This is a genomic window from Prevotella melaninogenica, assembly GCF_013267595.1.
Lineage (GTDB): Bacteria > Bacteroidota > Bacteroidia > Bacteroidales > Bacteroidaceae > Prevotella > Prevotella melaninogenica_D.
Genome location: NZ_CP054010.1, coordinates 749,731 through 1,211,103, shown reverse-complemented (window position 1 = coordinate 1,211,103; position 461,373 = coordinate 749,731). Strand labels below are relative to the sequence as shown.

Annotated in this window: 307 protein-coding genes, 5 tRNA genes, 20 pseudogenes and 1 riboswitch (1 of these 333 only partly in view); of the genes and pseudogenes, 180 read left to right on the top strand and 152 right to left on the bottom strand. The window is 41.7% G+C overall.

Going from position 1 to position 461,373, the window contains the following annotated elements; genetic code table 11:
- From FIU21_RS04430 to FIU21_RS04420, 3 genes are all read left to right on the top strand, one after another.
- On the top strand, positions 1-2,451 hold the 3' portion of the coding sequence (locus tag FIU21_RS04430) for a translocation/assembly module TamB domain-containing protein (protein WP_004360391.1). Its footprint begins 2,022 nt before the window's first position; 2,451 of the gene's 4,473 nt are visible here — the last part of the coding sequence; its start codon lies off the left edge, out of view; the stop codon is at positions 2,449-2,451.
- 108 nt (positions 2,452-2,559) lie between these two features.
- Entirely contained in the window at positions 2,560-4,344 is a 1,785-nt protein-coding gene (rpsA, locus tag FIU21_RS04425) for a 30S ribosomal protein S1 (RefSeq protein WP_004360392.1), read from the top strand.
- A gap of 283 nt (positions 4,345-4,627) precedes the next feature.
- Positions 4,628-5,980, top strand: a complete 1,353-nt coding sequence (locus FIU21_RS04420) for a TIGR00341 family protein (RefSeq protein WP_004360393.1) — start codon at positions 4,628-4,630, stop codon at positions 5,978-5,980.
- Between the two features lie 311 nt (positions 5,981-6,291).
- On the opposite strand, the gene FIU21_RS04415 is transcribed toward FIU21_RS04420, so the two are convergent.
- Positions 6,292-7,554 (bottom strand): hypothetical protein, encoded by a 1,263-nt coding sequence (locus FIU21_RS04415; RefSeq protein WP_004360394.1) that lies wholly within the window; start codon positions 7,552-7,554, stop codon positions 6,292-6,294.
- A gap of 388 nt (positions 7,555-7,942) precedes the next feature.
- Between FIU21_RS04415 and FIU21_RS04410 the strand changes: the two are divergent.
- Together FIU21_RS04410 and FIU21_RS04405 are read left to right on the top strand one after the other, a co-directional pair.
- Positions 7,943-8,074: pseudogene (locus FIU21_RS04410) on the top strand (transposase); the annotation flags it as partial.
- Between the two features lie 89 nt (positions 8,075-8,163).
- Positions 8,164-8,586 (top strand): annotated as a pseudogene (locus FIU21_RS04405) (transposase); the annotation flags it as partial.
- 45 nt (positions 8,587-8,631) lie between these two features.
- On the opposite strand, the gene tnpC (FIU21_RS04400) reads toward FIU21_RS04405, so the two are convergent.
- The gene (gene tnpC / locus FIU21_RS04400; RefSeq protein WP_172891313.1) at positions 8,632-10,011 is read right to left on the bottom strand and encodes an IS66 family transposase; all 1,380 of its coding nucleotides are present in this window, start codon (positions 10,009-10,011) and stop codon (positions 8,632-8,634) included.
- A 178-nt stretch (positions 10,012-10,189) separates the two neighbouring features.
- On the opposite strand from tnpC (FIU21_RS04400), the pseudogene FIU21_RS04395 reads away from it, so the two are divergent.
- Positions 10,190-10,684: pseudogene (locus FIU21_RS04395) on the top strand (IS982 family transposase); the annotation flags it as partial.
- Between the two features lie 107 nt (positions 10,685-10,791).
- A pseudogene (locus FIU21_RS04390) lies at positions 10,792-11,044 on the top strand (transposase); the annotation flags it as partial.
- Between the two features lie 525 nt (positions 11,045-11,569).
- Here FIU21_RS04390 and FIU21_RS04385 read toward each other — a convergent pair.
- From FIU21_RS04385 to FIU21_RS04310, 16 genes are all read right to left on the bottom strand, one after another.
- The gene (locus tag FIU21_RS04385) at positions 11,570-12,547 is read right to left on the bottom strand and encodes a F0F1 ATP synthase subunit gamma (RefSeq protein ID WP_004360685.1); all 978 of its coding nucleotides are present in this window, start codon (positions 12,545-12,547) and stop codon (positions 11,570-11,572) included.
- Between the two features lie 12 nt (positions 12,548-12,559).
- A complete protein-coding gene (gene atpA / locus FIU21_RS04380; RefSeq protein WP_004360683.1) occupies positions 12,560-14,143 on the bottom strand; it encodes a F0F1 ATP synthase subunit alpha in 1,584 nt (527 codons plus the stop codon).
- Positions 14,144-14,156: 13 nt separating this feature from the next.
- Positions 14,157-14,693, bottom strand: coding sequence for a F0F1 ATP synthase subunit delta (locus FIU21_RS04375; RefSeq protein WP_004360681.1), 537 nt, complete (start codon positions 14,691-14,693; stop codon positions 14,157-14,159).
- A 6-nt stretch (positions 14,694-14,699) separates the two neighbouring features.
- Positions 14,700-15,212: a F0F1 ATP synthase subunit B gene (gene atpF / locus FIU21_RS04370; protein WP_004360679.1), complete on the bottom strand. Its 513-nt coding sequence runs from the start codon at positions 15,210-15,212 to the stop codon at positions 14,700-14,702.
- A gap of 52 nt (positions 15,213-15,264) precedes the next feature.
- Positions 15,265-15,504, bottom strand: a complete 240-nt coding sequence (gene atpE, locus FIU21_RS04365; RefSeq protein WP_004360677.1) for an ATP synthase F0 subunit C — start codon at positions 15,502-15,504, stop codon at positions 15,265-15,267.
- Between the two features lie 85 nt (positions 15,505-15,589).
- Entirely contained in the window at positions 15,590-16,687 is a 1,098-nt protein-coding gene (gene atpB, locus FIU21_RS04360) for a F0F1 ATP synthase subunit A (RefSeq protein ID WP_021671843.1), read from the bottom strand.
- Positions 16,688-16,690: 3 nt separating this feature from the next.
- A complete protein-coding gene (locus FIU21_RS04355; RefSeq protein WP_004360674.1) occupies positions 16,691-17,101 on the bottom strand; it encodes a hypothetical protein in 411 nt (136 codons plus the stop codon).
- Positions 17,102-17,131: 30 nt separating this feature from the next.
- The gene (locus tag FIU21_RS04350) at positions 17,132-17,371 is read right to left on the bottom strand and encodes a F0F1 ATP synthase subunit delta/epsilon (protein ID WP_004360672.1); all 240 of its coding nucleotides are present in this window, start codon (positions 17,369-17,371) and stop codon (positions 17,132-17,134) included.
- A gap of 39 nt (positions 17,372-17,410) precedes the next feature.
- Complete coding sequence (gene atpD / locus FIU21_RS04345; RefSeq protein ID WP_004360670.1) at positions 17,411-18,934, bottom strand: F0F1 ATP synthase subunit beta; 1,524 nt, start codon at positions 18,932-18,934, stop codon at positions 17,411-17,413.
- A 63-nt stretch (positions 18,935-18,997) separates the two neighbouring features.
- Positions 18,998-19,975, bottom strand: coding sequence for a 6-phosphofructokinase (gene pfkA, locus FIU21_RS04340; RefSeq protein ID WP_013265475.1), 978 nt, complete (start codon positions 19,973-19,975; stop codon positions 18,998-19,000).
- A 330-nt stretch (positions 19,976-20,305) separates the two neighbouring features.
- A complete protein-coding gene (locus tag FIU21_RS04335; RefSeq protein WP_004360666.1) occupies positions 20,306-21,496 on the bottom strand; it encodes a YncE family protein in 1,191 nt (396 codons plus the stop codon).
- Positions 21,497-21,522: 26 nt separating this feature from the next.
- A complete protein-coding gene (locus FIU21_RS04330) occupies positions 21,523-23,937 on the bottom strand; it encodes a TonB-dependent receptor (protein WP_036886499.1) in 2,415 nt (804 codons plus the stop codon).
- 7 nt (positions 23,938-23,944) lie between these two features.
- Positions 23,945-24,538, bottom strand: coding sequence for a TetR/AcrR family transcriptional regulator (locus tag FIU21_RS04325; RefSeq protein ID WP_036886540.1), 594 nt, complete (start codon positions 24,536-24,538; stop codon positions 23,945-23,947).
- Between the two features lie 741 nt (positions 24,539-25,279).
- Positions 25,280-26,920, bottom strand: a complete 1,641-nt coding sequence (locus FIU21_RS04320; RefSeq protein WP_036886498.1) for a hypothetical protein — start codon at positions 26,918-26,920, stop codon at positions 25,280-25,282.
- A gap of 17 nt (positions 26,921-26,937) precedes the next feature.
- The gene (locus tag FIU21_RS04315; protein WP_004360658.1) at positions 26,938-29,055 is read right to left on the bottom strand and encodes a TonB-dependent receptor; all 2,118 of its coding nucleotides are present in this window, start codon (positions 29,053-29,055) and stop codon (positions 26,938-26,940) included.
- A 131-nt stretch (positions 29,056-29,186) separates the two neighbouring features.
- On the bottom strand, positions 29,187-29,507 hold the full coding sequence (locus FIU21_RS04310; RefSeq protein ID WP_036886497.1) for a hypothetical protein: 321 nt from the start codon (positions 29,505-29,507) through the stop codon (positions 29,187-29,189).
- 829 nt (positions 29,508-30,336) lie between these two features.
- On the opposite strand from FIU21_RS04310, the gene FIU21_RS04305 reads away from it, so the two are divergent.
- The 9 genes from FIU21_RS04305 to rpiB all read left to right on the top strand — a co-directional run bounded on the left by FIU21_RS04305 (position 30,337) and on the right by rpiB (position 42,884).
- Positions 30,337-32,289, top strand: a complete 1,953-nt coding sequence (locus FIU21_RS04305; protein ID WP_172891304.1) for a hypothetical protein — start codon at positions 30,337-30,339, stop codon at positions 32,287-32,289.
- Positions 32,290-32,746: 457 nt separating this feature from the next.
- Positions 32,747-33,406, top strand: coding sequence for a hypothetical protein (locus tag FIU21_RS04300; RefSeq protein WP_004360653.1), 660 nt, complete (start codon positions 32,747-32,749; stop codon positions 33,404-33,406).
- A gap of 20 nt (positions 33,407-33,426) precedes the next feature.
- Complete coding sequence (locus FIU21_RS04295; RefSeq protein ID WP_004360651.1) at positions 33,427-34,437, top strand: hypothetical protein; 1,011 nt, start codon at positions 33,427-33,429, stop codon at positions 34,435-34,437.
- 884 nt (positions 34,438-35,321) lie between these two features.
- The gene (locus tag FIU21_RS04290) at positions 35,322-36,413 is read left to right on the top strand and encodes an aldose epimerase family protein (protein WP_004360648.1); all 1,092 of its coding nucleotides are present in this window, start codon (positions 35,322-35,324) and stop codon (positions 36,411-36,413) included.
- Positions 36,414-36,455: 42 nt separating this feature from the next.
- Positions 36,456-37,739 carry an MFS transporter gene (locus FIU21_RS04285; protein ID WP_004360646.1) on the top strand — a complete coding sequence of 428 codons (1,284 nt, stop codon included), beginning with the start codon at positions 36,456-36,458 and terminating at the stop codon, positions 37,737-37,739.
- Positions 37,740-37,830: 91 nt separating this feature from the next.
- The gene (gene galK, locus FIU21_RS04280) at positions 37,831-38,991 is read left to right on the top strand and encodes a galactokinase (RefSeq protein ID WP_004360645.1); all 1,161 of its coding nucleotides are present in this window, start codon (positions 37,831-37,833) and stop codon (positions 38,989-38,991) included.
- A gap of 223 nt (positions 38,992-39,214) precedes the next feature.
- On the top strand, positions 39,215-39,883 hold the full coding sequence (locus FIU21_RS04275) for an NUDIX hydrolase (RefSeq protein ID WP_004360644.1): 669 nt from the start codon (positions 39,215-39,217) through the stop codon (positions 39,881-39,883).
- Positions 39,884-40,357: 474 nt separating this feature from the next.
- Positions 40,358-42,373, top strand: coding sequence for a transketolase family protein (locus FIU21_RS04270; RefSeq protein ID WP_004360643.1), 2,016 nt, complete (start codon positions 40,358-40,360; stop codon positions 42,371-42,373).
- 64 nt (positions 42,374-42,437) lie between these two features.
- Positions 42,438-42,884 (top strand): ribose 5-phosphate isomerase B, encoded by a 447-nt coding sequence (gene rpiB / locus FIU21_RS04265; protein WP_004360642.1) that lies wholly within the window; start codon positions 42,438-42,440, stop codon positions 42,882-42,884.
- Positions 42,885-43,825: 941 nt separating this feature from the next.
- On the opposite strand, the gene pyk is transcribed toward rpiB, so the two are convergent.
- From pyk to dinB, 4 genes are all read right to left on the bottom strand, one after another.
- Positions 43,826-45,289 (bottom strand): pyruvate kinase, encoded by a 1,464-nt coding sequence (gene pyk / locus FIU21_RS04260; protein WP_004360641.1) that lies wholly within the window; start codon positions 45,287-45,289, stop codon positions 43,826-43,828.
- A 20-nt stretch (positions 45,290-45,309) separates the two neighbouring features.
- Entirely contained in the window at positions 45,310-45,654 is a 345-nt protein-coding gene (locus FIU21_RS13275; RefSeq protein ID WP_036886494.1) for a hypothetical protein, read from the bottom strand.
- A gap of 22 nt (positions 45,655-45,676) precedes the next feature.
- Positions 45,677-46,420: a hypothetical protein gene (locus FIU21_RS04250; protein WP_036886492.1), complete on the bottom strand. Its 744-nt coding sequence runs from the start codon at positions 46,418-46,420 to the stop codon at positions 45,677-45,679.
- Positions 46,421-46,775: 355 nt separating this feature from the next.
- Positions 46,776-47,876, bottom strand: a complete 1,101-nt coding sequence (dinB, locus tag FIU21_RS04245; RefSeq protein ID WP_004360638.1) for a DNA polymerase IV — start codon at positions 47,874-47,876, stop codon at positions 46,776-46,778.
- 150 nt (positions 47,877-48,026) lie between these two features.
- Between dinB and FIU21_RS04240 the strand changes: the two genes are divergently transcribed.
- From FIU21_RS04240 to FIU21_RS04205, 8 genes are all read left to right on the top strand, one after another.
- Positions 48,027-48,647 (top strand): sugar transferase, encoded by a 621-nt coding sequence (locus FIU21_RS04240; RefSeq protein ID WP_004360637.1) that lies wholly within the window; start codon positions 48,027-48,029, stop codon positions 48,645-48,647.
- A gap of 8 nt (positions 48,648-48,655) precedes the next feature.
- Positions 48,656-51,289, top strand: coding sequence for an SLBB domain-containing protein (locus tag FIU21_RS04235; RefSeq protein WP_004360636.1), 2,634 nt, complete (start codon positions 48,656-48,658; stop codon positions 51,287-51,289).
- A gap of 69 nt (positions 51,290-51,358) precedes the next feature.
- Complete coding sequence (locus FIU21_RS04230; RefSeq protein ID WP_004360635.1) at positions 51,359-52,402, top strand: GumC domain-containing protein; 1,044 nt, start codon at positions 51,359-51,361, stop codon at positions 52,400-52,402.
- A gap of 101 nt (positions 52,403-52,503) precedes the next feature.
- Positions 52,504-53,955 carry an MATE family efflux transporter gene (locus FIU21_RS04225; protein ID WP_231291353.1) on the top strand — a complete coding sequence of 484 codons (1,452 nt, stop codon included), beginning with the start codon at positions 52,504-52,506 and terminating at the stop codon, positions 53,953-53,955.
- 62 nt (positions 53,956-54,017) lie between these two features.
- The gene (locus FIU21_RS04220) at positions 54,018-55,010 is read left to right on the top strand and encodes an EpsG family protein (RefSeq protein WP_254361426.1); all 993 of its coding nucleotides are present in this window, start codon (positions 54,018-54,020) and stop codon (positions 55,008-55,010) included.
- Between the two features lie 5 nt (positions 55,011-55,015).
- On the top strand, positions 55,016-56,161 hold the full coding sequence (locus tag FIU21_RS04215; protein WP_004360632.1) for a glycosyltransferase WbsX family protein: 1,146 nt from the start codon (positions 55,016-55,018) through the stop codon (positions 56,159-56,161).
- On the top strand, positions 56,158-57,315 hold the full coding sequence (wecB, locus tag FIU21_RS04210) for a non-hydrolyzing UDP-N-acetylglucosamine 2-epimerase (protein WP_004360631.1): 1,158 nt from the start codon (positions 56,158-56,160) through the stop codon (positions 57,313-57,315). The genes FIU21_RS04215 and wecB overlap by 4 nt, the downstream gene beginning before the upstream one ends.
- Positions 57,316-57,327: 12 nt before the next feature.
- Positions 57,328-58,389, top strand: coding sequence for a glycosyltransferase family protein (locus tag FIU21_RS04205; RefSeq protein WP_004360630.1), 1,062 nt, complete (start codon positions 57,328-57,330; stop codon positions 58,387-58,389).
- Between the two features lie 206 nt (positions 58,390-58,595).
- Here the strand turns inward: FIU21_RS04205 and FIU21_RS04200 are convergent, their stop codons facing one another.
- Positions 58,596-59,354, bottom strand: coding sequence for a glycosyltransferase family 2 protein (locus FIU21_RS04200; RefSeq protein ID WP_004360629.1), 759 nt, complete (start codon positions 59,352-59,354; stop codon positions 58,596-58,598).
- Positions 59,355-59,663: 309 nt separating this feature from the next.
- Here FIU21_RS04200 and FIU21_RS04195 point away from each other — a divergent pair, with 309 nt between their 5' ends.
- A complete protein-coding gene (locus FIU21_RS04195) occupies positions 59,664-60,770 on the top strand; it encodes an MraY family glycosyltransferase (protein WP_004360628.1) in 1,107 nt (368 codons plus the stop codon).
- Between the two features lie 333 nt (positions 60,771-61,103).
- On the opposite strand, the gene FIU21_RS04190 is transcribed toward FIU21_RS04195, so the two are convergent.
- The gene (locus tag FIU21_RS04190; protein WP_004360627.1) at positions 61,104-61,553 is read right to left on the bottom strand and encodes a lipocalin-like domain-containing protein; all 450 of its coding nucleotides are present in this window, start codon (positions 61,551-61,553) and stop codon (positions 61,104-61,106) included.
- A gap of 33 nt (positions 61,554-61,586) precedes the next feature.
- Entirely contained in the window at positions 61,587-63,182 is a 1,596-nt protein-coding gene (locus tag FIU21_RS04185) for a capsule assembly Wzi family protein (RefSeq protein WP_036886532.1), read from the bottom strand.
- A gap of 1,093 nt (positions 63,183-64,275) precedes the next feature.
- Between FIU21_RS04185 and tssD the strand changes: the two genes are divergently transcribed.
- The 15 genes from tssD (at position 64,276) to FIU21_RS04110 (ending at position 85,216) form a co-directional block, all read left to right on the top strand.
- Positions 64,276-64,674: a type VI secretion system tube protein TssD gene (tssD, locus tag FIU21_RS04180; protein WP_004383461.1), complete on the top strand. Its 399-nt coding sequence runs from the start codon at positions 64,276-64,278 to the stop codon at positions 64,672-64,674.
- A gap of 179 nt (positions 64,675-64,853) precedes the next feature.
- Entirely contained in the window at positions 64,854-66,704 is a 1,851-nt protein-coding gene (locus FIU21_RS04175; RefSeq protein ID WP_172891303.1) for a type VI secretion system Vgr family protein, read from the top strand.
- A 3-nt stretch (positions 66,705-66,707) separates the two neighbouring features.
- Entirely contained in the window at positions 66,708-67,499 is a 792-nt protein-coding gene (locus FIU21_RS04170; protein WP_004360624.1) for a hypothetical protein, read from the top strand.
- 6 nt (positions 67,500-67,505) lie between these two features.
- On the top strand, positions 67,506-70,643 hold the full coding sequence (locus FIU21_RS04165; RefSeq protein ID WP_050759760.1) for a PAAR-like protein: 3,138 nt from the start codon (positions 67,506-67,508) through the stop codon (positions 70,641-70,643).
- Between the two features lie 4 nt (positions 70,644-70,647).
- Positions 70,648-71,850, top strand: a complete 1,203-nt coding sequence (locus FIU21_RS04160; protein WP_004360622.1) for a hypothetical protein — start codon at positions 70,648-70,650, stop codon at positions 71,848-71,850.
- 157 nt (positions 71,851-72,007) lie between these two features.
- Positions 72,008-73,381 (top strand): hypothetical protein, encoded by a 1,374-nt coding sequence (locus FIU21_RS04155; RefSeq protein WP_231291352.1) that lies wholly within the window; start codon positions 72,008-72,010, stop codon positions 73,379-73,381.
- A gap of 227 nt (positions 73,382-73,608) precedes the next feature.
- Complete coding sequence (locus FIU21_RS04150) at positions 73,609-74,196, top strand: ankyrin repeat domain-containing protein (RefSeq protein WP_004360620.1); 588 nt, start codon at positions 73,609-73,611, stop codon at positions 74,194-74,196.
- A gap of 61 nt (positions 74,197-74,257) precedes the next feature.
- Positions 74,258-74,806, top strand: a complete 549-nt coding sequence (locus FIU21_RS04145; RefSeq protein WP_004360619.1) for a DUF5991 domain-containing protein — start codon at positions 74,258-74,260, stop codon at positions 74,804-74,806.
- Between the two features lie 957 nt (positions 74,807-75,763).
- Positions 75,764-76,708: a M23 family metallopeptidase gene (locus FIU21_RS13400; protein WP_050759759.1), complete on the top strand. Its 945-nt coding sequence runs from the start codon at positions 75,764-75,766 to the stop codon at positions 76,706-76,708.
- 139 nt (positions 76,709-76,847) lie between these two features.
- The gene (locus FIU21_RS04135) at positions 76,848-77,939 is read left to right on the top strand and encodes a hypothetical protein (RefSeq protein ID WP_231291351.1); all 1,092 of its coding nucleotides are present in this window, start codon (positions 76,848-76,850) and stop codon (positions 77,937-77,939) included.
- 146 nt (positions 77,940-78,085) lie between these two features.
- A complete protein-coding gene (locus FIU21_RS04130) occupies positions 78,086-79,111 on the top strand; it encodes a hypothetical protein (protein WP_036886486.1) in 1,026 nt (341 codons plus the stop codon).
- Between the two features lie 295 nt (positions 79,112-79,406).
- Complete coding sequence (locus FIU21_RS04125; protein WP_004360615.1) at positions 79,407-80,585, top strand: hypothetical protein; 1,179 nt, start codon at positions 79,407-79,409, stop codon at positions 80,583-80,585.
- Positions 80,586-80,802: 217 nt separating this feature from the next.
- On the top strand, positions 80,803-81,879 hold the full coding sequence (locus FIU21_RS04120; protein ID WP_004360614.1) for an SH3 domain-containing protein: 1,077 nt from the start codon (positions 80,803-80,805) through the stop codon (positions 81,877-81,879).
- Between the two features lie 774 nt (positions 81,880-82,653).
- Positions 82,654-83,883 carry a hypothetical protein gene (locus FIU21_RS04115; RefSeq protein ID WP_004360613.1) on the top strand — a complete coding sequence of 410 codons (1,230 nt, stop codon included), beginning with the start codon at positions 82,654-82,656 and terminating at the stop codon, positions 83,881-83,883.
- A 463-nt stretch (positions 83,884-84,346) separates the two neighbouring features.
- Positions 84,347-85,216 carry a hypothetical protein gene (locus tag FIU21_RS04110; protein WP_004360612.1) on the top strand — a complete coding sequence of 290 codons (870 nt, stop codon included), beginning with the start codon at positions 84,347-84,349 and terminating at the stop codon, positions 85,214-85,216.
- 273 nt (positions 85,217-85,489) lie between these two features.
- Here FIU21_RS04110 and FIU21_RS04105 read toward each other — a convergent pair whose 3' ends face one another.
- A complete protein-coding gene (locus FIU21_RS04105) occupies positions 85,490-86,008 on the bottom strand; it encodes a histidine phosphatase family protein (RefSeq protein WP_004360611.1) in 519 nt (172 codons plus the stop codon).
- Between the two features lie 84 nt (positions 86,009-86,092).
- Here FIU21_RS04105 and FIU21_RS04100 point away from each other — a divergent pair, with 84 nt between their 5' ends.
- The 3 genes from FIU21_RS04100 (at position 86,093) to FIU21_RS13265 (ending at position 87,644) form a co-directional block, all read left to right on the top strand.
- Entirely contained in the window at positions 86,093-86,755 is a 663-nt protein-coding gene (locus FIU21_RS04100) for a DUF308 domain-containing protein (protein WP_036886485.1), read from the top strand.
- Between the two features lie 3 nt (positions 86,756-86,758).
- Positions 86,759-87,247: a methylated-DNA--[protein]-cysteine S-methyltransferase gene (locus tag FIU21_RS04095; protein ID WP_004360609.1), complete on the top strand. Its 489-nt coding sequence runs from the start codon at positions 86,759-86,761 to the stop codon at positions 87,245-87,247.
- A gap of 286 nt (positions 87,248-87,533) precedes the next feature.
- Positions 87,534-87,644 carry a DUF4372 domain-containing protein gene (locus tag FIU21_RS13265; protein ID WP_231291350.1) on the top strand — a complete coding sequence of 37 codons (111 nt, stop codon included), beginning with the start codon at positions 87,534-87,536 and terminating at the stop codon, positions 87,642-87,644.
- Positions 87,645-88,280: 636 nt separating this feature from the next.
- Here FIU21_RS13265 and FIU21_RS04085 read toward each other — a convergent pair.
- From FIU21_RS04085 to FIU21_RS04070, 4 genes are all read right to left on the bottom strand, one after another.
- Positions 88,281-91,175 (bottom strand): TOTE conflict system archaeo-eukaryotic primase domain-containing protein, encoded by a 2,895-nt coding sequence (locus FIU21_RS04085; protein ID WP_004360608.1) that lies wholly within the window; start codon positions 91,173-91,175, stop codon positions 88,281-88,283.
- A gap of 599 nt (positions 91,176-91,774) precedes the next feature.
- A complete protein-coding gene (locus FIU21_RS04080; protein ID WP_004360607.1) occupies positions 91,775-92,419 on the bottom strand; it encodes a hypothetical protein in 645 nt (214 codons plus the stop codon).
- Positions 92,409-93,134, bottom strand: coding sequence for a DUF5932 domain-containing protein (locus FIU21_RS04075; protein WP_004360606.1), 726 nt, complete (start codon positions 93,132-93,134; stop codon positions 92,409-92,411). The genes FIU21_RS04080 and FIU21_RS04075 overlap by 11 nt, the downstream gene beginning before the upstream one ends.
- 26 nt (positions 93,135-93,160) lie before the next feature.
- The gene (locus FIU21_RS04070; RefSeq protein ID WP_172891302.1) at positions 93,161-96,700 is read right to left on the bottom strand and encodes a sensor histidine kinase; all 3,540 of its coding nucleotides are present in this window, start codon (positions 96,698-96,700) and stop codon (positions 93,161-93,163) included.
- Positions 96,701-97,516: 816 nt separating this feature from the next.
- Between FIU21_RS04070 and FIU21_RS04065 the strand changes: the two genes are divergently transcribed.
- The 5 genes from FIU21_RS04065 (at position 97,517) to FIU21_RS04045 (ending at position 106,147) form a co-directional block, all read left to right on the top strand.
- Positions 97,517-99,940 carry a TonB-dependent receptor gene (locus tag FIU21_RS04065; RefSeq protein ID WP_172891301.1) on the top strand — a complete coding sequence of 808 codons (2,424 nt, stop codon included), beginning with the start codon at positions 97,517-97,519 and terminating at the stop codon, positions 99,938-99,940.
- A 16-nt stretch (positions 99,941-99,956) separates the two neighbouring features.
- Complete coding sequence (locus tag FIU21_RS04060) at positions 99,957-101,414, top strand: hypothetical protein (protein ID WP_004360603.1); 1,458 nt, start codon at positions 99,957-99,959, stop codon at positions 101,412-101,414.
- 15 nt (positions 101,415-101,429) lie between these two features.
- On the top strand, positions 101,430-102,836 hold the full coding sequence (locus tag FIU21_RS04055; RefSeq protein WP_004360602.1) for a hypothetical protein: 1,407 nt from the start codon (positions 101,430-101,432) through the stop codon (positions 102,834-102,836).
- Between the two features lie 132 nt (positions 102,837-102,968).
- Positions 102,969-104,048: a DUF4876 domain-containing protein gene (locus FIU21_RS04050; RefSeq protein WP_036886481.1), complete on the top strand. Its 1,080-nt coding sequence runs from the start codon at positions 102,969-102,971 to the stop codon at positions 104,046-104,048.
- Positions 104,049-105,550: 1,502 nt separating this feature from the next.
- Positions 105,551-106,147 (top strand): hypothetical protein, encoded by a 597-nt coding sequence (locus tag FIU21_RS04045; protein WP_004360600.1) that lies wholly within the window; start codon positions 105,551-105,553, stop codon positions 106,145-106,147.
- Between the two features lie 140 nt (positions 106,148-106,287).
- Here the strand turns inward: FIU21_RS04045 and FIU21_RS04040 are convergent, their stop codons facing one another.
- Both FIU21_RS04040 and FIU21_RS04035 read right to left on the bottom strand, forming a co-directional pair.
- Positions 106,288-107,595 carry a hypothetical protein gene (locus FIU21_RS04040; protein ID WP_231291348.1) on the bottom strand — a complete coding sequence of 436 codons (1,308 nt, stop codon included), beginning with the start codon at positions 107,593-107,595 and terminating at the stop codon, positions 106,288-106,290.
- Between the two features lie 35 nt (positions 107,596-107,630).
- Positions 107,631-107,813, bottom strand: a complete 183-nt coding sequence (locus tag FIU21_RS04035) for a hypothetical protein (RefSeq protein ID WP_004360598.1) — start codon at positions 107,811-107,813, stop codon at positions 107,631-107,633.
- A 78-nt stretch (positions 107,814-107,891) separates the two neighbouring features.
- On the opposite strand from FIU21_RS04035, the pseudogene FIU21_RS13260 reads away from it, so the two are divergent.
- Positions 107,892-108,046, top strand: a pseudogene (locus FIU21_RS13260) (IS982 family transposase); the annotation flags it as partial.
- Positions 108,047-108,164: 118 nt separating this feature from the next.
- Here the strand turns inward: FIU21_RS13260 and FIU21_RS04030 are convergent.
- The 10 genes from FIU21_RS04030 to FIU21_RS03985 form a co-directional block, all read right to left on the bottom strand.
- A complete protein-coding gene (locus tag FIU21_RS04030) occupies positions 108,165-109,028 on the bottom strand; it encodes a leucine-rich repeat domain-containing protein (protein WP_004360597.1) in 864 nt (287 codons plus the stop codon).
- 343 nt (positions 109,029-109,371) lie between these two features.
- A complete protein-coding gene (locus FIU21_RS04025) occupies positions 109,372-110,127 on the bottom strand; it encodes an Abi family protein (RefSeq protein ID WP_231291354.1) in 756 nt (251 codons plus the stop codon).
- A gap of 484 nt (positions 110,128-110,611) precedes the next feature.
- Positions 110,612-111,904 (bottom strand): bifunctional folylpolyglutamate synthase/dihydrofolate synthase, encoded by a 1,293-nt coding sequence (locus tag FIU21_RS04020; RefSeq protein WP_004360595.1) that lies wholly within the window; start codon positions 111,902-111,904, stop codon positions 110,612-110,614.
- Positions 111,905-112,219: 315 nt separating this feature from the next.
- Entirely contained in the window at positions 112,220-113,383 is a 1,164-nt protein-coding gene (dnaJ, locus tag FIU21_RS04015) for a molecular chaperone DnaJ (protein ID WP_004360594.1), read from the bottom strand.
- A 14-nt stretch (positions 113,384-113,397) separates the two neighbouring features.
- The gene (locus FIU21_RS04010; protein ID WP_004360593.1) at positions 113,398-113,976 is read right to left on the bottom strand and encodes a nucleotide exchange factor GrpE; all 579 of its coding nucleotides are present in this window, start codon (positions 113,974-113,976) and stop codon (positions 113,398-113,400) included.
- A gap of 62 nt (positions 113,977-114,038) precedes the next feature.
- Entirely contained in the window at positions 114,039-115,655 is a 1,617-nt protein-coding gene (locus FIU21_RS04005; RefSeq protein ID WP_004360592.1) for an ABC-F family ATP-binding cassette domain-containing protein, read from the bottom strand.
- 754 nt (positions 115,656-116,409) lie between these two features.
- Positions 116,410-117,633 carry an MFS transporter gene (locus FIU21_RS04000; RefSeq protein ID WP_004360591.1) on the bottom strand — a complete coding sequence of 408 codons (1,224 nt, stop codon included), beginning with the start codon at positions 117,631-117,633 and terminating at the stop codon, positions 116,410-116,412.
- A gap of 351 nt (positions 117,634-117,984) precedes the next feature.
- On the bottom strand, positions 117,985-121,803 hold the full coding sequence (locus FIU21_RS03995; RefSeq protein WP_231291347.1) for a glycoside hydrolase family 2 TIM barrel-domain containing protein: 3,819 nt from the start codon (positions 121,801-121,803) through the stop codon (positions 117,985-117,987).
- 82 nt (positions 121,804-121,885) lie between these two features.
- A complete protein-coding gene (locus FIU21_RS03990; protein ID WP_004360589.1) occupies positions 121,886-125,377 on the bottom strand; it encodes a glycoside hydrolase family 95 protein in 3,492 nt (1,163 codons plus the stop codon).
- A 253-nt stretch (positions 125,378-125,630) separates the two neighbouring features.
- Positions 125,631-126,926, bottom strand: coding sequence for a hypothetical protein (locus tag FIU21_RS03985; protein WP_004360588.1), 1,296 nt, complete (start codon positions 126,924-126,926; stop codon positions 125,631-125,633).
- A gap of 866 nt (positions 126,927-127,792) precedes the next feature.
- Here FIU21_RS03985 and FIU21_RS03980 point away from each other — a divergent pair.
- Positions 127,793-128,419 (top strand): tetratricopeptide repeat protein, encoded by a 627-nt coding sequence (locus FIU21_RS03980; protein ID WP_036886479.1) that lies wholly within the window; start codon positions 127,793-127,795, stop codon positions 128,417-128,419.
- A gap of 309 nt (positions 128,420-128,728) precedes the next feature.
- On the opposite strand, the gene FIU21_RS03975 is transcribed toward FIU21_RS03980, so the two are convergent.
- Positions 128,729-130,441, bottom strand: coding sequence for a glycoside hydrolase family 10-like protein (locus FIU21_RS03975; protein ID WP_036886477.1), 1,713 nt, complete (start codon positions 130,439-130,441; stop codon positions 128,729-128,731).
- A gap of 961 nt (positions 130,442-131,402) precedes the next feature.
- Here FIU21_RS03975 and FIU21_RS03970 point away from each other — a divergent pair.
- Positions 131,403-131,582, top strand: coding sequence for a hypothetical protein (locus tag FIU21_RS03970; RefSeq protein WP_036886472.1), 180 nt, complete (start codon positions 131,403-131,405; stop codon positions 131,580-131,582).
- Positions 131,583-131,645: 63 nt separating this feature from the next.
- Here the strand turns inward: FIU21_RS03970 and FIU21_RS03965 are convergent, their stop codons facing one another.
- Complete coding sequence (locus FIU21_RS03965; RefSeq protein ID WP_004360585.1) at positions 131,646-132,077, bottom strand: NUDIX domain-containing protein; 432 nt, start codon at positions 132,075-132,077, stop codon at positions 131,646-131,648.
- A gap of 97 nt (positions 132,078-132,174) precedes the next feature.
- Between FIU21_RS03965 and FIU21_RS03960 the strand changes: the two genes are divergently transcribed.
- From FIU21_RS03960 to FIU21_RS03950, 3 genes are all read left to right on the top strand, one after another.
- Complete coding sequence (locus tag FIU21_RS03960; RefSeq protein WP_036886469.1) at positions 132,175-132,987, top strand: GSCFA domain-containing protein; 813 nt, start codon at positions 132,175-132,177, stop codon at positions 132,985-132,987.
- An 11-nt stretch (positions 132,988-132,998) separates the two neighbouring features.
- Entirely contained in the window at positions 132,999-133,430 is a 432-nt protein-coding gene (locus FIU21_RS03955) for a Fur family transcriptional regulator (RefSeq protein ID WP_004360583.1), read from the top strand.
- An 84-nt stretch (positions 133,431-133,514) separates the two neighbouring features.
- On the top strand, positions 133,515-135,995 hold the full coding sequence (locus FIU21_RS03950; RefSeq protein ID WP_004360582.1) for a bifunctional UDP-N-acetylmuramoyl-tripeptide:D-alanyl-D-alanine ligase/alanine racemase: 2,481 nt from the start codon (positions 133,515-133,517) through the stop codon (positions 135,993-135,995).
- 343 nt (positions 135,996-136,338) lie between these two features.
- On the opposite strand, the gene FIU21_RS03945 is transcribed toward FIU21_RS03950, so the two are convergent.
- Positions 136,339-136,533, bottom strand: a complete 195-nt coding sequence (locus tag FIU21_RS03945) for a hypothetical protein (RefSeq protein ID WP_155812507.1) — start codon at positions 136,531-136,533, stop codon at positions 136,339-136,341.
- A gap of 720 nt (positions 136,534-137,253) precedes the next feature.
- Here FIU21_RS03945 and FIU21_RS03940 point away from each other — a divergent pair.
- Complete coding sequence (locus FIU21_RS03940) at positions 137,254-137,817, top strand: pilus assembly protein N-terminal domain-containing protein (protein ID WP_004360581.1); 564 nt, start codon at positions 137,254-137,256, stop codon at positions 137,815-137,817.
- A 353-nt stretch (positions 137,818-138,170) separates the two neighbouring features.
- Here FIU21_RS03940 and FIU21_RS03935 read toward each other — a convergent pair whose 3' ends face one another.
- Together FIU21_RS03935 and FIU21_RS03930 are read right to left on the bottom strand one after the other, a co-directional pair.
- A complete protein-coding gene (locus FIU21_RS03935; protein WP_004360580.1) occupies positions 138,171-139,151 on the bottom strand; it encodes a glycosyltransferase family 2 protein in 981 nt (326 codons plus the stop codon).
- A complete protein-coding gene (locus tag FIU21_RS03930) occupies positions 139,138-140,643 on the bottom strand; it encodes an oligosaccharide flippase family protein (RefSeq protein ID WP_004360578.1) in 1,506 nt (501 codons plus the stop codon). Before FIU21_RS03930 ends, FIU21_RS03935 begins: the two co-directional genes overlap by 14 nt.
- Before the next feature lie 57 nt (positions 140,644-140,700).
- Here FIU21_RS03930 and FIU21_RS03925 point away from each other — a divergent pair, with 57 nt between their 5' ends.
- The 3 genes from FIU21_RS03925 to FIU21_RS03915 all read left to right on the top strand — a co-directional run bounded on the left by FIU21_RS03925 (position 140,701) and on the right by FIU21_RS03915 (position 144,417).
- On the top strand, positions 140,701-141,597 hold the full coding sequence (locus tag FIU21_RS03925) for a glycosyltransferase family 2 protein (protein WP_004360576.1): 897 nt from the start codon (positions 140,701-140,703) through the stop codon (positions 141,595-141,597).
- Positions 141,546-142,532 (top strand): glycosyltransferase family 2 protein, encoded by a 987-nt coding sequence (locus FIU21_RS03920; protein WP_081445987.1) that lies wholly within the window; start codon positions 141,546-141,548, stop codon positions 142,530-142,532. The genes FIU21_RS03925 and FIU21_RS03920 overlap by 52 nt, the downstream gene beginning before the upstream one ends.
- 790 nt (positions 142,533-143,322) lie before the next feature.
- Complete coding sequence (locus tag FIU21_RS03915) at positions 143,323-144,417, top strand: glycosyltransferase family protein (RefSeq protein ID WP_004360572.1); 1,095 nt, start codon at positions 143,323-143,325, stop codon at positions 144,415-144,417.
- Between the two features lie 609 nt (positions 144,418-145,026).
- On the opposite strand, the gene FIU21_RS03910 is transcribed toward FIU21_RS03915, so the two are convergent.
- The 19 genes from FIU21_RS03910 to FIU21_RS03820 all read right to left on the bottom strand — a co-directional run bounded on the left by FIU21_RS03910 (position 145,027) and on the right by FIU21_RS03820 (position 182,026).
- Positions 145,027-147,267 carry a hypothetical protein gene (locus FIU21_RS03910; RefSeq protein WP_004360570.1) on the bottom strand — a complete coding sequence of 747 codons (2,241 nt, stop codon included), beginning with the start codon at positions 147,265-147,267 and terminating at the stop codon, positions 145,027-145,029.
- A gap of 42 nt (positions 147,268-147,309) precedes the next feature.
- A complete protein-coding gene (locus FIU21_RS03905) occupies positions 147,310-147,537 on the bottom strand; it encodes a hypothetical protein (protein WP_004360569.1) in 228 nt (75 codons plus the stop codon).
- 1,048 nt (positions 147,538-148,585) lie between these two features.
- A complete protein-coding gene (locus FIU21_RS03900) occupies positions 148,586-150,106 on the bottom strand; it encodes a glycoside hydrolase family 10-like protein (protein ID WP_036886467.1) in 1,521 nt (506 codons plus the stop codon).
- Positions 150,107-150,369: 263 nt separating this feature from the next.
- Positions 150,370-150,792, bottom strand: coding sequence for a hypothetical protein (locus FIU21_RS03895; RefSeq protein ID WP_036886464.1), 423 nt, complete (start codon positions 150,790-150,792; stop codon positions 150,370-150,372).
- Positions 150,793-150,808: 16 nt separating this feature from the next.
- Positions 150,809-151,204 (bottom strand): hypothetical protein, encoded by a 396-nt coding sequence (locus tag FIU21_RS03890; protein WP_004360563.1) that lies wholly within the window; start codon positions 151,202-151,204, stop codon positions 150,809-150,811.
- A gap of 67 nt (positions 151,205-151,271) precedes the next feature.
- Positions 151,272-151,820, bottom strand: coding sequence for an RNA polymerase sigma factor (locus FIU21_RS03885; protein ID WP_004360561.1), 549 nt, complete (start codon positions 151,818-151,820; stop codon positions 151,272-151,274).
- Between the two features lie 45 nt (positions 151,821-151,865).
- Positions 151,866-152,177: a T9SS type A sorting domain-containing protein gene (locus FIU21_RS03880; protein ID WP_004360559.1), complete on the bottom strand. Its 312-nt coding sequence runs from the start codon at positions 152,175-152,177 to the stop codon at positions 151,866-151,868.
- Positions 152,178-152,847: 670 nt separating this feature from the next.
- Positions 152,848-153,360, bottom strand: coding sequence for a HutD family protein (locus FIU21_RS03875; protein WP_004360557.1), 513 nt, complete (start codon positions 153,358-153,360; stop codon positions 152,848-152,850).
- 336 nt (positions 153,361-153,696) lie between these two features.
- Entirely contained in the window at positions 153,697-157,476 is a 3,780-nt protein-coding gene (locus FIU21_RS03870) for an endo-beta-N-acetylglucosaminidase (protein ID WP_004360555.1), read from the bottom strand.
- A 200-nt stretch (positions 157,477-157,676) separates the two neighbouring features.
- The gene (locus FIU21_RS03865; protein WP_036886461.1) at positions 157,677-161,417 is read right to left on the bottom strand and encodes an endo-beta-N-acetylglucosaminidase; all 3,741 of its coding nucleotides are present in this window, start codon (positions 161,415-161,417) and stop codon (positions 157,677-157,679) included.
- Between the two features lie 427 nt (positions 161,418-161,844).
- Positions 161,845-164,874: a GEVED domain-containing protein gene (locus FIU21_RS03860; RefSeq protein ID WP_004360551.1), complete on the bottom strand. Its 3,030-nt coding sequence runs from the start codon at positions 164,872-164,874 to the stop codon at positions 161,845-161,847.
- Positions 164,875-164,973: 99 nt separating this feature from the next.
- Complete coding sequence (locus FIU21_RS03855) at positions 164,974-166,806, bottom strand: SusD/RagB family nutrient-binding outer membrane lipoprotein (RefSeq protein WP_036886458.1); 1,833 nt, start codon at positions 166,804-166,806, stop codon at positions 164,974-164,976.
- A gap of 156 nt (positions 166,807-166,962) precedes the next feature.
- Positions 166,963-170,340 (bottom strand): SusC/RagA family TonB-linked outer membrane protein, encoded by a 3,378-nt coding sequence (locus tag FIU21_RS03850; protein ID WP_004360547.1) that lies wholly within the window; start codon positions 170,338-170,340, stop codon positions 166,963-166,965.
- A gap of 885 nt (positions 170,341-171,225) precedes the next feature.
- Positions 171,226-172,668: an RNA/DNA-binding domain-containing protein gene (locus FIU21_RS03845; protein WP_004360545.1), complete on the bottom strand. Its 1,443-nt coding sequence runs from the start codon at positions 172,666-172,668 to the stop codon at positions 171,226-171,228.
- A gap of 1,343 nt (positions 172,669-174,011) precedes the next feature.
- Positions 174,012-175,019, bottom strand: coding sequence for a discoidin domain-containing protein (locus tag FIU21_RS03840; RefSeq protein ID WP_036886504.1), 1,008 nt, complete (start codon positions 175,017-175,019; stop codon positions 174,012-174,014).
- Positions 175,020-175,038: 19 nt separating this feature from the next.
- Entirely contained in the window at positions 175,039-176,199 is a 1,161-nt protein-coding gene (locus tag FIU21_RS03835) for a DUF1735 and LamG domain-containing protein (protein ID WP_004360542.1), read from the bottom strand.
- Positions 176,200-176,215: 16 nt separating this feature from the next.
- Positions 176,216-177,307 (bottom strand): glycoside hydrolase family 18, encoded by a 1,092-nt coding sequence (locus FIU21_RS03830; RefSeq protein WP_036886456.1) that lies wholly within the window; start codon positions 177,305-177,307, stop codon positions 176,216-176,218.
- Between the two features lie 35 nt (positions 177,308-177,342).
- Positions 177,343-178,893 carry a RagB/SusD family nutrient uptake outer membrane protein gene (locus FIU21_RS03825; RefSeq protein ID WP_004360540.1) on the bottom strand — a complete coding sequence of 517 codons (1,551 nt, stop codon included), beginning with the start codon at positions 178,891-178,893 and terminating at the stop codon, positions 177,343-177,345.
- Between the two features lie 31 nt (positions 178,894-178,924).
- Complete coding sequence (locus FIU21_RS03820) at positions 178,925-182,026, bottom strand: SusC/RagA family TonB-linked outer membrane protein (RefSeq protein WP_004360539.1); 3,102 nt, start codon at positions 182,024-182,026, stop codon at positions 178,925-178,927.
- A gap of 1,697 nt (positions 182,027-183,723) precedes the next feature.
- Between FIU21_RS03820 and FIU21_RS03815 the strand changes: the two genes are divergently transcribed.
- Positions 183,724-184,149 carry a hypothetical protein gene (locus FIU21_RS03815; RefSeq protein ID WP_004360538.1) on the top strand — a complete coding sequence of 142 codons (426 nt, stop codon included), beginning with the start codon at positions 183,724-183,726 and terminating at the stop codon, positions 184,147-184,149.
- A gap of 412 nt (positions 184,150-184,561) precedes the next feature.
- On the opposite strand, the gene FIU21_RS03810 is transcribed toward FIU21_RS03815, so the two are convergent.
- Complete coding sequence (locus FIU21_RS03810; protein ID WP_004360537.1) at positions 184,562-187,963, bottom strand: trifunctional glycoside hydrolase family 18/polysaccharide deacetylase/glycosyltransferase family 2 protein; 3,402 nt, start codon at positions 187,961-187,963, stop codon at positions 184,562-184,564.
- A 1,593-nt stretch (positions 187,964-189,556) separates the two neighbouring features.
- Between FIU21_RS03810 and FIU21_RS03805 the strand changes: the two genes are divergently transcribed.
- The 8 genes from FIU21_RS03805 to FIU21_RS03770 all read left to right on the top strand — a co-directional run bounded on the left by FIU21_RS03805 (position 189,557) and on the right by FIU21_RS03770 (position 195,024).
- The gene (locus FIU21_RS03805; protein WP_004359018.1) at positions 189,557-190,810 is read left to right on the top strand and encodes a site-specific integrase; all 1,254 of its coding nucleotides are present in this window, start codon (positions 189,557-189,559) and stop codon (positions 190,808-190,810) included.
- A 12-nt stretch (positions 190,811-190,822) separates the two neighbouring features.
- Positions 190,823-192,106 carry a site-specific integrase gene (locus tag FIU21_RS03800; RefSeq protein WP_004378883.1) on the top strand — a complete coding sequence of 428 codons (1,284 nt, stop codon included), beginning with the start codon at positions 190,823-190,825 and terminating at the stop codon, positions 192,104-192,106.
- Between the two features lie 55 nt (positions 192,107-192,161).
- The gene (locus tag FIU21_RS03795; RefSeq protein WP_004359020.1) at positions 192,162-192,647 is read left to right on the top strand and encodes a DUF1896 domain-containing protein; all 486 of its coding nucleotides are present in this window, start codon (positions 192,162-192,164) and stop codon (positions 192,645-192,647) included.
- Between the two features lie 42 nt (positions 192,648-192,689).
- Complete coding sequence (locus FIU21_RS03790) at positions 192,690-192,920, top strand: hypothetical protein (protein WP_147331687.1); 231 nt, start codon at positions 192,690-192,692, stop codon at positions 192,918-192,920.
- 390 nt (positions 192,921-193,310) lie between these two features.
- Positions 193,311-193,580, top strand: a complete 270-nt coding sequence (locus tag FIU21_RS03785; protein ID WP_004359021.1) for a helix-turn-helix domain-containing protein — start codon at positions 193,311-193,313, stop codon at positions 193,578-193,580.
- A gap of 20 nt (positions 193,581-193,600) precedes the next feature.
- Positions 193,601-193,915 carry a helix-turn-helix domain-containing protein gene (locus FIU21_RS03780; protein ID WP_004359023.1) on the top strand — a complete coding sequence of 105 codons (315 nt, stop codon included), beginning with the start codon at positions 193,601-193,603 and terminating at the stop codon, positions 193,913-193,915.
- Positions 193,903-194,412 (top strand): DUF3408 domain-containing protein, encoded by a 510-nt coding sequence (locus FIU21_RS03775; protein ID WP_004359024.1) that lies wholly within the window; start codon positions 193,903-193,905, stop codon positions 194,410-194,412. The genes FIU21_RS03780 and FIU21_RS03775 overlap by 13 nt, the downstream gene beginning before the upstream one ends.
- Before the next feature lie 192 nt (positions 194,413-194,604).
- A complete protein-coding gene (locus tag FIU21_RS03770) occupies positions 194,605-195,024 on the top strand; it encodes a plasmid mobilization protein (RefSeq protein WP_004359027.1) in 420 nt (139 codons plus the stop codon).
- Between the two features lie 218 nt (positions 195,025-195,242).
- Here the strand turns inward: FIU21_RS03770 and FIU21_RS03765 are convergent, their stop codons facing one another.
- Entirely contained in the window at positions 195,243-195,500 is a 258-nt protein-coding gene (locus FIU21_RS03765) for a hypothetical protein (RefSeq protein WP_004359029.1), read from the bottom strand.
- Positions 195,497-196,478, bottom strand: a pseudogene (locus FIU21_RS03760) (IS30-like element IS4351 family transposase). The gene FIU21_RS03765 and the pseudogene FIU21_RS03760 overlap by 4 nt, the downstream one beginning before the upstream one ends.
- A gap of 193 nt (positions 196,479-196,671) precedes the next feature.
- Between FIU21_RS03760 and erm(F) the strand changes: the two are divergent.
- The gene (gene erm(F), locus FIU21_RS03755; RefSeq protein WP_004359035.1) at positions 196,672-197,472 is read left to right on the top strand and encodes a 23S rRNA (adenine(2058)-N(6))-methyltransferase Erm(F); all 801 of its coding nucleotides are present in this window, start codon (positions 196,672-196,674) and stop codon (positions 197,470-197,472) included.
- Here the strand turns inward: erm(F) and FIU21_RS03750 are convergent.
- A complete protein-coding gene (locus FIU21_RS03750) occupies positions 197,460-198,974 on the bottom strand; it encodes a TonB-dependent receptor (RefSeq protein WP_004378882.1) in 1,515 nt (504 codons plus the stop codon). The genes erm(F) and FIU21_RS03750 overlap by 13 nt on opposite strands.
- Before the next feature lie 954 nt (positions 198,975-199,928).
- Here FIU21_RS03750 and FIU21_RS03745 point away from each other — a divergent pair.
- Positions 199,929-200,399 carry a Panacea domain-containing protein gene (locus FIU21_RS03745; protein ID WP_004359101.1) on the top strand — a complete coding sequence of 157 codons (471 nt, stop codon included), beginning with the start codon at positions 199,929-199,931 and terminating at the stop codon, positions 200,397-200,399.
- 24 nt (positions 200,400-200,423) lie between these two features.
- Entirely contained in the window at positions 200,424-201,266 is an 843-nt protein-coding gene (locus FIU21_RS03740) for a hypothetical protein (RefSeq protein WP_004359102.1), read from the top strand.
- A 199-nt stretch (positions 201,267-201,465) separates the two neighbouring features.
- Here FIU21_RS03740 and FIU21_RS03735 read toward each other — a convergent pair whose 3' ends face one another.
- A complete protein-coding gene (locus tag FIU21_RS03735) occupies positions 201,466-202,884 on the bottom strand; it encodes a PepSY-associated TM helix domain-containing protein (RefSeq protein WP_004359103.1) in 1,419 nt (472 codons plus the stop codon).
- Between the two features lie 822 nt (positions 202,885-203,706).
- Between FIU21_RS03735 and FIU21_RS03730 the strand changes: the two genes are divergently transcribed.
- Both FIU21_RS03730 and FIU21_RS03725 read left to right on the top strand, forming a co-directional pair.
- Entirely contained in the window at positions 203,707-204,975 is a 1,269-nt protein-coding gene (locus FIU21_RS03730) for an AAA family ATPase (protein ID WP_004359104.1), read from the top strand.
- A complete protein-coding gene (locus FIU21_RS03725) occupies positions 204,972-205,655 on the top strand; it encodes a hypothetical protein (protein WP_004359105.1) in 684 nt (227 codons plus the stop codon). Before FIU21_RS03730 ends, FIU21_RS03725 begins: the two co-directional genes overlap by 4 nt.
- Positions 205,656-206,047: 392 nt before the next feature.
- Here the strand turns inward: FIU21_RS03725 and FIU21_RS03720 are convergent.
- The 16 genes and pseudogenes from FIU21_RS03720 to FIU21_RS03645 form a co-directional block, all read right to left on the bottom strand.
- Positions 206,048-206,121 (bottom strand) — tRNA-Arg (locus FIU21_RS03720).
- A 105-nt stretch (positions 206,122-206,226) separates the two neighbouring features.
- The gene (locus FIU21_RS03715; protein ID WP_004359107.1) at positions 206,227-206,871 is read right to left on the bottom strand and encodes a trimeric intracellular cation channel family protein; all 645 of its coding nucleotides are present in this window, start codon (positions 206,869-206,871) and stop codon (positions 206,227-206,229) included.
- 263 nt (positions 206,872-207,134) lie between these two features.
- Positions 207,135-208,085 carry a D-2-hydroxyacid dehydrogenase gene (locus FIU21_RS03710; RefSeq protein WP_004359109.1) on the bottom strand — a complete coding sequence of 317 codons (951 nt, stop codon included), beginning with the start codon at positions 208,083-208,085 and terminating at the stop codon, positions 207,135-207,137.
- A 131-nt stretch (positions 208,086-208,216) separates the two neighbouring features.
- Complete coding sequence (locus tag FIU21_RS03705) at positions 208,217-209,473, bottom strand: replication-associated recombination protein A (RefSeq protein ID WP_004359111.1); 1,257 nt, start codon at positions 209,471-209,473, stop codon at positions 208,217-208,219.
- Between the two features lie 1,594 nt (positions 209,474-211,067).
- Positions 211,068-212,615 carry a sulfatase family protein gene (locus FIU21_RS03700; RefSeq protein ID WP_004359113.1) on the bottom strand — a complete coding sequence of 516 codons (1,548 nt, stop codon included), beginning with the start codon at positions 212,613-212,615 and terminating at the stop codon, positions 211,068-211,070.
- 403 nt (positions 212,616-213,018) lie between these two features.
- Complete coding sequence (locus tag FIU21_RS03695; protein WP_004359115.1) at positions 213,019-213,849, bottom strand: EcsC family protein; 831 nt, start codon at positions 213,847-213,849, stop codon at positions 213,019-213,021.
- 1,110 nt (positions 213,850-214,959) lie between these two features.
- Positions 214,960-215,334 (bottom strand): A1S_2505 family phage non-structural protein, encoded by a 375-nt coding sequence (locus tag FIU21_RS13255; RefSeq protein ID WP_036885871.1) that lies wholly within the window; start codon positions 215,332-215,334, stop codon positions 214,960-214,962.
- A gap of 561 nt (positions 215,335-215,895) precedes the next feature.
- Positions 215,896-216,249, bottom strand: a pseudogene (locus FIU21_RS13250) (DUF1810 domain-containing protein); the annotation flags it as partial.
- Positions 216,250-216,461: 212 nt separating this feature from the next.
- Positions 216,462-217,097 (bottom strand): hypothetical protein, encoded by a 636-nt coding sequence (locus FIU21_RS03680; RefSeq protein ID WP_004359119.1) that lies wholly within the window; start codon positions 217,095-217,097, stop codon positions 216,462-216,464.
- Positions 217,098-217,117: 20 nt separating this feature from the next.
- Positions 217,118-217,825, bottom strand: coding sequence for a hypothetical protein (locus FIU21_RS03675; protein ID WP_004359121.1), 708 nt, complete (start codon positions 217,823-217,825; stop codon positions 217,118-217,120).
- Positions 217,826-217,835: 10 nt separating this feature from the next.
- Positions 217,836-218,543, bottom strand: coding sequence for a hypothetical protein (locus tag FIU21_RS03670; RefSeq protein WP_004359122.1), 708 nt, complete (start codon positions 218,541-218,543; stop codon positions 217,836-217,838).
- Between the two features lie 257 nt (positions 218,544-218,800).
- Entirely contained in the window at positions 218,801-219,070 is a 270-nt protein-coding gene (locus FIU21_RS13245; protein ID WP_231291302.1) for a hypothetical protein, read from the bottom strand.
- Positions 219,071-219,769: 699 nt separating this feature from the next.
- Positions 219,770-220,405 (bottom strand): hypothetical protein, encoded by a 636-nt coding sequence (locus tag FIU21_RS03660; protein WP_004359127.1) that lies wholly within the window; start codon positions 220,403-220,405, stop codon positions 219,770-219,772.
- Between the two features lie 278 nt (positions 220,406-220,683).
- The gene (locus FIU21_RS03655; RefSeq protein ID WP_004359131.1) at positions 220,684-221,346 is read right to left on the bottom strand and encodes a ParA family protein; all 663 of its coding nucleotides are present in this window, start codon (positions 221,344-221,346) and stop codon (positions 220,684-220,686) included.
- A gap of 581 nt (positions 221,347-221,927) precedes the next feature.
- Positions 221,928-222,617, bottom strand: coding sequence for a hypothetical protein (locus FIU21_RS03650; protein WP_004359133.1), 690 nt, complete (start codon positions 222,615-222,617; stop codon positions 221,928-221,930).
- Positions 222,618-224,626: 2,009 nt separating this feature from the next.
- Positions 224,627-224,836, bottom strand: a complete 210-nt coding sequence (locus FIU21_RS03645; RefSeq protein ID WP_004359136.1) for a hypothetical protein — start codon at positions 224,834-224,836, stop codon at positions 224,627-224,629.
- 264 nt (positions 224,837-225,100) lie between these two features.
- Between FIU21_RS03645 and FIU21_RS03640 the strand changes: the two genes are divergently transcribed.
- The 6 genes and pseudogenes from FIU21_RS03640 to FIU21_RS13525 form a co-directional block, all read left to right on the top strand.
- On the top strand, positions 225,101-225,304 hold the full coding sequence (locus FIU21_RS03640; protein WP_004359138.1) for a helix-turn-helix transcriptional regulator: 204 nt from the start codon (positions 225,101-225,103) through the stop codon (positions 225,302-225,304).
- The gene (locus FIU21_RS03635; RefSeq protein ID WP_004359140.1) at positions 225,285-226,352 is read left to right on the top strand and encodes a DNA cytosine methyltransferase; all 1,068 of its coding nucleotides are present in this window, start codon (positions 225,285-225,287) and stop codon (positions 226,350-226,352) included. Before FIU21_RS03640 ends, FIU21_RS03635 begins: the two co-directional genes overlap by 20 nt.
- 40 nt (positions 226,353-226,392) lie before the next feature.
- Positions 226,393-229,311 (top strand): ATP-binding protein, encoded by a 2,919-nt coding sequence (locus tag FIU21_RS03630; protein ID WP_367302986.1) that lies wholly within the window; start codon positions 226,393-226,395, stop codon positions 229,309-229,311.
- 4 nt (positions 229,312-229,315) lie between these two features.
- On the top strand, positions 229,316-230,848 hold the full coding sequence (locus FIU21_RS03625; RefSeq protein ID WP_004359142.1) for a response regulator receiver domain: 1,533 nt from the start codon (positions 229,316-229,318) through the stop codon (positions 230,846-230,848).
- Between the two features lie 4 nt (positions 230,849-230,852).
- Positions 230,853-230,909: pseudogene (locus FIU21_RS13450) on the top strand (very short patch repair endonuclease); the annotation flags it as partial.
- Between the two features lie 223 nt (positions 230,910-231,132).
- A pseudogene (locus tag FIU21_RS13525) lies at positions 231,133-231,222 on the top strand (transposase); the annotation flags it as partial.
- A 1,031-nt stretch (positions 231,223-232,253) separates the two neighbouring features.
- Here FIU21_RS13525 and FIU21_RS03615 read toward each other — a convergent pair.
- On the bottom strand, positions 232,254-233,441 hold the full coding sequence (locus FIU21_RS03615) for a transposase (RefSeq protein ID WP_254361424.1): 1,188 nt from the start codon (positions 233,439-233,441) through the stop codon (positions 232,254-232,256).
- A 3,059-nt stretch (positions 233,442-236,500) separates the two neighbouring features.
- On the opposite strand from FIU21_RS03615, the gene FIU21_RS03610 reads away from it, so the two are divergent.
- The 7 genes from FIU21_RS03610 (at position 236,501) to FIU21_RS03580 (ending at position 248,000) form a co-directional block, all read left to right on the top strand.
- Entirely contained in the window at positions 236,501-238,363 is a 1,863-nt protein-coding gene (locus FIU21_RS03610; RefSeq protein WP_036885789.1) for a DUF4268 domain-containing protein, read from the top strand.
- Between the two features lie 9 nt (positions 238,364-238,372).
- On the top strand, positions 238,373-240,109 hold the full coding sequence (locus FIU21_RS03605; RefSeq protein WP_036885790.1) for an LlaJI family restriction endonuclease: 1,737 nt from the start codon (positions 238,373-238,375) through the stop codon (positions 240,107-240,109).
- A gap of 225 nt (positions 240,110-240,334) precedes the next feature.
- Positions 240,335-240,667: a hypothetical protein gene (locus tag FIU21_RS03600; RefSeq protein WP_004359145.1), complete on the top strand. Its 333-nt coding sequence runs from the start codon at positions 240,335-240,337 to the stop codon at positions 240,665-240,667.
- Positions 240,651-241,760 (top strand): HigA family addiction module antitoxin, encoded by a 1,110-nt coding sequence (locus FIU21_RS03595; RefSeq protein ID WP_004359147.1) that lies wholly within the window; start codon positions 240,651-240,653, stop codon positions 241,758-241,760. The genes FIU21_RS03600 and FIU21_RS03595 overlap by 17 nt, the downstream gene beginning before the upstream one ends.
- A gap of 543 nt (positions 241,761-242,303) precedes the next feature.
- Entirely contained in the window at positions 242,304-245,012 is a 2,709-nt protein-coding gene (locus FIU21_RS03590) for a type I restriction endonuclease subunit R (protein WP_004359150.1), read from the top strand.
- 1 nt (position 245,013) lies between these two features.
- Entirely contained in the window at positions 245,014-246,435 is a 1,422-nt protein-coding gene (locus FIU21_RS03585) for a type I restriction-modification system subunit M (RefSeq protein WP_004359151.1), read from the top strand.
- 176 nt (positions 246,436-246,611) lie between these two features.
- A complete protein-coding gene (locus tag FIU21_RS03580; protein ID WP_172891300.1) occupies positions 246,612-248,000 on the top strand; it encodes a restriction endonuclease subunit S in 1,389 nt (462 codons plus the stop codon).
- Here the strand turns inward: FIU21_RS03580 and FIU21_RS03575 are convergent.
- On the bottom strand, positions 247,995-248,567 hold the full coding sequence (locus FIU21_RS03575) for a restriction endonuclease subunit S (protein ID WP_254361425.1): 573 nt from the start codon (positions 248,565-248,567) through the stop codon (positions 247,995-247,997). The genes FIU21_RS03580 and FIU21_RS03575 overlap by 6 nt on opposite strands.
- A gap of 12 nt (positions 248,568-248,579) precedes the next feature.
- Here FIU21_RS03575 and FIU21_RS03570 point away from each other — a divergent pair, with 12 nt between their 5' ends.
- Entirely contained in the window at positions 248,580-249,383 is an 804-nt protein-coding gene (locus FIU21_RS03570) for a tyrosine-type recombinase/integrase (RefSeq protein ID WP_036885791.1), read from the top strand.
- Positions 249,384-249,514: 131 nt separating this feature from the next.
- A complete protein-coding gene (locus FIU21_RS13520; RefSeq protein WP_231291304.1) occupies positions 249,515-249,649 on the top strand; it encodes a DUF2188 domain-containing protein in 135 nt (44 codons plus the stop codon).
- A 140-nt stretch (positions 249,650-249,789) separates the two neighbouring features.
- Here FIU21_RS13520 and FIU21_RS03560 read toward each other — a convergent pair whose 3' ends face one another.
- Positions 249,790-250,323: a restriction endonuclease subunit S gene (locus tag FIU21_RS03560; protein WP_004359157.1), complete on the bottom strand. Its 534-nt coding sequence runs from the start codon at positions 250,321-250,323 to the stop codon at positions 249,790-249,792.
- 570 nt (positions 250,324-250,893) lie between these two features.
- On the opposite strand from FIU21_RS03560, the gene FIU21_RS03555 reads away from it, so the two are divergent.
- The 3 genes from FIU21_RS03555 to FIU21_RS03545 all read left to right on the top strand — a co-directional run bounded on the left by FIU21_RS03555 (position 250,894) and on the right by FIU21_RS03545 (position 252,853).
- Positions 250,894-251,379 carry a D-Ala-D-Ala carboxypeptidase family metallohydrolase gene (locus tag FIU21_RS03555; RefSeq protein ID WP_004359159.1) on the top strand — a complete coding sequence of 162 codons (486 nt, stop codon included), beginning with the start codon at positions 250,894-250,896 and terminating at the stop codon, positions 251,377-251,379.
- Between the two features lie 617 nt (positions 251,380-251,996).
- A complete protein-coding gene (locus FIU21_RS03550) occupies positions 251,997-252,518 on the top strand; it encodes an HU family DNA-binding protein (RefSeq protein ID WP_004359161.1) in 522 nt (173 codons plus the stop codon).
- A gap of 242 nt (positions 252,519-252,760) precedes the next feature.
- On the top strand, positions 252,761-252,853 hold the full coding sequence (locus tag FIU21_RS03545) for a smalltalk protein (RefSeq protein ID WP_152031158.1): 93 nt from the start codon (positions 252,761-252,763) through the stop codon (positions 252,851-252,853).
- Positions 252,854-254,047: 1,194 nt separating this feature from the next.
- Here the strand turns inward: FIU21_RS03545 and nhaA are convergent.
- Together nhaA and FIU21_RS03535 are read right to left on the bottom strand one after the other, a co-directional pair.
- A complete protein-coding gene (gene nhaA / locus FIU21_RS03540; RefSeq protein WP_004359163.1) occupies positions 254,048-255,373 on the bottom strand; it encodes a Na+/H+ antiporter NhaA in 1,326 nt (441 codons plus the stop codon).
- A 387-nt stretch (positions 255,374-255,760) separates the two neighbouring features.
- Positions 255,761-258,262 (bottom strand): YfhO family protein, encoded by a 2,502-nt coding sequence (locus FIU21_RS03535; protein WP_004359164.1) that lies wholly within the window; start codon positions 258,260-258,262, stop codon positions 255,761-255,763.
- Between the two features lie 106 nt (positions 258,263-258,368).
- Between FIU21_RS03535 and FIU21_RS03530 the strand changes: the two genes are divergently transcribed.
- From FIU21_RS03530 to FIU21_RS03520, 3 genes are all read left to right on the top strand, one after another.
- Positions 258,369-259,121, top strand: a complete 753-nt coding sequence (locus FIU21_RS03530; RefSeq protein ID WP_050759730.1) for a 5'-methylthioadenosine/adenosylhomocysteine nucleosidase — start codon at positions 258,369-258,371, stop codon at positions 259,119-259,121.
- A gap of 258 nt (positions 259,122-259,379) precedes the next feature.
- On the top strand, positions 259,380-259,874 hold the full coding sequence (locus FIU21_RS03525) for an S-ribosylhomocysteine lyase (protein WP_004359166.1): 495 nt from the start codon (positions 259,380-259,382) through the stop codon (positions 259,872-259,874).
- Positions 259,875-260,858: 984 nt separating this feature from the next.
- Positions 260,859-263,768: an outer membrane beta-barrel protein gene (locus tag FIU21_RS03520; RefSeq protein ID WP_036885792.1), complete on the top strand. Its 2,910-nt coding sequence runs from the start codon at positions 260,859-260,861 to the stop codon at positions 263,766-263,768.
- Positions 263,769-264,181: 413 nt separating this feature from the next.
- Here FIU21_RS03520 and FIU21_RS03515 read toward each other — a convergent pair.
- From FIU21_RS03515 to FIU21_RS03495, 5 genes and pseudogenes are all read right to left on the bottom strand, one after another.
- Positions 264,182-265,175: pseudogene (locus FIU21_RS03515) on the bottom strand (transposase).
- A gap of 128 nt (positions 265,176-265,303) precedes the next feature.
- A pseudogene (locus FIU21_RS03510) lies at positions 265,304-265,535 on the bottom strand (RteC domain-containing protein); the annotation flags it as partial.
- A 164-nt stretch (positions 265,536-265,699) separates the two neighbouring features.
- On the bottom strand, positions 265,700-266,680 hold the full coding sequence (locus tag FIU21_RS03505; protein ID WP_004359169.1) for a helix-turn-helix domain-containing protein: 981 nt from the start codon (positions 266,678-266,680) through the stop codon (positions 265,700-265,702).
- Positions 266,681-266,808: 128 nt separating this feature from the next.
- Positions 266,809-267,990: a DUF4374 domain-containing protein gene (locus FIU21_RS03500; protein ID WP_004359170.1), complete on the bottom strand. Its 1,182-nt coding sequence runs from the start codon at positions 267,988-267,990 to the stop codon at positions 266,809-266,811.
- A gap of 18 nt (positions 267,991-268,008) precedes the next feature.
- On the bottom strand, positions 268,009-270,384 hold the full coding sequence (locus tag FIU21_RS03495; protein WP_036885793.1) for a TonB-dependent receptor: 2,376 nt from the start codon (positions 270,382-270,384) through the stop codon (positions 268,009-268,011).
- A 199-nt stretch (positions 270,385-270,583) separates the two neighbouring features.
- Here FIU21_RS03495 and FIU21_RS03490 point away from each other — a divergent pair, with 199 nt between their 5' ends.
- Together FIU21_RS03490 and FIU21_RS03485 are read left to right on the top strand one after the other, a co-directional pair.
- Positions 270,584-272,329, top strand: a complete 1,746-nt coding sequence (locus tag FIU21_RS03490) for an ABC transporter ATP-binding protein (protein WP_004359172.1) — start codon at positions 270,584-270,586, stop codon at positions 272,327-272,329.
- Positions 272,330-272,331: 2 nt separating this feature from the next.
- Positions 272,332-274,029: an ABC transporter ATP-binding protein gene (locus FIU21_RS03485; RefSeq protein ID WP_004359173.1), complete on the top strand. Its 1,698-nt coding sequence runs from the start codon at positions 272,332-272,334 to the stop codon at positions 274,027-274,029.
- 276 nt (positions 274,030-274,305) lie between these two features.
- Here FIU21_RS03485 and FIU21_RS03480 read toward each other — a convergent pair whose 3' ends face one another.
- Positions 274,306-274,983: an OmpA family protein gene (locus FIU21_RS03480; protein WP_004359174.1), complete on the bottom strand. Its 678-nt coding sequence runs from the start codon at positions 274,981-274,983 to the stop codon at positions 274,306-274,308.
- Positions 274,984-275,360: 377 nt separating this feature from the next.
- On the opposite strand from FIU21_RS03480, the gene proS reads away from it, so the two are divergent.
- The 3 genes from proS to FIU21_RS03465 all read left to right on the top strand — a co-directional run bounded on the left by proS (position 275,361) and on the right by FIU21_RS03465 (position 278,869).
- Positions 275,361-276,842, top strand: a complete 1,482-nt coding sequence (proS, locus tag FIU21_RS03475; RefSeq protein ID WP_004359175.1) for a proline--tRNA ligase — start codon at positions 275,361-275,363, stop codon at positions 276,840-276,842.
- A gap of 136 nt (positions 276,843-276,978) precedes the next feature.
- Positions 276,979-277,914, top strand: a complete 936-nt coding sequence (locus tag FIU21_RS03470) for a hypothetical protein (RefSeq protein ID WP_004359176.1) — start codon at positions 276,979-276,981, stop codon at positions 277,912-277,914.
- A gap of 13 nt (positions 277,915-277,927) precedes the next feature.
- Positions 277,928-278,869, top strand: coding sequence for a hypothetical protein (locus FIU21_RS03465; RefSeq protein ID WP_004359177.1), 942 nt, complete (start codon positions 277,928-277,930; stop codon positions 278,867-278,869).
- Positions 278,870-278,930: 61 nt separating this feature from the next.
- Here the strand turns inward: FIU21_RS03465 and FIU21_RS03460 are convergent, their stop codons facing one another.
- Complete coding sequence (locus FIU21_RS03460) at positions 278,931-279,941, bottom strand: DNA cytosine methyltransferase (protein WP_004359178.1); 1,011 nt, start codon at positions 279,939-279,941, stop codon at positions 278,931-278,933.
- 7 nt (positions 279,942-279,948) lie between these two features.
- Positions 279,949-280,902 (bottom strand): HaeIII family restriction endonuclease, encoded by a 954-nt coding sequence (locus FIU21_RS03455; RefSeq protein WP_004359179.1) that lies wholly within the window; start codon positions 280,900-280,902, stop codon positions 279,949-279,951.
- 872 nt (positions 280,903-281,774) lie between these two features.
- Between FIU21_RS03455 and FIU21_RS03450 the strand changes: the two genes are divergently transcribed.
- On the top strand, positions 281,775-282,647 hold the full coding sequence (locus FIU21_RS03450; protein WP_004359180.1) for a sigma-70 family RNA polymerase sigma factor: 873 nt from the start codon (positions 281,775-281,777) through the stop codon (positions 282,645-282,647).
- 87 nt (positions 282,648-282,734) lie between these two features.
- On the opposite strand, the gene FIU21_RS03445 is transcribed toward FIU21_RS03450, so the two are convergent.
- Positions 282,735-283,205: a hypothetical protein gene (locus tag FIU21_RS03445; protein WP_004359181.1), complete on the bottom strand. Its 471-nt coding sequence runs from the start codon at positions 283,203-283,205 to the stop codon at positions 282,735-282,737.
- Positions 283,206-283,207: 2 nt separating this feature from the next.
- On the bottom strand, positions 283,208-284,443 hold the full coding sequence (locus FIU21_RS03440; RefSeq protein WP_004359182.1) for an AAA family ATPase: 1,236 nt from the start codon (positions 284,441-284,443) through the stop codon (positions 283,208-283,210).
- Between the two features lie 345 nt (positions 284,444-284,788).
- On the opposite strand from FIU21_RS03440, the gene FIU21_RS03435 reads away from it, so the two are divergent.
- The gene (locus FIU21_RS03435) at positions 284,789-287,176 is read left to right on the top strand and encodes a TonB-dependent receptor (RefSeq protein ID WP_004359183.1); all 2,388 of its coding nucleotides are present in this window, start codon (positions 284,789-284,791) and stop codon (positions 287,174-287,176) included.
- A 943-nt stretch (positions 287,177-288,119) separates the two neighbouring features.
- On the opposite strand, the gene FIU21_RS03430 is transcribed toward FIU21_RS03435, so the two are convergent.
- The 3 genes from FIU21_RS03430 to FIU21_RS03420 form a co-directional block, all read right to left on the bottom strand.
- Entirely contained in the window at positions 288,120-289,196 is a 1,077-nt protein-coding gene (locus tag FIU21_RS03430) for a DUF4249 domain-containing protein (protein WP_004359184.1), read from the bottom strand.
- Between the two features lie 9 nt (positions 289,197-289,205).
- Positions 289,206-291,707 carry a TonB-dependent receptor gene (locus FIU21_RS03425; RefSeq protein ID WP_036885795.1) on the bottom strand — a complete coding sequence of 834 codons (2,502 nt, stop codon included), beginning with the start codon at positions 291,705-291,707 and terminating at the stop codon, positions 289,206-289,208.
- A 520-nt stretch (positions 291,708-292,227) separates the two neighbouring features.
- A complete protein-coding gene (locus FIU21_RS03420) occupies positions 292,228-293,547 on the bottom strand; it encodes a phosphatase PAP2 family protein (protein WP_231291305.1) in 1,320 nt (439 codons plus the stop codon).
- Positions 293,548-294,998: 1,451 nt separating this feature from the next.
- On the opposite strand from FIU21_RS03420, the gene FIU21_RS03415 reads away from it, so the two are divergent.
- The 6 genes from FIU21_RS03415 (at position 294,999) to FIU21_RS03390 (ending at position 306,029) form a co-directional block, all read left to right on the top strand.
- A complete protein-coding gene (locus FIU21_RS03415; RefSeq protein WP_231291306.1) occupies positions 294,999-297,260 on the top strand; it encodes a TonB-dependent receptor domain-containing protein in 2,262 nt (753 codons plus the stop codon).
- Between the two features lie 479 nt (positions 297,261-297,739).
- Entirely contained in the window at positions 297,740-301,054 is a 3,315-nt protein-coding gene (locus FIU21_RS03410) for a SusC/RagA family TonB-linked outer membrane protein (RefSeq protein WP_004359188.1), read from the top strand.
- 11 nt (positions 301,055-301,065) lie between these two features.
- Positions 301,066-302,649, top strand: coding sequence for a RagB/SusD family nutrient uptake outer membrane protein (locus FIU21_RS03405; protein WP_004359189.1), 1,584 nt, complete (start codon positions 301,066-301,068; stop codon positions 302,647-302,649).
- 11 nt (positions 302,650-302,660) lie between these two features.
- Positions 302,661-303,548, top strand: coding sequence for a zinc-binding metallopeptidase (locus tag FIU21_RS03400; protein ID WP_004359190.1), 888 nt, complete (start codon positions 302,661-302,663; stop codon positions 303,546-303,548).
- A 136-nt stretch (positions 303,549-303,684) separates the two neighbouring features.
- Positions 303,685-304,962: a DUF4302 domain-containing protein gene (locus tag FIU21_RS03395; RefSeq protein ID WP_036885880.1), complete on the top strand. Its 1,278-nt coding sequence runs from the start codon at positions 303,685-303,687 to the stop codon at positions 304,960-304,962.
- Between the two features lie 2 nt (positions 304,963-304,964).
- Entirely contained in the window at positions 304,965-306,029 is a 1,065-nt protein-coding gene (locus FIU21_RS03390; RefSeq protein ID WP_004359192.1) for a BACON domain-containing protein, read from the top strand.
- 793 nt (positions 306,030-306,822) lie between these two features.
- Here FIU21_RS03390 and FIU21_RS03385 read toward each other — a convergent pair.
- Both FIU21_RS03385 and rbr read right to left on the bottom strand, forming a co-directional pair.
- Positions 306,823-307,254 carry a hypothetical protein gene (locus FIU21_RS03385; RefSeq protein ID WP_036885798.1) on the bottom strand — a complete coding sequence of 144 codons (432 nt, stop codon included), beginning with the start codon at positions 307,252-307,254 and terminating at the stop codon, positions 306,823-306,825.
- Positions 307,255-308,450: 1,196 nt separating this feature from the next.
- Positions 308,451-309,104 (bottom strand): rubrerythrin, encoded by a 654-nt coding sequence (rbr, locus tag FIU21_RS03380; RefSeq protein WP_004359194.1) that lies wholly within the window; start codon positions 309,102-309,104, stop codon positions 308,451-308,453.
- 724 nt (positions 309,105-309,828) lie between these two features.
- On the opposite strand from rbr, the gene FIU21_RS03375 reads away from it, so the two are divergent.
- The 10 genes from FIU21_RS03375 (at position 309,829) to FIU21_RS03330 (ending at position 333,756) form a co-directional block, all read left to right on the top strand.
- Entirely contained in the window at positions 309,829-313,626 is a 3,798-nt protein-coding gene (locus FIU21_RS03375; protein ID WP_004359195.1) for a TIM-barrel domain-containing protein, read from the top strand.
- A gap of 860 nt (positions 313,627-314,486) precedes the next feature.
- The gene (locus FIU21_RS03370; RefSeq protein ID WP_004359196.1) at positions 314,487-316,013 is read left to right on the top strand and encodes an alpha-L-fucosidase; all 1,527 of its coding nucleotides are present in this window, start codon (positions 314,487-314,489) and stop codon (positions 316,011-316,013) included.
- 21 nt (positions 316,014-316,034) lie between these two features.
- The gene (locus FIU21_RS03365) at positions 316,035-318,341 is read left to right on the top strand and encodes a GEVED domain-containing protein (protein WP_004359197.1); all 2,307 of its coding nucleotides are present in this window, start codon (positions 316,035-316,037) and stop codon (positions 318,339-318,341) included.
- An 861-nt stretch (positions 318,342-319,202) separates the two neighbouring features.
- Positions 319,203-320,702: an IPT/TIG domain-containing protein gene (locus tag FIU21_RS03360; RefSeq protein WP_036885799.1), complete on the top strand. Its 1,500-nt coding sequence runs from the start codon at positions 319,203-319,205 to the stop codon at positions 320,700-320,702.
- Positions 320,703-320,737: 35 nt separating this feature from the next.
- The gene (locus FIU21_RS03355) at positions 320,738-323,848 is read left to right on the top strand and encodes a SusC/RagA family TonB-linked outer membrane protein (protein WP_036885801.1); all 3,111 of its coding nucleotides are present in this window, start codon (positions 320,738-320,740) and stop codon (positions 323,846-323,848) included.
- A gap of 29 nt (positions 323,849-323,877) precedes the next feature.
- Positions 323,878-325,908, top strand: coding sequence for a RagB/SusD family nutrient uptake outer membrane protein (locus FIU21_RS03350; protein ID WP_004359200.1), 2,031 nt, complete (start codon positions 323,878-323,880; stop codon positions 325,906-325,908).
- Between the two features lie 23 nt (positions 325,909-325,931).
- Complete coding sequence (locus FIU21_RS03345) at positions 325,932-326,990, top strand: DUF1735 domain-containing protein (protein WP_004359201.1); 1,059 nt, start codon at positions 325,932-325,934, stop codon at positions 326,988-326,990.
- A 20-nt stretch (positions 326,991-327,010) separates the two neighbouring features.
- Positions 327,011-328,816: a BACON domain-containing protein gene (locus FIU21_RS03340; RefSeq protein ID WP_004359202.1), complete on the top strand. Its 1,806-nt coding sequence runs from the start codon at positions 327,011-327,013 to the stop codon at positions 328,814-328,816.
- 214 nt (positions 328,817-329,030) lie between these two features.
- Positions 329,031-332,222, top strand: coding sequence for a M60 family metallopeptidase (locus tag FIU21_RS03335; RefSeq protein ID WP_004359203.1), 3,192 nt, complete (start codon positions 329,031-329,033; stop codon positions 332,220-332,222).
- A gap of 883 nt (positions 332,223-333,105) precedes the next feature.
- Positions 333,106-333,756 carry a WG repeat-containing protein gene (locus FIU21_RS03330; protein ID WP_050759731.1) on the top strand — a complete coding sequence of 217 codons (651 nt, stop codon included), beginning with the start codon at positions 333,106-333,108 and terminating at the stop codon, positions 333,754-333,756.
- Between the two features lie 212 nt (positions 333,757-333,968).
- Here the strand turns inward: FIU21_RS03330 and FIU21_RS03325 are convergent, their stop codons facing one another.
- The 3 genes from FIU21_RS03325 to FIU21_RS03315 all read right to left on the bottom strand — a co-directional run bounded on the left by FIU21_RS03325 (position 333,969) and on the right by FIU21_RS03315 (position 337,841).
- Positions 333,969-334,853 carry a hypothetical protein gene (locus FIU21_RS03325; protein ID WP_231291307.1) on the bottom strand — a complete coding sequence of 295 codons (885 nt, stop codon included), beginning with the start codon at positions 334,851-334,853 and terminating at the stop codon, positions 333,969-333,971.
- Positions 334,854-335,054: 201 nt separating this feature from the next.
- A complete protein-coding gene (gene ettA, locus FIU21_RS03320) occupies positions 335,055-336,752 on the bottom strand; it encodes an energy-dependent translational throttle protein EttA (protein ID WP_004359206.1) in 1,698 nt (565 codons plus the stop codon).
- A 270-nt stretch (positions 336,753-337,022) separates the two neighbouring features.
- Positions 337,023-337,841, bottom strand: a complete 819-nt coding sequence (locus FIU21_RS03315; RefSeq protein ID WP_004359207.1) for a KilA-N domain-containing protein — start codon at positions 337,839-337,841, stop codon at positions 337,023-337,025.
- Between the two features lie 269 nt (positions 337,842-338,110).
- Between FIU21_RS03315 and FIU21_RS03310 the strand changes: the two genes are divergently transcribed.
- Positions 338,111-338,380 carry a hypothetical protein gene (locus tag FIU21_RS03310; protein ID WP_036885802.1) on the top strand — a complete coding sequence of 90 codons (270 nt, stop codon included), beginning with the start codon at positions 338,111-338,113 and terminating at the stop codon, positions 338,378-338,380.
- 420 nt (positions 338,381-338,800) lie between these two features.
- Here FIU21_RS03310 and FIU21_RS03305 read toward each other — a convergent pair whose 3' ends face one another.
- The 14 genes and pseudogenes from FIU21_RS03305 to FIU21_RS03245 all read right to left on the bottom strand — a co-directional run bounded on the left by FIU21_RS03305 (position 338,801) and on the right by FIU21_RS03245 (position 355,488).
- Entirely contained in the window at positions 338,801-340,576 is a 1,776-nt protein-coding gene (locus FIU21_RS03305) for a M6 family metalloprotease domain-containing protein (RefSeq protein ID WP_036885803.1), read from the bottom strand.
- 1,027 nt (positions 340,577-341,603) lie between these two features.
- Complete coding sequence (locus FIU21_RS03300; RefSeq protein ID WP_004359209.1) at positions 341,604-343,217, bottom strand: RagB/SusD family nutrient uptake outer membrane protein; 1,614 nt, start codon at positions 343,215-343,217, stop codon at positions 341,604-341,606.
- Positions 343,218-343,239: 22 nt separating this feature from the next.
- Entirely contained in the window at positions 343,240-346,356 is a 3,117-nt protein-coding gene (locus tag FIU21_RS03295; protein ID WP_394358097.1) for a SusC/RagA family TonB-linked outer membrane protein, read from the bottom strand.
- A gap of 1,382 nt (positions 346,357-347,738) precedes the next feature.
- Positions 347,739-347,812 (bottom strand) — tRNA-Asp (locus FIU21_RS03290).
- Positions 347,813-347,837: 25 nt separating this feature from the next.
- Positions 347,838-347,911: transfer RNA gene (locus FIU21_RS03285), tRNA-Asp, on the bottom strand.
- 86 nt (positions 347,912-347,997) lie between these two features.
- Entirely contained in the window at positions 347,998-348,516 is a 519-nt protein-coding gene (locus FIU21_RS03280; protein WP_004359211.1) for a GNAT family N-acetyltransferase, read from the bottom strand.
- Between the two features lie 3 nt (positions 348,517-348,519).
- Positions 348,520-349,722: a glycosyltransferase family 2 protein gene (locus FIU21_RS03275; protein ID WP_004359212.1), complete on the bottom strand. Its 1,203-nt coding sequence runs from the start codon at positions 349,720-349,722 to the stop codon at positions 348,520-348,522.
- On the bottom strand, positions 349,723-350,175 hold the full coding sequence (locus tag FIU21_RS03270; RefSeq protein WP_004359213.1) for a hypothetical protein: 453 nt from the start codon (positions 350,173-350,175) through the stop codon (positions 349,723-349,725).
- A 7-nt stretch (positions 350,176-350,182) separates the two neighbouring features.
- Entirely contained in the window at positions 350,183-350,791 is a 609-nt protein-coding gene (gene recR, locus FIU21_RS03265) for a recombination mediator RecR (RefSeq protein ID WP_004359214.1), read from the bottom strand.
- A 183-nt stretch (positions 350,792-350,974) separates the two neighbouring features.
- Complete coding sequence (locus tag FIU21_RS03260; RefSeq protein ID WP_004359215.1) at positions 350,975-351,454, bottom strand: outer membrane beta-barrel protein; 480 nt, start codon at positions 351,452-351,454, stop codon at positions 350,975-350,977.
- A 146-nt stretch (positions 351,455-351,600) separates the two neighbouring features.
- Positions 351,601-351,744 (bottom strand): annotated as a pseudogene (locus FIU21_RS13515) (IS30 family transposase); the annotation flags it as partial.
- A 125-nt stretch (positions 351,745-351,869) separates the two neighbouring features.
- A complete protein-coding gene (locus FIU21_RS03255) occupies positions 351,870-352,127 on the bottom strand; it encodes a hypothetical protein (protein ID WP_004359216.1) in 258 nt (85 codons plus the stop codon).
- Positions 352,128-352,182: 55 nt separating this feature from the next.
- Positions 352,183-352,452 (bottom strand): peptidase, encoded by a 270-nt coding sequence (locus FIU21_RS03250; RefSeq protein WP_227950369.1) that lies wholly within the window; start codon positions 352,450-352,452, stop codon positions 352,183-352,185.
- Between the two features lie 828 nt (positions 352,453-353,280).
- Complete coding sequence (locus FIU21_RS03245) at positions 353,281-355,488, bottom strand: sodium-translocating pyrophosphatase (RefSeq protein ID WP_004359218.1); 2,208 nt, start codon at positions 355,486-355,488, stop codon at positions 353,281-353,283.
- Between the two features lie 458 nt (positions 355,489-355,946).
- On the opposite strand from FIU21_RS03245, the gene FIU21_RS03240 reads away from it, so the two are divergent.
- A complete protein-coding gene (locus tag FIU21_RS03240; RefSeq protein ID WP_036885808.1) occupies positions 355,947-356,324 on the top strand; it encodes a hypothetical protein in 378 nt (125 codons plus the stop codon).
- A 78-nt stretch (positions 356,325-356,402) separates the two neighbouring features.
- Here the strand turns inward: FIU21_RS03240 and FIU21_RS03235 are convergent, their stop codons facing one another.
- Positions 356,403-357,146 (bottom strand): nitroreductase family protein, encoded by a 744-nt coding sequence (locus FIU21_RS03235; RefSeq protein WP_004359220.1) that lies wholly within the window; start codon positions 357,144-357,146, stop codon positions 356,403-356,405.
- Positions 357,147-357,243: 97 nt separating this feature from the next.
- Between FIU21_RS03235 and FIU21_RS03230 the strand changes: the two genes are divergently transcribed.
- The 9 genes from FIU21_RS03230 to FIU21_RS03190 all read left to right on the top strand — a co-directional run bounded on the left by FIU21_RS03230 (position 357,244) and on the right by FIU21_RS03190 (position 371,970).
- Positions 357,244-359,844 carry an adenosylcobalamin-dependent ribonucleoside-diphosphate reductase gene (locus FIU21_RS03230; protein ID WP_004359221.1) on the top strand — a complete coding sequence of 867 codons (2,601 nt, stop codon included), beginning with the start codon at positions 357,244-357,246 and terminating at the stop codon, positions 359,842-359,844.
- A 128-nt stretch (positions 359,845-359,972) separates the two neighbouring features.
- Positions 359,973-360,356: a dihydroneopterin aldolase gene (gene folB, locus FIU21_RS03225; RefSeq protein WP_036885882.1), complete on the top strand. Its 384-nt coding sequence runs from the start codon at positions 359,973-359,975 to the stop codon at positions 360,354-360,356.
- A gap of 52 nt (positions 360,357-360,408) precedes the next feature.
- The gene (locus tag FIU21_RS03220; protein ID WP_036885809.1) at positions 360,409-361,740 is read left to right on the top strand and encodes an N-acetylmuramoyl-L-alanine amidase; all 1,332 of its coding nucleotides are present in this window, start codon (positions 360,409-360,411) and stop codon (positions 361,738-361,740) included.
- Between the two features lie 11 nt (positions 361,741-361,751).
- Positions 361,752-362,732 (top strand): MlaD family protein, encoded by a 981-nt coding sequence (locus FIU21_RS03215; RefSeq protein ID WP_004359224.1) that lies wholly within the window; start codon positions 361,752-361,754, stop codon positions 362,730-362,732.
- 374 nt (positions 362,733-363,106) lie between these two features.
- The gene (dnaA, locus tag FIU21_RS03210) at positions 363,107-364,513 is read left to right on the top strand and encodes a chromosomal replication initiator protein DnaA (protein WP_004359225.1); all 1,407 of its coding nucleotides are present in this window, start codon (positions 363,107-363,109) and stop codon (positions 364,511-364,513) included.
- 480 nt (positions 364,514-364,993) lie between these two features.
- Complete coding sequence (locus FIU21_RS03205; RefSeq protein WP_004359226.1) at positions 364,994-365,332, top strand: hypothetical protein; 339 nt, start codon at positions 364,994-364,996, stop codon at positions 365,330-365,332.
- A gap of 1,092 nt (positions 365,333-366,424) precedes the next feature.
- Positions 366,425-367,036 (top strand): hypothetical protein, encoded by a 612-nt coding sequence (locus tag FIU21_RS03200; protein WP_004361694.1) that lies wholly within the window; start codon positions 366,425-366,427, stop codon positions 367,034-367,036.
- Between the two features lie 738 nt (positions 367,037-367,774).
- On the top strand, positions 367,775-370,285 hold the full coding sequence (locus tag FIU21_RS03195) for a TonB-dependent receptor (protein WP_036885811.1): 2,511 nt from the start codon (positions 367,775-367,777) through the stop codon (positions 370,283-370,285).
- Positions 370,286-371,049: 764 nt separating this feature from the next.
- Positions 371,050-371,970 (top strand): IS982 family transposase, encoded by a 921-nt coding sequence (locus FIU21_RS03190; RefSeq protein WP_004359229.1) that lies wholly within the window; start codon positions 371,050-371,052, stop codon positions 371,968-371,970.
- Positions 371,971-372,005: 35 nt separating this feature from the next.
- Here the strand turns inward: FIU21_RS03190 and FIU21_RS03185 are convergent, their stop codons facing one another.
- Positions 372,006-372,290 carry a hypothetical protein gene (locus tag FIU21_RS03185; RefSeq protein ID WP_155812479.1) on the bottom strand — a complete coding sequence of 95 codons (285 nt, stop codon included), beginning with the start codon at positions 372,288-372,290 and terminating at the stop codon, positions 372,006-372,008.
- Positions 372,291-372,354: 64 nt separating this feature from the next.
- On the opposite strand from FIU21_RS03185, the gene FIU21_RS03180 reads away from it, so the two are divergent.
- The 3 genes from FIU21_RS03180 (at position 372,355) to FIU21_RS03170 (ending at position 377,600) form a co-directional block, all read left to right on the top strand.
- Positions 372,355-372,714: a hypothetical protein gene (locus FIU21_RS03180; RefSeq protein ID WP_004359231.1), complete on the top strand. Its 360-nt coding sequence runs from the start codon at positions 372,355-372,357 to the stop codon at positions 372,712-372,714.
- A gap of 1,113 nt (positions 372,715-373,827) precedes the next feature.
- Positions 373,828-376,146, top strand: coding sequence for a DUF8426 domain-containing protein (locus tag FIU21_RS03175; protein WP_004359233.1), 2,319 nt, complete (start codon positions 373,828-373,830; stop codon positions 376,144-376,146).
- 140 nt (positions 376,147-376,286) lie between these two features.
- Positions 376,287-377,600, top strand: a complete 1,314-nt coding sequence (locus FIU21_RS03170) for a 5-methylcytosine restriction system specificity protein McrC (protein WP_004359235.1) — start codon at positions 376,287-376,289, stop codon at positions 377,598-377,600.
- Positions 377,601-377,937: 337 nt separating this feature from the next.
- Here FIU21_RS03170 and FIU21_RS03165 read toward each other — a convergent pair whose 3' ends face one another.
- The 4 genes from FIU21_RS03165 to FIU21_RS03150 form a co-directional block, all read right to left on the bottom strand.
- On the bottom strand, positions 377,938-379,818 hold the full coding sequence (locus FIU21_RS03165) for an IS1634 family transposase (protein WP_172891298.1): 1,881 nt from the start codon (positions 379,816-379,818) through the stop codon (positions 377,938-377,940).
- Between the two features lie 602 nt (positions 379,819-380,420).
- The gene (locus FIU21_RS03160; protein ID WP_036885813.1) at positions 380,421-381,206 is read right to left on the bottom strand and encodes a thiamine diphosphokinase; all 786 of its coding nucleotides are present in this window, start codon (positions 381,204-381,206) and stop codon (positions 380,421-380,423) included.
- Between the two features lie 199 nt (positions 381,207-381,405).
- On the bottom strand, positions 381,406-382,005 hold the full coding sequence (gene pnuC / locus FIU21_RS03155) for a nicotinamide riboside transporter PnuC (protein ID WP_004359239.1): 600 nt from the start codon (positions 382,003-382,005) through the stop codon (positions 381,406-381,408).
- 356 nt (positions 382,006-382,361) lie between these two features.
- A complete protein-coding gene (locus FIU21_RS03150) occupies positions 382,362-384,746 on the bottom strand; it encodes a TonB-dependent receptor (RefSeq protein WP_036885814.1) in 2,385 nt (794 codons plus the stop codon).
- A gap of 25 nt (positions 384,747-384,771) precedes the next feature.
- Positions 384,772-384,870, bottom strand: a riboswitch (TPP riboswitch).
- A 1,003-nt stretch (positions 384,871-385,873) separates the two neighbouring features.
- Between FIU21_RS03150 and FIU21_RS03145 the strand changes: the two genes are divergently transcribed.
- Positions 385,874-386,293 (top strand): nucleoside 2-deoxyribosyltransferase, encoded by a 420-nt coding sequence (locus FIU21_RS03145; RefSeq protein ID WP_036885816.1) that lies wholly within the window; start codon positions 385,874-385,876, stop codon positions 386,291-386,293.
- A gap of 89 nt (positions 386,294-386,382) precedes the next feature.
- Here FIU21_RS03145 and FIU21_RS03140 read toward each other — a convergent pair whose 3' ends face one another.
- Both FIU21_RS03140 and FIU21_RS03135 read right to left on the bottom strand, forming a co-directional pair.
- On the bottom strand, positions 386,383-388,938 hold the full coding sequence (locus tag FIU21_RS03140) for a TonB-dependent receptor (RefSeq protein WP_004359246.1): 2,556 nt from the start codon (positions 388,936-388,938) through the stop codon (positions 386,383-386,385).
- Between the two features lie 53 nt (positions 388,939-388,991).
- A complete protein-coding gene (locus FIU21_RS03135) occupies positions 388,992-389,831 on the bottom strand; it encodes a GLPGLI family protein (RefSeq protein ID WP_004359248.1) in 840 nt (279 codons plus the stop codon).
- 1,150 nt (positions 389,832-390,981) lie between these two features.
- Between FIU21_RS03135 and FIU21_RS03130 the strand changes: the two genes are divergently transcribed.
- The 8 genes from FIU21_RS03130 to FIU21_RS03095 all read left to right on the top strand — a co-directional run bounded on the left by FIU21_RS03130 (position 390,982) and on the right by FIU21_RS03095 (position 401,888).
- On the top strand, positions 390,982-391,260 hold the full coding sequence (locus FIU21_RS03130; RefSeq protein ID WP_004359250.1) for a hypothetical protein: 279 nt from the start codon (positions 390,982-390,984) through the stop codon (positions 391,258-391,260).
- Positions 391,257-391,676 (top strand): type II toxin-antitoxin system VapC family toxin, encoded by a 420-nt coding sequence (locus FIU21_RS03125; RefSeq protein ID WP_004359252.1) that lies wholly within the window; start codon positions 391,257-391,259, stop codon positions 391,674-391,676. Before FIU21_RS03130 ends, FIU21_RS03125 begins: the two co-directional genes overlap by 4 nt.
- 187 nt (positions 391,677-391,863) lie before the next feature.
- Positions 391,864-392,838, top strand: coding sequence for a glycoside hydrolase family 130 protein (locus FIU21_RS03120; RefSeq protein WP_004359255.1), 975 nt, complete (start codon positions 391,864-391,866; stop codon positions 392,836-392,838).
- A 212-nt stretch (positions 392,839-393,050) separates the two neighbouring features.
- On the top strand, positions 393,051-395,306 hold the full coding sequence (locus FIU21_RS03115) for a GH92 family glycosyl hydrolase (RefSeq protein ID WP_172891297.1): 2,256 nt from the start codon (positions 393,051-393,053) through the stop codon (positions 395,304-395,306).
- 341 nt (positions 395,307-395,647) lie between these two features.
- Positions 395,648-397,723, top strand: coding sequence for a glycoside hydrolase family 20 protein (locus FIU21_RS03110; protein ID WP_004359260.1), 2,076 nt, complete (start codon positions 395,648-395,650; stop codon positions 397,721-397,723).
- A gap of 75 nt (positions 397,724-397,798) precedes the next feature.
- The gene (locus FIU21_RS03105) at positions 397,799-399,949 is read left to right on the top strand and encodes a GH92 family glycosyl hydrolase (protein ID WP_004359262.1); all 2,151 of its coding nucleotides are present in this window, start codon (positions 397,799-397,801) and stop codon (positions 399,947-399,949) included.
- A 197-nt stretch (positions 399,950-400,146) separates the two neighbouring features.
- Complete coding sequence (locus FIU21_RS03100; protein ID WP_004359265.1) at positions 400,147-401,238, top strand: phosphotransferase enzyme family protein; 1,092 nt, start codon at positions 400,147-400,149, stop codon at positions 401,236-401,238.
- A complete protein-coding gene (locus FIU21_RS03095; RefSeq protein WP_004359267.1) occupies positions 401,235-401,888 on the top strand; it encodes a carbohydrate-binding family 9-like protein in 654 nt (217 codons plus the stop codon). The genes FIU21_RS03100 and FIU21_RS03095 overlap by 4 nt, the downstream gene beginning before the upstream one ends.
- A gap of 581 nt (positions 401,889-402,469) precedes the next feature.
- Here FIU21_RS03095 and FIU21_RS03090 read toward each other — a convergent pair.
- The 3 genes from FIU21_RS03090 to FIU21_RS03080 form a co-directional block, all read right to left on the bottom strand.
- Complete coding sequence (locus tag FIU21_RS03090) at positions 402,470-403,657, bottom strand: transposase (RefSeq protein ID WP_254361424.1); 1,188 nt, start codon at positions 403,655-403,657, stop codon at positions 402,470-402,472.
- Between the two features lie 459 nt (positions 403,658-404,116).
- A tRNA-Met gene (locus FIU21_RS03085) sits at positions 404,117-404,189 on the bottom strand.
- Between the two features lie 102 nt (positions 404,190-404,291).
- A complete protein-coding gene (locus FIU21_RS03080) occupies positions 404,292-405,233 on the bottom strand; it encodes an HAD-IA family hydrolase (RefSeq protein WP_036885819.1) in 942 nt (313 codons plus the stop codon).
- 184 nt (positions 405,234-405,417) lie between these two features.
- On the opposite strand from FIU21_RS03080, the gene FIU21_RS03075 reads away from it, so the two are divergent.
- From FIU21_RS03075 to FIU21_RS03025, 11 genes are all read left to right on the top strand, one after another.
- On the top strand, positions 405,418-406,482 hold the full coding sequence (locus FIU21_RS03075; protein WP_004359271.1) for a LacI family DNA-binding transcriptional regulator: 1,065 nt from the start codon (positions 405,418-405,420) through the stop codon (positions 406,480-406,482).
- A gap of 438 nt (positions 406,483-406,920) precedes the next feature.
- Positions 406,921-408,204, top strand: coding sequence for a Na+/H+ antiporter NhaC family protein (locus FIU21_RS03070; RefSeq protein ID WP_004359273.1), 1,284 nt, complete (start codon positions 406,921-406,923; stop codon positions 408,202-408,204).
- A gap of 104 nt (positions 408,205-408,308) precedes the next feature.
- Positions 408,309-409,124, top strand: coding sequence for a hypothetical protein (locus tag FIU21_RS03065; protein ID WP_004359275.1), 816 nt, complete (start codon positions 408,309-408,311; stop codon positions 409,122-409,124).
- A 285-nt stretch (positions 409,125-409,409) separates the two neighbouring features.
- Positions 409,410-409,577: a hypothetical protein gene (locus FIU21_RS03060; RefSeq protein ID WP_172891295.1), complete on the top strand. Its 168-nt coding sequence runs from the start codon at positions 409,410-409,412 to the stop codon at positions 409,575-409,577.
- Positions 409,578-409,744: 167 nt separating this feature from the next.
- Positions 409,745-411,124: an IS66 family transposase gene (gene tnpC, locus FIU21_RS03055; protein ID WP_172891313.1), complete on the top strand. Its 1,380-nt coding sequence runs from the start codon at positions 409,745-409,747 to the stop codon at positions 411,122-411,124.
- A 62-nt stretch (positions 411,125-411,186) separates the two neighbouring features.
- A complete protein-coding gene (locus FIU21_RS03050; RefSeq protein WP_004359277.1) occupies positions 411,187-413,643 on the top strand; it encodes a hypothetical protein in 2,457 nt (818 codons plus the stop codon).
- Between the two features lie 22 nt (positions 413,644-413,665).
- The gene (locus tag FIU21_RS03045) at positions 413,666-415,873 is read left to right on the top strand and encodes an amidohydrolase family protein (protein ID WP_004359278.1); all 2,208 of its coding nucleotides are present in this window, start codon (positions 413,666-413,668) and stop codon (positions 415,871-415,873) included.
- Positions 415,874-416,350: 477 nt separating this feature from the next.
- On the top strand, positions 416,351-417,961 hold the full coding sequence (locus FIU21_RS03040) for a beta-N-acetylhexosaminidase (protein ID WP_004359279.1): 1,611 nt from the start codon (positions 416,351-416,353) through the stop codon (positions 417,959-417,961).
- A gap of 955 nt (positions 417,962-418,916) precedes the next feature.
- Complete coding sequence (locus FIU21_RS03035; protein WP_004359280.1) at positions 418,917-419,816, top strand: hypothetical protein; 900 nt, start codon at positions 418,917-418,919, stop codon at positions 419,814-419,816.
- 5 nt (positions 419,817-419,821) lie between these two features.
- Entirely contained in the window at positions 419,822-421,045 is a 1,224-nt protein-coding gene (locus FIU21_RS03030; protein WP_004359281.1) for a hypothetical protein, read from the top strand.
- The gene (locus FIU21_RS03025; protein ID WP_004359282.1) at positions 421,042-421,719 is read left to right on the top strand and encodes a DUF8188 family protein; all 678 of its coding nucleotides are present in this window, start codon (positions 421,042-421,044) and stop codon (positions 421,717-421,719) included. Before FIU21_RS03030 ends, FIU21_RS03025 begins: the two co-directional genes overlap by 4 nt.
- A gap of 447 nt (positions 421,720-422,166) precedes the next feature.
- On the opposite strand, the gene FIU21_RS03020 is transcribed toward FIU21_RS03025, so the two are convergent.
- Positions 422,167-423,012 (bottom strand): aldo/keto reductase, encoded by an 846-nt coding sequence (locus FIU21_RS03020; RefSeq protein ID WP_004359283.1) that lies wholly within the window; start codon positions 423,010-423,012, stop codon positions 422,167-422,169.
- Positions 423,013-423,288: 276 nt separating this feature from the next.
- Here FIU21_RS03020 and FIU21_RS03015 point away from each other — a divergent pair, with 276 nt between their 5' ends.
- The gene (locus FIU21_RS03015; RefSeq protein WP_036885821.1) at positions 423,289-424,110 is read left to right on the top strand and encodes a helix-turn-helix domain-containing protein; all 822 of its coding nucleotides are present in this window, start codon (positions 423,289-423,291) and stop codon (positions 424,108-424,110) included.
- A 142-nt stretch (positions 424,111-424,252) separates the two neighbouring features.
- Here the strand turns inward: FIU21_RS03015 and FIU21_RS03010 are convergent, their stop codons facing one another.
- Entirely contained in the window at positions 424,253-425,983 is a 1,731-nt protein-coding gene (locus FIU21_RS03010) for a GH25 family lysozyme (RefSeq protein WP_036885823.1), read from the bottom strand.
- 61 nt (positions 425,984-426,044) lie between these two features.
- Here FIU21_RS03010 and FIU21_RS03005 point away from each other — a divergent pair, with 61 nt between their 5' ends.
- The 3 genes from FIU21_RS03005 (at position 426,045) to FIU21_RS02995 (ending at position 429,055) form a co-directional block, all read left to right on the top strand.
- The gene (locus FIU21_RS03005) at positions 426,045-426,425 is read left to right on the top strand and encodes a hypothetical protein (protein WP_036885824.1); all 381 of its coding nucleotides are present in this window, start codon (positions 426,045-426,047) and stop codon (positions 426,423-426,425) included.
- Positions 426,426-426,582: 157 nt separating this feature from the next.
- Positions 426,583-428,631, top strand: a complete 2,049-nt coding sequence (locus FIU21_RS03000; RefSeq protein WP_004359286.1) for a TonB-dependent receptor plug domain-containing protein — start codon at positions 426,583-426,585, stop codon at positions 428,629-428,631.
- A gap of 94 nt (positions 428,632-428,725) precedes the next feature.
- Positions 428,726-429,055 (top strand): heavy-metal-associated domain-containing protein, encoded by a 330-nt coding sequence (locus FIU21_RS02995; RefSeq protein ID WP_004359287.1) that lies wholly within the window; start codon positions 428,726-428,728, stop codon positions 429,053-429,055.
- 277 nt (positions 429,056-429,332) lie between these two features.
- Here FIU21_RS02995 and FIU21_RS02990 read toward each other — a convergent pair whose 3' ends face one another.
- Both FIU21_RS02990 and FIU21_RS02985 read right to left on the bottom strand, forming a co-directional pair.
- Entirely contained in the window at positions 429,333-430,160 is an 828-nt protein-coding gene (locus FIU21_RS02990; protein ID WP_004359288.1) for a CPBP family intramembrane glutamic endopeptidase, read from the bottom strand.
- An 11-nt stretch (positions 430,161-430,171) separates the two neighbouring features.
- Positions 430,172-431,143 carry a bifunctional riboflavin kinase/FAD synthetase gene (locus tag FIU21_RS02985; protein WP_036885826.1) on the bottom strand — a complete coding sequence of 324 codons (972 nt, stop codon included), beginning with the start codon at positions 431,141-431,143 and terminating at the stop codon, positions 430,172-430,174.
- A 163-nt stretch (positions 431,144-431,306) separates the two neighbouring features.
- Between FIU21_RS02985 and FIU21_RS02980 the strand changes: the two genes are divergently transcribed.
- Positions 431,307-431,380 (top strand) — tRNA-Ile (locus tag FIU21_RS02980).
- 309 nt (positions 431,381-431,689) lie between these two features.
- Positions 431,690-432,235: pseudogene (locus tag FIU21_RS02975) on the top strand (Arm DNA-binding domain-containing protein); the annotation flags it as partial.
- A gap of 17 nt (positions 432,236-432,252) precedes the next feature.
- Here the strand turns inward: FIU21_RS02975 and FIU21_RS02970 are convergent.
- On the bottom strand, positions 432,253-433,440 hold the full coding sequence (locus tag FIU21_RS02970; RefSeq protein WP_254361422.1) for a transposase: 1,188 nt from the start codon (positions 433,438-433,440) through the stop codon (positions 432,253-432,255).
- A 221-nt stretch (positions 433,441-433,661) separates the two neighbouring features.
- Here FIU21_RS02970 and FIU21_RS02965 point away from each other — a divergent pair.
- The 5 genes and pseudogenes from FIU21_RS02965 to FIU21_RS02945 all read left to right on the top strand — a co-directional run.
- Positions 433,662-433,982 (top strand): annotated as a pseudogene (locus FIU21_RS02965) (nucleotidyl transferase AbiEii/AbiGii toxin family protein); the annotation flags it as partial.
- A gap of 205 nt (positions 433,983-434,187) precedes the next feature.
- Complete coding sequence (locus tag FIU21_RS02960) at positions 434,188-434,595, top strand: hypothetical protein (RefSeq protein WP_036862139.1); 408 nt, start codon at positions 434,188-434,190, stop codon at positions 434,593-434,595.
- 151 nt (positions 434,596-434,746) lie between these two features.
- The gene (locus FIU21_RS02955; RefSeq protein ID WP_036885829.1) at positions 434,747-435,868 is read left to right on the top strand and encodes an RHS repeat domain-containing protein; all 1,122 of its coding nucleotides are present in this window, start codon (positions 434,747-434,749) and stop codon (positions 435,866-435,868) included.
- On the top strand, positions 435,858-436,211 hold the full coding sequence (locus tag FIU21_RS02950; RefSeq protein ID WP_004359294.1) for a DUF6984 family protein: 354 nt from the start codon (positions 435,858-435,860) through the stop codon (positions 436,209-436,211). The genes FIU21_RS02955 and FIU21_RS02950 overlap by 11 nt, the downstream gene beginning before the upstream one ends.
- Before the next feature lie 61 nt (positions 436,212-436,272).
- Positions 436,273-436,428, top strand: a complete 156-nt coding sequence (locus FIU21_RS02945) for a hypothetical protein (RefSeq protein WP_004359295.1) — start codon at positions 436,273-436,275, stop codon at positions 436,426-436,428.
- A gap of 199 nt (positions 436,429-436,627) precedes the next feature.
- On the opposite strand, the gene mobC is transcribed toward FIU21_RS02945, so the two are convergent.
- The 3 genes from mobC to FIU21_RS02930 all read right to left on the bottom strand — a co-directional run bounded on the left by mobC (position 436,628) and on the right by FIU21_RS02930 (position 440,413).
- The gene (gene mobC, locus FIU21_RS02940) at positions 436,628-438,631 is read right to left on the bottom strand and encodes a conjugal transfer protein MobC (RefSeq protein WP_004359297.1); all 2,004 of its coding nucleotides are present in this window, start codon (positions 438,629-438,631) and stop codon (positions 436,628-436,630) included.
- A 65-nt stretch (positions 438,632-438,696) separates the two neighbouring features.
- Positions 438,697-439,977 (bottom strand): conjugal transfer protein MobB, encoded by a 1,281-nt coding sequence (mobB, locus tag FIU21_RS02935; protein WP_004359298.1) that lies wholly within the window; start codon positions 439,975-439,977, stop codon positions 438,697-438,699.
- 16 nt (positions 439,978-439,993) lie between these two features.
- Positions 439,994-440,413 carry a plasmid mobilization protein gene (locus FIU21_RS02930; RefSeq protein WP_004359299.1) on the bottom strand — a complete coding sequence of 140 codons (420 nt, stop codon included), beginning with the start codon at positions 440,411-440,413 and terminating at the stop codon, positions 439,994-439,996.
- 559 nt (positions 440,414-440,972) lie between these two features.
- Here FIU21_RS02930 and FIU21_RS02925 point away from each other — a divergent pair.
- The 9 genes and pseudogenes from FIU21_RS02925 to FIU21_RS13235 all read left to right on the top strand — a co-directional run bounded on the left by FIU21_RS02925 (position 440,973) and on the right by FIU21_RS13235 (position 447,851).
- A pseudogene (locus tag FIU21_RS02925) lies at positions 440,973-441,770 on the top strand (ParA family protein).
- A complete protein-coding gene (locus FIU21_RS02920; RefSeq protein ID WP_004359301.1) occupies positions 441,767-442,297 on the top strand; it encodes a DUF3408 domain-containing protein in 531 nt (176 codons plus the stop codon). Before FIU21_RS02925 ends, FIU21_RS02920 begins: the two are co-directional and overlap by 4 nt.
- Positions 442,294-443,061 (top strand): hypothetical protein, encoded by a 768-nt coding sequence (locus FIU21_RS02915; RefSeq protein WP_004359302.1) that lies wholly within the window; start codon positions 442,294-442,296, stop codon positions 443,059-443,061. The genes FIU21_RS02920 and FIU21_RS02915 overlap by 4 nt, the downstream gene beginning before the upstream one ends.
- Positions 443,062-443,215: 154 nt before the next feature.
- Positions 443,216-443,515 (top strand): DUF4134 domain-containing protein, encoded by a 300-nt coding sequence (locus tag FIU21_RS02910; RefSeq protein WP_004359303.1) that lies wholly within the window; start codon positions 443,216-443,218, stop codon positions 443,513-443,515.
- 4 nt (positions 443,516-443,519) lie between these two features.
- A complete protein-coding gene (locus tag FIU21_RS02905) occupies positions 443,520-443,855 on the top strand; it encodes a DUF4133 domain-containing protein (protein ID WP_004359304.1) in 336 nt (111 codons plus the stop codon).
- A pseudogene (locus FIU21_RS02900) lies at positions 443,852-444,178 on the top strand (DUF3875 domain-containing protein); the annotation flags it as partial. The gene FIU21_RS02905 and the pseudogene FIU21_RS02900, both read left to right, overlap by 4 nt.
- An 86-nt stretch (positions 444,179-444,264) precedes the next feature.
- Positions 444,265-445,233 carry a DNA adenine methylase gene (locus FIU21_RS02895; RefSeq protein ID WP_004359306.1) on the top strand — a complete coding sequence of 323 codons (969 nt, stop codon included), beginning with the start codon at positions 444,265-444,267 and terminating at the stop codon, positions 445,231-445,233.
- A complete protein-coding gene (locus tag FIU21_RS02890; protein WP_004359307.1) occupies positions 445,220-446,896 on the top strand; it encodes an AlwI family type II restriction endonuclease in 1,677 nt (558 codons plus the stop codon). Before FIU21_RS02895 ends, FIU21_RS02890 begins: the two co-directional genes overlap by 14 nt.
- 25 nt (positions 446,897-446,921) lie before the next feature.
- Complete coding sequence (locus FIU21_RS13235) at positions 446,922-447,851, top strand: hypothetical protein (protein ID WP_004359308.1); 930 nt, start codon at positions 446,922-446,924, stop codon at positions 447,849-447,851.
- A 276-nt stretch (positions 447,852-448,127) separates the two neighbouring features.
- On the opposite strand, the gene FIU21_RS02880 is transcribed toward FIU21_RS13235, so the two are convergent.
- Complete coding sequence (locus FIU21_RS02880) at positions 448,128-448,601, bottom strand: HU family DNA-binding protein (RefSeq protein ID WP_004359309.1); 474 nt, start codon at positions 448,599-448,601, stop codon at positions 448,128-448,130.
- Positions 448,602-448,780: 179 nt separating this feature from the next.
- On the opposite strand from FIU21_RS02880, the pseudogene traM reads away from it, so the two are divergent.
- From traM to FIU21_RS02830, 10 genes and pseudogenes are all read left to right on the top strand, one after another.
- A pseudogene (gene traM, locus FIU21_RS02875) lies at positions 448,781-449,717 on the top strand (conjugative transposon protein TraM).
- A gap of 48 nt (positions 449,718-449,765) precedes the next feature.
- The gene (gene traN / locus FIU21_RS02870; protein WP_004359312.1) at positions 449,766-450,716 is read left to right on the top strand and encodes a conjugative transposon protein TraN; all 951 of its coding nucleotides are present in this window, start codon (positions 449,766-449,768) and stop codon (positions 450,714-450,716) included.
- Positions 450,710-451,300, top strand: coding sequence for a conjugal transfer protein TraO (locus tag FIU21_RS02865; RefSeq protein WP_036885830.1), 591 nt, complete (start codon positions 450,710-450,712; stop codon positions 451,298-451,300). The genes traN and FIU21_RS02865 overlap by 7 nt, the downstream gene beginning before the upstream one ends.
- Positions 451,301-451,312: 12 nt before the next feature.
- Positions 451,313-451,771, top strand: a complete 459-nt coding sequence (locus tag FIU21_RS02860; RefSeq protein ID WP_004359314.1) for a DUF3872 domain-containing protein — start codon at positions 451,313-451,315, stop codon at positions 451,769-451,771.
- Positions 451,772-451,782: 11 nt separating this feature from the next.
- Positions 451,783-452,289 carry a glycoside hydrolase family protein gene (locus FIU21_RS02855; RefSeq protein WP_036885832.1) on the top strand — a complete coding sequence of 169 codons (507 nt, stop codon included), beginning with the start codon at positions 451,783-451,785 and terminating at the stop codon, positions 452,287-452,289.
- Between the two features lie 158 nt (positions 452,290-452,447).
- Complete coding sequence (thcB4, locus tag FIU21_RS02850; protein ID WP_004359316.1) at positions 452,448-453,623, top strand: Thoeris type III anti-phage system protein ThcB4; 1,176 nt, start codon at positions 452,448-452,450, stop codon at positions 453,621-453,623.
- Entirely contained in the window at positions 453,602-454,108 is a 507-nt protein-coding gene (gene thcA / locus FIU21_RS02845) for a Thoeris type III anti-phage system protein ThcA (protein WP_004359317.1), read from the top strand. Before thcB4 ends, thcA begins: the two co-directional genes overlap by 22 nt.
- 94 nt (positions 454,109-454,202) lie before the next feature.
- A complete protein-coding gene (locus FIU21_RS02840; RefSeq protein WP_004359318.1) occupies positions 454,203-454,625 on the top strand; it encodes a TIR domain-containing protein in 423 nt (140 codons plus the stop codon).
- 41 nt (positions 454,626-454,666) lie between these two features.
- A complete protein-coding gene (locus FIU21_RS02835; RefSeq protein WP_004359319.1) occupies positions 454,667-455,353 on the top strand; it encodes a TIR domain-containing protein in 687 nt (228 codons plus the stop codon).
- 2 nt (positions 455,354-455,355) lie between these two features.
- Positions 455,356-455,937, top strand: coding sequence for a toll/interleukin-1 receptor domain-containing protein (locus tag FIU21_RS02830; protein ID WP_036885834.1), 582 nt, complete (start codon positions 455,356-455,358; stop codon positions 455,935-455,937).
- A 289-nt stretch (positions 455,938-456,226) separates the two neighbouring features.
- On the opposite strand, the gene FIU21_RS02825 is transcribed toward FIU21_RS02830, so the two are convergent.
- The 8 genes and pseudogenes from FIU21_RS02825 to FIU21_RS02785 form a co-directional block, all read right to left on the bottom strand.
- Entirely contained in the window at positions 456,227-456,457 is a 231-nt protein-coding gene (locus FIU21_RS02825; RefSeq protein ID WP_004359321.1) for a hypothetical protein, read from the bottom strand.
- A 4-nt stretch (positions 456,458-456,461) separates the two neighbouring features.
- A complete protein-coding gene (locus tag FIU21_RS02820; RefSeq protein ID WP_004359322.1) occupies positions 456,462-456,746 on the bottom strand; it encodes a DUF8466 domain-containing protein in 285 nt (94 codons plus the stop codon).
- 27 nt (positions 456,747-456,773) lie between these two features.
- Positions 456,774-458,048, bottom strand: a pseudogene (locus FIU21_RS02815) (PcfJ domain-containing protein).
- 4 nt (positions 458,049-458,052) lie between these two features.
- Positions 458,053-458,499: pseudogene (locus FIU21_RS13230) on the bottom strand (PcfK-like family protein).
- Positions 458,500-458,504: 5 nt separating this feature from the next.
- Entirely contained in the window at positions 458,505-458,936 is a 432-nt protein-coding gene (locus FIU21_RS02800) for a hypothetical protein (protein ID WP_036885835.1), read from the bottom strand.
- A gap of 681 nt (positions 458,937-459,617) precedes the next feature.
- Positions 459,618-460,037 carry a hypothetical protein gene (locus tag FIU21_RS02795; protein WP_231291311.1) on the bottom strand — a complete coding sequence of 140 codons (420 nt, stop codon included), beginning with the start codon at positions 460,035-460,037 and terminating at the stop codon, positions 459,618-459,620.
- 136 nt (positions 460,038-460,173) lie between these two features.
- Positions 460,174-460,638, bottom strand: a complete 465-nt coding sequence (locus tag FIU21_RS02790; protein ID WP_036885887.1) for a DUF1896 domain-containing protein — start codon at positions 460,636-460,638, stop codon at positions 460,174-460,176.
- A gap of 35 nt (positions 460,639-460,673) precedes the next feature.
- A pseudogene (locus FIU21_RS02785) lies at positions 460,674-461,366 on the bottom strand (site-specific integrase); the annotation flags it as partial.
- Between the last annotated feature and the right edge of the window lie 7 nt (positions 461,367-461,373).

The window sequence follows — 461,373 nt, the reverse complement described above, 5'->3', positions numbered from 1 at the left end:
GAAATAGACTTACACATCAATGCGCCTAATGTAATCTACTCAGGACACCAGATAAAGAATCTCGTCTTGAATATTAAGAGTGAGCCACAAGGCTTGCAGACCACTATTTCTGGTGAACGAAAGGGAGAAACAGGACCGCATGTCCTTATCAATGCACAGGGATTGATTGCAAACAATACGGTTAATTCCAATATTTCTTTCCGTATACCGGGGCTTTCTCCTATATACGGAAATGTCAATAGCATTGCCTCTTTCTCTCGTCGTCATGGCGACTTAGAGACTCGCTTGCACCTCAACCCATCGGAAATCAACTTTGATTCCATTGCGCTACAAGTGCAACCTTCCGATATTTCTTATCATCGGAACAATCTTACCATCGACCATTTTGAACTTTCCAACCACGATCAGCATATCATTGCTAATGGTCAGACGTCTGGAAATCAAAGCGATTCTATCCTTGTAAGATTTAAGGATGTCAATGTCCCATACATTCTTAACCTTGTTGACTTCCAAAGCGTTAAGTTTGCTGGTACGGCTTCTGGTACAGCTTCTATCAAGTCATTCTTCCATCATCCACAGATGCAAGCGAAACTGGAGGTGCAAGACTTCCAATTTGAAGATGGAGATATGGGTACGCTCTTTGCGGAGGCAAACTATAATGACAAAGAAGGTAAGATTAATATCGACGCCTATGCTGACCCTGGTGATGGCACACGAACAGACATCCAAGGCTATGTGGACATTAAGAAAAGCTATATCAACCTCCCTATCTTTGCCAATAACACGCATCTCTACTTCCTAAAGAGCTTCTGTGGCTCTTTCATGGACAAGATTCAAATGCAAGGAAACGGCTGGTGTAAAGTCGTCGGACCCCTTAGTGCCATCAATCTTGAAGGTGACATGCAAGTGCATGGAAGCGTATATGTAAAGCCAACAGGTGTTACCTATAAGATGCGCGACGCACGTGTTCGCATGATTCCAAACGAGATTATCTTTGGTAACGACACCATCACTGACCCACAAGGACATATCGGTATTGTTACAGGTGGATTACATCACAAGAATCTTAGCCACCTCACTTTCGACATCAATATCCTCGCACAAAACCTCTTAGCTTATAACTTCCCTAAGAAACAAGGGAAAGACTCGTTCTGGGGTGTGGTATATGGAACGGGCAAATGTAATATAAAAGGTGAACCGGGTTCAACAACAATGAACATTGATATGGAACCGGAAAAGAACACCTATATAACTTATGATGCCTCTTCAACCAATGATGCAAGTACAAGTAACTTCATTCGCTGGATTAACGTACCAAAGGATAGCACTGGAGTTTTAATCCCTGAGGCTGCGGACACACTCAGTTTTGCGGCAAAACCAGCTCCAAAGAAGGTATCGGATATCGTCAAATTCAGAGACATACCGAGCGACCTACACATCAACTTCCTCGTACATTCAAATCCGAATCTTACGCTTGGCGTCTTACTTGATGATGCCACTGGCGACAATATCCGTCTGAATGGTTCGGGTATGATTCGTGCGTCCTATTATAATAAGGGAGCCTTCCAACTCTTTGGAAACTATAACGTAGACTACGGACAGTATAACCTCACGATTCAGAATATTATCAAGAAGCAGTTTATCTTCCAGACGGGTTCAACGATTGCCTTCGGTGGCGATCCGTTCAATGCTGCGTTGAATCTAAAAGCTAACTATATCATCAATTCTGTTCCTTTGGGCGACCTTGGAATGGGTAAGTCCTTCACATCCAATAATACAAAGGTTAACTGCTTGCTGAACATTGAAGGAACGCCAGGCGCACCGACTGTCTCTTTCGGTCTCGACCTCCCAACGCTCTCGCCTGATGCACAACAGATGATACGCTCTATCCTCAACTCTGAGCAAGAGCTTAACCAGCAAGTACTCTACCTTTTAGCAGTCGGACGCTTTTACCCACAGAGCAAGAATAACAATCCAGCACGAGACAGTGAATCGCCAAGTCGTGCATCTCTTGCTATGCAGAGTCTACTCTCTGGTACAATTTCACAACAAATCAACACCGTATTGTCCAATGTTGTGAAGGATAACAACTGGAACTTCGGTGCCAATATTGCGACAGGTAATGAAGGTTTCGACAATGCAGAATACGAAGGACTACTCTCAGGAAGCATGCTTAACAACCGTCTGCTCTTCAACGGACAGTTTGGTTATCGAGACAATGTAGCCAAGGATAAATCGTCCTTCATAGGCGACTTCGACATCCGTTACCTCCTCCTCCCAAGCGGTAACGTAGCCTTCCGTGTCTATAACCAAACCAACGACCGTTACTTCACACGTAACTCTCTGACAACTCAGGGTATAGGTTTGATTCTGAAGAAAGACTTCAACAGATTGAGTGATATTTTCGGAAGTAGAAAGAAAAAAACAAAAAAACAGAAGCAAAAGCACTAATATACAGAATATTATTCGTAACTTTGCACCCGATTTGGGCGAACTACGCCCATATTACAGGTAATATAAAGTCGAACTTTATTAATTAAATTATTTTTTAAACACTTTATGACAAATTTCAAAGACGTCCAGAATGTACAGCCTTTAGCTGACTTCAACTGGGATGAGTTCGAGAACGGCGCACACGCTGAGGCAAGTAAGAACGATCTTACTAAGGCTTATGACGAAACTCTTAACAAGATCCAGGAGCACCAGGTAGTTGAAGGTACTGTTATTTCAGTTGACAAGAAGGAAGTAGTTGTTAACATCGGCTACAAGAGCGATGGTATCATCCCTGCTTCTGAATTCCGTTACAACCCAGAGCTCAAGGCTGGTGACAAGGTAGAGGTTTATGTTGAGAACCAGGAGGACAAGCGCGGTCAGCTCGTTCTTTCTCACAAGAAGGCTCGCCTCCAGAAGAGCTGGGAGAATATCAACAAGGCACTGGAGAACGACGAGGTTATCCAGGGTTACATCAAGAGCCGCACTAAGGGTGGTATGATTGTTGACGTATTCGGTATCGAGGCATTCCTTCCAGGCAGCCAGATTGACGTTCACCCTATACGCGACTACGACGTATTTGTTGGTAAGACAATGGAGTTCAAGGTTGTTAAGATTAACCAGGAGTTCCGTAACGTAGTCGTTTCACACAAGGCACTCATCGAGGCTGAGCTCGAGGCACAGCGTAAGGAGATTATCTCTCACCTTGAGAAGGGTCAGATCCTCGAGGGTACTGTTAAAAACATCACATCTTACGGTGTATTCGTTGACCTCGGTGGTGTTGACGGACTCGTACATATCACTGACCTCTCTTGGGGCCGCGTAAGCGATCCACATGAGGTTGTTGCTCTCGACCAGAAGATTAACGTTGTTATCCTCGACTTCGATGAGGAGAAGAAGCGTATCGCTCTCGGTCTCAAGCAGCTCACTCAGCACCCTTGGGATTCTTTGGATCCTAACCTCAAGGTTGGCGACCACGTTAAGGGTAAGGTAGTTGTTATGGCTGACTACGGTGCATTCGTAGAGATTCAGCCAGGCGTAGAAGGCTTGATCCACGTTTCAGAGATGAGCTGGAGCCAGCACTTGCGTTCTGCACAGGAGTTCATGAAGGTTGGTGACGAGGTTGAGGCAGTTATCCTCACACTCGACCGCGACGAGCGTAAGATGTCTCTCGGTATCAAGCAGCTCAAGGAAGACCCATGGGAGGCTATCGAGGTTAAGTATCCAGTAGGCTCTAAGCACACTGCAAAGGTTCGCAACTTCACTAACTTCGGTATCTTCGTAGAGCTTGAGGAAGGTGTTGACGGTCTTATCCACATCAGCGACCTCTCTTGGACTAAGAAGGTTAAGCACCCATCTGAGTTCACTTCACAGGGTTCTGAGATTGAGGTTGTTGTTCTCGAAATCGATAAGGAGAATCGTCGCTTGAGCCTCGGTCACAAGCAGCTCGAGTCTAATCCTTGGGATGAGTACGAGGCAATCTACACTCCAGGTTCAATCCACGAGGGTAAGATTACCGAGTCTATGGACAAGGGTGCTGTTATCACTCTCAGCGAGGGTGGTGAGGGCTTCGCTACTCCAAAGCACCTTGTTAAGCAGGACGGCACACAGGCACAGCTTGGTGAGGTTCTCCCATTCATGGTAATCGAGTTCGTTAAGGACACTAAGCGTATCATCCTTTCTCACTCTCGTACATTCGAGGAGGTTAAGGAAGAGCCACGTCGCCAGCGTCCAGCAAGCCAGAGCAAGCCAAAGAATGACGCAGCTGCTATCAACAACGTTGCTGCTGGTACATCTCTCGGTGACCTCGGTGTTCTCGCTGACTTGAAGAAGAAGATGGAGGGTGGCAAGTAATTTGCACTCTAAAATCTAACATAAATAAAAAGAGTATCAAGTTTTCTTGGTACTCTTTTTTTATTCTCTTAGCTCTTTGTTGACCAGAACACCTATTCATATATAGGACTATCGTAATTGCATATCGGCTGTGCACTACAACGGAGCCTTATCTTTACCAATCTTATTCTTATGTAAAACGAAAAGAATATACGCACACAAACACCAGCCCACTCCCTAATAGTTAATCAAGAAACTGCTTGAAACTTTCCATTAAATTTAGTATCTTTGCAAAAAAAACGGAATGCAGGAAAATAACAATCAAACTTTATGGCAGATAATTAAGAGTTATTTCAATGTCTTACCTGACAAAGACGGCGAAAAATATGTTATTAAACAAATAACTAATGGCATCAACTTTCAAGGTTCTAATCTCTGGATACTTATCTTTGCCGTATTTATTGCATCCTTAGGCTTAAATGTCAATTCAACAGCAGTAATTATTGGTGCTATGCTTATCTCTCCACTGATGGGACCAATCATCGGTATGGGATTAGCTCTTGGAATTGCTGACTTGGACTTGTTCAAACAGTCCATAAAAAACTATTTGGTAAGTACATTCATTAGCGTTGTTACTGCAACAATCTACTTTACACTTTCACCTATCACGAATGCTCAATCCGAACTCTTAGCACGCACATCGCCTACCCTTTATGACGTATTGATAGCTCTTTTTGGTGGTGCTGCTGGATTCTTAGCTACGTCAACAAAAGGAAGAAACAACGTGGTGCCGGGTGTTGCCATTGCCACAGCCTTAATGCCACCACTTTGTACAGCAGGTTATGGACTGGCCGTACAAAACACATCCTACTTCTTTGGGGCATTTTACCTTTATTTCATCAATACTGTTTTCATTGCTTTTACAACCTGTCTTGGTGTACGCTTTCTGCATTTTCATAGAAAGCAGTTTATCAATCTTGAAAAAATGAGACGAGTAAATTTTTACATCGTTAGCATTATTATTATCACAATTATCCCTGCAAGCTACATGACATGGAACATCATTAAGCAAAGTGTATTTGAAAATAACATAGAGAATTTCGTTACAAAGGAACTTAATTATAGCGGAACAAACATTCTCTCACACCAATACGACCTAAAAACCAAAACCCTCCATGTGGTAGCGGTGGGCAATCCGATATCAACTGATTCGATAGCTAAAGCACAAAAAACGATGACTAATTATCAGCTTGATGGCTACGTACTAAAGGTGATACAAGGATCTAACTCTGATAGCTTATTACTCCTACAGCACAAGAATAAAGGTCAGTTGATGGTAGGAGAAAAAAATACGGCTGAATGGCAAGAACTTGCATATAACAACGATGTGCTAAAGAAGGAACTAACTTCTTATACACGTTATCCAGTACTTGCTAACGACATGCGAGAAGAACTTAAAGTCGTATGCCCCTCAGCAAAGAGTATTATGCTTTCGAAAGCATCTGAGTCTTTCGTTGATTCTGCTTCAATTAAAAGTCACATCGTGGCTATAGTCAAAACAAACAAGACACTTGCCAAAGACAACAGAAAGCAGCTTTATGACTGGCTGAAAGTGAAAGTCAAATCTGATAGCCTTGAACTAATTATTTTACCATAATAATAGTACTATACAAGAGTAAGAAGTACCAAACCACCACGGGTTTGGTATTTTTTATGTTCTTCTGGAATTTGGAGTGATGCGATAATATCCTTTATGCCACTTATTAGTAAAAAAAATTGTAAATAGTTCATTATAAGCATTTTGTAGCGTGTATAACCCATGTGATACAACAACAACTTTCGTAACCTTTAAATTAGTACTTTGTATTCTTTAACATCAGTAAACAAAGGGGATGTAAAAGTATATAAATTATAAAAGTTATTGATAATCAGATATTAAACACTATCACTCCAAAATCCTGAAGAACCTTAAATAAACCATGTTTTATCTATTCTATCTATAGATTCCTTAATAATTTTAGCATTAATTTTTTGAGCGAATGTTTCAACAGAAGCACCAGCATACTTGTCAATAATGAAAGAAGGTTTATTTTTGTAATCGAAATTGTCCTTTATCATTTCATTTATCCCTTTATCTTTACAACCATATCCAATGATAATCAAGAAGTTTGCTTTTGATAAGTTATTTCTGAATTTCTTAAAAAGCTTCTTGAAAAGCAAGGCTTCATCATACCTTTTAATCTTTAAGGTAGTACCAGTCAGAAAGTCTGCATGATATTCAAATGGTGAGGCATCATACCCATATTTGGATTTTCTACCTTTGATAATATTACCCGATCCTATTCCCCATTTTATTTTGACATATTTCTCTGGTTTCATAAAACCATTTTTATCTCTTCGATAGAAAGGTACATAGTCAATACTTCCATGAAGTTTATATAGTCTTATCGACGTATTGTACCTACCTGTATATCTTTCTAATCGACAATTGTAGTTTCTGTGCTCATGTTCAAGTATGCCATAATACTCAGACCCATATTCGTCAAACCCATCAGATATGTTTCCATTGATAAACCCCGTGTTATTGAATGATTCGAATAACAAGTCATGGTTAAGGGTGTGCACATTAACAATGAACTTGCGACTCAACTCAGATAGGTATGTGAGGAAACCATTATATCCATCATAGCAATTTATCTTGAATGGTTCATCATCATACCAAGACTTGCCTGTTTTGTCTTTAAGCAGATGAGCTACCATTTGGTTATATATGTGTGAGATATTTGATAGATAGTACTCATAACTCTCACAATCGTCAAGCAAATCATCACAAAGCCTTTGATAACGTTCTTGTTTTGCTTCCTCCGTTTTTATAAAGTCATAAAACTGTTCGTAATCGAACATGCCGCTATGCGCCTCTGTGTATTCTTTGATTAAACGCTTACAAAAAATGAAATACTTTTGATGATTATTAAGGGCTCCATCCATCTGGAACAATGGTTTTATGCCATCTGTTGAAGATGCCAAACTTCCACAGGGTGCAAAATTAAGAGTACTATCGTCGAAATTAAGCAAATTCTTATTCATGTCATTGCCAACTGGATAACCTTTAGGGGCAGAAAAACCTGCACCTAATAGAATTGCTATTGATTGCCTATTAGACAAAGGAAGTTTGATTTCTTGTTCATCATCAAAATCAACATCCCAAATAGTTTTATTTATCTTAATCATACTATTGCTTAAACTAGAATATTGTACACTATTTAATTAAAAAACACATAAAGGTTTCAATGAAACACTTTTACGAGGGGATTTTCTTTATACATGCAAATTTAATATTTAATTTAAAAATATACTAAATAAAATTGTTCAATCTGTGTGCGTAATCATTTTTAATTTGGATTTTTACTATTTATAAGAGTACCTATGAGCAAAGTATAGCAGAATATAGCAAAAATCGTTACCCGAAAATCAGCTAATCGCACAGAATGCTCTTGTATAAAGGGCTACCAATTTTCTATCCAAAAATACTGAAATACTTTGTATGTCAGATGATTTCTGCAAGTTTTTTAACGATATGACAGCAAAATATACGCTACGCCCTACTGAAAAATATAGTAAGCCCTTAGAATACAAAGTGTTTGTAAAATTAATATATGACAAGCTGATCGACGACAAGGGTTACATCGGCAAAGATCTTTTCCAAAGATTGTTCGTAGATGAAATACAACTTATTACTAACCTGAACTCGGGATAAGAAAAGTCTGCACAAAGTTGGTAATCTCATTATGTTTTTGTAACTTTATAGTTGAAAATCAATTATTTACAATAAACATAACGATGATTACCAAGGACAAAATTACTGAAATTTTCTGTATTGCAGATGATTTCTGCAAAGAGTTTGAGTTAGAAACTGATAAAATAGGTCTCTCAGAAAAGAATAAAGGATGTCATCGCCATCGCAGGTGGCGTATAAGTAAGTCTGAAATCATAACGATTTTAATTTGCTTCCACTTTAATTCCTATCGTAATTTTCGTCACTATTATACCTTTTTCGTAAAAGAGCATTTAGCAGATTTATTTCCAAATCAATTGTCTTATAATCGTTTTCTTGAATTAGAGGCAAGAGTCTCTGTAGAGATGATGATGTTCCTGCAGATATGTTGTTTTGGGAGGTGTACTGGTATTAGTTTTATTGACTCAACTTGTATTCCAGTTTGCCATAATAAACGTATTTGTCGCAATAAGGTTTTTAGAAATTATGGTAACTATTCAGCGATAATAGATATATAAGTGCATCTCAATTTCTCAAACCTTAAATAAGGCTTGAATCGCATTATATGGAGTTTTGTCGTGCTTCTTAGCTGTTTCTACAATCGAATGAAGTTCAAGAAAAGCGTCTGCTCCGAAGTCTGAACGAAATGTACAGGAGTTCTTCAGTTTGATTTTTAGCTTGCGTATTCCACGTTCGCTTCCATTATTGTCAAATGGTATCATCGGATTTTCAAGGAAATTGAAAATGTAATCTCTGCATTTGACTAGGGCTTTTTTGAACGTAATAAACTTTTTACCAAACTCCTCTATATTCTGTTTGAGCAGATTGTCTAAACGTCGGGTCCATGACACCTTGTCTATAACGTCGTTCGGATTGCTATTCCGCTCGTGAATGGCTTCACGGAACAGATTGGTTACTTTCCCAGACCACTCTTGCTCAGTGTTCAACTCTGATAGATATTGCAGTTTGCGGAGTAAGTGAGCAAGGCATACCTGGTGATTGAGGAAATGGAGTGCAAAGTATGCGCTATGGCGGTCGGTAACGGCAGTCATTCGTTCCAAGCTATCGCCAAATTTGTCTACTAATACCTTCGATCCTCTTCCATCAGCACGGAAAAGCAGTGTGTAATAAACGGTTTGTGCAATCCATGCCCAGTCGAGTCTTTTCTTACAGTACAAGCCGCTCTCATCGAAACCAACAACTGCTGATGACTTGATATATTCTTTAATTTTATCAATCACAGGTTGCGCATTTCTCTTTGCCTCATTTACCCAGTTCACCAGCGAGCCTTCGCTTGGAGTGAGTCCAAATACCTCACGCAAAAAAGTTGCTATGCGACCATAAGGAAGAAATTGCACGACACTCAGATAAACCACTAAGGTCTTTACGCTTGAATCATATACCACGTTGTTTGACCGCCGTCTCGGTGCTGTCCGAATACGTTCACCACAGTTCTTGCATACCATCACATAGTGTCGGATTTCCTTGATTACGGGCTTCAACTCTGGAATGGAAATAACCTGCGTCACATAATCAAGCACACGTTCCGTATCTGATAAAGATTCTCCGCAACGAGTGCAATAGTTGGGTACCTCATCGATTATCTCGTCAGGTATGGAAGAGCAAGACAACTTATGCCCATCATGCCCCTTTTGTCCTCCCGGCTTCTTACCACTTGGCTTACGGAGGCTTCTTGTTCTTCTGATAACCTCATCCTTTATACGCTCCTTGCTTGGCGGAGTGCTGCTGTTATTAGAGTTTTTGTCAGGTTTTTCATACTTAGCCAAGCGTTCCCGTAAGTTTATAAGTTCCGTATCTTTCTTGCGAATTTCAAGGTTCAGAGCATTTATGTTACGATTCAATTTAATAATCTCGGCATACTGCTGATTGACAGTTGCACGCAATAATCGCATCTCTTCCGTCATGGCTTGTAATACTTTTGATATGTCCGTAACCTGCTCTTTTATAGGTATAAAGGTACAAATAAAATCTGAAATACGCAAGAAAAATAAGTATCTTTATAGCCTTTATACGAAGATTTTAGAGGAGAGAATACAGACTGAACAATACCGCTGAATAGTTACAAATTATGCAACAAGGGGTAAGAGTACAATGGGATGGTATTTTGGATTCAAACTACATCTTATCTGTAATGAAAGAGGTGAGATTCTAAACTTTATGCTCACTAAAGCAAATGTTGATGACCGAGACGAAAATGTATTTAACAGGTTGACAGACAATGTGTTTGGTAAATTGTTTGCAGACAAAGGGTACATTTCTCAAGGATTATTTGAGCGATTGTTTAATGATGGAATAAATTTAGTTACTGGCATTAGGAGTAACATGAAAAACAAACTAATGCCACTTTATGATAGACTTCTTCTAAGGAAAAGATCTGTAATAGAGACTATCAATGATGAGCTAAAGAATGTAGCTCAATTAGTGCATTCAAGGCATAGAAGCATATTTAATTTCGCAATGAATGTTCTCTCTGCTATTGCAGCCTACAGCTTCTTTGAGAAGAAGCCAGCAGTGAACATAGACTTTGCTATAGAGCAACATTCGGGACAGATTACATTATTCTAAAGTAATCTGTTTTATTATTATCTTTAGACCCAATCAAAAGATTGAGTCTAAAGAGCCGTTGTACTAAACCAAACAGAAGAGTGGGATGATACTTAGCCCGAGTTCAGGTTAATAAGCTGAAAAGCAATATGAAAGGAGCTTTAATGAGCATTTCTGACAGACTCTTACTAAGAAAAAATATCATTATTGAAACTGTGAATGACGAACTTAAGAATATTGCGTAAGTGCGTACTCCAGACATAGATGCTTTGACAATTTCATTGTCAATTTTTAGGCACTGTTGCAGCTTATTGCCTGTTCCCAAAGAAGCCGTATATCAATGTACAAAGGACAATTGACACACAGTTTGCGCTGTTCTGAATTCGTCGAACTTACATTAATATAGAAGAAAAAGCTACACCACATATACAGCGAATTATATTTACAGAAAATAAAACTCACCATAGCTGAAATCTTAGAAAACATTAGTTTTTTTTGTTTCCTCATAACTTATTGACTATCAGAATAATAAAAAACAGAATTTCAATAGGTGCTCTTTAAGCCTCTAAAAGGGCGTCTATTGAAGTCTTAAAGAGCACCTTTTACAAGCCTATTGGGCGTCTTTTAGAAGCCAATTAAGCATTAATTGGGAAAGGAGAGATTGAAAAGTTAGGACAAAAGGGAAAGCCCCTCCCCCATCCCCTCCCCCAAAGGGAGGGGCGTGATTACCGTGATAGTATAACTATTGGGCTAATTAACTATTAGGCTTATTGGGCTAATAAGGCTAATTAATTATTAGGCTAATTAATTATTAGGCTAATTAATCAAAAAAAACAGGGACAAGCAAAGAGCTTATCCCTGTCTATTAGATTCTTTTCACTGCCTTCCCCGAGGGGAAGCAGGAAGTTAGTTATTTACCGTACCGCCAACAATATCGAGCAACTCAGACGTAATGGCTGCCTGACGCGACTTGTTATACTGCAAGTTGAGTCCACGAAGCAGGTCGTCAGCATTATCTGTTGCGGTCTGCATGGCAACCATTCGTGCTGCATGCTCAGAGGCATTACTGTCAAGAAGAGCAGTATAAACCATGTTATTCAGCAGTTTCGGTACTAATGCTTTCAAGACTGTACGCAGGTCTGGCTCAATGATAAAGTTATCATTCAGAGGAACAACAGCCTCATTATTAGACTTCTGTGTTCCAGACTGTCCTTTCCTCTTGAGATATTCCTGTGCAGCCTTCGTTGCGATATTTGATGAAAGATCGCGCGTAGAGTCGGCATTGACTTCTTCCTCAAGGTCAATTGGAAGGAAATTCTTACGTTGGAGAATCTGGCTTCCTGCACTCTTGAAATGATGGTAGATAATCTCCACCTTGTCAAACTCGCCCTTCAACCATTTCTGGCTTAACTCCATGGCAATACTGCGGCACTCCTCAAAACTTGGTTTATCAGCAAGCTGCGGATAAGGATATACACAGGTATACCCACGCTTCTTTGCTGATTCATACACCTTACGTCCTACAGGATAGATGACAATATCCTTGTCGGTCAGGCCCTGCGCATGATATTCGTCTATCGTATGCTGCATCAGCTTGATGACATTCGCATTGAATCCACCACAGAGAGAACTGTTTGAGGAGAACACGAGTAAGGCAACACGTTTCACTGGTCTCTGCTCGCCGAACGGAGTATCCGTATCGGGCGTAGAGACAAGGAAAGCCTTAAGAATGTGTTCGAGCATAGCCGCGTATGGAAGCATACTCTCGATGGCATTCTGGGCATGGTGTAACTTACTCGACGCAACCATCTTCATCGCACTCGTAATCTTACGAGTACTCTGAACACTGGCTATACGAGTCTTGATTTCCTTTAAGGATGCCATTCTGTATTGTCTTTATTTATATTGTCCGGCAATATTGCCCATGACTTCTTCGATTACCTTGATAGAAGTGTCTTCGAGGTTACCAGCAGCCAAATCGATGATGACATCGGCATGAGCAGTGCGCATAGTGTCGAGGAACTGGTCCTGGCACTGGCGAACCTGCTCAACAGGTACGTCGCGCATCAAGCCGTGTACACCGCAGTAGAGGATAGCAATCTGCTCACCCACAGGCATTGGACTGTACTGTGGCTGGATAAGTAACTGGTTGTTCTTACGTCCACGGTCGAGGGTCATCGCTGTGACCTTGTCCATATCTGATGAGAACTTAGAGAATGCCTCCAACTCACGATACTGTGCCATATCAATCTTCAACGTACCAGCTACCTTCTTCATACTCTTAACCTGTGCTGAACCACCTACACGAGATACGGAGATACCTACGTTAATAGCTGGACGGAAGCCCTGATTGAAGAGGTCTGACTCAAGATAAATCTGACCATCGGTAATGGAAATCACGTTAGTAGGGATGTAGGCTGACACGTCACCTGCCTGTGTCTCAATGATAGGCAATGCAGTGAGTGAACCACCACCACGTACATAGCCCTTCATACACTCTGGGAGGTCGTTCATCTTCTCTGCAATCTCCTGCTGGTTGTTGATACGTGCAGCGCGCTCAAGCAGACGAGAGTGGAGATAGAAGACGTCACCCGGATAAGCCTCACGACCTGAAGGACGACGGAGAATCAATGATACCTCACGATAGGCAACAGCCTGCTTTGACAAGTCATCGTAGATAACGAGGGCTGAGTAGCCACGATCGCGGAAGTACTCACCAATGGCAGCACCGGCAAATGGAGCATAATACTGCATAGCAGCAGGATCAGCCGCTGTAGCACTTACGATAATTGTATAAGGCATTGCGCCATGCTCCTTGAGGTTCTGTACCAATGTAGCAACGGTAGAAGCTTTCTGACCGATGGCAACATAGATACAATAAACAGGATTACCCTGCTCGTAGAAGCTCTTCTGATTGATGATAGCATCAACGGCAATGGCTGTCTTACCTGTCTGGCGGTCACCAATGATAAGCTCACGCTGACCACGACCGATAGGAATCATTGAGTCAACAGCCTTCAGACCCGTCTGGAGTGGTTCCTTCACTGGCTGACGATAGATAACACCTGGCGCCTTACGGTCCAATGGCATTTCGAAAGAGTCAGTCAAGTCGATTTCACCCTTACCATCGATAGCCTCTCCAAGCGGATTGACTACACGTCCCAAGAAGTTGTCATTGACACGGATAGAGGCAATACGGTGTGTACGCTTCACGCTCTGACCTTCCTTGATACCTTCAGTAGGACCAAGAAGGACACAACCTACATTGTCTTCCTCCAAGTTCATGACAATAGCCATGGTGCCATTCTCAAATTCAAGCAACTCGTTGGCTTCAGCATTGCGAAGACCATAGACACGTGCTACACCGTCGCTGACGGTCAGTACGCTACCGACTTCATCAAACTTCTCCTCAGAGTTGATGCCTTGAAGTTCTTTCAAAAGAATCTCAGACACCTCACTTGGTTTAATTTTATCTGACATGTTATTAATCTAATTACTTTTTTAATTGTGTGAGGATAGCATTCAGTTTGCTCTTCACGCTGGCGTCCATTCTGTAAGTATCGTACTCAAGAATAAAGCCACCTATGAGTGAAGGGTCAACCTCAGTGTTGAACTCAACGGTTCCCTGTGCTCTGGATTGTACCAGTGCTTTCATCTTGTCTTCCGTCTGGGAAGAGACAGGCGAGGCTGTGATGACCTTTCCGCGAATGATGTTCTTCTGCTTACGATACAGAGCGACATAGTCATTCGCCATAAGCTGTAGCAACTCCTCTCTATCACCCTTCAAGACAAGGGAAAGGAAATTACCAACAAGCTCAGGACAGTCGTCGCCACAGGCTACTTCCAATAGCTTGCGCTTCTTGTCCTTCGGAAGCATCGGGCTTTCAATCGTCATGCGGAGTTCGGGCACCTGAAGGTAATTCTGGGCAAGTGTTTGCATAATAGCATACACCTTGTCCTCGATACCTTGCTCACAGGCAGACTTCAATAGCGCACGAGCATAGCGAACCGATATTACACCTGTATTCATAAGCGATTATTTACTTTCTGTTCCGTTAGAAGAAGCAACTTCATCCAATAAGCTGTTGATAAGCTGAGTTTGCTCGGCAGAAGTAGCCAGTTCCTTATGCAGAATCTTCTCGGCAATCTGCACAGAAAGCTCTGCAACCTGCGAACGGATGTCGCGGATGGCAGCCTGCTTCTGACTTTCAATCTCTGCCTTGGCTTCAGAAAGGATGCGAGCACTCTCGTCGCGTGCTTTCTCCTGTGCCTGTCCGACTATGGTGTCACGTGTCTCAGACGCCTCTCTAAGGATTTGCGCCTGTTTCTCACGTGCCTCCATAAGCAGATCCTCACCTTGTTTCTGAATGTTGGCAAGCCTCAAGTTGGCTTCTTCTGCCTTTGCAAGACTCTCGTCAATATACTCCTTGCGCTCGTTCACCATCTTAATGATAGAAGGGAATCCCCACTTCCATAAGATGAAGAAGACCACTAAGAAGACGAGGGTCATCCAAAAGAGTAAGCCACTATCTGGCAATAATAATGACATAAGCTGCTAAATTACTTTTCTTACCAATTTGTTTAATAATTCTCTGAGTAGTTTAGAATACACAGAGGAGAGCGATAATTGCAGCGAAGAAGGCAACACCCTCAACCAATGCGGCTGCAATAATCATAGCAGAACGAAGCTCACCGATCTTCTCTGGCTGGCGAGCCATAGCGTCCATAGCCTGACCACCGATACGACCTATACCAAGACCTGCGCCTACGGCTGCGATACCTGCACCGATAGCGGCGCCTAACTTTGCAGTTTCTGCTGCTAATAACAATGATGTCAACATAGTTTCTTTCTTTTAATTATTAATTATTTTTTATTTCTTATCTATTAATAGGGGGATGAGAAGTATTTATCTCCTTCACTCCTTCTTATCCTTCTGCCTCATGAACACGTGCCAAAGAGATAAACACAGCACTCAACATCGTGAAGACCAGAGCTTGAATAAAGCTAACCAAAATCTCCAAAAGCATCATGAAGATACTCATACCCACACTCACAATCGTCATGGAAGAACTTAGGACAACACCCATCGTTGCCATGATGAAGATGATACAGGTTAAAGCCAGCGCAATAGCATGTCCTGCCATCATATTGGCAAAAAGACGAACCATCAATGCGAAAGGTTTTGTGAAGATACCAAATATCTCTATCACAGGCATCAAAGGCACTGGAACTTTCAACCATGCGGGTACGTCTGGCCAAAAGATATCTTTCCAATAATGCTTTGTTCCTGAGAAATTGGTTACTAAGAACGTACAAATAGCCAAGAAGAAAGTGATGGTTATATTACCCGTAAGGTTACCACCTCCTGGTGGGAATGGCACAATACCCATGACATTAGCCACGAAGATGAAGAAGAAACACGTCAGAAGATAAGGTGCATACTTCTCTGAGTCCTTACCTAATGTCGGTTTAATAACCTCATCATAGACATACATCACAAACATATGCATCAGACCAGTGAAGCCTTTTGGTGCCTTATCGGTAACCTTATGGCGACGACACCAGCGTGCTGGAATCAAGATACACAGTAAGAGAATGATGGCATCAATGAAGAGTACACACACCGACTTCGTGATAGAGAGGTCAAGAGGGCGCACTTCTGTGCCGTCCTTCTGCAACTCAACGATGCGACGTTCGTAGTTCCCCTTCGTTGCAATGAATAGGTCTGGGTTGTTTTTACAAGGACGATAGCCCGCATGTGGACCTTCTTCTAACGGCTCTTCAGCAAAGTCCTCAGCACAACCCGTGTACCAACCATTTGATGTCTTCACAATGACTGGCAGGTTGATGATGATTGGCTTATCACCGATATTGGTTACATGCCACTCGTATGAGTCCTTAATATGTCCCCACAATATCTCCTGCAGGTTAACACCCTCCCCTTTACTCTCTGATGCGGCAGCACCAGGCAGAAGCAGGAAGAGCATCATCACCATACAAATCAGATGCTTGAGATATTTCATTCGTTAATTATTAATTTTATTGTTCTTTTCCACTTTGTAAAAATAGACGGTATCGAATGCCAACAGCACAAGATAGAATATCATAAAGATAACGACAAAGCCGATTACCATTGCGCGTTCTTTCACCACCATTGCATAAACGACAACAGTCAAGAATGCCAACAGCATGCGAAAACCAGAGCCCGCAAGATAGAAGTTATTCATAACCGTGGGCGACTGACTGGCTATCGCTTTCCATGCTCCTCCATAGATGGAAGAGGTGATAAGTGAGTAAACAGCACTGATAGTCAGCAAATTGATATAAGCCGTTTGCTGCGTTAGCTGCACAACGAATAAGCCAATAAGATAAAGACCTGCGATAATCCACAAGTTATTCTTATAGTACTTCTTATACACTTTGTTAACATCCATCATCCGTATTCAGCTGTCTGTCGGTTATATCTTTTAGATTTCTACGCAAAGACTGACCAAGTTCTTCTTCACCTCAACGAATCCGCCAACGATATGAAGTTCCTTAGTATCACCTTTTACGCTGTAAGCTACCTTGCCTTCAACGAGTGTAGAGATGATAGGCGCGTGATTATTGAGAATCTCAAATGGTCCCACTGTACCAGGAACCAGCACACTATCCACCTCGCCTGTAAAGACAATCCTTTCGGGAGAAACTATTCTAAGTGTCAACATAGACAATTCAATTATTATTCAGTTTGTGCAAGAAGATGATTACTTAGTAGCCTCCAAAAGACGCTTAGCCTTCTCCTTGACATCCTCTATCGTACCAACGTTCAAGAACGCCTGCTCTGGGAGGTCGTCAACCTCACCATTCAAGATAGCGTTGAAGCCCTTGATGGTTTCCTCGATTGGCACCATAACACCCTTAACACCAGTGAACTGCTCAGCAACAGTAAATGGCTGAGAGAGGAAACGCTGTACACGACGAGCGCGGTTCACAACCAACTTATCCTCGTCTGACAACTCGTCCATACCCAAGATGGCAATGATATCCTGCAATTCGTTATAGTGCTGAAGCAACTGCTTTACTCTCTGCGCACACTCATAGTGGTCCTTACCAACAATCAGTGGGTCAAGAATACGTGAGGTACTACCCAATGGATCTACCGCAGGATAGATACCAAGCTCGGTAATCTTACGGCTCAACTCTGTTGTTGCATCCAAGTGGGTAAAGGTAGTAGCTGGAGCAGGGTCGGTCAAGTCGTCAGCAGGCACGTAAACCGCCTGTACTGAAGTAATTGAACCATGCTTTGTAGAAGTAATACGCTCCTGCATCGTACCCATCTCACTTGCCAAAGTAGGCTGATAACCTACGGCTGATGGCATACGACCCAACAACGCTGATACCTCAGAACCAGCCTGCGTGAAACGGAAGATGTTATCGATGAAGAACATGATATCTGCTGCCTCACCATTCTTACCTCCGTGATCGCGGAACTCCTCAGCAACGGTCAGACCAGAGAGTGCCACTGATGCACGTGCCCCTGGTGGCTCATTCATCTGTCCATAGACAAGTGTTGCCTGCGACTTCTGCAATTCTTCCTGATCAACAAGCGAAAGGTCCCACTTGCCTTCATCCATTGCCTTGCGGAACTTCTCACCATAACGGATAACACCTGACTCCAACATATCGCGAATCAAGTCATTACCCTCACGTGTACGTTCACCTACACCGGCAAATACAGAGTAACCATTGTGACCCTTAGCGATGTTGTTAATCAACTCCATGATAAGCACCGTCTTACCTACACCGGCACCACCAAAGAGACCAATCTTACCACCCTTCATATAAGGCTCAAGCAAGTCGATGACCTTAATACCGGTCTGAAGCATCTCCTTATGCGTAGAGAGGTCTTCAAACTTTGGCGCCTCGCGGTGGATAGGATAAGCACCTTCCATACTCAGTGCCTCCATACCATCGATAGGCTGACCGATAACGTTCATCATACGACCCTTAATCTGGTCACCAGCTGGCATAACGATAGGACTGCCTGTTGGCACAACCTCAAGGTTACGCTGCAGACCATCCGTATTATCCATAGCCACACAGCGCACGGTGTCTTCACCAATATGCTGCTGTACCTCGATAATCAAATCCTGCCCATTCGCACGTTTTACGCGTAGGGCATCATGAATCTTTGGCAGAACCTTCTCAGGATTCTCTCCCTTAGTATCAAAGTAGACATCGATAACTGGACCGATAATCTGGGAGATGCGCCCATTAATCTGTGACATAAATATCTTTGTTGTTTTTTATTATTATTTCCTCTATATATAAATAAGGTGGAAAGACCCCTCTTAGATGCTCAACTCGTCGAGAACCTTAATAAGTTTCTTGTCGAAAGGCTTATCTGAACGGATTGCCTCAGACAATGGAACATAAACCACCTCATTGTTTCTAACACCTACCATAATATTACGTTGTCCCTGCATAATGGCCTCAATAGCACCAACACCCGTACTACTTGCAAGGATACGGTCGCGTGCTGAAGGGCGACCACCACGCTGCAAGTGGCCAAGAATTGACACACGTACGTCATAATCAGGGAACTCCTTGCGTACACGGTCAGCATAATACATAGCTCCACACTTAGGGCTCTCAGAGACAATGACGATACAACTTCTCTTAGACTTACGAATACCACGTTCCATGAAGCGACCCAACTGGTCGACGTTAGTAGAGTCTTCTGGAATAATCGCTGCCTCTGCACCACTCGCAATAGCCGAGTTCTGTGCAAGGAAACCAGCATCACGTCCCATCACCTCTACAAAGAAGATGCGCTCGTGGCTCTGGGCGGTATCACGAATACGGTCGACACACTCCATAATTGTGTTCATCGTCGTGTCATAACCGATGGTGCTGTCCGTACCATAGAGGTCATTATCTATCGTACCTGGCAGACCGATGCAACAGAAATCAAACTCCTGTGCAAACATCATCGCACCCGTCAACGAGCCATTACCACCAATGACAACCAGCGCATCAATACCCTCCTTGACAAGGTTATCGTATGCCTGCTGACGTCCTTCCATCGTTTTAAAACCTTTTGAGCGTGCCGTCTTGAGTATTGTACCGCCCTGACCGATAATACCGCTAACATTCTCAGTGGTAAAAGGCTTAATGTCATCCGTAATCAATCCCTCATAACCACGATAGACACCTTTGATTTCAAAACCATTATAGATGCCAGCTCTGGTCACAGCACGTATTGCTGCATTCATTCCAGGGGCGTCACCGCCAGAGGTCAGAATACCTATTGTCTTTATTTTGCCCATATATAGTCTTAGAACTCTTTTTTTATTAAATCTAAGCGCAAAGATAACAAATAAAAAGTACAAAAGCAAAGTTGATAAGGAAAAAAATTGGAATTAAACCCAAATCGGTCATTAAACCACAATATATATCGTTCTTATTACTATGGTATTGTTTCCTAACAACCGATTTGGGTTAAATCAGAAAAGGGGAAGAAGGTATATCTCCTCCCAATCACACAAAGAGCCACCAGCAACCACCAAGCAGTCCCTTCCCTTGAGGGTATATCAAAATTGAGACACCCTCAAGGGAAGGGACTACTACTCTTTCTGTGGATTCGATATGTACACAAACTACCTCAACTCATGCACTGCATATGGTGCACCAGAGGTTTTTACCTTGAGGATCTCGTAGGTGGCAGTGGCTGGATGATAGACGGAATAGCCCATACCTTGGTCGGTGGACATACCGAAGATGATGTCATTACCCGACTTACAGAGGGTTGCAGCCCACCCAGCTGTGGCAGAGAGGTCCAACTTTGTACAGCTCTTATTGTAGAGATTAATCTCGAAAGGTTGGAAGCATTTATCGTGGACATAGTCTGGTGGATTGCTTGCAGCACCTGGTATGTTGAGGTAAGCATACACCTTTCCGTTGCCGCCATACACCTTCACGTACGCATACGACGTCTTATTACCTTTGACACCCACTAAGTTAACATCCGCAAGGGTGAAGCAGTAGGATTTATCAAAGTCTGTCTGACCTTTCTTAATACGCAGAAATCCCTCCTTGACACCAGGCTGATAGCCAAACATCGCTACACAATAAAAATAGATATCACCCTTCTCATCGATGAAAGGGTCGCCAGCTGGCGACTCACCAGAGGCCATTGAGACACGAGGATCACTAACGACTTTGATAGGTTTATCGGTTTTTGTGTCAATCAAAGCCACGTAAGCCCCTGCTTCACAGACGTATGTAGACTTCATCTGACTAAGTGCCACGTAGAGTATTCCGTCTCTTATGACAGATGCGGCAGGCTCAGGATTATTGTCACCAGCGGCTTTCCCCAAGGAGTACTCCGCCAAATCAATCTCTCCAACCTTCTCCATTGTGGTAGGATTGATGATGATTACCTTTCCTAACCCATGACAAGAGACGTATGCCTTATGGTCGGAAGCAAAGGTGATGTACATTGCTGCAGCCCCACTTGGGAGTAGGATAGTATTCCCCTCCTGCACTAACTTTCCCTCTTTCTGGGCATATTTATAGATGTGTTCGGTGTCGGTTATATACACTTTCCCCTTATATACGAAGGAAAAAGCACCCTTCGGCATCACCAGCGCATTATCGGTATTGAGCGAGCCAACGTTCATGTCTTTGAAAACACTTACGTATGTATTGTCTCCGATGTTAACACTATGGACGAAGCCCATCTCCGTCTTTGCCGGTGCAGGCGGTGTGTCAGGTGAGTCTTTGTCGCAAGATAGTAGTCCGACGGTCGTTAGCAGCATGATAGCTGCAGTTAAGAAATAATGTTTCATTGTGTTTTGATTAAAGAAGTTAATAATTATAAGCTCATTGCCCCACCTGCCAGTTTGTCTCTGAACAGGTTGAAGCGTAGTTTTGCCTTTAATGTTCTTCCGGGCAGAGGCATCTTAAATTCCATGTAGTTCTCCTTGTTGAAGACGTTTTCTAACTCAAGGCTCAGTGACATATTATTATGCCATAAAGACTGTTGGAGGCCTATCGTGAAGACATCATTGGATGGGATACGCCATTTCCTACGCTCCTCTGCAAGCGAACTCATCTGCCATCCCCAGTCAAACTCGCCCACATGCGACACGTCGATATAGACTCTCGACAGCTCTCGGCGCCCTATCAAGCCCTCTGCATGGTACTCCATGCCATAGTTATAGTAAAAGGCAGGGATGTTAGGGACGTGCTTATTATAGGTAGGGTTGCTCGTTCCTTGTTCGTCATTAAACCATCTTTGCCTGTCTCGGATATCCTGTAAGGTGAGATTAAAGTAGAGATAGACATTGCGTGTGACGTCCACCTTCACGTCAGTGTCCATTCCGATGGTCCTTGTCTTCCCTAAGTTCGTATAGATAGAACGTGTGTCAGCAGGGAAGAGTCTTATCATGTTCTTCATCATCATATAGTAGAAATTCGTCTCCCACTGCACCCTCATAAGTCCGCACAGTCCTCTTCTATCGACGATGAAACCAAGGTTCAGATTATTCCCCACCTCTGGCTGCAGGTTGACCGACGGCTTGATGCTCACCCCATTACCAAAGAGTTCGCCCGTATCGGGTATCCTCACGTTATGCGAGAACGACAGCTTCGCCCGCACATCCTTCCATAGTTCATAGCTGAAGCCCTCACTGAAGCCATAATACGACCGTTCCACACGGGTCTGCTTCGGTGCTAACTCGTCTGTTGCCTGCCCTTTCGCCAGCGCGTCACTGGTTCTGTAAATCCTCGAGTTAAGGTAGTAGATGCTGAGAGTCAATGCGTTTTGAAACCGATGATTAGCCGAGACAAACAGATGACTGAGACCGATGTTGTTAGCAGTCATCCTACTTGGATAGGCACTGGGGTCAAAGCCAAGATAGTCTTTCATGCCTTCGTCCTTAGGAGTATAGGCCGAGTAGGCCGATTGGTCATTGAGATTAAGAGTGTGCCGACCCCGTGTATATTTCAAGTTAAACTTACTCCTCACCTCAAACTGCCGATCATGCGACTCGTTAAAAAGATTGTCGTCCGTCTCTCCTACGGCTTGTGTGACTGTTCCGTCCCATTGTCTCCTCGTCGTGGCGGTGTCTGTCATATTCGAGCGGATGATAGGTGTGACGATAGCATACTTCATATCCAGTCCTTTAACGAGGAAGTCTTGTTTCTCCAACACGAGGTTTGGCATGATATTTATCCCTTTTGTATAGGCATGGCGAGCGTCGAAATTAAGCGACTGTATCCCCTTCTTGTTCTGATAAAAGGCACATTCTAAGTCGAACTTATCAAAGTAGAGCTTCCTAAACCCTATCCCTACATGATAGAAATTGGCTTCGTAATAGTCGTTCCGACGTCTCACCTTTCTATATGCCGACGCAGGCAGATTAGTCTCGAACACTGGCCACGACATCATATAGTCGTTTTTCGACTTATTCTTAAAGAATGCCACGTTAAATAATATCCCTGGTCGGGTGAAGAGCTTTTGTCCACTTACGAGCGTCTTCACCGTCCCAAAGGATGCCAACTCCTGTGTAAAGCCCACCAGGTCGCACTCGTCTTCTCGTGTGACGATGTTGATGGCGCCTCCTAAACCGTCTCCGCCATACTCCGCAGGGACAATTCCTTTATACACCTCGATATACTTGATGACGTCTATCGGGATGTCATTAATATCGAACGAACCGTCAGGACTGTTCAGTGGGAACCCATCGATATATACCGCCACACGCTTCCCTTCTAAGCCATGAACCGAGATGCGCGATGCACTACCCAGTCCGCCTGCCTTCCGAACCTTAATTCCTGATGTCCTCGTCAGTATCTCCTCAATGCTACTCGACCGTCCTCTTAGTTTCGCACCGTCCACAACTGTCACGGCCATAGGGCTTTGCCGTATCTGGTTTATCTCTGCACTCTGTGCCGAACTCCGCACGACAACCTCACGCAACGAGGTCGATGAGGGTTCAAGATAGTAGTCTCTTGTCACATCACCACCCGCCGCAACGACCTCCCTCAGCCGTTTGTAGCCTACTGCCGACACCTCTATCGTGTAAGCACCCCCTGTGGCAACCGTCAGCTGATAGTCGCCAGCCTTGTCAGAGAGGGTCTTCTGCCTCGTTCCCTTGACTGCTATGCATGCTCCACAGATAGGAGTCGACGTCTCTTTCTCCATTATCTTACCCCTTAACAGCCGTTGGGCCGTCACGAGCAGAGGGCACAGACATAACATTGTAATAAGGATTAATCTCTTCATACCTAACTTATTGTTTTATGAGTTCTTGCCACCCTGCCGTATTATAGCATATATATTCGCCCAAAGCCTGCCTCACTTCCTCCTTCCGAAGGTCGGGGGTCATCACAATCTCACCGATGATGGTCACCCATGTAGAGGCGTTAATACGAAAGAAGAGAGGCGACACTCTCGTCCCCACCTGCTCCATGTAAGTTTTACTTATCGCCACTTGTGCGTCGATAAAGTTCTCACGGAAATTCTCCAAGGAGGTACCCTGCGACTCAAAGAGCAGTAGTCTCAGTTCTTCCTTATATAAGAAAATGAAACGAAGCATTTCCTTTAGAAAATCCTTCTGCCGTTGTGGGGAGAAATCAAGGTGCGTTTCTTCGTGTTCACCCTTGCTATACGACGCCATTCGTTCGCCTATCGCAGAGAGTAGCGGATGCAGGACAGCACATAAGATATCGTCCTTTGTCTTAAAATAGTTGTATATATTCCCCAGCACAACACCGGACTTAGCCGAGATTGTTCGCATCGAGGTCTTCCTATAACCACACTTAACAAACTCACTGCGGGCGGCCATGACAATCCTACTCCGCACATCTTCTTTTAATGTTTTCATAATAGCATTATTAACGGACAATGTCTTGTTTTGTTCATAAAAAAAAGCGTATTGCATTCAACCTGCAATACGCTTTCTTCCACTTGACGTTCTATGGCATACTAATCGTTTCTCCATTCTGTCGATTTTTGCTGCAAAGATAGGCAAAGATTTCCATCTTGTCAATACTTACTAATAGGTATTTTAATCCAAATCGATTATTAGAGCCTAAACATATTTTGTTTTATCATTGAGCAGATTATTTGTCTTTTAGGCGCAGACGTAGTGGGCTACGTCAAGTTACAAAGACAGACAAGATGCCGATAAGAAAATAAAATCTGTTAGGAAACAATATCATATCATCGCAAATCTGTGCCCTCTGTGAGAAAATTCATCCGCACAACATTATGAAATATTGTTACAAAATAGCAAGAAAAAAGGTGGAATAAAAGACTAAAAACAAGTATTTTAAACATCGTTATAACTCTCTCGTGTTCAGGTAGTTGCAAAAGCGGTTTTCAAAAGAGCGTTAGTAAGGCGTCAAAAGGGCGTTAGTAAGGGGCTTAAAGGGCACCTTTTGCAAGCCAAAAGGGCGTCTTTTCAAAGCCAAAAGATAATGTCTTGAAATCGAAGATATGAAAGATTTTTACAATGATGCAGAAATACAGAAGACAGAAAGCGCGTAATTACTTTCTGTCTCCCATATTATTTCCTCCTCTCTCGATATTAAGAGAGGAAGGAATAAGTCTTTAATTCTTGCGATTAGAACCAGAAACCAGCATCGCTGTGCTTGCTATCTCCGTGGAAATTCCACCAGAAATCGAGGACAGCAGTCTTGATATCGGTTATTCCAAAGGCATCCATCAGTGAACGAATTGACATCAAGTTGCTCTCTGAATAATCCTTTGCATTGTCGCTTAACTTATCGTAATCAGTATCGTAAACCTTTTCATCCAGTTCGCGCTCATCGCTGTCCATATAGATATTCATCGGTACGACGATGGTTGGCAGCCACGCTTCCTCCTTCAACTGACGGGCAGTTGGTGCGTAGAAAGGACTTGCTTTGCCATTGATCAACTTAGAGTTACGAGCACGCATCAAGCGAATTTCGAGGTTAAACTGCTTATGCGTACGCAAGAACTTAAAGTAGCCTTTGTGTCCGATAGGGTTCGACTGACCAGTGAATTTAGCACCATCAAACTTGTTAGTCTTATTCCATGGGTCCGTATCACAGTAGACATAATCGAAGAATTCAGTAGAGTTAACATCGGTTGCCTCCTTCTTTCCGCCATAAGAAGGGCGAATATCGTCTACCATAAAGAAGTGCTGATAGTGGCTGTCTTCGCCATTATTGACGATTTGAGAGGTAATTTCGTTGCCCGCCTTATCATAATAGTGAATGACAAAAGCCGACACATAATACCCCTGACTACTTCCCATAAGATTCACACTCTTACCATTCTGTGGATCAGCCACCCACTTTCCATTCTCCAAAGTATAGGTAAGCTTGTAGTTACGTCCGATATACTTCAATTCTTTTGGTGTTGGGTTCTGATGAAAAGCCTTTGGTCCATGCAGGTGACCATTATAGATTTCAATCACAGCCTTTGCAGGATTGATAAGTGAAGGGTCGGTAGTACTCTCCTCAGTTGACTGCCCATCAATCACGATAGGCAGTTTAACGTTGATATCCCAAAGTCCAGTGCTAAGCAACTTTCCAGCTGGATTGTAGAAAGGAGAGGCCTTTCCGTCGTCACCAAACTTACTTCCTGCAGCGTGGAGCAGGTCGACAGAGAGCGTAAACTTACGTCCCGGCTTCACAAATTTGATAAGACCTTCGAAGCCCATAGGATTCGTGTCGCCAACGAAGGTACCGTTCAACTCGTCTATATAACGGTAGTCATAAGGCAGTTCTGCCTTGTTTGTGACACGCACAGAACTCGTCTGTCCCTCATACATCACCTGCTTGAACATTGAGAAGAAGTGCTGATGAATCTTGTCCTGACCAAGGTTATAGAACTGACTGTTCATCATTTCGCCCTTTGCATTATAATACTCCATCTTCAGAAGATAGACAACTGAAGGGTTGTCCACGCTATTCTTTACGTTAAACGACTTTGTTGCGCTCGTCACGTGCCAACCCTGACCAGCCGTTGTCTCCCACTCTATCACTTGAGCTGGAGCAGAAGACGCCTTGAAATTAGCCATCTTTGGCGTATTATCAAAGGCAGAAGCATTGTTGAGTGTTCCTTCCTGCAGTGTAAAGACAGCACGAACAGGGTCTTCATGGAGTTTATTTTCTTTCTCATTCTCTGGCTGTTCTGGGTTACAACCCACGAACAGCATGGTCATTACTGCACTAAAAGCAAGGACAAGACCATTTATGAATCTCTTTGTTTTCATCGTTTTTATGTTTTTTGTTAGAAGTTCCATGTAATCATACAACGCACGTCACGACCCATATCATGGGCATAGTAGCGACTGCGATTAGTGTATTCCTTGTACTCGCGGTTAAGGATATTGTCGCCCATCAGTCCTACACGAAGCGACTGACCCTCACGCATTGGCACCGAGAAGTTGACTTCAAAGCCCATAAGATGATAGGCATCAGGACTGGTTGCAATGAGGTCTGTTGCCGGGTCGAAGCGTGTTTGCTTTGCCACAAAGCGATGACTTAACCCTATCTTAGGCGAGAATGCCTTGAAGAAAGGCAGCGACCACGTCAGCGAATGGGTCAGACGGAAGCTCGGAATATAAGGTAAATAAGCGTGAGAAGGCATCTCACGTGCCCAAATCATTGCCGTAACAAGATGATAATCGAGCGATGATAGTGGTCGGACATGGGCATCTAAGTCGACACCTTGGAAGAAAGCACGTGTCTGTCTGTACTGGAATACAGGATAAGCACCTGATACAACCGTGATATTCCGTCCTGTTGGCTGGTCGAAGATGTAGTTATTAATCCACTGAAGGTAGCCATCAAGCTGAACATCAAAGTACTTACTTGCATATTTCAATGAGGTTATCCACTTGTAACTCTGCTCTGAAAGGAGGGTTGAATCGCCCTTCACAAAGATACCAGAACTAAGTTCATTGCCATTACTATACAGTTCATAGACATGTGGGGCACGCCAAGCTACACCAAAATGGGAGGTCAATTTCAGTTGTTTATTGATGTGATAATGACCACCAAGACTATAAGTAAAGTTCGCAAAGTCACGCTTTCCGCCATATCTTCGTCCTGTCCAATCATAGCCATCAGCCTTTGTTTGCTGTCCATCGAAGCGCACTCCAGCCTCCATTCCCCATCGATCAGCAGTGTATTTCTGCAGCGCATAGAGTCCGAAAGCTACCTCCGTGTAATTCGGAATGATAGGAACAACACCCGTTCCACGCTCGTTCGTATTGTCGGTTATCAGCAGTTGCGCTCCTGCTTCACTCTTCCAATGCTGATAACCCTTGTTCCAAACGAGTGAGTTCTGCAACGAATTCAAGTGCAAACTGACGGTAGGAATGTCCGAATGGTTCAGACGTCGGATGCGGTTTTCGCGTCGATTGTCCTGCTGGAAGGTTGATTGAAAAGCGAAATGTCCTATCTTTTCGTGATCAAAAAACGCCTTAAAATAGACATTATGATGAGTTATCTGCTGAAAAGGATAGTCTATATGGCGACTGAAAGGGGTAAAATCGACTGGCTGACCGAGTCTGATACGCTCTTGTAACAGCTGTTCGTTACCCATCTGTGCACTCTGCATAACACCTAATTTCTGTGCAAACAGACTATAACCTGTTTCTAATCGCCACGCTCCACGTCTATAACCTAAGGCGAGGGATAGGTCGTTTTCACGCATTCCGGTATTGTTTAGCAGGTAATGAGCCGTACTTCTGTCGCCTCCATTCTCGGTATTCAGATGTAAACGCCATGCCCAGTCGCCATGCCACTTAAAGCTATTTTCAACATAACCTGAGACTCCAAAGCGTCTGCCATTGGTGCCATAAAGTCCCGCTACCATACCGTGAAGACCACTGACGTCATAAGGTAAGGGGGAAGGTTGCATAAGCACAATACCGCCAAGAGCCTCTGAACCATATCTTACAGCATCTGCTCCTTTCACCACTTCGATGTTACTATAACTGTTTTTATCTACTTCTGGGGCATGATCTGCACCCCATTGCTGACCTGTCAAACGTGCACCATTGCTCACCAAGAGTATGCGATTGCCATACATTCCATGTATCACAGGCTTTGAAACAATTGTTCCTGTCTGGATAGAGCTTATACCACTGACCCCCTCAAGCAATGAACCCAAGGAGCGTCCCATAGCATTTGTAATGGCGGTTTGATTAATTTGACTGCCTATTTGGTTTACACTCATCATCTGGCGACGAGTAGAAACCACAACTTCACTTAGGCAAATGGAATCATGAGTAGGCTTAGTGGTATTCTCATGCTGTGCAGCTAACGGCATAGACCAACACAGCAATGCGAATAAAACACCTGCCCACTGATGCCTGTCTAATTTTAAATTAAGCATCATAGACTAAATATTAAATGTCAATAGACGGCTCTTTCGCCCCCTTAAATGGGCAAAGAACCTATGAAAAGTTTGTCATACGGACATGTATGCACACCTTAGTGCGCACCTATCCCATATAAATAAGGTGATGATTAGCCCACTGTCGGAGGCGAATGGCTATTGATTGAGACAACAGCCTGATAGACAGTTTGTTCTGTAAATATACGTTTTGGAACCCAACTTATCGCTACAACAGGCTGGAAAACTGTTGCTTTAGCTTCGACAGACTCGTGCATTGTGAAGTCACAAGTGTTACAAACCTGCTTCAACGAAGCATTATGGCTTACAGAAGCCTTGTCTGAACCGTGATAAGAAGTGTTATGATAATGGAAATCTTTGAGCAAAAGCATAGAAGTGAACACAAAAAGAAGTGTCCACGCATAGATAAGTTTTATCGTTGTCTTTTGCTTCATCTATTTCCAATATGCGGCATGTAAGTGAGTTGTTACTCATGCCTTAAATGAATTTTGGGGATAAAATTACAAAAAAAACAGCAGGTATTTCTCCACAACCTATTTATTTTTGCGATTTTAAACATAGTTAACACAAAAACTACTTAGTAGTTCTGCAGTCACTTTATAAACAAGAGGGGTTCGTCTGTTAAATTCATAGAGTAGAGATAGGGTAAAGATTTATACGCTTGTAGGGTATTAATATCTCAAATGACTTGGTCTTACAAAGGAGGATAAACTAAAAGATAAAATGCAAATAGATATTAAACCTATCCGTCTTCTGCAAACAACTGGTTCCCATATATTGATATTTGTAAACTATTTTCATACAATTCAAAACCAATACATGCTCTTTTGGCTTCTAAAAGATGCCTAATTGACTTGCAAGAGGTGCCCTTTTGAGGTCTAACTAACGCCCTTTTGAAGTCCAATTGGGCACCTTTTCTAATACTACTTTATAACTAATTGATTTACTGTTGGTTGCAAACACGCTTTTTATATGTGTTTTTATCCTTATTTATAGGGGTTTTATTTGAATTTATGTAATGATTTTTCAAAGCCTTATCGCTGGATTTTCGAGTATCAAAAAGAAAAAGGGTTCAGTGTCGGAAGATAAGAAAAAAACAGATAGTGAGAACAAAAATAATAACAAATACTTGCTTATTAATGTAGAAAAACGTAAATTTGCCACATAACTAACTTTAACAATAACAAATGATTCGTGTTATTCGAGAAATTCGTAGTCGCTAATCATAAAGTTCAATGTTCAAACCTCAAAGTTCAAAGTTCTATGCTCAACGTTCAAAGAATTAAAAAGTTCAACTTTAAACAACCTATTTACCTTGTCGCAACACTCCTCTCTATAACACTTCTTGGCAGTAGTTTCAGAAGTGGTAAGACTGATGTGTACGAGATGCCAGACAGCATTCAGATGGCTATCGACTCCATAAACAAGCATGGTATATTTGCCTCTACCTACGTACTCGGTCCAGAGCATCACCGATCAAAACAATATAATTATGCTGATTGGCTGCGCCGTCACGCCACACCAGACCAATTAGCCGAGATAGCTAAGACAAATCCTAATCCTGCCACACGTCTTTGGGCTTTCAGAATCTTGTTAGAGAAACCTAACAAGCAAGTCTATGATGTCCTGAAAGCAACTATCAACGACACCACAGAGACTGAGCAGATGAGTTATTGTTTCTATAGCAAGGAACCTTATAACCTCAGAGCTTTCTCCCTCTACTATTTTGATCAAGTGAATAGTCAGACACCAGAAATGCAAGAGGCGATTGATAGTTTAGCTTTCTTCGACTATATGAAGCGTTATGGATATTCCTATGGAATACTCGAACACTTCAAACCCAGACAGAAATACTATGCAGCTGTAGTCGAAGCTGCCGACAACGGACAGGTAGAAGTCCTGCCATTGCTCATCAAATATAAGAATCCTAACGACTTACAGCACATCCGTAAGTTGCTGCAAGCTGACTTTGAGGAGAACAAGCGACTGACATACGATACCCGTGAAATCCTCGAAGAATGGGGCAAACCAGACTTTGAAGAATACGCAAAAAGCGTTTGTCAAGCCGTTATTGGCAAACCAGATTACTTTAGCGTAGAGGATTATTTCCCTCTTCTTTGGCAATATCCTGCGCCTTGGAGCTATCAACTTCTCGACAATATCCTTTCTGGTAAAGACAGATATAGTAACATTCGCGAAATAAAGAAACACTTTATACAGTATGCAAAGGAAGGACCTATCCCTCCGATTTTCCAACCGCTGTACGACAGATATCTAAAGGAAAGACGTACTGTCAGAAGTGGAAGACCACAAACGGAAGAGTCGCTTAAAACGCTTGCAATGGCTCTTGACGCCTTAAACAAAGAAACTTTCTTTTCTGAGGATGAGACTGTAGGGCACGATAGTTATTATCGTTTAATGCAATTTGACTATGCTGACTCATTGCGCTACAATGCTACAAGCGACCAGTTGGCTGAGCTTGCCCAAACAAGTCCTTCGCGCATCACACGCCTTTGGGCATTCAAAATCCTGTTGGAGAAACCCAATGGGCAAATATTCAACATTCTTAAACAGGCTATAAACGACACAACAAAAGTAAACTGTATATCCAGCTCTGAAGAAGAATTCAAAGTTCCCTTCCACCGTTCTATTCTCAGCGTCTACTATAGTAACGTAGACGAGGACCTGCCTGAACAACAGCAAGCAGCCATTGACAGCTTAGTGTTCTTTGATTATATGAAAAAATATGGATATAAAAAAGGGTTCCTTCATGACCTCCAACCACTCAAATCCTATTACCCAACCATCATCAAAGAGGCTGACAAAGGCAATGACGAGGTTTTGATGTTCCTCGCTCGATACAAGAACAAGAACGATATCGCCCGAATCAATAAGTTTCTGAAGCGCGATTTGAAGAAGAATGGGCGAATGACCAACGAATCTTATTGGCTTCTTAAGGCGTGGGATAAGCCAGACTTTGAATGGTATGTAAAGACCATCTGCCAAGCTGCAGCCAAAAAGAAGACACATTACGGTGAAACTCGTTACATCAGCCTCCTTTGGAGCTACCCTGCACCGTGGAGCTATGACATTCTTAAAGATATGATTTCCCAAGAAGAAAAATACAAGAACTTCTCAGATATAAAGGCTTTTCTTCAACAACAAGCGAAACAGGGAACGTTTCCTCAAGTCTTCCGACCGCTGATTGAGAAATAAGTGAAGTCTTATTCTCACAAAAAACATTACTCTTCTTTTAAGCTATCACACGTATGATTGTAAACTTTTTTCACATCCTCATCAACCAATACATGCTCTTTTGGCTTCTAAAAGATGCCTAATTGACTTGCAAGAGGTGCCCTTTTGAGGTCTAACTAACGCCCTTTTGAAGTCCAATTAGGCACCTTTTCTGATGCTACTTTATAACTAACTGATTTCCTGTTGGTTACAAACACGCTTTTTATATGTGTTTTTATCCTTATTTATAGGGGTTTTACTTAAATTTGTGTAATGATTTTTCAAAGCGTTATCCACCACTTCAAAGGAGTATGAGAAAAGGCTCTTCTATATCAGAGGATGAGAAAAGAATAAATAGTGAGAACTACAAAAAACATAACAAATACTTGCTTATTAATGTAGAAAAGCGTAAATTTGCTCCATAACTAACTTTAACAATATGCAAAAACCGCAATGGAATAGGATAAAAGACTTTGTTCAACGCAAAGAACTATCGCTTGCAATGGGCTTACACCTTAGTGCAATATTCCTCTGTGGGCTGATTTATATTCTGCTACCCGAAGACGTACACCTGCGCTGGGGACTGACTTACATACCTATTTGGGCTGCTCTTCTGTCACCGATTGCACTGATGATTGCTGCACGGAAAAGCAAAAGGAAGTTGGTGATACGCCTCTATAGTGCGCTGATAGGCATTGGACTTTGGCTACTTGCCATTTTCCTTCAAGTCATAGGGGGCGACATTTTTCTCCCCCCCACCTGCTTCTGTAAAGACGGTGAGTACCTCGTAAGGCGAGAGTACGACTTCTTTGACAACAACTTGATAGGTGTTTATAAAGTTAACGGACTAACAGAAAAGAGAATATCATTCTATAGCTACAGCTGTCCCGACTCTATCAAGGTTTACGATTCATTGAATGTCATCGCTTTTTACTGCCCTTCCGAAATACAGGAAGACCCATGGCCCAGCGACACCATTGCCCCTATCCGTGTCATCGAACAGCTTCGTGACTACGAAATAGATTCTGAACGGAGGAAGAAGATAGAACAACTTGCCCACCGACTTAACGCCCGACTCGGCTATACACTAAATGAATAAAACAAGAAAAAGATATAATAATGAACTACTTAGTACTTAAACAACGTATTTATCTTGTCATATCAGTCCTCACACTGATAGTTTTAGGCAGTGGCTATGGCTCTTGCACAAAGGTTTCAGATAGGTTATCTGATAGTGCTATGGTGGCACTCGATTCCTTCCACCACTGCCAGTATATGGCATTTTCGAGGGGTATCGGTATGGCAGGGAGGCGGTCAGAGCAGTTTGATTATGCCGATCAGCTCCGCCGTCACACAACGGTAGAACAGTTAGTGGAGATTGCCAATACCGATACTTCACGCATAACAAGGCTCTGGGCATACAGGATTCTACTGAAAAAAGCTGACAAACAAGTATTTGACATATTGAAGCAGGCATTAAAAGATACGACACACGTAGAGTTGATGTCTGGCTGTAGCAGGTTTGAAGAACCTTACAATCGCGCTGCTATCTCTATCTATAGGTACGATAGCTACGAACTTAAACTACCCAACCAGTTGTGTTTCTCCCTTGACAGCCTCGTCTTTTTCGATTATATGAAGCCCTGTGGCTTTGAGAGAGGATTGCTCATGGACTTCAAACCCCACAAGATTTATTATGCCACAGTCATCGAAGAAGCCAACAAAGGGAATGATGCTATCCTCCCTCTCCTCGCTCAATACAAGAATCCCAATGACCGACAGCGTATCAACAAGTTGTTGAAAGCCCTTCTAAAGGAAGATGGTATATGCTCCGATGAGGCATGTGAAGCTATCAGTAATTGGAACGACCCTGCCTTTGAGTGGTATGCTAAGGCTGCTTGTCAAGCTACTATCAAACAAGAAGACTATGATGCTGATGAGGTCCTCCAACTTCTTTGCGCCTACCCTGCCCCTTGGAGCTATCAAATACTTAAAAAACTGCTCACTCAGAAAGGGGATTACAGCAACAGCGACACAGCTAAGGATTATCTTACAGAGCTATATAAAACGCGCCCCGTTCCCCCTATTTTCAAACCATTATATGATAGGTATGTGGCAAGAAAGAAGTAAGGCGTAAACCTTCTTGCCTCACAATGCACATGGTATTTACCTTTGTGATTACGCTTCAGAAGTTTAGAGAGATAAGGAGGCAGCCTAAATTTATGACTCTGACAAAGTCTCACACAGAGTCACGGAGGGGACGGAGGATTATTAAATACAAAGCAATGGAAGTCACGGAGACACCGCTGGTGTGTGAAGCTACGGAGATAGTTTGCCAATTTTATTAGCAATTTATATGTAAAGCGTTTACCCCAAAGGGCATCAGGAGGCTGTACACTACACCTCTGTCCCTCGTTGTGCCATTCGCACCTCCGTAACATTACCCTTACCTCCGTCCCCTCCGTAACTCTGTGTGACTTATTACATAAGAGTTTTAGTTGATTACTCCATATCTCGGAAGAACCAAGAAAGGAACCAAGCCCACATCCATATTGTAAAGAAAAATCACAACCCGAAATTTTATTGGTGCTTAATTGCGCTTGAATTAGGGCTTAATTGGCTTGCAAAAGATGCCCTTTTGAGGTCTAACTAACGCCCTTTTGAAGTCCAATTAGGCACCTTTCACAACACTATTTTTCAACTACCTGATTCCTTGATAGTTACAAGAGTGATCGAAAACGCCATTTTTAACCATTTAAAACCACAAAACAAAGATATTTTGTAAATATATTTCATTATTCATCTCACACATTTATCAAGGACTTTTTCACTATCTAACAGCTGAAAAGAAATGCAAACAAAAAACATTTAGAACTCACTTAAATATACAAATAGCTGTTATGTTAATTGTTTTTAACACACCATACCCTATTATTTTCAAAGTTAAGTTTGCAGTTATCGTTTATTTTTATTTACTTTGCAGGTCTTGAAACAGTAACTAAAAACAGAACATCATGGTAAATACCGAAGAGACACACTACGCGTGTGGACTGAAAAAAGAAGACTTCCAGACGACAATAGGCGGTAAGAAAACCGATCTTTATGTACTCAGAAATGCCAAGGGCAATGAGGTTGCAGTCACTAATTACGGTGGTGCGATTGTTGCTATTATGGTTCCTGACAAAGAAGGTAAATTAGCAAATGTCATTCAAGGACATGACAATATACAAGAGGTTATCTCCTCACCAGAACCTTATCTTTCAACCCTTATTGGCCGTTATGGCAACCGTATTGCTAAAGGTCGTTTCCAGTTGAACGGAAAGGAGTATAAACTTGCCATTAATAATGGTCCTAACTCTCTGCATGGAGGTAAGGAGGGCTTTAACGCAAAGGTATGGGATGCTGTACAAGTTAACGACCACGCCGTTGTTTTGAAATATACTTCTTCATACGGTGAAGAAGGCTACACAGGCGAGGTTGAAGTCTGGGTAGCCTATTCATTCTCTGATAACGACGAACTCATTATCAAGTATTCTGCAAAGACAAACAAGAAAACTATTATCAATCTTACCAGTCATGGATTCTTCTCTTTGGCAGGTATTGCTAATCCTACACCAACAATTGACGACTTAGAATGCCAGATAAACGCAGACTTCTATCTTCCTATTGACGAAACATCCATCCCAACAGGTGAGATTTTGAAGGTAGCTGGTACTCCATTCGACTTCCGTGAACCAAAGGCAGTAGGTCAGCATATCGACGCTGACCACGAACAGATTAAGAATGGTGCGGGTTACGACCACTGTTTCGTACTGAATAAGAAGGAAGAAGGCGAGCTATCATTCGCTGCACGCATCAAAGAACCAAAGAGTGGCAGAACAATGGAGGTGTATACAACAGAGCCAGGTGTTCAGGTATATACCCATAACTGGGCTGACGGCTATAAGGGACAGCATGGTGCAACCTTCCCACGTCGCAGTGCTATCTGCTTCGAGGCACAGCACTTCCCAGACAGTCCAAACCATCCTTATTTCCCTTCAGTCATCTTAGAGCCATGTAAGGACTACACACAGAGAACGATTTATAAGTTCGATGTAGAGAAATAAGCATCTAAAAAGGAAATAATAAATAAAAATTGAAATATCAAAATGGAAAATCAAACTAACAAGAAAGGAACCTTGGTGGCTATTATCACCATGATGTTCTTATTTGCGATGATCTCTTTCGTAACCAACATGGCGGCGCCATTTGGTACAATTTGGAAGCAGCACTATGAGTGGGCTGGTATGATGGGTAACATGATGAACTTCTTGGCTTACCTCTTCATGGGTATTCCAGCAGGTATGATGATTACAAAATACGGATATAAGAAGACTGCTCTTGTTGCCTTAGCACTTGGTTTCATCGGTATTGCCATCCAATATGGTTCAAGTAGAATGGACGGAAACGAAATCGGCACATACGTAGTTTACCTTGTTGGTGCCTTTGTTTGCGGTTTCTGCGTTTGTATCTTGAACACCGTTGTAAACCCAATGTTGAACCTTCTTGGCGGTGGTGGTAACCGTGGTAACCAGCTGATTCAAACAGGTGGTTCGTTGAACTCACTCGCAGCAACGCTGACTCCAATGCTCGCAGGTTCTATGATTGGTGAGATTACAAAGGAAACATCACTCAAGGCAGTAACTCCATTGTTGTTGATTGCGTTAGTTATCTTTGCAGCTTCATTCGTTATCGTTTGGTTTACACAGTTGACAGAGCCAGAAACAGAGAAGACAGACGTCGTTGGTGGTATCAAGGAGGCTTTACGTTATCGTCAGTTGTTGCTCGGTATCATTGCTATCTTCTTCTACGTAGGTGTTGAAGTTGGTATTCCTGGTCAGCTCTTTTTCTACCTCAGTGAGCCAGTTGCAAAGGGCGGTGTACTTGGTAGTGCAGCAACAGCAGGTCTGATTGCAGGTGTTTATTGGATGTTGATGCTCGTAGGTCGCTTCGTTAGTGCCTTCATCAGCGGTAAGGTATCATCTCGTATGCAGTTGACCGTAACCTCAGCAGTAGCCCTCCTCCTCTTGCTCGTGGCTATCTTCATGCCAGAGGATGTAAAGATGAGCCTTTCAATTCCTAACCTTGCAGAGAGCACATTCGACCAGGTAGAGGTCCCAACAAAGGTATTGTTCATCATCCTTTGTGGTATCTGTACATCAGTTATGTGGGGTGTTATCTTCAACCTCGCTACCGAAGGCCTTGGTAAATACACAGCAACAGCTTCTGGTCTCTTCATGACCATGGTTGTTGGTGGTGGTGTAATGCCATTGATTCAGAACCTTATGGCAACAAAGGTAGGCGACATTCAGAGCTACTGGCTCATCGTTGGTATGTTGGCTTACATGCTTTTCTACGCATTAGTAGGCTCACATCCTTCAAAGAAGGCGTAAAACATACATCTTTATAATGGCAGGCATTACGCTTGCCATTATAAAGAGATATATACATAAAACCCTAACTATCATTCAAAACATTACTAACATGGACATAGAATTCGTAAGAAGCCGTTTTATTAAGCATTTCGACGGCAAAACTGGAAACATTTATTTCTCACCAGGACGTATTAACCTTATTGGCGAACACACTGATTATAATGGTGGTTTCGTATTCCCAGGTGCAGTAGACAAGGGCATTATGGCAGAGGTTCGTCCTAATGGTACAAACACTGTTATGTGCTACTCTATCGACCTCAAGGACCGTGTAGAGTTCAAAGTTGACGACCCAGAGGGTCCACGCGCTACATGGGCACGCTTCATTTATGGTATGGTACAGGAGTTCAAGGCACTTGGTGTTGACGTAAAGGGTTTCAACATTGCTTTTGCTGGTGACGTTCCTCTCGGTGCAGGTATGAGTTCATCTGCTGCTATGGAGAGCTGTTTCGGATGCGCATTGAACGACTTGTTTGCTGATAATAAGATATCAAAGTGGGACATCGTACTCGCTGGTCAGGCTACAGAACACAAGTATATCGGTGTAAACTGTGGTATCATGGACCAGTTTGCAAGCGTCTTCGGTCAGGAAGGTAAGCTGATGCGCCTTGACTGCCGCAGCCGTGAATTCGAGTATTTCCCATTCAATCCACAGGGTTATAAGCTCGTTCTTGTCAACTCAAAGGTTAAGCACGAACTTGTTGGTAGCCCATATAACGATCGTCGCAGAAGCTGTGAGAACGTTGTTGCAGCTGTTGCGAAGCAGTTCCCAGACAAGAAATTCGAGACATTGCGTGATGTCAATGAGGAAGAATTAGAGGCTGTTAAGGACAAGGTAAGTGCTGAGGACTACCAGCGTGCACACTTCGTTCTCGGTGAGAAGGAACGTGTTCTCGCTGTCTGTGACGCACTTGTTGCTGGTGACTATGAGACAGTTGGTCAGAAGATGTATGAAACACATCACGGACTTAGCAAGGAATATGAGGTAAGCTGCGAAGAGCTCGACTTCCTCAACGACGTTGCTAAAGAGAATGGCGTAACTGGTTCCCGCATCATGGGTGGTGGCTTCGGTGGTTGTACCATCAACCTCGTTAAGGATGAGTTGTATGACAAGTTCATTGCTGACGCAACAGAGAAGTTCACAGCAAAGTATGGTCATGCCCCAGAAGTCTATCCTGTGGTTATCAGTGAAGGTTCTCACAAGGTTTGCTAAGAACATAATGGTATCTAACGAGGTGCTATTTTCATCGATATTTAATTAGTATAAGGGCTGGATTCAACATAAGAAGTTCAGCCCTTAGCTAAAAATAAGCGTCATAAACACATGGAGTAATCCAACAGATGAAGACCTTTAAATCCCAATACACAACAAAAAAGATATTACTACCTAACCAAGAGATATTTACAAGTTTACATCTCATATCAAAACCTACAACATGAATAAATACTACAAAGGTGAACCCAAACTATTAGTTTCGGTCGACTGCATCGTACTCGGGTTCGAAAACAAAAAGCTACAGTTACTCGTTGGTAAGCGTAAGGTTGAACCATACAGCGGCAAACTATCTCTATACGGTGGATTCGTTAGAGAGAATGAGAGCTTGAAAGAGGCTGCCAACAGAGTTCTTTTCCAATGCACGGGCATCAATAACATCTATATGCGACAGGTGGGAGCCTTCGGTGAGACTGATCGTGACCCTGGTGATCGCGTTATCTCAATCGCTTATTGCGCCCTCATCAATGTGTCTGACTACGACCATAAGCTATTGGAAGAGAACGACCTACAGTGGGTTGACATCAACAAATTACCAGAGCTATATGGTGACCACATCGAAATGGTACAGATAGCATTGAGCCAACTCCGCAAACTCATCAATAAAGACCCACTCGGTTTCAACCTTCTCCCAGAACTCTTCACACTCACACAGCTTCAGAATGTCCACGAAGCGATTATGGGTGTTGAGATTGATAAACGCAACTTCCGTAAGCGTATCAAGCAAATCGACTTCATTGAGAAGACAAAGTATATTGATAAGATAACCAGCAAGCGCGGTGCAGCATTGTATCGCATCAACAAACAAGCCTATTCAGACGCCTCTCTATAATCCTTCATAAGAAGGCTAACGATAGAAGCGTTTAGCTAAGATAACACATAAAAAGGGTATATCGAATGTTAAAAGGTCACTGACAAACATTCTGATATACCCTTTTATCGTATTCCTATCCATCCTTTGCAGTCTCTCTTACGCCTGACCGTATACCTGATTACCCACAAGATGATTCGTATTAACGCCCCGCACCAGTTGTGCGAAGCTTCCGCACACTATGTGCGAAGCCTTAGCACCACTATAAAAGGTAACGATAACGACGTCATCCAACGCTGAAACAAGCTACTGCAAAAGGATGATGAATTACGATAAAACAGTCATAAAACAACCACTCATCAACCAATCGGAGCAAAGCAAATACTATGCTTTAGGCATTTTTGAATATTTTGGGGAAAATAGTAAGTTTATTATTTTGATGTCTCCATATTTATCTTTATATTTGCATTATAATTTCAAAAATCCTATCTATTTATGAATGACAAGCATTTGATGGACCAAGCAGCGGATAACATCAGAATTCTCGCAGTGTCAATGGTTGAAAAAGCTAAATCAGGACACCCTGGTGGCGCTATGGGCGGTGCCGACTTTATCAACGTTCTCTTCTCTGAATTTCTCGTCTTTGACCCAGATCAGCCTGAGTGGACTGGACGTGACCGATTCTATCTCGACCCAGGTCACATGTCACCAATGCTCTATGCAGCGTTAACACTCCAGAGAAAGTTCACAATTGACGATATAAAGCAATTCCGCCAGTGGGGTTCAATCACACCAGGTCATCCAGAGAGGGATATCGCACATGGCATAGAGAACTCTTCTGGTCCACTTGGACAAGGCCATGCCTACGCTGCCGGTGCAGCAGTTGCTGAGAAATTCCTTGAAGCACGACTTGGTCATACCATGATGCAACACAAGATTTATGCCTTTATCTCTGACGGTGGTGTCCAAGAAGGTATTAGTGCAGAGGTAGGACGATTGGCAGGAAACTTAGGACTCAACAATCTTATTATGTTCTATGACGCTAATAACATTCAGCTTTCTACTGAGTGTGGAGCGGTTATGGACGAAGATACTGGCATGAAATATCGTGCTTGGGGATGGAATGTGTTGGAGATTGATGGCAATAATCCAGACGCTATCCGTGAAGCACTTGTAGCTGCTAACAAGGAAGAAAGCCGCCCTACGCTTATCATCGGTAGGACTATTATGGCAAAAGGAGCATTGCAGGCTGACGGTAGTAGCTACGAAAACAGCATTAAAACACATGGCGCACCATTGGGTGGTGATGCCTATAGAAATACAGTAAAGAATCTTGGTGGTGACTTAGAAGACCCATTCAAGATTTTCCCAGAGGTTCAGAAGCTTTATGATGACCGTGCAGCAGAACTCAGAAAGATTGTTGCTGAGCGTCATGCAGCTGAAGCACAATGGGAAAAAGAGAACCCTGAGAAGGCAGCACAGATGCGTGAGTGGTTCTCTGGCAAGGCTCCAAAGATTGACTGGAGTGGCCTTGTACAAAAGCGCGACATTCCTACACGTAATGGTTCTGCAGCTTGTCTCGGTGTTATCGCAGAGCAAGTTCCTAACATGATCGTATCATCAGCCGACCTCAGCAACTCTGATAAGACAGATGGATTCCTTAACAAGACACACGCACTCACACGTGATGACTTCAGCGGAGCCTTCTTCCAGGCTGGTGTTAGCGAGTTGGCAATGGCATGTATGTGTATCGGTATGATGCTTCATGGTGGTGTCATCACTGCTATGGGAACCTTCTTCGTGTTCTCAGACTATATGAAACCGGCTATTCGCATGGCTGCTCTCATGCAGACTCCAGTTAAGTTTGTATGGAGTCATGACGCTTTCCGCGTTGGTGAGGATGGTCCTACACACGAGCCAGTAGAGCAGGAAGCACAGATTCGATTGATGGAGAAGTTGCAAAACCACGCTGGACAAGACTCTGTTCGTGTGCTTCGTCCTGCCGATAGTGATGCTGCAACCGTTTGCTGGCAGATGGCTATGGAGAACATGGATACGCCAACAGCACTCATCTTCTCACGTCAGAATGTGAATAGTCTACCAGAGGGAACAGACTATCAGCAGACTCGCAAGGGTGCATACATCGTAACAGGCTCTGACGAGCAGTTTGATGTTATCCTCGTTGCAAGCGGTTCTGAGGTTTCTACCTGCGTTGCTGGAGCTGAGTTGTTGCGTAAGGACGGCGTGAAGGTACGTGTCGTAAGCGCACCATCAGAGGGTCTCTTCCACCGTCAGAGTAAGGAGTATCAGGAGCAGATACTGCCAAGAGACGCTAAGATTTTCGGTCTAACAGCAGGTTTGCCAGTGACTATCGAGGGCTTAGTTGGTGCCAATGGAAAGGTATTCGGCCTTAACAGCTTCGGTTTCTCAGCACCTTACACAGTCTTGGATGAGAAGTTAGGCTTCACTCCTGAGAATGTTTACAAGCAAGTAAAAGCATTTTTAGCATAAACGTTTAACCTGAGTCTCTAAGTTCATCACCGAAGGCGGAGGCTCATAAAAACCTAAACAGCTTATGGAAATTAAGACAGTAGGAGTTGCCTGCGACCACGCGGGCTATCCATTAAAGCAATTCGTTATCCAGTATTTGGAAGAGCACAAGTATGCATATAAGGACTTTGGCTGTAATAGCGATTTAAGTTGCGACTATCCTGACTATGCTCACCCATTGGCTGAAGCCATTGAGAGTGGTGAAGTTTATCCTGGTATCGCTATCTGTGGTAGTGGTGAGGGTATGGCAATTGCACTTAACAAGCACCAAGGTGTACGCGCAGGTTTGGTATGGAACAAGGACGTTGCAGAGTTGACTCGTCAACATAATGATGCAAATGTTGCTGTACTTCCTGGCAGATTTATCGATAATAAGACAGCAGAAAAGATTCTCGATGCGTTCTTCAAAGCAAGCTTCGAGGGTGGCAGACACGAGCGTCGTGTTAAGAAGATTCCTGTTCAACAGGGCTAATCATAGCTTTGTCTGATTGAATAAGACAAACAAAAGATAAACAGTTAAGGTGTTCAGAGGATTCTGAACACCTTTCTTTTTTATCGTCATTAATGCCAACTCGGTAGGAAAAATCCTACACACAGCCATATTCATTCATATTATTCATTAGCTCCTACCCCTCTCTTATTTTTTTATTGCACATGTTATTTTCCCTTACAACAGGCATATCAGTCTATATCAAGGTAGATAAAACCTCCTTCAACTCCGTTCCTCTGTGTGGAATTTACCCCTCAAAGGCAAAGAAATATATTTACAAACCCTTCTAAGAAAAGGTAAGGAAATAGCTTAAAAGCATGTCCTTTCACCACCGCCGTAACTCTTTTGTTATCAAGTAGTTGTAAAGTAGGGTTTCAAAAGGTGCTTAATTGGACTCCAAAAGGGCGTTAGTAAGACTTCAAAAGGGCACCTATTGCAAGCCAATTAGGCGTTATTTGCAAGCCATTTAGTGGTCTTTAAAAAATCAGCATGTGAAAAATTCGGACAAAAGAGGATTCATCCGGAGTTTGAATGAATAGGGTCTGTCTTTACGTTTAGCACTTTAATCCCACTCGTTTATTAGACCACAATAGACCGCTTTCAGTTTAAGGAATAAAAAACAGAGCAACGCTAAGTTTCTGACTGTAAACTTAGAATTGCTCTGTGTGCCGTATTATATGATAGCTTTAGCTTATCACTCCCTATCTCGGAGGAACCTTATTTGTCTCAATAACAAAGATGTAGCAGACTATATCAAGCTAAAAAGCGAGATAAAGTGCCCATAAGAAGATGATAGAAGTTGAGAGACCATACCACACATAGTAGCAATAATGCGTATTGTAATCTACTAACCAGTTTGGCTTAAATAACCCCCACGCCTTCAATTTTACTTCATGTGACATTCACGCTGTGAGAAAACAGGGTTATTCCCCTTCCTCATCCGTGTTCACTTCTTCAGGGAGATGGAAGCGATACTTGCGTGCAAAGACATCACCCACCTTGTTAATCTCAAGGAAGGTAGTGCCACCACCTACGCCAAACGTACCAGAAAGATAAGCAATCTTATCCTCTAACTCAATGTAACCCTTCTGACGAAGCATGCGCAAGGCTGCTGTAAACATCTCCTCATTTGACTTATAACGATGCTGATAAACTGCAATAACACCGTAGCTAAGGTTCAACCAACGCTGTACCTTATCCTTGTAGCAGATAGCCAACACTGGGTGTGGACCACGGAAAGCAGCAAGATTACGAGCAGTCTGACCTGTCTCGCTATCGGTGATAATACCCTTTACACCCAACTGTTCAGTAGCCTCGATAGCACTTCTTGACAAGAACTCACGCTGATCATTCTGGTTGACCATCGGAACAGTTACATGTCCACGCTTATGTGCATCCTGCTCCGCAGCTTCAGCAATACGAGCCATTGTCTGTACAGCCTCAACAGGATACTTACCGCTTGCCGTCTCACCACTCAACATCAACGCATCGGTGTGGCTATAGATAGCATTCGCAATGTCAGTAACCTCAGCACGCGTAGGACGAGGATTGTTAATCATCGTGTGTAACATCTGAGTAGCCACGATAACAGGCTTCTTCTTCAAGATACACTTATTGATAATGCTACGCTGAATACCAGGAATCTGCTCGATAGGTACCTCAATACCCAAGTCACCACGTGCAATCATGATACCATAAGAAGCATCGATAATCTCGTCGATATTGTCTACACCCTCCTGATTCTCAATCTTTGAGATAATCTTAATATCAGAGTTATGCTCGTCAAGAATCTTCTGAACCTCACGAACATCAGCTGCTGAACGAACGAAAGAGTGAGCGATGAAGTCGATATCCTCCTCTATTGCCAACAAAATATTAGCCTTATCCTTCTCTGTTAAGGCAGGAAGTTCAATATGTTCACCAGGTACATTCACACTCTTTCGTGAGCCAAGATCACCTTCATTCTGCACCTGTGCGACTAACATTGGACCTGCACTCTCAACGATCAGCATATCCAATGCACCGTCATCAAAGAGAACGTGGTCGCCAACCTTCACATCACGAGCGAAGTCAGGGTAAGAAACATTGACAATATCCTTTGTTGAATCAACTTCAGGACGACCGAAAATCTTAACCATATCGCCCACCTTGTAATGAATAGGCTCATCCACAGCAGTGGTTCTCACCTCTGGTCCCTTGGTATCAATCAGCAAAGCCACATGCTGAGACACAGTACGTGTATTGCGAATAATCTCCTTAATACCTTCAGGACTTGCATGTGCCGTATTCATACGTACGACATTCATACCTGAGAAGAAAAGCTTTCTTAGGAAGTCAACATCACAGCGACGGTCGCTAATAGAACATACTATCTTTGTCTGTTTCATAAAATTGAGTGTGTTATTGTTTAATTTGACATTGCTGAGAAAATAATATATAAGAGTGATGACATGAGAATAACGAACAACAAGAAGCCAACAAAGATGATGGTTACTTTCTTTCCCAGTCCGCCCTTCGATGTTTTTGTCTCCATCGCAGGTCTGACTTGGCTTTGCGTGTTATCCCTTTCCACTTGTACATGGTTCACAGTGGCAGTTGTCTCAGCAGCACTACCACTTGGCGCACCCATCTGCGGGGTTGCAACCATCATACTCTCACCACAATAGGGGCAATTACATCTTAGCGTATTACCACCCTCCGACTCTATTACAAAGGGACGATGACAATGTTTACAGGCTATCTGAAATTGCATTTAAACCTCCTTTCGTCTGTTATTATCTTACGTCGTCAATGAGAATATGCCCATCTTGCGACAGCACCTTCACCTGACGATATTCCGTTTCACCATCTTGCGACAGTCTCACTTTATACCAATTATCATCAATAGCATCAACCTTTAGGTTGCGTTGAAGTTGATTAAAGTCTGGCTCTGTAGCCGTATTTCCAAAGGCACCCCACCACACAGTTGCCTCATCAACATCATAGTCATAAGAGCCTTGCGTGCCAAAGACCATTCGATGACAGTAATCTGTGAGGTAACGACTGTAGAAGTCTGCATCCGCATCCTCCGTAAGAACAGCTTTCTTATAGAATGACTCTAAGAATCTACAGATACCCTTTCGCTTCTCATCCTGTCGCTGCGCCTCAGCTTCTTGCGCCTCTATCTGCGCACGAACCTGCATCATAGAGTCAGCGTGTGCCTTGCGTTGTGCTTGAAGTTCTTGCTGAGCAGCTTCCTTCTGGTTGTTCCAATAAATGTAACCAAAGACTGCCAAGCCTCCTAAGATGAGAACTATCAAGATAGTAAGCAAGACTTTCAGCGTAGAGCCAGACCCTTTCTGCTCACCCTGACCCATAATAGGTTGTTGTACTGAAGGGGTAACAGGACTTGCCAACGTGGGCAAGTTAACAAGCAATGACTGTCCACAATAAGGACAATTGCAATGTATTTTATCATTGCCATCGGCCGTAATCATAAACGTGCGATTGCATTTATTACAAGTTACATTATACTGCATATGCTACCACTTCTTAAGAACAATGATTAGTGAGGACAAAGGGTTAACAACATCCCTAATAGTCTAACACGGTTTATCTTGTGCAAAATTAATAATTTTCTTCCATATTTGGAAATGTTTTAAGCAATAATATAAGGTCAATTTTACGAACAAATGCGAAACTTCTAATATAAGATTCTACAATAAGAAACTACTATCTACACTGCGTTTAGTGCTTAGCACCATTGGTGTTTAGCCTTAGCACACGATGTGCGGAGCATCAGCACACAATGTGCGCAGTATCCCTACCCCGCTTAAAAATAAGGAGAAAGGGACGTTAAGTTCACCATTGTAAATAGAAGATAGTACAAAACGATTACGTAACAAAGTCATTTTTTTCAAAAGGAAGCAATCCTTCTATCCATTGAGGGCGTATTTGTCCTTCTTTTTCATTCGTTTCAGGCGAAGAAACAGAGAGCCCCATCAAGCGGATAGGACGGTTATGATAGTCCGTATCTTTTAATAATTGCTTGGCAAGAGGGAGGATATTATCTTTCGTTCGGAGGATTTTATCCTGTGTAAGACTACGTGTTATCTGCGTTGTAGCATCCCACTTCAGTTTGAGTGTGAGGGTTCTACCCTTAAAATCTTTCGCTTTGATTCGTTCAACTAACTCCAAAGTGATGTGATAGAGTTCGATGATTATCTTCGATTCGATATGTAAATCTTCAAGAAAAGTGCGCTCACAGCCCACAGACTTACGCTCATAAGAAACGATGACAGGACGATTGTCAATGCCACGTGAGAAATTATAGTAGACATTACCCATCTTACCAAACACCTGCACAAGGTGTTCTCGCGATATTTCTCGTAGTTGTTCCCCCGTAAAGACACCCATACCGTGCATTCGCTCAGCCGTCTTTGGACCAACGCCCCATAGCTTCTCAACAGGGAGTTTACCGATAAAATCAAGCGCACGGTCGGGATGTACCGTGAAGATTCCATTTGGTTTGCGCATATCAGAGGCTATCTTAGCCAACAGTTTGTTGTAGCTTATTCCTGCAGAGGCAGTTAGCGAGGTGCGCTCGAATATCTTTTGCTTGATTTCTTTCGCTATGTCGACAGCCAGATCTATTCCTTTTTTATTCTCCGAAACATCAAGAAAAGCCTCATCCAGTGAGATTGGCTCAACCAAATCGGTGTATTCATGAAAGACAGCATGAATCTGTCGTGACACTTCTTTGTATCTATCGAAATGTGAAGAGACAACGATCAGTTGCGGACAACGCCTTTTCGCCTGCGCCATTGACATGGCAGAATGAACACCAAAAGGACGAGCTTCGTAGCTGGCAGTCGACACCACGCCACGTGGACCATCGAAACCGACAGCGATAGGCTTCCCTCTCAGTTCTGGATTGTCCCTTTGCTCAACCGAAGCAAAGAAAGCATCCATGTCAATGTGAATAATTTTACGCATGATAGTACCCTGTTCTCTATGCAAAGATACGGCTAAGAAGTGGAAAGATAAGGATTTCTGATTAATAAATAAATAAAAAAGCGTATCTTTGCAACAAAATAACAAAAATAGAGTTATAATAACTATACGGACCAAAGTACGAATAACCAAATGAGAGAAAACGAGAGTCATGATGCCATGGGAAAGCTTCAACGCTGTTTAAAGCGTGCTTTTGACATTGTTGGTGCGCTCATCGGACTTATCATCTGCTCTCCTCTATTTCTCCTCATCAGTATTCTTATTACTTATCAAAGCAATGGACCGATATTCTTCCGACAGATACGTATCGGATATAAAGGACGTCCGTTTGCTATCGTTAAGTTTCGTACAATGAGCAGTGTTGTGGAGGAAGAGGGTCCGCAACTTGTTACAAAATGTGACAGTTCGAACTCTACTCGATTGGAACAGTTCCTGCGTGGACATCACTTAGACGAACTACCACAACTATGGAATGTGCTCAGAGGTGACATGTCGTTCGTGGGTCCGCGCCCTGAACGTAAGTTCTTTATCGACAAGATTATCGAACAGACCGACCGCTATCAGCTCATCTATCAGATGCGACCGGGGCTTACTTCAGAGGCAACACTCTACAATGGTTATACCGATACGATGGAGAAAATGCTCCGACGAATGGAGATGGACATCCATTACTTGGAACATCGCACCTTGTGGTTGGACTTTACTATCGTCATTAAGACGGTTCTAAAAATTGTTACTGGAAAGAAATTCTAAACAGAAAGATGAAGAAATATATTCTATTTGTATTACTCGCATTATGTTCTTTGAACGGTTTTGCACAGTCGTCTATGACGGATACGCAGGTAATGGACTTCGTGCAGAAGGAGCACAAGAAAGGTACTCCACAAGCGCAGATTGTCACCAAGCTCATGCAGAGTGGTGTAGACATCTCGCAGATACGCCGTGTGAGAAACATATACGAGAAGATGCAGAAGGGAAATGCTGCTTTCGGAGCCGCAAAAGAGGGTACAACAACGGATCGTAGTCGTACAAATAACGGACAGACAAGTCCTACTGCTGCCCCAGGAAAGAGTAAACAACAAATCGCTGATGCGACACTCGATGATTACAACAATAACGAGCAGGAGATAAACAGATACTCAGAGGGACGTATCTCAGCTAATCGTTCGTGGACAAACACCTACGATGAGAACGATGGTGAGTACCTGAAGATGCAGGCTGAGATGAATGATTGGATGCCACAGGACACTGCTGCAATGTATGAAAACCTACTGAAGCAGCTGAGTCGTAACCGAAAGAAGGTTTGGGGACGTGACATCTTTAATAATAAGAGTCTTTCTTTTGAACCAAACATGAACATGGCGCTGCCTCGCAACTACCGTATTGGTCCCGGTGATGCTGTGTTTATCGATGTATATGGTGCTTCACAAAAGTCTTACCAGACAACGGTTGCCCCTGATGGTTACGTCACCTTGGAGGGTTTCGGTCCTGTTCAGGTGAGTGGATTGACTGTAGATCAGGCGAACAACCGTATCCGTGAGAAGATTGGTAAGCGTTTTAGTAGTTCGAACATACGCCTCTCTGTTGGTCAGACCCATACCATCATGGTGAATGTTGTGGGTGAAGTGAAGACCCCAGGTACCTATACACTGTCAGCTTTTGCCACTGTTTTCAACGCACTTTACATGGCTGGCGGTATTGGTGACTTAGGAACACTGCGCAACATCAAGGTTTATAGAGGAGGAACACTCATCACTACGGTTGACGTATACGACTTCCTTCGTCGCGGTCATCTGAGTGGTAACGTACGATTAGCTGATAACGACGTCATCGTTGTTGGTCCTTACGAGATGCTTGCACAGATTAGCGGTAAGGTGAAACGCCCAATGTTCTATGAGATGAAACGCGGCGAAAGCCTTGGAACACTTATCGGTTACGCGGGAGGATTTGCTGGTGATGCCTATACACGTTCGGTACGTGTACGCAGAAAGACGGGTCGCCAGTATTCTATCTTCAATGTTAATGAGTTTGACATGCGCAACTTCCGTGTTGCTGACGAAGACTCTATCAGTGTAGACTCGGTTATTCCAAGATACGAAAACATGGTTGAAATCAAGGGAGCCGTGTTCCGTCCGGGTATGTATGAGGTTGGTGGACGCATCAATAGCGTACGCGGTTTGATTGAAGCTGCAGACGGATTGACAGAGGTGGCATTTGCTCCACACGCCGTTTTACACCGCAAGAAGGCTGACCGCACATTAGAGGTTATCTCGGTAGATGTGGACGGAATCCTTACGGGTCGTGTGGCTGACATCCCTATACAAAATGAAGATGTACTCTTCATCCCTACACGTACGGATGCACAGGAGCAACGAACCATAACCATTCATGGTGAAGTTCTCTATCCAGGTATCTATCAATACGCTGATAATGAGTCGTTAGAAGACTTCATCCTGCAAGCTGGAGGTCTGAAACAGAGTGCCTCTACGGTGAGAGTAGATGTGTCACGTCGTATCACAAACCCACAAGCACTGACGCCAGACTCTATCATCGCTCGCACCTACTCCTTCTCTCTACGTGACGGCTTTGTCATCGATGGTGCGCCAGGTTTCGTTCTTGAACCTTACGATGAGGTGTATGTACGTAAGAGTCCGGGTACAACCAATCAGCAGAATGTTAGTATTGAAGGTGAGGTTGTGTTTGCTGGAAACTACACACTGACCTCAAGAAAGATGCGCCTAAGCGACATTTATAAGGCTGCAGGTGGTGCAACAGAATTAGGATATATCAAAGGTGCGCGCTTAGAGCGTCGCCCTACTCCATCCGAACGCATACGAATGGAGAATATCTATAAGGTGCAGTTGGAACAGCAACATAAGAACATGGTAAACTTAGCTGTGAAAACTAAGGATGCAGGTGTTCTTCAAGCAATACAAGAAAATAACAAGAAGTTAGAGGAGAAGTTCAAAGTTCCTGATGTATACCCAGTTGGTATCGAGTTAGATAAGGCGATAGCTAATCCAGGAAGTGATGCCGACATCGTCCTTCGTGAGGGCGATCACATCGTCATTCCACAATACAATGGAACCGTTAAGATTAACGGTGCGGTTATGTTCCCTAACTCTGTCGGTTATGTTGAGGGCAAGAGCGTTGCTTACTATATCGATCAGGCTGGTGGTTTCGCCAGTGATGCGAAAAAAAGCAACACCTATATCCTCTACATGAACGGTATGTTAGCGAAGGTAGGGCACAATGCTAAGGTGCGCCCAGGCTGCGAAATTATCGTTCCTACAAAGATACAAAGTAAGATGAGCCTTGCCGAAACCCTCAGCGTCGGTTCAAGTGCTGCCAGCATCGCAGCCGTCATTGCAACGATTGCGAACTTGCTGAAGTAGGAAAATAATTATTAGGTTTAAATAGACAAACCCATCACACAAAGCAAAAAAGTATAGCATAACGAGGGTATGGAAAAAGAAGGAACTATAAAGCAAATCGATTTACGATTAGTATTGAAGAGGATAGGAGAGCATAAAAAGCTATACTATATAATATTACCAATCGTAATTATACTGTCATCATACATTATTTTATGTGTACCAAGAACTTACACAAGTGAAACAGCTATGGCACCTGAAGTAACTTCTGGTATGGACGCTGATGCCCTTGGAGATATTGCATCATCTTTTGGATTTGATTTACCGACAGGGAAAAATACAGATGCTATCTCCCCTTTACTCTATCCAGACCTCATGAAAGATAATGGCTTTGCTACAACACTTTTCAAAGTGAACGTAGAGACCATTGATAAGAAAATTCATACTGACTATTATAATTATCTTAAATATCACACGAAAACAACTTGGTGGGAGAAATGTCAAGTATGGTTAACTAAGCAATTAGCACATAAGGACACTGTTAATTCTGTTCCAGAGAGATTTGATCCTTATCAGCTATCTAAAACTGATGAAGCTCTTGTCGAGGGAATGAGAAACAATATTAAAATCAACACTGACAAAAAAACTGGTATTATAACTATTGCTACTATAGACCAAGATCCAATGGTAGCTAAGATACTTGCTGATGCTACAAGGAAGCAACTGCAAGAATATATTATTGAATACAGAACAAAGAAATTAAGAAACGATGTCGAACATTATCAAAGCCTTGTAAACCAAGCAAAAAAAGACTACGAAAAGGTTCGTAAAGAATATGGAAAGATTAGTGATGCAGATATGGATGTTGTATTAGAAAGCGTAAGACTAAAACAAAATGATTTAGAGAACGACATGCAACTGAAATATAACACCTATACTACCCTCGTAGCACAACTAAAAGCTGCTGACGCAAAACTACAAGAGCATACCCCAGTATTCACAACTATCCAGGGTGCAGAGGTGCCAGTTAAACCATCAGGGCCTAAGAGAGTACTGTTTGTATTAGGGTCATTTTTCGTTGCGTTCCTTGTTGTTACAATTTACGCAATACGTGATTTAATGTTTGCCGAATAATGTTTTCTTTTTTTAGTAACAAAAATACAGTTAAGGAGGAAAAGAATGGAGTAACGACCATAACTTCTAACACATTCGTATTATTTCTACGAATGCTGTTTATGACAGTGGTAAGTCTCTATACGGTACGCTGCGTGTTAAATGGATTAGGCGTTGTTGACTATGGTGTCTTAAACGCTGTCGCAGGTATTGTAACAGCAAGCACATGTGTTAGTAGTGTATTAGCACTTTCAACCCAACGATTTTATTCATTCGCAATGGGTAAAGGACAGCACGAAAGATTAAGAGAGATTTTCTCGGTAAGTCTCAACTTGGTTGTTATTTTATCAATTATCCTTCTCATTATATTTATCACTTTAGGTTCATGGTTTGTCAACACACAATTAAACATTCCTCCTAGTAGACAATCTGCTGCACAATGGTTACTAATATTATCTCTTATATCATTTATCTTTAGCATCCTACAGATTCCTTACATGGGAGCAGTATTTGCGCATGAGGATATGGAGATTTATGCTTTGATTTCGATTCTGGACTGCATATGCAAACTTATAGTCGCTGTTAATATAAAGAACACACCTATTAACAGTCTTATATTTTATGGAATAGGTTTCGCTGTTATAGCTTTGTTTGATTTAATTGCTTATATTATCATTGCTAAACATAAGTATAAAGAATGTAACTATATAAAAGTTACATCAAAAGAGACATTGAAGGAATTAATTTCTTTCTCTGGCTGGACATTTTATGGATCTGTTGCAGGAGTTTCTATGACACAAGGAAGTACTATCTTACTAAATATATTCTTCGGTCCTATCATTAATGCAGCCTTTAACATTGGAAACCAAGTGTTCAATGCGCTAAGTACACTCAGTAATAGTATTATTTTTGCTTTTCGTCCTGCAATGATAAAAGCTTACTCAGGAGACAATCACAACTATTTAGAGAAGCTTTTTTCTATTAACAATAGAATCTTACTAAATTTACTTATTTGTATTACGGTTCCATTGTTATTAGAAACAAAGTCAATCTTAAGCTTATGGTTAGGTGATATAACAGAGGATATGGTAATATTCACACAACTATATATCATTTACGAAATCATTTTCACTATACATAATCCTATTACCATTATTATCCAAGCGACAGGAAAAGTAAGACTTTACTCTATAATTGTAGAGTCTTTGACTATATTATGCCTTCCTATCTCATGGGTATTATTTAAGATGGGATTTTCTGCTACATACTTATTTTACACAATGATTGGGATATGTTTTATAGCACATATTGCACGTTTAATAGTTTTAAAAAGTATCTATCAAGAATTCAATTTATCTAATTATGCCCTAAAGGATTTTCTTCCAGCTGTTTTAACTTTTTCTGTAACTTACGCTTGCATCTCAAGTTTTCATTTACATATACATAATGTAATATTAAGACTTCCTATTGTCTGCATCACATCAATAATGCTAACAATGCTATTAGCATATTTTATTAACTCTTCACACGAAGAACGACAGTTTATAAATAAATATATCATCAGGCAACAATAATGGGAGCTATACTCGCACTACTCTTTACATCTACTTTGTTTGCATGTTTTATAGAAAAATATATGAAGCGTGCACAACTCCCTATATTTATTTTTTTAGGAGTAATGTTGATTCTTATAGCTGCTTTTCGTGAGATTGGTATAGATCCAGACTCACTTAATTATGCAATGCTATATCAGAATCCGTCTAATTCCAATATTGCAGACCATATAGAATATTCATTTACTTTAATCGCAACATTATTAAATAATATAACAGATTCACCACACGCTATATTCTTAGTATATGCGATGATGGGAGTATCATTAAAGATGATTGCTTTTAAGAAATATTCCAATCATTATATACTAATGTTTGCTATTTACATGTGTTATTTCTATGAACTTCATGAACTTACACAAATTAGAGCTGGAGTAGCTTCCGGATTTTTTCTTATTTCAGTTTTATATACAGCAGAACGAAAAAAGAGAAAAGCCGCACTTTGCATTCTTTTAGGAGCTGTATTCCATATATCCGCCATAGCACTTCTCCCAACACTCCTCCTTGGTAATAAACCTCTAAACAAGAAAGTACAATTTATTTTATATATGTCTGTTCCTATAGGTTATCTCATCTATTTTACAGGCATGTCCGTTTTATTCAACCTTGACATACCACTTATTGGAGACAAACTATCTATATATCAAGAAGCGACAGAAAAAGGAATTGCTATTGTTGAAATGGAATTATTCAATCCCGTATATTTATTAAATGTCATCATATTTTATTTCTTACTCATATTTCACGAAACGATTACACAAAAAATCAAATATTCACCACTCCTACTAAAGGTTTATGCGACTGGATTAGTTATTTACCCAGCATTGGGATTTCTCCCTGTTTTATCACTACGCTTAAGCGAACTTTACTATATAGTAAACATATATATGATAGGTTCACTTTACTATACAATAAAGCCACGCTGGGCAGGACTAATTATTATCACAATAATTTGCATAAGTTTCTATGCATTTGGTCTACCTCACATAGGATTAAAAGATTTAGTAAAGATATAATTATAATGAAAGCAAGAGTCATAGCATATTATTTACCACAGTTTCACCCTATTCCTGAAAATGATGAGGCATGGGGAAAAGGATTTACGGAATGGACAAATGTCGCAAAGGCAAAGCCACAATTTAGAGGACATTATCAACCGCATATCCCAGCTGATCTTGGCTTCTATGATTTGCGTTTACCAGAAGTGAGAGAGCAGCAAGCTACGATGGCAAAAGAATGCGGCATCGAAGGATTTTGTTATTATCACTATTGGATGGGAAACAGTAAATTATTACTTCAGCGCCCATTTCAGGAGGTACTACAATCAGGTAAACCTGACTTTCCGTTCTGCCTTTGCTGGGCAAACCATGAATGGACAACGAAAACCTGGCAGAAGGATGGAAAGAATAAGATAATTGCTCCAATGGAATATGGTGGAGAACAAGATTACACTGAACATTTTAATTATGTACTTCCTGCTTTTAAAGACAATAGATATATTACAATAGATGGGAAACCCGTTTTTGTAATATATGATCCTTATCACTTTAAAGATGTAAGCATCTTTATGGAAATATGGAGAAAGTTGGCAAAAGAATGCGGATTACCTGGCATCTATTTTATTGCTCAAATAGCTAATACGTCAACGATTAAGCGCAATGCCGATGGGACTTTAGCTCGAGTCATTCCTAATTTAAAGAATAGCAAGGAGGTATATAACAATATCCTTTCTTTAGGATTTGATGGTATCAACTCTTATGGTAAATCAAGAGGGGAAATGTACTATCAAGGTAAAACTATGCGTATAGCTAAACAGATTTTACACAAAAAACTTTCATTCTTACCATCCCTCAAATTAGATTATTCAAAAGTTGTAAGCAACTTCTTTGCTCCTGAGGATAAATGGGATAATGTATATCCCATGATTATACCTGGTTGGGACAGAACCCCACGTGCAGGAAATAGCGAAGGTATATATATTAACTCGACACCAGAGAACTTCAAGAAACATATAAAACAAGCATTAAGCATTGTGGACTCCAAACCACAAGATCACAAAATCTTGTTTTTAAAATCGTGGAACGAATGGGGAGAAGGAAATTATGTTGAACCTAATCTGAAATTTGGACACGCTTATTTAGATGCTATAAAAGAGAACTTATTATGAAGAAAATACTTTTGACTTTTGGAACTCGCCCAGAAGCTATAAAAATGGCACCACTTATCCTTGAATTGAATAAACATCGAGATAAAGTTAAGACAATAGTTTGTGTTACTGGCCAACATCGTGAAATGCTTGATCAGGTTTTGTCTATCTTTAAAATAAAATCTGATTATGATTTAAATATCATGAAAAAAGGTCAAGACTTATATGATATTACAAGTAAAGTATTATTAGGGTTACGAGATATTTTGAATGAAACACAACCAGATATTGTGTTAGTTCATGGAGATACCACCACTTCTATGGCTGCAGCCTTAGCTGCATATTATCAACAAATACCAGTTGGACATATTGAAGCAGGATTGCGCACATATAATATATATAGTCCTTGGCCTGAAGAAATCAATCGTCAGTTAATAGGGAGAATTTCAAACTATAACTTCTCCCCTACTTCTACAAGTTCGGTTAATTTGATTAACGAAGGAGTTGATGAAAAGTCAATCCATATTACAGGAAATACTGTAATTGATAGTTTGTATTGGGTCGTTAATAAAATAAAGTCTGATAGGCAGTTAAATGTAAAACTGAAAGAAGAAATAAAAACATTTGGTTACAATATTGACAGACTACAAAGCAACAGACGTATGGTTCTAATAACCGGCCATAGACGCGAAAATCTTGGCAATGGATTTATACATATTGCACAAGCTATTCAAGAGCTTTCATCTCAATTCCCTAATGTAGATTTTGTATACCCAATGCACCTTAATCCTAATGTGCGCAAATCTATTTATGAAGTTTTGGGTAATGACTTGTCTCACTTCTCCAATATGTTCTTTATAGAACCATTAGAATATCTTAGCTTCATCTATGTGATGGAAAAAGCTGATATTGTTTTAACAGATAGTGGAGGAATACAAGAGGAGGCACCCAGCCTTAAAAAACCTGTCTTAGTAATGAGAGATACTACCGAACGCCCTGAAGCTGTTGAAGCAGGAACCGTTATTCTTGTTGGGACTGATAAAGAAAAAATTGTTAACAATGTTAGACAATTACTTACCGACAGCACTCATTACCAACAAATGGCAAAAGCCATTAATCCGTATGGAGATGGAAAAGCCTGTGAAAGAATTGTTGAAATCCTATTAAATATATAAAAAACTAACTTTATGAAACTCGGTTTACTCTTGCCAACTAACGTTTATTTCTGTCCTTATGTCAAGATATATACCGACATACTAGACAAGAATGACATTCAATACGACATTATATATGCTGATAAGCGAGACCTTAAGGAAAAAGCCACCTACAGATATACCCACAAGCTAGACGACAAAGCTAACAGGGTGGCAAAGCTATTATATTATTGGAACTATTCACGATTCCTAATCAAAACTATAAAAAAGGAGCAGTACGACAAACTTATTGTCTTCGGTCCACAGATTGGAATCTTCTTAAAACCATTTCTAAGAAAATATTACACTAATAGATTCATTCTAGATTATCGTGACTTATCTATTGAGCAGCAGTTTAAAGGCACTTATGCTAAACTTATGAGGTTATCAGCTCTACACGTAGTTTCGTCGCCAGGTTTCCTAAAATGTCTTCCTAATGTGTGCAGTTCCGTGTTAAGTCATAATTTTGATATAAACATTTTAGAGCAAGCCATCAAAGAAAACAACTTGTCCTACACCATCCACTGTGAGCACATTAATGTTCTAACAATAGGTGGTATTAGAGACTACGAGCAAAACGCTGCTATAATCTCTTCTTTAGGAAATGAAAAGGGTTTCTTGATCTCGTTTGTTGGCAGAGGTAATGATGCATCTAGATTAGAAGCATTTGCTATACAAGGAAACTATAACAATGTAACTTTCTCGGGCTATTACGCCAAAGAAGACGAGCCTTCGATCATACAGCAATGTACATTGATGAATATATTCTATCCACGTAAGTTGTCACACGACACAGCTCTTTCTAACCGCTTTTATAATTCTATCTTCTTCAGAAAGCCAATGATTACTACCGCCAACACTATTCAAGGAGAATACACTAAGAATTATAAACTAGGACTAGCAATAAATGACACAACAAATTTAGCGGAGAACATAAAGGAATATCTCAAAACTTTCGACAAAGAAGAATATGAGGAAAATAGAAGGAAACTATTAGAATCTTTCCTTTCCGACTATAAAATATTTGAGGAGAAAGTCCTTACCTTCTGCAAATAACTTTGTTCTTTATATTTCCTATTTTTAACGTCCGATAAAAGTTTAAGACAATTTGCTGTCACATCTTTCTATAGCTTTAATCTTCTCACTCTCAGTGTGTTACTGAAAGATTGTAAATGACAGAAATGACAGTAACTTTTAAACTCACATGTTATACGTAATGAACCATAATAAGTCATATAAAACATGATAGATAGTACTTTCAGCTATATCCTAAACTCAAAGAGTTTATAGAGGTATTTGAGCGCTATCAGGAATTGATTACTATATACTCCATTCTCCCGACAGGCACGAGTATCTTCCTGCAAAAGTAAGCGGTGGCTATGAAATCCATTCGTACTTGCACCGCCATTGCGCATTGTAACAAAATCAAGATTAAGATATTTCGACTTAATCTTATGAACACAAAACATGCGAACAACTATCTCGAAGTCGGCACCTATCTTATAATCAAGTTTGTAAGGACCTATCTTTTGATAGACCTCACGCCGTACATACAATGAGGGATGGGCTGGCATAAAACCAAAACGAACCCAGAAAGGGGAGAAAATTTTAGATGAGTAATAGCGCGTAACCTTATCAGGTTCACCGTCATGAATGAAATGTATGTCACCATACACAGCTTCTAAAGCCTCATCTTCGAATGGTCTTGCTAACTTAGAAACTATATCGTACGACGTAAAATAATCATCAGAATTAAGGATTCCAATAACCTCTCCCGTAGCCATTGCTATCCCTTTATTCATTGCATCATATATACCCCGATCTTTCTCAGATACCCATTTCACAGAATGAGAGGTCGTCTTTGAGGCGTATGCTCGTATAATATCTACCGTTGAGTCCGTCGAACCACCATCTATTATAATGTGTTCAATATTCCGATAATCCTGCTGCAAGACAGAATCTAAGGTGTCTTGCAGCGTTTTCTCACTATTAAAAGTTACTGTAATAATAGATATTTTCATTCTATCAAATATTAGATTTGTTTATATCTTTCCTCTGTAAAGACCTACTCAAAAATAAATGCTACTTCTGAATGAGCCTATTTTCATATTAGTTCTTTTGCTATAATGACATGATTATACAGATGATATTGTTATATGCACATATAAAAACACACTTGTCAACAAAAGTACAAAAAGAAAATGACATACAAGACTATTCCGAAGGATAAAAATTTCGACTCAAGGCAAAACAAAAATTAAAACATTCTAACACTATAATACAATATAATTACAAAAAAAGAGTTTATAGGAAAGGTAATACTTAACAAAATGTCGACATATACTTTAATCAGTCTTTTTGCATTTGCCATGAGTGCTGTTTGTGGATTCATTATGATTCCACAGATTCTTTCGTTTTGTAAAAAGAGAAAATTATATGACACACCAGATGCCAGAAAAATACACAAGAATGCTGTTCCTCGCTTAGGGGGTGTATCGTTTATGCCCAGTATGCTGATTGCTACGGTCGTAGCACTATTGGCGTGGATTTATACAAGCAAAGGCAATAAAATTGGGGTCAGCCCATGGAGTATCTTCTTTGGCGTGGGTATCACCGTTATCTATATCACAGGAGTTCTTGACGACATCTTCGGTGTGAGAGCAAGGGTAAAACTACTCATGCAGATTGTCGTTGCCAGTCTGCTCCCGATGTCCTATCTTTACATCAACAACCTCTATGGATTCTTAGGTATCTATGAGATTCCTGCTATTATAGGAATGGTATTAACCATTGGCGTACTGGTATTTATCATGAATTCCATCAACTTGATAGATGGTATTGACGGACTCTCTGCAAGCCTTACACTCATTGCGTTATGCGGTCTTTTCTATATCTTCCAACGTGAACAAATATGGGTCTACTGCATTCTTATTGCAGGCCTGATGGGTGTATTGATTCCTTTCCTTTACCATAACATCTGGGGAAAACAGGAAAAGAACCAAAAGATATTCATGGGCGACTCTGGTAGTCTGACACTTGGCTATATCCTTGGCGTACTACTGATTAAGTTCTGTATGTATAACCCACATGTCATGCCTTACCAAAAGGGTGCAACCCTTCTTTCCGTAACCTTACTCCTCGTACCGACCTTCGATGTATTCAGAGTTATCATCGTACGAATCCTACACCGCAAACCGCTTTTCAGAGCGGATAAAAACCATATCCACCATAAGCTGATGCGTGCAGGAATGACACAGCATCAGGCTTTGATAAGTATCATTGCACTGTCGCTTATCTTTATCATCATCAACCTTTCTCTCTTCAATCAACTTCTTGTGACATGGATTATTGCAATAGATATTATCATCTATACTACCTTCCACTATACACTCGACATCTTTATAAGAAGAAAGGGCGGACTTCCTTTCACAGAATAAAGAGGAAGTAAAAAGGAAAGAAACTAAAAGACAAAGCAGCGTTATTAATATATAGACAAAAGGCAGGATTACACCTGCCTTTTATTATTTTGTAGCCATAAAGTATAAAAGCATCATCTTAAACAACGACTACCCACCTGCTTATCTCTATCCGAGCATCACTTTATATTGAACTTACGGTCCGCACCAATAGTGCGAAGCCTCCGCACGTCATGTGTTAGGCGTCCGCACGTCTATTAAAGAGGGATAGAGCGTGTCAAGAAGAGAAATATAAAAATCCAAAGATACTAATAACTCACATGATATCAATAGGGTTCAACAGACTGTAACCGCTTAGAATTTATCAAAGTAGAGCCTTACTGCCTCATCATTCAATATCATCTTTCGTCTGTCTATCTTCTCAATTCGGAACACTGGGGTAAGATTTTTAATACCATATAAGCCTAATGTTGACTCATAAGCTGTTAGTGGTCGGTCACCATTCTCACGGTCAAACTGATAAGGAGAAGTCAACGTCAGTTGGTCATTATCAATTCGGAAACGATAGAGATAGCTATAATGCTGTCCTGTCTTATCCTCCATTTGTAAGAGTTTTGCTTGAAAAGACCAGAAGATTACCTGCTCACTCAAGTCTTCATTTGCAGCGGATGTCATTGATTCGATCTTCACAAGATGCCACATTCCCTCCATTCTGCCTGCATCATTGTCCGTTTCCAACGTACAAGAGGAGAAGAGGAGTGTCAGTAGGGGCAAGACAAAGGATAATATCTTTATTCTTTTCATATTCTGTTTTGTTCTTCTTTCACATTAAAAAGGCTATTTCTTTCCTAACAAACCACGCTTCGTAATGGTCAACTGCATACCATAGTTGTTGCCACCGAGTACTGAACCGAAGTCGGCTCCGATGCCCATTCGGACATCAACACCTCTCATCCACGTCGGAAGTTTCTGTCCTTGCAGTGTATAAGTTGCCTCTCCCATCAGACTCACGTTGTGTCGTTTCTTCATGTAAGGCTGTTCGTAGGTACCCAATCCCTCCTGCCATGTGCCGAGGAAGCGCCACTTGAAATACTCTGAAGGATGACCACCCAAACCTACATGGAGACCCACGAAACGGTTGTCCTTAAAGTAGATAGTCCCATCTTCATTGTAAATCGGTGAACGATAAAGCGGATTACCAATGCCTTGTCCCCAATGTTGGAAACCTGGAAGAATATAATGGTTATAGTAGTTGTCCTTTCCACCGATATGATCGGCTACCGTGATGGTGTGATCATGGTAAATCGGACCACTCTGATACTTTGAATAAAGGTATTCAACAACAAAAGTGTTCAACCAATTATCTGGTTTATAACGATATTCAAAACCTAAGAGCCAGTCCTTGAAGTCATAAATCAAGTAGTGACGTTGCTTCTTCTCTTGCCACTCGTTGCCCTCACCATAACCGTCATAGTCAAGCTGAAGCATGGCGGAATGGTCCTCAAAGAACTTATCGGCATAGAGTGAAAAACCACTCCAGTCGCCATCATAGTTGAAACGTATCACCCAACTGCCCAACTGGTCGCCCTGCACATTCTGATAAGTTGTCTCACCATTGTCGGCACCACCTGGGAGAAAGGCGTTCCAATAAGCGTGCAAGCCTTTGCCATTCTCTATGGTTCTCATTGCGCCATGCCCATCAGGGAGATAAGAGGTACCGCCAAAAATACTAACCATCTCTAATCCCATCTCCAACGACCACGGACAGAACACCTCGTCATTGCCCACCTTCAGATAGCCTGCCTTTGAGTGGTAGAGCGCGCGGTCGGTATATTTCGACTGCTTAGCGGTGAAATCATGTTGCCACTTTTGGTCGGTCATCATTCCGTAGGCGACGTGTCCTTTTAGGTGCAACCAGCCATTTGCAAAGGGTAGTGTCCAATAGTCTGGCAATGCCAAACGCACCTGCGGAATAGGACGAGCATTGATACCCAATGTCTGCGAACCCGAACTGAGCTCATTGTTCTTCAGTTCCATCGGCTGTTCCTTGGCTCCAATGGTCAGTGTTCCATGCCACCATCGCCCTTCCACGTATGCCTGCTGGATAACAGCCTTACCTGTATAATTGATAGGAACGACAACATCTAACCCATAGCCTAAGCCGAACTTCTGCCCTTCATCTGTCGCTATTGGACGTTCTATGCCCCCACGCAGATAGCCGTTCGCCGTCTCCAGCGAACTGAGTCCATACTTATTGGCATTGAGCCAGAGTGGAGTCTTGCCCTTTGATAGGCTCCCCTGCATCTCTACCTTATATTCTAAGCCTTTTAATGGCTGCAACTTTGACGTATCACGTCGTACCGGTTCTTGATATTGAGCCTGCATCGTTGATGTCATCAAAAGGACAACCAAGGTTGAAAATAACTTCTTCATCATTATAAAGTTAATACCAGCTACAAAGATAATAAAAAAAAGATGACCAACAAACTTAATCCCACCGCAAGTAAACACAACTTATTAGATTTCAAATAGAAAAGTGGATTAAACATTCCTCACCTCCTCTATTTTGCATTAATAGCGCACTGTGGCTACATATCTTTAAATAAACCCTCCCTTAACTCCGTGCCTCCGTGTGAGATTTAACTTCAAAAGACGAAGAAAGATATTGACAAAATATTAAAAGAAAAGATACGGAAATAACTTAAACGTGAGTTGTTTTATCACCTTTGTAAGTTATTTGTTACCAAGTAGTTGCAAAGAGAGGATTCAAAAGGTGCTTAGTAAGGTTTCAAAAGGGCGTTAATAAGACCTCAAAAGGGCACCTTTTGCAAGCCAAAAGGGCGTTATTAGCAAGCTGTTTGGTGGTCTTTATAAAATCAGTATGTGAAAAATTCGGACAAAAAAGGTTACATCCTCAAACATTACCAAGCAAGACGACACCATCCGTTATCCCCTCCTCATAGCCTGAATAGCTGTTTACTAAGCCTGTATCCCCTATGTTTTATACCCTATTTTATATTCGAACACATATAAAATCATTAATAAATCGTATTTTTATATTAGATATGACATAAATTTAAAAAAACTTGTAAGCTCACCTTCGAAGTAGTATAAGCCATACGGAAAGAACAAAAATATCAATGGTTGTAACCGATTGACTATTGGGGGAATTGTGTCTTTAAGCTACAGACAGAGGCTAATTTACCGCTACTCGAAAATGAAGACTTAACAATGTACCTTGCAGAAAATGCAAAGATAATAAGTAAGCATTTAGTTCTTAAATGTTAAACTTATGTTATTTTACATCTTTAATTTGCTTTTATAGAATTATATCTTTACTTTTGACACTGTAAAACAACAGATTGTGAATCTTCCTCTTCTTTCCAAGAGCAAGACTGTTTAACAGCCGTACAGAGGGGACTTCAAGAAGTTGTTGAGGTTTTCTCTTTTTTGTTTTCTGGTTAAGGAGATGATAAGGGTGCCTCGTTTATCATTTTTTTTCTAACAACTTAAAAAATTATCAATTATGAGTTCATTTAGAGCAACTTTGGAATTGGGTGGTAAGGAGTATGACGTACTCTATTCTAACTACGAGTTTAGCCGCACAACTGACAAGAAGGGTCAGCCTGCATCAAGCATCTCTGGCGGTCGAATCAGTGTAACCATCGAGTCTACTGATGACACTTCTACTATCGAGGCTATGCTTAACAGCCAGTTCAAGCCTGTTGAGGGTAAGATCGTTTACAAGAAGAGTGAAGAGGATGCTAAGATGAAGGAGATTTCTTTCAAGAATGCTTACATCGTTCACTACAAGGAGACACTCGACGTTAACAACGAGGCACCGATGACCATCGCTATGACTTTCTCTGCTGAGAATATCACCGTGGGCAATGCTGAGCTCGACAACCGTTGGCCTCGCACATAAGCTTAGGAAACTTAAAGGACTATGCAGAGCTTCCTTGCTCTGCATAGTCCTTTTCGCTTTCAATACTCAAAGGGGACTTAAATCAGTTTTATATTGCAATTATATTCCGTTTCCTAAGACTGGGAATATTATACCCCGACACGCCTATTAGCTTAATTTTATCTCAAAACAAACAACCCATGTCAATTCCTTTCAACCCCATTACTATCAGCGTAGGAAAGAAGTCTCTTTCTTCTTTTATTTCTCTACAAATCGAACAAAACATAGGTCAACACCACCAATTCCAAATGTCTGTTGAATTGGAAACGGGTAGTAATAGATATGTACATAATATCAATAGCAGCAAGGAATGGCTCGGTGAAAGCATCGTTGTGAAGGCTGCAAATACTCCTATCTTCGTTGGTGTGGTGACAAATGTACAATTACACAGAGAAGGAAGTGACTTTGGATGTATCATCGTTTCTGGCTACTCTGCTACTTACAGAATGGAAACGGCACACAGCTGCTTCTCATGGAATGATAGAACCATTGGGGATGTAGTGAAAAAGCTGTGTGAACAAGCTAAGGTGCAATTAGAGTTGAATCCTGCATTCAAGGAAACCAAAGACTTTATCTGCCAGTATGAAGAGTCGGATTTCGACTTTATCCGTCGTCTTGCTCATCAGTATCAAGAGTGGATGTATTTCGATGGAACTAAACTAATCTTTGGTAAACCAAGGAAATTGGCTGACCCTATAAGATTAGAATATGGAACAACACTGTCTTCACTTGACATTGGTTTGCAGACCCTCGCACGCTCTGAGCAGGTGTTCTCTTATCACTCTGGTGCTGACCGTGAGATGCAACGTATGACGCCAGACTTGGCATATGGTCATGACAAACTTGCAGGTGAGGCTTTCCGTGCATCATTAGGTATGTTCTCAAAACCTGCAAGACAGCATGCGCTGCCACGTATCAGCAATGAGACGGAACTCGTTAACTACATGGGGCGTAAGCAGGCGGCAGAAACGGCTGAGACACATTATATCACAGCTGAGAGTCAGGTGCCAACCCTGCGTGTAGGTTCCGTTATAAGTCTCTACAGTTCATTCTTGAAACGGGTAGGAGACCTATCAGAAGAGAGCTTGGGTAACTTTATCATTATCGAGATAACCCACGAGGTGAGCCAAGGCAGCTACTACAAAAACCGCTTTAAGGCTATCCCTGCTACAATAAAGGCACTGCCAAGTCCAAAGGTGCGTATGCCATTAGCTGAAACACAGATGGCAACCGTGCTTAGCAATGCCGACCCACAGGGTAAGGGCCGTGTGCGTGTACGTATGAACTGGCAGACAGATGGTATGCAGACAGGTTGGGTGCGTGTGATGACACCTGATGGTGGTAGCAGTAGTGACGTAAAGAGCAACCGCGGATTTGTATTTATCCCAGAGGTAGGCGACCAAGTCCTCCTCGGCTTCCGACATGGTGACCCTGCAAGACCATACGTTATGGGTAGCCTGTTTAACGGAACAACAGGTGGTGGCGGTCTCGAAGGAAATCACATGAAGAGTCTCACAACTCGTAGTGGGCATACTATAAAGTTGAACGATTCACTATCGTCACTTGGAATTACCATTAAAGACATAAAGGGCAATTCCATTCATATTGACTCTGTTGGAGATGACATCATCATCAATGCAAAGCGAAATATTACTATCAATGCAGGAGAGACTTTTACCGTGAACTGCAAGAATGCCAATATCCTTGCGGAGGAATCCATCAATATGAATGCGGAGCAGGATATTACCAGTGTCTCTGGAGAAAGTACGTCTATACAAGCAGGTGAATCCCTCACAGAGATAGCAGCAGACAGTTATGTCCTATCTGCTAATGATGCTAATGTACAGGTCACAGAAGAACATAATCTTCAGGCATCTACAATATCGGAGACAGCAGAGAAAATCAACATTGACAGTACGATGGAGGACCTCGACCTTTCTTCTCCAAAGAAAGTTAATATCCAGAGTTCTGAAAAAGTAAACTTGTTCTAAACGATGTATATTCCTTTTAAAGTACCGACAGGCTCATGCAAGGTTCATGGAGTTAGAACAGAAGTTATGCCAGACGGGGTAAGTGAAACAAAATGTGAGGCTTTTATAGAATTTGTTCCTCTTTCTAAAGACAGCAAAGTCAAAGCTGTAGTGTATCTACATGCCTTTGCAGATGAAGATGATGCCACGACAGCATTTGTGCATGATATAGAGTCTACTCTTAACCCGATATGTATGGAATTGGACAGCAGGGGGAGATGTATTGGGATTTCAGACCATGACGAACTCTGTAAACGATGGGATGATAGGCTTTTTCTTTTGCGTGCCAATTATAAAGGAGAATGGGTTGAAAAGGAATTACAATTGTTGACAGACAGGGTTCATGACAAGGGGCTTCTGCTTAATATGATGAAGAGATATTATGTATTTTCAGAGTGGATGGAAGCTGACTGGTCAGGCATAGAGTTCACAGAAGGGAAAGGACGCAGAGAGCACGAAGATATAGCCTTGGGAGTACCACTTCTCTTCTCACAAGATTGTTCCTTTGAGGACACAGAAGAAGGAATATCGCTACACATTGTTGGAAATGCTAACTTGAGAAAGAATGAAGTACAGCTTGAAAAGATTTCCCTCCTTGGTGAGGCTCAAATAGAAGATATAACATCTATAGAACAACATTGTATTGTGAAGACAACCAACCTTACAGAAGGTCCTCAAACTGTATATAGTCATTATACTGTCAAGGGGTGGGAGCAGATACTTAAGGATATTGAAATAAGTCTAACCTTTCAATAAAGAAGAATGGAAACAGGCAAAAATACTTCAGCAGATCGTAATCGTAAACAGACTGGGAACAGTGAGGAGATTGTTGCAGATAGTGCAATCTGTACATGTGACAAAGGTTCCAAACCAGGAACTTTCCGTGTTACCAGCCAGCAGAAGATTTACTGTAACGGTGCAAGAAAACTTGTTGCTACAGATCAAGACAAGGATATAAAGTCCTTAAATTTTGGAAGCTGTGCAGCAAAGAATAATGGTCCTTGTTCTCCGAATATCGTTTGGAGTAACACGTATAATAAGATTGCCATAAAGGGTAAGATGTATCCCCTAACGGTCAAGAGTTCTGGTACTTGTAAAGCTGGAGGTGGTAGAATTAATATCCAGACATCTGGCCAACAGGTTGTAGTAAAGCCTTCTTCTTCACCACGTAAGGCAAACAGTACGGCACATAAGAGCCCGATCTTTACAGAAGAAGATTGGAAGCATTTGCCGCAGGAGGACGAGAAGAGTCAGAACAAACGTGTTCCGGCAGCGGTACAGGTAAACAATGTTCTTGTAAATGGTAAGAGGGAGATAACCATAACCCCCTACGACCAAGAAGAACTCCTATTCACTACGTCACTTACGGCAGGAAGTATGCGGGGGACTGGTGTCAAGTGGGATGTCTGTCATGGCAATCGTGTGATTGCAAAAGGGTTGACAGAAGCTCCTGCACGTACCTATTTTACTAAAGAAGGTACGTACTCTGTATATGCTTATGTTCATAAACCAGGCTCACCCAAAGGCAAAGGTATGGTTAAGATAACCGTATCCTATCCCAAGTTCAAAAGTTTAGAATGGAAGGACGAGAATGGCAAACCTGTTACTTACATAGGGTTGCGTAATAAAGTGTTTGCACATGTATCTTTGCCGGGCTGTAAAGGTATATCTGTCAATTGCCGCTTTTATTATAATGGATATGAGGGAAAAACATATCTATCCGCCCTTACTCCAATACCCTTGTCTGCTGCAGGAAAAGTAAAGATAGCCCTTTCCCTTTCAAGCGACCAGTTAAAGAAAATAATAGAAGACCGTAAGCGTTTCAGCAATGGGCAGAAAATAAGGATATATCTGGAACTGAGTTCTCGACATTGGATAGAAAACCTGACAAAGACTTCACAGCACCCTATCCTATTCAATGACAAAATAGAGTTCCGCAGCCTGATCATTTATAAAGATTCTGACTGCAAAGAAAAACTGCAGGGTGGTATTGCTGACAGCGGGAGTATGGTATACGTGCGTGTTTCTACCGCCAATATGGAAACCGGAAAGATACGTCTGGATGTATATAAGCACGAAACAGGTAACCAAGAAGAGAAAAGTTCCAAACCATCACCTATATATAGTACCAATAGCCCTGTCAATAGTACGGGTGTCTATAAGTTCTCCTTAACGTTGGCAACGCCTCCGTACAAGGAAGGTACAGCCTACAAGGTTGTTGTCTCATGGCTTTTCAGTAGTAATCAATCCTCCAACGGAAATGTAAATAATAATACTGGCAGACAGACCTCAAAGGAAACCAAACAATACATACTTAAAGGGAAGGAAGTTCTTTTCTCTGTCAAGCGGCATATCCCCACGCCAAAGATAGAACCCAGCAAGGCGAATGTTAATCGTACAGAGCCTGAAAAGGATGGATGTCCACGCTGTAGTGCTCCAATTACAGCAGAGCAGCTTAAAGAGGTTTTCCCAAAAACTTCAGAAACAACACGTATGAAAATTGCTGAAGCTTATAATAAGCACATGAAGTATTTTAAGATGGACACCTGTTGGAATAAAGCACATTTCTTTGCACAGGCGAAGATAGAAGTGGGAGATTCTTTCAATATTAAGACCGAAAGTTTCAACTACTCCGCAAGACGTATGAAAGGGAGAGACAACGTTAATGGTAAACACTGGGTACAAGGTAATACTCAAACAAGGCAGGGTGGTTATTTTACAGATGGTGAATCAAAAAAATCACCATATTCTTATATGGTAAGTCATCCAGATTTAGCAGAAAAATATGGTCGTAAGGACTTGTATAGATATAATGACCAAGGTATTCAGGCTGCAAATGAAGAGATGATAGCCAATGTTGTATATGATGACAAAAATTGCTCACAGAAAAGAAAATTAGGTAATACTCAAGTTGGAGATGGCTGGCGCTTTAGAGGGAGAGGAATGATACAGATTACTGGTCGTGAAGCCTACACTCACGCAAATAAATATACAGAAGAACTTTTACATAAAAATATTATAAACTCAGACAATAATGCTAGTCTTGTAGGGAATGATATAGAAGTTGCAATGGTAACCTGCATGGCATTTTGGTCAAAGGAAAAAGGATTGTCTACAAGATCTAATGGACAAAAAGATGTGGATATTATTTCTAGGAGAATAGGAAATAAAGTTGGCTCAAAAAAAGAGACAAATTATGATTTAAAAAGGAATAGTTTCAACAACATTACATCTAAGTTGTTTAGAGTAAGTGATTGCATCATCAAATTGAAGAAAGATAATTCTTCATCTACTCAAGAAGATAAGGATCTAAAAATAGAACAAGGCATCAGATGGCTGGAAAGTATCTGTATACCTTTAGAACAGGTAGGTAAGATGAAGTATAAAGTCCCATATGTTCAAGATGATAATCGTATTCAGGAAAATGGTGCAAAAACAATGGACTGCTCAGAACTAGTAGGACGTTATGCTGCAAAAATAGAATGGTGTAAGAAACCTATGGGTTGGACAACATACAAAATGACTGAATATGCAGAGGAAAATCCTAAATGGCTTATAAAACATAATGACCCCAACTATATTCCTAAAAGAGGGGATATTTTCTTGTGGTATGGAAAGCGAGTAGATAAAAAAGGAGTATCGCACTATAGTGGACACACAGGAGTTGTGATAAATTATAATTCTGAAAGTGATATTGTTACAACAATAGAAGCTATCCAGTCATCTATTAAAAATGAGAAAGCTTTAAATGAAAGAGGAGAAAAATATAAAGAAAATGAGAATAAGAAATTAGCAGGAACCATTAAAATGCATTTCTTTAGAAAAGGATTCCATTTGATAGGGCATAATCCGGTTCGATGTTATTTTTATACTTTTGCAGTACATTATTCAAAGAAATAAAGATATGAAAAAAAAATTAGGCTTAGTTCCTTTATTTGCACTGACAATTATGTTTGTTCAGTGTACAGGAAATTCGAAACGTGCGAATACTGTTGCTATGGAATCGCATAAAACAACACATATTCACTATGATAGTATAATCAGTATGGAAAGATTAAAAGAAATAGGCATTGACAGAAATACCTTGCTAAAACATATAGAATTACAGGAGAATGCATGGAATGGAGGTGATTTCCGTGACGACCAATCTATACCGCAATATATGCCTACAGAGACAGACTTTCAGTTGACTATTCCTTTGGTAAAATACTATCTTGAAACCCATGGCTACAAGCGACCTTCTACTGAGTTATTTCAAGAAAGAATCAAGTATGTCTTTGGATATCAGTTGAAAATGGATAAGACAAAAGGCTATGAGGGAATTGGGGCTGATGGTGACTTCAACTTTACCTCGCCCTATTATGCGATATATAAGGATAGGTTCATAACTTACAACTGGTTACTTCGTGACCTATTATCCGTAGAGGGAGACAAGATAAAATTGAAATCACAGGTCTTTCAGCAAATTAAAGCGCTAAACAACTTTATCTTCTATAATGATGTAAATGCTTTTAAACTCTTGGAAAACTTACAATCCCAAGGAGATGATGATGGTCTTGGAACATTTTATAATGGAGAAAACATATTAGAAGATTTGTTTGCCTCTTATAATTATTATAAAAGTCCCATGCTAAATCAATGGTATTTTCTCAAGTATAAAGATGAACCTTATGATTTTGTAAACAGAATATTTGATAAAGCTCCCAATAATAATATAATTGTACATGCATTACTGATAGAGACAATAGAAAAAAACACTACGGGTACTAAGCATGACTATTATGATGACAACTTTGCCAATTACGTATATGACCTTATACGAGATGAAAATGGCATGAATAGTAAGCACTTTACTATTGAACAGAAAGCCAGAATTTTTTGTTATTTCGCAAACTCTGAATATAAGATGCGTGAGAAGTATCGACAGTATATCACGTCAAACGTATGGGACCCTATGCCTTGGACTTGCCTGATAATGCTTCGCTGTAAAGAGATTTATCAATATGCACGTACGCATAAATACTTTGGTATCAGTAGTCCTAAAATGATGGAAGAATTGGAACATGAAGGGATTTCAGACGAATCAGACGGACCTGACCCAGAGTAAATCGTGAGGGGTAGCTTAGAAGGTTTAAAGCCAAGGTTCAATTATCAAAAAGAAGGGGTCCTTAGGATTTTGGAGTGATAATGTTTAATGTCTGATTATCAATAACTTTTATATCCCCTTGGTTTACTGATATTAAAGAATACAAAGTACTAATTTAATGGTTACGAAAGTTGTTGTTGTACCACATGGGTTATACACACTACAAAACGCTTATAATGAACTATTACAAACTTTCTTTACTAACAAGTGGTATAAAGGACATCACAACATCACTCCAGATTCCGGAAGAGCCATTTTATACCTTTGCGGTTCACTATTCAAAACATCAAAAATAGATATGAAACGATTTTTATTTATAAGCTCTTTATTACTTGGGCTTCTCACTTTTACACAGTGTAAATCAAATTCTTCTAAGGATAATATCTTTACTGAGAAAGGGCTAATGAATAACGAAAATAAAAAAATGAATGTGATAGATTCCTTAAAATATTGGGGAGTTGATAAAGATAAGCTGTTGAAGCATTTAAAACTTCAAGAACTTGCGTGGTATGGTGGCGATTTTCGAGATGATCAATCAAAACCAAGATACATGCCAACACAGGAGGATTTTCTCTTGACAATTCCTTTGGTGGAGCATTATTTATATACTCATGGCTTTAAGAAGCCTTCAAAAGAACTATTTGAAAAAAGAATCAGACAAGTTTTTGGAAAAGACCTTGGAGCGAATACGAAGTCAACATTCATAAACCTTAGTAATGAAAAGAGCTTCGATTTTGCCTCTTCCTTCTTTGCCATCAAAGATAAAGGCTTCATAACCTATAATTGGCTTCTCAGAGATTTGATTTCTGTTAACGGGAATACGATTAAATTCAAGAGCACGACCTTGAAACAAATCTTATTATTAAACAAGTTCTTGATTTATAATGATACAGGTGCGTTGAAGCAATTAGAACTGTATCAAGGTGAGGGAGAAATTGATGACATTGGCGATTATTACGACAGTAACCGAATGTTAGGTGATTTATTAAAAGAATATTCTTATTTTGGAAGTCCTGAATTAAATCAATGGTTCTTTAATGCGGAAAGGGAAAATCCTTTTGCTTTCCTTTGTTATATATTTGATAAAGGAAAAGGGAATAACCTTATTGTGCATCCAGAACTGATAGAGACTATTGAAAAGAACACCACAGGCAAGAACAGTTCTTATTACAATGATAAGTTCTTAATATATGTGTATCAGGTGTTACAAGACGAAGATGGAATGAATGCTGCACATTTTAATCTGGAACAAAAAGCACGAATGTTTTGTTATCTTGCAAATTCTGAATATAAGATGCGCAACAAATATGCCGATTATATCCCATCAACCGATTGGGCTCAAACGTCTATGACGTATGTAATAATGACCAACTGCGAGAAAGTCTATCAGTATGCACGTGCACACAAGTTCTTTGGTATCAGTAGTCCTGAAATGATGGATAAAATAGAAAGGGAGGGATTAGACTTGAATCCCCCTACAGGTAGTGAATGATAGGGAATATTGTAACTACACGCAAGTTCAATATAGGACTTGCGTTACAACTCCCCTAAAGAAAGTACCAAAGAGTTCTAAGAACTTCAAGTGTTTTTTATATCTTTGCGGTATCTTATCTAAACAACTCAATGAATATGAAAAGAATTGCTTTTTTATTTCTGTGCCTATTCGTTTTTTTATATAGTGGTCACTGCCAAAAAAACTTTGACCATTATCATCTAACCATGAAGGCAATAAAAGAAGGGAATATATCTGACTTTGAAAAGAACATTAAACATATAAAGAATATTGACTCCTTGTTCCATACATATACTGACCATTCCTATACGCTGTTAGGTTATGCTTGTCTTTATCAGAACAAACGCTTTGTCCAAAGACTCATAGGAATGAAGGCTAATATGGAATGTGTGTACTCTGATGATATGTATTGCTATGATGCGCTATATATGGCAGTAGATAAGGGGAATGCCGAGTTGGTAAAGTTATTTCTGTCATTAGGAGCCAACGCTAACGTGGCTTATAATGAAGATGGACTTTGCCCTTTGGTGATGAGCTGTAGTATGAACAGTTATCCAGTTACTTGCCTTCTTTTACAATATGGAGCAAAGGCAAATGGCTTGGGTAACCTTGGTGGAGACTATATAACTTATCCTCTGATGGTTGCAGTGGATAAGAATAATATAAACATAGTGAAGGTATTATTAAAGTATGGAGCAAAGACAAAGGTAAAGGATAGAAGCGGAATGTCTCCCCTTTCCATTGCTCGTCGTCATAAGAATGTTGAAATGATAAAACTATTGAAAAAGTCATGATAGATTGTAATGGTCTGATTCGGCAATAAAGAGATGATCTGAATTCTTATAGAATATTGGTATGAAGAAGCATGTTTTTATTTTATCTCTGTTTGTAATAGTCTTCGCAGCTTGTTCTTTTCATCGAGGAAAAGAGAGGCGGAATGTTGTTGTACCTCCAAAGGTTCATAGAAAGTATGAAAGCAGGTGTGATGAAAAGAAAGTCGTCGAAAAAGATAAATTACAAAAGATACGTAAATTGCAGTCGTTGGTTGAAAAGGATACCAGCTGGTATGGTCATTATGAATATTACATGCAGGCATCAGATTATCCCCCGATATTTGTCGGTTATGAGCTTGAGATTAGTTCAGACAGCTGTATCTTTACGGGGAATGGTCAAATGACATGTTTTCGAATCTTGTGCACCGTGAGAAAAAAAAATGAGAAGCATCTGAAATTGTGTTACTTAGCTTCATTAGGTGAGACTAATTCTTTGCCCTTGTCTAATGTGGAGAAAGCAACGGTAGTGGAATTGTACCGGTATAATGGTAAATACTATCTTAAAAGTCCCTATATTATAAATAAAAAAGGTAAGAATAATGTAAAGGTGAAATGTGAGAAACAGCAGTAGAATGTAAGTTATGGTATAATAGAGAACAACTGTACAATAGCGATTCTGTTCCATCGCCTTTATATTCTGATACGGTTGTAAGATTTGCAGTCATTAATCTGATAGGTTCATCAGCATTTTATTCTCAGTTATTTTCTATGACTGATTGAAATTTAAGGACTCTATTAAGTGTCCGTATTGTAAAGATATATCATATATTGATTGTGAGAGATAGATGAGCAGCGGAGATTAGCACCATACAAGGAAGGTACAGCCTACAAGGTTGTTGTCTCATGGATTTTCAGTAGTCAGTCTTCCAACGGAAATGTAAATAATAATACTAACAGACAGACCTCAAAGGAACCCAAACAATATATACTTAAAGGGAAAGAAGTCCTCTTCTCTGTCAAGCGGCATATTCCCACGCCAAAGGCAGAACCCAGCAAGGCGAATGTTAATCGCACAGAGCCTGAAAAGGGTGGATGTCCACGTTGTAGAGAAGAATGGACGGATATGCTTCCAAGACTACAGAAGATTTTCAAGGGAGTGTCACCTGAAAAATTATCAATTGTTGCAAGAATTTATACTCAGTATATGAAAGAGTTGAGGATGGATACGTGTTGGATTAAGGCACATTTTTTTGCTCAAGCCTATAAAGAAACAGGAGGTAGACTTGACGTAAAGGAGGGAGAATCCTTTAATTACTATTGAGAAATCATACCAACCAAATTATCAGCCTTCAGAACAGATGAAGGAAGAAATTATGCAAGAAAATGGGGGCGTGCGGAAAAGAAATCAACCAAAGCGAATGCTGTTTCAAAAGAAAACCAAATAAAGATAGCAAACTATGCATATTCTTATAAGTTCAGCAAGGGAAAAGAACTGGGAAACAAATATCCAAATGACGGATGGCACTTCAGAGGTAGAGGATTAATCCAATTAACTGGTAGAGTTTGCTATACTGCAATTGAAAAAATATTGCATGATATAGGTTATTCTTGCGATATCACAAGTAGTATAGAGAAATCAGATCAAGTTGGTAAAAATTTTGAACTTGCAGTGGTTGCTTCCATGGCTTTTTTCAAATGGAAAAACTTAGACATGTACAAACTTTGCAATGGGAACAAAAGTACAGAACGTATTTCAAAAAAAGTTGGAATGAGAGAGATAAACAAAGATACAGGAAAATCGAACTACGAAGAGAAACAGGAAGCCTTTACTAATAGGACTTCTGTTGCTTTTATGGTGGATGATTGTAAGTGGAATGTTAAGGAATCTCCAAAACAAACTCCAAAACAAGGAAAATGGCACGACCCTGTAGATAATCCACAGATAACGTTATGGACTCAAAGTGGAAAATATAATCCTGCAAACGCTGCATTCGGAGTGCCAAGACCTAATAAAAAATATCATCAGGGAGTTGATTTGTTTTGTACAGAAGGATCAAATGTATATGCGTGTTTGGATGGTATTGTAGAATCAATAACGGATTCTCCTAAAGGACAAGGACAGACCATTGTGTTAAAAATAACAGATAAGGAACAAATAAACTATTTCAGACAAAGGAGAAGAGACTATAATCCAACCTATGACGGCGAAAAAAAACAGGGTGAAGGATTTGATGAAAATTCTAATCATATATATCTTGTCTACTATCATTTAAGTTACATTCTTGTAAAAAAAGGTAGTGTATATGCTGGGCAGGTTATTGGTTATTCGGGCATTTCTGGTATCAGAGATGGAACTTGTGGTCCTCATCTGCATTTTGAAATAAGGTCAGAAAGAAGATGTGGAGATTTGACTAAAAGATGTAATCCTGCATATTATGTATATTATAAGGTGAAGATGTCACCAGAAGAAAAAAAGAAACAGGAAGAAAGAATGAAGAAAGGACAATTAAAAGATTTTTATGGGAGAAAATAAAATGAAAAAGATTTTATGTATACTTATTATTTTGGTTTTAGTTCTGTCGCATGTAAGTTGTCAAGAGAATTTAAGACAGAGGCAATCTACAGACATAAAAGGAACTGTTCAAAATGTGAAGCAGAAAGACTTGATTTGTATGAATGAAAAGACAATCAGAAACTACTATAGAGAACTTGCGGAAGTAGGACTTGATGGTGTTACGGTAATGGCTATAGACAAACAAGTAGAGTATACAGATTTGGCAATAGAACTTACTTATGATGCGCTCAAAAGAATGGGATACCAGTCTGTCAGCGATGCTGAAGCACGAAAGGCTATCAAAAAATATTATAACATTGATATCTCTGAAAATAACATCTATTTGGCAGGGAACAAACTTCGTAGATATGTATTCAAAGATGGAGCTCCTAAAGAACGGTTGGAACAGCGAAAGGCTATGGAGGTAGACTCTTCGGAAACTGTTTCTTACTTTTGGAATAAGAGTATCTATGTTCCAAAGTATAACTACATCGTATCCTATCCTTCCATAGAGAACACTGTTGAGCTTCAAGGATTTGACAATGAAGATGCCGACGATGATATAGTTGAGAAAGGGAAACTTTACTATTCGATAGATACAGCCTATTTTTACAGAAACCAGTTCATCTTCCACGACAGCAAGGCTGCACTCACTTGGCTTATGAATAATGACCGGAACTTCCTTCGTGACCTGTTCCTGGAATACGGCTATGACAAGTCTGATATTATCAACAAGATGATGATAGATGAAGTGAAAGAGGAAGGAGAACTCCCTATAGGGAAAGAGTACAAGGAACTATTTGTTTCAAAAGGTGCGGATGGGCGGCTTCTCATCCATCAAGGACTGCTGCAGTATATGTTGAAACATGCTGACAGAAAGAATCTGTATTACTGTATGTTGGATGAATATTTATCATATTTGTTGGATTTAGAAAATGAACCAGAGTTCGACGACCTGACAAAGGATGAAAGATATAAGGCTGGTGCATACATCGGGTATTATTATGGTCTGATGTATGAGAAGTGTATAGGGACACCTTGTGATAATCAAGGTTTTGGATATGCCCTGTACTATCAGAAAGACTTTGTCTCATACATCAAGAAAAATAATTACTTCCACCTAAAGGACTTCGATAAGATAATACAAAGACAATATGACCGGTATCAGGAAGGGGTTGAAATCGAAAGTCATCGAATGTCTGGTGAGTAGCATAATATTATGCTATTCTTTGACGTTATGAAGACATCGTATATGTATCAACATTCTATATTGCCGGAAGGGGGGCATTGAATGTTCAGAATCGTAGCTAATTCATCCTGTAAACAGCTGTTCATAGCATAGATAAAAATCAAGATATGAAAAGGAAGGTAGTACTAATACTAATTGCCTTGTTGTTTTTCATAGTGTACTCTGAAGCACAGAGAAAGACAGAGCGTCCTATGCCAAAGGTGCGTAAAGGAGCTACAGGCTCCTTGGTTCAGCCTGTCAGCGACAAGACGCTGGCAGACTGGAATGCTATCCATCGCACGTATGCCGCAAAGAAATACCAACCGAAAGACAGTTGGGAACTTGTGTCTTACTATGATTATTCCGTCACAAAAAATGAGAATAGCTTGGAGGAACTTCAGAACATGAAGATACAGATACTTGGTGACTCTATCCTTTATCTGAATGGGAAGAAAATCAAGGTTTGCCGTACAGACCGTGATCCGTTTATGTACGAACGGGATGCACTTTACTACCCCTATCTAAAGGATTACTTTGCTCTTCGTGGCATCAATATATCCAAGTCAGTTCCTGTTTTGCTTATACAGTCGTCGGAACACGAGATATACAGCGATATGTTGGAGTATATTTATACTGGTGAGTACCTTGTGTTATTTCATAATAACATTGCTGGTGTTTTCAAATACGTGAGAAAATCTGGTCAGGGACAACCTTCTCTTGATGCAAAGCTGGAATATACTCAGGCCGACTTGTATCAGGATGTAAAAAAGGAGATGAGTAGCAAGCGTGCCCGTGAATATAATATTCGTCCCTATAAAGGAAAACTGAGAGTATGTATGGGGAAGAGTATATCCCAGATGAACAGCAGTGGTGGTTTCTATTTCGTGAAACTTCCTAACTATAAGTCTTTCCCCATTTTTGTTGCTTATAACTGCAACGAAGACGATGAGTTTCTTATATATACCTACAAGAATGGGATGATAGACGACGACAACAATATCAACATCCTTGCCTTCAGCTCATATAATGACATAAAGGAAGACTTCGCTATCTTTACGGATGGTACAATCTATGTGCGAACTGTAGAGGGTAAGAAAACCTCCATAGATGTTTACCGTATCAATGACTATGGAGAGTTCTATCAGTTGAATTAAAGCCATTGTTTCGTGGATTTTCAGTAGTAATCAATCTTCCAACGGAAATGTAAATAATAATACTGGCAGACAGACCTCAAAGGAAACCAAACAATACATACTTAAAGGGAAGGAAGTTCTTTTCTCTGTCAAGCGGCATATCCCAACGCCAAAGGCAGAACCCAGCAAGGCGAATGTTAATCGCACAGAGCCTGAAAAAGATGGATGTCCACGCTGTAATAAGGATGTTACATTAGAGGAAATAAAACAGATTTGCATAAATCAAAATGGGAAAAGTGTTATAGAAGATGACACTATGATTAAGGCCGCTTTGCCATATTTCAATAAATATCGAAAACTTGCAGGTTTAAACACTTGCATAAGAAAGGCTCATTTTCTAGCCCAGTTAGCTGCTGAAACAAAGTTTTATGATTTACAAGAAAGGTTTAAGTATAGTAATCCTGATAGAATGATGGCGATATTTTCATCATATTTTGATTCTTTTAAAAGTTTAGATGCTAAAAAAGCAGAAGCACGTCGTTTGTCTAATTTATCTATGAATAAATCTAACTGGCCAATAATTGCAAATACTGTTTATAGCTCCAAAAATAAACTATCTAAAAATCACACAAAACAGGGAGACGGATGGCGGTATAGTGGAAAAGGCTTTCATCAAATTAGCTTGAAAGATACTTATACATCTATTGAAGAGTACGCAATTAAAGAGTGTGAGCTTGATGTTAAATGGGCATTGAACGACAACCCTTTTAAGTTAAAACAAAATCCATACGATGCTATTCTTTCATCAATAGTATATTGGAAGAAAGTGGGATTAAATGGTAGAGCCGTGGGCCTGTCAGACAAAGATGTAGACAATGTTTCTGCATTAATGAATAAATCAAAGAGTGAAAGTATAATAGTACCGCGCCGTGAGTTCTTCCACAATGCAATCGAGGTCCTAAAAGTAGCTCAATGCATTAATTTATCTAATAAAAAATCAAAAAATAAAATATATACTTTTGATAGGAAATATGAGATAAAAGAGAAAGAACTTTATATTGACGTTATAACTCCTTCAAAAAGAGATTTTGAAGGTCCAATGATAGTTTTAGACAGTAATGGTATTGTTTATAAGACACATTCTTTATGTAGAGGTAGTAATAGGAATAGACTGCGTAAGGCTGGTAATGGAGATACTCCAACAGGTAAAGCTTCAACAAGTTATTCTCCTAATAAACATCGTGGTAACCTTAGCTATGGAAATAATGGTCTGATTGAACTAACAGGAATCACTGGTGAATTTCAAAGAGCATCAAAAAATGGTAGAGCTGGAATTGCAATTCATGCTGGTCACACAGTAGGATATGGTAAATTTATAAATGACCAAGGTAAATTAATGTCAACATATGGTTGCATTCGAATTTATAATTCTTCAATGAAAAAACTAACGGAGATATACAATGAGTATAAAAATAAAAAATCTATTGTTATATAGAAGATTATAGTGGAGACATTAATGATGTCTATAGACATTATGAAATGAAAAAAGATCCAAAAGATAGTCAACGAACGGGAAATAGTAAAAAGCAATGAATAGAAACATAAAAATAATATTATTCTGCTTGTTCAGCCTGACAATAATAAATTGTAAGGGGCAGTCTTCAGTTTCCAAGCAGAAAAAGGTAAAAACCGAATATGTAAATACAATACTAATGAAGAAAGAAGACAGTATGCAGTCTCTCATATTGGAAGAGTATGCAAAATCACATGGTTATAAGGCACCAAGCTATGAAGTGTTCAAAGAAAAGTGTCTACAGTTTTTTGGAATACGACTTCATCCGTCTGCACAAGTGTACAGCTTAGATATAAATGAGGATATTATATATTCTGTCAATGAGATTGGCAGGTTTATCTATACGGGCAACGAAAGTCTGTTTTATCAGCCAGCATTAGACCATGAGCCAACTATGGATGAAGCTCGTAAAGTTCTTTATACAAAGGAAAATGGTATAGCGGATATGTTTCTGGCATACAATAAATTATTATTCAATGACCATTCTTCTTCCTTGTCTTATTTCTATAAACATAAGGATAATGCAATAGATGTTGTCTTTGACTTGGATTATGAAAATAATGACCTGCTTATCCAGCGTGCCATTGAATACGCTTGTCAAAACGGTTATATTGTCAATGATGTTACGAACGTCCTGTTTTACAACAATCCATCAAGGGGGTATAGGAAGAAACTGATTACCATGTTTTACAAGTATGCAGAAACAAGCAAAGACCGTATGGAAACTTTTGAGAATCTTGTTTATGCCTATTATAAGCATTATAAGCAAATCAACGTGAGGCAGGAAGTGAAAGATGAATGTTTGGTATGTCTGTTGGATTGCTTGAACAAGTACGATGAGACACATCAAGACAATATCCTCAAGGTGATGGATAAAAAAGTATATCAGCATCTTTCTAATTTCATGTTAGTTGACAAAGAGCTTATACAGCGTATGGAGAAAAATAATTATTATGGGAGTACTGCTTTGCGTGATGTTGCTAAGGCTGTACTATTGTTAAGCTCTACAACAGATGATTTCGCAGATTATTATATTGAAGATCCTGATGGTTATACCAATGTACGAACGTCTGGAAGTTCTAAAGCTAAGATCATAACTCAGGTTAAATCAGGCAGCTTTGTTAATGTCATTGAGAAACGTGGAGATTGGTGGAAAGTAAAGACTGACAATGGTAAAGTTGGATATATTCACAAGAGTAGGATTAGATGTAATTAACTGTTTCTATTGGACTTTAATCACAACTCCCCCTAAGGAGGAAGCAAAAATGGTTCTTCCGTTAAATGCGTAGACAGGTTAATAGAATGAGATTAATCGACATACATGGTATGATTGCCCCCAATAAGATGGTTTTATAAAGGGGGATAAACTACATGATAAATGTAATTAGGTGCGATGTATATCTGCCTTCTACAAACAACGTATTCCCTTATTAATAAAAGTTTGTAAACTATTTTCACACTCTTCAAAACTAATACATGCTCTTTTGGCTTCTAAAAGACGCCTAATTGCCTTGCAATAGGTGCCCTTTAAGAGCCTTACTAACGCCCTTTTGAAATCCAATTAAGCACCTTTTATTCTGCTGCTTTATAACTAATTGATTTCCTGTTTATTGCAGACCTGCGTTTTGTATGTAGTCTTGTCGTTATTTATTGATGTCTTGCTTGAAATTATGTAATGATTTTTCAAACCCTTGTCTACAGAATTTGAAGTCTTAAATGAAAAGGTTTTCAATGTCAGAGGATGATAATAGGATAGATAGTTGATTGTCTTAGCTATGTTTTTGTTTAATGAGTAACTTCGGTCCTTTTTTTTAAAGCAATACGAAAAGCGTCCACACATTTAATGGAAGGACCCAAAAAGTTCTAAGGAATTCAGATATTTTTATATCTTTGCAGTATATTATTCAAAGTTATTAGAGGCTTGTTAAAATAGCCCACGCATATCAACTTTAAGCCATAAATACATTAAGGAACCGAAAATAGTTGTCTTATGAAGAAAATATATCTTTTACTGCTTATTCTAAATGTAGTATTAATGAATGGATGCAAGGAACAGGCTCCAAAGCAGAGCTCAAAACAGCAAGTTCATCAAGAAAGAACTGTAAAGAGTGAGGTAGACTTGATAAAGAAGTATGACCACGAAATCAGAGAATATTATAGAGAACTTGCGGAAGTGGGACTTGATGGCGTTACGGTAATGCCTATAGAGAAGAAAGTGGAGTATACAGATCTTGCAGTAGAATTGAATTTCGAAATCCTTAAAAGGATGGGGTTTCTGCCTGTTAGCGATGCTGAGGCGCAAAAAGCCATCAAGAAGTATTATAATATAGATACATCTGAAAGTAATAACTCTCTGTTTAAAAAAGGACTTCGCAGATATGTATTTAAAGATGGGCTACCTCAAGAGCGTTTAGATCAGCGTAGGTCTATGGACGATGGAGCTACGGAAACCCTATTTTGCTTTTGGTATCGGAATCTTTTTGTCCCTAAATATAACTATATTATATTCCACCCTATTATCGAAGGTGCTACCCTGCTTGAAGGCTTTGATGATGAGGATGCTGATAATAATGTACTCAAAAAGGGTAAATTATCTTACAGGATAGATAAAGAACTTTTCTATAAAAACCAGTTCATCTTCCACGACAGCAAGGCTGCCCTCACTTGGCTTATGAATAATAACCGGAGCTTCCTTCGTGACCTGTTCCTGGAATACGGCTACGACAAGTCTGATGTAATCAACAAGATGATGCTCGATGAAATCAAGGTGGTTAACAGAATTCCTGAGGCTGATGAAACCAAGGCACTCTTTGCTTCAAGAGGCGCCAATAGGAAATTGCTTATTCACCGAGGTCTGATGGAGTATATGTTGAAGCACGTAAATGAGGAGAATGAGTATTTCCTTATGCTGGATCAGTATGCATCGACCTTGCTGGATTTAAGGAATTATCCCGAGTTCGACGGCCTTACGAAAGAGGAGAGGTATAGAATTGGTGCTTACGTGGGCTATTATTATGGTCTTCTGTTTGACAAGGGCATCGGTACTTCCATTGATATAAACGGATTCGGCCACGGCTTATACTATGACGAGAACCTCCGTGATTATCTCAAACGTAACAAGTACTTTCATCTTCCAGGCTTTGAGGATATTGCCGGGAAGCATTATCGCCGCTACCGCATTGATGTTGATATCGAGATGCAGAAGATGCGTGATGAGTAATATCGTGCTGTCAATCATATGAGAATTCTATTCGAGCAATAGAAGCTATCCATTCATCTATTAAAAATGAGAAGGCTTTAAAGCCAAATCGGTCATTAGCGCCTAAACATATTGGGGACTAATGACCGATTTTAATGAAATAAGAACAGAAAGAATCCTTCAAAACTAACTTTCCTGTCATTCCTGTCATCCCCTCTCAGTATGTAATCATTTAATTTCCATTCGGTTACGAGAATTGTTAAAAGTGACAGCAACATAAAACTAAAACTAAATGTATATATAAATAAGGTGAGATTTTAGGGCTTTATATCGTGTCAAACACAAGTTTAGGGAAAATCCCCCACTGTATAGGGGAAATCCTTTTCACATGTCTTTTTTTCTTCGTTCCTTTGCATCGTGAAAGTTAGGAAATGCTTTTAGAAGTAGTCCGAAACTTGAATAAGAACTTAAAAAGGTAACGATTATGAGAAGGATAGTACTAACCCTTATCGCATCGCTCATAGTTATCGGCGCATCAACAAGCGCAATGAGTTATGAGCAGGCTCGAGTACAAGCACTCTTTCTAACAGATAAGATGGCTTACGAGCTGAATCTGACAGAGGCACAATATGAGGCAGCCTACGAAATAAACTTGGATTACCTCATGAATGTCAACACGGTAGACGACCTCTATGGAATGTATTGGTCACATCGAAATGTAGATTTGAGCTATATCCTCTATGATTGGCAATATCGTGCATACGTTGAAGCAGCATATTTCTACCGCCCACTGAGATGGGACGCAGGCTACTGGAGATTTGGCATTTATGCTCGTTATCCACGCCGCGACTATTATTACTTCGGACGACCATCGTTCTACAACGTTTACAACGGAGCCCACAGCTGGCGAATGAATGGCGGAAGAAGTTGGTATAACGGAAGAGAAATCTTCTACGGCGGAGATTATAACAGCCGATATGGGATGAGAGATAGCTACATACGTGGCGATTACAATAGAGGAGGAAACTACTATTATAACAATGGTCCTACTTATCAGAACGACCGCCCACGCAGCTTCGGCAATCAGCAACGCGGAAACTTTGATGGACCACGTAATTATCAGTACTACGCTCCACGAGAGAGTTCAACACGAACAACGGTTACTCAACCTAACTATGGTGGTAACTTCGGTGGAAGTAGGAACTATGGTGGCGCAACAAGAAGCTATGAGCCAAGTCGCTCATTCGATGCACCAAGCAACAGCTTCGGTGGTGGTGGCGCAACATTTGGCGGAAACCGCTCAGGTGGTGGAAGCGTTTCAAACGGAAGTAGCTCATTTGGTGGACATAGATAACGACATTAAGATATAATAAATAGACGTTGATTCAATCAGGTTTAAATACTAAGCACTAAGGTTTTAAAAGATAAATAGATTAGACGAATTAAGGTAATAAAGATTGTTTAGCAGTTAGCAAACCAATGAGTAAGACTGCATTCAGACCAAATTAGAGATGTAACAAAGAGAGTTATTTAAATGAAGGGGAGGAGTTTCACGTGAGTGAGGCTCCTCTTCGCTTTTTAGTATTAGGCGCAATAAGGCTTATAGGGCTAATAAGCCTTATAAACCTTATAGCTCAAGTACCCTAACCTCGGCATTCCCCATTGGCTTCAGTTCATTCATCGGCTTATCAAAGTAAATGCTTTGAATGGCTTTATTAATAATACCATGTCCTACGGCAAGCACCTTCTTATCAGGATATTCTTCCTTCAACCATGTAAGGAATTCCTTAGCACGAGCCTTCAAATCTTCTAAGCTTTCGATGTCATCGGGCCATAAAGAGGGGTCCTTCAGATTCGCTAAATTAGGAATATACTTCCCAGTAAACGAACCCCAGTCACGTTCACGAAGCAATGGAGTCGTCGTAACAGCCTTCCCATGAGGGGCAGCAATCAGTTTGCAGGTATGAATACTACGCTGCAAATCACTTGAAACAAAGGCATCTATCGGTTCATCTTTCAAACGTTCTGCAAGAGCTTCAGCCTGCTTGACACCCTGCTCATTCAGTTCTCCCGGTGTTTGTCCTTGCATAATATGATTGGCGTTATCCACCGTTTCACCATGCCTTACAAGATATAATAATGTCATAACTTCATCATTTCTTATTGCAAAAATAATAAAAAGTCAGGGAGTAAAACGTTGGAATAGAGATTATTTTGTATTTTTGCATCTATGAAAGTACTTCAAATATCAGCCATAAGGGCTATTATCGTATTAGTGACAGGTTTCCTCCTCGTAAGATATCGTGAGGAAACTATGACGTGGATGACCATCACCGTGGGTATACTCTTCCTACTCTCTGGATTGGTTTCCTGCATCGCTTACTATTTTGAAAAGGAGAAAGTAGCAAAGAAAACAGCGAAGGCAGAACAGCAAGAAGGACAACAAGAAGAAGAAAACCTCAAGTTACCTTCCTTCCCTATTGCAGGTGTCGGCAGTATTGCCTTGGGTATCATCCTTGCCGTCATGCCCAACACGTTTATCACATGGGTGGTTTATATCCTTGCAGCATTACTGATTCTCGGTGCTGTCAATCAGTTTATGAACCTCGCTCGTTCACGTCAGTACGCTCGTGTTCCGGTCTATATGTGGCTCTTCCCAACAGTCATCTTGGCGATAGCCATTCTGTTGATTAGTAAGCCAATAGAGACTGCACAACTCCCATTATTAGTTCTCGGATGGGCATTTATGTACTATGGCGTCTTAGAATTCATCTTGATTATCCGCATGTATCTTGTCCGCAAATCTTACGAGAAGGCTGAAGAAGCTAAGATTGTGACAGGCGACAAGTTGGTTACAGATAATATTGAAGACGCTGAGATTGTAGAAGAATAAACCATGTACTTCTGTCGTTACCCCTCACCCCTCGGCAACTTAATACTTGCCGAGGAAGAAGATGCTATCGTTTATTGCCAATGGGAAGATACGATTGACGAACAAAAGGTAGCGAAGTGGACGGAAGATAAGGAGCAAAACAGCGTGTTACTAACTGAGGCTTGCCGTCAGCTAACAGAATATTTCACTCAGAAGCGCAAGACTTTTAACCTCCCCATACGATTAAACGGCACTCCCTTTCAGCTACTCGCATGGGAAGGTTTGCGACAAATCCCATATGGAGAAACGCTTTCTTACGCTGAATTGGCAAGACGTATAGGCAGAAACAAAGCCGCCCGTGCTGTGGGTAATGCCAATCACCACAATCCATTAATGGTCATCATTCCCTGCCATAGAGTTGTGGCAAGCAATGGAGAATTAGGAGGATATGCAGGAGGAACAGCCCGAAAAGTGTGGTTATTGGAAAAAGAAAGAGGGTGTGTAAAAATGTAAATTAATATTGGTGTCCGATAAAACTTTTTGTACGTTCATATCTTTTTAATTCAGAATAATAAAAAAAACGGGCTGATTGTTTTGCACAGTCAGCCCTTCTTATTTCCTTTGTAGCTGTCATAATAAAACAATGAAATAAGATGAACCAAAGTACACATTTTATCGGACAACCGCTATATGTTCAACTGTTAAACTATTTTAATCGTGATAAAATTCTCTCTCTGAGCCAAGCCAGGGAAGTGAACATTATATAAAGAAGTTTGATACATGGCATCATCTTGTCGTCATGCTTTATGCCGTAATGATGCGTTTAGACTCTCTGCGTGAGATAAAAGCCTCTCTCTTTGCTAATGTTAATCACTTTAATCATCTTGGTTTAACCCTAATCGGTCATTAGAACCTAAACATATTTTGTTTTATTATCGAACAGATTGTTTGGCTTTGTAATGCAGGCGTAGCGGGCTACGTCAAGTTACAAAGACGGACAAGATCCCGATAAGAAAATAAAAGATGTTAGGAAACAATACCATAGTAAGAAGAATTATATATATTGTGGTCTAATGACCGATTTGGATTAAATAATCCTCCGTCCTCTCCGTGCCTCCGTGTGACATTGTTTCAAACTCTAAACACAAGTGGCAAACCTTATCACTTCAAATTACTGAAGACCCAAATTCATATCCTATAAACAACCCATCGCTCTGAATTATCTTTACATTAACCGGTGCTTTATTCACCAAAAACAGTCAAAAAAACGCTTTTCTTATCGCCTTTGTAACTCGTTTGTTATGAAGAAGTTACAAAATCATTTTTCAAAAGATGCTTAGTTAGACTTCAAAAGGGCGTTAGTAAGAGGCTTAAAGGGCATCTTTTGCAAGCCAAAAGGGCGTTGATTCGAATGCTAAAGAGCATCTTTTAAAAAGAAGGATGTGAAAAATAATTACATTCGTAGTTTGATTTGGCTTTGAAAAGGATGAAAGATACAGATATTTATTTATACTAAATTTATCCTAATTTGCATATATCATGTTACTTAACTATGTTTATGTACCATCTTTATCAATTCATTAGCAAGGTGAATATCAGTCACCTTTATCATGTTATCATCCTTTGAAGCATAGCCAAGCGTGTTTATTGAACCATACCAAACAACTTCTTTATCAATGATGGTAGTATATAATGATAGCTTTGGTTTCACTTTTACAGATAGCCCCTTTGATTGGATGAATACTGTTTGTTCGTTCTCTGCAGCTGTTGTAATAAGAATTTCAATTCCCTGCTGAGCAAGTTCTTTCAACAAAGTGACTAAGGGATTTTGCTCCGTTCTATACAGTTTTGGTGAAGATATCACAATGGAACGCTTTGCTTTTATCAAATCTGAAATATAGGGGCGGTAGAAAGTTGAACCATTAAATATCTGATTCTCAGCTATGGAGGACGATATGTCGTTTATATGATCAAACAATGTTGGTTGGGCTGTATTGATTGTTTTGTATCCTATTGCAGCATAGCCTTTGAGTCGTTTTCTATACATACTATCGCAAATTGGTTCATGGATATCGATATAGTCATAGATACGTACATCTTTCTTTCCCTCATATTCCCGATGAAGCCGACCTGCATACTGAGTTAAAAGACCTTTCCATGAGATTGGAAGTGCAAGGAATAGGGTGTCAAGACGCGGATAATCAAAGCCTTCGCCAACATACTTTCCCGTTGCGACAATAACTAATTGTTCGCTGTCAGGAATAGTTTGTAGCCGTTGCATTGCCTCTCGCTTTTCTCTTGTCGTACCTGCCCCTGTCAATGAGATAACATTTTTGATGGTAGCTTTCAACTTCTCTGCTAATACAGACACATGGGCAGTTCTATTAGTTAGAATGATCGGTGTTCTTCCTGTATTAACTGCTTTGCAAATATCTTCTACAATGAGATTATTGCGTATCTCATCTTCGGATATATATTTATATAAGGTTGCAATTGATAGCCTGTCCTCTAAAATAGAGTTATATGATGTAAATCTTGGAATAAGAAACCTATCGAAGGATTGCTTAGCTATCTGACTTTTAACATCAGTAGAAAATCGTATTGGACCACATTGCATGAAGATGATTGGTTGATGACCGTCTTTGCGAATGGGGGTAGCTGTTAACCCATATATGGTGTGAGCTTTTATAGACATCAATACTTGTTCAAAGGTTATAGAAGACACATGATGACATTCGTCAACAATTACCATTCCGTAGTCCTGTACAAATGGTTTTACACCATCTTCATCCAAACATGACTGTATAAGGGCTATGTCAATAATACCGTGAAGCGTATTCCCTGATGAATCAAAGCAACCTATAGGAGAAAATACCTTACGTCTACCACGTTTATTCTTTTCTTCATGTTTTGGATAGTCTATATTAAGAAACTCTGTTAAGCGGTCATGCCATTGTTTAAGTAATGCTTTCGAATGAACAAGGATGAGTGTATTTACTTTCTTACGAGCGATGATAGCCGCTGCAGTAACGGTTTTCCCAAAAGCGGTAGTGGCATGTAGGATGCCATTCGTATATGGTAATAGGGCATTGATGGCTTCCAACTGTTCCTCTCTTTCTTCCCCTTGAAAAGAAACAGAAATCTTATTGCCATGATTTGTTTTATCAATAATAGTGTATGTTACAGCATTATCGTTAAGGAAAGATCGAGTAACATCCTCACAACCACGTGGCATAGCAAGGTATTCGTTAGTAATATCAAAACATGAGATTATGCGTGGAATGGCATATGTAGAAAGACGGAGTGCTTGCTTACTGTAAAATTCAGGATTCTTGAAGGCTGCAATTCTTTTCAGATGGTTTAGTACCTTTGCAGAAACAGCCTTCAATGGGATGTATAGTTTGTCTGCTTTGATTATCTCAACCTTAGCATGGAAGTCTTCTTGTGTAATATTTTGCGGCAAAGGGGTAACCCATGGCTTGCTTTCGCTCGACATAGACAGTTTTCCAAGTTCTTCTTGATAATGCAGGCGTAGTAGTTGGTCGATAGTAAATTCTTGTATTTTCTTAAGATTATATAGAAATGCCCATTGATCCTTATATACAAGGAAATCATTATCAACAAAAACACTGTTCTGTTTCCTGCGTGCCTGACCTTGTAGTGGGAGTGCAACGAGGTTGCCAAAGCCTCCTTCTGGCAAATAATCTTGATTGGGAAAGAATCGATCATAGGAGTTGAACGACATCTGTCCATTACGCGTCATAGCTTCGGTTAGTATAGTATTTCCTAATCTCCTCGCCTTAGATGCTGGTAGAGGCGCTTCAAAGAAAATCCACACGTGGGCACCATTCCCTGATCTCGAGCGCTCTATGGCATAGGGAATCAGCCATTCTCTGCACACACCCACATAGGCAAGTACATCTTCTTTATAACCATACTTACAGTTCTTGTCATCAAAATCGGCACAAAGGAAAGCACAGTTATTATCTTGCATGATAGCATAGAGTCCCACAACATCACAGCAATACTCATCTTTTCCTTCTAAATGGCGATACATATCTTGAGTTGTTAGTGGTGCAAAGTTTCTATTTTGACATATTACACACCTATACTTCTTCTTATCACAGATTCCTTGTTTCCACTCATTAATACAAACAGGTTGATATCCAGATTTACCAGTAGTCTTACTAAACCATCTCCGAGCAAAGACATCTTCCCTTCCTTTAAATAAGGATTGGAAAAGTCTTAAGCGCTCATCAATCGAAAGAGTAATGGTTGGAACTGAAACCAAAGAATATATAGGTTTATTCATATCTTCTTTCATCCTTGTTTCATATTCAATACCATGGATTTTTAGAAGTGATTTCAGAACCTCATTCTCTTTGTGCAAAACCTCATATTGCCTAAGAAGTTTATTATATCTTGTCAGTAAATCATCCATATCATCAGCTGTTTTGACTACTTATCTTTGGTTCTTCCGTTAAATGCATAGACTGGAAATAGAATAAAGGTTTACATGCTTGTGTGGTATGGAAATCCCGAATAAGATAGTTATACAAAGGGAAATAAACTAAAAGTTAAATGCAAAAATACTATACCTATCCGTATTCCACCAACAACTTATTTCCAAATTATAGGAATTTGTAAACTATTTTTATGTATCTCAAAACCAATACATGCTCTTTTGGATTCCAATTAACGCCCTTTTGGCTTGCAAAAGGTGCCCTTTAAGCCCCTAACTAACGCCTTTTTGAAGTCCAATTAAGCACCTTTTGAAAACCACCTTTGCAACTACTTGATAACAAAAGACTTACAAAGGTATCAGATTTGCTTGTTTTTAGCACAATTACCAGCCTCCTCCTCACTTGTTTTGTAAATATATTTCCAATCCTTTGTTGCTTAAACTAAATCTCACACAGAGTCACGGAGCTAAGGGAGTTTATATTTAAAAATATGTTGACCATAGAGGTACCGTTGGTGCAGGGAGCTCTAAGCATGTGTGAGAGGCTGTTTACAAACCTATACTAATATACGTTGAGGCTATAGGATAAACACATATATGACTGACATATAGAGTTGAATGCCGATGACGTAGGTGGGGATGAACTTGGAGCCGACCTCTAAACCGCCTACAAGAATCTTGTGCATCTTTATGACACTGTCTATCGTACCACTCGCCACACCGTAGGTTAGTGACATAATCGTGATGACGAATGATAATGAAGGGATAAAACTGGAAGAGAAGGAACTGGGGAATAACTGTCCCGTCACGCTTAGGAGAATGGCATGGGGAATAGCCGTAAGAAGGAGCATAACAATCATATAGGCGATGAACTCGACCAATGCTATGCGTAGACCAACCTTCTCACGGTAATGGAATCTGTAACGATTGTTAGATGAGTTTGTTAGGCCGCTTCTCATGTTTAATAGCATCGCACGTAATGCAGTATAAAGGCGACTGCGAACGCACGCACCTGCTGCCATCACTGCCATAATAAAGTAGATAAGCAGTGGTGAAAGTTGGTTGCTGACAAATGAGCCAAAGAACCAACGGATGCCCTCACTGCTCAGCATAGACCGCATCGGAAGCTCGGGAAAAGCTGCCGTAAGAAGCCATGAGAGCAGTATCAGTGCTAACTGGGCTATGAGAAGCACTAAGACTATATAACCTAACTTATTCCTCATCAGCGTGGAGGTTGTCGATGTCGATAATACGTAGTTCTAATGCACGTACAACAAGACGCGTTGCGTTGACGCTCATACCATTGTTACCATCAGGGAAGAACTTTTGTACGAGTTCGTTCTGTCGTTTCTCTAAGCTCTTTACACCGAATGGCATACCACGTAGGTTGGTAATCTGTTCCTTGGTATAACCGAGTGCAAGGTGGCGTAGGAAGCGCTCATCATACTCGTCAATCTCGTAGCTAACCATTGCTTCTTGGTGCATCAGCTGACCGCTCACACTCATCTTGAATCTGCCTACAATCTTTTCGAGGATAGGCTGATTGAATACCATTCGCTTGCCCGACATAACACTTGCCACGTCGCCACGTGTCAATAGTTCGCCACTCTTCAGACAGATACCATCAGCACCAGCATCGAGGACGTCGACCCATAGCTTTTCATTCAATATCTCACCCGTAAAGATCAGCACCTTTACATGTGGATAAGTCTGTTTTGTTTGACGGCAGATTTCTACTCCCACCGTTGTTGAACCACCCAATCCAAGGTCGAGAAGCACGAGGTCGGGCAGGTTTTGTTTAATGAGTTTCCAATAGGCAACTTCGCTTTCTGCTGTTCCAATAATCTCGGCTTCAGGGATTTCGTTTCGAAAGATACCCTCCGTTCCTTTTAACTCCAAGGGTACGTCTTCAACGATGATGACTCTAAAATTCTCCATAGGTATATGTTGTTTAGTTATGTTTCTTAATTTGCTTTTGCCAAAACCACATCTATTCTCACGCCATTTGGTGTCGCATTCGCTGAGATACCACAGCCACGCTTATTGGTAGATTCACCATTGTCGCGGGCTATCTGTCGGCAGATAAAGAACATCAAACGGTCGGCAGAAGGCTGGAAGAGGTCGCGACAAACGTCATCAGAGAGTGTCAGTGTCGACATGATGACATGTAGGGTGACGTAACCAGGCTGATGCTCTTCGGCTGTGACCGTCAGTGGTTGGTTGTTATTGATAAGATATAGTATATCAAATAAATAAGCAAGGAAGACAGGGTCGCCACTGATGAGTGGTGACTCGAAGGTTGTTGTCAGCTTCGATGGACTCACCAATGTCGTGATATCCACTGGGCGCGACACGAGTTTCACGGATTCTACTTGGCTCATTGCCTGCTGACTTAGAATCTGATAGAGTTCTTTATAGTAGATTGCCAACTCGTCAATCGCCTCAAGTTGACCATCAGGTTCGTCTACAAGCTGGCGAATACGTGAAGGATAGTACATCGTTTCATGCTTGAGTGTTGATAGACAGTTATCAAGAATGCTGTTACTAATGTGCAAACGCTCGTTCTCATATTCCACACAACGCACCTCATCTTCGAGCATTTCTATGTCTGATTGGCTCTTTTGATTCTCCTCAACAGAGGCAATTAGTGCCTCCTTAATCTGGTTGACGATAGCAAGTAATCGTTCTGGGAATCTGTCGCTTACACCTTTCTCAACCTCTCTAAGTTTGTTTTCTTCGCTCACATCACTGAGAAGGATTGTGTTTATCTGCTTCACACGCTCCAAACAGAACTGATAAGAGAGACGATGACGATAATACATCACGTAATAAACAGGGAAGATTGAAAGCAGGAAAAGCACAAGAAGGGCAACAGCCACATTCTTATTGGTCTCCGATTTCATCATCATTCGACAGTATTCGCCCAATGAGTTATCGGCATAACGCTCCTTAAAGAGGTGGGTATAAACAGAGTTATTGTATTTATAAACCTCCCATTCGTGCAGTGCCAATGCTGCCACAGCACTCTCATTACGTATATCGAGGATGATACCATAGTTCATCGGTAGGCTATCATGATACCACTTAATCTCCGCAGGAACGATAGAAAGGCTTCCAAGTTGCTTCATCAACTCCTTTCCTTTAGGGCGAAGTTGGAGGTAATGGAGGTTCAGATAGTAACGACATGTGTCTGCATAAGCCAATGTCTTACTATAGGAACCATTGATATTTGAGAAGTAAGCTGAGTCTGCATAGATACCTGCGAGGGTGTTATAGTCCTTCTTTGCAAGGGCAGTAGCCTTGTCGCTGGCTCTTGTAGGACGTGCCTGAGCCGTCAGGAGGGAGGCTGTAGCGAGGACGAAAGCCAACAAGATACGGCTAATACCCTTTGGCAAACGAAAGAAGAAACGGCTTCCTTTGTCCTTCTTGCTCTCTACACCCATCTCACAAACAGAGAATATCTGACTAATCTTCTTGTATTTATTGATGATACCATTACAATTCATCAGTCCAAAACCATGCGAAGCACTGTCTTTCTGGTCATGGATTGGTTTATGGTCGAAGATATGTTGTTGTTCTTCCTCAGTGAGTCCGCAGCCCGTATCGGCAACAGATATCTCAACATAGTCCGACTCTTCAATGGATGAAATGGTCACCTTACCGCCTTTTTCAGTAAACTTACGCGCATTATCAGCCAAGGTATTCACCATGAAAAGCGTCAGAACGCGGTCGGCTTTGACAACAGCTTTCGTGTCTTCTACACGTAGGTCGATACCCTTCATATGGAAGCCCATGCGTCCTTTCTTCACGATATCGAACACTTGTTGTATAGGGAAACTCTCAATATGTAGCGACAGTTTACCTTGTCTAAGCTGAATCCACTCTGTGAGAACAGCGTTTAATTCGTTAATCTTATCGGTCAACTCACGGATATAAGTGTAACGTTCTGCCTGCACAGCATCGCTTTCGCCACCCTTCTTGAGCTTCTCAATCTCGTGTAACATACGGTCGATGAGTGGGATAACACCATTAACAAGCGAAATCTTAGCCCGTTGTTCAAGGTGTTTACGCTTATTATCCGTAAGATGTAACTTGTTGATAACAAGTTGTTCAGACACCTCTTCATACTTATCAGCCAGTTCCGCCATGTGCTTTTCATTGTTATGACGCCATTGTTCAAGCGGAAGGAGGAGATCGTCTAACGAACCCTGTGTGTCCTTTCTTCGACGAAGATAATGGAAGAGGACAAGCGAAGCAAGCACAAAGAATATAGAAAGTCCCACCGCAAGGATGATAAGATTCAGCTGTTTTGACGTACGCTCTAACTGTTCAGCACGTGATGTAAGGTATCTGTCTTGTCGAGTTTCGTCCTGAAGATCAAGGTAGATGTTACGGTTATAATCACTTTGTTGCTTATTATTTATAGCCGAATACGTAACACTCAACTGTTCACGGATAGACGCAACAAGGTCGGGTGCCTGATTGATAGCTGGATTATCGTGCAAAGCCTTGTTCAGACAGATGATAGCCGAGCGGTAATCCTTTATCTGCCAATAGCATGAAGCCAAGGTACGATAGGAACCTGCCGTCTGATAAACGTCTCCATAACGTTGGAAGATATGCAGTGATCGCTGTGCTAAGTTGCCTGCAAGAAGTTGCTCAGGCATGTTATCAAGGTTGATATATTGGAACGACGGTAGGTTATCGTGCATCAGTGTTGCTCGACTCTTATCGTTCAGAATCAGCTCACTGATCGCCTGCAAGGAGTTTGCCTCCCAATAAGGGAAGTTGTGCTGGCGTGCAAGCATATAACAACGTATGAGATATTCAAACTCTTTTTGCTCTATGGCTTTCTGCGAATTGGTATTGATAATACCACCCGAACCGATGTTATAGTAATAAGCCAAGAGCTGAGCCATGTCGGTTTGTATCTCTCCATCGGGATTAATCTGGCTGATTGCTTTGATAGATGGCTGCTCCAAACCTACGTAATAATAGTATGTAGAAGTGACAATGGCAAACTCTGAGCGCGCATAAACCATGCGACGACGTTGCCGAGGAGAGAGTAGTTTCTCGTCTTCTTCGATACGATGGATTCGTTTCTGTGCTTTTTCATAGTAGTCGTAGAACTCCTTATTGAGCGACTCACGCTGACAAAGGCGCATAAACTGAATGTCAGCCACCAAGAGTTCCACTTGGTTATCAGTGATTTTGAGGACAGAATCGAGTTTAGCATAGGCTTTTGTAAAGCGCATCTTCATCAAGTCAACGAAAGCAAGATTGTTTAATGCCTCCGCCTTTCCTGCGTCATAGCTTCCTGTCAGACCGTAGGCTTTATCCGCATAGATTCTCACAGAGTCGAGATTACGATAGTGCAAGGCATATGCCTTGTCGTTTAATTCGTCAACTTCTTGTGCGTGTGGAACATTACAGGCAGCAAGCATCAGAAGGAGTAGACAAGCTACCCACCCTGTAATTATGCTGTATGTCTTTGTTCTTTTCATCTGTTTTATGTAGACTTAACTACTACTCCTCTATAAATCAAAGGCAAATATACAAAACTTTTTTTAATAATTCAGAATTCAGAATTCATAATTCATAATTATGATTACTACTTTAATTCAGAATTCAGAATTATAATTCAAAATTCATAATTCATAATTCATAATTATGATTACCGATATAGTACAAGGGTTAAAGCACAAATCAAAAAGTTCAATATTCAAAGTTCAAAGTTCAATGGATAAAATGTTCAATGTTCAATGTTCAAAGTTCAAAGGATAAAAATTCGTAGTCGGTGTTTGAATTTTCTTTATATTATAGTTAAAGAAATGGTAGGAAAAGTGGTTAAGAACGAGTGATTTTAGTGCCTCTATAAGTCTTTTGTTATCAAGTTGTTGCAAAGGCGGGTTTCGAAAGGTGCTTAATAGGGGTCCAAAAGGGCGTTAGTAAGGGGCTTAAAGGGCACCTTTTGCAAGTCAAAAGGGCGTTAATTTGAAGGGTAAAGAGCATGTATAAAAAACGAGGCGTGACTTTATTCTTACAAAATGGATTGTTAGGACGAAAGAGGAGGCTATGTTTCGCCTACCAAGAAATGGGGATTATGCAAATTCACTAAAAGTAAGTATTGTACGATGTATATATTTTTTCTACTTTTGCAGTCGTAAATCGTAACAAATGAAAATACAAGGCTGACTTCATTTGCAGACACCTGCGTCTTGGTCTGAAGCCTGAGTAAACCCTTATAGATTCGTTCCTCCGCTGTGAAGGTAGGGGGAATTGCGTCTGTTTATTAAAAACCATTTGTAATCTAAGTATATATGAACAAATTAAAAATGAACTATGAAAGGCGTGTCAGATACTACCTGTCCGCCACTCTCTTAAGTTCTTTGTTCTTATTCCCACCCACCTACGTCCATGCTACGGCTGTACATGGGCAGGAGACAGTGGAGGATGAGGATAAAGATGTCAAAACATCTGTAACCGTTCGGGTTGTTTCCGAACTGTCACAAGAGCCGCTCATCGGTGCTGTCGTACGTTGCGAAGGTGTTTCAAATCCCTCGGTGACAGACATCGACGGTAGGTGTACGATTAAACTCAAGCGTGCTGCCGACCGCTTGAAACTGACGGTTACCTACGTAGGTTATAAGACGGTGACACGTGTTGTTAGCGTTCCCGACAGCCACATGATAACCTTACAGTTGAAGGATGATTCTAAACAATTAGATAATGTCACTGTCACGGCACAGAAACGACACACGACCGTCTTACAGCAGTCGTCAGCTATCAGTCAGGAAGCATTGGAAAAAGGTGGTGCTACATCATTGGCAAAACTATTGGAAACCATCCCTGGCGTTAGTTCTATCAGTACTGGAAACACGATTGCAAAGCCTGTTATTCAAGGTATGCACAGTAGTCGTATTCTCTTGATGAACAATGGAGTACGATTAGAAAGCCAGAGTTGGGGTGCCGACCACGCACCAGAGCTTGACTATACAGGTTCGAGCATGGTAGAAGTGGTGAAAGGTGCCGAGTGTATTCGCTATGGCTTCGGTGCAATGGGCGGTGTGGTACTCTTGAATGATGCGCCCCTACCCTACGAAAACAAGAAGATTAAGGTGAATGGAAACGTCAACATGGGTTACGATACCAATGCGCGAGGCTTCAGTGGGTCGGGTACTATCGAGACGGGTTATAAGCAGTTTGGTTTGCGCCTGCATGGAATGTACACGAAGGGAGGCGACTATCATACAGCCGACTACGTACTGAACAACACAGGATATAACACCATAAGTTTCTCAGCCTTAGCGGGTTGGCAAGGAAAGAAACTGACGGCAACCCTCTTCTCAAGTATCTACTATCAGCGAAGTGGAATCTATTACGCCAGTAAGATATCCGACCTATCACAGTTGATCAAGCGTTTTGAATACGGACGACCTGATCCAGAGACCGTTAAACCCTTCTCTTACGAAATTAAACCACCGTTCCAACAGTCGCAACACGTGACGTTGAAGGGTGAACTGAAATGGGAACTTAATCCTAACCATCACCTCAATTTCACGCTATCCTTCCAAGAGAATCTCCGTCAAGAGTTTGAAAATCGAAAGAAGACACAATGGAGTTGGATTCCAATGCAGGACCTGATGCTGAAAACCTATAAGTTCGATGTACTTTGGCAAGCGAAATGGAAACTATGGAAGATGACAACTGACGCTGGTCTTTCAAACACTTACCAAACGAACTTCAACTATCCGGGTACGAAACAGCCAGCTTTTGTTCCTAACTTTGCAGCCCTTTCGATGGGTGGATATTTCCTTCATAAGGCAGAGTTTGGTAAGTTGCAGTGTGCACTCGGTATGCGTTACGACTTCCGTGTGTTGTCGGTGAATGGATATAGCAGCCTCAGCAATTACACCTACTACGACGACTTCAAACTCTATAGTAACTTCACCATGAGCCTTGCCACCCACTATCAGTTCAGTGACAAGTGGGATGCACGTGCGAATATCGGTTGGTCATGGCGTCCACCAGATATCAATGAGCTCTATGCCATTGGCTTGCAAGACGGTTCCTATTGGGTAGTAGGCAATAAAAATCTTGCCAGCGAGCGTGGTTATAAACTCGTGTTAGGTACGAAGTATAGGAACACATGGTTCTCTGTAGAGCCAAGTGTCTTCTTCCAGCGTATCAATAGCTATATCTACGACCACATCGGAACAGGTAAGGATCGCTTCCACAACCATCCAAGTGGTAAGTATCCGAAGTTTATCTACGACCAAGACGATGTGAAACTCTATGGTGGTGACATCGAAGCAACCGTGAAGCCACTGCAAGGTCTGACCTTTGTCGGCAAGGGAGAATGGATGTTTGCACGCAACCTGACCCATAACGACTGGCTACCTTTCATGCCATCAGACCGTTACGGACTATCAGCGACCTACGACCTACCGCTAACAAAGAATCATAAGTATCGTTCGTCGCTGTCGCTCTCAGGTATCTACGTGACCAAGCAGACCCGCTTTGATCCCGATAAAGACCTCGTTCCCGATTCGCCACCAGCCTATTTCCTACTGAATGGTACGGCTGAGTTCCGCATCGCGTTACCACAGAATAGAGAGTTGAAGTTTATGATTGTCGGTGATAACATCCTCAACGCACTCTATAAGGAGTACACCGACCGTTTCAGATACTACGCCCATGAGCGCGGATCAAACTTCTCTTTACGCACATTGTTTAAGTTCTAATTAGCTGAAAAAGAATATGAAACTATATAAAGACATACGCCTCATACTTGCCACGGCAGCAGTGGGACTTCTCTTCGGAAGTTGCTCTAACGACCAAGTTGACGATTTCTTCAAGAAGATTATACAAGCTCCTCCTTCCTCTATTGAGCGAGATGTGAAGGGACATGAGCAGATTTATGCGGTTCATGCCATCTTAAGAATGGGCTATAAGGGGGGAATGATTGGTGTTGGACCTGACGGAAACGACTCTATTCAAGCCTATAACACCTATCATCTTGTCAGTGGCTCGACCTCTATCCCTGTCATGCAGGAGATTGATATTGCCAAAGATGACGACGGACAGATGACAATTACGACAGAGCGCGACTGCTTTGATGTGATTGCTTCAGACGATATCTACTATGGATTGGAGCTGAAGTACTACGATCAAAACGGTATGCTCATCAACCATCAGTTCTCTGGTTATCCCTTCATGAAAGATAAAGACGGTTATAACGTTCCTGATGAAGACAACGCAACACTCCTTGTTCACCAGCACTTCTTCGGTATTGGTAACGCATCTTTGAACAAAGCAGTGGCAGATAGTAGCTCTACAGGACACGGACAGGAGGTGCGTGGATTGCAAATGGCATACCCACGTTCGTTGGCTTCACTACCTACTTATTATGACCGATACACCTTTAAAGAGAAAGGTGGAGCAATGGAAGCTGCCACAAAGTTCTCAACTTCTAACATCTATGTCCCTGATGGCTACACATTGGGACAGAATTTAGTGCCGTTCGATAGTGAGTTGGCATGGAAGTCGATTGAGGTATCGGGAAAACCAGAGGCTTTGCAGCCTTATAACTTCGGTGGAAAGATCTATCATCTCTACAAAACTATTGATCCAATGGAGCTAAATAAGATTACTCCAGAGGTCTTCACCTACGAGTATCGTGACACGGATCCAGTGGAAGAAGAACTCGGAAAACTTTTTACAGAAGCTTATAACGATGACTTCACCGACCCAGACACAGAGGCACCACGCCAGCGTTATGGTCATACCGTGGGTTTACTGCATCAGAAACGCAGCTTAGACGTCGGCTCAGACTTAGACCGATTGGGCTTTAAGGGCATCATGCAGTTTCACAAATCAGACATCGCTTTCCAGCTGCAGGTGCGCATCTGTCACATTCTTAACAAAGGACAGCAGCACGTGGGAGAGTCGGAAAAGCCTGCGAAGTACTGCAATACGAACAATAGCGAGCATAGCTTCCTATGGGATTTCAACCAGTTACAACCCGGTTGGGATAGCTTTGATATTGACTATCCGCTGTCTGTTCGTGTGATAGCCAATACCAAGGACGGTGAAGACAAGTGTTTTGAAGATGTTAAGCGATTCTATCCTGCTGCCAACAAGGCACAGCTCTGGCGTATGCTGACACAGCCACAAGACTTCTTCACACAGTACAGACATAACGTAGTATTGATGTAATAACGAATTGGGAAGATGAATAAGATATTCAAGAACATTCTTTTATTATCATGTGTTGCCGCTGTTTTCACTTCATGTGACAACTTTGTGTTTGGCAATGTACATGTTGATTATAACGAAAATCCCTTAGAAAGTAAGGGATTAGCACGTAGTGGCGCAGACCGTTATGTAGATAGTCTGTCGAAGATAAAGGTCTCTGAGCAGGTGAATAACCCCGACCCAGACGGAGCTTTCAATGGTTGGGCTACCTGCTTGGCTATGTTTAAGGAGGGACACTCCCACGGTGACGGTATGATGCACGGTAACTTCGTCTATCATAACGCCCCTTGGAAGCAAGAGGAGTTTGTCATTATCCGCAACAATACAGCAAAATGGCCTACGGTTGAGGTGCAACGCCAGAGTACGGTGACGTATCTTGAACAGAGCGATGGTAAGACTGGACCTGATTACATCCGTATCATCGGTGGAAAACTGAAGCGTTGGGGCCTCTGCCTCTACTTCTTCGATAAGGAAGGTAAGCTGATGAACGATGATATTCTCGACCACTCTGATGAATATCAGATATTCTTCACGGTGAGCGAGGTCGACGATAAGGGTAATCCTTACGAAGTGATGGACTGCCGAGGAACGTGGAAACCAAAGAAGAACAAGTTTGGTGACTGGAAGAAGGGCGGTACAGTCGACACGACACCGGTGCCTTCTCCACTCTTTGCGAATAAGACGACGTGGAAAGAACGTGCCGAACTGACTCCGAAGATATTTGAATATACCTATCGTGACACGTGGATTCATAACGCAATGGCTGACGGAGCACGTGAGTTGTTCAACCAACGTCTGCTCCCACCGTTGACCCGTGAGGATGCTGACTGGGCGGTTGCACCCTACGACCAAGACCGTGTAGGACTGAAGGGACACTTCAACTTCGACATTGATGCCGATGAAAACGATGCGCTTCATCAAGAGTGGCCATTAGAGATTACACGCCGTTTGGACCCAGCAACGGGTGAGGCAGGTCGTTATACACGTCCGTCTTACCTCTTACCAAAGTTCTATCTGTCTGTAAGAGTGATGAAATGCCCGAAAGGAAAGAAGGCATTGATACCGAAGGACGAGTATCTCAGTCGCCATTCAACCTATGTCTTCCGCAGTCCGTTCATCTGTTCGGAGGCTTACAACCCTGACGAGCCAAAGGAGTATGGGGCAGATTCAGAATGGAAGGAGCTTTTCCGCTTTAATATCCCTATCAAAGTGTTCTGCAGTAGCTTTGATACTGACCCTACAACCATCGACCCGAACGACCCACTCTATTTCTACTTAGGTCACGAAATAGGCTTGTCATCATTAGATGCGTTGGAAGCTTCGCAGAATGTACAGACCCACGGCATTGGTGGTGGCTCTGGTTTCGGAAACTGGTTCTTGTAACATGGACAGAGGGAGAGGACAGTGTCGTCGCTAAGGAAGTATCTATACGTCTGTAACTCACAATCTATTCCTCTCGTGGCAATAGTCCCTCCCACTGCTCACAATGATATAAACATAAATAGAAGAAAACAAATGATGAAAAAGAAGATAACTGCGTACCTACTTCTTAGCCTTATGCTTTTGGGGCTGAACAGCTGTACGCGTAATGAAATGCCTGTGAAGCAATCCACTTCTAAGACAAAGTTAGACCACTTGATTATCAAGGAAGTGTTCTATGTTGGGCATTATTGGTATCGTGATGTACGTGCGTGGGGTATGAAAAATTTGAACCAAATGTACAATGACGATCAGTATATCGCCATCTTCAATCCTACGGATGAGGTGAAATATCTTGACGGATTAGCGTTGTGTGTCAATGCCATTGAACCGAGCAAAGCCATCCAGTTCGCACCGAAGGACGATTTTGTTAATCGTTATTATGGTGCATCGGGTATCTCTTATTTCCCCGGTAAGGGCAATGACTACCCTGTTAAGCCGGGTCAGACTATCATTGTTGCAAAGTATGCTATCGACCACAAGGCTAAATTTGAGGCTGAGTTAGAGGGCGAGGACCTGAGTATGTATGGCGGATTGAATGCCTTTTTAGACTTGAGTAAAGCCGATTTCGAATGGACAAACAGCAACTACGACCCCGGACAGAAGAATAATCCGAACGTTCCAGACATGAATGCAATCCTCACATCTACCGATGCAAGTGGCAACATTGGTCCTGCTTACGAGTTCTCTCACATCTCTGAGAGCAACGGAATAGCCTTGATAAAACTGCCATGGACACCAGAGGAATTCAAGAAGAACTATGCCGAAACAAAGGATAGCAAAGGTTATCTGCATTATATCACCGTTACCAGTAGTGCCTTCGGTGACTTCTATGCCATCGAAATACCCTTCGAGTGTGTCATCGACTGCATCACCATCTGTCCTCGTCGTATGTTCCAGATGCGTCCAAGCAAGTTAGACAGAGGCTACAATGCCGTTACCGACGTCTCTTTCTCCAGCCTAAAACAAAGCGATTACCCCATCTCTTCTGGCCTTGCGCTGATAAGAAAGTGGGATGGTAAGAAATACGTGGATGACAACAACACAACCGCAGACTTTGAAGTAAAAGTCGCTTCACTATCAAGACGAGATGAGAAGGGCAACGCTATAAAGTAACGATTAAGAAACGGTTGCAAGGTATTAGAAGCGACTAAAGGTAAAAGGATGAAAGGATAATAAGGCTGTATCAAAGTAAGAGCAATCTATTTTGATGCAGCCTTTCACATTGAGTATAAGAAGCAAGGTCAATATTCAAGGTTCTTCCGAAATATGGAGTGATAAACTAAAAGTCTTATGTAATAGGCACACGGAGTCACGGAGGGGACGGAGGTATGCAATGACACGGAGGTACCGACGGCACAAAGAGCGACGGAGGTGCTGCGTACAGATTCTTGATAAATATTTTGGAGTAAACGCTTTGTATATGAATTGCTAATAGAATTGGCAAACAAGCTCCGTTGCTCTATGCACCGACGGTGCCTCCGTTACTTCCATTGCTTTGTTTTAATATTCCTCTGTCCTCTCCGTGCCTCCGTGTGACCTTTCGTCAGAGAACTAAGTTTGGACAAATTCCGAAATATGGAGTGATAAACTAAAAGGCTTATATAATAGGCACACGGAGTCACGGAGGGGACGGAGGTATGCAATGACACGGAGGTGCCGACGGCACAAAGAGCGACAGAGGTGCAGCGTACAGATTCTTGATAAATATTTTGGGGTAAACGCTTTGTATATAAATTGCTAATAGAATTGGCAAACAAGCTCCGTTGCTCTATGCACCGACGGTGCCTCCGTTACTTCCATTGCTTTGTTTTAATATTCCTCTGTCCTCTCCGTGCCTCCGTGTGACATTGCTTCAAACTCTAAACACAAGCGGCAAAACTTATCACTCCAAAAATCCTGAAGACTCATATTCAAACCACAAAGTTCAATGTTCAAAACCCAAAGTTCCCCTTCTTTGTAAAGATTATTCAAATACACGATACGATAAGGGCGTTAATTGGCTTTCTATTAACGCCCTTTTGGCTTGCAAAAGATGCCCTTTAAGACTCTTATTAACGCCCTTTTGAAGTACAATTAAGCACCTTTTACCTTACTATTTTATAACAGTCTGATTAACTATTAGTTACAAATCCGCCTTTTACACGTGCTTTCATCCTTTATTTTAAACCTTTTGTTCGAAAATTTGTAATGAATTTTAATATTGAATAACTTTGATTTTTGAGGTTTGAACATTAATTTTTGGCATTAATCATAATTGTGTTCATCTTCTCACAGAAGTTGTGGAAGTATGGCGGCTATAGATCTTTTTCTATGAGTATATGTGCGATGTGTACCGTAAGAATTTAGAGAGGCGGGATATTATCGACTAACGTAGGTGCCTTTAGTGTATAAAGGAGTATCACTTTCAGCATTCTTTCTCAGAACTTCAAGAAAACTAATAATTAAGAATAATTAATGCACAAAAATATGTTGTATAAGGTGGAAAAACTATCTTTACGCTTAATTTATTCACGGATTGATAAAGGCGAGAAAGTTATATATAGAGATTGAGGCAGCTCCAAAGCCAACTATTACTCCAATGTCAAATCAGTTTAGGTTTAAAATATAACAGTAGTATGAAGAGATTAGCATTATATTTCGTAGGTCTGGTTTGCATACTTTGTAATTGTACAGCGCAGACAGTATCATCGTCGGCAAAAGATAATTCACAACAAAATCAGAATAAGCAACTGCAACAAAACGTCAAAGGACAGGAGTCTGCACCAACTTACAGCATTATATCTGTAGAAAACACTTATAAACTTCGATGGACAGGTAAGGCTTTTACTGGTCTACACAAAGATAAAGCAAATACATGGCTTATCAAAGCAGTGGTGAAGGGGTTGGATGCTAAGTGGCTTAAACATCCTTTTTCGATTACAACAAAAGATGTATGGTTGCTTAAAGACAGTCTACAGAAAGATGTAGTAGCAATCGTTGCCTTGGAGTCTGCAGAGGCGGGGTGGAGTTTTCCTACCATCAACAAGGAGTATTTCATGATAGAAGAATGCGAGGCTCCCTTGTATGCTGTTCCATATTTTATAAACGGCAGAGTCTACATTATTTGTCTTACACCTTCATTTCAAATCAAAGGAGATGAGATGTACCCCACTATTGATAGAAAAGAGCTGCAAGAAAAGGTATTGATACCACTGATGCAGTCTTTCAAATAGCATATTTGTAGTGCATGTCAAAGATAATATATTTCTGTAATTTTGTCCTCGACAATCATAGCGATCTTTGTTTGTAACTATTTGTATATTAAATTGCTAATCACCAAATTAATAGACATTTATAACTCGTCAGACTCACGTTAGTTAGGACCTCTCCCAAAGGTCTGCCCATTTAAAGATATCTGCCCACTCACAACCATTTTTTTAACATCCCGTCCAGTTATCTGGCGTACAAGAACATCACTAATACATTCATATGGAGTATAAAAGCCTTTAACCAAAACCTTACGACCATTTCGTAGAAAATAGCAGACATCTTCATCAAAACCTATGGCGCCTTTCTTCTCTTTATAGAACTGAGACGAAAACTCGTAATGTCTTCCATCTACTCCTTTCACTCTAAAATGATCGCCAGTGCCTTGTACCTGTAATCCGCTACGTAAGCAGAATGCATGCAATTGTGGATAAGTGAAGAAGAGATTGTAAGACCCAGAACCCTCTTCCTTTTCCGATAAGGTTACAAGCATATAAGGTTTCATTCCTGTATCGATAAATATACTGCCTGTATAGTCATGCCGAACTCCTAACAATTTAAGAAGTGAATCACGTTTTTCCTCAGATGGGAGATCTAACAACGGCTTAACGAGTCTCAGTTGGTTCTCAGCCCATGCCTGAAATGTCTCTTTATTAACACCATTACCATAGCTGTCCATTAACTGATGAAACTCCATCACATCATTGTAAAACTGCTGACATAACTCCTGTCGATTAACGCCAAAACAGAATCGACGCTCAATATAGCAACCCTTCTTCTTACCAGATTTATCAATGGCTATATTATCCGAAGGCGCTACACTCCCACCATGATTTAGGTCATAACACGGTCCTTGCATATACATGCGAAGATAATATTGAACCTCCTCAGTCAGTCTCTCATCACCAAGGAACTGGTCGAAAGCATCTATCAGATGCTTTGCACGCCAGATATCATCAACCGTTCTCAGCTCTAACTTAGCTGGTTTTAGAGAGAAATCTAACTCGGGAAAGTGGGCCCAGAGACGTCGTGTGAGTGCATCGAAATTCTTCATAGGTCCGTGTTCAAACTCTTTTGCTCGACGCAGGATAACTACTTTCTCAAAGTCATCTATGATTCCTATCTGGTTTTTCATCATCGGAAACGGATAACTGCTGATATTACTTGCCACATGAAAGGTATCTTTAGGATAGTCTGACAATGTGAATGTCCAAATTCTTATATCGTTTGACAAGCCACGACTTGTTTCATATTTATCAGAAAGTACAATACGCTGCCCTGGATAATTTTTCTCAAGATAAGCCATGACTTCCCCAGAAGAATTAAAGCTGGGGAAGCAGCTATCCAACATTAATAGCACTAAACCCACCAACACATACAAGGGAATTCTGTGTAAAACCGTCTTTGTTTTCATAATCAAATTTAATGTTATTCAATATCTGCCACTACTTATTCTGTTCTTGTCTCAATACGGAATTTACCTCCCCAAATACCGATACCAGAAGAAACATAATATTGCGTATTACCTTTCTTTAATGGTCCGAAAGCATCTTCATAAATGAAAAGAATCAAGGCAAATATTATTATCATTGCTACATTCATATTCCTACCTTTATACTTTAACTTAACCATTATCTATACTCAAATCTAAGCCATAATTGTACTTTACTTAAACTCCTCTTATACTTTAACTTAACGTGAGTTCGACGAATTCAGAACATTGCGCAGGTGGAACACCCCAAACATAGATGCTTTGACCATTTCATCGTCAATTTATTGGGGGCAATGTTACCTATTGCCTGTTTCCTAAGAAGCTGTGCATCAATGTAAAAAGAACCATTGACACACAACTCGCATTGTTCTGAATTCGTCGAACTCACGTTATATTACTCTCCCTTTCTTTTGCAAATATAACTCTTTGCATTGATATTTGCAAGAAAGTAAATGAAAATATGGTGTGGCTTAGGAAAACCGATGTGTCTGTTATTTAATGATTATCTTTTTACCATTGACAATATAAACACCCTTAGGCAAAGCATTAATTTCGTCAGTGCTTGCTTTACTTAGCCGTTTTGTTCCATCTATTGTATAGACATCAGCAAGTCCTGCTTTATTATAAACAGTGTTTGTAATGCCAGTAGTACTACCCTCTATTAAGAAAAAATCTTCCCATTGGTATGCTTGTTTATATGCGTCAAGACTATTCTTAGGAACAATAAGTTTACATTTAGATTTATTAATGCCGTTAAGAGCATTTATGCCACAGGTTGGTGGTACGACTGCCTCACTCGAAATCTGTGTTATACTTGTACAGTAGTCAAATGCTGATGTTCCTATAGTCTTAACACTATTTCCGATATTTACTTTTTGTAGGTTGGTGCAAACTCTGAAAGCACACCCTCCAATTGTTGTAACACTATTTGGAATGGTTACAGAGGTTAGAGATCTACAATCGGTGAAAGCATAGTCGCCAATTTCTGTAACACTATTTGGAATGGTTACAGAAGTTAGCGCGCTACAACCGCTGAAAACAAACCCTCCAATTGTTGTAACACTATTGGGAATGGTTACAGAAGTTAGAAAGAAACATCTGTCGAAAGCACTGCTGCCAATTGTGGTAATACCATCACCTATTATAATTCTTTTTATAATTCGATTAATATTATATTTGCCCCATGGTGCTTCGTTTCTGTATGAATAATCATACATTTCCCCTTTTCCTGAAATGGTCAAAACTCCATCATCAGTAAGGTGCCATGTTAGATTAGGTCCACAAGTGCCAGACGTCTCGGCATTAGCTGATAAGCCCATGAGTAGGGCTATTAACAAGATGTAGATTTGTTTCATATTAGTACTTTTATATAAATAATACTTTTTTGATTTACGGAAGTTCAAATACAAAGATAAACAAAAATTATTATAAACCTTAATTTCGCAGTATAAATTCTTGTAAGAACTTCAAGTGCCTGAAAAACAACGTTCTCAAAACACTTGGATATGTCAGAAACTTCACCTATCTTAGTGCTACGAAAAGTGTGAGATTTAATATATTTAACTTTCGGTCACATCAAAAATTACATAAATATGGACTGGATGGGGTCGTTTGAACCGCCCTCCCCATAATATGATAAAACGGAAACAAAGAAGATCATGTAATGGAGTGAATAATCAGTAGTCAGTCCAAATGTTATTACCTCCATAATGGTTCCGTTTCCCATCCCTGCGGAAAGCCGAGAGCTTTTAAGTCAATTTCGGGAAACCGAATGAATAACCATGTTAGTTTGGATTGCATATCATTATTTGGGGATATAACATTAAGAAAGTATTTGATGATGCAGAGGTCAAAGTAAGCACGCATAGAATCTGTTGGAAGCGCTATCCATTCTCCTGCGGGACTAATGGGAATTGCTGGCTGAATGGCATTTTGCTTGTTCCATACTCTTGAATGATGACCACAGGCATTTCGAGTAACAGCAATAACCGTGAGCCATGACTCAAACACATTTATAGGTAAACCAAAACGTTTTGCTATGCGTTTGCGTATGCGATTTTGTTTGATGTTACGATAAATGGCATTGACGTTTCCAACAGTAAGCAGTTCTCCTAAAATCCACGATGGTGGATAAGGTTCTGAGTAGGTTCGTTTGAAATGAAGAATGAACTCTTCCTTAGATTTACTATATTCCTTGGATATAGCTCGCATTGTTTCATTAAACTTGAAACCATCTAAGAAATAAGAAAAGTCTGTCAGCCAAAAAGGATTGCCTGTCATATCTGCTGTTATTTGCATCACCGCACGTCTGATAGCAATTTCAATCTTTTCTATCTCATTAAACATGAGCAGTCTTAGTTTCTTGTCAAAGCGATAAAGCATCATCACCTTCTTGAAGGATGAACCTTTCTTGTACAAATGTGCTGTTTTGGGCATTTTCAACAAAGGATACATATAAGCAGACAATCTGTAATAACCAATGTTATCAAGGTATTGTATGGCTTTGTTTCTATCACAAATTTGTAAACCTCGAGATTCAAGCAAATCAACGAGATTTTCTGAAGATTCAAATCGTTTTGTAAAGGGAATAAGATTCACTATATTCAAATGTGTATAAACAAAAAACGCCTCGCACGATTTGAGCATTGTTAAGAGGCTTGGCGAGGACTGACTCAGCAAAGATACGAATAATTATTGATAATACAAACTTTTTAGTAAGAAAAATCACCCAAAAGTGGATTTCTTTTATTGCACTTCGTTTTGGAACTTACAGAGATGGTCGTGAAATTATGAAAATCAACTTTGCTGTCACTTCTGTCACCTCTTAGGTACTTGTAATATGTTGATTATAAGTATCTAAGAGGAAATGTTAAAAGTGACAGGAAACGAAAATTAAACTTTATGTAGTGATATGGGGTTAATGGGGAAGGGACTTTTACTACTTCTTTTGTAGGCTTGTCAGTAAGTCTGCAACCACGTAGCTGGAGCCACCAACGAAGATGAAGTCGGATTGGGCGGCATCATGAAGGGCGGCTTGGTAGGCTTCAAGGACGGTTGGGAAGACCTTTCCGTGCAGGTCGTAATCGTCGGCTGTTGCGGCAACCTTCTCTGCGGGGAAGGCACGATGTGTACTGGGTTGTGTCCAATAGTAAATGGCATCATCGGGGAGCATAGACATGACTGCATGTAGGTCTTTATCATCCACCATACCAAAGATAATGCGCTTCTGCTTACATTGTTGACGTTTGATTTGTTGGGAAAGGTAAGTCCATCCGCCAACGTTGTGTCCTGTGTCGCAAATGACCAACGGGTTAGCCTGTAGTTTCTGCCACCTACCCATTAAGCCCGTCAGTTCGCAAACATTGGCAAAGCCTTTAGCAATACTCTCAGCGTTCTTGATGACACCTTTATTATATAGTTGCATGACCGCAGTGAGTACTGTGTTGGCGTTTTTCTCTTGGTAGCTACCACCTAATTCGCCCACAAAATCGCCAAAAAAACGAGTCTGATAAGCGATGCTACCATCGGGGTTAGGGCGAGAAGAAAGCACTGCAGGGATGTCTTCAGCAAAGACAATGAGGGCATCCTCTTTCTGTGCTTTTGCCTTGAAAACAATCTGTGTTTCAGGGACAGACTCACCAATAACGACCGGTACACGATGTTTGATAATACCAGCCTTCTCTGCTGCGATAGCTGCGAGCGTATTACCGAGGAACTGGGTGTGATCGAGTGATATATTGGTGATAATCGATAAGATAGGAGTGATAATGTTTGTACAATCAAGTCTACCGCCTAAGCCTACCTCAATGATAGCAATATCAACCTTCTGCTCAGCAAAGTACTTGAAAGCTAAGGCTGTTGTGAGTTCAAAGAAAGAAGGGTGCAGTGGCTCAAAGAAGTTGCGTTCCTGTTCAACAAAGTCGATAACCTCCTGTTCAGATATCATTTCACCATTGACTCTGATACGTTCGCGGAAGTCAACGAGGTGAGGACTGGTATAGAGTCCTACCTTATATCCTTCAGCTTGGAGGATAGCTGCCAACGTGTGGGAGCATGAACCTTTTCCGTTGGTTCCTGCAACATGAATAGAAAGGAAGTGGGTATGTGGATGACCAAAGTGCTCGTCCAAAGCCTTTGTTGTCTCGAGTCCTTCTTTATAAGCAGATGCCCCGACGTGTTCGAAGACGGGGGTGCTGTTGAATAGATATTCTACGGTTTCTTGGTAGTTCATTGTTGGGGGTTGGGGGTTGGGTGGTGATGAATTGTAATGAAAGGTAAGTGATGGAATGTAAGGAAATGATTTAGCCCCATTAGCCAAAGAAGTCTAATGGGGCATATAATCATTATCTCAATTCTATTTGTAAACTCATTGCTTAATAAAAACTTGTTTACTTGTCAATTCGTTCGACTTATCAACTCATTTAACTTGTTTACTCGTCAACTCATTTAACTTGTTAACTTGTTCACTTGTCAACTCATTTAACTTGTTTACTCGTCAACTCATTTAACTTGTTTACTCGTCAACTTGTCTAACTTGTCAACTCATTCAACAAAACAGTTTCTTAAAGTTCTCGAAGATAGATCGTTTGGTGCTGTTATCGCCACGGAAGTTTTCGCTTTGGCGTAAGTCTTCGATGATTTTCTTCTCCTCTTTATTCAACTCCTTTGGAACGTAAATACTGATGTGAACCACTAAATCGCCAGTACCGCTGCCATAGCCTTGTACTGCTGGAAGACCCTTACCACGTAGGCGGAGCGTCTTACCAGGCTGTGTTCCGGGTTCAATCTTAATCTTTACATTACTGCCATCGATGGTTGGGATATCCACCTGACCTCCTAAGGCAGCTGTTGGGAAGTCGAGCAAGAGATTATAGATGATGTTCTGTCCGTCACGAACGAAGGTGTCGTTAGGTTCCTCCTCGATATATACTTGGATATTACCTGCCACGCCATTGTGTCTACCAGCGTTACCCTTGCCAGGAACATTGACCACCATACCTTCAGCAACACCCGCTGGGATGTTGATTTCAACGACTTCCTCGCCCTTTACAACGCCTTCACCATGACAGTGAGTACACTTGTTCTTAATGATAGTTCCCTCACCATTACATACATGACAGGTAGTCTGGGTCTGCATCATACCAAAGATACTCTGCTGTGTACGGATTTCAACGCCCGAACCATGACAGTTCTGGCAAGTCTCTGTTCCGCTACCCTCCTCAGCACCAGAGCCATGACAGTGTTCGCAAGGAACGTCTTTACGCACCTTAAACTTCTTGGTAACTCCCGTAGCAACCTCTTGCAACGACAGACGAACCTTCAAACGAAGATCTGTTCCACGGTACTTAGGGGCTTGATGTCCGCCACCTCCGAAGCCGCCAAATCCTCCTCCACGTCCACCGAACACATCGCCAAACATAGAGAAGATATCGTCCATAGAGAAACCACCAGCTCCACCGAAGGGACTACCACCACCAAAGCCACCGCCAGGCGCATCGAAACCAAACTGGTCATACTGTTGGCGTTTCTGTGGATCGTGCAGTACATCATAAGCCTCAGCAGCCTCTTTAAACTTTGCTTCAGCCTCAGGGTCATCTGGATTACGGTCAGGATGATACTTAATAGCAAGTTTTCTGTATGCTTTCTTTATTTCGTCTTCAGAGGCATTCTTGCTGACACCTAACACCTCATAGTAATCTCTTTTTGCCATTCTTCCTTATGAAATTATTGTCCGACAGCAACCTTTGCGTGACGGATAACCTTGTCATTGAGCGTATAACCAGTCTGTACACAATCGATAACCTTGCCCTTCTTATCGTCGCCCATACCAGGAACTATAGCGATAGCCTCATGATAATCGACGTTGAAGTCAGCATTATCGGTCTTAATCTTGTTAACACCAAGTGTCTCCAAGGCCTTCAAAAACTTCTTATAGATAAGTTCATAACCTTCTTTAATCGCCTGTGGATCCTCTGTCTTATCGGCAGTAGCACGCTCAAAGTCGTCAAGGATAGGTAGAATAGCAGCTACAGTCTTCTCACTTCCGTTGAGAATCAGTTCTGACTTCTCCTTCAGTGTACGTTTCTTGTAGTTATCAAATTCAGCAACCAAACGGATATACTTGTCTTTCCACTGCTCAGCTTCGTTCTGTGCAGCTGTCAATGGGTCAAGTTCTTCCTCTGCAGGAGTCTCCTTTCCGTTGGTTTCTTCCGCCTGTGCTTCAGCGTCGTTCTGGGTTGTTTCTTCGTTATTCAACTCCAGTTCTTCGCCTTCAATCTTTATATTTTTCTCTTTCTTACTCATAATTTTATTGCACTATTTGTCATGGCATACCCTTGCAAATAGTATGCCATGTTTTGACAATCTTAGTACATTCCTGCTTTTTGCTCCTTAATCTGCTCGTCATGGATATAGTCATCGTAGCTCATCAGCTTGTCGATGGTACCCTTTGGAGTCAGCTCAATGATACGATCAGCCACGGTGTTAATAAACTCATGGTCGTGTGAACTAAAGAGGATATTACCCTTAAAGCCAATCAAGTTGTTATTGAACGCCTGAATACTCTCCAAGTCAAGGTGGTTGGTTGGTGTGTCAAGAATCAAACAGTTGGCATTCTGAAGCTGCATACGTGCAATCATACAACGCATCTTCTCACCTCCAGAGAGTACGTTCACCTTCTTCTCAACCTCTTCCTGCTTGAACAACATACGACCCAAGAAGCCCTTCATAGCCACTTCGTTACCTGGTCCGAACTGTGACAACCAGTCAACAAGGTTCAAATCACAATCGAAGAACTCGGTATTATCCAATGGGAGATAAGCCGTAGTGATTGTCACACCCCAATTATATGTACCAGCATCAGGCTCTCGATTACCATTGATAATCTCGAAGAGCGCAGTCATAGCCTTTGAGTTGCGAGAGAGGAAGACTACCTTCTGTCCCTTCTCAATATTGAAGTTCACATTATCGAAGAGTACTGTTCCGTCCTCATCAACAGCCTTCAAGTTCTCAACCTCAAGAATCTGGTTTCCTGGTTCACGCTCCATAGAGAAGATAATACCTGGATATTTACGGCTTGATGGACGAATCTCCTCTACGTTCAGACGCTCCAACATCTTCTTACGTGATGTTGTCTGCTTACTCTTAGCCACATTGGCAGAGAATCGGCGGATGAATTCCTCCAACTGCTTCTTCTTCTCTTCAGCCTTCATCTTCTGGTTTTGAGCCTGACGTAAAGCCAACTGTGAACTCTCATACCAGAACGAGTAGTTACCCGCAAAGACCGTTACCTTACCGAAGTCGATATCGATTGTCTGTGTGCTGACTGAGTCGAGGAAGTGACGGTCGTGCGATACAACCAATACCGTCTGATGCTCGTCAATCTCACCGAGATAATCCTCTAACCATTCAACGGTCTCAAGGTCGAGGTCGTTGGTAGGCTCATCGAGCAACAAGTTCTCTGGCTTACCAAAGAGAGCCTTAGCCAACATCACACGCACCTTCTCAGTATTTGAGAGCTGTGACATCTGCTTCTCATGCAAATCCTCCTTAACGCCAAGGTTCTGGAGCAACTGTGCAGCATTACTTTCAGCCTCCCATCCATTCATCTCAGCAAACTTCAACTCTAAGTCGGCAGCACGATTACCATCCTCCTCAGTCATCTCTGGCTTAGCGTAAAGTTCCTCACGCTCTTTCATGTTCTGCCAAAGTGCATCATGCCCCATGAGGACAGTGTCCATTACCTTATACTCATCATATTTGAAGTGGTCCTGTTCCAATACCGACAGACGCTCACCCGGTCCTAACTCTACTGTTCCCTTGTTTGGCTCTAAGTCGCCAGAAATGGCACGAAGCAAGGTTGATTTACCAGCACCATTGGCACCAATGACTCCGTAAATATTACCTGGTGTAAACTTTAAGTTAACGTCCTTGTATAGAACTCTCTTGCCGAATTGGATAGCAAGGTTTGAAAGTGTAATCATCTTTTTCTAATACCTTATTATATAATAATTTGGCTGCAAAGTTACGATTTTTATTTCAAACGACAAAGAAACAAGTAGAACTTAACTTTGAACATTGAACATTGAACTTTGAGGTTTGAACTTTGAACTTTATGATTTGAACTATTAACATTGAACTTTGAGGTTTGAACTTTGAACTTTATGATTTGAACTATTAAGAACTACGAATTTCTCTAATTACGCTAACATTATTGCGATGTAATTCGTGTCATTCGCATAATGCGTAGTCGGTAAAATTTCGCGTAGATAATGATTGAAAAAACATTACATAATTTCGAGTGAAACAGCTATAGATAAGGATAAAAACACGGATGAAAAGCAAGTTTGCAATCAACAGAAAATCAGTCGGTTATAAATTTGCAACATAAAAGGTACTTAATTGGACTTCAAAAAGGCGTTAATAAGGGTTCAAAAGGGCATCTTTTAGAAACGAAAAGAGTATGAATTGAAAGCCAATTCATGCTCTTTTTATTTTTAAGATTTGATTTTTATTTACAATACGGAGGTGACGAAAGGGAAGAAGTAGGGTATTTTATTAGGCAAAGAAGCAAGTGTAAACGGTGTTGTCTTAACTCCTTGAACTCCATTTAATTCCTTAACTCCTCGTCATTTCCTCCTTAACTCTGCGTCTAATCTATGAGTCAGCGGTGTTGTCTTAACTCCTTTAACTCCATTTAACTCCTTAACTCCTCCACAAATCCTCCTTAACTCCTCATCACTCCTCCTTCTTCGTCCGAATCTTGTAGCCTGCGAGTCCGTAGTAAAGGATGAAGAGGAAACAAGGGACGCTGACCCAGTAAGAGGTCTGGAAAGACGTTGCATCCTGTACCACACCACGCAGCCAAGGCATCACAGCACCACCGGCAATCGCCATGGTCAGCAGTGAAGCACCAGATTTAGTGAACTTGCCAAGGTCTGCCATTGCCAAAGGCCACAACGCTGGCCACATCAATGAACAGCCTAATGCCATCAAGAAGATGCAATAAACGGAGATAACGGGATCTGGCACTACGGCTACAGCCACACTACCAACGAGGGCAATAATAGCGCAGATACGCATTGCAGCTGCCTGAGAGAGGTAACGTGGGATGAAGATTACACCACAGATATAACCCACAATCATACCCACTGAAGGGATAAATCCGTAGTTATCACCCTCCAAACCTAATGACTTTGCATAACCTGTTGCCGTAGCAAGCGAAATGGTCTCTACACCAACATAGAGGAAGAGTGCTAAACAGCCCAACAATAAGTGTGGGAACTGCAGAATACTTGTCTTACCGTCAGCGTAGGAACTGACTGCTGTCTCGTCTCCGTTCTCACTCTCATCCTCACCTGCAGCCTTCACGTCTGGCAGTGGAGCCATCAATGCGATAACACCCAAGAGCAAAAAGATACCGATGATGATGGTGAATGGCATGTAAAGATCGGTGAGTTGCGTATCGCCAATACCCTTACCAATCACCAAAGTGATGAAGAGGGTTGTCACTGGCCAAGCCAACTTATTACTGATACCCATGCAAGAGATACGACGCGCTGCCGAATCCATCGGACCAAGAATCGTCACATATGGATTGACAGATGCCTGCAGAACGGCGTTGGCTGCACCACTGACGAAACTCGCAATGAGGAACCATGTCAGTGAGTTCTGCTTCGCTGCGAGGATGAAAAGTCCGAAAGCTGCTGCGAAGATAGCAAACGACAAAGCCATCGTACGCTTATAACCGATTGCCTTAATGCAATGGGTTGCAGGAATACCGAACAAGAGGAACGGTATGAAAGTCGCTGCAAGCAACAGACTTGAAGCCGCACCAGAGATGTGCATTGACTTCTCTAATACTGGCATCAGATAAGAGTTGATACCCAAGGCAAAGCCAATAGAGAAGAAGAATAAGCCAATAATGGCTAAAGGAAATAGATAGTTCGTTTTCTGTTTCATAATAAAGATATTTTTTATTTATTACTTCATAACAAGGGTTTTATGCTTTCACTCCTCCTTCAGAGAGAACTTCTGTGAACTTACTAAGGCTCCGCACCAATGGTGTTTACCATCAGCACGCCATGTGCTAAGCCTCCGCACACGCTTTGAAAACGGAAAGAAGTGCACATTATTATAGCTTTGCCTTACTTTATTATCGCTCCATACATGGGGGAAGGATATTTTTAGTCAACCATTATAATTGCCATTTTGAAATATAAAGGCGCACGAGGCACCCATTCCTTAGAATGAAGAATACCACGTGCGCCCCTACCCTACAGTCATATCATAAGCACTGAAGACTGCAAGGCGTTAGTTAACATGAACCTTTCCACCCTGAATATAGAATCCTTTGGCAGGAGGTTCAGGGAGTTTACGACCAGAGAGGTCGTAGACTTGTGCTATTGTTGTCGCTGAGTTTACCACGGCAGAGATTCCGTTTGCGGTATCATCTGCCGCTTCCGAAAAAGGGATGAAACGCACGATATTTGAGTAGGTTTTACCTTTCTGTATCTCATACTGTGGCAATGGACCGGGACCACAAGAGCCATTACCAAGACCACGCTGGATAGCATCAAAGTGTGCTACGGTGCGATTGCTTGTTGGCAACTCCCATTCATGGCGTGCAGTACGCAACTCGGCATCTGTCCAAGGGGTCAGAGAGAAGGCTACATCGCCCGCTGTCTCTACCTTCACACCTGTTCCCTCGTTGTTAGTGAGGGTGAGCCAACGAAGACCAACGCGGTTGCCGTTGCTCTGTGGGTGTGCGAAAGGCTCATACATATCCTTGACTGTCGTCTCATAGAGACCGAAGTCTTCGCCATCGAGGCGGTCGATATAGCTTGCGCGAGGACCACGTGCATAGTAGCGAACCTTTGACATGTCGCTTGGGAAGTTCAGACTAAAGCCTAAACGTCTTGCGCCATTGCCCTGTGCCTCATACGAGCTGGCGAGATCTATCGTACCGTTTGCATTGATTGTGTACTTATAAGTAGCCTTACCATAGTTGCCGTTCTGCGTAACATTCACGGTTGCCGTCTTACCATCGTCAGAGAGTTGGAAGGTAGCAGTCTGTGAAGTTACACCATTGTCGGTTGCAGCATTACCGTAAGCCTCCATAGGACCATCATTCTCTATCCAGCGGTAGCGGTCAAAGCGTGGTCCAGCCTCTGGCATGAAGAGATTCTTCCCATCGTATGACCAAAGGGTGATATTACCCTGTCCGTCGAATGTTACTTTCTGCTTACTATTAGCATAGGTATAACCACCATCGCTATTCTTCGTTGCGTGAAGGGCATCAGCCTTTGTGTTATCAACCTTATCGAGGACCTCTGTGCGTTGTGCCAACTGCTGCTGGAACTCAGCAACAGGATAGTCACGGTCGCACCAGTTCGTTTCCTCCTTCGTATAAAGTCCGATGTTGAGGAAGAGTTCCTTACCTGCAAAGGCTGTAGGGCTATACTTCAAGTCAATGGTTTCAGTACCACCAGCAGCGCAATTCAGCTTCTTAACGATACCATCCTGTACAGGCTTACCGTCAGCAAGGAGGGTCCACTTAAGATAGAACTGGTTGAGATTGCGGTCGAGATACTTATTCGTCAACTTCACCTGACGGCTGTCTTTATTCAAATCGAAGCCCACCCATTGGTAAATACGCTTCACCTCATCCAACTCAGCACTCCATGCACGGTCGGCATTGACAAGTCCGTTGTTAACGAAGTTATACTGATGAGGACCCGGACAGTCATATCCTGTGATATAAGCAGGGAATCCATTCTTTGTCAATTGGTTGTTTTTAATCGCATCATAAGAGTAGATACTCTGATCAACCCAGTCCCAGATACAACCACCAACACCCATCTGAGAGCCTTCCATAGCCTCCCAGTACTCACGCAGGTTGCCCACAGCGTTACCCATAGCATGGGCATACTCGCACATGAAGTAAGGCTTATTCGTGTTCGGATGGTTCACATCAGAGGTCACCGGACCCGTTGTTCCGCTGCGCCAAGCATCCATAGCAGGATACATTACAGAGTGGATATCAGTGCCTTCAGCCTTATCTCGTGTTGATCCCTCATAGTGGATATAACGGTTGTCGAGCTCTTTCACAGCGTTGTAAGCCGCCATGATGTTCAGACCAGAGCCACTCTCGTTACCCAAACTCCAAAAGACAACACTCGGATGGTTGCGGTCGCGGAGCGTATTACGTACGTCACGGTCAACGATAGCACCTGTCCAATCCGTGTTATTGATGATTGTCTTTGAGCCTTCCCAGTTCCTATGAAGTTCCATATCAGCCTCATCAACAACGAAGAGACCGAAGTGATCGAACATTGCCATCATCTTTGCATGACGTGGATAGTGGCTGGTACGAACCGTATTCATGTTAGACTGCTTCATCATTGCTATGTCTTTTAACATAAGGTCGGTGCTGATGCTGCGACCATGCAATGGGTCAGTGTCCTGTGTGTTAGCACCCTTGAGGTAGGTACGACGGCCGTTCACCTCAAGATAACCCTTACTAAGGTCAATCTTTCTGAAGCCATATTTAGTAGAGAAAGCCTCCTCTTCCTTGCCGTCCTGCGACTGACTGAAAGTGAAGGTATAGAGCGTTGGGGTCTCAGCAGACCATAGTTTCACGTTAGAGAGTGTTCCGAAGTCAACTGTCTGTGTCTTCAAACTGTCGCCAGCAGCAAAGACAAAGTCAGATTTCAGCTTCTTCACTTCCTTACCCGATGGGTCGAAGAGCGTTACAGTTACGGTCTTCTGTGCTGCTGTCTTATCACGGTTGCAGACGGTAAGGTCTACAGATGTAGCCGCACTTCCCATAGCAGCCGTTGTAGCACCTGGGGTAACAGTAGACTTAATATAATGGTCTGCCAAGTAAGTCTTTGGTGTAGCCACAAGGTAAACATCACGATGAATACCACTCATATGCCACATATCCTGACCCTCAAGATAAGAGCCATCGCTCCAACGAATCACCTGTACGGCAACATTATTCTTACCAGTGTGGAGATATTTAGTAATGTCAAACTCGCTGACATTGTTTGCTCCTTCTGTATAACCCACTTCATTGCCATTCACATAAACATAAGCAGCAGAGTAGATACCATCAAAGTGGAGGAAGACACGCTTATTCTCCCAGCCTGCAGGCAGAGTGAAATCACGACGATAAGAGCCCACTGAGTTCTTCAAATCACCCTTCATACGAACGTAAGGCTGCTGATCTTCAAACGGATAGTCTACATTCACATACATTGGCAGACCATAACCATTCATCTCTAAACAAGAAGGAACAGTGATATCGTTCCACGCAGAGCCTTCAGTACTTACACCATCGCCCCAGAAGTCGTCCTTGCCGAGCAAGACAGGCTTAGCTCCCTCGCTCCAACGCAACTTCCATGTACCGTTCAGACTAAGGTAGTTTGCACCTGTTGGGTCCAACCAAGGCTTGTCATAACGCTGGGCATCTGCCTTCATAGCCTTCGTTGAAGGATAAGGCATATAGGTGGCATGTGCACGCTCCTTGTTACGCTCATAGACCTTAGCATTCTCCCAGTCGGCACCTTCAGGAATAACCACTGCAGGCACTTCCTTGAACTGTAGCGTAGCAGCTGACGCCTCACTGTTCTCATAACCACAGTAATATCCGTTGACAGAAGAGATAGAACCAAAGGTTACATAATAAGTCTGACCATTCCTTGCAGACACTGCACTCAACTTATAACCACTGCCTTTCTTAGTGATATAAATCTGTTGATTAGGATTGGCGATGCTCTGTGTCCACATACAAGGATAGCCAGAGACTTTCTTTTCTTCGTTGAGTGCCATGTCGAAAGCCAACTCGCCGTCGCCATTTACCAACTGATAGCAGTCCTGCTTACCGCTCACAGCAATGAGTTTCCACTTCTGTGCATCGTTGCCTTCAGCGTAAGTAAGGAACGCAAGACCCGTGTCTCTTAACCATGAATACTTGTAGGGAGTAAGGACATTCTTGGTGTCTTGCCCTACTGAAATTAAATAGGTCTTACCGTGTTCAGGCTTCGCACCCCATGTGCCAGCCCTTAGCACGGATGGTGCTAACGCCAGTAAGAATACGAGAAGACCAATGTTTCTGATTGATTTCATATGAATGAAAGATAATAGATATTTTTAGTTGAACCCATACCTCAGCCTAAGCCGAAGTGTGGGTAAGATGTATAACCTGTGATTAGTTGATTACTTTCGTTGTGCTTGTTGTACCGTTGCTGTACTTCATTTGCTTGATGTAAACGCCACGGCTCCGTGACTGACTTGTCTTTGTACCGTTAAGGCTGTAGTAGTCTACCGAAGCGATGTTACCGTCCTGCGCCTTTTGTACGGCTGCGATAGCGTCTGCAGTCTTAGAAACAATGAAATACACACCGCCCTTCACTGTAGGGAAGCTGATTTCGTCATCACTGATACGCTTTGCCTTAACCGTCTTTCCGTCAGCAGTCGTCACCTTATACTCCTTTGCTACGTTAGCATATTTCACAATACAGGTTATACCCATGTTTGAAACAATCTGTACCTTCGTAGCCTTCGCAGCAGCCCAATCAATGTCAACGGTGAAGTTGCCCACTGCCTTCAAGCCCTTCACTGAACCCTTCTGCCAGAATGTTGTTGGCAAGGCAGGGAGAATCACGAGTTTATCATTATGACTCTGCAGGAGCATTTCGGCTACACCAGCTGTATAACCGAAGTTACCATCAATCTGATAAGGTGCATGAGCATCCCAGAGGTTCTCATAGATACCACCTGCAGCCTCGTTTGTTCCGGTGTCCCAAGTCTGCTGTAAAGCGCGCTTGATAAGGTTATGACAGTGGAGACCTTCGTAGGCACGGGCGTTAAGATTAATCTTATGACCGAGTGACCAACCAGTTCCATGACCATCACCACGAGCTATCAGCGACTGACGAGCAGCCTCAAAGACGGTCTTATCGGCATCTTCACTGATCTGTGTACAAGGATAAAGCCCCATCAAATGAGAGATATGACGGTGTGCCTTATACTCGTTTACACCGATTTTGCTTGGGTTATTAAACTGTGAAGAGTACTTCCACTCACGGAGATAAGTCTGTCCATCAGCAGGATTTACCTCTGTATGGCAACCGTCGTCGAGTTTAGCAAAGTAGGTTGCAAGCGAATCACGGAACGCCTTTGACACTACATCATCACCAAGAACCTTAATCGCCTTGCGTGTGTTATTGAAGAGATCCCAAACCAACTGCTGGCTGTGTGCGGTAGCATTTTCTGTTGGTCCGTGTTCTGGTGACCACTCATTAGGACACTCATAGGTGCCGTCAGCAGCCTTCACGAGTTTCTTAAACCAATAGTCGACAGCCGACTTCATCGCAGGGAATGCCTTTGTGCGCAGGAAATCCTTGTCCATTGTGTAGGTATAGTGCTGCCAGAGGTGCTGGCAATACCACGCATTAGCAACGGTATAGGTGTTGGCAAAGGTAGTACCAGAGCCATAGATGTTATTCTCCGTTGGTAAGGTCCAACCTGTATTCACGTGACCCATGTCCGGTGCAAAGCGACGCCATGTAGGCTTCACACATGCCTCACGATAGATATAATCGAGGAATGGGCGGTGAAGTTCAGAGAGGTTGGTTGGCTCAGCAGGCCAGTAATTCATCTGTACGTTGATGTTCGCATGGATATCAGCGTGCCATGCAGGGGTGTTGTTGTCGTTCCAAATACCTTGTAAGTTAGCTGGGAGCGATATGCCACGGCTTGAACTGATAAGGAGGTAACGACCATAATTGAAGTAGAGTTCCTCTAAGAAGAGGTTGTCATGCTGGTTGTTACGATAGCTGCTGATGAGCTGTGGGGTTGGAATATTGTTCTTCACATCACCGAGGGTCAGCTGACAACGATCGAAGAGCGACTTATAATCGGTCTTATGTGCTGCAAACAAAGCATCGTAACCCTTGTTCTGTGCGCCATTCACTGTCGCTGCTGCACGAGCTGCAAGGAGGTTAGCTCCAGACACATATGTCGGTGCGTCGGGGTCGAAGTCGGTCAAACCACGGAGATAAACAGTCATGCTATTGGCACCATTTACCTCAATAACGCCCTTTGCATTCTTAGTAATCGTACCGCCATCGGTCACGATGCGCGCTACACAATAATAGCTCTCTGGTGTTGTTGCACCATGATCATCTTGGCGAGCGATCTGACCATCGAAGGTAATCGTTGCCTGATTGTTATTATCAACGGTATAACTTACGTTACGTCCGTTCTGATTCTTCAGTGTAAGCGTTGTATTGATTTTACCATTCTGTGAGGCTGTATAGCGAACTACCACACAGCTATCAGGATTGCTTGCGAAGTAAGTACGACTGTATGCTACGCCGTCCATCGTATATCTCACACCTGCTACGGCATCGTTGATATCGAGGTAACGCACGTAGTCTGTTACCTTTGACATTCCACGACTACGGATATAAAGGTTGCCAAAGTTAAGATAATAACCGTAAGCAGCCGTGCTCGTCAGCCCACCAAGCTTACCGCTCCAAAGGGTCTTGTCGTTAAATTGTACGTCGTCAATGGCTACATCGCCCATCAAAGTTGCACCAAACTGACCGTTTCCGATAGGAAGACAAGAGGTCATCCAGTTGGTTGCGGGCTTTGTATACCAAAGCGTGTATTTGTTGGCAGGATTAAAAGTAGCAATACCTGACACTGGTACCAACTCTTCTGCTGGTACAAAGCGCACTACATTGCCCCCATCGCCCAAGTCCCAGAAGCTGATTAACTTACCCTCACCAGCACCTTGGAACATATTAAAGAAGTTACGTCCTGTGGTTGACTTACCAATCTCGAAGCCACCCAATGCGTTATTTGACTCCACCATCGTAAAGAGCGTATCCTTCACGTTGCGAGCCTTTGCAGCGTTGACGTATGAATCGCTGATATAAAGAATCTTTCCACTCTTGCTAACAAAAGCGTATTTGCCGTCTTTCTCTGATACACGCCATAGCATGTCATCAAGATTACCATTATGCAATGAGGCTGTTTGGCAGGTTGCCTTATCCCCCTTGGCACTCAAAAGCCAGTTACCAGTCTGGAACTGGATGTAATAATAAACAGGATTTGCAGCTGTTGAGATGACTGGCATATAGTATGGGAACTCCATGTCATCCTTGCTGACAAAGGTCAACACGTTGTTGATGTCGCCCTTATCCCACAGTCCAATCTCTTGTCCAGCCCTAATCTCTCCCACTTGGTTCATCACATGACTGCCAGTAGAGTCTGGTGCCAACTCGAATGCACCCGTTCCAAAGCTGTTATTCATACTCTGGAAGATGTGGAATGAGGTAATATCTGTAGCCTTAGTAGCCGCCATAAAACGCGAACTATAAGGATTTGTGCCATTGACATAAAGGGTACGACCGCTCTTACTTACCAACTGGTACTTCTTATTACGACCAAAGTTCTCTGCCGCTACCACCTTCCATAACTGGCGATCTCCATTCATAACCTGTGGAACGGCAGTAAGGCACTTTTGCTTTTCGCCCTTGTCTTCCAACACGTTGTTAGAACGAAGATACTTAACGTAATACCAATGCTCATTGCCTTTGGTACTGATGCGAGGATAACCTTGTGCATAAACTTGTCCGACACATACGACAGACAAGAGAAAAGCAGCACAAAGACGCTTACAGATATTCATAATAGAGGATAAGATATTGTGATAATTATTTAATTATTAATGTTGAACAATAAGACGAAAAAGGGGGTTGTATCAAAATGGTGTCAGTGGCAAGTGGTAGAATTACACATGTTGTGCATCTATGCTTAGCCTGCTAACAGACACACCCTCAAGTGTATCCTTCCTTTTGATACAGCCCCTTAACCCCTATCTGCCCTTAGACAACAGCATTGTCATTTGACAAATGGGGGTTAAACTATTTTCATTGTGAAACTTACTTCACAACAACCTTCTTGCCATTTACGATGTACAAGCCCTTAGCAAGACCATTGAGGCTCTTAGCTACCATGCGACCATCGAGGGTGTAGACATAACCATCAGCCTGCTTCTCCTGTACCCTAACGTTAGAAATACCAGTTGCTGCATCCATCTCTGCAATCTCATCATCGCTCAACACTTCATTGATTGGAATGAGCTTAAGGGCGTTGTTAATGTCGTTAACCTTCCACTTACCCATGAAGTGGTGCCATCCTACGTTACCCCATACGTTAAGGAAGTTCTGTGACTCCTTGTCATTGCTATCACCGATAGAGTAGCACTCACTACCCTGATTGCTTTCGAAGATGTAGAGCTCCTGTGGGTCTGTAGTTGCCATGAAAGCACCTGTCATTTTACCACCACCACTTTTGCCGTTGCGTACCCACTCACCAGCCTCGTTCTTCTTATACATATCGTTACCACCTGACATCTCTGTTGCCAAATCAGTGTACTTGATGTACTGACCAGCCTCGTTAACGAGAACTATCTTCTTAGAATCAGCATCGAAATCTGTAATGTGCCATACCTTATATCTGAAGTTTACATCACCCTTTATAAGAGAGTCAGCAATCAGAGTATCCTTGTCTACAGAGAGCATCAGCTTGTTACCTGTAACACCAGCCAAACCAGTAGGACCATATGTTGGGTTGTTAGCTGCAGGTCTGTTGAACTGAATGAAGTAACGAGTACTGTTGTCACCCTGCCGGAAAGTACTGAAATCAAAGTCCCAGTGTGGAATCTCTACCTCAGAAGCCTTGATAAAGTAAACCTTAGAACCATTGTCTGTTTCAGTCCAAGGACCATACTCATTACCTAACTTCTGACCACTGTAGATGTTCACGAAAGCATTACCATCCTTTTCAAGCATCTTGATAGCACCAAAGGCTGCTGAAGGATCGTCATTGTGGTCGATAATTTTGAAAGCCTTGAAGTTCTCGCCAGTATCAGAACCAGCAGCAAGACGCTCACCCGCATTGGTATACATTGTCCAAGTGTTGCCATCAACAGTAACAGTAAATGTCCAAGTCTCATCAGCATTCTTTGTACAAGTCCAAGTCTGCTTTTCAGCATCACCCAAAGAAGCAGCCTTAGCTGTCAACTTCTCACCATCGCCATTAGCTGTAACGTAACCCACTTTCTGGTTACCAACAGCGATGTAGTACTTTTCACCGCTCTCAGGAACTGAAACCCACTGAGCGAAAGTTGTCATTGCGACCATGCACAATGAGAGTAGAGTAAAGAATTTTTTCATAAGTTGTAATAAATAATTGGTTTTTGTTTTATTTTTTAATAGATGTTAGTTTCTACTTCGATTAGGGTTTACTATTTTCTACCGTTAAGTTTATATTTTAGGTTTTATCTTTTGGGCCTTAATAAAGGAGTCACCTACCTTCTTTAAGTCGATGGCAAATATAAACATATTCTTTTAAATATTCATTGTTGCAAATACAATATTTAATATTTTTAACTATTGCTATCCGATAATCGTTAAATCGTTGATGCCCTCATGCTGAATCTTCTTTAGTTAAATAACACCTTATTTCCCTAAGATATTAAGTCGTACGACCAAATAGAATGAGCTTATTCATAGTCATTTAACTCCTTCCAAACAACAAGTTGACACCCTATCAGTAACCATTTGCAGAGCATTCAGTGCCCCGCACCATATGTGCGAAGCATCCGCACACGATGTGCTAAGCACCGACACCACAGCATTAAGCGCATACTTCACCTTTCAGAATTAATATTTTATCCTTATGATTACCCATGTTGGAAACGTTGAAGAAGACTGAAGACTTTTTACAAAGCTATATATAAGGTATATGCCAAGTGAAAACGCCCTCCGTATTTGCGTCTTTTAATAGCATAATCAGCCATTCCGTAGTAAGTTATATACAGACGACGTGAACCATCTCTTTGAAGTTCTGTCCTGCTATTTTATTAAGGCAAGGCAGTATTATGTAACAATTAATTTTTAATTTAATAAAAAAGTATTATCTTTGCCACGAGAAGAACTTTTGCGTTTATGCAAACGCAGAGATAGATATACTTCATTAGAATGGAGGTCAACCTAAACAATAGAATACTCTTATTCTTAAACTTAAAATATTAAAACCTATGAATCGTAATTTTCTTTTGGCATTATCACTATTCATGTTTCTAACATTGACATCCTGCAATGCGCAACGCAATGAGAAACTTTGCTGTGGTCATAAACCTGACCCAGCTGTAATCGAGTTACACAACCAGGCAGTAAACGCATATACAAATCACTCGAACTCACCTGACTCTGTGAAGAAGGCGATGACTTTGCTTGATTGCGCTATTGATAAGGACCCCGACTATCAGCTTGCTTACGCTCACAAGGCGGAATATCTCAAAAATCAAGGTGATTTGATACAGGCGTTAGAGACGCTAAATGCTTACCTAAAGCGTAACCCAACAGAGCCTTACACACTTCTTGGTGCTGGTATGTTCTATGAGAAGTTGGGGAATAAGAAGGAAGCAATGGACTACTACAAGCGTGCTGAAGTAAACTTCAAGAGACTCTATGAGAAAGATAATGATAGTGCACACGAGATAAACCGATGTTTTGCCATCAGGTTAATGGAGGGACCTAAAAAAGCAAAGGCACTGTATGAGGCTGAGAGAGACCGCCTTGCCTCAACCGAAGAGCAACGCAAAATAAATGATGTCCTTGTGATGTCTATCATTGAAACCCCACGTGAACAGTTTTTTAAGTAGACGAGTTTGTCAAGTGGACAAGTGAACCAGTTGCTTGTAGACGGGGTAAAATAAAAGACAAAGTAACAGATGAACAAAGTTCTTTCGAGTAACAAGTGGACAAGTTGACACGTGAACAAGTAAACGAGTTGACATGTTACTTGATAGATAAAAAAAATAAACCAGTTGATAGCAAACAAAGCATATAACTTGTTTACTTATCAACTGGTTTATTCGTTGACTAAAAACTTGTTAACTAAAAAACTTGTTCTTATGTTACTCTGTCTTTACATACCCTGTCTACAAGCAACTTGTTAACCTGTCTACTCGTTAACTCATCAACTTCGAAGCCCTCTTGACCATGAACGAACCTAACATGAAGGACTTCTTCTTGTGGTTATAGACCTTGAGGGAATACATTCCATCGGACAGGGAGCCGATATATAACTGGTTGTTTCTTACCGATTTAGCGTTGATAATGCGGAGGATGACACCCTGCAAAGAGAGGATTACATAACGATCGGCATCCGTTAGCTTTGCTGCAGCAGGGAGGGTGAGGGTGTTACCATCATTAGCGAGCAGTGAAACAGGAGACTTCGAAAGCATTGTAGACTTCATATTCTCCTGTAAAGCAGGTGTTTCTAATCCGTAACGATCCATACCTCTAACCGCAAAATAGAGGTTAGGATTCACGTTCTTCAACTGCAGCGTCTGACCAGTATAACGTACAAAGAGCAAGTTTCGCGCATCCTCAGTATCAACAGGATAGGTGTAGCTGGCGTATATATTATAATAAGGAGTGACCGCCTTCCACCTCAGAATCACCGACTTATCCTCTCGACGTTCTACCAATGAGGAGTTGACAGCATATGGCATGGCAGCCGTTGATGCAACACCCTGCATCTTATGAGGGAGAGAAAGCGTAGCATTAAACTGCTTCTCAAAGTCGTAGACACCCTGCTTATTAGCCGTGAGGAAGTAAGAACGGAAGTGAGCATGTCCCACTCCGAGGTCACGACTGACATACATCTGGCGGGTGAGGTCGCCCAACGTCCAATTACCCTCACGTGGATCGAGGAAGTAAGTACCCAAACCTGTCACTATCTCACGCTTATAAGCATTCTCAACCCAGTCTGCAACAAAAGGGTAATAGTTGTCGCCACGGAAGTATTGCATCGGATAGAGCTGGTCCATCAGTCCTAATCTCATCCACTCCTGCGCCTCTTGTGAAACACGGTCGTGGGCATTGAAATTCTTTGAACTATAACGACTGAGGTCGGCATGCTTACCGATTGGCGAGCACGACATCTTCACCCATGGTTTGATAGCTTTCACCTCGTCATGAATAGCACGCACAATGGCTGTGATATTGCTGCGACGCTGGTCGGGCGTATCGCCATCACGGTAAGAAGGACGTGGCCATCCATCAGGGTAACGGATATAGTCGAGGTTGATACCGTCCACATCATACTTTCTTACAATCTCTCCACAGATAGAGGCAAGGTAAGGTGCAACACCGGGATCGGCAGGGTCGAGATAAGAACCCGTTGAGAAGTTTCTAATTCGAAAGCCCTTCTTCATCAGCGTTCTACAGCCCAATGAGTTCTTTGCACCCACCGGAATCGTCGCTATCCATGCGTGAATTTCCATGCCACGTTTGTGACATTCCTCTACGGCAAAGCCGAGTGGGTCGTAGCCATAACCCGGTGCCCTACCCTCAACGCCAGTGATACACTGGTCCCAAGGCTCAATATCCGACGGATAAATCGTAGCTGCACGCACACGTGCCTGCAAGAGTACGGTGTTGATATTTGCCTTCTGATATTTATCGAGAATGTCAATGAGTTCCTGCTTTTGCAGTTTGATGCTTTCTTCCGACCGTGCGTAGTTCTTCGGCCAATCAAGGTTAGCAAGTGTCGTAAGCCATACGGCACGCGTCTCTCGCTTCGGCATGCGCTTCGTAAGATAGTCGGAGAGATTCGTCTGTGCTTGTGTTGTCATCGTTATTACGCAAAGGAGCGTAAATAAAAAAAGCTTCTTCATATATGAAATGATAATATACGTGATTCTGAGCGACTAATTAACCTGAGTTCAATGGGGTATAAGTATCTGTAAATTCAGTGATTAATGAAATTCCACCCCCTTATCCTGTGCGCTCTAAAGAACTACAAACAGAAACCACAATAGCCACTGAGGGCAAAATTACTAAATTATTTCGTATGGCAGATGACTTCTATTCGTTTTTTAATATATTGTGACGAAATACACGTTAAATCCACACTAAAAAGCGGTTTATGCGGAAGGAGGAGTGATAAAGTCTGTTTGCTTCAGTCATTTAGAACGATAAGGCTACTACCTAAATTGAGGACATTTGACGAAATGTCACACAGAGAAACGGAGTGTATGGAGGTTTTATTTAAACATACACAACCCACAGAGGCACCGATGGTGCAGGGAGCAAAGGAGTATAACAGCAATATTTAATCCCTTATTAGTAGAGAAATGTAAGCTATTTTCATGCAGTTCAAAACCGACACATGCTCTTTTGGCTTCTTAAAGACGCCTAATTGGCTTGCAAAAGATGCCCTTTAAGAGCCTTACTAACGCCCTTTTGAAGTCGAATTAAGCACCTTTTGAAAGCCTATTTTGCAACTACTTGATAACAAACAATTTACAGTGGTACTAAAACAGTTCACTTTTAAGCTATTTTCCTACCTTTTCTTCGAATATTTTGTCAATATATTTCTTCGCCTTACTACGCTAAAATTCATTCAGGGGAACGGAGGTTATGGAGGTTTTATTTAAGGATAAGTTGCCCACAGAGGCACCAATGGTGCGGGGAGCAAAGGAGTATAACACGACCATTTATTGGAAAAAACAAAAGACAAAGATATTACAAGGAAAGCATTTGATATATAAAATCACAGAATTAATTTGGAACTTTCATCCAAATAAATTATATTTGCAAACAGAATCTACTAACAATTAAAAAGCAATTAAAGGTATGAGAAGAACTATTCTAATATTATTGCTCTTTATTATTGGCAATGGCTTATTGTTATTGGGAATAGATTTTAAGCCCACAATACCTATTATTATAGTGCAAATTATGAGCCTCTGGGGAACTTACAAACTGATAAAAGATTCTAATCTTTCCAAGAAGAAGGAGGAGAAATCAGCTTAATTAGACTAATTGGACTAATTAGGCTAATTAAACTTATTGTTCTCATTGACCATCCAACACCCATCAGCCATCACCTAACACCCTTTCTGCCTCTTGGAGGATTTCCTTATGGTCAAACGCTAAGTCGGGAAGTTCGGTCAAGAGGAACCACTTTGCTTGCGCTGCATCGTCCAAACCGCTGACTTCTGCAGGTTTGTCAAGAATCGTGTAATAAGCCACAGTGATGATACGCTCGCGTGGATCACGGTCGACAGCATCAAAGATACCAACACGATGCAGTTCGCCAACCACTAAACCAGTCTCTTCTTTCAACTCACGACGAGCAGCATCAACGGTTGTTTCGTCAATATCCATGAAGCCACCGGGGAATGCCCATTTCCCCTTACAAGGTTCGTTTTTCCGCTGAATCAACAGCAGTTTCATCCCCTCATCAGTTCGGGCAAAAACAAGACAGTCAGCCGTTACGGCTGGGTGTGGGTAATTGTATGTGTACATTAGCTAAAATTTATAAAGGAACTTTCTTTGGCAAAAGTATGAAAAATATTCTTTCCGTTTGAATATTCTATCCATTTTTTTCTTACCTTTGCGCTCAATGGAATTTAGAACAATTGTCAACATCCCCCGTCCAACATTTGAGTTGGAACCTTGTGAGCGGATTCTTTTTGTAGGGTCGTGCTTTGCCGACAATATTGGTAAGCGATTCGAAGAAGAGAAGTTTCGTGCCATGGTAAACCCCTTCGGTGTTATGTATAACCCTGTTTCAGTGCTACATACGGTGAAGAAGGTGGCAAACCATACGTTTGACACAGCCGTATTCACATTGGGAACAAACCATGTCTATGTGGAGCGAGCTACAGGCGAGATTGTTGACAACTGCCAGAAACGTCCACAACGAGAGTTTGAAGAGCGCGAACTTACGGTTGAGGAGTGTGCCGACACACTGAGCGAGGCGATTACCCTACTACGCCAAGCGAATCCAAAGGTCAATGTCATCATCACGGTCAGCCCTATCCGTTATGCCAAATATGGCTATCACGGAAGTCAGTTGTCAAAGGCTGTACTGCTGTTGGCTACCGACAAGGTGATCAAGGAAGAAGGTGAGAGGGTCTATTACTTCCCAGCCTATGAGATTGTGAACGACGAACTGCGCGACTATCGTTTCTACAAAGCAGATATGCTGCACCCCAACGAGCAGGCTGTAGAATACATATGGGAACAGCTTGTGGCAACCTGTTTCTCCGCAGAAGCCAAACAGTTTCTTAAGGAATGGCTACCTATCAAAGAGGCGTTGGCGCACCGCCCGTTTAATCCAGAGGCAGCGGCTTATCAGGATTTCATAAAGAAAACAAAGGAAAAAGCCAAGATGTTGGAACTAAAATATCCCAATATAGAATTGAATTTATAACTATGGAAGAAATGAATGACAAGCAGATTGAAGCACTGCTGAAAGCACATGGTATTAGACTGACCGCAAATCGCATTCTCATAGCACGAACACTGTCAGGATTGGACAACCCAGCCTCTATGAAAGAGTTGGAAGCAAAGATCCAAACGATTGACAAGTCAAATATTTTCCGTACACTTTCATTGTTCAAACAGCAACACTTAGTACATCAGTTGGAAGACGGAAATGATATAGTTCGCTACGAATTATGTCTCAGCGATGACGATGAAGAAGATGAAGACATGCACGTACACTTCTATTGTGAGCGTTGCCATCGCACCTATTGCCTCAATGACATACACGTTCCACAGGTCGATTTGCCTGCAGGATACGAACAATCATCCATCAATTATATGATAAAAGGAGTGTGTCCTAAGTGCGCTCACCGATATTATATTAAATGATAAGACGAAAAAACAGCAAGGATAATACGCTGTATTAAGACTTTTCATTATCTTTGCATAAGATATAAAACAATTTAGATAGTAATGAATTATACTATTGAGAAAGTAACGACGCTCATTGGCGCACGCCGTTATGGTGATAAGGATGCAAATATAAGCTTTGTACTTACCGACAGCCGCTCTCTGTGTTTCCCTGAAGAAACATTGTTTTTTGCGCTCAAAACTGAGCGTAACGACGGACATAATTACATCCCAGAACTCTATGCAAGGGGTGTAAGAAACTTTGTCGTGGAGGTAGTGCCTGAGGATTGGGCAACTCGTTATCCTGATTCTAACTTCTTGAAGGTGGTTGGTTCGCTGGAAGCTTTGCAGCGACTGGCTGAACGTCATCGCGATGAATACTTGATTCCGATAGTCGGCATCACGGGTTCAAATGGTAAGACGATGGTCAAGGAGTGGCTTTATCAGTTGCTTTCTCCGCAGATGGTGGTCACACGTTCACCTCGTAGCTATAATTCACAGATAGGTGTTCCACTGTCAGTACTGCTCTTAAACGAGAATACACAGGTCGGAGTGTTTGAAGCGGGTATCAGTCAACCAGGCGAGATGATGGCTTTGCGCGACATTATCCAGCCTACTATCGGTGTCTTCACCACATTAGGTACTGCCCATCAAGAGAACTTCCCTTCCTTAGAAGCTAAGTGCCACGAGAAGATAAAACTCTTCCACGACACCGAGGCAATCGTCTATTCTGCCGATAATGAGGTGATGGCACAGTGTTTAAGCCAGTATGATTATAAGGGTCAGAAGCTCGATTGGTCTGTAAAGAATACGGAGGCAGCCTTCTATATCAAAGCTATCGAGAAGAAAGACATTGAAACAACCGTTTCATATGTATGGAAAGGACAGACGGAAGGACAATATAAACTACCTTTCATTGACGATGCCAGCGTTAAGAATTCTATCACCTGCGCAGTCGTTTCACTCCATTTAGGACTCACCCCTGCTACTATCAGCGAGCGAATGGCACAGTTAGAGCCAGTCGCTATGCGCTTGGAGGTAAAGGAGGGACAGCATGGCTGTACGCTTATCAACGATTCTTATAACTCTGATTTCAACTCACTCGATATTGCACTCGACTTCATGAACCGTCGTCCTGACCATAAGGGACGTCGTCGCACATTGATTCTGAGCGATATCTTACAGAGTGGTGACACAGATAAAGACCTATATAATAAGGTGGCTTTCCTCTGCGAGAAGCGTGGTGTTGAGAAGTTTATCGGTATTGGTGAAGGGCTCTTGGCACAGCGTTCTGCCTTTAAGCATTTGGGCGAAAAGCATTTCTTTGCTACCGTCAACTCCTTTATCCACAGCGATGTCTTCGCTAACTTGCACGATGAGGTAATCTTATTGAAGGGCGCACGACAGTTTGGTTTCGACCGACTGACAGAACTCTTGGTGAAGAAGGTGCATGAAACGGTGTTGGAGGTAAACCTCAATGCCGTTGTTGACAACCTCAATTGGTATCGCTCTTTCCTCAAACCTGAGACGAAATTGGTTTGTATGATTAAGGCTGATGCCTATGGAGCTGGTGCCGTAGAGATAGCAAAGACCTTACAGGATCATCGTGTTGACTACCTCGCTGTGGCTGTTGCCGACGAGGGTGTGACGCTCCGTAAGAACGGTATCACAAGCAATATCATGATTATGAACCCAGAGATGACTTCCTTTAAGACGCTCTTCGACTACGACCTTGAGCCAGAGGTGTATAGCTTCCGACTCATGGACGCACTCGTGAAGGCTGCACAGAAGGAGGGTATCACGGGCTTCCCTGTTCATATTAAGCTTGATACGGGTATGCATCGATTAGGCTTTGACCCACAGAAGGATATGGACGAACTAATTAAGCGACTGAAAAAACAGAACGCTATCATCCCTCGTTCGGTCTTCTCTCACTTCGTTGGCTCTGACGCTGACAACTTCGACGAGTTCTCTGCTCATCAGTTTGCGCTCTTCGATGAGGGTAGCAAGAAGCTTCAAGCTGCTTTCAGCCATAAGATTATCCGCCACATGGACAACTCTTCGGGCATCGAACACTTCCCTGAACGTCAGATGGATATGTGTCGATTGGGCTTAGGCTTGTATGGTATCAACCCACGAACGAACAAGACAATCAACAATATCTCTACGTTGAAGACTACCATCCTGCAGCTGCGTAACGTACCAGCTGGTGACACGGTAGGCTATTCTCGCAAGGGAACAATCGACCATGACAGTGTGATTGCAGCAATTCCAATCGGCTACGCTGACGGCTTAAACCGCCATTTGGGCAACCGCCACTGCTACTGTTTGGTAAATGGGCAGAAGGCAGAGTACGTCGGCAACATCTGTATGGACGTAGCGATGATTGACGTTACTGGCATCGATTGTAAGGAAGGCGACAGTGTTGAAATCTTCGGCGACCACCTTCCTGTCACCGTTCTCAGCGATACGCTTGACACCATTCCATACGAGGTGCTGACGACTATCAGCAATCGTGTGAAGAGAGTTTACTTCCAGGATTAGATGAGTTAAGTTGACAAGTTGACGAGTTGACGAGGAAACAAGTTGGTAGTAGACAAGTAAACGAGTTAACAGTAGACAAGTAAACGAGTAGTAGACGAGTTATGTGTACTACTGTGTACATTTATGGGGCTTTAGGAATTTAGAATGATAGGGATATCACCTAAGATAAGAACTTAACCCCATATATCACACGGAGAAGCGGAGATAACGGAGGATTATTAAACAAAACAATAAATATCACGGAGGTGTCGACGACACAAAGAGCAACAGAGGTAGTTTGCGGCTTTTATGAGAGGCGTTATATCTAAAACATTAATCTCAAAAGTTATTAGAAATCTGTACGCTACACCTCTGCCACTCTTTGTGACTTCGGCACCTCCGTTGCATGGGCTTTACTCCGTCTCCTCCGTCCCTCTGTGTGCCATATGATGTAAGAACTTTCGTTCATCAGCCCAAATCTCAGAAGAACAAACTTCATGTCCCCCTTTCCCTCTACCTCATCTGCCATCGTATAATCCGATGAATTATCCTTTACCACATAGTCTTTATTGTAAAGAAAATTCTAATCTTAAATTTTAAAAGGGCGTAAGTGGCACTCGAATTAACGCCCTTTTGGCTTCCAAAAGGTGCCCTTTAAGACCCTTACTAATGCTCTTTTGAACCCTTAATAAGCACCTTCTACTTTCGCGTTTTATAACCTCCTGATTTCCTGTTAGTTGCAAACCTGCTCACAATACGTGTTTTTTACCCTTATTTCAGGGATTTTATTGAAGAAAACGTCAAGGTTTTTGACACTGATAAAAGCGATAATTATGAATTATAAAAGTCACACTGGGAAAGCAAAATAAATGGAGGTTAGAACAAAGCGGAGACTTCATTAGCGCAAAGAGAAAAGGATATACTCCATATATATGATAAGAGGAGGCAAGGCAAGTAACAGATAGATTGTAGCGAGTTAACGTTGTAAAAATCAGAAATTGTTATATCCAATTGTCTCTAACAAGGGAGGATTATACCTAATTAAAATGGGGTATAGTATGCCCCAAAAGGCTTTACAACACTGTCTTTTCCCAAAGATTTACACCAGTGAAGTTTATAAAAGAGGGAGTAGATTATGTAGCAATTTTTGCTAAACAAACACTTTTAACAAAACTTTATTCTTATGCGAGGCAAGATATTTAGAAAGTTGCTTTTATATAAGCGAAATCAATTCGATAAAAAGATTATTTTCAACTTATATAAACCAAAAACTAAAACAATGGAAATGAAAAGTATTTTCAAAACAATGGTGATGGCAGCTCTCTGCCTTGGTACAGTAACTCTCGCATCTTGCAGTGATGACAATGGTGACAAAAACACTGGTCTGAAGTTCAGTACTACTACAGTTAATGTGGCTCCCAGTGCCTCTGCAAACGTAACTATTGGTAACGGAACCCAACCTTTCACAGTTAAATCTACTGACGAAAAGGTTGCTACCGTTAAGGTTGACAAGAATGTCATGACCGTTACAGGTGTCAAGGAGGGCAAGGCTTCCATTACAGTTACCGACAAGAACAAGCGCTTCGGAACTATCTCTGTCAATGTAATTACTCCACTTGCCTTTGACAAGACAAGCTTAAACATTGCCATTGGCAAGGAGGATGTTGTTAACATCAAAACAGGTCAGGCTCCATACACGGTTAACGTGAAGGATAGTAAGATTGCTACTGCTACCGTTAAGGATGCTAAGATTACCATCAAGGGCGTGAAAGCAGGAACAACAACTGTTAACGTGCTTGATAAGAACAAGCTGGCAGGTACAATAACCGTAACTGTAAAGTAAAGAACTTACTACAGGATAAGGGTATATTGAAATGCAAACTAACAAACTGACAACTTTCTATTTGTAAGTATAAATAAAGTTTCTCATAGATCAATAAAGACCATTTCCTTACTCAAAAACAAGTTTTGAAATAGTCTTTTCCTCCTTAAGCAATCACTGCTTGAGGAGGATTTCTTTTGGTCTATAGGTCAATAACAACATATAACAAGAAAATAAAAAGCTCTTCTAACGGACGGTTTTAGCCATCGATCAACACAAAAAGGAAGGACTGAATATATCATAAATACAAATGTTTACGAAGGAAACAGTATCTATACTACGAAAAATTGCGGAGATCTGTGTAGAGGGTGAGGCTATTTATTCTTCCCTACAATCCCCCTCAACCAAAAGTAAGCCTCCTCCTGCAAACGGAAAAGATGCCACGAACAGCGGAGGGGCATATAACCGAATTTTCTTTTGATTGAAGGGTTTACTTGTTTTAGATTGATAGTTTGCCAAACATGGTGCATGACTGACAAACCATGCTGGCGGTCGGTTAGGGAGAGTTCATGGCGATGAAGGTAATAGAACATGTAAAGACCCACTAAATTGAGCCATCTCACCGTCTCAAAACAACGAAGAGTCTCCTCTGATGCACCCAAAGAAAGGAGCTGACAACGCATACTCTCGTTCGCTAAGAGAAAGTCGAAACGGCGAACACTGATGTTATGTGTTGTGGAAGAAGTGTGCTGTCGATAATAATAAACACCCTCACAAAAAGCTACTTTGCGAGACTTTAGATAATGAATACGAGTTACATTCTCATCGCTATAGGTCAGAAGTGTGTCGTCATAAGGATAGGTATGGTGGATATCTCCTCTAATTGCATACACACCATGTATCTTCCATGTGAGGCTTTCCTTAAAAGCCTCTGCGCCTGACAACGTGTCGAAATGAGGCATAGGAAAGACCTTTTCCTCTCCATTCGCATAATGATGAACAACCTGAAAGAGTACGGAATCAACCTCATCGGTGAAGGCTTCACATACTTTCTCAAGTGCCGTTGAAGCCAACCAGTCGTCACTGTCCACAAAACAGATATAATCTCCGGAGGCATTGGACAGTGCCATGTTCCGAGCATAGCCTATTCCGTGGTTCTCTTTTAGCGCAAAAACCTTCACACGCTCGTCCTTTTCAGCATACTGATGTAGAATCTCCAAAGACTTATCCGTTGACGCATCATCGACACAAAGAACCTCTATGTCCTTCAAGGTCTGCGACAACAGCGAGTCAAGGCATTGCGGTAGGTAAGCTGCTGTGTTATAAACGGCTACAAGTATACTAATCTTTGGCATGGCGAACAAACTTATTCTTCACTTTAGAGATTAAAGCATTCCATAGTCCCGACTTCGCTTTCATCACACGGAGAGAAACTATCGTACCCACAAGGCATAACAAACTGGCTACGCCCCACCGCATCCACTCGTCATCAGAACGCACACAAAGAAGCACAAGGAGTCCGATTGAGAAATGAAGTGCGGCATAGCGCATCACCGATGAGGACAGACGATAACCATAACGAGCGTAAGCATAGCCATAGACACAGACAAGATTGAGCAGACCAGCTCCTGCTATGCCCATTCCTGCACCGAAGAGTCCCCACTTCCAAAAGCCAAGTAGTACGAGTGCAACAAGGAAGATGTCATACAATCCCTCTAAAAGTAGATAGGATTTTGAGTCGCCTTTTGCCAAAGGAATATACTCAACAGGGAGCCGAATAGCACGGATATACATCGCCAACACCAACACTTGCGCCATGCTGAGGGCTGGAAGGAACTTATCGGAATAAAGGAAAAGAATCAACTGGGGCAGGAATAAGAGGAAGAAAGTAAGCAAAGGAGAGATGAGAAGGAGTGTCACTTCTATCTGTCGGTTGACAATCTGATTAAAAGTAAACTTCAAGTTGTTTGCCCCAGAAAGGCGTGGAAAGTAGTCAGTTTCCATTGCTGAGAAGATCATACCAGCATAAACCATCGTCATCATGAAGGCAGAATTATAGAAACCGACGGTTGCTATATCCGAAACATTATTGAGATAGCTGCGTATAATCAGGTCGGCACCAGAGCCCAAGATGCCTGCAAAGACAAAGGCTGTACCCAAACGAATCATACCCCAACCCTTGTCTAAGAACGTTTTTTGGAAGGAAACGCGGAAAGGATAGAGCCGACGAGAAACCATTATTGTCAATAATAGTTGCACCAATGCCATCAATACCAACGAAGGAACAATGGCTGCATTACCGAAGAAATAATAAAGTGGAACGGTTAAGACTAAGGCACCTAACACGTTATACACCGATATAGCAGCTAAGGCACGCAGTTTACGAACTCCCTTAAGGATAGCAAGCTCGCCTCCAGCTAAGGCAGTCAATGCCACACAAGGAGAAAGAAGGATGAAATGAAGCGTATGTCCGTCCCACGCAAAGGTGTAACGGCTAAGCAACGGACTCAGGAAAATGCAGATAAAGAATCCCAACAAGGCAGCAAGCAGGCTCCATGAACGCACAAGGGCTATATCTTCCGTCAGCTTCTCCTCATCGTTCTGGTCGTAATCTTCTGATATATTGCGCACAGCACTCATAGATATTCCAAAGTTCGTAGAGTCACTGATGAGCTTGGTTGTGGAATTAAAAAGCGAGATAAGTCCTACTCCCTGCGGTCCGAGCAACATAGCAACAAACTTGTTGCGAACGATACCAATCAGCACATTCAGCACCTGTACACCACCAAAGAGGCTGATGTACTTCAAGATATGCAAATAGCTGTCAGTATTAGAGGCTTTTTTCATCACATTAACTAACGGATTTAAAAGTTTTTTATTATTTTTGCATCAAACAATTATTACATGAGACTGTCTATCATCATCCCCATCTATAACGTTGAAGACACACTCCAGAGATGTTTGGAGAGTGTGTTAACGCAGATGGATGAGAGGATAGAGGTCATTCTCATTGATGATGGGTCGACGGATTCCTCTGGGAAGATAGCCGAAGAGATGACCGCTAACAAGGGGAATTGTAGGCTCATTCACCAAAAAAACAAGGGTCTTTCGGCAGCAAGAAACGCAGGAATAGAAGTGGCAACGGGAGATTATCTCACCTTTGTCGACTCTGATGACTTCGTTGCTGAGGGTACATACGATGCGCTGTTGGCTGTGTTGGCAGCACATCCTGACTATGATATCCTTGAATATCCTGCTATGTTGTATTACGGAAGTGCGACGAGGCAACGACTGCTGACCTTTACGGACACAACAATCGGTTCTATTCGTGACTATTGGTTGGGCGGAGCTTACCTCCACACCTACGCTTGTAATAAGCTTTTCCGTCGTGAACTCTTTGCGCAGACGCGCTTTCCAGAGGGCAAAGTGTTTGAGGATGTCTACACTTATCCTTACTTATTGCAGCAGGCAAAGGTAGTAGCAACTACTGCCGCGGGCTTGTATTACTATTGTCAGAACGACAAGGGCATCACCGCTCAGGCAGGAGGAAAGGAATTGAACGACCTCTTGGAAGCGCATCTTAAGCACCTCAAGCTGTGGGGCGAACTGACACCTGCTTACTATCAGGCATTGGTTAACATTCAAATGGATGTCTACGAGGCTACTCATGCTGCCCCTATCCTACCCGTTCTGCCCTATAAAGGAACCTTGAAACTCTTTATTCTCCACTTAATCGGATTAAAACGCTTATGTCAACTCAACCAGTTTATTCACAGAATAAGAAAGATAAGCCACTCGTAAGCTTCATCGTGACTTACTATAGCGAGCCTGTTGATATGCTAAAGGAGTGTATCAGCAGCATTTTGGCATTGAGTCTGAACGAGACAGAACGCCAGATTATCGTCGTGGATGACGGTGCGGACTATTCGCCTATCAACGAATTGCTTGCTCTTTCATCGAACATTGTCTACGTTAGGCAGCCTAACCGAGGATTGGGACAAGCACGGAACACAGGAATTGAACTGGCTGAAGGAAGTTTTATTCAGTTTGTTGATGGTGACGATTTGTTGCTGACAAGTGCCTATGAGCAGTGTTTAGATATCATCAGATACCGCGAAACGGATATGGTTTTATTCCAGTCAACTGACAAGAAAACCTCAAAACCGCTTGCTGATGCTGAGGGTCCGATAAGTGGAACGGAGTATATGACGCACAATAACCTGCGGGGCAGTGTCTGTACAGCTCTTTTCCGCAAAGAGATTCTACACGATCTTCGTTTCCCTAAAGGCATACTTCACGAGGATGAAGAGTTTACGCCACAACTCATGTTACGTGCTGAGAACCTTTATTTTACCAATAACAAGGCGTATTACTATCGTAAACGTGAGGGGTCTATCATGCACAAACGTGACAAGCGTTGGCACATCCGCCGCCTTTCTGACGCTGAGCAGGTACTTTATCGGTTGAAAGAGCGAGTCGACTATCTCCCTGTTAAAGAGCGTATTGCAATGGAACGACGCATCGCCCAACTGACAATGGACCATATTTACAACGTGATAACGATGACACATAACGAGACGCATCTCGACCATGTGCTACAACGTCTGTCCCGACATGGGCTTTTCCCGCTACCCGACAAGGACTATACAAGTAAGTATAAGTGGTTCAGAAGAATGACAAACAGCAGTTTCGGGCGCAAGACATTGATAATGCTGTTAAGGCTAAACAAGGGATAAAACGCAAATAGATACGGTATCTATCTGTCGTCTACGAATAGCTCATCCCCTTATCAACTGATTCTTGTAAACTATTTTCACATAGTTCAAGACCAATACATGCTCTTTTGGCTTCTAAAAGACGGCTAATTGACTTCGAAAAGATGCCCTTTAAGCCTCTTACTAACGCCCTTTTGAAGTCCTATTAAGCACCTTTTGGGAATCACCTTTGCAACTACTTGATAGCAAAATACTTACAAGGGTGTTGAAACGGCTTGTTTTTAGTCTTTTCCTCCGCCTTTTCATCGAACATTTTGTCAACATATTTCTTTGTCTTTTGGCGCTAAATCTCACACGGAGACACGGAGTTTACGGAGCCTTTTAATGACACGGAGGCACCGTCGGTGCAGGGAGCAACGGAGAAAACAACCCATAAAACTTGTGTAAACGTAATTTATAAGTTACCTTTGCCATGAACAATAGAGAAGTAAAACCTATAAAGATTATTCTGAGGACTTCTTCAAACTATAAAGAAATGAAGAATATCAAAGGCTGTAATTCGTTATTCAGAATTCATAATTATTCGAACGAAGTTCTCATCAGTACGTCATAATTATGATTACCGCAATAGCTGGCAATATGCAACCCCTAACTCAGAGTTCTCAATGGATAATTATGATAACTTTCAGAGATAAATGATTAATTCATATTTATGACTACCCAGCCTATCATACAATAATAGCAAACTCGGTAATCATAATTATGAATTATGAATTATGAATTATGAATTGTACGAAGTGAATTATAAATTATGAAAGTCCTACTATTAGGTGAATATAGCAACGTACATAACACGCTGGCACGAGGCTTGCGTGAACTTGGACATACCGTAACAGTGGTGTCGAATGGGGATTTTTGGAAGAATTACCCACGTGATATTGATGTTTCCAGACGGTCGGGAAGGTTAGGTGGTATGCTTTTAATGGCTAAAATCTATACCCTACTGCCCCGTCTGCGAGGCTATGACATCGTACAGTTTATCAATCCTGTATTCTTTGAACTGAAGGCGCAACGGCTCTTTCCACTCTTTCATTATCTGAAAAAGCATAACAAAAAAGTTGTGCTCTGTGGCTTTGGCATGGATTATTATTGGGTAAACACGTGCTCAACAACGATGCCACTGCGTTACAGCGACTTCAATATCGGTAAGGAACTGCGCCAAAATAAGGAGGCGATAGTCGAGAGAGAGGATTGGATTGATACGGAAAAAGGTCGTCTGAACCAGCTGATGGCTGAACAATGCGACGCTATCGTGACAGGACTCTACGAGTATTGGTGCTGTTACGAGCCGTATTTCCCTAAGAAAACAACCTTCATCCCTTTCCCTATCGTTGTCGGTGAACCGCCTATCATAGCCGATGAAACACCCAAGAAGTTGAATCTTTTTATTGGAATTAGTAAGAGTCGGTCGGTATATAAAGGGACTGACATCATGCTGAAAGCCGCAGAAACGGTGAAAAAGCAATATCCCGACCGCCTCAACCTCACTGTTGTTAATGGTCTACCCTTTGACGAATACGTGCGAACGATGCTCGGTTCGGATGCTATCATGGACCAACTCTACAGCTATACGCCCTCGATGAATCCCCTTGAAGCGATGGCACATGGTATTATCTGTATCGGTGGCGGTGAGCCAGAGAACTATGAAATCATCCATGAGCCCACTCTCCGACCTATCATCAATGTCCTCCCGACTTACGAAAGCTGTGTTAGAGAGCTTACTCGCCTCGTCAATAATCTCTCTCTCATTCCACAATTGCGCCGCGATAGCTATGAATATGTACGCAAACATCATGATTATATCAAGGTTGCCCGCCAGTATGAGGCTTTCTATCAGACGTTATAAACTTTCATTCGACTAACGGAACATCTGAAATATATTTACAAAACACACGCGGTTTTATGCCTCATTTTAAGTAAAAAACAGCATTTTCCACCAACCTTGCAACTCATTCTCAATCAGCAAGTTACAGACCAACGCAAGAAAAGGTGCTTAATTAGGCTTCAAAAGAGCGTTACTTAGACCTCAAAAGGGCATCTATTGGAAGCTAAGTGGGCATCTTTTAGAAGCCAAAAGAGCATGTATGGCTTTGAGGTGACGAAATTTATTTACACACATCGGTAAACAAGGGAATAAGTTGTTTGTAGTAGGCAGAAAGACATGGTCATAGATAAACATCATAACTATTTGCCTTTTTAGCACTTCTTATTTTATAGTTTATCCTTTCTGTAAGCCATTTGATACTGGATTATCATACACCTGCAAATATATATCTTATCTCCAATCTACACATTTAACAGAAGAAAGAAATAAAGCAAAATCAGTAAAGACTCTAATAACCGATTGGAGGTTATGTTTATTGGATAGCCATAAAAACAATTTTACCACAGTCCAGCAAAGAGATGCCAAACTGTGGTAAAATATTTATTGATAGTTACTTATGCTTGAAAAGTATTACTTTACAATGTACTTCTTGTTGTTTACAATGTATATACCCTTAGGGAGTCCCTCTAATGAGGTAGCCCCAGCACGAACCACTTGTCCGTTGAGGTTGTAAACGGTACCCATCACCTCATTATTGCTATTCTCTACAACAACGTTGTCAATACCAGTAACCATGTCCTCTTCAATACCATCAATGAAGAATCGAATAGTCTTTGCATACGCCTCAGAACCTGTTGCAATCCAGCAACGGAATCCTTTAACAGGAAGAGCATTCTGCGTAAAGTACCACTTACCATCATTTGAACCTAAAGCATAAGAGTTTGCAGGAACAACGTTACCAGTCTGATTGATAACTGAACCGCAGAACTGCAACTTCTCATCTGCTGTTGTAGATGTCGTAGCACTCTCCTTAATTACTCCATTAGTATAGTTACCCAATGTAGAAGGGTCTGTTTTTAACGATACACTGTTGATAACGTAGTAAGGAGCCTTCACCTTTATCTTCGAGCCATCTTTCAGTTGCTTCTCATATGGATCTTCCTGGTTAAAACCAGTAGGTACTTTCGTTGGCTTTATAAGGTAAAGTTCGTTTGCCTTTATAGCAACATCGTCATCATTGCTAAGGTCAACACTCTTGAATTCAATTCGTGTTTTTACCGTGTTATGCTGCTTAGGATGATGTGAAAGTTTTACATTCTCACCAAAGGCGGTCTTCACCTGACCAGCTGTAAGATTTACAGGGAGCATGACAGAACTCCAAGTATCAGTCTTCATTGTACGCTTCAGAATAAGAGTACCAGAAGTGGAAGGATTAACCTGCAGTTGGATATAGCGAACATTCTCTTGTCCTTCATCCAAAACAAGATCGTTACTACCACAGTACTGTAACTGAACGTTATCCCAACAAGTCCAGTCAAGTTCGTCCGTAGAATTGCTTATTTCTATACCAATATCCAATGTAGAATTATTGTTTGGAACATAGACCAGAACCGTATTGTTATACTTGCCCATTTCAAACTGCATACCAGCATTAACGTATGGACTTATCAAAGGATCTGAACCTGTAGGAAGATTTGCACCATCATAAACCTTTAGCATATCAGCCTTAGTATAGCTGAACTCTTTGTTGAATTTATTCAACTCTGTGCTTACGTTAGAAATAGTGGTATTGGTACCTTGTACCCTTGCAAACAACTTTGAGACCATATTGCTTCCATTACCCCTGTTATAGAAACCATTACAAGTTACTTTATACCAACCTTTCTTTATGGTTTGGACAGACTGGATAATTTTTCCGTTTGCATTAGCATTATTGCCCACATTACGTACATTTGCCGTGGTGTAGCCAGCATACTGTGCCATATAGTAGTTACTTGATATAGCACCATTTCCTACATAGTAAGTGTAATTTGACGAAGATGGATCAAAAATATACTTTATTTCTTGTCCATTCTTCTTTGCGTATGCCGATTTCAAACCATCACTTTCTTTCCAATGTTCTACATAGATATTACCACGCTCAAAGTTCTGATCATAGATAAGGAATGTTGCATCTGAAGGTTCTTCATCTGAGGCATATGTATCTTTAAAGTCATCTTTCAAGTCTTTCTTTGTAACGAACTTCCATTTGCTGTAATTGCCGTCAGGAGTATTACGAGGATATGTTACTTCATACGTTTTTCCTGTTCCTGTATGTGCCATTGAAAGATAGATTTCGCCTCCCATATCTGCACGGGTCTCGTCATTGGTGCAATGGATATAGTAAGTATTACTACCATCGCCTGTTTTCTCTATCTTCCAATTCAAAATACCATTCTTATGCTTGGTATTAGTATAATGATCTGTGAAGTCTACTCCTCGGTCAACGTATACTCGGTTATAGTTGATAAAATTATCGTATCCAGGAGTATCCATCTGACGTCCAAAAGCAATATACTTTCCTTCCGTTGTTTCCAGCGGACCTGTCATTGTATAAACACCTGTCGTCGATGTAGTTTGAACATGAGTTGTCATTCCGACGTTAAAGCCAATCACCACTGTTCCCCAGTAGCTTCCCGTATTTAGATACTTACCCGTACCAACATTATAGAGATAAACCGTACCCATATCATCGGTTTTATTAACTATATTGTTGAGTGGATTACCATTCCATACGTGGTTTGCATTCTGCCCCTGTGCCATTGCACCTATATGGGAAAATAAGCCTAATGAGAACAAGGCTATTGTTTTAAGTGTAAAATGTCTTGCCATATTTACTATTCTTTTTAAATTTACTTCAGTTTAAACTAATAATTAATCTTCCCAAATACTATGACTACTACTCTCCCATGGCGCACTTGGCTTAGCACCAATACCTCCATCAGGATCTCCAGGGATAATACGGTCATTACCCTGACCTTTCTGTTCAGGGATACCATCTCCATCATTATCAATCTGTGATGCGCCGGGTAACTGCATTACCTCATCGGAATTAAAAACCACAATTTCAGCAAGCGGCTTTTCATAAACTTTCTTCTTCATTTTTCTATGTTTATATATTCTTCTAATAAAGTGATTAATCTATACCAACGATTTATTATCAGAATTACAGAGAGTATCTCACGAACTTCTGCATCCATATTTTAAGATGATGAACCAATCAGATAAACTTTATATCGATGATACAACACCTAAACATTTTGCGTAAAACTTTAATCTACTATATATAGTGCGTGTAAAAGTCAGCGCGTGTATCCTAATTATTGCTGTCCGGTAAAAATAAACTGAAAGCTCTGTATCTCTTTATCCATCGGTGTTGCAGCCGTTTTACTTATCCATGGGCTTGGTTTTCAGTTTTAAACTGTAAGCATTATAAAATGTGCTATTTTGACAAGGAAAGCCCTATAATAACCAAATAAATTAATGAAATCATAAGTTTAAGTCTATTTTATCTAACACAGATAACCAAAAAAAAGTTTTATCGGACACCAATATATCCTAATATATTTCCGCTATTTTTCACATTTTTTTGCACTATTCTAAAATAACTTTATATCTTTTGCGGTGCAAAGATAGCATTTTTTTCACTTATAAACAACCGCTTAAGCCTAATTAACTATAATTTAAATAATAAGATGAACAATAATCATAAAAGCATAGACACTTTCAAACAGATAAAGTGTAATATAACTATTGATCAAAATATGTTTATATATTATCAGCAAAAAGTATCTATATCAATTAACCGATTTCATTTTACCGAACGATTCATAAACTTAATTTTCTGTCATTCCTATCACTTATTGTAGGCACTTAACTTGTTATATTACAGCAATATATACGAAATGTTAAAAGTGACAGCACTTAAATAAAACAAATCTTTTAGTATCTGTAATAGTATCTTTCTTATTTGGGAATACCTATCATTTCAAAGGTTGGAAGGACTTTTTATGATTCGCATTTTGTGTACCTATTTCCCCATATTTCCCTACTAAACCATCTCTGGTCTCAAGACTTTTTTATGCATAATTTTGTAAAAACATTGACTCCATGCCACCTTATCTTAAAGGAAGATATAAAAAAGTGAAGCCTAAAGCTTCACTTTTTTCTTTTTTCCATGACTCTCGTTACTCATTCGGTCAAGTGCAGTAACGACATAGACGTATTTTGTACTGCCGTCTTTATAATTAAGACGTAGCTTATTGCCGTAAGGCATTCCCACAATCTTTGAAGGATCATCGAGATTAATTGGCTCACCGGCATAGAAACGATAAACGATATAACGATAAGGAGCATCCTTCCAGCCCTCTCCTCGTGGAGCCTTCCATGTCAGATAATAGTAGCCATCACTCTCCTGTCTTGCCTTCACCTTCTTTGGTTTCGATGGAGCCTCATCGTCAATGAATGGCATCAAAGGCTGCAAAGCTGGATAACGCCAGTAGTTTGTGCGAAGGAGTGTACCATAGTTGCCTGGGTTATCAACAACCGACTTAGCATACCATAACACCGTTCCATTAACGTTCTGACACTGCTGATGCAGACGACGTTTCGCAGGAAGCTGATTTGAGTTAGGATTCTGTGGATCAGCATACTTCACCGTACGAAGTACATCCTCACCAATATACAACGGACGATTGCCTGCATAGCGGTTCCACCATCCGATGAGTTCCTTATAATCAGCTGCACGATTGCCTATCTCCCAGTAAAGCTGTGGCACACAATAGTCTATCCAACCATTGTTCACCCACTTAAGAACGTCGGCATAGAGGTCGTCATAGTTCTGCAAACCATTTGTACGACTACCATTCTTTGGGTCGTTCTTCTGATTTCGATAGATACCAAAAGGAGACACGCCAAACTTCACCCAAGGCTTACGACGATGGATAGACTCACCCAACTGCTTGATGAAAAGGTCTACATTATTACGTCTCCAATCGTTGATATTGGTGAAACCACGTCTGTCACGTTGGAAGTAAGCCTGGTCTGGAATGGTCTGTCCTGCAACAGGATAAGGATAGAAATAGTCATCAATATGCAAGCCATCAATATCATATCGGCTCACGATATCGTCAACGACTGCACAGATATAGTTGCGATTCTCTGGTAGAGCAGGATTGAGGATGTAAAGTCCATCGTATGAGAAAACACGATTTGGGTTGGTTACTGCTACATGATTCGTTGCCAACTGTGTGGTATTCTTTGTCTTTGCACGATAAGGATTAATCCACGCATGAAGTTCCATACCACGGTCGTGACACTCTGTGATCATCCATTGCAATGGGTCCCAATAAGGCGAAGGAGGTGTACCCTGACGCCCTGTAAGGAACTTACTCCATGGCTCATACTTACTTGGATAGAGCGCATCACACTCTGCACGCACCTGAAAGATGATAGCATTCACACCATCTCGCTGCAGTTCGTCTAACTGATAACGCAACGTACGCTGCATCTCCTCTGTACCAATACCTTGGAACTGTCCGTTCACACACTGAATCCACGCACCGCGGAACTCTCGTTTCTTAGCTGGGACTTGTCCATACACGACATTACCCGCTCCAATGAAAAGCACTGCGGCAATCAATAATCTCAATAGAGAATGAAGTTGTTTCATTATTATAATTTAGTTATATGCAAACCAACAAAAGCGGCCCCTCCCCCTTCCCCTCCCCCATAGGGAGGGGAGTAGTATGCGTGATACCCCTTGTAGGTTTGGGAATGACTGTTAAGCTTTCCCAAGCTAATTAATTAGAATCAGGATTTTCATCATTTCCCAAGCAAATTAGTTAGGCTTAAGCTTTTAATTATTCCCCAAGCAAACCGTTTCCAGCACTCCCCCTCTCCCTTCGGAGAGGGGGTTGGGGGGTGAGGCTTTTATCACCTCCTCCCTGCCATCTTCCTAAACATCTGGCGGTGGAAGCGGCGTTCAGCCTCTAACACGCGCAGCAACTTTGTGGCAGGAAGCACCTTTAGCATTTCCTTATGATAACGCTGTTCTATCTGTTTTAATTGTATTTCATAGGCGTCAGCCTGTTCAATCGTCTTAATTGCCTCGCGTTCTGACGACGGCTTTGCACTATAAATAGCACGTAACTTATCGAAATAGCCACGCTGTTTACTTCGCATCTCATCAAAGACAGGGAAGAGTCGTGCTGCCTCTTGCCCACTCAGTCCTGCCTCTTTAGTAATGAAGTTATGCGACTCTGCCTTGATTCTGTTAAAATCAAACTTCCCCTGTGCATGCAGCAAAGACACACTGAAGAAGATACAGAGCAACAAGATTATTCTTTTGTGTTTCATACTTCCTTCTCCTCTATTATTCTTCACTTGTCAGATAAGCATACATATCCGACTCGTCTATCATGAAGTAATCGGCTGCCTGATCGAAATCATCTTCTGATGAAGCCGATGCCTCGTGCACTCCCTGCGCCAAATGACTGCTTGGCAAAGCATGTTTCCCTTGCCCACCATCAAACTCATAATAAGCAAGGAAGCCTACCAACACAACCCCGATTGTCATCGCTGCTGCTGCCAATGGGCGGAGATAATGCACCATCGCACGACGTGGTTTTACTTCCACCACCGCCTCTTTCTGCTCTTCAGTTGGTATCTGAGCCATCACACGGGAAGACAATTCAGAGAAGTAATTCTCTGGAACTGTGAAAGGCCGTTGCGTGCCGTATTCCTTTTGTAAGTGATTCGTTGATTCCATAAAGTTTTTTCTTTGATATAACTTAGACTGCAGAAAGGCTGAATGGTTTAATTATCAAGGTAAAATATTATTCATACCGCTTCACGTAGTCAGTAATCTTCTGTACAGCAATATGATAAGAGGCTTTCAGCGAACCCTCGCTTGTACCTAATATCTCGCTTATCTCGGAGTATTTCATCTCGTCATAATAACGAAGTGTGAACACCGTGCGCTGCACATCGGGCAAGGTTGCAATGGCTTCCTGCAACATTGCCTGACTCTTATCGCCATCGAAGTAGTCGTCTGCTAATAAGCGATTGGCTACAGAGAGGTCGGCATCAGCACTGGAGAGTGCTGCTGTCTTTTGATGACGAAGGAAATCGAGCGACTCGTTGATAGCTATGCGATAGAGCCAAGTGGACAATTTAGCTTTCCCTTGAAAGGTCGGAAGACTCTTCCATGCTTTGAGAAACGTGTTTTGCAATACGTCGTCAGTATCCTCATGTGTAAGGACTATACTACGAATCTTCCAATACAGCGATTGGCTGTACTGGTCAACAATCATGGGGAAAACCTTCTGTCTTCCTTCGGGACTCGCCAACTGGCGAATCACTTCAGCTTCATCGAGGGGAGTCACTACTCTTCAAGAAAAGGTTTTGATTGTCAAGTGCTTAACAGCCCCTTAACGAATTGATACCTTGCGAACTACATTACCCACCTTGACGATGTAGCATCCCTTCGGGAGGTTGAGCGTATAGTGCTTATCGTCACCGTCAACCTTCACGCTCATCACGCGTACACCCGTCACATTATAGATTGCCAACTGTTCGTTCTCAGCACCAACCACATGCAACACGTTACCAACAACCGAGATTGAAATAGTCTGAACGTCTAAGTCAATCAAATCAATCGCTGCACGTGCCTGCACCGGAGCGGTGAAGCCTACAGAGAGCAGTAATGTGAAAAGAAAAGGAGTAAATATATTTTTTATCATAGACTATGCTTTTATGTTAGCTACAAAGATAACAAATTTAGGAATACATCTACTTATTTTATTGCATTAGTCTATTAAGATTTAATATAAATTAATACTATAATTCATAATTCACAATTCAGAATTCATAATCCATAATTATGATTACCGATGTTAACTGTGGTTTATTGCTGCAAATAACTTGTCAACTCATAAACCAGTCCACTCGTCAACTCCCAATAAAGCACTACGAATTTCGCTAATTACGCGAATCCTTATTACTAAATAATTCGTGTCATTCGAGAAATTCGTAGTTCATATCATAAAGTTCAATGTTCAAACCTCAAAGTTCAAAGGATAAAAGGTTCAAATCTCAAAGTACAAAGGATAAAAATTCGTAGTCCATGTTTGAATTTCTTTTACTTTTTGGTTTAGTAGAGCGTGGGAAATAGGGTTAAAATATCATGGTTTCAGTACCTTCGTAAGTTTTTTGTTATCAGACAGTTGTGGATGTATAGTTCAAAAGGTGCTTAATAAGGGTCTAAAAGGGCGTTAGTAAGAGGCTTAAAGGGCATCTTTTGCAAGCCAAAAGAGCCTTAATTCAATCGCTATTAAGCGTCTTTATTTTTTGAAGTAGGAATTTATATTTACAAAACGGATGGTCAGAACAAACAATGCTGACCATCCGTTATTACATAAATCGAGCAATGACGGCTTTCCCTTTTAGGCTGAAAGGCTCGTCAAGGAGTGCCGTATCGTGTTTGCGAACAGTCTTCCCTTCGATGCAACAATCTTCGAGGGCAAAAACAATCGTTCGACGATTGTCCGTGAACGCTATATCCTCCATTATCCCCACTTCGACACGAATGCCATGTCGCACGATGATATTAAAGTCTACAGCCCCCTGCGTATTCTCCGAACTAACTTTCTCGTCACCCTCAAACTCATACAAAGCAGTGTGCGACAAAGCGATACGTCGTCCCTCTTTGATCAGCGTTATCTCTCCTTCCAAGGGCAGTATATAACGCGTGAAGCCCGAAAAATCAGAGAAATCGCTCTGTACATCATCGATAATAGCCGACGAGATACGCACATCAAATTGCCGTGCTGACAAGTCGCCATCAGCAGGTGAAATAAAAATCTGACGTGTAACACCACCTTTCCATGTGGTAGTCTTGTAGGATGATTGTGGGAGTGTGGTCATAATAATAAAAAGAAAAAAAAACCTCACCCCCCAACCCCCTCTCCTACAGAGAGGGGGAGTGCTGGATACAATTTGCTTGGGAATTATAAAATACTTGCCCTCAACAAATTTGTTTAGGAGTGAGGAAATTATTTATATTTACTTGGATATGTCAAGAATTTACCCCTACTATATTTTTTAGGAGTGAGGAAATTACTTATATTTACTTGGATATGTCAAGTATTCACCCCTTACTATATTTTCTTAGGAGTGATAGAAAGCCTTTCCCTAACCAATAGGGGTATCTTGGTAATTACGCCCCTCTCCTTTCGGAGAGGGGACGGGGGTGAGGCTGTTTTACCTCTTAATCACCTTCACGGTCTTGTAAACCTTACCATTCTTAAGCACCTGAACGAGGTACATGCCCTTTGCGCCAGTGATAGCTACGTTGACGACCTGACCCTGTGCAGCCTCAAAGCTATTGCTCTGGAGGAGTGCGCCAGTAGTACCGAGTACGTTGATTGTGTAGCGACCATTGTCAGCAAAGCGCAGATTTACGCTCTCAACGAATGGGTTAGGATAAACAGAGAAGCCAAGTTGAGCATCGACTGCATCGATAGCGTTAGCCTCAGAGGTAATCTCAACAATCTCCTCTACAGTCTTCTCAGCCTCGCCCCAACCGTTCTTCAGCTTCAGGGTTACATTCTTCTTACCAGGAGCAGCATAGGTAACAACAGCGGTCTTATCAGTAGATGAAGAGATAACACCATCGCCCAAAGTCCAAGTAGGAACTGTCTTAATCTCGTATGTACCGACAACACCAGGGAAGCCTAATACATCGTTGTTAGGCTTTTGGTCGACATAAGAAGCACCAGAGGTGTTCTCGCCACCACTACCAGCAACAACGACAACAGAACCGTCATAGTTTCTACCAGCAGTACCGAGGTTCTTAAACTTCAATCCATCAACCTCCTCAAAGGTGAAGTAAGCCTTCAAGTCAGCAGGAACTTCGCCTTCCTTGTAGCCCTTCATCGCCTGCAATACCTCATCATCTGTAAGTGGTCTGTTCCAAACCTGCACCTCATCAATGACACCATTGAAGCCACTCTTGTAAACACCACCACCACCGATGAAGATGTCAGCTACCTGACTGATATCAATACGTCCGTCGGTACGTACTACATCCTCACGACGCTTAGACTCAGTGAAGCTATGGTCAGCCACCTTACGACCATTGAAGTAGATCTTCTGCATATTTCCATCATCCTGTGTTACAACGATATGGTTCCATACACCAGGAGTAACATTGTAACCAGTAGACATCACTTCCTCGTAAGGATTATCGTGAGCTGTCCAACCCATTGTGTTGAACGAAATCTCATTCGCTTCATGCTTCGTTCTATGACCCTGCCACTCTGGACGAATAGTTACCCAAAGGTCACCCCAGTTGTTATGTGGCCACTTGTCATGGATAGAGTTCTTATTGATAAGGTTTGTACCCTGACTATCGTGGCTGAACTTGTCTGCCTTGAACCAGAGAGCATATGAATAAGACTTACCCTGCTGAACATCACCAGGGATGCGGAACATCTTAGGGTCGGTAATCTCAAGACCACGTGACGCCTTACCCTCACCGAGACGACCCTCGTAAGTGTAAGTTACGTTCTGACCTACCTTCTCTGTTGTCTTGTCAGCAGTGATATCAGTAATCTGAGGAACAGCACCTGTAGCCTCTGGAGTAACCTTTACCTTACCACGAATAACGCTTTCCTTACCGTTGCTATCCATAACAACGAGGTCGTATGTACCCTCTGTTGCAACAGTAAACTTAGCACTTGTACCGCTTTCGCCCTGAGCAACAACAGCACCAGTAACTGCATTCTTCAACTTCCATGACTGAGCAGCAGGAACCATGTCATCAAGATACTTGAGTGTGAACTCTTCGTTTGGCTTGATAACAGGACGGTCAGCAACGACATCGCTCAATGGCTGGTTGTATTCAACCTTCTTATACTCTGACCAAACAATGTCAGAACCCTTCTTACCATCAGGAGATACGGCACGTACACCGAAACGGCAGTCGCGCTTGTCGGCACCTGATACCATTGGAGCATCAACTACATAGGCAGCCCAAGAGGTTGTAGCGGTAAGCAACTGCTGTGGCTGGTCTTTCTGCTGGAAATAGATTTCATAATACCATGTACCTACCTCATCGTTATAAGTCTTATCCCATCCTGATTCTTCCTTAGAAGCATACTGCATCTTGAAGTCACAAGCGTTGTAACGACCACGGAGAATCTCAACCTTCTTGATCGTTGGAGCCACAGTAGCGAAGTCTTTTGCATTGTCGCGGAGCGCCATCTCACCAACACGCAACTCATAGTTGGCAGGAGTATTCTCAACAACAAGACCCATCATCGCTACCTTATCATCTGCAGCCAAACCTAAGTCTGAAGCCTTTACGCTGAAAGTCTTCCACTCGCCTACAGCCTCAACAGCAGGCAATGCCACCTCTTTATACTCGGTGACGTGGTCCTTCAGGGCTACAAAGAACTTAGCATGTGTGTCCTTGTCTGCGATAGTCTTATAGGTAACAGAGAACTCATAGTCTGGCTTTACCTCAAGCATTGTCTTAAAGAGTTTCACACGTGAGAATGCTGTCTGCCCAGAGATAGCCAAACATGAGCCACCCCAGTAAGCATCATCGAAGGTAAGTTCTGCCTTTGCAAGACTATTGATATTCCCTGTGTTTACCTGATCAGCACCGTCAGTTATCCACCAACGCCATGTTGGCATATAATCCTGCGTATTGAGGTTGTACCACTTGTGATTGAAGGTAACCTTACCATCCTTGCGGAAGCTCAAACCATTACCAAGGTTAAAGCGTGAAACGAATGGAACCTGCTGGATAGTAGACTTCGCTGTGAGGAAGGTAGCAAGACCATGGAAGCTCTTTAAGCTTGCATTTGCCAAATTACAATCCGTATTGATGGCTGGTAACAGACCTGGATTGTTATATCCACCACTAAACATAAGCTCCTGCTTCTTCAGATAAGTCTTCTGAATAGCAATATCAGATGTACCATTGTCGGTAGCACTCTGGTGGATAAGGCTCTGCTTATGAGCGCCCCAGAAACCGATTGAGATATCATTGTCTAACAATGCGCTCCAACTTGGCTGGCGCAAACCACGACCTTGAATATCAAAGCCTGCATAATAATCGAAGCTGCTACGACCCAAACTCTGTGCTGTACTTACAGAACCTCTCAGATGACTTGGTCCCCAGTTGTAGTTAGCGAAAAGCATATCGGTAGCAATATTGTCCTTGTTACCGAAGATCTTCTTGTTGTGATTGCCCAAACCACCATCAAAGTGAATACGACCATCATCTCCAGTACCATCATACCAATGTACTTCAAACTTCCAGTTGAGTTTCTCTGCTTCCTTATGACATGCCACAAAGAAGTCGCTTAATAAAGTCATAGAAGACGCACTGGTATGGAACTCAGAGTTAAAACCAATACCATTGATACCATAAAACTTCATCATACGAACCAATGGCTCTGCATAGACGAACTTATCGTTCTTCTTCTGAGTAAGCTGGTATAAAATTCGACCATAGTTGTCATAGCTCCAACGACTTGGGTAAACCGTATTGCCGTAAGGAATAGACATCACACAGCCCACGGTAACACCGTTCTTATGAGCAACGTCAGTCAGACCTGCGGTAGAACGAATCCAAGGTGAAGTCCAGTTTCCGTGGATGTCAATGTATGACCACAAACTAAAGTTATCGCCCTCAAAGCAATAACGAGGGAGCGCCTTCCACTGAGCGGTAGGGTCGTCAAGCGGTGTCCACAGACACATCTTACGATCGCGCTTCACGCCTTGGCGCACCTGATAGTCACCGTCCTTAATACGCTCGAGTGGGCGAACACGTGAGATAAAGAACTGGTCGTCAATCTCGCTGACGCCCTGTGGCTGCTTCATCTCGCCTTTCAACCACGCTTCAAGGTAGTTTGGCAGGTTCTCAAACTTAGCATCCTGGATGTCCAATGGGTGTGTTGGCGTACGCTGTGCACTCACAGTGAGGCAGCTTGCCAATGCCAAGGATGCAAATAAAGTAATCCTTTTCATGAATAATAAATGTTTAGTTTATAAATAATTTTAGGTTTATACAGCTATAAGCATATAACTATATAAGGTTTGTCTCTGTTTAGCAATTATGCTATTTAGCTATGCTTTCGGGTTTAAAGATTAAATGTTCTTAATAGATAAAAGGATAAAACAAAAAGTGCCAGAAGGAGATTAGCTCCTTCCAGCACTTAAAGAATTATTTACTTACAGATAAACTTAACTGTACGGAGGGTCTTACCGTCCTTCTTGACATTCACAACGTAAACGCCCTGAGCACCAAGATGGAGACGTACAGACTCTGCACCATTGACAGAAACAGCCTTACTTGCTACCATCTGACCATTGGTAGAGAATACCTGAACGAGGTAGTTACCTGGTGTCTCAACGTCGAAGAGGACATCACGATCGATAGCGTAAACCTTCATGTCAGCAGCCTCAGTGCCGTTGATACCTGTTGGATCAGCCTTCACCTTGATTACCTGGAAGGTACGAGTGTCAGAACCATGTGCATTCTTCAAGGTCAATGTAACCTCATAGTCACCTGCCTTAGCATACTTCAACTTCGCTGTACCAGCCATATCAGTACCATTCTGTGAAACGATAGTAGCCTTCTTAGCTGTCCACTCTGCTGTAGTCTTTACTTGGAAGTTACCAGATACGAATGGACTACCAGCATCGTAAGTTGGAGCGTCTGGTACGAGTGCAGATACGCCTTCTCCCTGTCCTGCACGTAATTCACCATGAGCTAACTTAGCATTACCCACCTTACTTGTAAAGTAATAGTCACCATCAGCATTTTCCTCAAAGTCCCAATAAGCCTTCAACCCTTCTTCATTGCGGTCTGTTGACATCATTGACTTCGTAGCCTCAGCTTCAGAGAGATACTTGTCATAGAACTTAACATCATCAATGGTTGCATTCATAGCAGCTGTTTGATGACGACCAAGACTAATGCCAAGGATGTTAGAATCCCACCAGCCATTATTAACAAATCTTTGAGGACAGAGACCTGTACCATCGGTACCATAGCTCCAAGTTGTAGCTTCAGCCTGTTTACCATTAATGTAAAGCATAGGTTTGGTATTAGTACCATTACCGTCCATAGCCAATGTGAAGTGTGTCCATGCACCTGGAACAAAGTCAACCTTCCAACGCTGCTTGTACTCTGGAGAGCCACCGCCGTTCTTAGCACGGAGTGTCAACTCATAGATACCAGTGTTAGGATCGTATGTAGACCACATTGTACCCCAGTTGTTCTGTGGCCAGGCAATACCCGGACTACGCATATCAATTATCTGAGTACCACCAGAGAAGCTATTGAATTTCACCCAGAAAGCGAGTGACCAAGGCTGATTGTTATTCGTCAAGCCAAGTTCAGAGACCTTAACGCCTACAGGCTTCTCAAGTGTCTTGATACCTCTTGAACCAGAACCGTCAGCCTTCTTACCTACATACTGCATTGTTACCTCGCTGTTAGGAACAACCTCGATATCTGTCTCGCTGTTGTTAGCTGTGAGCTTATTGATATGAGGAACGGCACCAACAGCTTCAGAAGTAATCTGAATGTAGTTAGAGTATCTTACTTCCTTATCGGTGCGAAGACCATTTTGATTCACCTTGCCTGTAAGTACAAGATCATAGAAACCTGTAGCACTTAAACCATCAACATGGATCTTCTTAGATTGATCGCTGCTTTTAACAACTACACCATTATGCTCAATCTTCCAGTCTCCTACTTCATGGCGTGGGTCTACATAAGCAATAGTAAATTCCTCATTAGGCTTGATGATAGATTTGTCTGCCTTGATTTCATCGCTGTAATCGTATCGATTAAAGATATTATGTTGCTCTGTGCCCCATGCTATGTCGCTCTCTTTCTTCATATCAAGAGATACGGCAGAAACACCAAATTTAATAGTGCCCTCACCCTCAAGATTAACTGGAACAGAGTAGTACATACCTGCCCAAGAGGTTGTTACACCCATCAAGATTGGCTTTTCATTACCCTGTTGTGCCCAGAGTTTGAAGAGAGAAGTCTTCACATCAGTATTGTAGCAAGGCTCACCCGGTCTCTTATCATTAGGCATGTTGAAGATAATCTTACCATCAACACCATTCTGTGCAGAGTGTAACAAAGCTGTAGATACAACCTGTGGCATTTCTGGTTTCTCGAATGTTCCACGTACAATAGAGAACTCGCCAAGATAGAGATTAAGGTTATTTGCATTCTCCATCTTCAATGCAACGAGTGCAAGGTGCTTATTTGCTAAGTTACCATCAACCGTGAAGGTCTTCTCTACCCACTTATCTTCGTCTGTTTCATTAGAAGCATTCAATACCTTATAATCATTCTCGGCATTTACATTATCCTTTGTTAGAAGGACCAAAGAAGCATCTGACTTACCAGACTTCACCTTATAACGGAAAGTGATCTTATCGCCTGCCTTCAACTCAAAGTCAGTCTTGAAGAGGTGGAGATACTCCTTAGGAGTGTTACCAAAGATTCGTACTGTAGAACCACCAAGATACGCATCATCCCATACAAACTCGGCATCCAAACCTGTTCCATCATCTGGGACATCAATAGGCTGACGACCTAACAACTTCTTAGCAAACCACCAACGCCATGTAGGCAAGTAGTCTTGAACACCTACGTTAGCCCATGGACGGTCGTTCTTACGCTCACCATCATAGTTGAAGAACTTACCATTACCCAAGTTGAAATAGCTGATGAATGGTTCTTCGGTTAGATTCCATGACATGGAACTACGTGCCGTCATCATGGAAGACATACCTGCAAAGTCAAAGTTATCAGCATTGTAATTCAAGCTATTATCAATCTCAAGGTTGTTAACAGGGTTACGTGAACCGCTTGAGAACCAACGCTCTGTACGCAACATATAGGTACGCTGCTTGGTTTCAGGGTCACTTCCCTTCTCACCACGGCTCTCAAAGAACATATTCTGAGAGTGAGCACCCCAAAGACCGATAGAGATTGGATAGTTTTTCAACAATGTCCAACGAGGAGTTGAGTGTGGTTCACCACCTTGCATATTGATACCTGCATAGAGATACAATGGGTCACGATGGATTTCTTTAGCCTTCTCTACAGACTGACTTAACAACCATGTACGATTCCAGTTATAGTTGAAGAACAATGAAGCCGCCTCACTTCCCCCTTCACCAAACACATTCTTGTTATTATCTGTCAATCCTTGATCAAAGTAACGATTACCATTCTCTTGTGTACCATCATACCAGACATTCTCGAAAATAGGGTTAAGCGACTTCATTGCTTTATTCAGATTAACATGGAAATCCTTAATTGCTTTCGTCACTCTACCACGAGTATAAATCTCTGTGTACTCTGAGTTATAACCAAAACCGTCATAACCATAGTAATTCATGTAGGCAGCAGCCTTGTCAATCTCAACTTTTGAGAGGGTCTCTAAAGCAGACCTCCAGCCACCATCTAAATTACCAAAAGGAATACCAGCAACCGATGTTACAGGCACACCATTCTTATGTGCTACGTCCAACAGTGCTGCAGGAATACGACCTAAGCCACAATTCCAGTCGCCCCAGTGTGTAACGTATGGCCACATTGAGAACACCTCAGAATCGAAGACACCATCAGGAAGAGCGTTCTTACTTGGCACGTTCCATGGCAGCCAAGCTATCAGACGTTTGTCATTCTCCGCTGTAATGTCCGTTCTTACCTGTGTGTCAGGGTTGCGGAAACGCACCTTTGGTTTTACACGAGAGATGAAGAAATTGTCGTCATCATTAATCCTTGGATTTGATTTAGACCAATTTCTCAATCTTGAAGGAAACTCCTGAGACTCAAAGCCCCACTGAATGTAGTTGCTCTTAAGTTCCTGTGCCATCAAGGTTGATGGAATTAGGCAGCAACCAAAAAGAAGTAAATTAATTCTTCTCATAATTGATTTGGGTTTTAATGTTATTGAATAATTATAAATCTTATTACCGTTTAGATCTGCCTCCACTCGTTAGGAGAACAGACGTTGCCCGAGAACTGTATCCTTCGTTGGTACCGCTTAGTAGACTTTACCTGTCTTTCGATAGCTTTATAGGTGTCAACTGTGCCTCACGTCTCTCATTTCCAATCGTCGTATTCATGCTTAACACATCGTGTGCGAAGGCTTAACACCACTTGTGCGGATGCTCCGCACCATTAAAAAAGATGCTGAAGGAACATTCCACTGTTCATAAGACGAGGGTTGCACTACGCTAACAAAAGCCACGTTTTATCGGACATACTTATTATCAGAAAGCTTACCTACCAAACAAAACAAGGCTACCCGACTCGATAGAATCAAGTCAGATAACCTCATTTTATATCACCTATTACTTAATCGTAATCTTTTGTGTACGGATAACATTGTTGTTCTGCATCTTAACGAGGTAAACACCTGCTGGCAACTCATTTGTATTGAAAGACTTTGGATTAACCAAGCTCTTTACAGTCTGACCGTCAGTAGAGAATACCCATGCACGTTCAACATTCTCGAATACTACCTTACCACTAACAACAGTAAGCTGTGAAGCACCACCTACGTTAGCAGATATGATGTTAGTAGAACCACCCTCGAGCAACTCTGGCTCGTCAGCAACACCCTTATCATGGGTGTCAGCCTTAGCACCACGAGCAGCATTAGAACCAGTGATAGTCACCTTGAAGTCGATAGCGAAGCCCTTATTGAACTTACCAGTTGGTGTCAAACCGCCCTGGAACCATGCGTCACAGAAGACAAGGCGGAGACGGCTCTGACCTGGCTTAGCATCTGTAGGAACAGTAAACTCATATTCATTAAGCTGTTGTACCTGTGCAGGAACACCCTTACGAACTTGACCGAAGAAGACAACGCACTCACCTTCATTTGGATTGGTTGAGAGGTTCTCTGGATTGAACTGCTTGTCGCCATTGAAGTCCATCCAAGCCTTACCCATACAATAGCGGAGGTCGTCATTGCTCTGGTCTCTGCCCTGAGTTGCTTCGTAACCCTGAATCTTCACTTTCACAGTCGCACCCTGTGCTACTTCGAGTTCTTGACTCGTAGCATCCACATAGTTGGTCTCGTTACCTGCAGGACCCTCAGCAGTGTAATCGATATTCTTAGAACCGCCCTCTGTCTGGAACTTCTTAACATAACGAATTCTCTTCGCTACGTCAGCACCAGCAGCAGCATTGTCGAGTTCAACTGTTCCGTAGCCCTCTTCCTGTGCCTCTGGGAGTTCAGACTGCTGAGCACGTGGGACAGCAATCCACTGTGTCTTTGAGTAAGTCTTAAGGTCAGTACTTACTGAGCGAACACCGATGAAAGGTTTGTCGTCAACACTTGTGAACTGGATGTTAGGAACGAGTGTAGCCCACTGTGATGTACGTCCTACCTCAGACACCTTACCATTCTCACCGTTCTTATAGAGAATCTCGAAGTGGTCGATATTTGCCTCATCGTTATAAACGGTTGGATTCTGACCTGGGTCCTTATCAATTCCCCATACCGCCTTAACAGAAAGAGAATTCTTTGTTTCTTCCTTCACCTGAACGGTCAAATCCTTCACATTAGCAGGTGTTGCTGTCACGTCGTCGTTGAGTTCGAGCTTACCAACAAGTACATTATAGTCAGCATCTGAATCTTTCACACGCAGACCGATACGCTCAATCTTCTGACCAGCTGTGATATCATTCAACTCAACCTTCTTCTCTGTCCAGTTTGCGTTCTCGGTGTTACCCAAAGCATAAGCCTTCCAAGCACCATTCACACGTACGATGAGAGAAAGTTTTGAGTCGTTATTGCCTTCTTTGCCAGTCTTGATAGCTACCTTAGCAACTACCTTACCCTTAGAAGGAGTGAGGTTAGTCTTGAAGAGAACAACGTCTGTAGCAGTTGCATTGTTGACACCCTTCAAGCGAAGTGCTGCACCACCTGTGTAAGCGTCCTCATTAGTGAATGAAGGCTGTACGTCAGTGCTGGCTACTTCAGTCTCTGGCTTAACAACCATCCAACGATAAGTAGGCACGACATCTTGGCTACTCATGTTATACCATGACCCTGCAGTCTTCTTACCCTTATAGTTATAACGTTCGCCATTACCTGTGTTGAAGTGGGTAGCGAAAGGAAGGTTGCCTGAGATAGCTGTGCGCTCTGGAATCCAAGAAGCAAGACCAGCAAAACGTGCCAAAGGAGGTGTGGTACCCTGTGCCTCAACATTATTACCCCTATTGCTAATCTCTGGACGATACAAAGGATTACGGTTGCCACCAGAGAAAGCACGTTCAAGATACTCCTGATAGTTAGACATACGAGACATAGCGTCGCCACCAGTGTTATAACTCCAGAAACGACTCTCTGCATGCTCACCCCACAGACAAATACCACAACGCTTAGCATCTTGGTTGTTAAGACTATTCCATCGTCTGTCCATGCTTACAATCCATACACCAGCGTATAAACCATCGGCTGAGCCCATAGTGCGTTCTGCCTCTTTTACAGAACTGCCCATGTTCCAACTGAAGTCACTGTTGTCATAATTCAACATCACCTCACAGATACGATTGTCCTTATCTTGACCCCACATATATCTTGAGCTATATGGTGTCAGACTTGAGCTCGTCGTATAATACATAATCTTGAAGTCGTTAAAACCTTCAGACTTCGCAATCTTGTAAAGTTCCTTATGGAAGGCTATGTTATCTGCATCTTGATACTTGTTAGTGCTTTCCCAGTTATAGTTGATACCATCGAAACCAAGGAAGCGCATGCAGTTAATGATAGGGTGTGTATAACGGAAACTACCATCTGTATTGCGTGTCATGATGAAGCCTGCCCAACTGTTAGCAGCTCCACCCGTTGTATGATCGAAGAACTTAATACCAGCGAAGATGCTTGTACCATTGCGGTGAGCAGCATCAGCCCATGAACCTGGTGCTTGGAAAAGTCCGTAGTTCCAGGCACCAAACAGGTTGGTATAGTTCCACATTGAGAAGTTATCGTTAGCGAATGTCTTTGAAGGATAGCCACCGAGGTTCTTTCCAGCACCACCAGGGATATTCATAAAGAGGTTACGATTCTCGTAAGTATCTTGGAGGAGACGGTCAGCACGTGACTCAATAGCACGCTTTCTGACGTGTGAGCGGATAAACTCTACCTCGTCTTTGATGCCCCATGCGGTAAGGTCGGCATCAGTAGGATATTTCTTGCCGTTATCAAGGAGTTGTGCAAAATGCTCAAGAAGGGTCTGATCGCCCAACTTTGACAGGTCGAACACCTGTGTAGAAGCTGTTGAAGAATATGTTTGTGCAGTCACACTGGCAGGACCCATAGCCATCATAGCTGCGATGATCCATGCACTAAGAGTAGTTTTTTTATTCATATGATTTAGGTTTTGTAATTAATACTTGATAGATTTAAATCCCAGTAGAATGACGTTTATGCCACCCTACTGGGCTATTGTTTCAATTCAGAGTTTCAATTAGAAGTTTGAAGTGGTCTTGTCCCAGAAGAGACGAGTTGCCATCTTGTCTGGACCGCCCAACGCTGGAATACCAGTGTTGTCAACATCCTGCTTTGTTGCGATGTCGCTTGTACCAGGGAATGGCAGACGACGCATGATATCACCAGGAACTAAACTACCATCAGCCTCATCGATGTTCAATACAGGCAACATACGTGGGAAGCCTGTACGACGGAGGTCAACCCATGCCTCGAAGCCATTAGGATAAGTAGCGAGGTACTTCTGAGTGATAATCTTCTCGAGCTTTGTCTCTTGTGAGTCGCTGTCGTTCCACTTTACACCAACATGGATTGGTGAAGCAGCGTCTGGTGTGTCACCAGTTGGATCCTTATAAACATAAGCTACTGGGTTCTCCTGTGCCATGTAAGTGTCAATCCAAGAGTCATACCAGTTTACATTCTGCTGTCCGTTAGGACTCTCACCGTCCATAGACTTCATCTCAGGATCCTCACAGTTTCCATGACGAATACCCTCCTCATAGAAGTGCTGAGCCGAACCACCCATGTTCCAACCACGGAGTGCACCCTCTGCACGGAGGAAGCAAACCTCAGCATACTTCATCAAATAAAGTGGTGCAGAGTTGAAGTACTGCTCGTTCAGTTTACTGAATGCGATGTACTGGTTCTCATCATATCCCTGACCTTCACCTGGATGTGTACCGGTACGGATACCACAGATACGGCTGTTAGCAGGTGTTGTCTCGCCTGTCTTATTGTTCTTAATAACGTTATCGTTCTTCTTAAAGAGATATTTCAACCAAGGGTGATTGAAGGTCTTCAATGTGATTTCCATTGTTGCACTCATACGAGCATCACCCCAATTCTCAACGCCTGGCAATGGATTACTAAAGCCCATCACACCTGGACGGATAGAAACGCTCTGTGCCTCGTTCTCAATAACGCCATCAGCAACAGCCTCTTCAGCCAATTTCTGTGCACGAACAGGGTCGCTCTTTACCATGTGCATAGCGATACGCAACTTCAATGAGTTGGCATAACGTGCCCATGCCTTCAACGTTCCATCAGCAGCACCACCATCGGTCATGACTACGAAACGATCAACAAACGCACTCTTAATCTTCTGCTTGTAGGCAGCTGGCTTCTGATCGAAGTAGTGGAAACAAGCAATGGCTGTGTCGAGGTTGGCAACAGCATCGTTGTAGACATCCTCAACCTTGTTATAAGTATAAGGACCTACCTGCAAGTTAGTCTTCAACTCACGGTAAGGCATAGGACCATAAACGTCAGCTACCTCAACAGCCTGCTGGTTGAAGAGGGTCAAATAAGCTGCCTTCAACTCTGGAACAGCATTTACCTTCTCATTATTCAAGATAGGTACAAGTGAGGTTTTCATCTCTGTGAATGAACCCCATGCACCACCATAGCACTTCTGGTCGATAGCATATGACGATGCCAAACGAATCTTTGAATACTGGAAGAAGGTATGAGGAACAACCGTGTACTCAGCATAGTTGTCAACACCGAGAGAATACTGATACTGATAAGCGTGTGGACCAGGGTTCTCACCATTCTTACCACCACGCATAGAGAACTGTCCACCAACACCAGCATCGAGCAAGTCTTGCATTGCATTGAGTGCCTCATCTGCTGCTGCAGCGTCTGTAGCCTGACGGAAAGGAATCTTATCCACGTCACCACGGCTTGTCACCTTCTCAACATTCTTGGTTGTTGAGTTGAACTCATCACCAGGGTTGTCATAGTCAAGGCATGACTGTAGACCCAGTGTTGGCAATGCCATCGCCATGAGTACGATTATATGTTTACTTTTCATTGTTGTTTATCTTTTGAATATTATTGTATTGTTTAAGCTTATTCGGAGCTAAAGATGTGTAGTAACGGTTTTGTTACGTGGGGAGCAAGACGTCAAACATTATATTTGTTTCTCACTCCCTTTCACGCTCTTCACTCCTTTCTCACTCCTTTTCTCTTAGAAGTTAGCCTTCAATGAGAAACCGAATGAACGTGAAGATGGCATATTGAAGCTCTCAAATGCGCCGAGACCATTCTGTGTAGACAGAGATACGTCTGGGTCTGTTGGTGCATCCTTATAGATGAAGAACAGGTTACGAGCGATGAATGAGAGGGTCAAGTTACGATTCATACCAAAGAGGTCACGGAAGGTGTAACCCAATGAAAGCTCACGAAGACGGAAGTTTGTTCCGTTGTAGAGATAGGTTGATGGGTTGCTTGATGCGCCCAATGCCTGATAATATGACTGGATAGGAACGATGCGACCGCTACCATCATTGAGTTCCATACCTGGTACGTTACCATAGTTGGTTGCAACGATGTTGTTACGCTCTGCGCTGAGACGAGCTGCCTCTGTACGCTCTGAAGCACCGATATAGTCAAGATATGACTCTGTCAATGAGAGTACCTTACCACCGATACGACCGTTGATGAGGAATGAAAGCTGGAACTCCTTATAGTTAAAGGTATTGGTCCAACCCATCTGCCACTTAGAGTTCATGTTACCGAGGAAGCGGTCGTTTGAACCTGTCTTGTCGAATGTTGGCTCACCCTTAGCTGTCAATACGATATGACCATTTGCATCGCGCATGAAGTCGCCTGCATAGATGTCACCAATAGCACCACCCTTCTGGTAGATTACCTTTGCCTCACCTACAGTCTGCTGATACTTACGTGATGTTCCGTCCTTATCATAACCTGTCTCAAGAATCTCATTGTCGTTGTATGAGAGGTTATAAGATGTACGCCAACGGAGGTCCTTACCGAACTTGAAGTCATAGCCAACAGTTGTTTCAAAACCAGTGTTACGTACCTTTGCAGAGTTCAGCAACTCGGTGTTACCACCCAATGAGCCAAGCTCCATGTAGAGGTGACGAACGATAGTGTTATAGAAGGTGAAGTCGAAGCTCAAACGGTTGTTCAAGAACAATGACTCGATACCTGTCTCGAATGAACCTGTCTCCTCTGGTACTGGTGAGAAGTCGAGCAACTTGTTACCTGACAATGCACCTGTCTGGAGGTTACGGCTCATCGCACCGTATGCCTTATTAGGGATAGAGTTACCTACTGATGAGTAAGAAACACGATATTTCAAGAAGTTAAACCAGTCTGGCAACTTCACCAACTGACTTACGATAGCGTTGGCACCAACACCGAAGTAACCGTAGTTATCGGTATCTATCTTACCCAACTGCTTGAAGTAACGGAATGGACGATACCAGTCGCGACGATAAGAAGCATCGAAGTAAACAGTTTCTTTCCAACCTAACTGTGCTGTGAAGAGGTATGAGCGGTCCCAGTTTGAACTCTTTGAAGTGCTTGTTACGCCATAGCCACCTGCGCTGGTCTCGAAGTAGTTAACCATTGTTGGGAGCTTACGCATAAGACGGTCGTAGTAAGTTGCAACGGCATCTGTACCCTTTGACTCACCCTTGATAGTATGACCTACATAACCTGCTGTTGCTGATACTGAGTAGTCACCGAAGGTCTTGTTATATGACAAGAGGTAGTCAGTATAGAACTCTGTTGTCTTCTCGTCTGAATCCCAAAGACGACCGTAGTCTTCCATAGATGCTGGGAGGAAGGTGGTAGCAAAGCGAGTTGCATGATTCTTGAAACGAATCTGGCTGTAGTTGACACGTGCTTGGAAAGTCAAACCATCATAGATGTCAACATTTGCTTGCAAGGTACCGAAGAGGCGGCTCTCCTTCTGCTGACTATTACCCGAATTGATCAACCAATATGGGTTGTTGTTAGGATGAGAGAGGTATGCCCATTCCTGCTGTGGACCTGTTAAGGTTGTACGCTGTCCTGCAGCCCAAGTGAAGTTCTTACCATTCAACTTATAATATGAAGCTGGGTTTGACAACCACTTACCTTCAGCATTCATGTAATGGTCACGATAGTAATCCATATCAATGTTCTGAGGTGCGGTGTAGAGATGGTAGAGAGGGTTACCTACCGTACCACCACCAGGACGATTCTTTGTCTTTGACTCAGTATAGTTCAATGATGCATCAATGTGCAAACGCTTGAAGAAGTTATAAGTCTGACGGAAGCTGATAGAGTTACGGTTGTATGAGTTGTTACGCATCATACCTGTTGCATGGCTGTTTGCCACTGACACGTAGGTACGTGCTATCTCTGTACCACCAGAAAGTGAGATTGAGTTATTCGTTGTGACACCCGTACGGAAGAAGTTGTCTACATCGTTACCTGCACGATTGCGGAGATAAACATTATGACGACGTGCCATGATTGGATTGCCACTTGCGTCTGTACCAATCTGCTCCTCTGGATAACCTACCCAACGCTCGTCTAATGGAGTGCGTACTACGAGGTCGTTATCTGCACGGTCTGCGAGCTTACCGCCCCAGTTGTTCAATGACAACGCCCCTGTTGCTTGGTCATAAGCTGCACCATAAGTCTTCTGAATCTTTGGTGTCAACAATGGAGAATCGAAAGTGATGTTTGAGGTTACGTTGATATCAACCTTACCCTCACGACCACGCTTGGTGGTAATCATCACAACACCATTGGCAGCACGTGAACCGTAAAGCGCAGCAGCGTTAGCACCCTTGAGGACATTGATTGACTCGATATCGTCTGGGTTGATCAATGACAATGGGTCAGAACCCTCAGAAGTTCCGGTTGAACCGAAGCCCTCTGCGCCCATACCCTGCTGACCACGAATACCATTACTCATTGGTACACCGTCAACAACGATGAGTGGAGAACTGTTACCGAGGATAGAACGGTTACCACGAAGAACAATCTTTGAAGCACCACCAGCACCACCAGCACTTGGCGTAATAGTGATACCAGCTACCTTACCTTCGAGTGAGTTAGCAGCGTTAGGATCCTGCACCTTCATGAGGTCCTCTGCCTTCACCTGCTGCGTTGCATAGGTGAGAGACTTTTCCTTACGCATAATACCCATGGCGGTAACAACAACCTCGTTCATGGTGTTTGCCTCTTCCTTCAATGTCACGTCGATCGTACCCTTACCACCAACAGGGATGGTCTGTGCAGCATAACCGATGTAAGAGAAGACAAGCTTCGCGTTTGCAGTGGTATTAAGGGTATAGTTACCATCAATATCCGTTACTGTGCCATTAGTGGTACCCTCAACGAGGACGGTAGCACCAATGAGCGGTTCACCGGTTGAGTCAACGACACGACCGGTCACTTTGTGATTACCATTCTGCTGTACTGCCTGTACTGCAGTGCTGGTGTTTGTACCCGCGTAGACACCTGTTGGTGCCAATGCTAATGATAGAGCAAAGGCAGCCGAGAAGTACAGATGCTTCTGCTTTGATTCTTTAAAGATTCTCATCAGGTTTAGGTTTTAAACTTTTATTTATTTATTTTCCTAATTTTGTTTCAAGTGATTTTAGGCAATGTCAATATTCCATCTTGTTACACCTTATTATATAGTAAGGCATAGGTTATTTGGGACTTCTTGTTCGCTTTACTTAGGTTCTTAGGCTATAACTGTCTTGCCGTGGTCGAAGGCTTCACATCCCTCTTCCCACAACTCATTAACAAACAGTCATTTACACCTTTCTCCGTATTCCTTCTCTAAGATTGGTCTAATGACACCTATACTTCAAACAACTCAAATGCTAATAATACTTATGTTAACCTTAATATTTAACATTTATAAACATTCAAAAGATAGAATCGTAACTATTCAGCGATAATGAACGTTGAATATCAAGAACTTATAAACGTAATATTGTAGCAAAAAGACTCGAGATGACATTCTTTACCAGAATTTGTATGTATCTGTTTATGTAACTTATTGATAATCAACAATACTTTATACGTTTTATTGCTGAATAGTTACAATAAACAAAGACTATGAATGGTACAAATTGCACAAATACAGAATAAACGCATTAAGACAGAACGTAATATGAGCAACAGTTTTATTAGAGGTATCTCCGCAATCACGCAATGTATGTCAAATTACGAACTAATAACTTGACAATCTTAAAACTATAATCAGGCTTCCCTCTAAAAGCAAGTAAAAGACCATTTCTTTACTCAAAAATGAGTATGAAAATGGTCCTTTATAGTTGGATAGTTTCAAACTGTAAGATTATCAAAACAGTATTTACATTTTGACTCTCACTAAGGGGGGCAGATTAAGCTAAGTGGGCTTTCTAAGATCTCAGCTGACTTAGTCATTTTTTCCATCAGTGACTAAGTTAAGTGACTAAGATAATACACTTATATACTTCTGATTCCTACTATTGGGTTTATCAGGTATTGTCATCTCAAGAAATCCACCTTTTATCAATGGGTCAATATAGCGACTTTTAGCATTGTTACGATGTTTTAGTCCCAAATGGGTTATAATTTCAGTAAGACTTTTAGGCTGTTGGCATAAGGCAATAACCTCATTCATTACCTCTGCCGACTTAGTCACAGACTTAGTCACTTTTTCTCCATCAGTGACTAAGTTAAGTGACAAAGATGGCTGTATTGTCACCTCGAAAGCAGTTACTTTACCGACATTGAAGATGGGGTCTGGATTTCCATTCTCCCTTAGCATATTTTTAACACGCTGAATACCACGGTTAAACATATTAACATACTTCATACCACGCATAGCCTCTGCAATAATAGGATTACGATAATCATTTACCGTAGGGAAGTTTTCTGGACGAGCCTCCCCATATAAGCCTCCAGCATTGAGAATCTCTATACGATTGCTAAATTGATAAATTCTTATAGGCATATTTGATTGATAATCACGATGCATACAAGCATTCATCAGTAGCTCTCTAAGTGCGAGTTCTGGGTAGTTAAACACAATCTGTTCTCGTAGCATACTCACAGGCATTGGACGTGAAGTGACAATAGCATCTTTTACAAAACTCTCCAACTTAGGTAGTATCGAACATAGACTTCCCCGCATCTGCCTTTCGTTAAGAATTTCGCTTCCTGTATCTTCTCCTGCGAAATGCACATACTGAACATAACAGCCATGAAGAAAGAAAGAGGCATTTATCCCAAAAAGCACAATGGCTGCATTCGTAGGACAGTCATGAACTATGTCATAAAGATGGATTGCTGCCAATTGCTCTTGCAAAGAGCGTTTATCCGTCTTAAGAATATCAGCATCTATTACCTGTGGAAGATATTCATATTTTATAAACTGAGTGTCAATATCCTTTAATGATGATCCAAAACAAGGAGTGGCATCAAAAGTAGCCATATAAGATGTTCTCTTCTCCAAAAGGACTCTTTCTTCTGACTCTGTTGCAATGTCCCGACGAGGTCCTATACGAATAAAGGTACGACCACGATATCGAACTGGTGGAACCAAAGCTGGTGAGACCTCTACGACGAGTAAATCACCACCTTCAAGCTCGACCCTTTCTACTGACATAATCGGTAATGGTAAGATATTGCCATCAGAGCGAATCCCCGCTATTCGTTTCATCAAGGCATCATCAACTCTTAGTCCAGATAAAGTCCCATTGTCATAAGCACCCAAAATAAGATAACCTTTCTTTCGGGAATTTGGCAAATCGTTTGAAAAAGCACAAATAGCCTCCTGAAACTTATCCATATCACCTGTTGAACTCGTACGTTCTATTCTATAAGTCTCTGTGCTTTGCAAGAGTTCAAGAACTTCTTCTTTTATTACCATAACCTTTATTTATATTCTCATTGAACTTACCCATAGCATTCTTACTTAATGTAGGCTTTATAAATCATGATTTTCCACTTACTATACTCCAGTAAACTTGATAAAACTATCAAAAGTGGTTGTACTTATTTGAGCACCAATATAACATTATGCACTCTATGCAATCCATTTAAGTAGTTATATCCGAAGAATCATTTTTACTCTAAAAAGAATTAAATTAGAATTATCATTTCCATTTATAGAACATTCTGCCAAAAGTATTAACTACAAAATTAAGCATTTCATAATACAACTCCAAGAAAAATAGACATTATTGTTCCACAATAATACTTTTCTTATTCGTTAAGTAGTAGCAACTTTAAGATATACTTTATTTGATGACGTATAACATTAGATTAACAATTGAAAGACAGAATATTCATTTGATCAATCTAAGAAGACAGAATAATCAAGTTTTAAACAGAATAAACACATTTAGATTGAAAGAACTACAAATGACACGAATTGCAAGTTAAAGAACAGACACACTAAAACAAAATGTACACAATAAACAAATGTTTTTACAGGGGGCTCGGTGATTACTTCCCGCCTTATGGAAGGCTCACCTTTTTGTCTAATTTTTTCACAATCAATTTTTGTAAAGGGCACAAATTACGTTCGAATTAACGCCCACTTGGCTTGCAAAAGATGCCCTTTAAGGTCCTAACTAACACCCTTTTGAAAGCCTACTAAGCACCTTTCAGAATGGAATTTTACAACTGTTTGACAATAAAACACTTATAGCAGCTCTTAAAAGTGCATACCCCTATTCCGTTTTTGTTGTTTTCATTGCGTTATTTGTAAAGAAAAATCAGTCCCTTTGATAGGTGTATTTTACATAAAAAAGTTCTTCAGCAATTTGGAGTGACACCGTTTGAGATTAGAACTTTGAAGATAGGTCACACAGAGAAATGGAGAGCACAGAGGTTTTATATAGTAGAAATCGTTAGGCACAGAGGCACCAATGGTGCATGGAGGAACAGAGGATATTTGCGAGTTTTATTAATGTTTTTGTCTACTTCATTCCAAAGCATTGGTTTGCAAGATTTCTTAAAACGTTTTTTACCAAAGCTATCAGCAACACGTACACTACGCCTCTGTCGCTCTTTGTGCCTTCGGCACCTCCGTGAGGTTGTCTGCTTTCACCTCCGTGTTCTCCCCCTCTCTGTGTGCCTTTTATATGTAGTAGGCTTAATTTATCACTCCATATTTCGGAAGAACCACAAAAAAGCCCCCGAAGTAATGAATACTTCGGAGGCTAAATCTGTATGCGCTACTATGAGCGGATAGAAGTTAACGCTTACTCATAAGCTCCAATCAAGATACTCGTAAGCACCAATCTCACCAATCAAGAAACGTGGGTTCTCGCTTTCGTCAAAGCTCTGGAGGATTGTCAGCTTAACAAACTTACATGTTACTGGAGTATTAAATACAATTGGGAATGGAGTATCATCATCATAGGTTGAGGCTGCAGTGGCAGTACCCATGTTTGTCCATGTCTTACCGTCTAAGCTGGTAGCTACAGCCACCTTCTTTACACCATATCCGTAGCTTGTGTAGTTGCAAAGGATACCAACACCAATCAGTTCCTTTGTGCTATTGAATGCCATTGTAAACTCTGGTTCATAATAGGTATATGAATACACATAGGTGTTGTTATCGCCATCATTCAACTTTGCTGCATTAGAACTGCTGAGTGTAGTTGACATCTGATATTCGTTCAAGGCAATCTGCTTGTCTGCATTGAGCGTACCAGATGCATTGATGTTATTGAAGGTGAAGTTAGTTGTAACCAATACCTTCGTGTTTGTCTTTGCTGTTTCAGCACCGTCAACACTCTTGATAACAACAGATGTAACGCCGTTCTTCAACATAGTCAAGTTCTTGAGGGCATCGCCATTGACCAACTTAACGACGATTGGTTCAGATACCTGCTGACCCTTAGCGAAGGTTACAGATGTCTTGCTAAGGCTGATAGCGTCAGTGCTCATCACCTCTTCGCTACTATTTGCCTCAACACCATCAGATGTAGCAGCCAATGTTACTGTTACATCTTTTTCTGCTGGAGAAGAGAGACGAACATAGAACTTTGCGCTATCATTCGCCAAGGTAACAGCTGATGCAGACTTCTCACCAGCGAGCAATAACTTGTTGCCGTCACTGGTACCAGTATAGAGGTAAGCCTTTGCAGAGTAGTTCTCTTCTGCTGTTGGGTAGAGCGTGCTACCAACTTCTGGCTCGCTCTGACAAGATGCCAGTGTGGCAGCAACCAAAGAGGCTGCCAGCACTGACTTGAATACGTTTATTTTCATATTTGAGTTTCCTTTTGACTTATTTACCATCGATTCTTACGTTCTGCTCCCAGGTTGGAACAGCTACACACTTACCGGTGTTGCCGTGACCTGTTGCATCATGGAAGGTATCACCCTGACCCTCGTTACACTTCCAGTATGCCTCCAAGCCGGTGCTCTTAGCATCGCAAGCATACATATTGTTAGCAATCTGAGCCTGTGTACGAGCCACGGTCCAGAAGCGAAGTTCGCTTACCTTCACGTCTGCCTTCAGATAATCAGTGTTACCGAAGTTGATTCGGTTGCTGAGGTTAGTATTCTTACCAGGGAGGTCCATAGAGTTATCAAGCGCACCGTTAACATAGAGGTAGAGCTTTGTACCTGTGCAAACGAATGCGAGGTGGTACCACTGGTTAGCGTTAAAGAGCTGCTTACTGTTCATCTGTGTACCCTGTGTCTTAATCTGCAGACGGTTACCCTCGATAGGAGCATCACCGAAGCGAGTATAAATCTCACCACCATCGTTACCCCATGCACCGAAGAGTGTCTGGTTGTTAAGTTCGCCAAGTCCCTTACCGAGCTTGCTCATGTTCACGTTCATCTCGACAGTCCACTGTGAAAGATCATAGGTCTGACGCATTGCGAAGTGAATGTTATGTGTAGCGTTAATGATTGGCACAGCCTGATAAACAACCTGATCGAGGATGTAAACCATTGAACTACCAGAGTTCAGGACGTCATACTTGCCATCTTTACTCTTCAGACGGAGGGCAACAGCATACTTCTGACCGCTGTCCTTCAGTGCCTGTGTCAATGGGTTAATCGTCAGTGTCACATCAGAAGAAACCGACTTACCCTTCTCAATCTTCACCTCGTTAGAAGAGAGTGAGTAAAGACTTGCAGGCAGTGGCTTGTAAGAAGTCTCGTTACGCTGATTGTATTCAGCAAGTGCCGTTGTGTCACTTACCACCTCGAAGGTATAGTCCTGTGTAGCGAGGTCAGAGAGACGCACGTTCACAGAAGAAGTGACAGCCGACGTACCGATAGTAATATTCTGACTTGAGTTACCATTAGTATTGGTCTGTGCGATATACGCCTGATTAGAAAGAGGCGAATATTCAGCATTCTCACAAGAAGCCAGCATTGTCAGAGAAGCCATAGCTACAGCTCCGATGAAAAGCTTAGAAATATTGTATTTCATAATTTGAATGTCTTGATTATTGGATTGATGGATTCATAATCTGGATAGCCTTGCGCAAGAAAGGATAGTTACCTGTCTGTCCAGATACTGTATACTCGTACTCCATGTGATAGGTTCCTACACCACCCTTACGAAAGGTTACGCCATTGTAAACAGGGTTCCAGTAAGCCATACCTAAGAGAGAAGGGAGGGTCTGACCATTGTCTAAACGGAAGCTTACACCACCCTTACCAGCATAGTTCTCAAAGTTCTCGCAGACGATAAGCTTCTTTGCTACCTGTTCAGCTGTAAGATACTGCTTGAAATGGTCTGCCTGAGTAGCAAATCGACCGTTTAGGTCACTGTTACCAGAAGAGCTATATGCCTGAAGAATGAAGTAATTGAAGTATTCGCCATACTGAGCAGCCATAGCGTCAGGCTCACCATCGATAACGAACATCTTATCAGTTCCAGACTTAGGACCGATGCGCTTGCCCATTGTCTTTACGAAAGCCTCCATCACCTTAGCGTTTTGCCAAAGCTCCTTATCGGTCTGGAAAGGCTGAGCATATGAAGGCTCAGCATCGAGGTCGAAACCATCATAACCATACTTAGCGATAGTGTCGCAGATAGCATTTGCATACTTCTCAGTCGCTGCAATCTGTGAAGCCTCATCGCTGCCCCATCCCCAGAACTTATGACGCCACTCTTTCCAAGTGATGGACTTGTCTGTTTGAGTTGGAGTAATCTGGTCACCAATGTCAAATACAAGGCAACTGATAAGCACCTTTGTACCCTTTGTCTTCTGAACAAAGCGGAGATCCTTCAGCATAGCCTCTGTTGGATTCTTCCAGTTTCCCCAAAGAGAAACGAAGTCAGTACTGTCAGGAAGACCTGCCAAAGAGTTCTCATGTGTAACACCAGTACCCGTCCAGTTACCGAACCAACCGAAAGCTACAGAGTGGTCAGTCTTCTTATAGTCGCGAAGTTGAGCATAATAAGCCTCTGACTTATTTGTGTGAGTAAGGTCAGCTCCGTCCTTTGCCTCTGTCTCAGTCCAGTCGCTGCAGGCAGTGAAAGCCGTTGCAGCGCAGGCTGAAAGCAAGAATATCTTTATTAAATTCTTCATTTTTTATCGAATGTTTATTGTATGATAGATATCGTTTAACGCTGCCACCACATCTTGGTTGCATAGTCGTCATTACCCTTTAACAGCTGTACAGCCTTAATATAGTTTGCCTTGTTATTGGTAGCCTCATCAATATCAAATGGGATACGGTTAGCAACCTGGATGCTATAGTCTGTTGACTGTGCCAGAGGGAACACCTTTGGATAGCCTGTACGACGGATTTCGCTCCAGCCTTCCTGACCGTTAGGGAACATTGCAATCCACTTCTGAGTAATCAGACGCTCCATCTTCTGCTCATCAGTAGCTGAGTCGTCCCACTTGATAGTGATATTGCTGACAGCACTAACATCACCACCGTACTCGCTGATTGGGTCAACATAATTCTTCTCGGTTGATGTGTTATCAGCCAAGTAGGCTGTTGCAGAACCTGCACCCCACTGCTCGAAGGAGAGTTTCACACCTTCTTCATAGAGGCTCTTAGCGGTACCGCCCATGTTACTCCATCCTGCCAACGCACCTTCTGCACGACAGAAAGCCATCTCAGAAGCCGTGAGCCATACGCCCTTGCTATCCTGCTTAATGTTAGCAGCAGAGTAAGCCTTACCTGCTGTGGTCTTATTACCAATCTTTGCAGCAGCACGACAGCCGATTACTGAACGAATACCGCCCTCTACTGGGCTGAAGAACTTCGTCAAACGTGGGTCGTTATAACCTGTGAGGAAGCTCTCAAGGTCGGCACAAGCACGGCTATCACCCCACTCTACAGATGTCTTATACTGTCCGTTTGGTGTATAAGCAATAGCGCAGTTGTCGTCATTGCTTGTAATCACACCGTCCTGTACAGCCTGCTCGCCCAACTGCTTAGCCAATGTTGGCTCAACATAACGGATGCGGATAGCAATACGAAGCTTCAAAGAGTTCGCATACTTCAACCATTTAGCCATCTTACCCTGATAAACCTTGTCTAACTCTTCTGCAATAGTAACATTAGGGTTAGAAGCAACCAATGGTTTGATAACGTCTGTTGCCTTGTTGAGGTCAGCGATAATGCTCTTGTAAACATCCTCTTGAGAAGAGTAAGCATTACCGTCAGTAGCATCAGCACCGATAGGAAGTGGTCCGTACATATCTGTAAGACGCATGAACGACTGTGCACGGAGAATCAAAGCCCAAGCATAAACTGGTCCTTCGCCCTTTGTCACGTTGTCAATCGCCTTGAAAGCAGACACCGTCTTTGTCATAGAATCCTTAAACGGATAGCGTACCCAACCATTAGGAGCATTGAGACGAGCAAAGTTCTTCTCAGCGAAACCATTGTTAGCATAGGTCATGTAACGACCCAAGTAGTTACCGATAAGGTCTTCGTTCATCTGGTAAGCATTCTCCTGCTCAGGGAAAGCCTCGTTCTCCATCTGTACGAGGAAAGAAGAGGTTTGATAGTTGTCGCGTGACAGGTCTTCGAGAGAAGCACCTGTACCTGGACGGTTTGCCTCCTGAAAACCATCTGTACAAGATGGCATTGAGATTAACACCGCACTTGCGAATGTGCAGGCAGTGATGGCTTTATATATATTAATCTTTTTCATTTATATTTCGATTAAATGAGTGGTTAAATGTTTAGAATTTCAGCTTCACGTTGAAACCAAGTGTGCGAAGGCTTGGCTGCATGAGGTAGTCGAAGCCCTGATAGTAGGTACCTGTTGATGCTGTTGCCTCTGGATCGAATGGTGCCTTGTTGTAAAGCATGAGGAGGTTGTTAGCTGTCAAACCGAGTGTCAGCTCCATACCGCCCAACATTCGACGTGGGAAGGTGTAAGCGAGGTGTGCCTCCTGGATACGTGCGTTGGTTGCACTGTAGATATACTCTGACCAAATTGGGTTCTCACCACCTACTACTGCGTAGTATTTCTCAGCTGATACCAAACCATTGTTTACTGCGATACCGCCCTTGTCGCGTGCATCAGCAGATGCCTTTGATACACCGTAAGCATCCATCAACGCCTGTGTCTGTGACATTACGATACCACCGAAACGTGCTGTAACAACGAAACCGAAGTTAAGACCCTTCCAAGAGAAGTCATTAGAGAAACCGATGTTACCCTTTGGAAGTACTGAACCACGATAAGATGGGTTGGTAAGGTTCACCTGTGATACGTTACCATCCTTGATAGCAATATTGCCTTCTGCATCACGCTTGAAGTCGCTGGTCATATAGAGGTCGCCCATCGTACCACCCTTCTTAAGGATGATGTTAGCACCATTCAAACCACCTTGGTTGATAACCTCGTTAGGATCGTTGAGCAACTCAACAATCTTGTTGCGGTTAGCACTGTAAGTGAAGCTGCTGCTCCATGCGAAATCGCCCCAACTGTGGTTGTAACCCAATGAAAGCTCAATACCACGGTTTCTTACGTTACCAGTCTGTACATACTCAGAAGAGAATCCCTGGCTACCTGTGATAGGACGAAGGAAGGTCTGGTTACGGGTGTTAGACTGATAGACTGTAACATCCAAAGTAAGTGCATTATTGAAGAAACGAGATGTCAAACCTGCCTCCCAAGAGTTCGTACGCTCTGGACGGAAGTTTGATGGGAACTTATAAGTTACGGTGCTATAAGTACCTGACGCAGGGTTATACTGATAACGCCATGGTGAGGTGATGTTTGGAGAGATAGCCGAACCTACTGATGCCCATGAACCACGCACCTTCATGTAGCTAATCCATGATGGAAGTGTAGCCATCTGAGAGATAACTGCTGACATACCCACTGATGGATAGAAGAAAGATACATTGTCAGTACCGTCCAAAGCTGAGTCCCAATCGTTACGACCTGTTACGGTCATAAACAGCATACTGCGCCAGCCCAACTCTACGTTAGCGAAGAGTGAGTTAATCTTATGTGCATGGTCTGTGAAGATTGGACGGTTGTCAGCGGTTGCTGAACCGTAATCGATTGCGTTTGGAGTAAACAAGTTAGATGGTGCCTTCAAACCGCCTTGGAAACCTGTTACGTTATACTTGTTACGTGTGAACGAACCACCGAGGTTGGCTGATACTGAGAAGTCATTCAATGTCTTGTTGATATTGAACATCAAGTCGCCATAGAGTGAACGGTCATTCACCTTGTCATAACCATAGAAACCATACTTTGAGTGAGCAAAGAGGTTGGTTGTTGAAGCGTAACGCTTGTCTTCCTGCTTTGTACCTGCATCGTCCCAACGCAAACGACCCACAACGTCCATCCAGTCGAAGATCTTATACTTAAGACTTGCACTGATCATGTAACGGCTGCGGTTGTTTGAACGAACCATACGATTGGCTACCCAGTATGGGTTCTGCATACTCAACGCATCACCGAAGTTCCAGTTCTGAACATTGATACCTCTGGTCACATCGTAAAGCTCGTATGTACGAACAGCGTCGAAGCTCTCACCACGTGGGAAGAGATAAACAGCGGTCAATGGGTTGAAGTACTGACCCTGAGCTGTCAAGTTCTTATCATGCTCCTTGATGTAATTGAAGTTGAAGTCGAAGGTCATCTTGTCGTGCAAGAACGTTGTTGTATTGCGGAATGCAAAGTTATAACGGTCGTAGCTGTTATTAGGAATGATACCCTTTGCATTCGTTGTACCTACTGAGATATAGGTCTGGTTCTTGTCAGTACCTGCAGTCAGAGCTACGTTGTTCTGAACGTTCGTACCTGTATTGAAGAAGTCCTTTGGTTCATAGTTACCATAGACTGATGGAGTCTTTGCGCCCCATGACTTCACTTCGCCTGCACGGTTTACATAAGAGTTCTGGAATTCTGGCATGATGAATGGGTTAGCAAACTGTGTACTGTTACTTACTGTCACACTTACCTTACCCTCCTTACCCTTCTTCGTGGTGATCATGATGACACCCTGCGCAGCAGCTGAACCGTAGAGGGCAGCAGCAGCAGGACCACTGAGGACGCTGATTGACTCGATATCCTCTGGGTTGATATCGGCAATACCTTCTGAACCTGGCTGTGAACTGAACGCACCACCTGAAATCTCACCCTGACTGGTGTTGTTGATTGGCACACCGTCGATTACATACAAAGCCTGATTGCTACGGGTAATAGATTTAGGACCACGCATCACAACGCGGGCTGCACCACCCATACCAGCAGAAGAAGCATTGATGTTCACACCGGCTACCTTACCAGAGAGTGAATTCATGAAGTTAGGGTTCTTAACCGTTGTAAGGTTCTCACCGCCTACCTTCTGAACGTTATAGCTCAACGCCTTCTCAGAACGCTTGATACCCAAAGCGGTTACCACAACTTCCTCAATCTGATGAGCCTCAGCCTTCAAAGTGATGTTCAATGGGGCATCACCGCTAACCTTCACCTCCTCAGTGTTCATACCGATATAGCTGACAATAAGCGTAGCACCCTTATGTGTCATAATCTCAAACTTACCATCGAGGTCGGTGGTCGTACCATGCTGCGAATCCTTCACGCGGATAGTAGCACCGATAACTGGGTCGCCAGCATTGTCTACGATAGTTCCGGTAACTTTTACGTCACCACTTGATTGCTGTGTTCCCAATACCTTTGCGGTATTTGCCTTAGTTGCAGCAACGACTACGTTCTTGCCAAAGTTGTCAGCCGAAGTGACATGACTGCTGGCAAAAGCGGTCAAAGAGCAGCAAGATAGGAAAACACTTACTGGTAGAATCTTTCCTTTTCTCATTAGTTATTTTATATTTGATAATAATCTTGTTCTGACTTAGGTCTGCACAAAAACAGATGTGGGGCAGCCTTATATATATAATTAGGTGTGTCCAAAAGTTATCCATGATTTCTCACGTTCCCATCCGTTCTTTTGTAGGTTTCTTAATATAAAGATAACATATAACATGCAAACAACACTTATCATATATCAATTATTTAACAATAATAAACACAAAAGGATTACTTTTTACAAACGCTTTCGTCTATTAAGAACAAAGAAATAAGGTTTTCCCTAAAATGGATTGATAAAATAAAACTCTTATATATAAGGCACACAGAGTCACGGAGAGGACGGAGGTAAAGCCAATATTACAGAGGTGCCGACAGCACAAAGAGCAACGGAGATGCAGCGTACAGATTCCTAATAAGTTTTAAGTTAAATGCTCTGTGCATAATAACTCTAACAAAGTTTGCTAACAAGCTCCGTCACTCTACGCACCGACGGTGCCTCCGTTACTTCCATTGCTTTGTTTTAATAATCCTCCGTCCTCTCCGTGCCTCCGTGTGACATTACATCAAACTCTAAACACAAGTGGCAAACCTTATCACTCCAACATCCTGAAGCCCCATCCTTTTCATTTTAAGACATCGAAAATCTGCAGATAAGGGTTAAAAAAAACATTACATTATCCCAAAGAAAACATCAATAAATAACGGCAAAAAACATAGTAAAAGCAGGTTTGTAACCACAAGGAAATCAAACAGTTATAAAGTAGTAAAGTAAAAGGTGCTTAATAGGACTTCAAAAGGGCGTTAGTAAGCGCCTTAAAGGGCACCTTTTGCAAGCCAAAAAGTCGTTAATTCGCACGCTATTTATGCCCGACTTACTTGCTGATTGTGAAAATCTTTGACAGACAGAATGAGATAAAAAGACAGAATGACATAGAGACATATACTTCAATGACATATTTTTGCACGAAAACAAAAGCGACAAGACTACGAATGACCCGAATTACATTACAATAATCATTAGCGTAATTCGTAGTTCAAACCTCAATGTTCAAAGGTGAAAGGTACATATCATAAAGTTCAAAGTTCAAACCTCAATGTTCAAAGGTAAAAAGTACATATCATAAAGTTCAATGTTCAAACCTCAATGTTCAAAGGTAAAAAGTGCATATCATAAAGTTCAATGTTCAAACCTCAATGTTCAAAGGTAAAAAGGTACATATCATAAAGTTCAATGTTCAAACCTCAATGTTCAAAGGTAAAAAGTACATATCATAAAGTTCAATGTTCAAACCTCAATGTTCAAAGGTAAAAAGGTACATATCATAAAGTTCAATGTTCAAAGTTCAATGTTCAATGTTCAAAGTTCAAAGTTCAAAGTTCAAAGTATAAGGATTAGTAGTTTTTATAGATGAACCCTTAACTTTTAAGGCGGCTCACCTGTCTTATTCCTCCGAATCAGATTAGTGGTCATTTCGTTAGTTTTATTTAATGAAAAAATTTTTGGTATTGAACATATACTGCACTTTAGGGTTTTACCTTTGCAGCAACCTCACGAAACAGTCTTCTCCCCAGTAGGCTGTTTCCATAGGGGGACGATGCGAATGCCACCCGACGACTTCTCCTACTGACCTACACTGCGTCACGAATAAAGAAGGTGGTAGATGATTAAAACCATTATTCTATAACAAAAAAACACTAAGAACAATGATGAAGAAAGTTAATATAGTAATGAAGGCTGCCCACCTCTGGACTCAAGAGGAGGAAGACCGACTGACGACAAGGATTGTTGATAACTTCTGTGACCTAATCAATAGAAGCGAGGAGGAAGGATTGTATTGGACTGGATTGAAGTGTGACCTCATCGACTTGGCTCACATGGTTTGGGAGACAGGACGACTGATGGATAAATGCGGTAGGCCAATGGACTTCCAAACCATCGTACATCATATCTGTAGGGTGCTTCATGTGCGCGAACCCTGTAACCCTTCATCCGTCATCTCCTCTGTACGTGCCCGCAAGAATGTAAGGGTCGGTCCGCTCCGCGAACGCTACTTGCAACTGATCAGTAAGGCAAATATACAGGACCCGATGAGGTTGGAGATAAGGAAAAGAATAGGAAAAAGCAACTGACCAACAGCCAGCCAGCAACAACAACCAGCCCCTCCCCCTTCCCCTCCCCCAGAGGGAGGGGCGTAAACACCGAGATACCCCTATCGGGTTGAGAAGACTATCTTTTCAAGTCAAACAGATTGATTCGGGAACGTCGGCGCTTAGCAAATTAGTTAAAGAAAGCCACTTAACACCTTAGTTTGGGTAAGCCTTATAACAAACTACTTAAAGAAAGGCTCATAACACCTTTGTATAGGAAAACCTTTTAGCAAACTACTTAAAGAAAACTTTTCATCCTCCCCCCAGCGAACTGTATCCAGCACTCCCCCTCTCTGCAGGAGAGGGGTAGGGGGGTGAGGCTTTATTAGGGGTATCTCGCTATCTACTCCCCTCTCCTTTCGGAGAGGGGTTGGGGGTGAGGCTTTTGTGTGGGTTAGCCTTTCACATGCCCTGTCCTCTTCAGCACGCCCCATGTCTGCAGCTCACCCTTTATCGCCTTGAGGTAACTCTTGAAGAGGACATAATACATTATCCAGCGATAGAAGAAACGTTGAGGGATAACCCACAGAAGTACCCACATACGCTCGCCCTCGAAGATATAAGCCATGATTGACACACTGGCGTCAATGATAAGGAAGATGAGATAATAAAGGAATACCTGTAGAGCATTACCAGTAAAGAGTCCGATGAGCATTAGTACGTCGGCTAATGGTGAGAAGGTAGGGATGATATACTGGAAGATAAGCATATTAGGCATAGCCCATAGACCAAAACCTTTCTTAGAAGGTGCGAAGAGAGAGGAACGATGCTTCCAAAAGGCTTGCATCACACCAAAGCACCAACGGATACGCTGCTTCACAAACTGACGGACCGTCTCTGGAGCTTCGGTCATTGCTACAGCATAGTTCTCGTTCTCGATGATATATCCATGCTCGTTGATACTCATCGTCAGGTCGCAGTCTTCTGCTAAGGTATCGGTTGTAAAGCCTCCCACGGCTTCTATAACCTCCTTTCGGAAGGCGCCGATAGCTCCAGGCACAACGGTGACAGCATTGATATTAGAGTAAGCCATACGATCGAAGTTCTGACTACTCGTATATTCAATAGCCTGCCAGTAGGTAAGCATATTCCGTTGATTACCCACCTTCACGTTACCAGCCACCGCACCGACACGCTTCTCTGTGTCAGCGATGAAGTGTTTCATCAATCTACTTACCGCATCATTCTTCAACTGGGTGTCGGCATCAATACAAACAACATACTCTGAACGGCAGGCAGCAATACCATAGTTGAGGGCTGAAGCCTTTCCACCATTCTTCTTAGCAAGCACCGTAACCGTATCATCATTGTCGAAAGCCTCATGTACACGTTCGAGTGTATGGTCCTTACTACCATCATCAACGAAGTAGATATGCAGGTTAGGATAGTCTTGTTGCTTAAGCGTAGTGATGGTACGGACGATGTTTACTTCCTCGTTATAACCCGGTACGATGATAGAAACTGTTGGTGCTGTGGCAGCATCAATAGGAGCATAATTACGTCGGTTCTCCGCCCGTTTCTCTCTTATCATCAGTACATACATAAATATCAGGCGCATCATTCCCAAGGCAAGGAAGACAAGGAAAAGAGCTGTGAGGAAGTCTGAGACATGATAGATCATCTCTGCTAACCAGAGGTTGGTCTGCATCGCATAGTATTCCTTACCTTTATTAATCTCTGGCATCAGTGTTTGCTTGTTCATACCTAAGTATTGTTCGAGGGAGATAAACTGATATCCCTCATGCTGCAAGGTCTCTATGATACGTGGGAGCGCATCAAGGGTAGGCCTTCGAGAACTACCGCCCGCATCGTGCAACAAGATGACATGTCCGTCTTCATGGTGTACACCATCAATGACACGCTGATAGATCTGGTCGGCTGTAACGTTAGGCTGCCAGTCGTTAGGGTCGATAGCCTCTCCCACAAAGAGGTAATTCCTACGACTTGCCACAATCATTGGCCATATCTCTTCATGTTCCGTTGGGTCGGCATCAGCATTATAAGGCGCACGGAAGAGGATAGTACTATGTCCTGTCACACTCTCTATCAACATTCTTGTCAACTTCAACTCTGCATAAGAGCGGCGGTCGGAGTTCTCAATCATGTTATGGTGGGTGAAGGTGTGGTTACCAATGGTATGCCCATCCTCATATACTTGCTTTACCAATGGCAGATTCTTCTCCATCTGCAGTCCCACCATGAAGAACGCTGCAGGGACATTATACTTCTTCAGCGTACTAAGTACGGTAGGAGTCCAACGGCTGTCTGGTCCGTCATCGAAGGTAATAACAAGCTGCTTGTCCTTACATTTGCCTAATCGTTGGATGGTGTAAGTAGAAGGCAGGGTGCGATAATACTCTTCCGAGATAAGGCGATTGTCCTTATCTATCCTTATCGAGATGTCTCCAGGGTGAGGTTCTGTTGTCACTTGGAGCACTTCACCTGAGCCAACAAAGTTGACATCATCGGTGCCGTTGAGTTGCATCAGCTTCGCAACAGACATCCTTGCCACATTCTCCCATGACATATCTTTGCCATAGAAACGCCAGATACGCTTGTCTTCAGTTCCCAAACGCCATAAGCCATAGCCTGCAAGATGATATTCTGCACCAAAACGCATGATGTTAAACGTGGTGGCAGCATCGGTGAAGAACACGTGATGAACCTTTCCATCGTCGGTATTCTGATAAGAGAAGTTCACGTTATAGGTGTCATCATCGAACTTTACCTTTGCATCTGCATCTTGCGCAATAGCCATTGTCTGGTCGAATGACACGGTCGTACCGCCTTCTCCGTTTGCCCAATCATATCCATAGGTAGCCATACCGAGGACAATCTTATCATTCGGAACATTCTTTGCAGCCCAGTCGGTGGCCTTTTCTACCCATCGCTGCGAACTAACCGCTCCCGGCTGACTCTCAATGTTATGTTCATCATAAGCCATGAGGAAGAGATAGTCATTATACTTCGCCAGTTCCTGCATATTATAATCCTCATTGAAAGGGGCTACGGCTTGTGTTACATAAAGCCCATTCGCATGGAAAACACGTGAGAAGTCTTTGAGCAATTCGACAAGAAGGTCGTTATCTTGAATATTAAGTTCCTCTAAGTCGAGGTTGATTCCTGCAAATCCATAGCGCCGACACGTCCTAACCATCTCGTTGATGAGTGCCATACGCTTCTTCTCGTCACGCATGATACGCCCTATCGCCTCTGAATGGAAGTCGGAGTTGTAGTTATTGGTGAGCATAGGAAGAACCGGAATACCTGTTCGACGCATCAACCGCAGTGCTTGCTTATCAATCCGATACTCCACCTTGTCGGTCTTAGGATTGATAAAAAACCACTCTGGCAGAACCATATTCAAATGCTTGATATTGTTCTTCAGAGAGATATAAGCGTGCTTATCCCAGTTTACATACCATGCCGAACGCACACCTATTCGTGGATCGTCCCACTCACGAAAGTATTTCTGTGTCAGACTATCTGCCTTTCCAATAAATCGTTGTTTCTTAATCGTAGCCTTCGCATAGTTATTGTGCATCTTCTTCTCCTTGAAGAAGTCGCGGAACGACTTATAAAGCTTTGCCGTCTTGTTATCCTTGGTATAAGGTGATGACGCTGTTACTGCATTCCGATAATCGTGACGGAAAGGCATCTGAGGACTTCCTTCCAAGGCAAACATTGCCAAGAAAACGATTCCTAACAATGAGAGAATCGTAAGAACGACGCGTAAGGTCCACTTAAAATAACTCCAGCGCTGACGGGAGTCTGTCTGAAAAACTTGCTTGCTCATTGTTTCTTTTCTATTAAATGAAAGCAATAATTATTATCTATAGACATTCTTCTATAGATGATTTCTGTATCTCTAATTCTTTTTTCGGGCTTTTGTCCCACTATCTTATTCCTTAGATATAAACGTGGGGAAGTGGGTTGTTACTTCCTATCATAATAAGCGAAGACTTCTTTCACCTATAAGAATATAAAGGTTCTACGCATAAAATGACAATCCGTCGATTGTATCTAAGAACAAAAAATGTTATCCTTCTCATCCTACTTCCTGTGTTTTAAGCCGTTTTTGTTTCCTACATAAATCCAAGGAACGCGCTGTAGTACTGTTCTTCAAAACGATTATGCTCCGATTCCCAGCCTGCAAGCTCTCTCCAATCTGTCATAACAAAGTCCTAATACCTTTCAGGAAGATGGAAAGGGCAAAAGGATTTGCCTATTACAAGTGCAAAAGTACAATATTTCTTATAAAGACAAACATATTTATATGAAAATAATAAGGCTCTTCCGAAATATGGAGTGATAAACTAAACGTCTTATATAAGGGTCTTCCGAATATGGAGTGTGCAACTAAAAGTCTTATATATTAGGCACACAGAGTTACGGAGGGGACGGAGATAAACGCAATATTACGGAGGTGCCGACGGCACAAAGAGCAACAGAGGTATAGCGTACAGATTCTTAATAACTATTTTGGGGTAAACGCTTTGTATATAGATTGCTAATAAAATTGGCTAACAAGCTCCGTTGCTCTATGCACCATCGGTGCCTCCGTGACTTCCATTGTTTTGTTTTAATAATCCTCCGTCCTCTCCGTGTCTCCGTGTGACATTGCTTCAAACTCTAAACACAAGTGACAAACCTTATCACTCCAAAATTCTTAACACCCAAATTTATCCCCATGTCATTGATTTTTATAAACTACTTTCATGCAGTTCAAAACCAATACATGCCCTTTTGGCTTGCAAAAGGTGCCCTTTAAGCCCCTTACTAACGCCCTTTTGAAGTGCAATTAAGCACCTTTTACTTTACCACTTTATAACTAATTGATTTCCTTCTGGTTACAAACCTACTTTTTGTATGTGTTTTTAGTGTTATTTTTAGATGTCTTGCTCGGAATTATGCAAAGCCTCCGTTCCCTCCGTAACTCCGTGTGACATTTCATTTAAGCCCTAAACTTAGGCGTTTCCTTATCATTTCAAAAGTCTGAAGAACCAACAATCAGCTTCCACTAACAAAGCCTCCTCGCATTTGCTTACCTACCGCTCCGCCCTACTCTATTCACGAAAACAATAGGATTCTTGCGGTATTCAAGCACATTCTATTAGGAAGTATGGGAGTAGAAAGCAGAAAATGGCATAAAACTCATATCTGACTGAAATACAGCGGATATTGCTTGTTTCTTCTTAGGGTTGCATCATAGGAAACAGGCAGAAAAGGGAGCGAAAAGGAGGGAGTTCAGTTACCAAATCGTTCGAAAAACGATGAAAGGAAAAGGACGGCTGAAAGTGGTAACTAAAACGGTGTTTTCTCTTTCATTATCAATGTTTTGCATCGTTCAAAGTTCCTCAAAGAAGTGTAATTTTGCAAGTAAAAAACAATGGAAAAAGAAAAATTCAAGCTGCTTTTCTACCTCAAGAGAGGTACGCAGGACAAAAACGGAAAAAGTCCCATCATGGGACGCATCAGCGCAGGACGCTCTATGGTACAGTTCAGTTGCAAATGCTCGTGTACTCCTCGTTTGTGGGACAGTCGCAAAAACCGACTGCTGGGCAAGAGTGCCGAAGCCGTATCGGTAAACAAGGAACTTGACCGCCTTCAGGTGAGCATACACAAGGTTTATGAGTCTCTTTCGGGTAAATCCGATGCTCCCATCACGGCAGAGCGAGTACGGGAGCTTGTATTCGGACTGAACAGTGAGTCACAAGGACTGCTGCATCATACAGACGAGTATATCGACCGCTTCCGTGAGCGTGTGGGCATAGACCGCAGCGAACGCAGACTAAAATGCCTGTTGCTCTTTCACAAGCATCTGGCAAACTTCGTCAGGTATCGCTACCGTGTGGAGGATATTCCCGTGCAGAAAGCCGACATCGCCTTTATCAAAGACTTGGAGGACTACTTCGCCAAAGAAAAGGGATTCAAGCTCAACACTTCGGCTGGCTATCTCTCCATGCTGGCTTCCTTGCTCAAAGACCTGCATAAACGGCACATCATTGACACCTATCCCTTCATCAACCATTCCATTCGTTGGGAAGTGGGTACTCCACGTTACATCACAAGGGAGGAGGTAGGTCTTATCGCAGCCTTGGGAGAAGATAAATTGCAAGGCTATGAAAAAGTGTCGAGGGATATGTTCCTTTTCTCCTGCCTGACGGGGCTTTCCTATACCGACGTGTATCACTTGACGGAGCAGCACGTCTTTCACGAAGCGGGAATGACTTGGATACGCAAGCCGAGAATAAAGACGGGCAACGTGTGCCACATCCCCCTACTTCCCGAAGCCACTGCCATTATCGAGCGTTATCGGGGCATTCACACGAGGGCTTTCCGACACGAACCGCCCAAGGGGTATCTGCTGCCCATACCCGGATGCGACACGGTAAACATACACCTCAAAAAGATAGCACGGCTTTGCGGTATTCAGAAAACGCTGACCTATCACATGGCACGGCATACCTTCGCATCTCAGATGACACTGTCGGAGGGCGTGTCCATTGAGAGCGTTTCCAAAATGCTCGGACACAGTCAAATCAAAACCACGCAAGTGTATGCGGAGACATCTCCCGAGCGTGTCTTTCTGGACATAGAGAAAATACTTCCACAACTCGCACATTATCAACTGACCAACTAAAACCGCAGAACAATGAAAAGTACATTTGCCATACTATTCTACATAGATAGAAGCAAGACCAATGAAGACGGACTATGCGTAATCCGTTGCCGTATCACCTGTAATGGAACGTCCTCATCGTTTTCCACGCAGTTGCAAACTTCCCCCGACGAGTGGCTTGCCCGAAAAGGGTGCATCAAGGCGACAACAGGTAATTCAAGCGGCATCAATCTGCAACTGAACTCAATAGAAGAGTGCTTGCATTCACTCTATGAACGTACATTAAGGGAAGAAAACTATATCACGGCGGAATACCTCAAGGAGCGTTATATGCAGCAAAGTCGCCCCATGCCAACACTTACGGAGCTATATCAATCCGTTTGTGAATACAAGGAGGAATTGCAGGGCAGAACATTAAGCAAGGCAACTGTCAGGGCTTTTAAGGACAGCTACAAGAGTTTTGTTCATTTCCTGCAAGTAAGGGACAGGGCAGACTGTATGCCCACAGAGGTGGACAAGACTTTGCTTGAGGACTATCGCCTTTTTATGCTTCGGGACTTGGGAAACAAGGAAAGCAGTGTCGGCAACCGCCTACGCCACTTGCATCAGGTCATTCGCAAGGCATTGCAGGAGCGATACGTTCGTGAAGACCCTTTTGAACTCATAGACATAGAAACGCCTACCTACGAGCGCAATGCACTTACGGCGGACGACCTGCAAAAACTCTTGGCTTACCGTCCGCACCGCTCGACAGATAACCATTGCAGACTTATTTTCCTCTTGGGATGTTTCACGGGGCTGGCATTCTCAGACTTAAAGAAACTCCGAATGGACGATGTTTATACATTCGGGGATGGGCGTAGGTACATATCGCTCTGTCGAACAAAGACACAGAACAGAAGTATTGTCCCGTTGCTGCCCGTTGCCGAGAAAATACTCGCCATTGTGAGCCACGGACGAAGGGAGGGGCTTTTCTTTCGAGAGTTTCCCAGCAACAGTAATTTCAATAGAACTATTCAGGAGATATGTATTAAGGCAGGACTGCCACCGCATACTCAAGCGACCTCGCACACCGCACGGCACACCTTTGCCACGACCATCTGTCTGGAGAACGGACTTCCGATAGAGACGGTGAGCAAGATGCTGGGGCATCGCTTCATCTCCACGACCGAGATTTATGCACGGGTGACCAAGAGCAAGATTGCCAAGGAAATGCAACCCCTGATGGGTAGTGAGCATACAAGGGTACTGCGTAAAGCCTTACGGCTGTGTCCGTCAAGAACACCGAAAAAGTCAAGTCCCATAATTGGGATGTAACAGCCGTAATGAATGATTCAAAAAAAAGAAGTCCAACTTTTTAACAAGAAAAACAATGAAACAGAAGAACAAAAAGGAACTTTCCTACTTCCGATTGAAGTTAAGAAGTTACATGAGTGAGCATCACCCCGAAAAGTTGCAAGATACGGAGTTTATCACTGCACGGGCAGATATGGCTCTCACAGTTTACTGCGATGCTGTAGCACAAGGCTTTACACACATTGAAGCGGAGAGCATGGCAAGCGAGGCATTGTATCAAGGCTTGCACTTTTCCAAGTACGATACGCTTATATCCGTGTTGGAAAACGAGTTTGAAAGGGAACTTCCTGCACCGCTCCCAGAGAAACTCGTACCTATACTGTTGTCGAACAAGGCTGTTCAAGCCACATTCGACAAGTTCGGTTTGACGGACACATTGGCTTCTGACGAGCAATACGGCCGTCTTTACACCGAACTGACAGGCACGATAGTGCTGCTCATCGAGAGCAACAATCTGCCAACGGTCAGACTGACGGAGGAAGCAAGCCTGAAGGCGTTGTAGGCAAAGGCGGCGCACGCAAAGTTCCTGATGCCGTTTCTTATCGTGCAAAGGTACAACGGCAGCCTGTCTGCCCTGACAAGGTCGAGTCCTGCGGATGGAGAGAAGAATCTCCACCGCAGGATTTCTCTGTTTCAAGGTGGTATTGCCATTTTCTATATCCATGCGGTCGTATTCATCTCTCCCAACCTTGCAGGGCTGGGCTGCCGTAGAGAGTATAGGCACGACAAGAATACGGCATACTCAGGCTCTTTGGACGCAAGGCGTAACAACTAACAACAGATAGGACTGACGATAATACGGACAATCTATTGTTTGTACAATTTGTTGTCATGACTATCTGTTGTCAAAACTATATATCGTCAAAATAATCTATCGATAAAACTATCTATCGACACTTCGACATCTCGATTTGTCGAACTATCGAATTATCGATAAAACAACAAGATAATAAAAGGAACGAGCCGGCACCTCATCTCATTACCGCAATAACACAGACGGATTTCCTTTGTTTTTCTATTGCTTTCTCTCTATTTCCCTGCTTATCCTCATTTCTTGCAGTGGTGCTTCCGAGGGGTTACTTTTGCACCCGAGAAGTACGGCAATGGACTGCATAACAGTTTGTTTGCTGAGTAACAATAAAGTAATCAAAACAAAATTAAGGCAATGAAACTCATTATCATCGACCGCAAAGCGTGGGAGCGACATCGCTCCGAATTTGCAGACTTTATCCATCGTGTGGAAAAACTCATCGGTAATCCTCCCAAGACCGAGCAATGGCTCGACAACGAAGCCGTGTGCAAGCGTTTAGGCATCAGCAAGCGTACCCTACAATCATACCGAGATACGGGCAAAATCCCTTTCTCCATGATTGGACATAAGTGTTATTACAAACAGACCGACATCTGTGAAATGCTGAATGCAGTCAAGGATTGAAATCAAAGAATGAATGAATTATGGCAGAGAATGAAATCATTACGCGGGAAGACCCTCAGATGCAGTTGTTTTCACAACTGATGGAAGGCACTTTGAAGAAGTTGGAGCGGTATTGCTCTACCGCCCGTCCGATGCTGAATGGTGAGGTTTACCTTTCGGGTGAGGAGGTTTGCAGCCAATTACGGCTCAGCACACGCACGCTCCAAGAGTACAGAAACTCAGGAACGCTTCCTTTCTACAAAATCGGAGGGAAGATACTCTACAAGCAGAGCGACATACAAGCCATGCTTGAAAAACACTATAACCCGATACCCAAGAAATTATGGCAAGAATAGATGAAAAAAGGAAACAACGCTTGGAACAAGCCATTAGAGATATGGGAAATTATGGCGTTAAGCTCCGCAAGCCCGAAGAGTTACCCGATTTTGACCAGCCCTTCGATTATGAAGAGGAAAAGAGAAGGTTTGAGCCTGTTGATAAAGTTGAGGAACAAAATGACAAGGAGAGTAACAAGGATTTTTCTCAACCGTCCTATCAAGAAACAGCGTTGTCGCCAACAGAAAGGGCTACTTCTACCGAAGAATTTCATCAAAGAATGGGAAAAACAAAGGACAGAAAGCAATTATCCGAGTTTCAGGGGAAATATCTCCAGCCCTTTCGCAACAGCCACCGCAAAGCCGTGTATGTATCAGAGGAAACCCAACGAAAGTTAGACTTCGTGGTGCGGAGAATCGGTGAGCATGGAGCGAGCGTTTCGGGATATGTCGAACAGGTACTGCGGGAACACCTCGACCAATACAAGGAAGATGTGGAAAGATGGAGGAAACTCTGAATTACTGCATTCCTCGAATGCAAGCCTACGCCGAGTTACTGTATTCAATGAATGCAGTAACACAGCAGGGGCTTATAATCCCATTTTCTACATCAGCAAGGTGTGTCTTTGTACCACAAATTGCCATTTGTACCACAAAGACCCTTGCCCCGAAAGGGGATTAAATCACTCCAAAGTCGTGATTAGAAAGCAATGAAGAAGCAAAAACAAAAGAAGCCAGACGGCAGATGTGCCACCTGCCCACGATGGGACAGATGGCACATCAGAATACCTAATTCCGAAGACCAGCAGAAACTTATCAGACTCTATCGCAAGTCGGGAGCAAAGACAAAGAGCGACTTTGTCCGAGCAAGGCTTCTTGGTGAATCTTTTAAGGTCATCACCCAAGACCCTGCAAAAGAACCTTACTTGGAGAAACTCTCAGAAATCGTTGCCTTGGCTCATAAGATAGGAGTTCTGTACAACGAAGTCGTGAAAGTCCTCAATACTTATCATTCTGTTGCCACTGCTCAACAACTGCTCGGCAAACTCGAAACCTATTCCCAAATTCTCATCAGACTACAACAGCAAGCAGTACAACTGACAAAATCCTTTGGGAGTAGAGAAGAATGAATGCTGATAAATCATAACACCCATACTCGTATCGTACCGCGAATGTCCAATCCCTCTTTGGATGATACAAAAGGGTCACTTTGAACGATTACATAGGACCAGTTTCAACGATTTTTCCACTCTGCCCTAATACTTTATCTTTTGGAAAGTACATTGATAATCAGATAATTATTTCAATAACTCCCGATTTGGAGTATTACCCCACATTTATTATTTTTTTATTTTGACAATTCCCGATTTGGGGCATTACCATGACCATTAACAAACACAAAGTCTGTATAATCCCCTATAACTAACGTATCTTTTGAAATTTTCCGTATTTTGTAATCAACATATGGATAGAGCTTTTCCACAGGATGTGGAAGTTTCCAATAAATAAAAACTCGCATGCCATCAACATCAAACACTTTAGGGAATAAAATGTCCTGTTGGGAAGTAAATTCTTCATCTCCTTTCTTATTATAAGCTGAATTCAACTTGCAAATGCAACAGAATTCTGATTAATAATTTGTTTAAATTTTTCGTTTGGCGTGAGGTATCCAAGTCTTTTACGAGGTCGATTATTGAGTTTATTTTCAATCCACTTAATCTGTTTGTTGGTTACTTCACTAAAGTCCTTACCCTTTGGGATATACTGCCTGATAAGCCCGTTGGTGTTTTCATTGGCACCACGTTCCCATGAGTGGTATGGTTTGCAAAAATAGAATTTTATTTCCAATTTTTGCGCAATTTCCTCGTGCTTTGCAAACTCCTTTCCATTGTCAGCCGTAATTGTGTGTATTAAGTTTTTCACTTTCCGCAGTGCCCATACTGCAATCTTAGCTACCGGGATGGCTTCTTTTCCCGACAACTTGCGTATCCAGACCCTGCTTGTTGCTCTGTCGTTAATGGTAAGAATGGCACCTTTGTGGTTCTTACCAATAATTGTATCTATCTCTAAATCACCAAATCTCTCCTTCAGTTCCACTATCTCGGGACGCTCATCAATATCCACCCTGCCTGGGATAAATCCTCGCCCTGCATTTTTAGAACCACGTTTGGCATACCTGCGACCTTGTCTGCGAAGATATTTGTGCAGTTTGCCACCCCGCCGCTTATCCTCCCAAATCCAGCGATATATCGTTTCGTGAGATACCATCGCAATTCCCTCCAAGCGGCTCCTGCCGACAATCTGCTCCGGGCTGAATCCTTTCTTCAACAGCTTTATTATCCGTTTTCTCATTGCCGGTGTAAGCACTTCCTTGCGATGTTTTTGCTGCTTGCGCCTGTCTGCTTTTCGCTGGGCAAGCTCCATGCTATAGCTACCACTTCGGGCGTCGCAATTGCGCTTTATCTCCCTGTAAACAGTGCTTTTATCTACTCCGATAGCTTCCGCTATTGCTTTTTTGCTCATCGGTATTTGCAACATCATAGAAAATTGCATACCTTTGTTCCTCGGTTATATGTTTGCTCATCTGCAACTTTTTTTTCTTTGGACGGACAATTAAAGCAAAGATAGCAAACTTTATCCATTCAGAGTGAGAGAAAGGGGGACATTGTCTCTCTTTCCTCTCTGAAAAATAAATGTTTTTATTGCTTATTATCCGCACCCAAAAAGTTGCATTTATAAGTTGAACTCAAGAAGTATTCACCTGTAAGAAGTTACTAATGACAAAAAAGAAATTGCCCGTTCGTTTTACGGGTCAGCACTTTACTATTGATAAAGTGCTAATAAAAGATGCAATAAGACAAGCAAATATAAGTAATCAGGATACGGTTTTAGATATTGGGGCAGGCAAGGGGTTTCTTACTGTTCATTTATTAAAAATCGCCAACAATGTTGTTGCTATTGAAAACGACACAGCTTTGGTTGAACATTTACGAAAATTATTTTCTGATGCCCGAAATGTTCAAGTTGTCGGTTGTGATTTTAGGAATTTTGCAGTTCCGAAATTTCCTTTCAAAGTGGTGTCAAATATTCCTTATGGCATTACTTCCGATATTTTCAAAATCCTGATGTTTGAGAGTCTTGGAAATTTTCTGGGAGGTTCCATTATCCTTCAATTAGAACCTACACAAAAGTTATTTTCGAGGAAGCTTTACAATCCATATACCGTTTTCTATCATACTTTTTTTGATTTGAAACTTGTCTATGAGGTAGGTCCTGAAAGTTTCTTGCCACCGCCAACTGTCAAATCAGCCCTGTTAAACATTAAAAGAAAACACTTATTTTTTGATTTTAAGTTTAAAGCCAAATACTTAGCATTTATTTCCTGTCTGTTAGAGAAACCTGATTTATCTGTAAAAACAGCTTTAAAGTCGATTTTCAGGAAAAGTCAGGTCAGGTCAATTTCGGAAAAATTCGGTTTAAACCTTAATGCTCAAATTGTTTGTTTGTCTCCAAGTCAATGGTTAAACTGTTTTTTGGAAATGCTGGAAGTTGTCCCTGAAAAATTTCATCCTTCGTAGTTCAAAGTCGGGTGGTCTACATCAATGCCACTGTTTATCTTCCATTGCTTACCCTTATAATCCATTCTCAGGGTGAGTTCCTGCCCACATATAGATAGTGTGTTCTCATAACTTAGGCTATCTATGTATGGTCTATTCGGTATAGTATAGTCGTAAGTGTTGCTTGTGTTTCTATCCTCTTCGTGATGCAGTCCGTACCCTGTCTGCAATTTCAACTGTTTGCCAAAAGGATGGGTATATTGCAATGATATTCTGCTTTCGTTGCGCAGGGTGGGCAGTTGTTGGCAAAGATTGCGCAACAGTAGTGAATCTCCGCCCACAGCGTTGCGCAGGTGGTGGAATTTCGTCAGTGAAAGGCTGGTATTATTAGTTTCATTCGAGTTACCGCCAAGTGTCGCCTTCACGGTAAATGATGCCCCAGCCTTGCCAATCCGCCGTGTGAGGTCGGCAGATACATGGTAATTCTTTCCATTGCTTTTTGTGTTATTTCGCAGCGTTCCCGAGGTCAGCGTGTCCGCAGCCGTATTGCGCTCATATAGGTATGTTGTGTTGTCAGTCAGGTTGTCTGACCGTCCGAAGTTTCCATTTGCACTTATATTCAGCAAAGTCTTTTTGTCTATGTTATACTGCAGATTTATGTTTGCGGCATTACTGTGATTCTTGCTCAAGGAAAGCAGCATTGATTCCCGATATTTTGTTCCCGATGAAAGATATTGCTCATCATAGTCATGATTCTCGCTTCCATTGTGGAAGGCATTGAGTGAGAGGCTTGCATTGAGCGTAATTTTCTTACCAAATTTCTTCACGATATTGCCCGACAATATGTTTTGGAAATTGTTTCCCCCAATGTTCATATTACTAAGATTGTCAGAGCGCAAAGTCAGCGAGGTGTTTTCGCCATCGGCATTGAATAGATTGCCCTGTACCTCATCCCTGCGTCTGTCGCGATTGCCGTGTTCAGCCGTTAGTGTTCCTGTCAGGCTGCCATTGTAGGTAGATTTGGTCTTGATGTCCAGCACATAATTGTCGGCACCATCATCTACTCCCGTCATTTTCTCCAATGCGCTGAGCATGTCATACAGTTTCAGTAGTTCCACTGCATCGGTTGGCATATTCTCCAACGCTGCGATAATGTCGTTGCCCATAAAGGTCTCGCCATTGATGTTTACGCCGTTCAATGGCTTTCCTTTGAATGATAGTTGCCTGTTCGCCTTGTCGTATTCCATGCCCGGAATATTCCTGATTAAGTCTTCCAAGTTAGCACCTTTCCTTACTCGAAGGCAATCAGTATTGATAAACGTGGTGTCTTTTCTTATGGAAAACAATTTCCGCTGTCCAATAACTTGAACTTCATCGAGTTCTATCGTTTTATGTAATGAAGAAACATGTTTTCGAGTAGGGTATATAGTATCACCCACAACTAAATTCAAAATAGTAGCATTAGCAGTGGGAAACAGCAGAAGTAGAATGATGAAGATTAAAAGAATTCTTTTGATTATCATTTTGCAAAATTACCATTGTTCATAGATATATGCAATACCTTAAAATGGCGATTTTATAGAATTAGAAATGTCTAAGGTTGATTTTCATTGAAAAAACAACGTAAATACTTTGCTTATATGAATTATATCGCTATCTTTGCAACATCAAACAGAGAGTTCTTTGAGACTTTGCAGAATAAAGAAAGGGAAAGAAACTCGCTCGTTTCTTAGTCGTTCACCTTATCAGATTATATATTCTGCTTTTTATTAGTAATCAGTCGATTACATTCACCCCCATTACTTTTATGCGGAAAACATACCCTCAAAAGGTCAACTTTACACTAATCATCGTATTTGATATATATCAAGAAACAACCGATAGAATGATATTTTTCATCGTTTAATTTTGATAATCTGAATATTATCCATACCTTTGCATTGTAATTCAAGAGAAACATATCTGATTACAAGGTTTTAGACTTTACAGGTATTCAAGATTGCTCAGGATTATTATTAAAAAAGAAGATTTGTTTAGGTTAGTAATAGATTTAGGTTTTTAGTTATATTTTAGGTAAAGATTGTAGAAATATTATCGTCGTGAGACGGTGGTTATTCGGAGATAACGGAAGAGCAATTGCTCTGCCGTTTCTTTTTATATATACCCCAACTATAATTCAGAATTCATAATTCAGAATTCATAATTCAGAATTCATAATTCAGAATTCATAATTCACAATTCATAATTCACAATTCATAATTATGATTACCGATATTAACTGTGGCTTATCGCAACAATTTAACTCGTCAACTACAAATTATGATTATTACTGTTAGCTGTGGTTTATTGCTACAATTCACTCGTAAACTTGTCAACTCGTCAACTACAAATTATGATTACTACTGTTAAGAAACCCACTCATTTATTTGTTTTATTAGGGAAATAATCATAAATTTGCAGCAAAGAAAAGCAGAAGAATGGAAGATGTACAGCAGATAGCATCCTATATCAGTCAGCGATATGAGAAAGAATATGGCAGACAGATTGATGAGATGAAGTTGCATAAGCTACTTTATCTCACCCAACGTGAGGCTATCATTGAGACAGGAGAGCCTCTATTTGAGGATCAATTCGAGGCTTGGAAATATGGACCGGTGCTCTATTCTGTTCATAAAGCATTCCAAACTGATAAACTTCATGGTGAAATGCTCAGCGAAGAGACTATCGGAAAGTACAAAAAGGTATTTGATAAGGTCTTCTCTTCCTATGCACCAAAAGACTCATGGAGCTTAAGTACGCTTTCACATGGCGAATATTCCTGGCGAAAAGCACGTGAGGGATATGATCCCGACAGTGCTTGTAGGGCAAAAATAAGGGTTGAAGATATCTGCGTTGATGCCCAACGCATAAAGCAAAGACGAATTATGCTGAACATTTTAGGCGCATAATGCGAAAGAAAACACCCTTATATCATGAAAATTACAGAAGAACAAAGGAAGGTATTGGACAGTTTTTCCTGTGAACGTCTTGCAGGAAAGCTGGAGAATATGTGGATAGTTGAAGACTTCTACAATAGCAGAAATCCTCAACTTGAGCAGAATCTCAAGGATAAAGCATATGAGGAAGACGAGAATAACACAACCGCTTATTATGTAATAAAGGATGAGGAAGGAAGCGTTGTCTTCTATTTCTCATTAAAATGTGGTATGCTTTATGATAAAATAGTTGAAGCTGACCAATACCAACAGTTACAGAAAATATACAATCTCCTTATAAAAAAGATAACGGACAAGAGCATATCCGAAGATAAAAAAGAAGGATTTAAAGAGTTATTAGAATCCTTTCGCTCGAAAAAAGGACTTACAAGAGAATCACTTGAACGTGTTTTTAGTGCAGATGAGGTTACCATTGATGAGATATTCAAGGGCAATCAACGCCACGTAGGTAAGACTTATTCAGGTGTAGAGATTGTTCATTTCTGCATCAATGATGGTTATCGCGAAAAATGGGAAGCACTAAATATACCTCAAAGGTTAGGTAGTATTATCTTTTGGAAGTTCATAATACCCCAAGTTAAGTGTCTTTTAGAAATTGTTGGATGCGAATATATCTTCCTTTTTGCTGCAGACTTATCGGAAGATGAGAGCCTTGTGAACTATTATAGAGAGCTTGGCTTCACAGACTCTTTGGTCCATCATGTCGCAATTCCTCTCTATGACCTCGCCTGTAAGTTCATGCACCAAGAGACAAACCAGCTTATTGAGAAGCAGAAAAAGTTCTTTGAGGACTTTAATCCAGACTTTAGTGAGAAATAATAGGAACGAAGTCTCTGCTTTAAACATTGCACTTTACACTTTAAACCTTAATATTCATTGCGCCATTACTTCCTTTTCTAACCTTAAGCCATGGGCTTAAGCTTTTTTATTCCTCGGACTTTTTTACTCGTATTTTATATCTTCTTTATCCCTGTTATACCTCTTTCTCACGTCTATTATATATAAGGTAAGAAGCTTTTTAGCTCTTCTTACCCGACCACAGTGCGATGATTACGAACAATCCGGCAACAAAGATAAAGAGGAAAGAGCCTATAGCACCAGCATAAATACGACCCGTATGCACCTCTAAGGCAAGACTCCACAGTGACATTGGCATGGTTCTCAACTCTTCAGGTTGGGCAGAGAAGAACGTACCATCGTAATAATCAGCCACACATTCCTCACCTGTGAAGTCGGAACTATAGCCTACTACCATCTGACCAGCGGCAGCTGTCCCCGGAATAGTAGCCTTTGCAACCATCATATTATTATAAGGCTCAATCTGTCCAGCCTGTCTGTTCCACCGAAAGAGCCCATCGAAAGAGCCAACAAGCCACATTCCACTCTCGTCACGTTGCCATACCGTCTGCCCCATCACACTCACTGGCGGTGCAATGGTGATGGGTTGTGGCTTTGAGGTTAGCGAAGATAAGGAGCAAAAGCCCTTTGATGTCGACAGTAACCAGTCGTGATTCTGCTCGTCATAACGTATCATCCGCAGACAATCGTACCATGCGTTATCGCTTGCCAATACTGTTCCAGGCAGCGGATAGGTGTTATTCATGGTCAGTGGGATCATCACTGGAGGACGCAAAGCCCACCCTGTTATCGCCGTGAAGAGTGTCAATACGATGGTAAACACACCAATCTTATTATGCCAATTCAATACTTTTGCATGTGTCGGACGCACCCAGAACCACACACCCGTCACACAAAGAGCAATGAGAATGAGTGCTATGAGGTCGACAATCAGCTTCCCCACGGTCCCGAAAAGCCCACCACTATGCAGCAACCACACCTGCCGGAAGAGCGAAACCTTACCATCGTCGCCCACAGCAGGCTGTATCTCCACCTTATGGAACTGTCGGTAAGGGGCTGTAGCATAGTAAAGATAGGAACGCGAGAGCACCACCAGCGTGTCACCCCGTGTGGTAATGTCGCTCAACAGATCATCCGAATCCATCTCAGGAAGTGCCACCGACTGCCAGCCCTGGTGGGGTTTGAGTTGGTAAAGACCCATGACACTTGCAGCAAAGACCTGTCCGTTTTTCGTCTGTACCACTCCTCTCATCTGCCGATAATCAGCACCTGAAGGCAATCCCTGGTTATAATCAATGAAGATTGACGCTACCGTATCTGTCCGAATAACGCCTGCAGCACCATAGATGAGCACCATATCGTGCCCCTTATCATCCTTACAACGTAGCGTTCCACGCAACAATCCGTTGTTCCAATGCTTGAAATCATACCGACCAGGTAGCACTGCTCTGCTCACATTGATGTCAGCAAAGCACCGACGATGGTTCAAGACGATTCCCGAAAGACAAAACATTACCAAGAAGAAACTGATGATTAGTCCCGTCCATTTATGATATTTGCGCCACGTTCTGCGTTTCATATAGAGTTATATTCTTCCTTATAAGTGTTATTTTCACCTACAAACTTACAAATAAAAAATCACATTCCGCACATCGTCTGTTTATTTAGACGGTGGGAACAGGTGCATTCTTACGAAGACATCATAGCTGCTGAAGGAGTTAAAGAGGGGTAAACCAACTGTTTAAGGCTAAAAAAATGACGGAATAAAAGAATAAAACTTAGCCTCAAAACGCAATCTTCAACGCCCGAAGCCAATACCTTTAGTACCCAGTCCGTACACTTCCCTACCCATGAAACCGTATCTATAGCACTCTGCCCCTACACCTGTCAACCCATGAAACCATCTACTTACCCACTTACCCAACCACCTAATCGCCTACTTAACAAAATCTTTACACTTTTTATTCACACCAAATCGAAAAACAACAGATTTCCTCTTATTTTTGGTTTTGTAACTATCAGAGATACAAATGGTTACAAACACCCTTCTAAAAGGTGCCCTTTTACATTGCAAAAGGGCGTCTTTTACACCTCAAAAGGGCACCTTTTACCACGTAAAAGGGCATCTTTTGCAATGCAAAAGACCATCGATTAAAAAGCAATTGGGAAATTACTTTACAACAAGGAGGGATAATACGCTCTCCTTTTTATCTATTCCTCTATTCTACAAGACTATACAACGGAAGGGCTATCCTTCCCTTTCAACTGTCTTCTAACCAATAATTTCTCATATATTTTTCACTTAATACATTATTTTTCGTATCTTTGTACCATACTATATGATTTCTAATCACTCCGCCAAGTCTGTGATGTAGAACCCATTTTACCAATATTGAATCATATGAAAAAGATAATTATAGACATTCATAAGTTCGGACCTTTACAGGAAGTATCATTCCAGGTAGCACCATTCATGGTGTTTACGGGTATGTCAAAGCTGGGAAAGAGTTACGCGAACTATCTTGTTTATTATCTTTTCACAAAATTATTGGCTCCTGGAGAGATCACACGCCTATATGAGTCTTTAATGGGGAAAGATTCTTCAGGCTCTTTTACGCTTTCAAGTGATTTACTTTCAACATATCTTCATGATAATGTAACAGCATTTATGCGCGCATTATTAGGAGATCCGACCATAGAATGCGACGTAGATTTTCTCTTTCCAGAGTTTGGTGAGTCCCTTCATGTCACATATCAAGAGGTAGCAGCAACAGAAGAGGAGACAGTAAAGAGATTAGGTAATACTCTAAACATCTCAATTAATGGCAAAGAGAGTAGGGTAAATATCATTATAAATACTGCATTTACAGTAGGGGAGAATTGTCATGCGATACTTTTCCACAGATTATTTAGGAACTTTTATGCTATTAATTTAATCTTTCCACCTGCAAACGGAGCTTTGATTAATGCCGATTATTCCCTTACCAGCTCTATAAATACAAAGGGAATGTATGGCAGATTCTTATTTGATAACGAGTATTGCACTTCAATAGAAGTTACTGAAGAGCAGTCTCCTTATCTTAACCAGATTAAGAAGATAACCGATGGGAATGTTGTTACGGAAGAAGGTAAGGAATTTCTGGTACTTGATGGAGGCGAACACGTAAACATGTCTGCCGCAGCCTCCTCTATAAAAGAGATTAGTCCGCTTTTGTTTCTATTAAAGAATCACCCTGGCGCAAACGCAGCAATATGTCTGGAAGAGCCTGAAGCACATCTGCATCCATCCATGCAGATTCAGGTGGCAGACCTTATTGCGGAATGCATCAACAATGGTTTCTTGTTCCATATCACGACACATAGCGATTATTTTATGGATAGATTGAACCAACTTATCAAGTTAGGTAATATCCGTAAGAAAGATGAAACAACCTTTAAAGAGTATTGCACCGCAAATGGTTTATCAGAAAAAACGTTCCTTGATGGCGATAATGTGAAGGCATATTTCTTTCATAGAGATGACGAGACAGGTAAGGTTGTGATAGAAAAACTGCCAGTGGAAGAAGGTGGAATACCAATGAAGACCTTCTATGAGACGGTAGAAAAGATGCGTAAACAAGATGAACAGATTGATGAAATGTTGTACTCCCTTAATGCTTCTGACCAATGATAGACTTCTCTGTCCTACGCAAATGTCTTTTACAAGCCTGCTTTTTTAAACAACATGACGACGGTAAAGTAACCAAATATGAGCAACAAAAAAAAGCCAATAAGCTTGAGCAAGTTACCTATGAACATGCTGGAGAAATAATAGAAATAGAGAACCATTTGCTAAAGAAATGTAAGGACTCTTTTAACAGTAAGCTCCTAGACTGCAGCTATCAGTGCGACTGTGATGGTATCTTCTTACTACAAGTGGGAGATAAGGACTATATCGTCTATTCTGAAATGAAGTCTAATTTTGATGAAAAAGCCATCTGGCAGATTAGTAGTTCAGTCGTAAGAACCAAGTTATTACTTAGCTCTATAAAGGATTTTGGCTTAGAAAAATATCAGGAATTGGGGATAATTATCAGTTATCCTCCGGTTGAGATAAAGATAGACGATAATGATTCCTTTAAAAACAACAAGACGAAAATGATAAGCACTTATCGTGAGGCAATACATAGATGTAAAAAGGAACTTAAAAAAGGAAAGAAGACCACGGTAAATGGTTCTGATTTCTCTATGTCTGATGCTCACATTGCAGAACAATACCAACCTAACAATATGATTATCAAGCATGTAGAAGTTCCTGGAGGAAACACCTCTTGCTCTGTAAATATAGATGACCTCATTGCGTCATTATAACGTTATCAAGACGGAAGGGCATGTTCTGGACTCCCCTTCCATCCATTTACTTAAACTTATCAAGGACGATTACACTATTAATACACACTAAAGGGACGTTGCTTAGCAGTCTTTTGCGCCACAGACATACCACTCTCGCATGCTAACACCTTACTATTTCACTCCTATTCATACGGCAGTAAAGGCTTATTTTTCGCTTTCCCTTTAATTAATCTCCGCATAAAATCATCTCACAAATAGTAAAAAACTGATTATTAGAAGTCTGAGAAGGATATGTGTCAAAGGGTGAACGAATAAAAAGTTCAAAGGTATTACTAAATAATTTGTGTCATTCGAGAAATTCGTAGTTCGGAGAACAAAAAAAAGGAACACTCTCTCGAGTATTCCTTTTGTGATTCCGACAGGATTCAAACCTGTAACCTCTTGATCCGTAGTCAAGTGCTCTATTCAGTTGAGCTACGGAACCATTATTATGGTTGCAACAGATAATGATTTAGTTATCATTTCTGAATTGCGAGTGCAAAGGTATTGCTTTTTATTCGTTCCACCAAATGTTTAGCAATCTTTTTTATTATTTTTTTTCGTCTTCATCTTGTAATGTGGGGAGCGAGATGTGATAACCCACTGCAATAAAACGAATTAAACAGATTGCAAGGAATGTCACAATAACTGTTATCGGAAGTGGTAGTCCGAGCGAAAAGAGTGCCCAATAGATGAGTCCGCCACCCACACTTGCCACGGCGTAGATCTCTTTGTGGAAGATTACGGGGATGTTGTTCAGCAATACGTCACGGATAACACCACCTGCCACACCAGTGATACAACCCATGATAACGGCTACCCAGAAGGGGTGTCCTAAGGCGATTGTCTTCTGAATACCCGCAATAGTAAAGAGTGCCAAGCCGAGTGTATCGAAGACGAACCACGCATTGCTAAGGCGTTGAATCCACCTACGCGACAAGATGACGAGGAAGAGCGCCAGACCTGTACAAAGAACGTACATGATGTTTGCCATCCAGAACGGGCGCACGCCTAACATAGTGTCACGAAGCGTACCGCCACCAATAGCAACGGCAAAGCCACAGACATAACCTCCGAACCAGTCGAAGTGTTTCTGTGCGGCATGGCGGATGCCCGATATGGCAAACGCAAACGTTCCGAGAAACTCCAGTATCACCTGAAGCGTACGGACAAGATGTGGATCAGTGTAGATCATATTTGAATTAAAAAGAAAAAAAAGAAGCCTCCCCCAACCCCTCCGAAAGGAGGGGAGTGCAGATAGCTATGGGTGGTACTCTAAGTTGATGTAGCTAACGAGCATAGCTTACATGGAGGGGTAAGTAATTATAATATGTAAATCAAATCTCTTTATTACTCCACAATGAGAAGATAGTCTTATTAATCCACCAAGAACATACAGCGAACCTTATCCTATTTGCCTCCCTCCCCTTTCGGGGAGGGTCGGGGTGGGGCTTCTTCTTACACCACGTTCTGTGGTTCCCCTGCTATAAACTTCTTAATATTCTCAACGCAGATTGCCATTAGGCGCTCTCGTGCCTCGCGTGTTGCCCACGCAATATGTGGAGTGATGAAGGCATTAGGCTGACGGAAGAGCGGATTGTCTGCACGCGGTGGTTCCTCGGTCATTACGTCGGCACAATAAGCACCGAGTTGACCACTCTCAAGGGCATCAGCAACAGCCTGCTCGTCGATGAGTCCGCCACGTCCTGTATTGATAAGGATGGCACCACGACGTACGCCCTTCAGCGTCTCTGCATTGATCATACGCGTGTTCTCCGCCGTCAAAGGACAGTGCAAGGTGATAACGTCAGACGTACTGAGCAAGCCTTCGAGGGTTGTCTTACGAATACACTCTGGCAGATCGCTACTGTTCTTACTGGTGCAAGCTGAGATGTCCATACCCAGAGCATGTGCTATCATTGCCACCTTCTGACCGATGTTGCCCAAGCCAACGATACCGAGTGTCTTACCAGCGAGTTCCATGAGTGGTGTGTCCCAGTAGCAGAAGTCCTGCTGCTTGCTCCATTCGCCACGGCGCACAGCCTCAGCATAATGGTCGACATGTGTGGTTGCGTTCAAGAGGAGGGCGAAGACATGCTGTGCAACGCTATCCGTGCTATATGCAGGGATGTTGCATACGATGATACCTCGCTCACGTGCAGCCTCAACATCGATATTGTTATATCCTGTTGCTAACTCACCGATATACTTCAATTGTGGCAGTTGATCGAGCACTTCACGGGTGATATTAACCTTATTAATAAGAATACCGTCCGCATCCTTTGCTCGTTCAACAACTTGTTCCTGACTTGTGCGCTCATAGATAACGCACTCTGCTATTTCCTTTATTGGTTCCCATGAAAGGTCACCAGGGTTGACTGCGTGGCAGTCGAGAATTACTATTTTCATGTTTCTTGGGTGTTGGGGGTTAAATGTTGGATGGTGATGATTACCTTTCATCCCACTTTATCCTATCTGTGCTCCCCTCCATTACTTCCCTTTGGTCAGTGACCGTTGGTTCGGAGAGACTGGGGCGACATTTAGCTATCTGCACTCCCCTCCCTTCGGAGGGGTTGGGGGAGGCTTTCTCCCTCCCCCTTCGGGGAGGGTCGGGGTGGGGCTAACTCATCCGGCATATACTGCTGCTCGACATAATGTCCCGGATAATCGTGTGGATACTTATATCCATCGCTATAACCAAGGTCCTTCATCAGCTTTGTTGGTGCATTGCGAAGGTGGAGGGGAACAGGAAGGTTGCCCGTCTGGCGCACTAACTCTATCGCTTTATTGATGCCTACGTATGCAGAATTATCTTTCTTCGACCGAGCTAAATAGACTACCACCTCAGCCAATGGGATTCTACCTTCGGGCCAACCTATCTTCGTCACAGCGTCAAAGGCTGCATTCGCTAACAATAAAGCGTTAGGATTAGCAAGTCCGATATCCTCTGCCGCACTGATAACGACACGACGCGCAATAAACTTTGGGTCTTCTCCTCCCTCTATCATACGTGCCATCCAGTAGAGTGCTGCATCAGGGTCGGAACCACGAATCGACTTGATAAATGCCGAGATAATATCATAGTGCATCTCGCCATCCTTGTCATACGCCAACGGATTCTCTTGCAGTCGTTCCTCCACCATCTTATCAGTAATCACGACATCGTTGCCCGATTCGGCTGAGATAATCAAGTCGAGAATATTCAGTAGCTTACGCGCATCACCCCCACTATAACGCAGGAGCGCCCCCGTCTCGTGCAGTTCGATATTACGCTTCTTCAGTTCCACATCCTCCGTAATGGCTCGATGCAACAGCTTCAGCAAATCATCTTTCTCCAACGACTTCAGCGTATAGAGTTGACAGCGTGAGAGCAACGGTCGAATCACCTCGAACGATGGGTTCTCTGTTGTTGCACCAATAAGCGTCACCGTTCCCTTCTCTACCGCACCCAAGAGCGAATCTTGCTGCGACTTTGAGAAACGATGGATTTCGTCGATAAAGAGAATCGGTGAGACGGAATTAAAGAAACGCCCACTCTGTGCTCTTTCAATAACATCGCGCACATCCTTCACACCACTCGTCACGGCAGAAAGCGTATAGAACGGTGTTTCCAAACGATTAGCGATAATCTGTGCCAACGTAGTCTTGCCCACGCCCGGTGGTCCCCAAAGGATAAACGACGCAATGCGCCCCGAGTCAATCATACGTCGGAGCACAGCCCCCTCACCAACGAGGTGTTCCTGTCCGATATAATCGTCGAGCGTGCGCGGTCGCAATCGTTCTGCCAATGGTTCCATATCTCTTCCTATTTTATTATTGTTACAAAAGTACTGAATTTATCTCATAATAACAAAGAATGAAAGAAAGTTCTTCTGAAATATGGAGCGATAAAATAAGCCTACTACATGATAATTAACATTACAAAAATACAAGCCATAAGTTTGTATTTTAATAACACTACTGCTTTAATGTCTTTCTTAACCCCAAATCTCTAAGTTTGCAAGATGAATTACAAACTTAGAGATTTGGGGTTAACTTTATAGATAAATTTAATAAAGAGAAAAGCAGGTTAATGAATCTGCAATTCTTAGTACAGAAGAAAAGGAATCTGTATCTTATGTACACATAAACCAAATGACTTTTTACAATGAAACTTCCCAAATCAAAGTTACTTATTGCGGTCGCATGTTTAGTCCTTCCACTTTTGTTTGCTTCATGTTCAAAAGATTAAGAAAGCGCAAACGACCCCATGCCCTTTGTTCCTATCGAACATCATGATTTCACAGCTGATATCCTGCAACCTAATATTAATTTTTCAATTCCTATCCAAGAAGACGATGCTGACGATATCTTTTTAAAGGCTGTGGGCACCTACGAGGGTACGCTAACCGTTTATGACCCTAAAACCAAACAGGTAATTCCTTCTAATTTTGATAATCATGTAAGTGCCAAGTTCGAATTATACTTACATCAATTTTACTTGACTCCTGTTCCCCTTCCTTTTACATTATATGCCTTAAAGAAGGATCAATATACTTATGACATACTATATAAAATTATTGCTGTCCGGTAAAAATAAACTGAAAGCTCTGTATCTCTTTATCCATCGGTGTTGCAGCCGTTTTACTTATCCATGGGCCTGGGTTTTAAACTGTAAGCATTATAAAATGTGCTTATTTTGACAAGGAAAGCCCTATAATAACCAAATAAATTAATGAAATCATAAGTTTAAGTCTATTTTATCTAACACAGATAACCAAAAAAAGTTTTATCGGACACCAATATACTCGAACTTGACGTAGCCCGCTACGTCTGCATTGCAAAGACGGACAAGATGCCGATAAGAAAATAAAAGATGTTAGGAAACAATACCATAGTAATAAGAACGATACGTATTGTGGTATAATGACCGATTAGGGTTTAAAATAAGGTGTATAGTCATATCTTCTTTTGTTAGATTATTTCATAACCTAAAAATCAAAAGGGCGTTAATTCCATTCGAATTAACGCCCTTTTGGCTTGCTAAAGATGCCCTTTAAGAACCTTAATAACGCCCTTTAGGGACCTTAGTAAGCACCTTCAAAACCGTACTTCGACAACTACTTGATAACAAAACACTTACAAAGCTAACAAAAAAGCAGATTATCGACTTCATTCCTCACCTTTTCTTGACTAAAAATGTAAAATAAATTCGGGCATCGACTACGAATTTTTATACTTTGAACATTGAGGTTTGAACATTGAACTCCTTTACCTTTGAACTTTGAACATTGAACTTTATGATATGTATCTTTTTCCTTTGAACATTGAGGTTTGCAAGGATTCGCGCAATTCGCGTAATTCGTAGTTCAAATCATAAAGTTCAAAGTTCAAAGGTAACAGTTCAAAGGACTAAAGTCCTTTGTTGCGTATTGGATCATCATACTGCACCTGCAGTTGGAGGAGTTGCTTCTTCAAGTTCTTTGTGAGCTTCTCCGTACCTGGTTTACCATAGATATTATGCATCTGGTTAGGATCTTTCTTTAGGTCGTAAAGTTCCCAAGCATTGATATCATTGTAGAAGTGCATGAGCGAATAACGCTTCGTACGAATACCATAGTGACGGCAAACAGAGTGCTCGGCAGGGTATTCGTAGTAGTGATAGTAGAGCGACTGACGCCAGTTGGCTGGCTTCTTACCCTCAAGGAGTGGGAGGAAAGAACGGCCCTGAATGTCAGAAGGCACCTTTGCACCAGCTACCTCGAGGAAGGTTGGGGCATAGTCGATGTTCTGTACCATCTCTTTGACAACCCCATGCTTACCGCCGGGATAGTAAACCAACAATGGTGTGCGGAATGACTCTTCATACATGAAACGCTTGTCGAACCATCCATGCTCGCCCATGTAGAAACCTTGGTCAGAGGTGTAGACAATCATTGTGTTGTCAAGAAGACCATGCTGGCGCAGATACTCAATGACACGACCGACGTTGCGATCAACAGAGTGAATCACACGCATATAGTCGTGCATATAACGTTGATACTTCCATTCAGCGAGTGCCTTACCAGAGAGTTTGTCTTCCTTAAACTTCTTGATGATAGGGTCATAGTAGCTGTCCCACTGCGCACGCTGTGAAAGTGTCATACGTTTGTAGTTGCCACGTCCCCACTGCTCAAGCCCTGTAGTGGTGTGAATCTCATTCTCCTTATCAGCCATCTTATTGTCGTAGACGAGGTCCATGTCCTTTATGATACTCATCTCCTGCTTCTGTGCAGCAAGACGACCAGCATAGTCATCATAGAAAGTCTTTGGCAATGGATAGGTAACATCATCATAGAGGCGGAGGTCGCAGGTATCAGGATTCCACACACGGTGAGGAGCCTTATTGTGCATCAACAGACAGAAAGGCTTGTTCTTATCGCGTTTGTTCTCCATCCAGTCAATCGCCATGTCGGCAATGATATTCGTCACATAGCCCGGACGGCGTATCTTCTTACCATTGCTGAGGAAGTCAGGGTTATAGTAGTCGCCCTGTCCGATAAGGATATCCCAATAGTTGAAGCCTGTTGGCAGTGAGGTGAGGTGCCACTTACCAATCATAGCGGTCTGATAACCCTGCTTCTGGAGCAACTTAGGGAAGGTCTGCTGACCGCCGTCAAAGGTTTTAGAATTGTCCGTGAAGCCATTAGCATGGCTATGCTTACCGGTCAGCATACACGCACGTGACGGACCGCTGAGCGAGTTAGCAACGAAGCTCTCTTGGAACTTCACACCATTGTCAGCCAACCAGTCGATGTTTGGTGTACTGATAAAACGCTTGTCGTAAGCGCTGATTGTCTGGTACGAATGGTCATCGCTCATGATAAAGACGATGTTCATCGGTTTCTTCTGCGCTTGGGCAGGAACGACTGCACCCATTGCAATCGCTCCTGTCAAACCGTATAAAACTTTATTTTGCATATATAATAAATTGGTTTATCTCTACCTGTAGCAGTATAACGCATGCTTCCTTATACCCAGGAAGACAGTAGTAGATTTAGACATAATTACATTGATTTAGGTTTACAGGTGCAAATATAACACTTTTTTTTATAAATCCATAATCCTTTATTAATTCAGAATTCATAATTCACAATTCATAATTATGATTACTACTGTTAACTGTGGTTTATCGCTACAATTAACTGGTTTACTCGTAAACCTGTCAACTACCACTTATGATTACCGAAGCTGGGAAAAATAAAATGAGTAAGACCCTATCAACACTCCTTATTCGAGCATTGATAGGGTCTTACTAAAATAACCGTAATCTATCATAAGTTTAAGATTGATATCTTAACTATATGACAGAACGAAATAAAGACTATTCGTCTACAGAAGCCTCAGGCTCTATCACCTTATTATCCTCAAGCCAACGACGCTGATAACTACGGCGAGCAGCCCAAGCTATATCATTAATGAAAGAAGCATTGAGTGCAGCCCCTACAGCTCCACCAATGAAAGGAATAGACTGAGAAGCCTTACGCTTGGTAAGGTTCACACCGATAAGCTTTGCCGCCTGACGCACGCTCACAATACTCTTAGCCAAAAGGTTGGCAGTTCCCATCTCTGCCAATTTCTTCCACGCATTTCTTTGTATCAACAAAGAAATCTGCTTGAGACCCAAGATAAAACTGGCTTTCTCACCTAATGTACTCGCATTTGCTGTAGCAAGAACGCCCAAGACAAAAGCCTTTTCTTCCTCCTCATTATTTGCATCAGCCACATAACCATAGCATACACCAATCTTATGGATTGTACGAAGTGCCAGTGTGGTAATGAACGGAATGTCAGCAACAAGACCCGGCAAACCAACAAAACCACCCGCAACACCTTCTGCCGTAGCTATTCCGACAGCCCAGTTATGCACCGAATCTGCCATCTGGTCACAGAGTTTAAGATCCTTCGTACGCAGTTCTTCAATACTCTCTACATTTCCGTCACGCAGCACGTCGGCTGTGTCCGTAAGGTACTGTGCAGCAGCATTTGCAGCGTTAATTGCGCTCTCTATGACCTTTTCAGGCACTACCACGGAAATAAGTTTACCAACGGGACTTAAAAGCTTACCAAACGTTTTACTAACAACACCTGGCTCCTCATTCTCCCATGCTTTGATGAGAGCGTACTGTTGCATCAAGTAATCTGACTGTTTCATAATAGATTAAAATGCTCACCTGTTCCCAAAAGTTAAGCGGTTTATAATTTATTAGATAGAAAAAGCGTGGAAACTATTGCTTATTATTCCACTGAGGCTCTGGACTGCCCACCACTGTATAATAAAGCAATAGCCCACGCCTATAGATATATCATGCCCTGAGTATAGGGTATAATAATCCCAGCGTGAGCGTAATTGCTATTATCCACAGTGTATGAAATTGTCCAGATTTCAGATGGAGGATAATGTCAAACGCTCTTTAAATATATAGGACTCGTATAAAATACACCTTTGAAAAGATGTAAAATCTGGTCCGTGTGCAAAGGTATAGATTTTATATTAATTATAACAATTATTTAATAATAATGTTATATATAGCTCTAAAAATCTGGGAAAAGAATGTATACACATCGTTTATGACTATGTGACACATATTGAAAACGCACATATAATTAGCAAACAAACGTTTACTCTATTGAAATTGTATTACAAAATACTCGGAGAAAAGGCGGAGAAAAGGGCTTAAAACGTACATTTTTAGCACCCTTGTAAGTCTTTTGTTATCAAGTAGTTGCAGAAGTGGTTTTCAAAAGGTGCTTACTAAGGCTTCAAAAGGGCGTTAGTAAGACCTCAAAAGGGCATCTTTTGCAAGCCAAAAGGGCGTTAATTCGAATGGAATTAACGCCCTATTAAATTTCAACCTCTGAATTTCCTTTACAATACAGAGGGGTTATAGAAGACAGAATGACAAAAAGACAAAAGGTACATAATAAATAATTTTATGCACGGAAGACTATAAGAACCTTACATACTCCTTAATATAAAGAAAATTTTTGAAGTATATAATAAAACCTTGGTTTTGAGTTACATGAAAATAGTTTACACATATCGATTAGTAAGAGAAGAAGATGTTTGTAGAAGACAGAAAGAAATGCTAATTGATAGACATCTTTTATTTGCCTTTTCTACATTATATCTTATCCCTTTTATATATACCTAATGGGATATATCTATCCATTTAACGGAAGAACCAGAAAAATGAGCATCTTTATAGCCTTTATACGAAGATTTTAGAGGAGAGAGTACAGACTGGTCAATACCGCTGAATAGTTACCAGAAAGATTTGGGTAAACAAACATTCTTAATTCCTATAGCTTCCCTAAACAAAGATGCCATGTCACTGTCCTTGAAACCAGCAATACCACAACCAATGCGTGTGACATAGAAAAACAATTCGGTATGTTCCTTAGCAAACTCAATAAACTGGTCAACATAGGGCTTAATAGTCTCTACGCCTCCCTGCATGGTGGGGATTGCATAACTTTGACCTTGCAACCCAACACCTTGTCCCCATATTGCACCAAACTTTTTACAGGCAGCCCTGGCTGCACCACCTCCATGATGACCATGAAGGTTACTTCCGAACACGAATATCTCATCTGATTTCAGAGAAGATATTGTATCTGGAGTGTGTTTTGGACGTATTATGCCATTGTATGTTCGCTCATCGCATTTCACAATTGGCAAACAAAGAGAATGCTTTATCAGCGTATCTAAAACTGATTTTATGTCCTTGTCATCGCAATGAGCCTTCATAAACTCATCGATAGCATCTGCTATCAGGAACACACTATCATCATCGGCAGGTTGATACTGATTATAGATACCGTTCATTTCCTTGAATAACGAATCATCATGCACATTATCAGCAATTTTTTGGAAGACAGTCCTTACGTAGCCAAGCATAGTAAACCTAACACCTGATACTCGATAAACAGAGAAATCTTTTCTCCAGAAATATTGAGACAACAGTTTTCTCATAGTTTCACCACGTCCAAACAAATCCCAAAGCGTTCCGATTCTTTGTTCATAATCAATCTGCTCTGCCTCATAGGTTCCACTCTCAAAAAATGCCCTTGCCGGTTCGTGGATGCCATTTCTTTGGAACGCATTATCCTCCTTATAATATGACAACTCCGATGCTACTATCTTTAGGGTCTTTTGACAACGCACTTTATTAAAGTAGTTCTCCAAAAAATCCGAGAAGATGTCGTCTGGAGACACGAGGTCAAATAGTGTCAGACAAGAACGCAACTTCATAGCATCTAACGCTCCGAAAATGTCTTCTGCGTCTCCGTAGACAGGAAGAGCACTCATAGTCTCGTAAAGGCGTTTGCCCAATGTGTCATCTTCCAAGAATGCTTTGGCTTCAAGAAGTGATTTGATACTATATCTTTGCGACATACTGCTATGTCCCAGACCTTGAACTTGAGGAAAGATGTACCACATCCAATGAGACTCCTTCCTTCCATTCTTTATCTCCTGAAGGGCGATGTCATACGAATCGTAAGCGTCTTGCACTTTTACGAATCTTTCTAAATCAAATAAATCGACGTTCATATTATATCTGACTTTTTATTGATTCCTTAATTCCACAGCACAATTCCTTGTGAGAAACCCAAGTGTCTGAGAAGCAAAGTCCTCAAAACACTGGGATATATCAGATTTTCACCTATCTTGGTGCTGCAAACATAACAAGCAAGCAAAACATCTGACATGACAAAGATAGCAATTAAAAACGAGAATATCACTTCTTTCGGAGGAATATAACTCTATGGTTGGCTATTTGTTTCGGGGGCTGAACAACTGTAACTAATGTATAATTTCTTTGCGTCTTCGTTTTCTTTTAAAACGTACATCGTACTTGGTGCTACGTTGAAATCCATATAAACGGAATATAAGTGGTCGATAGTTTTGCCCGATTGCTTTTTTATATCAAAACAAAACTCGTGTTTTCCTGGCACAACAAGGGTGCTTTTATCGTAAAAAAACGCCTTTTCTTTGGCATCTTTCACGCCATCTAACTTTCCTATATGCAGACGACGAATGGATTTTATCCACGAAGTTGGAGTATCGAAAACCATTATTGCATAGTTAGAATGCTTGTTTATCCAGCGTTTTAACCGCAAAAACTTTATAAGAGCATCGGCAAAAACAACCACTATACATACTAAAATGCAAAGGCTAAAGCTACTAAACAAAGACGGTTCCGACGTTCTATACAGGTAAAGAAAGTAGGCTACGCTTATAATAACTGCTCCACCGAATATCATTAGTTCGGTTATGGCTATGCGCAAAGGATTATACCACCGGTTGAGATGCCAGCTTTTGCGACCTTGCAACATATTTGCTACAACGAATTGGAGTAGCCAAATCGTTACAAAAGCCCAAAAATGATATATATACATAAGGGGTGTTATTCTCTTATTTATAAAATGTTGTTATTTGTTTCGGGCCTTTTGCACTTAAAATTATAGGTCAATTTACCCTCCTTACCTTCTCTTTTGATAATATACATCGAGCTTGGCGCTAAGTCGAGGTCCATGTGCTGGGTGAACAAAACATTATCGCCACCTTTGAAACGGCTTTCTTTCACCTCAAAATGGAATGTGTGTTGGCCTGGCACAACCAAGTATTCGTTGAATGTTCGGAAGGCAAGTCCGTTGCTAATAGGTAGGAAACCATCGTTCAATATTCTTGCTTTGTGCTTCACATACCCCTTATCTAGTAGGTCGGGAACCAGTATGGCATAGTCTGGGTGTTCGCTTATCCACCGCTTCAAACACTTGTATTGGATAAGAAAATAGACAAACGTCAGAAATAAAACAACTAATATGTAGAGGGGATCGCCCTTCTCAGAGAAGATATATCTGGACTTTGGGACTTTAGAAGAAGGGCTGTTTGTATCCTGAATTTCGGTTTTATTAGAGGGTTGTTCGAACACATAGAATTTGCAAAAGAACATACCTAAGCTTATAAAAAACACAGCAGCGCTGAGTAATACAAAACTTTTACTCCGCCTTAAGAGGTTGTTCCAACGATCGAGAATGGGGGCAGTCCATTTTAAATATAACATCATTGCAACCAAAAAGGATAACAACCATAAGTTAACAAGCCAAAAATAATCAATGTGCATAACCTATTTTTTAAATTGTTTCTTTACTTTCGTTATCTGTTTTGGGCGCTGAACAACTATCATAAACGTGCAATTCGTCTACCAGAGTGTCTTCTTCCACCACATACTGATGGCCTGCAGAGAGCTGAAGTTCCATTTCTTGGTCGAACAAACGCCTATAATTGCCCTTTCCATGTAGTACTCCTAACCAGAATTGATACTTATGTTTGCCTGGCAATACCAAATATTTATAATAAGACAAGATGTATCTTCCGCCACAAGATTCCTTATTATCTATGCTGAGTATAAATATTTTGCGAGCTGGCATCTCGAGTATCACCTTGAAAGTAAGTATTGAATAGTGTGGGTGTCTACTTATCCACCATATTAAACGTAGGTGTTGGATAAGCGGAATTATAGAAATAACAACTATTAAAACTAACATTAAGAAGTAATCTGGCTCGAAAATGGGCTTTGATTGTGGGTCGGTAAGACAGGAAAAAAAGTGGGATATTGATTTAAATTCTATGTTATTCTTCGCTTCATACTCCTGTATATATACATAAGAATGTGCTATAAAACTTAAAAAAGACACTGCTAAAGCCGAAAGAACTACTAAACGACTTTGCTTTATAGGGTTGTTCCAATGCACATGCGATGGGTTTACTAAGTAGGAAATATATAAATAGCAGCATACCCACCACAAAAATAAACAGAAATAGAATGTATCTGCGTCCATATATATAAGGCCTTAATTCTGCAGCATAAATTCTTGTAAGAACTCCAAGTGTCTGAGAAACAAAGTTTTCAAAAGACTTGGATATGTTAGAAAATTCACCTATCTTAGTGCTGCAAACATAACAAGCAAGCAAAACATCTGAAATGACAAAGGTAGCAATTAAAAACGAGAATATCACTTCTTTCGGAGGAATTTATCACATGATGGATGTTTTTATAAGGTCCAAACATCAATGCTCAAAGTTCAAATCTCGAAGCTCAAAGGTAATTCTTCCGTGTCGTATCTGCCGTGATTCGGAAGGTCTGTCTTTCTTGAAGTACCTCTATCACATATACTGTATCTGCTCGGAAATTAAAGTCCATCTCCTTTTTATAAATAACGTTACGCGTATTGCCCTTTGAAAAATAACGATCCTCATAGAATTCAAACACCACTCTGTGTCTTCCTGCAGAAATAAAAGATCCATCAAACCATGAGAAACTTACGCCACGACCATAAGCAATATCATCTATCTTACTTATTGACACACATAAATTCTTAAAACCTTTATCCCATGAGGGCAGCATCAACCTACTATATTTGAGATTATGACGTAGCCAAACACGTTTCTCGTATCGAAAAATACCTACTATCACAACAACCAACAGGCCTGTCAGAATTATAAGTAGACATATGTACATATTCACAGAATGGAGAAACCTTGTTTCTCTATCAGGAAAGGTAAAATAAAAGAGCAAACCAAAGTAAGCGAATATAGCTATAAATACTCCAAAGATACTCCTTGCAGGAAGGGTCTTGATACTGGGTAAAGTATGAAAAGGAGAGAAACGATAAAAAAGATAATTTATCGCATAAATGATGCCTAATATTGCGAAAATACAAACAACACTTACAGCCATTGATTTCATTCTGTATATTCCTTTATTCGATAAGAGCAGCAACTTATAATTCAGAATTATGATTGCCGATGTTAACTACGGTTTATCGCTACAAATAACTTGTCTATTCGTAAGCCCGTCAACTCGTAAACTACCACTCATGAGTACCGATGTTAACTATGGTTTATCACAACAATTAACTGGTCTACTCGTAAACCCGTACACTTGTCAACTTGTCAATTTAACCAAATGGGGGTATCTCGCATTTCACGCCCCTCCCTATGGGGGAGGGGTCGGGGGAGGGGCCAGTTGGTTTGTTTTGCTTTGTTGTTTTGTTATTTTTCCTTTTTACAACAAGCTCTCTCCAAATATCGCGTTCTTAATATCCTTCTCGTGTTCGAATACGAAGCGAGCAACAATAGCACTCAATAGGGCTGTTGAAGGAAGTTTCACACTCGTAGCAGACTTCAGACGGTCGAGGACACCCTTGAGGTCTGAGTCGATGTAAACGGTAGCCAGACGAGAGTCGCGTGCCTTATAGTCGCGTGCCAAGTCGAGGAAAATCTGCCAGCTATCCTCACCGCTATCCTTTGCAAGAGAATACTCGCGTGCTAACTGTCTGCCCTCCGCCTTCGGGAGCTTTTTCGCTGCTGGTGCAGTACGGTCCTTACGATCAGTGGCCTCTTGCTTTGGCTCTACACGGGCAAACGGACTTGCAGGAGTCGTTGGTGCTACTGCTGGCTCGTCAACATCTGCAATAGCTTCAGCATACGCCTCTGGCTGCTGTTCCTCAACCTGAGTACGCACCTCCTGCTCAACATTGTTCGTATAATACGGTGCAGGCTCGTTAGCTTCCTGCTCATCCGTCGTCGTCGTCTCCTCTGAATTAGTAGTAGGATTTGGTCTTGCACTCTTCTGTACGCTATGTGCCAAGTCGGTCATTGCACCAGGCATCATAACCATTGTTTTCTTCTTCTTAGCCATTGTATCTTTATTTCTTTGTTTCTACTTTATTATATATAAACGTGGACCTTATCATTTCCTTTCTCTTGATCTGTCCCTTCGTCATCCTCTCTCCCCTATTGCGCCCTCTTGAAGTCTTCTCGGTTAGTATCTTCTAACATCGTTTGTCCAACCTAATCTGCTTAACTTTTATCCAAATTACATTGTCCGATTTTTATCCAACTTCATCCCGTTAGGCACTCCCCTCTCCCTTCGGAGAGGGGTTGGGGGTGAGGCTTTTTGGGGGGTGAGGCTTTTTTTTACTTCATCCTCCTCAGCATATAATCAAACGCCTTCTTCACCGCGTCACGCTGTGTACCGAGCAATTCGAAAGTGTTTGTACGCTTCAGTGTCGCACGGCTGTTGACAACTGGTGTGACACGTCCAAAGTTACCAAACACCTCATCGGTTCTGCGCCACATCTCCTGCTCCTCAGCCGTACCGATACGTGGGTCGATGCGGTTTGGAACGAAGAAGAGTTGTGCGGTCATCTGTGGGTTATGTTCGCGAAGCACGTTAAGCACCTGAACGAAGACGCCCGTTGAGTCTAACGCCTTATCCTCATATTCGTAAGGACAAACGATGTAGTCTGCACCTACGAAGAGCGGAGCAAGACCGTCCTCGCTGATATTACCAGGAGAGTCAAACAATACGAAACCTTCTACCTGTGAAGCTGAGTCAACCAGTGTCTGCATTGTCTCGACATCGGTTACATCGAAGTCCTGAACGTTATAAGGTTCTTCCTCGCCCTCATAGATCAGCTTGTCCTTTCGACGCTGCATCAGAATCGTCTTCTGCAAGTCGGTATCGATGATACATACGTCTTTACCCTTTGCAGCAAGATAATTGGCAAAGAGGATGCACAGCGTGCTCTTCCCTACTCCACCTTTCTGATTTGCAAAAACAATCTTCTTATTCTTCATTGTTTATATATTTATATTTTTAATTTCTTATCTTTTTCTTTATTTACGTATTTACGTGTTCGAATATTTATATTTTCATTCGTTCACTTGTTTACGTTGTTGCCTTCTTTGCTGTTTCCTCTTTCGGAGTCTTGCAAGTTGGCTGCCTCTCCCCCACTCTGCTCTTTGTGCCGATTCTCACTTTCTATGAGCGAGGAAAGGACTTTTCAATGGTTTTCTCCTTTCAATTTATCTTTTCGCGCCTTTTAAACGCTATTTCCTTCTCTTTCATCAACAAATATGATAGTATTGAAAATATCTATTTGATACTTTTATCTTTCTTATCTCCCACCTTCTCATCAGAGCAGCTTACATTTCACCACACAGACATAGCGTAACGCTTTCTTTCTGTCAATTCTCCTCCACTTCATCAGGGCTCATTTCTACAATATTTTTAATTCTTCGCCCCTCTACCCACAAATTCTCAAGTTATGAATTACTTTTTTCTGTCCCTCTCGTCCGAACAACTCATTTTTTAGTGTCTTAAGGTTTCAGACGAGCTGAGAGCAACGAGTTGTGAGTAAATTCTTAATTCTTCTTTTTTAGTCCTCAACTACCATTGTCGTCTTCAAAACGCAGAATGGAATCAGAGTAAGAACGACGGTTAACAGAGAGATAATCGTAAAAATATTCGTAACCTCTGTCATCGTAGCACCGCTAACCCATGTATATACAATAAAGTATGTGAAATCTATCAACCATGCCAAAGCTTGACAGCCAAACAAAGATGCACCAAACAAACGAATCTTACCAGCATAAGTACGCACTAACTGCACACAAAGGACTAACTTCGTAATAAAAAACACAAGGAAAGCTACTTTCGAGAAAGTTGAAAAATATGATGGTAATCCACCATGAAGCATTGCCTCAATTTCCTCCTCTTGAGTAAAAAGGAACTGTGGTAAAGCACCTGCAAGAGCTAAACAAAATATAAGCACCATCATAATAGTGACGGTCAACTGTGCAGCCTTATCACCATTCTTATTTAAGCATCTACGAAATACCTCCAGCATCGCTAACTTTGTCGCAGCAATGACAAAATACTCAACAGCACGAATAAAGCTATTCGACTGCACTGTCGCAAAAGCATTCGTAAGAACTCCCTGCCCAGCATTGGGCACTGATGTCCATCCATCGATCAGATTGAAAACACTAAAAACAACGAATAAGCCCAGGCTCCAATTTAAAACCTGACCTTCTTTAGGTGTAATAGAAAAAATCTTTAAATTCATATATATTTATATAAAGGTTGAATTAAATAAATGCGCACATATTGATGTGGTTATATTTTTATACTTGCAAATATACATCTATTTATCGAAACAAGCAAATACATCTAAACATTTTTAATGAGAAAAATAAAAAGATAAGAAAACAAAAATGCAATAAAATATTTATCGCTTTGCGTTTTAATCTTTATATATATTTATATAGTTGTATGTTGGCAAAATAAATAAATTAAAAGAGAAAAAAGCAAACTAAAAACGAATAATAAAATAACAAAAGCAAAATACTATTCTATATTTATATATTTACACACATAATGACATATAAAACAAAAAATAAATGAAATATATTTGTATTGTTATATATTTATTTAACTAATGATTTATGTGTTTAAATAATAAATCAAATGAATAAAGAGGAAGACAAAGTGAGGAATAGGCAGACAAAAGAAGAACATAGAAAACCTTAAACCTATCACAAAAGAAACAAAAAAGAGGAAACAAACGAAAAGAAGAAATAGAAAATAAAAAGATAAAGCTCGATAAAATCGAATAAAAGCACACAAACATATTTAAACAAATATATAAAAACATAGAATCCTTATAATCAGGGGAAAAATAAGAAACAAAAAACTCAAGAAACATATTATATATAAGATCTTAAATGAAACAAAACATAAAAAAACAACGATTTCATCGAGAGGAGAGCAACAAACAGATCTATATACAAACAAGAATAGAACACAGCTAAAAGCAAAAGGGACGTACAAAGAGATATTAAAAAATAAAAATATAAATAATTGTTTAAGTAAATATATACAATATTGATATTCTTCAGATTATATAATAACACAAAGAAGATAACAAAAAAATAAATATATAATAATTGGTTTATACTAAGACATAAATAAGAAAACAAACAGAAAAAAACGCTTGGCAAATAGAAAATGAAAGCGACAAATCAACAAACAAAGAAGAAATCACAAACAAGAGTCCAAATAACAAAACAAGAAAAATGATAAGATAAACAAAAGTAAGGGGAGCTAATAAAAAAAAAAGAAAAAATTGAAATATAGAGGTATAAAATAATAAAAAGTCATCTAAATATTTATATATTTACTTATTTTAGAGTATAATAAAACGCAATCCGAAATCATTTATATATTTCCATATTTGCTTAATAGTATAAATACGTATACTAAAACATATTTATATATATATTAGACATAAGCATATAAAAATAATATTACATGCTTATATAAATATGGATTTATATTATAACACATCTGATTAAAAAATCAATTACATAAATAACAAACGAAAATAAAAACAAAGTAAATAAACAAACAAAGAAATAAAACGATAAAAGTATTTTTATATACTTAAATATTCAAGCAAAAATATCAAAAAATAAACAGATGAAAGGGTAAAAATGAAGCCAAAATGAAGAGGAAAAATAGGGGAGAGGAAGTGCGACAAAAAGATGAAAAAGAGACAGAATAACAAAAAAGACAGAGCTATAAGAGAGACAGAATGACATAAAGATAAAGTAACATAAAAAACAAAATAAAGAAAAATTGCAATAGAAAGACTTAGTAAAAAAAAGAAACAGAATGACATAAAGAAAAAATATAAAGTAAAAAGATTAGCAGATAAAAAGAAAAAAAAACAGGCGGTAGACAAAAAAGCATGACAAACAAATATGAAAAGACTTAAATAACTAACAAGAAGAGTTTTGATTAAAGTTGCTGTCACTTTTAACAAATAGAACAAAACAACAATAAACCAAACGGTTACAACATAAAACTGAGTGAGAGGAGTGACAGCAAAACGAAAAATACTTCAAAACAATGAAAGGAAAGACAATGATCATCTGAAATATAGAGGAATAAAACAAAACTCTTATATCCTTAACTCCGCAGTATTTTTTCTTGTGAGAAAATTTTATATGATGAGACGTCTTTTTGGGGCTCTATATGTTGATATGAGGTGCTTCGGTGTTTCTTGGCTCTTTTCTAAGCATAAAATCCCCCACCCAAACCAATGGGGAAGTATGAAAAACCACAAAAAATACTTCCATAACAGAATGCTTTGCCGCTACTTCCACGTTTACCCAATACAGATTCGGTAAGTTTTTCAAAGCCCAACTTTGAAAAAACGTCCATAATGTGATAAATTCCACCGAAAGAAGTGATATTCATGTTTTTTATTGCTACCTTTGCCATGTCAGAATTTTGCTTACTTGTTATGTTTGCAGCACCAAGATAGGTGAAACTTCTGACATATCCAAGTGTTTTGAGAACTTTGTTTTTCAGACACTTGGAGTTCTCACAAGAGTTTATGCTGCGGAATTAAGGTTTATATTGGAAATTTTTATTATTGTAATCATAAAAACACGCCAATCATTTTGTCATTCGGACTATCTTTGTTAAATTTGCAAATTATAGTAATAGTTATGCAAATGAAGTCGGATAAACCGACTGAAAATAGTGCTTGCGGAACAAGGAAAAACCAGGAAATGGTTGGCGCATGCATTAGATAAAAATGAATCGACAGTCTCTCGTTGGTGTACAAACGAAGTTCAGCTTTCGGTAGAAACACTACTGACGATTGCCGAAACTTTAAAAGTTGATATTAAAGAATTACTTTGTTCTACGCAAATGTGTAATCAAGATGATGGCATCCAAATATAAAGCAATCGATTTTCTCTGCGGAGGAGGCGGAATGACTTGCGGTTTAAGACAGGCAGGGATTAACGTTATAGCAGGTGTGGACTTTGATCAAGATGCCAAAGAAACGTATGAATACAATAATCCCGGAAGTGTTTTCATTCAAAAAAATATAAAGAATTTACGGAGTAATTATTTTGAGCGAAAATTCGAGATACGGAAAAATGACGACTTTTTGATTTTGGTAGGATGCAGTCCCTGCCAATTTTACAGTATAATTAATACGGATAAGAATAAAGCCTTAAAATCGAAGGATTTATTAAAAAATTTTGCTCGCTTTATCGAATATTATAGACCGGGATATGTATTAGTGGAAAATGTTCCGGGTATAATCACAAATAAAGATAGCATCTTACCTTATTTTCTACGAAAACTGGAAGACCTCGGATATAAAAATCCCGTTTATAAAGTTGTAAATATGAGCTATTACGGTGTACCTCAAAGTCGTCGAAGATTTTCTCTTATCGCAACACGATTGGAAAACGTCAATATTCATTTACCTAAGGCGGACGATAAAGAGACCGTATTAGCCGATTATTTAGGTGAAGGAAACGGCTTTCCCAAAGTTAGCGCAGGACATAAAGACGGTAGTGTGTTTAACCATACGGTTGCTGGATTAAGTGATATATGTCTTAAACGATTGGCAAAGACCAAACATGACGGCGGGAACAGACTTGATTGGGCAAACGATCCGGATTTGCAATTACCTTGCTTTATAGGAAAAGACGATTGCTTTAAAGATACATTTGGGCGTATGTGGTGGCATCGACCAGCTTCGACCATTACGACTAAATTTTATAGTATCTCAAACGGACGTTTTGGACATCCGGAAGAAGATCGTGCCCTTTCTTTACGGGAAGGTGCTACATTGCAAACGTTCCCCAAAAACTATGTATTTAAAACAAATAGTATTACTGCAACGGCAAAATTAATTGGCAATGCAGTTCCGTGTGAATATGCTCGGCGATTAGGTGAAACGATAAAAGCACTGGAAAACAATGGCACAATTTAAAACTCGAGCAAGAGCTCTCGACTTATTGGGGTGACAACAAATTGCTGGTATCCCAACAGCCATTAATGAGCTTATAAAAAATGCGCATGATGCGTATGCGGATAAGTTCGATATCGATTTTCTCCGATGTAATAATCTGCTGGTATTACGCGATGACGGGCTCGGTATGACGAAAGAGGAATTTGAAACTCGTTGGCTTACGCTCGGGACCGAAAGTAAATTGGCAAATAAAAAAAGCAGTTTACCGCCCATTGACATATCAAAGCCAAGACGTCCTATCATGGGAGAAAAAGGTATCGGAAGATTGGCTATTGCATCAATAGGAAGTCAGGTTTTGATTGTATCGAAAGCAAAATTAAGATCTAAAGAATATGATATTGTTGTGGCTTTCATTAATTGGGAGATATTCGAGTTGCCGGGGATTAACTTGGAGGATATTGTTATTCCGGTAAGAGAATACTCTCGTATGCCGAATGCTGTCGATATTGACAATATTAAAAATGAAGTAATACAGTCCCTTGATAAATTAGACCAAAAAGGACTTATTGATGACAAGGATTTTGAAAAAATAAAAAGTTCTATCACGTCTTTTCAAGTTGATCCACGCCAACTTTCCTTACAACTACAACAAGGATTTGAATTAACCAATGGTTGCGGCGGAACTCAATTTTTCATCTCCCCAGTTTACGATACGATTATTTCCGATATAGAGGGAGACGGCAATTCGGACGAAGCTACAAAAATCGAGAAAATGTTGATGGGATTTCACAATACAATGACCCCCGATCATCCTTTTCCCGTCGTTGACATTTCATTTAGGGACTATAAGACGAACGACGGAAGTTTTGTCAGCATCATAGATAAAGAACATTTTTTTACAACAGAAGAATTTGAATTGGCAGATCATCATTTTCAAGGGCGATTTGATGAATTCGGACAATTCAAAGGATTAGTAAAAATATATGGAGAAAAAACATACGATCACATTGTAAATTGGCGGGATAACTCTTATAGAGAAACCGAATGCGGTCCGTTTAAAATCAACTTGGCGTATTTACAAGGAGAATTGAAAAGTTCTCGTGTAGATGTCCAAAATTATGCCAGAATTAAAGCCAAAGGAGATAAATTCGGAGGTTTATACATATATAGAGATAATATTCGAGTTCTACCGTATGGGGACTCTGATTATAATTTTCTGGATATTGAAAAAAATCGTTCGAAACGAGCATCAACATATTTCTTTTCTTATCGACGAATGTTCGGCGCTATTGAAATAGCAGACCGAGAACACAGCAGTTTGGTAGAGAAAGCTGGACGCGAAGGTTTTATTGAAAATAAAGCATATCGTCAACTTCAAGCGATTTTAAAGAACTTCTTTGTACAACTTGCCGCTGATTTTTTCAGCGAAAAAAACAAAACTGCACAATCAGAATTTTTCAATCAGAAGAAAGACGAGTTCAATGCGTACCATAACGCGCTTGAACGTCGGGACAAATTAGCAAAATCGAAAAAGGAAAGATTTGCTCGTGAGCTCGATATCTTTTTTACCAGTTTAACGGAACATAAATTCGAAAACGAGCTGGAAGGGCTACTTACGCATTTTAGGAATGATTTACATTCTGTTTTATACATTAACGATGCGGATGAAGCAAGCCAGAAGATAATTGATCTGGAATTCGCCATGAGACAAAAAGTTGCCGATTATAAAAAAAGAATATCGGTAACAAGTCCCAAAGGATTTGCTATGTCAAAATCAATGAGAACAGATTTTGATACATACCTTAATGAGTTTAAAATTTTGGAACAAACGATATTTAAAAATATCAATGAAAATATCGATCGACTAATTGATGATTATACGGCACAGCTGAATCTGGAAATAAGTAAGCGAAAGCGGTTGGAGCAAGCGGTGGAATTGATTTCAGCCGAGGCTTTGTCTCTTAATAAAAAGAAGAAAAGCGAAACTAATGATGTTGTTTCCGATGTTTCTCGTAAAATTAAGGATCTTACGAATGAGCTGATAATCGATTTAGATAATCAAATACGAAGCGTAAAGGATCAATTCAAATTATTAGCAACCAATAAAGCCGATAACTTTGATTTGGTAACGGAACGCAAGAGAATGGAAACAGAAATAGAATCCATAAGCAGTCGAAATACGGATGTTATGGAACGTATAATTCGACAATTTGAAAGTTTTTATGTTGAAAAAAACGAAGACGGTCAAATAATTACAAATGACCAAATAGCGGAAGCCGCTTCGGAAGAATTGGAGGAATTACGGGAACGATTACAATCGGACGTTGAATTAAGCCAATTAGGACTGGCTGTCGGGATATTGCACCATGAGTTCAACGGTACGGTTAATTCGATTCGACATAGTCTGAAAGATTTAAAAGCATGGTCGGATGTAGACATCAAATTGGAAGGGATATACAAAAATATCAAGGTAAATTTCGAACATTTGGATGGCTATTTAAATTTATTTACCCCGTTAAACCGACGATTGAATCGACGTAGAGAAGACATTTCTTTATTGGATATTAAAACATTTTTAATAGATTTGTTCAAATCTCGCCTTGAACGACACAATATAGCTTTTAAACATACTAACGGGTTTGCAGGTCGAAAAATACACGGATTTCGTTCTACATTTTATCCTGTATTTGTTAATATCATTGATAATGCCATTTATTGGTTGAAACAAAGTGATGTTCCTGAAAAAGTGATTCGGCTGCATGCGGATGATACGGGAATATACATTTCCAATAACGGTATTGAAATAAAGCCCCAAGATAAGGAACGAATCTTCGAATTGAGATTTTCCAGAAAGCCCAATGGAAGAGGATTGGGGTTGAGTATCAGTAAAGAGGTTTTGAATGCAGAGAACTATGATATATTTGTGGCACAACCTAAGGAAGGTTCTACAGTTACTTTTAAAATTCAAAAAATGCAATAAAAATATGGCTGACAGATTTATTGAACAATCGAAAGAGATTGCAAACAACTTTATACAAAATATAGTATTTATTGACGACAAGGCATATAAAGAAGACTCCACCAATAATGCCTTTAGTGCGTTGGATGTATCAAATGCATTTGCAAAAACAGGTAAAATTTGTGCCATATACGCGCCCAAATCCGTTTCGGATATAGATAGCTACAATGTTATTTTGAAAAAAGCTGATGTGGTTATTTTAGATTGGTATTTAGATATTGAAAGAGACGCGGAACAACAGTTAGAACCTGATGCAGATGCAGATAATGATGAACCTCGAGGAGAATTTACTTTAAAATTACTAAAACAACTTACAAGTGATGCCGGGACTGATAAATTAAAATTAATCATAGTATATACGGGAGAAACAGGGATTTCAGACATTAAGGATGCCATTATAAAAAATATTGATTCGGAATCATTTAAAGATAACGATTATACGATAAAGTCTTCAAATGTCTGTATCATAATCCGTGCAAAAGCTGGAAAAAAATTCGAACACATACCGGAATACAAGCCATTGATTGTAGAATATGATAAACTTCCAGAGTTAATATTGACGGAGTTTACTAATCTAACTAACGGACTTTTATCCAACTTTGCTTTATCGTCAATAACCACAATTAGAAATAATACATCCAAAATATTAGGCAGTTTTTCTCCTAAGTTAGATCCGGCTTATTTAGGACATCGAGTAAATCTTCCTAATCCGAATGACGCTAAAGAACTTTTAGTGCAACTGTTTGGTGATGCGATAGCCGAATTAATTGGAAGCGAAAATATCGATACAAATACATGGGTTGAGAATTGGATACACAATCGAATAGAGGAAAAGACTATAATCCTTGCCGGGAAAGATTTAACCGTCAATCCAAAAATTTTGTGTCAAATTATTAATGCCGTTTCGCCTGATTTAAATACCAAAATTAACTCTGCGACCAAAATAAGTATAGGGAAAAAGGCTCCTAAACTTGCGTCACAACTTTTCCAGTATGGAGATATTCAAATAGAAGATTCCGATATTTCTTTTGCAAAACTAACTCATCATAAGAATATATTTCTTCCACAACAAAAAAGGCCGATGCTTACGCTTGGTACAATTATCAAGAATATTAGATCTAATCTTTATTACATTTGTATGCAACAAAGATGTGATTCCGTTCGAATACAAGGAGAAAGACGATTCTTATTCTTGCCGTTAGAACAAAATGAAGAACATTACTCAATTATAGTCAGCAAAGAATCTAAATTTAGAATAAACGAATCTTCGTATGCTCTAAAAACCATCAAATTCAGTGCAAATAATGATGAACAGGCGATATATGCAGTAAAGAATGATAATGGTAAATATTTATTTACTTCCATCCATCAAGAACCATATGAATGGGTTGTAGACTTAAAAGAAATGCATGCCCAACGTATTGTGAATAATTATTGTGCGCAGTTGTCCCGTGTAGGATTAAATGAATCCGAATGGTTGAGATTACAAGCTAAATAACACAATGTCTGATATTTTTTCTTCTCAAAAGCGATCGGATATTATGTCTAAAATCAGTGGAAAAAACACAAACCTGGAGATTTTAGTTCGTAAGTTTTTATTTTCCCTCAAATCCGCAACTAAGCCCTTGAACGTCCTTCTTGCGTTTACACGTCCTCTCATTACTGAATTTGCAGATGATTTACGCGAGTTCGGGATAAGAAAAGGCTTGAAAAAGTTGGTAATCTCGTCAAAAAAATCGTATCTTTATAGGTGATTATCAATAGATTACATTTTTTTGAACGATGATTACCAAGAATAAAGTTTCTGAAATTTTCTGTATAATCGACGAGTTTGATAAGAATTTGAGTGCCGAATTAGCGAAAAACCTGCGTACAACGGTGCATTCATATCTACAATACCTTTGATATAAACAATCCTCCGTTTCTCCTTTGCTCTATGTGACAGTACATCAAAGACACAAATTTAGGAGATACTCTGATCGCTCCCTATTGCTAAAAGCTCAAACGAATCTTCGGCAATAGGGAGTGATAATCTGAATCTATTACACAATAAGCCAGACTGAGTTACAAAAGAACTATTTCCTCTTTGCTTTCTTCAACACTATTCTCAGCGAATCAGTGAGCACTCTTTTCTCATTACACATAAGAAAATCTGATGGTAGAATAGATAAGGCTAATGAATCTTCAACCCTTTTGTCTTGGCGTTCACAACGTAATTGGACTGAGATGATTCTATTCTTTACGTGCGTATTATTGTTCATATATGTATTGGTCCCTGAAAACGGAAAAGATTTCCCTACGTTTATATTCTTATCACAAAAGACCAACCGTAAGGAATCGGGATTCAATACATACTCTCCCTTTAACCCCAATCGGTCATTAGAGTCTAAACATATTTTGTTTTATTATCGAGCAGATTGTTTGGCTTTGTAACGCAGGCGTAGCGGGCTACGTCAAGTTACAAAGCCAAACAAGATGACGATAAGAATATAAAGATGTTAGGAAACAACACCAGAGTAATAAGAATTATACATATTGTGGTCTAATAACCGATTGGGGTTATAATTAAAGAGAAGGTAATACCAGCCACCGAAGTACATACTGCTGACCTTCACCATACGATTCTCTGATAAATGAATATCGTGGCTAAACTTATTGTTATCTAACGGAAGAGTAAATCCAATATCACATGATAGAAGTGATAACAAGAAGAAAATACAAAGCCCAAGTTGTTTGATGCGCCGACAGCTAAATATCATTTTCGAAAAATTCTTCATAATAAAATTTACAGTTCTTCAGAACTTTCAAGTGAAAAGGTTAACCACATATGTTTAGATAATTAAAAATAGTATTGCAAAGTTATTAAAAAAATCACACTGCTAAAACCAATAGTCCGTTAAATATTATGCTGCATCAGCAGCGAAACTAAATATATCATTTATCCTTTCTTTATTTAATGGCGTGTTCGGGTTCTTCTCGAACACGTCAATAATTCGTTGTGCATAGTAGGCATTGACCATCTGCGCTTTAAGTCGACCGATGGACGTGCCAAGTTCCTTGCACATGATTTTGGTCACATTGAGTGCTGTGAATGAAGAGTTGAAAGCAAATTCAAGTTTTCTCTTGTCGCGTGCCTGACAATCGGTAAGACCGAGGAATTGCTTTGCGTCGCGAAAGCAAAACTCCTCTTGGAAACGTGTGGTATAGTACTCCATCACATCGCGTCCACTCATGCTCTCATCCGTAGAGAAGTACAAACGGCGGACACCGTTGGGCAACTCGTGGATGACAATCGACACGACCCTATGCAAGGACTTGCACCACGCCTTGAGCGCATAGGCTTTGCCTTTGGTCTCTCCTAAATCAAGCTCATTGCCTTTGGATATGTCGATGTTCCTTACGTCAATCTTGTCACCTTTGATACGAGGACGGCCGGGCTTTCCCGTGGGTTCCCCATCCCATGTGTAGAACAAGGCTGCGTCATGACGCAAGCGGCTCACAACATGGAAGCCCATCTTCATTACCTTGTCGATGAAAGGCCTTTTGGAGAAGGCTGAGTCGGCGACAAGAACCTTGCAAATATGCTGTAAGGTTACCTTGTCGTCCTCCAACACCTTGGTATACCAGTCGTATAGACTCATCTCTTTTTTCTCCTCCCCTTTTTCCAATGTGGTCTGCACAGCCTTGAGCATCATACACTCATGCAAGTCCACGTCTATCACACCGATGCCGAGGATCTCAAGACCGTGCTTTACCGCACCTGCACAGCCCGACCAAAACGTACCCACGTATGGGGTATGCTTCCCAGCCTTCTTGATGAAGCTTGGATCAATAACGATGGCATTGAGCCCTTTACCCTGCTTGAAGGCGAAAGCACTCAGCCACATATTTATTTCGAGCCAGTTCACGCTGCGCTCTGCCGTCTGCCGATAGCATTGTTCGCCACGCTTTCCATAGCGTCCCATCTGCGTAAAATTACATTTCCTTGGGATGACCATCAAAAGAAAAAGCATTTCCATGACGTTTGTTTGAATACTTTTGTTTAACTTTGCTCCATCTTCAGCACTAAATGCTGCTTTGCAGAGCTTCATATATCGGCTAATCAAGTTGGTTATCAGCATAAACTTTATTGTCTTTTTACATCTATAAAGTTACTGAAATTCAATGAGATAGCCGATTTTATTATGTTATACTTTGTTATATTCTATTGCCTAATTATCTCTTTCTCAGAGACTTATCATGTTTTCTTTCTGCCACAATTCCTGTTGGCTTTTGGGTAAAAGCTTCGCAAACTGCGAAAATTTAACGGACTATTGTAAAACAAGTTATAATCTTTTTCAAAAAGAAAAGAGTATTCAGTAATTTGTAATGAAAACATTTACTTCTTAGGATCAGAAATTTGACATAATATCACACAGAGAAACGGAGGGGACGGAGGATTATTAAAACAAAGCAATCTAAGTTACGGAGACAGCGTCGGTGCGTGGAGCAAAGAAGCTTGATTGCCAAATTTGTTAGCAATTTATATACAAAGTATTTACCCCAAAAATAGTTATCAAGAATCTGTACGCTATATCTCCGTCACTCTTTGTGCCATCGGCACACCTCCGTAATATTGCGTTTATCTCCGTTCCTTCCGTTTCTCTTTGTGTCATCGGCACCTCAGTAACATTGCGTTACCTCCGTCCACTCCGTGACTCTGTGTGCCACATTTTATAAGAGCTTTAGTTTATCATTCTAAATTTTGGAAGCTCACCTTACAAACGCTCCGCACATATGGTGCGAAGGCTTAGCACCACATGTGCGGAGGACCTATAACATTACAAGAATAGGAAAAACCTCAGCAAGCGTATGATGAAAAGGGCGACAAATAGGGAGAGAAAACTTAATGTAAAGCATTCATGAGGGACGACAAAATAGGAACATATTTGGCACTTATAGATTAAATAGGTGAAGAAAAACTGTCGATAGCTGTGTTATAAATCAAAATTACCATGCTTTGAGAGCATAAAACGACAAAAAGGGAATATTATTTATTGAATTAAAAAACCTTCATAATAAACTGAATATCAGTAGAAAACAAATATTAATAAAAGTAAAGTGCGACAAAAAAGTGACAAGTATTTGTACTTTTCAGACGTAAATGACAAAAGAATCCGTCATAACATACTTATTTGTAATACTTTATCAAATAAATAGAGTAGGCGAGTATCGAAAATAGCTACCCAATTTGTCGCCTCTAACTTTTAGCGATAAAACTGCATTTTAAAAATAAATAAGAACTAAAAAGAACTTAGGTGCGACAAAAAAGGAGGAAAAACTCTACTGTAAAAACTCATAAAAAGAATGTCAACAAAGTTATGAAAAAAAGAAAACTCAAAGCAAATAACCTACCTAAAATGTGACCATAAAATCCAAAAAATTTAAACAATAAAAAAGAGAAACAGTCCTTCTAAACTCGAAATACATACCGACAAATTAATAACAAAGAAAAACGTACAAACGTCCTGACGCATAGCCGCCATCTAAACCATCGAACCCGAGTGAGTAAAACACTGCCCTTGACATAACTGAAAAGCGATAATATACTGATACACAAATATATAAAAACATATTTGAAGATAATAAGAATCCTATGTAACCCCCTAAAAAACAACCGAATAAAGCAAAGAACAACAGCAACAAAAATAAGAAAACGAAACAAAACCTACTGCCAAACTGCCATGAATCTCACCAAAATTTCCTGCCTGAAACCACCGACTAAAACCCGACTAAACCATGAAACGGAAATGAAAACCCGACTCAAAACGTTCGTCACCCAACCCAACAACGCAACAAAAAACGCCCGCAACGTTCCCAAAACGTATGTGCGACAAAAAGGGAGGTTGCGCCCAAAAGCTTTGTTTAAAATCTTCTTCCCCCAGCGAAAAAGTATATATTTTCTTAAAACAAAACACCTCTTCTAAACTTAGAATATCGTTATATAATCTTTATTAGATATTAGTAAGGGACTTCCAAGCCATTGAACCTTAAATAGTTACACGACTAATCGACGACAAATTAGTAAGTTAGCGGCGACAGATTAGTAAGTAGGTTGCGACAAATTAGTAACTATGGTGCGACACTTTAGTAGCTATTGGGGTGGGGTAGTCGACAAGTTAGGAGCTTAGGTGCGACGAATAGGGAAGGAATAAGGCTTTGTAGTGAAAAATATAAACAAATCCTTTACTTTTACACGATTTTTCTTTCCATTTCCCTTGTTGGTCGTCTGCTTTTTATTGTGTGTAAGTATAAAACTACTATCTTTCTCTTATTGCCTTGTTTAATATAAATATTTGTTTACTTGATACTTACAAATAACTGTCTAAAAGAGCGAGACAAAAAGGGAATATTTCCCCCAAACTCAATGTTGACGATTATCGACAAAATAGTAAGATGATAAAAATAATTTACATAAAAGAATCCAAAATGGCAGACAGAATGAACGGAAGACATAATGGACAGAGTATGTAAAAGACAAAGTAACAGGGGAACAGAAGCCATAATGACATAATGGACAGAAGTCATAATGACATAAGTAATAAAAGACATAGAAATGCCCCTCCCCTGTAGGGAGGGGAGTGAACACCGAGATACCCTTTAGGCTGTGGCAAGAAATAGTAAACGGAAACTAACAAATCCTCTTTGTCTTAAAAGCCTTCTTAAGCTTATAAGGCTTATTAGCACCATTCTTCCAATATAATATTCCAAGCTTTGTTTTTTTCATTCTTTCTTTTCCCCTGTTACTATGTCTTTACATACTTTGTCCATTATGTCCTTCTGTCTTCTGTTCCCTTGTTACCCTGTCTTTTATTACTTCTGTCCCTTATGTCATTATGTCTTCTATTCCCTTGTCTTTGTATTACTTTGTTTTTTCTGTCTTTATTTGTCATTCTGTCTGAAAATGATTACCTTTGCAGTGAGTATGTATAACACTGTTTTGTACTAATGAGGAGAGAGCTATAATTAACAATCACTGTGGTGGATGGTAATAGAATAAGGCTCTTGAAATCAATGACAAAACATATAGAAATACTTAGTTATATTGCTCATAACTATTACCGATATATTGGATATAACTAAATCATATTAGGCTAAATGAATGTAAATTATGGGGTTGAATAACAGATTACAGATAGGCGATGTATCAAACAATGGTCAGGTAGAGATTGTTGATGAGGACAGATTATGTTATTTGGTAAGGTCAATAAGTAAAGGTGCTACAGGCTTACGTACAATCTCAAAAAGTCTGTTGGAAGAATATGTAAACTATTGGAGTGAGCATTCTGATGCTACATCTGAATCTGCAAGACAAGCATTGTCTGGGCGCAGTGAGATAGATAAGTTTGAGTATGGCTATTCTTCAACGCTGTCGGTAATGGCTCAAATGGTTCTTCAATCAACTCACAAAGTAAAGAATAACGTAAGCAGTCTTCCCCGCCAGCAAATCTTCTACGGTGCACCTGGCACTGGTAAGTCATTTACAATCAATCAGGAGATAAAGGGGGAGGATGTAATTCGTACTACGTTCCATCCAGATAGTGACTATTCGTCTTTTGTGGGAGCGTATAAGCCGACGACACGAGAGATAACGATGCGTGACTTGTCGGGACATCCTGTCGTTGAGCATGCGCAGATACTGACGGAGGAGAAGATTGTCTATGAGTTTGTTCCACAGGCTTTTCTACAAGCATATATTACTGCGTGGGAGAAGTATGCTACGTGTGATGAAGGCAATCCACAGCGACAGTTCTTAGTGATAGAAGAGATTAATCGAGGTAATTGTGCACAGATCTTTGGTGATTTGTTCCAGCTCTTAGACCGCAATCATAGCGGCTTCTCTGACTATCCTGTGAAGGCAGATACCGATATGAAACGTTATGTGGCTAAAGCACTAAAGGGATTGTCTATTCCTCAGGCAGGTGTCATTAATAGCCTTTATGGTGGTCGTGATGTAGTGAGCGAGGTGTTGGAGGGTAATATTCTCCTACTGCCAAGTAATCTGTTTATTTGGGCAACAATGAACACCAGCGACCAGAGTTTGTTCCCTATAGACTCAGCCTTTAAGCGTCGTTGGGATTGGAGCTATATGCCAATATCGGATGCAAAGAAAGGTTATGTCATTGATGTTGCGGGCAGTCTATATGACTGGTGGCAGTTCTTAGAGGAGATAAACAAGAAGATAGAGAGCACGACCAATTCGGAGGATAAGAAGTTGGGCTATTTCTTTTGTAAGGCACATGGAGGCGTTATTAGCGCAGAGACATTTGTGGGTAAGGTTGTCTTCTACCTTTGGAACGATGTGTTTAAGGACTTCGATTTAGTAGGTCCTATCTTTGATGATACAGTTGAAGGTGGAAAACTAACGTTTGCAAAGTTCTATACTGAAGGCGAAATGAAGACTAAGGTAAGGACAGATAAAGTGGCACAGTTCCTTGGTAACTTAGGGTTAACACCAGTTGAAGAAAGCGAAGAGGAATACAACGGACAGGCAGAGAATACAGACGACTCCGAGAACCCAAGGGCGACATGGTCGATGTCAGAACGAAAGCGATATGATTTTTGGGAGGCATTTTTAGCCTATGCACACAAGAATGACGACTTTAAAACTTACTTTGGAGGAACTAAAAAGGCTGGTAAGGATCATTGGAAGAATTTCTATGTGTCTGGTGCTGATTTCTATATGTCTGTAGTTCTGAAACTTTGGGAGCGTGCTATTGCACTGCAAGTATATTTCGATAGAACCACAGATATTTATTATCATCTTGCTGATCAGAAAAAGGATATTGAAGCAGAGATGGATACAACGTATGAGTGGCGTGAGAATCCAGAAAAGAAATCAAGTACGATTGTAGAGCGGATAGACAATATAGATTTTGAAGATAAAGAACATTGGACTACCATCTTCGATCTTATTATTACACGAATACTTCGTATGCGTGAGGTCTTTGTTAAGTATTCAAAGCAGCAGTAGACATTCGTTATGCGAATCCTTATAGAAGAATATCAGTACGATGTCTCTAAGGTTAGGGACGTTCTCTATGGTATTGATGCCTTAGAGAATATGGAGGGTAGGGTGTCTATCCATTACGTAGGGTATTATTATAATATGCTACTCAAGGATTGTGTCTTTATTCTTCCTAAGGTTTTGCTGAAGGATGTTGACGGTCAGGAACTTGTTTTTGGAAAGTATAAGCCAGAGGATATAGCCAACTTAGATACTTTCGACTCCAAAGAGCGTAGTTTTCTTTATAAGTTTGCTGTGTGGATTTATCGTGCCATAGTGGTCTATAAGAATGATAGACGCAATGATACGAGAATAGTTTGTCAATCATATATAGCACAAATTTGTAATCGAGGACGCAGACAGAGTAATACCTACCTTGATATTCTTCTGTCGCTGATACAATTCAATCAAGACAATCAAAGTTTTTTCTTCTTTATCATAAAGAATCTGCATAGTGGTCTGAACAAGATTAATTGGCAACGAACGATAGCAACGAAGACTGCTATTATTCAGAATGAGCAGGCTGTCTATCTAAACCCAGTTAATAAGCGGCGACAGATAAACTTTGATGAAGAACTACTCATCATCTTCTTTTCCATCCTAAATTATATTGGTGACACCTACGGTTTTCCGAAGGATATCTGTTGCCAGTTCCAGCTCATTACCGGTAAGCGTTTTGATACCTATCTCAATGGATTTGGTAAGACACGTTTACGACAGATAAAGTATAAGTATTTCTCTGATAAAGCCTTACAACTATGGCATTTGTGTTATAACTTCTTCGACGAAGCACAGCAGGTGATGGTTGCCACTGAACAACGGGACTACTTGTTGGTTAAAAACTTTTATGTTGTTTTTGAAGCCATTATTGATGAACTGATAGGCGATAACCCATTGCCAGATGGTATGGAGAAACAGCAAGAGGATGGGAAAATCGTTGATCATCTGTTCACGTCACAGAGTCTTATTGCTGGGGAGAACGAGCAAACGTATTATATCGGGGATAGTAAGTATTATAAGATTGGTCATGAGTTAGGAAGTCAGTCAATCTATAAGCAATACACCTATGCACGGAATGTTATACAATGGAACATTGATATATTTAGCAATGGTGATAAGCCATCTTCGGGTGTTCGCCTGCGAGATGATGTGACAGAAGGCTATAATATCCTACCTAATTTCTTTATATCGGCAAAGCTGAATGAAATGTTCAGTTATGACGATGACAATATAGAGAAAACCGACAGAAAGAGAAACAGGCACAAGCGTGTGCAGTTTGATAACCGACTCTTTGACCGTGACACACTGTTGCTGTCCCATTATGATGTGAACTTCCTTTACGTTCTTTCACTGTATGCGAGAGATAATCAAAGTCAGAAGACCGCGTGGAAGATGAAGGTAAGACAGCGTTTCTGTAAAGAGATACAGAAATGGTTAGATGAGGATTATGACTTCTATTTTATCAAAGCTAAGACTGGTGTTGATGATAAAGAATACTTTAAGACACATTTCCAGCAACTATTGGGAAAGTTTTACGCACCTTTTGAGCAATATAAGGATATCTACTCCTTGGCACTTGAAAAGGGAGAGAAGTATCAGCAGGAGAATAAGTTGCTACTTAATCAACTCAAAGATTACTTCTTTGTGGAGAGGTTCAAATTAGAAAAAGATCAGCAGGATGTATTGGTAAGGATAAGGACACGGACACATTAAGAGTGAATGGTCTCTCTTTATATAAGTAGACAAGTTAACAAGTAGACAAGTTGTACAAGTAGATAAGTTAACAAGTTGTTTGTTCGATTCATCTGTATTTGCTGTACCTTTTATCTTTCCTAAGCAAAAAAGTGACACGTAAAAAGTGTTAATGGTATCTTTAAATTACCAATTTTGGTAATTTTACCCTATCTTTGCACTATATATATTGAAACATTTCACCGCATGAATATAATTTTCAAGGAAGAAGCCTTGTCCGAATTATATGAAACTGGTAAGACCAATGATAAGAAATACAAGAAACTTTGTAAGAACAAACGCTTGATAGATGGCTATGTCCGTGTTGTTAATACGCTGTATAACGTAGAGTCAACAGAAGAACTAAAAGTATTTAGCTTTTTACACTATGAGAAACTCAGGCATCAGAAAGATAAGCCTATCAGCTCTGTACGTCTTGTAAACGGATTGGTTGAGCGGCTGCTGTTTTCGGAGACGGACGCCGGCATTGAAGTAGAATTAATAGAAATTGATAGTACACATTATGGCAACAAGAAATAACAGATTAGTTCCTGTTAGGGCAATCCACCCAGGAGAAATCTTGCGTGAAGAGTTGCAGGAACGTGGCATCAAGCAAAAGGATTTTGCAAAGCAGATAGGTGTGCAGGCAACTCATCTGAATACATTTATACGTGGTAAACGAAACCTGAACGACGATTTGGCAATGAAATTAGAGCGTCATTTAGGAATACCCTATAAGACTTGGATGAACTTGCATAGTGGCTTTATATATGACAGTAAAGCTGTGGATGTAAAACAAAGCGAAGAACAAGAAGCTCGTGAATACGAAGATACGTGTGCGAGTATATTCAACTTGAAACTTCTTTATAAGAAATTAAACTTGTCACATCTTCCATGTATTGAGCGAGTAACGAAATTAAAAGCATTATTCGCTTTTGATTTGCGGTCATCTAAAGAATTGAGTCTGCAGGTAGTAGGGCTTTACAAGCATAGCGAGAAAGTTCATATTGACGAGAAGAATATGCAAACTTGGCTTATTCTTAACTGGCTGGAAATATCACGTGCAACGATAGAAACACAGTATCAAAAGGGAAACGGATTGAAAGTAGCAAGCGAGATAGCTGAGATGGCGAATAATCGTACACTTTCTGCACAAGGTATAAAGGACTGTCTTAATAAGTATGGAATTGCTTATCTTAATGTTGAGAAGTTAGATAAAACACCTGTAGATGCTTATTCTACATTGGTTGATGGATGTCCAGTAATCACAGTTACTTATCGTTATAATGATATAGATAAATTAGCTTTTGATGTTCTTCACGAGTTGTGTCATATAGAAAGGCATCTTTCAGAAGATAATCAGGCGTTTATATCGACGGAAGGAACTCTTTATTCTAAAGATCCACGCGAAAAAGAAGCTAATGACTTTGCAAGGCAGCAACTTATCCCTGATGATGTATGGAGCAGAATTATCGGAAGAGGCTGTAAAAGTCTGTTACCGCATAAGGTTGTCAATGCCATTGCAAAAGAGGCTGAACGCTATGGTATCAGTCCGTCTATAGCAGTTTCCAGATATAAGCATGATATAAATTGGTATCAGACATCAGTTTATAAATCACCAAAAATTAGTTGATAAAAATAGAAAAGGAGTTGGGTAATTTTTCCTAACTCCTTTTTTGTCTATATAATCCCTGAAGATGAATAAGTGACGAGTTTATCATGAATTTACTAACAGGAAATCTGTGCCATCTTCGACCTTTAGGTCTCTGTGCGCGCATTCAATCTGTTTATCCGTGAGAGAATGTTTTATAATAATTCGAACGGAGTTCACATCAGTGCGTCATAATTTATAACTGCTTACTATTTACATGTTTCTTTCCACTAACTGAAGAGGGAGAGGTTATTCTTTCCTTACGAGAGGGGCTTTTCTATGTTATTTGTTTTTCTGTCTTTTTTGTCGTTCTGTCTTCTGTTCCCCTGTTATTATGTCTTTACTTTGTCTTTTCTTGTCTTTATGTCATTCTGTCTAAAAATAATTATGTCATTCTGTCTAAAAATAATTATGTCATTCTGTCTAAAAATACTATCTTTGCAGTTATAATGGCTGTTTTCATTTAGAAGTACTTGTATAGCTATAAGAACTTCTCATAATATGGAATTATAAGAACGTTACGATATGCTACCAGAAGAAAAGGCACGTGTTATCATAGACAGTATGTTTGAAGAAGCAGGCTGGAAAGTAGTGGATAGAAGCGGTTATGCTCCTAACATGACTGCTGTTGCCATAAGAGAGGGGCTTTTGAAAGGTAATCGAGAGGCTGATTATCTACTCTTTCTTAATGGAAAGGCAGTTGGAATATTAGAAGCTAAACGAGTTGAGGTCGACATAAATTCAGATGTCGTAAAGGAGCAAGCCACACTTTATACGCGTCGTTGTCCCTCATGGTGTCAGGCGTGGTTTCCTAAAATCCCCCTTCCTCTCGCATACGTTGCCAACAGCAAGGAGATGATGTTTTACGATACTCGTAAGAGCGATGCTGCCTTTGAGTATTGCAGTAAGATTCACTCTCCGTGGGAAGTTACCAAGATGTTAGGACTTCAGGATGACTATGTGGGATTGCCAACACTTAGCCCTAAGGGACTACGTGGTTGTCAGTATGAAGCCATCACCGAACTGGAAAAGAGTTTTCGATCTGGTGAATCACGTGCGCTGATGGTACTTGCCACAGGCGCAGGAAAGACCTATACCGCCTGTCTTGCAGCCTATCGTATGTTGTCTTTTACCCCTATGCGACGTGTCTTGTTCTTGGTCGACAGGAACAATCTGGGCAAGCAAGCTGAAAGCGAATTTGGCACTTTCCGATTGACGGAGAATGGTGATTCTTTCAACAGCATCTTTACGGTCAATCGTCTGAAGTCTGCGAAGATTCCAAATGGCAGCAGTGTAGTTATTTCCACCATACAGCGACTATTCTCCTTGCTGAAAGGCGAAGAGATTGAAGACAACGATGCTGACGATGGATATGATGAGGATTGTGTTGGAGAGTTTCCTGAAAATCCAAGTCTGCCGTCTGATTTCTTCGATATGATTATCATTGACGAGTGTCACCGCTCGATTTATGGGAGTTGGCGAAGCGTACTTGATTATTTCTCAAAGGCTAAGTTAATAGGTCTGACAGCAACTCCGGGACCTGAAACAAGGGCATTCTTTAATGATAATATCATCGTAAACTATACTTTGGAGAAGTCTATTCTGGATGGTGTAAATGTTTATGGTCGTGTGTATCGTATCAAGACAAAAGTAACAGAGAATGGCGGAGCAATTCTTGAAAACGAGAAAGTGAAAAAGGTAACTCGTTATACGGGAAAAGTTGAAGTCGTTGAAAATAAAGAAACTAAGAACTATACACGGGAGGAACTGAACAAGAGTATTATCAATCCTGCACAGATAAAGCTTATTTTGGAAACTTATCGTGATGCGGTATATACGGAAATGTTCACCGATCCTCAGCGTGAGGCGAATATGGACTATCTGCCCAAAACGCTTATCTTCGCACTGAATGAAAGCCATGCTACGAATATTGTGAGGATTGCCAAAGAGGTGTTCAATCGTGAAGACGAACGCTTTGTGCAGAAGATTACCTACTCTGCTGGGGATAGCAACGAACTAATACGACAGTTCCGCAATGATAAGGACTTCCGTATTGCTGTGACTTGTACGCTGGTAGCTACAGGAACAGACATAAAACCGCTCGAAGTCGTAATGTTCATGCGTGATGTGGCTTCCGAGCCTTTGTACATACAGATGAAAGGGCGTGGTGTCCGTACTATTGGTGATGAGCAGTTGCGTAATGTTACTCCCAATGCCTATAGCAAGGATTGCTTCTTCTTGGTTGATGCTGTGGGCGTAACTGAGCATGAGAAAACGATAGCCTCTCCATCTGGTGCAGTAACGAAAGTTATCTCCCTAAAAGAACTTTTGGAGAAGATAACCCATGGCAATGTGAGCGATGACTATCTGCGCCTATTGGCGGGTCGTTTGTCTCGTATCAGCCATAAGTGTACGGAGAGTGACCGTGAGAAGTTTGTTAGCCTTGCACATCAAAGTATGATGGAGATAGCCTCCGATATCTTTAAGGCCTTTGAGGACAACGTCTTGCCTGAATACAACAACGTTAATGAGCCCAATACGGAACGAAAGGCGTTGGTGCGCAACATCGCAAACCACCCAGATGCAAGAGACCTTCTGTTGATTCTTAATGCTGGCTTTATCGAAACGCTGATGCCCGGCGAAGATACGCTTATTTCAAAAGGGTTCTCTAAGGAGGAGGCACAGTCTACCACGTCTGCGTTTGAGGATTACTGTCAGGAGCATAAGGATGAGATAGAAGCCCTGCGCATTATATATAATAATCAGGGCGAGCCGCTTACGTATTCAATGTTGAAAGACTTGGAAAACAAACTGAAGCTTGCAAATAGTAAGTTTAACACCTCGTTACTTTGGAATTCCTATGCTATCATCAATTCACATAGGGTGAAGCATAGTTCGACAATAGAAGAAAAAGAAGCACTTACGAATATCATCCAGTTAGTACGCTATGCTTTCCATCAGATAGAACAGCTTGAAAGTTTATATCCAAGCGCTAAACAATACTTTAACCTATGGTATGGACAAGTATGGCGTTCTATTACAGCGGGGCAAATAGAATTGATGCGTCAGGTGCTCAACTACATAGCATCTAATGGATATTGCACCATTACCGATATCAAGGAGAATGACAAGACACAGGCTGCCCAACTTATCCGTGCCTTTGGAGGCAGAGATACAGCAAATGAAGCTTTGTCTTCATTGTCACAGTTTATCATCTATAGAAAATTAGCATAATATGGCAAAAAACATATCAACGGAACAGGCTCTGACAAAGGAAGTATGGAAGCTCGCAACGACACTCTCTGGACAGGGTATCGGCTATACTGATTATGTCACCCAGCTTACTTATCTTCTCTTCCTCAAGATGGATGCGGAGAACGTAGAAGTGTTAGAGGAAGCATCGGCTATCCCAGAGGAGTATCGATGGGGACAGCTTAAAGAACTTGACGGTTTAGACCTGATAGCACAGTATGAAAAGACCCTTAATGTTCTCAGCAAGCAGGATAATCTGATAGGAACGATATTCACAAAGGCACAGAACAAGATTGATAAACCAGTCTATCTGAAGAAAGTGATAACCATGATAGATGAGCATCAGTGGCTTGAAATGGACGGTGATGTTAAAGGAGCTATCTATGAGGGTATCTTGGAAAAGAATGGTCAGGACAAGAAGAGTGGTGCTGGACAGTACTTCACGCCTCGTCCTTTGATTCAAGCCATGATTGATTGTCTCCAGCCGAAGATAGGCGAGACGGTATGCGATCCTGCTTGTGGAACAGGCGGATTCCTGCTGGCAGCATACGATTACATGAAAGGACAATCACAGGACAAGGGTAAACTTGATTTCTTAAACAATAAGGCTTTGCACGGTGTTGACAACACGCCACTCGTCGTAACGTTGGCATCTATGAACCTTTATCTGCATGGCATCGGCACTGACAGAAGTCCTATTGCTTGTGAGGACTCGCTGGAGAAAGAACCTGAGACACTGGTAGATGTTATTCTTGCCAATCCTCCGTTCGGAGAGCGAACTGCAGGTTCTGTGGATATCAACCGCCCTGATTTCTATGTAGAGACAAAGAATAACCAGCTTAACTTCCTCCAGCACATGATGCTAATGCTAAAAACAGGTGGACGGGCTGCTGTAGTTATACCTGATGATATTCTTTTTAAAGATGGAGCTCATGAAATTGTACGTAAGAAATTGTTAACGGATTTCAATCTGCATACTATCCTGCGATTGCCTACAGGTATCTTCTATGCAAATGGGGTAAAGGCTAATGTTCTCTTCTTTACCAAGGGACAGCCCACCAAAGATATCTGGTTCTACGATTATCGTACGAATGTGAAGCATACTTTGGTTACCACTAAGCTGCAACGACACCACCTTGATGATTTCGTGGCTTGCTATAATGCTGCAACACGTACGGAAACCTATAATGAGGAAACAAATCCTGCTGGACGATGGAGAAAATATGCTGCTGATGATATCTTAGCACGTGACAAGACAAGTCTTGACATTACATGGATAAAGGCTGGTGGGGCAGAAGAACAGTTTACATTAGACGAACTGATGACGAATATCACAACCCAAGCTGGCAACATCAGTAAGGCTGTAGCCGAACTGCAGAAGTTAATGGCAGGGATTAAAGAGTAGTTTCATTACTGCGCATTTGTCCAGATACCGTCTGGACAAATGGAAGAGCAGATTGAAAAGATTGTGGAAACAACTACAGATGTTATGCCCATCGTACAAACAACGTCTGTACAACTACCCAAAGTTCTGACTATCACAGGACGGACAAAACCCCACAAACAATTAATTGGTAAAGCATGGACACAAAGAAGTTAAGACAAAAGATATTAGACCTTGCCATTCACGGTAAACTCGTACCACAAGACCCGAACGATGAACCAGCATCGGTCCTCCTTGAACGTATCCGTTCCGAAAAGGAACGCCTGATTAAAGAAGGGAAAATCAAGCGTAGCCGAAAGACTACAAAGACTACTGGTGCTGCTTGTGATAAACAGGAGGTGCCGTTTGAGGTGCCAAGTGGGTGGGTGTGGACAACACTTGATGATTTAGCTTTTTACAAGAAAGGACCTTTTGGTAGTTGTTTAACTAAATCTATGTTTGTGCCTAAATCTGATAATACGTACAAGGTTTATGAGCAAAAGAATGCTATACAGAAAAACGAGTTTTTAGGTTCTTATTATATAAGTAAAGAAAAGTATAATGAACTGAATGGTTTTGCTGTTCAACCTTTTGATATTATAGTAAGTTGCGCTGGAACAATTGGTGAAACTTATGTTTTATCAGAAACTCCTGAACAAGGTATAATAAATCAAGCCTTAATGCTTATAAGGTTACATAGTAGATGCGTTGAAGATTTTTATCTTATATACTTTGATTATATTTTAAAAGAAGAAGCGTATAAGGAAAGTAAAGGGACAGCTATAAAGAACATACCGCCTTTTGATGTCTTGAAGAATTTTTTTATTCCTTTACCCCCTTTATCAGAGCAGCAACGCATTGTTGAAGAAATAGAACGTTGGTTTAAACTTATTGAGATTATCGAACAAGGTAAGGCAGACTTGCAAACGACTATCAAGCAGGCAAAGAACAAAATCCTTGAACTTGCTATTCATGGTAAACTTGTTCCTCAAGATCCAAACGATGAACCTGCTTCAGAACTCCTCAAACGTGTCAATCCAAAGGCTGAAATTACTTGTGATAACGGACATTATCCGAAGTTGCCCAAAGGGTGGGCTATCTGCAGATTGGAAGATATCATAGAATATGAACAGCCAACAGCGTATATTGTAAAGTCAACTGCATATAGTGATGATTATTCAACTCCTGTACTCACAGCAGGTAAATCGTTTATTATAGGACATACAGACGAAACAGAAGGTATCTATAATAAATTACCTTGTATTATTTTTGATGATTTTACTAAAGATTCTCGATTGGTTGATTTCCCATTCAAGGTTAAGTCGTCAGCTATGAAGATTCTGCAAGTTAACAAAGGTATTGATATAGAATACGTTTCACAATTTATGAGCATAACGCGACTTGTTGGTGACACACATAAACGATATTGGATTTCAGAATATTCAAAATTAGAAATACCTATACCTCCACAAAAGGAGCAAAAAAGAATAATTAGAATGATTCATCAACTATTTAAAAACTTAGAAACTATTGAGGAGAACTTATAAGCTCTCCTCAATAGTTTTTATAAATCCAAATAAATCTTCTATTTTACTTACTATTCGTTTTTGTTCTTCTATTGGAGGTAGGGGTACTATTATATTTTCCATTTTCGATTTGTTGATAATAGAAATTGTAACAGCGGATGAAAGTGTTATGAGCTCTTGATAAAACAAAGGAGATGTGCACAGATAATACAAGAAAACGGAGTCTACAGCTTCAGATGGTATTACACAATTTATCTGTTGATTAGTAGTACCCTCTTTTATAAGGTAGCCAGCTTTTCCTATAGAACCAATACAACAAACAGCAGTACTACCTATAGGAACAACTCTTGAAATAGCCTTACCTGCCTCTGATAGATATTCCGCAGAGCTATCAACAAACCGTCCCGCATCTAAATCTATAGGCTTATAAAAAGGTACTTTACCACCATAGTATGCTGAATTTGATTTACTTGGGGTAGAACCAGTGATGATTAAACTAATATTTTTGAGTTTACATAAACACCACCCTTTGGGCAACTTCGGATAATGTCCGTTATAGTCTACGTTATTGTTACGATATTCATTCAAAATCAATGTAATATGGTAACAACATTTCAAAAGCATCTTGCCAAAACTAATTTGGCAAAAAACACCATCACGTCATATCTATGGACGGTGGACTATTTCCTTAATCATTATAAGGAGGTGAACAAGAAGAATCTTTTGGCTTACAAAGGGTATTTGGTAGAGAACTTTAAGCCACAGACTGTTAACCTGCGGTTGCAAGCGATAAACAAATACTTGGAGTTTACGAAACAGGAGAAGCTTAAAGTGAAATTTGTCAAGGTTCAGCAAAAAAACTTCTTGGAGAATGTAATCAGTGATGCTGATTATAAGTTTCTGAAAACAAAGCTCAAAACAGATGGTTATGATGAATGGTACTTTATCGTTTGGTTTATGGCAGCAACAGGTGCACGTGTTAGCGAACTTCTGCATATCAAGGCAGAACACGTGCAAGTAGGTTATCTTGACTTGTACAGTAAAGGAGGAAAGATTCGAAGGCTGTATATCCCTAAGACATTACGAATAGAAGCGACCAAATGGATTAAAGAGAAAGAACTATCATCGGGTTATATCTTCCTCAATCGTTTCGGGCAGCGGATTACGACACGAGGGATAGCCCAACAGCTGAAACATTTTGCAGAGAAATATGGATTGAATCGTGATGTGGTCTACCCTCACTCTTTCCGTCACCGCTTTGCCAAGAATTTCCTCGACCGCTTCAATGATCTTGCTTTGTTAGCCGACCTTATGGGGCATGAAAGCATAGAGACAACGCGTATCTACCTGCGACGTACTGCCAGCGAACAGCAGAAAATTGTAAATAGGGTAGTAAATTGGTAATAGATATTATTGCTTTTCATAAAAGATATATTTAGTGTTCTCCTTTGGTATGATATTTGCTCATACAGTATTGAGATGTATTGGTAAATACAAGTATCGGTAAAATAAATCTCAGAAAGGAGGTGTATAGAATGGGTAAAAACCAACATGTTGTCCCAAAAGATGGACGATGGGGAGTTAGAGGAGAAGGTAATTCCAGGTTAACTTCAACTTTTGATACTCAAGCAGAGGCTATTGAGAGAGCTCGTGAGATTTCAAGAAATTAGCAATCTGAGCTTTTTATTCATGGTCGCAATGGACGTATCAGAGAGCGTGATTCGTATGGAAACGATCCGTTTCCTCCACGAGGCTAAGTATTGTCTTTAAGGATGTGCCAGAGGGATAAATAATCTCTCTGGCTTTATTTTTACATAGCTAATTCTGTTGCTATTATATTGAGAATGGAAAACAGTTCTTCTATTTTGGTAACAATTCGCAGCTGTTCTGATAGGGGAGGAAGGGGAAATCTTATTTCTTCAATTATTCTTCTGGCAACTCTCTGCTGACCAACAACTCCATTAAAAGTACCAATGCATTGCTGTATAAAGGAATCCGACTTGAAGCAGTATAACGCATATTTAGGGTTGATATTTAAACTTCTAAATATATATAGTTCTGTTGTACCTGCACCAATTCCATTAGGTAGTTTTTCCAGAATCATAGATTTCCGATTTTCTAAACAAGGAGAAATCTTTGCTACAGCAATATCACCATCTGCAAAATGAGTAAATCCTGCCTTTATATCATTCCATTTCCTTTTTTCGTATTTGAAGGCTCCACTATATCCATCATCAATATATACCATAGGGACAAAACCTGCATTTATATTGTCTAAAACTTTATTCTTTGGATTAATCGTAAACACCTCTTTAATCTTTGGATTAGACCAAGTCTTTGGCAACTGCTTATAATGTCCGTTATACCTTATGTTTGAGTTTGTAAGAATAGGTTATGCCCATCTATTTTAAGCCTCTTGTTCATCTGTTTGGATAGGGGGTTGAAAAGTCATTACATAAATTTGAGGAGATTACTTAAAATAATGTGGAAAAACACGTGAAAAAAGTAAGGTTGCAAGTAGCGGGAAATCAATTAGTTATGAAGTCGTGCAAGAAAAGGTGCTTAGTTAGGCTTCATAAGGGCGTTAACAAGACCTTAAAAGGGCATCTTTTACAAGCCAATTAGGCATCTTCTCGAAGGGAAAAGAGCATGTATTGTTTTTGAGATGTTCGAAAAGAGTTTACAAATCTGTCTTCCAGTCCACTCGTCCACTAACTTGTGTTCTTCTGTTACCTTGTCTTTTATTAGAAGCAACTCGTCCACTCGTTAACCTTGTTCACTTGTCTACTCACATTACTACATATATCTTCCTTGGAATCGGTTTTTTAGTGTTGTACCTTTGCATCGTCATCAGGAATGAAGGGATGACGAACGGAGTTTTAATGAACCAAATAATCTATAATAATTAATGTGTATGATCAACGATAGTCATTCTAATGAGATAGATTTTGAGGAGCGACTCTCTCCACATTTTACGGTGGGCGAGATGATGCGCTCGGGAAAGGCGGTGAACATGGGTGTTAAGAACGTGCCTGAGGTGAATCCTGCGCTTGGAGAGGCTTCGAGAGAGGAGGTGATAGCGAATCTTCGGGAGCTTTGTAGATGCGTCTTAGAACCGCTTAGACGGCGTGTGGGACGTGTGATAGTTGTGGGAGGTTATCGCTGCGAGGCTGTGAATAGGGCTGTTCATGGGGCTGAACATTCGCAACATTTGCGGGGAGAGGCGGCTGATATTCATGTGACAGGACTGGAAATGTGCCGGAAATATGCGGCAATTCTTGCTCAAACAGACTTCGATCAGATGATTCTTGAACCACAAGATTCGATGATTAAACGGTGGATTCACGTCAGCTATAAGCGAAATGGGAAGAATAGACACCAGATTTTAGGAGCTAAATAGGGGAGAAAAGGCGGTGAAAGATTTCACTTTTTTGTCGCCGAAAGTCTGAGAAATACGTTTTAAGTTTCTGACTGTAAATATTTTAATTATTTACGTGAATATCTTTTCATATTTTTAGTCGTTTATGTTTATGATGAAGTATGTTTTTACGTTTTTGCGTTTTCCAACTTTTACCTTTATATTTTTATACGTTTTTGCGTTATTGTGTTTTTAGTTATTTCTTTGTTTATCTTTTTATTTGTTTACGTGTTCATTTATTTACTTGTTTACTCTTTTACTTATTTTTACACTTTTTTGTCGCAGTATGTCTTTTAGGTCGTTGTCCCTCTCCCTTTTTTTTGTGTGGGGAGGGGGTGGAGACTTGCGAACGATGAGGGCGATGAGGAGTGGGAAGAAGGGTCTTCAGTAATAGGTTTGCCACTTAGTTTTAAGGTAGTATCACACAGAGAGAAGGAGGACACGAAGGAGTAATAAAAATAAAGCGATGTAGGTCACGGAGGCACCGTCGTGCGTGGAGCCACGGAGAGGATTTGCCTCTGTCTTATTAGCGCATTGAGTTAAGATTTCATTTTTTCATTTCAATAATTTCTTTGTTTCACTTTTTAAATTTTCAAGTTATGTCAATCAAATTTCGTATGTATCAGGACAATCGTAAGAACAGCAAGCGCAAGGGTTATTGGTATGCCCGTGCGGTGTCTCCCGACCTTGTTAGTGTTAAGGATCTCGCTCTGCGTATCAGTGAGCGATGCACCGTAACTGAGCCCGACATTTTGGCTGTCATCAGTGCGTTGGTGTTCGAGATGAATCAGGTTCTCAAGGATGGTAACCGTGTGAAGCTCGACGGATTGGGAACTTTCCGCGTAGGTATTCACTCACAGGGTGTTCAGAAGGCGGAAGACTTTAACGCACAGAGAGATATCTACGGTGCGCATGTGCTTTTCTCGCCAACGGTGACTATCGATGCGATGAAGCGTCGTGTGAAGACCCTCATCAGCGGTTTGCGTATTCAGGAGGCTGTGCAGTATGATGCGCCTAAGGCTGCCGAGAAGGCGAAGAACAAGGGCAAGAAGAAGGAGAACAAGCCTTCTGCTGGTCCAGAGCCAGGTGAGGCTACTGCCACTACTGAGGGCCACGCATAGTCGATTGGTTTGAGAGATGAGCGTGGGGGAGTGCCAAGTTTGTGCCTCTCCGCTCTCCGTTTACCCTAAATCGCTTATTAGGAAACAATGTTATTGTAAGAACGTAACCTATTGGCTTCTGATGAGCGAGAGGGGTTTTGTATTCACTTTTAGTTCAAATCGGCTCGGATACAATGCCGCTAACAAGAAGGGACGGCAGTGTAATCTGCTTGCCAATTGGGCTTTTAATTTATTTAGACGTTATGATTAAACCTATTTGGAAGAATATCTTGCATATTCTCGTTACCGTACTCACAGCATTAGCAACCACATTGGGCGTCAGTTCTTGTATGTAAAACTCCTCCCATAAACTCCAGTCTTGGACTTAGACAATCATTGTCAGTCACTTTTTAAGACTTAATTAGATACTCTTATATATTTGAAGTACAGGTGCTTACGCTGAAAATAGGCGACGTATATGTAGGTTACGTGCGACTTCATGGGAGGTTGTCCCCGACAGCGAAGTAGCTTCTGTGCGACAAAAAGGGAGTCTTTTTCCTCATTGTTCGACGGATAGGGAGGAGTGGAGAGACGGATAAGGAGGTTTGTCCCCTTATCTTTCTCTTTTCTTTACAAATATGTAATATTTGTGTTCTTTTCCTTTTGTTTTCATCGTTACTAATTTGTTTGCTACTGTTTTTTGTTTGATTTTCTACCTTTGTAATGTTATGTAAATCAAATGATTGTGGAATAGCGCGACAAATTAGTAACTTTCTTCGGTTGAGGCTGTGTGCTAATCTGCGACAAATAGGTAGATTGCTGAAATAATTAAACTTTACACTTTTTTGTCGCAGGATTATATAAATATATATTCTAATTCAGAATTCATAATTCACAATTCATAATTATGATTACTACTATAATTCACAATTCACAATCCTCTGTTAATTCATAATTCACAATTCATAATTATGATTACCGATGTTAACTGGGATTTATCGCTACAATTAACTTGTAAACTACTAATAAAGCACTACGAATTACACAAATGACACGAATTACATTACAATAAGTTTTAGCGTAATTAGCGAAATTCGTAGTCGTTGAAAGTTCAAAATTCAAGGGATAAAAGCATTAGTGTAATTAGAGAAATTCGTAGTCGATGAAGGTCAATGATAAAGAGTAAATTTGTTTTTGTGTTACGAAGTTGACGAGTTAACAAGTTGGACGAGTTGACGAGTTGCTTGTGATAAAGCTAAATTTGTTCTCATGTTACTTTGTCTCTCTTGGGAGTTGACGAGTTGACGAGTTGGATGAGTTAGCAAGTTGCTTGTTATAAAGTCTAAAAAAAACAGAGCAACAAATTAGCTTGTTACTCTGTTTTTATGTTTCTATAAAAGAAGTCTTACTGTTTATGCCCCTCTTTCTCTTAAATCAGCGGTTACGAGTTTGGAGAATCCTTGGGGAATCTCGGTAATCACTCCCCTCCCTACGGGGGAGGGGCAAGGGGGAGGGGCTGCTTGTTTGCTTGTTTGCTTGTTTTCTTGTTTTTACTTACTTTTCTTATTCAGCAGCACATACCCACCTATTCCGCCTAAGATGGAGGCGAGGAAGATACCCAACTTTGCTTGTGTCATCAATAGCTCGTCGGTGAAGGCGAGGGTAGAGATGAACATTGACATGGTGAAGCCGATAGAGGCAAGCATACCTAAGCCCAGCAGTGTGCGACGAGTGATGGCACTTGGAAGGGTTGCCCAACGCATTTTTACCATTAAGAAAGTTGCTCCGATAATACCAATCGGTTTTCCTAAGAGCAGACCCAATGTCACTCCGAGTGCTACGTGGGTAGAGAAGATGTCAGATAGACTTAAATCCGTGAAGCTGATACCAGCATTGGCAATTGCAAAGATAGGCATGATCAAGAAGGTAACGATAGGTGACATCTTATGTTCAAGCTGTTGCAGCAAGGGAATTGCAATCTCGGTGTCGTGCTGTATATGTGTCAGCACGTCCACCTGTCCCTCCTCCAAGGTTCTCACCTCGTTAGCTTCCTCATGCTCAAAGCGTCTTGTCAGTTTCTTCATACGCTTGAGATAGACCGACTCGTTAATCTTCGCATCGGCTGGAATCATAAAGGCAGCAAGTACGGCAGCAATCGTTGCGTGGATTCCTGACAGCAAGAAGGTTACCCATACACCACCGATACCGAGTGCGGCATAGAAGAATAGGCTCTTGATACCGAGTCTGTTTCCTATAAACATCACTGCAAGAAAGCCCAAACCAAAGAGCAAACTCGCAATAGAGAGTTCGGAAGTGTAGAAGAAGGCGATGACAAGCACAGCCCCAAGGTCGTCTACTATGGCAAGCGTTGTAAGGAAAACCTTTGCCGATACGGGTACTTTATCGCCCAAAAGATATACTACTCCTAAGGCAAAAGCAATGTCAGTTGCCATCGGTATTCCCCATCCCATCGTTTGTGGGGTACCTATGTTCAGACTTAAAAATATTAAGGCAGGTACAATCATACCGCCTATTGCTGCACCGATAGGTAGAATGGTGTTTCTGATGTCAGCCAGTTCGCCACCGATGAATTCTCTTTTCAACTCTAAGCCGACCACAAAGAAGAACATAGCCATTAAGCCATCATTAATCCAATGGTGCAGACTATAATTCAGATAAGGCTCTCCGTTGACGATAAAGCCTACTTCCTGTTCAAAGAAATGGAAGTAGCTCTCAGCAATATTGCTGTTTGCCAATATCATTGCTAAGGTGACACTGAGAATCAGAACGATACCTCCTGACTTCTCCCTACCCATAAACAGCTTTATCGGTAGCATCAAATGCTGGTTTAGCTTCTTTTCAACTCGTTGTCTCATAATTTTCTTCTTATCCTTATTTTACAATATATATAAAAGGTGAAGAACGCTATAAGCCTTATATAATAAAAGTATATAAAGCCTATGCCCTAAACACTCTTCGATTTAAACGGAATACCCTCGTAAGCCAATATACTTGCGAGGGTATTCTGTTTTATTCTTTTTCAACCTTCATCTTTTGTGATGACTTCCCCTTGTCTCCACACTTCACTTCTCGCAATGACCGCAAGTTCAGAAATGATTGGGGGTATCTCGCATTCTACGCCCCTCCCTTTACTTCCCTTCGGTCAGTGACCGTTGGTTGGGGGAGGGGACGGGGGAGGGGCTGGTTGCCTTCGTTACATTTCACCCCCTCCCCCTTCGGGGAGGGATGGGGTGGGGCTTCTTCTACTTCTTCTTCCTCCACTCCATATATCCTGCCCCCGCAATCGCCAAGAGCAAGATAACAATCGCAATATAAGCGATGGTCTCAGTGGTTGAGATACTTGTTGGGTGGAAGTCGAGGACTACGGTGTGCTTACCCGGCTTCACGCTTACAGCACGGAGGATGTAATTCACACGACCGAGTTCTGCAGGCTGACCATCGATAGTGGCTGTCCAACCAGGATAATAGATCTCAGAGAAGACGACAACACCACCATTCTTTGAGTTGACAGTGTACTGCAGGTTGTTAGGCTCATACTTATCGAGCTTCACAGTTGCGGTAGAGTCGTTCACCTTCGCCTGCCCTAAAGTCGCCTCAAACTTCTTATCAGCTACTGCCTCATGGCGCACGTCAATCTTGCCCACCTCAGCATATTCAGCGTTGGCATCGTCGACATAGGTGAGCTTGTTAACAAACCAGCCGTTACCCTGTGCATATGGGTTCTGAATTGGTGCCGTTGTGCCACCCTGCAGCGGAAGAATAAAGTACTTCGTATTCAGCATATTCAGTACAGGGAAGATCTTCACACCGTCAACCGCCTGCATATTACCACCCGCAGCAGCAATCGCCTGCATCGTCTTCTGCATCTCTGGAGCGATGTAAGCATCAATCATCTCCTGATAACGACGGAGCTTAGCAGGGTGATAACCACCGATACTCTTATGGAAGTAAGAAGTCTCGTTCTCGTTGAAAGTGTTAGAAGCAAAGTTCAGCACACGATAGTCAAGACTCTTGTCCTTATTAATCTCAAGGTCGGCTGCTGTTGGCTGCTGTGGCATATCGCGCTCACTCTTTGGTACGAACATCTCGTCATTGAGGTAACGTTTATCCACCTGCCACATATCCACGAGGCAAAGTACCAAAAGACCAGCCACCATATAGTCGGCACGCAGCTTCTTCATTTTGTAAGCGAAGAGCAGCGCAAAGCCGATGAGGATAACGATAACCGAACGCCAAGCGTCAGAGCTGACCATTGCAGCACGCATCGCAGAGACATTCGCGAGGATTGTTCCTGCCGTATTGCCGTCCATGCCCTGAATACTATTAATCATCTGGCGTTCCTGATCGCTGACAAACGGACCCATCATGTCTGGGAATAAAGCCACTAAAAGGGCTACACCCGCTGTCAAACCAAGGCTGATATAAGCATACTTCATCTTCTGTCCTAAGAGTTCGGGCTCGTCAACAAGGCGTTTTAAGGTCAGTGCTGCCAAGAGAGGGATGGTGAACTCGGCGATAACAAGGATACTTGCCACTGTTCGGAACTTCGCATACATCGGGATGTAATCGAGGAAGAAGTTGGTGAAGCCCATGAAGTTATGGCCCCATGAGAGGAGAACGGACAGGATTGTGGCTGCTAAGAGTGCCCACTTCATCGTACCCTTCACCAAGAAAAGACCTAAAATGAAGAGGAAAAGCACGAATGCACCGACGTAAACTGGTCCGCTCGTACCCGGCTGTGTACCGAAATACTGTGGGAAAGCGTCATAGAGCTGTGGAATCATTGACTGTATCTGTGGGTCAACCTTCGACATAGCCGTACTGCTTTGGCTCAATGGAACACTCGCGCCACCCTTTGCATCAGGCACGAGTAAGGTCATCGTCTCATCAATACCATAACTCCACTGAGTGATATAGTCGCGATCAAGACCAGAGCTTGTCTGGTTCGCGCCATCAGCCTTCAGCAACTCACTCTTGCCACGCATACTCTCTTTCTGATACTCCCATGTGTGGTAAAGGCTTGAGAGATTGATTAATATACCAATCAATGCCGCTACAGCCAATACGCCCGAAGCCTTGAGGAAACCCACGAGTTGCTTCTGGCGAACGGCTTGAACGAGATAGCCAATGACCATAAAGAGGACGATAAAGAGATAGTAATATGTCATCTGTACGTGGTTGGCTTTCACCTCAAAGGCGGTGAAGATAGCCGTCACGATGAATCCCGACAAGTAACGTCCTCGATAAGCCAAGACAATACCGGCAATCATTGGTGGAAGATAAGCCAATGCCATTACCTTCCAGAGGTGACCGGCAGCAATGATGATGAGGAAATAGGACGAGAAAGCCCACATGATACTACCCAATGCCGCCAACGACTGTCGGAAGTCAAAGGCTCGCAACAGAATATAAAAGCCTAAGAGATAGACAAAAAGAAACCATACATTGTCGGGCAACCAAAGGTGGTAAGCGTTCATCACCTGCGACAGTCCGTCTGTTGACTGATACGATGGTGACATCTGATAGGTAGGCATACCACCAAAGATGGCGTTTGTCCAGCGTGTTGCCTCACCAGTACGGTTCTGATACTCTGTCATTTCCTGTGCCGAACCGACACCTGCTGAGGCATCGTGGCGATAGAGAATCTTACCCTGAGTGACCGGAACGAAGAAGTAAGCGAACGAGATGACCGCAAACAACACGACTACCAGTACATCGGGTAGAAATCTTTTCCAAGTTTTCATTTTTATTTAATTTTGCTTATGTCGGACAAATGATTAATCTCTGCAAAGTTACAAAAAACTAAGAACTTACAATATCCAACTTGTAACTTTTTCGTACCTTTGCAGTATGAAAATAGGAATCATCGTTGCGATGGACAAAGAGTTCGCGCAACTTAAAGCAATTCTTTCCAACACCGAGACGAAACATTTTAATCATAAAGACTTCGTTACGGGACGGTTGGGAGAGAAGGAAATCATTCTGCAGCAGTGTGGTATCGGTAAGGTAAATTCTGCCATCGGTGCTGTAGAGATGATTAATCATTACCACCCTGACCTTGTTATCTCAAGTGGTTGTGCGGGTGGGGCTGACACTTCATTGGAGGTTACTGATGTGGTGGTGGCAACGGAGTGTGCTTACCACGATGCCTACTGTGGAGATGAGGTGGCTTACGGTCAGATTATCGGTATGCCTGCTCGCTTCAAGGCTCCTACGGAGTTGATTGAAAAGGCGCTGTCGTTGAACAACCTACCTGATTGTAAGGACCTGCATGTCAAGGCAGGACTGACCGTCAGTGGCGAGTGGTTTGTTAACTCACGTGAGAAGATGCAACAGATTATGGACCACTTCCCAGAGGCGACAGCTGTCGACATGGAGAGTTGTTCTATTGCGCAGGTCTGCCACATCTATCAAACTCCCTTCGTCTCCTTCCGTGTCATCAGCGATGTTCCGCTCAAAGACAACAAAGCCAGCCAGTACTACGACTTCTGGGAGCGCATTGCTAATGGCAGCTTTGAGGTGACGAAACAATTTATTAATTTAATTCAGAATTCAGAATTCAGAATTCATAATTATGATTACCGAGGTAGGCAGAGTTTATAGAATAAGTAATTTGTTTACTTGTCCGCTTGATTCTATCACGGAGCTCAAAACAAGCAGATTTCCGTTTAGCTAACAAAACCCACAAAGACCTAAAGACGTGGATAATACTTATGCTGACATCGGTAATTATAATTATGAATTGTGAATTATGAATTACCATAGTAATCATAATTATGAATTGTGAATTATGAATTATAATAGTAATCATAATTATGAATTATGAATTTTGAATTATGAATTAACAACGGATTTTGAATTATGAATTCTGAATTAAGTAAGATTCCTTCCTTTACCATTGACCACGAGCGTTTGCTGCGTGGCATTTATGTGAGTCGTAAGGACGAAGTGGGTGGCGAGACCGTTACCACCTTCGACATCCGTATGAAAGAACCAAATCGTGAGCCAGTGTTGCACGTCGGTGCTATCCACGCTATTGAACACTTGGCTGCCACCTTCCTCCGTAATGATGACGAGTGGAAAGATCGTGTTATCTATTGGGGTCCAATGGGCTGTCTGACTGGTAACTACCTCATCCTTCGTGGCGACCTTGAGTCGAAAGAGATTGTCGACCTCATGCGCCGCACCTTCCAATTCGTTGCCGACTTCGAGGGTGAAATCCCCGGTGCTGCTCCACGCGACTGTGGTAACTACTTGCTCCACGACCTGCCTATGGCGAAGTGGGAGTCACGTAAGTTCCTCACCGAGGTGCTGGACAACATCACCGATGCTAACCTCGTTTATCCGGAAAAGTAGACAAGTGAACGAGTAGACAAGTTAACGAGTAGACGAGTAAACAAGTTGCTTGCGAGGAAGACAAAGTAACATAGTTAACAAGTTAGACGAGTTAACGAGTTCTTGGGATAAAGAGAAAAAAGCAGTGTTAGAGATTTAAAAGGGCGTTAATTCCATGTGAATTAACGCCCTTTTGGCTTGCTAAAGATGCCCTTTTACCTTTGAACTTTGAGGTTTGAACATTGAACTTTATGATATGAACTTGAAACATTGATGTTTGAACATTGAACTTGGAACTTTCGGTGACTACGAATTTCTCTAATTACGCTAATCCTTATTGCTAAATAATTCGTGTCATTCGCGTAATTCGTAGTCATTAAAGGTACATATCATAAAGTTCAATGTTCAAACCTCAAAGTTCAAAGTATAATAGTTCGTTTCATTCGCGTAATTCGTAGTCATTAAAGGTACATATCATAAAGTTCAAAGTTCAAACCTCAAAGTTCAAAGTATAAAAATTCTTGTCATTCGCGTAATTCGTAGTTAACTTAATGATTTGAACTATTAATGACTACGAAACGATGCGGATATAGCAACAATGCGAAAAAAAATAACGATTTTTCTTGTTTAAAAAAAAATATTTTGTATATTCGCAGCGTGTTAATATAAAGAATACGATTGATAGACAAGTTTTAAATTATGAAATACACCTCTTGTAGAGAATATAATTGTAGGCAAACTGATAGAAAAGTTCGGTTTATGCCTGTAAAATCCATTCGGTTCTTTTCATCCAAGAACTCTAATCATTGTTGGGCAGAGTATGGTCAGACAAAAGACGTAGGATATGGCTAAAATGATCTACCTTCTTGATATATCTTAGAAAGAATCTTCTGGATTTACAACCTACAAGCAAGCGTTATTTCCTTACCTAAAAGATAAATTAGAGGAATTTCTATTCCCCCAGACCTCTTGTAAACAATACGAATCAAACATTGAGAATAAAATATGAAAACCTTTTGTACAGCTTTAATTTTGTTATGCCTTACCGTCTGCATATCAGCACAAACCTTAGACAATACGATTACCATTGAAGGTAGAGTGCAAGACTTTGTTACTCATGTAGATGTCCCTGGTTGCTTAGTTGAAGTGCTAAATGCTAATGACAGCTCAGTCGTTGCTTCACAGAAAGCTCTTAAAGAATATCAGAGTGGTGAACAGAGCTGGAAAACATCTGAATATTGGATAACGATTCCACGTAAGGAGGGTGATTATATCCTTCGCGTTACCGAAGATGGTTTTATGCCTACCTACGTAAAGCTCCCACTGCATCATTTTTACAAGCGAGAGATAAGTAGAGAAGTTGCTACTATCTTTCTGAAACGACCGAAAACAGTAGACTTAAAGGAGGTGGTTGTTAAGGCTACAAAGGTGAAGTTCTACCATAAAGGCGACACGATTGTTTATAATGCTGATGCTTTCCAGTTAGGTGAAGGCTCTATGCTCGACGCCCTTATTCGTCAGTTGCCCGGTGCTGAACTAAGCAAGGATGGACGCATATATGTTAATGGAAAGTTTGTTGAGAGTTTGCTTCTCAATGGAAAAGATTTTTTCCGTGGAGATAATACTGTTATGTTTGAGAATCTGCCTACTTATATGGTAAACCAAGTAAAGGTGTATGACCGTCTTGGCGAAAATAGTCGTTTTCTCGGGCAAGAGGTGGCAGGAGACAAGAAATACGTGATGGATGTTCAACTGAAAAAGCAATACAACATTGGATGGGTAGGTAATGTGGAAACTGGTGGAGGGACAAAGGAACGCTACTTGGCTCGTCTATTTGCTATGCGGTTTACTGATCACTCCCGTTTGGCTGTCTATGGAAATATGAACAATCTAAATGACGACCGTAAGCCCGGTGAGAATGACAATTGGTCGCCTTCTGATCTTTTTGGTGGGTTGACACAGCAACAGTTAGGAGGTCTTGACTATAATATAGATGCACGCAGTGGTAAGTATAAACTTAGTGGAAATGCACAGGTTAGGCATGCTGACAACACGATAGTGAATAACACTAATCGTACAAATTTCCTTGCTAACGGAGATACATACGACCGTATTGTAGCTAATAATAGAAATCATAATTTTACGCTCTCCACCGATCATCAGTTCTATTTTGAGTTTAAGAATGCCAACTTGAATATCAAGCCATGTTTTAACTACCAATATTATAACAATAAAAGTGGATATTCTTCGCTGACGCTTAATCGTAGTTTTACGTCTTTCTCAAAGGCGCAGTTGGATAGTTTGTACACACCAATGATAGGTAGGGAGTTGATTCGCACAGCCATTAACAGAAATCTTCGCAATGGATTATCAATTGGACATTCTTTAGAAGGTTCGGTTTCGATGGAGTCGTTAATTAAGTTCAAGCACTCGCCCGACCACGTCACCCTTTATGCTGATGCTTCTTTGAGGCATGCTACTGAGGATAGCTTTGACCGTAACCGCATTGATTATTATACCAACGGTCTGCAAAGTAATACAGACTTCCGCAACCGATATTTCAACAACCGTCCTGACCACGGCTATAGCATGACAGGTAAGGTGACTTACAGCTATTTAGTAAAGCGTGGCTTGTTCTTCGACTTTAGTTATAAATACAATCGGACTACCTCAAACCGATATTCTTCACTCTATCGTCTTGACCAGTTAGCAGATTGGGGAATTAATTCAGAGCACGAGCTTGGAATACTTCCTTCTGTGGAGGCTTATAACAGAGTAATGGATATTCATAATAGTTATGACAGCAGGCAGACTGATAATACCCATACCCTCGGTGCCTTTCTTGTATGGAATAAGAGAACGACGAAGTCGGAGTGGTGGGCACAGCTTGTACCTAATTTATCGCTGCTTTCACGGACGATGCATTATCATAGTGGAAATGTAGATACGACTTTTACGAAACGTTCTATACTTTACAATATGTATAGTACGTTCATCAAATGGCGTAGTACTGATCACAAATATGAATTCATGTTTCAATATCATGTGAACGGGCAAGCGCCAGACATGAACCTGTTTGTAAACATCCTCAATACCACTGATCCATTAAACGTAACAATGGGTAATACCAACTTGAAACCATCCTATAAGCACGAACTTATATCACACTTCCTACGTATATATCCGAAAAAAGGTCTGATGTGGTTAATAGAGGCTCAATATATCCCCACTGTTAACGCTATTGCTATGGGCTATACCTACGACAAGGCTACAGGACAGCGAACATTCAGACCAGACAATGTGAATGGTAATTGGCACGGTCAGCTTGCTTTAGGTGGTGCTGGACCATTGACCAAAAACCGCAAGTTGGATTTTAAAGCTATGGCTGGGTTAAGATATGAGAAGAGTGTCGACCTTATTGGTTTGGCAGGCACGTCTGCATCTAATAGGAGCATAGTAGAATCGTTAAACTATATTGGTGATTTACAGCTGAACTATAGGCTTGGACAATCTTCCATTGGTTTCATTAGTAAAGGAAACTGGGCACATGTCGATGGCACTCGTGAAGACTTTGAGGCATTTAATGTGAGTGATTTCAATTACGGTTTAACAGCACAATTACAGTTGCCATGGGATTTCCGACTTGGGACTGACCTGACAATGTACAGTCGCCGAGGTTATTTAGATAAGTCGATGAATAGCGATGATTTGGTGTGGAACGCTCGTCTGTCACGATCATTCTTCAAAGGACAACTTACCTTATTGCTTGATGGCTTCGACATTCTTGGTCAACTGAATAATGTCACACGGACGATGAATGCACAAGGAATCACAGAAACTTACAGTAATGTTATTCCCCGCTACGTGATGCTACATGCCGTCTATCACTTCAATATTATTCCTAAGAAAAAATGAAAAGTATAAGACCCTTCCGAACTTTGAACTTTGAACTTTGAGTTTTGAACTTTTTTTATCCTTTGAACTTTGAGGTTTGAACATTGAACTTTATGATTTGATACTACGAATTACGCGAATGACACGAATTACATTACAATAAGCATTAGCGTAATTAGCGTAATTCGTAGTCATTAAAGGTTCATATCATAAAGTTTAAAGTTCAAAGTTCAAACCTCAATGTATAAGTTCCTTTGTTACTTTGTCTTCTAATACTCTGTCTCAGTCCCCCCTATCGCTATTAACTCGTTAACTTGTCTACTTGTCCACTCGTTCACTCGTCTACTCAAAAAAAGAGGGTGTGTCAAAATTGATACATCCTCTTTTTATTCTTCCTTTACCTTGTCTACCACATAATTCGTTATTTACTGCAGCTATGCTGCTAATTTCATATAAAATGATTTATTGGGCTTTAAATAACCTATATAAACTTGTATAAAGCATCTGAAGGTGACTAAAAGTAGCTCCATAACGGCTTTTAGTTCCTTGAGATTGGTTTTTCTACACATTTTCCCTATGTTAAGGCAATAGCGAAGAAGGCAAAGTCCATATTGACCTTGTCTTTCCCAAAATGCCTAAACCTCTTGTAAGCTTTATTATATTTTGTTTGTCCAAAAACAGCTTCAGGTTCTATGCACCTTCGTGCTTGATGCTTGATGCCTTCTTCCGAGGTCAGTAGTTCCCGTGCCTTTTGTTTATAGTGCTGTAGTTGGTGGTTTACTTCTATAATTCTGTTCCCTCTTGCCTTAAAACATGAGCCTCTCAAGGGACAACCATCACAGCGTTCTGCCTGATAACGTACGCTGTAAGTAACGAATCCATTAGAGGTTAGGGAACGCTTCATACCTATACGCTTCATATGCTGTCCCATAGGGCAGACGTAGAAATCCTGTTCCTTATTATAATAAAGGCTTGCGGGACTGAATGGGTTAGGTGTGTAGCGTGGACGCTGCTCTTTATGGAAGTAGTTATCAAACCTTTGGCTGCAAGTACTAATACAACTTGTGTGAATATATTGTTGATTTCCTTTTTCACGCGATTACGAAAACGATTGATGGTAATAAAATCAGGCTGCTCATATCCTGCAAGATAGATGAAATGAATGTCACGCTTGAGAAGCGACTCTATACGACGGCAGGAATAGATATTATTCATATAGGCGTAAAGAATCACCTTGAGCATCATTTGTGGATGATAAGGCTTGCGACCACTGGGCTTATAAAGTTTGTAGACATTATCCAACATAAGATTATCCACCAAGGCGTCTAAAAGACGAACAGGGTCATCTTCTGCGATATCCTTATCGATTCTTTGAGGAAAAAGAATCATTTTCTTGTGTATGTAAGAACGAAAGTGTACCTTTGTCATAATGAGATTTTTTGTATGCCTAAAGGTACAAAAACTTTAGGAAATAGCAAAGCCCTGGCTTGAGAAAGTCGGGGCTTTGTGCATAAAAAAGAGGATGTGGACATTTTGACACACCCTCTTTTGATTTACTACTTCTTGAACTTGCCGTCTTTCAGGTCGCTCCCCACCATCCGCTTATAGATTTTTTCACGGAGTTCGTCAAGAAAATAAGTGCGACTGTCATCTTTGCGATGCTTTATATTCATATATACGTTGTAGCAGTTCTTTATCTCCACTCCGAAGATTTCAGAGAGTGTGTGTGCCAATTTCTCCATTACTGATACAATTGCAGGTATCGAGAGCATACAAGAGTTCGACTAAATAATAAACAGAAATACCAAAAGACAATGATAAAATTGTTACTCTGGCAAAAAAATGAAACTTAAATGTCGTTATTTTCATTGCCTGATGTTTTTGCAGGCTAAGTTCGAAAGATTGTTTAGGGCAAAATAACCCTCAAAATGCAAGTAATATTTGTGTAAAACTTATAATGAATCAAGATATTGCTTAGGTTTCATCCTGTGATATTTGCAGAAAGCCTCTGTGAAATGACTGAGGTTAGTATATCCAACTTTATAGCCTACTTCTGACACCGAGTAGAGGCGAGTGGAAAGCAGTCGTTTTGCCCATTTCATCTTTTCGGATAGGGCATATTCTGCGATGGCTTTTCCAATAACCTGCTTGAAGCACTTTTGTAATTTGGAACTGCTCATATTGGCTTCACGCGCCAATTCGGGAATACTCGGTACATTACTGAGACTTTGAAGAATCTGGCGACGAACACGGAATACTGATTCAACATCATTCAAGTTTAGGTTGGCAAGAGATTTTACTTCCGAACGTTTTTCGAGCTTTTCAAGGAACATTGTCAGTAATTCCATAGTTTTTCCATGCAAATGAAGCGTTGAAAAAGGATTGTCGATTTCAGTTATAGACTTAATGTTATCCAAGACCTGTTGCATTGCAGGTGTAATGGTCTCAAACAAATAAAAAGCCTTGTCCGATTGGAGAAGCCGACCGATATAGGTTTCATGTGCTGCATCAATCTTTTCAATCCAATCCTTATTGAAAGTCAGTGTAATATTTTCGTATCGTTTCTTTGGAGGAAAACTCCACTCAGTCGGGATGCTACTTGAAGGCATGAAAATGCCATCGAGCGTGTCCACTCCGACCGTTTTTGTACTTGTTCCAATTATCTGCTCGTGTTTATGCTCATTGATATAGAACATGACAGGAATCCATTTCGAGTTTTCTACCGAGCGACGTATCATAGTTATCGGCTCGTATGCTACGAAACTGATATAAGTCAATGTTAGCCATGGCAGAGGATAATATTGTTTGAAGAATCCACTACCAATAGAAGAAGGAATGGTAAATCCATCGTTTATTACTGATGTGCCAAATTGTTCGGCAACCATTTCCATCCAATCTTCAGGCTTATTGATTGCACAAAATTCTATGGTCATTTTATCATGTCTTTTTGCAAAGTTACAAACAAACACGGATAAAAACTTGAATTATTGCAAGTTTTTATCCGTATTACTCTCAAAAAAAAAGAACCAATAGCTCCATGAGAAATGTTTTTAATGAGAGTTTACTCAAATGCGACTAAACTTGAAGGAACTCCTATGGCAGTAACAATTGGTTTTTGCGAGCATTCGCCTGTCTTGGTATTGTAGGTGTAATACCCCGTACCATTGTTACATATCATTCCAAAGACGATGAAGTCCTTGTAGCGAGTTATAGCAAAAGAGCCATTGCTGTCGGTCATTGGCAAATCAAGTTTTTCGATGGTTTTGTTCCAAATGTCGATTTTCACAGGTTGGAAGTCTTTCTTGAGTATTCCAAATTCTGTATCCGTTACTTTCACGCAACTATACACAATACCATTACCTGCATAGAAAGACTTAATCATATACTGCCCTGTTTTACCTATTCCTTTTATGGTTGTCTTCGATAGGTTGAACAGATAATTGCTATCCCATTTGTCGCTTCCTTTGCGGATACGCAGGAAACCTTCCTTATCGGCAACATTGAAGTTGTTGCCCGCACTGTAAAAGTAGATGTCACCTCGCTCGTCTATGAATGCGTCAGAATGGCGGAACAATCCTACAACACTTGTGCGGTTATCTTTGATAACTTCAGTCTTTTTCGTCTTGAGGTCAATGATAGCTACCTCTGCTCCAGTACCCGGTACGGAGGTATGAGGCGAATTGAGCTGATTGAGGGCAACATACATCTTTCCATCACGGATGACATTACAGCCGGGATCAGGATTGTTGTCTTGAACCGCATAAGACGAGAGGTCAATTTCATCTTCCTTTTGCAATGTTGAAGTATTGATTAACGCAATTTTTCCACGTCCGTGCAAAGCAACGTATGCCCGCTGTTCATCAACGAAGTTAATTTCTCCGGGTTGAGCCATCTGTTCAAATGTCATAGTACCTGCTTTTATCAGTTCTCCATGGGCACCTCTTGTAAACTTATGTATCTTATCCCCGAATTTCCCTTCGGGTACAAGCACTGTATTACCCTTAGCAAAGAGATAGCAACCGAACCCGAATTCAAATGCTTTCTTATTGTCGGTTGCTTGAGGAGTCAAATCACTGAATGTCCCTACATAAGCACTTTTGTCCACATAATGCACAAAGGTGAAATGTTGCTGAACCTCTTGAGGAGTAGGCGTAGGTTCATCATTTTTGTTACAAGATGTCAGCCCTATGAAGCCGACCAGCATAGCAGAAAAAGCTATACGATTGAAAATAGTTGTATTCATCTTTTTATATTTGTTAAATTAGAAAATTCCTTTTGAGAAGACATATCTGAATTTGAGGTGAAGTGTCCGTCCTGCCAATGGTTGGCGGAATTGGTCCCAAACTTCTTTGTTCATTATATTATGGCATTCCAAGGCTACGGAATATTTGCTTTTGTAGGTCAACAATAGCCCTATGTCATTGACGAAACTGCGGGGAATACGTCGTTTCTGTAATTCGGTAAGTTCCCAGAAGTAGAAGAACTCCTCAGTAAATTTGCCGTCCCAGAAAGCCTTGACATACCAATTCTTGAATAATCGGTTGCTGTGATACTCCGCCCCGAAGTTGGCGAACAAATAGGGAATGTTCGGTAGTCGCAATCCTTTTGTCGGATTGGGGGCTTGGGTACCGGGTAAATAGTTCAAGACATCACGCACATCCTGATAAGTTAGATTTCCGTAGGCATAGACCGTTGGCGATATGTCCAATTTTATTTCGGTTTCTATACCTTTAATATGTACCTTTTCTGCGTTTACATATCCGGCTGCCATGTGTTGTTTCATCAGTTTTATCATATCGCTTACCTGCATATAAAAGCTGTTCACTTCAAACTGCAATCGCGATAATCCGAGGACATCATTTTTGTCTATTAAGAACCCCAGATTGAAGTTGTGGCTTTTCTCTGGTCTCAATCCGGCTGCAGGAAAGGTGATGATACCATCACCGAATAGTTCTTGTGAATTGGGAAGGCGTATTGCCCGCTGGTAAGATGCTTTCAAGTGAAAACCTCTGAAGGGCTCGTATTTTATAGCCTCTATCCAGCCTATTTGTGAGGTCGTATTGTTCTTTTTCTTCGGAGCCTCAATCATCTCGTATGAAGTCAAATCTTCTATCTCGGAATGGAGGTGGAAATACTTTGCGGAAAGCATATTCGTCAGTTTCTTATCAAAGAGTTTTGACTCCCAAGTCAACCCCGAAATGAAACTGGTCTTTTTACTGGGAAATCCTCCGATAACAAAACCTGCATGCTGACTTGCAATGTTGTCGCTCGGTTGTCTTCTAGCGTAGTTAATAAGTGTGTTCAGATTCAAACTGTGATTGGCGGACAACTTGTAATCAAAATTGATACGTTCATTGATTTCCAATCCTTTGTCATTCGAGTTGTGAGGAACATCCCCTGTTTCTCCCTGTCCATTCGGACTCGGATATATGTTTCCTTCGAAATCGTGATTAACTCGTGCCGTATCCACAAAATTGTTTGTTGTATGTGAAAGGGAGAAATGGGACTCAAAGTTAAGGCGGTCGTTCAGCATTCCGCTTTTTATCAATTTGTTTTCCAACATAAACATTCCTGATTTGTTTTCGGCATGTTGTATGTTTTTTAAGATACCTTGGATTTCATTGAAACGATTGTAATACCCGAACTCGGTACTAATCTCATCGAGCCAAAGTTTCGTGAAAGCAATTTTTCCCTTCAACATATACGAACGAAAATGGTCGTGGTCACGTCTTACTAACAGATTTTCTCTCTCGGGAACTCTGAAAGAGTAGTCATTCTTTGCAGATGTATAATAACCTCCCGCACCGAGTAGAATGCCACTCTTTGGAAAATTCTTGCGAGAGAAGACACTTCCTTTGTGTGTTTGGTAAGATCCGAATTCATACGAGGCATCTAAATAATCCGTACTAAACTCTTTAGTAACGATATTGACGGCTCCCCCCAATCCATCACATCCGAAACGGGCGGGTATGATACTCTTATAGACTTCTATTCTTTCTATAATGTCTATCGGAATTTCATCAAGAGAAAAAGCCCCGTCAGAAGTACTCATTGGTATTCCGTCCCATAAGATTTGAATGCGGTTTCCTTCCAATCCATGAACAATAATTCTCGAACTGCTCCCCAAGCCACCGGTCTGTCCGACTTTCAAACCTATGGTTTTATTCAAAACGGTTTCTAACGAAATAGATCTGCCTTGAAGTTCTTTCGCATTTATTACAGAAACTGCTTCAGGCGACTCTCTGAGTATTTGTGCTCTTGTTTTTCCTACTACGACTACATCTGCCAGCTCTGTTGATTCCGGGAGTAGTCTTATGGTATAACGCTTCCCATTTGCAGTAATCGTATCGGTAATGGTCTGATAACCGACATAACTTACCATAAGCATAAGTTTTTGATTACTTGATGCACTTAGTTTTGCAATACCTTTCCTGTTTGTAGTCGTACTATTCGTGTACGTTGGAGCATTCAAACCTTTCCATTGTACGGTGGCAAATTCTATACTGTTCCCATTTTCTGCATCAATAACTTTTATTTCTGTTGGTTGCAGTTGTGCAAACATAGGAAAAGACCACAACGATAGAAAGCCGACAATGAGCATTCTTTTGTATAAATGGACTATTGAGCTGATTGACATATCATATTTGTTTGTGAGATTCTGTGCAAAGATACTTACCTGCCAAGCAAATAAATAACCCTATTATCCACGCTTATACCCCTATTGTGTTTATATGCGAGCAAATTGTTGTTTTGGGGCAGTATAATGCTTATCGGGGTTATTTTATCCCTGTTTGTTGCCGTACTTTTGCAGCAGAAAAGATCAAAACGACACATATATGGATAAACAAAAAGTCAGACCCCTTGATGAGGAACGGGAGAGCCGTAGCCTGCTCTCCAATGCTGTGGTTATATTGCACCTTATTTTAGGCACACTCCCTATACTGCTTGTAGTGTGGGCTGTGGACAAGTTGATAAATGGCACGCTCCCTCCCATAATAGTTTGGGGTATTGGAGGAATAATGATACTATTCGCAATGCTTCGAGGCGTATTCTATGGAACCTCGATTTGGCGCGCACACCGGTCGGCTTACAATGCCCTTACACGATTGAGGTTGCGTATCATAAGTCATTTGCAACGCTTGCCGCTCGGTTTCTTTCAAGAACGGAAAGTTGGCGACTTGGTGAATATTATTAACCACGATGTGGAACAAATTGAAATTTATTTAGCACATGGATTACCCGAAATCCTTTCGGCTACGCTTTTTCCAGTCTTACTCTGGGTAATCATTATGGTGTTAGACTGGCGTTTGGGGCTGTCGCTCATTTCTCTTTTGCCTGTGGCATTTCTTCTGCAAATGGCTGTCAAAACACTTTGGGGAAAGAGCTTTCAACACTTTATGGAAAGTACGCAAAAAATGTCGGAAGACCTTTTGGAATATGTGGCTACCATATCGGTAATCAAAGTCTTCAGTAACGAGGAAAACAGAACGGAACAGGTACTTGGTGGTATGCGCGACTACATCCGTTGGGTAAAGCGGAGCATGTTTAGCGTTACCGTTCCCATGACATTGATAACGATGTTCTTGGAAGGTGGTATCGTGGTAATGACTCTTATTGGACTATGGATGATGAGTTCGGGCGAATTAACTGTAGCTCGTTTTATCCTTGCCTTGATATTGGGCGGATTGTTCTCGTCCTCCTTTGCTAAGTTGGCTACATTCCAACATTTCCGAATCATCTATGGTCAGTCGTTGGCAAAAGTACAGTCCATTACAGAGGTACAGACAAAGGAAACAGCGGACAAGAAAACAGATACGACACAGACGGATGTTTGTTTCGAGCATGTTACATTCTCCTATCCAAACAAGAAAGACAATGCGCTGAAAGATGTATGTCTTCAATTTCCGAGAGGAAGCCATACTGCTATCGTCGGCGAGTCAGGGTCGGGAAAAACCACGCTGGCAAGTTTGATGATGGGGTTCTGGCACCCCCAAACAGGGACTATCCGACTGGGAGGAGAGAATATTATGGAATTCTCCGAACGTAATATCGCTGATTATTTTTCGATGGTACAGCAGGAGGTTTTTCTCTTTAACACAAGTATTCGGGACAATATTTGTATTGGAAGACCTACCGCCACACAAAAGGAAGTGGAAATGGCAGCAGAGCGTGCCCGTATTCATGATTTTATCATGGGCTTGCCGAATGGTTATGATACGCTGGCAGGCGAAGCCGGCATAAAATTCTCTGGCGGAGAAAAACAGCGTATTTCCATTGCTCGAATGTTGCTCAAAGACTCTCCAATAATTATTCTCGATGAAGCCACTGCCGCATTGGACGGAGAGAATGAGAAACTAATCCAAGAAGCTCTTGATGAATTGCAGCGCAACAAGACCGTCATTACCATTGCTCACCGTCTCAATACTATTCAGGATATGGAGCGTATTGTTGTGATGGACAAAGGGCAGGTTGTGTCAAAAGGAACACACCAAGAACTGATGAAAGACTGTTCTCTGTACCGCAATATGACGGAAACGCAAGAGCAAGTAAGTAAATGGCAATTAAAAGAAGAGGAGGAATAAGAATGGTACGCAATATACTGAATGAATTGACCGCTCGCGGAGTTCGGCATCTAATTATCTCCGCACTGTTTTTCGTGGTTTATGCCCTTTGCGGCACGGCAATCATGCTAACCGTCTTGTTCCTTATCGACCGTCATATACAAGGAGAAAGCATCTCTTTCATTTCGGCAGCATGGTTACTTGGCGGTCTGCTGGTATTGAAAACCCTATCCAATGCCATTGCCGATATGAGCAAGCATTTTGCCGGATTTGATCTTGTGGAACGTATCCGCGAGAAAATCATATTGAAACTGAAAATGTTCTCACTCGGTTTCTATACCAATGAGCGTCTGGGAGAGATAAGTACAGTCATTCACAAAGACGTGGATAACATGGAAATGGTAGTAGGACATCTATGGACACGGATGTCTGCTGATTTCATTGTAGCTCTGATACTTGGCATCGGACTGTTCTGTGTGGACTGGCGCATGGGATTGACAATGGTAGCCATTCTTCCTATTGCCCTGTTTTCTCTGTATCGGGGCATTCGCTCGGGAATAAAAGCACAGGAAGAGTCTCAGGACAATCTGGCGGATATGGTCAGCCTCTTTGTAGAATACGTCAAGGGTATTCCGGTTTTGAAAGTGTTTGGAGGAAAAGGAATGTTCCGTGACAGACTTGACCACTCTGTCAGTGAATTTGGAGAAAGCAGTAAGAATACTTCTCGTTTGGCAGCTGTGAGTGTGGGCAGATACACTTTCCTGATAGAATTGGCTTTCGCTCTGATGGCTACAATCGGTCTTTGGTGGACACAGCAGGGGGAACTTTCTCTTTTCGCTTATTTAATGTTTATCATCGTCTCAAAAGAATTCTACAAACCTTTTGTCAATATGGAGAGTCATTGGCTGAATTACATCAAGGTAAAAGATAGTTACGGACGCATTTCCCATTTATTGAATGCTCCTGTTATCACCAATCCTGAACAGCCGAAAACAGCAACCCATTTCAATCTTTCCTTTGACAAAGTGGATTTCCATTATGAGAAGGAAGGTTTTGAGATGAAAAATCTCACGTTCCATGTTCCCGAAGGAACGGTAACGGCACTTGTCGGATCGTCAGGTTCTGGTAAAACAACCATTACCAGCCTGTTACTCCGTTTCTGGGAACCGCAGACCGGTAGTATCCGTATCGGTGGTATAGACATTCGAGAAATGGACTATGATTATCTGCTCGGTAAAATCAGTGTAGTGATGCAAAATGTTATTCTCTTTTCAGATACCATTGCCAATAATATCAAAGTGGGCAATCAACATGCTACGCAGGAAGAAATCGAAGAAGCAGCACGTAGAGCGATGATACACGACTTTATCATCAGCCTGCCGGAAGGTTATGAAACAAAAATCGGAGAAAACGGTTTGGGACTCTCCGGAGGGCAGAAACAAAGGCTTTCAATCGCCCGTGCTTTCTTGAAAGACGCTCCCATCATTCTTTTGGACGAGATAACGAGCAATGTTGACCCTGTCAATGAATATAAGATACAACAGGCAATGTCTGCCCTTATCCGAAATCGCACAGTCTTGGTCATTGCCCATCATTTGCAAACCATCCGTAATGCTAATCAGATTATTGTGATGGACAAAGGACGACTTGTAGAGAATGGGACGCATGCAGAACTTGCAGCAAAAAACGGAATGTACTGCAAATTGCTGTCTATGCAATAACCTAATCAATGAAAAATATGGAGGGTGTGTCAAAATGCAAATTAATAACTTGACAACTTTCAATCTATAAGTAGGATTCTACTAAAGGCAAAGAAAAAACCATTTCTTTACTCAAAATCGAGTATAGAAATGGTCATTTTTTATTGCATTATTTCAAACTGAAAGATAATTAAAATGATATTTGCATTTTGACACACCCTCTTTTTTGTGGGAAGATTTATTTTGCAAAGTTTATGGGGACACATTATTGGCATGTCCCTCATAAATTAAATGGAATTAGAGTGAACCGTTGTTTGCCTGACGAACCATCTCAGATGATGCATAGAGGTAAACCTCTACACGGCGGTTAGCCTGACTAATAGTCTTATTCTCGATAGGGTTTGCACTACCAAAGCCCTGTACTGAACGAATCTGACGGCTGCTTACACCACGACCCTTGAGGTAAGATGATACCGCATCAGCACGACGCTGTGACAATGGGAGGTTGATGTTGTCGTTACCAGAAGCATCAGTGTAACCCTGGATAGCAACGTCACAGTTAGAGTTGCGCTGCATCAAAGAAGCGAACTTTGTGAGGTCGTTCTTAGCAGATGCGCTGAGGTTTGAACCATTCAATGGGAAGAGGATACCAGAGTCGAAGGTAACCTTCACACAGTCTAAGCCATTAGCATCTGTCACCTTGTCGACACGTGCGTTTGGCAACTGCTGTGCTGCCTCGCGTGCTACCTTGTCCATGTGACGACCGATGAGGGCACCAGCACCAGCACCTACAGCACCACCGATAGCAGCACCAATGGCTGTGCTCTTACCATTACGACCTATAATCTGACCGACGATACCGCCTAATGCTGCACCAGCACCGCCACCGATTAATGCACCTGTACCTTGCTTTGTCTGACAACTTACGACAGTGAGGAGACACATTCCTGCTGCCATCATTTTCATATTCTTCATAATCAAACGTACTTATTGATTAATATCTTTTACCTTCTGGCTTGGCCTTACAGCCGCACCTTAATTCATTTTAATTCGTGCAAAGTTAAACAAATATGTGCTGTATAGCATTCATTGCCAACATTTTTTTGTATTTTTGCAGAAAATAAAGCTAACTCGGCAAAGTGAAGCAAGTTTCGTTTGCACTCGTTTGCATTATTTTCGCAAAGGATAGGCTGGTATTAGCAAGTGGGAATGGGGTTCCCTTTGTTCTTGACTATCTCAGCCGTATCTGTGTGCAAAGTTAGTGTTTCAGGGCATACTCGCAAAAGGGAAATGCCTATAATAGCATGGGAAATCCCCTAAAGATGCAAAATAAGAAATAGAATAATATATTTATGGCAAAAGAACTAAAAGAGATGACCAAGAGAGCAGACAACTACTCTCAATGGTACAATGACTTGGTAATAAAGGCAGACTTGATTGAGCAGTCTGCCGTACGTGGTTGTATGGTTATCAAGCCATACGGCTATGCTATCTGGGAGAAGATTCAGGCACAGCTTGACAAGATGTTTAAGGAGACTGGTGTGCAGAATGCTTACTTCCCAATGCTGATTCCTAAGAGCTTCCTCTCTCGTGAGGCTGAGCACGTAAAGGGATTCGCCAAGGAGTGTGCTGTGGTTACTCACTATCGTCTGAAGGCTACAGAGGATGGCAATGCTGTGCAGGTTGATCCTAACGCAAAGTTGGAGGAAGAGCTGATTATCCGTCCTACCAGTGAGACAATCATCTGGAATACCTATAAAAACTGGATTCACTCTTGGCGCGATCTGCCATTGATGTGCAACCAGTGGTGTAATGTTATGCGTTGGGAGATGCGTACGCGTCCTTTCCTCCGCACGTCTGAGTTCCTCTGGCAGGAGGGTCACACCGCTCACGCTACACGTGAGGAGGCTGAGAAAGAGGCACAGACCATGTTGCGTGTTTACGCTGACTTCGCTGAGAAGTGGCTCGCTGTTCCTGTCGTACAGGGTGTGAAGAGTGAGACTGAGCGTTTTGCTGGTGCATTGGATACCTATACGATTGAGGCAATGATGCAGGACGGTAAGGCACTCCAGAGTGGTACTTCTCACTTCTTGGGTCAGAACTTCGCTAAGTCATTCGATGTTACTTTCCTTAACAAGGAGAACAAACCAGAGTATGTATGGGCTACCTCATGGGGTGTTAGTACCCGTCTGATTGGTGCGCTCATCATGACCCACTCTGACGATAACGGACTCGTTCTTCCTCCAAAGATTGCCCCTATTCAAGTGGTTATCGTACCAATCTTCAAGGGTGAGGAGCAGTTGAAGGCACTCACCGACAAGTTGCAGCCAGTTATTGATCAGCTCCGTGCGTTGGGTATCACTGTTAAGTATGACGATGCTGACAACAAGCGTCCGGGCTTTAAGTTCGCTGACTACGAGTTGAAGGGTGTGCCAGTACGTCTCGCAATGGGTGGTCGTGACTTGGAGAATAACACCATTGAGGTGATGCGTCGCGACACATTAGAGAAGGAGAGCGTAAGCTTTGACGGCATTGTTGAGCGTATCAAGAACCTCCTCGACGAGATTCAGGACAACATCTTCAAGAAGGCTAAGGACTTCCGTGATGCTCACATCTACGAGTGCGAGAACTATGAGGAGTTCAAGGAGAAAGTGAAAGACGGCGGTTTCTTCCTCTGCCACTGGGATGGAACAGAAGAGACTGAGGCGAAGATTAAGGAAGACACGCAGGCAACAATCCGTTGTGTCCCTTATATGTTCGAGCAGACACCAGGTGTCGACATGGTTAGTGGCAAGCCTGCTAAGTATCGTGTCATCATCGCAAGATCATACTAATCGTCAACAATACGCATAGATTTAACGGCTTCAGGATATTTATAAAGGCAGGACTAACAACGAATGCTTATAAATTCTGGAGCCGTTAATCTTTTTATTCTAAAGTCTAAAATACTAATTAAATAACATTTGCCTTATGAAAAAATCATTTCTAACTTTCGTTTTACTCCTCGCTGTAACAGCGTTGAACGCCCAGACCTTAATCAAGGCTAACTTCCAAAAAGGCGACCAAGCTACCTATGAAACCGTAGCTGATGTTAAAGTCAACACTCCTATGAGTGGTGGTTCTGAAAGCATAAAGACTAACAGCAAAACAAAGATTACCGTACAAGATGCTACTGCTGACGGTTATATTATCGAAGTATTGACAACTAATATGAAGATGGAAGGCAGTAAGGAGATTGCACAGCAGACAGGAAACATGCTGAACCAATACCTCAGTAATGTTCCAATGCTCCTAAAGACGGATACCAACGGAAAGGTGAAGGACCTCTTGAATTATACTGAAGTCCAAACTAAGGCAAGCAAGTTTGCAATGACATTTATTGACTCTCTCTACAACGCCAATCCAGAAATGGAGAAGGTGCTGCCTAAGTACAAGATGGCTATGTCTATGAACAGCCAGTTCACTAAAGAAGCGTTTATCGAGTCTGTCGAATACAACACTTTCTTTCAATTATTTGGTAAGACCCTAAAGACTGGTGACAAAGAGAATAAGGACATGCAGGGTATAAAGACTACTGTTACCTACGAGCTTAACAAGGAGCCAAACGCACTCAATATCATTGGTAAGATTAAGGGCAATATGACCGAAGACGATGTAAAAGCCTTCCTTATTAACAAGATGAAGCAAATGGGTGCTGACGAAGGTATGGTTTCGCAACTCGATGCTAACTGGGGACAGATGAAGCAGATGGGTATGGCAAACATGGATGTCGACGGTACTTCCATGACTAAACTCCTCAACACTGGTTGGGCTACTGAATACAGTACGGACGTGAAAACAAAGATGATGGGAATGGAAATGTTCATCACCTCTGTTACGAAATTGGTAGAAAAGAGTTGGAAATAATCGATATTTCGATATGAAGAAACTACTTTTTACCCTTGCCTTCGCCCTTGTTGTAACAGCTTTGAACGCTCAAACCTTAATCAAAGCAAAGTTTCAGAAAGGCGAAAGGGCAGTTTATGAAACCGTGACAGACATTGAAGGACAGTCTGCTGCGGCTGGGTCTAAAGCGATAAAGGTAACCAGACAGACGAAGATAACCGTACAGGAGGTTCTCCGTGATGGGTATATTATCGAAATACTGACCAAAGACATAGCGGTAGATGGAAATCAGTCGTTCCTAACACAGACGGGAGATATGATCATCCAAAGCCTGAACAATGTCCCTATGCTTCTAAGAACAGATGCAAACGGAAAGATTACTGATATCTTAAACTATGACGAGGTGCAGCGCAAGGCTTGGAAGTTTGCACTCACAGAACTCGACTCTCTCTACAATAACAATCCGAACGTAGAGAAGAGTATGCCGAAGATGAAGGCTATGATGAGTATAACAAAAGAGGTTGCCAAAGACGTTCTTATCGCGAATATCAATAATAACACCTTCTTCTATCTCTTTGGTAAGTCCTTGAAAAATGGCTACAAAGAGAATAAGGAGATAAGGGATATCAAGTCAACCGTTACCTACACGCTTACCAAGAAGGGGAATACGATGAACATCGCGGAGGAGATTAGCAGTAATATGACCGAAGCCGATGTGAAAGCTTTCATCATTGACAAGATGAAGGGAGTCGGTGCTGACGAAAACCTTGAGCATATGGTAGCACAGCTTGAGGCCCACTGGGACAGAATGAAGGAAATTGGTATGGCTACAATGGATATCAACGGAACAACAAACTTTCAACTCCTCAAAAGTGGTTGGCCTACCGAATACAGCTCGAAGATAAAAGCGAATAGGATGGGCGTGCGTATAACCATCAACTCTGTGACGAAGTTAGTGCAGAAGAATTGGAAGTAATCTTAGCATATTTATAAGGTATAAAGGTGGTGTAGGCATTCCCTATCACCACCTTTTCTTTTCAATCTGTAAAATTAGTATTATGCCTTTTTAATGTTTCTATTATACTCATTGCCACGTGATAAGCAAGGTTTACAGGCACTGCATTGCCAATCATTTTGTAACCATAGTTAACTTCATCGTATAGGAAACGATAGTCATCAGGAAAACTCTGTACACGTGCAACTTCTCGAACAGTCATCCTTCGATAAAGATGCTCTTTACCAGGAACAAAACGTTGAAGATTTTTTTCTATCTTTTCCATTTTAGGGGCTTGTGGATGCAGTTGACATTGACGACCACTTGCTTGAACAGTAAAGCCAGGTTCATCCCAAGAACGTACACGATTTCGTGACATAAAGATAGGGGAATATGCTCCTATAAAATATTCGTTATTAGGAACTATACAAGCATCTCCATTTGTGTGATTCTTCTCACGTGCTGGGATAGCAGTCTCTTGTAAATCCCAAATAGCTTCCCGAAGTGTTGGCTTATGTTTTTGTGGGAGAGGATATTCATAATCATTGATATGTAAATCCTTTCGAAAACCAATATAGAACACACGGTTTCGATCCTCAGGAACGTCAAAGTCATTAGCATTGAGCATCTTTAAATTCACATCATAGCCAGCTTGATTAAAGAGGTTCATGAATCCTCTTACTGCTTCAGTATGGCGTTTTGCAAGCATACCAGGAACATTCTCTGCTACAAAAAACAATGGTTGAGTATCACGTAGAATACGGATATACTCATAAAATAATTGTCCTCGAGCATCTTCAATACCTTTCAAGGTCCCAGCCTCACTCCATGATTGACAGGGGGGACCGCCAATAATACCTACTGGATTCATTGGAAAAGCGTCAGAAGGAATATCATGAATATCGCCTTCTATAAGTTTTGTATCTGGAAAATTTGCTCTAAATGTGGGGCAGATTTTTTTGTCAAACTCGTTAGCAACTATAGTACGGAAGCCAGCATTATGGAAGCCTTTATCAAGCCCTCCTGCGCCAGAAAAAAGACTTATCAATCTCATTTATATTTTACCATTTACAATTATACTTTATATTTACATCTACTGGCATCCCTAAAATTTGAATATCAAACTTCAAGGAAGGTTCTACCAAATCCTTTGCGTTATGAATACGGAAAGAGAATTGCCAGCCTTCGTCAAAACTCATTATGATAGTTGTTTTACTGTTTGGTTTTAAGCCAATATACAGTAACGATTTTGGAAGCTCTACCATAGGCACTTTAAGGGTAGGGGAAGTTTCCTTACTTGGGAGATTTAAGGTGCCATACATATTAAAGGATTGTATAGTTGTTAGTCGCTTATTATCAATGCTTATAACTTTGTAGAAATCATATTTACTTAACAGGTACGCTACTAACTTACGAGGAACAGTATTATCCTTTTCTATCTGTTTCTTAATTTCTGCCATAAAAGCTTTGAGTAAGGGAATATAAACATCTTCCTCTTTTGACTTCAACTCACAAAAGTATGTCCCCTTTTTCTTTTCAGCTTCCAGAAAGGTAAAAATAGGTTCAATATCATCCCAATAAGTTTTAGAACATTTCTTTCCATACCATTTCTCTCCAAAATCAAGTTTACGTGAAAGACGACTGTGTTTAACAGCCATGTGATTGTGTTTGATGCTCAAACCTATTTCCCATACAATATTATTACGTTGTATAATGATATCACGAACATCTGCTACTTTACCATGCTGATCACTCTGTATGAATAAATCTAAACTATTATTATCAACTTCTACAATGTTTGGCTCTAATGCAAATATAGTTTCAATGGTAGATTTAGCACTAAGCGTATAGATTTCTTGTTGAGCATCACTCAATGTGTCCCATGCCGCAGCAGCTGCCTTATAACTACTATTTTGTATTATCTGTGCAGGACGAATAGCCTCAATAGCTTCATGCAATGAATGCAAACATATAAACTCATAAGCTCGACCTTGATTATTACTTCTATTACTCATATATCAATAATCGTTTATTTAATTAACATATATATTTATAATCTTAGAGATTCATCATAAATAGAGAAAGTTTAGATAGGCATTATGATAGATTAAAGCTATGAAACCATGGCAATTATTTTCACAGCCTTTAGACACAACTCTCCTTTTTGCCAACCACTTCCCATTATAAAATAAATAGAGTGTAAAGGTACTATTTTTATTTTAAACTCGTTCTTTGTATTAATAAAATAATAAAGAATTCTCATTCTTCTGTATAATTATCAGCCTTACAGCATGATTTCCATTCTATACGTTATCTTTTAGTTATAAGGATTTGAGTCAAAATATCTCATTGCCAAGAAATCCTTGATATTCTGTTAAGCTGTGTCATGTAACAGAATTATTACTTTGTAAGTACAAAAGAATATAATTTAACACTTCTCTATAGCCTTAATATGTATGAACTTCCTTTATCACAACATATTTTATCAGCACCTTTATCCCTACTGATAAGAATTGACAAAACAGACCATGTGCCTATATTTATTTCCTATTCATGCTTAGCACCAATTGTGCGAAGTATAAACACTATATGTGCGGGGCGTCCGCACATATGTTAGAGGGGGCAAAAAGATTCTTTCTCTTACATCAGAAATCATTACAAGGCACTGTTTATTGACTTACAGGCGGACGGATTTAGCGTATTACACATTGATTTTGTCTACAATAACAGGCTATTGCGACGTGTGATCGTATAAAAAAACATAAAAATACATAACCAAAGGTGTTCGGATTTGGTTATTCACATATTTATATGTACCTTTGCACGCCGTATCAATTTTGGATAACGGAAATTAGCTATATTTTTAGGAGGAAATAGTAAACAATTCATGAGACAACTTAAGATTTCAAAAAGTATCACCAACCGATCAAGTGAGGCACTGGATAAGTATCTCGTTGAGATTGGTCGTGAACCGATGATTACCGTTGACGAAGAGATTGAGCTGGCACAGGAAATCCACAAAGGCGGTCGCAAAGGTGAGCGTGCGAAGGAGAAACTGATTAAGGCTAACCTCCGTTTCGTCGTTTCTGTAGCTAAACAGTATCAGCACCAAGGACTCTCTCTCACCGACCTTATCGACGAGGGAAACATTGGTTTGGTAAAGGCAGCAGAGAAATTCGATGAGACTCGTGGTTTTAAGTTTATCTCATACGCTGTTTGGTGGATTCGTCAGAGTATTCTGCAGGCTATCGCTGAGCAGAGTCGTATCGTGCGTCTTCCGCTGAATCAGGTGGGTGCTATCTCAAAGATTAATCAGGTAACGAACGAGTTTGTGCAGCAACACAATCGTCGTCCTTCTATCCATGAGTTGGCAGAGTTGACTGGTATCGATGAGGCTCGCATCCGTCAGAGCCAAAGTGCAGACAACCATCACATGAGTATCGACGCTCCATTTAGCGATGACGACGATAACTCAATGAGTGATATGCTGTCTTCAGGTGATGACTCTCGCACCGACCGTGGCGTTGATTTCGAGTCAATGTCAGACGATCTCCGTGCCGTTCTTCAGAACACTTTGAAGGATCGTGAGATAAAGATTGTCACCGAGTGTTTCGGTATCGGTTGCCAAGAGAAGGGTCTGGAGGAGATTGGAACAGAGATGGGTCTTACCCGTGAGCGTGTTCGCCAGATTCGTGAGAAGGCTATCGAGAAGATTCGTGAGAGCGGGAATGCACGCGTACTCATGAAGTACTTAGGCTAAGAAAGACAAAAGTAAAGATTTCGATTATAGAGATAGAAGTGGATGTGTCAAAGGAGACGCATCCACTTTTTTTTCATTAAACCTTAATTACAAACAGTCTGTTTGACCAGATTTAATGTTCTTATAATCGACATTCAGTTTGGTAAACTCAATCTTCAGTTTCTCCACTTTGGGATTCGCCTTGTTCGTAGGAAATGATGTCGCTACCAGACGAGCTTTCCTTTGGCGATTGCTAAAGCTGCGGAATGTAGGATTCTTTGCTGTTGCAAGCAACTGTTCCATACCATGAATGGCATCATGCCCTTTCAGTTCAACGAATATCTGTGTCCATGCCTCCTCAGGCTCTGCCGATGTCTGTACCATCACTAACCTATCACATTTGACACCAGTCTTTATGATGTAACCGTCAACTTGAAAGACCGCAGAAAGCAGATTCCCTTGAATGGCAAGAGTGTATTTCTTCCCTTGCTCTCGTGTGGCAACCGTTTTACGGATATCAAGGGGCTGTTCAGCCTGATACCCTGCAAGAGTCAAGTTCTCGTATGTACTTTTCCCCATGGCTATTCTGCGTATAATATTTCATTGATACGACCCACATGCTCATCGACCCAATCAGAAACACTATCCAAGTCTATACCAGAGAGCATCGGTATCTCCATATCTTTGATGTCCTCGAACACACCATCTTTGTTGATGAAATATGCCGAGAAAGCATCTGTTGGAAGCAACGTACTTTCGTCAACCACGTCTTTAAGCCTTTCGTCGCCAGGCTTCTTCTCGACGGCTGCTGCATCTGCCATCAAGACATTGAGTGTTGACAGCACATAAGGGCTATGTGTAGTGAGTACCACCATAGAACGATGCTTGCCAACTGACTTCACAGCTTTCAGATGCCGTATGATGTTCTGCACAAGTTTACGCTGCGCATCAGGATAGAGGTTCTGCTCCGGCTCTTCTATAAAAAGTTGTGCCGACTGGTATTTCATCTTCTCACGGGTTGGAGCCAACTCCTCTTCCGTGACCTCGTGGGCACCATGTACGATTTTATTGCGCACATCCGTATTTAACGACTCCATGAGACGGTTCATCAAGTCCGACATACTGAATTTGACTACCTTTCCCACGACACCCATAACATAATCAGTCATCACATCGATAGGCATGATTGACTGGACACCGCTTGAAGCATAGAAAGAAGTTATAGGCTTGCCGTTTGGCAGCACCACATAATCAAGTCCTTTATCGCTGTAATATTTGAAATCATCTGTCAGAGAAAGAGTCAACTTGTTGTCAGAGCCATAAGTATCTTTTGCCTCATACCACTCCTGTATGAAATTGAAGATGGAATCCCTTTCCTTTGCTTTATACGTGTCATTGATGTTCTGAATGGCAGAAACGAGATTTCTTTCAGCTGGGATATAGGACAGTTTGGAATTATACCTATCCTCCCAAGCCTCTTGCTTGCGGTTGATTTTAGCATTCTGGTTAACACCTGTCAGTGAGATAGTAACCACATCACCATCATAAATGATTTCGGTGTCCTCCTTGAAATATATTTCATCAATACGGTAAAATTGTTTCAAATCCTTGGTAAAACGTTTGTTGTGTGTATATGCCTGAATTGTTTTATCAAAAGAAGTCATTATCTTCTTCTCTATCCAACGGCAGAAGCATAACACCTTCATGAAGGTGCTCTTACCAGAACTTTGGCGACCGATGACAAGCAGCACATCGGTTAGATTGATTAAACCAGTATCTTTGATTGGTCCAAGATTCTTTATCTGAATTGTTGCCATGTTATTCTATTATACCTTAATTCCGCAGCGTAAAATCATTTAGGAAATACAAGTGCCTGACAAACAAAGTTCTCAAAACACTTGGAGATGTCAGAATTTTCACCTATCGTGGTAATACAAATTTAACAAATAAACAAAAATCTAACATGACAAAGGTAGCAATTAAAAACGAGAATATAACTTCTTTCGGAGGAATTTATCATATTATGAATGTTTTTTCAAAGTTGGGTTTTGAATACCACTGAAGGAAAAAGTATCCTGAAAGTCTATACTTAATAATATTTACATACATTCTATTTCGCAAGATACTTACAATAAACTCGTGAAAGAGTCGTTATATAATGTATGAAACGTAAGGATATTCAGAAATACATATTACTACTATTGTTCATGGTGACAGCGCAGCTGGCACTGGCACAATCATTCACCCTTCAAGGGAAGGTTTCCGACAAGGAAGGCAACCCTATCGAGTTGGCTTCTGTCATGGTTGTTACGCAAGGAAAACTGTCGATGACCAACCTAAAAGGCGAGTTCAATATGCAGTTGCAGAGTGAAGACTCCGTGAAAGTGCGCTTCTCTATGATTGGTTACAAGACCAAGACGAGGATTCTTGTGCGCCCAAAGGGAAAGCAGACACTACTCATTCAGCTTGCTGACGACAACGCATTGGAGGAGGTTGTAGTGCAGGGCAAAGCCAAACAGCACGGAACAACGGAAGAATTGGATATTCAAAAAACTAAACAAGGACCCTCTACGTCGGGCAATGCTGTCGAAGAAATGGTACAGACTCAGGCGGGTGTTTCAACCCACTCGGAGCTATCTTCACAATATAACGTTCGTGGTGGTACCTTCGATGAGAACTCTGTGTATATCAATAACATAGAAGTGTTCCGTCCCTTCCTTGTGCGAAGCGGACAGCAAGAAGGACTCTCTATTATCAATCCCGACATGGTAGAGAGTGTTGGTTTCTCAACCGGTGGATTCGAAGCGAAATATGGTGACAAGATGAGTTCTGCTTTGGACATCACCTATAAACGCCCGAAGAAGACGGAAGCATCCGTCTCTGCCTCCCTTTTAGGTGCCAGTGCCTACCTCGGATTGGCTACGAAGAAGTTGACATGGACCAATGGTGTGCGTTATAAAACCAATCGTTACCTCCTCGGATCACTCCAGACAAAGGGCGAATATCGTCCGTCATTCCTTGATTATCAGACTTATCTCTCATGGCAACCCAACAAACGTTGGCAGGTAGACTTCATCGGAAACATCTCTGACAACCATTATAACTTCGAGCCAGAAGACCGTGAGACAAACTTCGGAACGCTGCAGAACGTGAAGAAGTTCCGTGTCTACTTCGATGGACAGGAGAAAGACCTCTTCCGAACTTTCTTCGGTTCGTTGGCTATCACACGCCATTTGAGTTCTCGCACAGACCTCTCGCTCCTTGCATCGGCTTTCACAACGAAGGAGCAGGAGCGTTATGACATTCAAGGACAGTACTGGCTGACACAGACGGAGACGTCGGAAAACCTCGGTGTGGGTACGTATATGCAGCATTCTCGCGACTATCTCAACGCTGACGTGAAGAGTTTGAAGCTGATGATGCAGCATCGGGCTGGCAAACACAAGATTGAGGGCGCAGTGACCTATAAACTTGAGCGTATCAAGGAGAACTCTGCCGAATACGAATACCGTGATTCAGCGGGTTATAACGTTCCGCATACGGGGCGTGACTTGAAGATGATTTACTCGCTTCGCGCTCGTAACGAACTCAAGGCGAAACGCTTTGAAAGCTACTTGCAGGACACATGGAACTTCCAGACACGTGACACTGTTCCTACCCTCTTCACCTTGAATTATGGCGTTCGCTTTGCACATTGGGACTTCAATGGCGAGAGCCTGTTCTCTCCACGTGCATCGCTGACCATCACACCGGGTAGAAATCGTAACCTTAGTTTCCGCATTGCAGGTGGTATCTACTATCAGGCACCATTCTATAAGGAACTTCGCGATACGTCAATCGTCAATGGTGTCACCTACGCAACGCTCAATCAAAAGATTCGCGCACAGCAGTCTATCCACGCATTGGCAGGTATGACCTATCGCTTTGAGATGTTAGGTCGTCCGTTTAAGTTCACTGCGGAGGCTTATTATAAGGCACTTTCACACCTCGTTCCTTACTCAGTTGACAATGTGAAGGTGACGTATTACGGTGAGAACACAGCCACAGGACACGCAACGGGTCTCGACCTTAAACTCTTCGGTGAGTTCGTTCCGGGTGCTGACTCATGGCTGACGCTGAGTGTGATGAACACGAGTATGAAGTTGAATGGTAAGCGTATTCCGCTCCCAACCGACCAACGTTATGCGCTCAACCTCTATTTCACGGACTTCTTCCCAGGTACAACACGTTGGCGTATGTCGCTGAAATTGGCTTATGCAGACGGTTTGCCATTCTCTGCTCCACATCAGGAATTGGAGAATAACACCTTCCGCGCGCCAGCTTACAAGCGTGCCGACATCGGTATGAGCTATCGCCTATTAGACAATAACGACGGTCATCGCAACACAATCTTTAAGAATATCTGGCTCGGTTTGGACTGTCTGAACCTCTTTGGTATCAATAACGTCAACTCGTATTATTGGGTGACAGACATCGCCGGACAGCAATATGCCGTTCCAAACTACCTCACTGGACGACAGATAAATGGTAGGGTGACGGTGGAGTTTTAAAAAAAAGAAGCCTCACCCCCAGCCCCTCTCCGAATGGAGAGGGGAGTGAAATGCGTGATCCCCCTACTGATAGAAGAAGTTCTTAAATCAGGTTTTCCGTTAAATATGTGGACGCTTTTCGTATTGCTTTAACGGAAGAACCAAAGTTACTCATTAAACAAAAATATAGCTAAGATAGTCAACTATCTATCCTATTATCATCCTCTGACATTGAAAAACATTCTATTTTAAGACTTCGAAAATCTGCTAATTAGGCTTTGAAAAATCATTACATAATTTCAAATAAAACATCAATAAATTACGGTAAAACCACATGTAAAAAAGTAGGTTTATAATCAACAGGAAATCAATTAGTTATAAAACAGGACAAGAAAAGGTGCTGATTTGGACTTCAAAAGGGCGTTAGTAAGGGTCTTAAAGAGCATCTTTTGCAAGCCAAAAGGGCATCTTTAAGAAGTCAAAAGAGCATGTATTGGTTTTGAACTATGTGAAAAGAGTTTACAAAAAAAATAAACCTTGGGAATAAGTTGTTTGTAGAAGACAGATAGATATCGCACCTAATTACATTTAGCATGTAGTTTATCACCCCCCTTGTAAAACCATCTAATTAGGGCTAATCATACCATGTATGTGGATTAATCTCATTCTATTAATAATCTACGCATTTAACGGAAGAACCTTAAATCATCTCAAAGCGAATTGTTGCCAACACTCCCGTTCTCTCATTACTTCCCTTTGGTCAGTGACCATTGGTTCTGAGCGGGGGAGGGGCTGGATTTCTTTATGCTTTACATTTCCCTTTGGGGAGAGGAATGGCGAGGAGAGTAGATAGCGAATTTCCCCTATTGATTGGGAAAATCTTTAAGTAATCTCGAAGCGAATTGTTTTTAGCACTCCCCCTCTCTGTAGGAGAGGGGGTTGGGGGGGTGAGGCTCTGGCTGGCTTAATGCTTTTTGATACTCATATTAAACCCAGCACAGATTCCCATACCATTCAGCATATTGCTGTAGGTGGTACGGATAGTAGAGAGGCCCGCTTGAGCAAGGGAATTGTTCGAAACATCGTTCAAAGCCTGTAGGAAACGGTAGTAGGCTGGGGCGATGTGATAGAACTCTAACTGTAATCCTTCCTCTATACCATATTTTGTCTTGAGCTCTGCCAAAGACGCTTTGGTCTCATCTTTTATTCCAGTGTAAGGTTCAACGTTCAGACGAAGTGTGTAAGTCTTGCCATTGATTGTCGCATCATCGAAGACATAGAACTGCTTATAAAAGTCACTACTGAAGTCGAAATCATCGTCAATGTCTGACAATGGGTTCAGAAGCGGTTCACTTGCCGTTGAGATAGGTATATACGCTGTTTCCAAGTCGTATCTTACAGCCACACTATCATAGCTGTTGCTCTTACGTCCCTCCATATAGTCAGCGTAAGAATAGTAGCTCATCACCTCCTGCATATAGCCACCCATATTTTTAAAACAGGTAATATAAAGGTAGCGCAACTTCTTACTCTTGACGCGCACAGCATAATAATCGTGTGTCTGGGCAGGGTCGGTGAAGGTGGCTTGCAGCTGCAGGAAGTCTTCTACGTTTGCCGAAGGGTCTTTCTTCATACGTACCATACGTGTGGCAATATTGCTGATACCAATCGGTTGTGGAATCTCCGTAGATGACTCGACAGCCTCTAAGCCCTGCGCTTCAACACGCAACTGCACCTTATCGCCCGCCTTCTGCTGTCCAACGACACGATAACGACCATTGCCCAAGGCAGTCACCGTCCTCGTTTGTCCGTTCAATTGATAGCTGATTACTGCATCATCAATCATCACATTCTTCTCTGTTGTGTTATATTGTTTCAAAGGTATGCTACGTGACACCGTGATATAAGTGGTGTCGGAAGTAGAAGGCATACAATAGACAACCAACTTTGGCTTTGCATCAGGCAGGTTGCTGACACTGAAATCATCCTTGCAACTCATCACCGATAGGGCAAGGAAGAGGAGGAAAAATATCTTTTTCATGTTCGAAACTTAGAATTTAAATGTGTAACTGAACGATGGAATCACAGGGATGAACGCTATGTTCTTTATCTTCATCTGGTTATTGCCGTCGATTTTCACACGTACCCAGAGTGAGTTCAGGTGGCAATAAGCATTGTAGAAACTGAGGTTCCAGATGCGCTCATGCCCCTTCTTGGTGGTATGATGGAAGTCGAAGCCGATGTCAAGACGGTGATAAGCCGGCAAGATAACGTTGTTAGGCTTTTCGTAAGCAAAGTTCAACGTGTTGTCATCAGATGAGTTAAAGGTCAATCCTCCCTGCTCCTGCGCTGGAACGTCAGGCAATCCGATATACTGAGTAGGGATTGTCATGCGGTTACCCGTGCGGAATGTCCATGCTGCAAAGGCTGCAATCTTCTTTGTGATGTTCCATCTTCCGGTGAGGGTGAGCTTATGACGGTTGTCAAACTTATCATAATACCAACCATCGTAGAAGTCATCAAACTTCTTCTCAGTCCATGAGAGGGTATAAGAACCGTGCAGATTGAGGTTGGAAATGTTGTAATCAGCATCCAATTCAACACCATAAGAGCGACCGTCACCCTCCATTACCATGTAGTCCCAGTTGGCAGCTGGTGGCTCTAATCCTGCCCAACTTGAATACTGTAGGATATGACTTGAACGCTTGTAGTAAGCCTCCAACGAGAGCAACCAGTGCTTGTTAGGTTTCATATAAGCTCCTGCTGCCACCTGCCAAGAGCGCATCGGGTGTAGTCGAGCCGTCGTTGGCACCCAGTAGTCGGTTGGAAGATCGAGGAAGGAGTTGGCAATCTTGTGTACAAACTGGCTCATCAGCGTGTAGCTTGCCTTAAGAGACAGACGCTCCGTTGGCTGGAACTTCATCGAAAGACGTGGACTCAGCGTTGCGAAGGTCTTACCGCTAATATGGAAGACATCGGCATTCACACCCCCGTTGAGGCTCCATTTCTCGTTGAGTGTCATCTCGTCTTCGGCATAGAAGGTCAGCTGATGTGCCACATTCTTATTATAACTGTGGGTCGCAATCGTGTCAGCCTTTGCCTCACTATTGGTTTGATAGTTATCAAAACGGTTGTAAGTCTGTGGCTGGAAGCGATGATAGGTATAGTCCTGACCAAAGCGAATGTGATGACGCGGGCTTGGACGGAAGTCGAAAGCTGCTCGATAGCCAATGTCATCAATAGATGAACGATAGCCATGAGAGGTCAATGTTAGTTGTTCTTTCTCTCCGGGGCGTGTAAATCTCCACTCGTCTGAGCTGCTAACCGTTGAGCGATTGTGCGTATAGACGGCTGTGAAGTTAGCAAAGAGCTTCGGTGAGAACTGATAGTTCCAGTCTAAGGCAACATTGAAGTTACCCCAGTGGAAGCGATTCACATAGATGTCTACGTCATTATAACCACTGCTATTGTTACTGTGCCACTCGTCTTTTGCATCCAATCGGTCCTCACCAGAGTAGACACTCAGCGACATTCGCGAACGTTCGTTGAAGATATTGGTCAACTTGAAGTTTATGTCATGGAAGAAATACGACATACTCAACTTATCCTCATTGTCGCTCTTGTGGTTCATTATTGCAAAGGCAGGACGCGTGAGGAGGTCCATCCAGCTACGACGCAAACCGAAGTTATAGGATGTCTTACCCTTTCTGATAGGTCCCCCGATATGGAAGGCACCATCGAGTAAGCCGATACGATAGCTGCCGTGGGTGTTATAAAGGTCGCCATCAGCCGTGCGAACGTCGATGACACTTGACAGACGACCGCCATAACGTGCTGGGAAACCGCTCTTGTAGAAGTCGACATTCTTCACAACATCGGCATTGAACGAGGAGAAAAGACCTAATGAATGGTTAGTATGATAGAGAGGTGTGCCGTCGAGTAAGAAGAGGTTTTCGTCGCCATTACCACCATGAACGTAGAGACCGCTGGCAAGTTCCATACCGTCAGCCACACCGCTCGTACGCTGTAAGGTCTTGATAACGTCCGGACTACTCAACAGTGCGTACTCCGTTTTAATATCTTTCTGTGAGAGAGAGAGTTTTCCAGTCTGCGTTTTCAACAAAGGTGAGTTCAGGTCTGTCGTCACAACCACCTCATCCAACTGTGCTTCGTTTTGCAAGATGATGTCATGGTTTTGGTTTGCAGATAGGTCAATGGTCTCAATAAGGGTTTTATATCCTACGTAGCTACACCTTATTTCGTGTTGTCCTTCGCCCAATGTGAGCGAGAAATGTCCGTAGGCATTCGTCATCGTGCCTTGTCGTGTGGTGAGGTCGTAGATAGTTGCATTGATAAGTGGTTCTCCGTTACGGTCTTTCACATATCCACTGAGTGTAAAACGCTGGTGCGTCTTGTCCTCATCAATGCCCCGAATCATTCTTTCTTTTGGCGCTTCGTTTTTCCATGTTACCGCACCAATCCCGTTAGCCTTATGTGCATACAATCCCAAAGGGCTGAGCCATAAGGCAGCTAATAAAAACTGTTTATTCATCTGAAATACATTTAAGCGGTGCAAAGATAATGCTTTTAATTCATAATTCATAATTCAAAATTCATAATTATGATTACTGGTATAATTCATGATAATAGACGAGTTGACAAGTTTACGAGTTGACAAGTTAACCAGTTGCTTGTAGACAGAGTAAATAAAAGACAAAGTAACAGATGAACAAAGTTCTTTTGAGTAACAAATTTACGGGTGGACAAGTTAACCAGTTGCTTGTAGACAGAGTAAATAAAAGACAAAGTAACAGATGAACAAAGTTCTTTTAGGTAACAAATTTACGGGTGGACAAGTTAACCAGTTGCTTGTATACAGAGTAAATAAAAGACAAAGTAACAGATGAACAAAGTTCTTTTGGGTAACAAATTTACGGGTGGACAAGTTAACCAGTTGCTTGTAGACAGAGTAAATAAAAGAAAAAGTAACAGATGAACAAAGTTCTTTTGAGTAACAAATTTACGGGTGGACGAGTTGCTTGTGCTGGACTTGTTTTTAACGTTACTCTTGGTTAAAAACTAATGACAAAAGAGGAGCCTAATCCTAAAGAATGAAAACAAGTGCGCACTCCTGACACACGATAAGGTAAGAGATTATAGTCCATAAGGAAACGAACATTATAATGCTGACGAACTCTGAAGGTCAGTGAAAGCCCTGTTCCAAAACCTACTCCATGATGAGAATCAATCAAATCGTCCGTTAACTTTATGTCGGGATAAAACACAGATACAACCAAGAGTTTACTACCGAGAAGCCAACGCTCTGATAACGGATAAGAGAAATAAGCACCTCCACCTAACTTCCACGTATCGAAGACATTATCTTCGGCCTTGACATTGTCTACGATGACTGACGTACGCGTCACAGAGAACCGCCCACCAACACCAATATAGGGATTAAAGAAGTAGGCTCCCTCAACAGCTGAGGTACATCCACGCGACACCTTAACCTTTGAGCCTTTCTCATTGAGATACGTACCTAACGGCTCATTAATAAGAAAATCAAGACCAACGTATGACGGCTTCTGCAGCTTATCAAACTTTTCCTCTACATCAGCCTTTCTTAACCCATGATTCTTAAATATCAAATCCGTAAAATAATAGCCCAACTCTGTAGCCACAATACCTATGCCTGCCCCTGTCAGTACATCGCTCAGCCAATGCTTATTGTTTGCCATACGCATTAAACCTGTCGCAGCTGCCACTGTGTAAGCACCGACACCTATCCACGGACTCCGATACCCATACTCCTTATTCAGCATGGTAGCAGTCATAAAGGCCGTCGCTGTGTGCCCAGAAGGAAAAGATCGTAGGTCCGTGCCATCTGGACGCTCTACTTGAGCAGAATATTTTAACGAATTAACAATACCTGCCATCAACGCTACCGACATAGCATCAGAGGCAAGCATACGCCCCCAGCTACTTCTACCTTTCATGCCACTAACCTTTAAGCCAAGCATAACGGCAGCAGGGAGATACTGCGTGTAGTTATCTAAACTCCTATCAAATCTTGGTATATAGTCATTTCGCAAACCACGAAATTGCCTACTCTGCCCTTTCATGATAAGACCGTTTATAATAAGTGGTGCACAAGTATATATAATCCTATCAAAATGCGGTTTACAAGTGTTACAAGACTTATCCTCTCCCTCCGCAGGAACACATTTTATAGAGGGAACTAAACCTGTGTCAGCAACAAGGCTTAAACTATCAACCGTTTTTATTGAGTCCGCAAGCTGTATGCTATCTTGCAATACAGCAGATGCCTTTGCCTGACAACAAAGACATACGAATAGTATCGGTATAAAAAATAACTCCTTAAAACGTTTCATCTCCTCAATGAGCATTGATAGCAAGTTTGTCTAACATGGGTTTATCGGCTACAAAATTACAACTTTTCTACGGAAAATGAGAATATTTTTGGTTCTTCAGGAGTTTGGAGTGATAAATTAAGCCTACTATATATAAAAGTCACACAGAGAGGGGGAGAGCACGGAGGTGAAAGCAGACAATATCACGGAGGTGCCGAAGGCACAAAGAGCGACAGAGTCGTAGTGTACGTGTTGCTGATAACTTTAGTAATAAACGTTTTAAGGAATCTTGCAAACCACTGCTTTGGAATGAAGTAGACAAAAACATTAATAAAACTCGCAAATATCCTCTGTTCCTCCACGCACCAACGGTGCCTCTGTGCCTAACGATTTCTGCTATATAAAACCTCTGTGCTCTCCATTTCTCTGTGTGACCTTTTTTCAAAGTATTAATCTCAAACGGTATTACTCCAAATTGCTGAAGACTCTTAAAAAGCCTCACCCCCCAACCCCCTCTCCTACAGAGAGGGGGAGGTTGTGGAGGGGTGTTTGTTTGTAAATAATTTTCTACATACTATGTTTCAACATATGGTCTTTTAGCTTCTCAAAGACGCCCTTTTGGCTTATTAAAGATGCCCTTTAAGACGCTTACTAACGCCCTTTTGAAGTCCAATAAAGCCCCTTTTGCTTTACGGCTTTATAACCATTTGATTTTCTGTTGGTTGTAGAGTCGCTCTTGAGGTAGGTTTTTGTATGCTTTTTAAGGTGATTTGTATATGGGAGTGTAATGTTTTTTCAGGGTGGGGACAGGATAAATAAAAGACAAAGTAACATGGTAAGTGGACAAGTAAACCAGTAGACAAGTTAACAAGTTGCTTGCGAAGATAGACAAGATAATAGAAAGACAAAGTAACATGGTAAGTGGACAAGTGAACCAGTAGACAAGTTAACAAGTTGCTTGATAAGAAAGACTGGATAATGGAAAGACAAAGTAGCATGGTAAGTGGAAAAGTGAACCAGTAGACAAGTTAACAAGTTGCTTGCGAAGATAGACAAGATAATAGAAAGACATAGTAACAGATGAACAAAGTTCTTTTGAGTAACAAAATTACGAGTGGACAAGTTAACGAGTGGACAAGTTAACGAGTTGTTTGTTCTCATTTGCTGACCTATGCACTCAAAAACTCGTCACAAAAACGTTCTTATGTTACTCTGTCTTTCTATTACCCTGTCTACAAACAACTTGTAAACTCAGCACTCATAAAATCATCAACTCAACATAAAAAATGACGTAAAAACAGTAATAGATTGTTCTTTCAATATTTTTTTACTACTTTTGTACCTTAGTATAATATATGCTTTATGAACCTAATATAAAAATACTATGTAATATGATAATGGTAAAATCTTTACATTCAATTTTGCAGTTCACACCTATAAGTTTTATATTTCTTTTACTATCGAGCCAGCCTATGTATGCCCAGCAATGGCAGCTGAAGGGGAGGTTGGTGGAGAAGGTAGACAGGACTACTCCTTTGGATGCCGCTGAGATATTAGTAAGCCCTCTTGGCGGGGATGTCACTTCCAGCAGCTTATCGGATGAAGAAGGCAGGTTTGCTCTTTCGCTTTCTTCGGGCAAGTATGTGTTCAGATACCGACAGTTGGGCGATATTCTTAAGACCGACACCCTCGATGTGCAAGCCGACACCGATTTGGGTGATATTCCTTTAGAAATAAAGAAATACACAATGAAGGAGGTTACGGTTACCTCTCAGCGCAGAATGCTTAGTCAGAAAGCCGGAAAACTTGTATATTTAGTTCAGAACAGTCCTTTTGCCCAGGGGTTCAGTACACGCGATTTACTTCATAATATCCCTCGCATAGACCCGACAAGCGAGGAGATAAAGATAATAGGAAAGAGCAATGTTCTTGTATTGGTGGACGGACACAGGGTTAATTTGGAGGGAAAGGATTTGGATATGTATTTGCGTACGTTACCCTCTGAGAACATTAGTAAAATAGAACTCATTACAAATCCTTCTGCCAGATTTGATGCTGCGGGTAACAGCGGAGTGCTGAACATTATCCTAAAAAGCAAGCCGGTAGGTTTTGATGGAAAAATTCACACCTTGCTGACACAACGCACTCATTTTGCAGCCGAGGAGGGAGCTGACTTGTCGTTCTCATCAGGTAATTTTTCGGTAGAGTACAAAGTCGACAACTCCAACGAAAAACGCCCTCAGAAGATGAAAAGCTCTTACATCTATCCGACATACACACGTGTTACGAACGATTATACTCTTAACCGCTATGACATATTGAGCCAGAATCTTAATAGCAGCTATCAAATAGGGCATGTAAAAATAGGATTCTTTTCCACTCTCAATCGTTCTCGTAATAAGGGCTTTCACAAGGGCGAAATGAACTTCAGTGATGGTTCTTATCCGTCGAACACCTATTCGGAGCAGACTCACGACAAGTATCGTTTGGAAACGATTTCCCCTTATGTGGAATGGAAGCTGGACAGCATAGGTAAGAAGCTAACGCTGAATTATAATTACATTCATTTAAGCGATGATGTCAACCAGGTGTACGATTCTGGCTCGGCTCACCCCTTTTCGAGCAGTTGGGACAATTACAGCAATGTGGTGAATACTCTCAGCGCAGACTTAAACCTTCCCTTTACGTGGCTGAACTTTGAGGTGGGTGGCAAGTACTCCCATTTCAGAACGAACAACATTTCGGATTACGGAGGCAGCAATGGTTTCTTGTTCAAAGAAACAATAACGGCCCTCTATGCAGATGTTCACCGGAACTTTGGTCCTTTTTATGCCAAGGCAGGGTTGCGCTATGAGCATACAAGCAATAATGGGATAACGCTTGGCGGTTTAACCGTTTCCAATAAATATCATCATTGGTTTCCGTTCGCAGAGTTTTCCTATAATCCTTCCGACGACCATTCCTTCTCTTTAGGATATAGCAAGCGAATCAACCGGCCAAGTATGAACAATATGGATCCGACAAAGGTTTATCGCGACACTTATTCTTACTCGGAAGGAAACGACAGGCTTGTTCCGTCCATCATGGATAATTTAGAGTTTAACTATGTCTTTAAGGGAAACCTTAATGTAGATTTGTACTACTATCACACTTCTGACGCCATACAGAGCCTGATACAAGTGGTTGATGATTTATATACCAAGTACTATCCCAAGAACTGCCTAACCATAAACACCTACGGCGGAGATGTTAGTTATAATTTCTCGTGGGGTAAATTCAACTTGTATACAAGTGCTTCTATGTACTATCTGAAGGCCAAGTCTATGGCAGAAGAACTGGATGATTCGGATTTGAAGAGCTTGAACACGACTCTCTCTGCAAATCTTAGTTATCGCTACAAGGCTATGACCATTTTTGCAAATTATTATCATGTATTTCCGGGAGTGGAAGAATCTTTTCATACTGGGAATATCGATTGCTTAGGTTTGGGCTGCAAAATCAATCTCCTAAAGAATAAGCTCTTGCTGAATGTTCTGGCGCAGGATATCTTTGGAGGTACCAAAGCTCATAACCGAGTGGCATACAACGATTATATGTTCAGAAATAACATAGATAATGACAATACTTCGTTACGTGTAGGGTTAACGTATAATTTTGGAAAGCATAAAGCCAAACGAACGGATGTAAATATCAATAACAGCGAAATGAATCGCCTGCCGGATATTAAGAAATAAAATAAGAGAGATGAAAATTATTCAAAGTTTTTGGACTGACAATAAAAGTTAGCAAGTAAACGAGTTGCTTGTGCAGGATTTCTGTTTTAATGTTCTGTGTCATCTATAACCGTTAGGTTTCTGTGTGTCCTATGGACTCTGTTCTTCTGTGGTATCTGTGAGAAAATAAACAAATGAATCAACCTCTGTACTCTCCTTTTCTCCGTGTGACGTACTCTCTCTCCACTGTTAATTATGTATAAATGTGTCATAAATGTTGTAATAACTTGTTTTTTGAATATTTTTTGCTAAATTTGCATCATATATATAATATGTATGTATTGTAAGTTTGTTAAAATTATAGATATTTTCATACTATGACTTTGTATAATGGCTAAGTGTGAAGGCGCAAGAGAGCGTTTTTGTTTGTCCTTTAATAAGAAAGAAAAGAGTTTTAATAACCGCATTAAATAAAATCAGACTAAATATAACAATGTTCTATGAGAAAAAAGTTACTTATGTGTTTTGCCATGCTCTTTATGTGCGTTTGCACGGCATTGGCACAAACTAAAATCTCGGGTACCGTAGTGTCGGCCGACGATAACGAGCCTGTTATCGGTGCTACCATTATGGTCGTGGGCACCAAGTCGGGTGCAGTGACCGATGTTGATGGTAAGTTTTCGCTTACCACTGACGTTGCTAATCCTCAGATCACTGTGGGCTACATCGGTATGGCATCGCAGACGCTGAAGGGTACTACCGACATGAAGGTGGTGCTAAAGTCAAGCACTCAGACACTGAACGAGGTTGTTGTGACGGGTCTTACCCGCACTGACCGTCGTTTGTTTACGGGTGCTACCGACAAGGTTGATGCTGAGAAGGCACGCCTGAGTGGTGTGGCAGATATCAGTCGTTCGCTTGAAGGTCAGGCAGCGGGTGTGTCTGTTCAGAACGTCAGCGGAACCTTCGGTACGTCACCAAAGATTCGTATTCGTGGTGCCACCTCTATCTATGGTAGCAGTAAGCCACTGTGGGTTGTGGATGGTGTCATCATGGAAGATGCTGCCAATGTGGGTGCAGACGACTTGGCATCAGGTAATCCTGAGACCCTTATCTCTTCAGCAATAGCAGGTCTTAATGCCGATGATATCGAGAGTTTTCAGATTTTGAAGGACGGTTCGGCAACCTCTATCTATGGTGCGCGTGCGATGGCGGGTGTGATTGTTGTTACTACCAAGAAAGGTAAGCAGGGACAGGCACACATCAGCTATACCGGTGAGTTCACCTCTCGCCTCGTTCCCTCTTATAGCAACTTCGACATTCTCGACTCAAAGGAGCAGATGGGTATTTATAGAGAGTTGGCAGACAAGGGCTGGTTGAATTTCTCTGACGTGCTTAATGGTAGCGAGTATGGTGTGTATGGTAAGATGTACGAGTTGATAAACAAGTACAATGCGAACACTGGTCAGTTTGCTTTGGAGAACACCACAGAGGCTCGCAACCGCTATCTCCAGCGTGCAGAGTTCCGCAATACCAACTGGTTTAAGGAGTTGTTCTCATCTAATATTATGCAGAGCCACTCTATCAGTTTGAGCGGTGGTACACAGAAGTCAAACTACTATGCATCGTTCAGTGCATTGTTAGACCCGGGATGGTATAAGCAGAGCAACGTAAATCGTTATACGCTCAATGTGAATCTCACACAGCATTTGTCAGACAAGCTGTCGTTGAACCTCATAGGTGGTGCGGCTTATCGTAAGCAGCGTGCACCAGGAACCTTGGGACAGGACGTCGACGTCGTAGGTGGTGAGGTGAAGCGTGACTTCGATATCAACCCATATTCCTACGCAAGTAACACCTCACGTGTACTTGATCCGTCAGCAACCTACGTAGCGAATTATGCACCATTCAACATCTTCAATGAGTTGAATAACAACTATATCGACCTCAACACCCTCGATGCCCGTTTCCAATTGGAATTGAAGTACAAGCCTGTCAAGGGTCTGGAACTGTCAGTCTTGGGTGCGTTCAAGTATATGGCTTCAACACAGGAGCATTTTGTGAAGGACAATTCTAATCAGGCATTGGCTTATCGTGCGATGTCAAACGGAATTATCCGCGATGCTAACAAGTATCTTTATAAGGACCCTAATAACCCTTACGTGTTGCCAATGACCGTGTTGCCATATGGTGGTTTGTATCATAAGGGTGACAACCGCATGAGCGATTATGACATTCGTGCAACCGCTAACTATAGCCACACCTTTGCCGAGAAGCATATCATGAACCTCTTTGGTGGTATGGAGTTGAAGAGTATTGAACGTCAGCGCAATGTCTTCGAGGGAGCTGGTTTGCGTTATGATGCTGGTATGGTTCCATTCTATATCTATCAGTATTTCAAGCGTGCATTGGAGTCGGGCAATACCTATTATACTATTAACCCAACCAACTCACGCAGTGTAGCCTTCTATGGTAACACTACATACAGCTATCAGGGCCGTTACGTATTCAATGGTACACTTCGTTATGAGGGATCAAACCAGATGGGTCGTAACTCAAGCGCACGCTGGATGCCAACATGGAACGTGTCTGGTGCATGGAACGTACATGAGGAGAACTGGTTTAATAAGCTCTCTCCATTGAACAAACTTACCCTGCGTGCCTCTTACAGTCTTACAGGTACACCTCCAGATGCGTCTTATAGCAACTCAACCGCTATCATCACCGCTTCAACTCCTTTCCGTCTCTTTGCAGAAGATCAGGAGCCACAGCTTGAACTTAGCGAGTTGGCAAACTCAACACTTACCTATGAGAAGAAGAACGAGTTGAACCTTGGTTTCGATGCTTCATTGTGGAACAACCGCTTAGGTGTTACCTTCGACTATTATACACGTAGAAACTTCGACGAAATTGGTCCGATGGTAACAGCTGGTTTGGGTGGTGAGATTATTCGTGCAGCCAACGTTGCCGAGATGAATTCTAATGGTCTTGAGTTGAGTATCTCTTCTGTTAACATCAAGAAGAAGAACTTCTCTTGGACAACCAGCTTCATCTATTCTTATGCAACAACCGAGATTACAAAGCTCTTCAACCAAGGAAACGTGATGAGTTTAGTAAGCGGTAATGGTTTTGCCAAGAAGGGTTATCCTGCTCGTGCCTTGTTCTCAATCCCATTCATGGGCTTGAATAGCGAGGGTATGCCAATGGTTCTCAATGAGAAGGGACAGGTGACAACCGACGATATCAACTTCCAAGAGCGTACAAAGACCGACTTCTTGAAGTATGAAGGTCCAACTGATCCAACCCATACAGGTTCTGTGGGCAATATGTTCAGCTATCATGGTTTCCGTCTGAATGTATTCTTCACTTATGCCTTCGGTAACGTAGTACGCCTTGATCCTAAGTTCCGCGCACGTTATAACGATCTCGTTTCAATGACCAATGCGTTCAAGAACCGTTGGATGGCAGCAGGTGAAGAGGCTGAGACCAATGTTCCCGGTATTCTTTCTAAGAGCCAATACATGGCAAACACCAATGTTCGCTTGGGCTACAACGCCTATAACTACAGCGATGCACGTATTGCAAAGGGCGACTTCATCCGCCTCAAGGAGATTTCTTTGGGCTATGACTTCCCTGCACAGATGTTCCAAAACAGTATGATTAAGAATGCATCGTTGAAGCTTCAAGCTACCAACCTCTTCCTGCTCTATGCTGACAAGCGACTCAATGGTCAGGACCCAGAGTTCTATAACGTGGGTGGTGTTGCTTCGCCAATGCCAAAACAATTTACGCTAACAGTAAAACTTGGACTTTAAAACATACGAAGATGAAAGTCAAAAAATATATTATATACTTACCAGTGGCTGCGATTTCGCTTGCACTTACATCGTGTAACGATTTCCTTAACAAGTATCCAGACAGCCGCATGGACCTCAAGAACCCTACGGAGGTGAGCCAGTTGTTGGTAAGCGCTTATCCACAAGCACACCCAGCTTACCTCACTGAGATGTATTCGGACAATACTGACGAGCAACTGCATAGTACATGGAGTGCGTTCGACCGTTTCCAAGAGCAGGCCTATCAGTGGAAAGATATTGACGACGTAAGCAATACGGAGACGCCTTATCAGCTTTGGTCAGCGCATTATGCGGCTATCTCAGCTTGTAATGAGGCAATTGAATACATTGAGCATACTGTCAAGGATGCGCAGTCAGAGGAAGACTATCGTGCACAGTTGGGCGAAGCTTTGCTCTGCAGAGCGTTCTCAATGTTCCAGTTGTCAACCGTCTTCTGTCAGGCTTACGACAAGACTACGGCTGCTAACCAGTTAGGTTTGCCTTATCCAACAGAGCCAGAGAAGGTTGTTGGTCGACTGATAGAGCGTGGTACGCTTGCTGAACTTTATCAGAAGATTGAGGCAGATATGCTGAAAGGTATCGCTCTTGTCGGTACAAAGTATGCGAAGCCAAAGTTCCACTTCACCAAGCAGGCAACTTACGCTTTCGCAACGCGCTTCTATCTCTATGCACAGAAGTATGATAAGGCGGTGAAGTATGCTAACATGGTATTGGGCGATCAGCCAGCAGACATCCTCCGCAACTGGGCAGAATGGAACCGCTTGGGTCCAAGTGGTAACGTACAGCCAAACGCCTTTGTGAATGCAAGCAACAATGCGAACATCATGTTGTTGCCAGTTCCTTCACAGTGGGGAGTTATCAGTATTCCTATTCAGGCTGGTAGCAAGTATGCGCATGGCGAATTGATTAGCAAGAACGAAACCTTGCAGGCACCGGGTCCATGGGGTGACAGTGGTTCAACTTTGAACTATACCGTTTTATATAATAACGGTGTGTCAAAGTATTGCTTGCGTAAAATCCCTTACGTTCCTAAGGTCATCGACGCAACTGCTGAGATTGGAGTACCTTACGGTGAGTATGCTGTGTTCAGCACAGACATTACCTTGCTTGAGCGTGCTGAGGCTTATGCCCTCTTAGGTCAGTATGACAAGGCGTTGAAGGATATCAACACCGAGTTGACTGTCTTCTCAAAGAATAGAAAGCAACTCACACTTGCAGACATTCAAGACTTCTATGGTTCAATGGCTTATTACACACCAACAAAGCCAACACCAAAGAAGAAACTCAATCCATTGTTCACTGTTGAGGCTACCACACAGGAACCTCTCTTGCAGTGTCTCTTACAGTTGAAGCGATTAGTTACCATCCACGAGGGTTTCCGTCTGCAGGATGTTAAGCGTTATGGTATCACAATGTATCGTAGAAAGGTTGATGTGCAGTCAAACGTTACTGCCGTAACCGACTCTATGAAGGTTGGCGACCCACGCTTGGCTATTCAGTTGCCACAGGACGTCATCACAGCGGGTGTGAAACCTAATCCACGTAATAATTAAAACGATAGGTTATGAAAAAGTATTTATATTTGGTTACAATCGCTCTTGTCAGCTGTTGCGCAGTCTTGTCTTCATGTAGTGATGACAAGATAAGCGGTGACTCTATCTTCTCAACGAAGGCTGTGGAGCGTAATGCCTTCGACCAGTGGTTGTACAAGAACTACACCATGCCTTATAATATAGACTTCCAGTATCGTCTGAAGACAGAGGAGACCGAGCAGGCTTACAACTTCGTTCCTGCCGACTCTGCAAAGACGGTGAAGTTAGCGATCCTCACAAAGTATATGTGGTTTGATGCTTATGCAGAGACCGTCGGACTTGACTTCATCAAGGAGAATGCCCCACGTATCATCTTAGTGACAGGTACTCCGGGTTACACACGTTATCGTACGGAGGTAATAGGTAGTGCTGAGGGTGGTTATAAGGTTAGATTAGGTAAGGTGAATGCACTTACAGATGAGCAGTTGAAGGATTATGGTAGTATGAATAACTACTATTTCCACACAATGCACCATGAGTTCATGCACATTCTTAATCAGAAGAAGCCTTACGATGAGTCGTATGATAATATCTCACGCTCTGACTACGTAAGTGGTAACTGGACTTCTATCCCTGACAAGAAGGCGCAGAGCATGGGCTTCGTTTCGGCTTACTCTATGGAGAATCCTGCTGAGGATATCGCCGAACTTTACTCTATCTACGTGACCAGTACGCCAGAGGATTGGGCTACAATCATGAAGAATGCGGGTAACAAGGGCGGTACGATTATCAACAAAAAGCTGAAGATAATTCGCGAGTACATGAGCAATTCGTGGAATGTTGACATCGAACTGCTGCGCAATGCAATCCTCAGAAGAGGTGGAAAGATTGGTACACTCGACCTGAACACACTGGAATAAGAGAACGGGCAGTGTACATATTATCAATAAATAAATAAACAAGGGCTTCTGACTTAGCCTGAAACTCCCCATGCAAGGGTGTGAGAGAGTGTGAAAGACTAAGTTCAGAACCTGATAAAAGTAAATGAATACGCAAATGAAAAAGGTATATTTACTATTCATGGCTATCGTACTGACACTTTCTTTGCAATCGTGTCTGCATGACGATAAGACCACTTTCGACCTCCCTGCGGCTGAGCGAATCGAGAAGAAGGTTGCTGACTATAAGGCACTTTTAGAGTCGTCAGAGGATGGTTGGGTAATGCAGTATTATACGGGAAAGAACTATAGCTACGGTGGTTACACGCTGTTGCTGAAGTTCAAGAACGGCCATGTTACCGCTATGGGTGACGTGAAGGACGTTGAGGCAAAGGCTACTTCGGGCTACGGTGTAGTGAAAGACTTGGGTCCTACCTTGTCGTTCAATGAGTATAACGCAGTGATTCACCCATTGGCTGAGACTTGGTTGGGTAGTCCTGACGGTGCGCAGGGCGACTATGAGTTCTCTATCCTCCGTGCTACTAACGACAGCATCTTCGTGCGTGGTCGCAAGTGGCACAACGATATGGTCCTCACACGCCTGCCAAAGGGTACTAACTGGGAAGAGTATATGCTCGGTCTTGTTACCGTAATGGAGGGTATGAACGTTGAGACCTACGACTTCGTCTTGGGTAATGACACCTTAGGACAGGGAACCCTCACGCAGGAGGTTAGACGTCTTACTGTTACCTTGGGCGATAAGAAGTGGGAGATGCCTTATTGTACGACCAATACAGGTATCGTTCTTCGTGAACCTATCGTCATCGGTAACAAGAAGTATCAGCGCTTCACATGGAATGATGGCGATCACTCGCTGACACAAGACGACCTTAAAATCATTCAGTTCTTGCCTAAGAGCCATAAGAGCATTGACTTCTGGGTTGGCGAATGGCAGTTAAAGACCAACCTACGTAAGCGTATTAGGCTTACTTTGGAAAAGGGTTCTGTGGCGAATACGCTGAAGGGTAAGTTGAATATTAATAATATCAACTATGAGATTCTCTTGACTTACGACCCTGCTACGGGCCACCTCGAGTTTCCTGGACAGCCAGTGACCGACCCTACTTATAAGTATCCAGCAGGTATCGTAATGATTCCAGCATCGCAGAAGGAGGGCAAACTCTTCGGTGAAGGAAAGGGTAGCTTGTTCTTCACATGGGATGAAGATATGCAGCGTGCTAAGGCTGAAGACAGTGGTCAGATTACAGGACATGCCGTAGACTCCTTCTTCGGTGTGGCTTATGGCGAAGACCTCCAGCCTGTCACCGATGCTCAAGGCAACTACGTATTTGCCTTCACATTGCCAAATATCCAGTACATGACGAAAATTAATTAATTATGAAGAAGTATATTTCTATATTCCTACTCGTTGCAGCTGCCGTTCTTGGGACGGCATGCAGCAACGACAATAACGAACTGCCTGAATACGCTGCGGGATTGAATGTCGTAAAGGCACAGACAGCATTTAACGTGATTGGTGGAACAAACATGGTGAAGATGGCTTCCGAACCTGCTCAGGCTTATGCACAAGATGCGTGGCTGACGGTTACGAAGAAAGCAGAGACACTTGAGTTGACTGCAACGACAAATACCAGTCCACAATCGCGTAACACGCTCCTCGTTATTAAGAACCTTCAGGGCGACTCTATCACCCTTAACGTTCAGCAGGAAGGTGTCACCTTCGGTCTGCCTGCTGGTGAGGATATCTTCACCGATGACAAGGCTATTCAGAAGACGCTCATTGCTACGGCTAACGTACCTGTCACCTATGTTACTACGGGCGATTGGATTACCGTTGAGCAGAAAGGTAACGAAGTAGGCGTAAAGGTGGCTGAGAATACGACGGGTAAGGCACGTGTAGGCTGGGTTATCGCTAAGGCTGTGGGCTTAGTTGACTCGTTGAAGGTGGTTCAGGCTTCATTATCAGACTTCGTTGGTGAATACAAGCAGACTGCAAAGATGCGAAATGCTGACCGTACTTTGTCTAAGAAGATTTCCGACGTACGCATCGAGGCGATGGGTACCAATAAGGCAAACTTCATCGTTGATAACAAATACACGTGGGCAGTAGACTTCATCCCAGGCAAGGGCTTCAAGATGACCAATGGTAAGGTCGTTGCAAAGAATGAGGTGCAGACGGGTGTCTACGAATACTTTATCTCTGTCATCGTTGCTGATGACTTCAGTAAGGAGCACGAGACAGCTATCAATGGTACGCAGGAAAGCATCCTCTTAGCGATTGACGATGCTGGCAACCTCGTCTTCAAGGAAGCACAGAAACTTGCCTCTGAGCAAACCTTCTCCTCTTACGGCTGGAACCGCTTCTCCGATACCAAGCCAGTCATGGGTGCCTATCGTGGTATCGGTGAGGTCTATGTGCAGCCAAAACTTACACGGAAGTAGGTTGGTTAAGTAGACAAGTTGACGAGTAGACGAGTTAACAAGTTGCTTGTGAAGAAGACATGGTAACATGGTTAACAAGTTGACAGGTTAACAAGTTGCTTGTGAAGGAGACAGAGTAACATGGTTAACAAGTAGATAGGTTAACAAGTAACTTGTCAACTCGTCTACTTGTCAACTCGTCCACTTGTCAACTCATCCACTTCAAAGTAACATACGAGCATATTTTAGATGACGAGTGAATGAGTTCCTAACTTGTTCACTCGTTTTCTTTTGCTATCATCTATTATCCTTTCTCACAAGCATCTTGTCCACCCGTTCACTTGTTTAACTCGTCCACTTGCCCCCTTATTCACTCGTTTTCTTTTTGCTATCATCTATTACCCTTTTTCACAAGCATCTTGTCCACTCGTCAACTTGTTTAACTCGTCCACTAACACCCTTATAAACCTTCAAATTCTTTCCAATGTTTACAGAATTGGAAAGAATTGGGATGATTGATGACTTGACACATAATTCAGAATTCACAATCCATAATTCACAATTATTCGAACGAAGTTCTCATCAGTACGTCATAATCTATAATTATAATTACCGATGTAGTGACGGTTCAAAGCTCAAGGGTTAAACACAATTGTAGGTATATAAGAAGCAATAGTCAGCGAGACACCCAATTGCCAACAGAGTCTTAGGACATAATGTGTATGGACTTGCGAATGCTCATCCCCCCACACCTGCTATTCATATACTATTTATGGGTAAGACATCAATTACATCAAATACTACAAAGTATAAACTACCAGCTACAATTCCCGCAAAAAGATAGTTTCTGTTGATTCTTGTTACGATCTTCCACAATAAGAATGCCTTTCACTTTATAGAATTCATTATCACCTTTGCTTTGTGTATGGTTGATTGTCACTTTTAAAGTAAACCTTTTATTCTTGTACCAAAATACGTCTTTCCAATTGGATACAAGAGTAAACTCTTCTAAACGACGATTAATCACCATGTAGGCTGTGGTTGCAAGGTCATTCACCATTATGTAGCTTTTATTTCGCATTTTGTTTGGATACTTATAAAAGACACAACATCCACCATCTATCTCTGATGGTATAGAGTCGAAGCTTCCTATTTCAATGCTGACATTCGATTTTACCTCTGCAAAAGATGTGAGAGAATATAGTATTGAAAAACAAGTAATTATAGATATCTTCAAAGTATTCATTTCTATTTGTTTTATAATTTCACTTAGGCGTAGTTATCTCTTTTTGTTTGCAAATATACAAAATAGTTACTATATACGGTATTTAAAGCATATAATATCTTACTAACCCAAATTTAACACCTACTTTCGTCTAAATCTAACTATCACCATACTTTCCTCGTTCTTCTTATGGGCTCTGTGTCCTACAAATTTTATTCTTCTTGACTGGTGAGTGTTTTAGGTTCAACTTATCTACAAATTTTATTCTTTTTGACTGGTGAGTGTTTTAGGTTCAACTTATCTACAAATTTTATTCTTTTTGACTGGTGAGTGTTTTAATTTTAACTTATCGTAAATCTGCTTGGGTTTCTTCTCATTTTTTATGTAGCTTATCTGGTAGAACTATCCCCAAAATTTATGAAAAATAATTTTGCCTGTTAAACTTGGCTTAACTGCGAATTACGCGAATAACACGAATTATTTAGCAATAAGTTTAGTGTAGTTAGTGAAATTCGTAGTCATAAAAGGTACATATCATAAAGTTCAATGTTCAAAGTTCAAATCTCAAAGGTAAAGGAGTTCAATGTTCAAACCTCAATGTTCAAAGGATAAAAAAACATTAGCGTAATTAGTGAAATTCGTAGTTGGTATTACTTTGCAATAATGATAAGAAAGACTGTTATTAGACTCTGAAAAATCTTTACTTATTCTCGCTTAATCCCCCTTCAAAGTCACGACAAAATCTACTTAAAAAGTTACTCTGCAACTGACAGTAAATCAGTAGGTTATAAAGCTGCAAACTAAAAGGTGCTTAATTGGATTTCAAAAGGACATTAGTAAGGGTCTTAAAGGGCATCTTTTGCAAGCCAAGTGGGCGTTAATTTGAACACTATTAACGCCCTTCTGATTTTCAGTCTGTGAATTATTTTTACGATGGCTGACGAGTAGACAAGTTAGACGAGTAAACAAGTTGCTTGTTATAAAGGATAAGTTTGTTCACATGTTAGGAAGTAGACGAGTAGACATGTTACTTGTTATAAAGAATAAATCTGTTCTCATGTTACTTTGTCTCTCTTTGCAAGCAACTCGTTTACTTGTCTAACTTGTTTACTCGTCTACTCGTTCACTTGTCTACTTGCAACAAAAAACCGTGCCAAGGTCCAGAAAGACCTTGGCACGGTATGTGACTAACGCTATGGAATTATTATTGCGTCGATTTAGTAGTTTGACTCCTCAACCTGGAAGAAGCTCTGTGGGTGGTTACATACAGGGCAAACAGCTGGAGCCTTCTTGCCGATAACGATGTGACCACAGTTGCGGCACTGCCAGATGCAGTCGCCCTCACGAGAGAATACTACGCTGTCCTCGATGTTCTTCAAGAGCTTGCGGTAACGCTCCTCGTGGTGCTTCTCAACCTTACCAACGCTGCGGAACTTAACAGCCAACTCTGGGAAGCCTTCTTCCATAGCATCCTTTGCCATCTGCTCGTACATATCAGTCCACTCGTAGTTCTCACCAGCTGCTGCGTCAGCGAGATTTACGGTTGTTGTAGGGATATCACCCTCGTGGAGGAACTTGAACCAAATCTTAGCATGCTCCTTCTCGTTGCGTGCTGTCTCCTCGAAGAAACCTGCAATCTGCTCATAGCCGTCCTTCTTAGCCTTTGAAGCATAGTAGAGATACTTAGTGTGTGCCTGGCTCTCACCTGCGAAAGCGTTCTTAAGGTTCTGCTCAGTCTTAGTACCCTTCAAAGCCTCTGGGTTGAACTCCTTGAACTTCGCAGCCTTAGCGTGACATACTGGGCACTCTGCTGGAGCCTCTGTTCCCTCGTGGATGTAACCACAAACGGTGCAAATAAATTTCTTTTTCATAATGTTCTTGTATTTGTATAATGTTCTTGTATTATAATAATAATATGTGTACGAATTACGAATAGAATCGCTTTTATACCCACTGACAGTCAGTTGGATATCTATTGTGTTCTTGTTCTGTAATTATTACAATCTTTCTGGGTGCAAAGGTATTAATTATTTCCGAGTCTGTCAACTTTAATCGCTCTTTTTTTATACCAAACGACCTATTTAGACAACGAATAATTAATGAATGAATAGTAATAACAGAGCGCATAAAAAGCTAAAAACCTCTGTGTTTCAAGTCCCAAATAGGATGTTTCAAACCCCAAGTTCCAACCATAAAGTTAACTACGAATTACGCGAATGACACGAAGACAGAATGACATAGTGACATATACTTCAATGACATATTTTAGAATGAAGCCAGAATCGACAAGACTGCGAATTACGCGAATGACACGAATCATTATCGCAAACATTATTCGAGAAATTCGTGCAATTCGTAGTTCTAATCATAAAGTTCAAAGCTCAATGTTCAAAGTTCAAAGGTAAAAGAGTTCAAAGTTCAAAGTTCAAAGTATAGAAGTTTTTAGTTAAAAAATTCTTAGTTAAATAATTGTAGTTTATAAAAATATGGTGTATCTTTGCCACTCAGTAACAAAAACAACTATTAGCTAAAAACCAAAAGGAGTTCGGGAACCAAGTAAACCTAAGCTTGGGGACGGGCGACAAGATCTATAAAATGAAAAAGAAGAAAGCCAAGATTTTACTTGCTGCCTTATTATTGGCAGTGGGAGAGACCGCATTCGCTGACGGAAAGGCAGTGAGTGGTATTCGACAAATCAATCCAACAACGGTAGAGATTACTTATAGCGACGGTGGCGTGATGACTGTAGACTTCTATGGTCAGAATGTCTTTCGCCTTTTCCGCGACCCAAAGGGTGGCATCGTTCGTGATCCTGTTAGTAATCCTCCAGCACGTATTCTCCTCGATAATCCACGTAAGAACGCAGGACGACTGAGCGTTAATGAGACCGATGCCGACGTGGCAGTCGCAACGGCTGAGGTGCGTGTGCGCTTCGATCGCAACACAGGGCTGATGACTGTCACCGACCTTCGCAATGGTAAGGAGGTTATTAAGGAGGTGAAGGGAGTCGACTTCCAAAAGAATCGCACCACCGTTACCCTCGCCAATGCAGCAGGAGAGTATTTCTATGGTGGCGGTGTACAAAATGGTCGCTTCTCCCATCGTGGCAAACGCATTGAGATTGTCAATACCAACAGCTGGACCGATGGCGGTGTTGCTTCGCCAGCTCCGTTCTATTGGTCAACGGGCGGTTATGCTGCTATGCCTTACACCTTTGCGCCCGGTGCCTACGACTTCGGAAGTACGGATAAGAACACGGTGACAATCAGTCACGAAATGCCTTATCTCGACCTCTTCCTGATGGTTGATACAACCCCAGTTTCTTTGCTTCAAGATTATTATCAGCTCACCGGTAACCCCGTCTTATTGCCAAAGTTTGCTTTCTATGAGGGCCACCTCAATGCCTACAACCGAGACTATTGGAAGGAGACAACCGAAGAAGGCAAGGGAATCCTTTTTGAGGACGGCAAGCGATATGTAGAAAGTCAGAAGGACAATGGCGGTATCAAGGAAAGTCTGAATGGCGAAAAGCAGAACTATCAGTTCTCTGCACGTGCCGTTATCGACCGTTATAAGAAAGACGATATGCCATTGGGTTGGATTCTTCCTAACGATGGTTACGGAGCTGGATATGGGCAAACTTCCACCCTTGATGGTAATATAGCCAACCTCAAGAGCCTTGGCGATTATGCGCGTAAGCAGGGCGTAGAGATAGGTTTGTGGACACAGTCAAACCTTCACCCAGTCGATAGCATCCCTGCACTCTTGCAACGCGATATCGTCAAAGAGGTGCGTGATGCAGGCGTACGTGTCTTGAAGACCGACGTAGCATGGGTCGGTGCGGGCTATTCCTTTGGACTCAATGGTATTGCTGACGTGGCTAACATCATGCCTTACTACGGCAGCGATGCACGTCCGTTCATTATCACCCTCGACGGCTGGGCTGGTACACAGCGTTATGGCGGTGTATGGTCGGGCGACCAAACCGGTGGCGAGTGGGAGTATATTCGTTTCCACATCCCAACTTATATCGGCTCTGGACTCTCCGGAATGGGTAATATTACGAGCGATATGGACGGTATCTTCGGCGGAAAGAACCTCTCAGTGAACATCCGTGACTTCCAATGGAAGACCTTTACACCAATGCAGTTGAATATGGATGGGTGGGGTAGTAACCCTAAGTATCCACAAGCCTTGGGCGAACCAGCCACAAGTATCAACCGTTCTTACCTCAAACTCAAGTCTATGCTCCTGCCTTACACCTACTCATGTGCCCATGAGGCGGTGACAGGCAAGCCACTCATGCGTGCGATGTTCCTTGATGATAGCAACGATTATACCCACAGCAGTGCTACACGCTATCAATATATGTATGGTCCTTCGTTCCTCGTGGCACCTATCTATCAGAACACGGCAGCCGATAAGGAGGGCAACGACGTGCGCAATGGCATCTACCTACCAAAGGGAACATGGTACGATTACTTCACGGGTGCTACCTACGAAGGTGGTTGCGTACTCAACGATTACTTCGCACCCATCTGGAAGTTGCCTGTCTTGGTGAAGTCGGGTGCTATCATTCCGATGGTCAACGCGAATAATAACCCTTCTGAGATTGACAAGAACCGTCGTGTCTTTGAACTCTATCCAGATGGCAAGACCGAGTTCACACTCTATGATGACGACGGTACAACTCAGAAATATCTCTCTAATGAGAAGGCAACAACCCGCATCACCTCCGATCTTAACGATAAGCAGGTGCTGACCGTAAGTATCGACAAGACCGAAGGAACGTTCGATGGAATGGTGAAAAATCAGTCAACAACCTTCTATCTGAACACCAATGCAAAGCCAAAGAAGCTCACAGCCGTTATCGGTGGGAAGAAGATTCGACTCACAGAGGCTGAGCAGGGTGATAACACATGGCAGTATGTTCAGGCTTCGAACATTAACCGTTTCTCAACGACTAACAGCGAGATGGAACGCCTACTGGTAACTAAAAATGCCCAAATCATCGTGCGTTTGGCTTCCTGCGACATCACAAAGGAGGCTGTAGAACTCCGTGTGGAGGGTTTCGCACGTCTGAATAAGTCTAATGAAACCTTGCGAAAGAAGGGTGCCTTGACAGCTCCAGAACTCCTCGAGGCTGACGTTCAGTCGTATAGTGTCACTCCAAAGTGGAAGCCTGTGCAGAATGCTGACTACTATGAGATAGCCTTCAATGGTCAGACTTATACCACTATCCGCCACAATTCGCTCCTCTTCGACGACCTCCAGCCTGCCACCGACTATGATTTCAAGGTGCGTGCAGTCAATAGCGAGGGTGCAAGTGAGTGGATGCCGTTGCACGTGAAGACGGCTGTCAACCCATTAGAGTATGCTATCCAAGGACTTACCGCAACCTCTACCGCCCGTGATATGGAAGGTTTCGAGATCCACCGACTCGTTGATTTCAGTACGACTGGCGACATCTGGCACACCTATTATTATACGAAGGCGGTGCCATTCGACTTCACTGTCGACCTCCATAGCACCAACACGCTCGACAAACTGCAGTATGTTCCACGTGCAAATGGCGGTAACGGTACGATTACGAAGTGCGATATCGCTGTCAGCAAAGACGGTAGAAACTGGACAGAAATCGGTCCACAGCAGTGGGCTCGTGATGGTAGAACGAAGGAAGTGACGCTCTCTACCCACCCAGTGGCACGTTATGTGAAGGTGAGCGTGAAGGAAGCTGTCGGCAACTTCGGCTCTGGTCGTGAGTTCTATGTCTTCAAAGTGCCGGGCACAAAGACTATTCTGCCGGGCGATATCAACCTCGATGGTAAGGTAGACGAGAACGACTTCACCTCTTATATGAACTATACTGGACTTAAGAAGGGCGATGCCGACTTCGATGGTTATATCTCTGGTGGCGACATCAACGGCAACGGTCTCATTGATGCTTACGACATTTCGAATGTAGCCATGCACCTTGAGGATGGTTGGAACGACGATGACGTAGCCCCTGTTGGCGGTAAGGTTTACTACGAATATAACCGTAAGTCTTATGCTGCAGGCGATGATGTCATCATCAAGGTGAAGGGTAAGGACCTGCAGTCGGTCAATGCCTTCAACCTTATCTTCCCATATAGTCCGAAGGAATTGCAGTTCGTTAAGGTTGAGACCGACCCATCAATGGTAATGCGCAACCTCACCTACGACCGTCATCACAGCGATGGTTCTCAGGTTCTCTATCCAACCTTCGTGAATGTGGGCGACCACCATACGTTCAATGGCGATGCCGACCTCCTCGTCATCCGTATGAAAGCCCTCAAACCATTCACCGTTAAGCCACAGACCGCCAAAGGCTTGTTGGTGGATAAGCAGTTGGAGGAAGTGGAGTTAAAGTAGAACCAACCACAAATCAGCCCATAAACCAGCCCCTCCCCCTTACCCCTCCCCCAAAGGGAGGGGAGTGAAATGTGTGAGAGAGATAGCAGCCCCACCCCCAACCCCTCCCCCAAAGGGAGGGGCGTGAAATGCGGGATACCCCTTGTGGTTAGTTAACAAGTGAACGAGTAGAGGAGTTATTTGTGTAATTACAAGTATCTTGTCTACTCGTAACGTTATTAAGTTGGTCTGCTCTTAACGTTATTTAGTTAGTCTGCTCTTAACGTTATTTAGTTGGTCAACTCTTATCGTTATTTACTTGTTCTCTTGTCACTCTGCTCTGTTTTGTCAGATTTTTTCACTTACTTGAAAATCAAGTGATGCTCATTAAGGGGTTAATTAACGTCCAATTGGCTTCTTAAAGATGCCCTTTAAGTTTGCAAAAGACGCCCTATTGAAGTCCAATTAAGCACCTTTTACTTTGCTACTTTATAACCACTTGAATCCCTGTTGGTTACAGAGTCGCTTTTTAGATGTCTTTTTTCGTGATTTTAAGGGGGATTTAGACGGTAAATATGTAGTGATTTTTCGAAGTCTTATGGTAGTAATAAGCAGGTGGGATGATAAGAGAAAACATGAAGAATCAACTCATGATTCGTCGTGTTTTTACGCCCACTAAAAAAAAAACTATAGTCCAAGTTACACGAATACCCAAATTAATTTGTATATTTGCGACTATCTTTTGAGCGACTTGGTGCCTTGATATAGCAGCACAGAGGCAAACAGGTTGCTTGCAATGACAAAAAACCTAAACTAAACATTGTCAATCAAATATTTATAAAATGTTACGTCTAAAGTGCTGCTGAACTAAAAAACCTAATATGAATAACCGATTTCTACACGGTGTGCTTACTGCACTTGCCCTAACGGCATCGGCTACGAGTTTTGCTCAGACCAATACCGTTATGACCCTTAAGACGCAAATCGCTCCCAATGCGGAGAACGAACCTCGTCCAGTATTCCCTGTACCCACTGACCGTCAGTGGAAATGGCAACAAACAGAGTTCTATGCCTTCTTCCATTATGGTATGAACACCTATACTAATAAGGAATGGGGTAATGGTGATGAAGATGTGAATACTTTTGCTCCAACAGCAAAGCCAGACCCAAGACAGTGGTTAGAGGCTGTGAAAGAGGCTGGTATGACGGGCGGTATTGCTGTTGTGAAGCATCATGATGGTTTCTGCTTGTGGCCTACGGAGACTACAGATCATAAGAGTTCGAACTCATCAAGCCCTAATGCACAGGTGAATATCGCTGAACTCTTTGCTAAAGCAGCACAGGATTTGAAGATGAAATATGGCTTCTACGTATCTCCTTGGGACCGAAACAGTGGTCTTTACGGTACGGACAGCTACGTGAAGGACGTCTTTTTGAAGCAGTGTGCAGAGCTTGCAAAGTATGGCTCAGATCAGTTTGAGATGTGGTTTGACGGTGCAAATGGTGGTAATGGCTACTATGGTGGTAAGAATAAGACCATCAATATTGACCGTGCAACCTATTATGACGTACCAAACCTCCGTGATTCTATCCATAAACTCAGCCCAAATATCATCCTTTGGGGTGTCGGTGGTGAGGCACGCTGGATTGGTAATGAGGACGGTTGGGCAGGCGAAACCAACTGGTGTAATGAGAATCGTGGCTTTGCTCCTGAGCGCAATGGTATGTATGGCACAGAGAACGGTTGGTTCTGGCTCCCTGGCGAGAGCGATGCTAAGTTTACAGACAAAGGTTGGTTCTGGCATCCTGGTTGTGAACCAATGTCGGCAGAACGCACTTTCCAGATGTACTTAGAGACCGTTGGTCGCAATGCAACCCTCATCTTGAATTGTCCTCCAGACCGAAGTGGAAGAATACCACAGAACCAAGTGAGTCGTCTGAAGGAATTCGGAACTATGTTGAAGAGCCGTTTCAAGACCAATCTTGCCAAGACTGCTACTCTTGAAGCTACTAACACACGTGCCAACGGAGCGACACGTACCTATGTTGTTAACAACCTCATTGATGAGAATCCAGATACTTACTGGGCAGCAGAGGACGATGTAAAGGATGTTACCCTTACTTTCAAATGGAACAGCCCACAGACTGTTCGCTACGTAACCTTGCAGGAGTATGTAAGACTTGGACAGCGTGTAAAGAGTTTCTCAATCGAATATACCACCGATGGCAGCACATGGAAGCCACTTGCCAACAAAGTAAAGCAAACCACTATCGGCTATAAACGTATCATTCCGCTCAACGGAAGTACCGCAAATAGCTATGGTTCGGGCTATGATGCTAAGGCTATCCGCATTCATATCAAGGATGCTAAGGCTTGTCCTGTAATGAGTGAGATTGCAATTTATTAATCGTTTGACTTGAAAAACAATATGAAAAAGAATATATTAGCTACCTGTGGTTTGTTGTTCTGCACCTCTTTGCTCCATGCACAGACCACAGAAGAGGTTAGAATAGATTTTGAAAATCAGAACTATAAGGCGTTAGGTGTCTACGACACTTGGCTGAAGTCGCCTTTCCGTAGCCAAAACAAACAAGCTGCTGTACTGGAAGGAAACGTGCAAGTAGTAAGCAATATCGATAAAAACTATGATGAAATTCTAAAGGCTACACCAAATGCCTCTGACAATGTGTTGGGCTTCCAGCGTTCACGCTTTGGCTCAAACACTTTCGGTGCACGCATCGATCTTAAGCAGCCATTCGCTTTGACAAAAGAAACAAAGTACGTTCACGTGATGATTCATAAGGCAAAGGTAGGTCGTACGATGCTCATCGGACTCGGAAAGCGTACGGACCGTGCGGGTCAGAGCGTTGACACAGAGCAGTTCTGGGAGCTTTCAACACGAGAGGTTGAGCCAAATAAGTGGGTAGATGCCGTTTTCCCAGTTAAGGGAGCAGGTGGCATCGAAATCCATAGTCTTGTAGTTGTTGTCGATTGCGAGGATACCAACGGTCTGAAAGATGATTTCCTTGCTTATATCGACAATATCGTCGTAAACAACGAGGCTTTCACAACAACCAATCGTGAGGACTATCCGATGAATTATAACAAGGATGCGAAGTGCTCGCGTACAGACCGTGGACTCAAGGGTATCAGCCTTGGTGACCAGACATTCAATGTCTATGGCGACATTACCACTTCAATTCCAGCTTACACCTACCTCAGCAAGCAGGCGTTCTTGGCTAAACCGGGCGAGACACTCAACCCAGCTGTTCAGTACAAGGGTATCTGGATGCACAGCTATGTTTATCTTGACTTGAACAACAACGGTCGTTTTGAGCCAAAGGTAGAAGGCGGACAGATTGTTCCCAACGCTGGTAATGAGTTGTTGGCTTACTCTTTCCTCGGTGGAGAGGATGAAAACTCTGGCTTCAACAGCGCAGGAACAGAGATTTCTGGTAATGGTCGTAACACCCTCGTTATGCCTGAATTTACCCTTCCAAGCGACCTTCAGCACGGTTTCTACCGTATGCGTTACAAGGTGGATTGGAACTCTGCAGACGCAGGAGGTAGCATTGAGAACAACAACCATATCCTTAACAATGGCGGTGGTGCCATCGATGTGCGCCTGAATGTTCATGGCGACAATGTGAAGATTTACCAAGGTGCACTCAATGGTAAGGTTGTTGCAGAAGATGGTACTGAGCTGAACGGTATCTCTATCCCATTCGGTAAGCCTTACACTATCAAGATGAAGCCTGAACATGGCTTTAACTTCAGCGGTCTGAAGGTGCGTCACGGCTACAACCTCACTGGTGATAGCATCAGCCACGGCACCTATCAGTATGTTGACGAGCTGATTCCACGCGAGCGTTTCAATGCTGATGGAACCTTTACCCTCCCTGCTGAGATGATTGATGGTGACGTATCACTTGAGGGTATCTTCATTGATGCGAAGACAGCTTTGACCTACGAGGTTTACTTCAACAATGAATTTGTATATTCAACCGTTGTCAATGGTGCGAAGACAGGTGCTGTAACGATTCCTGAGGGACTTAGCAGAGATTACGTTGAACTGATAGCTGACAAGCAAACCATCACAAGTCTTCCAGCTACAGTACGTATTAATGCTACATGGACAGCCCCAATGAAGGTGGCTACACCAACTGACACTACTTGGTATAACCTCAAGGTGAGCAACCAGCCAAGATGGGTTTCGTCGGGAAACTATACACCTAACGTTTACTTCATTGACGAGACTTACATCACTACTGATTATGCTCTTTGGGCATTGACAGGTAATCCTTACAGCGGTTTCCGCCTCATCAACAAGGCAATGGGTCCTACAATGGTCCTCGCATCGGCTTCTCCAAAGGGCTCAGCTAAGGCTGGCGGTAACACTTACGCTACCCTTCTGCCTGCTGACAACCTACCTGCAGGCTACACCAGCGACTGGACTGTGACAATAAGCCCAAATGATGATGAAGGTTTCTATATCTGTAATCCAGAGGGCTTCGGCTTGAACTATCGTGCTGACGGCAACCTCGCTTACTGGACTGGTGGTAAGGATGCTGGCTCTACCTTCGTTCCTACAGAGGTTAAGAAGACTTCTACTGGCATCAACGCCCTTATCTTCAAGAACGAATCAGCTACCACTTACGATCTCTCAGGCAAGGCAGTTAGCAAGAGTCATAAGGGTGTTGTTATCCGTAATGGCAAGAAGATGCTCGTGAAGTGATTGGTAGAGGAGTTAACAAGTAGACAAGTTGACGAGTAAACAAGTTGCTTGTATGGTAAGTTGACGGGTGAACAAGTTGACGAGTAGACAAGTTGCTTGCGAAGAAAGACAAAGTAACATGGTAAGTTGACGGGTGAACAAGTTGACGAGTAGAGGAGTTAACAAGCAACTTGTTTACTTGTCTACTTGTCTAACTTGTCCACTCGTCCACTTGTCCACTTGTTCGCTATCATTCAGAAGGGCGTTAATTGGCTTTCAATTAACGCCCTTTAGGCTTCTTAAAGACGCCCTTTTGGACCCTTACTAACGCCCTTTTGGAGTCCAATTAAGCACCTTTTACTTTGCTACTTTATAACCGCTTGATTCCCTGCTGGTTGCGAAGTCGCTTTTTAGATGTCTTTTTTCGTAATTTTAAGGGGGATTTAGACGGTAATATGTAGTGATTTTTCAAGGGCTTGCAGCGGCTTTTGGGCTTGCGAATTAAAGGGAATTTGAGTTACGAAAGAGGGGATACAGAAGTCTGGAGTGATGAGGATGCCACCTAAGTTTAGGATTGAAACCTTGTTCTTATGTTACTTTGTCTCTCTTTGTAGTTGACGAGTTAGACGAGTTTACGAGTAAACAAGTTGCTTGTTATAAAGGAACCCCCTTGTTCTTATGTTACTCTGTCTCTCTTTGCAGTTGACATGTCTTTACGGAATTAAGGGTTTGTTTATTAAAAATAGTTAATAAATGATTGTATCTAATACATATCCTAAAATAATTATATAAATTTGTTGCCACTCAGAAAAGTGTACTAACGCTTTACCTAAAGAATAAAATTTAATTAAAAACCATAATCAATTTAACTAAACCGTTTCTATGAAGAGACTTTTCAAATCTTATTTGTGGATGGTTCTTATGGGCTCGCTCGCATGGGTTTCCTGCTCTGATAAAGAGGTAGGAGGCACGGCTGGTACAGCTTTTGACCCATCACAACCGATTGTCATTAGTGACTTTTATCCCGACAGTGGTGGTATTGCTACCCCAATGATTATCACGGGTAAGAACTTTGGTACTGATACCACAGGTCTTGCACTTTGGTATGTTGACGAAGATGGCAGACGTCATCGTGGTGGTCTTGTATCATCTAATGGCGAAAAGCTTTACTGTTATGTGCCAGCAGGTTTGACTTACAAGCGTAACATCAAACTTGAGGTGACACGTGCGAACGGTACTGACACCATTAAGGGTGCTGGCGACCGCGACTTTAAGTACATCACACAGACTGCTGTTACAACAATTGTTGGAACACAGACAAGTGATGCACACGCTACAAAGATTGACAAACTGTTGACATCAAACCTCTCAGCTCCGGGTTACCTTTGTGTTGACAATGAAAACAATATCTTTATCGTGCAGCATAGATTTGATGATAGTTTTGTTGCTAATGGAAGTAATTCTTTTATCGAATGCCGTAATGAGAAGAATGAGAATGTCGGAGGTATGGTGTTAAAAGCTGACTTGAAGAGAGATCAGTTGTCAATTCTTCAGGTGAATAGTAATACAAAAGAAAAAATCAATGCACCAGCTTATTCAACACTTGATGGTTATGAGGGTGTATATGTGCCAGACGATAGCGGACGTAAGTATTACAGTCTGTTGAAGGATCAGGGCTATGCTGTTCACAAGCAGCAGTTCATCAATCCTAACGGTTATGCAAACCTGGACCAAAGCAACTGGAAGTATTGCTTCGTGATTAACAAGAACGACCAGATGATTTACTCTGTGATGTTTAAGGGGCAGCTCATCCGTATTAATCCTAAGACACGTAAGGCAGAGTTGCTCTTGAAGCGTGTTGGTAAGGATGGTCCTAAGGGAGACGGTGGTTCAGATACTTTCTGTACTTTCAGCCCTACACAGCCTAACCGTTTGTTCATCTCTTTCACCGATGCACACCAGATTTGGTATGTTGATGTAGACCAGTTGTTAGACAAGGATTCTCTGACTTACCAAGGTGAGCCATACGCAGGTATTTCTTCTTTCGGTACAGTAAACGTAACTGAAGGCAAGGGATGGGAAGACGGAGCATTGAAGAATGCCAAGTTCTGCTATCCACGTCAGATGACTTTCACCAAGGACGGTAAGCTCTATATTGCCGACTCAGGTAACCACTGTATCCGTATGATTGACACAACGTTAGGTAAGAATGCACGTGTAACCACACCGATTGGTGTACCACAGAGTGCAGGTTTCCAAGATGGTGGTGTCGAGTTAGCCAAGTTTAATTGGCCGACGGGTGTCGCCGTGAGTGCCGATGGAAGTACGGTTTATGTCGCCGATTCGAAGAATCAGGTGATACGAGAATTGTCAATTAAATAGCTATTAGCCTAATAATACTACAAACATAGATATATATGAGAAGAACATTATATGTCTTGTGTCTCATGGTTGCCCTTTTGACTTATGGACTTCAAGCCTATTCACAAGATAATAGTACTGCAAAGCAGTTCTCGGTAGCGGGTGTCATCCTCGATGATACAGGTGAACCCTGTATTGGTGCTACCGTTCGTGTAAAGAACGAGCCAGGTGTAGGAACCATTTCCGACCTCGATGGTAAGTTCAATATAAAGGTTAAGCCGGGTGCTACGCTCTTGTTCGAGTATGTCGGTATGGAGACCGTACAGCGCACTATCCTCAAGGACGAGCCTTCACTCTCAGTGAAGTTCAAGGTTGCAAAGACCAATGCCATCGACGAAGTAGTCGTGACAGGTCTTGTTTCTCAGAAGAAGGTGTCAGTGGTAGGTGCTGTATCTACTATCAATATGGATGAGTTGCGTACCCCGGGTACTTCACTCGTGAACATGATTGGTGGTCGTATGCCGGGTGTTATCACCATGCAGACTTCTGGAGAGCCAGGTCAGAACCTGTCCAACTTCTGGGTACGTGGCGTATCGACCTTCGGTGCTGGAGCTGGTGCATTGGTCCTCATCGATGGTATTGAGGGTCGCCTCAATGATATTGATGTAGACGACGTAGAGAGCATCTCAGTATTGAAGGATGCTGCAGCAACAGCCGTTTATGGTGTGCGTGGTGCTAACGGTGTTGTATTGGTAACTACCAAGCGCGGTTCTAAGGAGAAGATTCAGGTTACAGCTCGTGCGACCGTGAAGTTGTCACAGATCAAGCGCCTGCCTGAGTATCTCTCATCTTACGATTATGCAAGACTTGCTAACGAGGCACGTGCAATGTCAGGTGAGTCAGATCTCTATACGCCAATTCAGTTGGATATCATCAAGAACAATCTTGACCCAGAGCTTTATCCAAACGTAAACTGGATTGACCAGATTATGAAGAAGACCTCTTTGCAGGAGAACTACTATGCCAGTGCGCGTGGTGGTGGTGATGTTGCACAGTACTTCGTTTCTGTAGGTTATCGCCATGAGGGTGCTGCCTATAAGCAGAAGGAGAACCAGTTCCATCGTCCATTGTCTTACGACCAGTTGACTTATCGTGCAAATATCAACATGAACCTTACAAAACGTTCTGAGCTTTACTTCGGTGTGGATGGTAACATCTCTAACTATACAACTCCGGGTGGTAAGAATACCAACCAAGTATGGTCAGATGTCCTCCAGTTGAATCCATTGATGTTCCCTGTTACTTACGCTGACGGAACATTGCCAACCTACGGTCAGAGCGACCTTATCTCTCCATTTGCAGCCCTCAACTATCAGGGTTACAAGTCATCTGATTATAGTCGTAATATGATTACCTTGAAGTTCACACACCGCTTCGGTGGTATCCTCAAGGGACTCGTGGGTTCTGTTCAGGCTGTTAACGACCGCACAGCAGGTTTCAGTGAGCGTCGTTTCGTTAGGCCAGACTACTATCGCGCAACAGGTCGTACATCAACAGGTGACCTTATCAAGACCTTGCGTTCTAAGCAGCAAGATATGTCGTACTCTTCAGACAATGAATCTTGGAGAAAGTACTACATGGAGGCTAAGTTAGACTATAACACAAGCTTCGGTGCTCATAACCTCGGTGCACTCCTCTTCTATTACATGGAAGACACAAAGGGCTCAGAGTGGGGCAATGGTGATGCACTCGGTATCGCAGCTATCCCTAAGCGTCGTCAGAATGTATCAGGTCGTTTGTCATGGGGTTATAACTCTACTTATTTTGTAGATGCGAACTTCGGTTACACAGGTTCTGACCTCTTCCCTAAGGGTCAGCGTTTCGGTTTCTTCCCATCAATCGCTGTGGGTTGGGCTCCAACTTCATACAAGTGGGTACAGAAGCACCTTCCTTTCGTAAACTTCTTCAAGATTCGTGGTTCTTACGGTCTTGCTGGTAACGATAATATTGCAAACACTCGTTTCCCATACTTGACCATTATCAACAACCACGCTGGTACTACATGGGGTTACAACGGATCAGGTATCGTTGAGAAGCAGCAGGGTGCTGATAACTTGAAGTGGGAAGTTGCTAAGAAGTTGAACGTCGGTATCGATGCTAACTTCTTCAATGATGCCATCAAGTTGAACGTTGACTTCTTCCGTGACACACGTGATCATATCTTCCAGGACCGTGTTACATTGCCAGAGTTTGCTGGTATGGTAACTTATCCAAAGTCAAACGTGGGTCGTATGCACTCATTCGGTTCAGATGGTAACATCTCTTATTTCCACAAGATTAACAAGGAGATGAACTTTACTGTTCGTGCCAACTATACATGGTCACAGAATATTGTTGACTACTTCGAGGAGAATAAGCTTGCTTACGATTATCAGAGTGTGACAGGTATGCCTTACGGCGTATTGCGTGGTTACATTGCTGAGGGTCTCTTCAAGGATGAGGCAGACATTCGCCAGAGCGCAGACCAGACAGCAGCCTTCGGTGTTGTTCGTCCCGGTGATATCAAGTATCGTGACGTGAATGGTGATGGTGTCATCAATAAGGACGACCGCGTGCCATTGTCATATGGTAACAATGTTCCTCGTGTGATGTTCGGTATTGGTGGTGAGTTCAACTATAAGGACTTCACCGTAAGCATGCTCTTCAAGGGTAATACAGGTGTTAACTACTACCGTGTAGGTATGGGTTACGATGCCGGTTGGATTCCATTCTATAATGGTGAGATGGGTAACGTATTGAAGATGGTAAACAATCCAAAGAATCGTTGGATTCCATCATGGTACTCTGGTGATCCATCAACAGAGAATCCTAACGCAATGTTCCCACGTCTCTCTTACGGTTCAAATGCAAACAACTCACAGCTTTCTACTTTCTGGAAGAAGAATGGTTCTTTCCTCCGTTTCCAGGAGTTGAACTTCCGTTATGTCTTCCGTCATCGTAAGTGGCTGCGTGCAGCTGGTCTTAGTGCATTGGAGTGTGACTTCGTTATCAACAACCTCTTCACTATCGACAGCGCAAAGTACTTCGATCCAGAGCAGGCTTGGTTTAATGGTGCGGCTTATCCAATCCCAACCACCTATTCATTGCAGATGTACTTTAGATTCTAAGGTTTCACCTCTTAATTAAGATTGTAATAATGAAAAAACATATTTTAGCTTTGGGCGCTGTTGCAGCTCTGTTCTCAGGCATGACATTCACATCATGTAACTTCCTGGACCAGGACGACAACTTTAATGCTATCTTCAAGGAGGACTCTGTCTTCCACTCTGCCCAGAATGCAAATGGCTATCTCTTTGCTACACCAACGATGTTCCCATCAGCTGGTAACATTTGGGGTAACTCATGGACTCCGGGTGAGACAGCGTCAGACGAGATTTGTGTGCGCTGGCAGACGAACGAGTTCTGGGGTGCAAAGTTCACAGTAGGTAATGTTAATGCAGAGAACGTTCCTAACTGGGGTTATTGGTACCAGATGTATAAGATTATCAACCGTTGTAACCGTATGTTGGCAAATGTTGATAAGATTGGTGATATGTCTAACAATGATAAGGCAGACTATAAGGCAATGGTTCACTTCATCCGTGGTTATGCTTACTACGTATTGTTGCAGAACTGGGGTCCTTGTCTGATTGTGAATGATGAGGTTATCTCAACCAGTGAAAAGGCTGATTACTATGACCGTGAGCGTGCAACAATGGATGAGTCTATTGACTATATCTGTAATGAGTTTGCACAGTCACTTCCGGGTTTGAAACGTCCAAGCGAGCAGTCAACTGCTTACTTCGGTCGTCCAACAAAGGGTACTGCGTTGGCACTTATCGCACGTCTTCGTCTCTTGCAGGCTTCTCCAACCTTCAATGGTGGTACTTACGCAAAGCGTTGCTTTGGTGAGTGGAAGCGTAAGAGCGATGGTAAGTATTATGTAAATCAGGACTACGATGCAAAGCGTTGGGCTGTTGCTGCAGCTGCTGCTAAGCAGGTAATCGATCTCAACTACTATACACTCTTCACAGTTGATGCTGATAAGGATAATCCATATCCACTTGACGCATCTGTTCCAACAGCGAAGTTCCCTGATGGTGCTGGTGGTATCGACCCATACCACTCATTTGCTGATATGTTCAATGGTGAGGGTACAGCAAAGGTAAACAGAGAGTTTATCTGGGCTGACGAGTACTCAGGTCCTGTAATGAACTATAGCCGTCACTCATTCCCAGTGAACTATGGTGGATGGGGTGGTATGTCAGTTCCACAGCGTGTAATCGACTGCTTCTTGATGAAGGATGGTAAGAAGCCTGCAGAGTCTCCACTTTATGAGGCAGACTTGACCAAGCACGTGAACCAGAAGAAGTCTATCGGTGATTGCGATATGGCAAATGGTACCCCATTGGCTTACACGAACCGTTCAGCTCGCTTCTATGCAAGTATCGGCTTCCCTGGTCGTATCTGGAAGATGAACTCTACCACAGATGGTAGTTATAACAACCAGACCTTCTGGTACTCTATTGATGATTCTAAGGCTGGTAAGAACGCAGCTGGTAACAACCCTAACGACTACTGTATTAGTGGTTACGTACCATTCAAGTACATCCACCCAGATGACTCTTGGCATGGTAAGGATGGTGCTTCTGTTATTCCTAAGCCATTCCCAATCATCCGTTATGCTGAAATCTTGTTGATTTACTGTGAGGCAGCTAACCACATTCAAGGTTCAGAGACTGTGAAGACATGGGATGTAAGTGGTAGACTTGTTGATGTTGCCGTAACTCGTGATGAGGCTGCTATGGCACGTTACTTCAATATGATTCGTTATCGTGTTGGTCTCCCAGGTGTTGAAGCTGCAACACTCAGCTCTGAGAATGCTTTCGACGAGGTAATCAAGAACGAGCGTCAGGTTGAGCTCTTCAATGAGGGTTATCGCTACTTCGACACACGTCGTTGGGGTACTTACTTCACAGAGGATGCCAACAGTTCTAACTGGCGTGGTCTTGATGTTTACAGCGAGAAGAAGGGTAACAACGATGGCCCATTCTTCAACCTTGTAACAATCAACGAGCAGAATATCCGCGACCGTAAGGCTCTCCCACGCATGGTATTCCTTCCACTCATGCATCGTGAGTTGTTGAAGAGTCCTAAGATGGATCAGAACCCAGGTTGGGATCGTTAATAACGTTAATATTGTAACTATTTATGAAAAAATACAAGTATATATTAGGATGTGCCTTAGCTGCTGTAGCATTGTCATCATGTAATAATTATGACTTTGAGCAGAACTTCTATCCTCACAAGGTGGGATTGATGGCTGGTACTAACCGTATCTACGACCGCACCACGGTAGAGCTTTCTACCGTGGAGAACGGTACGGCTTCTGTTCAGTTGGTTGCTAACCTTAGTGGTTCGCAGTTGGCTGACCGTGACTATCACGTGACGATTGCGCATGATGATTCACTCTTCAATGCTTATAACAAATCTAACTTCGATATCGACAGCACAAAGTTTGCGCGTCTTCTGCCACAGAACTGCTATGAGGACCCTGCTATGGCGGGTACTATCCCATCAGGTTCAAACAAGTGCCTCTTTGATATCAAGTTGAAGAACCTCGGTACCTTGTCACCAGACAGTACTTACTTCCTCAACTACAAGATTGTTAGCCACGATGCAAGTGCACTCGCAACTGACAATAATAAGTTAGGTGTTAAGTTGGATCATGTCTTGATTAAGGTGACATGGAAGAATGCTTACGGTTCTACTGCTGAGGGCTGGAACTATCAGTTGGTATCTTCACAGGTTACTAACCTTGAGACAAAGTCAACTACTCGTCCTACCAATACGGTTCGTGCATTCCCAGTAGCGGCTAACGCTGTTCGTTTCCTTGCTGGTGATGAGAAGTGGGATAACTACGAAAAGGCACTCCATGACATCAATGTCAAGAGTATCGTTGCTACTATCGGTTCAAAGACGGTTACTAATCCATCAGCTTACAACGTAACGCTGAAGCCTTACAAACAGGATTCTCTCGAGGTAGAGATGCTTACTCCAGTTGGTGAGTATAACAATACATTCTTGCTTAATGAGTTAGGTGGTAGTGCATCAACCAATCCTACTTACTTCAAGGAGTTCCGTCTCCACTATCGTTATCGCGTGATGAAGAATGCTAAGCAGAACGATGGTACATGGAAGGCTGGTCCATGGAAGGAAGTGTTGTCTAAGCTGCGCTATCAGTATAACCCAAGAGCAGATAAACTTTAACGTATAAACAATTACGAATAATGAAACTGAAGATTAATTTCCTATTCATATTGTCAGTGCTGTTTGTGGGAACATTAGGTCTCGCATCATGTGCAACTGACTATGACACAGATTTTACTGGTAAGGAACTTGAGGTTCCTCATTCTTCTCAGCGAATGATTGCATTCAATAAGGAGGGTGGCGAGCAGCAGATTGCTGTCGAGACGAATGTTGCGCTCGATGAGTGGAAGGCTGAGAGCAATGCTGATTGGCTCACTGTTACCAAGAATGCCGATGGTAAGGGTGTGACGGTTAAGACACCAGCTTACGATGGTTTCAAGGCTCGTGAGGCTAAAGTTACTATCTCTCATGGCGAGCGTGCGTCTTATGAAATTAAGGTGTCACAGATGGGCTTTGAGAGTGTACTCCGTATTCCTGAGCAGAATCCATTCTTCAATCGTGAGGGTACCTTCTATTCTCTCCTCGAGAGTAAGGTGACAAGTATAGACGTTCCTGTTGAGACCAACCTCAATCTCGACCATATCATTGTTCCTGATACAGTGTCTTTCGTTCGTTTGGATGCAAGTAAGACAGTGAAAGAGAATGGTATTGTTAAGCTCCATTTCGATATGGATCCAAACACAACTTCAGAGAAACGCTATTGTACAGTACGTCTGAAGAGTTCTGATAACTGGGATGCTTCTATTGAGTATGTTATTGAGCAGGCTGCAAAGGGTTATAAGGTTCGTCCTATCTATCCAGTAGAGACTAAGCAGGCTTCTGTTGAGATGATAGACCTCGGCCGTACTTATCGTGTGCCATTCCAGCGTACAGCTGTTGATGGTAACTATGAAGTTATTATTCCAGACAATGCTAAAGATTGGTTGTCAACTACTAAGAAGTTTATTGCAGGCTCTGAAGTTGTCTTTACAACAACGCTTAATACAACAGACAGTCCTCGTTCATGTGATGTGGTTTGCAAGCCTTCTAACGGAAGCACACAGCCATTCACTATCCACGTGACACAGCAGGCTTTCCAGGATATTGTTCCTACTGGTGTGAGCGAACTGAACGTAACACCTGGTAAGGGTCAGTTCAATGTATCTTGGAAGGCTCCAGATGAGGTGAACTATGAGAAGGTTATTGTTAGAGCGAAGAGCAATATGCCTGGTGTTCCTGAGTCAGTGAAGGAGGTTGCTGCAACTGAGACATCTTGTGTTCTCAATGATGTCTTCAACTTTGCAGGCAACTATACTATCACCGTAACAACTCAGGGTCTCAGAGGTAAGAACACAGATGCTCCAGCAACAGCTACTGCTCAGGCTAATGAGTGGTCAGAGTCTGTTGAGATTCCACTTACTGCAGCTATGGTTTCTTCTAACTCAATGCAGCCTGGTCATGAGATTGGTTCTGCGGTTGATGGTAACAAGACAACTTACTTCCAGACAAAGAGTAACGGTAGTACAAGCGATCCACGTCCACACATTGACATTACACTGAATGAGGGTATCAATGGTACGTTCTACCTTGCATTTGATGAGAATAAGGTGACAAGCAATGACCGTAACCCTAAGAAGGCAAATATCTATGCTTCTTCTGACGTCATCACTGCTACTACAAGACCATTGACACAGACGAACTTCCGTTCTGCTAATGCAGTGAGCGAGCCGCTCTCATATACTAAGACAAATGGCGTAACTGTCACACATATCCGCTTCGAGCCTACACAGCGCAAGAACGGTACGAACATCAACAATGGTGGCGGTTCTTCATACTGGTATCTCGCTGAACTCCACCTCTACGTTTACCACGATGAGGCTTGGAAGAGAGAGCAGTTAGGTCTTTAATCCCAATATCTCAACCTACTGGCATAGTACCCCTATGCCAGTGGGTTGTCTTCGTTAATATACTATTCAGGTGATGTGCTATACCTTCGCACGAAAGGTGCGGGACGTGAACACCACGGGTGCGGAGCCTCCGCACTGTCCTAAAAAGGGATGAAAACAAACTTGATACTTACCGAAGAGAAACCTAAAAAACAACTACTTATTAAATACATCTATGTTATTCGAAAGATTTTTACGCAAGAAGACACTCATGGCAGCACTGGCTTTGACCGCTGCTGTGCCAAGTGTTGCGAAAGCTTCGATGCTCTCTGCGGCACCAACTGCTGATGGAGAGAATCAAAAACTCAAGCCGGGAGTTTATTACATTGTTAATGACAAGCGTCAAAAAGGTACTGATCTTCATGTCTTTGTCAATGATGAAGGCACCTTACATGGCCAGCATTATGGCAGTCCATCTACCGACTTCTCTGATCTCTTCTTACTACGTGCTAAGGACGGCAGGTACACCATTCAGAGTCTGAAGAATGCGAAGTACGTTCAGAGTGTGGGGCAAAATAATGAGGTCTATAAGACGGCTAATGATGCTTACAAGTTCAGGATTATTTATCAGACAGAGTCAAGTGGGACAGGTAAGTCTTACTTCAATATCTATAATAGTAATGCTGAAGATTGGTGCTGGCACATCGATGCTCAGAAGAATATCGTTCGTTGGAAACCATTGATGGATAATGGTATTAGAGCAGTTGGTCCAAGTGAGTTCCGCTTCGATCCTGTGACGACGCTTACAAACGAGCAGGTGCTTGCCAGACTGGCTCAGCTGACCAAGGTGGTAGACCCAACAAAGGATCTCACAAAGTACTATCAGATTGTTTCTGACACCTATGGCAGGTCGATGCGTGAGGACTTTATAGTTGGCGAATTGTCTACCTCGGGTTTTAACAGCAGTGATTACTCTTATTATTGGAAGTTAGAAAGGTTGGCTAACGGCCGCTACGTGTTCCAGAATGCTGTGACAGGAAAGTATATCGTCCCTCAGAATGGGCAGACAAGTCGCTCTTATACGACAGCTGAGGGGAAGGGCACAGGCTTTGACCTCCAACGTAACACGGACGATCCATACGGGTTGGCTTTCGAGATGGTCGATGCCAATAATGTTGGTATCCATTGTGCTGAGAGTCAGGGATACCATCCTGTAGGCTGGTACACGCACAACGAGGCAAATAAGTGGGTCTTCAAGGAGGCTACACTCGACCCTGCTAAGCTCAAGGAGCAGCAGGAGGCTTACAAGGCACGTGTCGACTTGACCAAGAATGTGGATGTCTATGCTGAGAAGGTGGCTAAGTATTTCACTAACAGTGCCGCTACGGAGGTTACTGCTGCTACTAAGGCGATGACCGATGAGGCTTTGAAGGCGCAGATGACTACCGAGGGTGTGCCACAGGGTTTGCAGGAGGTTGTGTTGAAGATAAAGAACCAGAGCTGGACTGCTTATCCAAGTGGTCGCAACTGGGAGAAGCTCTTCCGTATCGCTGATTATAAGGTTTACAGCGAGAATAACTATAATGCTTGGGCGCGTTCAATGGGTATCGGCTACGATTATGGTAGTATGACGAATCCAACAGGTATCACGGCTCGTGATGGCGAAGACCTCTTCGTCTTCCTTGGCGATGACATCCCACAGAATGCAACGGTACAGATTGAGCTCGTACCATTGGGTACACGCAGTGCTGGTAAGTACTATAGCTTGAAGAAGGGATTGAACATTATCCTCAATCAGGGCGAGAACAACGTATTCGTTAACTATATCGGTCGTACCTTCAACAACGGTAAGTACCTTAGAGATTATAAGCCTATGAACATCCACATTGAGGGTGGTAAGGTGAATGGATACTTCGATCTTACTAAGGGTAATACCAATGAGGACTGGCAGAAGATGCAGTCAGACGGTCTTGTTTGGGCTAAGGCGTTCAATATGAAGGGCGAATTGGTTGTTATGAACATGCCTGGTGCTGATTGCAAGCGCTATACTCCTGTTCACATGAAGGAACTTGTTGAGATCTGGAACAGCATCGTTCAGCGTGAGGACGACCTCATGGGTTTCCGTGCCGCTAAGCGTGATAAGTGCAACAACGTACTTAATGCTACTGCCGTCGACCATGGTTATATGTATGCTACGACCGGTGGTACCTACTATAACTACAACACTTTGGGCGATGTGCTCAACTACGACAAGATGAAGTGGGGTAATGGTACACTCTGGGGTCCTGCTCACGAGTTCGGTCATAACCACCAGCAGCTGTTCAATACGGCAGGTATGACGGAGATTTCTGTCAATATGTATTCTAACATGGTGATGTTTACTTCTGGTCGCGTAACCAGCCGTTCAGAAAACTGTTCTTATACAGATGTTGACGGTAAGAAGTATGATGGTGTTTGCGAGAGTGCTGTCTCAACCTATGCTGATCGCTTTGCTAACAAGAAAAAGTGGTTTGAATATGGTACATGGGGCACAACGCAAATGTATTATAAGCTCTATATGATGTTCCATTCAACAGGTCTTGATAATCAGTTCTGGCATAAGTGTCTCGATTATCTCCGCACACACCGTCTTGAAGGTCAGGGAACAGCCAACTGTCAGGGTCAGAACGACTACTTGCTCTTCGCTAAGGCATGTTCTTATGCAGCTCAGCAAGACCTCTCAAGCTTCTTCGAGGCATGGGGCCACTTCTATGATGTGAACGGTTCTGTCATTGGTGACTACAGTAACACAACCATGTATACCACAAGAGCACAGTGGATGGAGGCAAAGAAATTTATGCAGAAATATCCTAAGGGCCCTGCTAACAACATGATTTTCATTGACGATCATATCCGCCGTACTCCTGCTACATATCCTGGTCATGCTGCTGGTGAGATGCGTGAAGACTTTAATGGTGCCGTACGCGTAGGCAGAATGGGTGATTTCGGTTCATGGGATCAGTTCTGTCCAGACAGCCTCGGTCAGGGTTATGCTATTATCAAGACGCAGAGCGATGCTAATGGTAAGCGCACCTATACTATGGAGGCTAAGAACAGCCACGTTGTAGGTTTCAAGATTTACAACAGCAAGGGTCAGCTTATCTACTTTGCTAACACCAAGACTTTCACTATTCCTAAGAAGGTGATGGAGGATGCAAAGAATGATATCAAGGTTAAGGTTTGCGGTTCAGACGGTTCTGAGGTTGACCCAGGTACTGTTCCATTGGGTATCACGACCTTCTCGGCTCAGGCTAACGGTGGTAAGGTAGATGTTTATAGCATCTATGGTGTCCTCGTTCGCAGTAAGGTGAATGCAGAGACAGCCCTCGAAGGCTTACCTAACGGCGTTTACGTTGTTGGTGGTAAGAAGGTGGTAGTGGGTAAGTAAAAAGCCTCACCCCCAACCCCTCTCCGAACCAACGGTCACTGACCAAAGGGAAGTAATGGAGAGGGGCGTGAAATGCGGGATACCCCTATAGAAAAAAGACAGAGTAACAAGCAAAACTGTTACTCTGTCTTTTTCGTAGGGACCTCCCCCAACCCCTCCAAAGGAGGGGAGTGCCTAACGGGGTGAGAGTTTAAACAAAAGCAGGGACCTTCTCCTGCTCTTCGAAGGAGGGGCGTGCCTAACGGGGTGAGAGATTAAACACAAAGCAAACAACATGTAATAGGTTTACTCTTCAAATCTTTATCTGTTAGGCAGCTCCCCTCCTTTGGAGGGGTTGGGGGAGGTGGTATGTGAAAATGCTAATATAGAATAGGTTTACTCTTCAAGTCTTTATCCGTTAGGCAGCTCCCCTCCTTTGGGGGTTAGGGGGAGGTTGATATGTAAAAATGCTTTACAAATCCTCAAACATTAAGACTTAAAATAGAACAAAAAGACAAGCAATTCTCTTACTCTTTTAAGTGTTTTGTTATCAGATAGTTGTGAGTATGGATTTCAAAAGGTGCTTAGTAAGGGTTCAAAAGGGCGTTAGTAAGACTTCAAAAGGGCATGTTTTGCAAGCCAATTGGGCGTCTTTTCAAAGGCAAGAGAGCACGTATTGAAATTTAGTACACGGAAAAATGTTTACAAGTAGACAAGTAGACAAGTGGACAAGTTTACAAGTAAACAAGCTCACAAGTAAACAAGTTGCGTGCGAAACATATAACTCGTTTACTTGTTCACTTGTCCACTCGTTCACTTTTTTACAAACACACTTGCTTTTAGTTTATTATTTTTGTATCTTTACAGCGGAATATTATTAATACCTAAACAACGAAGAATCAAGATGAAGAGATTACAGCTTATCGTTCCAATGTTGGCTTGTTGCTTGGCACTGCCCTGTTTGTCATTTACAGATGTGAAGGACTCATATTTGGTTTTACAGGTTGATACGACACAGAAGTACGAGCAATATTCTTATGTTAATGAGAAGGGAGAAACGGTTGTGCCGAGTAACCGCTATTTGCTGTGTTATACAGATACCATCCGTACGATTGGTTTTGTGTTGAAACCGAATGTGGGGTGTGTTGCAATCAATACTCAGGGGCAGGAGTTGTTCAATGTTTATATGGTGGATAACGGCAATGACTATCCCGTTAATGGACTCTTTAGAATCTTGGATGAGAGCGGACAGAAGATGGGCGTCGCGAATATGGAAGGCAAGGTTATTGTCAATCCGAAGTATGATGCTATCTTTCCATATCATGACGGTTTGGCAGCTGTGGCAGTAGGGAGTAAGACGGTGCGACCAGCCGATGATCCAGAACATGAATATACTGTAGGAGGCAAGTGGGGATTCATCGATAAGCAAGGCAACGAGGTTATTCCTTTGGAGTATGATAGTATCGCTAACTATCGCCGCTTTGTGAATGGTAAAGCCCTTGTCTTGAAGCATGGTAAGTGGATAAAACTATCTATTCGTCAGAAGAAGAGATAGAGAGTGCTGGCAACAAATTGTTTGGGGAATTGCGAAAGGACTTCCCTAACTCTCTCGTTGCCTTCAAAGTTCCCCAGGGACTACGAATTACGCGAATTGCACGAATCACTTAGCAAAAGAATTCGTGTCATTCGTGCCATTCGTAGTCGTTCAATATTTGTAGTTCTAATCATAAAGTTCAAAGTTCAAAGTTCAATGCTCAAAGGTAATAGTTATTTTACCGTATAAACAGTAGAGGTCAGTTTCATCTTTTCGACATCAAACGTAGTGAGGTAAGAAGTATCTGCGAAGGCTGTTGATAGTACGGAGAACCTCTTTATCCCATACAGGTCGCAACCATAAAGCATATAGTTAGCGATATCTGTCGTTGTGAAATAAGGTGTCATCGGAGTATGTGAGTGCATTACCTCTGTTATCTTTTCACCATTCATTGTTATTGGTTGCTCAAGAAAACTACGATGAAACCTGCGCCAACTGAGTATGTTCATATCCTTATCAAAGTCGAAAGCGTAGTCATCACCGATAGGAATCACCCCATGTTTTGTTGTTCCATGCAGGAGGTAGAGCCTATAACAACCATTCGTCAAAGGAATTAAGTCCCAGTTCAAGCCAGAAGTGTTAGACAAGAAAATACTATCTCCCTTCTCCTTTATGACCTTACGCGGTGCAATCTGCTTTGCTTTGAGCTGTTCAATCTCGGTTGGTTTAAGTTTACGTGGTGTGGCAGAACAGACATAGAAACTCGTGTCGTTACTTAGGTGGAGCGTCAGTTCAAAGACGGTCTGTTCCTTATCAAGGTTAGCAAAGATATAACGCCATGTCAGGTTTCCTTCTTCAAAAGCTGTAGCAGAATTGATTTCCTCTCTCTTGACATTATATTTCATAAGTGAATCAGTCGCTCGCCACGCCAATTTCTCATAAGTATACAACCACATTCCTTCCGCAAGGATAGAGTCATTGATAGCTTGGAAACGCTCTGGAGAGGGTGCAGTCAACTTCTTTGGTGCGGTCTGTGCCTTACCATAAATGGAGAAACATAAGAAGAAAAGTACGAACAAGATAGGTTTTGTCTTGGATTTGCAAAGTAATGTTTTCATAATAGTATTTGTTTAGGAAGCCTCACCCCCCAGCCCCCTCTCCTGCAGAGAGGGGGAGTGCTGGGAACTGTTTGCTTAGGAATGACTAAACAGCTTTTCCAACCATAGGGGTATATCGCCAATCACTCCCCTCCCTCTGGGGGAGGGGTCGGGGGTGGGGCCAGTTGGTTGGCCAGTTGATTGGTTGATGGGGCCAGTCCTTTACTCCTCCATCAACTTTCTATATCTACCCTTCTTAATCTCCTCATTGCCAAGTCGGCGTGCCTTATTGATTTCGTAATCAGAGAAGCCACCTTCGAAGTAGACAACTTCACCATTACCCTCAAAGGCAAGGATGTGGGTACAGATACGGTCGAGGAACCAACGGTCGTGGCTGATGACAACAGCACAACCGGCAAATGCCTCAAGACCTTCCTCCAATGCACGGAGTGTATTCACGTCGATATCGTTGGTAGGCTCATCGAGAAGGAGGACATTACCTTCCTGCTTCAATGCCATAGCCAACTGCAGTCGGTTGCGCTCACCACCTGAGAGTACTGAACAAAGCTTACTCTGGTCGGTTCCTGAGAAGTTGAAACGTGAGAGATAAGCACGTGAATTGATGTCACGTCCACCCATACGAATCGTCTCGTTGCCTTGTGAAACTACGTCATATACCGTCTTGTTAGGGTTGATATCCTTGTGCTGCTGGTCAACATAAGCAAGTTTAACGGTCTCACCTACCTCGAACGTACCGCCATCAGCCTGTTCCAAGCCCATGATAAGGCGGAAGAGCGTAGTCTTACCCGCACCGTTAGGACCGATAACACCTACGATGCCGTTAGGAGGCAACATGAAGTTGAGGTCGTTGAAGAGTACCTTCTCACCGAAAGCCTTCTTTACGTGCTGTGCTTCGATAACCTTATTACCCAAACGTGGACCGTTAGGAATAAAGATTTCGAGCTTCTCCTCACGCTGTTTCTGCTCCTCGTTGAGCATCTGTTCGTAAGAGTTCAGACGCGCCTTACCCTTTGCCTGACGAGCCTTTGGTGCCATGCGCACCCACTCCAACTCACGCTCCAAGGTCTTGCGACGCTTAGAAGCCGACTTCTCTTCCTGCTCCATGCGCTTTGTCTTCTGATCGAGCCATGAAGAGTAGTTGCCCTTCCATGGAATACCCTCACCACGGTCGAGCTCAAGAATCCACTCACTCACATCGTCCAAGAAGTAACGGTCGTGGGTAACAGCGATAACAGTACCCTCATACTGCTGCAAATGCTGCTCCAACCAGTCAATACTCTCAGCATCAAGGTGGTTGGTAGGCTCATCGAGCAACAACACGTCTGGCTTCTGAAGGAGCAGACGGCAGAGTGCAACACGGCGACGCTCACCTCCAGAGAGGTTGGTCACTGGCAAATCACCCTTAGGACAACGCAGTGCATCCATCGCCCTTTCGAGTCGTGAATCAATGTTCCAGGCGTCTGTTGCATCGATAATATCCTGCAACTCAGCCTGACGCTGCATCAGCTTATCCATCTTGTCAGCATCAGAGTAATACTCCTCCAAGCCGAACTTTACGTTGATATCGTCGTATTCCTTCAGTGCATCATAGATATGCTGCACACCCTCCATAACATTCTCCTTCACGGTCTTCGCCTCATCGAGTGGTGGATCCTGTGGCAGATAGCCCACCGAATAGCCCGGACTCCATACCACTTCGCCCTGTGTTGGTTCCACAAGACCAGCGATAATCTTCATCAGCGTAGACTTACCTGCGCCGTTGAGACCAATAATACCTATCTTTGCACCATAGAAGAACGAGAGGTAAATGTTCTTCAGAATCTGTTTCTGGTTCTGTGGGATAATCTTCGATACACCCACCATTGAGAAGATAATCTTCTTGTCGTCTACTGTTGCCATTTATTCTTTCGTTTGTTTTGTAGGCAAAGATAACGAAAATAATTCATATTGGCAAGTTAAGAAGTTGACAAGTAATCAAGGTGCTTGCGGAAAGAAGACAGAGAATATAAAAGACAGGGTAACAGAAGAACGCTTAGGATTCAGCCTTTTATCGTCTCAACATATAGCGACTTTCTGATAATTACCACAGCCCCAGAAACTATTATATCTATCTTCTTTGTGAACGAGAGAATATGTATTGTTTTCATTTGTTTTATTGACGAAAAGAAATCACCGTAAAAGATTTCTATTACTATTCCTCTCAAGGATTTGCATTTGATGAATAGCTATCTGATTAAGTCTGACAAGTCTTTCCCCTTGAGGTATATCGTCATTGATAAGTACTGCATTGATATTCTCCATGTTCGACAAACAAATCAATTCATTTACAGAAGCATAGTCACGAATATTACCTTTCAAATCTGGATTAGACTCTCGCCATTGTCTGGCAGTCATTCCAAACATGGCAACATTCAGCACGTCTGCCTCCTCTGCATAAATGATGTTTGCCTGCGTAGGGGTAACTTTCTCTGGGATGAGATGACTCTTTATAGCATCCGTATGTATGCGATAGTTTATCTTAGATAATTCTCTTTTTGCAGTCCATCCTATCAACTCTTGTTCTTTAGCTTTCAGACGTTGGAACTCCATGACAAGATAAAGTTCAAACTCAACAGAAACCCAATTGGCAAACTTGAAAGCTATATCACGCTGAGCAAAAGTACCACCACCAGCTCCATTCTTAGTGAAGACACCTATTGCTGCAGTCAACTCCACCCATCTGGTTGGGCTCATAGTAAAAGAGTTACTACCTGCTTCTGCCAAAAGGGGGTCGAATTCGACCCCTTTGAAGTTAGGATTGTTTAGTTTCTCCCATAAACCCAAATACTCCAGCGTATTCTTTTGGCGCATCCAATTCTTAACAACGTCTTTAGGCTCAGCAGCATTCTTCTGTCGAGCAATGTCTGTTATACAGATGTAATCAATACCATCTTTTGTCATAGTCTTAATTGCTACATCTTTAACGAAGATTTCTCCCTTCTTTGTCATAGTATTATTATTTTATAAATATATGTGCAAAGATAATATAAAATTCACTTCCTGCTCACTCCTATCAACAAAATACTAATAAAATCGTTGATAAATAAGAATAATGTTTACCTTTGCAGGGGTAATCATTAACAGAATACTAACGTAACGTGTTGGCAGCCAAACATAAATATACGAAGTTTTCTTATCTTTACCTACTTACAAACACCCACCGACAGGGAAACTTATCCCTCAAATTAGGAAAGTATTATCTTATAAAACAAGCGATTATGGAAGAAACTCCTTCACCCTACAGATGGTTCGGATATATGTTTGTTTGGATGCTGGCGTGTCTACTTCTTCTTCAAGAAGGAGAAGGATCCGAGCTGTTTATCTTCATCCTTTTATTAGTAGCAATAGTGCTCAATGGTTATTGCGCATATAGGTTTGCTTTGGAGAAATGGACATTCTTAGCCATACTGGCATTCGTCGTGGCTATGGTGCTTGACTTCTTCCCAATTGTTGCCTATTTCGTAATAATGGAAATATGCATGGCGTAACTAACACTTCAGAGTCGTTTCCTACTTTTCTTATCGCACTTGCGCTTTGAATTTTCCTTACATAACATCGGCGAAAACACCCCTAAAAACACCCCTAAAAACAGCCAAAAACAGCCTTTTAGAACGTCTTTGTAACTAACAGCATATCAAGCTGTTGCAAAATTGCATAGCAAGAGGTGCTTAATAGGATTTCAAAAGGGCGTTAGTAAGACTTCAAAAGGGCACCTTTTGCAAGCCTAAAGGGCGTCTTTTAGAAGCTAAAAGACCATATGTTGATTTCGTGATATACGAAAAAAGTTGACAAGTGAACAAGTGCACAAGTTGACAGGTTCACAAGTGAACAAGGTATATGCGTACCCCCAACAACGCATACAACTTGTTCACTTGTCTACTTGTAAGCTCGTTCACTTTTTATCTCACCTACTTCCTCACCTTCTTACCCTTAACAATCACAATCTGATTGTGGAGATTCTGATTGTCCGCAACCTTCACACCAGAGAGCGTATAGGTATTGGCAGACTGTTCACGGTCGACAGAGAGGGTATTGATGCCTGCTGATGTCTGCAACGGAGTGTAGCTAAAGGAGATTGTGTTATCAGCATTACGAGCCACCTGCTTAATACCAGCCTGACTGCTAACATTATAGTTCGTGTAGAAGCTCAGACGAGGGTCAGTAGACTTCGTTAAGCTATTGTTCAATCCTGTTGGGAATGGGTCGCTATTCTGCGTGTCATGATCGAGTCGAGCATCGGCAGGAACAATCGTGAAGCGTGGATGACGCTGTACCGAAGCAGCATTGAGGTTGTTCATGCGCCATGAATAAGCATCGAAATCAACGTGGAAAACCATCAATCCGTGTCCCGGTAACTCTGTGTCCCAGCGGTAAGGCGTACGGTTTTCAAGGATGTAATATTCATTCTTCGTGTCTGGATTATAGAGGAAATAGGCATCACCACCCTCAGCAAGTCCCTTCATATTCTTCACCTCAACAGCCTCATCGCCAAGTGTGATAGGCTTTAGCCAACCCATATATGCCTTTTCGTAAGCATCATAACCAGCTGGAACAGTGCCGATTCCAGTACCTCCATAGACGTTAATCAGACTCTCTGGTCCACCGTTATAACTACCCGCACACATCAAATCGTATCGTCCAGAACCAATGTTGTTACCGCCACATGTATCATAAAAGTCGGGCAATCCAAGACAATGCGAGAACTCATGACAGATGGTACCGATACCAGAATAGAAGATACGCGACTTCTCATTCACCTTTGCACGAATGATTTCATTGCTACAAGCGTAGGTATTTATCGTTTGTCCATTGAAGGTCAGTGCGTCAAGTCCTGCATCGGTAAGGGAATACTTGTGTGGCCAGATGGTGTTCGGTTCACCACCAGTAGCCTCACCCTCACCGGCATAGATAACATAAACCTGCTCTACTTCGCCATCATCATCCCAGTCGTACTTACTGAAGTCAACCCCTTGGATAGCATTGCAGGCATCAATAATCATCTGTGGTGCATTCGCATCATTCATATTCGCTGTTCGCTCACCATAAAACTGATGAGGATGCTTGAGCTTTACGGGTCCAACGACATCGAAAGTGAGGTCGAACTTACCATTACTTTGGTCGAGGAAATAGTCGTGAACACTACCGATAGCGCCATTGTCATTGGTATATCCCACCTTGTTGAGCATATTTTCGTAGAGTGTCTTGACATCTTTCTCACGTGGTTTGAGCGTCAACACATTCTTTGGGTCTTTGAAAGCCACATCTTCGAACTCAACCAAGATGACGAGTCCTTTCTTTTTACCCTCCCATGTCATTCCCAATCCTTCTCCGAAAGGCTTAGAATTGACATGCATCTCATGTTGTTTTTGCAGTTGTCTTACTTGCTGAATGGCTGCTGCAACGAGTTCTTCCTTTCCCTTTCGCAATGCCTTGTTATGGGCTAACACCGATGAAGGCACCAACTGATTATCCTCGATACGCGCGTAATAATAGCTGCCGTTATAGGGCAACACAGGGATATTGTCCTCTGTCAGCGCATAATTGAAATGCTCATCGCCTACGGTCATCACCTTTAGGATTGTTCCGTCAGCCTGCTTAAAGCTTCGCCACATCCGCATGGCAGGAATAGCAAATGATGATGTTGCCAACAATACGCTGGCTAAGAGAGTTATAATTTTCTTCATAAGACTGCTTTTAAATATGATTCTCTGGTTTTTAATTAGTAAGATGTTATTTTTCAAAAGACAGTGCAAAGATAAATAAAAAATTAAAAGGTAAGAAAATAAAATGGCAAAAAGTGAGAAAGTAGACAAGTGAACAAGTAGACGAGTGAACAAGTTGCCTGTAGACAGGGTAAATAAAAGACAAAGTAACATAGGAACAAGGTTTTAAAGTTAACATGTAAACGAGTAGACGAGTTAACAAGTTGCTTGTAGACAGGGTAAATAAAAGACAAAGTAACATAGGAACAAGATTTTTAAAGTTGATGAGTAAACGAGTAAACCTGCAAACGAGGTATTTGTTACAAAGTGGCTTATCAACTAAACACCTGTTCACCTGTTACCTTGTCTTCTCTTGCAAGTAACTTGTTCACTTGTCCACTCGTCTACCCGCCCACTAAACACCTGTTCATCTGTTACTTTGTCTTCTCTCGCAAGCAACTCGTTTACTTGTCTACTTGTTCACTCGTCAACTAAACATGTTCACTCGTTTACTCGCTCATCTTGTCAACTTTTTTCAATCACTTAGAGGGCGAAAGATGGTCTTTTGCCTTCTTAAAGACGCCTAATTGGCTTGCAAAAGGTGCCCTTTAAGACCCTTACTAACGCCCTTTTAAAGCCTTAATAAGCACCTTTTACTGTTGTGTTTTATAATCATTTGATTTTCTGCGAGTTACAAACCTACTCGCAATATGTGTTTTTCACCTTTATTTCAAGGATTTTATTGGAGGGAATGTCAAGGTTTTTGACACGGATAAAGAAAAAAAGCCTCACCCCCAACCCCCCTCTCCTGCAGAGAGGGGGAGTGTAGAAAACGATTTGCTTGGGGAATGATGAAAAGCTTAAGCCTAACTAATTAGCTTGGGTAAGGCTCTCAACTTTTCCAAACCCACAAGGGGTATCTCGCATTTCACTCCCCTCTCCACTCGGAGAGGGGTTGGGGGTGAGGCTTTTTCCCCCTCCCCCTTCGGGGAGGGAAGGGGTGGGGCTTTTACTTCGCATACCCTGGATTCTGCTCCAACTTAGGATTATCAGAGATATTCCACTGTGGGATAGGCAGGTATCTGTTGAAGGTCTGGAACGTACGATCCTCAACCTTACTTGTACCACTGACTACGGCACGCATGGTTGGGTCGGTAGCAGATGTGTTAATAGTACCAGTGATACGGTTCAATGGACCATTCAATACTGTCTCTGCGACCATCTTACCATTGCTTGTCCAACGCAAGATATCGGCACGACGGAGACCCTCACCAGCGAACTCTGAGCCACGCTCACGACGAATCAACTCACGGAGCTTCTCCTTAGTGTTATACTTTGTCTGGTCAACGGCAGGCATACCCACGCGAGTACGCACCTTGTCAATCATTGTATAGACGTTGGCAGAAGGACCATTCAACTCGTTCTCTGCTTCAGCCCATGTCAAGAGCACCTCTGCATAACGGAAGACAATAGGGCAAGCCTCAGTGTCCCATACGTCAGCATACTGCGTCTTTGGGTCTAAGTACTTACGCCATGTGAGGGCAGTCTTAGAAGAGTTGGCAGCATTGGTTGGATAGTTAGGATTCTTCTTACCATTAACATTCTCGTCGAGGGTATTGAAGATAGAACCTTCCCAATCGCAACCAGGATAGAGAATCGTCATTGCCATACGTGGGTCACGACCATGGAAAGGATGGGTTGCATCATAGCCAGAACCCGCCTCAGTGATAGTCATACCATTGCTCATCTCATAGTTATCAACACACTTCTGTGTTGGAACCACTGATGACCAACCACCATCGCCATTGTTATAGAGCTGTCCGATAGTGCCCAATGGGCGAGTACCGCTCTTATACTGTACGGCAAGGATGATTTCTTTTGAGTCAACACCAGCCAACTTAAAGAGGTTAGTATAGTCCGGATCAAGCTCATACTTACCCAAGTCGATGATAGCCTGAGCAGCATCCTTCGCCTTCTGATAGTCGCCCCAGTAGAGGGCAGCACGCATCTTCATAGCCAAGGCAGCACCCTTTGCGATACGTCCACGTGCAGCAGGAGTTGTGTTGATGTCAGCAATTGCCTCATCAAGATCTTTGAACACCAAATCCTTCACTTCTTGCTCCGTATTACGTGGCACGCGTGCCTCCTGAGCACTGGTAAAAGGCTTAACGATTGGCACACCACCATAGAGGAAACCCATGCGGAAATAGTTGTAAGCACGGATAGCCTTTACCTGTGCGACGAGGTCTTTCTTTACCGCATCGCTACTGAAGACACACTTATCAACATTTTCAAGGAAGGTGTTACATCTACCAATGATAGTATAATCGTAGAACGACCAACCCGGAGACGATGGTGAGAGCGAACCATTACCGATATTGGTAAAGCCTTCCCAAGGGAAGTTGTTGTACGCAAAGTCAGAGCCAGCGTCCCAATAGAGCAAGGCTGCACCACTTTCCCAACCATCATAACAGCCCACAAGGAACTTCTCTGCATCGTCGCCCGTCTTCCATGTTGTAGCTGGCGACATTGCATCCTTCGGCACAGTGGTAAGGTAGTCATTACAAGATGTGAGCGCAAGAGCAGCCACACCTGCTAATATATATGTTCTTACTGTTTTCATAATGTATATCGGGTATTTACGGTTAGAATGTGATATTGATACCGATAGAATGTGAACGTAGCAATGGATAAGATGATCCACGCTCGCTGGTCACTTCTGGGTCAATATTGAATGGCAATGCATCGAAGGTAAGGAGGTTTTCACCTGCATAATAGATACGTACCTTCTCAAGACCAACAGCTTTGAGCGCACTCTTTGGAAGGGTGTAACCCAACTGCAAAGTCTTCAAACGCAAGTAAGCTGTGTTCCACAACCAGAAGGTTGACATAGCACGCGTCATGTCACTTGGGCTGTTTCCTGTCTCGAATACGCGTGGTAACTTAGCATTGTGGTTGTCGTCTGTCCATGAGTCTTTCCACAGTGTTGAAGGGTGGCTGGCATCACCAGAGAACTCACCGAGTACCTCACGGTTGTAGATATGAGATACAGCACCAACACCCTGCCAAATCATAGAGAGGTCTACGTTCTTCCATGTTGCACCGAGGTTGAAACCGTAAGTAATTGCTGGGATATCAGTATGCTTGGTGTAGATACGGTCGTTTGTATCGAGCTTACCATCACCGTTTGTGTCCTCATAGATAAGGTCACCTGCCATGAACTTACGTCCGAATGGGTTGCCATACTTCGCTGTGAAGTCGTCAGCCTCCTGCTGTGAGTTGAAGAACTTACCCGTAGCCTTGTACATAAAATAGCTCTTGTACTGCTGACCGATAGCTGTACGGCGGTTGCGGTCATCCTTATCTTCAATGTATTCTGTTCCTTCACCCAAGTCGAGAATCTTATTCTTGTTGTAAGCGAAGTTCGCACCGACATTGATTGTCCAATCCTTGTTCAACTGCTTTGCATAAGCCAATGAGAGTTCAACACCCTGATTGCGCAATGCACCGATATTATCCTTATAGGCACCGAGTGCAAACTCTGCAGGAGCAGATACGTTCATGATAATACCCGTAGTCTTGCGGTTATAGTAATCCAACGAGCCAGTCAGACCACCGAAGAGAGTAAAGTCAAGACCAACGCCCCATGTGGTTGAACGCTCCCAAGAGATTGTCTCAAGGTGATAGCTACCCTGATAGTAACCCGGAGTGAGCTGACCACCAAATGGATACTTCGCATTGAGGTTGTAAGTGTTCATCCAAGGATAGTAATCGTTCAGTGCATCCTGATTACCAAGCTGACCCCATGATGCACGCAGTTTCAAATTGTTCAACCATGACTTTGAACTCTCCATGAATGGTTCCTCAGAGATACGCCATGCAGCTGAGAATGATGGGAAGAAACCCCAGCGATGACCCTCAGCAAAGCGTGAAGAAGCATCTGAACGGAAGTTTGCCTCAAAGAGGTAACGACCAGCATAGTCGTAATTCAGACGACCAAAGTAAGACACCATCGCCAGCTCGCGAGTGTTACCAGCGTTCTGCTGTGTCGAAGCATCACCAGCGTTCATATCAGTAAGTTCATTGTTAGGGAAGTTCTTACGATACATCCAGTCAGGCAAATACTTAAAGCGTTCAGTATGCCAACCGAGCATAGCTTTGAAGTTGTGCTTCGCAAATGACTTGTCATAGTTCAGGAACGCATCGAAGGTTGTACGATGCCAGTCATAGTGAGCAATCTCCAACTTGTTAGGGTCAGAGGCTTTATTAGGATTATACTGAATGAACTTCTGGAAGTAAGAGTAACGCTGTGAGTTATCAACGTAAGCCCCTTGGAGTGTCAGTTTCAAATCCTTGATAATCTGATAGTCAATACCAATCATACCCGTAAAGTTACGGTTGTTGCGATTTACGGTCATACCAGACTCCAACCAAGCCATTGGGTTACCATCAGAAACGGTACCGTATGTACCATCTTCATACTTATAAACAATCCAAGGCGCGATGATATTCAGCTGACGAATAATCTGATCGCTACTTCCACCAGCGTATGCACTACTTGCATCGCGGTAGTTGTTTTGGATATAAGCGAGGTTAAGATGGGCAGTGATGCGCTTTGACAACACCATGTCAAGGTTTGCACGACCATTAAACTGCTCACGACCTGCATTAGGAAGAATACTGCTCTGCTTGAGATAACCAGCAGAAGCAAGATACTTCACATACTCATTACCACCTGTAATGTTCACGTTATGGCGGTTTTGCCAAGCTGTCTTGAATGCAAGATCGTACCAGTCGGTATTAGGATAATTGTAAGGGTCAGAGCCGTCACGGAACTTCTTAATTGCTTCATCAGAGAAACGTGGAGCCTTACCACTACGTTCCAATGCCTTATTATAGTAGTAAGCGGCATCGGCAGAATTCATCCTTTCCATCAAGGCTGTTGCATTCTGAATACCAAAATAACCTGAATAGCTAACCTTTGGCGCACCGTTCTGCCCTCGTTTTGTAGTTACCAGAATCACACCGTTAGATGCTTTTGAACCATAGATGGCTGCTGAAGAAGCATCCTTCAGGACTGAGATACTCGCGATATCCTCTGGATCAAGCGAGTTCAGTGTTCCTGCTTCAACACCATCAATCAAAATGTATGGCGTAGCTGAGTTCAATGTTCCCACACCACGCACAAGAATCGTACCATTATCAAGACCCGGCGCACCGTCAGCTCCTGTCACCGTGATACCCGGAAGCAAGCCCTGCAAGCCTGAAGACACGTTAGAGATAGGGCGGTTTTCAAGTGCCTTACTATCAAGCTGTGCAACAGAACCAGAGAGGTTTGCCTTCTTCTGCGTACCATAACCGACAACAACAACCTCGCTGAGAGCGCTGTTCTCATCTTTCAGAGTAATGTTATAGTTCGTCACACCACTTCTCACCATGACGCTCTGAGTGGTAAAACCAACATAACTAATCTTCAACTCCGTACCCAGAGCAACAGAGATTGAGAAGCGACCGTCCATATCGGTCACCCCTACAGGAGTACCATTTGCCAGTATAGAAGCACCAATGACTGGGTCGCCATTAGCATCTTTCACTACACCATTGATACTCTGCTTTTGCTGCTGAACACTCATACTCGTGTTCGCATCTACATTGGCTAATACTGGGGATGGTGCAAACGCCATCAACCCAAGTGCAAAAGAGAAAGCTAAGCTGCCAGTTACAAATGGCGGGTGCTTTCTACGATTCTGACTTACTTTCATAAAATTAGACATATATTCTATTGATTTAGGTTTTGTGCTACAAATATAGTCGTTTATACAATAAATACCAAAAGAAAAGTTCTTTTTTTTCAATTAGAAGTATTGTTCACGCACACAAATAGTTATGGTAATTCAGAATTCAAAATTCAGAATTCATAATTATGATTACTACTATTCCACAATTCCAATTCATAATCCACAATTATTCGAATGAAGTTCTCATCAGTACGTCATAATTATGACAACACAGACACAAACAGCTCCTCTCCCAGGGGAGTTCCAAACGGATAAAGATTTGCAGAGCAAACCAGATTGTCCCTTGGCTGATTTTGTTTTTAAATCATTACCCCATTTGTTTCTCCCCTCCTTTGGAGGGGTTGGGGGAGGTTTTGGAGAGACTGGGGCGTTTATTTGTAAACAATTTTCCATACTCTGAAATTCAATACATGGTCTTTTAGCTTTGAAAAGACGCCCTTTCGGCTTGCAAAAGGTGCCCTTTTCTGGTCTTATTAACGCCCTTTTGAAGTCCTATTAAGCACCTCTTGCTATGCGATTTTGCAATAACTTGATATGCTGTTAGTTACAAAGACGTTCAAAAAGGCTGTTTTTGGATGTTTTTTAGGGGTGTTTTCGCCGCTGTTATGTCAAGATAATTCAAAACGCATAAGCGGCTGAATGATGTGTAATTAAGAGGTAGATAGGCAAAAGAAGATATACTTCTCTTAAGAATTTCGCCAACTCGTATATGGAGTGATAAACTAAAACCCTTACATAATATATCACACAGAGAAACAGAACGGATGGAGTTAAACACAATATACAAGAGGTGCCGAGAGCACAAAGAGCGACAGAGACGAAGCGTACAGAATCTTTATACCTTTTTGGGTAAATACTTTGTACATAGAAACTTTAATAAAATTGGCAAACAGCCTCTGATTGCTCTACGTACCGACGGTGCCTCAGTTGCTTCAACCGATATCTTTTTAATAAACCTAAAAGCTCTTATGTTACTTTGGCTTTTCGGCAAGTTGACGAGTTAACAAGTCTACACGTAGACGAGTTGCTTGTTATTCTATACGCCAATCTTCGTTCTTTTATTTGGCTTTTCGGCAAGCAACTTGTTCACTTGTCTTCTTGTTCACTCGTCCACTTGTTCTTCTTTAAATATATGTTTTCATGTTACTTTGTCTCTTTCGTGTAAGTTGACAAGTTAACAAGTCTACAAGTATACGAGTTGCTTGTTATTCTATACGTAAATCCTCGTTCTTTTATTCTGTCTTTCTTACAAGCAACTTGTTGACTTGTCAACTCGTCGACTTGTTTACTCGTTACCTTTTACCTATCATAAACAAAAAAACCTTGGCGGGAAGCCAAGGTTTCAGCGGTGCGTACGAGACTCGAACTCGTGACCTCCTGCGTGACAGGCAGGCATTCTAACCAACTGAACTAACGCACCATGCATTACAGATTTGGGGTTTCAGCGGTGCGTACGAGACTCGAACTCGTGACCTCCTGCGTGACAGGCAGGCATTCTAACCAACTGAACTAACGCACCAAAATGGATGTTTTAAACCCTTTTTCTGTTTTGCGAGTGCAAAGGTAATAATAAAAATCTATTCCACCAAAATTAATTTATGCTTTTTATATAAAAAGTTGCATTACCCTTGCATCCTTGTATTGTCCGTCGCAATAAAGCCACTCTTTCAGTATACTACCATTTGTAAAACCAATGGACGAAAGACAGCGGATTGACACCTCGTTGTCAACGTCTACTACAGCGTAGATTTGTTTGAGGTGTAACCCATTGCGCGTATAGTCGATTAGGGCGGAAATAGCGGCTTGTGCATAGCCTTTTTGGCGAAATGGTTTCATGATGATAATACCCATTTCCGCCCGCTGATGCTTTGGGTCGAAGTTGACAAGGTCTATCACACCGACAATTTCCTGCTCACGATTCTCAATCATCATACGCAGTTGTCCGTCGATATAGATATCGTTTTTCGCATCAGCAATGTAATTATGTAGGGCATAACGGCTGTAGGGAACATTCGTTGCACTGATGTTCCATAGGCTACGATCGTTCTCAATGTGATAGAGCATATCGAGGTCTTCCGGCTCCATAGCTCTCAGTCTGACTTCCACGTGCTGTTTCTTTTCCATGTTTTAATCTCCTATAACTTCCATCATGGTGACGACTCTGTTCTCCTTTCTATGGTAGAAACCAATGTGAATATTCTGTTTTGGCTGTTCGGCAAAGACATTCAGGATGTCTTGATAGCTGAACAAGTCGGTGTCATAGACGATGCAGTAAGGTCTGTTCTTGCCTCCAAACTCCTTGATTAGGTTGGCGTGTGTGTGTTGCAAGCTGTCCTTATCCGCTACTCGATACTCTGCCACGAGGGCATTGTCTGTAGCCAATCGTTGGCATTTTCCCATGACATCTTCGCCTGCAACAAATATATAATGTGGGAATGATTTATCTTTCGAAGTACGAAATCCCAACTTCTTTCTCGTTGCCCGAATGGTAGTACCAATCAGTGAACCAAAGGCTTTCACGTAGATAGCCGTCTTAATCGGTAGTCGCCACAATGCATTCATACCGCCATAATGCTTGCGGAAGAAGATAAGCATGGCATCATAGAAGACGTGGACATATCGGAAGCTCGACTTCTGTGTGCTCTCGCCCTTGTAATGTAGGATGCGCACAGGGAGATACCAGTTCTCAAAGCCACCTTTCAACAGTCGATAGCTGAGGTCGACATCCTCGCCATACATAAAAAAGTCCTCGTCTAAGAGTCCTACCTTGTCTAAGGCAGCCCTGCGAAGGAAGCAGTAAGCACCACTGATTACCTCAATCTTGCCTGGAACATCCCACGACAGACTACCCATATAATAATGTGCAAAGCGGTCACTTTGTGGGAAATGCTTGCAAAGTCCTACCATCTTATAGAACGAAACAATGGGTGACGGCAAGCCACGACGGCTTTCTAAGGCTCGTTCACCACAGTGAGTAAGCATCTGTACGCCATGTCCTCCAGCCGTTAGGTGACTATCCATGAAGTCGATAGAAGCATGGATAACCTCCTCGCCCACAACCGTGTCGGGATTGAGTAGTAAGACATATTCGCCCTTACTTTGGCGAATCGCAATATTATTACCACCCGCAAAGCCTAAGTTATGCGTACTGGCAATGAAGTGAACATCAGGGAAACGGCTGCGCAGGTAGGCTACGGAGCCGTCATGAGAATGGTTGTCAACCACAAATACCTCTGCTTCAACGCCTTTCAAAGCGCGCTGAAGACTCTCAAGACACTGTTGGAGATAGTATTTTACGTTATAATTAACGATGACAACGCTCAGCTTCATTTATGCTTGTTCTGAATTATCCATAGAACATTCATGCTCACAACGCTTCTTGTTGGGGAAGACGAAGAATAAGCTCAACGCTAAGATGACGGCAAGATAGAAGAAACTTACACTATCCCCGAAGGCATAGTAGAAGAAGGTATTGAGTATCATCGGAACGCAAAGCATCATTATTCGCACGCTACCCCAGAAGAGCAGCTTACGACTGACGTGACTCTCGTCGGTATGTAAGTCAGAGTGTACGTAGCCAATCTTGAAAAGGAAGAGTGCAAGTGGGATAGTAGCGAGGGTCAACAGCTGCATAAGAAACTGCACAGTAACCATATTGCTGCTTTCAACATCAGCCCACGCACCGGGCAAGATCAGTTCAAGTTCATACACCGCGATGATGAGCAGTGTGATAAGGCATGAGCCAAAGAACTCAGTAAGAAGTATTTTTCTTGTTTTATCCATGGTTGTTTTAAGATTCAAAAGGTGTGCGGTTCAGAATACTTCTGCCCAACGTCACCTCATCTGTATATTCAAGTTCGTCGCCAACAGAGATACCTCGTGCGATAACCGACAGTTTCACGCCTGTGTCTTTCAGCTTGCGTGAGATATAAAAGTTGGTCGTGTCGCCCTCCATCGTACTGGCAAGGGCAAGGATGACTTCCTTCACCGTACCCTCTTCCACGCGCTCTACGAGCGATTCAATCTCTAAGTCGTGCGGTCCGATGCCGTCCATCGGAGAGATGATACCACCCAAAACGTGGTATAATCCATGGAACTGCTGGGTATTCTCAATCGCCATGACGTCCTGAATGTTCTCTACCACACAGACCACCGAGGCATCTCGGCGTGGGTCAGAACAGATAGAACAAACCTCATTATCAGAGATATTATGGCAAACCTTGCAATACTTTACATCGTGTTTCACACGTATAACAGCATCCGCAAAGCTATCTACGTCCTCAGTCGACTGGCGTAGCAGATGCAAAACAAGGCGCAGAGCGGTCTTGCGCCCCACACCTGGCAACTGTGAGAAAGCCTCTACGGCACGTTCTAAGAGTTGAGAAGGGTATTGTTGCATTTAAAATTAATTCTCGTAGGCTGGAGATATCGAAGAGCAATTTGCTGTTGCAAACCTCTTTTCTTTGCTTAATAGTCGATAGAAACTGCCATTTGATTTGAGAGATATAGGGACACACCAACTGGTGCATCCCTATATTAAGACAGCCAGTCCTTAAAATAATATCTCTTGTCTTCCTCTTGATTAATCATCAAAGAGGTAGATACCGAGACCAACCTTCAAGCCAATATTTGAATAGTTATGTGTCTTGAATGATTGATCATAGTAAATAGCAGGCTCAATCGTCACTGAGCGGTTGATGAAGAAGGCATAACCCACCTCAACACCCGGCATCAGGTCGTTATAGTTATGGTTGGCATGGAGGAGTTTTACGCCCGCACCCAAGTAGAGTCCGTTCTGTGTGATATAATAACGTCCACCAACACCTACGCTGATATGGTCGGCAACAGCCTCAGAACCATTGTGTGCCGCATCGAATGTAGCAAGCACCATGAGGTTATCCCAAGGGAAGTAACCTGCCTTTGCTTGTACACCTAAGTTGAATCCGTCTTGACCATTATAGTGCAAGTCGAGTCCTGTCAGGGAAGCACCTAAGTAGCCCTTACCCTCTTGAAACTGTGCAGATGCACTGATGCTCACTACCATTGCTGCAACGAACAGCATAAATCTTTTTATCATAGCAATATTACGATATAAATAATAATTTAGGATTGACAAGTAATACCATAGGCTTTATGTCAATAATCTTAAGACAAAGGTAAGGATAATATTTGGAATGAGGAAAAAATTGACATTCTTTATAAAATAGAGGTGACCCCAAGACTTATTCCTATCATCTCATAGCAAGCGAATTCAGTACCATTGTCACTTGAAATAGACTTGACATGCTCTTTGAATGGAGATAGCAAATGTATTACAGTGTGTGCCAGCTCTTTGACATTTTTTCCTTTTAATATTCTATTATGCCATGTAACATGCAGGTTATCTTCTATCTATGATTTGTCTTTGAACAAATAAAGCAGCTATAGGCAAAGTCCCATACATTCTTCGTTAATTTCTTTTCTACTTCTACAATTCTTTATTTAATATTACGACTTTCTTCTATTAGTTTTTCTTTTGATGGTAATTTTTCTACGTTAAGGATAAAGGCTATTTTCTCATCATATATTAAAGTTAAATATCCTTTATGTTCCCATTCTTTTAATACAGGAAGTATTCTTTCCCTTTCTGTATATATAATTGGAGGAAAGCCATCCCATGTCCAGATAGGGCTATATGCAAATGGATCATGACAAATATAAGTTGCCAATACACGAACAATTTTTATTCTCTTCATATTATTTTAATGTTATTGTTCTACCTGTTTTCAAGTTCACCATTCTCATCAATCATTATTTGAAATTCAGGCTCTCTTCTATTAGTTTTTCTTTTGATGGTAATTTCTCTGGAATAAAAGAAAAAGCAATCTCGTTATCTTCTATTAATTTTATATATCCATTTTCCTGCCATTTCAACAAAATGGGTCTAATTCTTTCATAATTATTTCGAATATTTTTATTTAGCACATCTAATAAATTCCAATCAACAATTGGAGACATCAAATAAATATTATCGTGATAAATATAATTTATTATTATTAATAATAATCTACTACGTTTCATAACTCATGTGTTATTTGAAGGTTATGACTTCTCCTGTTTTTAGATTTGTCATTCTTGTTAATTTAATTTTAGATTGTGTTATAAATTGCGTCTGCTTTCTTACCGCTTCGTATTTTAAGCGATTCAGTCGAATGTGTTGAAGGGTCTATAGTTTCTTAGTCCATGTATTATTTATTGGTTCTTTTATCAAGCTATTTGCTTACTCATAAGTGTATTAAAAGCAAAAGTTCCACCCTGGTACGCATTTAAAAGAGGCGTGGTGGAAACTGTCACGACAAAGATAGTTCTTTTATTTTAATCTTGCAAATTTTTAAAGTAAATCTTTGAAAATCATTGAGAAAGGTAAATTGAAGTATGAATAGAAAAGCTATTGTTCTCTGGTTTATAAGTATTTGTAAACTATTTTCACTCATCTCAAAACCAATACATGCTTTTTAGGGGTCTAAAAGATGCTCTTTCGGCTTGCAAAAGGTGCCCTTTTGAGGTCTTATTAACGCCCTTTTGAAGTCCAATTAAGCACCTTTTACGTTACTACTTTATAACTAATTGATTTCCTTATGGTTACAAACTTGCTTTTTATATGTGTTTTTGCCGTTATTTATTAATGTTTTCTTTGAACTTATGTAATGATTTTTCAACTTATTGTCTATAGATTTTCGAAGTCTTAAAATGAACCTTATTAATAACTTTAGCCGTAGGGGCTGATGCCTTACAGCCTGCACACAGCGGATTACCCTCATGAAAAGAAATGTTTTCTGTTGGGAAGATAAACATTTCTTTCCATGAAAGTAAAGCCTTATTCTCACGAAAACTACTCCGAGAGTGTTGTTATAAGCAAGCAACAGTGAGGCCTGCCATGACGATGCTGACCATGCTCATGAGTTTGATAAGGATGTTGAGCGATGGACCAGAAGTGTCTTTGAATGGGTCGCCAACGGTGTCACCGACGATGGTTGCCTTGTGAGCGTCAGAGCCTTTACCACCGAAGTTGCCCTCCTCGACATACTTCTTCGCATTGTCCCACGCACCACCAGCATTCGACATAAAGACGGCAAGGGTGAAGCCGGCTGCCAAACCGCCTACTAACAAGCCCAATACACCTGCCACTCCGAGTAAAAGACCGACGACAACGGGGATGATGATGGCTAAAAGCGATGGAATAATCATCTCGTGTTGTGCACTCTGTGTACTGATTTCTACGCATCGTCCATAGTCTGGTGTGCCTGTTCCTTCTAATATTCCCTTAATCTCACGGAACTGGCGACGCACCTCTTCCACCATCTTTCCAGCTGCTCTACCAACGGCACCCATTGTCAGTCCGCAGAAAAGGAAGGCTGCCATAGCACCGATAAACGCACCGACAAGAACCTTTGGATTCATCAGGTTCACTTGGAAGAAGTTCATGAAGTCTGGGATAGTAGCCTTTGTGGCATCAATGGTTTCACCTGCAACGTTGGTCATTTGTGTACCGACACGAGCCATGGCAATCTTGATTTCTTCGATATAAGAAGCCAACAGTGCCAATGCTGTCAGTGCAGCCGAACCAATAGCAAAGCCTTTACCCGTAGCAGCAGTCGTATTACCCAAGGCATCAAGGGCATCAGTACGCTGGCGCACCTCCGCTCCTAACTCGCTCATCTCAGCGTTTCCGCCAGCATTGTCGGCAATCGGTCCGTAGGCATCTGTTGCCAAGGTGATACCTAAGGTTGAGAGCATACCGACCGCAGCGATACCGATACCATAGAGTCCGTGCTGAATAGAGAGTGCTGACATTGACATGTCAAAGCCGTTGGCACAGAGATAACTCAGCATGATAGCCACTGAAATGGAAAGGACAGGGACGCAAGTAGAAATCATACCCGTACCAATACCTTTTATAATAACTGTTGCCGAGCCTGTATGACTTGCCTCCGAAATCGCCTTTGTAGGCATGTAACTCTGGGAAGTATAGTACTCCGTTGCCTGTCCGATGAGAACACCGGCTGCCAAACCAGCAATGACAGAGAAGCTAACACCGAGCCAATTCTCCAGTCCTAAGAGGTAGAGAATGAGGAAACTAACAGCAGCAATGAGTACGGCAGCCGTGTTCGTGCCTAATCCTAAGGCGTGGAGAAGGTCTTTCATCGTGGCTCCCTCCTTCGTTCTTACGAGGAAAATACCGAACAAACTAAGGAAAACACCGACGGCAGCGATGAGCATTGGTGCGATGACAGCCTTCAGTTGCATATCACCTGATGAGGCTGCAAAGGCGGTTGCACCCAAGGCAGCCGTAGAAAGAATCGAACCACAATAGCTCTCGTAGAGGTCGGCACCCATACCAGCCACGTCACCCACGTTGTCGCCCACGTTGTCGGCAATCGTTGCAGGGTTGCGTGGGTCGTCTTCAGGGATGTTAGCTTCCACCTTACCCACGAGGTCGGCGCCCACGTCAGCCGCCTTTGTATAGATACCACCACCTACACGAGCAAACAAAGCCTGTGTCGATGCACCCATACCGAAGGTCAACATCGTTGTTGTGATGGTGATAAGCATTTCGCTCGTTGTCATCTTATCAGAATAGAACCAAGTAAGGACAATGAACCAAATGGCTATGTCTAACAAGCCTAATCCAACGACAACGAGTCCCATGACAGCTCCCGAACGGAAGGCAATTTTGAGTCCATTGTTGAGTCCATTGCGTGCTGCATTGGCTGTTCTCGCACTGGCATAGGTAGCCGTTTTCATACCGAAGAAACCCGCAAGACCAGAGAAGAAACCACCAGTCAGGAAGGCAAAGGGTACCCATTCATTCTGCGCATTGAAGCCATAAGCCATGATGGCGAAGACGATCGCAAGAACAACAAAAACAATCAATACGACTTTGTATTGCTGTTTCAGATACGCCATAGCACCACGGCGCACGTATTCAGCAATCTCAACCATGCGGGGAGTACCTTCCTCCGCTTTCATCATAGACTTAAAGAAATACCATGCCATGCCCAAGGCGCATACTGATGCAATAGGAATGAGCCAAAAAACTTGTGGGATGTGTTCCATAATTTAAAATGTTTAGGTTGTGTAATAGATAGATTATAATATGGCGCAAATATATAAAAAAAAATTGAGAGGGGAAGGAAATAGAGGAAAAAAGAAAGCCTCACCCCCAACCCCTCTCCGAATGGAGAGGGGAGTAGTATGCGTGATACCCCTTGTGGTTCGCAGATGTTTCCGTCCATTATTACTTAAATACTTAAGCAAACTGTTCCTATATTCCCACTCTTTCTCTCTCTGAGAGGGGGCTGGGGGGTGAGTTTTATTATCTTCTGCAATACTGTTAACACCTCGCACATAGCGTGCTAACGTTCCGCACATGATGTGCGGGGCGTTAGCACCATCACAAAATACATGAAAAAGAGGGACATAATAGATATAATAAGTAGAAAGTTTACAAAATATTTGTAAGAAAAGGGTGTTATTATTATCTTTGCGAATATGTTGTACTAAAACTATTAATTATGAAGAAAAACTTATTTTTACTAATCCTATTATTTTGTGTGCCAATCTTGCTAATGGCACAGGAGAAAAAGTATTACTGCGAAGCAAGATGCTATTTTAGAGGTCTAAGTTATATGGTCTATCTGGATTTTGGTGATTTAAAAGAAACACCTTCCATTTTTGAATCATACAATAAGATACGCCCAGTAGATGAGCAAGGGAAGTATATAATTTACACATCAGCTGGAAATTTTCTTAATTGGATGGCTGATAAAGGCTGGAACTTGGATTTTAAGGTCTTTGAACCTGGTGAAGTAGAATATACTGTTTATACGTTCTCCAAGATAACATCAAGGAGTAAAATAAAAGAGGGGATTATATTAAAGGGAGATAAGTGATATTAAGTAAAAACGGAGATTTATATAAATCTCCGTTTTTAGTTTTGCTGTGTTGGCTGTTGGTTGTTGATGGTTTGTTTACTCCTTTATAAATCCTTGATTTTTAAGTGAATTTATTAATACTTTAGAAAGGGCTTCATTCGCCTCTTTTGTATATCTGAGGTCGGTGAAGACCTGTGCGAGGGTTTCTTTGTTGTTGATTTCCACAAAGTGTTTGTTTTCCTCTAATTGCTCCTTTGGCGTATAGAAAGCATCGATACGGTCGGGGGTATAGTCTTCGTAAGTCTCGTGGTGGATGATACTGTCGATAGGAAGGCGGTCGGTGAGGGGTGGATTCTCAGCAGGCCAACCGAGTGTGATAGTGGCAACTGGCATCACTAAGCGAGGCAGTTGTAGGACTTCAATGATAGCTTTGGGGTTGTAAATGGTCGTACCTAAGAAACAAGTACCTAAGCCCTCTTCCTCAGCAAGATTGCAGAAAGTCTGACAATAGAGCAGCGCATCGGTGGCAGCATTGAGGAAAGAAAGGAAGTTGTCGTAACCCGGAGTAGCCTTACGGTTCTCCGCCCAGAGCGTAGTACGACGGAAGTCTGCGCAGAAGGTGAGGACCACAGGTGCCCCCATGACCATCGGTTGGTTGAAATGAGCAGGTGCCAATTGCGCCTTCTTTTCCTCGTTGCGAGTGATGACAACCGAGTAAAGCTGCAGGTTTCCCATTGTTGGCGTACGTTCAGCCTTCTCTAATAGAGTTTTCAACAAATCCTCCGATACATCCTTGTTGGTGTATTTTCTTATCGTCTTTCTTGTATGAATAGTTTTCATTTTAGATAATTTTGATGCTACAAAGTTAAGTAAATGTTTTCTATTTTGGAAAACAATTAGTAACTTCGCAGACGAAAAAAATTCTAAAACGACAATAATGGAAACCAAACAAACTTACTCATTTGATGAAGCTTTTCAAGCATCTTTAGCTTATTTCGGTGGAGACGAACTTGCTGCTCGTGTGTGGGTCAACAAGTATGCGATGAAGGATAGCTTCGGAAATATCTATGAGAAGTCGCCAGAACAGATGCATTGGCGCATTGCTAACGAGATAGCTCGTATTGAAAACAAATATAAGAACCCTTTGACGGCACAGGAGGTTTTCGACCTCTTGGACCATTTCAGATATATTATTCCTGCTGGTAGTCCGATGACGGGTATTGGTAATAACTATCAGGTGGCATCTCTTTCCAACTGTTTCGTAATCGGTTTGGACGGTAATGCCGATTCTTATGGTGCCATTATGCGTATTGACGAAGAGCAGGTGCAGCTGATGAAGCGTCGTGGTGGAGTAGGACATGACTTGACTCATATCCGTCCGAAAGGCTCACCAGTTAACAACTCAGCCCTGACTTCAACGGGTCTTGTTCCTTTCATGGAGCGTTATTCAAACAGTACTCGTGAGGTAGCGCAGGACGGTCGTCGTGGTGCCTTGATGCTTTCAGTAAGTATTAAACATCCAGATTCAGAGGCGTTTATCGATGCCAAGATGGAAGAAGGTAAGGTGACTGGTGCTAATGTGTCGGTGAAGATTACCGATGAGTTCATGCAGGCAGTCGTTGAGGATAAGACCTACGTACAGCAGTTCCCTACCAATAGCAGCGAACCAAGCGTAACGAAGGAGATTTCTGCTAAGGCATTATGGGAAAAGATAGTACATAACGCATGGAAGAGTGCCGAGCCGGGAGTGCTGTTCTGGGACACAATTATCCGAGAGAGTATTCCTGATTGTTATGCAGACCTTGGTTTCCAGACCGTTTCAACGAACCCATGTGGTGAGATTCCACTCTGTCCATACGATAGTTGTCGACTCCTTTCATTGAATCTCTATTCATACGTTATCGATCCATTCACAGATCATGCACGCTTCGATATGGAATTGTTTAAGCGTCATGCACAGCTCGCACAGCGATTGATGGACGACATCATCGACCTTGAGATGGAGAAAATCGACCTCATCATGTCGAAGATAAAGACCGATCCTCAGGTGGATGAGGTGAAGAGTGCGGAGTATCATCTTTGGGAGAAGATCAAGAAAAAGAGCTGTCAGGGTCGTCGTACAGGTGTGGGAATCACCGCTGAGGGCGATATGATAGCAGCTATGGGCTTGCGTTATGGAACACAGGAAGCAACCGACTTCTCTGTTGATATTCATCGCACATTGGCTCTGAATGCTTATCGTTCATCGGTGACAATGGCACAGGAGCGTGGTGCGTTTGAGATATATGATGCTAAGCGAGAGGAGAAGAATCCGTTTATCCTTCGTTTGAAGGAGGCTGACGGACAGCTCTATGAGGATATGAAGAAGTATGGTCGTAGAAATATTGCCTGTCTGACGATTGCTCCTACGGGTACAACCTCGCTTATGACACAGACGACATCGGGTATTGAACCTGTCTTTATGCCTGTATATAAGCGTCGTCGTAAGGTGAATCCAAACGATACGGATGTACATGTAGACTTCGTTGATGAGGTGGGCGACTCTTTTGAGGAGTACATTGTTTACCACCGTAAGTTCCTGACATGGATGGAGGTGAACGGAATTGATACGAAGAAGAAGTATAGTCAGGAAGAGATTGACGAACTTGTGAAGCGCTCTCCTTATTATAAAGCTACCGCAAACGATGTCGATTGGTTGATGAAGGTGCGTATGCAGGGTGAGATTCAGAAGTGGGTTGACCACTCAATCTCAGTGACTGTGAACCTTCCAAATCAGGTTGATGAGGAGTTAGTGAATAAACTCTATGTTGAGGCATGGCGTAGTGGTTGCAAGGGTTGTACTATCTATCGTGACGGAAGTCGCTCAGGTGTGATGATTTCGGTATCGAAGAAGGACAAGACAAAGGACGAAAAGCCTGTCGATGAGGAGAAGGTAAAAGACCTTAACTCAGCTGAGGAACATCATGAGCATATCTGTAATCATCCAAATGTAATTGAAGTTCGTCCAAAAGAATTGGAGTGTGACGTCGTACGCTTCCAAAACAATAAAGAGAAATGGGTGGCTTTCGTTGGTTTGTTAGAGGGTTATCCTTACGAAATCTTTACTGGTTTGCAGGACGATGAGGAGGGTATTGCCCTTCCAAAGAGCGTAACCAAGGGTAAGATTATCAAGCAAACAGCCGAAGACGGCAGTCATCGTTACGACTTCCAGTTTGAGAATAAGCGTGGTTATAAGACTACTGTTGAAGGCTTGTCAGAGAAGTTCAACCCAGAGTATTGGAACTATGCAAAGCTGATTTCAGGTGTATTGCGTTATCGTATGCCAATCGACCACGTCATCAAGCTCGTTGGTTCGCTGCAGTTGAAGAACGAAAGCATCAATACTTGGAAGAATGGTGTTGAACGCGCATTGAAGAAGTATGTTGTTGATGGTACGAGTGCGTCAGGCTTGAAATGTCCAGTCTGTGGCCAAGAGACCCTTGTTTATCAAGAAGGTTGTCTGATTTGTACCAACTGTGGTGCCTCACGTTGTGGCTAAGCAGTTAACAGTAAAGTTCAATTAGGTCCTAATTCGGTCATTAGAAATACCTATTGTAGACTAATGACTGACTTGGATTAAGACAGAGGGCATGCAGCTCGTTTTGCCCTCACTTCTCTTAAAGAATGATGAAATTAATGACAAGTTATATACTTCTGCAAGGTCTTCACTTCCATGCTCGTATCGGAGTAGGGGAGCAGGAGCGAGTGGTCGGTAATGAGTATGTTCTCGACCTGCGGTTAGGTTATCCGTTTGCAAAGGCAATGAAGAGCGATGATGTTGCTGACACGCTGAACTATGCAGAAGTATTTAACGTCATAAGAGAGGTAATGAAACAACCCGCTCGCCTGTTAGAATCCGTCGCTGGGTCCATTGTCGAGGCATTGTGTGCGGCTTTCCCAATGCTAAGTAGTATCGACTTAAAACTCGTGAAACTTAATCCTCCAATGGGTGCTGACAGTGATGGGGCAGGCGTGGAATTACACTTAATAAATGATAAAACCGAGGATTAGAGCCTTGGTTTCCCAACGAAAAGCCGTATCTTTGCCTTTTAAATAGTTAAGTATGTTTAAGAAAATATCGCTTCTCCTTGTTTTCTTGGTCTTGTCGGTAGGCCTATCATGGGCTGCAGACGGACGGTTCACACTTGTTATTGACCCTGGTCATGGTGGTCATGACGCTGGTGCGATAGGTGCAATATCAAAGGAGAAGGACATCAACTTGAATATAGCTTTGGCTTTTGGTCGTTATGTTGAGAGAAATCTGCCAGATGTCAATGTGATTTATACCCGTAAGACCGACGTGTTTATCCCTTTGCATCAACGTGCAGACATCGCCAATAAGGCTAAGGCAGACCTTTTTATATCCGTACATACGAACTCTGTGGCGTCAGGTCGTTATGTAAAAGGATTCCAGGTGTACACCTTAGGTATGCACCGTGCGAAGGCTAACCTCGATGTGGCTATGCGAGAGAATAGCGTTATCTCAATGGAGAGAGGCTATCAGCAGACCTATCAGGGTTTTGACCCAAACTCCTCAGAGAGTTATATCATGTTTGAATTCATGCAGAATGCGAACATGGAGCGGAGTGTTGAGTTAGCTCGAATGATACAGAACTCTGTTTGTTCGTCTGCAGGACGTATTGATAAGGGTGTTCATCAGGCTGGTTTCCTCGTGTTGCGAGAGAGTTATATGCCAAGTTGTTTGATAGAGTTAGGCTTCATTACGGCAGCTGATGAGGAGGAATATCTGAACTCTCCAGAGGGTATAGATGCCATGGCAAAGGGTATTTACAATGCTTTTGTACAATACAAGAATGCCTATGACACACGAATCGTGGTGCCTTACCGTCCTGTTGAGAACAAGCGAATTGTGATAGATCGCGTTGTCCCAACTGCCCCAACAACTAAACCGCGTCCTGTTGCGCCAATAGAGCGTTCCCGTTCTGTGGCTCCAGTGCAGCGTTCTCGTTCTACAGTACCCGTAGAGCAACCACGTTCTTCCACCCCAGCACCCCCAGCTCGCCCTATGAATAAGGTACAAGAGGCGAAGAAGAGAATCTCAGATGCCATTCGAGAGTTGCTCCCTTGCAATGACACAGAAAGTAAAACATCAAAGGCTGTACCCGTTTTTAAGATACAAGTATTGGCTTCTAACCGTCAGTTAAGATCAGGTAGTGAGCTCTTTCATGGTCGTACAGACATTGATTGTGTTCAAGAAGGCAATTTTTATAAGTATTTTATAGGCTCCAGTACGAATTATAACGACATTTCACGATTGCGTGGAAAGCTCTTGAAAGACTTCCCACAGGCTTTTATTATTGCCTACAAAAACGGTGTACGTATGGATGTTAACCAAGCAATAGCAGAGTTTCTCAAGAATAAAAAGAATAAGTAAACAAAACGGATATGCAGAAATTTTTCACACCACAAGTAAGGATTGCCATCGTTGCTATACTTGCTATCGTTGTGTTATTCTTTGGAATACAGTTCCTAAGAGGTATTTCCCTCTTCTCGAATGACGCACATTACAAGATTAAGTTCAACGATATCACGGGCTTGTCTACATCAACTCCTGTCTATGCTCGCGGTTTCAAGGTGGGTATCGTTAGGAATATTGATTACGACTATGATAAGTTAGGCGAGTCTATCACAGTCGATGTCGATGTTGAAAAGACATTGAGAATCCCAGAGGGTACTACCGCTGAGATTGTTAGTGACATCATGGGTAACGTGAAGGTCGTACTACAGTTTGGCAAAAGCACGAAGTTCTTGGAGCCTAACGGATGGATTGACGGTGGTATTAATGATGGTACTTTAGGCGACTTGAAGAGTATGGTGCCTTCTATCCAGAAGATGTTGCCAAAGTTGGATAGCATCCTTGGAAGCGTAAATACACTCCTTGCCGACCCAGCTCTTCAGAGTTCGGTACACAATGTAGACAAGATTACAGCCAATCTTACTACTTCTACCCGTGAGCTTAACACCTTGCTCGCACAGGTTAATGGTTCTTTGCCTGTTATGACGGCAAAGGCTGGTAGGGTGATGGACAATGCCAACGGCATGATGGTGAACGCAAACAAAGGTATTACAGAAGCTCGTGGGGCTATCCGTGGCGCAAATACGATGATGAGCAACCTTAATAATAAGGTGAACGGACTCGATGTTGAGGCTACGATGGCTAAGGTGAACGCTACTTTAGACAATATGAACTCGCTCACAGCTAAGCTGAATAGCAACGAGGGTACAATGGGCTTGATGCTTAACGACGCCTCTTTGTACAAGAATCTTAATAGCACGATGCGCTCTGCAGATAGTCTTTTGACGAATCTCAAGGCACATCCAAAGCGTTATGTTCACTTCTCTATCTTTGGTAGAAAAGATAAGTAATTTAAATATGGTCTAAATAATATCATCAATGTTTCACACGCAGAGAAAGCTTCTTGAAGCTGTTTGAATATCAGCTTCTTTGCGCTTTCCCTGCGTTTGTTTCACTCTCAGCGTTATAAAGGGCATAGGCATATTAAAACTATTTGTTTTTCAAATACTTACAATTACACAACTACGCAAAATGAGTGGTTCGTAAGAAAGATAACGCAACATCCACAGATATAACGTTTTACAAACTTCTACGTTTTAAAGATGTAATATTGCAGATAGTTCTCTTTATAAATAAATTGCTATCTTTGCACTATCAAAATTAATTAGAGATAGTCGGCAAGCCACTATTTCGTGAAAGACAGAGATATTATAGTCAACCAATTATGAACGTCAGTCCTAAAAATCTTTGGGATAGTTGCCTCCAGCTCATTAAGGAGAATGTGACCGAGCAGCAATTTGACACCTGGTTTCGTCCGATTGTTTTACAATCGTACAAGCCAGCATCAAAGACATTGTTAGTTCAGGTCCCAAGCCAATTCGTATATGAGTATTTGGAAGGTCATTACGTAGACTTACTACGTAAGGTGTTGACGCGTGTCTTCGGACAAGGCGTACAACTGACGTATCGTGTAATGATTGACCAGGAGAATCACTTGTCACAAGACTTAGAGCAGGACACCGTAGAAGACATCTCGTCACAGCGTCCTACTGCTCGCGCTAATCAGAGCCCAACCGTACTGGATACAGTGCCACAGGACCTCGATTCGCAGCTCGACCCTCATAAGTCATTCAGCAACTATGTTGAAGGCGACAGCAACAAACTCCCTCGTTCTATCGGTCTTTCTATCGCAGAACATCCTAACACAACACAGTTTAACCCAATGTTCATCTATGGACCATCGGGCTGTGGAAAGACTCACCTTGTTAATGCTATCGGATTAAGAGCGAAGCAACTCTATCCTCAAAAGCGTGTGTTATACGTGTCTGCACGTCTGTTCCAAGTACAGTACACCGATTCTGTACGACAGAATACTACCAACGATTTTATCAACTTCTATCAGACAATTGACATTCTCATTGTCGATGATATCCAGGAATGGGTTACTGCAACAAAGACGCAGGACACCTTCTTCCATATTTTCAACCACCTTTTCCGTAACGGAAAACGTATCATCTTAGCGAGCGACCGCCCACCTGTAGATCTCAAGGGTATGAACGACCGCCTGCTGACACGTTTCTCTTGTGGTTTGATTGCAGAGTTAGAAAAACCAAACGTACAGCTTTGTGTGGATATTCTCCATAGCAAGATTAAGCGTGACGGTCTTAATATTCCAGAGGATGTAGTGCGCTTCATCGCCGAAACTGCTAATGGCAGTGTGCGTGATCTTCAAGGTGTTATCAACTCATTGCTCGCTTACAGCGTCGTTTACAATAGTAATATTGATATGCGATTGGCTGAGCGTGTTATCAAACGGGCAGTGAAAATTGACGACGAACCGCTGACAATTGACGACATCTTGGATAAAGTATGCTCGCATTATAATGTCACGATGTCGGCAGTCAACTCTCGTTCTCGAAAGAAAGATATTGTGATGGCACGCCAAGTGAGTATGTATATGGCACAGAAATATACTAAGATGCCTGCAAGTCGTATCGGAAAGTTGGTTGGTAATCGTGACCACAGCACCGTAATCCACAGTTGTTCAAAGATTGAAGACCGTCTTAAGGTTGACAAGGGATTCCATGCTGAAATCGCAAGTATTGAAAACTCTTTTAAGTTAAAAGCATAAGGTATTAGTTTGAGAGTCTGTCGCATGGTCGTGGCAGGCTTTTTTTAATTGACTAAAACCTTACTCCCTCACCTGAAAATAACCTTCCCCTCACTCTGAAAAATCATTACAAAACAAGTAAATAAATCCCCTCAGAAGTGCTAAAAGGCACTTAAAAATGCATCGTTGTAACTCTCAGAGCATCAAACATTTGCATGAGAATGTTTTAAAAGGTGCTTACTTCGAGTTCAAAAGGGCGTTAGTAAGCACCCAAAAGGGCATCTATTGCAAGCCAATTAAGCGTCTTTTCGAAGCCAAAAGAGCATCTTTTAAAAAGGAGGATGTGAAAAATAATTACATTTGGTGTAGGGAGTAGCTTTGAAGACAACGAAAAGTACAGATATTTTTCTATGTATTATACGAGCGTATTTCTGTCTTGAATATCGTAAAAAGATAAATGACTATACGTAATTTTATAACAACAAAATGAGTAATTGAGCAATGAAAACCTATGATTTCCATTATTCTGTTCATGAAGTGGACGGAAAAGAATTTGAGTTAATTGAATGTTCTACATGGCCTCGCCTGAATGTTCAAGTCATACACACCACACCCGAACGCTTTGAGGAGGACCTGAAAATCGTTAAAAGCCGTTCGCTCTGTGGCTATTCCCTGCTGGATAAGACCTTTATCCTAAAGCATGCAGGTGGTGAGGGTAACGGTGAATTGAGGCAAAGTAATCTCGATGAGATTTTCGACGGCATGAATGAGATTATGAATGCTGCGGTGAAGTGGTGGATGGTAAAAAAAAACACACTTAACACAACACACAACAAGTAGCCCCTCCCCCTTGCCCCTCCCCCAAGGGGAGGGGAGTAGAATGCGCGATATCCCTGTGAGCAGGAAAGAAAAGATGTTTGTTATAATCCCTCGTCGGGTATTAAAGAAAAAGATAATGGAAACTGAGTAAAATTATTTATCGTTTTTAATAAAGATACAAAAAATAAATGTACCTTTACGGCGAATAACTATTAAACCTTTATTGACATGAAAAAATCTTTTTTGCTTTCATCCCTTGTACTGCGTACAACGTTCTGTTTTGGAATGCTCTAATGACGAGAATGAGTTTGTTATTTCTTCTGAAAGATAACAAGTGTCGAACAATACTTAAACATAAAAGGTGATAAAAATGAAACTAAATAAAATAATATTATCATTTTGCGTCTCTATCTTAGGGCTTTACTCTTGTTCTATTGTACCTACATTGTCTAAATTTCCGGTGTCAGACATTCGTTTAGGAGTCAATAAAGCAGATGTGAAAAAACAATGTGGTTTTCCATTTAGATCTGATGTTTTTACAAGAAACCATAAGAGAATAGACGTTTTGTATTATAAGGAACCTGCTCGTGTCCTATGTGAAGGATTCATTATAACAACGGCATTAACATTTGAAAATGATTCGTTAGTTTCTATTATACAGAGTGACAAACTAATATCTGAGCTTGATCTCTCTGTAGATTCCCTTCGAAGGAGATAAGAACAATATAAGGACGGTATGTCAAAGTGTAAGTTCCATTTTGATAATCATACTGTTTGAAACAAATCTTTAAGAATGACCATTTCTGTACTCGATTTTGAGTATAGATGTGGGATAGTGCAGAACAAGCCCAATTCTCTTTAGATGACACGCGTAGAAGTACTGGACGTTTCGAAATTCATATGAACACTATGGGATGGAAAATCTCCGATAACATTATGCGAAATGGAAGAAAAATGTTGGAAAATCTTTTAAAGCACCTCAAACTTGTGTTGCTCCAATGAATCTTGGTGGTGAGAAAAAACGTAATATGAATGCTGGAAAAACAAGATTAAAATCAACAGCTGTATACGGAAGAACTATTTTTTGGAAAGAAACTAAATAAAAGATTAATAATGAGATTTTGTGCTGTATTGATACTTTCTGTGATTTCAATTCTAAATAGTTTAGAATTGAAATCACAAACTGTTGTAAAAATTTTAAGCAATGGTTGTAAGGTAGAGAGAAGTTTATTTCTAAACGAAAAAAAAATCGGGGTGTATAATAAACGAGGTAGATTGGTTAAATTGTCCGCAGATGATATCAAATATCAAAAGATATTTTTAGATCAATCTTATAGCCTGATTGATTATGGAATAATTCTAAAATATCCCGAGGTCATATATAAAGATGCGTGTATTATTGCTGATATTTTGTCAAGTTATGACCCAAGCGAAATCTTATCGTTTACAAAGCCTATAGGGGAGCGAAAAAAGATTTCTATACAAGATATCAATAAGTATTACACGTATCTTGATGCCAGTGTTGACTATGTATTTAGTATTAACATTATAGTCAAGGATAGTCTTATTACCCAATATAGTTATACTTACAAGCCCAATATGTCTGACATCATTATTTCATATACATGTGTATTTACTTATGATAAAAATAATCGAATAGTAAAATTAGAAAAAATATATAGTCGACACTATGAAACAAAAGAAATTATATATGAAAATAAATAACACACGTTTTTTACTTTCATCCCTTGTAATGTGTACATTATTTTGTGGCTCCATTTTAGGGCTTTACTCTTGTTCTATTGCACCTACATTGTCTAAATCTCCGGTGTCAGACATTCGTTTAGGACTCAATAAAGCAGATGTGAAAAAACAATGTGGTTTCCCATTTAGGTCTGATGTTTTTACAAGAAACCATAAGAGAATAGACGTTTTGTATTATAAGGAACCTGCTCGTGTCCTATGTGAAGGATTCATTATAACAACGGCATTAACATTTGAAAATGATTCGTTAGTTTCTATTATACAGAGTGACAGACTAATATCTGGGCCTGATCTCTCTGTAGATTCTCTTCGAAGGAGATAAGAACATTTATAAGGACGGTGTGTCAAAATGTAAGTTCCATTTTGATAATCATACTGTTTGAAACAATTCAATAAAAAATGACCATTTCTATACTCGATTTTGAGTAAAGAAATGGTCTTTTCTTTGCCTTTAATAGAATCCTACTTATAGATTGAAAGTTGTCAAGTTATTAATTTGCATTTTGACACACCCTCCAGAGGGGTGAGGCTTTTTCCCTACTTCTAGGTATTGCACTATTCCTTACAACATCCTACCTTTGCATTAACAAATCAAAGGCGAGCTCTAGAATCATTGATAAGGTCACAAAAAGCCCTATGGGGCGTGCTGTGACTATATCGAAGATTTACAGAACATGCCTGAATTTAAAACAATTTAAAATGATAAAGAAAAGAACCGTAAAACAGATTTTATGTAAATCGGCGTTTGTTTTCGCCGCTACGTTCGTTCTTTCGCTGCCCACTTACGCAAGGCACGAGAACGAAGTGAAAGTTAATACCGAAGCCAACATTAAGGGACGCGTTGTGGATAGTAAAACACAACATCCTCTTTCGCACGCGAGCGTGCTGGTTTTGGGTACAGTTATCACTACCACCACCGATGCCGATGGCCATTTTATGCTGCGAAATCTGCCTGTGGGAAAGGTGATTGTGGAAGTGCGCTCGGCTGGTTATAGGGCTTACAAACACGAGGTGACAACGCAAAAAAATAATACCCATGAGCTGAATGTGATGCTCAAACCCGACGAAATTGCGCTCGACGAGGTTGTTGTGTCGGCCAATCGTAGTCAAACACTTAGACGTGAGTCGCCTGTGGTTGTGAATGTTCTGGACACGAAGTTGCTCGAGTCTACCCATTCTACAACCTTGGTGCAGGGTTTAAACTTCCAACCGGGCGTGCGAACCGAAGATAATTGCACCAATTGCGGATTCTCGCAGGTGCGCATCAATGGGCTTGATGGTCATTATTCGCAAATATTAATCGACTCGCGACCCGTTTTCACGGCCCTTCAAGGTGTTTATGGACTCGAACAGATACCCTCTAACATGGTGCAACGTGTTGAAATTGTTCGCGGTGGTGGCTCGGCGCTCTTCGGTGCTTCGGCCATTGGTGGCACCATCAATATCATTACCAAAGAACCTAGCGAAAATTCGGCCGATGTGGCGCACACCATCACAGGCGCAACAAATGGCTCTACTGCTTTCGACAACAACACCACGGGCAACCTGTCGGTTGTTACAACCAATAATAGAGCTGGGTTTTATCTCTATGGACAAAGCCGACACCGCGCTGCTTACGACCGCGATGGCGATGGTTACACCGACCTTCCCACGCTAGATAATAAAACTGTGGGGCTTAGCTCTTTCTTCCGACTCACCGATTACGCCAAAATAACCCTTAAATACCACGGCTTGAAGGAGTATAGACGTGGCGGAAACAAACTTTACTTGCCTGCTCACGAGGCCAATATTGCCGAACAAATCGAACATACCATCAACGGCGGAAGTTTGGGCTACGACCTCTTTAGCCTTAATGGTAAGGGACATTTCAGTGCTTATGCCTCGTTTCAAAACGTTGACCGTAAGAGTTATTACGGCGGACTGGGCGAACTGGCCACCGCTGCCGATGGACTTAAGGCCTTGAACGAAGCCTATAAACTGGGACTTAACCTCGATATGAGCGAAGACGATGCCGCCACGCTGCCCGCCAACCAACAACAAACGCTGGCCGATGCGCAAGCCTACGACAAAGCACAACGAGCCTATAACCTTACGCATAACATCAATTACATAGCTGGTGCGCAATATGTGCACAATTTCGACCGTCTGTGGTTCATGCCTTCGAGTCTTGTTGTGGGGGCCGAATATAGCTACGACCGCATTAAAGACCACTCGCTGGGCTACAACAGCCTGATGGAACAGCGCGTGAATATTGGTAGCTTCTTTGCTCAAAACGAATGGAAAAACAACCATTGGGGCTTGCTTCTGGGCGGACGACTAGACAAACACAACCTTATCTCGCATCTTATCTTTAGTCCGCGCGTTAATCTGCGCTACAATCCCACGCCCAACACCAATTTCCGACTTACTTACGCTGGCGGATTTAGAGCCCCACAGGCTTTTGATGAAGACCTTCATACGCGTATTGCTGATGGCGACCGTGTGAAAATTGCGTTGGCTAAGGATTTGAAAGAGGAACGTTCGCACAGCTTTAGTGCATCGGTCGACCTCTATAAAAGTTTTGGAATAGTACAAACCAACGTTCTTATTGAGGGCTTTTACACACGCCTTAACAACATGTTTGCTACACGCAAACTGGCTGATGATGTGATTATTGATGGCGCACGTGTTGAAGAACGCTTCAATTCTAACGGTGCAACGGTGTATGGAATTAACCTCGAGGGCAAGGCTTCGCTCTCGTCGTGGGCGCAATTGCAAGCTGGTTTTACTTGGCAAAGCAGCCGTTATCGCACGCCCGAAGAATGGGACGACGATGCTGCTCCCGAGTTTAAAACCACTAAACGTCTGCTGCGAACGCCCAACACCTACGGATATTTCACCCTCACTGTGCATCCCACCATCGATTTTGCCCTATCGTTATCGGGCGTTTACACGGGTAGAATGTATGTTGGCCACCCCAAAGGGGGGAGCGAGCGCACCAACGACTTTGCTATCATTGAGCACACTCCCGCGTTTCTCACGCTTAACCTGAAGCTTGCCTATAATTTCTACATAACTAAGCAGGTGAAATTGGAGGCTAGTGCGGGGGTGCAAAACATGCTCGATGCTTACCAAAAGGATTTGGATAAAGGGGCTTCGCGTGCCTCCGACTATGTTTACGGACCTACTCAACCCCGCAGTTTGTTTCTTGGGATGAAGTTTTCGTACTAGGTATTATGTCTTTTTTACCCAAAAACAGTGGGTAGAGTTGTTTTGATTTTGTGTATTGCTGGACACATTGCCGATGTTGTTATTGAAAATGTGGTGCACTACGCTCAAACAATATCATAGGCAAGATGCCGACAAGCCAACAAAAGATGAACTGTAAGCAACATCAATTGTGTGATTAGTGGTCTTACAATTGATTTGGGTTTAAAAAGCTGGGTGTAATGATTGAAAGCTACGGTAAATAGACTTTACAAAACGCATTTCAGTACTACACCACTTCTAGAAAGGCAAAAACGCCTGTAGGCGATGCCCCAAAATAGGCTTTTAATGCCCCAAACGAGACCAAAATGGTGTAAGTGCTTGTGCATAAGCACGCTAACACAAAAATGAATATTGCATAAAGGCAGGAGTTTAAATCATAACTTTTGCGCTGCTTTTTGAGTTTTTAGTGAGAAAAAGGTGCTAATTCTATGCTTATTGCGCCTTTTTCCCACTTTTTTTGTGGTTCACGTCAGTTGTTTTTGCATAAATTGGGTCGCGCCCTTTGCTCACACGCCTTGCGTTTTGCTGCATTTAGCCTTGCGTTTAGCACGAGTTAGCAGTGCGTTTTGCTGCAAAACGCAGTGTATTTTGCACCATTTTGCAAAGTGTTGAGACTAAGTGGTACGCCAGTTCGGGATAAGAAAGTTCTCTAAAAAGTTGGTAATCTCGCTATTATTTTGTAACTTTATAGTTGAAAATCAATCACTTACAAAACATATATAGCGATGATTACCACAGACAAAGTTACAGAAATATTTTGTATATTGGATGAGTTCTGCAAGAATTTAGATGCCGAGTTAACTAAAAACCTACATATCGCCCCCATAGACGAGGGATATAAGCGCATGCGAAACCGTAAAGGGCAGATGTCCAAGAGCGAAATCATGACCATCCTGTTGTGCTACCATTTTGGCTCTTTCCGCAATTTCAAGCACTATTACCTCTTCTTCATCAAGGAGCATATGGCAAGCTACTTCCCTAAGACCGTGTCCTACACGCGTTTCGTGGAACTCAAGCCTCGCGTGTTCTTCGAGCTGATGGCCTTCATGCGCATCCAAGGTTTTGGAAAGTGCACGGGCATTAGTTTCGTGGACAGCACGATGATTCCCGTATGCCACAACATGAGAAGGAATTTCAACAAGGTGTTTGATGGACTTGCTAAGAACGGAAAGGGAACAATGGGGTGGTGTCATGGCTTCAAGCTTCATCTGCTGTGCTACGAGATGGGCGATGTACTCACGTTCTGCCTAACTCCCGCAAACGTGGACGACAGGGACCCTAGGGTGTGGCAGGTCTTCACCAAGGTGCTCTACGGCAAAGTATTTGCCGATAAGGGCTACATCAAGCAAGAGTTCTTTGAGAACCTCTTCAACCAAGGCATCCATCTCGTTCACGGGCTCAAATCAAACATGAAAAACAATCTTATGCCCTTGTGGGACAAGATGATGCTGCGCAAGCGATATATAATAGAATGCATCAACGAACTGCTCAAGAACAAGGCCAACCTTGTCCATTCACGCCATCGCTCCGTACATAACTTTCTCATGAATCTCTGTGCGGCATTGGCAACATATTGTTTCTTCGAGAATAAGCCCGAGGCACTTCCCGTGCGCATTGAAAAGACTAGGCAATTGGAACTTTTCTAAGCAAATCCTTATCCCGAACTGGCGTAAAATGGTACTTATGAAATATGGATTGATGAGGTAAGGTGCATACATAATAAGGCACACAGAGCCACGGAGAGGACGGAGCTAAGTGCAATGTCAGGGAGGTGCCAGTGGCACAATGAGCGACGGAGATGAAGCGTACAGATTCCTGATAAGTTTTGGGGTAAATGCTTTGGGCATAAAATCTCTAATAAAACTGGCAAATAACCTTCGTTTCTCCACGCACCGACGGTGCCTCTGTGACTTCCATTGCCTTGTATGCAATAAGCCTCTGTACACTCCTTTTCTCTGTGTGACATTCCGTCAGAGTTCAAAATTTAGGCGGACAGCCTTATGATTCCAAGTTTCAGAAGACCCAACAAAATGAGTAATTGCACAATGAAAACCTATGATTTCCATTATTCTGTTCACGAGGTGGACGGAAAACTATTTAAGTTGATTGAATGCTCTACATGGCCTCGTCTGAATGTTCAGGTGATTGATACCACGCCTGACCGCTTTGAAGACGATTTAAATGTGATTAAAAGCCGTTCTCTTTGTGGTTATTCTCCCCATGATAAAACCTTTATTCTCAAGCATGCAGGTGGAGAAGGCAACGGTGAATTAAAACAAAGTAATATCGATGAGATTTTCGACGGCATGAAGGAGATTATGAATGCTGCTGTGAAATGGTGGAGGGAAAATCACCCCACCCCCGCCCCTCCCCAAAAGGGAGGGGAGTAGAATGCGCGATACCCCTGTGAGCAGGAAAGAAAAGATGTTTGTTATAATTGCTAATCGGGCATTAAAGAAAAAGATAATGGAAACTGAGTAAAATTATTTATCGCTTTTAATAAAGATACAAAAAATAAATGTACCTTTATGGCGAATAATTATTGAACCTTTATTGACATGAAAAAATCCTTTTACTTTCATCCCTTGTACTGCGTACAACGTTCTGTTTTGGGGATGTTCTAATGACGAGAATGAGTTTGTTATTTCTTCTGAAAAATAACAAGTGTCGAACAATGCTTAAACATAAAAGGTGATAAAAATGAAACTAAATAAAATAATATTATCATTTTGCGTCTCTATCTTAGGGCTTTACTCTTGTTCTATTGCACCTACATTGTCTAAATTTCCGGTGTCAGACATTCGTTTAGGACTCAATAAAGCAGATGTGAAAAAACAATGTGGTTTTCCATTTAGGTCTGATGTTTTTACAAGAAACCATAAGAGAATAGACGTTTTGTATTATAAGGAACCTGCTCGTGTCCAATGTGAAGGATTCATTATAACAACGGCATTAACATTTGAAAATGATTCGTTAGTTTCTATTATACAGAGTGACAGACCAATATCTGGGCTTGAACTCTCTGTAGATTCTCTTCGAAGGAGATAAGAACAATATAAGGACGGTGTGTCAAAATGTAAGTTCCATTTTGATAATCATACTGTTTGAAACAAGTCTTTAAGAATGACCATTTCTGTACTCGCTTTTGAGTATAGAAATGGTTTTGTGCCAATGGCAGCTGCTCGCCCCCAAACTCCTCGATGGTTTTTAGTATAGATGATTAAGCTACACCTACGCGAGGGATTGCAGTTCTATGGTGAACTTGCGGAAAATATATAAAATAAAATTTGTAAACATAAAATAACGATATGTCAAACAAAGTCGTTATATTTGTAGTTCGGCACTTCAAAACAAACTTTCCTGTCACTTCTGTCATTGGTTGTGGGTGTTTAACTTGTTGATTTACAATGAACTCTACGCAAATGTTAAAATGACAGCAAATGAAAATAAAAGTAAGTTGTGAGGATATTAATAGCGCATTATAACTGAAGACTGCTAAGTTTATGGCTGTAAAGACATTATATAAGACGATAAATACAAACGGAGAATATAGCTGTGGTGATATAGGTGTCACCACGGAGGAATGGCTTGATTTACTACGTGATGAGAAGTCAATGCCATATCATGAAGCTTTGCTGTGTTTCCTACGTCAAAAAGAACATAAGGCAACTTGTGTAAAGGTTTCCCAAGTATATGGGAAGCCTGCTGAGCATTATAACAGTAAGGTGTATAACTTCTCTAAGTGGGTACAAAAACGCTTGAATAGATTTAGCGTAAAAGACGCAGACGATAAAGATACTTACTGGTGTATTACGATGCAAAAAGGTTGGGACACAAAGCAAGGGTTCCAATGGCAGCTGCGTGATGAGCTTGTAGAAGCCCTTAGAATCTATTTGATGAAAACGCTTATAGATGTCTTCAGAAATGGAAAACCTTTTAATGGTTATAAAGAAGAATATAAATGGAACTTACTTGATAGGTCGGAAGGGAAAGATGTGCTTGCAGTCTTCGATGGTCTTAGAGGAGAGAATGTTATAGATAATCCTCGCACTGATTCTGTTATAAAGTATTTGGTTGAGAATGAAGCCGACAAGACAAGAGTTTGCTGTCAACATCTGATTGACGAGTCTGTTCCATTAAACGAACGATTAGCAGCTTTTAAGTCAGAGATAAAGGCTTTGTGTCCAAGTAAATGGAAGAACACTGCAAATGATGAGCGTACAGCATCAGCCTTGCTTACCTGTGTTTATCCAAAGACTTATACTTTCTATAAGGATGAAATATATAAGAATATTTGTGATTACTTCGGTTATACTTCTCGAAAGGCAGGAAAGAAATATGAGCACTTTATGGAACTTGTCAATGGTTTCGTAAAGAGCTATGGAGAGGAAATACAGCAGATAATGCTGAATGAAATCAAAGGATTTAAGAATAAACCGCTCAACCTTGCGGTGCAGACTTTATTCTGGTGTATGAAAGATTACATGAAAGAGGAATTGAAAAATAAGATGACTACAGAGACAAATAATAGTTCAAAAGGGGTATGGTATGATGATGTTGTCCGTATATGGGAGCGACGTAAGAACATAGTATTATATGGTGCGCCGGGTACTGGTAAGACTTATGACGTACCAGAGCTTGCTGTTCGTCTTTGTGATTCTGCGTTTATGGCTGCAGAACCGAGTAGGGAGGAGATAGTAAGCAGATACAATCAGCTTAAAACGGAAAAGCGTATTGCCTTTACAACCTTCCATCAGTCCTTAGACTATGAGGATTGGATTGAAGGATTGCGCCCTGTTGTCAACGAGAATAGTCAAGTAACCTACGAGATAGAAAGCGGAATCTTCAAGAAGTTGTGTGAAGAGGCAGAACGCCCTGTAGTTAAGGATAAGAAGGTGGGTATCTCTGATAATGCTGTTGTCTGGAAGGTTTCACTTGCAGGAACGGGAGATAATAATGTTCGTCGTGAGTGTATGGAGAATAACCATATACGTATTGGATGGGACGGCTATGGTCCTGTTATTTCTGATGAAACCGACTGGACTATTCATAATGAAACGGGTAGAAAGATATTAGATGCTTACATCAATAAGATGAAGATTGGCGATATCGTTATGTCGTGTTATTCAAGTCAGACGATTGATGCCATTGGAGTCGTTGTTAGTGATTATGAGTTTGAGGATAAGTTCCCTAACTATAAGCGTGTTAGACGTGTTAACTGGCTTGTAAAGAATATCAATGAGAACATTGTAGAGATGAATGATGGTAAGACAATGGTAGAGTCTTCTGTCTACCGTTTGAATTCTATTACGCTTAATGATGTAAAATCAATTCTTGAGAAGTACGATACTTCCTCTAAGATGGAGGAGAACGACAAAGCCTATGTGATGGTTATTGACGAGTTGAACCGTGGAAATGTCTCGAAGGTGTTTGGCGAGCTGATAACACTGCTTGAAGCAGACAAGCGTAAGGGACGTATTAATGCTGAAAGTGTGGTGCTGCCTTACTCTAAGAAAGCTTTTCATATTCCAAACAATGTCTATCTGATTGCAACCATGAATACTGCCGACCGCTCTTTGGGCTCGCTTGATTATGCTATCAGACGACGTTTTGCTTTCATAGCAGAGAAGCCATTTGGCTTAGAAGTAGATGGGTTCGATGAGGATCTTTTTGAGAAGGTTAGTAGTCTGTTTGTTAAGAACTTTGGTGATTATAAGGAGAGTGGTTGGGACCTGACTATGAAACTCGAATCAGCAGATACCTTGTCTGATGAATATAAGCCAGAAGATGTTTGGATTGGTCATAGTTACTTCCTGATGTAGGATGAGGAAGGGAATGATAATACAACCGATCGTCTTCTATATGAGATTATTCCACTTTTAGAAGAGTATGTTCGTGATGGTGTGCTGACAGCAGAGGCACAAGATATTATCGACCAACTATATAAGCAAGCAACCGAGTAATGAGAGTAGTGCAACTTCAAGAACAGTTGTTGGAGAATACTTATCTCCAGCAGACTGAGTGTGAAGCTATCATCCCTTATATGGATGATGGCTCGGAAGTTGTGCGTGGGGTTAAAAGAGGGCGTGAGGAGAAGGAACTCTGTCTGAAGCTATCTCGTAAAGCGGATAGCATCTGTGCCACTGGCTCTTATTTCGTTGGGGTAGACTGGATTAAGGAAGAGGAGTTAGCAGTACAAGTCAGTCCTAAGATGAATGACGGCTTTGAGATAGACTATGTTCGTATGTTAAACGAGGCATTAGCAGAACCTGATAACATGGAGCATCTGAAAGACTTACTCACCATTCGTTTTGATAAACCTTCTATCTGTATCAGTCAGAAGCAAGACTTGTTGAGTATCTTCTTGATTACAGAGTATCTGAATATTCTTCAGCGTATCGTAAGAAAGGGGTTGAAGAAGAGTTACTATAGGGTTGAAGAAAACCTAAACAATAAGGTTAAAGGACATATCCTTGTCAGTAGAACGATTCAGCGAAACCTTGCGAAGGGACGTATTACAGACAATGTCTGCCGTTACCAGGTGTATGACATTGACTCACCAGAGAACAGAATACTAAAGAAGGCACTTGCTTTTTGTAAGAAGCAGTTGGAGGTTTATAAGCATGCACTTGATACAAAGGCTTTGGAAAAGAAGATAAGATATGTGCAGCCTTCTTTCGAGCGGGTGGGCGATGAGATAAGTGTTAAGGCTATGAAGACATTTAAGGGAAATCCTGTTTTCAAAGAATACTTCACGGCTGTTGAGTATGCACAACTGCTGCTAAGGCGTTTCAGTTATGATATTACACTTGTTGGTAAAAGCCAGATAGTCACGCCTCCGTTCTGGATTGATATGAGTAAGCTCTTTGAGTTATATGTTTTTGGTAAGCTTAAGAAGATTTTTACAAGGAAAAGAGAGATTCAATATCATGTGAAAGCTCATTATCAAGAACTTGATTATCTCCTGAAACCGACAGAGTGGACTGAACCTTACGTTATTGATGCGAAATATAAACCACGTTATAAGCAGGGTGGTGGTATAACTATAGATGATGCAAGGGAAGTGAGTGGTTATGCCCGACTAAGCAAAATCTATAAAGAATTAGGTTTGAATGAAGAAACTGCACTGCCTATTAAGTGTCTCATTATCTATCCAGACCAAGATCAAGAAGAACGATTTACTTTTACAAAGACAGAAGAACCAGCATTTGAAAAGGTTTCTGGCTATGTCCGTTTCTATAAGTTGGGAATTAGGTTACCAGTAGTTCAAACTTGATCGCTATAATAAACGATATGTTTACGAAGGTGGATATAATTGCTGTTGAGGCAGTATAAGATACTTCAGCTGTTTGTTGTACAATTGATTTAGAAATATTGCTGTCCGATAAAAATAAACTGAAAGCTCTGTATCTCTTTATCCATCGGTGTTGCAGCCGTTTTACTTATCCATGGGCTTGGTTTTCAGTTTTAAACCGTAAGCATTATAAAATGTACTTATTTTGCCAAAGGAAGCCCTATAATAACCAAATAAATTAACGAAATCATAAGTTTAACCCAAGTTTAATACCCACCTTCGCCTAATTGTTACTGTCACCGTACTTTCCTCGTTTTTCTTATGGGCTCTGTGTCCTACAAATTTTATTCTTTTTGAATGGTGAGTGTTTTAAGTTCAACTTATCGTATATCTGTTTTGCTTGCTTTGAAGGACTACTACATTGGCGCATCTCGGTGTTCTCACCTAATGGATTCTTCCCTTTTGTGGTGACGAGCTTTTGGGTACTCATACGTCGTACTATCTCGGTCCAGTAACAGGATTCTCCTTCTCGTTTTAATTGACAACGGATAGTGTTTACCACCCAGTAGGCTAATAAACCGAAGAAGAGGTGTGCGTCGCTTCGCTCATCTTTCTGATGATAGATAGGACGGAGGTTGAGGTCATTCTTTAGTTGCCTGTTCGTGCATTCTATCTCACGAATGAGATTGTAGTATTCCCATGTCACACGCTCAGAAAGTGTCCTGACATTGCTGCGGAGGAAATAGACTCCGTGACCAGATTCCATTGCCGAGAGGTCTTTTATCTCCCAGTCTACACGCAGCATCTCCTTGAGTTTCTTCTCATCTTTTATGTAGCTTATCTGGTAGAACTTCGCTATAGAAGGGTACTTCTGTATGGCACGTCCTGTACGTTCAACAACCTTTTCATAGGTTTTTGTTCCACCTTTCTTGGAGATTCCATCGTTTATCCTCTGCAGTTCCATCTCAAAACGCTCTTTCCAAACCCTGTTCATGGATGACTCTGTCATAGCTTTCGAAGGAGATGTTATTTCGAGATAATAATCCTTATCATCCTCTGTCTTAACCTCTTTCAGCGTTACCTTTTGCCGACGGGCATCCATTACCGTAACACTCTTGTTATCATCACTGAGCGTATAGTCTTTCATTTTCGTACGGGATACGCAGAGATAATTGTAACCCTTTTTCTTTATTAGCTCCAAGTTCTCTTCCGTGGCAACACCTGCATCCATGACAACAAGCGTATCCTTTGTTCTTGATGGATTCTTCTTTGCCAGCGTATCAATCATATTGGGTAGAGACTTGGGATCTGCTGTATTACCCTCTAAGATAGAAGAATAACGTATAAAACCTTCTTGATTGATACATAATGCAAGTACAAGTAGCTTACAGTCAGAGCGTTTTTCTTTTGAACGACCGAACTTGGCTTTATCGCTATTACGCTTACTACCCTCGAAATAGAAGTTGGTTAAGTCGAAGAGCATCAACTTGTTGTCTATATTAAAGAGGTCGTCAGTAACGCTGCACAAATGACGCTCTAACTGTTCCTTTAGTTCATATAACTTGTCAGTGATATTATACAGAGAATTGATTCCTGGTGTCCAGTCAGGAACTCCATTGTAAAGTTCGCCAGCAGCCGAGTTATCGCGCAAATAATAATAAGATGAACGTTCAGAAACAGCATATACCGTGCGAACAATCAATGCTGACAAAGCCGTGTGTATTGCATTCTCCGTCCAGCCGTTTTTGCGCAGAAAACCCTCTAACTGCAGCTTGTCTATCGTCTGCTTGCAGAGCCACTCTGCACCAACATTCCTTGCGTCAGTATAGTTTGCCGTCTCAAGGTCTATGTAGTTCTCATATTTTCTCAGCGACTTCTGCTCTTCCTTATTAAACCGATCGATTCCACCTTCTTTCTCCATACGGATCCACCATTCGTCAGCCTTTGCCTGTTCAATAGGAGTAAGACCCTCAAGGTGTTCTTTGAGAAGCGAGGGTGTACTTCTGTTTTTGAAGCGTTCGGTAAGAGCATATGCAATTTTTCGAACCTGTACAGCAGTAAGTGAAGGTTCGAACCCGATGTTCAACAGAATTAGCGAATGTACATGACCCTGCACGTCACGATATGACTCCTTGATGCGATAATAAGGAGCCATGTCCCCTGTGGCAGGGTTGATTCGTGTCTGTACATTTGCGTGCATGAGTGCAAAGTAACAAAATATTTTTGATATGGCTGTGTCCTACAAATCAGATTTTACTCCTCGTTACAATACCCTATACTTGATTATCAATCATTTATCAAATTGATACTACACAAAACATCCCGAAAATTTATGAAAAATAATTTTGCCGGTTAAACTTGGGTTAATTTCTCTTATACCTCACCATATGCAAGTACAGTTAGTATTTATAAAGCGGGAGGGACACTTGATGTGAGCGTCTATAAAAGCTTCTTCAAAAATAAGCTGATATGCTATTTTTGGGGAAGAGACTTGCTACAAACTCAGAAAAGCTAAAAGAGCATGTATTGTGTTTGAACTGTATGAAAATAGCTTACAAAAATCAATTATGTAGGAATTAGTTGTTTGTAGAAGACAGATAGACATCACACCTAATTACATTTATCAAGTAGTTTACTCTCCCTTTGTAAAACCATCTAATTAGGGATAATCATTCCATGTCTGTGGATTGATTTTATTCTATTAACAATCTACGCCATTTAACGGAAGAATCTAAATAAAGCCATATCGACATCTCCCTACGGAGATGAAGATATGGCATTTTGATTTGTAGAAAAGGTTTGTTATATTTTATGCGTACGGTAAATTAAGTAATCACCATCCGCTTGGATTGTAAATTCATTCGATAAGGCTTCGTTCAGTGTTCCCTGCCATAGCTCGCTGAATGGATAGATATCCCATTTCAGTCCGTTACTACTTAGCTCCTTGCAGGTAGTATTGAAGATACTGACTTGCTGTCCAGGGAATGATTCAAAACGCATTGTACCCGATGCTGCAACAAAATATCCATAGTCGGTTACCATCACTGGGTCGATAGCCAACTGACGATAGTAATAGAGCATGAGAGAGATGTTGCCCAAAGTATGATCCTCACGCTTTCCCGTTGCTCCGAGATAGCAGAAGCGAGGACGAGTATGTGTAGATGCGTCCATCTTTAGATGTGAACGAGCAAAGAGGGTAGCCTTGGTGAGGTCGTTAAACTCTTGCTCCGAAATCGGATGATAGATGTGTGCATAGCGTTGTTTGAACTCTTCTGAAAGTGAGTCGCCATCGCCCACCACTGCTGTTGGCTCTATATCATATTCCAATAAATCCTCCAAAGCACCATCACAAACAATCAGATTTTCCGCAGTACGTAGGATGTGAAGGGGTAGGACGTGGGTTGGGAAGTCGCCAGCAGCAAGGATGACGGCACTAAAGCCTCCCCCAACCCCTCCGAAAGGAGGGGAGTGCCTAATCGAAGAGACCTCCCCTAACACCTCCAAAGGAGGGGAAAGCCTAACGGGGTGTTCGTTGGTAATGTGTTGTTGTTGTCCGTCCTTATTATTCTCTTTGTTATTGATAATCATTTATCTTGCTATTCTTATTCTAATCTTTCTCCCTTTCGAGATACTTTGTATTTGTTTTATTTATTGCTGTAACTTCATTCTTCAACCTATCAATATAATTTGGGGAGCTTTGGGAAGCCTTTATCCCGTTAGGCATCCCCCTCCTTTGGAGGGGTTAGGGGAGGTCTTTGTCCCGATAGATATCTTTTTCTTCTAATAGTTAGGGGAGGTCTTCCCTATTTGCACTCCCCTCCTTTCGGAGGGGTTGGGGGAGGCTCCTCCTCCACTTAAAATATCCAGCCACAGCGATAACGGCATAGAAGGCATAGAGTCCTGCGGTGAAAGGAATCTCTTTATATACATAAAGTCCTGCCAATTCGATATCGACAACAATCCATATCCACCACTGTTCGATGTATTTCTTTGCTAACGCCCACAGTCCGATGAAGCTGAGTGCATTGCCGAAGCTATCTAATACCGGTACGGTAGAGTTCGTGAACTTGATGAGGATGATATAAAGTGCAGCCCAGAGAAGGAGGAAGGTAACCAATGAAGGGAGTATCAACTGTCGAGGATAGTGTGTGATAGGAATCTCCTCCGCCCCTTTCTTCCTTCCGAACTTCCAATACAAAAAGCCATAGATGGCTGCTAAGGTATAATATATCTGCATTCCAAAGTCCGCATACAGTCCTGCCTCGTAATAGACAAACATATAGATGACAGGCATAATAATCCCCGTCAACCAAAGCCATATACTCGCTTTGTATTCTTGATAGATGTAAATTAGGCCGACGATGCAGCCCAGCATGTCTAATGTCATAATTTAAAATAAGATAGCGTAGCACCACCAAGTGGCCCCTCCCCCATCCCCTCCCCCAAAGGGAGGGGCGTAGAATGTGTGATACCCCTTGTGATTAGTAGATGAGTTTACAAGTAGACAAGCTTGCGTGTAAACAATTTGTCCTGCTTGGAAGTTGGCTCTTCTTGCAAAGCATACAGTGTATTTCCCTTGTATTTATTGCATAAGTTTACAAGTAGATAAGCTTGCGTGTAGACCAGTTGTCCTGCTTGGGAGTTGACCCTTTTCTTATAAGCAATCTACAAGCAAACAGTACATTTCACGCCCCTCCCTTTGGGGGAGGGGCCAGTTGGTGTTGCTTGGTCGCTGCTTTCTGTTTAAAACTTCAACGCAACACTTCCCATCACATTAAACCCTGCCATTGGGATAAAACCAATCTGCGTGTAACGGTTCTCGTTAGGATGACCGTCGTGGTCGAGGATGGAACTATACACCCATCCGCTGGCAGCATAATGGCGATTGAAGATGTTGTTGAGGTTCACACCGAAGACAGCTTCCTTCAAACCTGCAATGTGTTTGCTTGGACGAAGGGTATAGCTGAGGTTGATATTCGTCTGTGAATAGCATGGCAACGAACGTGTCATATTCTCGGTATTGTCGAGATATTGACGACTGACGAAGTTTGTATGCCACACAGCCTCAAAACCTTTATAATGGAGATTGAGCATACCATTGAGGATAGCTGATGGTGAGAATGCCAAAGTGGAGTGGTTGTAATGAATCTTACGGAAAGAAGCCTCCCAATCTACACTTGCCATCTCGTCAAAGTCCTTGATGATATTACGGCTCAAAGCAGCGTTACCCTCAACGGTCAACCATGACAATGGGCTCCATCCTGCCTCCAACTCAGCTCCCATACGATAGCTGTCCTTGATGTTCGTTGTCAGGTTCGCACCGATATCACTCTGCGCACCAGTCTGTACAAACTGGTTGTTATAGTTCATATAATAGAGGTTCACCCCTGCTCTCCAATTGCGACCATTGTATTGATAGCCCATTTCGATATCCACCATACGCTCTGGCGATGGTGCAGGATAACTACCGTTGTTGGTGAAGTTATTACGTTCTGGCTCACGACTGGCATGCGCAATAGATGCATAAGCCTTGTGACCACCACGATAATAGCTGATTCCTGCTTTCGGATTAACGAAGTCATAGCGCTCGTTGACGTCTAAGAGCTGGTTCTGATAGCCACTGCCGACCTTATAGAAACGGTCGTTCTGACCATCGGTCATATACTCCACATGACGGATCTGCAGGTCCATAAATACATTCCAATAGTCTGCAAAGTTGTATTTTGCCTTGAAGAATCCGCTGTAATCATACTTATGTGCCTTAGAGTCATAATACTTATAATCATTGCCACCAGCACGATACTTCGCATCTGCCTCCTCATTCTTTATATAAGTAAGGTAGCCGAAGTGACTGCCACGGAACTGCTGCAGGTTCAGTCCGCCTGTCACATCCCAACTCTCGTCCTTGTAATTGCTGGTGTAAACAATGCCGTAGGTGTGCTGTGACAAACCTTTCAAGCGTACGAAGTCAGATTTCTTGATAAACTTACCCTTGCTATCGGTGAATGCCAAACCGAACTTCTCAAACTTTGTGTTATGCTTAAATTCACTGTAATAGCCGTAACCATAGGTGTAATTCAGGGTTACGTTATGACTCCAATGATTGGAAGGGTGGAAAGCAAACGACAAGAGGTTATGATTTTGATAGAAATTATCTGTTGTTTTGTTCCAGAAAGAGCCGTCACGCATCGTGTAACGTGCTGTCTGGTAGTTGCCGTTTGCATCCTTAACGAAGGCTCCGTTAGCATCAGTCTGCAAGTATTCATAGAGTTGGTTGAACTTACCTAATCCCCTTTCATACATATCTTTATAGGTTGTGATGCCAGTCTTAGCACCGTAGGTACCATCCATCAGACTCAAGTCATTACTACCCGTAACGACACCGTTCCATGCTTGTCCAGTCTTTTCAAAGTTACCGATGTTCTTATAGCTGATGCGGAAGTTATCCCCCAACCATGTAAGACCACCATAATAAGAACCCGAACGCCCACTTGTTCCGTGAACATATCCGTCTGTTGCGGTCTCATGATAGGCTCCATCGAAGACAAGATGATTAAAGAGCAGACCTGTAGAGAACTTCACACCTGCGTTATACGTATTGTATGAGCCGTATGAGCCACTCACCTCAACACTCGGCTTCGTGCTTGGTGCACTCGTTGCCAACGACACCGAACCACCGAAAGCACCGTCACCATTGGTTGATGTACCGATACCACGCTGTATCTGTACACTATTCATCAGCGATGCGTAAGAGTTCATATTTGCCCAAAACACCGTCTGATCCTCAGGCGAATTAAGTGCAACACCGTCTAAGGTGATGTTGATTCTACTGCCCGCAGCACCACGAATGCGCATAGCTGCCGTACCCGTTCCAAGTCCATTCTCGCCCCAAGCCAATACGCCCGGCGTCTGTGAGAGGAGGAATGGTAACTCACGTCCACTCTTAGAGAATGCCTCAAGTTCCGTTTTTTTGATATTAGAAACAGCGTATGGAGCACTCTTTGGCGCACGTACACCTGCCACAACGACCTCGTCAAGCTGCTGTTGTCTCAGCGTGTCCGTCACTGTTTGCGCCTTTATAGCTGCCACGCACGTCAGTGCAGCAGTAAACAGGATAATTCTTTTCATATCCCAGATTGATGATTTAAGAAAAAAGTATAAGGGGAAATCTTCCTACGACGGCATTATCCGTATCAGGTCAATGGGTATAATCTCAGCAAGCCCAAACAGGCAAGCACCCCTTAGTTTCCATTTTGAAAACCGATGCAAAAGTAATACTTTCTTATCAAACTGCCAAAAGTAATCTGTATAAATATCGGATGCGTGTGTTTATATTCGCTTCTTCCTATATAGGGAGTGATAACTATTTTCTAACAAGAGAAACTATTACACTTCTCACAATATAAGTTTTGTTTTGATTTGCTGTCACTTTTAACATTTCAATCATTCCCTCTGTAATCTAACGAGTTAGCTTGTGCCTTTAAGTGATAGCAGTGACAGCAAAATTGAAATATGCAAAAATGAAAGAAGATTAGAAGTAGTTAAAACCATTGATTCTCTTATTTCATAGCTAACATTAGTATTAAGGTCAATCATGCAACAACTTGTTGCATAATTAGAATAAATCTCTACATTACAATCAATTCTCAATTATAATAAAATCATGTATACATAATAAATCTCCTTCTGCCCTTCTGTTTCTGTCCTTCCGTTTTCTTATTATTCTGTCTTTTTTGTCATTCTGTCTCTTTTGTCCTTTTTGTTCATTTTGTCATTCTGTCTTCTTCCATCCTTCTGTCTCTTTTAATTATTCTGTCATTATTTGTTCATTATGTCATTCTGTCTTGTAAAGATAATTCTAACATCGAAAATCGCAAGGGCGTAAATTACCTTTCAATTAACGCCCTTTTGGTTTGCAAAAGATGCCCTTTAAGCCCCTTACTAACGCCCTTTTGGAGTCCAATTAAGCACCTTTTTGGTATCGTCTTTGTAACTAATTGAATTCCTGACTGTTGCAGACCTCCTCCTTATACGTGTTTTCTACCTTTGTTTTAGGTGTTTTACAAGATTTTATGTAAACATTTTTCGTTCAACACTCCGCCTTTTATAGCTTGCAAAAGGATAGCCTTTTTGTATCGTTAGAAGGATAGAAAGAAAGTTTATTAGCTATCTAAGTCATCTGTTTCTCACTATAAAGTGTTATCTTTGTGGGCGAGTATTACTCAAGTATGTTTTATCAACGAAAGCATTGTTTTATGGAGAAGAAGGTTTATTTTGCAGGTTCTATCCGTGGTGGTAGGGAGGATGCGGCTGTGTATAAGCGGATTATAGACTATATCAACAGGACTGATACAGTGTTGACGGAGCATATCGGTTTAGGAAGTTTGAACGTAAAAGCGAGAACAAAAGAAGATGATGTGCATATTTATGAGCGTGATACAGAATGGCTTAGGTCATCCGATGTGCTGATAGCAGAATGTACGAACCCCTCTCATGGCGTTGGTTATGAATTAGCATACGCTGAGGCTCGTAATATCCCTGTCCATATCTTCTATGACAAGCGCAAAGCCAATATCTCCGCTATGCTGAATGGCAACGCCTATTTTAAGGTTTATCCATACGAGAACGAAGCAGAGATATATCCCTTTTTGGATATAATATTAGGAAATAAGTAGGGCGATTTAATAGAGAAAAATCAATATTCGAGGTTGATCGTATGCTCTCATTCTTGTCAAGATAGGGACGGACACGATTGCTTTTTCTGTTATAAAGCAAAGTGGGTAGTGAGCATCACACTTCTTGGACGAAGCTGGTAGAGGGTGTAGCTTTCGGAAAGATTGCTGTTAGAACGATAGATAAAGGTTTTTGTATTGAAGATATTATCGAAGTTAAGAACGAATTGTATCTTCTTTTTTGTTTTAAAGGTGATACTAAGATTCATAAAGGTGTAATCCTTTTTATCCGTAAAACCACTGTTATGCGTGTATTGTAGGTTAGTGTTAAGTATCAGTCTGTCAGGGATAAAAGCCATGGAGAGCGCAACCTCATTGCTAAAGTTGCGAATAATATTCTTGTAGTTACCCGACTTTGATTGAGAGATTGCCCATCGACAGTTCTCTGTTAGTCGGGTATTCTTTAAAAGATTAAAGGTAAGATTAGCAGAGATGATGAAACTATTATACTGATAGTCGGTGATGACAGACTGGCGGAGTATCTTGCTTGTGTTAGTCGAATAATCAGCTGTTGCCCCGATACTCATGTCGTGCCAAGCAATCTCCTTTCGTACATTTGCCGTCATAGAGAAGTTGTTTTGGTGGTTCGGAGCATATTCAGCTTGCAGCAATGTATGCGCATTTTGGTCTATTGTCGTACCATAAATCATGTCACTCCATGAGCGACTAACCGCCCCAGAGAGATAGGCAAAGAATTGATGCGGGATATTCTTGTAGTGTATCTTCCCATGTATAGATGCCGATTTGTTTTCCGATAGATTCATCTTGTAGCGGTTCAGTGTCCTATAGTTGCTCATCAGATAAGCAGTGAACAGACTTCTCCAACTCGTAGGAAACATTCCATAACTTCCTCCTGCAGAAAGCGTCCAATTGTCCGTTGCTTTCCAAAGCATTGTAAAAGATGGCGAGAAGAGTAGGGTTGTGCGCTTTCCTTTCGTCGTCTCGTTAGCTATTGGTTCGTTATCTACCTTTGTGTAGTTAAAAGATAAAGGCAGATTGAACGATAGACGGAACGTATTTTTGACATATTGTAGGTTGGCTCCCAAGTTGCTTTTCATCTGCAAGTAACCCATGTCTCCGCTCGTCGCCATCGTCACAGCTGTATCGTTTAATAAACTTTTCAGTCCCACATATTCAATATTCAGTTCTGCGGAAGGCGCAAGGGACCAGTTGTGTTTTCGGATGTTTCTTATCAAAGTGAGACTGTTGTAACTTCCCATGTTTGAGAGTCTCGCATCTTGTCTTACCTGCATATCCCCTTCAATGGTGAGAGCTTGTGGATTTGTCTGTACAAAGTTGGTTGTCTTTAGCTTAAAACCTCCACCATTGGTTGTACGCTGAATCCACTCCGTGTGATTGTTCAGTCCTAAGTTTCTGTTAAAGGCATGTTGCTGAATACGTGCATTGTTTGACAAAGCCAGTCCATTGTCGTCGCTCCAGTTTCCTGCTAAGTCAAGTGTGTTTTTAAGATAAGTCTTACTGCCGTTGTTCTCAAAATGCAACTGCATTGTGGCAGCGTTCGTCGTATTACGTGCAGAAATGTCTTCGGTCATCAAACGAGTACTTGCATCGGGGAGCAGATAAGTGGTTTGCGAATAGCTACTTTGACGTTGGATATCGTGCCTGTAAGTTATGTTATACTTTATTTCCGCCGTTTCGCTTAGTTTGTTGAGATTACTGAAACATAGGTTATGCTGATTGTTACGTAGACTCTTACCTATAGGAGACGACCCCGGAAAGATGATGGATGTAAGGCGAGAAACTCCGATATTACTCCCACCATAGTATGATTTAAACCAATCGACGCTTGAACCGTTATTATCTGTTTCGTAATAGAAAACGTGCTGTTGTCTTTGCGCAAAGTACATAAGGGCAGCATTGACCTCTCTCAATAAGCCGTTAGAATCGAAGCCTACCCCTAAGTCTATGGTCTTTAGCCATCTGCCCTTTGCCTTCTTCTTTAGCCTTAAGTTGATAGCTGCCGATTCAGGTGGTATCTGATCCTGCAATGCCTTGATGTGTTCATGGTTTTCCATCACCTGCACCGTACTGACATCTTCAGCCTTAATACCATTCGTTGCGATGCTATACTTGCCCGCAAACATATCCATGTTCTCAATGTAGAAATGGTTGATAGGTACACCTTGATACTTCACCATGCCACCTTCTAATGTGATACCTGGCAGCTGTTTGAGAATATCACCGATGGTTCTGTCCTGTCCTTTCATATAGGCAGAGACCAAGTAGTTCAGTGTGTCCCTACTTCCCCATAGCTTTCTTGCCTTTATCTCCACTTCTTTCAGTGTTATACTCTCGTAGGTGGTGTTGAAGTTAACGGTCTGACTCGTTGGAGTTATCCGCTTTATCTGCCGTTTTATATTGAATCCAGTCAGGCTTAAAAGAAGATTGTCATTTGTTCGTGGGTAGCTGATAGCGTATCTGCCGTCTTCATTGGTCACGCTACTGGCAAGAATGGAAGAATCCTTTTCTTGTATGATTATAAGAATACAGCCATCCATAGGTTGATGTTTATTATCAACCACACGCCCAGTAATAGTCAGAGAGTCTCCCTGACTGTTCTGAGCCATACTGTTTATAGACAATAAGCCGATAAACGATAGTAAGATAAGTAGGCGTCTTATCATTCTCGTTCCAAAGGATTGTCGAATGTAAAGAGCGTTAGTTTCACAACTTGTCCATTGAAATTAGTCGTAGTGAAGTTGTAGCCATAACTCTCAAGGTAGCCTGCAGGATCTTTCAGCAAAAGCCTCTCTTGCTTTCGTGTGTTCTCACGAGAAGTCTTTACATAGTTCCTGTCAAGGAAATAGATAGGCGTTGCTGTCTTAGGCTTTTCTATGCCAGTAACCGTCCAGTGATAATCTCCCTCTTTGGTTTCAGCCTCCATAACCAAGCCAGGCAGTCCTGTAAACTTCCACGGACCATAGGAAAGCGGAATCTTGGTGGTGAACCATACCTTATAATTTCTTCCACGATAAGAACAGGTTGCGGCTGTACAATCGTAGTCTAAAAGCATTTTATGCTCGGTTGTAAGCTTCCATTGCATCTTCGGAGTAGTCTCTTGATAAAGGTAAGAGCCCGCTCCGTCCATATTGTAAATAACTGTTGTCTTTCCCTTTGGATAGCCAATAAAGGTTTCACCAACATTAGCCACGAGTTTCATAGATGCTCTTGAGCCTCGCTTCCCATTACGTAGAAAGGCTTTAGCCATGCGCAGGTCGGCATTATGCTCACTCTCCACGAAGCTCTGGCAAACCTTACGTCCGATGTAAGTATATACCTTTTCATTGTCAGGATTATTCTGTCCTGATAGGTCATATTTAACGGTTAGGTCATAAGAAACAATCAACTGCGTTGTGTCGATTGCTGTATGCTTAAAAACATCCTGTTCCTTCATTTCCTGTGCATTTGCAGATAACGACAAGGTTAGCGCAATGAGTAGTAGTTTAATCTTCGAATTCATAGTTATATTATCTATTAGGTAAATCAAAAACGAGTACAATTTTACGAAATCTTTTTGTAAAAAGCAAGTGAATTTCCCTTTAAGTTTAAATTATTTTTGGTTCTTCTGCTAAATGTGTGGACGCTTTTCGTATTGCTTTAGTGAAAGAACCAAAGTTACTCGCTAAACAAAAAAAATTGCTAAGATTGTCAACTATCTATCCTATTATTATCCTCTGATATTGAAAATCATTTTTTTTATACTTCGAAAATATGCAGATAAGGATTTGAAAAACCATTACATAATCTCAAAGAAAATATCTATAACCAACGGTAAAAATATATATATGAATCAAGTTTGTAACCATAAGAAAATCAATTAGTTATAAAGTGGTAAGGTAAAAGATGCTTAATTGGACTTCAAAAGGTCGTTAGTTAGACTTCAAAAGGGCACCTATAGCAAGTCAATTAGGCGTCTTTTAGAAGCCAAAAGAGCATGTCTTGGTTTTGAATTGCATGAAAATAGTTTACAAACGTCAATTAATAAGGGAACAAGTTGCTTGTAGAAGCCAGATAAACATCACACCTAATTACAGTTGTCATGTAGTTTATCCCACTTTATCAAACCATTTAATTAAGGCTAATCATATCATGTATGTGGATTAAACTCATTCTATTAACCTGTCTACGTATTTAACGGAAGAACTATTTTTCTTTTCATGTGCGGTTATCGTTGCCAGCGTATAAGGAATTTAAAAATCAGTACATATTATATGAGAAATCTATCTGCCTCCTCAGAGTTTTCAAAGATGGAATAAGATGCCAATATTAAGCTAAAAATAATTTTCCTGTCACTTCTGTCACTCTGAATGAAGATGTAATAGGTTAGTTTACAAGGGTTTCTGTCTAAATGTTAAAATGACAGCAAACAGAAATAAAAGTATTGTTAGATTTAGGTCTGTTATTCTCTTATGCTGTGAGCGTAATAGTGTAAGACTCTTTTCACCTAATCACTTACAATAAGAAAGTGAAAACCAAGATGTAGATTTGGAGTTGTCATAGGAAAACGTTATATTTGCAGAAAATAAGCTGCACTCGGCAAATTGAAAGCAAGCTTTCTTTGCTCTCGTTTGCATTATTTTTGCAGAAAAATATAAACAGGAGGTATAATTATGGCGGGCATAATGACAAACATCGAGAACAATACGATACGTATGTATTGGAACGCATTGCGTTCGATGAGTAAGAACATTCGGTTGGGCTTAGCTGTGAAACTTACTAACTCTGTACTCGAGGAAGAACGTAAGGAAATGTCTGACGAAGCCTATACAGAAGAAATGCTTAATAAGTTTTTTGGGAAGTGGGAAGGAAACGAAACTGCTGAAGAATTGATGGGTATCATCAAGCAGAATTCCAGTTCAAGTGAACCAATTAGCTTTGAAGGCGTATGAAAAGTAAGAGCCAACATGGTCAGGTTTTGCTTGATAGCAATGTTCTAATTCATCTCTTACGTAAGAATGAAAGTGTACGGCAACACATCTTGGAAACAGGGTGGCGCAACTGTTGTGTGTCTGAGATTTCTATTGTTGAGTTGCTTTATGGAGCAGAATGTAGTGCATATCCAGAAAAGAACCGTACTCTTTTGAAAGACTTGCTCAACCAACTTAAGATAATCCCTTTCTCTGTTTGTATCGAAGAGTTCTGTCGTCAGAAAGCTGTATTGCGAAGAAAGGGACAAATGATAGAAGATAATGACCTTTATATTGCCTCTACGGCACTTACGTTGGGGATTCCAGTGGCAACAGAGAATGTAAAACACCTTGCACGTATAGAAGGATTGGAAGTGCAGAACTGGGTTAAACGGTAATTACGGCTATTTTCTTAGTATGTTTGTTTGGTTAAATAACAGATTCTTAACATCACTTGTTAAGAAGTGTTTTTCCTATTTAATGAATGGTAAAAACTTACCTTTTGTTGAAGTAAAAAGCTAACTTTGCTTGTACTTATAATGTATAGACATTTATAAAAACTAAAAGCATAAAACTATATTTACAATGAAAAGTTTAAAAGATATTCTGCCTTGGGAGGACCGTCCAGAAGGATGCAAGGATGTGATGTGGCGTTATTCAAAGAACCCAATCATCGATCGTTATCATATTCCAACATCAAACAGTATCTTCAATAGTGCTGTTGTTCCTTTTGAGGATGGCTTCGCTGGTGTGTTCCGTTGCGATAACAAGGCGGTGCAGATGAACATTTTTGCTGGTTTCAGTAAGGATGGTGTGAACTGGGAAATCAATCATGAGCCTATCAAGTTTGAGGCTGGTAACACTGAGATGATTGAGTCAGAATACAAGTACGACCCACGTGTTACATGGATTGAGGATCGTTATTGGATTACTTGGTGTAACGGTTATCACGGACCAACAATCGGTATTGCTTACACCTTCGACTTCAAGAAGTTCTATCAGTGTGAGAATGCTTTCTTGCCATTCAATCGTAATGGCGTACTCTTCCCAGAGAAGATTAATGGAAAGTATGCGATGTTGAGCCGTCCAAGTGACAATGGTCACACTCCTTTTGGTGACATCTATATCAGCTTTAGCCCTGACATGAAGTACTGGGGCGAGCATCGTTGCGTAATGAAGGTGACTCCATTCCCAGAGAGTGCATGGCAGTGTACAAAGATTGGTGCAGGTTCGGTTCCTTTCTTGACAGACGAAGGTTGGTTGCTCTTCTATCACGGTGTAATCACTACTTGTAATGGTTTCCGTTATTCAATGGGTGCAGCTATCCTTGATAAGGACAATCCAGAGAAGGTTCTCTATCGTACTCGTCCTTATCTTCTTGCACCAAATGCACCTTACGAGTTGCAGGGTGACGTGCCAAACGTTGTCTTCCCATGTGCTGCTTTGCAGGATGGTGAGCGTGTAGCCGTTTACTATGGCGCAGCTGATACCGTCGTTGGTATGGCATTTGGCTATATCAAGGACATCGTAGAGTTCACAAAGAACAATAGTATATTATAAGGTGTTAAGTGTTGGGTGTTGGGTGTTGATGAATTGTTAGGTGATAGGTGATAGGTGTTGAGTGTTGATGAATTGCTTAGAAGTAAATAATGATAGCTTCATCACAATTCATCACCACCCACCATCCACCACCTAACACCCATCACCACCTAACACCCACTACCTATCACCCACTATTCATCACCACCTAACATCCAACATCCACCACCCAAATGAATCATAAATTCCTATTAGTACTACTTCTTTCCTTGTCTTTCCTCTCGCTGAAGGCGGTTGGTAAGGGTGGGGAAGAGCCTGTTGACCTTGTCAATCCTTTTATCGGAACATCTAATTTTGGTACAACCAATCCGGGAGCAGTATGCCCTAACGGACTGATGTCAGTCGTACCATTCAACGTAATGGGTTCCGATTTGAATAAATATGACAAGGATGCACGCTGGTGGTCAACTCCTTACGAATATCATAATGTCTTTTTTACTGGTTATTCTCACGTCAACTTGAGTGGTGTGGGCTGTCCAGAGGTAGGCTCATTGTTGCTTATGCCAACGACAGGAAAGCTGAATGTAGACTATAAGGAGTACGGAAGTACATACGAAAAGGAGGTTGCACACCCAGGTTATTATTCTAATTATCTGAAAAAGTATAATGTGAAGACAGAGGTAACAGCTACTCCTCGCAGTTCTGTTGCACGTTTCACATTCCCGAAAGGAGAAAGTCATATCTTGCTGAACCTCGGTGAAGGACTCACAAATGAGTCTGGTGCCATGGTGAAGAAGGTGAGCGATACGGAGTATGAGGGTATGAAACTGCAGGGTACATTCTGTTATAACCCACAGGCTGTATTCCCAATTTACTTCGTGATGCGTGTCAGCAAGAAGCCTACAGAGGCTGGCTATTGGAAGAAACAGCGTCCGATGACAGGCGTAGAGGCTGAGTGGGATGTCGACAATGGCAAGTATAAGCTTTATAAGACCTATCACAAGGAACTCTCTGGTGATGATATTGGTGTATGGATGAACTTCAACACAGAGGCTGATGAGCAGGTAGAGGTGCAGATGGGTGTGTCATTCGTAAGTATGGCAAACGCTCGTGAGAACCTTGATGCCGAACAGCGTGGAAAGAACTTCGACGCCATTCGTGCTGAGGCGCGTGCTAAGTGGAATGATGATCTCTCTCGCATCCTCGTTGAGGGTGGTACAAAGACAGAGCGCACCATCTTCTATACAGCTCTTTATCACGTTCTTATCCACCCAAATATCCTGCAGGATGTCAACGGACAGTACCCTGCCATGGAGGGTGATGAGATTCGCACGGTGAAGGAGGGCAATCGTTATACGGTCTTCTCTCTGTGGGATACCTATCGCAATGTGCATCAGTTACTTACGTTGGTTTATCCAAATCGTCAGCGTGATATGATTCGTTCGATGATTGGGATGTACGAGGAGCATGGCTGGATGCCAAAGTGGGAACTCTTTAGTCGTGAAACCTACACGATGGAAGGTGACCCAGCTATCCCTGTTATCACTGATTCTTGGTTGAAAGGTCTGCGTGGTTACGATATCAATAAGGCTTACGAGGCGTTCCGCAAGTCGGCTTTGACAAAGGGAAGTGAGAACCCTCTGCGCCCAGATAATGACGAATATATGGAGAAGGGATATGTAGCTTTGCACGAGCAGTTCGACAATTCCGTTTCTCACGCACTCGAATACTATATTGCCGATAATGCCCTCTCACGTTTGGCTACGGCATTGGGTAAGAAAGACGATGCCCGCCTGTTCCACAACCGTGCTTTGGGTTATCGCCATTACTTCAGTAAGGAGTTTGGCTTGTTGTGCCCATTGATGCCAGACGGCACCTTCTATAAGCCTTTCGATCCTAAGCAAGGCGAGAACTTTGAACCATCTCCGGGCTTCCATGAAGGCAATGCTTGGAACTATACTTTCTATGTTCCGCATGATGTCATGGGACTTGCAAAGCTCATGGGAGGACAGAAAAACTTTGTAAACAAGCTTCAGAGCGTGTTCGACAAGGGTTATTACGACCCTGCCAATGAGCCTGATATCGCTTATCCTTACCTCTTCTCTTATTTCAAGGGCGATGAGTGGCGTACACAGGTGCAGACACGCAGACTCTTGAAGGAGTATTTCAAGAACGCACCAGAGGGCATCCCGGGTAATGATGACACTGGAACCATGTCGGCTTGGGCGGTATTTAATATGATAGGTTTCTATCCTGACTGTCCGGGTGATCCATCTTACACGCTCACCTCGCCAGTCTTTGACAAGGTGACTATCCGTTTGGATAAGGCACAGTGGGGCAGAGATAACCTCGTGATAGAGACGGTTCGTCCAAATGACGAGGCTGTAATTATTAAGAAGATAGAGTTAGGTGGTAAGCCTTTGAACCGCTATCGCATTACGAATGACGAACTCTTGAAGGGTGGCGTATTGAAGTTCTATCTAAAGTAAACGACTACTACCCATCAAACCTCCCACGCTTCCGACGGTCTTTAATGTCTTATTACATTATATGTAATGATAAAAACAGACATTGTTTGCCGTCTTCTATCCTTGTCCGAACGCTTCGGACAAGTTGTGCGGAGGCTTAGCACGAGTTGTGCGGAGCCTTAGCACATTTGGTGCGGAGGCTTAACACGAAACAAGAAGGTGGCAATTTGAAAGGCAGTCTACTATCAGGAAGGTATTAAACGACCGCAGATAAGAAGATAGACAGCCTACAGCCATCGAAGAAAGAGATATTAAGTAAAAACAAATAATAAAAAAATAAAATCGACATTTATACTCACGTTATGAGAAAAAAAGTTCTTTTGAGTGCAGTTTTCCTGTTGTTTGCAGCAGCTGTTTCTATGCCTGTTGCAGCTCAGAACATCATCCCACAACCTGAGAATATCAGCCTTTTGAAGGGTCAATTCAAGCTGAATAAGGGTACAAAGATTGTGACCAATCTTACAGGTAGTGATTTTAAGGTGTTGAATCAGTACACTTCTGAGGTGCTGAAGCATCCATTAGCATACGCAAAGAATCCTTCTAAGCAGGGTATTTTCCGCTTGATTTGTAAGGGAACAGCCCAGCAGGCAGCACAGGCTATGGACAGCGTACGTCTGCAAGGCTATGAATTGGAGGTAACACCAAAGGGTATCACTATTCAGGCACTGACTCCAACAGGCTTGTTCTATGGTTTGCAAACCGTTCGCCAGCTCGAAAAGGATGGCCAGATAGCTTGTGTAAAGGTGAAGGACGCCCCTCGTTTCGCTTATCGTGGTTTGATGATCGATTGCTCTCGACACTTTTGGACAAAGGACTTCTTGAAGAAGCAGATTGATGCGATGGCTTATTTCAAACTCGACCGCTTCCACTGGCACCTCACCGATGGTGGTGGATGGCGCATGGAGGTGAAGAAATATCCTCGTTTGACCGATGAAGCCTCTTATCGCACACAGTCTGATTGGACAAAGTGGTGGATGGATAACGACCGCAAGTATTGTCATAAGAATACGCAGGGAGCATACGGTGGCTATTACACACAGGAAGATATCAAGGATATCGTACGCTATGCAGCTGCGCGCCACATTGAGGTAATCCCAGAGATAGAGATGCCTGGTCATAGTGATGAGGTTGTTTATGCCTACCCAGAGTTGTCATGTACAGGTAAACCTTATACACAGTCAGACCTCTGTGTAGGTAAGGAAGCCACCTATAGCTTCATGGAGAACGTGTTGAAAGAGGTAATGCAACTCTTCCCTTCTAAGTATATCCACATCGGAGGAGACGAGGCAGAGCGCCGCACATGGAAGACTTGTCCTGATTGTCAGAAGGTGATGAAGGAGAATCACTTAAAAGATGTAGCCGAGTTGCAGAGCCATTTCACCCATCGTATGGAAGAATTCTTGAACCGTAATGGTCGTAAACTCCTCGGTTGGGATGAGATTATGGAAGGTAAGTTGGCTCCTAACGCAGCCGTGATGTCATGGCGTGGAACCGAAGCAGGTATTGAGGCTGCAACAAGTAAGCACCATGTAGTGATGGCACCACAGCAGTTCTATTATCTGAATATGTATCAGGACAATCCGATGGAACAGCCAAAGGCACAGGGCGGATATACTCGTTTGGATAAGACTTACAACTATGAGCCAATCCCTGCAGAGTACAAAGGAAGCAATCTTGAGAAATATATGGATGGTGTTCAGGCGTGTGTATGGACCGAGTTCATCGCTGAGCCAAGCCATTTAGAGTATATGCTCTATCCTCGTTTGTTTGCTTTGGCAGAGACAGGTTGGACAAAGAAGCGCACCGGTTACGACAACTTCCGCAAGAGAGCAGTCGTAAATGTAGACCGACTGAAGCGTGCGGGCTATAATGCCTTTGACCTTTCAAAGGAAAAGGGCTCACGTATCGAAAGCCGTAGTGTGACACAGCATGAGGCATTGGGTAAGCCTGTCACTTACTTAGGACGATATGCAGAGAAGTATCGTGCCGAAGGTGATAACACACTGACCAATGGTTTGCGTGGTGACTGGGGCTATCTTGAGGGCCGTTGGCAGGGCTTCATCGACAGTACTGGTGTGGATGTAGTAGTTGATATGGGTAGAGTTACGGACATACGTGACGTTCGTGTTGACTTTATGCACCTCTATGAATCGGTTATCTATACGCCAGAGACAATCGAGTTGATGGTGTCAGAGGATGGTAAGAACTTCAAGACGATTGACACAGTACGCCCCGGTATTAAGGCTTCAGAGGACTATCTCGTCTATCCTTACAAGTGGAAAGGAGATGTCAAAGGTCGTTATGTCCGTGTGAAGGCACTCCCTCGCGAGAAAGGCGCATGGATTTTCACAGATGAAATCATCGTCAATCAGAAGTAAACGAACACTTGATGAGCTGTTGAATGACGGCTCTGTCAAGACATATAAGACAAGAAGATTAAAACAATTCAATATATGAAAAAAAGGTTCTTAACTTTAATGGCGTTTGCTGCAACCAGTCTTTTCGCTTTTGCGCAGGACTATACGCAGTATGTTGACCCATTTATTGGAACAGGCGGACACGGACATGTGTTCCTTGGAGCTAATGTTCCATTCGGTAACATTCAGGCTGGTCCTACACAGAAGAAGCAGGGCTGGGACTGGTGTTCTGGTTATCATTACAGCGATTCAACAGTTATCGGATTCGGACAGATGCACCTTAGCGGTACGGGTATTGGTGACTTGGGTGATGTATCACTCCTCCCTACTACCAATCCAGCACAGCGTGAGGTGAAGTTTGCCCATCGTGCCGAGCATGTAACCCCAGGTTACTATTCTGTAATGTTGGCTTCTGGTGTTCGTGTAGAGTTGACTGCCACCCAGCGTGTAGCCTTCCATCGTTACGCTTTCCCTGCTGATGCAACAAAGGGTTACGTTATTTTGAACCTCTCACAGGGTATCGGTTGGGACAAGATGACCTCTTGCAGCTTTAAGCAGGAGTCGGCTAAGACCGTCAGTGGCTACCGTATGTCACAAGGATGGGCTAAAGACCAGCGCGTTTACTTCGTGGCAGAGTTCTCACAGCCTGTTAAGTTGGAGTCAAACGAGCGTGATACGATTGGCGTCTTTGCTTTCGACAATGCTGAGCAGCCACTTCTCGTGAAGGTAGGTATCTCTGCTGTGAGTGTTGAGAACGCTCGATTGAATATGCAGAAGGAACTTCCTGGTTGGGACTTCCGCAATACTGTTGCTTTGGCGAAGGATGAGTGGAACCGTGAGTTGAGCAAGATTGCAATCAAGACACAGGACGAGAGTGCAAGAAAGATATTCTATACAGCAATGTATCACTCAATGATTGCACCTTCTGTCTTCAATGATGTAAACGGCGAATACCGTGGTGCAGATGGTAAGACACATAAGGGTGACTTCACTGATTACACCACCTTCTCACTTTGGGACACCTATCGTGCAGCGCATCCATTGATGACGATTATCCATCCAGAGAAGCAACACGACATCGCACAGACGATGCTTCATGTCTTTAAGGAGCAGGGTAAGTTGCCAGTATGGCACCTTGTGGGTAACGAAACCGATTGTATGATTGGCAACCCAGGCGTTCCTGCCCTCGTTGATATCGCACTGAAAGGCTTTGATGTAGATAAGAATGCAGTCTTTGAGGCTGCTAAGGCGTCTGCTATGCTTGATGAACGTGGTATGGGATTGTTGAAGAAGTATGGTTATATTCCTTGTGATCTCGACCCAGAGCATGAGACAGTAGCAAAGGGATTGGAGTATGCTTTGGCTGATGCATGTATTGCAAAACTCGCCAAGGAATTGGGTAAGACAGCTGATTATAAGTACTTCTCAAAGCGCAGTCAGTCGTATCGTGACTTCTACTTCGATAAGAAGACGAAGTTTATGCGTGGTGTAACATCTGATCGTAAGTTCCGTGAACCATTCGATCCATTCAGTACTGTTCATCGTCAGGACGACTATGCAGAGGGTAATGCATGGCAGTATGTATGGCTTGTTCCACACGATGTGCATGGTCTTGTTTCTGCCTTCGGTGGTGAGAAACCATTTGTTTCAAAACTCGACTCCCTTTTCATCGTTAGTGGTGATATGGGAGCAGAGGCTTCACCAGACATCACTGGTCTGATTGGTCAGTACGCTCACGGTAATGAGCCAAGCCATCATATCCTCTATATGTACAACTATGTAGGTCAGCCTTGGAAGGCAGCGGATAAGATTCGCTATGTACTTAAGAACTTATACCACGACGACTTCGATGGTTTGAGTGGTAACGAGGATGTGGGTCAGATGTCTGCATGGTACATTCTTTCCTCTCTTGGCATGTATCAGGTAGAGCCTGCAGGTGGCAAGTATATCTTCGGTACACCGCTCTTCGATGAGGCTACGGTGAACGTTGGAGATGGTAAGACCTTCCGCATTGTGGCACATAACAACAGCGATAAGAATATCTATATTCAGAGTGCTAAGTTGAATGGCAAGCCTTATACCCGTTCTTACATCGACTTCAAGGACATCAAACGTGGTGGAACACTTGAGTTTGTAATGGGTAGCAAGCCTTCTCAGTTTGGTGTTAAGTCTGCTGATAGACCATAAGAAAAGGAGTTAGGATGTAATGAGTGAAAGGAGTTAAGACAAATGTAATGTAGATTCATTTTGATGATATCTCTACGATGACAGTAAAACAAGTTTGTTATGACCCATATAACATTTGTCTTAACTCCTCTTTTACTCCTTTAATCCTCTTTCACTCCTCACTTTTAAGAATAAATCTTTAATACTAATAAATAACTATGCCTAATTTTAATGATGTTGTATCACAGTTCCGTATTGAGGGAACTGTTGAGAGTGTAAGTCCAATTGGTAATGGACTGATCAATGAAACACTGCGTGTAAAAACTGTAGATGCTAATACGCCTGATTATATCTTACAGCGTATTAACAACGCCATATTCACCGATGTAGACCTGTTGCAGCATAATATCGAACTTGTAACTGACCATATCCGTCACAAATTGATAGAGAAAGGTGAGACAGATATCGAACGTAAGTGTCTGCGTTTCGTACAGGCTAAGGACGGTAAGACCTACTACAAGGATGCTGACAACCTCTACTGGCGTGTGAGTGTCTTCATTCCTAACGCTGTTACAAAAGAGGAAGTAAACCCAGAGAGCGCTTTCTGCTGTGGTGAAACCTTCGGTAACTTCCAGAATATGTTGGTTGATTTGAAGGAACCATTGGGAGAAACAATTCCTGACTTCCACAACATGGAACTTCGTTTGCGCCAGTTGCGTGAGGCTGTAAGTGCTGATAAGGCTGGTAGAGTGGCTTCTGTGAAGGATATGATTGCTGAGTTAGAGAGCTATGCAGACGAGATGTGCCTTGCTGAACGCCTCTATCGTGAGGGCGCATTGCCTAAGCGTATCTGCCACTGTGATACAAAGGTGAACAATATGATGTTTGACAAGGATGGTAAGGTGCTCTGTGTTATCGACCTCGATACCGTAATGCCAAGCTTTATCTTCTCTGATTATGGCGACTTCTTGCGCACTGGCGCTAACCATGTGGCTGAGGATAGCGACAATTACGATGCTGTCGGACTGAAAGAAGATGTCTTCTGCTCATTTACTGAAGGCTATCTTAGTACGGCAGGCAACTTCCTTACCCCTGTAGAGACCAGTCACTTGCCATACGCTGTAGCATTGTTCCCATATATGCAGTGCGTTCGTTTCTTGACAGATTACATCAACGGAGACGTTTATTTCAAGGTGAAATACCCAGAGCATAACCTTGTTCGCTCACGTAATCAGCTCTTGCTCTATCGTGACGTACGTCGTCATGATCAGATGATGGCTGACTTTGTGAAGAAAACATTGAAGCAATGAAACAATTAAAGGTAAAACGTTTGGAGTGTCAGCAGGTGAAAGCTGCTGACATTCCAGCCCTTTTCAAGGATAATAGCGTATCTTATAATAAGATAGATACAGTAGACTGGGCAGCAGAATTCCCTTATTGTCCACAGGTTGAGTTTGCTATTGCTCATAAAGATGATGCTATTCTGTTGCATTATCGAGTAGAAGAAGACTGCGTGCGTGCTGAGGCTGGCACCGATTTAGGTCCAGTTTGGCAGGACTCATGCTGTGAGTTCTTCTGCAGCCCTGATGAAGAAGGAGGCTATTATAACCTTGAAAGCAACTGTATCGGTACGGTATTGCTATGCAATGGACAGGGACGAGAGAATCGTACTCATGCTCCAGCAGTCGCCTTAGAGCAGATTGATCGTTGGGCATCTTTGGGTCGTGAGCCTTTTGAGATGAGAGAGGGACGACAGGCATGGGAACTCACACTCGTTGTTCCTGTTAGTTCTTACTTCCGCCATACACTGGATAATCTCTCAGGAAAGACGATAAGAGCCAATTTCTATAAGTGTGGTGACAAGACATCGCAACCTCATTTCCTCTCATGGAATCCCATTGCCTTGCCTTCTCCCGACTTCCATTGTCCTGCTTTCTTTGGTGAATTGAACTTTGAATAGGCGATAAAAGAAAATATATGTAGTAAGTTTTAGGTGTGTGAATAAGTCCCTATCACTTACTACATTTCTTTTTTATATACCCGAAAGAATGGTTTTTCCGTTAAATGCGTAGATATATTTCGTATAGCACTAACGGAAGAAGCGAGGTTACTCATTAAATAAAGACATGACTAAGGCGCTCATCTTCCTATTTTATTATTATCCTTCGACACAGAAAACCTTTTCATTTTGATACTTTAAAAACCGCAGATAGGGTTCTGAAAAATCATTACATTATTTCAAGTAAACCATCTATAAATAAGGGGAAAAGCATGCGTAAAGAATAGGCTTATAACCTGCAGGAAATCAATTAGTTATAAAGTAATAAAGTAAAAGGTGCTTAATTGTACTTCAAAAGGGCGTTAGTAAGAGGCTTAAAGGGCACCCTTTTGCAAGCCAAAAGGGCGTTAATTGGAAGCCAATTAACGCCCTTCTCGTTTTCAGTCTATGATTTTTATTTACATTATATCCGCTCGTACAGAAGCAAAACATTGTCGTATTACAATTCTTTCGATTCCTTTGTTACAATAGTCCGTTAAATATTATGCTGCATCAGCAGCGAAACTAAATATATCATTTATCCTTTCTTTATTTAATGGCGTGTTCGGGTTCTTCTCGAACACGTCAATAATTCGTTGTGCATAGTAGGCATTGACCATCTGCGCTTTAAGTCGACCGATGGACGTGCCAAGTTCCTTGCACATGATTTTGGTCACATTGAGTGCTGTGAATGAAGAGTTGAAAGCAAATTCAAGTTTTCTCTTGTCGCGTGCCTGACAATCGGTAAGACCGAGGAATTGCTTTGCGTCGCGAAAGCAAAACTCCTCTTGGAAACGTGTGGTATAGTACTCCATCACATCGCGTCCACTCATGCTCTCATCCGTAGAGAAGTACAAACGGCGGACACCGTTGGGCAACTCGTGGATGACAATCGACACGACCCTATGCAAGGACTTGCACCACGCCTTGAGCGCATAGGCTTTGCCTTTGGTCTCTCCTAAATCAAGCTCATTGCCTTTGGATATGTCGATGTTCCTTACGTCAATCTTGTCACCTTTGATACGAGGACGGCCGGGCTTTCCCGTGGGTTCCCCATCCCATGTGTAGAACAAGGCTGCGTCATGACGCAAGCGGCTCACAACATGGAAGCCCATCTTCATTACCTTGTCGATGAAAGGCCTTTTGGAGAAGGCTGAGTCGGCGACAAGAACCTTGCAAATATGCTGTAAGGTTACCTTGTCGTCCTCCAACACCTTGGTATACCAGTCGTATAGACTCATCTCTTTTTTCTCCTCCCCTTTTTCCAATGTGGTCTGCACAGCCTTGAGCATCATACACTCATGCAAGTCCACGTCTATCACACCGATGCCGAGGATCTCAAGACCGTGCTTTACCGCACCTGCACAGCCCGACCAAAACGTACCCACGTATGGGGTATGCTTCCCAGCCTTCTTGATGAAGCTTGGATCAATAACGATGGCATTGAGCCCTTTACCCTGCTTGAAGGCGAAAGCACTCAGCCACATATTTATTTCGAGCCAGTTCACGCTGCGCTCTGCCGTCTGCCGATAGCATTGTTCGCCACGCTTTCCATAGCGTCCCATCTGCGTAAAATTACATTTCCTTGGGATGACCATCAAAAGAAAAAGCATTTCCATGACGTTTGTTTGAATACTTTTGTTTAACTTTGCTCCATCTTCAGCACTAAATGCTGCTTTGCAGAGCTTCATATATCGGCTAATCAAGTTGGTTATCAGCATAAACTTTATTGTCTTTTTACATCTATAAAGTTACTGAAATTCAATGAGATAGCCGATTTTATTATGTTATACTTTGTTATATTCTATTGCCTAATTATCTCTTTCTCAGAGACTTATCATGTTTTCTTTCTGCCACAATTCCTGTTGGCTTTTGGGTAAAAGCTTCGCAAACTGCGAAAATTTAACGGACTATTGTTGTTACATATCTCCACTTACTCTGTTACCCTATCTTTACGTACCTTACTACTGTATAATTACTTACTTTGTTACCATGTCTTTTATTATTATGTCTTTTGCATTTTGTCAACAATACTACTGTAGTAATCATAATTATGAATTATGAATTCTGAATTGTGAATTAATATTAGTTTTTGGTGGACATGAAAAAAGCTTAGAAAACTTATTACTAAGTATTTCTAAGCTTTGAAGTTGCGGGTGCAGGACTCGAACATGCGACCTCCAGGTTATGAGCCTGACGAGCTACCAACTGCTCCAACCCGCGATGTTAATTAAGAACAATTCATCTATGAACCGAGGTGCATTCCTGAATTGCGAGTGCAAAGGTAGTGGTTTATTACGAAACCGCCAAAGAATTATACATTATTTAACAAACTATCCACTCTGCTTTTGCGGCATCTAAACTCTCTTTACTACCATTACCGTAGGTAACTCCGCAGGTGTGTGTACCTGCATTTCTGCCCATGAGAATGTCGAATTCGGTATCACCAACGACGAGGGTTTCGTGTGCTTCGATGTTAAAATGACGCAAAGTCTTAAGCACTGATTCAGCTGCTGGTTTCTTCTCGGCAACATCGTCGGCAGCAATCAGATAAGTGATATACTTCGAGAGGTCTAATTCGTCCATCAGTTTTGCAAGCGTTCTATGGCTACGACTACTTGCAATAGACATCAGAATGCCTTGCGAAGAAAGTCTTTCCAACGTTTCAACAACACCTGGAAAGGTTTTTACAACACCCGGAACATTCTTCTCATTGAATATTTCGCTATACACCTTAGCACACTCCTCAGCCTGTTCATCGCTCATTGGAATGATAGACGAAAAACATTCCTTCAATGGTAAACCAATCGTTCGGGCGCATTCCTCACGACTTTTCATCGGTAAATTCAGGCGTTCTATCGTTGCAAGCATCGTGTCGGTAATGAGCTTTTGAGAATCGCCAAGCGTTCCATCGAAGTCGAAGATGATGAGACGAATACCAGAAAGTATCTCTGGATTGGAGAAAAGGTCAGGACAGTAGCGATGCGTTCTGTTGCTATCATTCTTCATAATCTTATCATTCAGCTGTTTCTTTCGCTTAAGATAGCCCTTCACGCGTTTGTAGCCTTCCTTTCCAAGGATAGCGATACCGCCATATTGAAAGCTCTTTGCCAGTCCGAAAAAGACAGTAAACAGTATGCCTTTCGTTGCCGTTGACACTGGGAAAAACACTTGAACGAATGAAAGAATATAAAAGGGAATACACATCAGGAGTACGATAACACCTGTGCGAAAAGACAATTTTTGAAGATAACTTTTAATAGACATAACTGCACGTAGCCTTATTTCAGAACGCAAATTTAGTTAAAAACTTCCTATTATCCATTATTCTGTACACAATTAAATAATAAAAAGAACTTTTACTTATAAATTCTAACGTTGTGCTTTCGCACATTCCAACAATTATTAGTAAATTTGCAGCGCAAAAATATTATATTCACTTCCCATATTTATGGCAGAAAAGATAAGAATCAAAGACATTGCAGAACGTGCAGGTGTAAGTGTTGGAACAGTTGATAGAGTATTGCATAAACGCCCGAATGTATCGGAATCCGCACTGAAACGAGTGGAAAAGGTGCTGAAGGAGATGAATTATCAGCCGAATGTCTATGCAAGTGCACTGGCTTATAACAAGAGTTACACGTTTTATTGTTTGATTCCAAAGCACAGCAGTGAGGCTTACTGGGAAGAGATTGAGATTGGTGCCATGAAGGCGGTAGAGGCACGTAGAGACTTTTATATCGACTTGGAAATCATGTATTATAGTCGATTGGACCCTCACTCTTTTATCGAGACCTACCAGAAATGTCTTAGGCAGAATCCGGATGGCGTTATCCTTGTCCCTACGACATTAGAGGTGACACGCCTGTTCACCGACGAACTGCACGATCGCAACATCCCTTTCATTCTGCTCGACTCTTATATGCCATCGCTGCAACCGCTGTCATTCTACGGACAGGACTCTATCCAGAGTGGTCGGTTTGCTGCTCGAATGCTGATGCTCATTGCTCAAAAGGAGGAAAGCATCATGCTCATGAAGCAGACGAAGGACGGAAAGATGGCAAGTCGTCAGCAAGAGAATCGCGAGGTGGGCTTCCGTCATTATATGGAAGAGAACTTCCCTAATATTAAGATTTTAGAGGTAAACCTCCCATTAGACGAGGAGCGGAAGCGTTATGACCATATCTTAGAAAAGTTCTTCAGCGAGCATCCAGAGGTACACCACTGTATCACACTGAACTCTAAAGCGCATATCGTGGGTAAATTCCTACTGAAGACGCATCGCCATAACGTTCAGATTATGGGCTATGACGTGGTACATAAGAATGCTGACTGCCTACGAGAAGGGAGTATATCGTTCCTCATCGCACAGCATGCCTACCAACAAGGCTACTTCAGTGTTGACTCCCTCTTCCGTGCTATCGTGCTGAAAAAGAAGGTTGAACCAGTCAACTATATGCCTATCGACTTGCTTATGCGAGAGAATATAGACTTCTATCATAGGTCGTGGGGGTAAAAGGGGGAGCCCCACCCCGACCCTCCCCGAAGGGGGAGGGAGGCAAAACTGCTAAGAATTAGGTGGTGAAGAAGCCCCACCTTAGTCCTCTTTCGAAGGGGAGGGAGGCAAGACTGCTATAAAGAAGATGAAAGAAAGTTAGTAAAAGGGGGATGAAATTAAATAAAAGATGGCATTGATAAAAAGGGTGATGATGCTTAACACATGACGTGCGGAGGGTTAACACATAATGTGCAGAGGCTCAGCACATGATGTGCGGATGCTTAAGATAAGATATCGTAAGTGTGAAAAGGGATATGAATAATAGGTTAATAGAAATCATCAACACATAACATTCAACAGCTAACATTTAACACCCAACATTCATCATTTATCATTCAACATCTGCACAATTCATCAACACCTAACATTCAACACCCAACACCCAACACCCAACAAATGACAGAAAACAAAAAAGGACTCCTCGCGTTGAGTCCGTTACTTGTATTCATCGTACTATATCTGGTCACTTCAATCGTATCGGGTGACTTCTATAAGGTACCGATTACCGTGGCTTTCATGGCTTCGAGTATCTTTGCTATCGCCATATCAGGAGGCTATCCACTCGCAAAACGAATTGAGATATACAGCAAGGGAGCCAGCACAGACAATATGATGATGATGTTGTGGATATTCGTACTTGCTGGAGCATTCGCCAACTCGGCTAAGGACATGGGCAGTATTGACGCTACGGTCAACCTAACCCTCTCCGTCCTACCAGATAACATGCTGCTGCCAGGACTCTTCCTCGCTGCTTGCTTCATCTCTATGAGTATCGGAACGAGCGTCGGAACTATCGTTGCACTCACCCCTATCGCAGCAGGTATTGCTACTTCTACGGGGAGTTCGCTCCCTTTTGTCGTCGCAACCGTCGTCGGTGGTTCGTTCTTTGGCGACAACCTTTCGTTTATTAGCGATACAACCGTTGTGGCAACGAGAACACAGGAGTGTAAGATGGCAGATAAGTTTAGGGTAAACTTCTTCATCGTTGCCCCTGCAGCAGTCTTGATTCTGCTTGTTTATATCTTTTTGGGAAGAGACATACATACCACAGGACAGGTTGCCAACGTTGACATCTACAGAGTAATTCCTTACATGGCAGTACTGATTTGTGCGCTCTTTGGTATGAACGTGATGGCTGTATTGACCATTGGAATCGTCCTCACAGGTGCTATCGGCATCATTGATAGCAGCTACGATGTCTATGGTTGGTTTGGAAGTATGGGCGCAGGAATCAAAGGAATGGGCGAACTGATTATCATCACGATGATGGCAGGTGGTATGTTAGAGATTATCCGTGAGAATGGTGGTATCGACTATCTCATCAAGATGATCACCCGACACGTCAACAGTAAGCGCGGAGCAGAGCTAACAATAGCTTTCCTCGTAAGTTTGGTGGATATCTGTACAGCCAATAATACGGTGGCAATCCTTACCGTGGGCGGTATTGCAAAGCAGATAGGCGACCGCTATGGCGTAGACAAACGTAAGGCAGCTAGCATCCTCGACACCTTCTCATGTTGTGCGCAGGGCTTGATTCCTTATGGTGCACAGATATTAATGGCAGCAGGTTTGGCAAAGATTAACCCTGTGAGCATCGTCCCATTCTTGTATTATCCAATGTTATTGGGCATCACAGCCTTCCTTTCTATCCTCTTCCATTATCCCCGTCGTTATTCATAACATATCATCATCACCCAATATTCACCACTCCATAAACATATCATCAACACCCAACACTCATCACCTAACACCCAATCACCATGCAACCAATAGAATCATCTGGAATGGACATCATTCAACGTAACTTCTTTCGAATCCTTTGTTCGGGCGCATTCGGCACACAGTCGAACCTCGAACCGATGTCGCCTTTCAAATGGCGAAGACTCATACAGATGGTTGAAGCACAACAAGTGATGCCTATCTTCATCAATGGTATCGCAAGACACGCTATGGATGAAGGCCTCAACCTGCCAGAGAGTATCATCACAGACATCAAAGCAAAGCAGGAAGAACGCAAGACATTAACTGCAAGAATACCCAAGACAGTTAGACTTAGCAATGCGTTACTGAACCGTAGACTAAAGAATCTTATCTACAACGAACTGCATAGTATCGACACTTCGATTGAGGCTATTGATATGTTGAAGCTGATAGTCAACAACTCTGAGACGATGTTTACACGTGGTATGAACTTAGGTGGTATCATTACGATGGGCGAATACCTAAGAACTCGGGGTAATAAGGTAGACTTCGTGAAACTCGAGAACTGGCTGAACACCCTGCAGTTGAGTGCTATGGCAGAGCTACAGGGTAATGTTCTCATCTCCGTCTTTGGATTTGAAGAAGACGAAATCCCCTTCGTTAGCAAGAGTGACCCAAATGCTTACCGCCTCACATTACGCAGTATTTCAGACTTAGCGAAGGACACTGCGCACGAATGGCACTTCAAACAAAACGTCGTAGGATTTGTACAAAACAACAGTTCCGTACTTCGTCGCAACGTCCGTCGCAGTCTCCGTTACGTTAGCTATGCACCCATTGAGACAACAAGCAACTTCTTTAGTAACTTTGTCAGAAGTCTCTCTGAGATTGAAGAGTAAGCTTAGACCTGAAATTTATTAGGACTCTTCTGAAACATGGAGTAATGTTATTTTAGAAAAATGCTGTCTAAATATTTTGCAATTACAAGTAAATTATATATATTTGCAGAATATCTAACATTGATATATAATATCTACAAGCATAGAAATGCGACTGAGAAACCGAGATTATAACTTAAAAGATTTAGGGAGTTTTCCCATGACCTCAAGTTTATGCTGGTATCTAAAAGTTCAATGATAAATCTAAAAGTGAAAAATAAAATATAATTATAAATTTAAAAGAATATGGCAAACAACCTACCCTCTATCCCAAAACAAATAACTATTTGTCTTGAAGAGAGCAAATATGCTCATGGTTTCAATCAAGAGAATAATATCCATTCTTTTAATTTTAATCGTGTATTAAGCTTAATAGATAATCAAGTTAGCAAGAAAGGTGGACAAAAGTCGTAACTATTCAGCGGTATTGTTCAGTCTGTATTCTCTCCTCTAAAATCTTCGTATAAAGGCTATAAAGATACTTATTTTTCTTGCGTATTTCAGATTTTATTTGTACCTTTATACCTATAAAAGAGCAGGTTACGGACATATCAAAAGTATTACAAGCCATGACGGAAGAGATGCGATTATTGCGTGCAACTGTCAATCAGCAGTATGCCGAGATTATTAAATTGAATCGTAACATAAATGCTCTGAACCTTGAAATTCGCAAGAAAGATACGGAACTTATAAACTTACGGGAACGCTTGGCTAAGTATGAAAAACCTGACAAAAACTCTAATAACAGCAGCACTCCGCCAAGCAAGGAGCGTATAAAGGATGAGGTTATCAGAAGAACAAGAAGCCTCCGTAAGCCAAGTGGTAAGAAGCCGGGAGGACAAAAGGGGCATGATGGGCATAAGTTGTCTTGCTCTTCCATACCTGACGAGATAATCGATGAGGTACCCAACTATTGCACTCGTTGCGGAGAATCTTTATCAGATACGGAACGTGTGCTTGATTATGTGACGCAGGTTATTTCCATTCCAGAGTTGAAGCCCGTAATCAAGGAAATCCGACACTATGTGATGGTATGCAAGAACTGTGGTGAACGTATTCGGACAGCACCGAGACGGCGGTCAAACAACGTGGTATATGATTCAAGCGTAAAGACCTTAGTGGTTTATCTGAGTGTCGTGCAATTTCTTCCTTATGGTCGCATAGCAACTTTTTTGCGTGAGGTATTTGGACTCACTCCAAGCGAAGGCTCGCTGGTGAACTGGGTAAATGAGGCAAAGAGAAATGCGCAACCTGTGATTGATAAAATTAAAGAATATATCAAGTCATCAGCAGTTGTTGGTTTCGATGAGAGTGGCTTGTACTGTAAGAAAAGACTCGACTGGGCATGGATTGCACAAACCGTTTATTACACACTGCTTTTCCGTGCTGATGGAAGAGGATCGAAGGTATTAGTAGACAAATTTGGCGATAGCTTGGAACGAATGACTGCCGTTACCGACCGCCATAGCGCATACTTTGCACTCCATTTCCTCAATCACCAGGTATGCCTTGCTCACTTACTCCGCAAACTGCAATATCTATCAGAGTTGAACACTGAGCAAGAGTGGTCTGGGAAAGTAACCAATCTGTTCCGTGAAGCCATTCACGAGCGGAATAGCAATCCGAACGACGTTATAGACAAGGTGTCATGGACCCGACGTTTAGACAATCTGCTCAAACAGAATATAGAGGAGTTTGGTAAAAAGTTTATTACGTTCAAAAAAGCCCTAGTCAAATGCAGAGATTACATTTTCAATTTCCTTGAAAATCCGATGATACCATTTGACAATAATGGAAGCGAACGTGGAATACGCAAGCTAAAAATCAAACTGAAGAACTCCTGTACATTTCGTTCAGACTTCGGAGCAGACGCTTTTCTTGAACTTCATTCGATTGTAGAAACAGCTAAGAAGCACGACAAAACTCCATATAATGCGATTCAAGCCTTATTTAAGGTTTGAGAAATTGAGATGCACTTATATATCTATTATCGCTGAATAGTTACCAAAAGTCTATCTATAGTGTGGATCACCAATACAATACCATTTCAATCTTTGGTAATAGAGGTACTGGTAAAACAACTTTTATTCTCAGCATATTACAGCAAATAGAAAAAACTTATGAGAAAGCTAAGATACTAAAGATTATTGACCCAACTCAAATGGAAGAAAAGGAACATGTATTCTTAGTAATCTTGTCATTGATTGATACAGAAGTTCGAAGCAAAATAGAGACTCACAAAAGAAATTATAATAGTGGCGTCTGTTGCTATGAAAGGGAATGGAATAATAAGTTAAGCTCTTTAGCTAAGGGTTTACCAACACTTGAGGGACTAAATAATAAGCAATACGAGAATTGGGATGATGACTCATACATTGTTGAGCGTGGATTAAAGAATGTAAAGGCGGCATACGATTTGGAGAAAAACTTCCATGAGTTGACAGAACTTGCCTTAAAAATTCTTCAGAAAGAGTTCTTTGTTTTAGCTTTTGATGACATTGATGTCGATATGTCAAAAGGATGGCCTGTCCTTGAAACTATACGTAAGTATCTTACAACACCTATGTTTGTCGTACTTCTTAGTGGAAATCCTACGCTCTATTCATATAATGTCCGTTTACACCAATGGAATCAATTAAAAAATTTGAAAGAGCATGAAGATCACGATTATAAAAGTCAAGTAAATCAGTTGGAAGGACAATATCTCTTAAAGGTGCTTAAACCAGAAAATAGAATCCAATTGAGGACATTGCTTGACTATAAGCGTATCAATGATACCTCATATATGGTTAAGCAGAAAAAAGAGGATAAAGAGAAAGATATTGAAAAAAAGTATATTGACATTCTGAATGGTCTTGGTATTCATAAGAATTCAACTCAAGAGTTATTTATCGACTACCTGTTAGGTCTATCTATTCGTAGTCAGATAAGCATACTTTCAGATTATAATGAACCTGATATTATGAGTCAGATTAATGTATATGTCTCACGTATGACGGCTGCTGATATTGATGTTGACCTTGCTGTTAAGAATCCTGTTTTTACAATTATCTCGATTGTAGAATATCTGAAAAAGTTGAATGGCTTTGCTCATTCTTATTTGCTTATTCCTAATACCTTGAATCATGATGTGAATGGTGTCCTTATGGGGTTGACTACTATATTTGCTAACCAAGTTAAACAGAGCCCATGGATTATATTCGACTATATGTTAAGAGTTGGTTATACCAGACATCTCAATTTGCAATTAAGCACAACTGCCTTTAATCAAATATTGTCGCATACTGGCATCATGCAAGATATGTCAATAAAGAATATAGTGCTTTTAATGGCTGCGGTTGGAAAAGCAAACAATCTAAAATTGCCAGAACTCATACGCTTGGAAGGACTTAACTTCAAGGCGAAAAAAAACCAAGAAGAAAAAGAGAATGCGATTGATAACATTCTCAAAGGTGATAATATTAATATGACACAAAAGGTGTTAGCTTTGTTACCATTATTTTCTTTGGGAAAAGGACAACGTCAAAATACTGAATTGTATTATTCCGTACTCCCATTGTTGTCGACAATATGCATGATTATTCGTTCAGGAAAAGATAAATCATCTATCAAGGGCTTGCTTAGTGATTTAAGTTTGCATCGCACTTATCCTATGTCGTCAGCAGACCAAGTTGTTTCTGACGACCCTGAAAGTAACATTACATCAAATGAAGAGTTATCACAAAGTCTTGGTATAGACATTGAGGATGAGATATTAGATGATTTAATAATAAAATTAATCCAGTGGAGAGAAACCTTTATCAAAGATAATGAAAAAAATCCAACTCTTTTACTGCCTCCTTATTTGTTAGGGCGTATCATGACTCGGTTTACTTCTGCTTTGATAAATGTATCTAATAAAGAGAATTTAGCAGAACTATTCCAACAGCATTTAATACTTTTCTTAAACTCTGTGATGATAGAAGAAGTCAAAGAAAAGTTTGATAACAAAGTAGATGTCAATAATAACAATCCTGTGGGTACTCCCCAATTATTTTATGATAACTTGGGAAAAGTAACAAAAATAAACGAAGATGAGAAATCCTATTTGGATTCACTTACTTTTATACGTTGTTTATTATCTTGCCCTCTAATTAGTGTTTTCTTTAAAGAAGAAGTTTCTTTAGAAATTAAAAAACATATTAAGAACTTTGGTTTTAACGACATAACTTTATTCGATATATTGAGTCGTGCCAAATTTGAAACAAAAGAGAATGCACTAATTAAAACAATAGATATTACTAACAACTCCTTAAAAGAATCATTGGAACGTATTATGGAAGAAAAAGATAAAGAATTCTTTAGAACAAATATTTATGACGTAGATAATTTAAAAGCCTACTACGCACTTAAGAGCTTGCCTTTCGTGAATAGTGTTGGTCAAGGCTGTACAAAGAGATTAAAAGACCTATATAAGAAAGAATACATTGATAAACAATAAGATGATTAGCTCCATCTGAAACATGAAAAGTAATTCACACATATCATACCTTTTAATCGACCGCCTTTCCCTTTCCTCTTATCAGGAAGGGGAAGAGGTCTCATTGAGAGATGTTAAGCGCAGACTTATGATAATAGCACGGGAAGACAATCATGTGATACCGCACCATTATCTGAGGCTTGTGTCTGATAGTTCGTTTAGAGGAATAAATACAAAAAGTCAACTCTTTACACAGGGATTAACCCAACTTGCAAATGACTTCTTAGAATGGAGAAACAATCGCATATACGTCAAAATAGAGAAGTTTAATGCTTGGCAAGAACAAATAGCGTATATACCTCCCATGCTATTGATATGTGCTTTTATTTTTAAGAATCTCGTTTCAACTATTAATGATATAGGGTCACACTCTTTTTACAATCAGGTTATTGCGCCGAACCTGGGAAATACGAGTTTGATACCGCCATACATACCCCAATTAGAAGAATTGAAGAAGGAGAGTCATGGATTAAATGATTTGCATATTCATCTAAATGGTACGGTGGAGACGGATACTCTTTGGCTTGATTTCTTACACTATCCTGATAGCTTCTATCGTGAGATGTTAGAAAGTTCAAACGGAAATGAACTTGCCAAAGAACAATATGAGCAGTTTGATAATTGGACAAAACCCAGGAGACTCAAAACGTTAATAGAAAAAGCCATCGAACTTAGAAAGAAACTCTTTTCTAAGGTTAACAAAGTTGTGCAACTGAGAGAATCTTTTACAAGACAATCAGAGGCGTGTCTTTATATTGCAGTGCTACACTATCTATCAATGAATCCTGAAAACAAACAAGGCGCAGCATATTTTCATCATTATTTGCTCATACTGGGTCTTGTCAATCAGATGTCGGTTCAACAACCTCAATGCTTTGGCTTTGATCAGTTCCAACAATATACATCAAATGGATTAAGAGAGTATAGCGAGCAAGAATATATAGAGCGTTTCTTTCAGTTGGCTGGAAATCAGTGTGATAATATTAAGAATTTAGAAGGACGATTCTCACCTAAAGATTCAATAGAAAAGAATAATCAATTAATTGATAAAATTCGAAGAGGATGGTTACATCTAAATAATAGGCAAGATTGTGATAAGTCGAATATAAGGCTCACAGCCCATTTTATAAAGCGGGCAGATAAAGGAAAGGATGACATTCGATTTAAAGCACTAAGACTAAAGAATAGAAAAATATGTGAGGCACTGATATCATTACGTAATAGTGGTAGTAAGAATGGGAGAGCTATTGTCGGAATAGATGCAGCAGCAAGCGAATTTGACACACCACCAGAGGTGTTTGCCCCAGTGTTTAAGCGGTTGCGTGAGAACGGATTCCAATATTTTACATTTCATGCTGGTGAAGACTTCTACCATCTACTTGGTGGATTACGCGCTATCTATGAAGCAATTACCTTCTTGGATTTACAGCGAGGTGATAGAATCGGACATGCAACGGCAGCTGGTGTTGACCCAGGAATATGGGAGCACAATGTAGGGTGTGAAGTTGTAGTGCCAATAGGTGCATATATGGATGATCTGCTCTTTGTATATTATCTAATTAGCAATAATGAATGTAAGGCTTTAGAATCATTAATGCCACGGTTATATATGCGTATAACGGAACTATCAAGAGAGATTTTCCCTAATGATGAGTTTCAAGTTTATGATCTTATATATTCGTGGAAGAAAAGGCAAGAAGATATATTAGAATTGGCAGATAGTGGGGAGCTAAATAATATTAAGGCCTTGAAGAGATACCATCAAAAAGAGTATGTTGAAAATTACAAAAAGGAGATAAAGGTAAAAATCTTCGAGATACTTGATAAGAATGCTCTGAGAGAAGTACAATTAGCTATCTTAAAGATAATGCACCATAAAGAAATAGCTATTGAAACTCTCCCTACGAGTAATATCTTCATAGGTTATCACAATAGCTTTAATACTTATCATCTTGTAAATTGGATTAGATGGGAGAAGGAAGGGAAGCCAATTCCTCCAATAGTCTTAGGTACAGATGATGCCGGTATATTTGCTACAAACATTTATAATGAATATTGCCACATATATACCCTGTTAGTCTACGAGTATGATTTCTGTATAAATGAAGCTTTTGAAATAATAAGGAAGATAAATCGAGATGCAAATTATTATACTTTCAATAATGATAGTCTGTATGCTGCGAATAAATAAGAATACCGAATATAGTATGGATTCTGAGAAAAGGTGAAGTTATTTAAAACATAGCCCTTTCGAAATTTAGAGTGATAAAGGCGCTCTAACAAGTGAGGGAATACAGCAAATCTTACATAAATAGTTTTGTTTTGATTTGCTGTCACTTTTAACATTTCACGTATACTCTTTGTAAATCAAAGAGTTAGGTGTGCTATAAAAATGACAGGAGTGACAGTAAAATTATTCTTTAAGGTTATCTTGACACACGGAAGCATAACCTATAGGAGTAGTCTATTATTTTGGAAAAATATTTTTCGTTCTACTTTTATAACCAGTATTGATAGAGAACAAATGAACTTTACAAACTGGTATAAGTAGTTTTTCTACACTTTTTACCCACAACAAGTATTTAATCACTTTTTTTTCGTATCTTTGTCCATGGATAGTTGAAATCCAGAATATAAAAACCTAAATACAAAAATCATATTAATCGAGATGAAGAAAATCTTACTTTCAGTGGCATTGATGATGGCTACATTCTCACTTCATGCCACAGATGCGAACTACCAGGTAGTTCCTCTCCCACAGAGTATTACTGCTGAGAAAGGTACGCCATTCGTTTTGGATGCTAACACCGTTATTAATGTTGCAAGCAACGATGAGGCTATGCGCCGTAATGGTGAATTCTTGAAGCAATATATCCAAGAGGCAACTGGTATTGCGCTCAATGGTATGAACAAGAAAGGAAGTACTATTACCTTGAAAATCAATGCAAAGGTTGAGAATGAGGAGGGTTATGTTATCACCGTAAAGGGTAAGAATATTACCGTTGAGGGCAAGACTCCACGTGGTGTTTTCTATGGTGTACAGACACTTCGCAAATCATTACCATTGGAGAAGGCAGAGAACGTAACCTTCCCAGCAGCTCGTATCGTTGACTATCCACGCTTCGGCTATCGTGGTACGATGCTCGATTGCGCTCGTCACTACTTCAAGATGAGCTTCATCAAGGAGTTTATCGATATGTTGGCACTTCATAATGTCAACACCTTCCACTGGCATCTCACTGAAGATCAGGGCTGGCGTGCACAGATTGACCGCTATCCAAAGCTCACAGAGGTTGGTTCAAAGCGTGCGCAGACAGTTATTGGTCGTATGACAGGACTCTTTGATGATACCCCATACGGTGGTTACTATACAAAGGATGAGATGCGTGAAGTTGTGAAATATGCAGCTGATCGTTATATCACTGTTATCCCAGAGATTGACATGCCTGGTCATATGCTCGGTGCATTGGCAGCTTACCCAGAGCTTGGTTGTACCGGTGGTCCTTACAAAGTGGCTGAGCAATGGGGCGTATTCCCAGACATTCTCTGCGCTGGTAACCCTAAGACTTACGAGTTTGTGAACAATGTCTTAGACGAAATCGTTGATATTTTCCCATCTAAGTATATCCATATTGGAGGCGACGAGGCCCCACGTATTCGTTGGCAACACTGTCCACGTTGTCAGGCTGAAATCAAACGTCTTGGCTTGAAGGGCTCTAACGGCTTCCCTGCAGAGGCTCAGTTACAGGCTCACTTCATGAATCAAGTGGCAAAACACTTGGAGTCTAAGGGTCGTAACATCATCGGTTGGGACGAGATTCTTGAGGGTGATGTAGACAAGGGTACAACTGTCATGAGCTGGCGTGGTGTGAACGGTGGTATTGAGGCAGCTAAGCGTGGTTTGGATGCCATCATGACTCCAGTAAACTACTACTATCTCGACTACTATCAGAGAAAGGATAACACGATGACCCTCATCGGTGGTTTCCTCCCAGTTGAGACAACTTACGGCTACAACCCAGTGCCAGACGACGCTGCACCTGAGTTGAAGAAGCACGTTAAGGGTGTACAGGCAAACCTCTGGACTGAGTATGTTATCGGTCGCGACCTCGCTTTCTTCCAGCTCCTCCCACGTGTTGCAGCTATGGCAGAGACTGGTTGGACAGAGAACGACAAGAAGGACTTCGACTCTTTCAAGGCACGTGAAACCCGCCTGAACGAGCTTTACAAGCACTTCGGTTGGAAGACTTGCCAGGACCTCTACAAGGAGAAGAAGTAATCTCAAAGCGTATTAGCACCGTCTAATACCAGCTAAAATATATTCAGCTGATAAGGTGTGAGGGCTATCCTCGCAGCTTATTAGCTGTTTTTTGTTTTATCAGTAGAAGGACTTATAGAGAAATAAAAGTAAGATAAATAATCTTTCACTTTCGTTAATCTATGTCTTTTTATGTATATTTACTTAACAACTAAATTGTAGAATATGAAGAAAATCTTACTCAGTGCAGTTTTATGCTTAACTTGTGCTTTATAAATTAACACACAGACGTTTAACGAAGAAATATTAATCCCGTGTGTATTGACAAACTTAACTTCTCGCTGATTTGAAAATTCTTATATGCATATTTCCGTCCCCAAAGAATCATAACAACAATTAGAGCACTGATTTTCTTTGCAGATATAGACTGCAACTTGGTCATGTTCCCAGATAGTAATCAAGTTTATTATCACTTATATTAAATGTTAAATATCTGTTATATAATGTTTTTTAATTTGTTGTAATGAGATTCTTTTCTATCTTTGTTATCATATAAGAAAACAGATTGCAAATCATCCTCTTCTCTATAAGGAGAAAACTGGTTATCAGTTGCACAGAGGATATTTCAAGAAGTTGTTGTTCTTTTTCTCTTTGTATTCCCATGCTGGGCTAATAACATAGAGACTCTCATTTATTATTTTTCTAACAACCTAAAATTATTTAATCATGAGTTCAATCAGAAAAACATAGGAACTGGACAGAAAGGAATATGACATTCTTTATCTGAGAGGTAGGTGGTAGGGCAACAAGTGCAAAAGACTCACCAGTCATAGTTGCAGTTTTCTGAAACTTGAAGAATTACAAGGTAGCATTACCCCCCATAAAAAAGGTGAAGTGAATATGAACTTTGGCGGTGTGGACAAGTCTATTGCAACAACCAAAGGTATTCTTGTAAATATCTATTAAGATTTTGATTATGACTTATTGGGAAGAATTAAAAAAGAAAATTAAAGGAAAACAATATGTTGAATATCAACATATCAGATACAGAAATGAGCAAACCGTTGCTATGAAAATAAATGGTATGCTCATTAGTACTAATAGGTTGAAAACAGATTATACCGTAGAGAAAGTTTATAATACTCATCACAACATTATGCAAATTGCATTTAAAATAGATGATAATATTGCTTCTGTTTCTCCTGAACAGTATCAAGCAGGAATGAATATGGTTGTGGACCTTGAAAAAATTAAATGTCAGGCTGTTATAAATGTGGATATGGATACTGGTCACATAGGTGAGATTGTAAATCATGAAGAAATCGTCTTGGCATGGGAAGATTATAAAGACTACTTCAGAGATAAATATAAGTTTCTTAGGTCAAGAGAAACTCGTGACTCTGTAAATAAATTCCTTGAAACACAAGATAAATTGATTCTTGATCAAGAAATGATGAAAGCGGAAATGAAAAGTAAAATGTTTTATATGCTCATTTTCGACTACTATCTTGTAGGAAAACAAAAACAGAATGCCCCAGATATTATAACCTTTCCGTCTCAATTATTCAAAGGTATTTCATTTCCAATGACTATTACACCACGAACTTATAAAGATTCTTCTGATAAAATCATGTATGACAGAATAGGAAGTATAGATGAATATATCGCAACACTACCAGAAATTGTTAAGTTTTATAATGAACAATACAAGCCTACTATCCAATATAAGTTTAATCAGTATAGACCTATTTTCAATATAAGCGAGACAGTCAATGAAGAAAAACGATATATAGAAAAAGCAGAAGTGCGTTTGATAGAAGAGGTTGTAAACAATATAGACTTAACCATTCTTTGTAAATTAAGAAAAATAGAATAAGAACTATGCCTTTTAATATTGTATATCTGGGGACAAATATAGTCTGTACAAACATGACTTGCGGTTCCCCTCAAAAAATAGGGTGCGAAGAACAACCACGCTTTGAGCAATACCGAGCTACAGATCCTGCCCCTATCTTGACTTATAAAGATACCAAGATTTCCGCATGCTTTGAATGTAGAGTCCCAAAAAGTTTTGCAAAAGGAATTATGTACAACTTATTTGGGCTATTAGTAGGTGTAGCTGCCGTTGTAGCTGTTGTTGTAGCTGTTGCACTTGTCATTGGAACTGGTGGGCTTGCTGGAGTGGCAATGGGAGCTGTTGGATTTCTTGTTGGAGAGAGTTTGGGATTAGCAGCTATTATAGCTGCAGGTACTGCCGTGATAACTGGTATAGCTTATGGTTATAGTCAGAAGCATGACTGCGATGTAGTATCTGGAATGAGTTGGGATATATATCATCAGAGTATCCAAGTAAAAGGTGAATATACTATTGTTGATAGATCCTTACTTGAATGTCCACGAGGAGGTTTAATTGCAATTATAATGGATGATACTATAGCGCAAGAGACTGCTAGTATGCTAACATCCGCTAATAAAGAAATTATTTCAAAGAAAAGTGAAAGTGAGTTTTGGCAAGGAGTAGTTGGCGGAGCTACTGGTGGACTGAATCCTATTTCATTAGGGATATCCAGTGCTTTCCATTTTTTTGACTGGTACACAGCAAATTCTCATCATAAAGAGATGTATTCTAACCAAGCATATAGCGATAATATTATAACAGAAAATTCCAACGACATCCAATCAGGAGCAGGACTTGTTAAAGATGGGGTAACAACTTATAAAGATTTGAAATCTTCATATGAAACTGTGAAGAATATTTCTGAAGATATAATAGCACAGAAAAGAGGGTTAGAACGACTAACTCAGGTGGCTATAACAAAGGGAACAAAGGCTGCAACAAAACATGCAAAAAATCAACAAAAAGTTGTTGAAAAATTAATTTCAAAGGAAGCTGAAGAGGCTGGTAATGGGCTGAAGAAATTTGGGAAAAATATGGCTGGTTTAGCGCTTGGTGTTATAGGCGGAATTGTTGCCACGAAAATAGCTGATACGTATGATGAGGAATTAAAACTAAAAGAGAAAGATATGATGGAGAATTTTAGCTCAGCAATAGATAGAGAGAAGCAAACTGGTGGTATGGTATCATTTACGTTAGGTAAAGAATGAATAAGAAAAAGTTTCAGACTACACTATCGTCTTTCTCTATTGGTATATGGAGAGCTATTGGTTTTTTCATATTAGCTCCGTTAATCTATACCATATATAGTTATTTTGCAAATACAGGCAATACAGATAATTTGCAATATTTAAAGACATATATCAATGACTCAGAGATTGTTCAGATTGAACTACCATCTAATAGAGAGCAAATAGAAAGAAAGTATGTTACTAATTATCGGGATCAACATAATAATCTGATATATTATTTCACAGTATCATTTTATGATGCTAAAATAAAAAAATATATTGCGATATGCATGTTTGAAGGTATTGATTTTTTCAATCCAGAGAAACGTGGTGGAGACTTAGGTGCAGCCAGAATTAAATCGTATTTTAATCCAGGAAATATCTTCTTGGTACATGTAAATAAGACTCAGCTACATGATTCTAAATATGGGACAAAAGAGAATCCTGTTCCCGTGTTCTGGCACAAATTCATTTCTGGAACTGTTGAAAGGCAAATAAAGAAAGATAATACACCTTACGATCGCTCTACAAAGTCAATCCTTTATTTTGATGTTCAAGATAATCTTACAGCTGAAGAGTATCGCCTTTTCGTAACGGAGTACCTTATAAGAGTTCTTGATAGGGAGGAGTTGAAAAGGCTATATGAGCAATAATTAATCCACAATTATAGTTACCACTAAAGGACGTTCAAATCTCAAGCAGCAAAGGTTAGAAATATATTTGCAAAGTAAGCAAGGCGGAGACTGGGAATTGAGCTAAAAACAAGGAAATCTGATGCCTTTGTAAGTCTTTTGTAATCAATTAGTTGCGGGAGAGCCTTCCAGAAGGTACCTAATAGGACTTCAAAAGGGCGTTAGTAAGGGGCTTAAAGGGCACCTTTTGCAAGCCAAAAGGGCGTTAATTAGAAGCCAATTAACGCCCTTTTTATTTTTAAGATTTGAACTTTCTTTACAAAACAACGATTAACTAATGCGTGAAAAGACTAATAAGCTAACAAGTCACTTACCGCAATAATCTCTGTTAGGAAGAGTAAGGATAATAACAAATTATTAGGCTTTGCGTTTTAACATCCCAGCCCTTCAATCAGTTTTCTGCCAAGTTTATCCGTATTTTTCAATAAGATACTTGACAAAAGAAAGGCTATTGAAGTCGATAAATCCTGCATCTTGCTGGTTAAGCGCTGCCACCTCTGTCATTTCATCAGCGGTAAGACTGAAGTCGAAGATATCAAAATTCTGCTGCATACGCTCTACGTGTACACTCTTTGGAATGGCTACAATACCTCGCTGAGTAAGCCAACGGAGTGCCACCTGTGCAGCAGACTTACCATATTTCTTACCTATCGCAGCCAATACTTCATTCTGTACAATACCATCTACACCTTCTCCGCCAAGTGGTCCCCATGCCATCATCTTTGTATCGGTTTCATTCAAGACTGGCACAATATCATTCTGCTGTGCCATAACGTTACACTGCAACTGATTGATCATTGGCTTTACATCTACATAATGAGCAAACTCGAAGAAGCGTCCTGCCTGAAAGTTAGACACACCGATAGCTCTCACCTTACCGCTACGATAGGCTTTCTCCATAGCTCGCCATGTACCATAGATATCGCCATATTGCTGATGAATGAGCAGAAGGTCAATATAGTCTGTATCAAGTTTACGCAGACTCTCTTCAATGCTTGCAGCAGCCTTCTCCTCTCCTGCATTAGAAGGCCACACCTTAGTTACGAGGAAAAGCTCGTCACGTCTAAGTCCACTCTTGCGCCAAGCACGTCCGACACCCTCTTCATTACCATAAATCTGGGCGGTGTCAATAAGGCGATAGCCTACTTTCAGAGCCTCACTCACACTGCGTTCGCACTCGTCAGGACTTACCAAAAATACTCCATAGCCCAAAAGAGGCATCTCAACTCCGTTGCTTAATTTGATTGTTTCCATATTTCTCCTTGTTTATTTATTAATGAATTATTTGTTCTACTTATTATTTTATGTCGTTAGACGGACTCAAACTCGATCGTTAACAACCTGTAAAAAAGCATCTTACCCCATAAAAGGACTGTACCTTTGCTTCGACAACAAAACTTGTTATTATCGTTTGACGGTGCAAAATTACGCAAAAGAAATCAATGGTTTGTTTCACTTTTTCTACCTATTGTTTCACTTTTTACACAAAAAAGATTTGGAGTAGACCAAAATAGTGCTTATTTTTGCAATATGATGATATTAAAGGACTTCGACCTTGCTTATTCAACCGATATCCACATGATAGAGGATGAGCGGTTTTCTCACTGCATTTTTCATATTATCTGCATGGGTGGGGAGGGTAGCTTCGTCTATAACGAGTCGTGTTTTCACATCAATAAGAATGACCTTATCGTTATAAGTCGCCCTGACGAGGTAAAGAATATTGCCGTCACAAACGATTTCCGAATAGAGTGTTTCGCTGCTAATACTCACTTTCTTAGAAATTCACTTCCCCCAAACAATTACAGCATCAGAGGAAGTATGAGTCTTTATCAAGACCCTGTTATCCCCCTATCTGTCGAGAATACGGAGAAAATCATCGGTGATATTCGACGACTTCGTGACAGACTCGGAGAGAAAGATGCTATCTTTTATCGTGAAATCATGAAAAGTCTGTGCCTTACGATGATATATGATATCTTTGAATTTCACACTATCTATTATCGTAATCAGGAGCACGTAGACCATGCCAATTATGTTGTCAACGAATTTCTAAGGATGCTTTCCACTGGTATTACACGTACACAGCGGGACGCAACCTATTTTGCTGAGCAGCTGCATGTGTCTTTGAAGTATCTTTCACGTGTTGTCAAGCGTACCACAGGAGAAACAATTACCTCTTATATCGACCGTGCCACCATCCCCATACTGCGTAAATATCTTGATGACGAAAGGCTCTCACTGACGCAAATCAGTGATATCATGAATTTTACTTCCCTTTCCTATTTCAGCCGATACTGCTCTAAACACTTAGGAATGACGCCAAGTAAATATAGAAGTTCTAAGGTATAATCCTCATTAGGACGATAGTTCCTATCGCTTTATGACACAAGTAAAGCTGCATTAGAAGTCTAATACAGCTTTACTTTATTTTTATTTCGTTCTTTATACTACCTTTCTATCGGATAATTGTATAATGACTTTCTCCCTCTCCTTAGAAGCAATGGCGTTTAAGGAACTCCTCATACTGATTGCGATAGCCATTGAAGACGTTGATATCGACATCGCCATGGATACCACGCACCTTACCATCAGGACTTAACTGCCAGTAAGCTAACTTGAAGTTGGGCTTATATTCGCCATAACGGGCTATCCATATGTGATAGTTGTCGCCCAAATCGGGTGCCAATGGCATGTAAGTATTGGCAAAAGTCTGACTGATATAAAGGATAGGACGTTTACCTGTTCGCTTCTGCACAAGGCTCATCCACGCACGAATATTGCGGAACATCACCTCAGCTCCACCCATCGCAACAATCTGTGCATCGGTCGGCTCAACGTCTAAGACTGGGGGTAGGTCGCCCTTGTTAAACTTACTACACTTGAGGAAATAGGCTGCTTGCGCTGCACCTGGTGACATGGTAGAAAAGAAATGATAGGTACCTGTTCGAATACCATGCGCACGTGCTGCCTTATAATCAGCCTCGTAATAAGTGTTTAGCACCGTACAACCCTCCGTAGACTTCACGTAAGCGAAGGAAACAGGATAATCTACATTTCCCTTGATAGTCTTCGTACTCAGCGTACCGAGGTCGGTAATGCGCAGTTTGTTCCAATAGATGTGATACACCTTATTATTCTTCTCGTGCTGATGACGTGAGAGGTCGATGCCGTAGATACGGTCGGGAGTATATGTAAGGCGTTCACCTTTAAACACATCCGCTTTCCATTCACCCACTTGTAGATACTCGTGTGGTGCAACATAGATGCCAAATCCGTCGCGTTTTCCGTCCTTCCAATGTCCGTCATAGAAGCTGCCATCATCGCCATAGTACTTTCCATAACCATTCGGAACGTTCTTCTTACTCTCACCCTCATATCGTCCGCCAGCAATACAAATGCCCTTTGCAAGGCTGCTGATAGTTGCTGCGTGGGTCTTATAGTATGTGTTCAGTGCGTCTATCGCCCCACTTTTCTGCAAGCGAGTAATCAAGCGAATTGGCGTTCTTTTACTTTCGGTTTGCAAGAGTACGCAATCATTCTTCTTATCTATTTCCAATCGGTTGCAAACTGTAGGTTTTGCCTTCTTAGAGGAAGTCTGAATAGCATAGCGATTTTGCTGTCTAATGCGCAGCTGGGCAGAAGAAGTAGAGAGAGAATCCAACACCTTCATCATCCGACGAAGCGAATCCATCTGCTGCACTACCTCAGTATGATATTCCGCAATCTTGTTATATCCGTAATCCTGAACGCTATGTACACGAAGATAATAACCCATCTCGTTGCGCTTCGTTTGCAATCCGTCTAACTCCGAATCCATTTGGGCCATCGTCTGACGAATAAGCCTTAGCACCCCTTTTCCTTTCAAGTTGACGATTATTAAGGGTTTGTAATTCCACCGAATGAGAATACGCCCGTGGCAAGAAGGCACTACAGGCAGTCGGTTCACCCAATAACCGCGTTGCGTCATGCTGCGTGTATGAATCGAATCCTTATTGATAGAGCCACCCACAAACGCCGAATCGACATAATCAGCAAAGTATGCAAGGGGCTTACCATCAGCCTCTAACGTGTAATACGCCTCCTGACGGATAGCCACAGCACTCTTATCCACCTCCTCTTGTGAAGGAGGCAGACAACGAAAGACAATATATATGAGTAGAAGGATAAGCAAAATGCCCCCTCCTACATACAGGGTTCGCCTTGAAGGGCGGTAGTTGAACATTAAAATAAATTTAAAATATTTGCAAAGTTACAAATAATTATCTAACTTTGCAGCCAAGTTTATGAGAAAAACGACAGACATATTACTATCCCTTCTATTGTCAACGATGATAGTATGGATTGGTTCGGGCATTATGACAGTGGTGTGCGCACATACTGGCAATGTGTCTGTTGCTAAGATGGAAGATAAAGGTCATTGCAATGATAACGGTGTAAAAAATTGCATGAAGATTGAGGTGAAAACCTTGTCGCCCACAGACATGGCGCACAATGACTTTTACCACATTCAACCAATACAGCTTTCTCTTCTCCCACAATTCGTAAGTGATTGTCAATTATTGCCTTTGCCTATTTTGACAAAGGCCCCAGAGAGGATATTGTCGTTGCTCTGGCATAGTCCGCCACGCCAATATCTCCGATTACTTACGACACTTATTATTTGATTTTTGGTTGTTTTCTGTTCCTCATGAAATGGGCAACAGAAGGTTTATCGTACCTGTTACACAAGTGTGTTCGGGTAAAAAAGCGTATCAGTATGTTTCCCATTCTGATACCATATAAGCTTTATAAACTTTACAAAACAACTGAATATCAAACAAAATGAATAAAATTATATATTTAGCAGGACTGACCTTGCTGTCTGTCCTACCTGCTACCGCACAGGAAACTGCTGTCGACACGACCGCAACCCTTAAAGATCAGACGCTCTCTGACGTGACTGTCACCGCAAGAAAGGCATCAGTGAGATCGCTCTCTGGCGCCATCAACGGTAAAGACATCCTACGTGACGAACTCTTCAAGGCTGCTTGCTGTAACCTTGGTGAGAGCTTTGTCAACAATGCTTCGGTAGATGTAAACTACTCAGATGCGACAACGGGGGCCAAACAAATTAAGCTTCTCGGTCTTAGTGGTACGTATGTTCAGATGCTGACCGAGAACCTTCCTAACTTCCGTGGTGCTGCCCTCCCTTACGGTTTGGGCTATGTTCCAGGCAGTTGGATGAAGAGTATGCAGGTGAGTAAGGGTAATACATCCGTCAAGAATGGCTACGAAGCGATGACAGGTCAGATCAATGTGGAATACGTTAAACCTGAAGATCCAACAGGTATGACCGTCAACCTCTATGGCAATACGGTGGGAAGATTCGAGGCAAATGCGGATGGTAATATTCATATCAATGGTAACAAGAACCTCAGTACGGAAATCCTTGCCCACTATGAGAACAACTGGCTACATCATGATGGCAACGGAGACGGATTCCAAGATGCCCCAAAGGTGAGACAATACAACCTGCAGAACCGTTGGTTTTGGAAGAAGGGCGATTATATCTTACATGCTGGTTTGTCGCTGTTGAAGGAAGATCGCGTGAGTGGTCAGACTCCTCATGCTGCTGCAACGAATCCTTATCGCATTGATATCGGCACCGACCGCTACGAGGCTTATATGAAACATGCCTTTGTTCTCAATAAGGAACACGCCACAAACATCGCTTTGATGGGTAATGTCTCTATGCACAAGCAGGAGGCACAATATGGTATTAAGCAGTATGATGTCAATGAAAAGAATGCTTATGCATCACTCATGTTTGAGACAAACTTCACCGATGAGCACAATCTCTCTGCTGGTTTGAGTCTCAACCATGATTATTTGCATCAGACTCTGACCCTACCTGCAACGGCTGTGCCTTCTGATTACGGTAATATCTTCCCGCTCACGCGTGGTATTGAGAGTGAGACAACACCGGGCGCATACGTTCAGTACACCTATAATCTGCACAGTCGCTTCATCGCTATGGCAGGATTGCGCGTCGACCATAGCAATGTTTACGGTACGTTCTTCACTCCTCGCTTCCACTTGAAATGGGTGCCAGCCGACTTCCTGACCCTCCGCCTCTCTGCAGGTAAGGGCTATCGCAGTCCACACGCATTGGCTGAGAACAACTACCTCATGGCTTCGGGCCGCCGACTCATCATCGATAAGCTCGATCAAGAGGCTGCATGGAACTATGGTGCGAGTCTTAATTTCCTGATTCCAATAGGAAGTAAGATGCTGAAAATCAATACTGATTACTATTATACGCACTTCCTTTCACAGATGTTGATAGACTATGACAGTAATCCACAGGAGCTGCATATCACAAATCTCAATGGAAAGAGCTTCTCGCATACCTTCCAAATCGAAGCTTCTTATCCTTTGTTCAAGGGTCTTGAGCTGGGAGCAGCCTACCGATATAACCTCGTTAAGTCGACGTATGGAGGAAAACTGATGTGGAAACCACTGCAGAGTCGTTACAAAGGACTCTTAACGCTCAGCTATAAAACACCTTTAGGAGTCTGGCAGTTTGATGCTACTGCAGCCTTGAACGGAGGTGGTAGAATGCCAGAATCTTACACCTTAGCATCGGGCGAACGCTCATGGGCAGGCAGCTATAAGGCCTACGGACAGCTTAGCGGTCAGGTGACACGCTACTTCCGCCACTTCTCGCTTTACATAGGTGGGGAAAACCTTACCAATTATAAGCAGAAGAACCCTATCATTGGTTATCAAAATCCGTGGGCTAACAGCTTCGAACCAACAATGGTCTATGGTCCTGTCGAGGGTGCAATGGCATACGTTGGTATCCGTCTGAACCTCGGTAAACGACAGTAAACATACATTTTTCACAATAGAATAACATAAACGACAACACAGAGAGACGTCTTGAAACACGCTTTCGGACGTCTCCCTCAAACAAAGAACAATTATGAAAAAAGCTATTTTCACAATGCTGATGCTCATGGTAGCCATGATTGCAACAGCCAAAGACATTAAGACAGTTATCTTCACAACTACTCCACAGATGCACTGCGCTAACTGTGAGGCGAAAGTAAAGAACAACCTCCGCTTTGCAAAGGGTGTGAAGGAGATTAAGACAAGTGTTGAAGAGCAGAAAGTTTATGTAACCTACGATGCTCAGAAGACCAATGAGGAGAAGCTTCAAAAGGCTTTTGAAAAGTTCGGTTATAAGGCAGAAAAGACTACAAAGGAGGCTAAAATCCCTGTTCATGAGAACGAGGAGTGCGAGAATATGTAATCGCTAACAGTAAAGTCTATAAGTAAGTAATCGACCATTACATGGCTCTCAACAGCCTATGTGATGGTCGATTCTTGTTTAATCTCTATCGTTTATATAATAAAGGAATAGTATCATTGAGTGGTGCGGAGGCTCCGCACATTTGGTGCTAAGCGTTCGCACATCTGGTGTTAAGCCTTAGAACGTTTCTTAAAGAGGGTAGGAATGTGAGAGGATAGGCATTATCGTCTCTTTTCCTATGCGCTTATTCTATTAGATGTCTTTATAGGAAAACTGCTTATTTATTCCCCTTTGGCATCCTTCCTATTAACTGCAGCAACGAAGGAACAAAGATACAGAGCGAGAAGAACAGACCTCCGTACATCATGCGGTCGTTGCCGTGGAAGAAGTCGATGAGTTTGCCATCGTTCATCTGTGGCATGAGGTTGAACATAAGATAAGCCACCGTATTGTTCACCCAATGAAATACGAAGCCTGGCAGAATACTACCCGTTTTCGAATAGAGCCAACCCAATAGCAGACCAATCAAGAAAGCGTGTAAGCCCTGTGCTAAATTAAAATGGACAATACCAAAGATGAGGGCTGAAATGACAATGGCTATCCATCGTTTGCGTTCGCCTAATGCGTTTTGTAGTACGCGTAGAATAGCGCCACGGAAGACGATCTCCTCAGCAATAGGCACCATCATTCCTAAGGCTACATAGCCCCAAGACACCTTCATGATACTTTCAAACATCTCTTCTGTGCCCGCTGGCATCGTTAGATTAATCTTCTCGGCAAGGAATTGCAGCGGGAGTATCGAACCTAAAGCTATGAGAGCCGACCACATGAGGACAGCCCAAGGACGCGTCTTCAAATAGTTACCAGATACAGGTGCCCACTTTGTAGCGATGAAAAGAATTAAAGTTGCAAGACTACTGATGACTGCCGTTATGGCAAGAGTCTCACCATTTTTAGTCAGATAATCCCCATCAGCAGCCTCTGTCCCTCCAAGTAGGCTTACAAGTTGCTTACCTCCCTTGAAAGAAAGACTTTGTATCAAGATGAAAAGTGAAACAAATAAGATGACATAGAGCGTTGCGCTCAAAACGTTTTTATTGTTCATTTCTGCGAATCTTAGGGTGTATTAATAATATTCTCTTGTATGTGATAAGTCTCATCAAACAAGCGATTGATTTGCTCTTTGTCTTGCTTCAGCTGTTGTGCCAAGGCTTCTAAAGAGTCAAACTTATGCTCGTCTCTGATCTTACTAATGAAACTTACAAGGAGTTCCTGTCCATAGAGATTTCCTGTGAAATTAAAGAGATTGACCTCTATCGAGGTGGTTGTGCCATTGAAAGTAGGCCGATGCCCAATGTTCATCATCCCTCGCTTCCATCCAACAGAATCTTTCAAGCGCACCATGACCGCATAGACACCACTTGCAGGGAGCAGCTGTTGGCAACCATTCACATCGAGATTGGCTGTAGGGAAACCCATCTTGCGCCCATTCTGATAGCCACTCACGATGCGACTCTCTATCGTATAAGGATAGCCTAAAAGGCGGTTGGCAGCCTCAATATTGCCCGTGCGAAGGTCGTTTCTGATGATAGAAGAACTCACTTTCTCATCATTTGGCAGGAAGGCATCGGCACGAATGACCTCAATACCCATTTCCTTGCCATACTGGACATAGTCTTCAAAAGTCTCAGAGCGGTTATGTCCGAAGCGGTTGTCGTAACCTATGATGAGCTTCTTTACGTTCAGCTGTTTGCATAACACCTCTTGCATGAAGTCATGAGCTGAGAGCGCAGCCAACGAAGTATCGAAATGCAGTACGAAACTATTGTCAATATGTGTCTTTGAGAGCAGAAGTAGCTTCTCATCGAGTGTTGACAGCAGTTCTGGTTGGTAGTCAGCCTGCAGTACCTGACGCGGATGTCGGTCGAAGGTGATGACTGCCGACGCCATTCCTGACCGTTTAGCCTCGTCAATGACACGACTAATCAGGAACTGATGTCCACGATGCACACCATCAAAGAACCCTATGGTTGCAACTTGCTCTACAAGTTCATACTCCTCGCCTCGCTTAATATATATAGTATTCAATCTAACTGTCTTAAAAATCCTTTATTCTCTGCAAAGGTACTCCAAATCAGCCATAAACCCACGCTCAGGCATTCAAAATGTGTTAAAACATTAAATTTCCTTACTATCCTTTCTCTTTTCCCATTTTTTTTCATTATCTTTGCACCCGAGTTTGTAAAATTCAGGACTTGTAGCTCAGTTGGTTAGAGCAACAGACTCATAATCTGGAGGTCCCTGGTTCAAGCCCAGGCTGGTCCACAAAGGGGGTTCAAAAGGACATCAAACAACACGTCATTTTAGCCTTCAAAACAAGAATAATCGCTGTAAAATCAAGGTTTTACAGCGATTTTTGTTTTTTATCCATATCCGTTTGACTGCCAAACTATACCTTTTGATAGTCATCATTCGGTCATTTTCTGCTACAGAAATTGCTACACAAAAGCAGACTCTCAAAAAAATGTAGCAATGAATGGAAAATGACTATTAAATTGACGGCATGCAAAACTTTCTTTTTCAAGAACTTATGTCGAACTTTGTAGCCAAAAAGCTACACTAAAATGATGCGTTATGAAAACGACTTTCAAGGTATCCTACTACCTACGTTCCAACTATGAGAACAAAGAAGGAAAATCACCTGTAATGCTCCGAATATATCTCGGTGGCGAAAAGGCAAATCTTGGATCCACTAAAATTTTTGTGGATAAATCCAAGTGGAGTAACAAAACCAGCAGAATGATTGGCAGAACAGCAGAAGCACTCTTCATTAATGCTTCTATAGATGCACTGACAACAACGCTGATGCAGATTTACTGGAAATATGAAACTTCAGAGGAACTTTCCATAGACCTTATCAGGTCGGTATTCCTTGGTACAGACAAAGAATATACAACTTTTCTGCCAGTCTTTGACAAGTACATAGACTCCATCACACAACAAGTTGGCAAGACATTAACTAAGTGTACTTTTTATAAGTATAAGGTGGTGAGGCAGAACTTTCAGGATTTCCTACAAGCAAAGTATCATCGCAAGGATATTGGACTGACAGAACTGACAAGTGCCGTTGTTCAGGACTTCGAATTATACCTTACATCTGTTGTAGGTGGTGTGCATAACCAATAGTCCGTTAAATATTATGCTGCATCAGCAGCGAAACTAAATATATCATTTATCCTTTCTTTATTTAATGGCGTGTTCGGGTTCTTCTCGAACACGTCAATAATTCGTTGTGCATAGTAGGCATTGACCATCTGCGCTTTAAGTCGACCGATGGACGTGCCAAGTTCCTTGCACATGATTTTGGTCACATTGAGTGCTGTGAATGAAGAGTTGAAAGCAAATTCAAGTTTTCTCTTGTCGCGTGCCTGACAATCGGTAAGACCGAGGAATTGCTTTGCGTCGCGAAAGCAAAACTCCTCTTGGAAACGTGTGGTATAGTACTCCATCACATCGCGTCCACTCATGCTCTCATCCGTAGAGAAGTACAAACGGCGGACACCGTTGGGCAACTCGTGGATGACAATCGACACGACCCTATGCAAGGACTTGCACCACGCCTTGAGCGCATAGGCTTTGCCTTTGGTCTCTCCTAAATCAAGCTCATTGCCTTTGGATATGTCGATGTTCCTTACGTCAATCTTGTCACCTTTGATACGAGGACGGCCGGGCTTTCCCGTGGGTTCCCCATCCCATGTGTAGAACAAGGCTGCGTCATGACGCAAGCGGCTCACAACATGGAAGCCCATCTTCATTACCTTGTCGATGAAAGGTCTTTTGGAGAAGGCTGAGTCAGCGACAAGAACCTTGCAAATACGCTGTAAGGTTACCTTGTCGTCCTCCAACACCTTGGTATACCAGTCGTATAGACTCATCTCTTTTTTCTCCTCCCCTTTTTCCAATGTGGTCTGCACAGCCTTGAGCATCATACACTCATGCAAGTCCACGTCTATCACACCGATGCCGAGGATCTCAAGACCGTGCTTTACCGCACCTGCACAGCCCGACCAAAACGTACCCACGTATGGGGTATGCTTCCCAGCCTTCTTGATGAAGCTTGGATCAATAACGATGGCATTGAGCCCTTTACCCTGCTTGAAGGCGAAAGCACTCAGCCACATATTTATTTCGAGCCAGTTCACGCTGCGCTCTGCCGTCTGCCGATAGCATTGTTCGCCACGCTTTCCATAGCGTCCCATCTGCGTAAAATTACATTTCCTTGGGATGACCATCAAAAGAAAAAGCATTTCCATGACGTTTGTTTGAATACTTTTGTTTAACTTTGCTCCATCTTCAGCACTAAATGCTGCTTTGCAGAGCTTCATATATCGGCTAATCAAGTTGGTTATCAGCATAAACTTTATTGTCTTTTTACATCTATAAAGTTACTGAAATTCAATGAGATAGCCGATTTTATTATGTTATACTTTGTTATATTCTATTGCCTAATTATCTCTTTCTCAGAGACTTATCATGTTTTCTTTCTGCCACAATTCCTGTTGGCTTTTGGGTAAAAGCTTCGCAAACTGCGAAAATTTAACGGACTATTGCTTATAAGAACGATGATAAACCTGCATATATACTGCTTGATGTCCTGTATGAGGATTTACAATATCATGCTACCGAAGAAGTCGAGATTAAAGGTCCTTTTATAGAATTGGACAATGAGCCATTGATGGTAACTGTGCCCTCTGCTGATGATATTCTCGGTGATAAACTTACGGCATTTGCCCCCAATACCTCTGGCATTCCTTATATCAAGGGAGACAGGGATTGCTCACTGGAAATAATCAAACAGCTGTATGATGTAGGCAGGTTGTTTGAACATTCTGGTAACTTTCAGCACATTAAGGAGACTTTCAAACAAAATCTCTTCGCTGGGGGGCATCACCATATTACACAAAAAAGATAGGTAATCCTACTTTAAGAAACATAAATCAAAATTTGAGAAATACAAAATTTCCTTATGACAATTGGCGCACTGCTGATCCAGGACATATCCATTATAAATGGCGATTAAATGATGAAGACTCATAGCATTGGTTTCGTTAAATATTAAGTAGTACAAATTTATGAAATATTTTATTTTAAAGTGGTCATCAGAAAAAAAGCAGAACAATAAAACAAAACGAAGCTTATGGTGTCGTTTGCTGCATAAGATGATCGTTCCACTCAGTGCAAATCCTGATTTTGATGATAAAATAGAGGATGTTACTCTATGGTTTATTGAATATGACGATGTGGTAAATCATATTGCAAACAGAGAAATTGGATTTGCTAAAGATGGTAGGATTATTGTAAAAATGCCAGACGATAGAAATTATGGTTATTGGCTGGATACAAATTGCGAATTGGAAGATTTCAAAAAGATGGGTATAAATATGATAACCGAAAAAGAATTTAACGACTTATGGAATTCGGTCTATTACGATAGAGAAGCAAAAGAATTCAAGCAGACTGTTATCAAAAATGGAGACTAAAGAATGTATGCAATCTTGCCTTCACGGACATTTTGGGCAGCATCCTTTACGTTATGGATGAGAAGGGCACGAAAGTCTTCGATGCTTCATACGATGCGTGGGGGTAAGCAGACGGAAACGCTCAACACCATTGGGCCTGCACTGTGGTTGCATGGGGCATGAGATGCTGAATGAGTTCAACCTCATCAATATGAATGGCCGTGTCTATGATCCTGTACTCGGTCGATTCCTGAATCCAGATAAATACGTACAGGAAGGTGACAATAGCCAGAACTATAACAGCTATAGTTATTGTCTGAATAATCCTCTCAAATATGCCGATTCTAGCGGTGATGTATTTGTCCTTGACGATTTTATCGCAATAACTGCAATGGGCGCAATGATGGGTGCCATGAATGCGGCTATGTCAGATAAGCCAATATGGAGAGGAGCCTTGCTAGGGGGACTTAGCGCAGCAGCAACTTATGGAATAGGCTCAATTTTTAATGGCGTTGGAACTTTTGGACATGAACTGTTGAGAGCTGGTGCACATGGCTTATCTAGTGGTGTCTTTAATGCTTTAAATGGAGATAATTTCTGGAATGGATTAATTTCAGGAGCAGCTTCTTCAGGAATAGGGTCTTATGCACAAAGCATAAACTTAAACTCTGGACTTATGGTAGCTTCCACTACGGCAATGGGTGGAATCGTTGCATGGGCTACAGGAGGTGACTTCCTGCAAGGAGCAATGCAGGGGATGACCATAGGACTTTTTAATCATGCAATGCACAATGAGAATATAAATGGAGAAAATGATTATTCTGAGTACTCTGACTATTTGTCCGGTGGTCCTAAAAAACGTGTTGTAAAATTAAAAGAAGTAGTAGTTCTTGGAAAGAATAATGCCCCTCATGAAAAGCCTTTAGAACTAGTGTATCCAGAGTTTTATATTCTGTTCTCTGGAAAAGCAATAGCAAATGGCGTGGCAGGCATGATAAAAAGCGGATTGGGTTTATTCCACAAATTTAGCAAATTGCAAAATAGAACAGTTCAATTTGGTAATAACCCTAACCAAGTGCATCATACATTTAGACATGTAGATGATATGGGTCTTAACAGAAACATGGTGCGAAGTTCCGTTATAAATGATTTGAAACGTATAAGTAATATTCCTGTAGGTAAACCAGTGAATAGAATAATAAATGTGTCAGGTGACAAACTTCAATATACTGTATTCAAAAGGTTGGAGAATGGTGAATATATTTATAATATAGGTCGGATTCATGGAATATAAAAGAAAAATTTTTCCTGAGGAAGTAGCTCTTATTGCCTTTCTAGCGTCCAAAGCTCAATTCCAATTAGAAAGTAATTGGGAAAATAAATTTATCGCTTATCCTCTCACAAAAGAGAAAATAGGCAGTATTGGGCTTTTTAAAAATAACCAGAAATATACTCGAAGACAAAGTAGAGTTCTTTCATGTTGCAAGTTTCATGATGTTGATAATGTTGAAGTAGCGGTTTATCTTTTAATAGATTCTAATGATACGCTCTATGAATTAGATTTTTGGAAGGTAGATGATTCAGAAATTTGCCATATTCCTTCCGTAGACTCTATGGAGGATATCCCGCAGATATAATCAGACATGAAATGAACTTAACTTAACCAGTGTATTCGTATCTGGCGTATCTGGTTCGACATTGGGAGCAAAGGTTGATACGGCGATAGGAGCATGGTTTGGAGGTGTTGGTGCTATTCCTGGAGCAATCATAGGAGGTGCTGTAGGTGGTATTTGTGGATCTTTTGGTGCCAGTTGGCTAGGAGTAGGAACTGTTGATATGATTTATGGAAGGTAATATTTCACACATTCCAGTAAAACAAGATGGGCACAATTTCTTTATGGCTCACGTGCAAGTTAGTAGAAAAGGTTATAGTATTCTACATAATATGACAGGAACAGCCTCTATATTAATTAACAAAAACTATTTTACACCATATTATAAAGCTGTAAATAACTTTATTTAGTTTGATAAGCAGAATAAAATCAATAGCTTTTTAAGTCTTAATTAGATGACATAGATTTGAATTATGTTTTATCCTCTCTATTTCTGAAGCCACCAAATTTAATATTTCCTGTTTCACACACTGATAGTTAATCTTGATGGTTTCTTTGAGATTATCGGAGCCATCTTTGTTTCGGAATGTGTTGATTTCTGGGATAGACTGGTATTGCATCATTTCGGCAGAGACTTTGGCGCTATCCACGACAATCTCCGCGTGGAAAATCTTTTGATCTATACGCTCGTCGAAGTTGTCGGATACAGTTCCTACAAACATACCTTGTGTGAGGTTGCTGATTTTCGACGCAGGGATAAGGCTATCCATCTGTGTGGAGATAGAAGTGGATTTGTCGTTGCGGTTGATGGTCATAGATTGTCGTTGTTGAAGCACCTTACCAAATCGCTCGGAAAGTGTTTTAGCTGTTTCTCCTACCACTTGCCCAGAAAACACGTTACCTACAGTGTTCTGTATTACCTTACTTTCTTTGTCGCCATAATCACGGGTAAGTTGTGAGAAGTCTTGAAAGCCCAAACATACCGCCACCTTATTGCTTCGGGCTGTAGCAATGAGATTATCCAGCCCACGGAAGTAGATAGTCGGCAACTCGTCGATAATCACAGAACTTTTGAGCTGCTTCTTCTTATTGATGAGCTTCACGATACGGCTATTGTAAAGTCCGAGTGCAGCCGAATAGATATTCTGGCGGTCGGGATTATTACCAACGACAAGGACTTTTGGCTCATTAGGGTTATTGATGTCAAGTGAGAAATCGTCACCCGTCATCACCCAATAAAGGGCAGGGCTTATCATACGAGACAGTGGTATTTTGGCACTGGCTATCTGTCCCTGCAACTGGTCCTGTGCTCCGCCTTCCCATGCGTCCATAAAAGGAGAAAGGTAGTTGGCAAGTTCATCGTAGGAGGTGAGTATCGGGAATATCTGTGCGTAGGGACGGTTCAGGAACTCAATAGCATGTGGAAACGTGCAATACTTCCCGTCCTCATAGATTTTCAGAAACCAAATGATGGCAGCCAGCAAGATAATCGGTGACTCTACAAAGAAATCTCCCTGCTTTTGTATCCACGAACGGTTCAAGTTGAGCATGATGGTGTAGGCACTTTCGTAAGCGTCCGATATATCCGTCATAAAGGCAGGATTGATAGGATTGCAACGGTGGCTCCTGCGAGGGTCATCGAAGTTTATTACAAAGAACTGAGGTTTTACCTTGTAAGCGTCCAAATGATGAAACAGGTGATTGTAGGCTATCTCTGAAAGGTCTGGGAACTTGTAGTCGTAGATATACATGGCAAAGCCTTTCTCTATCTGTTGCTTGATATAGTTGTTCACGATGGCATATGACTTACCCGACCCCAGAGTACCCAGCACCATCGAGGCACGAAATGGATTGACCACGTTTATCCAACCGTTGTTCCATTTCTTCTTATAGTAGAAGCGTGTAGGAAGATTGACAGAGTATTCATTTTCCATCAACCGAGTTTCCTGCATAAAACTCTCGTTCTCTGTGTTGAACACATCGTCCATCAAGTTGTTTTTGAGTAGTCGGCTCATCCATACGCCACCCATCAGCAGACAGATATAGCCAACGGATAGCATAAATATATAGAGGGAAGCCGCCCCGATTTTGCCGATGGGTAATACCAGCAGCCACCAATTGAGAAAGTAAAAGACAAAGCCTGAGAAAAGCACCGTCCAAATCTTTGGCCACGTGATTTTCTCTTCCTTCACGCCTTTCGTCCCAAGACAGGACAAGGCAAGGAATACCACGCAAAAGAGTTTTGTCCAAAGGATAGACGAAAATAACCCTGTGGTACGCTGGAAATTCATCAGTATCTTATCAATGATTCCAAGCGTAAACCCCCAGACATGAAATGCCTCGTAACAGAACCAATAACAGTTAACGAGGAGGAATATCACTGATATGCCCCTCATAAAGTCCATGACTTTACCTAATGCCCTTAAATCATCTTCCTGTGCCATAATGCTATTTTTTGTAGCCTTCCCCAACTCCTCCGAAGGGAGGGGAGATAGAAATACTCGTTTATTTAATGTTTTCTTCGTTTAAGTTTTATCTTACTTTGTCTGCGGAGTTTGCGTTGCCATACCGCTTCCTTCCAATCATCGTTGCCCGTAGGTAGGAAAGAACCATCTGCTATATCCTCGATAAGTTCATCGACAAGATTATCCCCTTCTTCTGCATTGGATTGTAAAGGCTGGACAGTTGCTGATTGTTCCAAACAGACAGACGGATTGCCATACAGCGTTTCGTCCAAGAATGGGTTATTAGCAGGATTAGAGAAATAGCCATTGAATACATTGGCGGCATATCCCTTACCTAATCGAGAACCATTGAGCGCAATGCCCACTTCGTCATCAATGAATGTGATGCCATAGATACGTCCATTGGAATTCTTTCGAATTACCACACGCAAGCCTTGTTCCTCCAGTCTTTGCCGAAGTTCTTCCTCTGTCTTTGGAGAGGTACGCATTGTTTGTAACACCCTGTACCTTATGATTGATATCAATGGCTTGATAGCTTGTTTGGACTTCTGCATCCTATTCTGTACGGCAGTATAGCCCACACCACGTCCAATGTCCGATGCATGGATAGGGCTGCTTACCTTGTCTCCCTTATCATCTGTTGGGACATAGACAAGCCCTTCATATTTCTTTCCCCGAAACTCTGTCTTAACTTCCTCCACTGCAAGATTGTATACGGAGAGGATGGCATTCAATTCTCCAAGTGAGTAGAACTTATAATGCTTTAGGACAGAGCGAAGCGTTTCGGCTACTTGTTTCTTGATATTCCCTTTACCAATATCCACCTTGAGCGTTTCTTTCATCGCCTTGTCAGTAACTTTTGAACTTGGAATGAGACCAAACCTCTTTTCCAAGGCATCGGTAATTTGCTTGCTCCACCGTTTCTCAAACTTATCATTAATCTTCTGCCCACGACTATCCACCCGAAGTGATACGATGTGTATATGCTCACGGGAGATGTCGCTGTGCTTGAAGACGATATAAGGTTGATTGCCGTAGCCGAGTGCCTCCATATACTCCTTGGCTATCTGTGTGAGTTGCTCATCGGATAGTTTCTCGTCCGGGTGCGGATTGAGCGAACAGTGGAACACCGTTTTCTTGGTACGACAGTTTTTCGGTATCAATGCCTCCATATCAGCAAGCACGTCCTCCATCGTATAACGTCCTTCCTTGCTCTGATACAATTCAGCGGCAAGAAGAATATTCGCTTCTCCTTTTTCAACCTTTTTGAAGTTGTAGCCGAGTGCCCCTCCAAGGTTTTCCGTTGCTGAAATTTTTGCTGTCATTTTTTTTACTAAATTATCAATACTTCTTCTTTCTATAATCAATGGTTAGATTGATAGCCTGCTCTTGCAAGGCAATGATTTGAGCCGACAATTTCTCCAACTTCTCAAGCATAATCTGTGCAGTCTTTATGCTATGATAGCTGTTGATGGCACGCACGGTTTGGTTATACAGCACGCCAATCTTATGGATTTGTGCCGTTAGTTCGGAGAGTTTTCGGTAATATTCCACAGCGGATTTATCCACCGTTATCACCTTGAAACTCTCTCCAAGAATACGACCACGCACGAAATCCGACTTGGTCTGCGCACCCGAACGCTGAAACAAATCAATTGCCCTTTGCTGGTCTTTCGGGTTGGGTAGCCGTACATGCCAGTTGTCCCAACGCGGCTTATCAGGAGCTTTCTCCACTTTGCCCTTTTCCGTCTGCTTATCCACTGTTGTTTTCTTCTTTAATTACGACTTTGGAGTAATTATTCCCTCGCACCGAGGCAAGGGTCTTTGTGGTACAAACAGCGGTTTGTGTTACAAAGACACACCTTGCCAATATCAAGAGTTGATACGATTGAAGTATCCACCCTTTTGGGGTGTCTGCTTCGGGACGTTACCTCCATGTATTATTCTCGCCTGCAAAGTTACGGCAGATTTTCAAATATCTCATTATCAGAGACATTCACTCTTTTTCCTTGCATTTCCCTGTACTTCACAGGTAGTTGAAACTTAGGATAAAACCTTGTTATTTTGCAAGCAAATTCAGTTGAAAGACAGCTTAAAATCCGTATGGGTGAAGAGTCAAAAAAGATGGTTTCAATCTCAAAAAGATTCAATCAATAATGGTTTGAACGACGGATGATTTTATGTCTTTGGGCTGAGTCAAAATTAAGCTGGGTCAAAACCAGACTTTTAGGTCGAGTCAAAAATATGGTTTCAACAACAAATATGACATGACTTGTCAGTCAAGACATACATCAACTTATAACATAAGTAACAACCGACTATGAATATGGAAAAGAAAAAAAACAATCCCATCTATCTGGGCTTCGCCTCACAGAAAGGCGGAGTTGGCAAAAGCAGCTTTGCCGAAGTGCTGGCTTCCATACTATATTACGAAAAGAACATCTCTCTTGCCGTCGTGGACTGTGACGGTACGCAGGAATCTTTCTACAAACTCCGCGAACGCGACAGAGACCTCATCGAGTCCTCACCCGAACTGGGCAAGGAACTTCATGAACGCCTGTCGCGCTACGGCAAGAAATCGTATCATATCATCAGAAGCAAACCAGAAAGAGCCGTTTCCGATGTCATGAAATACCTTCGTAAAATGAAGACGGTACCGCAACTGATTATCTTTGACTTTCCTGGTCATGCCCTTACCAGTGCCATGATGGATTTGTCCATTACGATGGACTACATCATCTCACCTATAGAAGCCGACCCACAGTCGCTGGCATCGAGTTTTGCATACGCCAAGACAATCAGGGACTTGGGTGTCGGGTTTGAAGGCTCACGCATTCAGGACTTCTTCCTGCTTTGGAACAAAATCAACCGCACTGCCAGTACCACGGTCATCGACCTGTTCAGTCAGAATGCTGAGGAACAGGGATTGCCGATTTTCGATACTCGTATCTACAACTCCGTCCGATTCAGCAGGGAATTAGCATAAGGGGGTGTCAAAGGTGTATTCCGCTGTTCCTACCTGCCCCCTGCACAGGCTCTCCGCCCTCAGACTGGAGTGGATGAGTGGGTAAAGGAGGTCATGGAGAAACTCAACCTGAAAACTGAGAACGGCGTATGAAATCACTGAAAGAGCAACGTGAAAAGCTACTTCAAGCGAAATTGGAGGAGATGGCAGACATTGGTGTCAAGAAGCGCACAGAGGAGAATACACCAGACTTTGACGACCCCATTGATTTGGATGATGATTCAGACTCTGTGGAAGAAGATGCAAGTGTCTCTCTTTCTAAGATTGACGAACAGGAGGAAATACCGGAAGAAACTGCGTTTAATGGCACCAATGCAAAAACAGCGCAGCTATCGAAAAGAAAGAGAAATGGTAGAACAAAGGATTCTTCCCCAGCAATGGACTTTCCTGAATACGAACAGCGATTTCTGACGGGTGTCCGCAATGGGCGCAATAAGTCGGGCTTCAGTATCCATACTGAGATACTCCAGATACTGCGTGATGTGCTGAACGACATCAGATCGGAGGCTTCCATCACGGGGTATATTGAGAATATCCTTCTCGATCATTTGAAAACATATCAGGATTTGTTGAACCATACCGCCTCACAACGCAGGCGCGATAAAACCATAGACTTATGATAATTAATTTATTGTTAGGCGCATTGCTTTTGCTGGGTATAGCGTGGATAGCTCTCGGCATCGCATACTTTTGGAGGTTATTTCAAAATTTGGCAGCCCAATCAGGGAAGAATACACCAAAACAGAAAGGAAACGGGCATAACACAAGTCTCAATACATCCGTTTCCCAAGAGCAGATTGACAATGCACGCCATCTTTTGGTGGGCAGGAGTAAACCTTTCGTTTCCCCGTCTTTCTCCGAAGTTCCCGCTGCTTCCTCTTCTGAGAATCCTGATGAAAAACCTAATACTTTTGCAGAGAAAAACTCATCTGTGACCGAAGAAATAAAAGAAGCGGAAAGTACAGAAGAGGACAATGAAATGCAGGTTGACTACACAATGGAAGAATCTGACAAAGACGCTATCATTCGTGAGGAACTGCAAATCGCCGAGGCAGTGATGCCGGAAATTTCACCGTTCGCTATTCTTGCACGGGAAGTAGTCCGTATTACTGGCTGGCACAAAAATGACGACACGCTTGATGAGGAAAACGAAGCCGAAGTGCTGGATACTCTGCAAAGCATACAGGGCACACAGCTTATGGACTATATCAAAGAGGCAACGCTCAAGCAGGAGAAAGGCCATCAAAAACTCCTTGCTGCCATCCGTAAAGCAGAAGAAGCAGAAATGACGAACGAAGAAACAATATCTCCCGAGTCTGATTCTGCACAAGAGAATAGCGATGCATCGGAAGAAGCCGACCGTCCACTGTCATACTATCTGTAAGACTATTGTTTTTGTTCATATTGCACGGTGCTCGAGGGGTGGCTCAAAAGTAAAACAATCAACCAATATCAGTCATACGATAAAACCGAGCCACCCCTTACCATCTCTACCCAAAAGAAAACAATTCATTTAACAACTTAAAATAAAAAGAACAATGAACAACAAAAAGAAAATCACAATGCTCCTGCTGATGACTGCCACCATAGGAGCATACGCACAAGGCAATGGTATTGCCGGTATCAATGAAGCTACAAAAATGGTAACCTCCTACTTCGATCCCGGCACGAAACTCATTTATGCCGTAGGGGCGGTAGTGGGGTTGATTGGAGGCATTAAAGTGTACAACAAGTTCTCAAGTGGTGACCCCGATACGAGCAAGACCGCAGCCTCTTGGTTCGGTGCGTGTATCTTCTTGATAGTGGCTGCCACTATTCTGAGAAGCTTCTTCCTGTAAGGCGATGGCAGCATTTGAAATCAACAAGGGTGTAGGCCGGACGGTAGAGTTCAAGGGCTTGAAGGCGCAGTACCTCTTCCTCTTTGCAGGAGGTCTGCTGGCAGTCTTTATTCTCGTGGTCATTCTCTATCTCTGTGAAGTCAGCCAAATTACCTGTCTTGTCATAGGTGTAGTGGGTGCCAGCCTTGTGGTATGGCAAACGTTCACCATGAATAGAAAGTACGGGCAATATGGACTGATGAAAAAGGGAGCAGTACGTATGCACCCACGCTACCTTGTGAACCGCCGTACGGTCTGCCACCTTATCTGTAACCTTCAACCAAAGAAAGCGAAAAAATGAGAAATAAAAGCAAGATAACCACCTTGGAGTCGAAGTTTCCACTGCTCTCCGTAGAGCAGGACTGTATGGTGAGCAAGGATGCAGACATTACGGTTGCTTTCCGTGTGGAACTGCCAGAACTCTTTACCGTCACCTCTACAGAATACGAGGCAATGCACTCTGCCTGGCATAAGGCAATCAAGGTGCTACCTAATTACAGCATCATACACAAGCAGGACTGGTTCATCAAGGAGGACTATCAAGGAAAACTCTCCGATGGCGGACTGAGTTTCCTTGCCCGTTCTTCCGAACGGCACTTCAATGAACGTCCGTATCTCCACCATATTTCATAAGATTAAGCTAAATATCAAGTCATAAAGTTTCAATTCTAATAAAAATAGGTTACCTTTGCATATAAAATCAGCTCCTTATGAAACCAATGATAAAATATAGAGGGGGAAAAACAAAAGAAATCCCTCACATAATGTGGCATGTTCCTAGATTTTCTGGTAGATATGTCGAGCCTTTCTTTGGTGGTGGTGCTCTCTTTTTTTATTTGGAGCCTAGAGAAGCTATCATCAATGACATAAATAAGCAACTAATTAATTTTTATAAAGGTGTGAGAAACTATTTCCCAAAACTTCGAAAAGAATTGGATGAAATAGAGGCTTTATATGAAATTAATAGGCGTGATTATGATATATTGAAGGCAAGTACGCCTAACGAAAGAGTGGTAGATAATAATGAAGCTTTATATTATTTACTACGGGATATGTTTAACAACAAGATCCGTAAAGAGTATAGTGATGCATTACTCTATTATTTCATTAACAAAACAGCGTACTCGGGTATGATAAGATACAACTCTGACGGAGAATTTAATGTGCCTTATGGTCGTTATAAGCATTTAAGTACCCAACAAGTATCTTTTTCTCATAGCCAGCTGTTAAAACGAGCTGAGATACACAATGTAGATTATAGCAAAATCTTTGATATGTGTAATGTCGATGATTTTATTTTCTTAGATCCTCCGTATGACTGTGTATTTTCAGATTATGGAAATGTAGAATATAAAGAGGGCTTCAATGAAGACAATCATAGGAAGTTAGCAGAAGATTTTAAAAATCTCTCATGTAAGTCATTAATGGTTATTGGAAAGACTCCCCTAACAGAAGAACTGTATAAAGAGTTTATAATCGATGAGTATAAAAAGACCTATGCAGTAAATATAAGGAATAGATTTAAGTCGGAAGCCAAACATATTGTAGTAGCAAATTATAAAAAAGATTGGGATAATGTACAGATAATTACGGATAACGTAAACAAAGAATACACTGTTCCTGAAACTACGCAAATAATGTTGTTTGAATCTAAAAAGAAATATCATGGCAAGAATTGATAGTAGAACGCTGTTCTTGACAACATCGCCAAGAACACCTAACAAGATGATACCTGAAATCAGCCTTTTGATAGAACACTTTACAGGTGAAAAGTGGAATAAGGAAAGCCAATGTGCTTTTATGGAAGTTTTGAGGGAAGAGAACTTCTTCAATGGCAAAGGTGAGAAAGACCCTTCTTTCAGTGCAAGAGATAGAATAAACCGTGCTCCTAAATCTTTAGGCTTCGTTAGACTTTCCCCAACGATAGAACTGACACCTGCTGGTGAGAAACTCATTACTTCCAAACGAAAGGATGAAGTTTTCTTACGCCAAATGTTAAAGTTTCAAGTACCTTCTCCTTATCACAAACCTTCAAATAAAGCAGCGAAGTTCTGTATAAAGCCATACTTGGAAATGCTACGTTTAGTAAGAACAATGGGAACTTTAAAATTCGATGAGCTACAAATTTTTGGAATGCAGCTTACTGACTGGCATGACTTTGAGAATATCGTACATAAGATTGAGACCTTTCGCATCAAAAAAGCAAAGCATAAAGGCAGCTACAGAGTGTTTAAGGCAGAATACCTGAACACTGAACTAAAACAAATCTATAAAGACCGTATCAAGCAAGGAATGATAAAGACACGAGAAAGTGCAGATACTTCGCTTGAGAAATTCCTATGTACACAGTCAAGCAATATGAGAGATTATGCCGACTCATGTTTTAGATATTTAAGGGCAACAGGTCTTGTCAATGTGTCACAAGTAGGTAAGTCTCTTTCTATAATACCTGAGCGCACAAATGATGTCGATTACCTTTTGGAAAGTATAGAAAGTAATCCGTTATCATTTGAAAATGAAGCAGAGTATTGTAGCTATCTTGGTAATGCAAGTACTCCCATCTTACTTACTGACAACAGAGATAATCTGATAAAGAAACTGAAGAAAGAGTTTGCAAAACATACAATCCCTACGGCTGCTTCTACGGAGGAACTTAAAGACTTGTTAGGTGAGTTGAGAGACAAACAGCGCGAAGAAAATATCAAAGACGAAGTCAAGTGCATAAAAGAATATAAACTTTACGATGATATTCAATCTGTGTTCGGCAACATTACAGCCAAAAAGTATTACGATAACCCTATTATGCTAGAATGGAACACATGGCGAGCTATGACTATGCTTGACGGAGGTAACATTAAGGCTAATCTAAATTTTGACGATTTTGGAAAACCTCTTTCAACGGCAGCAGGGAATATGGCTGATATTGTCTGCGATTATGGAGACTTCCTTGTTACTGTAGAAGTAACAATGGCTTCTGGACAGAAACAATTTGAAATGGAAGGAGAACCCGTTAGCAGACATCTTGGTAAATTAAAGGTGTTATCGGGTAAACCATGTTATTGCTTATTCATTGCACCGACAATCAATGATGCTACTATTTCGTTTTTTTATATGCTACACAAAACAAATTTAGCAATGTATGGAGGGAAATCTACGGTAGTACCACTTCCGCTATCACTCTTTCAGAAGATGGTAGAAGATTCTTACAAGGCGAGTTATTTTCCTAAACCAAGCAACATTAAAGCCTTTTTTGAAACTTCTGAAACTCTTGCAGAGAAAACTAATAATGAAGTATTGTGGTATAGAAGCATGCAAGAAAAGGCGATGGATTGGCTAGAGTAAGAATCTATAATTTCATATAAATAATATGGCAGAAGAGAATATATTTGATTTTCAGATACACTACTATCTAAACCAAGAAGGCCTCCATCAAATGGATGCCAAAATCTTGAATGAGTGTGAGCGTCAATTGCTTGATGCTTTTGATTTCATTAAGGCTTGTACAGGAGATTTTAAAATTGAAGTAACACCGAAGAAGGAAGGTGGACTAATAGAATCTTTTGTTATAGTTGCTATCATAATTGGTAAATCTGATACATTTAAGAATCTTATCAATGCTCTTATCCAAAAATTCTTTTCTTCTACACAGACTAAGCTTGCTAATAGTAATGCTAGAATAGAGTTGTATGAGAAAGTTAAGAACGGGACTTTAACAAAAGAAGAAGCAGAAGAACTTATAGATGAAAAGAAGGTTAGGAAGTGCGTTAGTAATTACTTTAAATCGCTCGAAAAAACAGATACAGTAACTTCTGTAGAAGCGTCTGTTAAAAAAGATGGAGAACAAAAGCCTTTTAGTTCATCTAAAATCATAAAAGCTGATTTTACAAAAAAAATACTTTCAGATACTACCACCGAAGATAAAACAGAGACGGCAGGAACAACAATTCGCATTCTTTCACCTGTTTTGCGGCAAGGACATGGGAAAGTTTGGAAAGGCTACTATTCAGGAAAGACAATTGAATTCAAAGTTTTAGACAAGGAGTTCTTGGAACAGGTTTATAATAATGAAATTAAATTTGGGGCAAACACTGTGATAACTTGTACTCTTATTACTATTACAAAGAAGAAAGTAGAGAATGGAGAATATACAGACTTAAAGCCTGAATATGCAGTGAAAGATGTCCTCCAGTGGGAAGATGACTATACCTTTAAGAACAGTACCAAACGATATAAGAAAATTAAGGCTGACGAGCAACAGTTAGATTTATTTAATCAAGATCAGATTCAAAATAAATAGAAGCTTTACTAAAAACGTGTAAAGAAATATTATAAACCGTACTGACTGAAATTTAATTCCATGCTAAGGCTCTTGAAATTGTCTTATAGGACAATTCAAATTCTCTTATAAGACAATTTTAATTCTCTTATAGGACATTTTTTGCTATCTAATAGCTACTGATAATCAGATAGTTATAGAGGTAGATTTTTGACTAAGAAAAGCCATAAAAAAGATGTGCAGAAGTAAAATATTCTGCACATCTAAATGGGTTACTAATCCGACGACTTCAGCTACTTAAGGATGAAAATTTTCGTCTGGCTCTGGACCAGGATTTCCACCTGGTTTAGGTTTTTCACCATCTGTAGCATTCACAATGTCCTCCTGTGGTGCAAACTCAAGGAGACGGGCATCAAGGGTGTCGCGCATAGTTGTACTCTTCGTAAATTGTACATTAACCTGCTTGATAAGTTGTGCGCCTTTCTTCTTTGCCTCGGCTGCTGTTGGAGCACCTTGCGATTTCATTGTGAGGCGGAACGAACCTAAATCACCAAGGCGGACTGTATTACCATTTTCTAATGCCTCCATAACCTCGTATTGCAAAGCATCTAAAACGGCTTTAACGTCAGCACTTGAAACGGTCGAACGTTTCTCCACACGCTTTACTATCTGCGCAAGCGACATCGGTGTGGTTGGTGCCATCTGCGGATAATACTTAATCTCGTTTTTCTTCAGCGGATTTTTCTTCGCTTGAATTACATATTTTATCATATTCCTATAAATTTAAGGAGGTTAGTAATGAGCACAAAGGTAATGATTTTTCTTTATAATCAGCAAAAGACAAAATAATATTTTCTAACATATATTGAAACATATTTTCTGAAAATATTGCTCCATCAGAGGAGCAGCGTGCAGAGACAGCAGCATCTACGGCAAAGATAGAAAGCTCCATGCATCGCTATGAGGAGAATAATCGCCTCTTAAACTCCTTTTACGCTCCCGACCCACACGAGCAGGAGCGTGAAGCCTTGCGCTCGGAGATAGATAATCTTAAAAAGGAACTCTCTGCCAAAGACAGCAGGGAGGACAATGAAGAGAAACGGCAGCTTGCCTTGATGGAAAAGAGCTATCAGATGGCAGCGAAGTATCTTCCTAAAGCTTCAACTCCACCTACCTTCAACAATGGTTTGATGGCAGGAAAGGAGAAGACGGAAGACACTGTAGGTGGCTCTGACGCCGCTAAAAGCAAGACCATGCAGAATGAGAAGCCTGCAATGGAGGTGCTTCCAGAGCGTAGGCAGATAGTATCTTCACTTGACCAGCCTATGAGCGATGTGTACTTTATGGAGGAATACGGCAAAAAGGCTCGTAATATGGGCTTTCATTCGCTCACAAGTACGGCTGCTCCTACAATGCGCAATACGCTGAAAGTAGTAGTGGACAGGACTACAGTTCTTAAGGAGGGTGACAATGTCGTGCTTCGTCTGCTTGAAAGTGCCAAGGTACAGGGACTGCACATTCCACGACAGAGCCGACTCATAGCCGTCGCCAAGATTGAGGGCAACCGTATGCACCTGCTTATCAAAAGTATAGAAGTAGACGGCCATATCATAGCTGTCAAACTCTCGGCATACGACACGGACGGACAGGAGGGAGTGTATATACCAGGCTCGGAGGATATCAATGCGCTTAAGGAAGTTGGAGCGAACATCGGTGGTTCAATGGGCACATCCTTTACCTTCGCTTCTTCTGCCAAAGATCAAATTATCTCAGAAGCTGCCCGTGGGGTGATGCAAGGTGCAAGTCAGCTGCTTCAGAAGAAACTGCGCACCATCAAGGTTACGCTCAAGGGTGGCTACCCCCCTTTTCTTGGTTCAGTCCAAATAAAACAATCGAAAAGGATAAGTAAAAAATAACATCAAAACAAAAGGAACAATGAAGAAAATTATTTTTTCAATGGCTATGCTTGCCATGGTGGGAGCAACAGCCACAGCACAGGAAAACAATGATGGTCTGACACCAATCCGTCCGCTTACTTCGGGAGAGCTCTTTCAAGGTATGAGCTGTGCCATACCAACGGGGCGTGTCGTACTGCCATACGGCTTGGACGTTACCTTTGACAAGACCGTGCATCTTATCTTCCCTTCTGCCATTCGTTATGTAGACTTAGGTTCGCAGAACATCATTGCAGGTAAGGCGGAGGATGCCGAGAACGTGCTACGTGTAAAGGCTTCGGTGAAGGACTTTGAAACGGAAACCAATATGAGTGTCATCTGTGAGGACGGCTCTTTCTATGCTTTCAACGTAAAGTATGCTGATGAGCCGGAGAAGCTCAGCATTGAGATGAAGGATTTTTTCTCTACAACAGAAGGTAGACTGCCGAGTAATCGCTCTGATATTTACTTCAAGGAACTTGGTAACGAGTCGCCCGTATTAGTAAAGTTGATGATGCAGACTATCTATCAGAATGACAGACGGTGCATTAAGCACATCGGTGCTCAGCAGTTCGGTATGAAGTTCCTGCTTCGTGGCTTGTATGCCCATAACGGCTTGCTGTATTTCCACACGCGTATGGAAAACGGCACGAATATGCCGTACTCGGTGGATTTTATCACATTTAAGGTGGTTGATAAGAAGATGGCAAAGCGCACCGCCATACAAGAGCAGGTGCTTCAGCCACTTCGTGCCTATCATCAGGTGATGCAGGTGCGTGGCATGGGCAGTGAACACACAGTGTTTGCGCTCGAGCAGTTTTCTCTTGCAGAAGATAAGCAGCTTGAAGTGACGCTCCATGAGAGAAATGGCGGTCGTACGCTGACTTTCCATGTAACGGCAGAAGATCTGCAGCTGGCAAAGAAGATTGATAACCTCAAACTGAAATGGTAATGAAGAAGAACAATATCATTCTGACAGTATGCCTTGCGGTGGCCATGACTTTCAGTCTGCCATCGCAGGCACAGCGACTGATACCCAAGCAAAGGGGAATAGAGGTCGTAGGGAGTGTTCCGCTTATTAAGGGAGAAAAGTTCCTTGCAGTTGACAATTTCGGCATAGGAGTATCACTCACCCGTTATCTGGGGCGTGAGAACTATACTTTTGTTATGGCTGAGTATGAACAGCAGAATATGCCGTACAGAAGTTATAACGTAAAACTCAAGGATGCACTCTTACAGGTGGGCTATATGCACCCTGTTTTCTCCGACAGAGGTAAGAATGTGTTTCTCTATAGTGGCATATCCGCCTTGGGTGGCTATGAGCAGCTGAACGAGGACAACAAACTGCTGCCCGATAAGGCAACACTGCTCGACCGTTCCCGCTTTGTCTATGGCGGTGCCGTGCATGGCTCGGTGGAAGTGTTCCTAACAGACAGGGTTCTCTTTCTTGTCAAGGCGCAGGGACGTTTCCTCTTTGGAACGGACGTGCATCGTTTTCGTCCGGCTGTTTCTGCAGGACTAAGGTTTAACTTTTAAGTAGAAGAAAAGATGAAGAAGATATTGAATACGATTTGGGTAATGAGTGTGCTGACCCTTGCCGTGTTTTGCCTATCTGCTTGTGATAGGGATTTGGATGTTCAGCAGTCTTATCCGTTTACGGTGGAGACAATGCCGGTTCAGAAGGACATCATAAGAGGGCAGACGGCTGAGATACGCTGCACACTGAAGCGGGGTGGTGAGTTTGCCGACACTCGCTATACGATACGTTATTTCCAGTCTGACGGCAAAGGCTTGCTAAGAAATGATAACGGTACTGTCTTCAAGCCTAACGACCGCTATCCGCTTGCAAAAGATGTGTTCCGCTTATACTACACCTCGCTGTTATCTGATCGCCAGACGATTGATGTATATGTGGAGGATAGTTTCGGGAAAGTTCAGCAGCTGACCTTTAGTTTCAACAACGAGCGAGAAGAGGGCAAGGATAAGCCTACATCTTCTCGTCGCTAAGACCATAATTGATGCGAACGATAAATTCTTTCATTTTACTTTGTGTATTCTGCCTGTTCTGTCAGCCGACCCTTGCCCAGCGCAGGGTGCGGCTGGCAGACTTGCCACCTTTTGAGCGTGCAGTAGTTGTTGTGAAATATTTTGAGGGCATGCACGGCTGGAAGAATTATCCGTATGTTGGATATGGGCATCAGCTGCAACGGGGAGAGCGTTTCACTGCGGATATGACGGAACGGCAGGCGGACTCTCTGCTCCGTGCTGACCTATGGAAATGTTTTGAACACTTCAAAGGCTATGGCAAGGATGCCCCGCTGCTGACCTTGCTTGCCTACAATGTGGGCGTGGGGCGATTGATCGGTTATGGTAAGCACCCTAAGAGTAGGCTACTGCGAAAGATAGAGGCTGGAGATAGAAACTTCTATTGGGAGTATGTTTCGTTTTGCCGATATAAGGGTAAAGTTTTGAATGGGTTAGTCAAACGGAGAAAGGTGGAATTTGCTCTGTTTTATTTACTCTGATTATCAAAGACGCCCCTTGCGACATTTTTATGCTCCGCAAGAGACGTTTTCTTGTTGTTTTATTCTCCTTTCTCGCTATGAATTAGTAACTTTGTACTCTCTGCTTCTATATACTGAGGTGTCGGAGGTAATTTAGAAAACGAATAAAGAAAAACAATATGAAATATAGATATCAATTAATCTTATTAGGTTCAATAGAGAATCCTATTATCAAAGGAATCAAGAACCAAATTATATCTGAAATCAGTGATTTAAAGTTACCACAAGGTATCATAAATATAATAGACAGAAATAATTGGAAAGATGAGTATGTGGGAAATCAACCCACATTCTGTATATACCTTGGAAATGATAATGGGTTTTTCAAAGATTTGGCTATAGTTGAAAAGCTTATTAAAGATGGAACAATGATACTTCCTGTATATTTCAATGATTTCTCAAAGGAGATACCCGAAGAACTCAAAAAACAAAATGGAATTAAATATGATGATAACCAGCAAAGTCGTATTGCTAATATTGTTTTACAAGCATTTGAACTCTTGAGAAGCACAAGAAAAGTATTCATCAGTTATAAAAGATCAGAATCAACTTCTGTAGCTATACAAATGTATGAAGCTCTAGAATCCCATCACTTCGATGTCTTTTTAGATACACATTCTATCGAAAAAGGTGAACTTTTCCAAGAGGAGTTGTGGCACAGAATGACCGATTGCGATGTTATACTATTACTAAATACCCCTGGATTTTTGGAAAGTCATTGGTGTAAGGAAGAACTCGCGGAAGCAGGTTCAAAACAAATAGGGATTGTTCAATTAGTTTGGCCTAATCATAAGATTAATGCTATTTCCCATCTGAGTTTCCCCTTAAATTTAGAAAGTACTGATTTTGTTGATGCAATCTATAATGATAAGGATAAATCAAAACTAAAAAATGATAAGGTTGAGGAAATAGTACAATTTGTCGAGTCTGTACGAGCCAGGAATCTAGCATCTAGGCAAGATAATTTAATAACCGAATTTATGAGCATAGCCAAACAATGTGGTAGAGACATTACGGTTCAACCTGAAAGATATTTAACTGAAGTGATATCCGGCAAGAAAATCATCTATGTCCCCACAATTGGAATTCCACAATCTTTCAATTGTCAAGCAGCTGATATTCGATACGAATATGATAAAAATCCCCAAAACACTCGTATTAGATTGATATATGACGATTTGAGAATCAGGGACAAATGGTTGAAGCATCTAGATTGGTTAAATAACAACTTAAAAAAAGACATATTTACTTTAAAAAAACAAGAATTTAAGAAATGGCTGGAAACAACGAAATAAAAAATATATTTCTCTCAGCAAGCATTCCTTTGCAAGAAAGAGATCCTCAATATATCGAGACTGCAGATATTATAGCAATACGAGATGCTGTAATAGCATTAACGACAGTAGTACTCCCACGTTATAGGCTCATTTGGGGCGGTCATCCTTCTATTACGCCTCTAATATATCATGTAATGGAAAAATTGAATTTGAATATCCAAGAGCATGTAACCTTATACCAGTCAAGATTTTTTGAAAAATACTTCCCGAAAGATAACAATAAGTTCAAAAACATAGTATTGACAGATATTGTTGATGATAGAGAAAATTCTCTATTACATATGAGGAGCAGGATGCTCGGTGAGTCTGAATTTGCTGCTGGAATTTTCATTGGAGGAATGGAAGGTGTAGAAGAGGAATACAATATGTTTATAGAAAAGCATCCCAAAGCGTTGGTTTTACCCATAGCAAGTACAGGAGCTGGTGCAAAAAAAAATATATGATGAGCGATTTACAGACAAAAATGAGCGATTAGTAAAAGACTATGCCTATATGTCTCTATTTCAGAAGTATTTAATTGATAAAATATAATTTATTATGAGTAGAAAAGTTTTTTATAGTTTCCATTTTGATAATGATAACTGGCGAGCTGGACAAGTTCGTAATATGGGAGTGGTAGAAGGGAATCAACCCGTTAGTGGAAACAAATGGGAGGAAATCAAACAAAGTGAAGCCTCTATCAAAAGGTGGATTGATGACAATCTGAAAGACAAATCTTGTTTAATCGTTTTAATAGGAGAGAAAACAAGCGAAAGAAAGTGGGTAAAGTATGAAATTGAGCGAGCTTGGGAATTAGGGAAAGCTGTTTGTGGAATTTATATAGATAGACTCGAAAATTCTAATGGAGAGCAATCTCTTAAAGGTAAAAACCCTTTGCAAGTTATATACCTACTTTTGAAACGGAGTACAGATCAAGTAAATATGCATACAATGACATTAAAAACAATATCACTAGTCTAGTAGAAAAAGCAATTCAAGTAAGAAAATCATATAGATAGGTTATGGGAAGAAAAGTTTTTATATCATACAAATATGCTGATACCCAAGTACAAGACTTGGGAATATATGAAGATAGTGGATGGGGGCTAAGACAAAAGGTCCCAACTAAAGCCCGTCATTATGTAGATAAATTACAAGACAAAATAGGTAAAGATAACATAAATCTTGGTGAAAAGGATGGCGAAAGCTTGGCTGATTTCTCTGATATGACTATTGAAACAAAATTGAAGGGAAAAATTAGGCAGTGCTCAATAACTATTATCCTAATATCTAAAGGAATGAAAACTAATGAGCCAGAAAAAGATCAATGGATTCCTTGGGAGGTTTCGTATTCACTACGCACAGTGCCAAATGGTAGCTATACAAAACAAATGAATGCCATATTGGGGGTTGTACTTCCTGACGAAACGGGATTATATGATTGGTATTATAAATCTGATTTAGATTGTAATTGCACTACCCATTACACAAGTAAGTTGTTTAAAATATTACGAGATAACAGTTTTAATATCAAGGATAAACAGTTTCGACAATGTAATGGAAAAAATATATATACAAATGATGAGCCTTCATTCTTTAAAACTGTAAAATGGGATGAGTTTATGAGAAATCATAATTGTTATATCGAAAAAGCAATTAAAATAAAAAATAACAAAGATGCATATGATGTGCATATAAACTTAGATTAATTATGAGCTTTATATCTGAAACACAACTATCAGGTTATAGAAGGAGAACAAATATGTTCTCTGCTGACAATATCGTAAATTTAAATGAAAACTTTTACAGAGACAAATCTCGCCCAATGGTATTTCTTTCTCACAAACATGATGAACAAGAAATACTTCAGGGCGTAGTTGCTTTCCTTAAAGAGGAAGGGGTTGATGTGTATGTAGATTGGATGGATTCTTCTATGCCCGCTTATACTAATGCAAAAACAGCTCATTCTTTAAAACAGAAAATAAAGATTGCTGATAAATTTATTTTGGTAGCCACACCAAATGCAATCAACTCAAAATGGTGTAATTGGGAGTTAGGTTTAGGAGATGCTGCAAAGTACAAAGAACATATCGCATTATTACCAATTAACAAAACTTATGAAACTTTCGGGGGAGCTGAATATCTCGCTATTTATCCTTATATAGATTATGAAGATGGAAACAGTAAAGATATAAATGGCAGTTACATACAAAAAGGTTACTATGTAAAATATAGATTAGACAACGGAAACGAACAATTAACACCTTTGAAGAGGTGGTTAAAAGCCAAATAAGCACTTATTTTCCTACAAGTGTCAACACGGTGGTAGAAAAATAGTATAGCGGTTCTGTCCAAAGTTTTGTGTAAATAAGAAGTTATGCTTACCCTCATGGCCTTATCCTGTCAACAAAGATAGCGATAAATTGGGCTTATTTTCTAATTGGGGTTTTTTGTTACTTTTGAGCCATCTCAATTCACTGTCAAAAGTAACAAGGTGTTTTTCATCGTGGTTTCTTTGCTCCTTTCTTTGTCCACCCGAAGCTCACGAAAGAAAGGAGCGGTCGGCAAATCTGCCGACCGCTTTATGGTGTCTGCTCTTCTTGAACGATTATCTGTCCCGTCCTTACTTCGGGGTGCGTGAAGAAAGCCCAATTGATTTCCTCATCGGACAAAGTGCTGTGAATACTTCCACCCATAACCAAGCCACAATCTTGCAGGACTTTCTGCCGTGCGTCTTCCTTGCTCTCCGCAACCACATCGAATACTCCTTCAAAGACGTATTGTGTCCGAACTCTGTAAACTTTCTTCTTCATAATCTTAAAATTCAACCTTTAATAATCTGTATTCCTTTGGCTCTCCATTAGATAATTTGCGATGTGTGAGCCAAAAGTGATGTGCGCCATAGCCGTAGGCAAAGAACTTGTCAAGTTCTGTTTCTTCGGCTATTTTGTTGATAGCCGACCTTAACTCCTCTTTGCTGTCGGATAGGGTTATTGCGTTGATAACCCTAATGAGAATATGCGGTATTTGGCTTTCTCTTTGTCCGCCGATTTTCAATTCATCCGCATAGTTGTAGATGATATTTTCAATCTCTGTTTTCATATCTCTGATAATTTAATGGTTCATACTTTATGCTGTAGCTTTCATTCTTCGGCTTATAAGTTCCCGATTGGCATTGACAAGGTTTACTATCTGCTCGTGGTATTCTGTATTCTTATTGCACACTCCACGACTTTGTACCACTTCCAAAGTTCGTAAAGACATTTCAATGGTTTCTATTCTCTTGCCTTCAATGGTAGCCGAAAGGATAAGGGAGTCTTCCTTAAGGTAGTATGCATTAGAAAATACGCAATGGTGCATTGATACACCTTCTTCTAAATGTTCCTGCACGCTCTCCAATACGTGGACTTGAATAGTGCCATCTGTAAAACAGATACCAAAAAACTTGGATTTGAGTTCCTTGAAACGCTTTTCGTCTTCCATTGCCTTCTGCTGCTTCTGTTCTATCTCCTCCCTTTTACGCAATTTGAGAAGTTCCTCGTGTCTGCGGTCGTGTTCGCCTTTAAGGTCTGCGGGGCATAAATATTTTGGACTATGAATATCCTTACCTAATCTTCTAAGTGTATCTACATAATCACTCCAAAGGGAAATATCCACAATCTAATAGCCCTTACGAACTGCAATCTTGTAGGATTACCATAGTTCTTCAAAAGTTCTCTTGTTGCCAAGAAAGTAACGTAAATGCTCTGTGCGACCTGCTTTTAGCAATGTTTCCACTCGGCTGTCTGTAAGTAATGCAGGAATAAACTTAGTAGGCACAATGCCATAGAAATTATCCTTAAAACCATTTCTACGAAGTATGTCTGTAACCTTGAACTTCGGATATATCGGTGAGTAGGCAATATGCTGATAGGCTTCATTATCGTTGCGTATCGCCATAGGACTATAATAGGAAAATGTATCAACATAGTGTCCCAATACCCTCTGTATGGCAACTACAGCTTTTCGTCCCTGCATATTCCACCAATATTGCCCAATCTCAATTATAGAAGTCTGTGCTTTGTAACCTTTCTCCATACCCACAATAAGTAGGAACATACGCAATACTTGAAACTCTCCACAAGTGGTAAGTAGGGTGAAATACTGCTTCTGCTGCAACTTGCGCTCATAGGTTTCCTTGACCTGCAACTTTGCCCTGCAATGAGGGCAAGTGCAAGTTTCTCTATGTTTGTCCATTACCCAACTATGCCCACAATCCATACAAGTAGTGCGACCTTTTGGCAAGCGGTAGGCGAAGTGGTCTATGCACTCACGAAATGCCCACTTACTTTGTGTCGTGGTTATCGGGCGAAGATGCTTGCTTTGTTCCAAAACTGCCTTTTCAAATTTGTTTCTCGGTTTCATAGGCTTAAAAATCGAATAGTGATGGTTGTACTTGGGTTGTCGCGTTCTCAGTCTTTTTCACTCGTGCGTTACGGCTCTGTAACTTAGCAAGTTCCTCACGCTGATATTGCTTAATGGCTTCCTGCCTTGCATTGGCTTTTTCTTCCTCCGTTAGTTCCACAACGTGATTAACGGCTACTTGGCAAGAAACAGCCTTTCCTACTTCTATCTCGTCCTCATCGTAGTAGTGAACAGCCATAGAGAAGATTTTTTCGAGCTAAGCTCTCAACAACTCGTCATCATCATCAAAGCCGTTACAACCGCTTTTCTGCACTTCATTAAGAATGTAGGTGATGCACTCCTCGATATTCTTGTTTGGTTTCAACAAGTTAGGGGCAAATAATGGGTCTGTCATAGCACGCTGATTAAGATACTCGGCTATTGTCCGTGTAAAATGTTCTGTACCTTTCATATTGCTTAGTATTTTGGGATTTCTACTATCTGATTGATGCGCCCATATAGGTAGGCTCTTAGGCTTGTTCTGTCGGGTGCGTAATACTCTGTCCATTGTCCGTACTGATTGACAAGATATTTCTTCAGTACATCAAAGAAGTCAAAGCGATAGCCTTGTAGGGGAACGGCAGTACGGAAGTAGGTATTAGAGTTCACCGCTTCACATAGCCAATTCTTTTCCTCACGGCTCATACACTCGCCACGATTGAGTTTCACACGAAGGAGATATACTTTGCTGTTACAAAGGCTCTCCAAAGGGAGTACGTCCCATTGTACAAACTTAATTGCCAACACTTGCTCACTTTCTTCAGCCACAGGGTTAATGCGGTAATGAGAGGAGGAGCTATATCCTTTTCTGTTCATCGAAGATTTTGTATTTATTTTTTGCTTATCCATAGCGACATTCTTTTATGCGTCCAAAGATCGGAGTATGCTGATTTTTCGGGCAAAGCCCTCAACAACTCGTCCTTTTTGTAGCAAAATAGAGGTAGCGGGGCAGGCTTACACAAGGTTTTGGCGGAAAATACTACCCGTAGGTGTGGAGATTTTCCAGACAAACCAAGCGGCTTAGACCTTTTGAAAGCCACAAGCCCCGTACTACCTTTGCGGATAAAAAGGGAACAGCATCCGTCCTGCGACATCGCATGTTGTGGAGATATGGAAGAGAAGCGAAAGTGCAACGCCTGAAACGGAAAACAAAAAAGATGACTATCTCACATTTTGAGATAGTCACCCATAAAAACAGCCTATCAGCTGGTGAGGCTGATAGGGCTAAACATATTACCTTTTAGGGTAACTTCTACAATGTTCTCTTACAAACTCCCACTTACCAAGGCGGAAGCGTGCATATGCACGAACATGTACAGGCTTGTTCTAACAACACTGGACCTTTTTGAGATTTTGAGACAGAGCTCTATTCCATAAGGTCTAAAAAAAATAGAGATGTCTAATATTATGTATCTTCATAATTTTAACCTGTAGCTTTTATCCATTGAACTTTATTGTCCAGTGGGAACTACAAGGAATGCAAAGGTACATAGTTTCATGGAAATAAACAAAAGTTATTCCTTTTATTGCTCAAAGCAAGCAGAGCAAAATTGCACCGAGAAAGGCAATCCAAAATATGTATTTTAGCAGCGTAAAGGTAACTTGGAGAATGACTCTGACAATAAAGCGCAGTATCAGAAAACCTGCAATGACTGACACGGTGGTTACGACTTGCGGCGTTACAATCTTCGAGATAAGCCAAATGGCACCGATAACGATAGAAAGCAGGATAGTGAGTTCGATGAAGCGTGTCCAACCGAAGTGACGGACTTGCTTGGGAGAAGTCGGCTGCTGCTTGATATTATCGGTTTTGTTCGATGCGTCTGCCTTGATGAAGGCAGGTGTGTGAACGATTTCGTTAAGCCGTGAGGACAATGGAAGCTCGCTTCTATTGTATCGGCGAGAAATCGCACTTTTAAGAACGTCTTGATTCATGATGATTGTATTCATATCGGAGCTTTTATAGTTCAAGAGCAATAACAAGATACTCTTCCACACAAAGCCAAGTGTTTGTAAAACTATTGGTGTGTGGAGAAGAGTGGTTATCTTGGCTCTTGAAACTACAAAAGCTCCCGATGGTGTTACATCAAGTTATGTTCTCACCGCCTATCGTTGGCAGACCATTGACCTCAATGAGCAGAACGATTGTCCCTGTCAGTTCGGTGTAGAGTTTCTCATACTCTGGACTTGCACCAAAGTCGTCTGCCAGTTCGTACTTATTGAAAATGCTTTGCACAGCCTTATTCTTCAGAAGCATTGGTGTTAATCTTTCTGGAAGAGGAGAAGGGAGTTCTTTCTCGAACTCATTCTCTAAGACAGACACAAGCGTGTCGTACTTGGAAAAATGCAGTCCTTGATACAGAACTTCGCTTGCCATTACCTCTGCCTCTGGGTGAGAAAAGCCTTGTGTTATAGCATCGCAGTAAGAAGTTAGGGCTTCATCGGCTCTTGCCGTTATGAATGGTTTGTCACTCAGCATTTCGGGGAAATGCTCACTGAGATAATTCTCTAATTTCAATCGGAAGTAAGATAATTCTTTCTTTGTTTCCATAATCATCTATTATTTTAGGGTTATACATTAATATATTATATGCCCATGGCTGTATTGAACTTACTGAGCTTTCCAGCCAGTTCTTCCATGTCACGTTCAACTTTCTTATTTGTTATTCGTGCATAAATCTGAGTTATTCTGATATTTGTATGTCCAAGCATCTTTGATACAGACTCCATTGGTACCCCTTTGGATATAGACATAGTGGCAAAAGTATGCCTTGTCATGTGGAAGGTCAGATTCTTTTTTATGCCACAAAGGTCGGCAATTTCTTTCAAATATGAGTTGATACGCTGGTTGCTCAACATAGGAAAGACTTTCCCCCCTTTTCTATTGATGTCGTAGTACTTTCTTATAATGGCAAGTGGAATATCCAGTAACATGACGTTTTCATCTACGCTTGTCTTGTATCTCTTGGTGATAAGTCATTGTCTGTCTTCTACGTTAACAATTTTATCGTAGGTAAGATTATATACGTCAATGTAGGCTAATCTCGTGAAGCAGGAAAAAATAAAAATATTCTTTACTAATTCCAGCCGTTCTATGTCAAAGTGCTTCTTCATAATACGGAGTACCTCTTCTTCTGTGAGGTAGCCACGATCTACCAATTCATAGCGCAGCTTGTGATTCGCAAATGGATCATGCATGATAAGTCCTCTGTTTCTCGCATAGTTCACGACCGTTTTCAGGTTTCTCAATTTCTTGGTGGTTGTGTTATGCAATAGTCCGTTAAAT

Excerpts from the sequence above, each read along its gene's own strand:
- FIU21_RS04155 (WP_231291352.1), top strand. The coding sequence starts at position 72,008 with ATGGTTACGAAAGTTGTTGTTGTACCACATGGGTTATACACACTACAA.
- FIU21_RS03365 (WP_004359197.1), top strand. The coding sequence starts at position 316,035 with ATGAAAAAGAATATATTAGCTACCTGTGGTTTGTTGTTCTGCACCTCT.
- FIU21_RS03555 (WP_004359159.1), top strand. The coding sequence starts at position 250,894 with ATGATCAACGATAGTCATTCTAATGAGATAGATTTTGAGGAGCGACTC.
- FIU21_RS03615 (WP_254361424.1), bottom strand. The coding sequence starts at position 233,441 with ATGAAGCTCTGCAAAGCAGCATTTAGTGCTGAAGATGGAGCAAAGTTA.
- rpsA (WP_004360392.1), top strand. The coding sequence starts at position 2,560 with ATGACAAATTTCAAAGACGTCCAGAATGTACAGCCTTTAGCTGACTTC.
- FIU21_RS03250 (WP_227950369.1), bottom strand. The coding sequence starts at position 352,452 with ATGAAACGTAGTAGATTATTATTAATAATAATAAATTATATTTATCAC.
- FIU21_RS03870 (WP_004360555.1), bottom strand. The coding sequence starts at position 157,476 with ATGAAAAGGATTACTTTATTTGCATCCTTGGCATTGGCAAGCTGCCTC.
- FIU21_RS03245 (WP_004359218.1), bottom strand. The coding sequence starts at position 355,488 with ATGGAACACATCCCACAAGTTTTTTGGCTCATTCCTATTGCATCAGTA.
- FIU21_RS13235 (WP_004359308.1), top strand. The coding sequence starts at position 446,922 with ATGGCAGAAGAGAATATATTTGATTTTCAGATACACTACTATCTAAAC.
- FIU21_RS03435 (WP_004359183.1), top strand. The coding sequence starts at position 284,789 with ATGAAACGTAAGGATATTCAGAAATACATATTACTACTATTGTTCATG.
- dnaA (WP_004359225.1), top strand. The coding sequence starts at position 363,107 with ATGAACGTCAGTCCTAAAAATCTTTGGGATAGTTGCCTCCAGCTCATT.
- FIU21_RS04310 (WP_036886497.1), bottom strand. The coding sequence starts at position 29,507 with ATGAAGCAAAAGACAACGATAAAACTTATCTATGCGTGGACACTTCTT.
- FIU21_RS03270 (WP_004359213.1), bottom strand. The coding sequence starts at position 350,175 with ATGGATAAAACAAGAAAAATACTTCTTACTGAGTTCTTTGGCTCATGC.
- wecB (WP_004360631.1), top strand. The coding sequence starts at position 56,158 with ATGAAGAAAATACTTTTGACTTTTGGAACTCGCCCAGAAGCTATAAAA.
- FIU21_RS03190 (WP_004359229.1), top strand. The coding sequence starts at position 371,050 with ATGATTACCACAGACAAAGTTACAGAAATATTTTGTATATTGGATGAG.
- nhaA (WP_004359163.1), bottom strand. The coding sequence starts at position 255,373 with ATGAGACAACGAGTTGAAAAGAAGCTAAACCAGCATTTGATGCTACCG.
- FIU21_RS04075 (WP_004360606.1), bottom strand. The coding sequence starts at position 93,134 with ATGGAGAATTTTAGAGTCATCATCGTTGAAGACGTACCCTTGGAGTTA.
- dinB (WP_004360638.1), bottom strand. The coding sequence starts at position 47,876 with ATGCGTAAAATTATTCACATTGACATGGATGCTTTCTTTGCTTCGGTT.
- FIU21_RS04420 (WP_004360393.1), top strand. The coding sequence starts at position 4,628 with ATGCAGGAAAATAACAATCAAACTTTATGGCAGATAATTAAGAGTTAT.
- FIU21_RS03090 (WP_254361424.1), bottom strand. The coding sequence starts at position 403,657 with ATGAAGCTCTGCAAAGCAGCATTTAGTGCTGAAGATGGAGCAAAGTTA.
- FIU21_RS13520 (WP_231291304.1), top strand. The coding sequence starts at position 249,515 with ATGGGTAAAAACCAACATGTTGTCCCAAAAGATGGACGATGGGGAGTT.
- FIU21_RS04320 (WP_036886498.1), bottom strand. The coding sequence starts at position 26,920 with ATGAAAACAAAGAGATTCATAAATGGTCTTGTCCTTGCTTTTAGTGCA.
- FIU21_RS03095 (WP_004359267.1), top strand. The coding sequence starts at position 401,235 with ATGAAACAATTAAAGGTAAAACGTTTGGAGTGTCAGCAGGTGAAAGCT.
- FIU21_RS04225 (WP_231291353.1), top strand. The coding sequence starts at position 52,504 with ATGACAGTGGTAAGTCTCTATACGGTACGCTGCGTGTTAAATGGATTA.
- FIU21_RS03825 (WP_004360540.1), bottom strand. The coding sequence starts at position 178,893 with ATGAAAAAGATTAATATATATAAAGCCATCACTGCCTGCACATTCGCA.
- FIU21_RS02830 (WP_036885834.1), top strand. The coding sequence starts at position 455,356 with ATGAGCTTTATATCTGAAACACAACTATCAGGTTATAGAAGGAGAACA.
- FIU21_RS03385 (WP_036885798.1), bottom strand. The coding sequence starts at position 307,254 with ATGAATACTTTGAAGATATCTATAATTACTTGTTTTTCAATACTATAT.
- FIU21_RS04375 (WP_004360681.1), bottom strand. The coding sequence starts at position 14,693 with ATGAATACAGGTGTAATATCGGTTCGCTATGCTCGTGCGCTATTGAAG.
- FIU21_RS03810 (WP_004360537.1), bottom strand. The coding sequence starts at position 187,963 with ATGAGCAAGCAAGTTTTTCAGACAGACTCCCGTCAGCGCTGGAGTTAT.
- FIU21_RS03550 (WP_004359161.1), top strand. The coding sequence starts at position 251,997 with ATGTCAATCAAATTTCGTATGTATCAGGACAATCGTAAGAACAGCAAG.
- FIU21_RS03200 (WP_004361694.1), top strand. The coding sequence starts at position 366,425 with ATGAGATTTTGTGCTGTATTGATACTTTCTGTGATTTCAATTCTAAAT.
- mobB (WP_004359298.1), bottom strand. The coding sequence starts at position 439,977 with ATGACAGCAAAAATTTCAGCAACGGAAAACCTTGGAGGGGCACTCGGC.
- FIU21_RS03855 (WP_036886458.1), bottom strand. The coding sequence starts at position 166,806 with ATGAAAAGTAAACATATAATCGTACTCATGGCGATGGCATTGCCAACA.
- FIU21_RS03115 (WP_172891297.1), top strand. The coding sequence starts at position 393,051 with ATGAATCATAAATTCCTATTAGTACTACTTCTTTCCTTGTCTTTCCTC.
- FIU21_RS04060 (WP_004360603.1), top strand. The coding sequence starts at position 99,957 with ATGAAACTATATAAAGACATACGCCTCATACTTGCCACGGCAGCAGTG.
- recR (WP_004359214.1), bottom strand. The coding sequence starts at position 350,791 with ATGCAACAATACCCTTCTCAACTCTTAGAACGTGCCGTAGAGGCTTTC.
- FIU21_RS04065 (WP_172891301.1), top strand. The coding sequence starts at position 97,517 with ATGAACAAATTAAAAATGAACTATGAAAGGCGTGTCAGATACTACCTG.
- FIU21_RS03080 (WP_036885819.1), bottom strand. The coding sequence starts at position 405,233 with ATGTCTATTAAAAGTTATCTTCAAAAATTGTCTTTTCGCACAGGTGTT.
- FIU21_RS03935 (WP_004360580.1), bottom strand. The coding sequence starts at position 139,151 with ATGCCAAAGATTAGTATACTTGTAGCCGTTTATAACACAGCAGCTTAC.
- FIU21_RS03180 (WP_004359231.1), top strand. The coding sequence starts at position 372,355 with ATGAGTAATTGCACAATGAAAACCTATGATTTCCATTATTCTGTTCAC.
- FIU21_RS04355 (WP_004360674.1), bottom strand. The coding sequence starts at position 17,101 with ATGATGGATGTTAACAAAGTGTATAAGAAGTACTATAAGAATAACTTG.
- FIU21_RS02910 (WP_004359303.1), top strand. The coding sequence starts at position 443,216 with ATGAACAACAAAAAGAAAATCACAATGCTCCTGCTGATGACTGCCACC.
- FIU21_RS03990 (WP_004360589.1), bottom strand. The coding sequence starts at position 125,377 with ATGAATATCTGTAAGCGTCTTTGTGCTGCTTTTCTCTTGTCTGTCGTA.
- FIU21_RS02860 (WP_004359314.1), top strand. The coding sequence starts at position 451,313 with ATGAAGAAGATATTGAATACGATTTGGGTAATGAGTGTGCTGACCCTT.
- FIU21_RS03060 (WP_172891295.1), top strand. The coding sequence starts at position 409,410 with ATGGCAAACAACCTACCCTCTATCCCAAAACAAATAACTATTTGTCTT.
- FIU21_RS03170 (WP_004359235.1), top strand. The coding sequence starts at position 376,287 with ATGAGAGTAGTGCAACTTCAAGAACAGTTGTTGGAGAATACTTATCTC.
- FIU21_RS03995 (WP_231291347.1), bottom strand. The coding sequence starts at position 121,803 with ATGAAATCAATCAGAAACATTGGTCTTCTCGTATTCTTACTGGCGTTA.
- FIU21_RS02795 (WP_231291311.1), bottom strand. The coding sequence starts at position 460,037 with ATGAATACAATCATCATGAATCAAGACGTTCTTAAAAGTGCGATTTCT.
- FIU21_RS04030 (WP_004360597.1), bottom strand. The coding sequence starts at position 109,028 with ATGAAACAAATCTACATCTTGTTAATAGCCCTACTCATGGGCTTATCA.
- thcB4 (WP_004359316.1), top strand. The coding sequence starts at position 452,448 with ATGAAATATAGATATCAATTAATCTTATTAGGTTCAATAGAGAATCCT.
- FIU21_RS03520 (WP_036885792.1), top strand. The coding sequence starts at position 260,859 with ATGAAAACCTTTTGTACAGCTTTAATTTTGTTATGCCTTACCGTCTGC.
- rpiB (WP_004360642.1), top strand. The coding sequence starts at position 42,438 with ATGGAAATTAAGACAGTAGGAGTTGCCTGCGACCACGCGGGCTATCCA.
- thcA (WP_004359317.1), top strand. The coding sequence starts at position 453,602 with ATGGCTGGAAACAACGAAATAAAAAATATATTTCTCTCAGCAAGCATT.
- FIU21_RS03880 (WP_004360559.1), bottom strand. The coding sequence starts at position 152,177 with ATGATAAAAAATATATTTACTCCTTTTCTTTTCACATTACTGCTCTCT.
- FIU21_RS03425 (WP_036885795.1), bottom strand. The coding sequence starts at position 291,707 with ATGAATAAACAGTTTTTATTAGCTGCCTTATGGCTCAGCCCTTTGGGA.
- FIU21_RS04120 (WP_004360614.1), top strand. The coding sequence starts at position 80,803 with ATGAAGAAAGAAGACAGTATGCAGTCTCTCATATTGGAAGAGTATGCA.
- FIU21_RS04350 (WP_004360672.1), bottom strand. The coding sequence starts at position 17,371 with ATGTTGACACTTAGAATAGTTTCTCCCGAAAGGATTGTCTTTACAGGC.
- FIU21_RS03795 (WP_004359020.1), top strand. The coding sequence starts at position 192,162 with ATGAAACAGAAGAACAAAAAGGAACTTTCCTACTTCCGATTGAAGTTA.
- FIU21_RS03470 (WP_004359176.1), top strand. The coding sequence starts at position 276,979 with ATGAAAAAATCATTTCTAACTTTCGTTTTACTCCTCGCTGTAACAGCG.
- FIU21_RS03395 (WP_036885880.1), top strand. The coding sequence starts at position 303,685 with ATGAAAAAGGTATATTTACTATTCATGGCTATCGTACTGACACTTTCT.
- rbr (WP_004359194.1), bottom strand. The coding sequence starts at position 309,104 with ATGAAAAAGAAATTTATTTGCACCGTTTGTGGTTACATCCACGAGGGA.
- FIU21_RS03890 (WP_004360563.1), bottom strand. The coding sequence starts at position 151,204 with ATGGAATCAACGAATCACTTACAAAAGGAATACGGCACGCAACGGCCT.
- FIU21_RS04325 (WP_036886540.1), bottom strand. The coding sequence starts at position 24,538 with ATGAAAACATTAAAAGAAGATGTGCGGAGTAGGATTGTCATGGCCGCC.
- FIU21_RS02800 (WP_036885835.1), bottom strand. The coding sequence starts at position 458,936 with ATGGATAAGCAAAAAATAAATACAAAATCTTCGATGAACAGAAAAGGA.
- FIU21_RS03905 (WP_004360569.1), bottom strand. The coding sequence starts at position 147,537 with ATGAAGAAGAAAGTTTATGAAAAGCCGCTTGCTGAAATTGTGGTTTTT.
- FIU21_RS03895 (WP_036886464.1), bottom strand. The coding sequence starts at position 150,792 with ATGAAACACAAAAGAATAATCTTGTTGCTCTGTATCTTCTTCAGTGTG.
- atpF (WP_004360679.1), bottom strand. The coding sequence starts at position 15,212 with ATGTCATTATTATTGCCAGATAGTGGCTTACTCTTTTGGATGACCCTC.
- FIU21_RS03205 (WP_004359226.1), top strand. The coding sequence starts at position 364,994 with ATGAAAACCTATGATTTCCATTATTCTGTTCATGAAGTGGACGGAAAA.
- FIU21_RS03645 (WP_004359136.1), bottom strand. The coding sequence starts at position 224,836 with ATGGCAAAGGTAGCAATAAAAAACATGAATATCACTTCTTTCGGTGGA.
- FIU21_RS03000 (WP_004359286.1), top strand. The coding sequence starts at position 426,583 with ATGAATAAAATTATATATTTAGCAGGACTGACCTTGCTGTCTGTCCTA.
- FIU21_RS03505 (WP_004359169.1), bottom strand. The coding sequence starts at position 266,680 with ATGACCATAGAATTTTGTGCAATCAATAAGCCTGAAGATTGGATGGAA.
- FIU21_RS03660 (WP_004359127.1), bottom strand. The coding sequence starts at position 220,405 with ATGGCTAAGAAGAAGAAAACAATGGTTATGATGCCTGGTGCAATGACC.
- FIU21_RS04235 (WP_004360636.1), top strand. The coding sequence starts at position 48,656 with ATGAAGAAATATATTCTATTTGTATTACTCGCATTATGTTCTTTGAAC.
- FIU21_RS03360 (WP_036885799.1), top strand. The coding sequence starts at position 319,203 with ATGAAGAGACTTTTCAAATCTTATTTGTGGATGGTTCTTATGGGCTCG.
- FIU21_RS03745 (WP_004359101.1), top strand. The coding sequence starts at position 199,929 with ATGGAAGATGTACAGCAGATAGCATCCTATATCAGTCAGCGATATGAG.
- FIU21_RS03100 (WP_004359265.1), top strand. The coding sequence starts at position 400,147 with ATGCCTAATTTTAATGATGTTGTATCACAGTTCCGTATTGAGGGAACT.
- FIU21_RS04190 (WP_004360627.1), bottom strand. The coding sequence starts at position 61,553 with ATGAAAAGAATAAAGATATTATCCTTTGTCTTGCCCCTACTGACACTC.
- FIU21_RS03175 (WP_004359233.1), top strand. The coding sequence starts at position 373,828 with ATGGCTGTAAAGACATTATATAAGACGATAAATACAAACGGAGAATAT.
- pnuC (WP_004359239.1), bottom strand. The coding sequence starts at position 382,005 with ATGACATTAGACATGCTGGGCTGCATCGTCGGCCTAATTTACATCTAT.
- pyk (WP_004360641.1), bottom strand. The coding sequence starts at position 45,289 with ATGAAACAGACAAAGATAGTATGTTCTATTAGCGACCGTCGCTGTGAT.
- FIU21_RS03430 (WP_004359184.1), bottom strand. The coding sequence starts at position 289,196 with ATGAAAAAGATATTTTTCCTCCTCTTCCTTGCCCTATCGGTGATGAGT.
- FIU21_RS04125 (WP_004360615.1), top strand. The coding sequence starts at position 79,407 with ATGATTAAGGCCGCTTTGCCATATTTCAATAAATATCGAAAACTTGCA.
- FIU21_RS03075 (WP_004359271.1), top strand. The coding sequence starts at position 405,418 with ATGGCAGAAAAGATAAGAATCAAAGACATTGCAGAACGTGCAGGTGTA.
- FIU21_RS04185 (WP_036886532.1), bottom strand. The coding sequence starts at position 63,182 with ATGAAGAAGTTATTTTCAACCTTGGTTGTCCTTTTGATGACATCAACG.
- FIU21_RS04080 (WP_004360607.1), bottom strand. The coding sequence starts at position 92,419 with ATGAGGAATAAGTTAGGTTATATAGTCTTAGTGCTTCTCATAGCCCAG.
- atpB (WP_021671843.1), bottom strand. The coding sequence starts at position 16,687 with ATGAAATATCTCAAGCATCTGATTTGTATGGTGATGATGCTCTTCCTG.
- FIU21_RS03305 (WP_036885803.1), bottom strand. The coding sequence starts at position 340,576 with ATGAAGAAAATTATAACTCTCTTAGCCAGCGTATTGTTGGCAACATCA.
- FIU21_RS02835 (WP_004359319.1), top strand. The coding sequence starts at position 454,667 with ATGGGAAGAAAAGTTTTTATATCATACAAATATGCTGATACCCAAGTA.
- FIU21_RS02970 (WP_254361422.1), bottom strand. The coding sequence starts at position 433,440 with ATGAAGCTCTGCAAAGCAGCATTTAGTGCTGAAGATGGAGCAAAGTTA.
- FIU21_RS04020 (WP_004360595.1), bottom strand. The coding sequence starts at position 111,904 with ATGAACTACCAAGAAACCGTAGAATATCTATTCAACAGCACCCCCGTC.
- FIU21_RS03035 (WP_004359280.1), top strand. The coding sequence starts at position 418,917 with ATGACTTATTGGGAAGAATTAAAAAAGAAAATTAAAGGAAAACAATAT.
- FIU21_RS04240 (WP_004360637.1), top strand. The coding sequence starts at position 48,027 with ATGAGAGAAAACGAGAGTCATGATGCCATGGGAAAGCTTCAACGCTGT.
- FIU21_RS03420 (WP_231291305.1), bottom strand. The coding sequence starts at position 293,547 with ATGAAACGTTTTAAGGAGTTATTTTTTATACCGATACTATTCGTATGT.
- FIU21_RS03240 (WP_036885808.1), top strand. The coding sequence starts at position 355,947 with ATGAAGAAAAACTTATTTTTACTAATCCTATTATTTTGTGTGCCAATC.
- FIU21_RS04025 (WP_231291354.1), bottom strand. The coding sequence starts at position 110,127 with ATGTATCCTTTGTTGAAAATGCCCAAAACAGCACATTTGTACAAGAAA.
- FIU21_RS03465 (WP_004359177.1), top strand. The coding sequence starts at position 277,928 with ATGAAGAAACTACTTTTTACCCTTGCCTTCGCCCTTGTTGTAACAGCT.
- FIU21_RS04005 (WP_004360592.1), bottom strand. The coding sequence starts at position 115,655 with ATGATTACACTTTCAAACCTTGCTATCCAATTCGGCAAGAGAGTTCTA.
- FIU21_RS03260 (WP_004359215.1), bottom strand. The coding sequence starts at position 351,454 with ATGCTGTTCGTTGCAGCAATGGTAGTGAGCATCAGTGCATCTGCACAG.
- FIU21_RS03775 (WP_004359024.1), top strand. The coding sequence starts at position 193,903 with ATGGCAAGAATAGATGAAAAAAGGAAACAACGCTTGGAACAAGCCATT.
- FIU21_RS04085 (WP_004360608.1), bottom strand. The coding sequence starts at position 91,175 with ATGGATGATTTACTGACAAGATATAATAAACTTCTTAGGCAATATGAG.
- FIU21_RS03375 (WP_004359195.1), top strand. The coding sequence starts at position 309,829 with ATGAAAAAGAAGAAAGCCAAGATTTTACTTGCTGCCTTATTATTGGCA.
- FIU21_RS04415 (WP_004360394.1), bottom strand. The coding sequence starts at position 7,554 with ATGATTAAGATAAATAAAACTATTTGGGATGTTGATTTTGATGATGAA.
- atpE (WP_004360677.1), bottom strand. The coding sequence starts at position 15,504 with ATGTTGACATCATTGTTATTAGCAGCAGAAACTGCAAAGTTAGGCGCC.
- FIU21_RS03410 (WP_004359188.1), top strand. The coding sequence starts at position 297,740 with ATGAGAAAAAAGTTACTTATGTGTTTTGCCATGCTCTTTATGTGCGTT.
- FIU21_RS04045 (WP_004360600.1), top strand. The coding sequence starts at position 105,551 with ATGAAGAGATTAGCATTATATTTCGTAGGTCTGGTTTGCATACTTTGT.
- FIU21_RS03740 (WP_004359102.1), top strand. The coding sequence starts at position 200,424 with ATGAAAATTACAGAAGAACAAAGGAAGGTATTGGACAGTTTTTCCTGT.
- FIU21_RS03715 (WP_004359107.1), bottom strand. The coding sequence starts at position 206,871 with ATGATCTACACTGATCCACATCTTGTCCGTACGCTTCAGGTGATACTG.
- FIU21_RS04135 (WP_231291351.1), top strand. The coding sequence starts at position 76,848 with ATGAATGAAAAGACAATCAGAAACTACTATAGAGAACTTGCGGAAGTA.
- FIU21_RS03585 (WP_004359151.1), top strand. The coding sequence starts at position 245,014 with ATGGCAAAAAACATATCAACGGAACAGGCTCTGACAAAGGAAGTATGG.
- FIU21_RS04100 (WP_036886485.1), top strand. The coding sequence starts at position 86,093 with ATGAAAGTACTTCAAATATCAGCCATAAGGGCTATTATCGTATTAGTG.
- FIU21_RS03735 (WP_004359103.1), bottom strand. The coding sequence starts at position 202,884 with ATGAAACGCAGAACGTGGCGCAAATATCATAAATGGACGGGACTAATC.
- FIU21_RS03670 (WP_004359122.1), bottom strand. The coding sequence starts at position 218,543 with ATGGACGCAGATACATTCTATTTCTGTTTATTTTTGTGGTGGGTATGC.
- FIU21_RS04195 (WP_004360628.1), top strand. The coding sequence starts at position 59,664 with ATGTCGACATATACTTTAATCAGTCTTTTTGCATTTGCCATGAGTGCT.
- FIU21_RS03930 (WP_004360578.1), bottom strand. The coding sequence starts at position 140,643 with ATGAAAAAAGCCTCTAATACTGACAGCTATTTGCATATCTTGAAGTAC.
- ettA (WP_004359206.1), bottom strand. The coding sequence starts at position 336,752 with ATGGCAACAGTAGACGACAAGAAGATTATCTTCTCAATGGTGGGTGTA.
- FIU21_RS03635 (WP_004359140.1), top strand. The coding sequence starts at position 225,285 with ATGATGGCATCCAAATATAAAGCAATCGATTTTCTCTGCGGAGGAGGC.
- FIU21_RS04175 (WP_172891303.1), top strand. The coding sequence starts at position 64,854 with ATGTCAATTCCTTTCAACCCCATTACTATCAGCGTAGGAAAGAAGTCT.
- FIU21_RS03500 (WP_004359170.1), bottom strand. The coding sequence starts at position 267,990 with ATGAATACAACTATTTTCAATCGTATAGCTTTTTCTGCTATGCTGGTC.
- FIU21_RS03770 (WP_004359027.1), top strand. The coding sequence starts at position 194,605 with ATGAAGAAGCAAAAACAAAAGAAGCCAGACGGCAGATGTGCCACCTGC.
- FIU21_RS02955 (WP_036885829.1), top strand. The coding sequence starts at position 434,747 with ATGGGGCATGAGATGCTGAATGAGTTCAACCTCATCAATATGAATGGC.
- FIU21_RS03800 (WP_004378883.1), top strand. The coding sequence starts at position 190,823 with ATGAAAAGTACATTTGCCATACTATTCTACATAGATAGAAGCAAGACC.
- FIU21_RS03390 (WP_004359192.1), top strand. The coding sequence starts at position 304,965 with ATGAAGAAGTATATTTCTATATTCCTACTCGTTGCAGCTGCCGTTCTT.
- FIU21_RS03335 (WP_004359203.1), top strand. The coding sequence starts at position 329,031 with ATGTTATTCGAAAGATTTTTACGCAAGAAGACACTCATGGCAGCACTG.
- FIU21_RS03040 (WP_004359279.1), top strand. The coding sequence starts at position 416,351 with ATGAAGAAAATCTTACTTTCAGTGGCATTGATGATGGCTACATTCTCA.
- FIU21_RS03125 (WP_004359252.1), top strand. The coding sequence starts at position 391,257 with ATGAAAAGTAAGAGCCAACATGGTCAGGTTTTGCTTGATAGCAATGTT.
- FIU21_RS03345 (WP_004359201.1), top strand. The coding sequence starts at position 325,932 with ATGAAAAAATACAAGTATATATTAGGATGTGCCTTAGCTGCTGTAGCA.
- FIU21_RS03955 (WP_004360583.1), top strand. The coding sequence starts at position 132,999 with ATGAATGACAAGCAGATTGAAGCACTGCTGAAAGCACATGGTATTAGA.
- FIU21_RS03675 (WP_004359121.1), bottom strand. The coding sequence starts at position 217,825 with ATGCACATTGATTATTTTTGGCTTGTTAACTTATGGTTGTTATCCTTT.
- FIU21_RS03025 (WP_004359282.1), top strand. The coding sequence starts at position 421,042 with ATGAATAAGAAAAAGTTTCAGACTACACTATCGTCTTTCTCTATTGGT.
- traN (WP_004359312.1), top strand. The coding sequence starts at position 449,766 with ATGAAGAAAATTATTTTTTCAATGGCTATGCTTGCCATGGTGGGAGCA.
- FIU21_RS03490 (WP_004359172.1), top strand. The coding sequence starts at position 270,584 with ATGGATAAACAAAAAGTCAGACCCCTTGATGAGGAACGGGAGAGCCGT.
- FIU21_RS03780 (WP_004359023.1), top strand. The coding sequence starts at position 193,601 with ATGGCAGAGAATGAAATCATTACGCGGGAAGACCCTCAGATGCAGTTG.
- FIU21_RS04150 (WP_004360620.1), top strand. The coding sequence starts at position 73,609 with ATGAAGGCAATAAAAGAAGGGAATATATCTGACTTTGAAAAGAACATT.
- FIU21_RS04385 (WP_004360685.1), bottom strand. The coding sequence starts at position 12,547 with ATGGCATCCTTAAAGGAAATCAAGACTCGTATAGCCAGTGTTCAGAGT.
- FIU21_RS03580 (WP_172891300.1), top strand. The coding sequence starts at position 246,612 with ATGGACACAAAGAAGTTAAGACAAAAGATATTAGACCTTGCCATTCAC.
- pfkA (WP_013265475.1), bottom strand. The coding sequence starts at position 19,975 with ATGGGCAAAATAAAGACAATAGGTATTCTGACCTCTGGCGGTGACGCC.
- FIU21_RS13275 (WP_036886494.1), bottom strand. The coding sequence starts at position 45,654 with ATGCAATTTCAGATAGCCTGTAAACATTGTCATCGTCCCTTTGTAATA.
- FIU21_RS03610 (WP_036885789.1), top strand. The coding sequence starts at position 236,501 with ATGGGGTTGAATAACAGATTACAGATAGGCGATGTATCAAACAATGGT.
- FIU21_RS03820 (WP_004360539.1), bottom strand. The coding sequence starts at position 182,026 with ATGAGAAAAGGAAAGATTCTACCAGTAAGTGTTTTCCTATCTTGCTGC.
- FIU21_RS03015 (WP_036885821.1), top strand. The coding sequence starts at position 423,289 with ATGATGATATTAAAGGACTTCGACCTTGCTTATTCAACCGATATCCAC.
- FIU21_RS03220 (WP_036885809.1), top strand. The coding sequence starts at position 360,409 with ATGTTTAAGAAAATATCGCTTCTCCTTGTTTTCTTGGTCTTGTCGGTA.
- FIU21_RS04285 (WP_004360646.1), top strand. The coding sequence starts at position 36,456 with ATGGAAAATCAAACTAACAAGAAAGGAACCTTGGTGGCTATTATCACC.
- FIU21_RS04055 (WP_004360602.1), top strand. The coding sequence starts at position 101,430 with ATGAATAAGATATTCAAGAACATTCTTTTATTATCATGTGTTGCCGCT.
- FIU21_RS03045 (WP_004359278.1), top strand. The coding sequence starts at position 413,666 with ATGAAAAGTAATTCACACATATCATACCTTTTAATCGACCGCCTTTCC.
- FIU21_RS03680 (WP_004359119.1), bottom strand. The coding sequence starts at position 217,097 with ATGTATATATATCATTTTTGGGCTTTTGTAACGATTTGGCTACTCCAA.
- FIU21_RS02920 (WP_004359301.1), top strand. The coding sequence starts at position 441,767 with ATGAAATCACTGAAAGAGCAACGTGAAAAGCTACTTCAAGCGAAATTG.
- FIU21_RS04290 (WP_004360648.1), top strand. The coding sequence starts at position 35,322 with ATGGTAAATACCGAAGAGACACACTACGCGTGTGGACTGAAAAAAGAA.
- FIU21_RS02950 (WP_004359294.1), top strand. The coding sequence starts at position 435,858 with ATGGAATATAAAAGAAAAATTTTTCCTGAGGAAGTAGCTCTTATTGCC.
- FIU21_RS04305 (WP_172891304.1), top strand. The coding sequence starts at position 30,337 with ATGCTCAACGTTCAAAGAATTAAAAAGTTCAACTTTAAACAACCTATT.
- FIU21_RS03485 (WP_004359173.1), top strand. The coding sequence starts at position 272,332 with ATGGTACGCAATATACTGAATGAATTGACCGCTCGCGGAGTTCGGCAT.
- FIU21_RS02840 (WP_004359318.1), top strand. The coding sequence starts at position 454,203 with ATGAGTAGAAAAGTTTTTTATAGTTTCCATTTTGATAATGATAACTGG.
- FIU21_RS04050 (WP_036886481.1), top strand. The coding sequence starts at position 102,969 with ATGATGAAAAAGAAGATAACTGCGTACCTACTTCTTAGCCTTATGCTT.
- FIU21_RS03275 (WP_004359212.1), bottom strand. The coding sequence starts at position 349,722 with ATGAAGCTGAGCGTTGTCATCGTTAATTATAACGTAAAATACTATCTC.
- FIU21_RS03730 (WP_004359104.1), top strand. The coding sequence starts at position 203,707 with ATGAAAAAGATAATTATAGACATTCATAAGTTCGGACCTTTACAGGAA.
- FIU21_RS04300 (WP_004360653.1), top strand. The coding sequence starts at position 32,747 with ATGCAAAAACCGCAATGGAATAGGATAAAAGACTTTGTTCAACGCAAA.
- FIU21_RS03110 (WP_004359260.1), top strand. The coding sequence starts at position 395,648 with ATGAGAAAAAAAGTTCTTTTGAGTGCAGTTTTCCTGTTGTTTGCAGCA.
- FIU21_RS03545 (WP_152031158.1), top strand. The coding sequence starts at position 252,761 with ATGATTAAACCTATTTGGAAGAATATCTTGCATATTCTCGTTACCGTA.
- FIU21_RS04110 (WP_004360612.1), top strand. The coding sequence starts at position 84,347 with ATGAGAAGGATAGTACTAACCCTTATCGCATCGCTCATAGTTATCGGC.
- FIU21_RS04220 (WP_254361426.1), top strand. The coding sequence starts at position 54,018 with ATGAAGCGTGCACAACTCCCTATATTTATTTTTTTAGGAGTAATGTTG.
- FIU21_RS04160 (WP_004360622.1), top strand. The coding sequence starts at position 70,648 with ATGAAAAAAAAATTAGGCTTAGTTCCTTTATTTGCACTGACAATTATG.
- FIU21_RS03785 (WP_004359021.1), top strand. The coding sequence starts at position 193,311 with ATGAAACTCATTATCATCGACCGCAAAGCGTGGGAGCGACATCGCTCC.
- FIU21_RS03005 (WP_036885824.1), top strand. The coding sequence starts at position 426,045 with ATGAGAAAAACGACAGACATATTACTATCCCTTCTATTGTCAACGATG.
- FIU21_RS04250 (WP_036886492.1), bottom strand. The coding sequence starts at position 46,420 with ATGCAGTATAATGTAACTTGTAATAAATGCAATCGCACGTTTATGATT.
- FIU21_RS03915 (WP_004360572.1), top strand. The coding sequence starts at position 143,323 with ATGAAAGTCCTACTATTAGGTGAATATAGCAACGTACATAACACGCTG.
- FIU21_RS03605 (WP_036885790.1), top strand. The coding sequence starts at position 238,373 with ATGCGAATCCTTATAGAAGAATATCAGTACGATGTCTCTAAGGTTAGG.
- FIU21_RS03910 (WP_004360570.1), bottom strand. The coding sequence starts at position 147,267 with ATGGCAAGACATTTTACACTTAAAACAATAGCCTTGTTCTCATTAGGC.
- FIU21_RS03355 (WP_036885801.1), top strand. The coding sequence starts at position 320,738 with ATGAGAAGAACATTATATGTCTTGTGTCTCATGGTTGCCCTTTTGACT.
- FIU21_RS13265 (WP_231291350.1), top strand. The coding sequence starts at position 87,534 with ATGCTTTATGCCGTAATGATGCGTTTAGACTCTCTGCGTGAGATAAAA.
- FIU21_RS03705 (WP_004359111.1), bottom strand. The coding sequence starts at position 209,473 with ATGGAACCATTGGCAGAACGATTGCGACCGCGCACGCTCGACGATTAT.
- FIU21_RS03700 (WP_004359113.1), bottom strand. The coding sequence starts at position 212,615 with ATGCAAAATAAAGTTTTATACGGTTTGACAGGAGCGATTGCAATGGGT.
- FIU21_RS04315 (WP_004360658.1), bottom strand. The coding sequence starts at position 29,055 with ATGATGCTTAATTTAAAATTAGACAGGCATCAGTGGGCAGGTGTTTTA.
- galK (WP_004360645.1), top strand. The coding sequence starts at position 37,831 with ATGGACATAGAATTCGTAAGAAGCCGTTTTATTAAGCATTTCGACGGC.
- FIU21_RS03230 (WP_004359221.1), top strand. The coding sequence starts at position 357,244 with ATGGAAACCAAACAAACTTACTCATTTGATGAAGCTTTTCAAGCATCT.
- FIU21_RS03805 (WP_004359018.1), top strand. The coding sequence starts at position 189,557 with ATGGAAAAAGAAAAATTCAAGCTGCTTTTCTACCTCAAGAGAGGTACG.
- FIU21_RS03845 (WP_004360545.1), bottom strand. The coding sequence starts at position 172,668 with ATGGTAATAAAAGAAGAAGTTCTTGAACTCTTGCAAAGCACAGAGACT.
- FIU21_RS04130 (WP_036886486.1), top strand. The coding sequence starts at position 78,086 with ATGAAAAGGAAGGTAGTACTAATACTAATTGCCTTGTTGTTTTTCATA.
- FIU21_RS04010 (WP_004360593.1), bottom strand. The coding sequence starts at position 113,976 with ATGAGTAAGAAAGAGAAAAATATAAAGATTGAAGGCGAAGAACTGGAG.
- FIU21_RS02865 (WP_036885830.1), top strand. The coding sequence starts at position 450,710 with ATGGTAATGAAGAAGAACAATATCATTCTGACAGTATGCCTTGCGGTG.
- FIU21_RS04040 (WP_231291348.1), bottom strand. The coding sequence starts at position 107,595 with ATGAAAACAAAGACGGTTTTACACAGAATTCCCTTGTATGTGTTGGTG.
- FIU21_RS03445 (WP_004359181.1), bottom strand. The coding sequence starts at position 283,205 with ATGGGGAAAAGTACATACGAGAACTTGACTCTTGCAGGGTATCAGGCT.
- FIU21_RS03530 (WP_050759730.1), top strand. The coding sequence starts at position 258,369 with ATGAAAATAGGAATCATCGTTGCGATGGACAAAGAGTTCGCGCAACTT.
- FIU21_RS03135 (WP_004359248.1), bottom strand. The coding sequence starts at position 389,831 with ATGAATTCGAAGATTAAACTACTACTCATTGCGCTAACCTTGTCGTTA.
- FIU21_RS03595 (WP_004359147.1), top strand. The coding sequence starts at position 240,651 with ATGGCAACAAGAAATAACAGATTAGTTCCTGTTAGGGCAATCCACCCA.
- FIU21_RS03750 (WP_004378882.1), bottom strand. The coding sequence starts at position 198,974 with ATGATAATCAAAAGAATTCTTTTAATCTTCATCATTCTACTTCTGCTG.
- FIU21_RS03570 (WP_036885791.1), top strand. The coding sequence starts at position 248,580 with ATGGTAACAACATTTCAAAAGCATCTTGCCAAAACTAATTTGGCAAAA.
- FIU21_RS04070 (WP_172891302.1), bottom strand. The coding sequence starts at position 96,700 with ATGAAAAGAACAAAGACATACAGCATAATTACAGGGTGGGTAGCTTGT.
- FIU21_RS02820 (WP_004359322.1), bottom strand. The coding sequence starts at position 456,746 with ATGAAAACAGAGATTGAAAATATCATCTACAACTATGCGGATGAATTG.
- FIU21_RS03460 (WP_004359178.1), bottom strand. The coding sequence starts at position 279,941 with ATGAGATTGATAAGTCTTTTTTCTGGCGCAGGAGGGCTTGATAAAGGC.
- FIU21_RS04200 (WP_004360629.1), bottom strand. The coding sequence starts at position 59,354 with ATGAAAATATCTATTATTACAGTAACTTTTAATAGTGAGAAAACGCTG.
- FIU21_RS04335 (WP_004360666.1), bottom strand. The coding sequence starts at position 21,496 with ATGAAACATTATTTCTTAACTGCAGCTATCATGCTGCTAACGACCGTC.
- FIU21_RS03830 (WP_036886456.1), bottom strand. The coding sequence starts at position 177,307 with ATGAAGAATTTAATAAAGATATTCTTGCTTTCAGCCTGCGCTGCAACG.
- FIU21_RS03625 (WP_004359142.1), top strand. The coding sequence starts at position 229,316 with ATGGCTGACAGATTTATTGAACAATCGAAAGAGATTGCAAACAACTTT.
- FIU21_RS03295 (WP_394358097.1), bottom strand. The coding sequence starts at position 346,356 with ATGAAAGTAAGTCAGAATCGTAGAAAGCACCCGCCATTTGTAACTGGC.
- FIU21_RS03920 (WP_081445987.1), top strand. The coding sequence starts at position 141,546 with ATGTCAACTCAACCAGTTTATTCACAGAATAAGAAAGATAAGCCACTC.
- FIU21_RS03590 (WP_004359150.1), top strand. The coding sequence starts at position 242,304 with ATGCTACCAGAAGAAAAGGCACGTGTTATCATAGACAGTATGTTTGAA.
- FIU21_RS03840 (WP_036886504.1), bottom strand. The coding sequence starts at position 175,019 with ATGAAAATAAACGTATTCAAGTCAGTGCTGGCAGCCTCTTTGGTTGCT.
- FIU21_RS03695 (WP_004359115.1), bottom strand. The coding sequence starts at position 213,849 with ATGAAACAGTCAGATTACTTGATGCAACAGTACGCTCTCATCAAAGCA.
- FIU21_RS03165 (WP_172891298.1), bottom strand. The coding sequence starts at position 379,818 with ATGCACGCAAATGTACAGACACGAATCAACCCTGCCACAGGGGACATG.
- tnpC (WP_172891313.1), top strand. The coding sequence starts at position 409,745 with ATGCGATTATTGCGTGCAACTGTCAATCAGCAGTATGCCGAGATTATT.
- FIU21_RS03725 (WP_004359105.1), top strand. The coding sequence starts at position 204,972 with ATGATAGACTTCTCTGTCCTACGCAAATGTCTTTTACAAGCCTGCTTT.
- FIU21_RS03405 (WP_004359189.1), top strand. The coding sequence starts at position 301,066 with ATGAAAGTCAAAAAATATATTATATACTTACCAGTGGCTGCGATTTCG.
- FIU21_RS03975 (WP_036886477.1), bottom strand. The coding sequence starts at position 130,441 with ATGAAGAAGCTTTTTTTATTTACGCTCCTTTGCGTAATAACGATGACA.
- FIU21_RS03325 (WP_231291307.1), bottom strand. The coding sequence starts at position 334,853 with ATGAAAACATTACTTTGCAAATCCAAGACAAAACCTATCTTGTTCGTA.
- FIU21_RS04145 (WP_004360619.1), top strand. The coding sequence starts at position 74,258 with ATGAAGAAGCATGTTTTTATTTTATCTCTGTTTGTAATAGTCTTCGCA.
- FIU21_RS03415 (WP_231291306.1), top strand. The coding sequence starts at position 294,999 with ATGTATGCCCAGCAATGGCAGCTGAAGGGGAGGTTGGTGGAGAAGGTA.
- FIU21_RS03875 (WP_004360557.1), bottom strand. The coding sequence starts at position 153,360 with ATGACCACACTCCCACAATCATCCTACAAGACTACCACATGGAAAGGT.
- folB (WP_036885882.1), top strand. The coding sequence starts at position 359,973 with ATGAAATTAATGACAAGTTATATACTTCTGCAAGGTCTTCACTTCCAT.
- FIU21_RS03980 (WP_036886479.1), top strand. The coding sequence starts at position 127,793 with ATGAATCGTAATTTTCTTTTGGCATTATCACTATTCATGTTTCTAACA.
- FIU21_RS03835 (WP_004360542.1), bottom strand. The coding sequence starts at position 176,199 with ATGAAATACAATATTTCTAAGCTTTTCATCGGAGCTGTAGCTATGGCT.
- FIU21_RS03950 (WP_004360582.1), top strand. The coding sequence starts at position 133,515 with ATGAATTATACTATTGAGAAAGTAACGACGCTCATTGGCGCACGCCGT.
- FIU21_RS03330 (WP_050759731.1), top strand. The coding sequence starts at position 333,106 with ATGAAGAGATTACAGCTTATCGTTCCAATGTTGGCTTGTTGCTTGGCA.
- FIU21_RS02915 (WP_004359302.1), top strand. The coding sequence starts at position 442,294 with ATGATAATTAATTTATTGTTAGGCGCATTGCTTTTGCTGGGTATAGCG.
- FIU21_RS03160 (WP_036885813.1), bottom strand. The coding sequence starts at position 381,206 with ATGATTATCAATAACAAAGAGAATAATAAGGACGGACAACAACAACAC.
- FIU21_RS03525 (WP_004359166.1), top strand. The coding sequence starts at position 259,380 with ATGAATTCTGAATTAAGTAAGATTCCTTCCTTTACCATTGACCACGAG.
- FIU21_RS04095 (WP_004360609.1), top strand. The coding sequence starts at position 86,759 with ATGTACTTCTGTCGTTACCCCTCACCCCTCGGCAACTTAATACTTGCC.
- FIU21_RS03535 (WP_004359164.1), bottom strand. The coding sequence starts at position 258,262 with ATGAAAACTTGGAAAAGATTTCTACCCGATGTACTGGTAGTCGTGTTG.
- FIU21_RS02960 (WP_036862139.1), top strand. The coding sequence starts at position 434,188 with ATGAAATATTTTATTTTAAAGTGGTCATCAGAAAAAAAGCAGAACAAT.
- FIU21_RS03150 (WP_036885814.1), bottom strand. The coding sequence starts at position 384,746 with ATGAAAAGAATTATCCTGTTTACTGCTGCACTGACGTGCGTGGCAGCT.
- FIU21_RS03065 (WP_004359275.1), top strand. The coding sequence starts at position 408,309 with ATGGACATCATTCAACGTAACTTCTTTCGAATCCTTTGTTCGGGCGCA.
- FIU21_RS03255 (WP_004359216.1), bottom strand. The coding sequence starts at position 352,127 with ATGAAGAGAATAAAAATTGTTCGTGTATTGGCAACTTATATTTGTCAT.
- FIU21_RS03650 (WP_004359133.1), bottom strand. The coding sequence starts at position 222,617 with ATGAATTTAAAGATTTTTTCTATTACACCTAAAGAAGGTCAGGTTTTA.
- FIU21_RS03310 (WP_036885802.1), top strand. The coding sequence starts at position 338,111 with ATGGAAGAAACTCCTTCACCCTACAGATGGTTCGGATATATGTTTGTT.
- FIU21_RS02855 (WP_036885832.1), top strand. The coding sequence starts at position 451,783 with ATGCGAACGATAAATTCTTTCATTTTACTTTGTGTATTCTGCCTGTTC.
- FIU21_RS04215 (WP_004360632.1), top strand. The coding sequence starts at position 55,016 with ATGAAAGCAAGAGTCATAGCATATTATTTACCACAGTTTCACCCTATT.
- FIU21_RS04105 (WP_004360611.1), bottom strand. The coding sequence starts at position 86,008 with ATGACATTATTATATCTTGTAAGGCATGGTGAAACGGTGGATAACGCC.
- FIU21_RS03450 (WP_004359180.1), top strand. The coding sequence starts at position 281,775 with ATGAGACAACTTAAGATTTCAAAAAGTATCACCAACCGATCAAGTGAG.
- FIU21_RS03455 (WP_004359179.1), bottom strand. The coding sequence starts at position 280,902 with ATGAGTAATAGAAGTAATAATCAAGGTCGAGCTTATGAGTTTATATGT.
- FIU21_RS04295 (WP_004360651.1), top strand. The coding sequence starts at position 33,427 with ATGAACTACTTAGTACTTAAACAACGTATTTATCTTGTCATATCAGTC.
- FIU21_RS03195 (WP_036885811.1), top strand. The coding sequence starts at position 367,775 with ATGATAAAGAAAAGAACCGTAAAACAGATTTTATGTAAATCGGCGTTT.
- FIU21_RS03815 (WP_004360538.1), top strand. The coding sequence starts at position 183,724 with ATGATGAAGAAAGTTAATATAGTAATGAAGGCTGCCCACCTCTGGACT.
- FIU21_RS03480 (WP_004359174.1), bottom strand. The coding sequence starts at position 274,983 with ATGAAGAATATGAAAATGATGGCAGCAGGAATGTGTCTCCTCACTGTC.
- FIU21_RS02995 (WP_004359287.1), top strand. The coding sequence starts at position 428,726 with ATGAAAAAAGCTATTTTCACAATGCTGATGCTCATGGTAGCCATGATT.
- FIU21_RS03970 (WP_036886472.1), top strand. The coding sequence starts at position 131,403 with ATGAGAAGAACTATTCTAATATTATTGCTCTTTATTATTGGCAATGGC.
- FIU21_RS04205 (WP_004360630.1), top strand. The coding sequence starts at position 57,328 with ATGAAACTCGGTTTACTCTTGCCAACTAACGTTTATTTCTGTCCTTAT.
- FIU21_RS03105 (WP_004359262.1), top strand. The coding sequence starts at position 397,799 with ATGAAAAAAAGGTTCTTAACTTTAATGGCGTTTGCTGCAACCAGTCTT.
- FIU21_RS03370 (WP_004359196.1), top strand. The coding sequence starts at position 314,487 with ATGAATAACCGATTTCTACACGGTGTGCTTACTGCACTTGCCCTAACG.
- FIU21_RS03145 (WP_036885816.1), top strand. The coding sequence starts at position 385,874 with ATGGAGAAGAAGGTTTATTTTGCAGGTTCTATCCGTGGTGGTAGGGAG.
- FIU21_RS04275 (WP_004360644.1), top strand. The coding sequence starts at position 39,215 with ATGAATAAATACTACAAAGGTGAACCCAAACTATTAGTTTCGGTCGAC.
- FIU21_RS02895 (WP_004359306.1), top strand. The coding sequence starts at position 444,265 with ATGAAACCAATGATAAAATATAGAGGGGGAAAAACAAAAGAAATCCCT.
- FIU21_RS03965 (WP_004360585.1), bottom strand. The coding sequence starts at position 132,077 with ATGTACACATACAATTACCCACACCCAGCCGTAACGGCTGACTGTCTT.
- FIU21_RS03140 (WP_004359246.1), bottom strand. The coding sequence starts at position 388,938 with ATGGCTCAGAACAGTCAGGGAGACTCTCTGACTATTACTGGGCGTGTG.
- FIU21_RS03130 (WP_004359250.1), top strand. The coding sequence starts at position 390,982 with ATGGCGGGCATAATGACAAACATCGAGAACAATACGATACGTATGTAT.
- FIU21_RS03020 (WP_004359283.1), bottom strand. The coding sequence starts at position 423,012 with ATGGAAACAATCAAATTAAGCAACGGAGTTGAGATGCCTCTTTTGGGC.
- dnaJ (WP_004360594.1), bottom strand. The coding sequence starts at position 113,383 with ATGGCAAAAAGAGATTACTATGAGGTGTTAGGTGTCAGCAAGAATGCC.
- FIU21_RS03925 (WP_004360576.1), top strand. The coding sequence starts at position 140,701 with ATGAGACTGTCTATCATCATCCCCATCTATAACGTTGAAGACACACTC.
- FIU21_RS03865 (WP_036886461.1), bottom strand. The coding sequence starts at position 161,417 with ATGAGAAGAATTAATTTACTTCTTTTTGGTTGCTGCCTAATTCCATCA.
- FIU21_RS03340 (WP_004359202.1), top strand. The coding sequence starts at position 327,011 with ATGAAACTGAAGATTAATTTCCTATTCATATTGTCAGTGCTGTTTGTG.
- FIU21_RS04165 (WP_050759760.1), top strand. The coding sequence starts at position 67,506 with ATGGAAACAGGCAAAAATACTTCAGCAGATCGTAATCGTAAACAGACT.
- FIU21_RS03070 (WP_004359273.1), top strand. The coding sequence starts at position 406,921 with ATGACAGAAAACAAAAAAGGACTCCTCGCGTTGAGTCCGTTACTTGTA.
- FIU21_RS03940 (WP_004360581.1), top strand. The coding sequence starts at position 137,254 with ATGGAAATGAAAAGTATTTTCAAAACAATGGTGATGGCAGCTCTCTGC.
- FIU21_RS02825 (WP_004359321.1), bottom strand. The coding sequence starts at position 456,457 with ATGAAGAAGAAAGTTTACAGAGTTCGGACACAATACGTCTTTGAAGGA.
- FIU21_RS03300 (WP_004359209.1), bottom strand. The coding sequence starts at position 343,217 with ATGAAAACAGTAAGAACATATATATTAGCAGGTGTGGCTGCTCTTGCG.
- tssD (WP_004383461.1), top strand. The coding sequence starts at position 64,276 with ATGAGTTCATTTAGAGCAACTTTGGAATTGGGTGGTAAGGAGTATGAC.
- FIU21_RS04330 (WP_036886499.1), bottom strand. The coding sequence starts at position 23,937 with ATGAAGAGATTAATCCTTATTACAATGTTATGTCTGTGCCCTCTGCTC.
- atpA (WP_004360683.1), bottom strand. The coding sequence starts at position 14,143 with ATGTCAGATAAAATTAAACCAAGTGAGGTGTCTGAGATTCTTTTGAAA.
- FIU21_RS02890 (WP_004359307.1), top strand. The coding sequence starts at position 445,220 with ATGGCAAGAATTGATAGTAGAACGCTGTTCTTGACAACATCGCCAAGA.
- FIU21_RS04115 (WP_004360613.1), top strand. The coding sequence starts at position 82,654 with ATGAAGAAAATATATCTTTTACTGCTTATTCTAAATGTAGTATTAATG.
- FIU21_RS04035 (WP_004360598.1), bottom strand. The coding sequence starts at position 107,813 with ATGGTTAAGTTAAAGTATAAAGGTAGGAATATGAATGTAGCAATGATA.
- FIU21_RS03495 (WP_036885793.1), bottom strand. The coding sequence starts at position 270,384 with ATGTCAATCAGCTCAATAGTCCATTTATACAAAAGAATGCTCATTGTC.
- FIU21_RS03600 (WP_004359145.1), top strand. The coding sequence starts at position 240,335 with ATGAATATAATTTTCAAGGAAGAAGCCTTGTCCGAATTATATGAAACT.
- FIU21_RS03280 (WP_004359211.1), bottom strand. The coding sequence starts at position 348,516 with ATGGAAAAGAAACAGCACGTGGAAGTCAGACTGAGAGCTATGGAGCCG.
- FIU21_RS03400 (WP_004359190.1), top strand. The coding sequence starts at position 302,661 with ATGAAAAAGTATTTATATTTGGTTACAATCGCTCTTGTCAGCTGTTGC.
- FIU21_RS02905 (WP_004359304.1), top strand. The coding sequence starts at position 443,520 with ATGGCAGCATTTGAAATCAACAAGGGTGTAGGCCGGACGGTAGAGTTC.
- FIU21_RS04170 (WP_004360624.1), top strand. The coding sequence starts at position 66,708 with ATGTATATTCCTTTTAAAGTACCGACAGGCTCATGCAAGGTTCATGGA.
- FIU21_RS03235 (WP_004359220.1), bottom strand. The coding sequence starts at position 357,146 with ATGAAAACTATTCATACAAGAAAGACGATAAGAAAATACACCAACAAG.
- FIU21_RS03985 (WP_004360588.1), bottom strand. The coding sequence starts at position 126,926 with ATGAAAAAATTCTTTACTCTACTCTCATTGTGCATGGTCGCAATGACA.
- mobC (WP_004359297.1), bottom strand. The coding sequence starts at position 438,631 with ATGGCACAGGAAGATGATTTAAGGGCATTAGGTAAAGTCATGGACTTT.
- tnpC (WP_172891313.1), bottom strand. The coding sequence starts at position 10,011 with ATGCGATTATTGCGTGCAACTGTCAATCAGCAGTATGCCGAGATTATT.
- FIU21_RS03030 (WP_004359281.1), top strand. The coding sequence starts at position 419,822 with ATGCCTTTTAATATTGTATATCTGGGGACAAATATAGTCTGTACAAAC.
- FIU21_RS03120 (WP_004359255.1), top strand. The coding sequence starts at position 391,864 with ATGAAAAGTTTAAAAGATATTCTGCCTTGGGAGGACCGTCCAGAAGGA.
- FIU21_RS03350 (WP_004359200.1), top strand. The coding sequence starts at position 323,878 with ATGAAAAAACATATTTTAGCTTTGGGCGCTGTTGCAGCTCTGTTCTCA.
- FIU21_RS03215 (WP_004359224.1), top strand. The coding sequence starts at position 361,752 with ATGCAGAAATTTTTCACACCACAAGTAAGGATTGCCATCGTTGCTATA.
- FIU21_RS03960 (WP_036886469.1), top strand. The coding sequence starts at position 132,175 with ATGGAATTTAGAACAATTGTCAACATCCCCCGTCCAACATTTGAGTTG.
- FIU21_RS03655 (WP_004359131.1), bottom strand. The coding sequence starts at position 221,346 with ATGAAGAATAAGAAGATTGTTTTTGCAAATCAGAAAGGTGGAGTAGGG.
- FIU21_RS03860 (WP_004360551.1), bottom strand. The coding sequence starts at position 164,874 with ATGAATAAAAAAACTACTCTTAGTGCATGGATCATCGCAGCTATGATG.
- FIU21_RS03850 (WP_004360547.1), bottom strand. The coding sequence starts at position 170,340 with ATGAGAATCTTTAAAGAATCAAAGCAGAAGCATCTGTACTTCTCGGCT.
- atpD (WP_004360670.1), bottom strand. The coding sequence starts at position 18,934 with ATGTCACAGATTAATGGGCGCATCTCCCAGATTATCGGTCCAGTTATC.
- FIU21_RS03010 (WP_036885823.1), bottom strand. The coding sequence starts at position 425,983 with ATGTTCAACTACCGCCCTTCAAGGCGAACCCTGTATGTAGGAGGGGGC.
- FIU21_RS04270 (WP_004360643.1), top strand. The coding sequence starts at position 40,358 with ATGAATGACAAGCATTTGATGGACCAAGCAGCGGATAACATCAGAATT.
- FIU21_RS03185 (WP_155812479.1), bottom strand. The coding sequence starts at position 372,290 with ATGTCACACAGAGAAAAGGAGTGTACAGAGGCTTATTGCATACAAGGC.
- FIU21_RS03440 (WP_004359182.1), bottom strand. The coding sequence starts at position 284,443 with ATGGCAACAATTCAGATAAAGAATCTTGGACCAATCAAAGATACTGGT.
- FIU21_RS03900 (WP_036886467.1), bottom strand. The coding sequence starts at position 150,106 with ATGAAACAACTTCATTCTCTATTGAGATTATTGATTGCCGCAGTGCTT.
- FIU21_RS02990 (WP_004359288.1), bottom strand. The coding sequence starts at position 430,160 with ATGAACAATAAAAACGTTTTGAGCGCAACGCTCTATGTCATCTTATTT.
- FIU21_RS02880 (WP_004359309.1), bottom strand. The coding sequence starts at position 448,601 with ATGATAAAATATGTAATTCAAGCGAAGAAAAATCCGCTGAAGAAAAAC.
- FIU21_RS03315 (WP_004359207.1), bottom strand. The coding sequence starts at position 337,841 with ATGACAAAGAAGGGAGAAATCTTCGTTAAAGATGTAGCAATTAAGACT.
- FIU21_RS02790 (WP_036885887.1), bottom strand. The coding sequence starts at position 460,638 with ATGGAAACAAAGAAAGAATTATCTTACTTCCGATTGAAATTAGAGAAT.
- FIU21_RS04230 (WP_004360635.1), top strand. The coding sequence starts at position 51,359 with ATGGAAAAAGAAGGAACTATAAAGCAAATCGATTTACGATTAGTATTG.
- FIU21_RS04000 (WP_004360591.1), bottom strand. The coding sequence starts at position 117,633 with ATGAAACAGAAAACGAACTATCTATTTCCTTTAGCCATTATTGGCTTA.
- FIU21_RS03710 (WP_004359109.1), bottom strand. The coding sequence starts at position 208,085 with ATGAAAATAGTAATTCTCGACTGCCACGCAGTCAACCCTGGTGACCTT.
- proS (WP_004359175.1), top strand. The coding sequence starts at position 275,361 with ATGGCAAAAGAACTAAAAGAGATGACCAAGAGAGCAGACAACTACTCT.